This window comes from Komagataeibacter sp. FNDCF1, assembly GCF_021295335.1.
GTDB lineage: Bacteria > Pseudomonadota > Alphaproteobacteria > Acetobacterales > Acetobacteraceae > Komagataeibacter.
On record NZ_JAIWOT010000001.1, the window covers coordinates 237,558 to 697,236 of the forward strand.

The following is a 459,679-nucleotide window of genomic DNA, read 5'->3' on the forward strand; positions in this document are numbered from 1 at the left end:
ACGTAGCCCGGTGTGCGGAAGGCCGAACCCGGAACCACGGCCACGCGGGCGGCTTCCAGCAGATAGGTGGCAAAATCCACATCCGTGTGCAGGACCCGGCCCGATGGTGTCGTGCGGTTCAGGCACCCCCGGATATCGGCAAAGACATAGAACGCGCCTTCAGGCAGGGTCGCGTCAAGGCCCGGGGTCTGGCGTATCATGGCCATGACCATGTCACGACGCTTGCGCAGGATGGGCATCCACGTGTCCAGAAAATCCGTTCCGCCTTCCAGTGCGACACGGGCGGCGTCCTGGCTTATGGAACTGGGGTTGGATGTACTCTGGGACTGAAGGGTATCAAGGGCTGCGATCAGCCATGCCGGGCCGCCTGCGTAGCCCAGGCGCCAGCCGGTCATGGAAAAGCTCTTGGATACGCCGTTTATGGTCAGGATACGCGATGCGAGATCCGGACGCAGCGCGGCGGGTGTGGCAAAGGCGGCATCATAGACAATGGCTTCATATATATCATCCGCCATGATCAGGATGTCATCATGCGCGGCAAGGACATCACATAGCGCACCCAGTTCCGCCGCGCTGTAAACCGCACCGGTGGGATTGTTGGGGGAATTGAGGATGATCCAGCGCGTGCGCGGCGTAATGGCGCGGGCCAGATCATGCGCGCTGAGCTTCCAGCCGTTTTCCGGCAGGCAGGGGACCAGTACCGGCACGCCACCGGCCAGACGGATCATGTCCGGATACGACACCCAGCACGGGGTCGGTACGATCACTTCGTCGCCCGCGTCCAGCGTGGCCAGGAAGGCATTGAAGATGATCTGCTTGGCGCCACATGCGGCAATGACCTCGCTGGCGGCGTAGTCCAGCCCGTTCTGCCGGCGGAAATGCGCGCGGATCGCATCCTTGAGCCCGGTCGTGCCCGCAACGGCCGTGTATTTGGTCAGCCCGGCGCGGATGGCGTTGATGCCGGCCTCGGCAATCGGGGCGGGGGTGTCAAAATCCAGTTCGCCCTCACCAAGGTTGTCGACCGTGATTCCGTCGGCGGCAAGCGCGCGCACGGTGTCCGAAATGGCGGCGGTGGGCGATGCGCCAACCGTACCCATGCGTGGGGCCAGCCTGCTGGAGCGTGACATGGCGTGAATATTCCTTCTGTGGGGACACACCACGGATCGTGGGGCGTGGTGTGTCCATATTGTACAGAACATCACATAAAGATCAATCTTGCGCAGCACCTCCGTGTCCGGCCTGCGCCATGGCCCTTGCCGCCTCATAGGCGCGGTCCAGATGCTCCGCCATCATGGCCGCGGCATCCTGCCTGCGGCCGGTTGACAGGGCCTCCATGATCCGCAGGTGCTCACGGCACCAGTCGCGCACGCGGCGGCGATTGACGTAGCCGCCGAATTCCAGCAGGCGGCGCAGGCGGTTATGCTGCTGTATTGTCTGTATGATGAAGGTATTGTGCGTGAAGCCCGCAATCATTTCGTGGAACTGGGCATCCGTCTCGAAAATCTGTACCGCGCCCACCTGTGTAATATCGGGATGGGATTCCAGGTAGATATGCTGCAGGCGGCACTGCTCCAGCAGGGTCGGGTCAATCCGGAAGTGTGCGCCCAGAATGCTGTCGGGTTCGAACATGCGGCGGAATTCATAGCTGTTCTGCAGCGCGACACGGGTATCCAGCGTCGGCAGGAAACTCCATCCCCGGCCCTGGTTGCGTCTGAGCAGCCCGTCATCGACCAGTCGTTGCAGCGTGCGCTGCAGCAGGGCGCGATCCACATCATAACGCCTGCTGATGCTGCTCTGGGTAAAGGATTCCGGCAGGTCACCATTCAGCCGGTCCTGTACGATCCGGGAATACAGGTTCTGCTCGGGCGTGGAGGGAATGGATATATCCAGATTCTGGAGTGTACTGCCATCGGCGACCAGAAAATAGCCCTGATTGGGGCGGGCTTCGATAATGCCGCGTTCAGCCAGCAGCGCCAGCGCCGTACGGATGGGCGAGCGTGAGAGGCACAGCAGGTCCGCCAGATGCTGTTCACGCAGGTGATGCCCCGGCCCGAAGCGGCCTTCGCGTATGATATCAAGGATCTGGCTGGCTAGAAGGTAGCGTTTTTGGGTCGGGCGGCGGACCATGTATGTCCTGACAGGATCGTGCTGAAAGCATCACGTTATACAAAATCAGCCACGCCTGTCGATCCATTGCACAGGAATCGGGGGGTGGAATGTTTCGCACTTGACATAAGCGGCGGAACCACTTTGTATAATTAGGCCATAACAGGACAATATTGCCGCTGGCCCTTCCAGCGGCGGTGTCCGGGCATGACAGGGGCCGCATGATCCGCAACCTCATCCTTGCCGTACTGTTTCTGCCGTTCGTGCATGCGGGCGCGGCCCGTGCCGCGCCCGGTGCCGTGCTGGCCACCCCCGGCGCGCTGACATCGGCAACGGCGGCAACGTTCACGCCTTTCGAATTCGTGCGTGACGGGCAGGTAACGGGATTCGATATCGACCTGGCCGGGGCGATCGCACGCCACCTTAAGCTGCAGCCGGTTACGGTGAACATGCAGTTTGACGGCCTGATCCCGGCATTGCAGGGCGGGCGGGTCGATTTCATCAATTCGGCCATGTACATCAGTCCGCAGCGCAGGCAGGCGGTCGATTTCGTGCCCTATCTCCAGGTTGCGAACGTGGTGATGGTATCCGCCGCGCGGCAGGGGGGCATAACCGGCAACGACCTGAGCCTGTGCGGGCGGCAGGTGGCCGTGACCCTTGGCGGGATCGAGGAAGACAACGCCCGTGACGCATCCGCCCGCTGCGTGGCGGCAGGCCACCCGGCGCTGGAGGTCTTCAGCTTTCCCACCGCGCAGGACACGGCCATGAACCTGCGCGCGGGGCGGGTGGATGCCGCCTTTGATTCCGTCTATGGCGCCGTGACCCTGATGCATGAGATGCCAGGCGTCTACACGGTCATGGGGCGGCCGTTCGGAACGGATGCATGGATCGGCTTTGCCGTGCGCAAGGGTGATGTCGCCATGCGCACCATGCTGGCGGATGCGCTGCATGCGGTGCAGGCCGATGGTACCTTTGCCGCGCTGCTGGAGCGGTGGAACCTGCCGCCGGCGGAAAACGTGCATACCGATGCGCAGGCGCCTGCCGTGCGGGGCGGCCTGCTGCGCGGGCTGTCGATATGCTGGGGGTATTTTGCATCGTGGCTGTTCTTCAGGGCCGCGATGATGACCCTGCTGGTCACGGTCATATCGCTTGCGGCGGGATGTGTGATCGGGCTGGTCGCGGCCCTTGCCCAGTCATCGCGGTTCCGGGCGGTACGGGCGCTGCTGGCGGTGTATCTGTGGCTGTTCCGTGGCACGCCGGTGCTGCTGCAGATCGTGTTCGTGTATAACGTGCTGCCGGGATTTGGCCTGCGGCTGTCCGCGCTCATGTCGGCGGTGCTGGCGCTTTCGCTGAATGAAGGTGCATACATGGCTGAAATCATCCGTGCGGGCCTGCGCGCCATCAGGCCCGGGCAGCGTGTCGCGGCGCTGGCTCTTGGCATGACACCTTTTGGCGTGGTGCGGCATATCGTGGCGCCACAGGCATTTCGTGTCATTGTGCCCATGCTGGGCAATCAGGGCATCGGCATGCTCAAGACAAGCGCGCTGGTCTCCGTCATTGCTGTCGAGGACCTGCTGCTGGTTGCCAACCAGGCAGCTTCGGCAAGCTTTCATTATCTTGAGGCACTCAGTGCCGCAGGCCTGTACTACCTTGCGCTGACAACCCTGTTCATGGCCGGGCAGGCCGTGCTGGAGCGCAGGCTGGACCCGGCGCAGCGCCTGGCGGGCGGCACGCTGTTTGCGCGCCTGTCACGCATGATGGGGAGCATGACCGATGCACGCTGAACCCGCCCCGGACGGACCGGGTATGGCATCACCCACCCCGATCCTTGACCTTGAGGGTGTGTGCCGCAAGGTGGGCGATACCGTACTGCTTGATGAATGTGCGTTCAGCCTGCCGGCGGGGCAGACCGCCGTTCTGGTCGGGCCGTCGGGGGCGGGCAAGTCCACGCTGCTGCGCTGCATCAACCTGCTGGCGCCCGCGGACAGGGGGCGTATCGTCTTTGACGGGCGCGATATCATGGCGCCGGGCGTGGATGCGCCCGGTGTCCGCCGGGATATCGGCATGGTGTTCCAGAACTTTGAACTGTTTGACCACATGACCGTGCTGGAAAACATCATGCTGGCCCCCATGCATGTGCGTGGCATGTCGCGTGCACGGGCCCGTGACCTGGCCATGTCGCTGCTGGAAAAGGTGCACCTGCCCCACCGCGCGGATGCGCTGCCATCGGGGCTGTCGGGTGGCCAGCAGCAGCGTGCCGCGATTGCCCGTGCCCTGGCAATGCAGCCACGCCTGATGCTGTATGACGAACCGACATCCGCCCTTGATCCCGAAATGACGGGAGAGGTGCTGACAGTCATGTCCGACCTGGCCGCCGAGGGCATGGCCAGTGTCGTTGTTACCCATGAAATGGGCTTTGCCCGCCGCGTTGCCGACCGGATCGTCTTCATGCAGGCCGGGCAGGTCGTGGAGGAGGCGGCCAGCGCCGATTTCTTTGCCGGAAACTGCAGTGCACGCGCGCAGCGTTTTCTGGAACGCGTGATGGACTGATCACGTGCAATCGTTTTTTCCCCTTCCCCGTACATCATGACCGAACCAGACGGATACAGACATATGACGCAGACCCCGGACCTTGAGCGGATGAAACATGACCTGGCGGCGCTGATTGCGATGCCCAGCGAGAACCCGCCCGGCCACGAAGCGCAGGTGGCGGATTATGTCGCAGCCCGGCTGGAGCCACTGGGGTTTGTCATCACCCGTGATGAATATGCGCCCGGCCGGGTCAATATCGAAGCGCGGCTTGATAATGGTGCCGGTCCGGTGTTTGCCCTGAACACCCACATGGACGTGGTACCCGCCGGCACCGGATGGACCCATGACCCCTTTGTCATGACGGAGGTGGACGGACGGCTGTACGGCCGTGGATCGGGTGACTGCAAGGGGTCGCTGGTCTGCATGATGGAGGCGGGGCGCATGCTGGCGGCCGAACGCGACAGATGGCGGGGTACGCTGCTTCTGGTCTTTGTCGCGGATGAGGAAGTGGCCAGCGAAGGTGCGCGGCGATACGTGAAAACCGCGCCGCATATCGACTTCGTCATCGTGGGCGAACCCACGGCCAATACCACCTATGCCGCGCACAAGGGCAGCCTGAGGCCGCTGGTGCGGGTACATGGCACGCCGGCCCATTCCGGCACGCCGGACCTGGGGGACAATGCCATCTATCGGGCGGCGGCACTCGTGAACATGGTCGCGGCCGAACATGCGCAGGTGGTGCGGCATATCGAACATCCCCTGGTCGGCGCGGCAAGCCTTACGATCACACGCGTAAGCGGGGGGCATGCGGATAATGTGGTACCGCAGGCCTGTGACCTGCTGCTTGACCGGCGCATGGTCCCGGGCGAGGACGAGGACGCGGTCAGGGCCGGGATCACGGACCTGCTGGCGCGTGCCAATGCGCAGGAAGGGGTGCGGGCGGAAATACTTGAATTCCGTCCCACGACGGGCGGCGCGGTCGAAACGCCCGCCGGACACGCCATTGTAAGGAAAAGCCTGGAAGTCTGCCGGGCCAATGGTGTGGCGGACCCGGGGCCGTTCGGCTTTCAGGGCGCGTGCGATCTGGTCCATTTCTGCAATGCCGGTGCCGCGGGCGTGGTGATCGGCCCGGGCGTGCTGGAAGTCGCGCACAAGGCGGATGAATACGTGCCCGAGGCCGACCTGCCTGTTGCGGCAGCCATCTATCGCGACATGATCATCGCCATGATGGGCGCGTGATCCCATCATGCGGATAAGCCTTCACCGCGCGATGCTGACCTATGCCGACCCGGCGGCATCGGTCCATACCGCGTCCTCCGGGCCGGTTGCGGGGCTGGATACACTTTACCTGTGCATTGCGCCGGAACATGCGCACCCGGCGGTGGGTGAGGTCAGGATAAACTGCGCCTATCTCAATGGCCATGCGCCGGGGGACATCATCCGCGCGGCGGTCGCGATGCTGCCCGGCATCGACTGGGCGGCCGGTCCGGACGCGCTGATCGCGCAGGGGGCGGGGGCAGGACAGATCGCCCCGGTGCGCATGCTGCTTGATACGGCCCTGCATGACTGGGCGGCGCGGGAGCGGAACCTGCCGGTCGCGGCAATGCTGGAACCCGGCATGCCGGGTAACGCCGCCCGGGCGGGGACGGGCGTGCTTGCGCATGCCACGAACCAGACCCTGTTCCTGTCACCGATGCCGGTGTTCATGGCGCGGGCGGAAGCGTATGTGGCGCGCGGTTTTACCGATCTCAAGGTCAGGCTGGGTGTGGATGCGCATGATGATATGGCCCGTATCGTCGCGTTACGCACCCGCTTTGGCGGGCGCATCCGTATTGCCGCCGATGCCAATGGCGCATGGGATGAGAATACGGCCCGCCGGATGCTCGACCGGCTTGCGGCATATGACCTGTCCTATGTCGAGCAGCCCGTCATGCCGGGGGACTGGGCCATGCTGGCGCGGATTGCGCGGGAAAGTCCCATCGCGCTGATGCTGGACGAGAGCATGGCCTCTCCTGCCGATGTGGGGCGGATCATTGGCCTGCCACGTAATGTGATGGCACATCTCAAGTTGCTGAAATTCGGTGGTGTCGCACCGGTCATGGCGGCAGCGCGGCAGTTGGCGGCTGCAGGCGTGGGGGTCATGACGGGACAGATGAACGAAGGCGGCATTGCCACGGCCGCCATGCTGCATGTGGCGGTGGCGACAGCGCCCGTCCATGCCGAACTGTATGGCGCGGATGGCCTGTCCAATGATGCGGCAACCGGCCTGGCATATGGCGCGGGCATGGTGCGCGTGCCGGCCGGGCCCGGCTGGGGTGTGTCTTTCAATCCTGCGGAAACAACGCTTGTAACGGAGTACAGGGTAGCATGAATGCAATCGAAGGTGTGGTGCAGGGGCAGGAAGCAACCTTTCCACGCGCCGAATATGACGGGCGCATCGCGCGCACCCGCGCGGAAATGGAACGGGCCGGCCTGGATGTGATGGTCGTGACCGGACCGGAAAACATCTATTACCTGACCGGCCAGCAGACACCGGGATATTACACGTTCCAGTGCCTGCTCCTGCCGGTGGATGGTGATCCGGTCTTCATCATCCGCCAGCTGGAATATTTCAATTTCATTGCCAATACCTATCAGTCCGATGCCCGGATCTATCAGGACGGGCAGAGCCCGCTCAGGCTGCTGGGGGAAGTGATACGCGAGCGGGGCTACGCCACGCGGCGGATTGGCGTGGACAAGAATGGCTGGTTCCTCTCGCCCACGGCGTATGAGGCGCTGTGCACGCAGCTGGGCACGGTGCATGACGCTGCGGGCATCGTCGAACGGCAGCGTGCCGTCAAATCTCCGCATGAGGTTGAAAAGATCGCGCGTGCGGCAACCTACGTGAATGCGGGCATGCGCGCCGGGCTGGCCAGCGTGCGTGCTGGCGCGAGCGAGAACGACATGGTCTCCGCCATGATGGGGTCGGCCATTGCCGCCGGGTCCGAATATGTGGGCATGGAGCCGCTTGTCTCCTCCGGTCCGCGCAGCGGGGTGCCGCATGGAACATGGCGGCGGCGGGTGATGGCCGCGGGCGACCCGGCCTTTCTGGAGATGGCGGGCTGTCATGACCGTTATCACGCGGCACTGATGCGTTCGGCATGGATTGGTCGCCCCCCGGCCGAAGCGGTGGACATGATGAAGGTCTGCCAGGACGCGCTGGCCGCCTCGCTGGATGCGATCCGGCCCGGAGTGGCCTGTCAGGAACCGCACCGTGTCTGCCAGCGCATCATCGATGCCGCCGGATATACCGACAGTTTCCGCAAGCGTCTGGGCTACAGCATCGGCATCGCCTTTGCACCCGACTGGGGCGAGGGTGCGATACTGAGCCTGAATGAAGGCGAAACCACGGAACTGCGCCCCGGCATGACCTTTCACCTGCCCCCGGCACTGCGCCTGTACGGGCGTTTTACCGTGGGTGTCAGCGAAAGCATTGTCGTGACCGAAACCGGATGCCGCGTACTGGGTGATGTCAGCCGTGATCTTGTGGTGGTGGAATAGGGGCCACGACTTCCGCTGCATGATTATTCCGAAAAAAGCATGAGAAGAACATAAGACCATGAAGAACATTGACGAAAGTCGTGAACGCCTGCGGGGCATATTCAACATCACGGTAACGCCCTTTGGCCCCGATGGCGCCATTGACCTGCCCGGTATCACGCGCAGCATCGAGCGCGTGCTGGGGCTGGGTTATGACGGTGTGCTGATCGGGGGCACGTATGGCGAGTTCCCGGTCATGTCACCGGATGAACGCGCGGGTCTTTTCCGCCATGTCATGGATGTGGTCGGCGGGCGCGCGCCGGTCATGCTGTGCAGCGCGGATTCCGACCCGCGCGTGACACGGGACCTGAGCATCCTGGCCGGGGAACTGGGTGGCGTACCCATGGTCATGGCGCCTTATGTGTCGGAAATCACCGATGCGCAGATCCTTGCATTCTTCCGTGAGATCGCACCCCTGTCGCGCACGGGCACGATCATCTACAACGCGCCCGGCATTGGCATCACGCTTTCCCCCGCGCTGATCGAACAGCTGGCGGAAGTGGACGGGATCGTGGCGCTCAAGCAGGGAGACCTGTCGGTGGGAGCGATTGACCGGATCGCCAATACGCTTTCCGGCCGGATCAGGCTGTTCTGCGCCTCGGACCTGGCATTCCATGGGCCCATGATGAACGGGTTCGACGGCATCAGCACAACCAATTCCTGCGCGCTGCCCGAACTGGTCCTGGCCAGCTTCCGGGCCCTGCAGCGCGGGGATGCGCATCTGTCACGTGACCTGCACAGGCTGTGGTACGGCTATCGTGCGCTGGCGCGCGGCATGGGCCAGCCGCAGATGGTCAAGGCCGCCATGGCGCTGCGTGGGTTTGATGGCGGTTCGGTCAGGCGCCCCCTGCAAGATCTGGATGCGGCACAGAAGGCCGCCGTGGCCGATGTGATGCGCGCGCTGGCAGCCGACCCGCGTGCCGGCTTTACCCTGGGCTGAAGCCGGACGGGGCGGACGGATATGACGTTGATCATGGTGCGGCATGACACGGGCCGCCCCGGCCTGTATGGCGCGGCGGCGGGCGTGGTGGCGCGCGCGCTGGACGGGCAGGTCATGCACGGCCCGGTGCATGTGGATGAGACACGGGACCCCGATGGGTGCCAGCATGTCGGCCTTGCCCCCGAACGTCTGCCCAGCGGCCTGCTGCATGCCGAACGTCTGACCGGCCGGACCATGGGGCCGGTGGCTGATGTGGACCGGATCATGGCGGTGGCGGCGGTGGAAAACGTGGTCGTGCCATATGATGGGCTGCTGGATGACGGTTCCGGCTTTGCCAGTGACCTGCTGCGGCGGGGTGCATGTGCCGGCATGCGCCTGATTGACGCAGGGCTGGAGGATGACGCGCTCGTCTGCCGGGATGAGCGGAATGGAACGGTTGTAGCACGGGCATGGCAGGATGGTTTCGGCCGGTTCCACCCGGAGCCTGCACATCACGCCGGCCGTGACATGGCGCGTCATGACCCGGTCAGGATCGCGCTCATCGGCACGGCCGGTACGCATCACACGGTCTATCCCGGTGCCCTGGCGGCGCTGGGCGATGCGGCGGAGGCACTGGGGGTGGACGTGGACGTCACGTTTATCGACCCGGCGGCATCGGATGATGATCCATGCTACCCGGCACTGGTGGCATCTGATGGCGTGCTGCTGCCTGGCGGGGCGGCGGCTCCGTCCGTGCGGGGACAGATCCGCGCGGCGGGCGTTGCGCTGGCGCATGGTGTGCCTGTCATGGGGCTGTGCCTGGGCATGCAGACCATGACAACCGCCTTTGCCCGCCTGCGCGCGGCCATGCCGGATGTGGCAATGGCCGAAGTGGCGGAGGGGAAGGGAACATCACTCAGTTTCCGGGCGCATGACCATTACCGGCTGGGCATCAATGCGCTCCATCCCGTGCCCGACACGGAACTGGGGGCGATGCTGGCGGATGGGGCATGTGTCATACGGAGCAACCACCGCTACGTACTCAATACGGACCTGCTGCCCCCCCTGTGTGCCGCCGGGCTGCGCGTGGCGGCATGGAATGACGACGGCACGGTGGTCGAAGGGATCGAGCTGCCCGGCCATCCCTTTTACATGGGCATGCAGGGCCACCCCGAACTGACATCGGCGGCGGGCAGGCCCCACCCGCTGTGTACCGCCTTTGTGCAGGCGGCCAGGGTGCGGCATGACAGGCGGGGCCGGATGGATAACAGAAAAGGAAAACAGTAGTATGGATATGGGTATTGCAGGGCGTCTTGCCCTGGTCATGGGGTCCAGTCAGGGGCTTGGCCTTGCCAGCGCGCAGGCACTGGCGCGTGAGGGCGCGCGGGTTATCCTGACGGGACGGGATGCGGCACGGCTGGAAGCCGCATGCGCCACCATCCGTGCCACGGGTGGCACGGTGGAAGCCCGGGTGGTCGATTTTGCCGACGCGGCACAGGTTGCGACCCTGCTGGAAGGGCTGGCGGATACGGCAATAGACATTCTGGTCACCAATGGCGGTGGTCCGCCCCCCGGCCCGATTGCCGACGTGGCGCCCGAGGTCTGGCAGGCACAGTTTGACCGGATGGTGACCGTGCCGCTGCGTATAGTGCAGGCCGTGCTGCCGGGCATGCGCGCGCGGGGATGGGGGCGGATTGTCAATATCGTGTCGTCCGGCGTGGTCCAGCCCATTCCCAACCTGGGCATTTCCAATACGCTGCGCATGGGGCTGATCGGGTGGGCCAAGACGCTGGCAACGGAGGTCGCGGCGGATGGCGTGACCGTCAACTCCGTCGTGCCGGGGCGTATCCACACCACGCGTGTGGATCAGCTTGACGCCGCGGCGGCCGGACGGACCGGTAAAACGGTGGAAGAAGTGGCCGCGGCATCGCGCGCGACCATTCCCATGCGGCGATATGGCCATCCGGATGAATTTGCCGCTGCCGTCTGTTTCCTTTCCAGCGCGGTGGCGTCATACATGACGGGCAGCATGATGCGTGTTGACGGCGGCATGATCCGGAGCTGCTGAAAACACTCAGGACAGGGCAGCCCGATACCGGGCCGTTTTTTACACGGCGTCCGGCACGCCCCTGCAGGCGGACAGGAGTTCCCTGATCAGGATTTTCTGTGCCGCCGACTGGCGGTCCGAACGGCGCACGGCAATGCCAAAGCGCGAGATCTGGCGCCATCTGCTCTGCCCCACACAGCGCAGTTCGTCATCACGCCGCCAGATGCGCGCATAATGTTCAGGCAGGAAGCCGATATAGCGCCCCGACAGGATCAGGATGGCCTGGGCTTCCATGTTCGATGCGGCGGCGGTGGCCTGCGCGCCGGGAAAATCAGTCAGATCCTGGCTGGAGGCATACCGGCGCACCACGAAAGGGTGGGCCGCCACATCCGCACAGGACAGGCCGGGATCATCCGCCCGGTGATAGAGCGGGTGGGCGCGGCTGCAGAAAAGCGCGTGATATTCCATGATCACCGGAATGAACACGATGCCGTCATTCTCCATGAAGGCAGGCATGACCGCGATATCGAGATTGCCGTTCGAGAGTTCCGTGATCAGGTCCTCCGGTGTCGAGACCCGCACACCCAGCGAGACCTTGGGCGCGATCAGGCCAAAGCGGTGCAGCGCCACGGGAACCGGCAGGTCGGGATTGGTGATGGTGTTGTCCACCACCCCCAGCCGGATCATGCCCCGGATGTCATGCCCGAGATGCTGGACGGCGCTGTTGAACGCACCCAGGGCGGAAAACAGCGGCCGGCTTTCCTCATAGACCAGTCGGCCCTGTTCGGTCAGGGCAAAGCCCTGCCGCCCCCGGTGGCACAGGACCGCGCCCAGCCGTTCCTCCAGTGACCTGAGATGCTGGCTGATGGCCGGCTGGCTCAGCCCCAGGGCAACCTGTGCCCCCAGGAAGCCCTGATGGTCCACCACCGCGCGAAAGACCTGAAGGGCGCGGATATCCGCCGGGGCAATCTGCATGGATGGACCTTCTTACATAAGCAGGACCAATATGAAGATCAAAACTTCACTATGTGCAAGGCCGGGGCACTTATCGTATCGGTATTGAAACAGGATATGGCGCCACCAGCACCATCTGGCACCGATCACGACACGGAGATGTATCTTGGCCAGCAACAGTTATGAATCCGGGCGGCTTGACCTGCCTTTCGTTGGCATTTCAACCTTTGGCAAATTTCCCCTTGCGCTGGATTGGGACAACATCGAAGCCGATGTCGCCATCCTTGGTGCGCCCTTCGACATGGGCACGCAGTTCCGCGCGGGTACGCGCTTCGGGCCGCGTGGCGTGCGGGCCGCGTCCACGCTGTTTTCCTTCGGGCATGCAGGCGCCTATGACCATGAAGATGACGTCACCTATCTTGAACAGGCCCGGATCGTGGATGTGGGGGATGCCGACATCGTGCACACCGACACCCCGACCAGCCACGCCAATATTGAAAAGGGCGTGCGCGCCATCCTGAAGGCGGGGGCCATTCCGGTCGTCATCGGTGGTGACCATTCCATCAATATTCCCTGTGTCAACGCATTTTCCGATTTCGGGCCGATCTACATCATCCAGATCGACGCCCATCTCGATTTTGTGGATGAACGGCATGGCGTGCGCAATGGCCATGGCAATCCGATGTGCCGCGCGTCGGAACATGCGCATGTCAAGGGCATCTCACAGTTTGGTATTCGTAATGTGTCCTCCACCGCGCGGGAAGGGTACGACGCGGCGCGCGCGGCCGGGTGCGACATTCTGTCGGTGCGTGATGTCCGCCGCCTGGGGCTTGAAGCCGTCCTGGCCCGGATACCGGAGGGAGTGCCCTACTACCTCACCATCGATATCGACGGTTTCGATCCGTCCATCGCGCCGGGAACGGGCACGCCCAGCCATGGGGGCTTCCTGTATTACGAGATACTGGAACTGCTGGCCGGTGTCGCGGCGAAAGGCCCCATTGTCGGGATTGATCTGGTGGAGGTCGCGCCACCCTACGACCCGACGGAAATCACTTCCATCCTCGCGGCACAGCTCCTGCTTAACCTGATTGGCCGCATCCTGCATGTGCGCGCGACAAAGGCCCTGCCATCAGGCGGGTAAAGCACTGCATGACGCCGGAATGCGCTAGGGCATTCCGGTGCATCCGCCACGGTATGCAGTACCGCTTCCGCAAGCCGCAAGGTCAGTGAGAACCCATGGAACGTCGTCTGCTACCGCTGGTGCTCGGGTGTTTTCTGGGCACATTCCTGGAATGGTATGACTATGCGCTGTACAGCTACCTGGCGGCATCCATTTCAACTGCATTCTTCCCCAGGGGCGATGCTTCGGTCGCGCTTGTGGAAACATTCGCGGTTTTTTCCCTGTCTTTCCTGGTGCGCCCGTTGGGCGGGGTATTCTGGGGGTTCATCGGGGACCGCTTCGGCCGCAGGATCTCGCTTTCGGCCTCCATCCTGCTGATTTCAGGCGCGACGGCCTGTATCGGGCTTATCCCCGGCTATCAGGCAATCGGGATTTATGCGCCCTGCCTGCTTCTGTTCTTCCGGCTTTTGCAGGGCCTGTCCGCTGCGGGAGAATTCGCGGGCGCGGCCATCATCCTGGCCGAGACGGTGCCCGCCCGGCTGCGGGGCATACTGACGGCGGTCGTACCAGCGGGGGAAGCCATGGGGCTGCTGGCCGGGGCATGCCTGATCTCCGGGTTTTCCACCCTGTCGCATGGTGGTCCGTTACGGGAGTGGATGTGGCGCGCGCCATTCCTGCTGTCGGTGCCGATCGGTCTTGTGGCGTTCTTTCTGCGCCGGCGTGTGCTTGATACCGCGCCCGACACCACGTTCCGCCATGATGTCACGCCCATCAGGCATCTGCTTGGCCAGCATCGTGGTGCGTTGCTGACGGGTTTCCTGGCTGCGGTTCTTGATGCGGTGGGTTTCTATTTCGTACTGACGTTCCTGCCCACGTTCCTGCTTGCATCCGGCCTGATCACGGGCGACAGCGCCGCAAAGTGGGAAATCCTGCCCCTGGTATTTTTTGTGCCCGCCGTGATGGGGGCCGGTTTTCTGGCGGACAGGCTGGGCGCGCGAAAGGTTCTGGCCCTGTCGGCGCTGTGTTTCATCCTGTTCTATCTGCCCCTGTTGTGGCTGATGCCGCACCTGCCCGCAGGCGGTATTCTGGCATGCGAACTGCTGCTTGCGATGTTCATGGCGCTGGCGGATGGCGCGCTGCCCTTCTTCCTGACGGAACTGTTCCCGGCCGGTGTTCGCTATTCCGGCTTTGCCGTGGCGTTCAACCTGGCCAATACGGTCTTTGGCGGCACGACGCCGCTGGTCATGACGCTGTTCATGCGGCTGAAACATGCCTATTATCTGTCCGCGGGCTGGATTATCGGCGCGGCTGGCCTGACGCTTCTGGCTGTCTGCCTGAAAAGGGGAAAAAACCCGCCATCCGTGTCCGGGTCCTTTCCGCCTGTCGACTGATATTCCTTATCCCGCTGCGCGGCTGGCTGGCCGCAACAGGCGCGACAACTGGCTGGTGGCCAGCATCGTCAGCACATTCAGCCCCAGGGCAAGACTGCCGATATTGATGTCGCGTACCCATGCGGGCAGGGCGGGGAACAACGTGGCCATGGTGGCATGTGTCAGTACGGTTGCCATGACCAGCCCCACGCCCACGCATATGCCTGTCGCAGCCCCACCCGTCGTGACGATGCGCCGCGATGGCAGGCAGGCGACCAATGCCGGAAAAAGCTGGGTGACGAAATTGTAGCCCATGATCAGCAGATTCACGATGCTCAGCGAATCATCCAGCGCAAACCAGACGGCGACCAGTGTTATGACCGGCACCATGGTGCGGGCCGTACGCCCCACGGATACGGGATCATGACGGGCGAAAATCGTGCCGAATATGTTGTTTGCCACCAGTGTTGCCGTGGCGATCAGCATCATGGAACCGGGTACGATGGCCGTAAGCAGGCCAGCAGCACCGATCAGCCCCACGAACCAGGATGGAAAGGTCTGGATCGACAGCCGGAGCAGCGCCATGTCCGTCTGGCCGCCACGCAGGCCCGGTACCTGGTCAATGGCGGCAAAGCCCACCACCATGGCCAGGATCATGACCAGTGTATAAAGCGGCATCATGACCGCATTGATCCGGAAGCTGCGTGCCGCGTGGGCCGAAAGGGCGGAGCCGAACGTGTGGGGCCACATATAGATGCCCAGCGCGGAAATGAGGATGGTCGAGCAGAACCACGAAGGGCTGGACCCGGTGGCGGACAGGGTAAGCAGTTCCGGCCGTTCGCGTGCAATCTGCGCGAACATGGGCCCCATGCCCCCATAATAGTGCCATGGCATGTACAGGCCCAGGAACACCACGACCGCCAGCACCATCACATCCTTGACCGTTGCCGTCCATGCGGAACCATGCATGCCCGACACGACCACGTATATGCACATCACACCGGCCCCGATCCATACCGAAAGGGTGGGGGAAAGCAGGCCGTATGACGTGGCCTGGACAATGATGCCCAGCCCCCTGAGCTGCAGCACGAGATAGGGGATCATGGCCACCAGCCCGACCCCTGCCACCAGAAGTGCAAGTGGTCTGCTGCCATAGCGCACCCGGAAGAAATCGGCCTGCGTCAGCAGTCCCTGCGCGCGTGCGATGCGCCATATGGGGGGCAGCAGCCAGTAGGACAGCATGAAGCCAAGGGCTGTATAGGCCACCATGTACAACGCCGCGACCCCGTGCGCATAGGCGTAGCCGCCGCCGCCCAGAAACGTAAAGGTGGTAAACACTTCCCCCGCCATCAGCACGAAAACGAACAGGGGGCCAAAGCTGCGTCCGCCCACGCTCCACTGTTCGATGTCCATGCTGATACCCCGCCGGGCCAGCAGTCCCAGCACAAGTGCGGCCACAACGGTGATGACAATGATGGGCAGGGCCGCGTTCATGGCGCGGCATCTCCGCCGGTATCCCGATTGGCCGGGTCAAGCAGGTAGATGAGCCCGGCCGAGACCGAACACATGATGACGGACAGGATGATCCAGAACATGAAAAACGGCATGCCCAGCACGACCGGTTCATAACGGTTGGCCAACACGCCGCCGCCCATGATCATCAGCATGGGAAGGGGGGCCAGAAGCATGCGGGCCACACGGTTCAGGGTGGTTTTTCTGTCACGTCCGGGGATCATGTCTGCCAATGCCGGGTTCCATGCCTGTGGGTGAACGGGGCGTGTTTTTACGGCATCGTTACGAAAAAAAACAGGCATGTAAAGGCATTGGTTCATGGCGGCATGATGGACAGGCTGACGCGGGCGCCTTTTTCCGCCGCCATATCCTCAGCGGATGTCCCGGTCCGGTCCATGGGGCCATGGGGCAGGGCGGTCCGTCATGCGGGTACGGGGCCGACAGTAGCCGTGGTATTCCCAATGCTCATGTGGGTCTGAAGTAAATTCCATTGCTGGCGCCTGCGTTCCTTCCGGATAATCGGCACAGGAAGCATGAGGGAGCAGCATGTCCGGGCATTCACCAACACAGATGCGGCATTTGGATGGCCTGCCTGTCCTTGGCAATTTCATTGATGGCCATTTCGAATATACCGATGATCTGTTTCCCGACATCAGTCCGGTGGACGGGCGTGTCGTGGCCCATGTGGCGCAGGCGGATGCAGCCATGGTCGACCGGGCCGTGCGGGCGGCACGTCACGCGCTGGAAGCGGGTGCATGGGGGCGCAGCACGGTGGCGGAGCGTGTCGCGGCGCTGCGTGCGATCGCCGGCGGGATAGAGGCGCGGTTCGAGGAATTCGTTGCCGCTGAAATCGCGGATACCGGCAAGGACATCCATCACACCCGCACGATAGACATACCGCGCGGGATTGCGAATTTCCGTTTTTTTGCCGACCTGATCACCACCATGGGCAGTGAAAGCTACCATACCGACACGGCCGACGGCATGGGCGCGCTGAACTATGTCACCCGCCGCCCCGTGGGCGTGGTGGGGGTGATCGCGCCGTGGAACCTGCCATTGCTGCTGCTTTCATGGAAACTGGCGCCCGCGCTGGCCTGTGGCAACGCGGTACTGGCCAAGCCGTCGGAGGAAACACCCTATACTGCGACACTTCTGGCGCAGGTCATGGCCGATGCGGGCGTGCCGCCGGGCGTGTTCAACCTGCTGCACGGATTTGGCGCGGGTTCGGTGGGGGAAGCCATTACGCGCCATCCGGGCATCGACGCCATTACATTCACGGGCGAGAGCGCTACCGGCACGGCCATCATGCACGCGGCGGCGCCGGGGGTGAAGCCGCTCTCGTTCGAACTGGGTGGCAAGAATGGCGCGATCGTCTTTGCCGATGCGGATGTGGACGAGGCGGCGGATGGCATCGCACGTTCAGCCTTTTCCAACTGCGGGCAGGTCTGTCTGGCAACGGAGCGCGTGTATGTCGAACGCCCGCTCTTTTCACGCTTCGTGCAGGCGCTGCGCCTGCGGGCGGAAGCCCTGTCGCCCGCGCGTGCGGCACCGGGTTCGGGCATCGGCCCGCTGATTTCGCAGGCCCACCGTGCGAAGGTGCTGGGCTATTACGATCGCGCGGTGCGTGATGGCGCGGAAGTGGTGTGCGGTGGCGGCGTGCCACGGTTTGGCGATGCACGTGACAGCGGTGCGTTTGTCGAACCGACAGTCTGGACCGGCCTGCCCGATGATGCCGCCTGCGTGCGGGAGGAAATTTTCGGCCCCGTCTGCCATGTCGCGCCATTTGATACGGAAGATGAAGTGCTGGGGCGCGTCAATGATTCCCCCTATGGCCTGGCAGCCGTGGTCTGGACCAATGACCTGCGTCGCGCCCACAGGGTCGCGGGGCGGATCGAGACCGGTATCGTCTGGGTCAATACCTGGTTCCTGCGCGACCTGCGCACGCCGTTCGGTGGCATCAGGCTGTCCGGTATCGGGCGTGAAGGGGGAATGCGTTCGCTGGACTTCTATTCCGAAACAACAAACATCTGCATAAAGCTATGACATTCATGAACATGCCTGCCCTGAGCGAACCAGCGGAACGGGCGTTCCGCCAGCTGCGCACGGCTGCCCTTTCGGGCGTGCCGTGCCCCCCCGTGCGTGACCTGATCGGGGCGGAGGATCTCGATGCCGCCTACGGCGTGCAGCAGGCACTGGTGGCCGCGCGCGTTGCGGACGGTACCCGCGTGGTCGGGCGCAAGATCGGGCTGACCGCGCCCGCCGTGCAGAAGCAGTTCGGCATCGACCGTCCCGACTACGGTGTCCTGACCGCGGACATGGAGGTGCCCCCCGATGCCCCCATCACGGCTGGTGCGGTGATGCAGCCACGCTGTGAGGCAGAGGTGGCCTTTGTCCTGTCACGCGACCTGCCGCATGTCGATCCCGGCATCGCGGATGTTCTTTCCGCCGTGGACTGTCTCCTGCCTGCAATCGAGATCGTGGACAGCCGCATTGCCGGCTGGGACATCACGGTGGCCGACACCATTGCGGACAATGCCTCCTCCGGCCTGTTCATGCTGGGGCAGGACAGGCGACTGCTGCGGGAGGTGGACCTGTATACCTGCGGCATGGTGATGGAACGCCACGGGGTGGAGGTTTCAACCGGTGCCGGTGCCGCATGCATGGGCTCGCCGCTTAATGCGCTGCGCTGGCTGGCCGCGGAAATGGCCAGGCGGGGCACCCCGCTCCGCGCGGGGGAGGTCGTGCTGTCCGGTGCGCTGGGGCCGATGGTGGCGGCCGGTCCGGGGGACAGTTTCGATGTACGCATCAATGGTCTGGGCACGGTTGGTGTCCGCTTTGCCGTGCAGGGAGAAGCATGATGACGGTGGATACCACTGATACGGCCCATCTGGCGCGCCTGCTGGATGACGCGGCCCGCACCGCCACCCCGCGCGGGCAATTGACGGCGCTGGCGCCCGGAATGGACCTGGATGCCGCCTATGACGTGCAGGCCGCACTTGCCGGCCTGCGGGTGGCGCGCGGGGAGCGGATATCTGGCGTCAAGCTGGGTTTCACCAGTCGCGCCAAGATGCGGCAGATGGATGTGTCCGACCTGATAGGGGGGCGACTGACCAGTGGCATGGAAGTGCCCGATGGCGGTGTGTTCGACATGGCCATGTTCATCCACCCCCGTGTGGAGGCCGAAATCGCCTTCATCCTGCGCCGCCCGTTGCAGGGTGTGGTCAGCACGGTCGAAGCCCGCAACGCGATAGAAGCGGTGCTGCCCGCGCTGGAAATCATTGACAGCCGGTACCAGGACTTCCGCTTCAACGTGGTGGATGTCGTGGCCGACAATGCCTCCGCCGCGGGTTTTGTCCTGGGGGCGCCAGCATTGGCGGACACGGATTTTTCCAATCTCGGCATGGTTATGCACCGCAATGGCCAGATCGTGCAGACAGGCTCATCCGCCGCCATACTGGGGCACCCGCTGCGTGCCCTGGTGGCGGCGGCGCGCCTGGCGGGGGAACGGGGCGAATGCCTGCGCCCCGGTGAGATCGTGCTGGCCGGGGCCGCAACGGCGGCCGTGCCGCTCCTGCCCGGCTGCCACGTATCGGTCAGCGTGCAGTCGCTGGGCCGCGTCGGTTTTACCACTACGGGAGAGCGGCCATGACGGATGGTGTCATTGCAGGTCGTGCGCGGCCGCGCGGACGTTTTCCCCATGTGCGCAGGGCAGGGGACTTCATATTCGTATCCGGCACCAGTTCCCGCCGTGCGGATAACAGCTTTGCGGGCGTGCAGGTTGACGAGATGGGTACGACCCAGCTGGACATCCGCGAACAGACGCGCGCCGTGATCGAGAATATCGGAGTAATCCTGAACGCTGCCGGCGCCAGCCTGTCCGACTGCGTGGATGTGACGGCATTCCTTGTGAACATGAACGACTTTGGTGGCTATAACGCGGTTTATGGCGAATATTTCGGTTTTGACGGACCGACACGTACGACGGTGGCCGTTCATCAGCTGCCGCATCCGCATCTGCTGATCGAAATGAAGGTGACCGCCTATTGCCCGCAGGCGCACCCGGTACGCGAAAGGACACGGCCATGACACGGCTTTCGGCATTCAACTTCCATAAATGGATTGATGACAACCGCCACCTGCTCAAACCCCCTGTGGGCAACCGGCAGGTCTGGGCGGATACGGATCTCATGGTGACGGTTGTGGGTGGGCCCAACCAGCGGACGGATTTCCATGATGATCCGGTTGAGGAATTCTTCTATCAGCTGGAAGGGGACATGGTGCTGAAGGTCATTGACCGTGGCCAGCATTATGATGTGCCGATCTGGCAGGGAGATGTCTTTTTCCTGCCCCCCCATGTGCGGCACTCTCCCCAGCGCCCGGTGCCTGGGTCCATTGGCCTTGTCATAGAAAACGCACGGCCACCGGGAGAAATGGACGGGTTCGAGTGGTACTGCTTTGAATGCGGGGGTCTGGTCCATCGGGTCGAGGTGCGGCTGCACAGTCTCGTAACCGACCTGCCGCCGCTGTACGATGCCTTCTACGCCAGCACGGAACAGCGTACCTGCCCGCATTGTGGTGCGGTGCACCCAGGACGGACCGCGCCAGCGGGATGGGTGACACTCCATGATCATTGACCTGCATTCCCACTTCCTGCCAGCGGAGTGGCCCGATCTGGAACAGCGTTTTGGCACGCCCGACTGGCCATGGATGCGTCATACGGATCCGGACCATGCCATGCTGATGATGGGAAACCGCGATTTCCGTCCGGTCTACGATGCCTGCTGGAATGCCGAACGCCGTGTGGAGGAAATGGACCGCGATGGCATCGATATCCAGGTCATATCCGCCACTCCCATCCTGTTCGCCTACGGGCGCCCGGCGGATCAGGCTGCCTACTGCGCGCGGATATTCAATGAAGCGGCGCTGGAAATCTGCGCGCGTGCGCCAACCCGCCTGCGCGCACTGGCGCAGGTTCCGCTACAGGACACCGACCTGGCCTGCCGCGAGGCATCCCGCGCCATGGCCGGTGGCCATGTAGGCGTCCAGATCGGCAACCATGTGGGGGAACGCGGACTGGATGATGCGGGGATCATGACATTCCTGCACCATTGCGCGCAGGAGGACATCCCCCTGCTGGTACATCCGTGGGACATGATGACCAATGAACGCATGAGCCGCTACATGCTGCCGTGGCTTGTCTCCATGCCGGCGGAAACGCAGCTTTCCATCCTTTCCCTTATCCTGTCAGGCGCGTTCGAGCGCCTGCCGCGCAGCCTGCGGATATGCTTCGCCCATGGCGGCGGCAGCTTTCCCTACCTGCTGGGGCGGGTGGACAATGCGTGGCGGAACCGTGACATCGTGCGGGTGGACTGTCCGCGCCCGCCATCGGATTATGTGGACCGGTTCTTTGTGGATTCCGCCGTATTCGACCATGACGCGCTTGAACTGCTGGTGCGCGTGATGGGAGATACGCATATCATGCTCGGCTCCGATTATCCCTTCCCGCTGGGGGAAAGCCCGGTCGGTGGTCTTGTCCGTTCGGCACCTTTCCTGGAGCCGCAGGCCCGTGCCCGCATACTGGGCGGGAATGCCGCATGCTTCCTGCGGCTGCCCGATACGCGCTAGCCGCGCGGTAAGGCGTTCATGGCGGCGGGGTCGTATGCGCGGGATCGTCCAGAAAGGGGCATTCCGGTACATTCCCCGCTTCATGCCGCAGGGCCATGATCATGTGCAGGGCCGCGGCTGTCCGGCTGCCGTTCACTCCGGTGGTAATGCCGATCGGGCTTATGGTTGAACGCAACGGTATTGGCAGCACGGCCATCCGGGATTCCTGTACCTCGATCACGGCGCTCTGCCACGGCATGGCCGCCAGATAGTCATCCATGTCAAGCAGCCCGCGATTGGTCAGGAGCGATACGGATTCCACCGCCCCACGGGGTGGGGCAATACCCTCGTCGCGGAAGGCCTGATCGATCTGCTGGCGCAGGGTCGTGCCCTGCGGGGGCAGTATCCACGCCCGGTGCGCCAGATCGCGCAGGGACAGTGAAGGAGAGCGGGTCAGCGGATGCCTGGCGTGCGCGACGATGCAGGCCACGTCATGCATCAGGATTTCGTCCGCCAGATGGTCATGCTGGCGCATTGCCGGTATGCGGCCCACCACCAGGTCGATTTCACCCCGCAGCATTGCGGGCATGAGCATGTCGTTTGTCCCCTCGATGACCGAAACGGATATGTCAGGGTGTTCCCGCCGCAGCATGGTGATGGCGCGCGGCAGCAATGCGGCCGAGGCGGACTGCAGTGTGCCCACCCTGACCTGTCCGCCACCTGCCGGCGGGGCGCTCACCTCGTCCGCCGCCTGGATGAACAGGTCCATCATCACGCGCGCATGCCCGAGCAGGACCTGCCCCTGTGCGGTGGGGATGGCGCCCTGGGGCGTGCGTTCAAACAGGCGCGTGCCGAACAGGGTCTCCGTTTCCTGCAGGGATTTGGTTACGGCCGACTGGGTCATGTTCAGCTGCCGTGCGGCAGCGGCAAGGGAACCGGTGCCCGCTATCGCCATGACCATGCGCAGGTGCCGGAATGCCAGACGGGCAAGAAGATGATCCGACGACAGGGCTGTCCTCCCCCGCATGCTTCCGTTGCGCCACCGGCGGGAAATGCCTTGCCGCCAGTCCGTAACATTTTTTGCCGCGACCGGCCATGCACGATACGCCTGACACCCCGGCCATGAAAGCAGGCAAAGTGCACTTTATTTTTTTGACGGAATGAAAAACGTGTGTGACGCGTAACGGAGAAACAAAACCATACAGAATCGTGTACGATATGCGATATGCCATGGTGCAGAAATCAGTTCACGTATTGTTGCCGCGCATCCTGCGCGTAACCGGAGTCCATCGTGACAGCATCCGTGTCTACCCCGCCTGTTGGCGGACTGAGCAAGGCGACCCGTATAACGCCGGTGGCCTATGTGCATCTTATGATGATCTATGTGATCTGGGGCAGTACATACCTTATGGTAAAGCTCTGCCTGAACGGGTCGGGTCATGTCCTGCCGCTGCATATCCAGCTGGGGCGGGAAACATGCGGCGCGCTGATCCTGGGAAGCGTGGCCCTGAGCCGGTACGGTCTGCCCCCACGGTTGCGGACGCAGGACCTGGTGCGCTGCATCGGTACCGGCATACTGATGTGGGCGGGCGGCAATACGCTGGCCACATCATGCGCGCCCTATGTCAATTCGGGCTTCATTGTCATGTCCATGGGGTCCATCCCGCTATGGTGCACGCTGTTTGACTGCCTGATCGCGCGCGCATGGCCATCCCTGCGGGTTGTGGTGGCCCTTCTGGCGGGGCTGGGCGGGCTGTTCATGATTGTATGGCCGGTCCTGCACGGGCATGGGGGAATTTCGGGGCCGCATCCCGTCATCGTGGTGCTGGTGCTTCAGCTTTCCGCCATCACGTGGTCGCTGGGTACCGTGCTGCAGCGCCCGCTGGCAACCCGGCTTGCGCCGGAATGGACAGCCGCGATCCAGATGGGCTGCGCGTCCTGCCTGCTGGCGCTGGTGATATGGAGCAGGGGGGTGGGCCTGCCGGTGGCCCCCAGTACCACGCAGCTTGGGGCGTTTGCCTATCTTGTCATATTTGGCGGGGTTCTGGCGCCGGCATCCTATGTGGTGGTGCTGCGTACCTTCTCGCCGGAAATCGCATCCACGTTTGCTTACGTCAATCCCGTCGTCGGCCTGCTTCTGGGCTGGGTGGTACTGGGGGAACAGCCCGCGTTCCAGTCCATCATCGGGATTGTGATCGTGCTGGGCAGCGTCGCACTGATCATGCGGCGTACATGATGGAAGGGGGCGGGACATTCCTGCGCCCGCCGCGTTCGTGTCCCGCTACATGTCTGCTGACAGGGTATGATCGGCAGGGCCTGCGCCCTGCCAGACGCTGTCATGCAATCTCTTCACGCGCGCGGAAACGTGCGGTACGCGTGTCACAGGTGTAATGATCCGCCAGGCGATAGGGGTCGCGTGCCAGTTCATCGACCGAACGGATGATGAAATCGGCCTTGGCATTATCGGTCAGCGCACAGAAATTGAGACGGGTCCATCCGGGTTTCTGGATCTCATCGCCATCAAGGATCTGCTGGCGCAGGATCGCGGACTGCCGTTCATCAATATCCAGCAGGTCATGGGCATAGGGACCGGCACAGGCACATCCGCCACGCGCCTGAATGCCGTAGCCATCCGACAGCATGCGGGTGAACAACTGCTGATGGATCATGCCCCCGGTCCGTTCGCACCGGACCCGTAGTGAAAAGATCGGCAGGCGATGCGTGGCATCCGGATTGCCCAGGATCTCGATCAGCGGGTTGTCCCGCCATGCGTGGATGGCCCTGTCGCGCAATGCGGCGTGGCGCCGGTCAAGCCAGCCCTGCCCCATGGCTGCCTTGACCGTAAAGGCCAGCCCCGCGCGGATGTCGCCTATCACGTCGGGTGTGCCCGCTTCCTCCCGGCTTACAAGGCTTTCGGAATAGTCATGACCCCATGGGGAGACGAAGCGCACGGTGCCGCCGCCGGAAAATACGGGCCGGGTGCGGATTACCGCGGCATTCCGCACGATCATGATGCCGGATGCCGCCGGACCACCAACGAATTTATGCGCCGAAATGACAACGGCATCCTTTTCATGCGGCGTATTGGATTTCATGTCGATGGGCAGGTAGGGGCCGGCCCCCGCATAATCCCATACGGAACGGGCGCCATGTGCTTTCAGGATTGCCGTAACCGCATCGGTATCCGTCACGATACCCGTGACATTGGACGCGGCCGAGAACGCACCGATCCGTAACCGGGCCGGATCGGTCGTGACCAGCGCCAGTTCCAGTTGTGCGGTGTCGGGGCCGCCATGCGGGGCTTCGGGAATGGTAACGATTTCCGCGCCGCTTTCACGCCACGGCAGGATATTGGAATGATGCTCATAGGGGCCGATGAAGACGATGGGGCGCGCGCCTGACCGCGCGGCATCCGCAACACCCAGCAGATGCACCAGCCGGTTCAGGCCCGCAGTCGCACCAGAGCCGCAGAAGACTGTGGAAAATGCGCCATCCGCCCCGCAGATACGGGCAATCTCCGCCCGGGCCGCCTGGCGCATGTGTGTCATGTAGCGCCCGCAGAAGGAGGCTTCGGTATGGGAATTGGCATAATAGGGCAGGACCTGGTCCGCCACGAAATTCTCCACCTGCCGCAAGGCCCGACCGGAAGCCACGTAATCGGCATAGACAAGGGATCTGGTGCCAAAGGGGCCGGGAATGGGGGCGCCTTCCCCAATCAGCCCCGCGCGAAGCCCCTCGATGCCTCCGGCCCGAAGGTGCGTCGTGAAGTCAGAGAAGGCCCTGTCAACGATTTGCATCATCCAATTCCCTATGGTTCGTTGCGGGGATATTAGTTGGATCATACCCGAATAATTCACCTTATTTCATGTAAGGAACCTGAAATTTCGGGTCATATGATCGATATGGATCGTCAGGATCATGGTTTCTGATCGTTCAATCATGTCCGGTGCGCAAGGGAGTGGCTGGCGTGGCCTGATGGGCTCCTGGCCCGGTTGATGGCAGCCTTCATATGTCCCATCTCCGGTTGCTTGAGGGCACCTCGATGGTGTCAGATGTCGCGTCCCTGCAGGGAGATGGCGGAATCCGGTTGTCACCTGTCTGAAGATAGAGTCGATTCCAGGCAATCACGGGACGCCTGTCTGACAGGCGACAGGGATTGTTATGCTATGTCCGCCCCCATGATCAGGTGGGGGACGATTGCCGTGCAATATCTTGATAATAAAGAATTATATCTGCTCTCATTCCAGACATGCAGGAGCAGGCATGAGGCCCTGCCCGCGAATCCCGCAAGGCATGAAGATGGGGAGCACGGAATGGAAAAGACATGGCGTGATATAGGGGTGTATTCTGTTTGTCACATAATATTTCGCATGCCGGATCAGAATTCTGGTTGGGAAACCATTGCCGTGTGGCGCCGCGCATGTGTTGATCCCGCGGGGCTGGCGCGACCCGGGAACTGCCGCATTCTCAGCGGATTTTGGCCGTTTCCGTGGATTATCCTTAATATTATGAGGGAAGTAGCAGCCTGCGCCCGCGAAGATCGTATACCATAAACTCCGATTATGAACGTCAGCTTTGCGTTGGCGGAATACCTCTGAAGCGGGAAAGGACTGTGATCTGTTTGCCACATTTTATGTCGTAATCTTTATATCGATATTGAAACCTGTTGATATCGATATCAAAAGCGGTTGAAATAAGTTGCATCGGGCGGATTGAAATATTTCTCAAGTTGCTCACGGTTGGATTGAATCTTGAACGAAATACCAAAACGGGCTCCCGGGGCGGGTGCTTACACAGGTGTTGCGGAGGCTACATGAACAAACGACGCTCATTATGGAACGTCCTGCTTCTGACTACGGTGATCGCTGGCGTAACGAACGAGACGGCCCGGGCTGCTTCTGCCTCTGGCACGTCCACGGCCGGAAGTGGCAAGGTTGCCCGTTCTGGCGCGGCACATGTTTCCGCCAGTGGGGCCAGCGTTCACCGCACTTCAACGGCGCGTGCCACGCCCCTCGTCTCGCGTCATGACCCTGAACAGCTCAGCGTTCATGCGAGCCACCTGAAGCCGCATGGAGCCGTGGTGTCCATGGGGCAGGCCATGTTCCAGCAGCAGGCGCCGGGCACCAACCCGATGAAGGCCCTGGCAACCATGCCGGGCATCATGTTCAACTCGGACGATCCGCAGGGAACGAACACCTGGTCCCAGCAGCTGTACATGCACGGCTTCCAGCAGCAGGAAATCGGCATGACGCTGGATGGCATGCCGCTGGGTGAAATGACGTACCGCAACTATAACGGTCCGTCTTCGCCGACCACCGCCATTTCCTCTGAAAACGTTGATCGTATCGACGTCTCGCAGTCCGCAGGTGCGGAAGACGTGGCATCGACCAACAACCTCGGCGGCTCGCTGGCCTATGTCTCGTCCACCCCCAAGGACAAGATGGGTGGCAAGGTAACCGGCGGTTTCGGCAGCTATAACAATTACCATACCTTTGTCCGGTTCGACAGCGGCAAGCTGAACAGCAGCGGCACCAAGTTCTTTGCTTCCTACATGCGGCAGGATGCGGAAGTATGGCGCGGTTTTGGTGAGCAGTTCTCGCAGCAGGTCAACGTGAAGCTGGTCCAGCCGATCGGCAATGACAGCAACATCACGGCCTTCTTTGACTGGGACGACCTGCATCAGTATACGCCCCAGGATGAATCTCCGCAGATGCAGCAGGAGCTGGGTTATTACAACTCGAACTATTATAATGGCGGAACCAGCGGGTATATCACCGCAACAAATGCGGCCAACGGTCATTACCCGGGTTATCTTGCAAAAAGCGGCATTTCGGACAAGGGTGATGCGGCATACTACGATGGTGGCACGAACGTCAGTGACGTCATGGGCTACATCAAGGCCGACCTGGCGCTGACCAACAATGTCCGCTGGATCACGACAGCCTATGGCCAGGGTGAAAGCAGCCAGACGACATGGGGCCTGCCGATCGGCAACAATGGCGCAGGCTACGATCCCTCCTACTATACCCACCTGAACCAGACCTACGGGTATACGTCGGCAATGGGTGAAATCGTCAAGGAGCCGTCGATCGAGCGCTTTGGCATCACCTCCAAGGTTCAGTACAATGTGGCGCATAACCACATTACCGGTGGCGTCTGGTACGAGAACAATGCGTATTCCTCGTCCATGTCGATGTATGCGCAGCCGACCGTCCTGGCCAATGGCCAGCTTTCCGGTCCTGTCACCAACACCCTCAGCCATTTCACGAACCCGGTTGAAGGGCTGTTCGGCCAGAACTACAATACGAACACGTTTACCGCGTTCGTGATGGACACCTACAACCCGCTGCCTAACCTTGCCCTGCATTTCGGGTTCAAGGCCCTGCTCAACACCACGCGCGTGGGCGATGGCTACCTGAACCAGTATTATTACGGCAATATCGGCAACATCACGTCGGGTGTAAGCCAGACGATCGCACGTCCCTTCCTGCCGCATGTCGCGGTGGACTGGCACTTCCTGCATAACCATGAACTGTTCTTCGATATTTCGGAAAACGTTCATACCTATGCTGAATCCGGCTACAAGCTGTCCAACTCCCCGTTTGCGGTCAGCCAGGCATCCTACAACACGAACATCAATAGCGATCATCCGGAATATGACTGGACGTTCGCGATTGGTTACCGCTTCACGCATCGCCTGCTTGATGCTTCGGTCTATGCCTACCGGACAAACTTCCACAACCGTCTGCAGTCGGTCAGTGTCGCGGGCCAGTCGGTGCAGAATGCCAGTGGCTACGCCGTCCTGAATACCGGCAGCGTGACCATGAATGGTGTTGATGCGGCCCTGACGCTGCATCCCTTCACCCGCGGCATCATGCGTGGCTTCTCGCTGTCCAACAGCGTCAGCTACAACCATGCCGTGTATGACAACAACTTCAACTATTCAGGCACCGGTGCCTCTACGGCTGGCAAGCGCGTCGTAAACTATCCGCGCTTCATGTACAAAGGCCGTCTGTCCTACGCCTACAAGCGGGCCCTGTTCTACATGGACGGCAGCTATACCGGTGCACGTAGCTATGACTACACTGGGGATTACAACATTCCCGGCTACTGGATGGCTGATCTGGGCATGCAGTACCGCATGGGCAACATGGCCCGTTACAACAAGCACATGGGCTTCATGCAGGATGTGACGTTCTCCTTCAATATCCAGAACCTGGCGAACCAGCACTGGATTGCAACCATGGGCGAAAACGGCAACGCCATGACCGGTGGTTATACCAACCAGTCCATGCTGTTCGGTGCGCCGCGCATGTTCTTCGGTTCGGTGTCCGTGGACTTCTGATCAATCTGGTCTCAACCTTCAGCTTTGTGCCAGAACATATGCTTCCGTATTTACGGGCAGAAAATGATCTGGCTGGAAAACCCCTCCTGTGGAGGGGTTTTCTGCTTTTGGGCATTTTCCGGAATGCTTCAGGCCATCACCCCCATCGGTATCCGGCATGTGCATGATATGGCCTCGCAGGATCACAGTTGAGATGATGCGGGATATGGTGTTTCCATACGCTCGATGATCGCGGACGGGACGCCTTTTTTTCGGATCCATGCTGCATGGCATGGCGCAGGGCTTTCTCCGGAACGATCCGGATGCGGCAGGCTGGTGGCCTGTCGGGAGTTGTATCTTGCCAGTTCATGGTATTGCACCCTGCACGATTAACATGCTGTTTGTTTTGATTTTTCTGCCATCATGCCGTTTTGCGCCGATATCGCGCGCGGGCAACCTGATGCCCATGTTTCAGGGGCAGGAATGGACGCCCTGACGTGCATAATCTGGCGCATCACTCTTTACAGACCGTCCCGCTTCCTGTCCTATGTTCGGGATGAAACTGAAACAATATCCGACTGATGGGCGTGATCCTGTGCGCAGCTTTATTGTGAAGCAGGCATGATCTATTTTCCTGGCGGGCAGAGGCGACCGGTCTCGATATGCCGTGTGCAGGCAGCATGGATGCCCGAGGGCTGTTGAGGATCGTGATTTGATGACCGGCTTCAGGCGCGCACGGGGCCGTGCGAAGCCGGTCATATGTCAGCCCCTTGTTTTTTCAGGAACCAGCATTCTGCATGACTGACACGACCAGTATTCCTCAGCCTTCTTCTTCCGGTTCCAGGCTCAAGCAGCGTCATATCATGATGATTGCACTTGGTGGGGCCATTGGTGCCGGGCTGTTTGTGGGCAGCAGTGCGGTCATTGCCGCAGCGGGGCCAGCCGCGCTGCTGGCATTCGTCGCGGTTGGGCTGCTGGTCATGTTCATCATGCGTATGCTGGGGGAAATGGTTTCCGCCAATCCGGGAAAGGGTTCGTTTGTCGAATATATCCGCGCGGCCCATGGCAATGGCGCAGCCTTTACCGCAGGCTGGCTTTACTGGTTTTTCTGGGTTGTTGCATTGGGCAGCGAAGCCATAGCGGGCGCGATCCTGATTCATGAATGGATCAACCTGCCGGTATGGGTTCTGGCTGCGTCACTGATCATCATGCTGAAGCTGATCAATCTGGCTGCCGTTCATATATTCGGGGAATGCGAATTCTGGCTTTCGGCGATCAAGGTGGTCAGCATCATACTGTTCGTTACGGCTGGCGTGCTTTATATTGCCCATGTGTTCGGGCCCGGTGCGCCCGTCATGCAGAACCTGCTTGGCCATGGTGGATTCTTTCCGCATGGCATGACTGCAATGATTTCCATCATTCCCTCCATCCTGTTTACCATGATCGGGTCGGAAATAGCGACGGTCGCGGCTGGTGAATCCGCCGAACCCGCCCGGAATGTGGCGCGTGTAACCCGTACCATCGGTATCCGCCTTACACTGTTCAACAGCCTGTCCATTGCGCTGATCCTGCTGATCGTTCCATGGTCGGATGCCGTGCCGGGGCACTCGCCCTTTGTGCAGGCCCTGCAGATCATGGGCATACCCGGCGCGGCCTTGGGCATGAAGATCGTGGTGCTTACGGCAGTTCTTTCATGCATGAATTCCAGCCTTTACATCACATCACGCGTATTGGCGGAACTTGCGCGCAATAATGATGCGCCCGCATTTCTCAGGCGACGACCGCAGCAGCATAGCCCGGTCAATGCCATCATCGCCAACTCCGTCGTGGGGGGAATCATCAGTTTCTCCTCGATTCTGGCGCCTGGTACGGTTTTTGCGTTTCTGCTCAGCTGTAGCGGGGGGGTCATCCTATTGGTCTATTCGCTTATCGTGACCTCTTACCTGGTCCTGCGCCGGCAGGCGACAGGGCGGGAACAGCAGGCGTGTTTCCGTATACCGTTCTTCCCTGCCATAAATATTCTCACGCTCGGCGGCGTTATCGTCATTTTCGCAGCGATGTTCCTTGATCCGATGCAGCGCATGGTCGCGATAGCCAGCCTTGGCACATCCATATTTTTTGTGCTGATCCATGTCGGCCGGACCCGTCTGGCTGGCCGGAACCGATAGTGGCCTGCCTGTATGGACAGTGGCCCTGACGGAGCGGGACCATAACCTTGGGGCTGCGCCTCGCACAGATGACCCACCTATCCGGGGCGTCCGCTCGTCTGGCTGACTGTCATGCAGGCTATGGTATGAATCCGGCGGGTCCGTTCCGGATGCCGTCACGTGCAGCCAGGGACGTGCCGTAAAACTTCGTCTCCTTCGTTGCACGGAAGATCATTGCGTTATCGGATGTAATATGTCAGTATACTGATTAAATGATATCGCGGAGGTCTCCATGCGGCCCGTTTATGATCTTGTTCTTCAGGGAGGCACTGTCATCGACCCGATGACAGGCCTGCACCAGGTTGCCGACATTGCGGTGGCAGGCTCCAGGATTGCGGCAGTCGAAAGCCGGATTTCTCCCCCGCTGGCGCGGGAAATCGTCGACGTTTCCGGCAGGATCGTCACTGCGGGCATGATCGATACCCATGGCCATATATATGAGCATGTGACCGGCCGCTTCGGCCTCAATCCTGATCTTGTCGGCGTGCGTTCGGGTGTTACGACAATCATCGACCAAGGTGGCCCGAGTTGCATGACCGTCAACGGTTTCCGCCATTATGTTGCGGAGCCTGCGGATACCCGCGTGCTGGCATTTCTGTCAGCCTACCTTGTTGGCGGGCTGGAGGGGCATCTGTATCCTGAACTGTATGGTCCCGGCCAGACCAATATCGAACACAGCGTGCGTGCGGCACGTGAGAATGCGGATCTTATCCGCGGGATCAAGGCGCATGCCGAAGTGGGCGGCGTTTCGCGCTGGGGGCTGGAGGTCATGCGCATTGGCAAGGCCATTGCCCGTGAGGCGAACATTCCACTTTACATCCATCTTGGCCAGCTATGGCCCACGGCTGCGGATAATCCCGATATCGATGCCGATGAACTTGTGCGCGAACTTCTGCCCATAATGGAAGAAGGAGACGTGCTGGCGCATCCCTTCACCCGTCATCCCGGCGGTTTCATTTCAGAGGAAACCGGGCAGGTTCATCCGGTTATCTGGGCGGCACTGGAGCGTGGCGTCAAGGTTGATGTCGGGCATGGATCGCATTTCTCGTTCGACATGGCGGCCAAGGTGATGGCGGAAGGCATAGTGCCCTATACGCTGGGTGCTGACATGCATGGATACAATGTGCGTGTGCCTTCGGTCACGGATATCGAAGATCGCCAGCTCAATCCGTTTGCAGGCGTCTCCCCGTTCAACCTGACCGTCGCCATGTCGAAACTGCTGTACCTTGGCATGAAGCTGGATGATGTCATTGCAACCGTGACAGCCAACCCGGCCCGGATGATTGGCATGTCCGATACACTCGGTTCGCTTCAGGTGGGACGCGAAGCAGATATTTCCGTACTGGATCTGAAGGAAGGCGCCTTCACCATGTCCGATAACAGTGGCGCGCGCGTCACGGCCCGTCGCATGTTCGTGCCAGAGTTCTGCCTGCGCGGGGGTGTTCGTTTTGAGGCTGACAGCCCCCTGGTTCCGCCACTTGAGGAAGTCGTGGCCGCATAGATGGTATCGCCTGACCCCCGTGGCCGGTGGGGTCTGCTCAGCCAGACCGAGCGTAACCTGGCCTATGACAATGTTGCCGCTGTTCCGGGCAGCCGGGACTGGATGGCGGCCCTGCGGGCGCGCTCGGCGGCATATCGTGTCAGGCACGGGGGGCTTCGCGTGGCGTATGGCGACAGGCCACGCCAGTACTGGACACTTTATCCCGCGCCCCAAAGCGATGCACCATGTCTTGTCTTCATCCATGGCGGGTACTGGCAGTGGAATGCGCCGGAGGATTTTGCGTGGATAGGGCAGGGACTGGCCATGCGTGGCTGGTCCGTGGCCATGCCGGCGCATACACTTGCGCCCGAAGCGTCCCTGCGCGAGATTGTGGCCGAGATGGAGCTTGCCCTGACCTGGCTGCACATGCACCAGGCCGAAACCGGACTTTGTGGTCCGCGGCTTGTGGCGGGATGGTCCGCCGGGGCGACACTTGCGGCCCTTATGCTTGGGCATGAGGGCGTGCGTGCAGCCCTTGCGCTGTCCGGTATTTATGAACTTGGCCCCCTGCGCGATACATATCTGAACACGGCGCTGTCGCTGTCCGATAGCGAGATTGCGGATCTGTCCCCCCTGCGGCAGGATGCTGTGGCCAAACCGATGAGCATGGCCTATGGCAGCCACGAACTGCCTGCGTTATGTGAGGACGCGCGGGCATTTCATGCCCATAGAACCCGGGCGCACCAGCCGGGCTGGCTGGTGCCTGTTGCCGGGGCGAATCACTTCACGGTTCTGGATGCCCTGGCGGAGCCCGATGGCATGCTGGCCGCACTTTGCAGTCTCATGCTCGGGATGGGCTGAGGCATTCCTGAATCCGGACAGTTTCACCTTTCACCTGGAAGATCACATGACCGGACACGACATATCCTATATCGAATCCGATACGATCTATCCGATTCCGGAAAATCGTCGTCATGGGACGGCTTCTTCCCTGTTCAGTCTCTGGTTTGGCAACAATGTCAAATTCCTGACATTGGTCACCGGGTCGCTTGCCGTTTCCGCGTTCCACCTGGGGGTGGTGCCTGCCATTGCGGCGCTGGTGGCCGGGAACGTGATTGGCGCGGCCCTCATGGCGGCGCATGCGGCCCAGGGGCCACGGCTTGGCGTGCCGCAGATGATCCAGAGCCGTGGCCAGTTCGGCAGTTACGGGGCCCTGCTGGCGATAGGCGTGACGCTGCTGATCTATGTCGGATACACGACGTCCGGCATTGCCGTGGCCGGCAATGCGATCCATTCCGCGTTTCCGGCAGTTCCGTCAACGCCTGTTATCGTAACAAGCGGCCTGGCCGCCATGGTGCTTGCGATCATGGGGCATGACGCGATTCATCGCAGTGCCCGGATCATCACGATCTGTTCGGGCATCATCCTTTCGCTATGCACGCTGAAATTCCTTGTGGGCATGAAGTTGCCCGACCATGCCCTGTGGGGAAATGGTTTCACCCTGCGTGACTTTGTCGGTGCCCTGTCCGTTGCCGCGCTGTGGCAGATTTCCTATGCGCCGTATGTTTCCGATTATTCGCGGTATCTGCCTGTCAGGACGGGGCCGTCCGCCGCATTCTGGGCAACCTGGTCCGGGGCGGCGCTGGGGTCATGTCTTCCCATGTTCCTGGGGGTGATACTCGGCGCCGAGGCCCCCAGCGTGGATGTGCTGACAACGTTCAGCACCGGACTTGGGGTTTTTTCCCATCCCATTGTGGTGCTGCTGACGCTGACCCTTGCATGCAATGCGGCCATTGACGTTTATGGCGGCATGCTGGTTGGCATTACGCTGGTACACACTTTTCTGCCCGGGTGGCGGCCGGGGCAGCGTGCGCGGATAGGATTCTGTGTCCTGCTGGCGTTCAGTGGCATCCTTGCGGCTGCGGGAACAGCATCGACGTTCCTGCACAGCTACATGAATTTCCTGTTTCTCATGCTGTATATCCTCATTCCGTGGTCGGCCATCAATCTGGTCGATTACTACATGATCCGGCGTGGAGAGTATGATGTGAAATCATTCTTCCAGCCTGATGGCGGGGTATACGGATATTTCAATACCAGGGCGCTTTTCGCTTATCTGGTCGGTATCATTGTCCAGATACCCTTTGTCGTTTCGGATCTCTACACTGGTCCGGTTGCAAAGATGCTTGGGGGGGCCGACCTGTCATGGTTCGTCGGGCTGGCTGTGGTGTGTCCGCTTTATTTCTTCCTGTGCCGCGATAACGTTGCGGCACAGGCATTGCCGATGGGCGATGTGGGGACGCACGCCGGTTCCTGACGGAAGGGGAATGTTTTCATTCCAAAACCAGAACGGACTTGCTGGACAGAGAAAATCAGTATACTGATCTATTTGAAACCCGAACTGTTCCGCGCACCGGGGCCACGCAATCCGATCATATGTTTTTCTAGTGGCATGGAGAGTACATCATGGCGTTGAAGTCAGTGTCCGAAGAACTCAGTGGCTGCACGGATGCCGCCCTGATCAATGAATGGCATGCCGTTGCTTATTCAACGGATATCGAGAAGGGGAATATCCTTCCCCTGACGCTCCTCGGGCGTGATCTTATCCTGTGGCGATCGGATTCAGGGGAAGTCCATGCCTGGGATGACCTGTGTATCCACCGGGGCGCGCGTCTTTCAAAGGGGTGCATCGCCAATGATACGGTCGTGTGTCCCTATCATGGCTGGCGCTATGATGACACGGGGAGCTGCGTCCTGATCCCTGCGGCACCGGATGAAAAGCCGATGAAAAAGGCCCATGCCATCACCCATTCCGTGCAGGAAAAATATGGTTTCGTCTGGGTGACCTATGGCAAGCCGGCAAAGGACATCCCACCGTTTCCCGAATGGGATGACCCGGAATACCAGAAGGTCCATTGCGGTCCCTATACGTTTCGCTCCGGCTACCGGGCCGTCGAGAACTTCATGGACCCGTCGCATTTTCCGTTCGTGCATGCCGGTGTGAACGGCATTTATGACTGTCCGGACCCGATCCCGCCCTATGATGTCGAGATGACGGAAAATGAAGGGCTCGTAACAAGCGAGGTACGGGTAACGCAGCCCTATGGCGACCCGCGGGAAATACCGGTCACCGCCTATTATGCCTATAAATGTCTTCGTCCCCTTGTTTCCTATTTCAAGAAGCGGCTGGTCATCCAGCGGCCGGAAGACCAGCATCTGGGTAACGAGGCGGACCGTTTCTGCACGTTCCTGACCGTGCAGATGGTCGATGAGAAGACGAGCATCGTGCGTATCTGCTGTGCCACGAACTTTGATCCGCAGCCGACGGAGGCTGAAGTGCGCCGCCGCCAGGATATCGTCTACGCACAGGATTCGGCCATCGTCGATACGCAGCGCCCGGAGCGGATCCCTGTTGACCTGCGGCAGGAACTGCATCACCGTAGTGACCTTCTGGGGCAGAAATATCGCAAATGGCTGCAGCAACTGGAAATTACTTACGGTGTGCTCTAAGCAATCAATATACCGGGCGACTGTCAGCGCAAAGGTAGCCGCCGGGCGGGATATCGTCCTGCTCACGCTCGTGCCGGAAGCGGGAGACAGCCTGCCAGTGGCGCAAGCCGGTGCGCATATCGATGTCCATCTGCCTGACGGGGGGGTGCGACAGTATTCGCTGCTGTCTGCCTCACCGTATCAGATCGCGGTCAAGAATGTGCGTGATGGCCGGGGCGGATCGCGATGGCTGCATGATGATGTGAGGGAGGGGGATGTCCTGACGATCGGAACGCCCCGCAACAATTTTTCCCTGCGTCCGGACAGTTCCGATGTCCTTCTGCTGGCGGGCGGGATCGGTGTGACGGCGCTGCTGTTCATGTATCGTCAACTGACAGGGCAGGGGCGGAATGTTCATCTTCATTACTGGATAAAATCCAGCGCCGATGCCTTGCTGTTTGACCAGCTTGTGGGGCTTGAGCACGTTACGCTGCATGAATGTGGCGGACGCGTGGTGTCGATGCGCTCGCTGATCGCGCAATGTCCTGCCGGAACGGATGTCTACTGCTGCGGGCCGACAAGGATGCTGGAAGAATTCGCCAGCATCACCCGGGATCTGCCGCCAGAGAAGGTCCATGTCGAGAGATTTGCCCCGGTGGTAACGGCTGATGGCGTCACCGACAGGCCGTGCCACCTGAAACTGGCGCGTTCGGGCATGGAGATCGAGGCTGAACCCGGGCAGACGCTTCTGGAGGCCCTGATCGCGGCCGGGGTTGATATGGACTATTCCTGTGAGGAAGGCCTGTGTGGCGCGTGTGAGACCCGGGTGCTGGCGGGACAGCCACTGCATCTTGATACGGTTCGCTCTCCTGCCGAGCATGACAGGCTGCACACGATCATGCCCTGCGTTTCACGCAGCCGTTCGGATGAACTGACACTCGATCTTTAGGGTGAAGGATGCGCTGGCCATGCAGCCATATGGTTGCATGGCGGGGCATTGGTGCTGGTGCGGGCTTTCTGCGCTCAGCTGGGCGTCACGGGTGCGCGGCTGTATGCATTGCCTGCTTCCGTCAGGACAAGCAGGGCCTGGATGAATGCGGTCCTGGCGTCATCTGGCAGGGCCTCGATCGTGCGGCTGTGCGCCCGGCGGGCAGGCTCCGCCATCTTTGCCAGGATATCGCGCCCCTGCGCGGTCAGGTAAACCTGCTTTACCCTTCTGTCATGGGTGGCGTTTTCACGTTTCAGCAGGGCGCGTTTTTCCAGTCGCGCCACGACATTGGCTAGTGTTGCCCGGTCAACGCCAATGGACAGCCCCAGCTCGTTCTGGTCTTTTCCCGGATGGAGCTCGACCATTGACATGATGCTGTACTGAACTGGCGTGATATCAAAAGCGCCGCATTCTTCGATGAAAAGTGAAACATGGATCTGATGAAGGCGACGGATGAGAAAGCCTGGCCGATCAAGAATATTGCCTGTCCATTCTTCATCCGCCCCACTGGCGTGTAATGCATCAGGGGTGTGGACAGTTCGGTTCGACTTCATGATGGTACACTACCAAATGATGGATTGATTGCCAAACCCCTCTGTTACGGATGGGGAACCTTCCAGCCAATGGCCTCATGCTCCCCATCCGGGATACCGGTGCACAGGGAAGGAGGCATGCGGCTCCTGCTACGGCCGGTCATCCGTTTTACGGTGATCCAGTTCCGGAATGGACCATACAAGCATTCCGCCGGCTGCCACGCAGGCGGCAAAAAATACGAAAATGCTCCATGAACCGGGGGCAATGCTTCGTGCCCAGCCAATCAGTCCGGTTGCCATGAAACCGGCCAGATTGGATATGCCGCCAATCATCGCCAGTCCCGCCGCAACGGTGGCAGGGTCCTTCAGCAACAGTGAAGGCAGCGCCCAGAACGGGGCCAGGGAGCCTATGATCCCCATGTTGGCCAGTGTGATGAGGATGATGACAAGCAGTAGGTTGCCATGCGCCAGTGGAAGCAGGGCCAGCATCAATGCACCGGTCATGATGGGAATGACAATGTGCCATCGCCGCTCGCCCGTGCGGTCGGAATTCCGGCCGATGGCGATAATGGCCAGCGTCGCACCGAGATTGGGAATGGCGGTCAGGATGCCTGTCCACACCATGGACCGCACGCCCGCGTCACGCAGCAGCGATGGCACCCAGAAGGCAATCGTGTACAGTCCCAGCAGCAGGGCGCCGTCGGCAAGGCCAAGTTTCCAGATCCGGCTGTCACGCAGCGCGACCCTTATGCCATGCAGGATGTGCGTATGCTCCGGCACGACACGATGGGCCATGAGGAGTGCCTTTTCATCCGCGCTCAGGAAATGTGCCGTTTCTATCCGGTCCGGCAGGCGGAAAAAGATCAGTATGCCCAGCAGGACCGGCGGCATGGCCTCCAGAAAAAACAGCCAGCGCCAGCCCTCGATGCCGATCGCCCCCTCCATTCGCCCCAGGATGAGCCCCGAAACCGGCCCCCCGATGACACTGGCCAGGGGAATGCCGACCATGAACCATCCGGTTACCCGGGCACGGTAGGCGGGCGGAAACCATTGTGACAGGTAGAACAGCACGCCGGGCATGAAACCGGCCTCGGCAATGCCGAGAAGCAGCCGCAGGACATAGAACATGCTGGCCGAATGGACCAGCGCCATGGCGCCCGAGCAGATGCCCCATGTAATCAGGATGCGGGCCAGCCACCGCCGTGCGCCAAAACGCATCATGAAGGCATTGCTGGGAACTTCGCACAGGATGTAGCCAAGAAAGAACAGGCCGGTTCCCAGCCCGTATGATGCCTCGCTCATTGACAGGTCGGACAGCATCCGCAGCTTCGCAAAGCCGACATTCACCCGGTCCAGGTAAGAGGCAAGCATCCCCAGGAACAGAAGCGGCAGGAGCCGCCACGCAACGCGCGCGCACAGACGCGGCAGATTGTCGCCCCCATCGGTCATGCGGGGTGAAACGTCGGGATTCACGGTGACATTCATGGCATGCCTCATGTTTCCAGATGGAAACGGGATATGGTGTACGATGTAACGGCATGCGCGGACATGAAACAGTCATGCCATTGGGGAGACAGCACGGCACAGGGTCGATACCGCGCCCGCAGCAGGCCGGCCGGGGCAGGATTCCAGATCATGGCGGAACCACTCTCCAGCCCCTTCGGCCTGCTTGAGGATGGTGGAAAGGATCAGGCCCGCGAACTCACGCTTTCCATAATCGCCTCAATACGCCCCGGACAGCAATGCGCCCCCACCTGGGGCAACGGTTTCCAGTTGCAGCCGGTTCAGCATGGCATAGGTCGTGGCAACCGCCGCACTCAGTACCGGTTTGCCGGTCTGGGCCTCGATGGTCGGGATGACGGGCAGCGAGGGCATCTGCACGCAGGCGGATGCCACGATGGCGTCTGCCTCCGCGTAATTGAGTCCGGCTACGATCGACGGCAGTCTGGACGGGTCATGGCGTGCCACATCAAGGTTGTCCGGAATTTCCAGCGCGATATGGTCAATGACCTCATAGCCTTCGTTTTCCAGGTAATCGATGACAAGGCGGGTCAGGGGCTTCATGTAGGGGGCCACCAGCACGATGCGCCTGGCCTTGAGAACCTTCAGGCCATCAACCAGCGCGCCCGCGCTTGTGACGACGGGCGCCGGACCGCCATTGGTGCGGGTGCACTCATGCAGTCTCTGTTCCGATATGCGGTGATAGCCCAGCCCCATGGACATCGTGGCAACCAGGCAGGCATAGCCCAGCACATCGACATGCGCGTCGCTCAGTTCCAGCGCGCAGCGGTCGGACTGGGCATCCATGGCGCTGAGTTCCTCCTTGCGGACGGTCTTCATGCGCATGCGTGCGGAATGGAATGTAAAGCGTTCGGGCCTGATCAGCTGGCGTGCCGCAAGCAGGGCCGGAATTTCCGTCTCCATGGTCAGGTTGGAACTGGGAACAATCTGGCCAATGCGGTAGGGGTGCGCTCTCATGGGGTCTCCTGTCCTGCGGTGACGTGTTCAATCATGTCAGGATCGTATCAGGCGGGCTGCCGCCCCGGGGGCTTTCGTGCAGCCGTCATGTTGCCGTCCCGCGGTGCATCCATCATGGATGCCGGCATGCGGGACCATCTTCTTGCATTCCTTGTAAGGGCATGGGACCGGTTTCGCAATAAAAATACAATGTGTACATCACATTTTCATCCTGCGCGGCGTCATGGCCGTTCCATGTCCGGCGGCGGGCACGGGGCATATCCTGCCGCCCTGTCCGGTCTTTACCTCAATCATGCGGTGGAAGTGGGATAAGCTGGTGTCGTGACCATTATATGTCCGATATGATCAGCATGATGAAAGAGTCGGGGAATGGAGCGGCAGGGAAGCGTGCCGTACCGTTGATCGGCATCTGGCGCGGTCATTGAATTCGATTGAAACCGCAGGCCGGCCCTTAATGGAAGAGGAAAGCATACCGTGACCACTACGCTGCCCATTATCCAGCAACGCCGGATCGAAGCCAGCATACTCAAGCACGTCTATGATGTGCTGGTGGAAAGCCATGGGCAGGCCATGGCGGCCGAAACCATACGCAGGGCGGTGACCCGCTCCGCCATAGAGCAGGGAGAAGCCATGCGGGCCCGTTTCGACCATATGCCCGACCTGCTGGATTTTGCCGATATCCTGAAATTCTGGACAGCGGATGACGCGCTGACGATCGAGGTGCTTGACGCCACGCCTGCCCGGCTTGATTTCAATGTCCGGCGCTGCCGTTACGCGGAGCTGTATCGTGAGATGGGGCTGGGCGAGATTGGCGCGATCCTGTCGTGCAACCGTGATGGCACGTTCTGCGAAGGGTTCAACCCCGCCATCGTGTTTGAACGCACGCAGACCATAATGGAAGGCGCGGAATACTGCGATTTCCATTATGAGATACCGGCTGATGACAAAACGAATTCAGGTCGATGAAAAATGGCAGTCCCTGAACAGATAAAATCCTATCGAAATGATCTGGCGTCCATCCGCCACGACTTCCATGAATATCCCGAACTCGGCATGGAGGAGTTCCGGACATCCGACATCATCGCCAAGTTGCTGGGGGAGTGGGGTATCACGGTCCACAGGGGCATCGGGGGCGAGACGGGTCTCGTGGGGGTGCTGAAGAACGGTTCTTCCGCGTCCTCCGTCGGGCTGCGTGCGGATATGGATGCGCTGCCCATGGATGAACTGGGCCATGTTCCCTACAAAAGCCGGAATGCCGGCCGCATGCATGCCTGCGGGCATGATGGCCATACCACCATGCTGCTGGGTGCGGCCAGATACCTGGCGGAAACCCGTCAGTTCGACGGAACCGTGAATTTCATTTTCCAGCCGGCGGAAGAAGGCAGCACGGGCGCGGTCGCCATGATCCGTGATGGCCTGTTCGACAGGTTCCCCTGTGACCGTATTTTCGGCATCCATAACTGGCCGGGCATTGATGTTGGCAAAAGCGCCATCAATCGCGGCGCGGTCATGGCGGGGGGCGGTTTTTTTGAAATTGTCGTCAGGGGCGTGGGGTCCCATGCGGCGCGTCCGGACCGCGCGATCGACCCGATGCTGACAGCCTGCCATATTGTCACGGCGCTGCAGTCCATCACGTCGCGCAATATCACCACCGGCAAGGAAGCCGTGGTCAGCGTGACCCGAATTGACGGGGGGCATGCCTATAACATCATTCCCGACTGTGTGGTCATTGGCGGGACATTCCGCTGCTTTGACATGGCGGTACTGCGTGAAATGCGTGAACGCATGCAGGCTATTGCCGCTGGCGTGGCGACGGCTTTCGGTGCCTCGGCAGAGATCCGTTACCCCGTGGAATTCCTGCCCACGATGAATGATCCGCTCTGCACGGACATGATGGCCAGTGCGGCAGAGGAAGCCTGTGGTGTCGGGAATGTGGATCGCAATGCGCAGGCGGTCATGGCATCGGAAGATTTCAGCTACATGCTGGATCAGGTGCCGGGGGCCTATATGTTCCTAGGGAACGGCAATTCGGAAATGCTGCATCACCCGGAATATAATTTCAATGATGGAGCACTGGTCTATGGTGTCGCCACCCTGGCCCGTGTAGCGGAAATGGCCCTGTCAGCCCGTTAGGCGTGTGCACAGGGGCTGTCATGGCAACCCCTTGTTCCTGAAGGATGATTTTTACAACAGGATGCGCGCTGGCAAAGATATTCACCACGCTTTCCCATAATGTGCAGAATGCCCCGGGCCCGGTTCGCCGAATGGTTTTTCAGGGGGCGGGCATCAGGGGAGGGGTGCCTTTCGCGGCCGCGATGATATCTCCGTCATCGAAATAAATTTCTTGACATCGCGGCCCAACCCCAGAAGTCTGCATATATCGCGTATACGTCATTGTTTGATGACGGGAGCCGTTCGGCGGGGCGGAATGGCGTGGAATTAAGGAGTTTGAACGTGGCGAATGGAGTTCGTGTCGGCATTGCAGGGGCCGGGCTTGGGGGTGTTGCGGCAGCTGGTCTGCTCCAGCGCGCGGGGTTTGATGTCATCCTGTTTGATCAGGCCCCCGGTTTCTCGCGCCTTGGCGCGGGTATCCAGTTTGGTCCCAATGTACTCAAGATACTCAGCCATCTGGACGGGCTGGACAAGAAGCTGGAAGCCATTTCCTGCCTGCCTGATTACTGGGTCAGCCGGAAGTGGGATGACGGCACCGTCATGGCCAAAATCCCGCTCAACGCCGAGCATGATCGTTATGGCGCGCCCTATATCACCATCCATCGTGGCGACCTGCACCAGCTCATGCTCGACTGTGTGGAGCCCGCGCGGGTCCGCTGGGGGCACAAGCTGGTCGATTTCCAGGACAATGGCCGCGACGTCACGCTGCAGTTTGAAAATGGCGCGCGCGAGACGGTAGACATCCTGGTGGGGGCCGACGGCATCAATTCGGTGGTGCGCGAGAAGATATTCGGCAAAGACGAAGCCATCTATACCGGCTGGCTTGCCCACCGCGCCATCATTCCCGGCGCCGTGGCAAAGGAACTGGGGGCTGATGTAAACGCGAAGTGGTGGTCCGATGACCGTCATATCGTGTGCTACTATCTCGACCGCAATGAGGACGAGTTCTATCTCGTGACGGGCGAGCCGGGCGAATGGACCAGTCCCGCAGGGCAGATGCCCAGCACGCGGGCGGAATTCAAGGCGGCGTTCAAGGGTTTCCACCCGCTTGTGCAGGGATATATCGACGCGACGGACGTCGTGACCAAATGGCCGCTCAAGACACGCGCGCCGCTGCCGCAGTGGTATGAGGGGCGCGTGGTGCTGCTGGGTGATTCCTGCCACCCCATGAAGCCGCATATGGCACAGGGTGCCGCGATGGCGGTGGAAGATGCCGCCGTGCTGACACGCTGCATGGAACTGCTGGGCACGAAGGATCCGGTCCGGACATTCCGGGCCTACTGTAATGCGCGCCGGGAACGCGCGACAAAGGTCCAGTCGATTTCCAACGCCAATACGTGGCTGCGCCAGCCTGAAGATCCGTACTGGTGCTACGGCGACAATGTCTACGATCTCGAGATCGATGCCTGATTGAACCCGGGGGACTGCAATGGCGGTCAGCTTCTTTCTAACAGTCAACGGCCGCCGGCATGAGGTAAGGGCGGCGGCCGATACGCCCCTGCTTGCGGTGCTGCGTAACGACCTTGGTCTGAATGGCCCGAAATATGGCTGTGGACTGGGAGAGTGCGGGGCCTGCACGGTCCTGCTGGATGGCAGGGCGGCGAGAAGCTGCGTCATGCGTGTCGATACGGCGTCACGATACGCCATTACAACGCTGGAGGGTCTGGCCGGTGACGGGCTGGACCCGGTGCAGCAGGCCTTTGTCACGGCGCAGGCTGCGCAGTGCGGCTACTGCCTGAATGGCATGGTCATGACGCTGCGCGCCTTCCTGAATGTGACACCCAACCCGGATGAAAAGGCACTGAAGGAAGCATTGCGCTACAATCTGTGCCGCTGCGGCACGCATGTGGAGATCATGCGGGCGGCGCGTATTGCCGCGGGCCTGGAAAACGGGACGCCGACATGAGCACGCCATCTTCCACCCGTACGGGCTGGCTACGCATCTACCGCGCGGCACTTCCGCCCAAGGGGCTGGCCGCACGTGGCGAATTCATCGCGCGGGATGAAACGCTTGTGGAAATTGGCGCGGACAGCCAGGTCCGGGCCTTCTGCGGGCATGTCGACCTGGGCACCGGCATCGCCACCTCTCTGGCGCAGATCATTGCCGACGAACTGGATGCGCGACCGGGGCAGGTGCGCATGGTCCTGGGCCATACCGACGAGACGCCGGACCAGGGTGCGACCATTGCCAGCGAGACGATACAGGTTACATCCCGGCCGCTGCGCAAGGCGGCCGCGCAGGCGCGACGCCTGCTGCTTGAACGCGCGGCGGAACTGACCCAGCGACCGGTGGAGGATCTTTCATTCCGGGATGGCGAACTGGTCTGTGAGCCTTCGCTGGCGCGCGGGCCCATGACACTGGGCGACCTGGTGGCGGGTGTGGAAACCCGCGTCCTGCTGGATGAGACGGTTCTGGTCAAGAAACCATCCGAATACCGTGTTGTGGGTTCGGAAATGCCCCGCGTGGATATTCCCGACAAGGTAACGGGACAGGCGGTTTACGTACATGATGTCCGGGTGGAGGGCATGCTGCATGCCCGTGTCGTCAGGCCCCCCTATGACGGGTACGACCATGGTCCGTTCGTGGCCCGTTCGCTCCTGTCGGTTGACCGGGCATCGGTGGCGGATATCCCCGGCGTGGTGGATGTTGTTGTCATCGGGGATTTTGTCGGTGTCGTGGCAGAGCGGGAGGAGCAGGCGGTCGAGGCCGCCAGCCGGCTGAAGGTGGAATGGGCGCCTGTGGCCCTGCCGGACCTGTCCGACCCGATGGAGGCGATACGCTCCAATCCGTATGAACCCCGTGTGGTGCTGGACCGCGGGCAGGTGGATGCGGAACTGGACACGCTTGCCCACCGGCTGGACCGGGAATACCACTGGCCCTACCAGATGCATGGCTCCATCGGGCCATCCTGTTCGGTGGCCCGGTGGGTGGATGGACAGCTGACCGTATGGTCCGGCACCCAGAACCCGCACATGCTGCGCGCGGACCTGGCCGTGCTGATGGGGATGTCCATTGCCGATATCCATGTCATCCGGCATGAAGCCGCGGGCTGTTACGGGCGCAACTGCGCGGATGACGTAGGGGGGGATGCCGCCCTTCTGGCGCGCGCGGTCGGGCGTCCGGTCCGTGTCCAGCTCTCGCGTGAGCAGGAACACGTATGGGAGCCCAAGGGTGCCGCCCAGCTCATCAGCATCCGTGGCGGGCTGGACGGCCAGGGTAATCCGGTGGCCTATGACCTGGATACCAGCTATCCGTCCAATGTCTCCCCCCTGCTGGCGCTGGTCCTGACGGGTATCGTGCCGGCGGCGGTGCCACCCGTTGCCCAGATGGGGGACCGTACCTCCATTCCGCCTTACGACTATGCCAATGCGCGCATAACGGTAAAGGACATGCCACCGATTGCCCGGGCCTCATGGTTCCGCGGCGTGTCCGCCATGCCCAACAGCTTCGCGCATGACAGCTATATCGATGAACTGGCGGCACAGGCGGGTGTCGACCCGATCGAATACCGCCTGCGTCACCTGCCTGACCAGCGCGCGGCGGAACTGCTGCGCGCCACGGCCGATCGTGCCGGCTGGGTCACGCGCAGCGGGCCGGTCTCGCCGGACCTGTCCGCGCGCGTGCTGCGCGGGCGGGGGGCGGCCTATGCCCAATATGTACATGGCACCTTTCCCGGCATGCCGGCGGCATGGTCGGCATGGATTGCCGATGTGGAAGTGGACCGCCTGACCGGTCTTGTAACGGTCACCCGCGCGGTGGTGGGACAGGACGCGGGGCTTATGATCAATCCCGCCGGTGTGCGCCACCAGCTTCATGGCAACGTCATCCAGTCCACCAGCCGTGCCCTGACCGAGGAGGTACGTTTTGACGGACAGGGCGTGGAGAGCAGGGAGTGGGGCGGCTATCCGCTGATCACCTTCCCCGACATTCCCGAAATCGACCCCGTGCTGATGAAGCGCGACGACCAGCCCCCCATGGGGGCGGGTGAATCAACATCCGTGCCAAGTGCCGCCGCCATTGCCAATGCGCTGTATGATGCAACCGGCGTGCGTTTTCGGGACGTTCCCTTCACGCCTGAAAAAGTCAAGGCCCGCCTGGATGAAGCGCTTGGCCCGGTGCAGGCCGGAAGCCGCCAGCCACTACCCGCGCTGCATGCGCGTGGCGAGGCACCCAGACCCGCCATGGCAGGGAACGGCTGGTGGAACAGGATGCGCACGGGCGGTCTTGCCGTGGCTTTTGCCGCTGCGGGGGGCGCACTGGCAACCCTTTCCCCATGGCGTCCGGCCATTGCCCCGGTCGAGCCACCTGATCCGGCGCTGTTTTCCAGCGCTGCGGTGGCCAGGGGCGCGCAGGTTGCCGCCGCGGGCGACTGCGCGGTGTGTCATACGGCGCCCGGCGGGGTGACCAATGCCGGTGGTTTTGCGCTGGAGACACCTTTTGGCATCATCCATACCACCAATCTGACACCGGACCCGGAAACCGGGCTGGGACGGTGGTCTTATGAAGCCTTTGCCCGTGCCATGCGCCACGGGATCAGCCGCGACGGGCATCATCTCTATCCCGCCTTTCCCTACACCGCATTTGCCAAGACCAGCGAGAACGACATGCAGGCGCTGTACGCCTATATCATGTCCCAGAAGCCGGTCCGTAACGAGATACCGCAGACCCGGCTGAAATTCCCCTACAACCTGCGTTTCACCCTGGCTGGCTGGAATACCATGTTCCATGACCCGGCACCCTTTACCCCCGATCCCGCCCGTTCAGCACAGTGGAACCGCGGGGCCTACCTGGTCGAAGGGCTGGGGCACTGTTCGGCCTGTCATTCCCCGCGTAACGCGCTGGGGGCGGAACGGTGGCGGAAAAGCTATCTTGCGGGCGGGGAGGCGGAAGGCTGGACGGCACCTGCCCTGTCGGCCCTGTCCACATCCCCGCTACCGTGGAGCGAGGCGGATCTGTACGACTATCTCCGCACCGGATACAGCCGCAATCACGGTCCTGCTGGCGGCCCCATGGCCCCGGTCGTGCATGCCATGACGGCCCTGCCGGATGATGATGTGAAGGCCATCGCGCATTATGTGGCCTCGTTTGACACGCGTGAGGCGGATCAGGCAGTACAGACACGGCGGGAGGCGGTTCTTGCCCAGACGCGTGAGCGGCAGGACGTTACGCGGGGCGAGGGGGCACGGCTGTACCAGGGCGCCTGCGCCGCCTGCCATGAAGGGGAGGGCGCGCATCTGTTCGGCACCCGGCCACAACTGGCGCTGAACAGCAACATATGGGCGGACAGCCCCGATAACCTGATCCGTATCCTGCTTGATGGCGTGCCCGCGCCGGTCCATTCGGCGCAGACCGTCATGCCCGCGTACCGGAACCTGATGTCAGACAGGCAGCTTGCGCAACTGATCGGCTATCTGCGTGATACGGTCGCGGCGGGCAAACCCGCATGGACGGATCTGGAAGCCGCCATCGCCAGGATCCGCGCGCAGGGCGCGGTAGGGCACTGATGGTCAACAGGTTCGCCCCATGGCGGCGCGTATGCCGTGATGACGCGGTCGCGTCTGATGGATATCCTGATGTGGCCGTGCATATCCGGCCTGTGTTTCCGCCTTTTTCATGGTCCCCCGGCATCCGGCCGTACAATGGCAGCCCGGTGGGCCGGACAGGGGCCGATGACCGGGCCGCTCATGCTGCCGCAATGCCTGCGGCGGTCGTGCCCGACCAGATTTTTTCATCCGGAACAGAAGTGAGGATGGCATCCCATGCCCGTAAGTGACTTTGAACTCATCCAGTCCTGGCGACAGGTCCTTGATCTTTCCGGGCTTGCGGCCGGTCAGTCCGTCGCACTCCTGACCTCGCAGGGCACCAATGAGCAGACATTGCGCTGCGCCATCATTGCCGTCCAGGAAAAGGGCGCGATCGCCAACCGCCTTGACCTGCAGCCTGTCAACGGCGCGGCTTCGTTCTCCCGCGACCCGCTGGCATTTGTCGGCACCACGCCGCTGACGAACAACCGTGCGGCGGTCGAGATGCTCAAGGCCAGTGACATGGTCCTTGATCTCATGACTCTGCTGTTCTCGGCGGAACAGCATGAGATACTGGCCGCCGGCGGGCGCATCCTGCTGGCGGTGGAACCGCCCGAGGTGCTGGTGCGCATGACGCCCACGGCACAGGACCGCGAGCGGGTACTGGCGGCTTCCCGCAAGCTGCAGGCGGCAAAGGTCATGCGCGTGACATCGCACGCCGGGACGGATGCATCCTTTGCGCTGGGAGATTACCCGATGCTAGAGGAATACGGCTTTGTCGACCGGCCGGGCCGGTGGGACCACTGGCCCAGCGGCTTCCTGGCCACATGGTCCAACGAAGGCTCGGCAGAGGGCACGATCGTGCTGGCGCCGGGCGATATCCTGCTGCCGCAGAAAAATTACCTGACCGCGCCGGTGACCTGTCACCTTGAAAAAGGCTATGTCCGTGCGATCGAGGGCGGGTTCGAGGCGGATCACCTGCGCGACTACATGGACAGCTTCAATGACCCGGAGGTGTACGCGGTCTCGCATATCGGCTGGGGCCTGCAGCATCGTGCCCACTGGTCGGTCATGGGTTTTTATGACCGTGAAGCCAGCATCGGCATGGACCCGCGTGCCTGCGCGGGGAATTTCCTGTGGTCGACAGGACCGAACAACGAGGCCGGCGGCACGCGTGATACCGCCTGCCATATCGATATTCCCATGCGCGGCTGCACGGTCATGCTGGATGGTGTGCCGGTGGTGAAGGATGGACAGCTTCAGGAGGACGTATGATGACTGACGAGACCGGTCGGGACGAAGAACGCTATCGCCGCCAGGGCTTTGGCAACGAGATGGGCATGGTGGGCAGGACCGGCCTGCTGATCATCGATTTTGTAAACGGTTTTGCCGACCCGGATGCTTTTGGTGGCGGGAACATACCGCAGGCCATTGCCCGCACCCGCACATTGCTGGCGCGTGCCCGCCAGCTTGGATGGAAGGTGGCCCATACCCGCATCGTCTTTGCCGATGACGGTTCGGATGCCAACATCTTCTCGCTCAAGGTCCCGACCATGCTGGGGCTGACGGAAACCAATCCGGCATCCGCCATCGTGCCCGAACTGGAGCCCATGCCGGGTGAATATGTGGTGCGCAAGACCGCGCCATCGGCATTTGCCGGCACGCCCTTGGCTGCGTGGCTTGTCTCGCACGGCATCCAGACACTGGTGGTGGCGGGGTGCGTGACCTCGGGCTGTGTGCGTGCCAGCGTGCTGGACGCCATGCAGAACGGCTTCCGGCCCATCGTCATTTCGGATTGCGTGGGGGACCGGGCCATCGGCCCGCATGAAGCCAACCTGTTCGACATGGCGCAGAAATGCGGGGATGTGATCGATCTCGACACGCTTCTCTCCCGCCTGCCCAATACCTGAAAACCAAGGGAATATCATGACTGATACCAGCCTGCTTTACGGGGCGAATGTCCACGCCAACGGCATCCGCCAGCATTATCTGCGCTATGGTGGCAAGGGTACGCCGCTGGTGCTGGTGCCCGGCATTACCAGCCCCGCCATTACATGGGGTTTTGTTGCCGAGCGCCTGGCCGAGAAACATGATGTATATGTGCTGGATGTGCGTGGGCGCGGCCTGTCCGCCACCGGGCCGGACCTGGATTATGATCTGGACAGCTATGCGGCGGATGTAAGGGGGCTGATCGATACGCTTGGCCTGAAGGATGTCACGCTTCTCGGGCATTCCATGGGGGCACGGATCGCGATCCGCGCCGGGCGGATCAATGATGCATCCCTGGCCCGGCTGGTGCTGGTGGACCCGCCTGTCAGCGGGCCGGGGCGCAGGGCCTATCCCTCCCGTCTGGAATGGTACACGGAATCAATCCATCTTGCCCGCAAGGGCATGACGGCGGAAGACATGCGCCGTTTCTGCCCGACATGGACGCAGGAACAGCTGGAACTGCGGGCCGAATGGCTGCATACCTGCGATGAGCTGGCCACGCGCATCTCGTTCGAGAGATTCCATACCGAGGATATCCATCAGGATCTTCCCCATCTCAAGGTACCGGCCCGTCTTGTTGTCGCTACCCGTGGGGGGGTGATCCAGGCGGAGGACGAGACTGAAATCAAATCCCTCAATCCCGCGATCGAGATCGTCCACGTACCCGACGCAGGCCACATGATCCCGTGGGACAACCTGCCCGGATTTGTTGAAGCCGTATTGTAACGGTATTCCCGCAGGCCCGCACCCCGCATGCCAATGCGGGGTGTGGCGTCCGTGCCCGCCCGGTGCACGTGCTCAGTCGGCGGTAATGGCGGGCAGTTCCTTGCGCAGGTCATCGTGTGTTTCACGGATATGGTCACGCACCATGTTCAGGACCGTGTCGGAATCGCCTGCCAGCCAGGCCCTGAGGATATCCTCATGCTGGATGTTGGCGCGCTCGGGCCGTCCCTGAGGGCCGAGATGAAAGCGGACATAGCGGTCGGCAATGACATTCAGCCGTTCGATCATGGTGTATGTCAGATTGCCCGAGGCCGGGCGGATCAGCGCCATGTGGAAGGCGCGGTTGCATTCCCCCCAGTCGGCATCATCCTGCATGCCGCATGAACACAGGGCATCGAACGCCCTGCGTGCCGCAACGTGATCGGCTGTGCCGGCCGCGGCGCAGCCGGCGGCTGTCGCCCCGGGTTCGAGCTGGAGGCGCAGGTGGAAAACCTCATCCGCTTCCTCAGCACTCAGCGGATTGACCATGAAGCCGCGATTGGGATGGGATCTGACCAGGCCATCCTGTTCAAGCCGTGCAAGGGCCTCGCGCAGCGGGATCTTGCTGATCCCCAGTTCGGCCGCAATCGTATCCTGCCGTACCGGTTCACCCTCTTCCAGTATGCCCTTGAGGATGCGCTCGCGGATGAGATGATAAAGCTGGTCCGCAAGGGTCCGTATCTGGAGGGATGATCTGGCACGTATGCTGCCCATGCGTCAGGGGCCTCCATGATGGAAAACTGGGTCCACAAGCATATCAGGTTACCTGGAAGCCGTCGTGGAAAACATCTTCGCGGTCAATCCAGATGGTGTTGAACCCGGTGGAAATGGCGGTTCCCGTAATAAGTGGCACAATGGCAGGATGGTTGCCTACCGTGGTTTCACGTTCGATCTGCCCGGTAAAGCGGCTATGGATATAGCTTTCATGAATGAAGGGCTGGCCGGTGCCGATGATGCCCTTGTGCCACAGATGCGCCAGCCGGGCCGACGTGCCGGTGCCGCAGGGGCTGCGGTCAATCGCCTTGTCACCGTAGAATACGGCGTTGCGCCCCTGTGTGGCGGGGTTTTCACCCGGTTCCGCCCAGAGCACGTGGCTTACGCCGTTGATTCGGTCATCCAGCGGGTGCACCGGGGTATAGGCTTCACGCACCAGCCTGCGGATGACGGGGCTGAGTTCGAGAATGCGCTTCGCCCCCAGATCGTCAAGCGAGCGGTAATTGCCCTGCGGCTCGACGATGGCATAGAAGTTGCCACCATAGGACACATCGACCGTAAGCGGGCCAAAATCCGGGACATCAATGGTGATGCCGGTTTTGGCAACCCACGCGGGTACGTTGCGAATGGTGACGGAGGTGACACGGTTGCCCTTGCTGGCATATGCGATCTCGATGATCCCTGCCGGGACTTCCAGCCGCAGCCGCCCTTCTTCCCGCGGGGTCAGCAGGCCGTTTTCCAGCGCGAACGTGACCATGCCGATCGTGCCATGGCCGCACATGGGCAGGCAGCCGCTGGTTTCGATGAACAGGATGCCACCATCCGTGTCGGGCTGCGTCGGTGGATAGAGGAACCCGCCAGACATCATGTCATGCCCGCGTGGCTCGAAGCACAGGCCGGTGCGGATCCAGTCGAAGCGCGCCAGGAAATCCTGCCGCCGTTCGCTCATGTTCGCGCCACGCAGCAGGGGCGCGCCACCCGCGACCAGACGTACGGGGTTGCCTGCCGTATGGCCATCAATACAGAAAAACGTGTGACGCATCGTCACTCCCCTGTTGCCATGATCAAGATATCGTTCACGCGGCCATGCGGCCCGTGCCGGATACGGCGCGATGCGTCCGGCACGGGGCCTGCCTGGCGGGTATGCGGGCCTGCGGCCCGTCGCTTCAGCGGGCGCTGGGGCGGGTTGCCGCCGCTTTTTCAACCATGGCGGTCACTTCGGCGCGGCGCGCGCCTTCCAGCACCATGCGGGGCATGCGCACACGCTCGTTGCCACGGCCCATGATCTGCTCGGCCAGCTTGATTGTCTGGACCAGGTCATGGTCCGCATCCAGATGCAGCAGCGGCATGAACCAGCGATAGATCTCGCGTGCGCGGGCAATGTCACCCTTCTGAAGGGCCTCCACCAGTTCCACCGATTCCTGCGGGAACGCACTGGTCAGGCCGGAAATCCAGCCCGCGGCCCCCAGCAGCAGCCCTTCGAAGGCCACGTCGTCTAGGCCCGCCATCATGATGTAGCGGTCCCCGAATTCGTTGACGACGTCGGTATAGCGACGCGTATCGGCCGAGCTTTCCTTCAGCGCGACAATGGTTTCCATGTCCGTCAGTTCGCGCAGCACGTCCATGCTCATGTTCACGCGGTAGGCGGTGGGATTGTTGTACAGCATGATCGGCAGGTCGGTCGCCGTTGCCACGGATTTGAGATGCGTGACCAGTTCCAGTTCCTTGGGCACATACACCATGGCAGGCAGGACCATCAGCGCATCGGCGCCGATCCGTTCGGCTTCGATCGCGAAGCGGACGGCACGCGGCGTGGTCAGTTCCGACACGCCGACAATAACAGGCACGCGGCCCTTGGCCGTTTCGCACGCGGCGGCAAGAAGCTTGAGTTTTTCTTCGGGTTCCAGTGAATTGTTTTCACCACATGTACCCATGATCGTCAGGCCATGCACGCCATCTTCGATCAGGTTGTCCAGAACTTTCTGTGTCGCGGCGAAGTCGATCGACAGATCATCCGCAAACTGTGTTGTCGCTGCAGGAAAAACGCCCGTCCACTGCATGGAAAGTCTCCTCTTGATTTCGGTCTCATTTCGTTTATCGTATACTAAATGATTTGGAAAGGATGAAAACAGCTCTATGGTCCCGAATTCCGGTCGTGCTTCATCCGCCGTCGTGGTCGGGGGCGGGGTTGTCGGTCTGGCCTGCGCCCTGCGCCTGCGCAGCCGGGGGATTAGGGTCTGCATCATCAATGATGGCGCGCCGACGGACGCCGCATCCTGGGGCAATGCCGGGCATATCGCAACGGAACAGGTCATGCCGCTGGCCACGCCGCGGATGGTACTGTCCGCACCCCGGCGCATGTTCGCGCTGACGGGCGGCGCGCTGGATATCGGCTGGCGCTATCCGGGCACATGGCTGCCATGGTGCCTGCGTTACCTGCACGCGTGCACGCCTGCCATGGCGCGGCGTGGCCAGGCGGCGCTGCGCAGGGTGCTGGCTGACGCGCTGCCCGCGTGGCGGCGGATGGTGGCGGATATCGGCGCGCAAGACCTGCTGATCGAAGGCGGCCACCTCATGGTGTGGCAGGGACAGGACGATCCGGCTGCCGCCATGCGCGCCATCATGCAAGATGACATGGGCACGGCCACCGCACGCCCCATGACGGCGGGCGAACGCGATGCGCTATCGGGCCTGCTGGGGGCCGCGCCACGCGGGGGGCTGGTCTTTTCCGGTACGGGGCAGGTCGCGGCGCCGGGCAGGGTGCTGGAGGCGTTGCGTGCGCATCTGTCTGCCGATGCAGGGTGTGAAATCCTGTCCGCACGTGTGGCGGAGGTCATGTCGACAGCGGCGGGTCCGGTTGCATGTCTGGCGGACGGAACACGTCGCGCATCCGATATCGTCGTCCTGGCTGCCGGTATCGGCACGCGCGGGCTTGTGCGCGGCTGGACCCCGCCGCTGATCGCGGAACGGGGGTATTCCATAGAATGGGACCATGGCGGGGCGCCTGCCGTTCCCCCCATGGTATTTGCCGACCATTCGTATATCGTGACGCGGTTTGGTGCGCGCATGCGGGCTTCGACCTTTGTTGAATTCACCCGGCCCGATGCTGCGCCGGACCCGCGCAAATGGGCGTGCCTGGAGCGTCGGGTGCGGGAATCCGGCCTGCCGGTCCACTCCGCCTTTTCACGGTGGATCGGCAGCCGGCCGACACTGCCGGACTATCTGCCCGCCATCGGCCCGCTGCCCGGCATGCCGGGCGTGATCGCGGCATGCGGGCATCAGCATCTTGGCCTGACGCTGGCGCCCCTGACGGGAGAACTGGTTGCAGCCCTCGCCATCGGGGCGGCGCCGGGCAGCCTGATCCGGCCATTCCGGCCCGACCGGTTCGGTTCGTGAGCACGGACTTCCCACAATCATAACGAAACAGGACAGGAAACAGACCATGACGTTGACAGGCACCCTTCTGGTTGGCGCGCGCGACGTGACGGCGGAGAAACATTTCCGTGCGGTCAACCCCGCCACGGGCGAACAGCTTGAACCGGACTTCGCCTGCGCCACCCAGGCGGACGTGGATGCCGCCTGCCGCCTGGCCGCCGGGGCATTCGATCCCTACCGCGCCCTGTCCTTTGCCGCCCGGGCGGATTTTCTGGACACGATCGCCCGCTGCCTGGGCGAGGATACCGATGCCATCGTGGCCCGCGCCGGGCTGGAGACCGCCCTGCCGGAAGCACGGCTGAAGGGGGAGATGGGACGCACCATGGGGCAGCTGCGTCTGTTCGCGACACTGGTGCGCCAGGGCGAATGGAGCGAACCACGGATCGACCCCGCCCGGCCCGACCGCACGCCCATGCCGCGTGCCGACCTGCGTCAGCGCCAGATTGGCGTGGGGCCGGTGGCGGTATTTGGCGCCAGCAATTTCCCGCTCGCCTTCTCCGTAGCCGGGGGGGATACGGTTTCGGCGCTGGCGGCGGGATGCCCCGTGGTCTGCCGCGCCCATCCGGCCCATCCCGGCACGGGTGAACTGGTCGGGCGTGCAATCCGTCGGGCAATCACGGCCTGCGGCCTGCCGGAGGGCGTGTTCTCGCTGCTGGGCGGGTCCGGCCATGACGTGGGTGGCTGGCTGGTGCAGCACCCGGCCATCATGGCGGTGGGCTTTACCGGTTCCTATGCCGGCGGCATGGCGATCGCGGCCCTCGCCGCACAGCGGGCGGTTCCCATCCCGGTCTTTGCGGAAATGGGCAGCATCAATCCGGTCTATCTCTGCCCGCAGGCCCTTGCCGCGCGCACGGACAGCCTTGCAACCGGTTTTGTCGCTTCCCTGACCATGGGGGTGGGACAGTTCTGTACCAATCCCGGCATCATCATCGCACCCGAGGGCGCGGCATTCGAGGAATTCGTGCGTCTGTCAGCCCAGGCCATCGCCACGCGCGATGCCGGTGTGATGCTGACGGCGGGCATCTGCACGGCCTATGACAGTGGCACTGCAGCCCTGGCGCAGCGCCCGGGTGTGACGCGCGTCGGCGTGGGGCATGAAGGAACAGGTCCCAATCGGGCGCAGCCCATGCTGCTGCGCACCACGGCAAAGGATTTCATGCGCGATCCGGCCATGCGCCATGAAATCTTTGGCCCGGTCTCGCTGCTGGTATCCTACGCCGATGAAGCGGAACTGCATGCCCTGACGGAAAGCCTGGACGGGCAGCTGACCATTACGCTGCAGATGGATGAAAATGATACGGCGTACGCCCGTGGCCTGCTGCCCGTATTCGAACGCAAGGCCGGCCGGATCCTGGTCAATGCATGGCCCACGGGGGTCGAGGTCTGTCATGCCATGGTGCATGGCGGTCCGTTCCCCGCCACGACGGATGCGCGCACCACATCGGTCGGGACGGCTGCGATCAAGCGCTTCCTGCGCCCGGTCTGCTATCAGGACCTGCCCGATGTACTGCTGCCGCCGGAACTGGCGCGTGACAACCCGCTGGGGCTGAGCCGCCTGGTTGATGGTACGATGCAGTCCCGCTGAAGCCCTTCCAACCGGACAGGCATGACGTGGCTGCCACAGATCGTGCCGTGCCTGTTCCCCTCCGCCAGAGAGATGTGCCATGACCCGGCAGCAACCGGCATTTTCGCGTTCCCTTTCGCTTCTTGACCTCATCATGCTGGGGTTCGGGGCGGTTTTCGGCTCGGGCTGGCTGTTTGCCGCATCGCATGTGGCGGCCATTGCCGGGCCTGCCAGCATCCTGTCATGGCTGGCCGGGGGGATAGCCGTCCTGCTGCTGGGACTGGTTTACTGCGAACTGGCCGCCGCACTGCCGGAAGCGGGCGGCATGATCCGCTATCCCGCCTATGCGCATGGCCCCCTGCTTGGCGGGCTGCTGGGGTTCATTACGGTCATTGCCTATTCCAGCCTGATCTCGATCGAGATCATCGCCGCGCGGCAATATGCGGGGTCCTGGTTTCCGGCACTGACGGCCAACAAGGCGGGCGATGCGACGCTGCTGGGCTGGATGGCGCAGTTCGTGGTCCTGCTGGGCATGCTCCGGCTCAACATATCGGGCGTGAAGACATTTGCCCTGTTCAACAACATCATCACGGTATTCAAGTTCATCGTGCCGGTACTGGTGACGGTGATGCTGCTGCTGCACCTGCGTGCCGCCAATTTCACCACATGGGGCTTTGCCCCCTTTGGCCAGCAGAGCATCGAGGCCGCCGTTTCCGTCGGGGGCATCATTTTTGCCTATCTGGGCCTTACTCCCATCATTGCCGTCGCGAGCGAGGTGGATAACCCGCAGCGGACCATTCCCATTGCGCTGACGCTGTCGGTCCTTCTGGCAACGCTGGTCTATATCCTGCTGCAGGTCGCCTTTATCGGGTCCGTCCCGACCGACCTGCTGGCGGCCAGGGGGTGGAGTGGCATCGACCGTGTGCTGCCCCTGCCGTTCCATGACATCGCACTGGTACTGGGGCTGGGCTGGCTTGGCTCTGCCGTCGTGATCGACGCCGTGATTTCCCCCACGGGAACCGGGAACATCTACATGGGCTCCACCGCGCGCATCATCTATGCATGGTCGCGTTCAGGCACGTTCCTGCCGTGGTTCGCGCATCTTGATTCACGGCATCACGTGCCCCGGCGTGCGACATTCCTGACGTTCGGCCTGTGCGTTTTCTGGATGCTGCCCTTTCCATCATGGGAAGCGCTGATCGGTGTCGTATCTTCCGCACTGATCATGAGCTACGCCTTCGCGCCGGTGGCGGCGGCGGCATTGCGGCGTTCCGCGCCGGACCTGCACCGGCCTTTCCGCGTGTCGTGCATGCGGGTGCTGGGGCCGGTCTCGTTCATGATCGCCAGCCTGATCGTGTTCTGGTCGGGGTGGCATACCCTGTCGTGGCTGCTTTCCGTCCAGCTGGCTTTCGGGCTGGTCTACCTTGGCGTGCAGGGCTTTCGGGACATGGCCGCCATGCGCGAGAACCTGCGCAGCAGCGCGTGGGTGCTGGTCTATTTCATGGGGATGCTGGTCCTGTCCGCAACCGGGTCGCTGGGGGGGTACGATATCGTGCCCCGGCCGTTCGATGACATGGCGGTGGCGCTGTTCGCCGCGGTGATCTTCGTATGGGGCGAGCGCACGGCGCATCGTGACATGAAGCTGCCTTCCACCCCGACCGACGCGGGAGTGGTGGAGGACATCCGGGCAATCATCGCAAACGAACCCACGGTTTCCACCTGATGGCCGGATACGTGCGGTGAAGGCGTTTGACCCGCTGCATGTAGCGCGAAGGCAGGGCAGGTTGTGCCAATGTCGCATACAATGTATCCACATGTCTGAATTGTTCACGAATCATAAGTTTATTTGCATATCGGCCATTCCATCAGGGAATGGGTATGGCCCTCCAATATCCCCTGCGCGCAGTAGCGGCTGAGGGGAAATGATAGTAACGGATTAAGAACGTGTTTTGCCTGCACCCTGTCCAGACAGGGTCTGCCGTAAGGCTTTTCCTGATTTTCTGAATGAAAGAATACGTGCATGAAAAATGATCCGCGCAGCCATGGCCTCTGGGAACAGTCAGCGCCCCCGCCACCGGCAACATCACCGCTACGGGGGCATGTAGATGTGGATGTCGCCATTGTCGGGGCAGGTTATACCGGCCTGTCCGCGGCACTGCACCTGGCCGAGCAGGGACGCGGCGTAGCCGTGCTGGAAGCCGAGGAAATCGGCTTTGGCGGGTCGGGCCGCAATGTCGGACTGGTCAATGCCGGGCTGTGGGTCATGCCCAATTACCTTCTTTCCACGCTGGGCCATGAAATGGGCCACCGCGTGCTTGACCTGCTGGGGAACGGGCCGCGGACGGTGTTCGACCTGATCGCAAAGCACGATATCAGCTGCGAGGCTGAACCGACCGGCACCCTGCATTGCGCGGTAGGCCAGAAGGGGCTGGAAAACCTGCGTGAACGTGAATGCCAGTGGCAGGCCATTGGTGCGCCGGTCCACCTGCTGGAGCGTGATGAAGCGGCCGTGCGTATCGGCAGTTCGGCGTTCAGCGGCGCGCTGGTTGATGACCGTGCCGGTACGATCCAGCCCCTGGCCTATGCCCGTGGCCTTGCCGCGGCGGCCATGAAGGCGGGCGCGCAGATTTATACCGGCACCCGTGTCAACGCGGCCCAGCGGGCAGGGGAATGGTGGCACCTGAGCACCGTGGGCGGTGCTTCGGTCCGGGCGCGGTGGATCATCGTGGCCACCAATGCCTATACCGGCGACCTGTGGCCCGAACTGCGTTCGGAAATCGTGAACCTGCCCTATTTCAACATGGCCACCCGCCCGCTTTCCCCCGAACTGCTCAAGACCATCCTGCCCTACAAGCAGGGCGCGTGGGATACGCAGAAGATACTGACCTCCTTCCGTCTTGATCAGGCCGGGCGCATGATCCTTGGCAGCATTGGCGCGCTTGATCGGGTTGGCCAGCCGGTTCACCACGCATGGGGGCGCCGCGCGCTGGCGCGGATCTATCCCGAACTGAAGGACGAGGCCTTCGAAAGCGAGTGGTACGGCATGATCGGCATGACATCCGATGCGCTGCCCCGCCTCCACAAGCTCGGGACCAATGTACTGTCCATCAGCGGGTATAACGGGCGTGGCATCTCGCCCGGCACGGTATTCGGCAAGACACTGGCGCAGCTGATCTGCGGGCAGATTGGCATGGCGGACATGCCGCTGCCGCTGACCCGGGCCAAGGCTGCGCCCGCCCGTGCGGCGCGCGAGGCCTTTTTTGCCGCCGGATCGATCATAAGCCATGCCGGCGCCGCCCGGCTGTGATATCCGTGCGAAGGCGGATCGAACATATCATTCACGACTGGAGATGAAACACACATGACTATCGCATCGGATATCCACGGCCTTCTGGAAAAGATGGGCGTACGGCCGGAGCAGTACACCGGTGGTGAACTGGCTGTCCGCACCCCCGTCACGGGTGAGACGGTTGCCAACGTCCCCATGGTGACGCCAGGGCAGGTGGAAGATGCCATCGTACAGGCGACCGCCGCTTTCCGGCAGTGGCGCACGGTTCCGGCCCCCCGCCGGGGCGAACTGGTCCGCCTTCTGGGCAATGTCCTGCGTGAAAACAAGGAAGCGCTGGGACGTCTGGTTTCATTCGAAGCCGGCAAGGTCATTTCCGAAGGGCTGGGCGAAGTCCAGGAAATGATCGATATCTGTGATTTCGCGGTCGGCCTGTCACGCCAGCTTTATGGCCTGACAATCCAGTCGGAACGACCCGAGCACCGTCTGGTTGAACAGTGGCATCCTGCTGGCGTAGTTGGCATCATTTCCGCATTCAACTTCCCGGTTGCCGTGTGGTCGTGGAACGCGGCGCTGGCGCTGGTCTGTGGTGACCCGGTCATCTGGAAGCCGTCGGAAAAGACCCCGCTGACCGCCATCGCCACCCAGGCCCTGTTCGAGCAGGCTGCCGCGCGGTTTGGCGATGTGCCCGCCGGCCTGTCCACCCTGCTGGTCGGGGATGCGCGCACCGGCGAACTGCTGGTCAATGACCGCCGGCTGCCCATCATTTCCGCCACCGGTTCCACCCGCATGGGCCGGATCGTGGGTGAGCAGGTTGCCAAGCGCTTCGGCCGTTCCATCCTGGAACTGGGTGGCAACAACGCCTCCATCGTCACGCCATCGGCCGATCTGGACCTGACCCTGCGCGCGGTTGCCTTTGGCGCCATGGGCACGGCGGGCCAGCGCTGCACGTCGCTGCGCCGGCTTATCGTGCATGAAAGCGTTTATGATGCGCTGGTGGGCAAGCTGAAGCAGGTCTATGCCAACATTTCCGTCGGCTGCCCGATCGGTAGCGATGCTCTGGTGGGGCCGCTGATCGACCGTGCCTCCTTTGACGCCATGCAGGCCAGCCTGAAGGCGGCCAGGGACGCCGGTGGTCAGGTCCATGGGGGTGAACGGGTCACGGTTCATGGCCCGGAAGCATTCTACGCCAAGCCCGCGCTGGTCGAGATGCCCGCCCAGGCCGGCCCGGTGCTGGAGGAGACGTTTGCCCCGATCCTGTACGTGCTGAAATACAGCGATCTGGATGAAGCCATTGCGCTGCAGAATGATGTCATGCAGGGGCTGTCTTCCTCGATTTTCAGCACTGACCTGCGTGAAGTCGAACAGTTCCTGTCCGCGGTCGGGTCCGACTGTGGCATTGCCAACGTGAATATCGGCCCGTCCGGGGCTGAAATCGGTGGCGCGTTCGGTGGTGAGAAGGAAACCGGTGGCGGCCGTGAAGCCGGTTCCGATGCATGGCGCGGTTACATGCGCCGTCAGACCAACACCATCAATTACGGCCGTACCCTGCCTCTGGCGCAGGGCGTCAAGTTCGACGTCGGCTGATTACATGCGCAGGCGGGGCCGGGGCATTCCTGCCCCGGCCCCGCCGTGTCCATGTATGAGAAGGAACCGGGGCGTCATGCCGCCCCGTGCATGCGGGCAACGCGGCAGGCCGCCAGATCCCATGCGGAGCAGCCCACGGACTTGAACACGACCGGACGGGCCGGATCGCGTGGCGTTCCTTCCAGCACTGTGGCCAGTGACCGCACGCGTGCCCAGTCCACGCCCGCCTGGTGCAGGTCACCCGCTTCGGATGGCGCGCCAACCAGGTCATCCACATACAGGTCGCTGCCGTTGATCGTAAGCGGGCCGATTTCCGCCATGTCGGTACGATAGGCACCAACCCCGATTACCAGACAGCCGGGTGTGGGCGCCTGATCATAGATCACGTTCGTACTGCTGGTGACGGTAATAACCACGTCGAAAGGCGCTTCGTGTGCGCCTTCGGGCCGCAGGTCCAGCGCCGATGTGGCGTGCTCCGTACAGAAGGCTGCCGCCCGTTCGTGCGACCGGCCCCGGATGACGGCCGTAATGCCCGGGTAAAGGGCGGACAGCGCCTGCACATGTGCGACGGCTTGGATGCCCGTACCGATTATCAACACGCGTTGCGGCTTTCTGCCGGCCAGGAGCCGTATGCCCAGCATGGTGACGGCGGATGTACGACGCATGGTGACGGTTGGCCCGTCAAGCGAGAACAGGAAGCGCCCGCTCCTGGCCTCGGCGCAGATGACCTGCCCCTGTATGGCGGGAAGGTGCAGCGCAGGATTGCCGCCGAAAATGGTGAGCAGCTTGGTAACCATCAGGTCATGGCCGACCGAAGGCATGGTCATGAGTACACCCTTGCCATCCGTTGCGGGAACGGTCAGGCGTTCGGGGCAGATGATCTGTTCCGTCACCGTCTCCTTCAGCGCAATGGCCAGCGCGTCAACAAGGGGTGAAAAAGGCAGGAGTTCGCAGGTCTGCTGTGCTGAATACTGTTTCATCGGGTCGGGATGTCCGGTGTGTATGTCATGAAATCATGAAACTGGATGAAGAAATGTGTCCGGATCAGGTAAAACCGGATGTTGTGATTATTGTGCCGCGTAATGATACCCCGAAAAACGGGGGCATGACAATAACGGGCATGATATGACGGAACATTCCATATTCTCGACACCAGTGCCCCGCGGCCCTGCCGGGAGGCTGCACCGGGTGGGGTAGGGGCCGCTCACGATATCGCCCGTTGTCCCTGCCGCCTTTTCATCTTTTCCCGATATCCTGATGCAACGGCGCTGCCTGTCGATGAAAATACAGTATCCTGAATGTTGCGGTCATGCGTAGCGGGATTGCCATTGGCACGCATTACGGCGCAGCATGACCTGCCAGTGCGCAAGGAGGAAAAAATGAGTTTTGAAACGGCCTGTGCCTTCCTCGAGACCCATGCACCCGAACTCCGGCCGGTCGTGCTTGAAGCCAGTACCGCAACCGTGCCGGATGCAGCCATGGCGCTGGGTGTGGAGGAGGGACAGATTGCCAAGACGCTGGCGCTGAAAGTGGGGGATGAGTGCCTGCTGGTGGTCATGGCGGGTGCGGGGCGTCTGGACAATCGCAAGACGCGGGCCACGTTTGGTCACAGGCCGCGCATGCTGGCGCCCGCAGCGGTGCTGGAACTGACCAGCCACCCGGTAGGGGGTGTGTGCCCGTTCGGACTGCCGCAGCCGGTGCGGGTGTGTTGTGACGTGTCGCTGCGTGAATTTGCCGAAGTCTGGCCCGCCGCGGGTTCCACCAACAGTTCCGTCTGCATGACGCCGGACAGGCTGGCCGGACTGGTGCAGGCGCAATGGGTGGATGTGTGTCAGGAGCCAAAGGTGGTTGTGCAACAGGAACCTGCCGACCCGCTGTGCACAGGCCATGGTTCCTGATGCTTCGGCTGTAGTGGCCGGGTCATCATGGCAGGCTGGAATTCTTGTCCCATATGCCCTGTTCGACGTAGGAATTAACAATGTCATGGATGGTGGTCCCGACAAAATGGGCCAGGCGTGAGGTCGGCCTGTCCGAAGGGTAGGACAGGACCAGCTGGCGCAGGGCCACCGGCTCGCTCAGCGGGGCCGCACTCAGGAATCCGGATCTGACCTCATTGTAAATGGATGCCAGCGGCAGGATGGTCCAGCCATGGCCATGCTGGACCAGGTTTTTGAGCGATGTATAGGAATCCGCTTCCGCAATGACATTGAGCGATATGCCAACGACCGACGCGCATTTTTCTATGATGGGGCGCAATCCGTGCCGGATTGATGGCAGGACCATCCGCTTTCCGTTCAGATGGTCGAATGGAACGGGCGTGCTGATGTCAAACCCGGAATCAGGCGGCCCGATGACAAAGAATTTTTCGACCAGCAGCGGTTCGGAACGCAGGGCCTGCGCGGTAACAGGCGCATACAGGACCGCGATATCCACTTCGCCCCGGTGCAGCCAGTCGATCAGATAGCCGGTATAGGCACTGACAATACGCAGCATGGCCTGCGGATGGCGCGCCTGCAGCGATGCCATCAGCGGGACTTCGATCAGGCCGGATACGGTGGGCGGCAGGCCGACCGCGACCTGCCCGGTCAGTGGCGCATCCACATGTCCCGTATTTGCGCGTATCTCCTCAAGTTCCGTCATGATGTACATGGCGCGCTTGACCACGTCGCGACCGGCCTCGGTTAGTACCATGCCACGGCCATGGCGGGTGAAAAGGGAAATGCCCAGTTCCTGCTCCAGCATCCGGACCTGGCGGCTCAGGGCGGGCTGTGCGATCCGCATGCGGTCAGCCGCCTTGCTCAGGCTGCCCAGTTCGGCCACATGAATGATCGTGCGGAGCTGAGAGATTTCCATAAGCTATATAATATCCATATAGCTGTTCATGCAAAAGAGCTTATGAGGTTACGCGGAATTTCGGGATATTGTTTTCCCGAAATAAAACCGCATGGATTGTCGTGGGGGCATTTGGGGCGCATCCGCGCAGGAGCCGGACAGCTCCGTGCCGGACAGGCCATGGCACAACCGGATCGGGAGGGCAATGTGGGTAAGCAGACGCAAACCGTGGTGATCGTGGGGGGCGCCATCATTGGCAGTTTTGCCGCCTATTACCTGCGGAAACTGGGTTTTGACGGGCAGATCAGCGTGATCGAGGCCGATCCGAGCTATGCCCGCTCCTCCACGGCGCTGTCCGCCGCATCGATCCGTACCCAGTTCGGATGCGCCATCAATATTCACATGAGCCTGTTCGCGGCGGATCTGTTTCGCAACATCACACGGGAATTCGGCGCGGACGCCGATATCGGTTTTGTGGAACAGGGCTACCTGATTATCGCGTCAGAGGCACAGAAGGCGGAACGGCAGGCTGCCGTGCGCATGCAGAATGCCGAGGGTGCCAGCATTGCCGCCCTGTCACCTGACGAAGCACGGGCACGGTTTCCATGGCTGAATGCCAGCGATATCGGGCTTGCCACCTACGGGCTGAAAAACGAAGGCTGGTTCGATGCCTGGTCCCTACTGCAACTGGTACGCAGGGCAGCCCGTGACCTGGGGGTGAACTATGTCACGGGCCATGTCGATGCCATTGAAGTGCAGGGAACGAAAGCCACAGGGGTAAGGATGGATGACGGGACGCATGTGCCCGCGGACTGGTGCATCAACGCCGCCGGCCCCATGGCGGCCAGAATTGTCCGGGACATCGTGCCCGGTTTTCCGGTCGAGCCGCGCAAAAGGACGGTCTTTTCCCTGAAGACACCTCTGAGCGGTACCGGTTTTCCCATGCTGTTCGATGATTCCGGGGCATGGATCCGGCCCGAAGGGCAGGGGTTCATTGCTGGTATCGCCCCCGCCGCGGATCAGGACCCGGACGCGACAGGTGATTTCGAACCCGCTCATGACCTGCTGGAGGATGTGCTGTGGCCAGCACTGGCGCACCGCGTGCCGGTGCTGGAAGACCTGCGGGTCGAGCGGAGCTGGGCGGGCCATTACGAAGTGAACTTCCTGGACCATAACGCCATCATTGGCCCGCATGACGAAATCGGCAATCTTGTCTTCATGAACGGGTTTTCCGGGCATGGTGTCATGCATGCCCCCGCTGCCGGGCGGGGCATTGCGGAACACATCCTGACGGGACAGTACCGTACACTCGATCTTTCGCCGCTGGGGTTCGAACGTATCCGCGCAGGCAGGAAACTGCATGAAACCGTTGTGTACTGACATGATCGCGCACGGTGCCATGGGCCATGCTCCGGACCATGGGGGCCGTGGATGCTGAAGCTGCACATGGCGGGTTCGGGCGCAATTCTGGGTGATGCGGCCGAAGGTGCGTTCAGCCCCGTGACCCAGCGGCGGATATGGTCGCTTGCCCGGCTCCTGTCCGCACGCGACGGGGTCGAGCAGGCCGTGCCGGGCGTCAACAATATCCTGATCACATTCGATTCATTAACCGTTCCGGCGGAAACGATCGAGGCACTTGTCCATGCATCATGGGAGCAGGCGCGCCCCGATGCCGTGGCCGCCAGGGAATGTGAAATTCCGGTGCAATATGGTGGTGCGCATGGTGAAGACCTGCAGCGGGTGGCGGATCACGCCGGGCTGTCGGTGCGCGAGGTGATCGAGCGGCATCAGGCGGCGCGCTATTCGGTCGCTGCCGTGGGTGCCATGCCCGGCTTTGTCTACCTTACGGGACTGGACCCGGCCCTTGCCATTCCCCGCCGGGATTCACCGCGCCTGACCGTGGCGAAAGGCGCGGTCATCATCGGCGGCGGGCAGGCCGGGATCATGCCGTGCACCGCGCCATCCGGATGGCATATCCTGGGACATACCGATGTCGAACTTTTTTCCCTTGACCGTTCCGACCCGCTCCTGCTGCACCCGGGCGATACCGTGCGCTTTTGCGCCATCGGGGCATAGCGCATGACCGGGGCACGGCAGGCCGCACTGGAAGTCCTGGCAAGTGGCAACCTGAACAGCATTCAGGACCGCGGTCGCAGGCATGCCCTGGGGATGGGTGTGTCCGTGGGCGGGGCAATGGACCGGTTTGCGCTGGAAGTGGCCAACCTGCTTGTCGGAAATGACAGGGATGCCGCCGGGATCGAGGTGGTTTTCTTTCCCTTCCGCATAAGGTTTTTGCAGGATACGATCTTTGCCCTGACCGGGGCGGACGCGAACCCGGTGCTGGATGGGGAACCCATCCCCCCATGGTGGGCGCGGCAGGCGCGGGCAGGCCAGACACTGGTGCTGGGCGCACCGCAGGGCGGGGTCAGCAGTTATCTTGCCGTTCGTGGCGGGCTGGACGTGCCGCAGGTGCTGGGCTCACGCGCGACGGACCGCAAGGCGCATTTTGGCGGGCTGGAGGGCAGGGGGCTGGAACGGGGTGACCGCCTGTCGGTCTGTCCCGCCATGGGGGCAGTACGGTCCTGCCCGGAAACGGGCTGGGGCGCGCGGATCGATACCCTGCGCAATGGTGATGCTGTCCGGGTTCTGCCAGCGGCGGAATGGGCGTGCTTCCAGCCCGAAGCCCGTGATATTTTCCTGCATGACGGATGGACCGTTACCGCCCAAGCCAACCGTGCCGGCTACCGGCTGGACGGGCGTGAACTGCAGTTGTGCCACCCGCTGAACCTGATGTCGCACGGCATTGTGCCCGGCACCGTTCAGGTACCGCCCGCGGGACTGCCGATCATACAGATGGCCGATGCGAACACGTGTGGTGGCTATCCGAAGATCGCAACGGTCATTGAGGCGGATCTGGGATGCGTGGCGCAGGTCCCGGTGGGCGGCACCATCCGTTTCGCGCTGGCAACGCGGGAGGAGGCACGGCAGGCGTTACGGGCCAGACAGGCCTTTCTTGCCGCGCTGACCAACGATCTACGCATGATTTTTCAGTAGGAAGCTGCACATGAGCACACAAGCATCGCGTATTGTCGACCTGAATGCCGACCTGGGAGAAGGATTCGGGCAGTACAGGATCGGTGATGACAATGCCATGCTGTCCCTGGTCACATCCGCCAACATTGCCTGCGGCTTTCACGCCGGGGACCCCGAGATCATGGCCGCCACGTTCAGCCGGGCCAGAGAGAACGGTGTCAATGTCGGGGCCCATCCCGGTTTTCCCGACCTGTGGGGGTTCGGCCGCCGGGTCATGCCGTTTTCCCCGGCTGAGATCGAGCGGCTGGTGGCTTATCAGGTGGGGGCGGCCATGGCGCTGGCGTCCTATAGTGGCCATGCCATTACATATGTGAAGCCCCACGGCGCGCTTGGAAACCTGACCGAAACGGATGCCGATATTGCCATGGCGGTGGCGCGGGCCGTGCGCGCGGTGGATGACAGGCTTGCCGTGCTGGCCATTGCCCGCAGCGCGCTTGGCCGGTGCGCAGCCGATATGGGCATGACCGTCTATTCCGAAATCTTTGCCGACCGTGCCTATACCGAAGAAGGACGACTGGTATCGCGCAGGCTGCCAGGCGCCGTTATACACGATCCCGACATGGCGGCTGCACGGGTTGTCAGAATGGTGGAAGCCGGCGCGATAGAAACACAGACCGGCAGGATGCTGCCCACGCCCATCCATTCCATATGCGTGCATGGTGACAATACCCATGCGGTGCATGTGACGCGCAGGGTCAGGACATCGCTGGAGGAAGCCGGAATTGTCCTTCGTTCATTTGTAAACAGCCCCGCATAGGCCAGCGTCCGGGCGACTGCAGGAGCATTATTGATGAATGTGGAACTTCTCGACGCACTGATGGCGCTCATGTCCGAACTGGGGATCAATGAACTGTGCCATGATCAAGATGGCATACGGGTCCATCTCCAGCGTACGCCAGCCACGCATGGCGGAATAAACGCCCCGTCGATGGTGGCGGAGCATGCGATGCCCCCGCCTGCCGGGACACCTGCCACCATGCCGCCCGATGATGAAATGCTGCTGGCACCGATGAGCGGTACCTTTTACCTGACCCCCGCCCCGGATGCGCCGCCATTTGTAAGGATCGGTGATGTGGTGGAGGAAGGTGCGCCGCTGTATGTGCTTGAAGTCATGAAGACACTCAACAGGATCTGTGCAGATTTCAGATGCAGGATAAAAGGGATTGAAGCCACGACCGGCCAGCCTGTAACCGCTGGTGCACCGCTTTTCAGCGTGGAGCGGCTTGATGACCATGACGTTTAAGTCTGTCCTGATCGCCAATCGTGGCGAAATCGCCCTGCGGATTGTCCGCGCGTGCAAGCTGCTCGGGCTGGAGACCATCGGTGTTTTTGCACAAGGAGACGACAGGCAGCGTCATCTGGAACTGGTGGACCGCGCCATATGCATTGGCCCGGCTGCGGCGGCCGGCAGCTATCTTGATCAGGGTCGTATCCTGCGGGCGGCGAAGCTGACCGGCGCACAGGCCATTCACCCCGGATATGGCTTCCTGTCGGAAAAAGCGGATTTTGCCCAGGCCGTGCACGATGCGGGGCTTGTTTTCGTGGGGCCATCGGCATCGGTCATTCGTACGATGGGTGACAAGATCGCGGCCCGCAACCAGATGATGGAAGCCGGCGTTCCCTGCCTGCCGGGCACCCACGGGGCCCTGCCTGAAGATGGCGCCAGCGCGAAGGCGGCCTGTGATGCAATCGGCTATCCTCTCATCATCAAGGCTGCTGGTGGTGGGGGTGGCCGTGGCATGCGGGTCGTCATGGAACCGGCCGGACTGGACGTTGCGATCCAGACAGCGCGGCAGGAAGCGATCCATGCGTTTTCAAACGGTGACCTGTATGCCGAGCGGTTCCTGACAACGCCCAGGCATGTTGAAATACAGGTCCTGGCCGATGCAACAGGTGCCGCGATCTGGCTGGGTGACCGTGACTGTTCCGTCCAGCGCCGACACCAGAAACTGATCGAGGAAGCGCCCGCCTTCGGTATCCCGCGTGGGGATGTGGAACGGCTGGGACAGTCATGTGCCGATGCCTGTCGCGCCATGGGCTATACCGGCGTTGGAACGTTTGAATTTCTTTATGAAGATGGCGCATTCTATTTCATAGAGATGAATACCCGGCTTCAGGTGGAACACCCGGTTACGGAAATGGTCACCGGGTTCGACATCGTTGCCGAACAGCTTCGTATCGCAGGTGGGCAGGGCCTGTCATTGCAGCAGTCCGATGTGGAAATTCGTGGGCATGCGATCGAATGCCGGATCAATGCCGAGGATCCCGTGACATTCGCACCCAGCCCCGGAACCGTGACACGCTGGCGGCCACCGGGCGGCCCCGGTGTGCGGGTGGAAAGCCATCTTTATGACGGATATGGCATTCCGCCGTCATATGATTCCCTGATTGCCAAACTGGTCGTGCATGGAACAACGCGTGAGGATGCGGTGCACAGGATGCGGGCCGCGCTGGCGGAGATGACAGTCGAAGGCATCTCCACAACCCTGCCACTGCATCAGCGCCTTATGGGCGAGCCCGGTTTCTGCAACGGAAACATATCGGTGCACTATCTTGAAAAAACTTCTGAAGCAGGAATGAAGCCGCCATGAATCGTGATGCAGTTTCAGTGCCGGGGCGTGTATCGGTCATCCGGGATATCGTCTCCCGGATGCGGCAATATGGGATCAGTAGCCTTGAATACCGGGACAATACGGATCTGCTCCATATCAGCCTTGAAAAACCGCACGAACCGACCGTGAGTGCCATTTCCCCTGCGCCATTGGCGCAGACGGGGGTCATCCGTAGTCCGGATATGGGAATTTTCCGGGCGGTGCATCCGCTCCGGCAGGGTCGGCCGGTTCAGATGCATGATGAAATCGTGGAAAAACAGATTGTCGGTTATGTAGAGGCAGGCGAGGTCCTGCTTGCCATTCCCGCTGGATGCCATGGCAGGATCACGGACATCATGGCCAGGGACAACCAGCCGGTGGGGTACCATCAGGACATATTTCTCGTGACGTGACCCGTTTCGGCAACGCTCCGGTTCATGGGCGGCCCGGATATCGTGTGCAGGTCATATGGCCTGTCAGGTCAGCCATCATATCCATGCCCGGGCCGGATATGATGGCTGGATGGAAACAGCCTGAAGAAATCAGTCTTCCACGGGAACGGTATAATTCAGGATACGGCGACCACCATCGGGATAGATCGTCTCACCGGTCATGTAGGATGCGTCATCGCTGGCCAGGAACGAGACGACGGACGCCACTTCACTTGCCTTGCCGCAGCGCCCGATAGGGGTGCGGGAGAGGATCTGCCGACGCGTTTCCTCGGAATCGATGAAGGATCCGTCAACCATTTCCGTCATGATGGTGCCGGGGCCCACGCCAACGACACGAATGTTGTAAGGCGCAAAGGCAACCGCCGCCGTGCTTGTAACCTGATTGAGGCCGCCCTTGGAAATTGCATAGGTTGCAACCTTTGGATTGGCCAGCCCGGAATTGATGGACGACATGTTGACGATCACGCCACCATGCCCCTGTGCGATCATCTGTCTGGCGGCGGCCTGCACCCCGAAAAAGGGCCCCTTCAGGTTTATGCCAAGAACCTTGTCATAATCCTGTTCGGTAATATCCAGAAAGTCCTGGATCATGGCAATGCCGGCATTGTTGACCATGATGTCAACAGAACCGAATTTTTTCACGGCCGCCGCGATCAGATCATCGACATCGCTTTTTTTACTTACGTCACAGACATATGAAAAAACGTTGTCAGGATTGCCAATCTCGGCAACCGTTGTCGCCAGACGCTCGGCATTGATATCCGCAATAACGATCCTGGCGCCGTCAGCCAGCAGGCGTTCCGCGCATGCCCGGCCAATACCCCGGGCAGCACCGGTTATGACGGCAACCTTTCCAGAAAATTTCATGTTTTTTCCTTTCCATGGTGGGAATGACAAGCCGCAGGTCACAGGGCACAATTCTCTGGAACAGGATGCTAGGCGATCTCGTACCGTGTTGACGTAAACTTATTTTCATAAACAGATATATAATTTGTATATATGTCAGGTTTGAAAAAGTGCGTCATATAATACACCGATATTACGTGTTGCGCGTGATCGTGCGGAATGCCATGCACCCTGCTGATGAATGTGAAGACACCATTCCGGCATTTATAACGTAATTGGCTGTTTACTTATGGAAGCATGAAGATGGATAAAAAAAGCCCGTTCGGCAATTTGCATCATGTCTGTATTGTCGTGCATGACATAGACACGACGCAGGCCTATTATGAATCCATCGGCATCGGTCCCTGGACTTCCTATCCGCCGCTTGAAGAATACACGCAACTTGATGTGCCGGACCGGAACGGCTTTCTGGCCATGCAGTATCGTGTCTGCAATCTCCCGAATATCCAGATACAGCTCTGCCAGCCCAATGATGATCCGACGCCACAGCGTATCCATCTGGATACAAAGGGGGAGGGCGTCTTCCATATGGGTTTTGAAGTGCCGGACGCGGATGCGGCCGAAGCGGCGTCAGATCTTCCCGTACTGATGCGCGGCCGCAGGGAGAACGGAACAGGATTTACCTATTATGACACGGCGGAGAAGGCAGGTGTCGTCCTGCTGACACGTGAGACCAGTAAACCGGAGCGCTGACCGGCCGGCTTCCTGATCCAGATCAGGTTTCATGTGCGAGATGCCGGACAACATCGAGCAGTACGTTCGCGCCCGCGACCAGCGCCTCATCCGAAGTGAATTCTTCCGGGTTATGGCTGATGCCCAGCCTGCTTGGAACGAAAATCATTGCGGCGGGCGCCATGCCTGCGATCATCTGCGCATCGTGACCCGCACCGGAAGTCATGCGCCGGGAAGCAAGGCCACGCCTTGATGCCACATCTTCAATCAGGGCAACAATGCGTGGATCGAACCTGACGGGTGCGGAGCGGGCAAGCTTTTCCACATGGATTTTCACGTCTCCCGTTGCCTGGAGATGTGACAGAAAGCGCGACAAGGCGTCTTCCTCCTCAACAAGCCGGTTTTCGTCTGGATTGCGTAGATCAATGGTCAATGTGGCGCGGGCAGGAATAACATTTATGGCATTGGGTTCAAAAGCAATGGTGCCAACCGTCGCGACACCGGATGTATCTGGGCGACTGGCACGATCATGGATGAAAGTCATGATCCGCGCTGCGGCGTGACCGGCATCGCGCCGTAATGCCATCGGGGTGGTACCCGCGTGGTTGGCCTGGCCTTCAATCGTGATACGCTGCCATGAAATGCCCTGCAGGTCAGCAACCGCGCCGATCGAACTGCCGATATGTTCTAGCACGGGTCCCTGCTCGATATGGAGTTCCACGTAAGCGTGGGGCGCCAGAAAACCGGGGGCGTACGGGCCGGCGTAACCAATGCGGACCAGTTCATCCGCCAGTACCGTGCCATCGGTGCCGCGTGTGGCGAGCGCCTTTTTGATATCCAGTCCGCCTGCATAAACGAGTGATCCCATCATGTCGGGTGAGAACCGAACCCCTTCTTCATTCGTGAATGCGGCGACGGCAATCGGTCTGGGCGGGGTAAAACCTGCTTCCCGGAGCGTACGGATGACTTCCAGACCGGCAATGACCCCGTAGCATCCATCATAAATACCGGCATTGATGACTGTATCAATATGCGAACCCAGCAGGACCGGCTTCTGGTCGGCATGTCTGTCTTGTGTCCAGATGCCAAAGATATTGCCGATCTGGTCTATCGCGACCTCCAGCCCCGCGGCCCGGATACGGGCGACAAGGTGATCGCGTCCCAGCCTGTCGGCATCCGACAGGGCGAGGCGGGTCAATCGACCGTCGGTTTCGCGCCCGATAGCGCCGAGTTCGTGAATATCGGCAAGAAGGCGCCCGCTGTTGACTGACAGGGAAGTCATGATCTCAGACATGGATGCTGGCGGCAGGGCTGATCTGCTCAGGCCGCTGTCCCACTATTTCGCGATAACGGAGCGGATCGGTCGCGCCTTCGGTATTGATGACGAAAACGCGCGATGTCGCATCAAGCCCCAGGCCTGCGCGTTGCTGTGGGGAATTTGCGGCACGGACAAGCCCGGCAAGCCCGACCCCACCGCTTTCGCCTGCTACAATTGCCGGGTCCTGCCCGCCAGGATGGGCCAGACGCTTCATGATGCTGACCGCATCCTCTTCATCAACCGTCATGAAGGCATCTGCTGCATGCGACAGGATGCGCCATGCCGTAAGTGACGGTGTATGGCATTCAAGCATGGCCATGATGGTGGGCTGGCTGGCCGGAACCGTTACCGGGTGGCCCATCTGCGCCGTTTTATAAAGACATGCGGCGCGCGCGGGTTCAACCACGGTAAAGACCGGGCGCGCAGCACCCATGATAACCGCCAGATGCCCGGCAATGGCAGCCGCAATGCCCCCAACGCCCGCCTGCACGAATACATGCGTGGGGGGGCGGATCATCTGGCGGAGCGCTTCACAGAGCAGGTGCGTATAGCCTTGCATGACCAGCCCCGGAATATGCTCGTAACCAGGCCAGGATGTATCCGATACCGTGATCCACCCATTATCAGCGCCGGTCCGGGCTGCCATGGTAACCGACTGATCATAGGTGCCATCCACATGCCTGATCTCCGCCCCGAAGCGCGCGATGGCCGCGATGCGATCATGACTTACGCCCTTGTGGACAAAAATGACGGCCTTTGCCCCGACTGCGGCGGCACCCTGTGCTACGGCGCGCCCATGATTGCCGTCCGTGGCGCAGACAAATGTCATTCCCCGGGCAGTGGCCCGCACCATCGGGCCATGCAGTTCGGATATGTCCACGACCCGTCCGGCCTGTTGCCCGGCCCGTTCCAGTACCAGGCGGGCGACTGCGTAACCGCCGCCGAGCGCCTTGAAACTGCCCAGTCCCAGCCTCTGTCCTTCATCCTTGACCTGGATGGCGCCCACCCCCAGTTCCCGCGCCATATGGGGCAGATCATGCAGCGGTGTCGGCGCATTGTGTTCCCTGTATTTCAGGAAGCGTTCCACTTCCTGCATCGCGTTCCCGCCCAGCAGCAGCGCATCGGACGGCGGAAGGGACTGGTCATGAGAAGGACTGTTGTTGAGAAGAAACATTATTGCATAATCCCCTGCTGCGTGACTGCAAATATATTGCAACATCCATGAAATATCTGCTGTATTAAGCAGGATGTTTTGCATTTTTTTTGCACGGAAGGTGCTGGTTTCATGTCTTCAGTTGCGGGCCCGTCTGGTCTTGACCGGTTTGACCTTGCCATCCTGGATATTCTGCAACGCGACAATACGACGCCTCAGCGCGTCATAGGCGAGGCGGTCAATCTGTCCGCCCCCTCCGTACAGCGCCGGATCCGGCGCATGGAAGAATCCGGTGTGATCGAAGCAAATATCGCAGTAATCAATCCCGTATCCGTCGGGCGCACCATTACGGTCCTGGTGGAAGTGGAAGTCATAACCGAGACGGCTGAACTGATCGAAGCCGCCAAACGCAGCTTTGCAACGTGTCCACAGATCCAGCAATGCTATTACATTACAGGGAACGCTGATTTTTTTCTTGTTATGCTGGTTGCGACAATGGTGGAATATGAAGAACTGACCAAAACGCTTTTTTTCGGGAATAATAACGTGAAGCGGTTTCGTACAACCGTCGTCATGGATCGTGTCAAGGCTGGCATGACCGTGTCGTGTCCCGATAACAGGAACGGCTGATCATATGGCTGATACCTGCCAAAGTATCGGGATCGGACATGCGGCGCGGAATCTGATGCACAGAACCCGAAACAAAATTTCATATATACATGGAAAATAGAGTGCTTTTTTTGCCTGTTATGCAATATTTATAAAAACATGGTTTGCCTGCTGGATCAGACAAGCGGCGAGTATCTGGTTAAAAAACCAGTTATTCCGTTTATTTTTTTCCTGTCAGGGCAATATTGTGAATATCAAGATGTAAAATGACGCGCGTATGACATCTTTATTGATGTATTAACATGGTATCATACGGAATTTATATATATCCGCAAAAGGACCAGAAATGACGGTACTTCGTAATCCCCCCCGGAGAGGGTTCTGTGCTTCCGAATTCGCCCTGCGTGTACAAAGGATGCAGTCGATCCTGCAGGCGGAAAAACTGGATGCGGTATTCGTCACGTCGCCTTCAAACATCCGCTATTTCACGGGATTTGATTCACAGTTCTGGGAAAGTCCGACCCGTCCGTGGTTTGTGGTCGTCCCCCGTGAGGGTTCCATCATCGCCGTAATACCCGAGATCGGCGCACCGGAAATGGCGCGGACCTGGGTGGAAGATATCCGTACCTGGCCGGCACCGTGCCCGGAAGATGATGGCGTCTCCCTCATGGCGGCCACGCTATCCGCTGTTCCGCGCCGCTTCGGGCGCATCGGAGCGGAAATGGGGCGCGAAATGGCGCTACGCATGCCGGTTTCGGATTTTCTGGCACTGGGCAGGCGTATGCCCGGAATGGAAATTGTTGATGGGACGCCTGCGTTGTGGCAGGCGCGGATGATCAAGACGGAAGCCGAAATCGCACATATCCGGTTTATCTGCGAAGTGGCAAGTGATGCTTATATCGGGTTGCCGGATCTGATTTCGGTTGGTGATACGGAACGGACGGCTGTCAAACGCCTGCGTGCGGACATGTGCGCCCGCGGCGCGGACAGCGTGCCGTTCATGCCGGCAATCTCCGGACCGGGTGGCGTGGCGCAGATTGTCTGCGGCCCGCAGGATCGTGTGCTGGCCAATGGTGATGTCCTGTTTATTGATACCGGCGCGACATATGACGGTTATTTCTGTGATTTTGACCGTGTCTATGCCGTGGGAAGCATTGATGACGCGGCACGGCGTGCCAATGAGGCCGTATGGCATGCGACAGAACTGGGAATTCGTGCCGCCCGCCCAGGCAGGACAATGGAATCGGTATGGAAAGTCATGGCCGAAGCCCTGCAGGACGCGGGCTCGATCGGGAACAATGTTGGCCGGTTGGGACATGGCCTGGGGATGCAGTTGACAGAACCCCCCTCGTTCAGGGAGGGTGAGGAAACGGTTATCCAGCCCGGAATGGTTCTGACGATCGAGCCCGGCATGGAGTATGCCCCGGGGAAAATGATCGTCCATGAAGAAGATGTCGTTATCATGGATGACGGGGCCCATCTCCTTACCATCCGGGCCCCGAAGGAAATGCCCGTTATTTCCTGACCGGGCAGTATATAATGATGTGGAATCATCGTCCGGTTGCAACGTAACATGTGGTGTGTTCCATGACGTATATACCCGACCAGAACACGGACAGCATAAACAATGTCCCCCAGCACGCTGAAAAACCGCGTCCGCTAGGCGGACGGCACGTTACGATGATCGCGCTGGGGGGCATGATTGGTATCGGCCTGCTGGTCGGGAGCGGGGCTGGCATCCGGCAGGCTGGCCCCTCCGTTCTTGTAAGCATAGTTTATGCCGGGCTTCTGGTGTTTCTGGTCATGAAGGTCCTGTCCGAGCAGATGCGTGTCGACCCGGGACGCGGATCGTTCCTGCATTATATTGGCGCGGGAAACGGTGCCTGGTCTGTATTTGTAAGCGGCTGGCTTTACTGGCTTTACTGGGTTATGGTCATTGCGGTTGAAGCATTGGGCGGAGGGGAAATACTGCATCCATACATATCATTGCCCGCATGGATGACCGCCCTCTGTCTGATTTCATGTGTTGCATTGATAAATATTGTATCGACCAGAATGTTTGGGGAAATAGAGTTTGTACTTACATTATTTAAGATATTATTTATATCGTTTTTCTGCCTGAGCTGTATCTGGTTTGTTTTTTCTGATCTTTACAATATAAAAAACGCCTTTGGCATCAACCTGATTGGAAAACCTTTTTTCCCGAACGGCATCCGTGCCACCCTGTACAGCGTACCCATCATCATGTTCACCATGGCCGGGTCGGAAGTCATTACCCTGACCACCCAGGATACGCATTGTTCCAGTGAACAGCTTTCGTGGCTGTCACGTCTGGTCGGAATCAGGATGGCGGGGCTTTATCTTCTGCCCATTTTTCTTGTATTGCTGATCCTGCCAAGCGGCAGCCTTCAACCGGGGCAGTCGCCTTTTGCCGCGACATTCAGGAACATGGGACTGGACGCCATGGTTTCGGTCATGAGCATCATGATTGTCCTGACCCTGGTTTCGTGCCTCAATTCCAGCATTTATATCAGTTCCCGAGTGTTGGTGAACCTGAGCAGCGTGGCCCATGCGCCGCAAATATTCATGGGGCAGGGCGCAGCCTCCCCCGTCCATGCCATATTGATGAGTTCCCTGGTGAGTATGGGCATGGTCCTGTTTTCATCTTTTGTCAGTCCCCACGCATTTGAATTTCTTCTCAATTCAAGCGGATGCGTGGTGCTGATTGTCTATTTCCTGATTACGACATCCTTCCTGCGATGCGCAAAAACGGGGAATGAAGCCACCATGTCACGCAGCATGGCATGTGCCCTGATGGCGGCCATCATGATTCTTGGTACGTCGGTCTGCCTTTTCTTTGATGCGGACATGCGTGCCGAGGCAGTGGGATGCGGTGTTCTGGCAGGGATTGCCTATCTGTCCTACCGGGCTTTCATAAAACAGCAGGAGCACTGAAATATTCCCCGCCAGTATGGCGCGTCCGCTACCTGATGCAATGAACGATGCCGCCCCGCCCGTCAGGAAATTTGCAGGCGGGGCAGCACAGGAATGTATCCGGCAGGCCCGGATCAGATAACGGCTTCCTCGATGAAAGGTTTTTTGTCGATCACGCGCTGGTAACCCAGGGGCGACAGGTCAAGGCTGCGATAGGCGCCATATACGATCATTTCCGCAAGGCCGCGGCCAATCGCAGGGGACTGCTGCAGCCCATGCCCGCTGAAACCGTTGGCAAACAGGAAATTGGGTACTTCGGGGGAGGGACCGACAATCACATTATGGTCCAGCGTGCAGTAGTCGTAGTGGCCAGCCCATGAATTGATGACTTTCAGTGCCTCAAAAGCCGGGATGCGCTCGGCCAGGGCGGGCCAGATCTGTTCTTCAAATTCATCATGCGCTACGGAAAAATCATCGGGGTCCACCGCCGGATCATGTTCCGGCACGGTTCCAGCCAGATAGTACCGGCCCTCGGGTCGGAAGAATACGCCGGTTGTGTCAATAAAGAGCGGGATCTTTCCATCCAGCTTTTCCCGGCTGTCAACGACAAATAGGGAACGCCGCCGCGGTTCAACCGGCAGGTCCAGCGCCGCCATGCGTGCCACCGACGTGCCACGCGTGCCCGCAGCGTTGACCACGGTGCCTGCCGCCACGCTCCTGCCGCTGCGCAGGGTGACGTGTGTGATCCTGTCGGCGCTCCGGCCCAGGCCGACCACCTCGTCCTCGATATAGGTTACGCCGCTGGCGCGGGCCCTGTGCCGCAGGCCATTGAGATAACCCATATTGTCAAACCAGCCTTCCCCCCGTGGGCCATAACTGCCCAGCACGATGTCGTCGGCCGTCATCCACGGAAACTGCCTGCGGATGTCATCATTATCCAGCAGCACCGTATCCGCGCCGCATGCCTGCTGCGTCCTGGCGTTCCGGCGCAGGATATCCACGCCGCGCTGGTCATTGGCTATGAACAGATAGCCGTTCTCGGTCAGGTTAAGATCGGGGCCGGGTACGTCGGTGGCCGCAAGCGTGGGAAAGTTCTGGATGAACTCAACACCGAACATCGATATCCGGACATTCAGGGCGTTGGAGAACTGATGGCGGATGGAACTGGATGACAGCGCCGTGGCCGCCTTGCGGTATGTCCAGTCCTTTTCGATGACCAGGACGCGCCCGTCAAAGTCGGAATTGGTGGCCAGGAAGAACGCGACCGCACTTCCCACCACGCCGCCGCCCACGATCACGACATCGTAGGATGACGCAAGCTCGCTCATTGCTCAGCCTTTCTTCAGCGTGTCGTCAAAATGGCCCGCGGCACAGAAGCTCCCGCCCTGAAAGCGCACGGCGGGATCATTGGGGTCGCCCTGTGCCGTCATGCCAAAGACTTCGGACTGGAAATCCGCGGCATTGTCCCTTGGTGCGTAACCGAGAACGGATGCCTGCCGGTTGTCCCAGAAACTCTGGTTATTGGCAGATGTGGCGAAACTGATCATATGACCCACGCGCGGGGCATCAAGGCAGGCCGTGACAAGTTGGCGGAAATCATCATAGGACAGCCACGTGATCAGGTGGCGCCGGTCGGCCGGCTTGGGGAAGCATGAACCGATGCGCAGGCAGACGGTTTCGATGCCGAATTTGTCAAAGTAATAGCGCGAAAGATTTTCCGCATAGGCCTTTGAGACCCCATACAGGCTGTCCGGGCGCGGCGGGGCGCTGGCATCTATGGTCTGTGTGCGGTCATAGTACCCCACTGCATGGATCGAACTGGCATAGATGATGCGCGAGACACCGCACTGGCGCGCGGCTTCATATACATTGTATGTGCCGACAATATTGGCATTCAGGATATCGGCCCACGGGCCCTCGATGGCCTGCCCGCCCAGATGGATGATGGCGTCACATCCCTTTACGGCATTGCGTACGGCCTCGAAGTCACCCAGATCGGCGACGAAGTCTTCCTCATGCGCCTGCAGGTCGGTGGAGGGGACACGGTCGGACAGCCGGATGCGCGGCGCCAGTTCGCGCCCCGCGGTGCGGAGCTGCCGACCGAGCGCACCGGCCGCCCCGGTCACAAGGATATGGTTGAACCTGCTCATGCGTTCTGATCCTGCGAAAGTTTGCGAAGGGAGGTTTCCATCGCCGCAACCGCCTTTTCCAGAACGGTTGCTGACGTGGCGAATGACAGGCGCAGATAGGGGGAAAGCCCGAAGGCTGCTCCGGGCACTACGGCCACGCCACCATCCGTCAGCAGATACTGGGCCAGATCGACATCCGTGGCGATCACCCTGCCATCTGGCGTGGTACGGCCCAGATAGGCGCCACAATGCGGAAAGACATAGAACGCGCCCTGCGGGACAAGGGTGCGCAGGCCATCAATGCGGGCAAGACCCCTGATCACCACGTCCCGCCGCCCGGCATAGGCGGTCAGGGCTTCGGTAATGAATGCCTGCGTTCCGTTCAGTGCTTCGGCCGCCGCCACCTGCGAGATGGAACTGGGGCAGGTCACTGTCTGGGATTCCAGCTTGTTCAGCACCTTTATCAGGTTTTCCGGCCCCACGGCATAGCCCAGACGCCAGCCTGTCATCGCATAGGCCTTGGACACGCCATTGATGACCAGCGTGCGGTCCATCAGGTCCGGGCATGCGCCGGGAAAGGAGCAGAATGTCGCACCGGGAAAGAGGATATGCTCGTAAATCTCGTCTGAAATGATCCCAACATCGGGATAGCCCTTCAGTACGTCACCCAGTGCGCGCAGTTCATCGCGGCTGTAGACGATGCCGGACGGATTGGACGGGGTGTTGAGCATGACCCAGCGCGTTTTCGGGTTCAGTGCCGCGGCAAGGCGTTCGGGGGTGAGCTTGAACGCCTGCTCGATCCCGCAGTCGAGAATAACGGCGCTGCCGCCATTGAACGTGACCATGTCACGATAGGAAACCCAGAATGGCGCCGGAATGATGACTTCGTCACCGGGCGACAGCACCCCCATGAACAGGTTGAACAGGATCTGTTTCGCCCCGATGCCGATGGCAACCTGCGCCGGGGTATAGTCCAGCCCGTTTTCGCGCCTGAACTTGGCGACGATCGCCTCGCGCAGGGGCATGAGGCCACTCGGCCCGGTATAGTGGGTCATGCCATCTTTCATGGCATGGATGGCGGCTTCGACCACATTGCCCGGCGTGTTGAAGTCAGGCTCCCCCAGGGAGAGATCCATGACCTCACGCCCCTGCGCCCGCAAGGCGTTCGCCTTCATGGATACGGCCATGGAAGGGGAGACCTCCAGGCGGGACGTGCGTGTATTTTCAAAATGCATGGTCTGTCTTCTTATCCTTCCGCCGGGGTGTAGCCATTGCGGCGGTCACGTTCGCGCAGGTCTTCCGGACGGTCGGCGGGCAGGCCGTAGCCACCACCCCCCGGCAGGTCGAGACAGAGCCTGCGGCCTGCCGGAACATCCTGCCTGCCCTTGCCGCGCAGCTTCGTGCCGTCATCCAGCCGCACGGCCCCGGGAGCGCCGGCCTGTCCACCGTTGCGCCCGCGTGCCGGATGGCTGAGCCTGTCAAACATGGCGGAAAAGCGCAGCGCGTATCCTTCCGCCGCCTCGATCTCGATGGACTGGCCCAGCCCGCCCCGATATGCGCCATTTCCGCCGGACCCCTCACGCAGTTCCTTGCGCCAGATGATGACGGGGCCGACCTGCTCGGTCGCCTCGACGGGCATGGTATGCACCCCGCTGGGAAAGGCCGTGGTGCTCAGTCCGTCCAGTGTCGGGCGCGCGCCGGTGCCACCGCTGTTGAACATCAGGATCTCGGCTCCCTTGCGCCCGGCGGTTTCATCCATCGCGCGCAGGCTCATATGCAGGTTCCATAGAGAGCCGGCCCCTTCGGCCGGAACCTGGTCGGGCAGCGCCTGCGCCAGTGCGCCAAGCACCAGGTCGGGCACGAAATGCCCCAGGATATGGCGTACCGACACGGGCGCGGGCCGCTGCGCGTTCAGGATGCACGATTGCGGGGCGGAGACCGTGAAGGGCTCCAGCGAGGCCGCGTTGTTCGGGATTTCGGGGGCGACGATGCACTTGATGCCATAGCAGGCGTATGCCTTGGTATAGACCAGCGGCACATTGATGCCAAAACGGCTGGGTGCCGATGTTCCCGCAAAATCGACATGTACGCCATCATCATGGATGCCCAGCGCCGCCTCGAGCTGGACGGGCGCGTCATACCCGTCCAGCGTCAGGCTGTTGTGCCATGTCCCGCGTGGCAGCGCACGGATGCACTCCAGCGTGGCGCGGCGGCTGTGTTCCAGGATGAATGCCCCGAGGCCACCCAGATCGGCCAGCCCGAATTCCCGCATCATGTCGACCAGACGGCGGTGCCCGGCCTCATTGCACGCGGTCAGGGCAAAGATGTCACCGATCACCTTGTCCGCTTCGCGCACGTTGTTGCGGATGACCGTCAGCAGCATCTCGCTGGGCCTGCCCTGATCGAAAAGCTTCACGATCGGTATGAACAGGCCTTCCTCGTAAACTTCGTTCGCGTCGGGGCCAAAGCCGCGGCCGCCAATATCCACCACATGGGCCGTACAGGCAAAATAGCCGACCAGCCTGTCATCAAGGAAGGAAGGCGACACGACGGTTATGTCATGCAGGTGGCCGGTGCCCTTCCACGGGTCATTGGTAATGTAGACATCGTTCTCGCGTATGTTTTCACGACCGATGTCATTGAGGAAGTGCCCCACGGATTCCGCCATGGCGTTGACATGGCCCGGCGTGCCGGTCACGGCCTGGGCCAGCATGCGGCCCTCGGTGTCGAAAATACCGGCCGACAGGTCTCCCGCTTCACGGACGGAGGTGGAAAACGCGGTCCGGATCAGTGTCTGGGCCTGTTCCTCGACAACGGAAATAAGGCGGTTCCACATGACCTGCATGTGAATATCAACCAGTGAATCCTGCATGGCCTGTTCCTTTGCCGTAATCGGTTAGCGACGGGTTGCCAGAATGCAGCCATCCGCCTGGATGACGGCATCGAAAGGGGAGGTGATGATCGTGCCCGTTTCGGGTTCGACAATAACGGCCGGGCCGGATATCCGGTCGCCCGGTTTCAGGCTTTCGCGTTCGATGACGGCGGCATCCACAAAGGTCCGGCTTGCCTGATCGAACAGCCGGCGTGACGCGGTGGCCGTGACCTGCCTGGTTTCCGACGGGGGCGGCACGCGGGCGGATTCAACCGTGGGCGTGCTGGCGCGGAAGGACCAGCTGACGATTTCCATGTCCAGCCCGTCAATGGTCCGGCCAAAGAATGCCGCATAGGCTTGGCGGAAACTTTCGGCAATACGTGCCACATCACCCAGTTCAAAGACTTCGGGCGGCAGCCGGACGGGAATGTCCCATCCCTGGCCCACGTAGCGCATGAAAGCCGTGCATTCGAATGTCGTGCGCGAATCACTTTCCATGGATGCCACGAAATTCAGTACTTCCTCACGCATGCCTTCCAGCAGCCTGCGCACTGCCGCCGCATCATAGGAAGCAAGGGAAATGCGCGAACTGCGGACCGTTTCATACCCGAAAGGCGCGCGCAGGAACCCGATTGCCGAGCCTACGCCCGCGCCCGGTGGCACCACAAAGCTGTCGATGCCAAGTTTTTCACACAGGCGCGCGGCATGCAGCGGGCCGCCACCACCAAAGGTGATCATGGTGAACTCACCAATGTCCTTGCCGTTTTCAACCGCATGGACACGGGCCGCATTGGCCATGTTCTCATCCACCATCTCGACAATGCCGTAGGCCGCGGTGTCCGTATCCACATTGATGGCGGAGGCGATTTTCCGGTCAACGGCCTCACCGGCGTCGGGCGGCGACAGGGCCAGGGAGCCACCGGCAAAATTGTCCGGATCCAGCTTCCCCAGCAGCAGGTTTGCATCCGTTACGGTCGGCTCCGTGCCGCCGCGCTGGTAGCAGGCCGGGCCGGGTTCGGAACCGGCGCTTCTGGGCCCCACGCGTACCTGCCGCAGGGCATCCACGCTGGCAATGGAGCCGCCACCGGCCCCGATCTCGACCATTTCCACCACCGGGATGGATATGGGCATGCCACTTCCCTTGCGGAAACGGTAGGTCCGGGCGACCTCGAATGTCTTGGCGGTCTTGGGGGCATAGTTCTCGACCAGGCATATCTTTGCCGTCGTTCCCCCCATGTCGAATGAAACCACGCTGGCGCAGCCATGCCTGCGGGCAACGTCCTGTGCGAATATGACGCCGCCGGCGGGGCCGGATTCGACCAGGCGGACGGGAAACTCGGCGGCATGTTCAAGGGCGATGATGCCGCCACCCGAATGGATCATGTAGACCGGGCAGCCGATGCCCAGTTCACGCAGCGCCAGGACCAGCCGGTCAAGATAGGACTTGATGACGGGTTTGACATAGGCATTGGCACAGACGGTATTGAACCGCTCGAATTCACGAAACTGTGGCGCCACTTCGCTGGAAATGGACACGGACAGGTCCGGGCAGCGTTGCAGGAGCGCATCGCGCACCTGCACTTCATGCGCGCCATTGGCATAGGCGTGCAGGAGCCCGATGGCGACACTCTCATAACCGCGCGCGGCAACCTGCTCCACCACTTCGGCAACGGATTGTGCGTCCAGCGGCAGCAGGACCTGCCCGTCGGCATCCATGCGTTCGCGCACGACCAGACGGTCTGCACGATCAATAAGGGCAGGGGGAAGGGTGATGTTCAGGTCGTACTGTTCAAAGCGGTTTTCCGTCCGCATTTCCAGCACGTCCCGAAAGCCCGCGGTGGTGATGAAGGCGGTTTTCGCGCCGCTGCGCTCGATCAGCGCATTGGTGGCAAGGGTGGTGCCATGCACGATAACGTCGATACGGTTCAGGGGAATGCCCGCATTGTCGCAGACAATTTGCAGCCCCTTCAGGATGGCCCGTTCCGGGCCGCCGTAATCGGTCAGGATTTTTGTGGAAAAAAGATGTCCGTTGTGTTCGAGGGCAACGTCCGTGAACGTTCCTCCGATATCAACGCCTACACGATAGCTCTGCTGGGCCGACGTCATGACCGACTCCTCTGCACCAATCGGTTGTTTCAGGCTTCAAACTTGTATGACAAGCCCTAAGGCACTTGTGCTATATGTGTCAACATCGTAACGTTCCGGAATGGATGGCTGATGGCTGGATGTCATTGCGTCCGTGCTCCCGTAGCGAAAGGTTTGTCCATGCAGGTTTCACAATCCGGGCGTGTCGACCATTCTCCTGCCGGCTCTCCGGTCGGAACCGGCAGGCTGTCATTGCTGGACCTTACCCTGATTGGCTGCGGCGCGACATTCGGGTCGGGATGGCTGTTCGCGTCGTCACGGGTTGCGACCCTGGCGGGGCCGTGGGGGCTGCTCGCGTGGGGGATTGGCGGGCTTGTGGCGCTGCTTCTGGGCATCATCTACTGTGAACTGGGTGCCGCGTTGCCACAGCGGGGCGGGGTGGTCCGGTATCCCTACTGTTCCCATGGGCGGTTTCTGGGGTTCATGGTCAGTCTCGTGACCGTGGTGGCATTTTCAAGCATTGTCTCGATCGAGGTGGTCGCGGCCCGGCAGTATGTCTCCGTATGGTTTCCGGCGCTCAGCCAGGCGGGTGGCGCGCCCGGCCTTGCGGGCTGGGTGGTGCAGGCGCTGGTCATTGCATTCCTGTGTTACCTGAACCTGAAGGATGGAAAGACCTTTGCCTGGATCAACAATATTGTCACGATCCTGAAATTTTCCGTCCCGTTCCTGGTTGTCGGGACCCTGCTGCCGCGCCTGTCTGCCGCCCCTTTCATGGTGCCGGTCTCCGGTTCTCCTGTCACGGGAATGGTGACGGCCCTGTCCTCGGGCGGGATCATCTTTGCCTTTCTCGGCCTGACACCCATTGTCGCCGCGGCGGGGGAAGTGCGGCATCCGCAGCGCAACGTGCCCCGCGCGCTGTTTGCTTCGGTCGCCTTTACGACGGTCGTCTATGTCGTGCTGCAGGCAACCTTTATCGGCGCGCTGCCTCTCGCGGCCCTGCATGACGGGTGGGGGCCCATCGAGGACCGGTTTCCCCTGCCATTCCATGACATCATGGTTGTTGCCGGTATTGCGTGGGTGGCCGTGCTGGTCCTGTCGGATGCCTGTGTTTCCCCGCTGGGCACGGGGAATGTCTATCTCAGTTCGACCTGCCGGGTTGCGGATGCGTGGCTGCATGAAGCGGGGCTGCTGCCGGGTAATGCCCGGCGCGCGGGACCTGTTTCCCTGCGGGCCATGGTCCTGTCCGTCGGGCTGTGCCTGTTCTGGACGCTGCCTTTTCCATCATGGAGCAGTCTGGTGGGTGTCGTCTCGACGGCAATCGTCATGAGCTATGCCTTCGTGCCGGTCATCCTCGCGGCCCTGCGGCGGAGCTGTCCTGACCTTCCGCGCCCGTTCCGCGTGCGGTGGCTGGGTGTCATCGGGCCGCTTTCCTTTGTCATGTCGTCCTTTGTCGTGCTCTGGGCCGGGTGGCATACCGTTTTGTGGCTCCTGTCCGGGCAGATCGTGCTGGGCATGCTGTACCTGGCCTGCCGGGTCATCGCGTCCCCCCGGCGGGCGGGCGCGCTTGTGCTGCCCAATCTGTGGGTCCTGGCCTATTTCTGCGGAATGATCCTGTTTTCCTGCATGGACCAGGACCTGGCGATGGAAACGCTCGCAGCGCCGGGGCGGCTGGTGATGTTCCTTGTCTTTCTGGTGGGTGTCTATTTCTGGGGCGCCCATAGCGGGCTGCGCGCGCCAACACTGTCCGCTGCATCGCGTGAGGGTGTGCTGTCCGCATCTTTCGTTTCCATGAACATATCTTCAGGGGTTCGTTAAATGAAATCACTCAATGCCGTTATTGTTGGCGGGGCCTCCGGGCTTGGGCTGGCGACAGCACGGCTCATGCTGCGTGAGGGCGTGCAGGCGCTCGGGCTGATCGACGCCAATGCGGAGCGTCTGGACGCCGCCGCCGCGTCACTGCGCGAACAGGGTGCGACGGTATGTACGGCGCAGGGGGATGTTTCCCGCGCGGTTACCGCCAGCGCCGCGTTTGATGCCATCGTATCGGAAATGGGCCGGGTGCACACCATGGTCAACTGCGCCGCGATCTATCCGCGCCGCCCGATCCTTGAAATATCGGACGAAGACTGGGATCTGGAAAACGCCATCAACATCAAGGGCACCTATCACATGATGGTGGCGGCGGTTAAGCACATGATGCAGTTTTCCACGGCGGGTACGGTCGCGGGCCGGATCGTGAATGTCGCATCGGTGGATGCGTTCAAGGCCCATCCGCAGAATACCCATTACGCCGCGACCAAGGCCGCGGTCGTCAGCCTGACGAAGTCGTTCGCGCATGAATTCGCCCCCGCCGGCATCCTGATCAATGGCGTGGCTCCCGCCGGTTTTGCGACCGACCGGGCCAGGGAGCTTGGGTTCCTGCCTGAACTTGCAAAAGCCAACCCGCTTGGCCGCGCCGCCGAGCCGGAGGAAATGGCGGAATGGATCATCATGATGGGCGGCCCCAGGAATACGTTCTCCACTGGCGAGACGGTCATTGTCAGCGGGGGTTACATCTATGCCTGACCTGACCGCGCTGGTAACCGGCGCCACAAGCGGGATTGGCCGCGCGATCACGACCGAACTGTCCATGGCGGGCTACGCGGTCGTGGCGGTGGGACGCAATGCGGACCACCTGTCCGAACTGGCAGCGATGAGCGGTGTCACGGCCGTGCAGGCGGATGTGCGCGACATTGATGCCATTCAGGATACCCTGGACGGAAAAGAGGTTGATGTCGTTGTCAGCAACGCGGGCATCCTGACTACGTCGGGTGCGTTTGCCGGCACGGATCCGGACCAGATCGATGCCATGATCGACATCAATCTGAAGGCACCGCTGCGCCTGGCCCACCGGCTGCTGCCCGGCATGATCGCGCGCAGGCGGGGGCACCTGCTGTTCGTGGGGTCCATCGCGGGGCACGCGCCCTTTGGTGGTTCCGCGATCTATGGTGCGTCCAAGGCCGGGCTTGCCAGTTTCTGCGAGGCGCTGCGCTGCGACCTGCTGGGCACCAATGTGCGCGTGACCGAACTTGTGCCCGGACGTGTCGAGACAAGCCTGTACCGTGATACCCACGGCAGCAGGGCGCGGGACGTGCTGTATGATGGCTATCGCGCGGTACAGCCGGAAGACGTGGCCCGGCTGGTCCGCACGGTGATTGAACTGCCCGCGCATGTTGACGTGTCGCGGCTGGATATCCTGCCGACCGATCAGGCCGTGGGTGGTGGACAGATCGTACGTCCACCCAGCATATAGGCCCTTCTTTTTCAGCCTGTCGGGAAATGCGATGTCGATGAGTGAGGTCACTGCGGGACGTGATGGTACGGGCGGCACGGCGGAGATGCGCGTCCGGTATGCGGTGCTCGTACCACTGTTGATGGCCGTATTCCTGTCCGTTCTGGATTATGCGGTTGCGAATATCGCACTGCCCACCATTTCGGGCGTGCTGCACATCACCGCGGCGCAATCCGTATGGGTGGTCAACGCCTACCAGCTGGCCAACGCCATGCTGCTCCTGCCGCTTGCCGCGTGGGCGGACCGCATCGGCAGCGCACGGCTGTGCCAGATCGGTCTTGTCATCATCATGGCCGGTTCGGGCATGTGTGCCGTAGCATCTTCCTTCCCTGTCCTTGTGTTTGCGCGCGTGGTGCAGGGGATAGGGGGGGCGTGCGTCATGTCGGTCAGCGCGGCGCTGGTGCGGGTATGCTATCCCCACAGCCGGCTGGGGGAAGCACTTGCGCTGAATGCGCTGGTCACGGCACTCGGCTTCGCCTGCAGTCCTGCCGTTGCGGCGGGTATCCTGTCCATTGCGTCATGGCGCTGGCTTTTCCTGTTCAACATTCCCTATGGCCTGATCACGCTGGGGCTGACGGTTGTGTCCTTTCCGCGTGTGCCGGTCCGGCATACGGCGTTTGACGCCAGTGCAGCCATTCTCAACATGCTGGCTTTCGGGGGGATACTGGTTGCGGGCGACTGGCTGGCGCATGGCAGCGAACGGGCGCTGGGCTGGGGCATGCTGGTCGTGGGCCTGGTCAGTCTGGCGCTGCTGGCAAAAAGACAGCACGGGCAGGCGGCCCCGCTTTTTCCTGTTGACCTGTTCATGATCGGACCGCTGCGCGTGGCGGCCGCCGTATGCTTCATGGGCTATGTCGCGTCCAACTTCTTCATGATTTCCATCCCGTTTACCCTGACATCCCTTTTTCACAAGACGCAGGTGACGACCGGGCTCATGATCACGCTGTGGCCGCTGGGCATGATGGTGGCGGGCCCGCTGGTCGGCCGGCTGGCGGACCGTGTCCATCCGGGGCTGCTGGCGGCTGTCGGGCTGTTCGTGGTGGGAACGGGTTACATGCTTCTGCGTGTCTGTCCGGCCGATGCCTCCACCGCCAACATCATATGGCGTTTTGGTTTTGCGGGCATGGGGTTTGCGTTTTTTGTCGCGCCCAATAACAAGGCGATCATGCAGGCGGCCCCGCTGGAACGCTCGCGCGGGGCCAGCGCCATCATTTCTCTTGCCCGCATTCTGGGGCAGTCAACGGGGGCGACGCTGGTTGCGTTTGTCATGACGCGGGGTGGAAGCCATGCCAGCCTGCATTGCCTGGAACTGGGGGCGTTTACGGCATGGGGTGCCGCGGGGCTGAGCGCGTCACGTCTGCTGCGGCGCGCCGGGCCCGAAGGTAAAAGGTAGTCCGAGCGTGAAGAACAGGGAAATTTTTTCCGTCGTGCATCCACAGCAGCCACGCGACAGGACGGATGATGGCTTGTCGCCGCCCGTGGCAAGCCTGTCCGAGACCATTGCCAGCCATCTGATGCAGTGCATTACGGATGGTGTCTATGGCGTGGGTGACAAGCTTCCGTCCAATGCCGAACTCTGTGAAGCATTCGGGGTCAGCCGCACGGTGGTGCGCGAGGCGATTGCTGCACTAAAGCTGGGCGGGCGCGTCGTTTCGCGGCAGGGGGCGGGCGTGTTTATCGCGCATGACGGGGAAGGGTCCGCCTTTTCACAGAAACCACCGGTGGAGGATATCCAGGCCTGTCTGGAAATCCTGGAACTGCGCATTGGTGTCGAAGTGCAGGCCGCAGCCCTTGCGGCGCAGCGCAATACGCCTGAAACGCTGTTTCATCTCCATCAGGCGCATGAACACTTCCTCAAGACGCGCCGCGCCAGTTCGCGTGCGGAGGCGGATGCCGATTTCCAGTTCCATCTGGCAATTGCAAGGGGTGCTGGAAACCCGCGCTTCGTCCAGTTTCTTGAAAGCATGGTCGAGGATATCAACCGTGACCTTCATCTCAAATACTGTGCGATATCCCACGACAGGAAGAAATATTTCACGAATACAGCAAGGGAGCATGAAAGCATCATAAATGCCATATCCGCGCAGAATGCGGACAGGGCGCGGCAGACAATGCTGGAACATCTTAATGACGGTCTGGCCCGGTACAGGATACTCCTGAAAAATCATGACCGTTAAGCCCCGCGGTGCAGGGGTGGAAGCGGCCGCCTAAACCTGTGCCAGCCAGCGCGGCAGGGTCTTTGCCGCATGTGCGGTTCTTGCTGCCTGAACACAGGCGGCAAGACTGCCGAAGCGGACATGCCGCCCCACCAGCCCGGGGGCGTAATGGGCGTATTTTCCGGAATTGGTCATAAGTGTGTGCGCCTGCGGTGGCACCAGCGGTTCGCCAATCATGCACCAGCAGGTATCGGTCACCATTGTTGCGCCAAACGCTTCTATGGTCTGGATATATCCTTTTTCGTGGGCTTGGGCATATACATCCCGCCCGGTCGTGACGATCATTGCCGTGCCATCGGCCCTGGTCCCGTCCCGGCACAGGGCGGCCAGCCTGCGTAGTTCGCCAAGCGAGGCATGGGGGTTGCCGATGGAGACAAGCTGGACGGCGGTCTGCGTTGCGCTGTCCAGTTCCATCCATGCGCGGCGCAGGTCGGTGATGCCTGCCGTGCACTGTCGCCGTGCGGCCCTGTGCCCCAGCGCGGCCTGAAGGGTCGGGGCTTCCGGTGTCACGCCCACGGCATGGAACATCGGTGCCGCCGAAGTGGTGGCAAAGGCGGCGCTGAAGGCCTTCAGCGCATCATGGTCGGGTGACAGACAGGCCAGGCCCGTTATGGCGGGAATTTCCGTGCCACTCAGAAGTCCCACCAGATAACCCAGCACGGGAAAGAAGGAATCATCAATATCCGCCGGCACGTCCACATCGATATGAACGCATGCATGGCGTCCCTCCGCCCGATGGCTGCCCACGAATGGCGCGCGCCCGGTCAGGGCCACGCAGATATCAAGATAATCCGGGTATTTGAGCGTCCGCGCGCCCAGCACGCTGTTGGCGAACACCACGGCATTCGATTCCGCCCAGACGATCTGTTCACCCGGACCGGGCGCGCTGTCCAGCAGGTAGGGCGCGCAGGTAAAGCTGCCTTTCGCGCCCATCTGCTCATACGCCTCCGCCAGGGCCACTGCCGGTTCACCAAAGGACGGGGCGATGCCGAATGACCGCCAGCGCCGCTGGTCGACCGAAATGGCGTTGAGGGTTGTCGGCACCCGCACCCGCACCCGCGCACCCCACGCCACCAGCTGCCGTGCAAAACGCAGGCTGGCCGGCCCGGTATAGATGCAGCCATCTATATGCGCCTGCGAGATGTCGATAAGCCGTTCCGCTCCCTGCAATGTCGCCATTGCCAGCACGATTTTCATCGCGCCGGCCGCGGCCGGCCCAAACCTGCCATCCAGCATGTCACGATCATGCGCACTCAGGGCAGGCAGGGCAGACGGCGCATCCGTTGCGTGATGCATCTGGCCGGCGGGCAGGCGGCGCGTGGCGCCCGCAGGGCTGGTGACAAGCAGCGCGCCATCGGCAATGCAGGCGTCGGTCATCTGCCCGAGTGCATGGAATTCCGCAGCCCCGACGCACAGTACGGGGATGGACCTGCCAAACATGAGGCTGGTCACCACAACCCCGAGCACCAGAATCTCGTCGGGTTCGGCCAGAACAAGCCCCGCCGGGGCCTTCCCGTTCAGCAGCAGTTCCAGCATGACGCTGCTGCCCGTGCAGGATCCGCGCCCGTTGGGAATGGCCAGGATCGCATCGGTCACGCACGCACCGCTCAGCGGATGGTGGCGGTCGATCACTTCCCCCGTGGCCGGATTGATGCCACCCCAGAAACTCAGCCCCGTATCGGCATGCAGGAGCGGCCCCCGGGCCGATCCCTCCACAAGGACGCGACAGGTAGCCTGCGGTGCTGCTGTTGTCCTGTCCCGCGATGCTGCCATTGGGTATCCTGCCTGATCAGATATCTGTCCATCCGGAAGGTGCCGTCATGGCAGGGCCGTCTCCCTTTTCATGTCACAGCCGTACCGTTCCATCTTGACATCGTATACCATTAAACAAATGATTGTTTCCAGCCTGACCGGCAGACATGCAGGCGCCGGTCATGGCCCCCGTTTTTTCCGAACCGTGGTGGCGCATGCCCGTGGCGGCCGGTGCCCGGCAGCCTGAAGTGGAGACATGATGAAACCTGAAGCCATAACGCCAGCACCCGATGACGCGGCACAACGCAGGCAGGTCAGGCCGGTCGTCTGTTACCCGACCGAAAGCCTTCCACGACCGGACATCCGGGCCTACCAGGCCGTGCGCGATGGCATGCAACTGGTCGAGCGGCTGACCATTCCCCCGCGGGAGGCAGCGTGCTGGAGCGTGCCAGCCGGTCATTTCTTCCGCATCGTATGCAGCGAAGGCCCGCAGGTGGCGGACCTGAACCTGTTCAACCTGCACAATACGGAAGAACGGTTCTATTCCGGCAAGACGCGGGCACTCAATGGTACGCATCTGGGGGTAGGGGACCAGATGTTCTCATGCTTTCCCTACATGCGGCCCATGGCCACCATTACGTACGATACGCTGGACTGGTACGGCTTTGATGAATTCGGCGGTGCGGTGCATGATGTGATCGGTACCCGCTGTGATCCGTACACCCATTATCTTCTCAGCCATGGCGGGCAGTACCATCACTGCTGTCATTCCAACCTGACCCGTGCCTTTGCCGCCCATACGGGCCAGTCGCCCGAAGAGGCGGGCAAGCTGGTCCATGATGTCCTGAATGTTTTCATGTGCACCGGCTTTACCCGGGATACGGGGGAATATTTCATGAAGGCCAGCCCGGTGCGCCGGGGAGACTATCTGGAACTGTTCGCGGAAATCGACCTGCTGGGCTGCATGTCCGTCTGCCCCGGTGGTGACTGCTCGTCGGAACATTCGTCGGACACGGCAACCTGCTATCCGCTGGTTGTGGAAGTCTACCGGCCCGCGCACCTGCCACCGGGCTGGGTGTCCCCGCCCGTCAATGGCTATGACGGCACGCATGGCGTGTAACAACCCGCCCCAGGCGCGGATATGGGGGCCAGCCCGGCTGTTCCCCCGGCAAGGAATGCGATGAAACCCGTAATGCCCTCACCTGATCGCCTGCTGGACCGCCGCCTGCGCCCAGGTCATGCCCTGCTGGAGGCCGGACGGGCAATGGCAGATGACTGCCGACTGGGCGAAAGTGCGTTCATGCGCGCCAGTGGCTGCGCTTCCGAAGCCGCTTACAAACGCATGATCGAGGGCACGGGCCGGATCATGCAGCACGCGCATATCGGCTTCCGGGATGTAGGCCGCACGGTAGAGGCGATGCGCACCGTGCGTGACACATGTGCCACCCGTGGGGTTACGGTGGACCGCTTCGGCATCACGCTGGACTGGTCAATGGGGTATCCGCTGGCCATGCGCGCCAGCGCGGGGCGGGGGACCGGTATCGTCATGAACGATACGGGAGACTTTGCCCGCATTGTCAATGCATGTCCCGCCGCGACCCATTTCGGGGATTTCATGCTGGGCCTGCCCGGCGCACTGGACAACACGCGTGCGGCCATTGCCGCCGGTGTGACCTCGATTGGCAATCTGGGCCAGTATTTCACGTTCCGCCTGCCATACTGGGATGATGACGTGGCCACGACCGAGGCCACGGTTACGGCGCTGGGCCTGATCGCAGCACAGGATGCGGAAATTCTGGTCCATTCCAATCTTGATGACGGTTTTGCCGGGCTGTTCGTGGACATGTGCTGCAGTCTGGGCATGGCCATTATCGAGAAATACATCATCGAGGACCTGACCGGCGCCCGCCTTTCGCACTGTTATGGCCACCATTTTTCCGATCCGCTGTCCCGTCTGGCGTTCCATGCGGCACTCAGGCAGGTCAATGTCACGCCCGGTACCATGATCTTTGGCAATACCGTGGCCTATCGTGCGGCGGATGCGGCCAATTATGCCAGCCTGGCCAATTATCTCATGGCCGATATCATGGCGCTTCGCCGCTGGCCGACCGGGCATGCCATCAATCCCGTACCCGTAACCGAGAACGCCCGCATTCCCGATGTGGATGAGATCATCGATGCGCAGTGCTTTGCCACGCGCCTGGCCCAGCATGCCCCCTTTTATCAGGAGATGATCGACTGGGGCCATGTGGAAAGCCTGTCCGCCCGGCTGGTCGTGGGGGGCAGGCAGTTCGCACACGACACGCTTGCGGGCATGGCGGCGGCAGGGGTGGATATCCGCGATCCGGCGCAGTTGATGCTGGCCATCCGCCGTACCGGCCCCCGCGTGCTGGAAGCGCTGTACGGCCCCGGCACGCCTGCGCCCGCGACTGGCGGCCGGACACCGGTCGTGGTTGCGCAGTGGGCACGCGAACTGGATGAAATGGCGGAGGCATGGCTGGAAACGCAGGCCCCCCTGATCGCGCGCATCCGCGCCGCCGGTGGTGATGCGCCGTGTATATGCGTGGGCACTTCGGACGTGCATGAGCATGGCAAATATCTGGTTGAACGCGCCCTGGCCGGACTGGGGGCCAGGATTGTCGACGGGGGCGTGTCCGTTGACCCGGATGATCTGGTGGCACGCGCGGCGGCGGGGGGTGCGGATGTCATTGCCGTCAGCACCTATAACGGCGTGGCCCTGCGCTACTGCCGTGATGTGCACGCTGCCATGGCCGCGCGGGGCATGCGGGCCACGTTGCTTATGGGCGGACGCCTGAATGAAATTCCGGCTGATTCCAATTCCGGCCTGCCAGTGGACGTTACGGCGGAGATTGCGGAAACTGGCGCCGTGGCCTGCACGGGGCTCGATGAACTGACCGGGGCGATTGCCGATGTCCTGTCGCGTGCATCCGTGCCCGTGCAGGCCGATCCTGAAAAGACTGCCTGAAAAAACCCGCGATTGCGGCCGCATCCGCATCGTGCAGGAAAGGTTCTCGTGCTGCCGTCCTGAAAAGGACGCGGCGCGCGGAGCATCCGGTTTCCGTAAACGGCGTGCTCCGGGCCGCGCCCCGGGGTCCGGCGGCTGGGTGCGGGCCTGGTGCCCGGCTTCCTGACAGGGCGGCCGGGGTGTCAGGCCATGATGGTCTGCACGCCAAAGACCTGCCCGACCTGTCCTGTGCCGGTGCTGGCAAAACTGACCTCGATGGTTGCCTGTCCGCCCGGCAGGTCTGGCGGTATGGCGTAGCGGTGCCAGCTGAAAACCCCGGGATTGCGGCCATCGAGATTTTCTGTGGCGATGACATGTCCATTCACCCGCACCGTGAACAGGCGGTTGACGTCATCATCATAATACAGCACCCGCAATGCCATCGGCTGGTGGCCCGCATGCAGGGTTGTGCTCATGGTGGTCCGTGTCATCCAGCCTTTTCGCCCCAGGCGCGTACAGGGCCGCGCGCCCCGCATGGCGTGGGGGCGGTCGGGACCAATGGCATCAATGATGCGGGCCCTGTCGGTATCACGGGTTGCGCCTGCCAGTGTTTCACGTAACGCGGGTGTCCATGCCGCCACCGGCACGCATGTCAGGTAAGGTGCGGCCAGACGCGACTGCATGAAGGCGAAAGGCCGCAGCACAAGCTCTCCCGGCCACGCCCCGCCGCCGCTGCCGATGCGTCCGGCCCGGAAGGCCACGCCCTGTTCGTGATGCACATGCTCGAGCATGGCAGTCGGGTCATCGGCCACCAGGGCGGGCAGGGGCTGGCGCCATGGCACTTCGCCCCGTGCCGGGCCAAGGTCGGCCGCCAGCAGCAGCGGGCCGTAAAAAAAAGCCGAAGGCGCGGCCGGTCCCCCCGCCGGTACGGTTTCACGCCGCAGCGGCATGTCAAGCACCAGCATCACGCTGTCCCCCGCCTGCCATGTGCGGCGTATGCGGACATAGCCATCGGCTTCCACATCCGTTGCCATGTGCTCCCCGTTCACGCTCAGTGTGCTCCCGCGTGCCCAGCCGGGTACGCGCAGTGCCAGCGTCAGTGGCATGGGGGTGGCGATGTGGGGGATGGACACCATCACCTGTCCATCAAGTGGATAATGTGTCCGCATGACCATCCGGACCCCACGCTCGTGCCAGTCCAGTTCTGAGGGAATGAACAGGTTGACGACGACTTCATCCCCGTCGCGCAGCCACCAGATGACGTCCCCATGGCGGGCATGGCTTTCCATTCCGGTTCCGACACAGCACCAGAAATCTTCTGTCGGGGTGGAAAAATCACGCGCGGCCCCGGTTCCCATGGGCAGCATGTAGGTGAACATGCCGGTATGGGGATCATGCTGCGCCATGATATGGTTGAGATGCGCACGCTCATAATAGTCAAACTGCGTGGCATGGGGCTGCCATGCATGGACATGCCGTGTCAGCTTGAGCATGTTGTAGGTGGCGCAGGTTTCACAGGTCCGGGCATTGAGATGCGTGCCCATGTCGCCCGCGCCATGCGGGCCGGCGGTGGTGAAATACTCGAAATCCCCCGTGCCGCCACAGGCATAGCTCCGGCGGCTGACCACGGATTGCCACAATGTGCGCGCGGCGGTCGCCGCCCGCGTATCGCCCGATACTTCGTATACACGTGCCGCCCCCACGGTCTTGGCGATCATTGTATTGGCGTGCAGTCCGTCCAGTTCGTCGCGCCCGTCGCGCAGCGGGTCCATGGTGGCGCGGTCACTGATCTGCCCGGCCAGCGCCAGCCAGCGCGTATCGCCGGTGCGGGCGTACAGTTCAGCCATGGATTCATTCAGGCCACCATATTCACAGCTCAGCACCTGCTGTAAACGTGCATCATCAAGATGGCTGAATGTATCGTGGATATAGCCCGCCAGCCCGCAGGCCACGCCCAGTGCCCCGTGGGTTGCGCACAGACGGTCCGCATCAAGCAGGCCAGCCAGCAGCTTGTGCCAGTTGTAAAGCGGCGCCCATGAACCGTTAAGGCTGAAGCGCCTGGCCCGGATGTCGCCGCGCCGTATTTCCTCGAACACATGGATGCCGGGTTCGATCGCCCCCTGTGGGGTCCGGCGTGTAAAGGCACCGACAAAACCATTGCCCTGTGCGTTCTGGCAGGCTGCAAGTTCATCTGTGATGTAGGCAGCACGGGCTGCGGCCTGCGGCTCTCCTGTTCCGGCATGCAAATGACTGAGCGCGCTGAGATAATGCCCCAGCGTGTGGCCTGCGATCGTGTCGGCTTCCCATCCGCCATAAACCGGTGCCCGCGCGGGCAGCCCCGCCTGCGTACGGAATCCGGACAGCAGGCGATCAGGATCAAGGGAGAGGAGATAGCGCCGGTTGGTCCGGGTGGCCGCAAGCCAGGGGGAGGGGAGCAGGCGGACGCATTGTGGCGGAAAAGGTGCGGTGGCGGGCACGGACAGGTCGGCCGGCGTTGCGGCGCGGGCCGTCCGGTCCGGCGGCCCGCCAGTTCCGACACCCAGGCCGATTGTTCCTGCTGCTGCCAGCAGCGTGCGGCGTGTCGGCCCGGTCCGTTCCGTCATATCAGGTCTCTGGCCTTGTATTTCATGCCTGCATGCCCCGGTCAGGGGCATAATTCATGCTGTTTGCGTTGTAGATATCCGTCATCGCGCGATGGGCCGGGCCGCATGTCATGCCGTATGGGGCACGACGTGCCTGTCGCCCGCGTGAACCGGCTCCAGACTGCCAATAAAACATAATGCGATCAAGAACCCTGACGGCTGTTTGCGTGACGGTTCTGTTCTGATGGCTCAGCCACAACAAGAAAGCTTGCCGTCCCCAAACTCTTGCATATACGTAATTAGTCGGCAGGCGCTCCGGACAGGGGAGCGTCTGCCGTGGTTGCCGTGGGTTGTTCCCACAGGTCAGGAGGATTGAATGTTTTCATGTCACATGCGGTTGCCCCGGCAGTGGAAACACGTCTGATGCCAGGATATCCGGCCCGTATCATCGTTGTGGGGGCGGGCATCGTGGGGCGTGCCTGCGCGCTGCGCCTGCAGCAGGATGGTGCGGATGTGGTCCTGCTGGATTCCGGGGAGCGGGAACCGGCTTCCTGGGGCAATGCCGGGCATGTCGCGGCGGAATATATCACGCCCTTCGCCAATCCGGGCGTGCCGCCCACTGTCCCGCGTTCGCTTTTCCCGCGTGGTCCGGTGGTACTGGACTGGCGTCATCCCGTCATGCTGGGCAGGTGGTTCGCACGGTATCTGTATGCCGCCTACCGGCCACGCCAGGTTCATGCCGCATCGGTGGTACTGCGGGACCTGATGGCGCAGGCCCTGCCCGCATGGCAGGAACTGGCGGCCGAACTGGGGCAGCCCGACCTGCTGGATACGACAGGTACCTACAAGCTGTGGGAACGCCCCGGACCGGGCATGCAGGCCAGCCTGCGGACCGATCATGGAAGTGTCCGGGCATGTGCCGTGCCGGAGGCGGAACGTGCACGCCTTGCCGGTGGGCTGCGGGTTCCGGTGGCGGGGGCCGTCCGTTTTCACGGCACGGCGCAGGTGCGTGACCTCCGGCAGGTGCTGGATTCGGTCATGGAGGCATTCGTGCGCGCGGGTGGTACGGTCATGCCCGGCCATGCCCTGAAAATCGATACGGGCGGCGCGCGGCCGGTCGTATGGACCGGGCAGGGACCGCAGGAGGCCGATCAGGTACTTGTGGCCTGCGGCATTGGTTCGGCCGCCCTGCTGCACGGGCACAAGGTGCGTGTGCCCCTGATGGCGGAACGGGGCTATCATCTGGAATGGGATCATGGTGGGGCGTGGACCCTGTCCAATATCGTGTTCGAAGACCGCAATGTGGTCGTGACCCGCTTTGGCGCACGGTTGCGCGCCACGTCCATTGCCGAATTCACGCAGGTGGACATGCCCCCCAATCCTGCCCGCTGGGCGTGGCTGGAGCGTCATGTTACCGAACTGGGGCTGCCCGTGGCCTCCGCCTTCAGCCGGTGGAGCGGATTTCGTCCTTCCCTGCCGGACTATCTGCCCGCGCTGGGGCCGATACCGGGCATGCGCGGCGTGTTTGCGGCCTATGGCCACCAGCATCTTGGCCTGACCCTGGCGGCGGTGACGGCACGCCTGCTGACCGGTCAGATGCGCGCGACGGCGGGGGCTGGCAGGCTGCCGCTTCCCGCCGTGCTGCGCGCCGGGCGTTTCGGGGGCTGAGACCCGATGCCCCGATTCCATCCACTGCAACGGAGAAACATGGCTTGATTCCCGATCCCAAATATCCGCCCGATGCATCCGAGACGAGGATGCGGCTGGATGCCATGCCACTGCGCCGCTTCCACCTGCTGACGCTTGTCGCCACATCAGGTGGACAGTTCTGCGATGGCTATGTGCTTGGCACCATTGGTGCGGCCCTGCCGGGGGTGGAACGGGCCATGCATTGCAATGACATATGGATGGGCGCCATTGGCAGCGCGTCGCTTGCGGGGCTGTTTTTCGGGTGCCTGCTGATCGGCCCGCTGACCGACCGGCTGGGCAGGCGCAGGCTGCTGCGGCTCAACATGCCCCTGTTCATCATACTGTCGCTGGTGCAGGCACTGGTCACGTCGCCCCTGCAACTGGTGCTGGCCCGCATATTGCTGGGGGCATGTCTGGCGGCGGATTATGTCGCGGGATCGGCCTATCTGTCGGAATTCGCGCCGCTGCGCCTGCGGGGCCGCTTTCTGGCCAGCATGATCGTGGGCTGGTCGGCAGGGTACTGCATGGCCAACATTTTCGGCATGCTGTTTACCATGCATGGAAGTGGCGGTTGGCGGCTTTGCCTGTTCAGCAGCGCGATTCCGGCGGCGCTGGTGATGATGCTGCGGATTTTCCTGCCTGAATCCCCCCGCTGGCTCATGGCCCGCAACCGCCCGAAAGAGGCGCAGCAGGTGCTGAAGGCCTGTTTCCCCAATGACAGGGTATTCGTGGCACCCGCAGTGGCAAAGCAGGAAGAAAACTGGCGCACCGTATTTACACCGCCCTGGCGCAGGCGGCTGGCGGTGGGTGCCGGATTTTATGTGGCGCAGGTCGTGCCCTATTTCTGTATCGGTACCTTCCTGCCCGAGCTGTTTACCGCCCTTGGCGTGCGCGATGTCTATACCGGCGGGGTCGTGTTCAATCTTTTCCTGCTGATCGGTTCCATAGCCGCCCTGTGGCTGGTGGACCGGCTGACACGGCGGACGTTCCTGATTGGCAGCTTCCTGCTTGCGGCAGCATTTCTGGTCGGGGTTTCGTTCGCCGCCCAGCTGCCGCTTCTGCTTACGCTGGTGTTTTTTGGCCTGCTGGCCCTCACGCTTGCGGCCGCGACATCACTGGAAATGGTTTATCTGCCGGAACTCTTTCCCATCAACCTGCGTGGCGTGGGCGTGGGCATTGCCACGGCATGCAGCCGGCTTGGCTCACTGATTGGAACATTTTTGCTGCCGGTTCTCATGCGGCAGATCGGAACGCCGCTTACCCTAGGGATCTGTGCGCTGATCCTGGTTGGTGGTGCCGTGCTATGCGCGGCCTGGGCACCGGAAACGCGGGATTCGGTCCTGTAGATATCCCGCTGTGCTGCCGTCGCGCATGTTCGCATGGCCTTGAACATGCATGGGCGGCATGAAACTGCGGGCCATCGGGATCGTGACGCAGGCGGGTGTGCGCCAGATTCTTCCGTACCGGCTGGTCCATGCCGCGCGTGTCTATGGATATCGGGGTGGATTACCAGCCATGATCCTGTAGTAAAGGAACGGTTATTACAGGGAGAACCATCATGATGCATGCGGTTACCAGCCGTATGGGCTGTCTTGCTGCCGTGCTGTCATGCACGCTGGCCGTGGGAGCGGCGGCCCATGCCCAGCCGGACATGCAGCAGGCTGCCCAGCGCGCCCAGCAGATGCAGCAGATGCAGCAGCAGTTCCAGCAGCAGCAGATGCAGTTCCGTCAGCAGCAGGACCAGATGCGCATGCAGCGTGACCAGCAGATGCAGCAGATGCGCCAGCAGTTCCAGCAACAGCAGATGCAGCTTGACCAGCAGGCCCGGCAGATGGGCAACCAGCCCGGTGGCCGTGAACAGATCGAACGCCAGCGCGAGCAGATGCGCCAGCAGCAGGACCAGCAGATGCAGCAGATGCACCAGCAGTTCAGCCAGCAGGACGAGCAGCTACGCCAGCAGCGCATGCAGATGAACCAGCAGCAGCAGCAACAGCAGATGCAGCAGTTCGGCCAGATGATGCCCTACCAGCAGAACTGGTAGGCCCCTGTTGCGCACGCATCCCGTCTGGCTGACCGTGGGCGCAGGCCCGTGCGTTCAGCCCGGTTCAGCCGTATGGGTGCGCGGCAGTTCCACCAGGTTCAGTGGAATGCCCTCCGCCCGCAGGGTGCGCGCCATGGTGCGTATGCTGTCATGATGGGTAAAGAGCAGTACCTGCGTGGTGCGGGCAAAATCCGCCAGCACCCGTAGCGTGCGTTCGCTGCGTGCATCATCGAACTGTACCAGCAGGTCATCTGCGATAAAGGGAAGGGGTTCGGCGGAGCGGCAGTAAGTCTCCACGCTGGCAAGCCGGAAGGCCAGGAAAAGCTGGTCCCGCGTGCCGGCACTCATGGCGCTGACCGGCACGGTCCCGCCATCGTGGCGCAGGCCCAGCACGACCGGTTCGCCTTTCGGGTCCAGTTCGGTGCGGATGGCGGTAAACGCACCCAGCGTGGCAAGGGAAAGGAACTGCCCCGCGCGGGTAACAAGCGGGTCCTGTTCGGCTGCCCGTACGCGGCCTATGGCATCGGCAATCAGGTTACGGGCCAGTGTCAGTTCCGCATATTCCTCTACAATCCGGTGCAGGCTGCTGATGGCCGCCTCGCGTCGGGCTGCTGCCTGCGGGGCATCGGTGTTGTGCTCGAACGCACGCAGCGCCGTTTCTTCTTCCTGTTCGGCGCGCACGGCGTTGTCGCGCTGGAGTTCGAGATCCTTCAGCCGGTCGTGAATGCGGGCGGTTTCGGCCCGGAGTTCGGGCAGGTCGCGCCCGTCAATGGCGCGTTCCAGATCATCCGGCGACTGGCCACCCGTCATGCGCGACAGGGTATGCAATGCCCGGGCATGGTCCTGTGCCAGCTGGTCACGCGCGGCAAGGCGGCTGGCAAGCCGTTCAAGTGCTTCCGGGCTTTCGGCCTGGGTGCGGGCCTGCAACTGCCCGATTTCCGCACGGGCGCGGGCAAGGGCTTCTTCACTTTCCGCCATGTCCTGGCGCGCTTTGTCCAGCGTGGGCAGCAGGGCCTCGCGCTGGTGGCGGCCCTTTTCCGCCGCCTGCCATAGCTGGTCCAGTTCCCGCGCCGCCGTCGCTGCATCGGCGTGCAGGGGAGTGGGCAGGCAGGGGCGGATATCATCCACGACACGCGCCAGTTCGGTTTCGGCCTGCCGGGCCTGAAGGCGGGCATCGTGCAGTTCGGCCAGCCGCTCCAGCTGTGCCGGGGCGGCGGCCCATTCGGCCGCAAGCGCGCGGGCGACGGTGGGCAGCGCGTCCGCCTTCAGCCCGATCGCCTGCATGGCGGGGGCCCACTGGCTTTCCCATTCACGCCGTGCGGCCTGCAGGGCGGCCGCCTGTGCATGCAGCCGGGCCTGCTCGGGCAGAAGGTCGTCGAGTTCACGCCGGAGTCTGCTGTATTCCTCATACCCGGCGGCATGCACGCGCAGGGCAGTGGTGACCGCTTCCACGCACGGTCCCAGCGGCAGGTCGGGTGCCATGCCAAGGCGCTGGGCCAGCCGGCGCAGGCTTTCGTGCATGGTATCGGGTTTTATGCGCTCTTCGGCCAGCAGGGTGCGCTCGATCGCAATCTGTTCGGCATCGGACAGGAGTTGCGCACGGGCAAGCAGGAATGCGCTCAGGGCATCCGGTGTGGCCGCATGGGGGGCAGGGATGCAGAATGGCGCGGTGAACGCCTGCCAGTGGTGGGCCATCTGCTGTTGCATGTCCGCCAGCGCGCGCTCATGCAGGGCAATCCGGTCCGTGCAGTGCGCGATGTCGTGCCGCAGCCCTTCGATACGGGCAATCCGGTCCGCCTGTGCCATCAGCTGCGCGGACAGGGTATCGGCCCTGTCCATCGCCGCTTCCAGCGCCCGGGCCCGGGCCTGGCGTGTGGCGGCCGATGGGGCGGCGGCGCCGTCCTGCGCATGGAGATAGGTTGCGCGGATGTCGTGCCACAGCGCATCGCGCTGCTGGCGGGCGGCGGCCAGCATGCCGGGTGTAAGCGGCTGTCCGGTGTGTTCCAGCCGGGCAAGCCCGGCGCCCAGCGTCGCCTGCCGGTCATGTTCCGCCGCAAGCGCGGCAGCCAGGCGGTCGTGTTCCGTGCGCAGGCCATGCTGGCGTTCGGCCGCCATGCGCGCCCCCTCCGATGGCGGGCAGGGCAGGGCGCGCAGATGTGCCACCGTATCGGACCCCAGTGCGCGAAGCTGCGTCTCCAGTGCCGTCTGCCTCTGGCCAAGGGCGGCCTCGCGCTGTTCCAGCCGCTTCATTTCCACCACCAGTGCGGCAAAGGGCGCGGGGTCGGCGTGCAGCGCGTCATCATGACCGGCTGCGCGCAGGCTGGCCATGCGGTGCTGCCTGTGGACAATGGCCGTGTCCGTCTGGCTGACCTGCTGGTCCACGGTGGCGCGCCGGCTCTGCCATTCCGCCTGTGAGTCGGCCAGATGGCGTATGGTCTCAAGGGTGGCGCGCGTGGGCATGGATTGCTGCAGGTCGGCGTCCTCTGCCTTGCCCAGCTGCTGGCGCAGGCTGGCAAGGCTTTCATCTATGCCCCGCTGCCTTTCCGCCAGATCGGCCTGGCGCGCCCGGTGCTGGCGCACGACCTGTTCCAGTTCACGGGCGCGGCCCATGGGTTCGCGCAGGCTGACAGGAATGGCCTCGCCCGGCGGTGTGGTGGTCTGCCGGGCCAGCAGTTCGGCATGGGTCACGGCTTCGGCATGGCGGGCACGGGCCGCAACGCAGGTTTCCAGTGCGGTGGTGATACGCGCTCCCATGCCCGGTGGGAGGGGGGCAAGATCGGCCAGTGCCGCCAGCCCGGCTGCCAGCCGTGCGATTTCGTGCAACTGCGGCAGGGCCTTTTCCAGCTGTTCGTAATGGCTGTGCAGGCGGCGCAGCTCGGTCTGTTCGGTGCTGATGGCCGCCTTGCGCGCACGGGCTTCATCGCGCTCGCGGCGGTGTCGGGTATAGGCGTCATGCCCGAGGGAGGCGGCATTGAGGCTGCTCTGCGCGGTCCGGAAGGCATCGGATGCCTTGTAGAATGCACGCTCGGCGGCGCGGCGGGGGGCGAACAGGGCGTTACGCCTGCTGTCGATTTCATCCAGCCGTATCATCAGGGCACGCAGTCCCCCGCCCGCTTCCACGATCAGGCGGCCGATATCGCCGTTTGCGCGTAGCAGGTCGGCGCCGCCGGTCCGCAATGTCTCGTCATTCAGGCCGAACAGGGCGGTAAAGCGTTCGCGCGTCATTGCCCCCAGCGGGTGGGCGAGTACGCTGTCCTTCACGCGGGTTCCATCGGGCGTGGCAAGGGTATCGCCATTGCCCTTGCGGCGGATCAGGTCCAGTTCCTGGCCGTTTTCCAGCAATATGTGCGCACCAAGACGGATCTGGTCATTGCCGAAGACCGCCCCCGCGTTCGACCTGCCGGGAATGCCGAACAGGAGATCCCCGATGGCGGCAAGGCAGGTGCTCTTGCCCGCTTCGTTCGGACCGTGGATGACATGCAGGCCACGCCCGTCGCCAAAATTCAGGTCGAGGCTGGCAATCGCGCCATATCTGACGATCCTGAGGTCACTGATGCGCATTGTCGCCCGCTTCGGGATTTTCCACCAGTGACAGGGCAAGGTCGCGTGCGCGTGCTGGTACGTCGTGCAGGATGGCGGCGCGCATCTCCTCCGTCCGGGTGTGGGCGGGCATGCGGTCGAGTATGGTGGTGAGTATGGTATCCAGTTCCGCCTGCAGGGCTTCGGGGGTTGCGGCGCTGCGTATGTCCGCCGCGATCCGCCCCCCGGTGGAAGGGTCGAGCACTTCGGGCCGCGCGGGCGCGGTGGTATGGACCCGCAGGCGTTCAAGCCAGATATGGTCGGACACGCTGGCCAGAATGGCTTCAACTTCCAGTTGCAGTTCATGCGCATCGCGGATCAGGCTGGCATGCAGCGGCGTGGCCCCCACCAGTTCCAGCCGCAGCGCCACGGGTCGCCCCTGTGCGCGGGCCACGAGGTCAAGGCTGGCCGCGCGGATGCGGCTGCCCATTTCCGCATAGGTCGTGGCGGCATTCAGGTCCACCGCCTCGCACGCCCAGCGCACGGCGTCGAGCACCCGGTGTTCGACCGTCAGCACCTCTCCCCCGCGCACCGTGACCAGGGATGCTCCCTTGGGTCCGGCTTCGCGCGCGTGGCGTCCCTGCAGGTTGCCCGCATAGACCACGTACGGGTTCTCATGCAGGATTTCACGCGTGTGGACATGACCCAGGGCCCAGTACTGGTAGCCATGGTTGACCAGCTGTTCAACCGTGCAGGGCGCGTAGCTCTCGTGCCCCTCCCGCCCCTGGCAGGCGGTATGCAGGATGCCGATGTTGAACAGGCCCGGAACCGGCGGGGGGTACTGGCGGGCGATATTGTCGCGCACGTCACGGCGGGCGAAACTGTGGCCATGCACGGCAACGCCCAGATCCTCCATGACACAGGTCTCGGCCCCGGACGTGGCGAACAGGTGCACGTTGTCCGTTACCCGCAGGTGTTTTGCAAAGCGGTTTTCCGCATCATGGTTGCCCAGGATCATGAACACGCGGATACCCGCCGCCTGCAGCCGCGCCATGCCATTTATGAAGAACAGCCCGCATTGCGTATCACGCAGGTCGCCATCAAACACATCGCCCGCCAGCACCACGAAGCGGCAGCCGCTTTCCACGGCCAGGCTGACCATGTCACTGAATGCCCGACGTGAGGCATCGGCCACAAGCCGGGCGTAATCTCCCGATTTTTCCGTAAGGCCGAGCAGCGGACTGTCAAGATGCAGGTCGGCGGCGTGAAGGAAGCGGAATTCGTCCATGCACGCCATCGTAATTCATTGCAGGCGGATGTAAATGCACCTGCCCCGCCATGCAGGCCGCAGGTCAGGCATCCGGGTCGGTGATGTCGGTGCAGATGTATTTCATCTCCAGATATTCATCCATGCCGTAGCGCGATCCCTCGCGCCCCATGCCGGACTGCTTGATCCCGCCAAAGGGGGCGACCTCGTTGGAGATCAGGCCGGTATTGTGCCCGACCATGCCGTATTCCAGCGCCTCGGCCACACGATGGACGCGGGCATGGTCGCGGGTGAAGAAATAGGCGGCAAGCCCGTATTCCGTATCATTGGCCATGGCGATGGCCTCGTCCTCGGTGCGGAAGCGGAACAGCGGGGCCACGGGGCCGAATGTCTCCTCATGTGCGATGCGCATGGCGGGCGTCACGTCGCGCAGCACGGTGGGGCGGTAGAACAGCGGGCCCATCCGGTCCCCCGTGCCGCCGCACAGCACGGTCGCGCCCCGTTTCACGGCGTCATGTACATGGGCTTCCACCTTGTCACGCGCGCCCGCGCTGATCAGCGGGCCGATGACGGAATCCGGATCACTGCCCGGCCCGACGCGCAGCGCCTCCACGGCGCGGGCGAAGCGGGTGGCGAATTCGTCATAAATACCGTCCTGCACCAGAAAGCGGTTGGCGCATACGCAGGTCTGCCCCGCATTGCGGTATTTGGCGGCGATGGCGCTTTTCACCGCCTGTCCGATATGCGCGTCATCAAACACGATGAAGGGCGCATTGCCGCCCAGTTCCAGTGACAGGCGCTTGAGCGTCGGGGCCGACTGCGCCATGAGGACGCGCCCGACCCGCGTGGAGCCGGTAAAGGACAGCTTGCGGATATCGGGGCTTGCGCACAACGCCTTGCCCAGCGCCGTGCCATCCCCCGGCAGGACCTGCAGCAGCCCCGCCGGCACGCCTGCCTGCCGGGCCAGTTCGGCCAGGGCCAGCGCGGTCAGCGGTGTCAGTTCCGATGGCTTGACGATCATGGCGCACCCCGCGGCAAGGGCGGGACCGGCCTTGCGCGTGATCATGGCGGCGGGGAAATTCCATGGGGTTATGGCGGCGCATACCCCGACCGGCTGGCGGATGACACTGAGCCGTGTGGCCGGGTTGGTGGGGGGAATGACATCACCGTAAGCGCGCATGGCCTCGGCCGCGAACCAGAGCAGGAAGCTCGCGGCATAGCGGATCTCGCCTGCCGCTTCCACGCGCGGCTTGCCCTGTTCGGTCACGATCAGGGTGGCCAGGTCATCGAGGTTGTCCATGACCAGGTCATGCCAGCGTGCCAGGATGACCTGCCGCTGGGCGCCGGTGCGGTTGCGCCATTCTGCCTGCGCCGCCACGGCGGCGGCAATGGCGCGGGCGGCGTCATCCGCGCCGCATTCGGCAACCTGCGCCACCAGCGCGCCGGTGGCGGGATTGTGCACGGGCCGGCACGTGCCATCCAGCGCGGGACGCCACGTACCGTCGATGAAGGCATCCGTGCGGAAGAGGGATGTATTGGCAAGATGTACGGCCATGACAGTCTCCGGTCTGGGCGGGGAGGTTATGGTTGACGGAACGGGCGGGTTCAGGTTGCCGTTTCCGCCAGTACCTGTTCAATGATGGTCATGCCTTCATCAATGATTGTATCCGCAGCCGTCAATGGTACAAGAATGCGGATGGTTGCCCCCTGTATTCCGCATGGAAGTACGATCAGCCCCTTTTCACATGCCCGTGCGCACAGGGCTGCCGCCGCGCCCGGTCGCAGGTCGGGCCGGTCCCGGGTCTGCAGGATGTCAAACGCGACCATGGCGCCCGGCCCGCGCGCGCGGCTTATGGGCAGCAGGCCGGTACTGGCATGCATCCTGTCGATATGGCGGCGCAGGCGCGCGCCGATCACATTGGCGCGCTCGACCAGATTTTCTTCCTCCATGATGTCCAGCACCGCCAGGGCGGCAGCGCATGCCAGGGGTGCGCCGCCATAGGTGCCACCCAGCCCGCCGGGGCCGACCGCATCCATGACATCCGCACGCCCGATCACACCGGAAAGCGGCAGCCCCCCGCCCAGTGACTTGGCTACGCATACAAGGTCGGGCTGCACGCCGGAATGTTCGATGCCGAACAGGCGGCCGGTCCGGGCGAAGCCACTCTGTACCTCATCCGCCACCAGCATGATGCCATGCGCATCACAGATCCGGCGCAGGGCGTGGAGCAGTTCGGCGGGCGCCATGCGGAAACCGCCTTCGCCCTGAACGGGCTCGATGATGATCGCGGCAATGCTGGCGGGCGCGAGATCAGCCGCGAACAGGAAGTCGAGCATGCGCAGCGTGTCGGCCACACTTACGTCACCATCGGGGAAAGGCAGGTGATAGACTTCGCCCGGCAGGGTGCCGAACGGCGCCTTGTAGGGATTGACCTTGCCCGTCATGGCCGAGGCCAGCAGCGTGCGGCCATGGAAACCACCGGTAAAGGCGATGATCCCGTTACGCCCCGTTGCCGCGCGCGCGATCTTGACCGCGTTTTCGGTCGCCTCCCCGCCGGTGGAAAAGAATACGGTCCGCGCGGGCCCATCGAACGGTGCGCGCGCGTTCAGTTTTTCCGCCAGTTCGATATAGGGTTCGTATGCCGCGACCTGAAAGGCTGTATGGGTAAAGCGGTCAAGCTGGGCGCGCACCGCGGCCACGACCTTCGGATGGCGGTGCCCCACGTTCAACACCGCGATGCCACCGGCAAAATCCACGTAGCGCCGTCCTTCAACATCCCACAGCTCGGCATTTTCCGCCCGGTCGGCAAAGACCGGCGTGGCCGTGGCCACCCCGCGCGGGACGGCATGGTTGCGGCGGGCAAGCAGGGTCGTGTTGGTATCGGTCATGGCGCGTTTCATTGCTCGAGTTGCGGTACCGGCGGGATGCCGGGTTCATGGTCCCGTGCGTAACGGCTTCAATGATGCGGGGGGAGGCGCTTTGTGGGCACCTGGTGGTGATCTGCCGTCACCACCTTTTCCGTTGCGGGCACCATCCGGCTTTCCAGCCACGCGCGCAACGCCATCATCGGCCGTGTCTGCCATGCCGGCTTCGTGGCGCGCAGCATGTACGCCCCCAGCGCCACGTCGCGCAGCGGCGTTCCGGTCGTGGTGATGCGGACCAGCCGCCCCGTGCGCAGGTCATCTTCGAGCAGAAAGGTGTTGGCCAGTGCAATCCCTTCACCCGCGCGGGCGGCGGCAAGGGCCAGATGTGCCTGCCACAGCCTGCACCCGCTGACCTGTGGCACATCGACGGACTGCCGGGCAAACCACAGCCGCCATTCCGTATCGTTATCCTCAACCAGCAGGGGGGCATCCAGCAGGTCGGCGGCATGGCGCGGGGGGTACGCAAGCCGGCGCAGGCAGGCGGGGCTGGCTACGGGAAAGACCGCGGGCCGTGCCAGCGCCAGGGCATGGATGCGTGGCGGGGTGGGGGCGATATCATGGTCATTCATATAGCGGATATCGGCATGCAGTCCGGTATCGGACCGGTCCGGGTCGAACGGGCAGTCTGAATCGACCGGGCGCAGCAGGAGATCCACGCCGGGATGAAGCTGGCGGAAAGCGGGCAGGCGTGGCAGCAGCCAGTGATAGGCGATGCCGTGGGAGCAGGTCAGCGTAAGTTCCGGCATCTGGCCACGCAGTTCCGCCGTGGCGCGGGCCAGACCATCAAGCAGGGGAGTGATGCGGGCATGGTAGTCCTGTCCCGCCGGGGTCAGAGCACCCGTGGCGCGGTTGCGCAGGCTTACGCCCAGCATGCCCTCCAGGTCGCGCAGGTGGCGGCTGACCACGGCGTGATCCACCCCCAGCATGCCGGCTGCACGCCGGATTCCACCCGTACGCGCGAAGGCCACGAATGCATGCAGCGTCGCAAGGGGGGGAATCCGGTAACGCCATTCCATGGGGTACGGATGCTAGCATGAACCGCCGTCATCAGGAACATGGCTGCCTGCGTCCTTTGCCCGGGCATACTGGCGGCGCAGGGATTTGTCCGATATGCAGGGAGCAGGTTCTGGCAGGATTGGATACGGCGTGTTTCTGCGGCAGCTGACATATCTCATGGCGCTTGACCGCTACCGGCATTTCTCGCGCGCGGCGGAAAGCTGTGGCGTATCCCAGCCAGCCCTCTCGGCGGCGATACGCCAGCTTGAATCCGAACTGGGCATTACCATCATCCGCCGGACCCGGCGCTTCAATGGCCTGACGGATGAAGGCAGGCGCGTGCTGGACTGGGCACGGCAGACACTGGCCGCGCTGGACGGGTTGCGGCAGGAAGCGGCCTTTGCGCAGGAGGTGGCGGGGGGCACGCTGTCCATTGGCGTGATGCCGCCGGGCATGCAGGCCGTACCCATGCTGCTGGAAAGCTTTCGTACCGCCATACCCGGCCTGCACCTGAAGGTCCGGCTGGGCTCCAGTGCGGATACCATCCATGGCCTGCGCCAGCAGCAGCTCGATCTGGGGCTGGTCTACCTTGACCAGATTCCCGCCGACGGGCCTTTTGAAAAGCTGTCGCTTTATACCGAACAGCATGTGCTGGTGGCGGTCGAGCCGCTTGTGCTTCCGGCCGGGCGGCAGGAATGGAGCAGTCTTGCGGATCTGCCGCTCTGCCTGCTCAGTTCCGAGATGCAGACCCGGCAGATCGTGGATGACGCCTTTCGCAACGCGGGCGTGACCCCGGCTGTGATTCTGGAGACGAATTCACTCGAAGTGCTGTATGGCGAAGTGCTGGGCGGGCGGCTGGCCAGCATCCTGCCGGTTGCCGCATTGCCGACGCATACCGGCCATAACAGGCTGCAGGTGCGCCCGCTGGGCCCATGCGCCGTGCCGGAGGCCGGTCTGGTGCGGCTGGCCCCGTCCCAGCCCACGGCACTGGCCATGCGGGTATGGGAGGTCGCGGCAACACTGAAAATGCGCGATATCTTTGCCGTGGGCTAAAGGGCTGGCAGGCAGTATTCTGGCCCGGTACGGCGGGGTAGAAACAAAAACGGCAGGAACCGGGGTTCCTGCCGAAATCATCAGCCAATCTTCAGATTGACTGCGGAAGACTTGCCGTTACGACCTCTTTCGAGGTCATACGTCACGGCCTGGCCTTCGTTCAGGGTCTGCTGGCCAGCCTGCTCGACTGCGGAGATGTGAACGAAAGCGTCAGCGCTTCCGTCATCAGGCTGGATAAATCCAAAGCCCTTCTGGGCGTTGAACCATTTAACTGTTCCTGCGGCCATGTGTTGGCCTCCTTGCGTAACCGGCACCCACGCGAACATGCGCGGAATCGAGACTTTTCGTTTTATCGGGGATGCCAGAAGGCCGCGTAATGTGGCTGCATTTGAAATCTTGTCCGTAGCTGAAAAGTCCAGCCGTGCGACCCTTCATACAGGGGGTGCGCGCAAATAGCACGGGAAATATTGAAAATGGTGGAAATATTTGCCGCACGGGGGCGGCAACCATGGTGCCGTGACCGCAAAAAGCGCCTGTTTCCGTAAACTGCCGACCTGAAAAACAGCTTTTTACAGGATGCACCACTGGCGCATCATGTTGTGGTAGATGTTGGTCAGCGACAGCACCGCCGGGTCGCCATCCCCCAGTCTTTCGCGCAGCGACGTGACCTGCATGTCCAGATCGAACATGATCTGCCTGCGGCTTTCCTCCGCAATCATGGACTGGGACCAGAAAAATGCCGCAAGCCTGCTGCCGCGGGTCACGGGCGTGACACTATGCAGCACGGTGGTGGGGTAGAGGATCATGTCACCGGCTGGCAGCCTGATCGCCTGCTCGTTGCCATTGGCGTGCATGGTCAGCTCGCCGCCTTCATATTCATCGGGGTCGGAAAAGAACAGGGTGGAGGAGACATCGGTGCGGATGCGCGTGTGGATGCCGCCCGCCAGTATGCCGCGGATGGCATTGTCCACATGCGCGCCAAAGCTCATGCCGTTCTCGTAGCGGTTGAACAGCGGCGGGCTGACCCGGTAGGGCAGCACCGCGCTGTTGAACAGGGCATTGCGGCCCAGCGCGCGCAGCACGATCTCCCCCAGTTCGCGGCAGGCCGGGGTGTCCCGCCCGAGCTGGAGGTTGTTCTTGGCCTTGGCCGACTGCACGCCCGCCGTCTCGCGGCCATCGGTCCATTGCGCGTTTTTCAGTGTTGCGCGGCAATGAGCCAGTTCATCGGCATTCAGCAGGGCGGGGATGTGCAGCAGCATGGCGGAACCTCGGGCCGTGGGACAGATCAGTACTGTGCCGAGATGTTGAACAGGAATGACCGCCCGATGGAAGGTGTCACCCGGTTGGAGAACAGGCTGCCATAGTTCAGCCGGTTATCAAGGTTATAGGCGTTCATGGCCACTTTCCAGTGGTTGTCGAAACGGTGGGAGACCATGGCGTCGAATTCGACCGTGGCGGGCACCCGCGCCGTGTTGGCCTGATCCAGCCATACGCCCTGGCGCCAGGTGATGCCGCCGCCTACGGTCATGTTCCACGGCTTGCGCGGCGCGATCTCGTAACTGGTCCATGCCGTGGCCTGGTTGTGGGGCACATACTGGATCTGGCCGCCCTGCTTGGATGTGGTGGAACCGGCCCTGGTGATGGTGGGGTCATACAGCGCGTAAGTGCCATAGAACATCCAGTTGCGCAGCAATGTGCCCGATACGCTGAGCTCCAGCCCCTGATTGCGTTCCTGGTCGCTGGTGGCGCTGATATCGCCGGTGCTGGGGTCTGTCTGGACCGAATTGCTCTTTTCCAGCCGGAACAGGGCGGCCGTAAAGCCGACACGGTCATGGAAGGCGCTGTATTTCGCACCCACTTCATACAGCCTGCTGCGTTCGGGTGCGGCGCTTGCGCTCTTGGCATTCATGGGTTCGGAACTGTTGGTGACGTACAGGCTCATCGGTGTGGTGGATTCCGACCAGTTGAAATACACCATGAGATTGCTGCGCGGCGTGTACATGATGCTGACGGAGGGGTTGATGGTGGTCTCGTTCTGGCTGTAACGCACATCCGGTGTGGCGGTGCTGCCGCCGGTGGCGCTGTAGGTACTGTTCCAGTTATCCCAGCGGAAGCCCGCCTTGATTGACAGGTAGTCCGTCAGCCACACCTGATCCGACAGGAAGAAGCCCACATCCAGCGCCGAACTGTCCTTGTAGCACTTGCGGCCCACGCCATTGCCGATATTGACCAGACGGTTTGGATACTGCGCGCAGTCCCCCAGTGTCAGGCCGGGCACGGCAGGTGAGGGGTCAAGCAGGCTGGTGCCGGGGCGGTTGGAACCATAGGCGTAGTTCTGGCGGTGGTCGGTCACGTATTCGATGTCAAACCCGCCAATGATCTCGTGGCGGATATGCCCCGTTTTCAGGTGCGCCACACCGGAGAACACATCCTGTATCGACCAGTCGCTCTGCCGGTAGGGTTCCGGCCCGCCCACGCCGCCATTGCGCGCGACCTGTGCCGCGGCAGGGTTGGATGAGAAGAAATCGGACTGGCAGGTGGACGAAGGTGAAACGCCACCAAACGTATTGTTCGTCAGGGTGGCGCCACTGGAGAAGTTCGAGCAGGCTTCCTGTGATGCGGAGAAATAGCGGTGGAAGATGCCGCCACGCATGTCGTTATACAGTGTCAGGATCGGACTGACCTTTGCCGTAAGCCGGCCGGTGATCATGTCGGTGCTGGAATCATCCTGGTCATAGGTCGTGCCGTACCAGTTGGTGCGCTTGACACCGTATTCGGTAACCGGGCGACCAATGGCGTTTGCGGATGAATAAACCACCGGTACGCCATAATCGGGAATGCGGTTGTCGTTCTGGTGGAAATACTCCAGAACGAACGAGACCTTCCTGCCCAGCCCGAACGCGATGGAGGGCGCGATGCCCCAGCGGTGGGAATAGATGGCGTCACGCCCCACCACATTGTTCTCGTTGCCCATGCCGGTCAGGCGGACGGCGGTGGTGCTGTTGAGCTGGTAGTTCACATCCAGCGTGCCCCGGTAATAGGACCCGCTGCCGCCCGAAAAACTGGCCTGGTAGCTGTTGCCCAGATGCGGGGTCTTGGTCACGATATTGATCGCGCCGCCCGTGGTGCCATTACCGAATACTTCCGAAGACGGCCCCTTTATGACCGAGACATGGTCGTAATAGAAGCTGTCGCGCGTATAGACGCCAAAATCACGCAGGCCGTTTTCGTAAATATCGTTCTGGGCGGCAAATCCACGGATCAGGAACTGGTCGCCCGCCATGCCGCCTTCGCCCTCGCCAACCGATGCAGTGATGCCGGGCACGTTCTTCAGTGCTTCATCCAGGGATTTGACATTCTGCTGCTGCATTATGAACTATGACTTATTATCAATTACTTATAGATTGGTTTACAGCGGTTTGCGTTTAGCGGTTTGCAGCTTCCCTATCGCAGCTTCCGCCAGCCGTTTTTGGTCTGCTGATTTGGTATAGTGCTGGACCATGGCGATGCTCAAGTGACCAGTTATTGATGCGATCTCGTGGGCGCTACATCCGGCTTCAGCAAGCGTGGTCGCTGCATACTTTCTTAGACCATGGACATTCAGGCCTTCAGGGAAGCCGGACTTTTCCACTTCTTTCTGCATTAGGGATGTAGGGCTATTCCGGTGCCACTTTGTGCCGCGACTCGTGGTCAGAATATATTCGCAATTCGATAACCTGCGCCACTCGTCAAGGCATGACTTGAGGCGAGGGTGAACAGGAATGACTACCGTAACTTCCGGATAGCCAATTTTCCGCTTTTCCTGCACGACCGTGATTGCGTTCCCATCATAATCCGCCCACCGCATTTTAATTAGATCGCCCTTCCTTTGGCCGGTATAGGCAGCGACCATTACGAGTCGAGCCAGATGGGAGGGAAAGTTGGTAATGGCGTGCTCCACCTGATCGGCGGTCCATGCCTGGTATGGCACAGATGGCAATTGAGGAATTCGGGATGCTACGTTGAACGGAAGCCATTCTCGGTCCACTCCCCATGACAGTAGCGTCGAGAATACTCGCATGAGGGTATTGGCACTCCCCGATCCAACACTGGCCGCATGCCCATCCCTAATTTCCAGAACGTGCTTCCGGCGAAGGCCATTCGCAGGTAGGTCGCCAGCGGCTTCAAGATACCCCAGCATGCTGAGATATGATGTTTTCGTTCGAGGCTTTAAGCGGCTGAACTCTGGGGACTGGCGGTATGCCGATATGAGCGCCTGAAGGCTGCGAGGATCGGAACGGGGAACTTTTGCCGTTCGGTCCCGATCATATCGGTATTCTTTGATGGTTCCATCAGCCAGCCTTTTTCTGACGACGCGGCTTTTGGTTCCAGATGCGTTCCCTGACTTTTTCGAAGATGGCATCCGCGTCATTCTCGGCCTTTCGGCCTCCCATAATCTGATCAAGTTCAAGCCGGTCATAGCGTGGCGACCGGGGGCCAAAGTGACGGGATGGCTGGGGTAACTTCCCAGCCTTCACCAAGCGCGGTAATTCATCCACGCGCCGCCCGACATATCGGGCGGCATCTTCTGGCCGGAGCCATCGGGGCTGGACTTCACCCATTCCCCGCCTCCCTACGCCGCGCAATCACACGCTCCACATCCTGCTCGATAGCTGCCCGCGATATGGCCTTGGACTTCCCCACGACGCGGCCCTTCAGGATGATCCGCGCCTCTTTCCGGGTGCATTCCACCCGGTATCCTTTGTAGAAAAAACCAAAGTGGCTGGTAACGTTCATGCCGCCTCTCCATCAACAATCATCGTGTTCAGGCCAAATCCCTTTCTGTGAGCATAGGCTAATGCTTCCACGGCCTGCATCCCAACGCCGATCAGCACGACGCCATTGCCCGGTGAATTGCCCCGTGTTCCGTCCGGACGGATGAATTTCGTCTTGCCTCGTGGAAACAGCAGGGCATCTGCATGTGGCACGAATTCGTGGAACCACCCCGAACTAGTCAGGGCGTTCACGCAGGCAATGCCGTTTCCGTGCTCCATGAAGCGCCGCATCCACGGCACGACACCGTTGCGGCCACCAAATGGCGGGTTCATCCAGACGAACCCATTCCACGGCGCTGTCAGCCCGTTATCGCTGACGGTGAGGAACCGGCGGCACGGGACAGACAGGAAGGCACGCCCCGTTTCCGGCTGGGCCACGTCAAGATCGAAGGTTACGCCTAGCGCCTCGAAAATCTCCGGCGGCGTGAACCATTCGTCGGACTGGCCCGGTGCCGCATGATGGGGCTTCATGCCGCCTCCCTGCGCGCGATCTCGCGCTTGATCCCCTTGATGGCACGCTCTGCCGTGTCGGCAGCGCCCATACTATCGGCATACTGAATGTCGTTCAGGGCAAACAGGCGCCACTGTTCCAGTGTGAAAAACACCTCATCGGGCACACCGCCGGTAGAAGCGCGCTGATTTGGCTCAGGATCATGCGCCTGCCAATCCTCAATGAAGTCCACCGCCTTCCGCAGATCCGTGATGGCATCCTGCTCAGACCCCTTCCGCCCACACCGATAGACATACTGCCACGCCTGCGCCATATCGCCGGACAGGTAGCGGCTCACATCCCAGGCCTGAAACTGACCGGTCTGGTAGTGTGCGCCGCGCGTTGCGGCTGTGCCGTGGATGCTGTCGAAGCCCTCAAGCCATTCCTTGCGGTATGTGCCGAAATCAACGTCAGCGGGCACCTTGCGCAGTGCCCCACGCTCAGCCGCCCGGCGGCCACGCTGGTAGGGGGTGTGGGTTTGTTCGGTCTGTTCGGTCACAGGCTCTTCTCCATCAGGGCACGGTTTTGGACCCATCCCCGGAAATTGCGTTGGTCGGTTTCGTCGTGGAAGCCGCACACGTAAGGCGTGGCCTGATGCTCGAACGGGCTGGCGTGGAACGGTCGCGATTTGGTCAGGCGTTTACCAAGTGCTACGTCCTCGTCCAGCGATGACTGGCGGCCATCATGCGTCAGGTAGGACGTACGGGCGCACCGCGCAGACGACACGGCACGCAGGTTGCCTGTCGGGTCCATCAGTCCTTGGTGTTCGCGAATTTCCTCTGCCATCACGAACGGCAGGTGCCATTGCCCTGTATAGAGGTGCTGCGTATCCGCCGTTGATATTGCCGATTTCATTGCCTGCGCCAGCGCGCGGATTTCCGGCTGTGCATCCTCATGGTCGCGCAGGGCAAAAAAGTTGTCCCATTCCGTTGCTGTCACCACCACGTTGATGTGAGCGAACGGCTCAAGGATGCGGTTCACGATCTGCTTGTGAGCACCGTGCCCCGCCATCAGCCGTGCGGTTTCGATGGCGAATCTCGCGCTATCATACCAAAGGGCTTCTGTTGCCGCTCGGTCATGGTCCGACAATGCTTCCTTTGCCTGCATCCCCTTCTGGTTATTCCCCCAGAACACAGGAACGGCAGGATCGCGGTCAACGTCCGCGATCAGGCGCTCAACAGGAATGGCCCGGCTGCTGCTGGCGTTCCGATTGAACTGCCGATGCGTCATAAACTCGGCATGGATGAAGCGAGGATACCGCAACAGAAGCGTGTCGATACGTTTCCCGGCATTGCTAACGCTGGCGAGGATTGAGGTGGCTGTGATGGTCACTGGGCGTTCTCCGCGTTCATGGCGGCGTCAATGCTGTGCCGGATATGATCGAGGTCGGCAGGAAGCGTGATCTGATAGCGAGATAGGAAAACTTTCTTCCAATATGGCGGGGTATCTCCCATTTCTCCTATGATAACGTCCTGATTGCCGATCCAATCCAACCGCGCAGTATCCCGCCCCATATCCGCCCGCTCCAGTTCACGCCCGCGCTGGATGGCTTCATCGATGTGCTTAGTGGCGGCGTCCCGGTCATCGATATAGCAAAACGTACCTTCCTCACCAAAAGCATTGGTGAGGTCTTCAATCTGTTCTTCCCGACTTCTCACGGCTGCAATTCCTCAAAATACGGGCAATCCTCTCGATCACCGTCAATCCAATCCAAAATCTGCCCCAGAGCATCTTCAGTTTCTTCTGTCTGTTCTTCGACAGGCAATTCCATCAACCGACGATATTCGGCATATTCTCGGCTGGTCATGCTTTCTTCACTTCATCGTCCTGCGATGCCCATTCAGCCAGCCGCGCCCGGCTTTCATCCCGACCTGAAAGCCATCCAGTTTCATTGCAGTCAGGGCACTCAACTTCCCCGTAGAACGCCATTCCTTGGCATGACGGGCACGTCTGGCACGGGGCCGGCGGATAACTGCAATCTCGCTGCCAGCCCTCATGCGCCTCATCAATATCAATCAGCACACCATTGACGCATTCTGTATCGCCGCGATTGAGATAGCCGTTTTTACATAATACGCATGTCACGACTTCTTCCCTTCATCGTCGGTTAGGGCGCGGATGGCGGATGCACATTCATCGGCGGCAAAGATACGTTCCTCAAACGCTACGACATCGACATCATTTTCTGCCGTGTCACTCAGTGCATAATAATGGACGCTGATTTCTTGAGTGGCTTTTACTGCCCTATCCCGCTCATCCTGCCGCATCTGCGCGAGTTCGGATGGGTCGCGCACCGGCTCGCCATAGACGTATTTCTTCGCCTTCGCTTCGGGCAGAGATGATCGGCGATGGCCCCACACTTCCAGACTTTGGTCCCAGAAGTGCAGTTCCCAAACATCGGGCTCTGTTTTGGGCGCAAGCCAGTGCCACCCTGAATGCTCCGGCTGATCTGGCAGGCCGTTCCAGTCGCTCATCCCGCCGCTCCTTCGTTGAGGGCTGCGCGGGCCTTACGCTGAGACCACTCAATATCCCATTCCAACTGTTCAATGTGCGCCTGTGTAGGGGCAGGGCAGTCTCCAATCTCCCTTGACGCAATTTCGCTCAAAGCACCTTTCAACCGCGCAATCTCCGCATCCTTCTCAGCCTTCACACGGGCAACCTGCGCCTCCATGTCGGTGCGGCGGACGAGGGGGATGCCGCCGTCCCATTCCTTGTGGATCGACACGCCATGGCAAGCCGGGTTCTTTAGGTCGGAAAACGAGGCTTCCCGACCATAGCCTACAGTCTCCACATCCGCGCACGGCTGGATGGGGGTGCCGATAGCAGCGATGGTAGCCTCAATAGCTGAACCATTACGATCCGGCTGATAGGGTGCTCCGTAAGCTACCATGCGCTGCTCATCCGTCAGCCGCCCCGGCACAAGATGCATCGGTGTTTCGTTCATCTTTATCGCTTCTTCCAAATCAATCTGCCGCGCGTCGTGGATCAGGTTGTTAAAATCCGACATTGTTGGCTCCTATGACCTGCTCGAACGCATCCCATGGGTCAGTTCCGGCGGCCTCGGCCAGTCGCAGGCGGCGTCTCTGCCGGCTATTGAGGGGCGCGGAGTTATGCGCCCTCATGTGAAGTTCGACCTGCTCCATCCACGTCAGGCGGGTTGCCAGGTAGTCCGGTTCGGCGGCGTCGCTGGTGGGGGTCATGCCACAGGTTCCTCGACCGGCGCTGCCGCTATTTCTTCGGCCTGCTGGCGTTCAGCCTGCTCGACTTCGCCCATGCGCTCGCCAAGCATTTCCTGAACGCGCTCGATTGTTTCTGGCGCGATGGGGCGACCGGCCGCCTCGGCCTTTTCGATCGTGGCTGTCCATTTCTTCCAGAGGGCGTCTACACATGCGATATTGCGGCAGTCGGCCAGCTTGCTTTCGAAATAAGCGATATGATTGAACGGCCGCTGCTCGACTTGGCGAGTATGGGGCGTGAGGTCTATTGTCTCGCCAGAAAAGTCCTTCCCAGACATTTCATCATCGGTATTGGTCCCGCCGGTCTGTTCAGGGAAGGCCATGCGCAACGCCTGCGCTTCAGTGCATTTCGCAAGCTGTCCATATGCGCGCTTTTTCCACATAGCATTTGGTGCCTGCGTGTCACGCTTGGCGGTGGCATAGTTTTCCAGCCAGAACTCTTTCGCCGTGAACTCGCATATCTTGCCATGCACAAGACGGCGTACCGTCACCCGACACCAGGACGGAAACGTCACTTCTGTGCCGCCGAGGGTGACTGTCTTATCGGGACCGAACTCCGGCTCGGACTTTCCCACATATTCCCCTGTGCGGGCAGCTTCCGTGCGGTATAGGGCAATTCCGGGCATGATCACATCGACCATGCGCCCGGCATCCTTGTTCCAGATGGGGACAATGTGGACTGGCTTCTTCATCACATCCAGACCGGCGGCCCGGCAGTAACCCATTACCATCATTACGGACGCATCGGCCGCGCCGGGGTAAAGGCTATTCTTGAGAACATCTATCAGTTCATGTTCAGTGACCTGAGTGCCGTTCTGCATGGTTACAACTGCGTTCATGCTGCAATTCCTTTCTTGCCACGGATCACGAGGCGCATTGCGCCGCCGTTGCTCAACGTGGCTCCGTCAATTCTTTCGCCCTTCTTGAGGGCCTTGGTCAGTTCGGTGCGGTTCAGCTTGTCCGGCTGCGGCTCGAACAGGTCAGGGCGCGCGGCGCGCAGGGCCTTTTCATCCGTCACAGTTGTGGTCTGGGGCGACGCGGCCAGACTTCCAGTGAAGTGCTCGCTCTCGAAAGCAAGGACGCCAGCTTCTTCCATCTCCCCAACAAGGGCGCGCCGGAGCGCCTTGGCCTGCGCCTCACTCTCCTTCGACCACAGTTCTAGCATGGCGATCTGCTCAAGCGCGATCTGGTCCATATTGGCGTCGGGCGCTTTGGAAGCGACACGCGAGGCATTGAAAGCCTTGATTGCCGGAGCGACCTGTTCGACGTAGATCCGGTCCATGACCTTTGCGAGATCGGACATCACACACGCCCCTCACCAAACGGCACCCGCTGGCCGTCCGGCAGCCACACGGCGTTGTAATCAGGGAACGGCCACGCGGGGATTTCCAGATCGTCGCGCACGCGACTGTCCCAGTTCCCGCCGTACTGTTCATTCAGGCTGCTTACCAAAGCCCGGCGTTGTTCGTATGTCACAGCCCGCGCCTCCCAGTATGGTTCTGCATCACGCGCCGGTTGATCCGCACGCGCTGGTGTTCGGTCAGGAGGGGCATCATGTGCGTGACTCCACGTCAGCGGTCACAACCATGATGATTTGCGGGTTGTGTCCGGGTGGGCAGGGACGAAACTTGCCGTCCTTCGGGACGCAGCGCAGTACTTCGCCGCGATCATCAAGGCTGATGATGAAGCGACGGGGATCGGGTGCGTTCGGGATCATGCCACGCACTCCATCCGTGCATCCCGACGCATATCAGCCTGGTCAAGGGCGGCATTCGACCGTTCCTCAGCCTCAATGCTCTCAACCGTTTCCGGGAAATCCTTGATGGCCTTAGACACCATGACGATTTCATCATCCAGCGCCCCGCCATACTTGCCGCCGGTCATGTCGCTGACATCGTGGAAGCGGTCATCAATCCATCGCGCCTGATCGCGCAGAGTAATCAGCGATGCACGATATTCACACAGGCGCTGGTATTCGTCCTCGGCCCACGCAGGCCAGTATCCGCCAATGGCACCGTCAATATCAGCCTGCGAACAACCGTCAGGAAGATTACTGCACATAATCAATTCCTCTCATTACTTGAAAAATACTCGGCCAACTCGGCCAGACTGCCGGGACCGCAATCCCGGTGGCCTGGGCGTGTCAGGGCATTGCAATAATGGTGAAGGCCCAGAACATGACACCCAGAAGCATGGCGCCGAGCAGGGCCATGCCGAGGAAGCGGGTTAGGTGGTTGTCGGGTAGGGGAGGCATTACTGCCTCACCACTTTGCCGTTCTTTATGGAGTAGAGAACACCAGCTTCAATGCCGTCTTCGCCTTCGTAGATATTGATGAAGCGATTGCGAGTACCATCATGCCAAACCAAAGATGCCGCACCGCCTTTGCCCAAGCTGACCGAACCGCGCCGCCCCGAAAATGCGACGGTAACATTCTCTCCGGAGCATACGATCCGCGCGTCGTCGCCAGAGGAACCGATCCGCGCGCCGTCGCCAGAGGAACCGATCCGCGCGTCGTCGCCAGAGGAACCGATCTGAGCGCCGTAGCCAGAGGAACCGATCTGAGCGCCGTAGCCAGAGGAACCGATCCGCGCGTCGTCGCCAGAGGAACCGATCCGCGCGCCGTCGCCAGAGGAACCGATCTGAGCGCCGTAGCCAGAGGAACCGATCCGCGCGTCGTCGCCAGAGGAACCGATCCGCGCGCCGTAGCTCTCGTCAACATCAACGCCTTCGGTTGCGGCAACGATTAAACGAACGTCGCTTTTGATGAAATCGGCATTGATGTTCTTCACATCGAATGCCTTGTCGGCCAGCCAGCGCGCATCACCGTAACGCTTGTCAGCATAAAGGCTATTCATGACCTCGCCATACGCGCCGCCCTGGGGAAACTTCTCGCGAAACCAGTCGCGTCCATCGGAGCAAGCGCCCCATTCTCTGATCTTCAGGAGGGTAATCTGTGCGGGGTTATTTTCGGGAGCATCCGCCTGCTCGATCTGTGCATTCATAATCTCAGCCCTCCACAACCATATCAACAGGAGGGGCAGGAATTGCATGCGTTACATCCGCGCACGCAGGCTCATAAATAGCAAAACCGTCCGCATCGACTGATACGCGATATTCAACGTTGCCGTGTTTTTCGATCGTGTGAGGCACTGCCCATCTCCGTGTTGGTATGTTTTTTCAGATCATCCGAGTGCGGTGAAAGTCTTTGCTTTCAAAAGCGGCGATGGCGTCGGTAGCCGACTTGAACCCAAACCCCGAACGAGGGTTCGGGTGGCCAGCGCGCTCTTTCTGTTCGTCAACAACGGTGATGGTGCCGTTCGCGGCATATTCGAGGCGAAACGTCTGAAGGACGCGCATCCGCACATCCATGTCGCCACCGCTGCGCGTGAAGTTGATTTCGTTGAGTGTCATGGCCCATCTCCGTGTTGGTGATGGGGTGAGTATAAGCATGGTGTTGTGATTATCGCAATACGTAAATTACGAAAAACGCAACTCCTTAAAGGTGGACCATTCAGCCGGAAAGGAACACAATAAGAACATAAGGGAGAGGAATTGCCATGCATGCGACTCAGGCTGAAACCTACCTGTTCCAGACTTACAGGCTGGAGGGGAGGCGGACGCTCAATATCCATGGCCAGCAGAACTGCTAACCTGCCGTTCTCGACAAGAGGCGATGATGCGATTTTATCAGGTCAGATCCGGCCTGACAGAGGATGTAGGCGCAAGCGTGTTCCGGATTTATCTGGGATCCGATGGCGCGCCAAGGGGCGAAACGCTGGATGAAACCGGATAGGTGACTGCGGCGATGGCATGAAAAACCCCGCCGGAGCGGGGATGTCGTGGCCTACCACTTTTTGGGAATATGAAAGTCAACGGGCGATAGCCACTCAATGGGAGGATCATATAGTGGCTTGACAGACGGGTTCACGGAAAAAAGGGCGAATGTCCCATTTGGTCCTTCTGCTAACGACTTAATTACCGTTTGACCGTCCCCCAGTCTGGCCACTACGTCCCGGCCAAGAAAGTTGTCCCATCCGTCGGGAGCATCCGGCGGCTGGATGCCTATGATTTCGCCAGGCGTATATCGCGGAAGCATGGATTCTCCACGCACCCGCAGAAGCAGGCCCGGATAATTGAAGAATGGCACTTCAACCATCTCCAATTCGTCTGTGCAGTCGCCGTCGATAAATAGCACTACACGGTCGGCAGCCCCCACATATCCAGAAATCGGCATTTTCTCGGCGGATCGCTCACTCATGCCAAGTGCCCTCTTAATTTCGGCAGGAGAGCGCTTCAGTATTTCTGCGAATTTCTCTATCTCATCCGCCTGTAGCCGACGTATGCCCTTCAAGACATTCGTGAGCTTTGGGCCATCCAGATCTACCTCAGACGCAAAACTGGCCTGGCTTCGGAAGCCAGCCAAGGCAATAGCGTCCTTGAACCATTTCTTATCGATACCGCTTTTCATGTTTGGCATTTTACCGCCGTAAGTTGCCTTCGTCCGTTGCGTATTGCGTTATTCGCAATATTTCCTATTGCGCTATGTCTTGCGAATACCGTAATGTCTATTCATGACGCATCGCAGCATTTCAGATGCCGACAACGTAGCGGCATCAGTCGTGAACGCCTTTGGTGGCTTGACGAAAGCTACCAAGGCTTTGGGGCACCGAACGCACAGCACAATTTATAGCTGGGTCAGGAAGGGGCGCATCCCCCATTGGAGGCACGCTGAAATCGTAGAGGCCGCGGATAGAGAAGGCGTGCAAATACCTCACGACCTATTCCGCGGCGTGACGGTCGTGCGGCCTGAAGGGGAGGGTGTGCGATGACCGCCCAGATCATCCCCTTCAAGATTGAGCGCCATCAGGACGGAGAACTTCGCATCAGCGATGAAGAGCTTGCGGCCAAGCTCGAGTACGAAGACATTCGCGTCTTTCGTCGCCTGATTAAAAAACATGAAGACAATATCTCCCAACTTGGCGATGTGTTTTCAAAACTCATCGCTCCTGTAGGCGGTGGCCGGGCGGCAAGGGTATATCACCTGACCGAACAGCAGGCCGTATTCATGGTCAGCCGGTCCGATAAACCGGCAGCGACCATGATCATGATTGGTGTTTCGCGCGCGTTTGTTGATATGCGGCGCAAAACACAGCGTGAGATGCCGCTTCCCGAGTTCTTCCGCCTGAGCCTGATCAATGACCAGGTGCGACAGTGGCAGCGTGAATACCCTGATGGGTTCTTTGTTGATCTGCACCGCGTGCTTGGCCTTGAGCGACCGGCCATCGGAAATCATTCCAACTGCGCCCATTTCATCAATCGCTACATCTACAAGTTCCTGTTTGGCGAGTTGGGCCTGACAGCAATACGCGATGCCAACCCAGCAGATGAAGAGCATATCCGCGCACACAAGCACCATCAGGTGCTCAAGGAAAAACATATGCCAGTCCTGCGCCAGCATATCGACAAGGTGGCTACCATCCTGTCATGCGCCATTTCCCTGCGTCAGTTTGATGACCTGTTCAATCGGCGTTTTCCTTCCGTCAATACTCAGATCGGATTCATGTTCGGCGAAATGCCGGTAATGGCTTCCCGTCCCGTAATTGAAGGGAAGGTGATGCGGTGAGCCGCCCCAAGATGTGGTCCGAAATAAACGCAGAGACGATCAGGGGCGGCGCAGGCGTTTTTATTTCAGAAACCGATGTGGCGAAAACGCGCGTGCGGCCGCCTCGGACAGAAGCGCCAACTTCGAATGGGCCGCCGCATCCAGAATTGTCTTTCGGACATGATCGAGTGAAGCATTATACCATTCTGGCCTTTCTTCTTCTGTTTGTTCTGTTCCTTTTACTTCGTCTGCCAAGCGCCAGGCATTCAGCACATCACGCTTCACAGAAGGGGGTTGATGGAAAATGAGTAAAGCAACCATGTCCACTAATCGGTTAATGATCTCGGCCTCCATTTCTATGGCAGCGTCGTATGTTTCTTTGCGCGCCATCAGTTCTTCGACCTTTGCCTCAAGATCAGAAATTCGTTTTTCCACAGGTTCCTCCATGATGGGTCTAGACAACCGCATGGTGGCACAGCGGGGCGGCAGAGTCATTGTGCCTAGCCGTCCCGCAACTGAAGGGGAGGGTCAGTAATGTCCTCCCTGTTAGACCTGACAGATCAGACATTTGGCCATCTGAAAGTGATTGAGCGTGCGCCATCTCACAACACACTCGTGCGCTGGCACTGCATATGCATGAAGTGCGGCGGGAACCACGAAGCGACGACTTTTGGCCTGCGGAGAGGGCAAACCATTCAATGTGCCGACTGCCAGGGTCTGTTCAAATGGGACGACGAAAAAGACCAGACCGTTCAGGACATGAAAGCAGAAGGAAAGTCGGAAAAAGAAATCGCCGCCGTTCTTGGCTGCAACCCCGTCACTGTTCACCGTCGGGTTGCGAAGTTGGGGATTTTGGCAAAGCGCACGAGGAAAACATTACGGTTGGATCCTGATGAAAGCCAGTTCCGCAAATACATGAACACGCCTTGCACCCGGAAATGCCTGGAATGCGGGAAAACGTTCAGCGCAAGCGGGCGCCTCAACAGGCTTTGTTTCACATGCGGCCCCATGGCGCACGGGGCCGCTTTCGTCTGATGCCTCACCGCCCCGCCAGCTCCGTAGCCACGAGCGCCGCGAGGAATTGCCGTTCCTCGATGGTGGCGTTGGGATGCAGCGTGGCCCAGCACCGGGCCAGCATGCGGAGTGACTGTGCGATCGTGGGTTCGGTCAGTGGAATTGACCGGGCTTCCATGTCGTATGCGTGGGGTTCCTCCAACAAGTGTTTCTCCAGTTCCGTGTCTCGCAGGACGGAATATGGGGAAATTTCATGCGAAATGATCGGGCTTTTTCGGACCGAAAGTTGCCCTCTATGAACGGAGTGATTTCCAACATCGGCATTCGCGACAGGCTGCTTGGCGCTATAGGGCGCGAGTTCAGGCCGTTGCGTTGTGCCGCTGAAATGCTGGCGCGTGCAGCAGGACGCACGCCGCGCGCCGCGAAGAACTGGCTGTCAGGAACCAATGCGCCCGATGCTGAGGCGCTGATTGAGCTGTTGGCCTCATGCAACACCATTGCTGACGAGGTGAATGCCCTCGTCGAGGAGCGCCGTAAGGCGAAAGATATATGCCCTGGATCAAAATCAGGATCAGGCACTTCGTCTGGTTGAAACGAGAGGCCGGACCGCCCCCGTCCTGCCATGTGCTGTGCCTGCATGTGTCGTGGTTCGATTGGGACACGTGGGCCGACAAGATGGAACGTGCCCTCAAAGCCGCGAGGGAGGAATTACGGAAATGACCCAGCACATTACCGGCCGCCCTATCGCATCAATGCGATCAATACTTGCCGATGCGGTTGAAATGGCTGGCGGACAGAACGCGTGGTCACGGCGGACTGGCATTCCACAGTCGGTTGTGTCCGAGACGCTGAACGAACGCCGCGAGGTGTCGGAAAGCATCGTCAATGCACTGGGGTATGTGACCCAGACTGTGTGTATTCCCATGAAAGGGCAAAATCATGCCTGACCGCACATGGACCCGCGTCTCCGGCGTTGACCGGGATGGCACGTATTTCGTGGGTATCTACAACGTGCGCACGAATATCGAAGCACGTGCATGGCTCATGTATGAGAACGTGGAATTCATCCGGGGGCGTGTAACCGGGCTGCGCTATGAGGCGCTGGGTCCGGGTGATCGCGTTTGCCCGTTCCCTGTGCGGGAGATGGCGGCATGACGGCAATCACCTTCACCGTGCCTGGACCATTGCGCGGGAAAGGTCGCCCACGCTTCGGGAATGGCCGCACCTTCACAGATAGCAAAACCATGACGGCAGAGGCTTTCGTGCGGTCCTGCGCCGCCCTCGCGTGTCCTCTGGCTCCCATAGATGGTCCCGTGTCTCTGGATATCCGCATCACCCGCGGCATTCCGAAATCGTGGCCGAACAAGAGGCGCCAAGCAGCCTTGCAGGGCCGCCTGCACGCTACCGGAAAACCCGATCTGGATAACGTGGTCAAGCTGGTGGGCGATGCGCTGAACGGCATCATCTGGCGCGACGACAGCCAGATCACATCAGTTACCTGCTCCCGCCATTTTGGCGAGGTTGAGCAGTCGGTCATCAGCATTCAATCGTTGGAGGCATCATGAGCATAAAAGCCATCAACTGGGCGCTTATGCAGGCAGCCCTGGCGCCATCTCCAAAGCTGGTTTTGATCGTTTTGGCCAATCGGGCCAACGCGCAATTCAAGGCGTGGCCATCCATTGAGACGATCTGCCGTGAAAGCGGACTGAGCGACCGCACCGCTCGTCGCGCTCTTTCTGAACTGGAGAAGGCATCTCTGATTGAGCATGTCGGGTTTTCTTTCAGGGCAAAATGCTACCTTCTGAAAGTGCCAACTGGCTTTGAAATGCCCGTCGAGGCGGCTGATCTGACCGGTCAAATTGACCACGTAACCGGTCAAAATCGACACGTAACCGGTCATGATGGCCGACTACAGGGAAACGTAACCGGTCATTCTGACCATCTGACCGGTCAAATTGACCACGTAACCGGTCAAAATCGACACGTAACCGGTCATGATGGCCGACTACAGGGAAACGTAACCGGTCATTCTGACCATCTGACCGGTCAAATTGACCACGTAACCGGTCATGGTGACAACGTAACCGGTCACCATGACCGACAAACCATCATGAACCATCAAAGGAACCATCAGGAACCGTCAGGATCTGGAAGTGAGATCAGCGAGCCGGAACTGACCATCGACACCGCATGGCGTCCTCTGGTCCGACAGGTTCAGGATGTGGCCGGATATGACCTGGCGCGGCTGATGCCTAGCGCAGCCGATGGCGGTGAAGTTCGCCAGTGGCTGGCAGACATCACCGCCAAAGGCCATTCGGTGCAGGGCGCATCCGAGATCATCCTGATGGCCGTCAGTGGCGTGATGGAGCGTCGGCGCGATCAGGGACCGCCCAATACCCTGCGCTATTTCCGCAATGCCGTGGCCGAGATGGCCGCCGCAACGCCAACCCGTGAGGCTGCCCGCATGGAGGCGGCCTACCTCGAATACACCAAGGTCGAGATGCGCCATAAGCGCCGGCCGAAGTCCTGGACCGTGTTCCAGAAGGAATGGAGTTCTGCAGCATGAGCGCCGAGATCATCCCTTTTCCGCCGTCCCTGAACCTGTATCTGGCCCCGATGTATGCCGAACGGCATTTCCGGGAAGCGCGCCAGAAGATGCTTGAGGCTTTCCACGAGGTCATCAGGTCAGGCGGCTACCCCACCAGCCTGCGCGACGAAGCCATGGCGACATGGAACGCGATGCGCGGCCTGATCGAAATCGAGGAGATGGAGGCTTGAACGAAATCCATTTCCCGCCTGGGGCGGAAATCACGCCTGACGCCCCGGTGAATATCCAGGCCGAAATCGGCGTGATCGGCGGCATCTTGATGGACAATCGCGGGTATGAACTGGTTTGCGATTTCCTCGAAAAACGCCATTTCGCTAATTCCGTGAACGGCTGGCTGTATGGCGAGATCGAGAAAGTCATACAGTCCGGGGTTGAGGCGAACCCGATCACGATGAAGGCGCGAGTTGAAAACGCGATTGAACTGGAATCGGTCGGTGGGTTTCGATACCTGATGACCGCAGTCCAGTCGCAGCCGGGGTGGATGGGGTGCCGTGGGTCCGGGCATGCCGTTCGGGACGCATGGCTCCGTCGCCAGCTTCTGGATATCGGCTCCATGGCGAAGTCCCGCGCCATGTCCGGTGAAGGATCTGCGCCGGAAGAAATCATTGACGACATTGAGCAGGAACTTCTTGCGCTCGGGAAAGATCGTGGCGACCAGCGCCTGACAAGCCTCACTTCCGCGATGGATCAAGCCATGGAGGCAGCCTCTGCGGCGGCAGCCCGCGGAGACGGCATCATCGGCATGCGAACCGGCTTCCAGAAGCTGGACGAGGAAACCAGCGGCCTTGCTCCGGGGTGCTTATACCTGCTGGCCGGTCGCCCATCCATGGGTAAAACCGGCATGGGAGTGGGGATTGCTGTTCGCGCGGCCAAACTTTCCCAGAAGCCAGTCCTCTACTGGTCTGGCGAAATGGACGCCGCGTCGATATCGGCCAGGATCATCTCGGCCCATTCACGGTTGCCGTTGCGCTGGGTGCTGACCGGCACAAAGCCGGGACCGCGCAATCCAGACGGATCGGATGGACCGCGCTTACCCCTTACTCAGCGCGAATGGGACAGGATTTTCATGGCCCGCAAGGCAGCCGAGCAGGTTCCCGTTGTGGTCGATGATCGGCCTGCTGTCACCGTGGCGCAGCTTTATGGCCGGGCGAGACGCATGGCGCGGTCCAAGGCAGGCCTGGGCATGATCGTGGTTGATTACGTTGGCCTGATGCGCGGCACGCCCACAACCCGCAAGCAGGGGAAGTATGCCGAAGTCAGTGAGATCAGTAGTGACCTGCTGGCGCTGGCCAAAAGCCTGAATGTGCCGGTCCTTGGCTTGCAGCAGCTCAACCGAGGCGTGGAAGGACGCGACGACAAGCACCCGACCATGGCGGACCTGCGCGACAGTGGGAATCTGGAACAGGATGCCAGCGGGATATTCCTGCTCTATCGGGATCACTACTACGCTCAGCGCGATCCCGAACCGACCAAACGACCGGCGGAAAATATGGACACCTTCAGCCAGCGCGTTGACGCGTGGCATGAGCGCATCCGCGCTTCCGAGGGGAAGGCGGAGATCATCATTGCCAAGAACCGGCAGGGCGATTGCGGTACGGTTCCGATGCTGTTCAACGGCCCGACGACATGGTTCCGCGACGTGCGGGAAGGTGAGGAAAGCGCGGCATGGTGAACGAGAAAATGCCTGAAAACCGCGAAGAAAAAGGTACCAATCCCCGGCGGGGTGCGGTACTATCGCGCATGGATAACCCCGATCATTTCTGGCCCACCCGCTGCGGCGCGGACTACGTAGCCAACCTTGCGCCAGCCTGGGACTGGGATGTGGCAGTCGCAGCGTGCCAGATGCGGGCTGGTTACGATATCGGAGAGGGTGGGCGCGCTATCGTGGCTGGTATGCCCGTTTCCGGGCAGAGGATTGGCGTGGAGTGCGGTGTAGCGGTTCCTGAGGGAGGATTGACCGTGGACGATGGGAAAGGCGCTGTGGGAGAGAATATGGAGCGATTGGCTTACAATGCCACCATCTTCATTGCCTGCGGATTGGCTGGAAGTCTGATCGTGCGTGGTACGTGGGGATTTCCTTCCATGCTGATCGGCGGGTGCGTGCTGGCTGCTATCGTGCGGCCTTCTTGGTCAGTCGGGAGGTGAGTGGTTATGGCTGACACGCTGAAAATCGCCGCCATCTGGGCGCTGTTCCTGATCGTGATACCGCCAGTCAGCGCTGTTTGCTGGGTGGTTGTTTGGTGGAGTGGGGAATGATCCCCCGCTCTCAACGCCAGTTCCAGCAGGAAATGCAGGCGCGGGGGTGGTCCGTATCCGTTTCGCGCGGCGGTCATCTTCGGTGGATCCACAGAAACGGGGCTATCTATTTCTCAGCGGGGACGCCGGGGGACCGCAGGGCCGATAAAAACGCTCGGGCGGCCATGAGGAGGTTGGAGAAACAACCATGAACCAGACCCTCACCAAAGAAACCAAGCGCATCCTCAACACAATCGTCACGCCCGAGCGACAGCGCCGGTCTGAATGGACGCTTCAGCATGGCGCGCCCCGCGTGCGTACGACTGTCCAGTCGCTCCTTAACGCGGGAGATATCGACCAGAGCGCGGCTGATGCGGCGGAGCGATGGTATCGGGACTTCGTGTTCGGATACTACGGCTATGTCGAATTCGCGCCGCAACATGAAATCAACACGCTGACGCGCCATGATGAGGTATCGTGGATAGTTGTCCGCGCACATGCAAAGGCCCGAATAACAGACATCCGCGATGCGCTCGGTATGTGTGCCCATATCAGGTTGCGCATGATGATCGCGGAAGAAAAAACGTTCTCCGATATGGGAAAGTTTTTCTATCCCGGCACTACGGAATCCGTGGGAAGGAGGAAAGTCTCGGCGCAGTGTGCCTTGGTGCTTGAGCAGCTATCGGATTATTACGAGCGGCAGGGCAAAAAAAAGGTTGCATCCTGAGTCCGCAATTCGTATGAATATAACCACAATCTAATAACTGCGTTCAGTCAGTTATCTGATGCGCCGGGAATGCCCCCGGGTAGCGGGCTGGACGTTTGATTTAATCGCGCCGGACCCGGCAGAAAACAGCCATCGTTTGAAAAACAATCAAAAAGTTTGAATATGACGCAGAGAGGTGGAGCAAGGCCCGGTGCGGGCCGGAAAAAGGGAAGCCTCACAGAGGCCAAGAAAATTGGCCGTGAAGTCAGTAGCCGCGTCACGAAAAAACTTGCAGACGCCAGCGCCACACCTCTCGATATCATGGCACGCGTCATGCAGGGCGACGTTTCCATAACCGAAATGCAGTTTGAGGCAGCAAAGGCAGCGGCCCCATATATCCATCCGAAGCTATCCGCAATCCAGATGGATGCAAGGGTAAGGCGATCCGTTGAAGATATGACAGATGAAGAACTTGCCGCGCTCGCTTCTGGTGAAGAAGGCGGCGGAGAAGGCCAGGACTGAAATCAGCCGCCGCGCATCGGGGCGGTCCGGGCTTCTTGGTTTCACTCAATACACCATGTCTGACTACATGGTTGGCCCGCAGCATCGGCTTCTGTGTGATCGCCTTGACGCTGTTGAGCGTGGGGAAATCAAACGCCTGATGGTGTTCATGCCGCCCCGGCATGGTAAATCAGAACTGACCAGCAAGCGTTTCCCTGCGTGGTTTCTTGGGCGCAATCCGACCAAGCAGATCATCACGGCATCATATGGCGCGACGCTTGCGCAGGGCTTTGGCCGGGATGTGCGCAATATCGTGGCATCGCCAGAGTTCGGGGCATTGTTTCCGGGCGTAGGCGTTGCGTCTGACAGTGCTGCCCGCGATAACTGGCATACGAATAGAGGTGGTGTTTACACCGCAATGGGCGTAGGCGGTGGCCTGACTGGTAAGGGTGCTCATGTCGCGCTGATCGATGATCCTGTGAAAGACAGGCAGGACGCTGAAAGCCCAATCATACGCGAGGCGGCATGGGACTGGTATCGATCGGTCCTACGCACGCGCTTGATGCCAAATGGGGCTATTGTTCTTGTCCTTACCCGGTGGCATCCGGATGACTTGGCCGGTCGCTTATTGGCCGAGATGGAGAATGGAACAGGCGAGGAATGGGAAGTCTTGTCCCTGCCTGCCATATGCAATTCCGACCATGACGCCCTGCATCGTGGAATTGGCGAGGCGCTTTGGCCAAAGGTGTTCCCGGTTGCGGAATTGAAGAATATCGAGAAGTCCATCGGCCCCCGTGAATGGTCTGCCTTGTATCAGCAGAACCCGACGCCGGGCGAAGGGACATTGTTCAAGGTCTCCATGATCCCTGTGGTCTCGGCTGCTCCAAAAACGGGCCAGATGGTCCGGCGATGGGATTTAGCTGCGACACGCCAGATTGGCACGCGCGACCCCGACTGGACTGTTGGCATCAAGTTGCTGAAAGCGGATGACGGGCGCTTCTACATTCTCGATGTCGTGCGCCTGCGCGGAGATCCGGCAGAGGTTGAGACGGCCATTCTCAATACGGCGGCACAGGATGGCGGAGAAGTCCGTATCATCCTGCCGCAAGACCCCGGACAGGCCGGTGTGGCGCAGGTGCAGTATCTGACACGGAAGCTATCTGGATATACAGTGGATTCAATCCGGGAGACGGGCGACAAGGCCACCAGGGCGGCCCCATTCTCGTCGCAGACGAATGTGGGGAATGTCTGTCTGGTCAAGGCATCGTGGAACCGGGCGTATCTGGAAGAACTGGCAGCCTTCCCATCTGGGACGCACGATGACCAAGTGGACGCTTCCGCCGGGGCGTTTGATGCCCTGGCAGAGCCGGACGATGTAGAGGTGTGGGCACGCCTCGGATATTGATTTAGGTGAACGATGGCACGCAAAAATCGCGGGAAAGGTAACGCGCCGGTCAAGCACGTCCAGACCCGCGATGGGTTTGTGAACCCGCGCACCCGAACTGGCCGTGGCATGGATAACCTTGCTTCGGCGGGGCATTATGCATTCCGGTTCCTGACCCGCAATCGCGTCCAGCTTGAGGCGGCCTATCGTGGGTCATGGATCATTGGCAACGCGGTTGATTGTGTTGCCGAAGATATGACGCGCGCGGGCGTTGAATTGACCGGCAGCATAGACCCTCACGAAGCAAGTGAGCTTTATGCCGCGATGTCAGAGTTTGGCGTGCTGGAAAGCCTTTGCGACACCATCAAATGGGCGCGCCTGTTTGGTGGGGGTATTGGGATCATCATGATTGATGGCCAAGACCCCGCCACGCCGCTGGACCCGTCAACGGTTGGCAAGGGCCAGTTTCTTGGCATCTATTCGATTGACCGATGGATCGTGAACCCTGAGTATTCGGACACGATCCATAATTTCGGCCCAGCCCTCGGACAGCCGAATTATTATCAGGTCATCCCTGACGCGGATGCGTTTGGCGGCCAGTGGATTCACCATAGCCGCGTCATCCGTCTCGATGGCATCCGGCTGCCCATGTATCAGCGCCAGTATGAAAATGGCTGGGGCATGTCGGTGGTGGAGCGGATATTCGATGTCCTGACATCGTTCGATAGTGCAACCCTTGGAGCGGCGCAGCTTGTCTACAAGGCGCATCTTCGGGTCATGAAGATCAAAGGCTACCGCAATGTTATGGGCGGTACGAGTGAAGCTGCCCGGCGCGCCATTCAGGCGCAGCTTGATAACATCAGGGCCTATCAATCCAATGAGGGCATGACCGTCATTGACAGTGATGACGATTTTCAGGCCCTACAATATGCCTTTAGCGGCCTGAATGATGTCCTGCTGCAATTTGCCCAGCAGCTTGCCGGGGCAATGCAGATTCCAATGACGCGGCTCATGGGTCAGTCTCCCGCCGGGTTCAACACAGGCGAAAGCGATCTGCGGCAATATTACGATGGGATTGCCCAGAATCAGGAGGGGCAGTTGCGGCGCGGCATGCACACCCTGCTGGAGGTGCTGCACTATTCCATTCTGGATAAAGCGCCGCCTAAAGACTTTGGATTCAATTTCGCGTCTCTGTGGGGGATGTCCGACATGGACAAGGCCAATGTAGGGTCAACCCGCACCAGCGCAGTAGTTTCGGCCTATGAGGCAGGGATTGTGACAGACCGAGCGGTCGCCCTTCGAGAACTACGCAGCGGCGCAGAGGCGGACGGCATGTGGGATAGCATCACGGATGAGATAATAAAGGATGCAGAAAGCGATCCCCCGGCTCCCGATGAAAACGACCTTCCGCCGGTGCCGCAACCAGCGCCAAATGAGGCAGCGATGCAGTATGTCGAGCCTGAATCAGAAAGGCATTCCTGATGTTGAAAAGGGTCGTCACAGCCGACGCCCCCGGAGGAAAACGGAAGCGGGAGAAGTTTGAGCCGACAAAATCCCTTGCAATTTCATATGAGAGATCGCTTCGGAAAATTGCCAAGCACATCGGGACGCTTTCTAAGTTGCTGGACCCCGACGCCACGCAATCCCCGCAGCCGTTGATTGATGCGCTTGAGCGTTATAGCCGCACACTTGAGCCTTGGGCGCAAAGTGTGGCCCAGCGCATGCTGGAAGATGCTGACAGGGAGAATAAGCGCGACTGGCGGTCTCATGCGGCGCAGATGGGCAGGTTGCTGCGGGAGGAAATAGAGCAGGCGCCTACCGGCGAAACATTGCAGCTACTTCAGACTGAGCAAGTGGCGCTCATTACGTCCATCCCGCGTGAAGCAGCTTTGCGGGTGCAGAAACTTGCCAGAGAAAGCCTGATAACCGGATTGCGGTCAACGTCGATACGCGACGAAATCATGCGATCTGGTGAAGTGACGGCCAGTAGGGCAACCCTGATTGCACGCACGGAAACGGCCAAGGCTTCCACCCTGCTGACACAGGCGCGTGCGCAGGCGGTCGGAAGCACAGGGTATATATGGCGGTCCCATCGCGATGCCCGGACCCGCAAGTCCCATAGAGGGATGAATGGGCAGTTTGTGGCTTGGGATGAACCACCAAAATTGGACGGATTGAAGGGGCATGCCGGATGCATCCCTAACTGCCGGTGTTTCGCGATGCCGGTCTTTCCGTCATGACCAGTTCCGCTCAACGTCGTGAGACGTGGATCGCGGGTTTTTTTCGCGAGGGGACATGGAAAACCTGACCATGCTCATGCCCGCTGATCCGCGCGGGTGTGGGTTTTATCGTATCTTGCAGCCCGGAAAGGCGTTCGCGAAAAGCATTGGCAGTAAGGCGATTGAAACGTGCCACTTGCCGCGTGCGGAAGAATGGGGGAGATATAAGTTCGATCTGGTTCTGACGCAGCGCCAGTTTGAGGTAAATCAATACCGGCACTGGTGCGAATACAGCGCCCGGCATCCTGATCTGCCGATCTACATGGATTTCGATGACCTGCTTTGGGCACCACATCCGGGATCGACGTTCAAGCTGAGCCGTGATCGCGTGCAGTGCATGGACAAAACCGTCCAGTTCGCTCACCACCTGGTAGCCAGCACACAGGACATGGCGGCCGCACTGTGGGAGCGATACCGGCGCGAGGCATTTGTTCTGCCCAATATGATCTCCGAGCGCGAATTCAGGCCAGTCAGGGCGCGTGAGAACGGGCAGAAGTTGCGTGTTATCTGGGCTGGCGGCAATACACATGCGCCCGACCTGCATCAGATCATTCCCGTGGTGCAGTCAACCGCGACGAAATACGAATGGGTATTCTTCGGTTTTGTGCCAGATGCCATCAAGGGAACTGTTAAGGTCGTGCCCGAGACCGAGATGAAGGATTATTTGCGGTCCGTGCATGCTCAAGGCGCTCATGTGGGTATCGCGCCCTTGCTGGATATTCCATTCAACAGGTGCAAGTCGCATCTCAAGATACTGGAATACGGCGCACTCGGGTTGCCAACGATTGCGACGGACATAGCACCCTACAAAGACAGCCCCGGCATCCTGATTAAAAAGCCCCGCGTTTCAGACTGGCTGCGCGCGCTTTCGGTCATGGAAGATGAAAATACCCGGATGGAAATTGCGGGTAAATGTCAGGAATATTCGCGATCATATTGCATTGAGAGACCGGAAAATATTTCTATCATACAGCAAGCCTATGGACATAAAGCAGCTTATGAAGGCCATCGGGTGGAAGCCGCCGGAATCCTTCGATGCGTCTATGGCGAGAACCATTGCGTGGCAGAAGGCCAATAAGGAGTGGATTTCTTGAGCTTGAAGCCATCTACCGCCTTTTGGGGCGAGCGCAATATCATTGACCGCCTTCCGCGCATTATCGAGGTGGAGGGCGCGGTATTTGATCCCCAGCCGGACAGCGAGATACACGCCGCGATCTACCGGCCAGACCGGCAGCTTGTCCTTGAGAGCGCGCATACCCGTGGGCCGGGCACATTGCTTACGCCTGAGCGAGTGAGGCCCCGCAAGGGGACAGCAATCAAGGCAGACGCGCTGACCTACATCTATCCGGGGTATGTGAATAAGCATTACGGCCATTTCCTGCTGTCCACGTTTTCAAGGCTGTGGAGCCAGAACCTGATCGACACGGGTTTGCCGATCATATGGCATGCCGACATGACGATTGATCTGGCGTTCAGGCTTCCGTGGTTCCGCGACATCATGGGCGCGCTCAGGATCGACCGTAAGCGATTTGTGGCCTTCCCGAAGCCCACGAAGCTGGGAAAGGTCATCATCCCGTGCCCTGCCTTCATTGAACAGAAAGTATGCTTTCTGGAATATGCGGCGCTCGGAAAGCGGATTGGTGATGCTTTGTGCGGGTCCGTTATCCGGCGTAGCAAGCCGGTGTATCTGAGCAAGGCCAAGGTTAATGGGGGCGTTCGGACAATCTCCAACGAGGTTGCGCTTGAGACTGCCTTGACGCGCCGGGGATTTGATATTGTCCACCCAGAACAGATGTCCATGGGGCAGCAGATTGCGCTTTGGCGGTCTGGGGCACCTATTGTCAGCTTCACGGGATCGGCGCTTCATACGGCGCTGTTTTCTCCCGGCGCTGACATTCTGCACGTGGACTATGACAAGTTCACCAATACGAGTTTCTGGCTCATCAATGCGGCGAATGGCACCCGCGCCGATTATGTCCACTTCACGGACGGATCGGTGCCCCGCATTGGCGAAAACGAAAGATGGTCGTGCATCCATGAGTTGAAGAACCCGGAACGCACGGCAGATGTCATTGCCGCGCGGGTTAATGCCCGGCCATAATCGGAGCGAAGTTATCGTGTCCAACAAACGTCTTTCAACCGTAGATCTGGCTCCGGCGCGGGCACCGGACATTTATACCGTGCAGCGGATTGGCGACACGCGGGAACTGCTCCCTGATGGCTCGCTTCTGTGCCGTGATGTGCCGATAGCGAACCTTGGCACCATGCACTATGATCCGTCCGAACTGCCGCTTGATCCGGCGGCAGACGGCGTGATCTATGTGCATCGGGATGCGGGCGATCTGTTCAGCCCAGAGACGATTTCATCATTCGAGGATGCGCCGGTCACGCTGCGTCATCCACCAGATTTCGTCAGTCCGCAGAATTACCAGACTTATGCACGCGGTTCCCTGCGCAACGTCAGGCAGGGCACGGGTAGCATGAGTGACCATCTTCTGGGCGATCTCGTCGTGCGCGACCAGCAGGCGATTGATGCCATCCAGAAGCGCGGCATCCGCGAAGTTTCCCCCGGCTATGATGCCGATTATGAGCCGATAGAGGGGCAGGCCGGACACTACCGGCAGAACAACATTATCGGTAACCATCTCGCCATTGTTGAGCGGGGCCGGGGCGGACGCACTGTCCGTGTCGGAGACAATGAAGGGCCTGTTATGGCGTTCAAGAAAAAGACATGGGGGCAGCGACTTCTTACGGCGCTTTCCACCAATGACGCGGATGGCGTAGAGGAGGCGATCCGCGACGGCGCATCGGAAGTGCCTGATGATAACGCCACTGTTGTGATGGATCGTGCACGCGGTCGTGACGAAGACCTGCCGGAGCGCGTTGAGCCGCGTCTTGCGGGCAAGGATGACGACACCGAACGGGCTGTCGATTTCCACACCCAGCTCATGAAGACGCTTGGCGGCATCGACGCGAGGTTGTCCGATCTGGAAAAGAAGGTATCGGGCGATACCACTCCCGCCACTTCGACAGCGGACCGTCGCACGCGCGATACGGACGTGGATGGCATGGTTTCGCGCATGCGGGAAGAAGGCATGTCGGATGAGGCCATCCGCGAATGTCTGGCTATGTGCGGCTTGCTTGGTACGGAGGATGCTGACCCGGAAGCGCGCCGGGAGGAGGCTGTTCGCACCGGTGAGGCCGATGTGCGGCGCGAAGAAGGCCGCGATGAAGAAGCGGATTCCCTGCGCGAGATGGAAGCAGAGGCCAAGGATATCAGCGAACCCAATCGTGCGCCTGTTGGCGATGCGGCGTTCCAGGCTGTCTCGCGCAACGCACGGACCATCGCTGAAATACTGGCTCCCGGCATCAGGGTTCAGGCGATGGACGCCGCCGGGTCCAACGTCAGCAAGCGTAATGCGATCATCAACCTGCGCCGCCGCGCGCTGGATGCCGCCCTGTCCGATCCCAAGAAGGCATCCGCCGTTCGTGCCGTTATCGGCAACCGCCCAGTCCGGTCGATGACCGCAGATGCCTTGAGTGTGGCCTTTCAGGCCGCCGGTGCTGCCGTCAAGAATCTGAACCGGCAGGCTTATGGTCTGGGCCGCATGCCTGCGCGGGACCAGAAGGAAGGCGGTCCCGTTACCCCGGCAGAAATCAATCGTCGCAACCGCGAGCGTTACAAGCAGCCCGCCAACTAAGGAGCGAATAACATGGTCGCTTACAAGTTTCGTATGGACACCGGCTATGCCGGAACCCTTTCCCGCGAACCTGCGCCGGGGGACATCACCCCGGAGAACCTTGACCCCACGGCAGATTGGGCAAGCTATGGCTTTGGCATGCCCTACAAATACACATCCGCCGGGCTTGCTACCCCGCTGGTCGGGTCTGAAACAGCATCCGAGATCATGGGCCTGCTGGTGCGCTCGTATCCCGGTCGCGCTGTCAGCTACACGGGAGATTCGGCCTACCCGCAGATCGGCGCGAATGGCACCGATGGTGCCCGCCGTGGCTATATGACGGTCACGCTGCATGGCAGCGCAACCCCGGTAAAGGGTGGCGCTGTGTATGTGCGTGTCGCCAATGCAGGCACCGGCGAAGTGATCGGCGGTATCGAAGCCGCTGCCGATGGCGATGACACCATTGTCCTGCCCGCAGGCCGCTTTGAAGGCACGGCGGGCAGTGATGGTCTGGTGGAAATCTCCTTCAACCTTCAGTGACATGAGGGCTTCGGCCCCACCGAATTTCGTGAAAAGTCGCTTGGGTAGCGACCTTGGCCCACAGAGATGTGCGCCCGGCCCTTAGATGGAACCCTCACATATGCTTATCAATTCCCCCAAGGATGGCGCATTCACTGCGCTGTCCACTCCGTCGATCATCCGCGCCCGTGCCATGGACAGTGCATTCACCATGGGTGCCGCCACCATGGACAGCGTTGGCACGTTCTTCATCGAAGAACTTGAGCGCCTCGACCCGACCCTGCATGAACCATTGGTCATGGTGTCGTGGGGTCGTGATATCGACCTGCGCGAAGACGTAGGCGTGTCCGATGACCTGTCCAGCTTCACCCGTTCGGCCTTTGGCTCGACCGGCGGCATCAATCCTGCTGGCAAGAACTGGATCAGTGCGGAAACGACCGCGATCCCGGCTGCGCAGGTTGACATCGACAAGATCGCCCAGCCGCTGCGCGAATGGGGATCGACCGTCCAGTACACCTATCGCGAACTGGAAAAGGCCATGCGCCTTGGGCGTCCCATTGATGCCCAGAAGCTGGCCGCGATGCACATGAAGCATCAGATGGACATCGACGAGATGGTCTACATCGGCGAGCCTGCCTTCCAGAACACCTACGGGATGCTGAACAACCCGGCCACCACGGTTAGCACGGCATCTGCCGCCGGGTCGGGCGGCGGCACGTCGTTCGCATCAAAGCTGGCCATGACGAATGGCGCAGAACTGGTCCAGAACGATATCCTTGAGTTCCAGGCAAATGTGTGGGCAGCTTCCGGCTGGAAGATGATTCCCTCCCACATCCTGATGCCGCCGGACCAGTATGCCCTGCTGAACCGGACAGTGTCTTCGGCGGGCACGCAGTCCATTCTGGAATACATCCGCGTCAACAACACCTATACCCAGTCCACCGGGGAGCGTCTGGAAATCCAGCCGGTCAAGTGGTGCATCGGGCGCGGGACGAATGGTACGGATCGCATGTTCGCCTACACCAAGGACATCAACATGATCCGCTATCCTCTGGTGCCGCTTCAGAAGACGCCGATCACCTATCAGGACATGTGGCTGCGCACGACCTACTGGTCGCTGCTGGGTCAGGTGGAGTTTGTCTATCCTGAAACGACCGGTGCGATGGACGGAATCTGATCCCATGCCCGAAATCCTTGTTCTTCACCCGTTCACCCTTCGCGGGCCGGATGGTCGGCGTCGGGATTTCGGGCCGGGCTGGCATGCCGTCACAGACAGGGAGGCTGCGCTACCAATGGTGGCGCAGCGGTCCTTGCGCAAAAAGGTCAGAAGCGCACCTCAGACCGATGTGCAGCGGGAGGCCATCCCCGCAGAACCTGTGCCCCTTCCAAAGCGCCGTGGCCGAAAACCAAAGGGCTACTATGAACGCCAGTGATTTCCTGACGCTGTTCCCGGAGTTTTCGGACACGACGCGCTATCCCACGGCAACCATCACGATGTGGCTTACGGTGGCGGCGCAGTTTGTTGACCAGAGACGGTGGGGCGACAGCTATAATCTGGGCCTGTCCCTGTTTGTCGCACATGAACTGGTTCTTGGCCAGCAGGCGGCAATCGCTTCTGCCGCCGGTTCCGTTCCGGGGGTTACGACCGGCGTGGTGGCGTCCAAGTCGGTCGGGCCGCTATCCAAGTCCTATGATACCAGCATCAGCAAATATGACGATGCCGGGTTCTGGAACCTGTCCAGCTACGGGCAGAGATACTGGTATTTCATGGGCCTGTTTGGAACGGGGGGGCACCAGTTTTGAAAAAGCCCGGCGTCACCCTGACCAAAGACGCGCTTCCCGGATTGCAGGCGCGGATTAAGGCATTGGCCACGAAGCGTGTTATGGTGGGTATCCCCGCCGAGAATGCGCAGCGTGACGATGGCAGTGGTGTGAGCAATGCTCTCATTGGCTATGTGCAGGAATATGGATGTCCGGAAAAGAACATCCCCCCGCGACCGTTTCTGGTGCCCGGCGTCGCATCCATACGCGATGATGCCGTCAAAGTGCTACGCAAGGTTGGCGTTGACTCCCTGGAGGGGAATGCGGCAGCCGCCAATAACGGCCTGAATGAAATCGGGCTAAGGGCCGAGGCTGCTGTAAAAAACAAGATGGATGAAGGCCCATTCACGCCATTGGCCGATGCAACGGTTGAAGCGCGTGCCCGCAGGGGCAGGCCGGGGGCGGCGGAAGAACTGACCAACAGGAAAGACGGGCAACCTGCCGGAACCGATCTGGCGCAACCTCTGATCGACACCGGCAATCTGCAACAGCACATCACGTATGTGATCCGCACAGTGAAGGCACCGTAATGCCGTTACTCGATGTATCCGACAACCTGCTTGACCCGGATTTTATCCAGATGCTTACCGTCACGCGCCCAACGCAGACGGTAGACAGTCAGGGCATGACCCAGATCACGGAAACCTCGCAGTCGTTCTATGGTGCGCCCGTGCCCCTTACATCACAGGAACTGATCCGCAATCCGAACGCCGAGCTTCTGGCAGGCGGCATCCGGGTTTATACGCGCTTCGTTCTTGATTCAGGCAGTCCCAATACATCCGCTGACATCGTGACGTTCGGCGGCAAGAGATACACTGTTGTCTCTGTTGATGACTGGTCCAATTTCGGAGCCGGATATGTCGCGGCGGACTGCGCTGTCATCTCCCTACAGGACAAGGTAGACGCCGGTGACAGCGAATAATGATTCATCCACGGCAGGGTATCTTACCCCAATCGAATATGAAGATGCTGGGCAGGACATTGACCTTGACCTGGTATTCCAGCCAGCGGTCGCGGCCCTTACCGGAATCGATCCAACGCTTGTTCGCCCGCGATGGCAGCGTCTCCCTCCAAAACAGCCGGAACCGCACATAGACTGGTGCGCCCTTTCCGTTACGGACATTGCAGCGGATACGAATGCCATCACGACATTCTCCGAGGCATTATCAGGTGGCGTTGAGCGCCATGAGACCCTGACTGTCCTGTGTTCGTTTTACGGCCCCAATTCCGCACTCAGGGCATCGGACCTGCGGGATGGCCTGATGCTGTCCCAAAACCGATCTGCGCTACTGGCAGCGGGTATTGCCTTCAAGCGTGCCGATACGATCAGGCGCATACCGGAACTGACCAACCGGCGGTTCATTAACCGCGCTGATATTTCGCTCACATTCAGGCGGCATTCCCGGCGCACCTACCCAATCCTTTCTGTCCTGTCATCTTCCGGGTCAATCATGGCCGATGGCGGCGGCGGGAATATCACCACTGAACCATTCGATACGGAAAACGTCTCATGAGCACGACAGGGCTATCAGTTAATAATGTCGTTGATGTCACGGTAACGCTACAGGCAACCGGGTCGTCAACAAGGAACTTCGGCGCGTTGCTGCTGCTTGGCACTACGGCTGGCGTATTCTCTGACACGGAGAACCTGCGCGCCTATACCGGGCTGGATGACGTAGGGAATGATTTCGGCACGACTGACCCGGAATATATCGCAGCAGACCTGTTCTTCTCGCAGTCCCCACAGCCGTCCACGCTATATATTGGCGAAGTGCGAGACGGGGAAGATATTCCTACCGCAGTGAGCCGTCTGGAAGATTACTCCGCAGACTGGTATGGGCTGGCGCTGGCCACGACCAGTAGCGTTGCGGCAAGCACGATTACCGATGTCGCGGAGATGGTCGAGGGTTTCAGCATCTCGCGCTCGTTCTGGTTTACCAGCCAGGACACAGCCGCATATGATGCGTCCAGCACGACTGACCTGCCCTACCTGCTCTCCAAGGCAGGATACGCCCGCACCATCGTGCAGTATTCGTCCAGCAGCCCTTATGCCGCCGTGTCCATGTTTGGGCGCATCGCAACCGTCGATTACAGCGCGGATAACACGACGCTTACCCTGAAGTTCAAGACTGAGCCGGATATCACTGCGGAGACCCTGACGCAGACGCAGGCAAACGCGCTGGATGCCAAGAACTGCAACTACTATGTCAACTACCAGAACGGCGATGCCATCATCCAGCAGGGCGTGACGGCAAGCGGCGAATGGATTGATACCCTGATCGGTCTGGACGCTTTCCAGAATGCCCTACAGGTGGCGGGCTGGAATGCCCTGTATACCAGCACGACCAAGATTCCCCAGACGGACTCCGGCATGAACATCCTGCTGGGTGTCTATGAAACGGTCTGTGCACAGTTCGTGGATAATGGCCTGTTTGCGCCCGGCACATGGACCGGACCCGACATTGGTTCCCTTCTTGAAGGGGGCACGCTGACCAAGGGGTATTATGCCTACATGGAGCCTGTTGCTGACCAGTCCACCAGCAACAGGTCCAAGCGTATGGCAGTTCCCTGCCAGATCGCCTGCAAGCTGGCCGGGGCCGTGCATTCGTCCTCTGTCGCCGTAACCGTCGTGAACTAAGGAGCGTTCCATGGCTATTGTTTTCGGGACATATTCGTTCCAGGACGTTACGGCGTCCATCGTGGGGTCAGGTCTGGCCGTCTCTCTTGGATCGGACGCGGGCGCGGCAGAGGAAGGCATCTCCATTGAGATGGAGGCCGACAAGACTAATCTGGTAGTTGGTGCTGATGGTTCCTACATGCACTCCCTGCACGCGGCCAATGCAGGAACGATCACCGTTCGCCTGCTGAAGAACAGCCCGCAAAACGCCCTGCTTTCGGCAGCCTATAACGCACAGCGCCTGTCATCCGCACTGTGGGGCAAGAACGTGATCGTGGTCAGGCAGAATGTCAGCGGCGATACGCTGACCGCAGCAGGAGCGGCTTTCCTGCGCTGGCCCAATACTGAATACGCGAACGATGGCGGCGTAGTCACATGGGCCTTCCGTTGCGGCATCATTGATGGCGTCCTGGGCACCTACTAAGGAAACTCGGAATGAACGAAATCGAAGTTGCCGACCGGAAATATCTAGTCGGCAAAATGCCCGTCATGAAGCAGCTTCATGTCGCCCGTCGCATGGCTCCACTCATGGCGGCCATGGCGAACGAGGGCGACGTTGCTGCCAAGATTGCGGAAGCCGTATCCGGCCTGAATGATGCCGATACGGATTATATCGTCGATGCCTGCCTTGGCGTCGTGCGCTATGTGGACCCGAACAGCGGCGGCACATCCTTCCCCGTCATGCCGCGCCCCGGCGTGCTGGCGTATGACTTTGTTGACCTGCCAACGGTCATGTCCCTTGTGCGGGCGGTCATCGCGGAAAACCTTGGAAATTTTATTCCTACCGCTCCGTCCGCTTCGAGCGCACCGGCAGCGGTCTAAGGTTCGAGCCGGTCATGCTTCCGGATGGGCTTGATTTTCTCATGCGTCCCATCCTTGCCCAGATGTGCCGTATGGAAAGCCTGCATGACCACACCCTGTCACTGGCTGATTTTGCCCTGATGAATGATGCCCTTGACGCGCGTGCCGAAAATGAGGTGCGCGCGCACCGCGCTGCGGAGAATAAATAATGCCTGATGCCAACGTCCTACAGGAGTTTCTCGTCTCCCTTGGTTGGGACGTTGACCAGCGCGGCGGGGACCGCTTCCGTGACCAGCTAAAAAGCATCAAGATCGGGGCGATTACGGTCACGGCTGCGCTCACCGGACTGGCAGCCGCCGTAGCCAAGACGGCCCAGACTTACGAGCAGATGCATTATGCATCACAGCGGGCGCAGTCATCCGTCACGAACATGAATGCCTTCGGGTTCGCCGTGGGGCAGTTGGGCGGTAATGCCCAGACCGCTAAGCAGTCTTTGCAGGAACTTGGCAACCGGGTCCGCAATCTGCCCGGCATGGAAAACAGCATACAGCGGTTCGGGGTGCAGACGCGCGATGCCAACGGGCATATGCGCGATATGGCCGATATCGTCACGGATATGGGCCAGAGGTTCCGTGACGATCCCATTCAGGGCCACGCGCTGGCATGGGCGCAGGCATTTGGCCTGAGCCAGACAGACATGCAGGCGCTTGAGCGTGCGCCCGACCTGTTGCGGAAATATGAACAGGAATACCGCCGCATCTATTCCTCCCTCGACCTGAACCAAGATCAGGCAGGAGAGCAGAGCGCACAGTTCATGCAGGATATTCGCGTGACCTGGCAGATCGTGGAAGCGATAGGCCAGAAGGTCATGATCGACCTGCAAAAAGCGTTCGGTGGAAATATCCACGATCTGAACAATTACCTGATGCAGCACGGCCCCGAGATTGCCGCCGCCATCGAGCTGGGCGTGCAAGAGGTCGTGGCTTTTGTCCAGTGGCTTATCAAGGCAGGGAAGGCCATCAATTCCGGCGTTGAGAACACGGTCGGGTGGAAGGTTGTTCTTGAGGGTATAGCCGCGTTCATGGCGACCCGGTGGATTGCTGGGGTCGTAACGCCCATCCTGATGATGGTCCGGGCGCTTGGTGGGGGAAGTCTGGCCGCTGCGGCCCTGCGGACGGCGTTGATGAAGATAGGGGAGCCAGCCGCCGCTGCTGCCAAGGCATTGGGTGGCGTCGAAGCAGCGGGGGCGGCCGCCAAAGGTGCCGAAGCAGCGGGCGGGGCGGCAACGGCGGCCGAAGGCGGAGCAGAAATGTTCGGCCCTCCTACCGCTGCCGAAGCTCGCGTTCAGGCTGCATGGAATGCGTCACGTATCGCGCCTGCCGCCGAAGGTGCCGAAGCAGCGAGCGGGGCGGCCTTCGGTGCCCCCCTAGCTGTCATCGGAGGCGCTGCTGCATTCGCCGGATACGAGGGATACAAGGCATGGGGCGACGTACACGACGCAATCCGTGCTGTGCATAAGCGACACGCCGTGAGCGATTCCACCGCTGCCCGTGAGAAGCAGGCGCTACAGTTCTTTATCGGCAAGGGATTTTCACCACAGGCATCCGCCGGGATTGTGGGCAATCTTGAGCAGGAAAGCGGGCTTAATCCAGAAGCGCGGGGGGATAGCGGTCGCGCGGGTGGGGTTGCCCAATGGCATTCTGACCGCGCCCGTGCGATCTATCAGCAATTCGGCATTGATGTATATCATGCCAATTTGTCACAGCAGCTTGAGGCCATCTTTGATGAGATGCAAATGGGGTCGGACCCACAGGCAAGACAGGCGGGGCGAGACCTTTATCGAACCAATGACGCCGCCATGGCCACCCACATATTCCGTGCTGGATATGAGCGCCCGCTAAACAAGTTCGGGGACGAAGACCAGAAGCGGTGGCAGTTTGCATCGGATGCGATGAGCCGGAACCCGCAACTGTTCAATGCGGCTAATGGCGGCGGGGCACCAAGCCAGAGCGTAAGCGTCAATAACCATGTCACGATCAACGGCGCGCAATCCCCGCAGGCCGTAGGGAAGGCGGTGTCTGATTACATCAGCAACCGCACGACCAGCGCCATCACCCGAAACCTGATGAGCAAAACGGCATGACCACCACCGCAACAGAAATCGCATCCCTGCTTTTTATGAGCAACGGTCATATCGTGGCAGCAACAGGAACCACGACTACACCCGATATCGTGGCGCGTGAAGGGCACCGGGACGGGCTGGTCATAACCCAGCACCCGGTTGAGACCGGCGCATCCATCACGGACCATGCGTTCAAGATGCCCGCTGAGGTCCGGTTGGAATACGGGTTTTCCAACAGCAGCATTCAGGCGCTGGGATCGGACTTTGACAGCTTTTCCCTGACTGATTTGGTTGACGGGAACCTTGGGGAAGGGTTTGTCAAGGAAATCTATGCCCAGCTTCTGGCGCTACAGTCCGCCCGGACCTTGTGTCAGGTCGTGACCAGCAAGCGGCTTTATAAAAACATGCTGATCGCGAGCATCGAGACGGAGACCACGGCGGAAACAGCCTATGCGATGCATGTTTCAGTCATCTGTCAGGAGGTGATTATCGCCAGCACGGTTACATCCTCAATATCATCATCCGATCAGTCCGACGCATCTTCCACGGCGGCCACCGTGAATAGCGGCCAGCAGCAGCTATCCGAGGTTAGCAACCAGACATCGGTGGCGGCACAGGACCCTAGTTCGTAGGGATGGGAGGGGCAGAGGGCATATTGCGTTGGGTATCCCTCTATTCCGCTACTCCGCCGCAACGGGATACTCCTGAACCAGCGTATCCGCAGGAAGCCCCAGAACGCGGGAGAAGGCCCGGACCATTCCCATGCTCAGGCCGCGCTTGCGGTTCAGCACATCACTCAGCCTGCTTTGGGCAATGCCAGCTTCCGCGCAAAGCTGGCTGCGCGACATGCCTTTTTCCTCAAGACGGTAGAGGATGGCGTCTATGGGGTCAGGCAGCCCGATAGGGTAGTGCCTGGCTTCATAAGCAGCCACAAGGTCCGCCATGACTTCAAGACGGTCTCCATCCGGGCTGCCGGGTTCTGGGTTGAGGTCCATCAGGCGGCCAACCTCAGCAATGGCGGCGTCCAGATCATCATCATTCCTGATAGGCTTGATATCCATCACACTGTCTCCGGGTTGATCTTGTCGTATTCTCTGTGCGTTCCGATGAACTTTATCAGGACCGTCTTGAACTGGTAGTTGATGTGAGCCACCAGACGATAGTTGTTGCCGCCAATGTTGAAGATCACGCGATTGTCGCCCACGAAATCCGCTGAATTGTAGGTGGAGCGAACATCGGCCGGGCCAGTCCATGCAGCTTTCTTCACAGTAACGTGCCACGTTTCCAGCGGGGACTGCGCCCGTGGGTGGACAGTCCAGAAGGCAACGATGGTTTTCTTGGCGACGATCTGCATGGACATTATATAGCCCATACTTACCAAAATGGGAAGATATAAATTACCAGATTGGGAAGTTTATTAGGAGGCTATGTGAGGATTGGCGGCAGGTTGCTAGTGCGGTGTATGGTGGGGGTGGCGGTTTGCTGCCTACCCCGATTTGGTGGAGGCTCAATGGTTGGCGTGCCTGGGTGCGCACTTTTTTAGCTTAACCTGCCCGAGCCAATTCGTCTTTTCGCACATCCGATTTGGGTCTTCAGCAGGAGGTTTATCACCATGCTCAAAAGTATAAAAGAATACCGTATAACCATTCGAGTCCGCGTGAAACATATCCCTGGAGTAGAAAGAATTCATTAAGGACTTTTTTGCTGAATTAAGAAAATCTGTCCTTTGGTCCCCTTCCTGATTTAATAGGACACAATTTCTGGCATAGAAAAACTTTCCGTCTGGCTGAACCATGTGGCAGCGGATTGATAATTTTGAATAAATATATGATACATCATCGCTTAGGTTATCAGGAAATTCTGCGCTTTCTATATGTCCTTTAAGCGGCTCCCCAAGTTCTCCAGAACCCGGGAAATAAGAATTTCCAAGATATTTCACGACATTTACCCATGGAGCGACAACTTCCTCCCCCGATGCGGACTGATATTTTGTAGGAGGCGCTCCCATAACGACGGCTAATTCTCCGTAATTAATATGCCCGTTTGGATCATGAACTATAGTCGTATATACGGTATTGGGATTATACCCAAGTCCATTTATTGAAGTAGAAATCTGATTTATCAATAGTATTGTGCTGCTATCAATCCACTGTTTCTGTCCTATTATTGAATTGATGCGTATTATGAAACATTTTCCTTCTATCGAATATGGGTCATCGAAACCAACCGCATTTAGCGTCTTCGGATATCCGCCACACATACTGTATATGCTCATCTCTCCGGCGTGATTATCTGAAGGAGGGGCGGGGGCGGCGTCTATAGTAGGGGGCGTAGGCTTTTGTGGACTTTGAGGATTACTGCCATTTTGCTGCAGCGCCACAGCATCATCATTCGACAGAAAGCCGTCTACAGACGGGCGGTGAGTTACCCTTTGCCACGTCTCTATAGCCGTCCTAGTCCCCTCCCCATACACACCATCTGCCACTGATCCAGTTGGCAGGTATCCAAGATCAATCAGCCTCTTCTGAAGCTGTATGTGTTGGTCTATCGGTCTTGTCGCCTCCTCTAAAGCATCGCCTGAAAGCCTTCCCCGATAGGTCGCGGTCAGATCATTCATGTGCGATATATAGCATGATGGAGACGCCTGCCCGCTGGCGGGATCAACGCAGTTCCCTGATGCGTCCTGATCTGATATGGCCTGCGCCTTCAGGTCTTTCCAGCCAGGCTTTCCGACTTGCTGACGCAGGGCATAATATGCTTGGTCGAACTGAAGTTCAGATTTTGCAGCATCGCTATTTTTACAAAGCATTGTAGCGACACTGTTGTTGGAAAGATCAGCAGAGCAAGAAAAATCGGGATGATATTCCTGCGCAGATGCATAAGAAATAGGCAATCCCGCGCAAACAAATGCTAAAAGCAGCTTTCTAATTGTCATCATCTTCCACTCTTAAATGCCCTTCAAGCCCCTTCGCGATCAGGCGACGGATGGCTTCGGGGCGGGTGATCCCGTTATCGGCAGCCCACGCCTCCAACGCATCGAGAAGGGGGCGTTGCAACCGCGCGGTCACTTCGTCGCTGTCTACCCTCGGTCGGCCTTTTCTTTTTTTGCTGGCATTTAATGTTGACATGCATATTTTATGCCAGCATATAATGCGGACGGCAACAGGAAATCCTACCTTCCTGCGCCGCCCTAACCATCATCAAGGGAACACGCCCCATGACGACAGCTACCGCTGCCATTACCACGATTCCGCTTACCATGTCCTCCCGTGAAATCGCGGAGCTTACGGGGAAGCGTCACGACAACGTGGTCCGTGACATTGAAAAGATGCTCAATAACGTTGGGATGGGTCTCCTCAAGTTTGAGGATACCTACACGAACCCGCAGAATGGTCAGAAATATCGCTGCTACAATCTTCCAAAGAACCTAACCATCAACCTGATTGCGGGCTACCGGGATGACATGCGGCTCAAGATCATCGACCGCTGGATGGAATTGGAAGCGCAGGAGCATAAGCCGCTAGTCCCCCAGACCTACGCCGAAGCCCTTCTCGAAGCGGGCCGCATCGCAAAGGAGCGGGATGCGCTGAAGGTGGAGAACAGGGAGCTTGCCGTGAAGGGCGCGGCTCTGGACCGCATTTCCACTGCCACTGGCACGCATGGGCTGTATGAGGCTGCGAAGATATTGCAGGTCGGTCCCAAGAAGTTCGTGATGTGGCTAGCGTCCAACCAATGGATCTACAAGCGCACTGGCAGCAAGGTGTGGCTGGCTCGGCAGGAGAAGATAAACGCCGGGTATCTGTGGCATAAGGTGGACACCTTCACGGATGCCAACGGGGAAGAACGGACCCGCGACACGGTGAAGGTTCTGCCGAAGGGTTTGGAGAAGCTGGCCAAGGTCGTGCCTGGTGCTCATATCGACGCGGATTATGCCGCTGTTCTTGAGGCCGACATGCGCCCTTTCGCCAAGAACTCGGAGACCGCAACAATGTAGCCCTCAAGGAAAACCCAGTCAGCGGCCACTACCCAGAGGATGAAGAACTTCTGATCTGGATAGCGAACTGCGAGGCGTGGGAAACACACCTCACGGGCCGACCGAACGATGCCAACGCGAAGTGGCGGCGGAACGACCTGATCCGGCACATCCGCTGCCGTCTGGGCATCAAGGTTGAGGTCGAGCAGGCCCGATGCATCTTCCTGCGTAAGCGCGGGATTAGCGTAGAGCCGCAGGAGGAAGTGAAAGTAGACACTTCACCCGAGAAGATCGGAAAGATGTGCTACGACCCGTTCTTCGGCGTGCGAGACTATGTTGATGGCAAGACGACCGCCGAAGAACTGTGGCAGGCCATGGGAGAGTGCGCGCAATATGTCGCTCGTGTTATCGCGGACCGGGAGGGGCAGTCACGACCGCCCGCTGCGGTGAAGATGATGGGTCTGGGTGCGGCATCAATCGCGCGCCAGCGATAGCCAAGGAAATCGCCTGACGTGTCTGCGGTTCTGCTTGTATCCGGACTCAAGATACGCTACTAATCGACTATCGTCACAAAAATTGCGGGCTGTCCTTCGGGGCATCCCTTTTTGTTTGGCTGGCTATGACAACCTATTACGAAGTGCCATTGTCAGGTGAGGCCCAGACCTTCACCGCGTCCATGAATGGCGTCTCTTATACCTTCACCTTCCGGTATCTGAACTGCACGCAGGGTGGGTGGGTGATGGATCTGGCGGATTCCAGCGGCAATCAGATCGTGGGCGGCATACCGCTTGTGACCGGGACTGACCTGTTGGGGCAGTATGAATATCTGGGCTTCGGGTGCCGCATGTTCGTCAGCACGGATGGCGACTGGGATGCGGTCCCGACTTACGACAATCTGGGAACGACCTCGCACTTGTATGTGGCGATTGACTGATGGCACAGCAATTCATCCGCGCGTGCAGTCTGGTTGTCGGGGATAGTTCGGGAAACACGATTGACCTGTCATCCCTGCGTGTGCGGTTCAGCATCACGCAGGGCACAGTCAACACGCCCAAAACCGCAATGATCCGCATATGGAATGTGAGCAAACATACGGCTGCCATCATCCATACGCAGTTTAACAAAACCGTGTCCCTGTCGGCTGGCTATGAAAGCAAGTCGGGACTGATTTTTCAGGGAGATGCCCGCCAGATCGTTTTTGGCCGGGAGAGTCCCACGGACACGTATCTGGATATTCAGGCGCAGTCCAATGGCAATGCGTTTGCCGATGCGACCATCAATAAGGTTATCGCGGCGGGCTGGACGCATCAGGATATTGCCCAGCAGCAGGCGCAGCAGATGGCGGCATACAATATCTCCCTTGGGGCTTTCCCAGAGGTAGAAGGGTCAGGGGCGCGCCCAAAGATCATGTATGGCATGGTGAATGACCATTGCCGGACAACGGCGAAAAGCGTTTCCGGGGTGCATTACACGAACGACGACGGAACGCTCAATTTTGTCCAGCCATCCAAGATGGCGGGCAACAGTTCATCATCCGGCGTGATTGAGTTGACCCCCTCAACCGGCCTGATCGGCATACCGATCCAGACGCCAAACGGCATTCAGGCTACCTGCCTGCTGAACCCGAACATCAAGATGGATTCCATCGTGCATATCCGGGCTGTCAATTCCGATGGAACCAGCAGGATACAGCAGGCGTCTGTGGGTCTGTCCACCAGTGACATTAACAACGGCGATCAGACGACAGACGATTCAGCCTCCAACCTGTCAACCGTCAACGGCATCAACCCCACCGGGAAATACCGGGTCATTTATGTGGCCTATGAAGGCGATACGCGGGAAACCCCCTGGTATACGACCATTGTTGGCCTGTCGATTGATCCCACACACACGAATGTTGCCGCATCTTCCACGGGTTACACCTGATGACTGACAGCCTTGATATCCGTGAACGCTATACAGACCATCTGGAGGACATGAACCTTCTGGCTGATGGCTTGCAGTCGCGCATCTGGACCATGCTTCCGGGCATCATACAGTCTGTCACGATCAACAATGGCAGTCCATATGCTGCGGTGCAGCCCGCTGCCAAGGGTCGCACCATCGCATCGGATGGTACATCGACATTTGTTGACCTGCCCCTACTGCCTCATTGCCCGATCTGGTTCCCGCGCGGCGGCGGTTGCTCCATGACCTTTCCAGTCGCGGAGGGCGACGAATGCATGCTGCTGTTCTCATCCAGATCCATTGACGAGTGGTGGCAGAACGGGACCGCCCAGCCTGCTTATGATCTTCGCCAGCATGACCTGTCCGATGCGGTTGCCGTTGTCGGCCTGACCAGCGAGGCCAAGCCGATTGCATCAGGCACCATCAGCACGGACAGCGTCCAGCTTCGTGCCGATGACGGCAAAACCGTCATTGACCTAAACCCGACAACGCAGGCCGTAACCGTGACCGTGCCGGGCGGCCTGACCGTGAACGGGCCTGTCAAGTTTTCCAGCACATTTGAAGTCGATGGCGCGGTTACAGCCAAGTCCTCGATCACGGCAGATGGCGATGTGAAGGCTGGTAGCATTTCCCTCGAAAGCCATACGCATCCTGTCACAGATGCGCCCGGAACCACTGGCGAGCCGGAGTAGATCATGCGCGTAAGAAAGCAGGATAGCAGCGGCGATATGGTGTTCGGTCATGGCAGCGCGGATTATTATTACAATACCCCTGCCGGTGTTGGCCAACTGGTCCAGACGCGCCTGAAACTATGGCTAGGGGAATGGTTTCTCGACACATCCGATGGCACGCCGTGGACCACGAAGGTTCTGGGGAACAGAACAACCTCGACTTATGATGCCGTGATCCGGGCACGCATCCTTGGCACGCCGGGCGTATCATCCATCAGCAGTTATTCAAGCACGCTGAACAATCGAAAACTGACCATATCCGCCACGATCCAGACCGAATATGGCACCACCACCGTCACCACGGGCAGTTAAGCTATGGCATCAGTTTCTTCCGTATCCGATCTGGCCTGTTCGGTAAGCGCATCCGGTATCACGGCCCCTGATTATTCCTCTATCCTGACATGGCTCAAAGATGCCTTCTGGGGGATTTACGGGTCGGATGTGTCGCTGGATAATTCCACGCAGGACGGCCAATGGCTGGGGATCATCGCGCAGGCAATAAACGCATCCAACAACGCCATGATCGCGACGTTTAACTCGTTCTCCCCCTCGACAGCGCAAGGAACCGGGCTGTCATCGGTGGTGAAGATCAATGGTATCGCCCGCAATACTGCATCCTATTCAACCTGCGATGTGATCGTGTCGGGCGCTGTTGGGACCATAATTTCAGGCGGCAGCGTGAAAGACAGCACGTATGATTATACGTGGGATTTACCGTCCAGCGTGACGATCCCGGACGGCGGCAAGATCACGGTAACGGCTACGTGCGAGACGGAAGGCGCTATCACTGTAGCAGCGGGAACGTTGACCACGATCAACACGCCAACACGGGGATGGACCAGCGTTACGAACACAACGGCCTCATCTCCCGGCGTTGCAATCGAAACCGACGCGGCACTCAGGAAGCGCCAGGCATCCAGCACGATGACGCCATCCTATTCGATCATGGATGGTCTGATCGGATCCATCAAGGAACTGACAGGGGTATCCGCTGCGACCGGATATGAGAATGACACGGACGCTACGGACAGCAACGGCATACCAGCAGGTTATATTGCCATAGTGGTTGAGGGCGGAGACGCTTCCGATATCGCGACCGTCATTGCAAACAAGAAATCCATGGGCGTGGGAACCGTTGGCAATACGTCAGAACTGGTTACAGACAGCTCAGGCACCCAGCGCACAATCAATTTCTACAGACCTGATGACGGCACGATTACGGTCAAGATCGGACTGACCGCTCTGACCGGATATACCGATGCAATCGGCACCCTTATTTCTGAGGCTGTGTCCGATTATATTTCTGGTCTGTCCATCGGTAGCACCATCTATACAACAAGGCTATACAAACCAGCCACGCTGGATAGTGACGACGGTGGGGATACATACGATATAACGTCCATTACCTTGGCGGTTAATGGCGGCGCGCTGTCCACTGCGAACATAGAACTTGGGTTTTACGAAATGCCGCTATGCACAAGTGATGATGTAACGATTGTGGCGAGTGCTGACTGATGGCTGAACTGTCCGATTTCACAGAACTGATTACCAGCGAGCATGCCGGAGCGACCAAATTCGTCGCCACAGTCGAGGCATCCGTGCAGGCGTTTGTCGATCAGATCAATGTGGCTGAAAATGCCTATAGCTACTATGATCTGGATAATGCCGTAGGCACGCAGCTTAACGCCGTAGGGCTGTGGGTTGGGGCATCCCGCCTGATTAAACTGCCGGTAAATGTCTATTTCTCATTTGATAAGGATGGCGTCGGATTTGACCAAGGCATCTGGTGGGAAGTAGGGGATGCACTCAATGTCGTCACGTCCCTTGATGATGACTTATACAGGTTGTTTATACGCGCTAAAATCCTGTGCAATATGTGGGACGGAACCTTTCCGGCGGCCATAGAAATTCTTGAGACAATAACCGATGGCATAGACGTTACCATCTCTGGAATAGAGGGGGCGCGATCAGTTGCATTTACCATCACCGGCAATGTTTCAACGGTCATAAAATCCATAATCCAAGAGGGATACCTCCCCCTGAAACCGGCTGGAATATCCGTTTCCTACAATTTCGTATCGTGAGATGCCAATGGCTACCAGTTCCTTTTCTGCCTTCGCCTCTGGCGGCAGCGCCAATGTTGTAACAGATACTGAATACCAGTCCCTCATTGGATCAGAGGGTGCGCTTGCTTTAGGTTTTGTGGCGGGTCTGGCGTATTCTTCCTATGTCAATAAGGTCTTGCGACAGACCAGTATTTTTTCTGCCGTTCTCGGAAAAATAATTGCTGACAATGGGCAGGACTGCACGGATAGCGATACCGTGGATGATCTGAAATCGTGGCTCCTTACTGCCATTCTATCAGGCTATGCCACTGAAGCGTTTGTTGGTACCAGCGTAGCCACTGAACAGGCCCGCGCCGAAGGCGTAGAGTCCGGTCTTGTTTCCGGTATCTGGGCAAAAGGAACGACTGCGTATCAGGTGCTTGGCCTGACCTACCTGATCAGTGCGCAGCGGCCACAGTATTTCTATCAGGACGATAGCGGCAACCAGTACTCGGGAGGCGCTCTGGCCCTGTATTCGGATGTTACAAGCGAGACCGAGCGTGCCGAAGGCGTAGAGTCCGGTCTTGTTTCCGGTATCTGGGCAAAAGGAACGACCTCCTATCAGGTGCTTGGCCTGACCTACCTGATCAGTGCGCAGCGGCCACAGTATTTCTATCAGGACGATAGCGGCAACCAGTACTCGGGAGGCGCTCTGGCCCTGTATTCCGACGTGACGGCCGAACAGGCAGCGCGAGCTAGCGCCATTAGTGCTGAGGCCACGGCACGCGCGAACGCCGATGCCCAGCTTGTATCCGGCGTGTGGGCCAACGGTACGGGGCCGGGGCAGGTTCTGGGCATGACCTACAACCTGACTTTCGTCGGCGGTGCGCGCCCGCAGGTCTTCTACAACGACGCCAGCGACAACCAGCAGGTCATCGGGCTGGCCACCTATAACGATCTCTCCGGCTATGTCCCGAAGGGTGGTGTGCAGTACGGCCAAACGTGGGATGTGTGGACGCCTTCCGCCAATCAGGTCACGAACCTGACCCTGACATTCACATGCACATCCGGCGGGCTGCTGATGATGTCGGCTGGCGTTTACCCGTTCAGCGCACAGCCCAGCAATGGCAGTTCCTCAAATACGGGATCGGATGTCAACCTGATCCTGGACGGCACCAGCGTGTATGACGACAACGTACGCAGCGCCACGCATGAGGACGTGCCGCAACTGGTGGGCGCGGGCACGCATACCATCACCCTTCGGTATACGGCCAACACCGCCACGTCGGGCTGGGTCAGCCAGCGCGCCAAACTGTCCTACTTCTTCATCCCGACCGAATGAGGCCGCGCCATGTCCACATCTGACACCATCCAGAATTATATCCTGTACCGGACGACCGCATCCGGGTGGCAGGCGGTCGGCTATGTCATTGCCGCCATGCAGATGACGGCGGAGCAGGCGACCGGAGCCGGGACGGGCCTGGCCTACGTACTGGACGCGGCGGGCAAATACCCGGCCGGAAGCCTCTATCCGGTACCCTCCACGGGGTATGCGCTCACCGGGCCATCCACGGCAACGGCGGGAACTGCCCTGACGCTGACCCTGACGCCAGACAATTACGGCCCGGACACGGCAACGGCGGTGACGCTTTCCGATGGTGGCGCGGGCGGCACATTCTCATCCGCCACGGTCACATTCGGCGCGGGCGTAAAGACCGCCCAGACCGTGACCTACACGCCGAAGGCGGCGGGCAGCGTCACCATCAGCGCCACAAACAGTGGCGGCCTGACCAACCCGGCAGCTCTTGCCATCACCGTCGGCGCGGCGGCTGCCACAACCTGACCGCCCCCACGATCCGCGCCTGCCAGACCGCCCGTGAGGCGGTTTTTTCATGAGAAGACGAATGAGCGAAACCACCACACTGACCCAGGGCGGCCCGGTCATGCCCCAGCGCTGCGCCACGATCGAGGATCTGGCCCGCGTGCGTGAGCGGCTGGCCAAGGTCGAGGGCGGCCATGACAACCTGCGCGACGGGCTGAGCACGCTGTCCCAGCAGTTTGCCAACCTCAGGCGCGACCTGACGCAATCCGTATCCGACAACGCCGCCCAGACCCGGCGCGAGATCATGGAGCGCGTGGACGACATGACCGACACCGCCACCGAGCGTAACAACGAAATATCAGGCAGGCTGGCGCGCATCGAGGGCGGCCTGAAGCTGACCTCATGGGTCACCATGACCTTCATCGTGCTGGCCACCGGCCTGCTGGGCTGGGGGCAGATTGGCGATGCCGCGTGGTCGTTCTGCAAACGCGCATTCGGGTATGCGTCATGAGCGCATACATTCCCCGCGGCATCCGCAACAACAATCCGGGCAACCTTGATTTTGTGGGTCAGGCGGGCGCGCATCTGGAAACCGGCGTGGCAGAACCGCGCTTTGCGGCTTTTCCGACCATGGCAGACGGCATCCGCGCCCTGCGTGACCAGTTGCTGCGCTATGCCGAGCGCGGACTGACCACGGTTGCCTCCATCATCTCGGTCTATGCGCCTGCCACCGAGAACGTGACCAGCGCCTATATCGCCGGCCTGTGCCGCCAGATGGGCGTGCAGGCCGATGCCGTGCTGGACCTGCACGATCCGGCCACCATGCTGGGGTTGATCGAGGGCATCGCCACCATGGAAAACGGGCCGGGGCATCTCAGCACGGAACAGATCAATCAGGCCCTTGATGGAGACGACAAATGAACACAGCCGCGAAGTTCGGCGGCATCGGGGCTTTTGTCCTGCTGCTGCTTAATAAGGTGCCGGAACAGTACACGCTTTATGCCGCCGTGTTCGTGTTCGCCTGCTCGGCGGCATCCGCGCTGATCCCGCCACCTTCTGCGCATAGCCGGTGGGCCGTGGCCTACCAGATCATGACCACCATCGGCCTGAACATCGGCTGGGCGGAAAACCACTTCAAACCGGGGCAGTCGGGCGTGCGCGTGCCACTGGCCGACAAGCCCGCTGCCAAGCAGGCCGTAGAGGCGGCAGGCATTCCTGTCCTGAACAAAAAGGGTCAGCCTGAAGCGCCGCCCGTGCCGGGTAAGTCCGCTTCCTGATTAATCGAAAAGGAATACACCATGAACCAGAACATCTCCCGCCGGTCCCTGCTGCGCGCCGGGGCCGGAACGCTGGCGGCTGGCCTGTTGGCGGCCTGCACGACCACCAAGAAGGGCACAACCACTACCATCACCCTGAACGTGGCCGAGGTCGTGGATTACGGCAACGCCATCCTGTCCTTCGCCAGCACGGCCATCAATGTTTCGTTCGTGGCATCGGCCATGGGCACGGCCAATCTGGCGCTGGCCAACACGGTCATTGCCTCGCTCAAGTCCGCCCTGACCGCGTTCCAGTCAGCCGCAGGATCCAGCACGTCCGTCAGTTATAACAGCGCCAGTGTCAAGACGGCGTTCGACAGCATCATTACCGATGTGGAGAAGGTGGACACACTGATCATCGCGGTCATTACCGGCACGGCGGCGAACCTGTCCAGCAGCATGGTGTCCGACGCCAAGACGGCAGCAGGGGCAGCGGAGACGCTGATTGATCTGCTCAAGGCCATGGTGGATGTGTCCGGCCCGCGCCTGCGCTCCGTATCTCCTGCCGATCCGGACGCGGCCATCGGCAAGATCGCCATCTTCGCGGCTTCGCAGGGCTAACCTGTCCATTAGGGGGCGGCTCGGAACAAGTCGCCCCACCCATGCATTCCTATCGAGAACCTCGCAATGCACCCCTCGCAGCTTCACGTTGTATCGGTATTCAACAACAACCGGCGCTGGCGTTCGCGTGAACGCCTTCTGCGCAAGTTCATCACGCATATGCAGGCATCTGGCGTAACCCTTACGCTGGTTGAGCATGTTATGGGCGAACGCGATTTCTTCCTTGATCCGAATGACCCGTCCCTTGCCGGAGTCCGCCTGTTCCAGATACGCGGGGATAACCGGCAGGAAAACTGGCTCAAGGAAGGACTGATCCGCTATGGCGTCTCGCGCCTGCCGCCTGATGCGAAATACCTGGCGGTGATTGATGCGGACGTGTTCTTCCAGCGGCAGGATTGGGCGCTTGCCACGCTGGACATGCTCCAGGTGCATCGCGTTGGCCAGCCATGGTCCTACTCCGTGGACCTTGGACCGGACGAAAACCCGATCTGCGATGAGAATGGTCGGCAGATGGACCGTTCGTTCTGTGCCGCATGGGAAGCGGGGGATATCATCGTCACGGATGAGGACTACGGCGCAGGCCAGTCGAGTGCCCAGTGGCTGCTTGACCCCAATCGCAAGCGCGACTGGCGACAGCACTATGGGTATGCATGGGCCTTCCGGCTGGATGTGTGGACCGATTTTGGCGGCCTGCCTGACTGGCTTGTGACCGGTGCGGCTGATTACATCGCCGCTATGGCGTTTGCGGGCAAGCTGGACACGTCCGATGCCTATACGTCGCCAGCCTGCGCCCGACGCTTGCGGCACTTCGCGGCGGCCTGTGACCGCGCCGTGCGACAGGATATCGGCGTGGTGCCGGGACTGCTTGCCCATGGCTTCCACGGATCGAAGAAGAAGCGCTTCTATCTGGACCGCAAGGACATCCTGCGCGAAGCCAATTTCGATCCTGACGTTGATATCGGATACGACCGTCACGGCCTGCCATTCCTCGCCAGCGATAACCGCGTCCTGCGCGACGGCCTGCGCCGCCTTTCGGTTGCCCGCGATGAAGACAGTAACGCGCCATGACCATTCATGCACTCGCCGGTCTGGGCCTGTTCCTGACCGGCGCGGCGTTCTCGCAGGTGCTGGCGTTCGGTATCGCCGCATGGGCCAAGGCCCGGCGCGAACGCCAGATTGACGACACGCTTGGGCCTCCTGCGCCTTAGCTGGAACGGTAACTCTCAATCCCAATAAAGAAACCCCGCCCCATTTAAGGGACGGGGCTAAATCTACGATTTTTCATGTTCCTCAATTTCTGATGGGCATTTTGGCGAGGATGGTTCCGCCGACTGCCAGAACGATAGGCATGACGACGAAAGCGATAAGCTCCATGAACGTCATTTTACCAAGCCTCCTAACACGTCCTGTGCCAGCCTGTGCAGCCATGTGGCCGCGAGGAGGTACAGGATCATACCGAGTATGACCACGGACCGAATCGGCTCGTGGCCACTTACGTTATATAGCGTTGTTGCGATAGGTGCCAATACACCAACCGTTACAGCCGATGTCGCCCCCGTGTTCAGCGCATTCGCTCTCAGCTTAACGCGCTCATTATGTATCTGTTTCTCTGCCGCGTTCATTTCAAGATTTCAGATTGATGATGCGGCTATCTGCCTGACAGGGACGATTCTCGTCAAACTTCAGACTTGTCGGCCTCAAGCCCCTTCGCGATCAGGCGGCGGATGGCTTCGAAATCAGATGCTAATCTTTCCGTTTGGAAGATAAAAAGTCCTGGAGATCGGTTTTCATTGCAGCCAAATCACTATCAACTTTGGCGTAAAATGGTCGAATGGCTTCTTCGATGAGCGTATCTAACCGCGCTCTTGCCTTATCTTCATGCAGAACCATTCCACTCTTCGCCAATTCAATGCAGGAAAGAATTTCCGCATTGATCGATCGGTTATTGGCCTTCGCCTTTTCTTCGACCCACTCTTTCAAATGGCGAGGAATCCGCAGGCGGAAATGTGCATCGTCGGACATGACGCAAGAATGACGCATTTTGCGCTTGACCTCAATGACGCTATTTGGCACACAAAAGAGGCATGACGCATTTCGCGTCATTTATGAGAGGGAGATATGGAACAAGACCACATGCGGTTACGCTTGCCGAAGCAACTTAAAGAGTGGGTGAAAGCATCCGCAGAGAGAAATCACAGGAGCCAGAACGCTGAAGTCCTGTTCTGGCTATCGCACGCAGCGCAAACAGAAAAGGCATCAGGGTCCGGTTTGGCGACTTCCCCTGATGCCTCTCACGCTGAATAAGGAATACAGCTATGCAGAAACGTAGCACTTCAAAAAACTATAGTCCAGTCATTCAGAACCTGCGCGACAGCGTTCTTACGATAGATACTTATGTCCAGATTGGGCATCGTATTGGCCTTTCATGTCATGCTCAGGGAAGAAGGCCCCTTGATCTCCACGGTCCAGTTGAAGGCGCAGCGTTTGCCATCGCTGAAATGGCGAAGATTTCCGGAATCAAAACAGAAGATGCCATGAGGATCGCGGCGGCGATGGCGGACTCTGCTATGCGTGCATTTGAAGAAGCGGAAGAAGCTAAGGGAAGCGTGGCATGACCCAGCAGATCACGACAATCGACTTCCACGGTTCAAACCTTATCGCGATCCCCGGAGATCGTCCCGAAACCGCACTTGTTGCGATGAAGCCCGTTGTTGAAGGGATGGGGCTGAAATGGGAAAGGCAGAGGGAAAAAATCCAGTCGCATCCTATTCTTTCATCTGCCCCCTCCATTCAGGGGGTGCAGATGCCGGGAGACGATCAGGAACGTCAGCATCTCTTTATGCCTCTGAACCGCCTTAATTTTTGGCTTGCAACCGTCAATCCCAATCAGATCAAGAACGAGGAAACCCGTGCCAAAGTCATCGATTACCAGACTGAATGCGCTGATGTCCTGTTCAACCACTTCTTCGGCAAGGCCATTGCATCGGGCGCTCATCTGACTGCCCAACAGGTCGGCGGCATCGTCAAGTCCGGCCTCGGTAAGATGCACCGCGAGATCATGGCCGAAATCCGTGCTGAACTGAAAAACGAACTGACGCCTATTCTGCAAAATGTCCGGATCACCCACCAGGCGGGCGCATCAGCCGTGACAGACAAGACGGCGAAGGAATGGCTTGACCAGTATGGGTGCGTGCAGAAGGGGCGTGGTAAGGTTGTCCTCAAGGTCAGCAATGCCCTGCGTGCCTTGGCCAATAAGATGGGCACACCACTGTTACGCTGCGCCCGCACAGGAACGTGGCTGTTCCCCTACACCATCGCTATTCCCTTTATGGAGGGGCAGGGAAAGGCCATTATCCGCATGCACAATGACTTCATCCAGTTGGGCCAGCGTCCTATCCCAATGGAGAAGGCTGTCAAGGGAGGGTCAGTAACTGCCCCTTTCGCGAAATCCCCGGAGCCAGCGGCAACGTAGCGCAGGAGGATACCGTCAGTGGCCATTGCCCGGAAGACGAGGAACTCCTGATCTGGATAGAAAATTGTGAAGGATGGGAACGCGCCCTGTCTCACAGGCCGAATGACGCACAGGCAAGGTGGTCGCGGAATGACTGTATCCTGCGCATTCGGACGCGGATCGGGCGCAAGAAGGGTGTCGAACAGACCCGATGCATCTTCCTGCGCAAGCGGGGGATTAGTGTGGAGCCTATAGAGCTTCGCCCCGTGCCACACAGGCAGATTGCATAACCACAAGGCGGTTCTTCGGAGCCGCCTTTTTTATTGGAATACACCATGACAAAACGCTTCCTCGGGTGCCTGCTTCTGGCGGCCATTTTTCTTTCAGGCTGCTCGACATACAGGGATTGCCGATCTGAAAACATTCCCAAGGGCCAGTGCATTTTTGTAACAATTTTTGAGAACATCCAGCCATGATCAATCGCAAGCTTGGCTGCCGCCCGGCTGAACACCGGCCCGGCCAGCCGCATCTGTCCGTCATGCGGGGCTTCTGCGCCCGGCAGGCTCCGCCACGCCTGATCCGCGACCATATCGACCCACACCCGGCAATGCTCGGCAATGACACTCTGGGGGATTGCACTTCCGCCGGGATCGGTAATCACCTACATGCCACCGGCGCACTGGCTGGTTTTGATGTCAGTGGCATCACGACTGACGCCGCTGTGCGGTTCTATTCCCTTTCCACCGGGTATGTGCCCGGCAACCCCACCACGGACAACGGCGGCGTGGAGGTGGACGTTCTGACGACCGCCCTGCGTGATGGCTATGCGCTGGCTGACCAGACGCTTTATCCGATCTGGGGCAGCGCCGATCCGGGCGACCTGAACGGGGTCCGCAACATCGCCGCGGGCCTGTCTGCCGCCTATCTGGGCGTGCAGCTTGCCCAGTCCGATATGTGGGAAGATGAAGATGGGAACCTCGCGCCTGTATGGGATACGCAAACGCCTATTGGGCATGGCGACACGACGCCGGGCAGCGCGGGCGCCCACTGCCTACTTCTTTGGGACTACGCTGGCACGGCTGACACGGATTTGGTCACGCTTCTGACTTGGGGAAGCAAGCAGAAGGCAACATGGCGATGGGTTCGGTCCCGCATCATGGAGGCGCATGGTCTGGCGTGGGGCCAACTGCACGCGCCGGGTGGCCTGTATCCGGATGGTTATGACTGGGATGCGCTGGTTGCGGCCAACGACGCATACCTGCGGGGTGCGGCATGAACCGGGGCGACTGCGCGGCATTCCTGTTCGCTTGCATGGTTGGTCTGTCGGGATGCGCTGTCCACCCAGACCGCGTTGCAACCACTATCCCGCAGGCCATGGCAAGCATCCAGTCCAGTCTGGCACAGGCCGGGGTGGTATCGGTATCGCACGCGGGCGATTGGACCGAGGATCAGGACGTGCTGTTCGTCCGCGCCGTCCGTTCGGCACAGTGCAGTCAGGGCCGGGACGACCCGGTGGTGGGCACGATTGCGGGCGATGTGACGCTGCAACTCTCCGGACAGTTCGCGCAGGGTGGTCAGTTCAGCGTGGGCGCGATTACGACAGCACCTACCTTCGGCATTCAGGGCGATGCAAGTCGAACGCGCGGCCAGACGATAAGCCTGCCAGTGTCCTATGCGCCCCTGTCATCCATGCCTGACGTGGAGATGGGCAGGCAGATTGGCTATGAGGCATCCATGTTCGCGCAAAACGATGACGCCCGGCACGCCGAGGCCAAGCGCCTGATCGCTGATCGTGAGGCCCTGCGGGGGAGGGTGCAGGCGCTGATTGATACCTGGACCGCTGGCGAGTGTGTCAGGCATGAGCCTGACGTGCCGTTCGTAGGCGCGCGGCGATGATCTGGCGCTGGCTACACCGGTTGTTCTGTTTGCGGAGAGGGTGCCGGAAGGGGTGACCGGAAATCCCCGGTCACCTCACACGAACGCCTCATCCCAAGTCCCCTGAGTAGCCCCGCGGCTATACTCCGTCGCCCGGTTCTCAAAGAAGTTGGCGTGTTCCACCGCGTTCATCATTTCGTCAATCCACGGCAGGGGATTGCTGGGCACGTCATAGATCGGGGCTAGTTCCAGACCGATCAGACGCCGGTTGGCAATGAAGCGGATATACTGCTTGACCTCGGCTGCCGTCAGACCCTTCACCGGCCCCATGCGGAAGGCCAGGTCGATAAACCGGTCCTCGTTCTCCACAATTTCACGGCAGGCCAGATGGATCGCGTCGGCCACAGCGGGCTTGTCGATCTGGTGGCCGAACTCCTGCATGTAGGTCTTGAACAGGCGCGTGATGCTCTCGACGTGCAGACTCTCGTCACGCACGGACCATGTCACGACCTGCCCCATGCCCTTCATCCGGTTGTGGCGGGGGAAGTTCAGTAGCATGGCGAAGGACGCGAACAACTGTAGCCCCTCTGTGAACCCGGCGAACACGGCCATGGACAGCGCCGTATTGTGGTGGTCATCCATGTTGAACCGCTGCAAAAACTCATGCTTCGCGGCCATTTCCTCGTATTCAAGGAAGGCGGCATACTCGGTTTCCGGCATGCCGATGGTATCCAGTAGGTGACTATAAGCCGCCTGATGGATCGATTCCATGTTCGTGAACGCCGACAGCATCATCCGCACTTCGGTCGGCTTGAAGCGGGGCATATACAGGTCGATATAGGCGTTCTCGACCTCGGTATCCTGCTGGGTGAACAGGCGGAAAATCTGCGTGACTAGATATTTTTCTGTCTCGGACAGGTTGTTATTCCAGCCCTTCACGTCATCCCCAAGGGGGATTTCCTCGGGCAGCCAGTGCAGGGACTGCTGGGTTTTCCATGCCTCGAACGCCCACGGGTAGCGGAAGGGCTTGTAGACCGGGCTGGGCGTAAGAAGGGTCTGTGTCATGTTCATTCCTTGCAGACGAAAACGGCAGGAACCCGAAGGCCCTGCCGTTCTGTGCCAGATTGCTGCGGGCCGGGCTTGATACCGGCTACGGCGTCGGGCTCACCCGATATTCGCACGTTGCTTTCGCATCCTAAATGTCACGTTTCCCAAGCGCATCGGGCTGACCTCATTAGGGGCGCGGCATGTCCATCCACGCTGCCACAGCATCTGGAACCTGAAACTGGTGCGGGGCTTCCACCCGCCGCGACCCGAGGGCCTCTAGAAATGCGGTGCTGCGACGGCCATTTCGCCCGGATCACCAATTGGAGATGGCCCGTCGCAGCGGGGTGATTATAGGCGTTGGATGGCAAAAGTACAGGGATATTTTGCATTCAAACCGTCTATCCGTTCCCCGGAAACTTAGAAAGTTGTCTTAGTAAGTATATGTTTTATATACGTTTTGTATAATGCTGCATCAGGATCTGCGGCACCACGTTCACGTTCTGCGGCGTGTGCATGGCATCCTGCGGCATGCGGCTCAGGCCGATGGATTCATGCAGCACGTTCATCGGTGAGGCCGTGACAAGGGTCGTGTCGTGCGAGGTGTCGGATGAATGGTTGTACACATCCGGCGCGGCCGTATCCGTGTCCCTTGCCGGGGCTTTGTCCGATGCCCTGACGCTTTGGGCCGCGCCGTCGGTTTTCCGGGCGGGGGCGGAAGGGTCCTGCGCCGCCTGCGCGCCCGTGGCGGCGCAGGCAAGCGCCATGCTGGCGCCAAGCAGGGAGAAGGGTCGTAGTCTGGGGCGGATGATCTTGTTCGTCATTGTTGCAACAGCCTCTTAATTGCAGAATATTGCGATACATATTTTGATAATTAATCGCAACTGACATCGGAACGGATATTCATGGCTGTCACATAAATGCAACAAATTCGCATTCTCATTTTTGGCGAATGCGAGAAAAACCCTGCATGAGCCATCATGCAGGGCTGTTATGCGTTTTGTGGAATATTACGGCGGGAATCAGAGATTGGCGATAATCTTCAGCCCCACCAGCGCCGCGTTGGGGATGTGCTTTGTCTCACCCGGACGGATCATGTATTCGAACTCGGGCTGCACCAGCATGCCCGGCAGGGCGTCGATCGCGTAATAGGCTTCTATGATGTGGGAGTCCGTCTGCGGTGCGCGCACCGCGGTGCCCAGCGAATAACCGGCCTCATAACGCAGGATCTGCCCTTCCTCTTTGCGGTGGCTGACATGGTACCATGAATACATGATGCCCACCCGGTCCGTCACGCGCGATGGAATGACCCCGGCAAAGGACAGGCCACCATAGGCCTGATCCGAAATCGAGGTCACATGCGGGGTGTTGTGGATGTAGCCCGCCATCAGGTAACCGCCCGCCATCTGGTTGCGCCCGCCCCGGCGGTAGACCATCTGATCACCTTCGAACCAGAACATGTCCATCGGGGCCGAACGCCGGTGGCCCGCGGCGGTGGTCAGGGCGGCGGGCAGGCCGATGCCGATCTGGTCGGGGTAGCGTGTCGTGTCATGTGCGTAGCCCAGCACATAATGGCCCGGCAGGCGGTTGCGGGTCAGGAACGGCTGCCACGTGAACTCGACAGGCAGCATGAGACCGGTGGCTTTCTCCGCCCCCCATGCCCAGCCGCTGGGGTTGTCGGACAGGGCGCTGACCGAATAGGCGCCAAGCTGGATGGCGGTGTCACGCGTGGGGCGCATGCGGATGCGGCTGCCCCATGTGGCCTTTGGATACACGCTGAAGCCGGGGTCGAGCTTGAGCGCCACGGGGGCCGAGCACGTGACCATGAACGAACACAGCAGGGGCGATGTTGCGAACACATGCGTCAGCGCCATGCGGCCAAAGGTGATGTCCAGCCGGTTGTCGAGCAGTTTCTTCTCGGCATAGAAATCCACCAGATGCGCCACCACATTGCCCGACAGGCCATAGACTTCCTGCAGGTTGACGTAATATTCCCCCACGCGGTCATGACTTACGGCGTGGCCTGCGCGTTCCATCACCAGCGTATGGACGGACCAGCCCTTCATGCCGGCCATCTTTTCCAGGTCGAAGTTCACCTGTGCGGTCAGTTCGTGCACGTAGCTCATGCCACGTTCCACCCCGCCATTGATCACGCCCATGGCCTCGCCCTTGTAGGTAAAGGCAAAGCTCACCCCATGGTCACGCAGCCTGTCGCGCAGGGGGGTGAGCTGCGGCACCAGGTGCCCGCTCCCGGCGGTCGGCACGTAGTACGGGTCTTCCAGGTCGGAATCATGCTGTGCATCCACCCATGCGGGCAGCAGGCCCGACGGGCCTTCGTGGCGGGTCAGGGCATCAAGTTCGATCTTGTGGAATGCCCTGCTGTCACCGGGGCTGCTGACCGGGCCGACACTTATTGTCGCAAGCCCCGCCGATGGGTACACAGGCACCCCGCTGGGCGGAATGGGCGTGTTGGGCGGACGGCGGATCGCTTCGGGCGTGGGGCCAAGATGTTCGGCATCAAGCGTGTTGAGGCTGATCTGTGATGCGGGTGGCGCGGGTATGGCCGGTACCGCATTGACCGAAACGAGCGAAGGCACCGCCCCCGTGGGGGTAATCTGCGCGTGCGCCACGTGCAGTGGCGTGGTGGCCATGCCCGTGGCCAGCAGCCATCTGCAGGTGTGGGAAAGCATATGGCGCGCACGCCCGTGATGGGCATGCCGGGTCTGTCTGGTCATGTCTGTCGGTTTTCTCGTGGCCCGGTCGCCAGTGGCGGGGCATGAATACGCGGCATGGATGCCGGCGGGATGGGGGCCGTGTTCTCAGCGGGGAGCGGCCAGCCGGACGGAACGGGAAAAGACGACAGGCGCCACGACGGGCGGGACCGGGCTGATCATGATTTTTCCAACCATTGTTCTTGTTTTTTATGACTGCGAGTGATGGGGTAAAATTATCAAAAAGTCAAATCATACATAATTATATTAATTTTGCGCCGCACAAATTGTAATATTATTTCAAAAATCATTCTCCTTTCCGTCATTCCGACATCATGGTATCGCCCGTGGCAGGCCGTGCGGCAGGTCAGGGATGGGGGAATGGTGTGACGGCGCTTGTTCTGCTTGTGGTTGGCGTGGTCGTGGGCATGCTGGGTACGTGGTCTGTCCTGAACCGGCACAGGGTGGCGCAGCGGCTGCCCTATTACCCCGTCGCGCGCGCGGCAGCCGACCCCATGGCTGGCGCGGATGAGGATTCGGTCAGGGTGGATGACCTGCCGGTGGCGCTGCTTGTGCTGGCGCGTAATGGTCGCCTGCTGCATGCCGGCGCCCGCGCACAGGGCGAATTTGCCGAAGGGCTGGGCACCATGATCCGCCATCCCGCCCTGCAGCGCGCCGTAAGCGAACTGCAGCCCGGCAGTGTTACCGATGTCCGGATCGAGGCGGACGTGCCGGTAAGGCGCGTGGTACAGGCTTTTGTAAAGGCGGCGCCGTGGCACGGGCAGCCTGCCTGCGTGGTCGTGCTGCTGGACGCCACGGCACGCGACGCGCTGGATCGCGCGCGCAGTGACTTTGTAGCCCATGCCAGCCACGAACTGCGCACACCGCTTGCCGCCCTGATCGGCTTTATCGAGACATTGCAGGGCCCCGCTGCGCATGATGCAGTGGCGCGGCAGAAATTCCTTGGCATCATGGCGCGGCAGGCAGGCCGTATGCAGCGCCTGATTGACAGGCTGCTCTATCTGTCGCGGGTGCAGATGCTTGAGCACCAGCGCCCGCAGGGACAGATGGTGGTGGCCGACCTGCTTGGCCGTTTCAGGGATGAACTGCAGGGCAAGCCGGCGGAGGAACGCGCGGCACTGGTTGTCCAGCCCGCCCCGCCAGGCACGTTGCGGGGTGATGCGGACCAGATCCTGCAGGTCCTGGTCAATCTGTGCGAGAACGCCCTGCGTTACGGCAGGCCACAGCCCCCTGCCGTGGCCTGTATCGAGATCGGGGCACGCTGGCTGGAAACGGGCGGCCTGCTTCTGTCCGTGCGCGATAACGGGCCGGGCATCGAATCCAGGCACCTGCCGCGCCTGACGGAACGGTTCTACCGTGTAACCCAGGCGGGCGGGCGCAACACCGGCGATCAGGGCACGGGGCTTGGGCTGGCCATCGTGCGCCATATCGTTGACCGCCATGGTGGCCGGCTGGACATAACCAGCACACCGGGGGAAGGCACCTGCTGCACGGTCTGGCTGCCCGGCCAGCCGCCCGAGGCATAGCCCCGCGCACGGGGGAACGGCATCCGCCATTATCGGACACGATGAGTATGGCGGGTTCTTCCTCCCCGCCTGTCAGCCGCGATGCGCCCGGCAGGCCGGATGGCGGTGGCAGGGGGATGCGCCGTGCCCGGCCCGCCGGCCCCGTGTGGCCCGCTTACACGTCAAAATAGTTACGGCGCAGTTCCCGGCGTACGAAGTCAAGGAAGAAGCGCGTGCGCGGCGGCAGATGCGTGCGGGAGGGAAAGACGGCGTACAGCGTCACATCCTCCCATGTATAGGTGCTGAGACATTCGATCAGCCGGCCGCATTTCAGGTCATCGGCAATGTCCCACAGCACTTTCAGCGCAATGCCACGCCCGCTGACCGCCCAGTCATGCACCACTTCGCTGCTGGATGTGGCCAGCCGGGGGATGATATGGATTTCCTTGCGGGTCTTGCCGTCAAAATACACCCATTCATTGAATATGCGCTGGCGGCGGATCAGGCAGATGCAGTCATGCTTGAGCAGGTCATGCGGGGTGGCGGGCAGGCCCCTGCGCGCGCTGTATTCCGGTGAGGCACAGACCACGCGGCGGCTGTTGAGCAGGCTGGTGGTCATGACTTCCTGGTCCGATGGCATGCCGGGGCGGATGGCGATGTCCAGCCCGTCGTCAATCACATCCAGCCCGGCATCGGACAGGGTCAGGTGCACGGTCACGTCCGGGTACTGTTCCACAAACGTGGCGACGACCCCGGCCAGCATCTTGCGTCCGATTTCGGACGGAACCCCCACGCGCAGCAGCCCGTGCGGGCTGTCGGCGCGGGCGGTCAGTTCGGCTTCGGCTTCCTCCACATCGTGCATGATGCGCACGGCGCGTTCATGCAGGCGCTGGCCTTCCGCCGTCAGCGCGAAATGGCGTGACGTGCGGGTGACAAGCCGGGTGCCCAGCCGGGCTTCCATCGCGCTTAGCCGTCGGCTCATGGCGGCGGGGGACAGGCCCATGGCACGCGCGCAGCCCGCAATGCTGCCCGCTGCCGCAAGGATGCAGAAGAACTTCAGGTCACTGATCTCGTTGGGCATGCGGGCGGCAGTCCATGATTGCGTGGGGCGTACGGTTGGCGTGCAGCCACATGCTCTACACGAATATGTGCGAATACGTATCCTGCGTGTTCTCTGAAGTTATTACAATGTCGGGTTCCTGATGTCGGATACAGCATATTCCCCGGGTCATGTGCCCCTTTGCACGGCCCTGCATGGCAGGGAACTGCTGGATAATCCCGTGCTGAACAAAGGGAATGCATTCGACAGGCGCGAACGTGACCTGTTCGGACTGCATGGCCTGCTGCCGGCCCATGTCGAGACGCTGGCCGGGCAGGTTGAACTGGCCTGCGCACGACTGGCGGCCCTGCCGGACAATTTTGCGCGACACATTGCGCTGCGCGAAATCCAGGACCGGAATGAAACCCTTTTCTATGCCATTGTCGAGCAGGGGCTCGAGAAATGGCTGCCCATCATCTACACGCCCGCCATCGGTCGGGCCTGCCAGCAGTTCAGCCATATCTGGACCCGCCCGCGCGGTCTGTTCCTGAACTTCACGGACCGGGGGCGCATTGCCGAAATCCTGGCCAGCCCGCAATGGGATGACGTGCGCGTGATCGTGGCGAGCGACGGCGGCAGCATCCTGGGCATAGGGGACCAGGGGGCCAACGGCATGGGCATCCCCATTGGCAAGCTGTCGCTCTACACGGCCTGTGGTGGACTGGACCCTGCATACGCGCTGCCCGTGCTGCTGGACGTGGGCACGGATAACGAAGCCCTGCTGGCCGACCCCGAATATATCGGCTGGCGGCACAGGCGCGTGCGTGGCGTGGAATATGATGCCTTCATTGCGGAATTCGTCACCGCCGTGGCCGCCCGCTGGCCTGCCATCGCCCTGCATTGGGAGGATCTGCCCGGCGCCGATGCCCTGCGCATCCTGCGGCGCTACCGCGATGGGATGTGTACCTATAACGATGACATACAGGGCACCGCCGGCGTGGCTGCGGGTGCGCTGCTGGCCGCGATCCGGGCCGGGGCCGCGCCGCTGGCGGAACAGCGCATTGTCATCTTTGGCGCGGGCGGCGCGGGTTGCGGCATTGCCGACCTGCTGGCCCGGATGATGATGGTGGACGCGGGCATGACGGCGGCGGATGCCCGCAGGCGGTTCTTCATGGTCGATGTCGATGGTCTTGTCCGCCATGGCATGGACAAGATGACCGAGGGGCAGCGCCCCTTTGCCCGGCCCGCCGACATCGCGGCGGGCTGGCAGGTGGCGGATGGGGCGCATGTCACGCTGGCCGAAGTGGTGGCGCATGTGCGGCCCACCACGCTGATCGGCACATCGGGGCAGGGCGGGGCGTTCACGCGCCAGATCGTGGAATCCATGGCGCAGCACGTGACCCGGCCAGTCATCTTCGCCCTGTCGAATCCTACGGCCAATATCGAGGCCACGCCTGCCGACCTGCTGGAATGGACCGATGGCCGCGCCATCATCGGCACGGGCGGTCCGTTCACGCCGGTGACCCATGCGGGCCGCCCGCGCCCGGTGGACCAGATCAACAATTCCTATGTCTTCCCCGGCGTGGGGCTTGCGGTCGTGGCCGGTGGCATTACGCGCATGACTGATGGCATGTTCCTTGCCGCGGCCCGTGCGCTGGCCGGTCTTTCCCCCGCGGGCGGGGCGCAGGGTGGGGTGGACGCACCACTGCTGCCGCCCGTGTCCGGGCTGCGCACCGTCGCCATGGCGGTGGCCTGCGCCGTGATCCGGCAGGGACAGGCGGAAGGTGTGGCCCCGGCCATGTCTGACACGGATGTCGAAGCCGCCCTTGCCGCTGCCATGTGGCGGCCCCGCTACCGCCCGTATGAACGCAGGGAACACAGCAGCACCTGATCCGCCCGTCACTACGCCCGGAACGACAGATCACGCCCCCTGCGGGCGCGGACCATGTCCGCCATGCCGACACGACGGACAGGAGTATATGGATATTTCCCGCTTTGTGCCCGCCCCCATGGCGGGCGTGGCCATGCTGCGCTGGCTGTTCTGCCCTGCGCCACAGGCGGTGGGGTTTGCGCTACGTAACACGCTGGCATCCCTCATCGCGCTGGCCATCGCGCTGTGGATGGAACTGGACAGCCCGCAATGGGCGGTGGCCACGGTCTGGTCGGTGGCCCAGGTACGCCGGGGGGAGAGCATGTCCAAGGCGCGGTGGCGCATCGTGGGCACGCTGGCGGGGGCGGTGGCGGCGGTGGTGTTCATCGGCGCCTTTCCGCAGCAGTCCTGGCTGTTTTTTCCTGCCGTGGCGACATGGATCGGGCTGTGCAGCTTTCTGGCCACCTTCTGCCTGAACTTCCGTTCCTATGCGTTCGTGCTGTCGGGCTACACGTGCTCCATCATTGCGGTTGCTGCGGCGTCGGCCCCCGATAACGTGTTCTTTATCGGCATCTCGCGCGCGACCTACATCGTGCTGGGGGTCGTGTGCGAGGCCGCGATCGCCATGCTGTTCACGCGCAACCTCTCCACGCGTGCGCAGGCGACCATGGTGGGGCAGGTGGAAGGCGTCCTGCGTCACCTGGCCGTCCTGCTGCGTGAAATCGTGCTGCATGAGCGTGACACGCTGGTCCATGCCGGTGAATTCTCTGACATGCTGGTTTCGGTCCATCAGGGTCTGGAATTCCCGGCCATCGAGATGGGGCGGCAGGTACGAGCCGGCGATCATGCCCGCGCCGTGCTGGCGGATGTGTCCATTCTCGTCACCCGTCTTGTCGGCCTGTCCGGCGGGGCGGAACGGGCCATGCTGGCCGATGACGGGGCGCTGGCCGACACGCGGGGCCAGCTGCTGCACCTGTGTGACCGGCTGGCCGTCGCCCGGCTGGCCGAAGGCGCGCTGGAAGGCATGAATGATCAGGTCGTGCACCTGCGCACGCTGTTCGCGCGGCGGGCCGGGACCGGCGGGCAGGAGATGGCGCGCATCACCCATGGCGTGCTGGCGGCCGCCATGGATGACCTGGAGGATGCGCTGGCGCATTGTCACGCCATCTGCACCCCGCCGGCGCATGACCGCTTCCGCTTTCATCTGGGTGGGCACCGCGATATCCGGCTGGCGTTCCATAATGGCCTGCGCGGGGCCATTGCCATCATGCTCGCGGCCCTGGTGTACGAGGTCACGGCCTGGCCCGGTGGCATGGGTTTCATTGCCATTACCACACTTGTCTGCGGCCTGTTCGCCACGCGGGAGAACCCGGTGGTGGGAACCACGCGTTTCCTGTCGGGTGCCGTGTGGTCCGCCGTGGCGGCGGGCTTTCTTGACCTTGGTGTCCTGCCTTATCTGAGTGATTATGAAGAATTCGCCTTCGTGCTGGGCATATTCCTGTTCGTGGGTGGTCTGGCCAAATGCAACCGGGGCACGGCGGGGGCGGCGGCCGCGTACGGGCTGCTCATGCCCAACCTGCTCATGCCCGGCAACCAGAGCCGGGTGGATGAGGTGCTGTTCCTCAACACCGCGCTGCATACGGTGCTGGCGGTGGGGTTGAGCGTGCTGGTGTTCCGCCTTGTCCTGCCTTTTCGCGCGCGTGATGAGCGGCTGCGTTTTGGTGTGTATATCCGTGGTGAACTGCGGCGGCTGTGCGTTATGCCGCTGCCGCCTTCGCCACAGTGGTGGATCGGGACCAGCGTGGACCGGATCGGTCGCATGGTGCGGCACGCGGCGCAGGCGGGTGACCATGCGGCGGTAGGCGGCATCCGGCTTATGCTCATGTTTTCTTCCATCGGGCTTAATATCCTGCTGCTGCGCCAGTTCAGGCGGGAGCGGCGTGATGCGGTATCGGATGTCATAACCGCGCTGCTGCGTGCGCTTGCGCGCTACAGGCCCGTCAGCCCGCGTGGCATTGCCATGGTGCGCGCCGCGCGCGGGCGGCTGGCGCGCATGGAACGGGCCGATCCCGGCAATGGCAGGCTGCTGGACGTACTCGCCTGTCTGGACGGTATCAGCCGCACGGCGGCGGCCTGTGTTGTCGCGATGGGAAGGGGGGTGGAGTGACATCCATTCCTGCCCCGCCTGCCGTCAGGCGCCACGTGCGAGGCGGACAGGGCGGGCTGCGTTCACATTTATCTGTCTTGCGCCACGGCGTACCGGCGGCCGTGACGGTAGGCAGGCGCGGACACCCATGATAGGGCAGGGAGAGCACCATCATCGGAGCATCATCCGACGGGTGGGTTGCATCCGCTTTTTCGTGATGGCCGGACCGGGTGCGCCCGGTTCGCAGGGGATTGAAGACGCAGGGCATGAGAAAAGGCTACGATCTCGACCTGCTGCGCAGCCTTCAGGTACTGCTTGAGGAGGAAGGGGTCTCCCACGCCGCCCGCAGGCTGAAAACGAGCGAGGCCGCGATGAGCCGCAGCCTTGCCAAGCTGCGCGTGGTTTTTGGCGACCCGATCCTGGTGGCATCGGGGCGGCGGATGGTGGCCACGTCCTTTGCGCTGGGCCTGCGCGAGCGGGTGCAGGCGCTGGTCACGGGGGCCGATGCCCTGCTGGAAGGGCAGGAAACGCCCGACCTGGCCGGGCTTTCGCCGCATTTTACCCTGCGGGCCAATGATCTGATCGTGGGTGCATTCGGTGCCGCGATCCTGACGGCGCTGCGGCATGAGTGCCCCGGCTGCGCCATCACCTTCGCGCCCGAGACGGATGAGGAACCCAGCGACGACCTGCGTGAAGGGCGGGTGGACCTGTATCTGGGCGCGACCGATGACATGCGGCCCGAAATCCGTCGGCAGAGCCTTTTCCCCACATCATTCCGTGCCCTTGTACGTGCGGACCACCCCATCCTGGCCGAAGGCGTCACCCCGGCCGCCATCGCGCGCTATGAACATATAAGCGTGTCGCGCCGGGGGCGGCTGCATGGCCCGATCGATACGGTAATGAAAGAGCGTTTCGGCCTGAAACGCCGCGTGGTCATGGTCGTGCCCACCTATTACGCCATGGTCGAGACCCTGCGCATGATGGACATGATCCTGCCGCTGCCGGGCATCGCCATCGACTACCTGCCCATCCGCTCCATGCATCTGGCAGAGTTCGAATTTCCCTTCCACCTGCCCCCCGTTCACACGTTCCAGGCATGGCATCCCCGGCGCGACAGCGACCCGGTGCACCGCTGGCTGCGTGGCACGGTCTACCGCGTGGTGCGCCAGCGCCGCGGGGCCCCGCCCGAAGGCTTTTCCCCCGTTTCGGCCGGTATCGCGGGCGCGTAGGCCAACAGCCGTTACTGTCCGTAGCGGACGATGCCCAGGTCCTCATGCGGGATGTCGGGCATGCGACCGGACATGATATCGGCCAGGACCTTTCCCGACCCGCACGCCATGGTCCAGCCCAGCGTACCATGGCCGGTGTTCAGGAACAGGTTGTCATGGCGCGTACGGCCGATGATGGGTGTGCCATCGGGTGTCATCGGGCGCAGGCCGGTCCAGAACCGTGCCGTCGGGATGTTGCTGCTGCCGGGGAACAGGTCGGTTACCGAATGTTCCAGCGTCTCGCGCCGGGGGGCGCGCAGCGTGGTGCTGAACCCGGCCAGTTCCGCCGTGCCGCCAGCGCGTACGCGGTTGCCCAGCCGGGTGATGCCGATCTTGAATGTCTCGTCCATGACGGTGGAGACGGGGGCCTGCTGTTCGTTGGTGATGTCGGCGGTCAGCGAATAGCCCTTGACCGGATAGATGGGCAGGTCCAGCCCCAGGTGGCGCACCATGGCCGGGGAATAGCTGCCCAGCGACAGGACATAGGAATCCGCGCGCATCGGGCCCCGGCTGGTTTCGATGCCGGTCACGCGGCCGCCTTCGGCCGTGATGGCGCGGATGCGGGTATCGTAATGGAAGGTGACGCCTGCATCCGCCGCCCTTGCCGCCAGACGCTGGGTGAACATGAAGGCATCCCCCGTTTCGTCACCGGGCAGGCGCAGGCCCCCTACGATCTTGTGCGCCGACGGACCCAGCCCCGGTTCGGCCTTCACGCATTCCGCGCGGGTCAGCAGTTCGTAGGGCACGTCATACTGTTCCAGCACGCGGATATCGCCCGCGATCCCGTCCATCTGCTTCTGCGTGCGGAAAAGCTGCAGGGTGCCCTGCTGGCGGTCGTCATAGGTCATGCCGGTGCTGGCGCGCAGGTCACGCATCATGTCGCGGCTGTATTCCGCAATGCGGACCATGCGGCCCTTGTTGCGGTCATAGGCGGCGGCATTGCAGTTCTCCAGCATCTGGACCAGCCATTTCCACAGATGCGGGTCGGGCATGGGCCAGAATACGAAGGGGCGGTATTTCATCATCAGCCACTTCAGGGCCTTGAACGGCACGCCCGGCCCCGCCCATGGGGAGGAATATCCCGGCGAGACCTGCCCCGCATTGGCAAAGCTGGTTTCAAGCCCGGATTCAGGCTGGCGGTCGACAACCGTAACCTCATGGCCTGCCTGCGCAAGGTACCATGCCGATGTAACACCGACGACACCGCTACCCAGAACGATGATTTTCATTGCAAATATGCCTTTTCTGGCAGGTGGGAACGCCTTACGCGGCCTGCGTCAGGTAAGCGCGGTGGAAACGCGCGCCGAGAGCTGTCAGCACCTCGTAGCCGATGGTGCCAGCGGAATGGGCCACGTCGTCCACGCTGCGGCGGGGGCCGATCATGTCGACATGCGTGGCCTGATCCAGCACGCTTTCGGGAACGGCGCTGACATCGACCGTGGTCGAATCCATCGAGATCCGGCCCAGGATCGGCAGGCGGTACGCATCCAGCCATGCACAGCCGCCGTTATTGGCCCCCTGGCGCAGGAAGCCATCCGCATAGCCGATGCCCAGCGTGGCGATACGGCGCGGCCCGGGGGCGCGCCATGTCAGGCCATAGCCCACGCCATCGCCCGCGCCGATGGTGCGTTTCTGCACGATGCGGGCGCGCAGCCGTACTGTGGGGTGCAGCGGGTTGGGGCCGTCGGCATTGGGGGCCAGCCCGTACAGGGCCGCACCGGGCCGCACAAGGTTGAAATGATAGTCCACCCCAAGGAAAATGCCCGATGAGGCCGCAAGCGCCAGCGGAGCCGCGGGCAGCCGGGCGGCCATGGCGTGCAGCCTGTCGCGCTGCATGGCATTGGCGGGGCTGGCAGGTGTGTCGGCACAGGCAAGATGGCTCATGACCAGTTGCGTCCCGATCCCGTCCAGCAGGGCAGGCCGGGCGGCCAGGACCGCCACATCCGCATCCGACAGGCCGAAGCGCGACATGCCGGTATCAACCTGCAGGGCGGCGGGCAGGGGCCTGCCCATCTGTGCGGCATGCCCGCACCAGCCGGCGATCTGCTCCATGCTGTTGAGCACGGGCAGCAGGGCATGGCGGGTGAATTCAGCTTCCGTGCCGGGCATGGGCCCATGCAGGACAAAAATCGCCGCCGTGGCGCTGACATGGGGGCGCAGGCGCATGCCTTCTTCCAGATGGGCGACGAAAAAAACCTTTGCCCCCGCCCGTTCCAGCACCGGACCCACCCTGTGGGCACCCAGGCCATAGGCATCGGCCTTGACCACGGCGGCGCAGGTGGCCTGCCCGGTGCGTGCGTTGAGCAGGCGGTAATTGGCCGCGATGGCGCCCAGGTCTATTTCCAGCATTGCTCCGGCGCCTGGCGCGGCCCATCCGGCAGCGGACAGGGAAGAAGGCAGGTCGGTCATGCGCGGCGAACTCCGTCGTTCAGGGCGGGAACAGGACTGATCGTATGCGTGAGTGGATGAAATGTCCTGTCGTTCAATGCAATATTATGCAATTATGGGCCTGCAATACGCAATTATATGCGAAAACAAGCGGAAAATTCACCATGCCGTTCGACCGGATGACCGATGCCATATTGCGTAACCTCCGCCATGACGGACGCATGAGCAATGCCGACCTGGCGCAGCGGGTCGGCCTGTCGCCTTCGGCGTGCCTGAGGCGGGTACGCATGCTGGAAAGGGACGGGGTGATCCGTGGGTACCGCGCCCTGGTGGATGAGCGTTCGGTCCATGGCATGACCACCGTGATCGTGCACATCACGCTGGAACGGCAGACGGAGGAATGCCTGCGCCGGTTCGAGGCCCGCGTACGCGAATGCCCCGATGTGCGCGAATGCTATCTCATGACCGGCAATGCCGACTATCTTGTGCGCGTGGAAGCGCGTGATGCGGCCGATTATGAACGCATCCACAAGGAAGAACTCTCCCGCATGCCCGGTGTGGCGCGGATACAGAGCAATTTCGCCATCCGCACCGTGGTCCAGCGTTAGGGGGCATGTAACCCGTCATGTACCGTGTCGGCCATGGGGAGCGTGGCGCGTATTGTGATTGCGGGGGCCGTGGCCCGGGCCTGCTGCCGCCGGCGGGTTCCGGCGGCAGCATGGGGATGCGCTCAGGGTGCCGGGGGGATGACCGGCGCCGCATTGCGGGGAATGAACGGACGGACCAGGAACTGGTAGCAGCCCGCCCCCAGCACGCCGCCCAAGATGGGTCCGGCAATGGGTACCCACCAGAAATGATCGGGTGCGGGCAGGGCTGCGTCCCCCCATCCGGTCAGGAAGCAGAACAGCCGTGGCCCGAAATCACGCGCGGGATTGATGGCCCATGCCTCCAGATAACCCGAGCAGGCCCCGATGCTGGCGACCAGCAGGCCGATGATCAGGGCGCTGGAATTGGCCTGCGGGGCAACGGTGTTGTATTCGCATGTAACGGCGAAAATACCGAGTACCAGCAATCCGGTCAGGATCGTCTCATCCACGAAGGCATGCAGCGGGGTGACGAATTCCCCCGGATGGGTGAAGAACACGCCCGCCGCCCCGCCATCGGCGCGGGTCAGGCCATGCAACTGGTTGTAATGATCGATTACGGGCTGGTACAGCGTGTAGACCAGCATCGCGCCGATCATGCCCCCCAGCACCTGTGCCGCGCAGTATGCAGGTACCCTGCGCCACGGAAAACCCCGGTACAGCGCCAGCGCCACGGATACGGCGGGGTTGGCGTGCGTGCCCGATACGCTGCCCGTTATGTAGATGGCAATGGTCACGCCCAGCCCCCACACGATGCTGACCCCCCAGTAGGAGAGTTTGTACGGGCTCGGGTCATACAGTGTGTACATGGCGGCCACGGAATCGCCAATCAGCACGATGATGATGACCGCCAGGCATTCCGATATCAGTTCACCCAGGAATTGTCGGTTTTTCAGCATTTTAGCCCACTTTATTCTTTTATTATCATTTGATGGGAATGGGCTGTCCGGCTTCCGGCCTTTTTCCAGCCCTTCAATGTTCTTAAACGAACATGGGGGGCAGGGAAAGAGGGGCACGCGATTGTTAAGGCAAGAAGGTCTCCTTTTCCCATGTATTTCAATATATTTCATTTAACCTCTCCAACCTTTCCGATTCGGGTGGCGGCCTGGCCTGTTGGTACCGACCATTGACGGGGGCACGTTTCGGGTGCGACATGCGCGACTTCGCACATGCACAAAAATAAAGGGTCATATAAAGGGCAGGTAATGGCGAATTTATGGCTGGCCCGTTAACAGGAAGAATAGAAAATATTTTAGGGAAAGACAGGCGTCCCGTGCGCTTTCTCTCTTGAAGCGCGCACGATGTTCGTTTACGAACATCCGTATCAGGAGGAACATCCACATGGCGTCCATGGACGAAACATTCCGCTCCCCCCCCGTGCAGGGCAGTCCGTTCGACCTGCTGGTCGTGGGTGGGGGCGTCAACGGCACGGGCATCGCACGCGATGCCGCGGGACGGGGCGCATCCGTGCTGCTGGTCGAGCAGGACGATCTGGCCAACCACACATCATCCGCCAGCACCAAGCTGATCCACGGTGGCCTGCGCTATCTGGAATATTATGAATTCCGCCTGGTGCGTGAGGCGCTGATCGAGCGTGAGCGGCTGCTGCGCATCGCGCCGCACATCATCTGGCCCATGCGCTTCGTGCTGCCCTATACCCCGCAGGCGCGTCCGGCGTGGATGCTGCGCCTTGGCCTGTTCCTGTATGACCATCTGGCCCCCAACATGACGCTGCCCAAGTGCAAGTCGCTCGACTTCCGCACAAGTTCGGCGGGCAAGCCGCTCAATGGCAAGCTGGCGCGTGGTTTCGCCTATTCCGATGGCTGGGTGCAGGACAGCCGGCTTGTCGTGCTTAACGCCATGGATGCAAAAGCGCGCGGGGCCGACATCCGCACGCGCACCCGCCTGGTGCAGGCCCGGCGTGTGGATGGGCTGTGGGAAGCCGTGATCGAGAATACGCGCGATGGCAGCCAGCAGACCGTGCGGGCGAAAATCGTGGTCAATGCCGGTGGCCCATGGGTGAGCGAAGTGCTGCGCGAGCGTGCGAAGGTGGATTCCACCAAGAACGTGCGCCTGGTCAAGGGCAGCCACATCGTGGTGCCGCGCCTGTTTGACGGGCCGCAGGCCTATATCCTGCAGAACCCGGACAAGCGCATTGTCTTCGCCATTCCCTACGAGCAGAAATTCACCCTGATCGGCACGACTGACGTACCCTGGACGCAGGCTCCCGGTCATGTCGAGATCTCGCCCGAGGAAATCGGCTACCTGTGTGAAAGCGTAAGCCGCTACTTCACAAAACCCGTCACCCCCGATGACGTGGTGTGGAGCTATGCCGGCGTGCGACCGCTTTATGATGATGCGGCCAAGAACGCTTCCGCCGTGACGCGCGATTACGTGCTGGACGTGGACACGCAGGGCAACCAGGCGCCGATGCTTTCCATCTTCGGCGGCAAGATCACGACGTTCCGCCGCCTGGCCGAACATGCGATCGAGAAGCTCCAGCCCTTCCTGCCGGTCCTGTCCGCACCGGGCTGGACGGCGGACCGGGTGCTGCCCGGTGGTGACCTGGGTGAGGGCGGGTTCGAGGGCGCGCTGGGCCGCCTGGCGGCAAAGGCCCCGTTCCTTGATGCGCAGCTGTGCTGGCGGCTGGTGCGCAATTACGGTTCGCGTGCCGACATGATCGTGGGTGATGCCCGCAGCATGGCGGACATGGGCGAGCAGTTTGGCGCTGGCCTGACCGCGCGGGAGGTGGAATACCTGATCGCGCATGAATGGGCCCAGACGACCGAGGACATCCTGTGGCGTCGCTCCCGCCTTGGCCTGCACGTGACGGATGAGGACACGGCCCGGCTGGACGCCTACCTGCGCACCCGCCAGCCGGTTGCGGCGCGCGTGGCTTCGTAAGCATACCGGCCGCGGGCGTGCATGCCGCCCGCGGCCCAAACCCGTATCCGCCCGCATGGGCAGGAGAAAATAATGAACAAGAAGAACAGAATTCTCGCCATTGATCAGGGAACAACGTCCACCCGCAGCATCGTGTTCGACCGCGATATCGCGGCCATGTCCGTTGCCCGTGTCGAATTCGCCCAGCATTACCCCAATCAGGGCTGGGTGGAGCACGATCCGGAGGAAATCTGGTCCAATGTGCTGTCCACGGCACGCGAAGCCATTGAAAAGGCCGGTGGTCCCGCCACGATCGCGGGCATCGGCATCACCAACCAGCGCGAGACCGTTGTGGTATGGGACCGCGGGACCGGCAAACCCATCCACCGCGCCATAGTATGGCAGGACCGCCGCACAACGTCCGTGTGCATGCGCATGCATGAACAGGGATACGAACCGCTGGTGCGCGAGCGCACGGGGCTTCTGCTCGACCCCTATTTTTCCGCCACCAAGATTGCATGGATACTGGACAATGTAGAGGGCGCCCGCGCCCGCGCCGAGCGTGGCGAACTGGCCTGTGGCACCATAGACAGCTTCCTGCTGTGGCGCCTGACGGGTGGCCGCGTGCACGCGACCGACACGACCAACGCCTCGCGCACGCTCCTGTTCAATATCCATACCTGCGCGTGGGATGACGAACTGCTGGCACTTTTCAACGTGCCGCGCGCCGTCCTGCCCGAAGTGCGCACGAACAGCGAGATATTTGGCGAGACGGAGGCCGGCCTGTTTGGCGAACCGCTGAAAGTGGCCGGCATGGCGGGCGACCAGAACGCCGCCATGGTCGGCCAGGCCTGTTTCAAGCCCGGCACCGCCAAGGCCACGTATGGCACGGGCTGCTTCGCGCTGCTCAACACGGGTACCAGGCCGGTCACGTCCGAAAACCGCATGCTGACCACCATCGCCTACCGCATCGGTGACGAGACGGTCTATGCGCTGGAAGGCTCGATCTTTGTGGCGGGGGCCGCCATCCGCTGGCTGCGCGACGGGCTGGGCCTGATCACCCATGCCTCACAGACAGATGACATGGCGACCCGCGTGCCGCACAGCCATGGCGTGTACATGGTCCCCGGCTTCGTGGGGCTTGGCGCGCCGCACTGGGACCCCGATGCCCGTGGCCTGATCTGTGGCATGACGCTGGGCTCCACTGCGGCCCATATCGCCCGCGCGGCGCTGGAATCGGTTGCGTACCAGACGCTCGACCTCATGGACGCGATGCGCGAGGATGGTGGCGGTGAACTGAACGCACTGCGTGTTGATGGCGGCATGTCGGTCAATGACTGGTTCTGCCAGTTTCTGGCCGATATGCTGCAGACTCCGGTCGAGCGTCCCCGGCAGGTTGAAACGACGGCGCTTGGGGCGGCCTTCCTGGCGGGGCTTGCGACAGGTGTATGGAGCAGCATCCCCGAACTGGAGGGTACCTGGACACGGGGGCACCTGTTCCGCCCGACAATGGACAGGGCACAGCGTGACAGTATGGTGGCAGGATGGCATCTGGCGGTGCGCCGCACGCTCAGTTCCACCGTAGCCGCCTAACCGACGAATACAAGAACACAGGAAAAGAGTGCTTCATGACCTCCACACGGCATAACCCCTATCAGGTTACGGATCGCAACCTTGCACTTGAACTTGTCCGCGTGACGGAAGCCGCGGCGGTTGCCGCGTCCGCCTGGACCGGTCGCGGGCTGAAGAACGAAGCCGATGGCGCAGCGGTGGAGGCCATGCGACGTGCCTTCGATACGGTTGCCATCGACGGCACCGTCGTCATTGGTGAGGGTGAGATGGACGAAGCCCCGATGCTGTTCATCGGGGAAAAGGTGGGCGCGGGCGGTCCCGGCATGGATATCGCCGTGGACCCGCTGGAGGGCACGAACCTGTGCGCCAAGAACCTGCCCAACGCCCTGACCGTGGTGGCGCTGGCGGAAAGCGGCAATTTCCTGCATGCACCCGACATCTACATGGACAAGATCGTGGTCGGCCCCTACTTGCCCGAAGGTGTGGTTGATCTGGACAGCAGCATCGAGGCGAACCTGAAGTCGCTGGCAAAAGCCAAGAAGCGCGATGTGTCCGAACTCATGGTCTGTACGCTGGACCGCGAACGTCACGAAGAACTGATCGCGCGTGCCCGTGCCGTTGGTGCGCGCGTGACCCTGCTCAGCGACGGGGATGTGGCGGCCGCCATTGCCGCCTGTCTCGATGACAGTGAAATTGACATCTATGTCGGTTCCGGCGGCGCGCCCGAGGGCGTGCTGGCCGCCGCCGCCGTGCGCTGTGTGCATGGCCAGATGCAGGGCCGGCTGATGTTCGAGGACGACAGCCAGATCGAGCGTGCGCGCAAGATGAACCCTGGCGCCGACCCGTCGCGCAAGCTGGCGCTTGAGGACATGGCGCGGGGCGATGTGCTGTTTTCGGCCACCGGTGTGACCGGGGGGGCGCTGCTGCACGGCATCCGGCGTTCGGGTGTGCGCACGGTCACGCATTCGCTGGTCATGCGCTCCAAGTCCGGCACGATCCGGTTTGTAGAAGGCCATCACGATTACCAGACCAAGAACTGGTGAGCATTTCATCCATTGCAGAACAACAATAATACGCAATAGAGGAACGACATGACTGAAAACGCGACTACCGTCTCCACCCGCCTCGGTCTCAGGCCCGGCGTGGTGACGGGTGCCGATTACCGTCGCCTGGTGGAAACCTGCCGTGATGAGGGCTATGCCCTGCCCGCTGTGAACGTGGTGGGCACGGACAGCATCAATGCCGTGCTGGAAGCCGCGGCGCGTAACCGGGCGGATGTGATCATCCAGCTTTCCAACGGTGGTGCGCGGTTCTACGCGGGTGAAGGCATGAAGGATGCCGCGCAGGCGCGCGTGCTGGGCGCGGTCGCCGCGGCCCGTCATGTCCATACGGTTGCGGCGGCCTATGGCGTATGCGTGATCCTGCATACCGACCACGCCGACCGCAAGCTGCTGCCATGGATATCCGGTCTGGTCGATGCCAGCGAGGAGGCAGTGAAGGAAACCGGCCGACCGCTGTTTTCCTCGCACATGATCGACCTTTCGGCCGAACTGCTGGAAGACAACATTGCCGAATGTGCCCGCTTCCTGCGTCGCATGGCCCCGCTTGGCATCGGTCTTGAAATCGAACTGGGTGTAACCGGCGGTGAGGAAGATGGTGTCGGCCACGACGTGGATGATGGCGCGGACAACGCGCATCTGTACACCCAGCCCGAGGATGTGCTGAAGGCCTATGAAGCACTCTCCCCGCTGGGTTTCGTGACCATCGCGGCGTCCTTTGGCAACGTGCACGGCGTGTACGCGCCGGGCAATGTCAAACTGCGGCCCGAGATCCTGCGCAGTTCGCAGGCTGCTGTGGCAAAGGCCACGGGGCGCGGGGACAAGCCGCTGGCGCTGGTTTTCCATGGTGGTTCGGGGTCGGAACAGGCCAAGATTACCGAGGCCGTGTCCTATGGCGTGTTCAAGATGAACATCGACACCGACATCCAGTTCGCCTTTGCCAGCAGTATTGGCCGCTACGTGCAAGAACATGCCGAGGCCTTCAGCCACCAGATCGCACCGAGCACCGGCAAGCCGACCAAGAAGCTGTATGACCCGCGCAAATGGCTGCGTGTGGGGGAAACGGGTATCGTGGACCGGCTGGAACAGTCCTTTGCCGATCTGGGGGCAACCGGGCGCACCGTCGCGCGGGCGGTCTGAGCGGCGCGCGTGACGCAGCAGGGAAAGAGGTAACGTGTCAGCAGAAGAACGCCACCAGGAAATTACGGCGCTGGTGCGTACCCAGGGCTATGTTTCGAACGAGGAACTGGCCCAGAGACTGAATGTTGCTGTCCAGACCATACGGCGTGATGTCAACCTGCTGGCCCGGCGCGGGCTGGTGGCGCGACATCACGGCGGGGCCGGGCTTGCATCCTCGGTCGAGAACATCGCCTATTCCGAACGGCAGGTCCTCAACCGCCGGGCCAAGGAGGCGATCGGCCAGCTTGCCGCCCGGCAGATTCCAGACAATTCATCGCTGTTCGTCAGCATCGGCACCACCACGGAAGCCTTTGCCAAGTCATTACGGCGGCACAAGGCGCTGCGGGTCATCACCAACAACCTGCACGTGGCCACCCCGCTTTCCGCACAGACCGATTTCCAGGTTATTGTAACGGGCGGGCAGGTGCGTTTCTATGATGGTGGCATTACCGGTTCGACCGCCAGCACCTTTATCGAGCAGTTCCGCACCGATTTTGCCGTGATCGGCATAAGCGGGATAGAGGAGGACGGGACGCTGCTGGATTTTGACGCGGACGAGATCAGCGTGGCGCAGGCCATGATGCGCAACGCCCGGCGTGTCTACCTGCTGGCGGACCAGACCAAGTTCGGGCGCAGGCCGATGGGGCGGCTGGGGCATCTGTCGCATGTCCATGGCTTCTTTACCGACCATCAGCCATCCGAACGAATATCCGCCATCCTGCGCGAACATGATGTGGAAGTGCACGTGGCCTGACGCAATGCGTCGCCGGACGCCACGCGCACCCCGGCAGGTTACTGGGCCAGGTAGCCGCCATCGACCGGCAGTACCGCACCGGTGATGAAGGAGGCGTCATCCGATGCAAGGAACAGGATGGCGCTTGCGATTTCGGCCGGTCTGCCCATGCGGCCCATCGGGTGCATTTCCACGACCTTGTGAATGGCTTCGGCATCCATGCCGGCCACGGCAGGCGTGTCGATCGTGCCCGGTGCCACCGCATTGACGCGCACGCCCTTGTCCGCCAGGTCGATGGCAAGGTGCTTGGTCAGGCCCGATGCCACAAACTTCGCCGGACCATAGACGGCCTGGCCCTTCTGCCCCGCAAAGGCGGAAATCGAGGACAGGCACACGATCGCCCCCTGTCCGGCATGGACCATCTCGGCTGCGGCGTATTTGCACGACAGGAACATGCCGCGTGCATCCACCGCCATGGTGTGATCCCACAGATCCGCCGTGGCGGAGGCCAGGTCGGCTTCGGGAATCACGCCCGCATTGGCGACCAGTATGTCGATCCGGCCAAAGCGCTTCATGGTTTCATGCATCACGCGCTGGATGTCCGCCTCGCTCGTTACATCCGCAGGTACGGCGATGACCGATACACCGCTTTTTTCAAACTGGTCGACCAGTTCGTCCAGCGCGTCGGTATTGAGGTCGGTCAGCGCCAGCTGCGCGCCCTCTGCCGCGAAACGTTCGGCCGTAGCCCGTCCGATCCCGCTGGCGGCGCCCGTAATGACGGCGACCTTGCCATGGATACGTCCGTTGGGGGTGATGGTCATGCTTTCTCCTGTTCTGGGTGGTTGCCGGATTCTGTCTGGTTGCGTGTGTAGCGCATCATGCGGGCTAACGCGGCAGGGGCATGGATGTTGCCCGCGCGTCAAGGTCCGGCCAGATGCTGCATGGGGAGGTCATGCTGATCGGGTTCTTTTGATCGGCGTGACACAGGGCCGGTTTTCTGGTGCTTTCACGTGGGGTGAGGGCGGTTGGCCCACCGGCCTGTTACGTATTCGTGCACGAAATCGTCCTGCGGCATGTTTCGGGCATGGGGGGGATGGCCTATGCTCGCCAGCATAGTGGTTTGCATGGATCTGGCGGACCGGCTTTCCTTGCTTATATGGAGGTCGCGACGTCGGTAAGCGGGTTTGGAGCATTATCGAGATGGCACAGAAGTTTCGGATCGTGATTGTAGGCGGTGGCGTGGCCGGGCTGGCCCTGGCCACGCGGCTGGGCAATTCGGTCGGGCGGTCGGGGCAGGCCGAGATCACGCTGGTGGACAAGAGCTTCGCCCACGTATGGAAGCCGATGCTGCACTGCTTTGCCGCCGGTACTGCAGCCAACGAGAATGACCGCATAAGCTTCATGTCACAGGCCAGCCTCCATCATTTTGAATTCTGGCCAGGTGAGATCACGGCGCTGGACCGGACCGCCAGAACCATTTCCCTGGCCCCGATCCGTGACAGTCTGACCGGGGAAGTGGTGGTCGATGCCCGCACGCTTGATTATGACGCGGTCGTCCTGTCCATTGGCAGCCGGGCCAATGATTTTGGCACGCCAGGCGTTGCCGAACACTGCCTGTTCATTGACAACCTGGTGGATGCCAACGGCTTCAATGATCGTTTCCGCATGGAACTGCTGCGCGCGTTCGCCAACAGTCAGGAACTCGATATTGCAATCGTGGGCGGGGGGGCGACCGGCACGCAGCTTGCCGCCGAACTGCACAAGGCACTGGATATCGCCTCGCTCTACAGCTTCGGCAAAAAGCCACCCAGGTTGCGCATTACCCTGCTTGAAGCGGGGCCGCGCATCCTGCCTGCCTTCCCCGAGGCGGTATCGGCGGCGGCGGTCAGGCAGCTTGAGGCCATCGGGGTCAGTGTGCGCGCGGGTGCCATGGTCAGCGGCGCGGATGAAAATGGCTTCCTCCTCAAGGATGGCAGCCGCGTGCCGGCAACGCTGCGTGTATGGGCCGCAGGGGTCAAGGCCCCGGATGTGACCAGTAAATTTGGTGGCCTCAAGCTGTCACGCTCCGGCCAGCTGGAGGTCAGGCCAACCCTGCAGGTCATTGGGGATGACAGCATATTCGCCATGGGTGACTGCGCCTTCATTGCGGAAAAACCCGTGGCTCCCACCGCGCAGGCCGCCCGCCAGCAGGCACATCACCTGGCCCGTGTCATGCCGGGATGGATGAAAAGCGGCGCCGCCCTTCCAGCCTTTACCTTCCATAACAAGGGCGCTGTCGTGGCGCTGGGTGACTATAATGGCTGGGGCACATTCCCCGGTGGCACGGTATTCGGTGGTGGCTGGCTGCATGGCCTGTCGGCGCGGCTGGTCCATCTCATGCTCTACCGCCAGCATCAGTTTGAACTGTACGGGCCGTTGCGTGGTACGATTTCGTGCCTGGTGGACTGGCTTGATGTGTTCGTGCGCCCCTCCGTCCGGCTGGACTGAGGGCTATGGCAGGCAGCAGGCAACCGGTTTTCTGACCTGCCTGCGTCGCTGAACAGGTATTTCACGCAGGCCTGTGTAACCCCTGTCATGCCATGGGCCTCTGCATTGTGGTCCACCATGGCCATGAACGGTTTGGCCAGGATGCTGGCGGGGGACACACCGATATCGAACTGCTCGGCCCGATTTCCCGCATGGCCAGCAGGGTTTTTTGGCTTTTCAAGCCACCAGCGGATCATCCGGGTCGCGCTGGGTGATGCTGTTGGTGGCACCGCACGTGTCCGTCGGTATCCAGCATGGGGATACGGGCGAACCGGGTCTTGAGATACGCCCGCTGGTAGCTGAAACCAGCGTCGATATCCTGATATAATTCACGAAAAAAAATCGTATGATATATTCCGCAGGTCTGTGGCTGCCCCTGCCCGCAGGGCCGGAACGGCATGGCCATTCCCGCCACAATGGTGCCTGTGGCAGACCGCACCGTGTGGGGAATGGGTTTTATATTCCTTTTCACGTAGGGAAAGAGGAAGAACAGGCGCGATTCCGGGAGGGCATGCCAGGCAGGAGACATGCTTTTCATATCGGTATATGTATAATTAAAAAAACACTATAAAAAACAGATATATGCGTATAGTGCCTTTCCATCATCTGTTAATGATACGTTCCGGATCATCGTAAAAACCAGATGCGGTGCTTTAACAGGCATGCCCTTGTGCGAAAATTTTAAAAACTTTTATAAAACAGCAACATATAAAAAATTTACGCTGGATTCCGGGTTTTTCGGATAATTTGCCGGAAGAATGTAAAAATATACAATTGACGTGATCTTATCCATATAATACGAAAACATTTAGTGCTTAAATGACGGAACATTCCGTACATATCGAACTGGTGCGTAACTATGGTGCCTTTCCTGAATTCCGCCACGCCTGTGACCTCTCGGTCTGCTCGCCACGCCGCACTGTGCGCCCAGGTCGCGCGGAGCGGCAGGAAGGCTGCTGATTTTCATGTCCTGGCCATGCTGCTCAGCCTGCCATCGGGCATCGCCATTATGGGGCAGAACGCCTGTGCGGCTGATCCGGCGCCATCCGGGCAGACCGGTCGTACGGGTGTCCAGCCGGTTTCGCAGCCGGAAAACGTGGTTGTCCATATCACGCCCCGGCCACCTATCCTGACCTATCCACATGCCAACCCCGTGGGCCAGCCCATGCGGATGGGCGGGGCGGAAAACCGCAAAAACGGGCACCAGTATGACTGGGGGGTGTTCAATCGCGGCAATGGTGAGGCGGCCGGGTTCGGGCCGGTGGGTACCTATGGTGTGGCACCCTGGGCGGAAGACTGGAGCAGGCTGCGTAATGCACGCAGGCATGATGACCCGTTCGATGTACTGAAATATATTCCCCTGACCCGTGACGGAACCGTATGGATCAGTTTTTCAGGCGAGACGCGGCTGCGCAACTGGTTTGAAAGCAGGCCCCAGCTTGGCACCCAGAAGCCGAATGATTCCGGCCGTTTCGGGGTGCGTAACCTGTACGGCGCGGATCTGCATATCGGTCCGCACCTGCGTTTTTTTGGTCAGTTGATCAATGCCGATGCCGCCGGGTGGGGTGGGTATGGCTATGGGTCGACCTATCGCAAGAGACTGGATGCACAGCAGGCATTCGTGGAGACACGATGGAACATGCTGGGGGCCAAAAGTGGTTTTATGTTCGGGCGGCAGCAGTTTCTCGATGCCCCTTCGTACATGCTGTACAATCGTGAGACCCCGAACGTGCCGCTTTCATGGGATGGGTTCCGGGCCTATATGGTCTGGAAGCGTGTCCGTGTGGACGGGTGGGATTTCGTGCAGACATACGACAGTGAAAACAAGATGTTTCATGATGTCGAAAACTATGCCTCGCGTCTGTACGGGTTCAATACCACCTGGGCGCCCCCTGATTTCACCTTCATGGGGCAGAAGGAGTATTCCTTTCTTGATGCATTCTATATTGGCTACAAGCTCAATGGTTCCGCAGGTGCCATTGCGGGGCCGAACGGGTCTTCCGTAAAGGGGTCGAATACACGCAACAACTTCGGCATGCGCTGGCATGGTGTTGCGGGGCCGATCGAATTTTCAGTAGGCGGCATCTGGCAGGGCGGCGTTTTCCGTCAGGCTGGCAATAATGCGGCGCGTAATGTCAGCGCCTATGCCATCAATTCCACCGTTGGATACCGCCTGCCCAAAAATGCGCTCGATGCTTTTGCCGGGATCCAGACAGATGTGTATTCGGGCGGTAATGCTTCAGACAAAAATGGTACGATCGGCACCTATATTTCGCCATTCAATCCGCAGACCAACTACCTCGACACCACAACCTACATGACTGCATCGAACCTGATCAGTTTTGCGCCGCTTATCCGTATTACACCATTCAAGTCCGTAAGCATCCAGATCAAGTATCCGCTGTTCTGGCGCGACAGTGTGAATGACCCGGTTTACAAATCATCGGGGTTCTACAAATTTGCCGGTAATTTCCATGGCAGGTTCATCGGCATGGCGCCGCAGGCCTCCCTGGCATGGCAGATCAATACCCATGTGTCGTGGACGCAATATGTCTCACGCTTCATGACCTCACGCGCGCTTAACGAGGCTGGTGGGTCAAGCGGTACTTATTACCAGTCGAATTTTGTCTTCCGGTTCTGATGGTCTGCATCGAATGGCAGGCCCTTTTCATAAACCGGACCAGGAACAAATCAGTCGTCAAAATTCCATGACAAGGAAAAATCATTCCATGTTCCGCAGGATATGCGCACGGGTAAGCGGGTCTGATACGGCAGGGATGGCCATGGCCCTGGCGGCACTGTGTGGATGTGCCTGCGCCGCTTATGGTGGGGGCATGACATGGGCGGACCTGCCGGAAGCAACATCTTCCATCTTCAGATATTGAGAGACGGTCCTGAAGCGGCTACCCTGTTGAAAAGGCCGTCAGTTACAACAATTTTTTCTGCTGGGGTATTGCCCGAAGACTTCCGCGAACGCCGTTTTCATGAATAAAGACGGCAGCCGGAAACCATGTTGTTTCATGCACCCCTCAGTCGGCATCGGGTCCGGCATGACCTGTTGTTTCATGCCACAGCGAGATCTGGAGCGCATAGGTTTTCTGTAAAAGGGGCACCAGTGCCGGACGCCCCCGGAGCCTGATCCATTCATCCAGTGCGGTGCGAAAGATGGCAATGCCACCGCGTGCCATCAGGCGGGCCGCGGTCTTGCGATTGCGGCGTTCGGTTATCCGCCTTGCCAGACCTTCCGCCAGGCAGTCTTCCCATTTGCCGTATTTCTGCAGGCTGACGCTCTGGAGGGAGGGGGTCTTTTCGATCAGGTAGACAAAGGCATAGGTATCATGCCGGTTGGCCGCAATATGGGGGACGAGCGCGGTAAAGGCATGCATCATCGCATCCGCGGGTGGCATATCGGCAGGGCAGTCGGCCAATGCGCCGGTCAGGGCCTGCGTCATGCCCCGGGTCCAGGCCAGCACGATATCTCCCTTGGTTGCAAACATGCGGAACAGGGTGCGGCGCGAGACCTCCGCCGCGTCGGCGATTTCATCCACGGTGGTCTGGTCATAGCCCTGAGCGGAAAACAGGCGCATCGCTTCCGCAATCAGGGTGTCGCGCACACGGGCCTGCTTGCGTTCACGCAGTCCGGGCCGGGGCGTGGCATCTGGGGTGGCGATGGGCTTCATTCAATATCCTCTCGTGCCGGTCCATTGTGCCGCAGGGCAGGGCGGACCTTCAAGACGCGAGAAAACGGGGGCTCACGCCGGAAAACAGCCTTCTTAAACACAAAAACGATATTATTGGAAGATAAAGGGTTTTGTCACGCCATGATGACACATGATCAGAAATAAAAACGTATCCTGTCCGAATAAAATATAGATATTTTTCAGTATGATATGAAATATTTTACCGAATTGTCAACGTCGTGCGAAAAATCATTCCGTTTAATGGAACGGATTTGATGAAGATGCCGGAATTCAATGGATTTTTAATAAAAATATTCCAACCTCTGCAACGCGGGCATGAATTTTATGGTGTGCATTGTCAGGCGTATATCCATCTGATGACCTGACGCTGGTTCTGGCGCCTTTCATGCCCGCCGTTGCGGCTGTTCTTACAGGATACTGTCATGTTCCTGTATGACAGGGTCAGGCACATATATTGCAGATATTGTATCTTCCACCAGCCAGCCATGGCCTATTTCATCTTTTTACCAAACAGTTCCAGGCGTGTCGTTACAAGATCAAAGCCCATGCGGACGGCAATCTGCCGAAGCATGACTTCCAGTACTTCATCCTCGAATTCGATGACGGATCCGGACTTTGCATCAATCAGGTGATAGTGGTTGCCATGGTCGGTTTTTTCATACCGTGCCCGACTGCCACCAAAATCACGCCGAAGCAGAATGCCTTTTTCCTCAAACAGGCGTACGGTGCGGTAGACGGTTGCAATGGAAATGCGGGGATCAATTGCCAGGGCGCGGCGGTAGAGTTCTTCCACATCCGGATGATCATCGGATTCCGACAGGACATGGGCAATCACACGACGCTGGTCGGTCAGTTTAAGTCCCTTGTCACGGCAAAGACTGGCAATGGGCGATTCTGGAATGTCATCTTGTGGCATGGCATGCCCTAACTGGAATAGATGCAGAAATACTGGAGCCCATGCAGGCATACATGCGGCCGTACCAATTATAATGATCAATAATTTCTATCAGAAATAATGTATTTTCCATCCCGATATGAAATCAATAACAATCAGGCGGAAGCTTGATCCACCAGGCGGCCGGGATCATGAACGGGCCGCCCGGACATGGGGCAGGCATGGAATGCCTGCCCGGCCGGATCTTTATTCCTGATCTGGGGCGGGGGCCGAGTTGAGCTGGATATAACGCTCGATACCCACCTGACGGATCAGGTCGAACTGCCGGTCAAGGAAGTCTTCGTGCTCTTCCTCGTTCACAAGGATCTTGAGCAGAAGGTCACGCGATACGAAATCGCGCACGCTTTCGCAGTAGGCGATGCCTTCACGCAGGTCACCGATGGCCTTTTCCTCAAGCTTCAGGTCGCATTTGAGGATTTCCTCCACGTCCTGACCGACCAGGATCTGATTGTAGCGCTGCACGTTGGGCAGCCCGCCCAGATACAGGATACGCTCGATCAGCCAGTCGGCATGGCGCATTTCTTCGATGGATTCCTCGTATTCCTTCTTGCCCAGCAGGGTCACGCCCCAGTGGCGCAGGGTGCGGGCGTGCAGGTAATACTGGTTGATGGCCGTCAGTTCATTGGTCAGCTGGGTATTCAGGAACTCGATGACCTTGGGGTCCTTGATCGGCATGATGCGGCTCTTTTATCCGTTAATGAGAATTGTTTATAACACATAGCGTATGCAGTGCGATTTTACAAATAAAATAACATTATATATCAATGCACTAATAATGATAATTATCATTCGCAACTAACAGGATGCAGGACGCCCAGCCATTGTTATCAAACGGTTTTCATGCACCCGCAGGCAGGGCCATGGTGCATGGCTTGCATCAAGGGATTTAATATTTCCCTAACCCGTGGGGCCGGTTCGGTTTTACGGCCGGTCTGTTTCATGCAATGTTTCCGCTCCCCTTCACCTTCCCGCCGGGGCCTGTCGTTTCCCGACGGCATGATATAGACATCATTGCCAGCAGGTCCGGCCTGCCCGTGCGCCGTAAGACATAGATGACAGGATCAGGGCCCATGCTTTCGACCATCGTTGCCGCGATGCTGCCGCTTGTCGTGATATTCGTGCTTGGCTACGGGGCTGGATGGCGCCGGGATTTCAATGGAGAACAGGTTGCCATCCTCAACCGGATGGTCATGCTCTATGCGTTTCCGCTCAGCCTGTTCGTGGGGATTGCACGTATGCCACGCACGATCCTGGCGGGGCAGTTGCCGCTGGCGGGATCGGTTTTCGGCATCATGTGCCTGAGTTTTGGCGTGGCCTATCTTTTGTCACGCTACATCTTTCGGCGCAATGCCGCGTCCGCCACCCTGCAGGGGCTGGCCATGGGCGCGCCATCGGTACCGTTTATCGGTTCCGCCATGCTGCCGGTGCTGATAGGGCAGAGCACGACGGCCGTTGTCATTTCCGCTTCCGTCTTTGCCATGGTGCTCGTGCAGACCCCGGTCTGCATGGTGATGCTAGCCAAGAACGCAACGGCAGGTGGTGGCCACCCGGTGCATCTGGGGCGCGAGATCGCCACCTCCCTCAGGGAGCCGATTGTCTGGGCCCCCATTGCCGCAACCGTTTTGGTGGCCTGCAATGTGCATTTTCCCGTTGCCCTGCTCAATGCGTTTGCGCTGCTGGGCAGCGCGGCTGCGGGCGTTGCGCTGTTTGCATCCGGTATCGTGCTGTTCCTGCAGCGGGTTTCCATTACTCTGCCGGTCATGGTTACGGTTGCAGTCCGCAATATGGTCGTGCCCGGCCTGTCATGGCTGGGACTGGGCATGATGGGGCTGCCGCATGAAGCCGTGCGTGCGGCGGTGCTTGCCCTGTCCATTCCGGTCGGAACCGTTGTTGTCATTCTTGCGGTCCGTTTTGGAACCGACGAACAGGAAGCGGCCTCCACGCTGTTCCTGAGCGCGGTTGTCTCGGTCCTGACAATGGCGTTCTTTATTGCCTGTACAGGATGAATGCCTGATCAGTCATAAAAATAAGCATATTGATGTCACGGCATGGGTTTATGGCGTGTTCTAGCAGCCTGTCGGGTTGGGGTACCCTGTGAAGGGGTAAGGCTGTAGAGTGTCGCGATGAGCCGCTTCATCCCGTTTGACCGATCCCAGCCGTATCTTCTGCCGCCTGATCTGACGTCGTGGCTTCCGGCTGACGATATGGCGCATTTCATTGTCGCAGCTGTTGAGCGGGTTCCGATGAGTGCGTTCTGCGTGCCAGTGCGCACGGGAGGCAAGGCGCAGTATCATCCGCGCCTGATGCTGGCCCTTCTGATCTTCAGCTATGCGAACGGGTTGTTTTCCTCACGCCGGATCGAGCGGGCGACATATCGCGACATCGGGGTACGCTTCGTGGCGGCGAACCTGCATCCGGATCATGATACGATTGCGACCTTCCGCCGGACGAACCGGACAGCCATTGAAGCTGCATTTGCGCAGGTCCTGCTTCTGGCGCGCGAGACGGGTCTGCTGCGTCTGGGTGTCGTATCGATTGACGGCACGAAAATTGATGCCGACGCTTCGAAATACCGTTCCCTGCGCTACGACCGGATCAGGGCACTGCGCGAACAGCTGGCGGTGGATATCGCGAAACTGATGGACCAGGCGGAGCACGCAGATGCCACAGACAGAGATCCGCAGGCCCTGCCAGAAGAGCTTGCCCGACGGGAAACACTGAAAGCGAAGCTGGACGAAGCCTGCGCCCGGCTGGAAGCAGATGCGAAAGCGCAGGCCGAGGCGGCGCGACCGGCATACGAGAAGAAGAAAGCCGCTTATGATGCGAAAACAGGGCGTCGTGGCAGGGCGCCGAAACCGCCGGATGATGAACCGCCACCCGACCGGCAGATCAGTCTGACCGATCCCGACAGCCGCCTCATGCGGCGTTCGGACGCCCACGAGTTCCGGCAGGCTTACAATGCCCAGGCCGTGGTCTGCGCCGAAGGCAGTCAGCTGATCGTGACAACCGACGTTGTCGCCACGTCAGCGGACGCGCCATCCTTTGCCAGCACCGTGCTGTCGATGGAACACACGATCGGTCTCCCAAAGACAGTGCTCGCCGACACCGGTTACGCCAGCGGGCAGGCGGTCCGGGACCTGCGGAAAAAAGGCATCGATCCGCTGGTCGCCATCGGACGGCCCTGCGCCCGCAGGCCTTATGACTTCCGGCCACCTCCTGAAGACAGGGAACCGCGCCGGATCACCGAACCCTGGCGGCTTGCCATGAAGAAAAAACTGGAAACCACAAAAGCCGGAAATATTTACAGACTACGAAAACAGACCGTTGAACCGGTCTTTGGAATTATCAAAAGCATCATGGGCTTCAGAAGATTCAGTCTGCGTGGCCTTGCAAAAGTCACGACTGAATGGACCCTCGTCGCTCTCGCATACAACTGCAAAAGAATGGCACGGCTTCAGGCAGCATAAGCCGGGTCAGCCTCGGCGTTATCAGCCGCAAAATGCCCAACCCGACAGGCTGCTAGAGGGTGTTATGTACTTTCGTTCCTGATTGGTGCAGTAATGAGGGATGGCACCCGCACGCAAACCGTATCCCTCTGATGTATCAGACGAAGAATGGTCTTTGGTCGTTCCGTATCTGGTCCTGATGCGAGAGGACGCGGAACAGCGGCGGCATGATCTGCGCGAACTGTTCAACGGGTTGCGCTACGTGATCCGCTACGGGATTGCCTGGCGCGCGATGCCAAACGATCTGCCGCCGTGGTCGGCGGTTTACCAGCAGTCCCGTCGTTGGATGGATGCCGGCTGCTTCGAGACGCTGGCCTGCGATCTACGTGCCGTCTTGCGCATGGCTTCTGGTCGCCTGCCGGAACCCACTGCAGCCATCCTCGACAGCCGGACATTACGTTCGACACCCGAGAGCGGGCCTCGCGCCGGTTACGACGGGGCCAAACGCAAACGGGGCTCGAAGCTGCATATGGCTGTGGATACGCTGGGCCACCTGCTGGCCCTGCATGTCACGCCAGCCAATCGGGATGATCGCGCCGAGGTCGGACGCCTCGCCGGTGCCATTCAGGAGGCCACTGACGAAAGCGTCGAACTGGCCTATGCCGATCAGGGATATACGGGCTCAAAACCAGACGAGGCGGCTCGCACGCACGGTATCGCACTCGAAGTCGTCAAGTTGCCCGAAGCCAAGCGCGGCTTTGTCCTGCTGCCGCGCCGATGGGTCGTCGAGCGGTCTTTCGCATGGGCCACACGATGCCGCAGGCTCGTCAAGGACTACGAGCGTTACGCTTCAACCCTCGCAAGTCTCCATGTCGTCGCTTTCGCATGTTTCATGCTCAGAAACGCCGCTATACTCGCGCAAGGTGCATAACACCCTCTAAATAAAAATACTATGATCTATCAATAAATATAAAATACGCAGCATGGTTCATGGATTTAATCAAATATTCACATTCATGATGATGCAGCCTCCGTATACCTGTCCATGCCTATGATCTGATAGGTGTCTGACAGGAATGCATATCATGAAACAGGATTCCGAATACAAGCCGGCCTCCATCCATGAAGAATGGCGGCCTGCGGTCGTACTGGTCTGGAAAGACAGGAGGGGCCTGACGGAACGGAAGTCTCCCCCGCGGGAAGCCGACCCGCAGGCGGAGGACGAAATCTATATCCAGGATGAATTCTGATCCTGTTTTCATTCTGAGCGCCTGAAATTTATGGAGATGTATCCAGCCATGACCGAAGCTCCCGGCCGCGCGAGAGAGTTATGGGAAAGAAACCGCCTGCGCGAGGACGTTCTTGACGATATCGACGAAGAAATTGAACTGGAACTTGATGATAGCCGCCTGGGATCGGACAAGGACCATGGAACCCCGGATTCCCGTCGGTCCTATTTCCGTGAACTGCTGCGCCTGCAGGGTGAACTGGTCAAGCTGCAGGACTGGGTCAAGGATACCGGGCACCGGCTTGTCGTGATCTGCGAAGGACGGGATGCGGCGGGCAAGGGGGGTGTGATCAAACGCATTACCCAGCGGCTCAATCCACGGATATGCCGTGTCGCGGCCCTGCCTGCCCCCAATGACCGTGAGCGCACGCAGTGGTATTTCCAGCGCTATGTCAGCCATCTTCCCGCCGCGGGTGAAATCGTGCTGTTTGACCGTAGCTGGTACAACCGTGCCGGTGTGGAACGTGTCATGAATTTCTGCACGGATGAGGAATACGAGGAATTCTTCCGCTCCGTCCCGGAATTCGAGCGTATGCTGGTGCGCAGCGGCGTACAGATCATAAAATACTGGTTCTCCATTTCCGATGACGAGCAGGAAATGCGTTTCCGCGCCCGTATGGAAGACCCGCTGAAGCAGTGGAAGCTCAGCCCGATGGATCTTGAAAGCCGCAGGCGGTGGGAATCCTATACGCTGGCCAAGGAAATCATGCTGGATCGTTCCAATATCAGAGAGGCGCCATGGTGGATCGTTCCTGCCGATGACAAGAAGAAGGCGCGTCTCAACTGCATAAGCCATCTTCTCTCGCAGGTACCGTATCAGGAAATACACAAGCCGGAAGTCAGGCTGCCCGATCGGGTGTTCAGCCCCGATTACCTGCGCCAGCCCGTGCCTGACAGCATGATCGTGCCCCAGGAATACTGACGACCTTCCTGTCTGGAACCGGACGGGATACGGATATGATCAACCGGGAGCGCGGTCCGTGCCCTCCCGGTTTTTTATGGGCCCGTGGCGTTCAGGCCGCTGCCGGACAACAGGCATTTCCAGATGCTGGCAATCAGGCTGGCGCAAAGCGGGCCTGATGGCATGACCGACATCTCCATTTTTATGGAAATGAGTGCGGGATCATGGCGACTGTATCCAATTTTCTTGAATATCAGATTCCATGCAGCCTGTGCAGGATGTCCCGGTTACAGGGAATGCAGATATGGAAAAGACCGGGAGGACATGGCCTCCTCCCGGTAATTATTGTATTAAATGCTATTTCAGCAAAAAATTATTCTGAAATGCGCTTTGATCAACATCAGATACTCAGGAGATAGAACAGGCCCGCGGCAAGGGTAATGGTAACCGGCAGGGTGCAGATCCATGCCAGGGCAATCTTGACCAGCATGCCCCGGTTGATGCCGGAACCGGAGCCCAGCATGGTTCCAGCAATGCCTGCGGTAATGATGTGCGTCGTGCTGACGGGCAGTCCGGTATAGCCGGCGGTGGCAATCAGGCCCGCGCCCACCAGTTCAGCCGATGCGCCCTGTGCGGGGGTGAGGTGGGTATTGCCAATCTTCTCGCCCAGCGTATGGACGATCCGCTTGTAGCCAATCATGGTGCCGATCCCCAGGCACAGCGCGCTCAGCAGGCGTACCCACCATGGGGCATATTCCACCACGGGGCGGATCTGGTTGCTCAGGGTTTTGGCGGTCGCCCGGTCATGGGCCGAAGCGTCAGTGTTGGCGGCCACGGCCTTGAGACCCGCCACGACTTCATAGATGTCGGCACGCAGTGCGGAGGCGACAACCGTATCCGGGCTGGTTTGGGTCAGGCGGTTGACGGAGGCAATGGCTTCATCGCGCAGGCCGTCGTGATCATATTGGGTAATCAGCGGGGCGGCGATGGTCGCGTTCTGTGCGATATGGGTGATCTGGCCCGCGCTGTCAGGCGCCAGTGCAAACGTGGCGGGCAGGACACCGATGATGGTCAGCATGATCAGGCCAATGCTTTTCTGACCGTCATTGCTGCCGTGGGAGAAACTGACACCGGTGCAGGTCAGGACAAGCAGGCCGCGTACCCAGCCATGCGTGGGCCTGTCACCCTGTGGCGGCTGATAGAGTTCCGGGTCCTTTACCAGATGTCTGACCACGAAATACAGGCCCCCCGCACCGATCAGCCCAAGCAGGGGCGAGATGGCAAGGGCGCGCAGGATCTTCCATATCTGTGACCAGTCGACACTGTTGCCCAGGCTGCGGGTATGCAGCAGCGCATCACCGATGGCGATGCCGATCAGCGCGCCGATCACGCAGTGCGAACTGGAATTGGGAATGCCAAACCACCAGGTGAACAGGTTCCATGCCAGTGCCGTGCCGAACAGGGCAATCAGCATGGGCACGGCCGGGTCGCCATTGGGGGGTGAGAGAACATCGGCCGGCAGCAGTTCAACCAGCCCGTAGGCCACGCTGATGCCGCCAAGGATCACCCCGACGAAATTCATCAATCCCGACCAGATCACCGCCGTCCGGGGCTTGAGGGAATTGGTATAGATGACGGTGGCAACGGCATTGGCCGTATCATGAAAGCCGTTTACGAATTCGAATATGCATACAAGCGCAAAGCATATGACCAGCGCGATTATGGAAAACGTGGAATAAGGTGCGAAGTGGAGCATGAAACAATACACCGATAAGTTATTGTTCTGCCCGTGGTAGAGTATTTTAAGTAAAAAAATAAGTTGTACTGATTATGTTTAATAGAATATTCACAATTTATAAAATGCGATCATGGCAGGGCGAAATAGGACGCCCGGGGCGCGCTTCAGGCGCGGCGCCGGGCGGTTTCCATTACACGCGGCGTTTTCTGTGGTCCCATGCGGAACCGTGCGCGCGCCCTGCTTACGGCAGCTTCGAATGTCGGCACGGTGTCGCCATCCATCTGGGTTACACGTTCGTGCATGGCGCGGAACCTGTAGGGTTCAAGCGGGCCATCGTGGAAAACGATGCCAACAAAGACACCATCGACTTCTACGACACTGGATTCAAACATGAGGCTGCTTCCTGCCTGTTTTCATAAGGAGACAGACCGGTCAGGCCGCTCCCGATGCAGGTTGCTATGCCGCAGCCGCCAACAGTCATGCAACAGAAAACAGATGAACTTTATATGACAGGGAAAGAACAGATGGCATCATGCCCGGCGTCATAAAAACTTAACATAAAATACCACAAGTAATGATTGCCACCGCCCGGTCATGCGGCCTAATCCTGCGGCTGTGTCATACATGTCAGGAACTGCATGATGGAATGTCCATCCCCCATCACGGCCCACGGCAGGTCCGTATCGGACAGGAATGCACACGCCCGGTCCGGCGATATCCTTTTTGGCATGATCGCACGCCTGGCCGGGTGGTTCATCCTGCTCATCATGGCCGGTATCATCCTTGTGCTCGTATGGGGCGGACGTCAGGCCTTTCTTGCATTCGGGCCGGGCTTCATGACCAGTACGGCGTGGAATCCCATTTCACATCATTTTGGTGCCGCGACATCCATCTTCGGCACGCTGGTCACGACGGGGCTTGCCCTTCTCTTCGCCATACCGTTTGCCTTTGGCGTTGCCTTCTGGCTGGTGGAAATGGCACCCCTCGCCCTTGCACGGTTCATCGAAACCGCGGTCCAGCTTCTGGCGGCGGTGCCATCAATCATCTTTGGCATGTGGGGATTTTTCATCGTGGTGCCCTTCATGGCGCATTACGTGGAACCGCTGGCCACGCATTACCTGGGACATGTGCCGGGTCTCGGCCTGCTGTTCCGTGGCGCGCCCTATGGCACCGGGCTGCTGACGGGGGGCATCATCCTTGCGATCATGGTCACGCCGTTCATCTGTTCGGTCATGACGGACGTGTTTGTTTCCATCCCCGCCGTGCTGAAGGAAAGTGCCTTCGGCCTTGGCGCCACGCGGTGGGAGGTCATGCGCCAGGTGGTGCTGCCGTGGTCACGCCAGGCGGTCATGGGCGGCATCATGCTGGGAACGGGCCGTGCGCTGGGCGAGACCATGGCCGTAACCTTCGTCATCGGTAACAGCAATCACCTTGGCTGGTCGCTTTTTGCACCGGGCAACACCATTGCCTCGCTGATCGCACTGGAATTTCCCGAAAGTGCTGCCGGCAGCCTCAAGCTGTCCGCCCTGCTCGCGCTGGGGGCGATCCTGATGGTCATCTCCTTCATCACCCTGGCCTGTTCGCGCATTTTCCTCCAGCGCGGCAAGATGAATTAAGGAAATACGCCCATGTCGGCCCAGAAATCACCGCCGGGCATTGCCGGCGGGTGGCAGCGTGGTGGCGCCCAGGCGGTGCGGCGCAGGCTGGTGGAACGGTCTGTCAGTGTCCTGTGCAACGTTGCAACGGCCATTGTCCTGTTCCTGCTCTTTTCCATTCTGTGGACGCTGGTCACGCGCGGTGCGGCAGGGCTGTCGCTTGCCACCTTCGTGCACAGCACCCGTGCGCCGGGCAGCGGGGGCGGGCTGGCCAACGCCATTATCGGCAGTTGCGAACAGACCGGTCTTGCTGCCCTGATCGGCACGCCGGTCGGCATGATGACGGGCATTTACCTGTCCGAATTCGGGCAGGACGGGCGTATCGTCCAGCTTGTCCGTTTTGTGTCGGACATGCTGCTGTCCGTGCCCTCCATTCTGGTTGGCCTGTTCATTTACCTGATCGTGGTGGAACCGGCGGGGCACTTTTCAGGCATGGCGGGCACACTGTCGCTGGCGGTACTGTTCATACCCATCGTGGTGCGCACGACAGAGGACATGCTGCGGCTCGTACCCCGCGCCATGCGTGAGGCCGCCTATGCGCTGGGCGCACCGGGGTGGCGCGTGATCCTGAGCGTATGCCTGCGTGCGGCGCGGGGCGGGATCATGACCGGCATCCTGCTGGCGCTTGCACGTATTTCGGGTGAGACGGCGCCACTGCTTTTTACATCGCTGGGCAACCTGAACTGGTCCACCAGCCTCAATGCCCCCATGGCAAGCCTGCCGGTCACGATCTACCAGTACGCCGGTTCGGCCTATGATGACTGGGTGCAGATGGCGTGGACGGGCGCCCTTCTCATTACCGTTGCGGTTCTTGCAACAAACATCCTGGCCCGCTGGTGGCTTACGCGTAACGGATCTGCACAACAATGAACAAGACCATCATGGATAATGCTACGGGCCAGAACACGGCAGTACCGGCGCTGGCCATACGTGATCTTGATTTCTGGTATGGTAGCAATCATGCCCTGAAATCCATCTCGCTTGACTTCCCGACCCGTCAGGTCACGGGCATGATCGGACCTTCGGGGTGCGGCAAGTCGACGCTGCTGCGCTGCCTCAACCGGATGTACGACCTTTATCCCGGTCAGCGCGCGACGGGGGAGGTGCTGTTCGACGGGCGCAATATCCTTGCACCCACGCTGGATGTGAACGTGCTGCGCTCACGCATCGGCATGGTGTTCCAGAAGCCGACGCCGTTCCCCATGTCCATCTATGACAACATCGCCTTTGGCGTACGCCTGCACGAACGCCTGTCCCGCACGGACATGGACCAGCGCGTGGAGAGCGTGCTGCGGCGCGTGGCCCTGTGGCCGGAAGTCAAGGACCGGCTTGCCACCTCTGCCGCCGCCCTGTCGGGTGGCCAGCAGCAGCGCCTGTGCATTGCCCGCACCATCGCGACCCGGCCCGAGGTCATCCTGCTGGACGAGCCGACCAGCGCGCTGGACCCGATTTCCACCGCCCGGATCGAGGAACTGCTGGATGAACTGAAGCAGGAATTCTCGATTGCGATCGTGACCCATAACCTGCAGCAGGCGGCCCGCTGCGCGGACCGTGTCGCGTTTTTCTACATGGGCGAACTGGTTGAGGTCGATACGGCTGACAAGATGTTCACGGCACCCCATGCCAAGCGTACACAGGATTACATTACCGGCCGCTTCGGCTGAGTGCGAAAGTCATGACAATGCCCCATGAATCGGTACATACGGTCCAGAGTTACGAGCAGGAACTCGAGCAACTGCGTTCGTTCATCAACAGGATGGGGGGGGCTGTCGAGCGCCAGGTCGCGCAGGCCATCACCGCCGTGGTCGAGCATGACGAGGTGGCAGCGCGTGATGCCCCGGAGATGGACCTGTATGTTGACGAACTGGAACGCGAGACAGAGGCGCTGGTCATCCGCCTGCTGGCGCTGCGCGCACCCATGGCGGGGGACCTGCGCGAAGTTGTGGTGGCGCTGAAAATATCGGGTGACCTGGAACGCATTGGTGACTGCGCAGCCAGTATCGCCCGCCGCGCCATGCGCAACGAACTGCTGTCGTGCCCCATTTCCCTGACCGGCCTGCGCAGCATGGGCCGGCTGGTGCAGGAAAACCTGCGCCGCACGATTGATGCCATGGACCAGCGCGACCCGGAACTGGCGCGCACTGTCTGGCATTCCGATACGGCGGTCGATGAACTGTATGTCTCCATGTTCCGCGAACTGGTGACATACATGATGGAGGACCCCCGCAACATCGGCCCGTGCACCCATCTGCTGTTCATTGCCAAGAACCTTGAGCGGATCGGTGATCACGCCACCAATATTTCAGAACGGGTATATTATGCCGTTACCGGCAATACGCTGCCTATCGTAAGGCCGCGTGGCGGCACGTTTGATTGACGGGCACCGCTTCCGGGGGTGTCCTGGATACCGGGATTTCAGGATTTTTTCCTCCTGCTGATTGATGCAGGGTGCGACAGGGGCATGCCGTAACCGCGCGGCATGCCCCTGCGTGCGTGACAGCAGTTCCGGCGTGCTGCCTTTTTTTGAAAAAAGTATCAGCCGGACGGCTTGCATGACGTGCGGCATGTCCTGTCGCAGACCTTGTGGAACGGTCCCTGAAAGACAGGGCAGGGCGCATGATCCGGCCAGTTATATTATTGACTGGCGGGCGATGGCCATTGTCCCGCAGGTGTTGTTACAATGCGCGGCAACCTGTTTTCTGTCCGGATACCATCATGAACGAATGCGCGCCTTCTCCTGCCGCCCGCCTGTCTGCGGCCCTTGCCGAAATCCGTGCGGGCGGGTTGACGGCACAACTCAGCACCGCCCCGTCCGTACTGGAAACCCACAGTCATGGGGAAGCCATGGAAACCGCCTGCCTGCCCGGGGCCGTGGTTCTTGCGGAAAGCACGGAGCATGTTGCAGCCGTCATGCGCGCCTGCCATGCAAACCGGGTGCCGGTGGTGGCCTTTGGTGCCGGCACATCGGTGGAAGGCCATGTAACGCCCCCCGAACATGCCATAAGTCTTGATCTGTCGGGCATGACCGCCATTGTGGAAATCAATGCGGAGGACCTGGACTGCCGCGTGCAGGCAGGGCTGACCCGGCAGGCGCTCAATACCAGGATACGGGACACGGGCCTGTTCTTTCCGGTTGATCCGGGCGGCGAGGCGACGCTGGGCGGTATGTGCGCGACCCGTGCTTCCGGCACCGCTGCCGTGCGCTATGGCACGATGAAGGAGAATGTGCTGGGGCTGACGGTGGTGCTGGCAACGGGGGAGATCATCCGCACGGGCGGACGGGTGCGCAAGTCCTCCACCGGATATGACCTGACATCGCTGTTCGTCGGGTCCGAAGGCACGCTGGGCATCATAACCGAGGTACAGCTGCGCCTGCATGGCCGGCCCGAGAGCATTTCCGCCGCCATATGCCAGTTTGCCGATCTGGATGACGCGATACGGACCGCGATCGAGATCATCCAGTGCGGCATTCCCATAAGCCGCGTGGAACTGCTGGACAGCGTGCAGATGGCGGCGTCCATCCGGTATTCCGGGCTTGAGGGTTATGAACCGCTGACTACCCTGTTCTTTGAGTTCGCGGGCGCCCCGGCGGCGGTGCACGAGCAGGTTGTGGCGACAGAGGCAATCGCCCTGTCCAACAATGGCAAAGGGTTTGCCTGGGCGGATACGGCGGAAGAGCGCACGCGGCTGTGGAAGGCCCGGCATGATGCCTTCTGGGCAGCAAAGGCCATTGAACCCGGTGCGCGCGTGATCTCGACGGACTGCATCGTGCCCATTTCCCGGCTGGGGGAACTGATTGCGGGCGTGCGGGACGATATTGCGGCCTCTGGCCTGCGCGCGCCGCTGCTGGGGCATGTGGGGGACGGGAATTTCCACGCGCTGATCAGCACCGAAAATACCGAACAGGGGCGCGCGCGTGCATGGGCGCTGGACCGCCAGATCGTGGCGCGCGCGCTGGCGCTGGGCGGTTCATGCAGCGGGGAGCATGGCGTGGGCATGGGCAAGCTGGAATTTCTGGAAACCGAACATGGCGAAGGCACGCTGGCCGTCATGCGCGCGCTGAAAAGGACCATGGACCCGTGCAATATCCTCAATCCCGGCAAACTGCTGCCTCCCGACCGCATCTATCAGGGCTGAACGCGCCCCGCCGGGGCGGGTGCGCCGGGCGGGTCCATGTCCGCGCCCCACAGCCTGGCATGCCGTACCACAATGGCGCCGCGCTCCGGCGCAGACCGGTCGCGCGCCCGATGGCAGGCCCGTGGCGCATCCATGCTCCGGTGGCTGGTTCCAGCAGGCCGATCCGGCCTTGGCGCGGGGCGTGATTGCGTTATCGTGTGCGCTTTCGTTGCCCCGGCAGAACAGGAATCGCCATGACAGAAGCCCCCCAACGCCAGTCCGACACGCCGGTCGAGCGGCTTATACTTGATCGCTGGTCCCCGCGCGCCTTCATGCCCGCCCCCATTGCCCGGGAGGAACTGCTGGCGTTCCTTGATGCGGGAAGGTGGGCGCCTTCGGCCTATAATGCCCAGCCGTGGCGCTTCATCCATGCCCGGCGCGGCACGGCGGACTGGGAGCGATTCCTGTCATGGCTGATTCCCTTCAACCATGGCTGGGCGCAGAATGCCTCGGCCATCGTGTATGTCGCATCCCATACCGTAACCGGTAGCGAGAAGGCCGAGCCGGTGCCGGCTCCAACCCATGCATTCGATGCTGGCGCCGCTGCCGTTCTGGTACAGTTACAACTGAGCAAGGCGGGCTGGGCGGCCCATCCCGTCAGCGGCTTTGATCATGATCTGGCGCGCGCAGGCCTGGAACTGCCCGAGGATTATGCCTTGCATGCCGCCATCATCATCGGTCGGCAGGGGGGTGTGGAAAGCCTGCCGGAATACCTGCGCGGGCGGGAAGTCCCCTCCACGCGCAGGCCGCTGGCGGAAGTGGCGTTCGAAGGCAGGTTTCCCGCCAACCCGGACGCGGACGTGACCTAGGCCCGGGCGGGCAGAAGGGATGCGGGCAGGTCACGCTTGTCCAGCATGCTGCACAGCCGGTGGACCACATCCTCCCACTGTCCGGCGTGGATCTGGCGGATGATGCGCAGGGTGGGGTACCACGGGCTGTCGGTGCGACCGGAACGCCAGCGCCAGCAGTTGTCGAACCGGTCCAGCAGCAGGACCGGGCACCCCATGGCCCCCGCCAGATGCGCGACCGACGTATCGACCGAGACGACCACGTCCAGCCCTGCAATCAGGGCCGCCGTGTCATCCATGTCGCGCACGCTCTCCATCGGGTCATACAGGCGCATGCCCGCGGGTATGTCACGCAGTTGCTCGGTGTAGGTACCCATCTGCAGGCTGACCAGGCTTATGCCGGGAATGCCCGCCAGCGGTGCCAGCCTGCGCAGCGGGATGGAGCGGCGGCGGTCCATGGCAAAGGCGGCCGGTGCGTCGGGCCGGCTGGCACCGCCCCATACCAGCCCCACGCGCAGGTCCGTGCCCATGGGCAGGAAGGGGGCCCACTGGCGCACCAGCGCTGGATCGGCCCGCAGGTAGGGCACGGGCAGTCCGTCATGCCCCTTCGTGCGGTGCAGCACATGGGGCAGGCTGAGGAAGGGGCAGTGCCAGTCATGCGGTGGCGGGGCCTGCCGTTCACCTGTCACACGGCGCACGCCGGGCATGCGGCGGATCAGGCCATGCAGGGTATCGGGCGCCTGCACGCTGACGCGGGCCCCCATGCTGGTCAGTACCGGCACGAAGCGCAGCATCATCAGCATGTCACCCAGGCCGCCCTCGCGGGTGATCAGGACTGTCCGGCCGGTCAGGTCCGCATCGGGCGCCAGCACGGGCAGCATCCGCGCTTCGGGCAGGCGCTGGCGGCCGGGCAGGCGCCTGCGCCATTCATATTCGGCCCAGCCTTCCTCCATGCGCCCGGTCTTGAGAAGGGTCAGGGCATGGTTGAGCCGAAGGCGCGCATCCTCCGGGCGCAGGGCCAGTGCGCGGCCATGGACCTGCAGGGCTTCGTCATTATGGTTCCATGCCGCCAGCAGATGGGCCAGGTTGGCATGGGTCATGGCGCTGTCGGGGTGGTGCTTCAGGATATAGCGCAGCAGGTCGCGCCCGGATGCGAATTCTCCCTGTTCCATCAGGCATACGGCCATCAGGTTGCCCGTGCTCAGCTGCGCGGGGGAGCGTGCCAGCCCATCTGCCAGCACGGCCTGCGCTTCCGCCGTGCGGCCACGTTGCAGCAGCAGTTCCCCCAGCATGTCATGGCTGCGTATGTCCTGCTGCGCGCGCTGGCGGATGGCGCGCAGCACGGCTTCGGCTTCCTCCACCCGGTCATGGGGCAGCAGCAGGTCAAGCATGTCCAGCGCGGGGTGTCGTGCGCCGGGATTGGCCACCGCCTGGCGGCACAGCAGGCGGGCGGCTTCCTGCACACGGTTGCAGCCCGCATGCGCATGGGCCAGCAGGATCTCCACACGCGGTGTGGCCGGACAGTCTTCCAGCAGGGCGCGGGCATGGGCGAACTGGCCCCGGCGCAACAGGTCCAGTGCCTGCCCGAGGGTATGGTCGATCATGGCGGGGGGAAGGGACATGTCAGGATATTCAGTCCAGCACCGGGGGCAGCAGCTTGCCGGGGTTGAGAATGTTCCGCGGGTCGAGCGCGTGCCTGATCGCGCGCATCACATCCAGCGCGGGCGCGCCGTGTTCGGCCTGCATGAACTCCATCTTGCCGCTGCCAATGCCGTGTTCGCCACTGCATGACCCACCCAGCGCCAGCGCACGGCGCACGATCCTGCGGTCAAGGTCCAGCGCGCGCGCATATGCCCCGTCTTCCGGCGGGACAAGGATCAGGGTATGGAAATTGCCATCCCCCACATGCCCCACGATCGGCGCACACAGGCCGGAGCGGCGGATATCCTCCTTCACCCCGATCATGAGTTCGGTCAGGGCGGAAATCGGCACGATGGCATCGGTCGCCAGCGGCTGGCAGCCGGGGCGATAGGCAAGCCCGGCCCAGTAGGCGGCGTGGCGGGCCTTCCACAGCCGGGTGCGTTCTTCCTGGCTTTCGCTCCAGGCAAAGCCAAGGCCGCCGTTATCGCCCGCCAGTTCCTCCACGATCTGCACCTGCTCGCGCACGCTGGCGGGTGAGCCCTGGAATTCAAAGAACAGGGTGGTCAGCTTCCTGTAGCCCTCCAGCCGGGAATACTGGATGCAGGCATCCATCTGCACGTCATCCATCAGTTCAAGGCGGCCAATGGGTATGCCCATCTGCATGATCGCGACCGCCGTGCGCACGGCGTCACCCAGTGTGGGAAACTGGCACACGGCTGCCGCCATGGTTTCCGGAATGCCATGCAGGCGCAGCTGTATCTCGGTTATGATGCCCAGCGTGCCTTCGGACCCGACCAGCAGCCCGGTCAGGTCATAACCCGTGGCGGATTTGCGCACTCGGCCGCCGGTATCGACAATCCGGCCATCGGCCATGACCGCACGCAGGCCCATCACGTTCTCACGCATGGTGCCATAGCGCACGGCGGCGGTGCCGGATGCGCGGGTTGCGCACATGCCGCCAATCGTTGCCTCCCCACCCGGGTCAACAGGAAAAAACAGGCCCATGTCGCGTAGCTGCGCATTCAGCGCCTGCCGGGTTACCCCCGCTTCCACGCGGCAGTCCAGGTCATCGGGATTGACCTGCAGGATGCGGGTCATGTGCGACAGGTTGATGCTTACGGCCCCGGGGGGCGGGGTTACGTGGCCTTCCAGCGATGTCCCGGCGCCGAAGGGCACCACCGGCACGCGGTGGGCGTGGCACCGGGCCAGAATGGCCGAGACCTCCTGCGTGGTATGCGCGAACAGTACCGCCTCGGGCAGGCTGGCACGCATCCATCCTTCACCATGGCTGTGCTGGGTGCGGATGGAATCGTTGCGACTGATCCGTTCCCCTAGCATGGGGGCAAGGGCCGCAAGGACCTGCTGGACAGGGGAAGGAGCCATGGCGTGTGTTTCTTCTGCTAGGGTAGACGGCGCAAGGGTCGCGCAGTTTACCGGCCATGGCGGCAACGTCTAGGGCGTGGCCATGCCAAAATGCCGTTCCAGCAATGCCACATTGCGCAGGTCCGCCTTGAAGGCGGTATCGAACACATCACCCAGTACGGGTACCAGATCGGCGCCCGCTTCCACGATCACGTTGGCCATCATGCGGGTCACCACCGGGCGGCTGGCACCCAGCTTCCAGCCTTTCCAGACTATGTAGAGCGACGGGACAAGCATGAGCAGCGTGCCGCCCACGGGCAGCAGCCCCACCAGCGTATCCAGCCCCCAGCGCGCCTGTGTGCCGGGAATGCGGAAGGCGGCGTCCAGCAGGGTGGCCAGCCTGCGCAGGCGTGCCATTTCGTGCCGTATGTCAGCGGCAGGCATGGCGGCGGAGGGTGCGAAAGATTTCATGAACCAGAGTATGGGGACGGGACATGACCGTTGCAATGTGCTCCTGTCATGTAGCCCCGTGCCGTGTCAGTTTGTGTTCCCGTCGGGATTGGTGCGGTCGACATGGCCAAGATCGCGCTCCGGGGCGATGACATCGCGCACGCGCTGCTTGAGTTCCTTCGGGCCGGGAAAGCCGCCATCACGCCTGCGCTCCCATACCAGTTCGCTGTCCACCGTTATCTCGAAGCGGCCACCGCTGGCGGGGATAAGGGTGACGCTGCCCAGGTCCTCTCCAAAGGTGGAAAGCAGTTCCTGTGCCATCCATCCTGCCCGCAGCAGCCAGTTGCAGCGTGTGCAGTACAGGATGGAAACATGCGGGCGGGTCAGGGTGTCCGTATCGGTCGGGGGGGTATCGGTCATGGGTGCGGTTCTTGCTGTCCTGTCACGTCGGGGCCTGCCCCGGCTGCCGTATTGTGGCTACGGCCGGCAGCAGGATGCAAGGGCGTCAGACCGCGTGCACCTGACTTTCGCGTGCCCAGAAGCGAAGGGCGGCGCAGGTCTGGATGAACCGGTCGGCATCCTTTGCCCCCTCAAGGGCAACGAACCCTTCGTCACGGGCTTTCGGGTGCAGTCCGGCCGCAGCCAGCAGCAGTTCGGCGGCATCGTTGTGGGCGATGAACTTGGCGTGGGCATAGGCATCGGCAATGAAGTCGCGCATCGTGGCCTCATGACGCAGGAGATTGGCACCTTCCACCGTGGGCAGCAGGGCCACCGCGTCATACAGCACGGAGGGGCCACCATTGATCTTCTGCTGCGCCACCAGTTCATTGCCCGCGCTGTCATGCAGCCCGGCCACGGTGGGGCCGATCAGTTCGACCGTGGCGCCCACGTCTTCCGCCGCCTTGCGCAGGGCGGAAAGCAGGCTGGCATCCACCCCACCGGTCACCACGATGCCAAGCTTGCGGCCCTCGAAGCTGTCGGGGCCATTCTTCAGGATGCTCAGCGCGGCGGAGGGTTGCAGCCCCGTCAGCACGGTACGGGCTGCAACCGCAGGCTGGGGCATGGGGGAGAGACCCAGCCCCGTGGCGACCCCTTCGGCCAGTTCCCGGTCCACATGCAGCAGGTGGCTGACCATGCGCGCACGGATGGCGGGGGTTTCCACCTTGCTCAGTTCGAAGATGAAGGCATCGCGCATATGGGTCTGCTCCACCGGGGTCTGGCTGATGAAGAACTGGCGCGCCTGGCTGTAATGGTCGGCAAAGGATTCGGAGCGCTGGCGCAGCTTGGGGCCGGACTGTTCCTGCGCGAAGGAACGGTAGCCTTCCACGCTTTCACGCGGGCCGGCTGCTGGCTGGGACCATGAATTGGGTTCGTAATTGGCCCGTCCCTTCGGGTTGTGCATGGCCATGTGGCCATCCTGCTGGAAATTGTGGAACGGACATTTGGGTGCATTTATGGGAATATGGGTGAAATTCGGGCCACCGAGGCGCTTGGTCTGGGTATCGAGATACGAGAAATTGCGCCCCTGCAGCAGCGGATCGTTGGTAAAGTCGATGCCGGGCACGATGTTCTGGGTGCAGAAGGCGACCTGTTCCGTCTCGGCAAAGAAATTGTCAGGCATGCGGTCAAGCACCAGCCGGCCCACCCGCCGTACGGGCACCAGTTCCTCGGGGATCAGTTTGGTAGGGTCGAGGATGTCGAAGGCGAAGCCATCGGCGAATTCGTCATCGAACAGCTGTACACCCAGTTCCCATTCGGGAAAATTGCCGCTGGTAATGGCCTGCCAAAGGTCGCGGCGATGGAAATCGGGATCGGCGCCGTTGATCTTGAGCGCCTCGTTCCATACCACCGACTGCAGGCCCAGCTTCGGTTTCCAGTGGAATTTCACGTAGGTCGAGCGCCCTTCGGCATTGATCAGGCGGAAGGTGTGTACGCCAAACCCTTCCATGAAGCGAAAGGAGCGGGGAATGGCGCGGTCCGACATCGCCCAGCAGACCATGTGCGTGGCCTCGGGCGAGAGCGAGACAAAATCCCAGAAATTGTCATGCGCGGTCTGGGCCTGCGGGAAGTCGCGGTCCGGCTCCTGCTTGGCGGCATGCACGAAGTCGGGGAACTTGATGGCGTCCTGGATGAAGAAGACGGGAATGTTGTTGCCCACCAGATCCCAGTTGCCCTGCCTTGTGTACAGCTTGACGGCAAAGCCCCGCACGTCACGCACCACATCGGCCGAACCCTTGTTGCCCGCCACGGTGGAAAACCGGACGAAGGCCGGCGTACGCTCGCCCACCTTGCCGAAAATGTCCGCCTTACATACATCGGCCAGGCTGTCGGTCAGTTCAAAATAACCGTGTGCGCCATAGCCACGGGCATGGACCACGCGTTCGGGTATGCGCTCGTGATCGAAATGGAAGATCTTCTCGCGGAAGTGGAAGTCCTCCAGCAGCGCCGGGCCGTTCGCCCCCACGCGCAGGGTGTTCTGGTCATCCGATATGACCAGCCCCTGCTGGGTGGTCATGGCCGGGGTTTCGCCGCCTGCGGTCTGGTGGGTTTCCCCGCCTTTGCCCATATGTGCTGCCGGGGATTGGGAAGGGTGTGCTTTCTTTGTCATGGGGCGCTCACGTGTCCGTGCCAGTTGTCGGGAAAACCGGGGAATGAAGGGGGATGTGCCAGTCCAACGGGCCGGGCTATGCATGGTTTCATGCATTTGCTCTGGCTCGGTGCGACAGGACTGTTGCCAAGTGCGCGGGCGCAGGGCACACGATGGCGCTTGAACACATACCTTTGGGGAGATGCCCGCGTTCATGTCCAGATTCCCGGCTTTTCTGGCTGCCAGCCTGCTTGCGGGTGCCGTGGCCGCTGCATTGCCCACGCGTGCCGCAACACCGGACACGGTTGATTTCGCGGCGCTGACATGGACCGAAATCCGTGATGCCCTGAAGGCGGGGAATACGTCCATCATCATACCCGTGGGCGGCACGGAGCAGAGCGGCCCCTATATCGCGGTGGGCAAGCACGACGCACGCGCCATGATCTTGGCCCGCCGCATTGCCCGCCAGGCCGGGCATGCGCTGGTTGCCCCCGTGGTGGCCTATGTGCCCGAAGGGGGCACGTCGCCCCGCACGTCGCACATGCGTTTTCCCGGCACGATCAGCATCACTCCTGCCACATTCCGCGCGCTGCTGGTCGATGCGGCAGAGAGTTTCCGCGTGCAGGGCTTCAGCCGCGTGGTACTGATCGGGGACCATGGCGGCTACCAGAAGGACCTGCGCGCGGTGGCCGACCTGCTGAACCGGCGCTGGCAGGGGCAGGGGGCCCATGTGCTTTATGTTCCCGCCTATTACGAAGTTGTACCGGGCGCCTATGCCACATGGCTGCGCGACCATGGCCACGCGACCGAGGTCGGCATGCATGCCGACCTGTCGGACACATCGCTCATGCTGGCGCTGGACCCCGCGCTGGTGCGTGCGCAGGCGCTGGCCATGGCTGCGCTGCCCACCGCGGCGCAGGGGGTGTATGGCGGCGACCCGCGCCATGCGGATGCGGCGCTGGGGCAGGTCGGGGCGAACATGCAGGTGAATGCCGCAGTGTCGGCCATGCAACACGACCCAACAGGACGGGAAAAGCCCTGATTGCGCACTCCGTACGGCGTGCTATAGGGGCGGCGAGCAACAGGATCACACTATGACACATAAGAAAAAACTGCCGGTTCTGGCGCTGGCTGCGCTTCTTGCGCCGGGTGGCGGTGCCCTGGCCCAGACCGTGGATACCATTCCCGGAATGCCGCCCGTGACGGACCCGCACAACATCTATTCCGAAACGGCGGCAGGCCATCTCGCCCCCGAGGTGGCAAAGGACCCGGCACGCATCTATGTGCCCAACCTGCGCTCGAACAACGTATATGTGATCGACCCGCAGACCTATACCGTCGTCTCGCGCTTCAAGGTGGGCAAGAGCCCCCAGCATGTCGTGCCGTCATGGGACCTGCGTACGCTGTGGGTGACCAACAATGCCGAAGGCACGACCAACGGCACCCTGACCCCCATCGACCCGCGCACCACCCGGCCGCTGGCCGATGTGGCGGTGGATGACCCCTACAACATGTATTTCACCCCTGACGGCCGCTCCGCCATCACGGTGGCGGAAGCACGTGAGCGGCTGGACTTCCGTGACTCGCACACCATGGAAATGCAGGGTTCAGTGTCCGTGCCGCAGTGCAAGGGTGTCAACCACGCCGATTTCTCGATTGATGGGCGTTATGCCATCTTTACCTGTGAATTCGGTGGCTACCTGGCCAAGGTCGATACCGTCAACCGCAAGGTGATGGGGTATCTCAAGCTGTCAGGCGGTGGCATGCCGCAGGATATCCTGACCGCGCCGGACGGGCACAAATTCTACGTGGCCGACATGCATGCCGATGGCGTGTTCGTGATTGATGGCGACAGCTTCCGCGAGACGGGCTTCATTCCCACCGGCATTGGCACCCATGGCCTGTATCCCAGCCGTGACGGGACGAAGATGTATGTCGCCAACCGTGGATCGCACAAAATCCATGGCCCACCGCACAGCAGGGCAGGCGGCGTGAGCGTGATCGACTTTGCAACCGATAAGGTGGTGGCCAACTGGCCCATCCCCGGTGGTGGCAGCCCGGACATGGGCAATGTCAGCAATGACGGGAAAACGCTGTGGCTTTCCGGCCGGTTTGATGATGTAGTCTACGCCATCGACACCGGCACGGGGGCGACCCGCATCATTCCCGTGGGGCAGGAGCCGCATGGCCTGACCGTATGGCCCCAGCCGGGCCGGTATTCCATCGGGCACACCGGCATCCTGCGCTAGGGAAGGGGACGGGCGGGAACCGGGCCGTATCATTGCCACGCGTTGCGACAGACCGGAACGGGAACAGCAAAGGGCCTGAGTCATGAGACAGGAGCATTCATGCATGCCGGCCGACGGCACGCCCCTGCGCGTGGCCATCGGCCAGTCCAGCCTGGGGGCCGTGCTTGTCGGCATGACCGGCAACGGGATTGCCGCCATCATGCTGGATGATGACGGGGCGTTGCTGCTGGATGCCGCGCGGCGTCTTTTCCCCACGGCGCGGCAGGTGCATGGCGACAGGAGCCTGAACTGCTGCATGAAAGCGGTCCAAGCCCATATTAACACGCCATGCAGCCCGTTCGACCTGCCGCTCGACATGCAGGGCACACCCTTCCAGCAGCAGGTCTGGCAGGCGTTGCGTACCATCCCGTGTGGCACCACCCTGTCCTATACGGAACTTGCCGCCCGTATTGGCAGGCCCGCTGCCGTCCGCGCCGTGGCGGGGGCATGTGGCGCGAACCGGCTTGCGGTCGTCATACCCTGTCATCGTGTCATCGGCCGCAATGGCAGCCTGTCAGGATACAGGTGGGGGACAGGCCGCAAGCGGCGCCTGCTGGAAATGGAACGGGCAGTCCCGCTGATACTGCGCGGGGCTGCCTGACCCGCAGGATCACGTCGTGACAGCGGGCCGTCCATGCAGTCATGTTCAGGAGATGCGAACGAGCAGGTCATCCTTATGCACGGCTTCGGCATTGGTGCGGGGCAGGCCGATGGGCAGGATGGTCTGGCCGAACTGGGCCATGAAAATCTCGGCCGCAGCAAGATAGATCGCACTCAGCCCGCAGAACAGTCCTTCATACCCCGCAATGACGGTCAGCATGGGCTGCCCGAACATGTCAGCACAGCCCAGCAGCGCAAAAAGCATGACCAGACTGAAGAATACAACCTGATGCGCGCGTGAAGCCGTAAGCGTGCCCACCGCCATGATGGCGGTAAAACCGCCCCACATCCACATGTAGCTGCCCATCAGGGTTGGGGATGAAGCGGGCGCCAGCCCCCAGTGCGGCAGGAACAGCAGGACAACCAGCGAAAGCCAGAAAGACCCGTAGGACATGAAGGCGGTCATGCCAAAAGTATTGTCGCTGGCATATTCCAGCAGTCCGGCAATGAACTGGGTCATGCCGCCAAAGACAAGCCCCATGGCAAGGATGGCTGCCCCCATTGGCACAAGCTGCGCATTGTGCAGGTTAAGGAGAACGGTCGTCATGCCAAATCCCATAAGGCCCAGCGGGGCAGGGTTGGCGGTTGCGGGAGCGTGACCCATGCGGGTGTTCCGTTTCATGAAAAGTGAATTATGACAAAATATGTCGGGAATCATGGCATGCCTATTAAAATCCGGCTTAATGCGCCTGATGTGGTCCCGTCATGGCGTTTGTGTTCGCCAGTGCAGGGCGGACAGGCACGGTTTGCCCTGCACTGGCGGCCATGATCTGGTATGCTTCACGCTATATTTTTTTTACGGTAGGGGTAGAAGTAAAAGACATATTCATCTGAATAAATAGTATTTAATAAAGTAAAATAAATGCAGCGCATTGAATAAGTAATTACAAAACCTGACATATGTAAAATACAAACTGTTGCATAAAAACAACAATACCGTGAACCGATATGAATTATCGGGCGCGGATATGGTTAAGCGCGCAATCGCTGTTAAGGTAGGCACCTGTTTTCGTTGATTGCTTGGGGTCCATTGATGACAGACGCTCATCCGCGCACAGCGCCCACGCGCAGGCAGCTTCTGGCCCGTATCGGCATGCTGGCCGGTAGCACCGCCCTGTATCAGGCCATGACGTCCATGGGCCATGCGCGGGGTACTGATTTTGCGGGACCGCCCGTCCTGTCCGGTGCGAAGCCGGGCACCCGCGTGCTGGTGCTTGGCGCGGGGCTGGCGGGCATGCTGTCCGCCCATGAACTGCGCCGGGCAGGCTATCATGTGCAGGTGCTGGAGTTCCAGAACCGCAGCGGCGGCCGCAATATCAGCCTGCGCGGCGGGGACACGGTAACCGAACTGGGCGGGGCGACGCAGAAGGTGGGCTTCGCGCCGGGCAATTACATCAATCCCGGCCCGTGGCGCATTCCCTACCACCATCAGGGCCTGTTGCATTACTGCCGCGAATTCGGGGTGGAACTGGAGCCGTTTGTCGAACTCAATCACAACTCATGGCTGCATTCGTCTGCCGCGTTTGATGGCAGGCCGGTACGGTATCGTGAGTTTTCGGCCGATTTCAACGGGTTCACGGCGGAACTGCTGGCCAAGGCGGTCGACCAGCACAGGCTGGATGATGTCGTGCCCGCCGATGAGCGCGAACACCTGCGTCGCGCCATGCAGGAATGGGGCAGCCTGGATACGGACCTGTCCTACCGCACGGGCGGCCTGAGCGCCGAGGCAAGGGGATATGACAGGCCGCCCGGTGGCGGCCCCGATGGTGCCCCCACGCCATCGGCACTGTTCGCGCGCAAGGACGTGCTGCGCTCCGGCCTGTGGACATGGATGGCCTTTCACGAACGGATGGACATGCAGACAACCATGTTCCAGCCTGTGGGCGGCATGGACATGATTGGCAGGGGATTCAACCGGCAGGTGCATGACCTGATCACCCTGAACTGCAAGGTCACGGCCATCAGTCAGGATGACCGGGGCGTGCGCGTGACCTATGATGACATGGCCCATGGCGGCGCGGTGCGGCAGGCACAGGCCGACTACTGTGTGTGCACCATCCCGCTGCCTGTCCTCTCGCAGCTTGACGTGCAGGTCAGCGCCCCGCTCAGGGCTGCGATCATGGCGGTGCCCTATGCGTCCTCCGTCAAGCTGGGGCTGGAGTTCAGGCGCCGCTTCTGGGAGGAGGACGAACAGATCTATGGTGGCATCAGCTTTACCGACCAGCCGATCAGCCAGATCTCCTATCCCAGCCATGGCTATTTTTCCCGGGGGCCAGGGGTCCTGCTGGGGGGCTACATGTTTGGCCCCGCCGCCTACGATTTTGCCGGGATGACGCCTGCCGAACGGCTGGAGCATGCGCTGGCGCAGGGTGAAGTGCTTCACCCCCGGCAGTATCGGAAGGAATTCTCCAACGGGGTCAGTTTTGCCTGGAGCCGGGTGCCCTGGACCATGGGCTGCTGCTCCATGTGGAGCGAACAGGCCCGCAAGACCCATTACAAGGCCCTGTGCGCCATGGATAACAGGATCGTTCTGGCGGGTGAACACGCATCCTATGTAGGCTGCTGGCAGGAAGGGGCGATCCTGTCCGCCCTTGATGCCGTGACACGGTTGCACAGGCGTGCGCAGGGGGCTGGCTGATGCGCGGGATCTTTTCCGGATGCGCCCTTGCGGCGCTGTCCCTGCTTGCATGGCATGCTCCGGCGCGGGCGGATAGCGCCAGCGCCTTTTCCAGCAAGGTCCAGCCCCTTGTCGGGGGGGAGGATGTGTACCGCCATGTCTGCCAGGGCTGCCATATGCCCGATGGCAGGGGCGCCATGGGAGCGGGCGCGCAGTTCCCCGCCCTTGCCGGTAACGCGAAGCTGCAGGCCAGCGCCTACCCGGTCTATGTCATCATGAACGGATTTGGCGGCATGCCATGGTTTGCAGGCGTGCTGGATGATACGCAGATCGCGAATGTCGTGAATTACGTCCGCACCCATTTCGGCAATCACTACACGGATGCCGTGACCCCGGCCGATGTGGCGGTCCAGCGTCCCCCCGTCATACCACAGGAGCAGTAAGACATGTCCGCACCGAGAAAGATCCTTGCCGTCGCCGCCATCATGACCGGCATGGCGGGCACGCTGCCCGCCAGTGCCGATTCGGGCATCGTGCGCCATGCGGAAGGCAAATTCCCCATCGCTTCGGCCATCGAGGTACCGGCAGGTGCCTCGACCATCTATCTCAGCGGCATGGGTGCGCCGGTACGCGACAAAAAAGCCGATCCCCACAGCATGGCTGCCTATGGCGACACACAGGCCCAGACCCAGGCCGCCCTGGAGCGTATCCAGGATGCGCTGAAGAAACTGGGGCTGGGCATGGGCGACGTGGTGCAGATGCATATCTACATGGTTGACGACCCGGCGCTGGGCAAACTCGACTTTGACGGCATGATGAAGGCCTATACCCGGTTCTATGGCACTACCGCGCAGCCCGACCTGCCGGTCCGCTCCGCATTCGGGGTTGCGCGCCTGGCCAATCCCGGCTGGCTGGTGGAAATAGAAGTCACGGCCGTCCGTCCCGCCGCCCAGTAATCCGCCACTCAGGCCGGGGCGGCAACCGAAAAGGGGAGCATGTCGCCCCCCTCTTTTACGGCTTTGCGCCGGTCAGGGCAGCGGATGCTGCGCATCGAGCGTCTTGCGCTTTTCCAGCACGGCGGTGGGTGTAAGCGAGGCTGCCCGCATTGTGGTGATATCGGCTGCGGTGAAAAGTGTTGCGTCCGGTCCTGCGGGCAGGCCCGCCACATGGTTCAGTATCGCCGCAATCTGGTCGTCAGGCAGTGTCTTGAAGGACGGCATGAACCCGGCATAGCTGTTGCCCTGGGCCGTGATTGACCCCATAAGGCCATTCAGGGCCACGGCAGCCACGTACTGCTTCCCTTCCGGCGTTGCGGCAATCCTGCCAATGCGTTCGGCCAGCGGTGGAAACTGCCCCGGCAGGCCCTGCGCACCGGTCTGGTGGCACATGCTGCAGTTTGACTGGTACAGCGCCGCGCCATCTGCGGCAAGGGCTTGTCCCGCAGGCAGGGACAGGCAGAACAGGACAGCAAGCAGTCTGTTATTCATAAGTATTTTCCAATTATACATGTCCCGTCCGGCAAGACGGGAAGACCGTCGATCATTTCCCATATGGTCTATCATGAAGACCATCCCGGCCCTATATGCCGTCTCCCGGCCCGGATTGAAAAGTGACGTTTCCTGACAGGTCCAGTCAACCGTTTGTCCGTGGTGACATGCAGGCGTGGCGACCCGTCCCTGCCGGACAGGCGATCATGAGCGCACCGGCGTATTGTGCGGCATTCCATCGGAACCGTATGCGCGGGGCAAAAAAAAGCGTCCCGCCGGGAAGCGGGACGCCGAGTTTAGGGATTGGGAGACGTTGTGGTGTCACGAGGTCCACATCCGATTAACTCCACTGATGGATAATAGTTTTATTAAAAATGGATTAATCTGGAAAAATATTACGGCTTGCGGGTTTCCCCACGTCATTCCACGGCATCAGACGCCGTGCGACATCACGTAATGCCGGGCAAATGGCAGCATGACCCCGATGCTCAGCAACCCCAGCATGATGGTCATCCCCGTAAAGGTGACCACGTGATGCGGATAATCTTCGGTATACAGCAGACCACAGACCCAGAATATCACGGCCTCGACCGCCAGGCCGATCCCGATGGCGGGCTGGTGGAAAAAGGGCCCGGCATACCACCATGCAATGGCGCACAGCATGATGAGAACGGTGCTGGAGCGGATCAGGAAAAGGAGTGCACGCATGTCAGATTCGGATTGGCAGGGCACGGAGAAGGCGTGCGTATCGGCAGTTCTCCGCGGCGCGCATGCCGTTTCCGCCCGGATGGGTCCGTCAGCACGCAACCCGTGGGTACCCATGGCGCACCCACGGATTGTGGCATATCAGTTTGCGGTAGCAGGCGTAGCGGCGGCGGGTGCGGCCGGGGTATCGGTCGTCATCTTGCCCGGCGTGGTGGAATGTTCGACATCATAGGCGGTTGCCTTCTGGATGTAGGTCCCCTTGGAGCCGGGATGTTCCTGATCATACAGGGCGGCCTTCGCCTTGGCTTCCTTGCGGTATTCATGGCGCTTGTACATGCCGGTCACGCAGCCTGCGGCCGCGCCCAGCACACTGTGATTGCCAGCCACATGACCACCCACGGCGCCCACGGCACCATATTTCAGGCAGCCACCGGGTTCGGCACTGGCCGCTGTCGCACATGTGATGGAGGCCACGGCTGCCAGCAGGGCTATCTTACGCATTTGGTCGTCCTTGTCTGAAAAATAAAGAAGTCAGGATTTCAGCAATATCTGATCCGACATACTTTGTCACCTTCCGCCCGGTGCGGCTTCCGTCTTTTCATTCAGGCTGGCTGCTATAATGCGCAGGCAGGCAATGACTTCGCCCAACCGCGCGTGATCCGCCCCCGGAGCGTTATGGGCCTGTTCATGGCTGGCCCATGCCAGCACATGCGCCACCGTGGGCGTAGTCTGGCCTTTCTGCCAGCGTGCAAGGAACAGGGCCACGACCCGCTGCGTGCGGGGCGGCAGATGCCCGTCACGCAGCAGGTCGCGCAGGCGGATGATGTATATGCCCACCGTCATGTCCGAAATCTGTTCCGTAAGGCAGGTGCTGAGTGCCTGTGGTGACAGGGCCGTGGCATGAAAGAGAATGCGCACAAGGCTTGCCGCACAGGCTGACAGCCACGCCGGCGCATCCGTCCGGGCCTGGAAGCGGGCCAGGTTACGCAGTCTCTGGCCAATCCATGCCGTCGTGCGGCGGATATGCACGTCCAGCCGGAAGGGAATGACCAGCCGGTAGGTCAGCAGGACAAAAACGATACTGCCCAGAAACGCCAGGGTATTATTGAGAAACGCAACCTCATCATACCGCCCCATGTTCATCGGCCCGATCAGGACCGGCAGGAACATGTTGAAGGAAAAGGCGTATCCCGCCAGTTCCGGCCTGCGTGCCGCAAGCCCGCCCACCGTCATGGGAACGGCCAGCGCCACAAGCAGCAGTTCGGGCGCGGTAATGGCCGGTATGACCCATAATGCCAGTACGGCGGCGGTGGCGGCACACCACAGTCCCCCTTTCAGGAACGGCGTGGTGGCGACCAGCGGGTTCTCACGCGTCGCCATCAGTCCGTAAATGAGCGCAACGAACGAGATGAAGGCCGGTCCATGCTGCCAGGCCGTGATTTCCCACGCCCACCATGCTCCCATGATGGCGGCGGCGGAGCGGATACCGTTGTTTACGGCTTCACGCACATGGCGGCGCGATGTCAGGCTGAAGCGGAACCTATCGCCATGCGGGGCGGTGGCGCAGGCCGCCATTTCGTGCGCCACAAGCGTCGCTTCGGCCAGCAGGGCCGTTGTGATTGGCTGCCACGCGGTCTCGCCCGGTGGTCCGGACCGGGAGGCGGGTGCGCTCCGTTCAAGCCAGGCTGCGAGCCTGCGTTCGGGCGCCGGGCCATCAAGCGGGGGTGGCGCCTGCATGCGCGGATGAAGAATCTGCAGTGCGCGGGCATGTGCCAGCATGACCAGCATGCCCGCCAGCGCCCGGCGTGCGTGATCGCCTACATGGTTGCGTGGCCCCAGTTCAAGTGCGCTGAATTCGATCTGTCCGCTGAAAGTCACGATCTGCCTGAGCAGCGTGCCGGTCAGCGCCTGCTGTTCTGGCCCGGCCGGCGTGCACAACTGGCTGGCAATGGTGGCGCATGTGGCGTGGAATGTTTCTGCCAGCCGCCCCAGCAGCAGCGCGCGCGCATGTTCCACGATGCGCGGCATGAACAGCACGGCCAGAACCGCTTCGCACAGAACGCCCAGTATGATGTAGCTGGTACGGGCAACGCTTACGGCAAAGACATCATCAGGCTGGGAAATGGCGCCCGTGGCGATGATGGCGGACGTAAAACCCGTCAGGACAAGCCCGTAAGCCCGGTACTGGTCCAGCAGGGTCGCCAGTGCGCAGCACAGCCCGATCCAGAGTGACAGGGAGAAGAAAAACAGGCCAGGCGCCTGTGGAAACGCCGCCATGAGCGTAATGGCGGCAACGCTGCCGACAAGTGTGCCCACGATCCGCCACCGTGCCTTGGACAGGCTTTCCCCGCGTGAGGACTGGGCGACGACCCATACCGTAAGCGGTGCCCATTGCGGACTGTCCAGTTCCATCCACATCGCGATCAGGAGCGAAATGATGGCGGCAAACGCCGTGCGGACCGCGAATGCCAGGTCGGGCAGGGACGGCGCGTAGATCCATGAAAACCGTCTGGCCTGACGCGACAGGCTGGCCATGGGGCGTCCGGACAGGGGAAATGCCGCGCTCTGTCCCCCCATATCTTTCCTGCCCCTGCATCATGTCCGGTAACCATCGGCCCGGCGGGCCGGGACGTGCGCGGACCATGGCGGCAGAACGGGAAAGGGGTCCAATCGTTTTTTATGATCTCTTGATAAATGGCCTTTATGATGGCCGTATGGCAGCCCCACCCGTCGTGTCGCGTGGGACGGGAGCATCCGGTCTAGAATGTTATGTTGCTGTGCAGTCCGAATACCGCCTCGTTCCCCGTGCGGCGCCAGGGATATGACGGGTCGCTGCCACCCCCGGCGGGATGCCAGACGTACTGGAAGTCAGGCTGCATCACCATCCATGGCGTGACCTGCGCCTGATAGGTCAGTTCCAGATGGTTCTCGTTGCCCTGCACCAGTGACCCGCTGGTGCGGTCGTACGCGCGCTGGCCCGAACTGGCGCGGCCGATGCCCCAGCCCAGGCCGATGGTGTCGTTGTCGCGGCCGCGGAACGGGGCCTTCAGGTTCAGGCCCGCGTCAATGGCGAAGCTGATCATGTTGCGGTCGCCGCTGTTGCCGGTGGCGCGCGCGAACACGCCTAGCGAGCGGGCGGAGGTAAGCGAGGGACGCCAGATCATCTGGTCGATGATGCCGTAGACCATCCAGTTGCCCCGGTCCCAGCGCGGGGTGCCGCCACTGGCGCCGAGCGACTGGCCCAGCGTGTTGTAGCGGTAATCGGGAAATCTGGCAGTGTCGTAGTAGCCACCCAGCTTGTACACGCCCGGCAGGCCGGGATTTTTTGTGACGTTGGACATATCATCGGGCTGGGGATTGAGCGCGTATTGCAGTTCGGTGATCAGCAGCGCGCCGGTGCCCATGTTGAACCGGGTGCCGCTGCCATCATTGGTGGTCTGGTTGGTGGGATCGACCGGGTTGCCGCCCTGGATGCCAAAGGAGTTGGAGCGGTTGCCCGGCGGGTTGTCATCGGCGGCGGCGAACATGAAGGTGAATTTCTCGCTCGGGCGGTAGCGGATGCGCACGGCGGGCGAGGACAGCGGCCAGGACGGGCCGCCCCCATACAGGTTGACCGATGGCGCCATGGGCCAGCCGAAATTGGCATTGAGGTAGAGCGCCCCGTAATCGCTGATCAGGAATTCGGTATCAAGGTCCTGCTGGCCGATCTTCACGTCCAGTTTCCCCCCGAGGAAGGACTGCTGGTACCACAGTTCGAACAGGCGGGTGGAGCGGTCGGCCTCGAACCCGCTTACGGGGTTGAAGTTGTTCAGGTGATCCTGCGAGATGGAGCGCCCGCGCGTCTGCAGCGCGCTGACATTGAACAGCCCGCCCTTCAGGCCGAAGAGCTTTTCGAGATCGACGGTCAGTGTCGGCATTGTCACGCCATCATAGGCGGGGCCGGTGCCTGATCCCTGTCCATCGCCATTGGTGCTGGGGGTGCCGCCGGTGGCGTTGCCCCACAGTTCATCCACTTCCTGAATGTCGAAGCTGATGCCGTGCCTGTACAGCCACGGCCGGGCCCCACCCATGTCGCCCAGCAGGTTGCCGCTGGTGTCCAGCTTGTCACTGCCAGCTGCCTTTTCCTCTGCATCGGCCTGTGCGCGTTCTGAATCACGCACTGTTGCAGGATCGATTTCCTGGATCAGCGGCGTGGAATTGCCAAGGCGGGCACGGTCTTCCTCGATCTGTGTGGGTGTCTGGGCAAAACCGGCAGCGGGAAGGGCGAGCCCCATGCACAGGATGCACGACCCGGCGCGCAGGCGCTGATGCATGGTCATGCGCGATGCGGGAAGCATGCAAACGAACAGGCCGGATCCCGTCAGCGTGTGTTTTGTGAGCAGGGAATGGGTCATCGGGGCCACCAGTGCGAGCAATTAAAAGTAATAATCATTCTTAATTGCACCGGGGCTGAATGCCCGTCAATCATCCGGTCCATGCATATATTGCTACCCAGACATAATGTTGCCGTATGTTTCAACGACGGGCGTAACGCTGTTTATTAAGAATTTTAGAAATATGATTCTGCAATGCGCAGGGAGAGAGCGCCCGTCGTTCCCCACCCGGGGGGCCGATGATTGCAACAGCGCATGAGGGCGAAAGGCTGCCCCGACCCGACAGGCGGATGTGGTCAGCGATGTACGCGGACAGAAACCCTGCTCCACGCCCGGTTTTTGCAAAAGCTATCCAGGATGATCCGGATAACCACTGAATATCCAATGGCCCCGACGGGCAGGATGGCGCGGCACGTCCGGGGTTTTACGTCACGCCATTACCCGCTTCGTTTTCTGCCGGTGCAGGGTGGGTCACGGGCGTTTCATGTTCCCATTCCCGCATCGGCTCGATCAGGCGGATGGCCTTTTGTCCTGTGTGATTCCGGCCATGTGGCATGCCGCCATACCTGCCACATTCCGGGTCTTAATTACGCCTGCATATGCGTCGGAAACGCATTCAGGCGCATTTCAGGTCTCATTCAACAGGCGCGTAGCTGCCATCTTTGCGGTGTACCTCGTTCCCCGCGAGCGGCGGCGTGAATACACAGACCAGCAGCAGGTCGCTGCCTGTCGCGCGCAGGATATGCGGATCATTCTTGTTCAGTGCATAGATGGTGCCGGGACGGATGGGAAAGACCTTGCCGGTCTGCACGTCTTCCACTTCCCCTTCGCCTGAAATGCAGTAATTGGTTTCGAAGTGATTTTTGTAGTGCAGGTGCAATTCCGCACCCTTCTTGACGCGTGTTTCATGTACCGAATGACCCATGCCGTCATCACGCACGATCATGCGGCGGCTTTCCCAGCCCGGTCCCGAGGCATCACGTGCCGTGCCCGCGATTTCACTGGATGTGACAACTATCATGATTTTCTTCCTGTTCTGTTTTTACACTGGTTGATGCAGGGTGGCCGCCAGTGGTTCCAGCACGCTGGCCATGGCCAGGAGTGCATTGTCCGCACCCCGTCTTCCCGTCAGCATCAGGCCGACGGGAAATTTGCCAACCGGCAGTGAAATGCTTGGCAGATCAAGACGGTTGGCAAACTCGGTCAGGGAAAACGCATGCCGGTTGAGCGTGAGATAGGTCGCTTCATCCCGCAGGTCCACCACCTCTGGCGGCCAGAGCGGCACGGTGGGCAGGAGAAAACCGTCATACCCCGCTATTTCCCGGTCAAACCTGTCGCGGCAGGCGGACAGGGCGCGTAATGCCTTCATGTAATGACAGGCGGGATTGTCCCGTCCGTTCATCAGGCGTGTGGCCACGACCGGATCATACCGGTCGAAATCCGTTGCCAGATGGTCATGGTGAAGGGCATAGGCCTCCGTGCCAATGATCCGGCCCTCGGCCGCGATGCGCGCGCTGTCCGCGAGGCTGGTCAGCGGGACTTCCTCAATCGTGATTCCCACTCGCGTCATGGCGGTGACGCAGGCATTGAACAGGTCGCGTATGCCATCATCCACCCCCATGTCAGGCAGGCTGGCCGGAACCGCGAGACGGATGGCTGCCGGGTGGGGCAGGCTATCCATTACGCTGCCGGTAATGGCATGATCTGCCCTGCGGCATACCGCAACGGAAGTAGTGATCAGGCCCGGCACGTCAAAGCTGGTGGAAAGCCAGTGCATGCCATCCGTGCTGTAACGCCCCCGGCCGGGCTTGAAGCCGACCACACCGCAGAAGGCCGCAGGAATGCGCGCCGAACCGCTGGTGTCGGAACATATGGCCAGATCGCAATACCCCCGCGCCACCCCGACGGCCGCCCCCGAACTGGACCCGCCCGCAATCCTTGCCCCGGTCGGGTCAAGCGGGGTGCGTGGCGTGCCGAAATGCGTATTGACGCCCAGGGCGCCATAGGCAAACTCCGTCATGTTGGTCTGGGCCAGGAGCGTGGCGCCCGCCATGCGCAGCGTGTGGACAAGGGCGGCACTGCGTGTGGCTGGTGGTGTGTCCTGCAATACCTGTGAACCGCAACTGCTGACCCATCCATCGGTATCGAAACAGGCCTTGACCGTCATGATCAGGCCGGTAAGGGGCGGAAGCGCGCTGCCCGCCCGGGCCATCGCCTGCCAGTAGCCCAGTTCCGCGCGGGCGGCTTCATATCGTTCATTGAGGAATATGGCCTGGCCGGTCCAGTCCTGCGCGGCATGGTCGGCCATGGCCCGGTCAAACCCGGCAAGCCGGTCCCGCCATGTGTCTGGTCCGGGACTGTTGTGGCGCGCAATGGGGGGGACGGGTTGCGTATCCATTTTCTAGCCTTGGATCAGTGTGGTCAGCAGGACTTCGGCATCCAGCAGGTAGGCCAGAAGATGGTCGGCCGCGGCTTCGTACTGCCCGTCGGTAATCAGGTGATAAATCCGGATTTCACGTTTCACCCACGGTTCATGGAATGCCTGTTCGTTGCCAGTTGCGAAAATCAGGCGCAGCCGGGTCACCAGCAGCGCGAACATCTGGTCGAAAAACGGACTGTCATGCAGGGAGACGATGGCTTGGTGAAAGCGCAGGCTATGACGGGCGACCTGCGGCCACGCCCCGCCTTGCACGGCCTCTTCCATGTCACGGATGACCGCATGCAGGCCGTCCAGATGGATGGCGGAGACGGTGGTGCGGTTCCTGAGCGCGCCGGTCTCCACAACCCGGCGCACGACAAAGATGTCGTGGATATCCGCCCGCGTCAGTTTCCTGACGCGTACGCTCCTGTTCGGTTCATGTGAAACGAGACCCTGCTGGCGCAGCAGGTGCATGGCTTCACGCAGGGTATTGCGCGATACGCCGTGGGCGGCGGTCAGTTCCGCTTCGATCAGGCTTGCGCCGCTTGCCAGGCGGCCCGTCAGGATATCGTCCCGCATGGCATTCGCAACGCGCAGGAAGGCTGGTTCACGGTAGCTGTCGGCAGGCTGGCGCATGGAATGGACCGTTATCTTGCCCGGGGTTTGAAGATATCTAAACAGGATATGGACCGACCGTCATGCCGGGCCATCACACGGATCGGTCTAGAGGCATTTTTCTGTTCAACGAAATTGTTGAACAATCGAGCCTAGCATCCGGATAAAATTATTGTCAAATCATTATGAATGACGGAGTGGACGCCAGCAGACGCGCAGGCCGCCGCTTTCTTCCGGCTGCTGCCAGGCGGGACGCGTGGCACCACGGGCATCGCGGTATCCATGGCGTTTCCCGACGGGGTGGGGCCTAGCGCAGGAAGACCTTCGGCACGCCTTCACTGTTGAGACAGGAGGCCACCATCACACCAGTCCACAGGCATAGTGAGAGACTGGCCCCGATCTGGCCGCGCAGGGTAGGGCTGGCGTGACCCCGGAGTACCGGCAGGTAGACCGTGCGGTGGCACCACCAGGCATTGAGCATGGCCAGCATGATCAGCAGCAGTTTGGGTGTAAGATAGGCCCGGCTTCCGATATGTACCGGATCATAGAAGAACAGTACGACACCCGTGACCATGGCGATGGCGAAGCTGACATGCAGCGGCCGCACCATGAGCTGTGCCGCCGGTGCAAGCCTGCCCGTCATCCGGCGGTTGAGCATGCCAATATCAAACAGCATGTCCATACCGAAAAACAGGGCCATGCTCATGATATGCACAATGCGGATCAGGTAATGCACCGGCTGCAGCCAGAAATGCAGCATCCGGCTGTCCAGCGCGACAAGAACCTCATAAGGCAGCCGCATAAAGGCAAGAGGGTGGCTGATCATGGCGGGCGGTCTCCGTTACATCGGAGAGGGCATACCATCTGTTGACAATGATAACAATTATCATTATCAGATTTGACGAAATCAGCCGGTAAGGGACCTGTCGTCAGGTCATGATGTTACTATAAATCATAAATAAAACATATGCACTGACCTTCGCGCATAGAAATATGGAAACATTCAACATGAATAAAAAGCACATCATACTGGCGTTTCTTGCAGCGGCCCTGCCTGCGGGCGCTACCGTGGCGCAGGCGCGCGAATACCCCATTGGCGGCCCTGTTCAGGCCCATGACATGGAAATTGCATCCAGTTACCTGACGGGCATCATGGTTTCCCCCATGCCTGCGGGCATGATGGACAATACAAGGCCCGATACCATTCACCTTGAAACCGATGTCCATGCGACAGCGGACAATGTGTGGGGTTATCCCGATGGCGCATGGGTGCCCTATCTCGATATCGGCTATGCGCTGACGAAGGATGGCACATCATGGAAGGCGGAAGGCAGGATGCACTTCATGACCGCCAAGGACGGCCCCCATTACGCCGATAACGTGCAGATGGATGGCCCCGGCCGCTATACGGTCGTGCTGACCTATTCCTCACCCGAGCAGAACGGCTTCCTGCACCATGTGGACAAGGAAACCGGCACGCCGGGCTTCTGGCAGCCCTTTACCGAGAAGTTCAACTTTGCCTATCCGCAGAAATGATTTTCCAGCACGGAGCCTGACATGATGGGACGGATACCGGGCGGCTGGCGTACCCTGCTGTGCGGCATTGTCGTAGCGACGGGACTGACCGGCGGCCATGCCGCGCGGGCTGAAACCGTAACCGACCTTGCGGGCAGGACGGTGGAGATTCCCGCCGGTGTCCATCGCATAATACTGGGGGAAGGGCGGCTCATCTACGCCCTTGCCCCGCTGGAAAAGGACCATCTGTTCGACCGGGTCGTGGGCTGGCAGGGGGAGTTCCGCAGCGCCGATACCCAGAGTTATGATCAATACGTGGCAACCTTTCCGAAGGCGGCCGATGTCGCCCTGATCGGCAGGACCACGGCGGATACGGTCAGCCCCGAGCGTGTGCTCGACCTGCATCCCGATCTTGCGATCCTGACGGTATCGGGCCACGGGCCGGGGGCCGCGAGCGAACTGGTCTCGCAGCTTGAAAGCGCGCATGTGCCGGTCGTATTTGTCGATTTTCGTGCGGACCCGCTGCGCGATACCGTAAAGTCCATGCAGATACTGGGTACCGTCCTGCACCGTGAGGCCGAAGCGGCGGACTATCTTGCTTTCTACCAGTCACATCTCAAGCGCGTAACCGACAGGATCGCGTCGCTGCCCGTAACGCAGCGCCCCACGGTGTTCATCGAAATGCTGGCCGCCATGCGCGAAAGCTGCTGCCATACGGCGGGCAGGGGCAATATGGGCGCCTTCATCGAGGCCGCTGGCGGTCGCAATATCGCAGCCCCGCTGCTGCCGGGCTATATTGGCGATATCGACCTGGAAAAAGTGATTTCCGCCGACCCGGATGTATATGTTGCCGATGGCACCAAGGGGCCGAAGGCCAGTGGTCCGGGCGTACGCATGGGGGCGGAGGTAACGCCCGCGCTTGCGCGCACGTCGCTGCTGCACGTGATGGAGCGGCCTGGCATCTCCTCGCTGCGTGCCGTGACCGATGGCCATGCGTTTGGCATCTGGCATTCGTTCTATGATTCACCGTACAATATCCTCGCGGTCGAGGTGATGGCCAAATGGTTCCACCCCGACCTGTTCGGGGATGTGGATCCTGAAGCAACCCGGGAGGAACTCCATGCCCGCTTCTTGCCTGTCAGGCAGGAAGGGACGTTCTGGATCGGTGCGCGGCCGTAATGACAGCGCGCTGGCAGGAAATCCTTCGGGTATCAGCATGACGGGACTGTCCGATTACGCCCGGCAGGTGCGCGGTGGCTACCATGCGCTGCTGCGGCGCAGGCTGGGTATTCTTGCGGTTATTGCCGGATGTATCGCGGCATCGGTGATGCTGGATTTCTCACTGGGGCCATCGGGGCTATCGCCCGGGGCGCTGGTGCGGACAGTGCTGCACCCCCATCATGTTCCGGCAGGGCAGAGGGTGATTGTCTGGCAGATCAGGCTGCCCTGTTCGCTCATGGCGGTGTGCGTGGGCGCTGCACTGGGGCTGGCGGGTGCGGAAATGCAGACCGTGCTGGCCAACCCGCTTGCCAGTCCGTTCACGCTCGGGGTGTCGGCGGCGGCGGCCTTTGGCGCCTCTCTGGCCATCATCCTGCAATGGCGGCTGCCGGGCGTGCCGGATGCATGGGTGGTCTCGGCAGATGCATTTGTATTTGCCATCGGTTCGGTCCTGCTGCTCGACATGGTATCACGCAGGCGCAATGCGGGGACGGGCACCGTCGTGCTGTTCGGCATTGCGCTGGTCTTCGCGTTCCATGCGCTGGTGTCCCTGCTGCAGTTCGTGGCGAATGAGGACGCGCTGCAGGATCTTGTATTCTGGACCATGGGCAGCCTGACCCGGGCGACCTGGCCGAAGCTGGGCCTGCTGGCGGCGGCGTGCGTGGTGGTTGCGCCGCTTTCGTTGCGTGCCGCATGGAAGCTGACGGTCTTGCGCATGGGGGAAGAACGGGCCGCGAGCCTGGGCGTGGATGTACCCCGCGTGCGGCGGGGCGCGCTGCTGCGGGTGAGCATCCTCTCGGTCCTTGCCGTCTCCTTTGTCGGCACCATTGGCTTTGTGGGGCTGGTGGCGCCCCATATTGCCCGGCGCCTGCTGGGGGAGGACCATCGTTTCTACCTTCCCGGCAGCATGCTGGTGGGGGCGCTGGTCATGTCATTTTCCTCGATCGCGGCACGGAACCTGCTGCCCGGCGTGATCATTCCGACTGGAATCGTGACCGCGCTGGTGGGTATTCCGTTCTTTCTGGCCATTGTATTGCGCAGGCAGGGCCTATCCTGATGACCGGCCTGCATGCCGAACATGCATGCCGAACATGTAAGCGTGCGCTACGGCAGGCGTACTGTCCTGGACAATCTGGATGTCGGTCCGTTTCCCGCGGGGCGGGTCTCCGCGCTGCTGGGGCCGAATGGCAGCGGCAAGTCCACGCTGCTGCGTGCCATGGCGGGTCTTGGGGCAGCCACGGGGCGCGTGATGCTGGGGAGCGATGAACTGTCGCGCCTGCCGCATGCACAGCGCACGCAACGCTGCATCTACCTGCCGCAGGCGCTGCCCGCCATGGTGCACCTGCAGGTGCTGGAATCCCTGCTGGCCGCGCAGCATGCCACCGGCACGATGCCGGAGATAACCGCAGGGGACGAAATTGATGCCGCACTCCATATGCTGGACATATTCGGCATTGCCGATCTGGCCATGCGGTATATGGATGAACTGTCTGGCGGGCAGCGACAGCTAATGGGGCTGGCGCAGGCGCTGGGCCGTCACCCTGATGTATTGCTGCTTGATGAACCGCTCAGCGCACTGGACCTGCATCACCAGTTCGCGGTGATGGACATCCTGCGGCATGAGACCGCGCGGCGCAATATCGTGACGGTCATGGTACTGCATGACCTGAACATCGCCGTGCGACTGACGGATTATGACGTTATCCTGCGCGACGGCCGGATTATTGCCGCCGGTGCGCCACGCGATGTCATTACGCCTGACACGTTGCGCCAGACCTATGATATTTCCGCCCGGGTGGAAGCATGCAGTCATGGGCTGCCATATGTCATGGTGGATGGCCTGAACTGAGATCCGTGCATACCCGTGCGGAAGGGGTACCCGTGTCCCTCAAGCTACCATGCGGTCATCCGGCACATCGTTCCATGCCGGGCGCGCGTTCATGTGTGGACAGGGCAGGCGGATTGGGGCCTGCCCCGTTTTCCGTCGGGCAGGGACGGTAGTATTATCATCCTGCAGTTATGACAGGACGCGGTCATGCCAACATGGCGTCCGCACGCGTTGCTGGCGCAGATGGACACCCGGCGGCCTGGGCTGGTCCATGCCAGTATTGGTACATGCCATTCCTTTGCTGTATTCGCGCGTGTGGCCTGATGTAACATGGGGGCAGGTATGTGAAGGACGTATTGGTTATACCTCTTCCGGCATGGATATGCAGCGCCATCATGACGCCATCGGGGATGGGTCTATATACATAAAAATATGGACGAATGTATTGAACAGGCTGGATACCCCCAAATAATGGCGGCCTGCGTGTCACAGGATTGTTATTCCGTGGGAAGCCGCAGAGAATGTCGGCGCCCGTCCTGATAAAAGATCGGTACGGGAAGCGGGTTTATCTGCCCTGTGTGGAATAGTTTTGATATGGGGAACCTGCGCTTAAATAAACCGTATATTTTATATTTGATGCAGGCGTTTTTTCGTTTCCCCGTCCATGGTCCGGATGCTGGAGATGCCTTCGGGCAGATGCCATATTTTACCTGGGTCATTTCTGGATTAATGAAGATTCATTAATAATATTCAGTAAAATCAAAAGCCATCCCCGTCATTGTTCAGTGATTGTAAACGAAAAATTGCATATAAGAAGAAAGTGCGTTAACCAGAGCAGGATACTGGCGCGTGAACTGGCAGGTCATGCAACTCAAGCACGGTTCTGTGCAACCTATGTTAGAGAAAGATGCGCAGGTTCCTGTAATCGGGGTGGCATAAAAATACGGGCAAAATGCTTTATTGTGGTTGCATAATAGACGTATGATTATTACTCATAGGGAAGATGCGTCCCATAATGGCAATCGACTGAGGAAAGAACCGAAATTGGATAATAAAGATATTCCGCATACCGAACTGGTCTCCATGACGACGGAGATCGTCGCCGCGCATGCCAATCATAATACCGTTGCAATCGACCAGATCCCGCTTCTTGTCGAGACAGTCTATGCTTCGCTCAAGGGACTTGGTGCTGAAAAAGTGGTTGAGCCCGCGCCGCTCCAACCCGCCGTGCCGATCAAGAAATCCGTATTCCCCGATTACGTGATCTGCCTTGAAGACGGCAAGAAACTGAAGATGCTCAAGCGTCATCTTCAGACCGCCTATGGCATGACGCCGGAGCAGTATCGTGAAAAATGGGGCCTGCCCGCCAACTATCCCATGACGGCGCCGAACTATGCCGCGCATCGTTCCTCGCTGGCGCAGAAGATTGGCCTGGGCCGCAAGGTCGTTACCGCCCCGGAACCCGAAGTGGTGGAAGAGCCGCCTGCAGCAACCGAAAAGCCCGCACGCAAGACCCGTGCACGCCGCAAGAAGAACAGCCCCGAACTGGACGTGTAATCAATCGTCCCGACGACCCAAAACCCCGATCTGGCAACAGATCGGGGTTTTTTTATTCTGTAACGGATACACCAGTCCCGACATGGTCACGGTTCTTCATGCGGCGGAAAGGTGAAAGTAATTGATGACTGTTATGCCTTGCCGTGCATGACCGGACCTGCGGGTCATATCGCCACTTCGTGCCGGTTCGGCATGTATTGCCTGTCATACTTCTTATGCAGGAAATGCGTTTATGACCGTATCGTTTCAGGAATGATGCGGGACAAGGAATGCAGCCTTGCTTCCCGTGCGGGCATTTACGGATGATGTAAAAGCGGGCGACGCCTGTCTGTTAGATAATGTAAGCAGAAGCCGGTCACGCCATGTAACAGGTCCTGCCGTGCCAGATATGCGCCGCCCACGGATCGTGATACGACATGTGTCGTGCGATGATGGCAGCCAGCCCCGTCATGCCGGACGGCTGGCCTGCACCATTGATCGCACGGTTATCTGATGTCCGTGTCCTGTTCCTGCGGTATCAGGGCATGGTCCTGCTGTTATCGGTCCGGTCGGGTTCGGGCAGGGCATGATCCGGGTCCAGCGTGGCCTTGCGCACTGCGGCCCCCCCGGGAAAATCTATAGTAATATGGTCCGTAAGGTGCCAGCTTTCCGTGGGGATGACCTGCTCTGCATGCGTGCCATCCACATAGTCGAGACGCAGCAGGACCGGCAGCATGAGCCGCCCCTTGCTCCGCACGCCGACCTGCGTGCCCTGACGGGGGTCGTTACGGGTATAGGACAGGTCGGTCAGGGCATAATCAGGCCACCAGTTCTCGAAATACCAGCCGCGCCAGAACCAGCCCAGGTCCTCGCCCGCTTCGCTGTCCATGAAGCGGAAGAAATCCGACGGGGCGGGATGGCGAAAGGCCCAGACCTGTATATAGCGCCGGAATGCCGCATCGAACCGGTCGGGACCAAGTATCTGCTCGCGCAATAACATGAGCCCGTAAGCACTTTTGAAATAGGAAACGGAATGGCGGTATTTTTCCGACACCAGTTCCGATGGTGTCATCAGTGTCGGGGCCTGTGGGTCGGTCAGGACCGGTATGATGTCGTCCGCGGGCCTGCCGGTCTGTGGCGCGAATTCGGGATCCTTCTTCGGGGCATATTCACCGTTATTGAAATGCTGGGAAGCATAGGCATCAATGAAGGTATTGAAACCTTCATCCATGAACGCATTGCGTCGCTCGTTGCTGCCCACGATCATGGGAAACCAGTCATGCCCCAGTTCATGGGTGGTAATCCAGAACAGCATGGCGTCACGGTCCTGCCAGCCATCAAAGACAATGCCCGGATATTCCATGCCCGCGCCGTGGCCACCCACATTGATCGCATCCGGCCATGGATAGCCATACCACTGGCGGGAGAAATATTCGATTGCATGCTTCACGTATTCGGTCGACCGGTTCCATGCCTGCGGACCCACCCCCTCACGCGGGTAGACAGACATGGCCAGACGCGGCGCGGGCGGCATGCCGGGTGCGGGGCTGAGCGCGGGCAGGTCCATGCGCGCCGCATCCCACATGAAGGCGGGCGAGGCGGCAAAGGACACATCCCGCGTGTTTTCCATACGGAAATGCCACGTCTTTTCCCCACTTCGCGCGATGTGGCTGGTGGGGTCCGTCACATCCTGCGCGGTGCGGATCAGTACTGTCGTGTCGCTATGCGCCGCCTGCGCCAGGCGGGCCCGCTCGGTCGGGGTCAGGACTTCAGCGGGATTGAGCAGCGCGCCCGAACCGGCTACTGTGAAGTTCCATGGAACGGTAACCGTGTAGTCAAAATCCCCATAATCCAGATAGAACTCCTGTCCCAGATAGGGCAGCGTATCCCACCCCCTGCGAACGTCATATACGCTCATGCGCGGGTACCACTGCGCGACTTCATAAATGTCCCCGTCCCGGGTCGGGCTGACAGCAGTGCGGCCGCCCCACGGGCCGGGAATGGTGTGGTGCCAGCGGATGTGCAACTGAACCTTCTGCCCATGGGGCAGGGGGTTACCGGGCAGGGCAAGCTGCATGCGGGTATCGACGATGCGGGGCTGCAGGACGGTTTCATGCCCGTTGCGGATCAGGGTGACCTGCTCGATCACCGCGCCATCGGTGGTATGGGCATGGCGTTCGGGGTTGGCAAAGCTGGCGCGGGACCGGGGGCGGTAGATGTTCTGGTCGAGCTGGAGCCAGAGTTCATCCAGGCTGTCGGGGCTGTTATTGGCATAGGTAACCGTTTCGTCACCAGCCAGTACATGGGTGCCGGGGTCGATGCGGGCATGGATCGTGTAGTCCGCCCGGTTCTGCCAGTAATCCGGCCCGGGCATGCCAGAGCCGGAAACATAGCGGCTGGGTGCGTCGGGCAGCTGCACCGTATCGAATACCTGCCGCATGTCGATCGAACCGGCCTGCGGGCTATCCCCTGGCGCCGCATGGGCTACATTGCAGCCAGTCAGGCACAGGATGGTGACCAGTTTTCGATATGACATTCAGGCATCTCCGCTTGTTTGCGGGCCTGATACAGAACTGTCGGGCACCGCATGTAAAGCATAAATACCCGCTATGAAGGCGCGTGATCGTATTCAGATCACCTTCAGGCCCACGGTTACGAGGATGGCGGCCAGTACGACGCGCTGCACCCGGTCCGGCACGATCCCCACGCATAGGCTGCCCAGTATGATACCGGGAATGGAGCCGCACAGCAGCGAGACCAGCAGGTTCATGTCGATATCGCCAATCCACCAGTGACCCATGCCCGCAATGGCGGTCAATGGCACGGCATGGGCGATGTCGGACCCGACCAGCCGGCGGATTTCAAGACCGGGATACAGAAAGACCAGCGCGGCCATGCCGATTGCCCCGGCGCCCACGGATGACAGCGTAACCATGACCCCCAGAACGGCCCCCAGCAGCGTGGTCAGATGCCCGGTCGTGGTGGCGGAAAGGCGACCCGCCTTCTGCCGGGAGAGTGCCTGCAGACGATGGCGGAACAGCACGCTTGGCGCCGTGATGAGCAGGGCAATGCCAAGGGCCACCGATATGACATGCGTCACCTGCACGGACGGGCTGCCGGCCCGGTGCAGGATTGCGATTGTCATTACGGTAGCGGGTATGCTGCCCAGGGCAAGCCGCCCCACCACACGCCATTCCACCGACTGGCTGCGGCCATGGACCAGCGTGCCCACGGTCTTGGTCAGCGCCGCGTAAAGCAGGTCCGTTCCGACCGCAGCCTGCGGGTGGATCCGGAACAGCAGGATCAGCAGCGGGGTCATGAGCGAGCCCCCGCCCACGCCGGTCATGCCGACAAGGAAACCGACACCAAGGCCGGACAGGACATAAAGCAGGTTGATCGATTCTGGCAGGGACATGGGAGTGGGATCTCATGGTTCGGAAAACAGATGGACGGACCCGGCCATCAGGCCGCTGCCGGTGGATGTTCGATCCGGATCGAGCTATATCAAAATTGCACAAAAACAAAAGTATTTTATTTTGCGTAATGTTCGCAATTTATGTGGATTACGATATGGGTCTGGCTTTGTCGTTGATATAATTCCGGATTATTTAATCATAAAATATGTAAAATACAAAATGCAGACACGGCAGGCGCGTGAATGACACCATGCCGCCATGCATTTTTCAGATGATGGATCCATATGACGCTGCAGCAAGGGCCTGGCATTCCTGCAGGCGCCCGCATCTCCCGCATTGCGTCGGCCAGCACGATTATCCCCGCACCATGAGGTCAGTGCCGACGGGGCATATCGGCCCGAATGAACGGCCTCCTGTTACGATGGAATGGTTTTTTGACCCGGCTGTGGGGGTATCGTAACGTGACCTGCCATGCGGTATGGTGGAATACCCAGGTCGTGGAGCGTGGTGCGGGTGTCTCTCCTGTCATGTCGAATCATCGTGAGCCTGCCTGCCTGCCTGCTGGCGGTGGTGGCCGGGCTCATGCTGCTTGTACCGATGCAGGGACATGCGGGTGAGGGGATTGTGCTGTCACGGCAACAGGCACGGGCGCGGGCGGCGGCGCTGGACACGCTGGGACGGGACCTTTTTCATGACCCGCGTCTTTCGGCATCGGGGCGGATGGCCTGTGCGTCGTGCCATGCGGATGGCCACGGCTTTGCCCAGGCCAACGGGCTGTCCGTGCAGCCGGGCGGTCATCGGGCGGTACCATCGCTGAAATACCTGCAGGATGCGCCCCAGTTTACCGAACATTTCCATGATTCCGACGAGGAAGCCGATGAAAGCATCGATAACGGCCCCACTGGTGGCCTGACATGGGACGGACGGGCCGACACCGCCCAGGCCCAGGCACGCATTCCCCTGCTGTCCCCCTACGAGATGGCGAACACCAGCCCCGCGGACGTTGTCCGTCATGCGCTGGCGGCAGGATATGGTCCCCGGCTTGATGCACTTGCATACGCATCACCCGATGTGGATGCGCGCTTTGCCCTGATTGCCGAAGCTCTTGCGACCTACCAGCAGGAGGAACGGCTCTTTTACCCCTATAGCAGCAAATACGATGCGGTGCTGGCGGGCAGGGCGCAGCTCACCCCGCGTGAGGCACGTGGCCTGCGCCTGTTTGAGCAGGCAGACAAAGGCAATTGCGCGTCCTGCCATATCAGCAGGCCGGGCCATGACGGCACGCCCCCGCAATTTACCGATTATGGCCTGATCGCACTCGGGGTGCCCCGCAATCAGCAGATCATCCTGAACCGTGATCCCGCCTATTTTGACATGGGCCTGTGCGGTCCCGACCGCACGGACCTGACCGGGCATGGGGAATATTGCGGGCTGTTCCGTACCCCTTCACTCCGTAATGTGGCGACGCGGCGGGTGTTCTTTCATAACGGGGTGATCCACTCCCTGCGCCAGGCCGTGGCATTCTATGCGTTGCGTGATATCCGGCCGCAGATGTGGTATCCCACCGGGACGGATGGCGCGGTACGCATTTATGATGACCTGCCCGCCCGCTACCACGCTAACATCAACATAGATCCGCCTTTTGGCCCCCGGCCAGGAAACCGGCCCGCCCTGTCGAACGATGAGATCGATGCCATTGTCGTCTTCCTGCATACCCTGACGGACGGGTATCATGCGCAGCAGGACGGCAGGCGCCATGGCTGATGCGGGAAGAGCCGTTGAACCGGGATGACTGCCAGGCAGTTCCGCGGGTTCCGGGCGCGGATCATGCATGGCTTTGCGGACCGCGGCATGACGGTTATGCCACAGGGTCTGGATTTCATCGGGTCAGGCCGATAGTGTGAAAAACCGATGGTTCTGGGAGAAGGCGGCGTAATGCTACAGATAATCCGGCAGATCAACGAAGGCCGCACGCTGCTGATGAATGCTGGCGTGTTCCTGTGCGTTGTCGCCATGCTCGGGCTGGCAAATCTGTTCTGCCGTTTCGTGCTGCATGCCGACCTGTCCTACCTCATGCCGTGGCTGCTGGGCGGGGCGGTACTCTATGTGTTCGGACCGCCGCTCGTACTCTGGCTGCTGACAGGCAGGTCATCGAGGCTGTGAAGATGCGGTATGTAACATCTGTCGTGTCCCTACCGGCAGGACTACGAATGCTGCGCCCATTCATTTAACTGGTCGACCACGGCCTGCCCGGACAGGGTGCGGGCATTGCCCAGTACAAGCGCCTTGTCCCTGTTCACAAGCTGTCCGGTGGGCGTCAGTACTAGTACGGCCGGGATGGCGCTGACGGTTACGCCATATGTCCTGGCAATATCCGCGTTGCTGTTGAAGCGTTCACCTTCAGCCGTCGGTATTTCTGCCGCTGCTGCGCGATCAACATTGATGGTGACGACAACAAAATGCTGCTGTACCCATGCGGCCACGGCAGGCTGCGCCAGTACGCCCGCCAGGATACGGCAGTCGGGGCACCAGTTGGCGCCAAAATCCAGCAGCACGTTGCGCCCGGTCTGGCGTGCCTGCCGGAATGCGGCATCAACCGATTGCCGCGCCCCCGTTGCCGGACCATAGGGATGGGAAACCGGCACAATGGGACCCGGACCAAAAGCGGGGGCTGGGGCAGCCTGTGCCACGGGCGCGGCGTACCCCAGCGCAAGGCACAGGGCCGCCATCAAACCCGTCTTGTGAAGTGAATTCATGGATATCTCTCCCGCATGGTTCTGATTTGCGGCTGGAGGGCAGAAACATTTCCTGTAGCGGGCACTGATCCATCCGGTCCGGGCGGATCAGGCCGTGTGCCAGATTACCCATGTGGTGCCATAAAATCATCATGAAAAAATGTAGTATATTAAAATAATCATAAAAAAATGTTTTTTGATGCCATCTTTCCACAGGCCCGTGCGGTGGGCGGCTCCTGGCCGGTTTATGGTTTCGTGCGGTATGGTAATGGCGGGCCGGGCTTCTGCGCTTCATCTGTTCTGGCTACTTTGTGACAGGACGGGACGGCTGTCACGCGCCGGATTTCCCTCTCACCGTGGGTCAGTTCAAAAATATCGGCCCGCAGATGGACAGGGCGCGGATGCAGGATTATTGAAGCGCAATGTCTTCTGTCCCATCCCCCCGTACCGTGCGGCTCGGCATGGATTTTGGCACGACCAACACCGTTGTGGTCCTGCTGGATGCGCAGGGCAGGCCGCATCCCGTGCATTTTTCCTTTCCCCATCATGCCGTGTCGGAAACCTGCCGTACCCTTCTGTGCCTGTGGCAGGAGGAAGAGCGGGTCGGCCGCCCGGTCATGCATGAGGCGATCGGAGCGGCGGCGATTGACGCCTATCTGGAAGATCCGGCGGAAAGTCGGCTGATCATGTCCATGAAGTCGTATCTGGCGCAGGCATCCTTTCGCCAGACACGGCTGCTGGGTCAGGTCATGACGCTGGAAATGCTGGTCGCCCGCTTCCTGTCCTGTCTCATGCGTACGCTCCAAATCGATCCGGCCACCGTTACGGCAACAGTGGGCCGCCCCGTGCATTTCGCGGGGGAAGGGGCCGATGATGCCTTTGGGGAGCAGCGCCTGCGCGACGGATTTCTGGCGGCGGGGTTTGGCGAGATCAATGTCGCACTGGAACCCGAGGCCGCGGGCTGGCACTTTGCCCAGCGGCTGGATGCGCCCGCCACGGTGCTTGTGGGTGACTTTGGCGGCGGCACGAGCGACTTTTCCATCCTGCGCTTTGATCCCGCCGCACCGCGCAGGGCCGAACCGCTGGGCCATGCCGGCGTGGGTATTGCGGGGGACCAGTTCGACTACCGCATCATCGACCGGGTCATCGCGCCGGCACTAGGGCGTAACAGCACGTACCGGGTCATGGGGGGGCAGCCGCTGCCGGTCCCGGCCGAATGGTATGCAAGCCTTGGCCGCTGGCATCGGCTGGCGCTCATGCGCACACCACAGACACTGCGCGACATGGCAGATGTAGCCCGTACCGCTTCCGAACCGGAAAAGCTGCATGCGTTCATGAACATCATCGATGAACAGCAGGGGCAGGCGCTTTACCGTGCCGTGGGGGCGGCAAAGCGCGAACTGTCCACCGCCGGGCGCACCGTGCTGAATTACGTGCACCGTGACGTGCATATTCACCGCGAGATTACCCGCGCGGAATTCGAAAGCTGGATCGCCCCCGACCTGCAACGCTTTGATGATGCAGTAGGGATGGCACTGGAACGTGCCAGCCTGCCTGCCAGCGCGATTGACCGCGTGTTCCTGACGGGCGGCACATCTTTTGTGCCCGCCGTACGCAACCTGTTCGACCGGCGCTTCGGTGGCGATCGGGTCGATACGGGCAACGAATTCGTATCGGTGGCCGAAGAGCTGGCCCTGATGAACGGTTAGGGCGGCCGGGCTGCGGGCAGCGCGTTCCAGGCATGAAAAACACAGGGGGCGACGCGTCGTGTAAACGCGTCGCCCCCTTTGGCTTCTGGCTGGGGTGCTACCCGCTGGCGGGTCACGCCTGCGGTTCAGAACTGTGCGGAAACCGAACCGAAGAATTCACGCGGTGCGGCTACGTACAGGTTTGCGTTGTCATCGCCGCTGACACTTGCGGCGCCATAGATACCGCCGATGTAGTTCTTGTTGAACAGGTTGGTGATGCCGAACGTGGCCTTGATGTTCTGGGCAAATCCGACCTTGCCGAAGTTGTAGCTGCCGTTGAGGTTGGAGGTCCAGTACGCGGGGATGTACTCGTCGTTGGTGTAGGTCATCGCCCGGCGGCTGGTATAGGTCACGTTGAAGTTGAACATGGCCCGGTGCCAGTTATAGGTCAGGTTCGCCTTGTACATGAACTTGGGGTAGTAGACCTGGTGCTTGCCCTTCAGGCTGATGCTGGTCCCGGCATTGGCAATGCTGCCTTCGTAAACCGCATTGTTCCAGCTGAAGCTGTTGGAGATTTCCAGCCCGTGCACGGGGCGGATCACGCCCATGACATCGGCGCCGTTCATGGTTTCACGCCCGACATTCGCCACGGCACCAAAGGTATTGCCGGTGGCGCCTTCGGTCACGGTTGCAATACGGTTGTAGTAGTCGGTGTGATAGAAATCGACGCTGCCGCTGAACAGGTTGGAATTGTAGCGGTATCCCACGACATAGTTCCATGTCCGTTCGGGCTTCAGGCTGTTCTTGTTGGCATCGAACACCGACTGCGCGGATATGGAAGAGGAGCCAAGCCCGCCCCAGATGGTGCCGGAACTGCTCTGCTGCCCGTAATCATAGGCGCGCATGTTTTCCGCGATATCGAAATACACTTCATGGTGGTCTTTGAAGTGATAATCGAAATTGAAGTGGGGCAGGAAGGCATTGGCCGCCGTCATGCTGCCCGATGCGGGATGGCTGTAATATGTGTTCCAGTTGGAATACAGCGCGGTGTTATCGACCTTCGTGCCACCATGCGTATCCTGCAGCAGCGAACGGAACCCGGCGCTGACCGTCATGCCCGGAATGATGTGATACGTGTCCTGCAGGTAGAACTGGAACGTGTTGGTATTGAATGAATCCGAGTACCATGTAGCCGCTTCAGATGACTTGAAGGCGCCAAGCGAGGGGTGTGCCGCATCCACGCCATCTTCATACATGCGCATGGGATAGTTGAAGGAATTGTTTTCGTACCAGATGCCGGTCTGGATGTCGTTGTCATGCACCTTGATGTTGAAGCTCTGGGTAAAGCCGATACGACGGACATCGGGGTGACCGGCTTCAAGCGCCATGTCAACACCGCTGGTGGGTGATCTCAGGAAGGGATTGCTGCCGTTATAGTCACCGTTGGAGACATGCGCATAGCCGACCGTTTTGGATGTCACGTTGTGGAACAGCTCGAACTCACCCGTGATGGCGGACAGGTAGTTACGCTGTGACTGCGTGCCATCATAGGCATAATCGCCAATCTCGTCCGGTGTCAGGATACCCTGCAGACTGGCGGGAACGGTACCGACCTGGGCGTTCTGCGCGTATTCCTTGGCCAGGGCGTAATTGGGCTTGAGGTATGTGGCGTCACGCCCCATTTTCCGCCAGATGTTCTTGGTCAGGCCCATGTAGTTGTACTGGGCAAAATCCGAATAATCGAAAATCGCGGTAATCTTGCCACGGTCGCCCACCGGCTGGACCAGCTTGAAGTTGGCCTGCAGTTCCTGCTGGTCGCCATAGCCTTTCCACAGGTTCTGGTCGGTGCGGGCGAAGGAGGCATAGAACTTGGTGCCGGTCGAATTCAGTACGCCACTGTCCACGCGTGCAAAGGTACGGAATGCGTTGTAGCTGCCGAATGTCTGGCCAATGCGCCCGCCCGCCTTGTTCCTGGGGTCGGATGAGGTATAGGTCAGTGCGCCGCCCAGCGTCTGGGCCGATGGCGTGTCCAGCGCTCCGGCACCCTGGGACACGGTCATGCCGGCCACGTTTTCCTGGATTTCCATCTGGTCGACACTCAGGCCATTCCAGTTATGGAAACCCTGCCCGCCCATGGGGATGCCATCGAGCGTCGCACCCAGCTGTGACTGGTTGAAGCCACGCACATAGAGCGTGTTCGCCACCGTATCGAGGCCGAATGCGTCATCCGAAGCAAAGTTGGCCCCCGGGGTGGTCAGGGCCAGGATCTGGTTCGGGCTCGTGCCCTCGACAAAATGATCCATCTGCTCGCGCGTTACGGCCTGCACTGCATTATGGGTGCGTACGCGGCCCACGCTTACACGCAGGTTTTCCGGCGTGGCGGATGCCGCCACGGGGCCTGTATCATGGCGGGGCTGCGCGCGTGTGGCGGTCCGTGCGCGGGCTGGTGCCGTATTGGCCCGGTGGGGGCGGTGCGGCGCTGGCGTGGCCGTGGTGTCATCCGCCTGTGTCGCAGCGATTGCGGCAGGCCCGACAGACAGAAGCCACACGAATGCGGATCCTGCCAGCAAGGGGCGCCGAGCCAGCCGTCGTCTTTCCTGCCTTGTGGTATGTGGCATCAAAGGAACTTCCCGATCGCACCTGACGGCACGGAACGTGCGGGCACGTTCATGTCCGTGTCGTCATGTTGTTGATATTCACACCGCGCGGGATGGATGACGTAAATGCCGTGTTCATTCTTCCCCCCGGACAGCCGGGGCGGTTCGGCCGCCGGCTGCTGCAATGTGCTTTCCATTGCGTTTCATTACAGTATCCGAAAGGAAAAGATTCAATGCTGAAAAGGAAACGTACCACATGTCAGTATTTAATGTGGTTCAAAAGCAACAGATAGTATGTTTTATTTTAAAGTAAAGTTTGTTTACGGCTAAATTGTATACCATATTCATATTGCACGAAAAAAATTAGGCGACACGGATTATTTTTATATATTCCAAAATCCCGGTTTGTGAATTTAATATTATATCTTTGCGACAGGGGTTGACGAAACATAAAGCCCAAACTGCGCAGGAGAAGACTAAACATTAAGGGAATCGGTCTATTATGCATGGCAATATATCCATGTAATCGGGACCCGCGAGCGAATGAAAAAATGAAATGTGATCACTGCCGCCGCAACCGTGGTGTCAGGGTTCGTCCGTCATCATGCGCGTAATGCGCAGCCTGAGCCGGGATGGAATGCGGCGGGCGGAGAACGTTTTATTTCTTGTTATGTTAAGTTGAATAAAACCGAAACGGTTACGGGCCCGTCCAGATGTAAAAAACGTTACGATACTGCTCATGTCCGCATGGTTTCATGGTGGTGGCGACGACTGTCCGGCCGTGGCGGTCGTGCCTCCGTGGATCGGATACTGTACTTTTTTACTGTCAGCCGGCTTGGGAACAGGTCGGGAGCATGTATGATCAGGGGCAGCATAAATAATACCGTCTTGGTCATTGTGGAGTGGTACTGAAGTGAAACGGCTTTCCTGGCGGCGCCTGCCGTCACTGGCGATCATGATGGTTGCGTGCGTCTCCTCCGGCGCACTGGCGGCTCAGGCCCCTGCGGCTGCGGATACTTCATCGCTGAGCGTACAGACCGGGAGCGATATTCCCGCACAGGTGACTTTTCCCACCGCCGCACGCAACTATATCAAGCGCGACGTGATGATCCCGATGCGCGATGGTGTGAAACTGCATACGGTCATTGTCATCCCCAGAGACGCGGCCAATGCCCCCATGCTGCTGACGCGTACGCCCTATCATGCCTCCCAGCGTGCCAACCGTATCCCCGACGCACCCGATATCCGCTCCATCCTGCCACAGGGCGATGATGCGTTTGTCGAGGCGGGCTATATCCGCATATTCCAGGATATCCGGGGCAAATACGGGTCGGAGGGGGATTATGTCATGACCCGTCCGCCCCGTGGCCCGCTCAACCCGACAAAAACCGACGAGACCACCGATGCGTGGGACACGATCGAATGGCTGGTCCACAACGTGCCGCAAAGCAACGGGCGCGTGGGTATGCTCGGTTCCTCCTACGAAGGCTTCACGGTGGTCATGGCGCTGCTTGACCCCCATCCGGCACTGAAGGTAACCGCACCCGAAAGCCCCATGGTCGATGGCTGGATGGGCGATGACTGGTACCATTACGGCGCGTTCCGTCAGGGGGGGCTGGATTACTTTACCGACCAGATGACCATGCGCGGCGAAGGCAGCCCCATCCCGCGTGTCGATCATGATGACTACACCAATTTCCTCAACGCGGGTTCGGCGGGTCAGTTCGCGCATGATGCGGGGCTGGACCAGTTCCCGTGGTGGCAGCGCATGCTGGCCCACCCGGCCTATGATGCATTCTGGCAGCAGCAGGCGCTTGACCACCTGCTGGCCCGGCGCAGGGCCAGCGTGCCGATGCTGTGGGAACAGGGACTGTGGGACCAGGAGGACATGTGGGGCGCGATCCATTCGTGGCAGGCGCTGCAGGCGGCAGGACCCGACGTGCCCAACGTGCTGGTCATGGGGCCGTGGCGGCACAGCCAGGTGAACTATAACGGGTCGGCCCTGGGGCCGCTGCAGTGGAATGGTGATACCGCATCGCAGTTCCGTCACGACGTGCTGCGCCCGTTCTTTGACCAGTACCTGCGCCCGGGTGCGGCCCCCGTTCACCTGCCGCAGGCCATCATCTACAACACGGGTGAAAACCACTGGGATTATATCGACCAGTGGCCGAAGGCGTGCGAGGCACACTGCACCCATCCCCTGCAACCCTTCTTCATGCAGGCGGAGCATGGGCTTTCCACCCGCAGGCCCACCCAGTCCGTGCAGGGTGGGCAGGGGATGGATCAGTACGTATCCGACCCGGCGCACCCGGTGCCCTTCGTGCCACGCCCATTTGCCTTCCCCACCGATTCAGACCGATGGAAGGCATGGCTGGTGCAGGACCAGCGCTTTGCCGAAAGCAGGCCCGATGTGCTGACCTATGAAACCCCGGTGCTGACCGCGCCCGTCAGGGTAAGCGGCGTGCCGGTGGCCGATCTGTACGCGGCAACGACCGGGTCGGATGCCGACTGGGTGGTCAAGGTGATTGATGTCAATCCGCCGACCACTGCCGACCGCCCCGAAATGGGGGGGTATGAACTGGCAGTTTCCATGGATATATTCCGTGGCCGCTACCGGCAGGGTTTTGACAGGCCTGCGGCCATAACCCCCGGCGCGGTCATGCAGTACCGCTTCACGCTGCCTGCGGTGAACCATGTGTTTGAACCGGGGCACCGGATCATGGTCCAGATCCAGTCCAGCCAGTTCCCGCTTTATGACCGTAATCCGCAGAAATTCGTCCCCAACATCCTGCAGGCACGCAGGGAGGACTATATCACGGCAACCCAGAGCATCTACCGCGACCCGTCGCATGCCACGGCGGTATGGCTGCCGGTGGTGCCCTGAGCGCTGCACGATGGACGACCACACCGGTAAAGCCGGCCTGAGCCCCGCAGGCCGGTCCGCTGCCTTCCACGTCGTGCTGGCGATAGAGATATGGGAGAGATTCGGCTTCTATGGCATGCAGGCGATCCTGCTGCTGTACATGATCCAGAAACTGGGCATGCAGGATACGCAGGCCAACATGCTGTGGGGCAGTTTTGCCGCCATGACCTATGCCGCCCCGGTTGTGGGCGGCTGGCTGGGTGACCGGGTTCTGGGGTCGCGGCGCACGATGGTGGCGGGCGGTATCGTGCTGGCGGCGGGCTACCTGCTGCTTGGCATGATGAGCGGCACCGCGCATGCCCTGTTTGCAGGCATGGCGATCATTGCGGTGGGCAACGGCCTGTTCAAGCCCAATTCGTGCAACATGGTGAACATCATATACCGCGGGCAGGACCGGAAGCTGGATGTGGCGTTCACGATTTACTACATGTCGGTCAATATCGGTTCCACGTTTTCGCTGTTTCTTGTCCCCCTCGTGCAGCAGTCCTATGGCTGGGGGGCGGCTTTCATGTCCTGTGGCGCGGGGCTGGCGCTGGGTGTCGCGGGGTATTTCATCCGCCACCGGCGGCTGGGGACTGTCGGCACCATCCCCGATTTTCGGCCCGTCCCCTGGCGGCACGGGCTGATGGTGGCCGTGGGCGCGGCGGTGGTGGTCGCGCTGATGGCGCGCGTTTTTGCTTCCGCCTCCATACAGGGGGTGCTGGTCATCGCATCCGGCGTGGTGATCATGCTGGCATGGGCGGGCGTGTATGCGCGGGCCGCAGCGCATGAGCGGCCGGGGCTACGGATCATGTTCCTGCTGACGTTCGAGGTCGCGCTGTATTTCGTGTTCTACCAGCAGATGGTGACATCGCTGACCCTGTTTGCGCTGCGTAACGTGGGCAAGGAATTCACGCTGTTCGGCCTGCATCTCTTTTCCATGTCGGCCGGACAGTTCCAGGCGTTCAACCCGCTATGGATCATGCTGGGTACACCCCTGCTGATCATGATCTACAACTGGCTGGGGCGGCGCGATGCGGATATTGGCATCGCGGGGAAGTTCGTCATTGGCTTTGCCTGCGTTACCCTTTCGTTCCTTGTGTGGTGGCTTAGTGCGGTACTGGCTCCTTCCAGCCATGTCTCGCCATGGGTGATGTTGCTGGGGTACGGCCCGCTTTCGGTCGGGGAACTCATGATCAACAGCCTGGGGCTTGCGGCCATTGCGCGCTATGTGCCCGTGCGGATCAGCGCGTTCATGGCTGGGTGCTATTATGTGCTGATCGGGTTTGCCATGTATGTTGGCAGTATCGTCGCGAACATGGCGGCGGTGGACAATGCACAGGGACTGGACGCGGCCCGGACGCTCCTGATCTATGGCGCGCTGTTCCGGACGCTTGCCTTCATGGCGGGCGGGGCGACTGTTGTGTTCGCCCTCCTGCTGCCGGTGGTCCGGCGGTGGGAGCAGGCCAACGCCTGCGCCCGGAAGCAGGCATGACCATTCCGAAGCAGGGACGGGCATGGTTTTCATAAAGGTGTAACCCGCCCACCGCCTGCCTGTGCTAAGGGTGCGCGATGAGATGGATCTGGATGGCGGCGGCCCTCATGCTGGCCTGCGTCGCGGCTGGCACGGTAATGGCGGACCCGGACCCCGATGTGCTGTGGCATATCGTGCATGAACGCTGCGATGTGAAGCACCGGGCCCGGCCTGCCAGCGGACCGTGCGAGGAGACGGATCCACGCGCGGGCTATGCCGTGCTGAAGGACCGGGTCGGGGCCACGCAGTATCTGCTGATTCCGACACGGCGGATAACCGGCATGGAAGACCCCGCGATCACGCGTGGGGATGCACCCGATTACCTGGCCTATGCTTGGCGGCAGACCGTGCGGGTGAATCGGCGGCTGCCCCGTGCCCTGCCACCCGAAGACCTGTCCCTTGCCATCAATTCGGCCTATGGCCGCAGCCAGAACCAGCTGCATGTGCATGTCGACTGTATCCGGCCCGATGTAAAGGTGGCGCTTCACTGGGCGCTTCCCCGTCTTGGTCCCGGCTGGACGGTACTGCCGCTGGACGGGCATCCCTATCGCGCCCGCCTGCTCACGACACCTGGGCTGGCCGGCGTGCGACCGCTGCGCATGCTGGCGCGCGGGATGACCGATCCCGCGCACGAAATGGGTCGGCATACGCTGGTGGTCGTCGGTATTGTCCTGCCCGGCGGCCAGCCGGGTTTTGTCATGCTTGATGACCGCGCGGACCCGGATGCCAGTGACCGTGCATCGGGTGAGGAACTGCAGGACCATAGCTGCAGGATTCAGGAATTCCCCTGAAAGGCGGCCCCGGCCGCCAGCAGGAGCGCCTGCTGCCGGGCAGGGCTTTTCAGGATGGGTGGGGAATTAGGTGACGTTCACATTTTCCTGTAGTGTCATAACATAGAACCGGGGCAGGGGATCAGTCGTTTCACAACCCTGTTCCTGCGGGCAGGCGGGTTGCATGCACGCTTCCCCTGACCTGTGCCGTCCTTATCCACCAATCAGGGAAACATACATGTCTGGTGTGCATCTTCCATTTTCGGGAAAAGTGGCGCTTGTTACCGGTGCTGCTGGCAATATCGGCCTGGCGACCGCAAAACGGCTGGCCACCATGGGCGCGGACCTGGCGCTGCTTGACCTGGACCAGGCCAAACTGGAACAGGCGCGCGCAGGGCTGGACGGTCATGACGTACGCATTACCATCCATACCTGTGACGTAACCGACAGTGCACAGGTAAAGCAGTGTGTCGATACGGTTGTGAGCGAACTGGGACAGATCGATTTCCTGTTCAACAACGCGGGCTACCAGGGGGCCTTCGCGCCGGTGCAGGACTATCCCGATGCCGATTTTGCCCGTGTGCTCCAGATCAACGTATGTGGTGCGTTCCATGTGCTCAAGCACGTGGGCGGGCATATGGTCACGCGTGGCTTCGGGCGGATCGTCAATACCGCGAGCATGGCGGGCGTGCAGGGGCCGCCGAACATGGCGGCCTATGGTGCGTCCAAGTTCGCCATGGTCGGCCTGACGGAAGTCGCGGCCAAGGACCTTGCGCCATACAACATCCGCGTCAACGCCATAAGCCCCGCGTTCATGGGGCCGGGGTTCATGTGGGACCGGCAGGTGGAACTGCAGGCCAAGGCGGGAAGCCAGTATTTTTCCACGAACCCTGAAGAAGTCGCGCGCCAGATGATCGGCAGCATCCCCATGCGGCGCTACGGCAACATTGACGAGATCCCCGGCGTGGTGGCCTTTCTGCTCAGTGATGATTCCAGTTACATGACCGGGGTGAACCTGCCGATTTCCGGCGGGATCTGATCCATCCGGTCATGCCGCGCATTCAGAACGCGGCGCAGACCGCCGTAACCACCAGCCCGACGGACTGCTGGGCAAAGCGCTGGCGATAGGCCTGCCGGATGGCGTCAAGCCGCGCCGGGAGGTCTGCCGTGGCCGGGGTCACGATCCATACGATACGCGACGGTTCGTGGCTGACCTGCCCGCCTGTCCGGTCCTGCCACTGACCATCCCCCCGCAGTACTGTCAGCCCGGCGGGAAAGCGCGGGGTAATGACCTGCCGTACAAACGTGTTCCATGCATGCGTGCCAATGCGCCCGCCCCCATCGGGGCGACGCAGGCCGAACAGAAGGGTGATTTCAAGTTGTGGCGTCGCTTGCAGCCCCGTGCAGGACACGGACTGCGCGGGCATGGTGGCGTCAGGCATTCGCGCCTGGCAGGACTGGGTGGCCGGACCGGCCAGCCCTGCCAGCAGTGCAATGACGGGCATGCCCCGCAACATCCGTATGAAGCGGGAAGAAGACATGCCTGCTGCTGCCATGACCGTGTTTTCCTTGCGTACCGTCGTGGATGATCATGGAGCAGGATAATGGCCCCGCGGGGCCCATGCCAGTTCCGGCTGGCTCAGAGTGTCTGGCGCAGGGCCAGTTCCCCCATCTGCCGGGCGCGTCCGGCAGCCACCACGCCGACCCGGCGTGCGCCCTGCCATTGTGTGGCCAGAAAATCGAAACTTTCCAGATCCCCCTCGATCGTGACCCGGTCAAAAGGTTCCTGATAGCCGACATATTCCAGCTTGCGCCCGAACTGCAGGGTCCAGAACCATGGAATGGTGGCAGGGGGCGTGGTGCGTTTCATGATCGTACCGGCCGCGATGCGTCCGTGCATCTGTGCGGTACGCCAGTGCTCGATACGGATCCGCACGCCCTGGTGGATGAAACGCGCCACGTCCCCCGCGGCATAGACATGCGGGGCGGCCTGCATCGTACCGTCCACATCTATGCCGCCATCCGGCGTGCGGGCCAGTCCGGGGGCGAATTCCGTGGCGGGCCGAACACCCACGCCGGTCACGACCAGATCGGCGGCAAGGCGGGTTCCGTCATCCAGCACCACGGACAGCCCGTCTGCATGGCGGTGGATGCTGGCAGCACGGTGACCGCCCGCATACGTCACGCCCTCCTGCGTGTGCAATGCGTGCAGGCGGCTGCCGATCTCCCGGCCCAGCATCTTCTCGAACGGTACCGTGTCGGGGGCCACCACCGTTACTTCTGCACCCGCCATGCGCAGCGCCGCCGCCGCTTCCATGCCAATAAAACTCGCGCCACATACCACGACATGGCGGCCGGTATGGTCGGCACCCGCCACAATGGCCCGGGCATCGGCCTGCGTCCGCAGCATATGCACACCCGGCAGGTCATGGCCCGGCACCTCCAGCGTGCGCGGCTGGCTGCCGGGGGCGAGTATGACGTGGTCGCCCGTCAGCTGCCGGCCGTCAGCCAGGCTGAGGGTGCGGGTCGGGGCATCGAACGCGGTAACGGTGGTGGTCAGGCGCGTGATGTCATGGGCCGTGTAGAAATCGGGTGCGCGCAGGGGCGGGGCCCTGTTTCCTTCCTCCTTGCCAGCCAGTACGGTCTTGGTCAGTGCCGTGCGGTCATAGGGCGGGGTGGCATCGCGGCTGATCATGGTAATCCGGCCGGCGAAGCCGAATTCCCGTAGCGAGACAGCAGCCGTCAGCCCTGCGGCCCCTTCACCCACGATCAGTACATGCGCATCCGGGGCACGGGGGGCGGGTGTCTCGGGCGGAATGGCCTGCAGTTGGACCTGGATGCGCCCATCACGCGCGCGGACCGGATAGCGGGGCAGGGGATCAAGGGCCACCGGGGCAAGCAGATGGCCGTCGGTCGTGTCAAAGACGGCCTTGTGCCATGGGCAGACCAGCCTGCCCGCGCATAGCGTACCCTGTTCCAGCGGTGCGCCCTTATGCGGACAGGTGGCGGAGAAGGCCCGTATCCCATCATCCTGCCGGATCATGAGCACCGGTGTCCGCCCGACCGTGATGCGGTGTGGTGTGGCCGTATCCAGGTCCGCCAGTGCCATGGCATCGTGCCAGGCTGCCGGATCGGGCGGCACGGCAGCAACCGTGGTGGGGGAACGGGTGGCGGTACCAGCCTGTGGCATGGCGCTTCTCCTGCTTTCCGTGGCCGGGCAGGACGCCAGTCCCGCACCGGCCGGGTGGAAGGGACATCTGCACCCAATACGTGAAAAGGCGGGAAATGTTCCCGCCTTTGCATCATTCCCCCGTGGCCCGGTGCGTGAACCGGGCCGGCATGGATGGCTTCATGCCTTTATGGGATAGAGCGCGCACAGCTTGTTGCCGGTCGGGTCGCGCAGATAGGCCAGGTACAGGTCGCCCGTAGGCAGGTGGCGGATGCCTGGCGGGTCTTCACAGGTCACGCCGCCATTGGCCACGCCAGCCGCATGCCATGCGTCGACCGCCTGTTCGGAACTGGCGGCGAAGCCGATCGTGCCGCCATTGGCCGCCGTGGCGGGCTGGCCATCGACGGGTGCGGTCACGATCAGGCGGCCGTTTTCGGTCATGTAGCGCAGGCGTCCCTTGGCATCGATGCCCGATGGCGCCACGCTCAGGGCGCCAAGCGTGGCATTATAGAATTTCTTCGATGCCTCGATGTCATTGGAACCGATGGTGATATGACTGAACATGACTGTTTCCTGTGTAATGCACGAAGCCTGATCATAGCATGGAGCCCGTTTGCGCGACAACCGCGCATATTGCCCGCGCAAAGGGAACGGGACGCTGCAACAGGCATGGACCGGGACACGAATTTTTGTAACACTACGTCATGATCAGCGATGCGGCTGGTCTGCACCGGATATTCAAGAGTTCTGAAAAGGGAAATCATGCGTCTTATTGCTTCATTGGCTGTCGTGACGGGTCTGGCTGCCGCGCCGTTTGGCGCCCAGGCGGCATCGCTGCATACGGATTGGGAAAAATACAAGGCGACCCGCGCCTTCAATCGCCTTTCAGCGGATGGCCAGCGTGCGATGGTCGATATCCTGAACGCAAAGCAGGTGCTTGACGCAGGCCAGACCGAGCAGGCCATTCCCGCCCTGTACGATGCCACCAAACGGCTGACGGCGGCAGGCAAGGCCAATGCCAAATTCATGGCGGCGGAAAACGCCCTGCATCCCGCCCCGCAGCATCCTGCCCCCAGCACCCATACGCCGGGCACGACACCCACGACATGGATCCCCGTCGGGGGCGAGATTGTGGGCAGCGAGACCCTGGCACCGGAAAAGAAGACCGCCATCGCCACCGCCAACAGCCAGCTCCAGGCAGGCAAGACCCAGCAGGCGGCACAGACGCTGCAGGTGGTGGGGGAGGATGCAGATTTCATCCTCGCCCTCGCGCCGCTTGACCAGACGCAGGGGGCAATCAACCGCGCCAGCGTCTTTACCGAGGCCCGCAACCCCAAAGAGGCATCCGCTGCCCTGCAGCAGGCGCTGGACGGGCTGGTGTTCGTGTCGGAAGACTTTGCCGAAACGTCAATCCCGGCACCGGGCGGCAAGAAGGCCGCATCCGGACAGTAAAGATTTCCGCCCGGGGGCATTTTCCGCCCCCGGCGGTTCATTCCCCGCCGACTTTTTTCTTCTCGCGCTCGGCATCCACGCTCATGCGCTGGAATGCGCCAAGCGAGAGCACGATCAGCGTCGCCACCACCAGCAGGCCCGCGGGATAGAGAATTTCCGCCGGATCATTGGCCTTGGTCTCGAACACACCGACCAGCCCTTCTATGAAGACGGCAATGATGATGGTGGTGATGAATTTGGTCAGGCTGGCACGCGCCTCGCTCAGGCTTTTCTTGCCGCTTGTCTGGATCACCTCTTCTTCCACGAAATACTTGGCCACATCAAACACGGCAACCGAAATCACGACGTAGCTTATGGCCTGCAGGATGGCGTTGCGCCCGGCATGCCATGACTGGCCCAGTGCCATGGCCAGATCAACCATCCCGAATGCAAGGAGCAGGAGCGCCAGCACCATGAGCATGACACTTGCGCAGGCAAAGGCAAAGCGTGAGAGATGCTGCATCGGGTGTTTCCCTGTTCTGTTTGTCGCGCTGCATCCCCACACATGCGGCTGGCGGATCAGGGTTTCAAGCATGCAGGGCGGATGGGACCGGTCGATACAGTGTCAAAAATATGAAGATGCGTGTTTATATTACGGGTTTGGTACGTATTGAATTTATTATCCGATGAATATTTATTTTTTATTTTGCAGGCAGGTCAGGAACCGACCATGGAAAACCCCGTTGGGGTCTCCACAGCGTGCATTGCCGGTGATTGCTTTCTCAGCCAACCCGTTGGGACCCTGAGAAAAAACAAGAATCCCGTGTCGCCGCTGTGATCTGAAAAAGGTGAACGATCATGGTTTATCGCATCAACCTGCACGAACGCACGAGTACTGCGCTTCTGGCACCGGCGGGCAGTCGCGGTGGGGGCGGTGCCGGACATAATCCGGGCAATTTTGCCAATGACCGCAAGAAAGCCTCGGAAGCGGGCCAGAAGGGTGGCCAGCACAGTTCGGGCAACTTCGCCAATGATCCTGCCCGTGCCGCCGAGGCAGGACGCAAGGGCGGACAGCACAGTTCAGGAAATTTTGCTGAAGACCCCCAGCGCGCGGCGGAAGCCGGACGCAAGGGTGGCCAGCACAGTCATGACCACGACCACGGTCACGAAAAATCCTGAGCAAGATCATGGCCCTGCGGGGTGGAGCCCCCTGCGGGGTTCCGCCCTTTCGTGCCAGATACCGATGCGGCGCAATGACGACGGGGCGCGGGGAAGCATGATGGAAGCGGCGTCGCAGCCGATCCCGTCCAGACCGTTTTGCGGGTCATGTTTCACCGTTTTCCCCAGGGAGTAATGTCCAATGAATAAAAGAAGAATGAACAAAAGCAGGATGATGATCCTGGGACTGGCCCTGTGCATGTCCATGCCTGCCGCCATGGCGCAGTCCATACCGGAGAAGGCGGGGATAAACTCGCTCATGGGGGTGGCGCCCCGTACGGCTGATTTCATCAAGATCGCGACAGTCAGCGACATGTTTGAAATACAGTCCAGCGAACTGGCGCTCCAGAACCACGATCCCGCGCTGGCCGATTTTGCCACGCGCATGATCGAGGACCATAAAAAGAGTTCCGCCGCCCTGCGCGACGTGGTGCGCAGCGGTAACGTGCAGATCGCCCAGCCCACGGGTCTGGATGAAAGCCATCAGGATATGCTCGACAAGCTGAAGGGTCTGCATGGCCGTGATTTTGCCCTGCAGTACCGCAGCGACCAGATCGAGGCGCATCAGGATGCGATTTCCCTGTTCCGCCGCTATGGGGAAAGTGGCGAAAACGCCAGTCTCAAGACCTGGGCCAGCAATACCCTGCCCACGCTTGAAAATCATCTGCGCGCGGCACAGGCGCTGCCGCAGTGACGTGACACCTTTGTCCCGGCTGGCGCATGCACCTGTCGCGGTTCGGCACATGTGACCGGATGGCGGTCAGGTCACGCCGCACGGCCCTGAACCTATTATGAAGGGATCATTCCAATGGAATCCTGGTCAGATGGAACAGGCCGGCCATCGCGTTCCGCCAATGCGGGCGGTGGCCTGCCGCTTTCCACCACACAGCAGAAAAGACATGTGATTATTGTCGGGGGGATGGTCGTGTTTTTCGTGACGCTGATTGTCACGGCATGCCTGTATTTCCCGCATATTTCACTTCCCCGGTTCTGAGCCGGTCTTTTTTGTCCCGAGGTGGAAATGCTGTCCCTCTTCCCGAAAGAAGAAACCGGATAATGCATGCATGCCGCCGGCCATGATCAATCCGGACATGCATGCATTGCCATGAAACACGCCACGGGCAAGCCGCCGGGCGTATGCGTCAGGCCCGTGCGCGGGAATGATGCCCCGCAATAATGATGCGGCGCTGATACTGAAATTTCTGGACATGAAATTGCCTTTTTTCAACAGGGATGGCTTTTTTAAAAGCGTTCAAAAGTAATGATGTCTCACAGCACGATCACTTAAGCGTGTCCGTGACACCATGCGCAGGGTGATCCGTTATCGGCTGCGGAACCAGAAAATCTGACGCCATCCTCCTATCGCAAGGAAACCGGCCCATGGTCCGCGCGGCGAACACCTTCCTTTTCCCTGTCCGGCTGCTTTCTGTTGCGGGCGAGATGTTTCCCTTTGTCAAGACCGGGGGGCTGGGTGATGTAACCGGCTCACTGCCCATGGCGCTTGCCCCCTATGGGGTCGAGGTCACGACACTCCTGCCCGGCTATCCCGCCGTCATGGCGGCACTGCGTGACCGGGTGCAGGTTGCATATCTGCCCGATGTGCTGGGGCATGCGGCCACGCTGTGGTCGGGGCATGCGAACGGCCTGGCCCTGCTGGTGTTCGACGCACCCACCCTGTTTGACCGCCCCGGCAATCCCTACATGTGCCCCGACGGGCAGGACTGGGCCGATAACGGCATCCGTTTCGCCGCCCTGTCACGCATGGCGGCCGACATAGCACTGGGCAGGATCGCGGCCTACCGCCCCGACGTGGTACAGACACATGACTGGCAGGCCGGACTGACCGCGGCCTACATGCATCATGACCGCAGGCTGCATGGCACGTCCGGGCCGGTCGTGCCGGTAATACAAACCATTCACAACCTTGCCTTCCAGGGGCGCTTTTCCGCGGATTGCCTTGCGGCGTTCGGCCTGCCGCCGGAGGCATATTCGGTCGAGGGATGCGAGTGCTATGGCGCGATCAGCTTCCTGAAGGCAGGGCTGTATCATGCCGACCGGATCACCACTGTCTCCCCCAGCTATGCACGCGAAATCCAGACGCCCGAGGGCGGCATGGGACTGGACGGCCTGCTGCGCCACCGTGGCGACCGGCTGGAGGGGATACTGAACGGCATCAGTACCGATACGTGGAACCCCGCCAGCGACCCGGCGGTACATTTTCCATACATGGTGGGCGACACCACAGGCCGCGGGCCTAACAAGCGGGACCTGCAGGCGGAATTCGGCCTGGCGGCGGACCCGGATGCCTTCGTCATCGGTATTGTCAGCAGGCTGACCGCGCAGAAGGGCATCGACCTGCTGGACAGCGTCATGCCACGCATGCTGGTGGCCAATACGCAGGTGATCGTGGTGGGGGAAGGGGACCGGGAAATCGAACGCGGCCTGGTCGCGCTGCAGCGCCGTTTCCCCGGCCGTTTCGCCTGCCATATCGGCTATAGCGAGGAACTGGGCCACCGCGTGCCGTCAGCGGTCGATGCACTGCTTGTCCCCTCACGCTTCGAGCCCTGCGGACTGACGCAGCTTGGCGCGCTGCGGTATGGCGCGGTACCCATCGCATCGCGCGTGGGCGGTCTGGCCGATACCATTGTGGATGCCAATCCCGCCGCGCTGGCGCGTGGCGGGGGCACGGGCTTCCTGTTTTCCCCGGTGGATGAGGAAACGCTGGTGGCTGCCGTCAATCGCGCACGCCTGCTCTACCGCCGCCACCGCCCGATCTGGCGCAGGCTCCAGCTCAATGGCGCGGGCTATGACGTATCGTGGAACGACAAGGCCGCGCATTACGTGATGCTGTTTGCCGATGTGCTGGGGGTGGACCTGTCCGCGCCCGGACTGTCCAACGTGATCAGCCTGCCTGCGGGGCGTGCGGCCACCAGCGGCCTACGTGAAGGCCGCAGGCGGCAGATCGCGCGCAGGCCGCCGCGCCTGTCCCGCCCGCTGGCTGCGCCGCACTGACCACGCATCCCCGCCGGGCATGCCCGCCACCGGGCAGACAGGCACGGAAGTACATATGAACATAACGGTATGAAGGCCACGGCATGAGGATCAGACAGGATGAAGCCCATTACCAGTTGCCCCCGGGCGTTGACGATCTTGTGCATGGCCGGGGTTCCGATCCGTTTTCCATTCTTGGCCGCCATAACATGGGCAAGGTCGATGTCATCCGCGTCATGTACCATGACGCGGCGCGCGTGCGCCTGGTGGTCGAACGGCCGCGCGGGGGGAATGTGGAGCGCCCGATGCGGCGCATGGGCGATACCGGGCTACATGTCGGCACCATTGCGGCAGGCGCACGCTATCACCTGAAAATCGTATGGGCGGATGCGGTGGAAGAAACGGGAGACCCGTATTCTTTCGGTCTGCTGCTGGACGGGGAGACGCTGCGCCTGTTTTCCGAAGGGCGGCATACGGCGCTGGACCGTGTCATGGGCGCGCAGCCCATGGTGGTGGATGGCATGCCCGGCGTGCGCTTTGCGGTCTGGGCGCCCAATGCGCGGCGGGTTTCGGTCACGGGTGATTTCAATTTCTGGGATGGCAGGCGCCACCCCATGCGCCTGCGCCATGAGGCCGGGGTGTGGGAACTGTTCATTCCCGGTCTGGTCCCGGGTGAGCGATACAAATTCGAGATCATGACCCGGGACGGACATATCCTGCCGCAGAAAGCCGACCCCTTCGCCCGCTCTGCCGAACGTCCGCCCGCCACGGCATCCGTCATCGCCCCGGCAGGGCCTTTTGCATGGAATGACGGGGAATGGATGGACCGCCGTGGCGCATTGCAGGCACCCGATGCGCCGCTGTCCATATACGAACTGCATGTCCCGTCGTGGCGCAGGCCACAGGGTGACCCCGAGCGCATCATTTCATGGCAGGAACTGGCGCGGGAACTGATACCATATGTGCGCGGTGCCGGTTTTACGCATGTGGAACTCATGCCGGTCATGGAATATCCGTTTGGCGGGTCATGGGGCTACCAGCCACTGGGACTGTTCGCGCCTTCCGCCCGGCATGGAACGCCTGCCGATTTCGCGGCCTTCATCAATGCCTGCCACATCGCCGGCATCGGCGTGATACTGGACTGGGTGCCCGCCCACTTTCCCAATGACGTGCACGGGCTGGTCTGTTTCGACGGCTGCGCGCTGTACGAACATCAGGACCCGCGCGAAGGCGTGCACAGGGACTGGAACACCCATATCTACAATCTCGGGCGGCATGAGGTGCGCGGCTTCCTGATCGCCAGCGCGCTCATGTGGCTGGAACGCTACCATGTGGATGGCCTGCGGGTGGATGCCGTGGCCTCCATGCTGTACCGCGACTACAGCCGCGGGGAAGGGGAGTGGATACCCAACATCCATGGCGGGCGTGAAAACCTGGAGGCCGTGGCCTTCCTGCGCCAGCTGAACGAGACGGTGCACGCCACCGTGCCAGATGGCATCATGATCGCGGAGGAATCAACCGCCTGGCCCGGCGTGACCCATCCCGTGGCGTATGGGGGGCTGGGGTTTTCCTATAAATGGAACATGGGCTGGATGCATGACAGCCTGCGCTTCTTCGCGCGCGACCCGCTGTGGCGCGGCTTCCACCTGGCGGAAATCCTGTTCGGCCTGCACTATGCGTTCAGTGAACATTTCATCCTGTGCCTGTCACATGATGAAGTGACACACGGCAAGGGATCGCTGCTGTCGCGCATGCCCGGTGATGACTGGCAGCGCCATGCCAACATGCGGCTGTTCTTTGCCTTCATGTGGGCGCATCCGGGGCGCAAGCTCATTTTCATGGGCGCCGAATTCGGTCAGGAAGCCGAGTGGTCGCATGATGGCGCGCTGGAATGGTACCGCCTCGACAGTCCGCTCAAGGCCGGGCTTGCAACCCTCGTGGCCGACCTGAACCGGACCTACCGCGCCATGCCGGCCCTCCACGCGCGTGACAGTGACCCGGCGGGATTTGCATGGATTGTCGGGGATGACACGACCAATACGGTACTGGCGTGGCTGCGCCTGGCCCCACCGGCAGCACCGGTGCTTGTCGTGCTCAACCTGACCCCTGTCCCGCGGCATGATTACCGGGTGGGCGTGCCGGTGGGCGGGCTGTGGCGGGAATGTCTCAATTCCGATGCCGATGCTTACGGCGGCGCGGGCCTGGGTAACGGTGGGTCTGTCATGGCGACGGACGAACCCGCCCATGGCCAGCCCTGTTCATGCGTGCTGACGCTGCCCCCGCTGGCGGCACTTTACCTTCATCCGGCGGGAGAGGCGGCATGATGCGCTTCCCGCCAGCACTTTCCCCCGGCACGCCCACGCGGCTGGGGGCGCACTGGGATGGGCTGGGGGTCAATTTTGCTGTATTTTCCGCCAATGCCCAGCAGGTGGATGTGTGTATTTTCGACCCGCGTGACCGGCGTGAGGTCAGGCGTTTCCGCCTGCCCGAATACACCAGCGAGATCTGGCATGGCTACCTGCCCGATGCCGAACCGGGCCTGCTGTACGGCTTTCGTGCCTTTGGCCCGTATGATCCGGCCAGCGGCCACCGCTTCAATCCCCACAAGCTGCTGCTTGACCCCTATGCCCGTGGCCTGGCCGGCCCGCTTTCGTGGTCGGACACGCAGTTCGGCTACCGCCTGCATTCCCCGCGCGCCGACCTGTCCTTCGACCGGCGTGACAGTGCGCCCGGCATGCCCCGGTGCGTGGTGGTGCACGATGCGTATGAATGGGAGGACGATGTCCTGCCCCGCGTGCCGTGGGAGCACACCGTCATCATGGAAGCCCATGTAAAGGGGCTGACCATGCGGCGCGACATGGGGCAGGCCCGGCCCGGCACGTTTCAGGCGCTGTGCGCGCCGCCCCTGATCGCGCATCTGAAGCGGCTGGGCGTGACCACAATCGAACTGCTGCCCATCCAGTGCTTCATGCCCGAGCGCTACCTGCTCGAGCGCGGGCTGACCAATTACTGGGGGTACAACACGCTGGCCTTTTTCGTGCCGCATGCGGGCTATCTGGCCAACGGGTCGCCCCATGAACTGCGCGCCGCCATCCGCAGGCTGCACAAAGCCGGGATCGAGGTCGTGATGGACGTGGTCTACAACCATACCTGCGAAGGCAGCGAACTGGGGCCGACACTGTGCTACCGCGGGCTGGACAACGCCACCTATTACCGGCTCGTACCCGGTAACGAGCGGCATCTCATCAATGATACCGGCTGTGGCAACACGCTCAACCTGTCCCACCCGCGCGTGCTGCAGATGGTGCTTGATTCGCTGCGCTACTGGGCGGAAGAATTCCATGTCGACGGCTTCCGTTTCGATCTTGCCCCTGTTCTGGGGCGCGAACCCTATGGCTTCGACCAGGGGGCGGGTTTCTTTGACGCCATCATCCAGGACCCCGTCCTGTCCACGCGCAAGCTGATTGCCGAACCGTGGGATCCGGGGCCGGGCGGCTACCAGCTCGGCAATTTCCCGCCCGGCTTTGCCGAATGGAACGACCGCTTCCGTGATACCACGCGCCGCTTCTGGCGTGGTGACGGCCTGCAGCAGGGTGACATGGCCGCACGCATCGCGGGTTCGGGCGACCTGCTGGACAGCCGTGGCCGCAGGCCGTGGAGTTCGATCAACATCCTGACCACGCATGACGGTTTCACGCTGGAAGACGTTGTCAGCTACGCCACGCGCCACAATGACCCCAACGGGGAAGGGGGCGAGGACGGCACGCCCGAAAACTGCAGCGCCAACTGGGGCGTGGAAGGCCCGACAGCCAACCCCGCCATCCTTAACGTGCGCGGGCGGGTGCAGCGCGCCATGATGGCAACGCTCATGTTCTCCCACGGCACGCCAATGCTGCTGGCGGGCGATGAATTCGGCCAGACCCAGCACGGCAACAACAACGCCTACTGCCAGGACAACACCACGGCCTGGCTGGACTGGACGCAGGCGGCCACGGCGGCGGGCCGGGTCATGACCGGCTTTGTGGTACGCCTTGCGGCACTGCGCGCCAGCCATCCCTCCCTGCGCGCGGCGCGCTACATGCATGGCCGCCACAGGCCCGTGGCCGACCTGCCCGACATAAGCTGGTTCTGCCCCGATGGCAGCGTGATGGGGGCTGCGCAGTGGGGGGACGGGTCCTTTCATTTCCTGGGGGTGCGCCGTGCCTGTGCGCGTGACGATGGCACGGTGGACGTGACCTATACCGTGCTCAATGCAACGGCGGAGGACCTTGCCGCAACACTGCCCCTCCCGAATGGAAAATGGACGTTGCTGCTTGATACCACCCGCCCCGAACAGCCGGAAATGACAGTGGAGCATGGTGTGCGCGACATGATCGTGCCCGCGCATGGCCTGCTGCTGTTCGCCACCGTGGCGCAGGCTTCCACGACAGGAGAGGGGAACGCATGAGCACGCATTTCCGCTATAACCGCCATGCGGGCGCCACGCTGGTCGATGGCGGGCATACCCGTTTCCGCCTGTGGGCGCCTTCATGCGCCGGGGTCGCGCTTGAAGTCGCGGGCCACGCGCCGGTGCCCATGGCGGCGCGCAAGGGGGGATGGTTCGAATGCGTCTATCCCTGTGGCGCCGGCACGCAGTACCGCTACCGGGTCCGGCCCGACCTTGCGGTGCCGGACCCGGCATCATGCTACCAGCCGCAGGACGTGCACGGCCCGAGCGAGGTGCTGGACCCGGCCGAATATGACTGGCAGTACCCCCGCTGGTCCGGTCGCCCCTGGCACGAGACGGTTATATACGAAGTGCATGTGGGCCTGATGGGCGGGTATGGTGGCGTAGCGCGTGAACTGCCACGTCTTGCGGCGCTGGGTGTCACGGCGATCGAACTCATGCCGTTGTCCGAAATACCGGGGGGGCGCAACTGGGGGTATGACGGCGTGCTGCCCTACGCGCCGGAATCCAGTCATGGCCATCCTGATGAACTCAAGGCCCTGATCGACCGGGCGCACGGGCTCGGGCTCATGGTGTTCCTGGATGTGGTGTACAACCATTTCGGCCCCGACGGGAATTATCTTGCCGCTTATGCCGCCCCGTTCTTCCGCCCCGACCAGCCGACACCATGGGGGGCGGCCATCGATTTCCGGCGTGATGCGGTGCGGACGTTCTTTGTGGACAATGCGCTGTACTGGCTCATGGAATTCCGTTTCGACGGGCTGCGGCTGGATGCGGTGCAGGCGATAACCGAGCGTGCATGGCTTATCGAACTGCCCGCGCGCATCCGCGCCCATGTGGAACCGGGGCGGCATGTCCATCTGATCGTGGAAAACGAGAACAATGACGCCGGGCTGCTGCGCGCGGGCTACCGTGCCCAGTGGAATGACGATGCCCATAACGCCCTGCACGTGCTGCTGACGGGGGAGGATGAAAGCTATTACGGCAATTTTTCCGATGACCCGGCGGGTGCGCTGGCGCGCGTGCTGGCCGAAGGCTTTGCCTTCCAGGGTGAGGTCTCGCCCGTGACCCACAGGCCACGGGGCAGCCCCAGTGCGGACCTGGCGCCCGAGCACTTCATCATCTTCCTGCAGAACCATGACCAGATCGGCAATCGCGCACTGGGGGAACGGCTGAACCTGCTGGCTGACCCGCAGGCATTGCGCGCGGCCTACGGGCTTGTGCTGCTGTGCCCGCAGATCCCGCTCATGTTCATGGGGGAGGAATGGGGGTCGCGCCAGCCCTTCCTGTTCTTCACCAGCCACACGCCCGAACTGGGCCACATCGTACGCGACGGGCGGCGCAGGGAGTTTGCCGGTTTTTCGCATTTCGCATCGGAGGAAAAGCGTCACCTGATCCCTGATCCGAACGCGCCGGAAACCTTCGCCGCCTCGCAATTGCGCGTGGCGGAGCGCGAAGCGGCACCCCATGCCCTGTGGATGGCCATGATCCACGACCTGCTTGTCCTGCGCCACGCGGAGATCGTGCCCCGCCTGCCCGGCGCGCGCGCCATCGGGGCGCAGGTCATTGGCGCGAAGGCCGTATGCGGGCAGTGGCGCATGGGGGACGGAACACGGCTTGGCATCGCGCTCAACCTCGGCCCATCCCCCGTAACATTGCCCGATACACTGCGCGGGCGCTGCCTGCATGCCGTACTGCCGCAGGGGGCGGATCCGTCCTGCGCCACCCTGCCGCCCGGCAGCGTCGTGGTCTGTCTGGCGGAGGCGGAGGATGAATAACCGCGACTTGGCCGACCGTGCCCGCCGGGCCGGGCTGAGCATGCGCTGGCGCGACGCCGGGGGCCAGATCCACCGTGTTTCCAATGAAAGCATCCGCCGCCTGCTGGGCGTGCTGGAAAACCATGGGCGCGTGGAGCGCGGCCATGGCGCCCTGCCCGCGATGATCGTGGCGGTGGCGGGACAGGCGACGGCGTTGCCGCATACCGACGGGCCTGCCCCCACCACCTTCCGCCTGGTGCTGGAGGAAGGTGGCGTGGTCGAGGGCCCGCTGCGGCAGGTGCGTGGCCGGACGGTTCTGCCCGCCATGACCAGCCCTGGCTACCACAGGCTGCAGATGGGCGGGGCGGAAACCACGCTTGCCCTCACACCTGCCACGTGCCCCACGGTTGCGGCGCGGACTGCACGCGGCCCGGCGCGGCCATGGGGCGTGGGTGCGCAGATATATGGCCTGCGCACGCCGGGGGATGGAGGGATAGGCCATTTTGGCGCGGTGGCAAACCTTGCGCGACTGGCGGCGGCAAAGGGGGCGGATGCGCTGGCCATAAGCCCGGTCCATGCCATGTTCGCGGCGCGGCCGGGGCAGTACAGCCCGTATTCCCCGTCATCGCGGCTGTTTCTCAACCCCCTGCTGGCCGATCCGCATGCCGTGTTCGATACCGCGACACTCCAGAACGCATCCCTGCGCAACGGCAGCACCCATGTCGACACCCTGCGCGCACTGGAAAATGCCCCCCTGATTGAATGGGAGGAAGCCACCCGCCAGCGCTACCGGCTGCTGCGGCAGCTTTATGACGAGCGGATCGCACCCGCCCCCCCGGATGACCTGCATGCCTTCCGCCATGCCGGTGGCATGGCGCTGGAGCGGCATGCCCTGTTCGAAACCCTGCATGCCTATTTCACCACCCGTGGCGCGCGCGGCGGGGACTGGCGCTGCTGGCCCGTGGCCATGCGCCAGCCCGCCAGCCCCGAGGTCGCGCGTTTTGGCGCGGAGTTTGCGCATGACGTGGAATTCCATGTTTTTTTGCAGTGGCTTGCCGCCCGCAGCATGGCGCAGGCACGCGATGCCGCGCGAAGTGCTGGCATGCGGATCGGCCTTATCGCCGACATGGCGGTGGGCGTGGACCCGACGGGCAGCGAGTGCTGGGCACGACAGGACGAATTCCTTGTCGGTGCCTCCATTGGCGCACCACCGGATGCGCTCAGCCCGGTGGGGCAGGACTGGGGGCTGACCACCTTCTCCCCCCGCGGGTTGCAGGCGAACGGCTACCGCGCCTTTGTCGAGACCCTGCGCGCGGGCTTTGCCCATGGCGGGGGGCTGCGCATCGACCATGTCATGGCGCTGGAGCGGTTGTGGGTCATACCGCCGGGCGGTGCCTCGACCGACGGGGCATACCTTGCCTTTCCCGTGCGTGACCTCATGCGGCTTGTGGCGCTGGAGGCGACACGGGCCAATGCGGTCGTGATTGGCGAGGATCTGGGCACGGTCACCACCACCTTCCGCAAGGCGGCGGAAAAACAGGGCATAATGGGCATGAACGTACTGTTTTTCGAACGGACGGCGCAGGGTGCGTTCAAACAGCCCGCCAGCTGGTCGCGCAACGCCACGGCCATGACCACCACGCATGACCTGCCCACGGTGGCAGGCTGGTGGCAGGGGGTCGACATGGACTGGCGGGCCAGGCTGGGCCAACTGGCCGCGGGCACGGACGTGCCCAGCCTGCGTGACGAGCGTGAAAACGACCGCGCCGCGCTGTGGGCCGCCCTTGCCACCGCCAGCGCCCGCCCCGCGCGCAGCCCGCGGCAGGGGCGGCTGCGTGAAAAGCCCCCCGTAACCACGGCCGGGGCCGCCATTGTGGTGGATGAGGCGATAGGGTTCGTCGCCCGTACGCCATGCCCGCTGGTGGTCATTGCGCTGGAGGACCTGCTTGGCCTGGCCGAACAGCCAAACCTGCCGGGCACCATCACGGGCCACCCCAACTGGCGCAGGCGCTATCCGGGTACGGCGGCGACCATACTGTCCGGTCCGGACATGCGCAGGCGGCTCAACCGCCTGCGTGCGGGGCGCGGCCATGAATAGCCGTGCGGGCGCACGGTCCATGCGGGCGACGCTGCGCCTGCAGTTCCGTGATGGCATGACGCTGGACAGGGCATGCGGACTGATCCCGCAGTTTGCCCGGCTGGGCATAAGCCATCTGTACGCCTCGCCCCTGTTCATGGCCCGTCCCGGTTCCACCCATGGCTATGACACGCTGGCCTATGACCGGATCGACCCCGCACTGGGTGGTGAGGCGGCGCTGATCCGGCTGACGGACCGGCTGCACGCGCATGGCATGGGTCTGGTCATGGATATCGTGCCCAACCATATGGCGGTGGACGCAGGCAACCCATGGTGGCTGGACGTACTGGCATGGGGGCGTGCGTCGGGATATGCGCGCTGGTTCGATATCGACTGGCATGCGCCGGACCCGGACCTGCATGGCCGCATCCTGCTGCCATTCCTGGACCGGCCGGTGGCGGAAGCCATGGCGGCAGGCCTGCTGGTCCTGCGCCATGATGGCGGCAGCGGACTGTTTTTCATCCATCATCATGACCAGCGTTTCCCTTTATGCCCGACGGGTTATGCCGCCATGCTGGCCTGTGTCGATGCACCGGGGCCGCTGCTGGCGGCATGGACGCGTGTCGCGCTGCGCGCCGGTCCGTGCGCGGAAGCGGATGCGGCACTGGCGGCCCTGCGCGCCTGGGGGGCGACGGAAGCAGGGGAAAGGGCGATGAACCGCCTTGCCATGATCCATGATGCAACCAATCTGTCCGGTCGTGCGCGGCTGGAGCGGGTTCTGGCGGCGCAGGCATGGCGGCTGGCCTGCTGGCGGGATGCGTCTACGCGTATCAACTGGCGGCGTTTTTTTGACATTACCGGCCTGATTGGCGTGTGCGTGGAGCGCGAGGAGGTGTTCGAGGCCGTACATGCCCTTGTCTTTTCACTTTACCAGCGCGGGGTGGTGGACGGGGTGCGTGTGGACCATATCGACGGGCTGGATGCCCCTGCCGCCTATTGCCAGCGCCTGCGTGAACGGCTGGATACCCTGACCCCGCTCCGCCCCGAACATGCCCTGCCCGGAGGTGCGGTCCATGTTGAAAAAATCCTGGTGGCGGGGGAGAGCCTGCCCGACGCATGGCCGGTGGATGGCACGACCGGCTATGACTTCATGGATCAGGTCAGCGCGGTGCTGCATGATGGAGCGGGTGTCCCGGCGCTGGACCGGCTATGGGCCGCATGCGGTCCGGATGCGCAGGCCCTTGATCCGATCGTGAAGACCGCGCGCGCCCAGTTGCTTGAACATACCTTTGGCGCCGAGTTCGGGCATCTTGCCTTTCTGCTGGACCGGGCCCTTTGCGGCGTGTCCGAAGCCTGCGCCACGCAGGAGATGCATGATGCCCTGCGTAACCTGCTGGTGCAGTTCCATCCCTACCGCACCTATTTTGGTGATGAGGTGATACAGGACCATACGGCGGATCGTGCGGCACTCAGCCAGGCGCAGCGGGATGCAGCCGTCTTTCTGGCCACGGGTCAGTGCGCGATGACGGCGCGTATGGTACGGCTGCTGGAATCCTGTCCCGAACAGGCCCCGCCTGTCGTTGTGCGCAGGGCCCAGCTTGCCTTCGAGCACCTGACCGCGCCGCTGGCCGCCAAGTCACTGGAGGATACGGCCTTCTACCGTTACGGTCGCCTGCTGTCGCGTAACGAGGTCGGGTCGGACCCCGGCCGGATGGCCCTGCCGGTTCACGCGTTTCATGAAGCCTGTGGCGCGCGGGCGGCCCGTTACCCCCATGCACTGCTGGCCACGGCCACGCATGACCATAAACGCGGGGAGGACGCGCGCGCGCGCCTTGCGGTGCTGAGCGAGGCCGCCGGTGAATGGGAAGCGCTTGTGCAGGGCTGGTTTGCCCATAATGATGCGGGGCAGGGCGCCGGGCCCGACCGTATTGATGAAATCATGCTCTATCAGACACTGGTGGGGGCATGGCCGCTGGTTCCGTTCGGGAATGACGGCGCGGCGCGGACACGTTTCTGCCAGCGCATCATCCAGTGGCAGACCAAGGCCCTGCGGGAAGCCAAGCGCCATACATCCTGGACCCGGCCCAACGGGGAGTATGAGGACGCCTACGCCCGCTTTGCCGAACGCCTGCTTGACCCGGCGCGGGCCGGGCCCTTCTTGCAACAGCTTGAGGGGTTTGTTGCCCGCATCGCCCCCGCGGGCGCGCTGAACGGGCTGGCGCAGACCCTGCTGCGGCTGTGCGTGCCCGGCGTGCCCGATCTGTATCAGGGCCGTGACCTGTGGGATTTCAGCCTTGTGGACCCCGACAACCGCAGCCCGGTGGATTTTGCCCATCGTGATGCCCTGCTTGAATCCGCCACCAGCTTTGGCAACGCCGCCGCCACATGGCGCACGGGGCGGGTCAAGCAGGACATGATCCGTCGCGTCCTGTCCTTTCGCCGGCACTATCCCGACCTGTTTGCCGTGGGGGCGCATGCGCCTGTCGGCATTGACGGGCGGGACCATGCCCATGCCATCGCCTTCCTGCGCCAGCATGACGGGATGAGCCTGCTGGTGGTTGCCCCGCGCCTGCCATTTGGGCTGGGGGTGGATGACGATACGCTGGCGCTGACGCGGGGGACGGATCTTTCGCTCCGGCTGCCCCCGCTGCCCGGGCCGTGGCATAGCCTGCTTGGCGATGTGCCCGATTGTGTTGCCATGCCTTTCATGCAGGGGCAACTGCCCATTGCCTGCCTTGTGCATGATGCCCGTTCCGCCTGAACCCATGCCGGGCGGTGACCGGCCTGCGCGGGGGCTGGAATTAAATTAGTGGTGGATCATGCCCATGCCTGCCCGCATGGCCGTGTGCAGCATTTCCGGCCACAGGCCATGGCCACCGCCCGGGCCATGATCCGGGTCTGAGCGGGGCGGGTTGTCATCAGCCGCTGTGGTCACCGGCAGTCCGTCGTCATCCAGTGGCACACGGTGACGGGGCGCGCATCCCGCCAGCAGCACCATGCTGCAAATGACCGTGACCGGAAGCCAGGACAGCAAGCAAAAGCGCCAGTAGGCACGCAATACATGCGGTGTGCACAATACAGTAGTCATGCCAGAGGAGTTTAGGGACTGCCCGGCAGGCTGTTCATTAATAAATGTAATAATATGATTCCGTCTGTCCCTATCACGCTGTCCAGTATCAGGGCGGGAACATCGCGGATTTTTCCCATCACGCTATCGGGAAAACGTAACGCTCCGCCTGAACTTGTGTTAACATGAACCGTTGGGTGCAGGTGGCAGGGTACCACCACATTCCGACACGCCTCGTAACAGTTCCAGTGCCCACCATGCTCATGCAAGGGAGATGGACATGACGAAGTCAGACACACAACTGAACAATCAGGAACTTGAACTGCGGGCCATCAGCCTGTGGAGCAAGCAGCACCCAGACCGGCCATGGCGGCGGCTGAGCAACCTGCACCGTTATCACAAGACGGCGCACCCGATGCAGGGCATCCCCGCCTTCCCCGAGGAGCAGGAGCAGTTCCGTTTTCTTGCCTCCCATGCCATGACGCTGGCGCAGGAAAACAACTGCCGCTAGAGGGCAGGGCGCTCTTTTTTGCAATCAGAATTCATTACCATATGGCGGGGCGGGGCTGTTTACAGGCCCCGCCCCGCCTGTTTCATGGCTGTAGGCTGGATGGGCTGCGTATGGTCTGGTGCCTGTCGGACATGCCCGGCGTGCCCGGGCCTGCGTTTGCCGCAGGGGGGCGGGTCAGCGGCTGGTCGGGGGGCGAGGATTCCGTCTTTTCCGGCAGGGGGACGGTCTTGCGCGCGTAAGGGTGGGCGCGCTCGATGGCGGAAGGGGAGTTATCTCCCGGCAGGTCCACGCTTCTGTCGTGTGGATGCTTCTGTGCCATCGCGGGCGTACTGACCACGACAGCCAGGCCGAGCAGGACCCGTGCGGTAAAGGAACGCATGATTTTTCATCCTTGCTGGATTATGCACAGACAGCGCGGGAATACCGCCGGGTTCATGCCGTATGGGGCGGGCGGACGGGAGCGTGTAATGGCCGGACCGTTATTCCCGCAACCTTTATCGCGCAATGCTGTAAACAGTTCCGGCCAGCCTGCTCATCTGCTTCTATTGTAGGCATGGAATAATAAAACGCATGTGATCCATGCAGCAATATTTTGAAACTTCATAAGCAGTATCATGTTGAATGTCTGTCTTTTGTCCCGGAAGGCAGCACTTCTGGCTGCCCGATGCGGGAAAAGGTGAACAGGCACCCCTGATGACAGGCCGGTACTGCCGTTTCGTGTGTGTACCCCGCACGTCCTGCCGCAACAGGGGGCAGGTCATATCGGCAACAGGAGCGACATCATGAATGATGCAGCCATGAAACGGGAGAAAGCGGATTTTTTTGATTCCGATTTCTGCCAGCACAAGAATTTCTGGCAAAAGCGTCGGGTTTCCGTCCTGACCGACATGCTGTTTGACATTCATAACCGGAAATTCGACAGACAGGTACAAAGTATTACAAGAAAACAGCCGGTCCGGCGGATTCTTGTTACATCCGTGCAGGTACCAAAAAGAAGCCGGAAGCTGCGTACGGTCTTCAACCGCCTGAACAATACCCGGCATAAAGTCGATTTCCTGGCTGCGGAGATGGGCAACAGGGGCAAGTTTGGCAATATCAATACCGCACTGTCACGGGTCAACCTGAAGCAGTACGACTGGGTTGTGATCACGGATGATGACGTTGCCCTGCCGCCCCGTTTCCTGGATACATTCATACCGTTGTGCGAAGTCATGGATCTCAAGATATCGCAGCCTGCGCACCGGTACCACTCTTATGCTTCCTTCACTTTCAATTACCGTAAGTGGAACAGCCTTGGCCGCGTGACACGCTATGTGGAAGATGGTCCCGTGACGGCATTCCATCGGGATGCCATCGCCTATACCTTCCCGTTTCCGGAACTGCGGTGGGCATGGGCGACCGATATCCTGTTCTGCAACGAAGCGCACAAGAACAACCATAATGTCGGCATCGTTGACTATACCGCCATAGAGCACCTGAAACCGGCGGGACAGGACTATTCCCGGCGGGAAGCCATGGCGGAAGCGCGTGCCTTCCTGTCCCGCCATGCGCTGCATCCCGACAGGCACGACCTGTTCCGCAATACCGAAATCCTGCGTCATATAAGGGAAAGCCACCTGAGCTACGACGTGCCGCGCTGAAGCGGCCCCATGCCCCTGCCACCATCCCGCCCGGTATATGTTCCACGTGCATTCTGCATCGTGGCGGGACAGGGTGGAAAAGACCGGTACAGGCACGGTGGAGCGCCTGCCCACCCAGCCAGCCAGGACCCGGAACGCCCCTCGATGTAACGAGGGGCGGGGCATGATTGCCGAAAATTCATTCGCGTAATAAATATAAGATAAAATGATATAAATTTAAGTTATATATATTATTTGGATAAAAATTAAGCATCGCAAGTAAATAATAGTCAATGAAACCCATGAAGCGGAAGGGTAGTGCAATTTATTGCATATCTGCCCGGCTCTGCCGCATCTGCGCTTGCATATCCATCTCTGCAATAAATCCGCCGACCTGTCTGAAATGGCGAATGTTCCTGCGGCATTTACCTTGCAGATAGCCAGAACTGAGCAGTCGGGACGGAACGGGAAAGATGCGATACCTTACGGATACCTGCCACCACGGCATGGGGCGCGGTCGTGCATCCGCAACGGCGCAGCCAGCCCGGCAGGGGGGCTGCGCGGGCATCTGGCGCCATATTGCAGCAATGCTGCTGGTGCTGCTGGCGCTGGCCGGACCCGGCGGTGCTCGTGCGGCGGACGAAGCCGCCACGGGCATGACACGTGAACAGGCCCGGCAGGTTCTGGACGTGATCAATGACCCCGCAAAGCGGGCCGAATTCGAAAATACGCTTGCCGCCATAGCATCACAGCTTCCATCGGCACCTCTCGCCGCCCCGGCATCTGCCCCGGCTCACGCTCCGGCCGCGCAGGCGGTATCCGTCCGGCCCGACAGCCTTGGCAGCGATATCGTGCAGGATGCCACGTCCCTGCGTGGCAAGCTGATCATCCAGGCGCAGCATTTCGTGGCGCTGTTTGGTGACCTTGTATTTGTCGTACACTGGACGCATACCATCTTTGCCGATCCGGACTCCCGCATCATCCTGCTGGACGCGGTGGGGCGCGCCACCCTTATTCTCCTGCTGGCGCTGGCGGCGGAACACGGGTTTTCGCTGCTGCTGCGCGGGCTGGTACTCAAGGTCACGGCACGGGCCATCGCAACCGAGCAGCGTCTGAACCTGCCTCCTGCCACGGCTTCATCCCCACGGCCTGACCCTGCCGCCACCACCGCCGCGCAGTCGGACGCCGAGGCCGATACAACCCTGGCCCGGCAGGATGACATGCAGGCCCAGCACGCGACCCTGCGCCTGCTGGCCCGCATTCCGTATTCGCTGCTGCACCTGCTGATCAAGCTGCTGCCGGTCGCGCTGTTTTTTGCACTGGGCACCTCCTTCGCCTACCTGCTGACAACAACCCAGCAGGCGCGTGCGGTCACGATCACGCTGACCAATGCCTATGTGGTCGCACGCGTGGTCTACCTGCTTATGGAGACGCTGTTCGTCCCGCGCTCGCCCGCCATCCGCCTGTGCAGCGCCAGTAACCAGACCGCCTTCATGGTCACGCACTGGCTCAACTTTCTTGTCGCCGCCCCATCCGTCGTGGTGTGTCTGTCCACGCTTGGGGGTGTGTTTGACATGCCCGCACGCGGCACCGAGGCGATCATCCGCAGCGTGGTGCTGATCGAGCATGTGCTTGTGGCCATCTTCACATGGCGCGTGCGCGCGCATGTGGCATCGGCCCTGCAACCCCCGGCCCGCCTGCTTGCGCAGCCTTTCTGGATGTTTGTCGGGCGGCTGGTCCATCTGTGGTGGGTGCCCGCCATGTTCTTCAATTTTGCGCTGTGGCTGATCTGGGCCACCCATATCAATGGCGGCTATGCATGGATCATCCGTACGGTCATCCTGACAACGGCGGTGGTCGTGCTGTCACGTCTTGTCTCGGTTCTGGTCTACAACCTGCAGAACCGGCTGTTCCATATATCGCCCGCGCTGGAGGCCCGCTATCCCGGCCTGCAGGCGCGCGTGGATTATTATTACCCGATTTCACGCAAGATCCTGTCCTTTCTCATGTTCTTTGCCACCGGGGTCCTGTTCATGCAGGCGCTGGGGCTGCCTGCCATCCACTTCCTGTTTCACGGCAGGCTCGGGCAGAAGATCATCGGGGTGATCGGGTCCGTGCTGGTGGCATATACGGTGGCGATCATTACGTGGGAGGCAGCGAATGCCGGCCTGCAGGGACAGATCACACGGTTTGAAAACTCGTCACAGGCGGGGCGTGCCAGCCGGTTGCGCACCGTACTGCCCATCATCAAGACCGTGCTGCTGGCGCTGATCATCATTATCGTGGCCGTTACCACCCTGTCGCAGATCGGGATCAATGTCGCCCCGCTGCTGACGGGCGCCGGGATCATGGGTGCGGCCATCGCCTTTGGTGCACAAAGTCTGGTCAAGGACTTCATTACCGGCTTCTTCATGCTGGTCGAAAATGCCATTCAGGTCGGGGACTGGGTTACGGCGGGCGGCGTTGCGGGTACGGTGGAGCACCTGTCCATCCGCACGCTGCGGCTGCGTTCGATCAATGGGGACCTGCATATCATTCCGTTTTCTGAAGTCTCGTCCATTGCCAATACATCGCGTGACTACAATCTTGTCGTGGTCGACTTCATGATCGACCTGGGTCAGGACACGCAGCAGCTGACCACGATATTGCATGAAGAACTGGAGGCCATGCGCAAGGAACCGCGTTTTGCCCATCTTGTCCTGTCGGACTTCAAGTTTCTGGGGATCGAGCAGGCGGATGGCAATGGTGCGCGCTTCCTTGGCTCGGTCCGCACGTCACCCGGCGCCAAATGGACGGTCTACCGGGCCTATTACAGCAGGCTGGCCGTGCGCATGAATCGGGAAGGGATCAAATTCCCCGTTCCCAGCACGCTCAACCTGCTGGGTAACCCGGATGGTGACGGCGGGCTGAAGGTAGCCCTCGAAGGTGCGCAGCCCCCTGCGCCACAGGCGTAAGGGGACGTCTTTCCCGGCCCATGGCCTGCGTCCGGTGCATGCCATGGGCCGGGCGGGATGTGGATCAGGCTACGCGTACATCTACCTTGTGCAGTCCCTTGGCGGCATGCGCATCGGGGTGGCCGGTATGGAAGGCTTCCCCCGGCAGCAGCTTCATGCCGGTCATGGCCGACAGGGGCAGTGTGCTCCATTCGCCCGTGGGGGGGACGCGCTTTTCGTGTGAATCTTCCCCACGGTAGATCAGGACCTGCGGCACGCCATCACTTTCGCCCAGGGCATGGGGGGAACCGACGTAGTTCTTGCCATTGAAGGTAAAGCCGACGACCATTTTTTTCTCGATGGCTTCCCGAAGTGTATTTGCAACTGACATGATTGATTTCCCATGCAAAGTAAAAGGAATTGCCGTGTGTTATAACGGATTATGCCTGTTATAGCCTGCATGCATGGAGAAAGAACCCTTTCAGCCGGGTTGTTGCTGCAATACTGCCGTGCGTCAAAGCGTTGCTGGAGGATGGGGAAAGGCGCTACCCGCGGGGACCCGTGCAAGAACACGACATGCCACAACGAAGGCCAGGTGCATGACCCGGCGGGCAAAGGGCCGGGGCGTCAGGATACCGTGTCGTACAGCAGCTTGAAGTTCAGCAGCACGATGGCAAGGGCGACCAGCCATGACAGCATGGCCATGGACCGGGAAATGACAAATGTTCCCATCTTGCGCCGGTCGGACACGAACAGCACCAGCGGCACAACGGCAAAGGGCAGTTGCATGGACAGGATGATCTGGCTGGCCAGGAGCAGTTCGCCTACACCCCTGCTGCCATAAAGGGCCGTTACGATGATGACGGGCACAATGGCCAGCCCGCGCGTCAGCAACCGCCGTGCCCAGTGCGGTATCTGCAGGCGCAGGAAGCCTTCCATGATGATCTGCCCGGCCAGCGTGCCGGTAATGGTGGAATTGGTGCCCGCCGCAAGCAGGGCAAGCGCGAAAAGGGTAGAGGCAATACCCAGCCCCAGAACGGGGGACAGCAGGCGGTAGGCATCCTCGATTTCCGCAACACCTTCGTGGCCGCTGCCATGGAAGGCGGCAGCGGCCACGATCAGGATGGCGGCATTGATGACAAGTGCCAGCACAAGGGCGATGGAACTGTCCCATGTCGCCCAGCGGATCGCTTCGCGCCGTCCCGGCACGGTACGGTCATAGGCGCGTGTCTGTACGATGGAGGAATGCAGATACAGGTTATGGGGCATGACGGTCGCCCCGATAATGCCAATGGCTATATAGAGCATCTGGCTGTTGGTAATGATCCCGGGGGAGGGAAGGAAACCCCGCAGGATGGCCGCGATGGGTGGCTGCGCCGCCACGACCTGAACGGCAAAGCAGGCGGCAATGACCGTAAGCAGGCCGATGACGAAGGCTTCCAGATACCGGAAGCCCCGGTTCATGAGCAGCAGCACGAGAAACGCATCCAGCACCGAAATCAGGGCACCAGCCAGCAGGGGAATGCCGAACAGGAGATGAAGGGCGACTGCCGTGCCGATCACTTCGGCCAGGTCACAGGCAATGATGGCCAGTTCGCACGCCAGCCACAGGACCATGTTGAGCGCAGGCGGAAAATGGTCGCGGCAGGCCTGTGCAAGGTCTCGGCCCGTGGCAATGCCCAGCCGGGCGGAAAGGGCCTGCAGAAGCATGGCCATAAAGTTGGACAGCATGATCACGGCCAGCAGCGTGTAGCCGAACTGCGCGCCGCCCTGCAGGTCCGTCGCCCAGTTGCCGGGGTCCATGTAGCCGACCGATATCATGTAGCCTGGCCCCACGAAGGCAAGGAACCGCCGCAGCCACGAAGCGCCGGGGCCCGGCACCCGTACCGTCGAGAATACTTCCGGCAGGCTGTCGCGTGGTGTTTCCGCCGGGCTGGCAAAGCGCCATGCGGTGCGGGGGGCGGAAGCGGAAGGCGGTTCGGGTGGCATCATGAGATCAGTCAATCCCATCGTCATAAAATATGCAATATGCTATATTAAATTGCATAAGAAAATCTTGTCAGCCTGTGCCATACAGGCGGGCATGGCCCAATCTTTATCCGGGATACAGGCAACACAGAGCACGTTAGCGGATATTTTACGCGGCAGACCGGCTTCCCCGCATTGGCAGGCAGGTTCCCGATGGATCGGGAAGCAGGAAGGCCCAGGGCGTATGCCGCCAGCCCCACCTGTCAAAGCTCAGGCAGGACGCCCCCGGCCATGTTCATGGGCCGGGGGAAGATGATCCTCATGCCATGAGGGTGGCTCCGCCTTGCGGCAGGACCTTCATGGTCATGGGGCAGGCGGATGATCAGCGCATCTGGGATGCGACGGTGGCGCTGACAACCCCAGCGATCACGCCGGTGGTCAGCGCGGTCAGCAGGTACTGGTTACCGTAGCGCATCCACTCGTACCCCGCCGGCGGTGCGGAAAGGCCGCGATAGCGCTGCCAGTCATTGACCACCCAGCGGCTGTTGCGCGGGCCGTCATAGCGTTCGCCCGCGCGCCATGTACGGTTCATGTCGGGGTTGTTGTCCCGCCAGCGGTCATCACGTCGGGCGGTGGGATGGCCACCCATCGGGCGGCCATGCATGCCGCCGGGCCCCCGGTTGCCCATGTTGCCCGGCTCATGTCCCGGTCCCGGAGCACCCATCGGGCCTGCCCCGCCCGGACCCCGCTGCGGCCCCTGTCCGGGACCACCCTGAGGTCCGAAGGACTGTGCATGGGAAAGGGGAGCGAAGCCCATCAGGCAGGCCGCGCTGATGGCAATAAGGGATCTGGTTTTCATTGGTGGCCTAACCTTTATATTATTAACCGGGCCAATCGTAGACAGTCTCCATAACGCTGGGAACATGCGTTCCGTAATCTTTAAAAAAGATAATTTTTTCCGTTCATGAACCGGCACGGGTAAGGGGGCGGGTACGCACGCCTGCACGCGGCGAGAATAAATATTATCGCACACGACCCTGTTGGTAACGGTCTGTTTACACCCGTCATGTCGGCATGTTCCATGCGCAGGCGTCCACCCCGTGCATGCACGATGCGGTGGCGCGCTACGTGGTTTCAGTAATGCAGACCGCTTATTGTTAATAAACTGCAATGTAGCGGAGCAAGATGAGTGTCGTGCAGCCTGATATATTTATACGAATTTGTAAATTGACCTGATATAAAACGGCACGACTGTTTTTTAGGTGTCCCGGTGATCCTGTTTCTCTCTGGCCTGATGGCGCTGGTGCTTCTGGTTGCGCTCAACATCTTTATCTCCCTGTCTGAAATATCCTTTGCCGCCGCGCGGGATGTGCGCCTGCGCGCCCGCGCGGAAGCGGGTGACGAACGGGCCACCGCTTTCCTCCGGCTGCGCCGCAACAGCGGGCAGGTCGTGACGGTGCTGCAGATCTGCCTGAACGGCGTGGGCGTTCTGGGCGGCATGATCAGTTCGGAAATGCTGGCTCCTTCCATCGCTGATGGCCTGATGGGCTGGCATCTGCCGGACACGACCGCCCGGACCCTGGCCTCCATTTTCGGTTTCGTGCTGGTAACCGGCATGTTCGTGCTTTTTGCCGACCTGCTGCCCAAACGTGTCGCCATGAATGCGCCCGACAAGGTTGCCCTTTCGGTCGGGTGGTTTCCTGCCGCTGCCCTCAGGGCGCTCTATCCCATTGTCTGGGTTTTTTCCCGGCTGTCGGATGCGATATTGCGGGCACTGAAAATTCCGGCCGCGGCAGCAGTGGAACCCGTAACACCGGAAGACCTGCGCGCCATCCTGGCCGCCGGTACGGCTTCGGGCGTGCTGCTGGAGCAGGAGCACCAGATGATCCAGAACGTGCTGGGCCTGCAGGACCGTTCCATTACGTCCGCCATGACCCCACGCGATGAAATCGTGTTTCTGGATGTGCAGGAAAGCATGGAGGTGCAGAAAACCAAGGTACGCGCCAAGCCCTATTCCCGCTACCCGCTGTGCAATGGCGGCCTGGATACCGTTATCGGCTCCATCCGCGCGGAAGACGTGCTGGCCGCCGTGGTCGACCCCGGGCAGCCCGCAGCCCCCGCCGGTCAGCCGGATGGCGGGCAACCCAGCGGCCGGGCCATCTTCCGCATGCGGCGTGATGTGCTGTCCGTGCCCGAGACGATCAACCTGTGGGATACACTGGCCCAGTTCGATACCCACGGCGTGGGCTTCGCGCTGGTGGTGAACGAATACGGGCTGGTTGTGGGGCTGATCACATTCAAGGATATCATGGGCGCATTGATGGGCGGCCTTGCCAACCCGTTCGAGGAACAGCTTATCGTACGCCGCGATGCCCATTCATGGCTGATCGACGGGGCTGCCTCCATCGGTGACGTGAGGCGTGAACTTGACGCCATAGACCTTGATGAAAATGGCCCGTTCGATACGATCGGCGGCTTTGTCATGCACCGCCTGCGCCGCATGGCGCGCAAGGCGGACCGGGTGGATACCGATGGCTTCCGCCTTGAAGTGGTGGATGTTGAAGGCTTCCGCATCAACCAGCTGCTGGTTACCCGGCTCGGGCAGCGGTAACGGTCATGGCGCCTGCGCTCCGGCGGGCATGGGCCGCATGTCCCTTCAGCGGCGGAGCTTCCGGGTGATCAGGGCCTGCAGGTCTCGGATTTCCTTCAGTACGGGCTGATAGGTCCCGCGCTCCGACTGGGCCAGATCGGTATAGAGGGCACTGGCTTCATGGGCTGTCTGCAGGGCGGCCTCATACTGCTTGTAGGTCACGCGGTAGCGGGCCAGATCAAGCAGGCAGCGTGCCAGCGGCGCGCGGAATTCCTCCGGCCTGCGGGCGGCAAGATGGCGGTACTGCGTAAGTGCCGCCTTCAGGCTTTCCATGGCGCGGTCGATCTGTTCAAGCCCGTTATGGCATATGAACAGCCTGTACTGGCTGTCGGCCAGCGGCGCGCGATACAGGTCAGGCTCCGTGTCATACAGGCTGGCATAAAGGGCGGTGGCCTCCGTTCCGCTGTCCAGTGCGTCAGCCCAGGCAACAGGCTGCGCCCGCAACCCGCCCCCGCACGATGTGGCAAGGGCCTGTGCCAGCTCCGGCATGAAAAGGCCGGGATGCCGGTCATCCAGTTCACGGTACAGGGCCACGATATGCGCCATGGTGGCCACACCCCCGTCATCATGCGCCGTGGCCGGAAGCGGGAGGGATATCAGCATGGCCAGTGCCTGCGCCAGTGCATGGCGATGGGCCGTGGGATCGCGTGCGGTCAGGTCCCTGAGCAGCATGGCTGCTTCCATGACGGATTCCCGCGCCGCGGCATGGCATGCAAACATGCCCTGCGCCCGTGCCTGTTCCAGCAGGGCGCTGGCAAGATCGGCCTCGATATCAGCAATGGCTTCCTGATGGTCTTCATGTGGCATGCCTAGGATGGCGCGGAACAGGGCGACCGATTTCTGGCATGACCGGAGCGCGGCATCCCGTGCGCCCAGCCGCATCTGGCAGGCGGCAAGCCGGGTGATGTGACGGGCCATGGGCAAACGATGGAAAACCATGCCTTCGTCCACCAGTGCGGCATGAAGGGCGATCACGTGCCTGATGGCCGCCAGCGCATCCCCGTCGCGTCCAAGCGCTTCATACGCACGGGCCTGTAAGTCCGTCAGCATGGCAGGTACGCTTGGTGTCGGCGCATCGTCATAATCGCGCGCATCGGGGCAGGCGGTGTGGACAGCCATGGCCTGTTCGATCACCGCCAGCGCATCCCCCGCCTGTCCGCAATCCACCAGCACCCGGCCAAGCTGTTCCATCTGGAGGACAAGCGGCCTGCTAAATGCCTGCGGGTCGCGTGCGGCAAGGGGTTCAAGCAGGCTCACGCCCATCCTGCACAGGGCAATGCGGTCCGCCTGCTGTTCGGGGCGGGTGTGCAGTCCGGACAGTCGGGTCAGGGTGTCAAGCAGGGGCGGGCAGAAGGTATCGGGATCAGCGGATGCGAATTCGCCCAGCATGCCCAGACTTTCGGTATAGTAATCCCGGACCTGCGCGTCATTCCGGCCATCCTGCAGCGAGATGATGGCATACGCGCACAGCACGGAGGCCAGTATCTCGCGCTGGTCCGCTGCATCGGGATTGCGGGCGACGATCTCCCTCTGCACCGGGAGCATGATCTGCAATGCTTCAAGCAGTTCCGCCATCCGGCCGCTGTGTTCCACTATTTTTTCAAGGTCCTGCACCGCTTCCAGCAGGCGGGGATGAAACGTGTCGGGATCCTGCCGCGTCAGTAATGCAAGCAGGCCGATCACGGCCGTGTGGACGCTGGTTGCCACCTGTGTCTCGCCATTGGTCTTCAGTTGCTGCTGAAGTATGTCCAGGGTTCTGGCGGCCGGCCGTGTCCTGAAATAGCCGTGGCCCTCCGTAGCCATCAGGGTCAGCAGGTCCACGGCTTCACGCGTGGCGGCCACGCTTTCGGTATGACGGGGCGGGCTGAGCGTGCTGTAGCGCCTGCCCAGCCGCAGGAGCAGGTCAACCAGCCCGGAGCGGAAGGCTTCGGGATGTTCAGCGGCCAGGGACCGGTAGCAGGCCACGGCGTCCTTGATGGAACGCAGCGAGTCCTCATACCGCTTCAGCGCATTCTGGCACAGGGAAAGGGTCTCGAGCGTGGTGCCGATCTCGGGGCGATAGTCATCCGCACCGCGCTCTTCCAGCGTTGTATAGATGGAAAAGCTTTCTTCGATGGATTGCAGCGCGTCGGCATGCTGCGCGTTGAAACCCTGCAGGGCGGAGAGCCTGTGCAGTCCCCGGGCAAGGCGGGGCAGGCAGGTATCAGGATCGTCATGGGCCAGCCGGGTGTACAGGATAACCGCTTCCATCGCGGTTTCCACCGCTTCCGCATGCTGTTCCAGGCCGTCCTGATAGGTGGCCATGACCAGGAAGCTTTCCGCAAGATCGGCGCTGCGGCCTGTTTCCTCCGTGCCGGTCAGCTGTGCCTGGATCCCGATGGCCTCGCACACGGCCTGTTCGGCGGCCCTGTATTCTTCCAGCCTGTTATGGCTCATGGCCAGCCTGCACAGGCTGCGTGCACGCTGTGGCAGGTAGAAATCCGACCGTGCTGCCAGTTCGGTGTACAGCGCCACGGCCTGCGCCGCAGCGGCCTGGCCACTGGCGTAATCGCAGATCGTGTTGTACTGGCCCGCCAGCGTATGAAGACCTGCCGCCAGCGCGGGATTGAATGTCGCGGGGTCGGTATCGGCCAGTGCCGCATGGATCGTCACGGCTTCCCGTGCGCAGTGCAGGGCAGCGGTATCGTGAAACAGGGCGGCATTGCGGCGGCATAGCGCGGCAAGCCCCCATGCCAGCATGGCGGCCGGGGGCGATGATGCGTCATCCCGCAGGCACGAAACCAGTGTCCGCACCACGTCCAGCGCGACCGGCTTTATCGCGGCGGGCTGCGTGGGCAGGTTGAGTGCAAGGCGCAGCAGTAGGGCGGGGTCCGTGCAACAGGTGCGCAGAACATGCTCCAGCCCCGTGTGCAACAGGTCATGAGCCTGCGTGCCCGCAGGCAGCAGGCCCAGATTCTGGCAGGCAATGGCAATGCCCGTGACCAGCCGCCCGCGCACGGATGCATGTGCCAGCAGCGCATCGAGCGCGTCCGTCCATTGTCCGTCGGGCAGGGCGGCTGCGAGATGAAGCCCCACGGCTTCCCGCACCATGCCCGGCATGCCTGTCATCGTGGCATCCATCCCGCCATGCAGGGTGGCATGGAATGCGTGCAGGGCCGTATCCCCGATCTGGCGGATCGCCTGAAGATCGTACCCGGTAGCGGATGCGCCAGCCTGAAGGACCGGGCGGAGCATGTCGGCTTTCAGCCCGCCACACAGATGGTCCACCGCGGCAAGATACGGGACTGCCGGGCGCAGGGCCTCCGGCGTGGATAAAGTGGACCGCCACTGCCGCTCCAGACCTGCGACCTGAATGGCCGCCACGCGTGCAAGCAGGGTGGAGGGCGCAAGGCGGCGTGCCTCAAGCAGTCCGTCATGCGCGGCCACAAGCCCGAGCAGGGCAGGGAACACGGTCGCATTCTCCACACTGAGCGCCTTGAGCTTCGGGCCAAGCTGGCGGGTGGCATCGGCAGGCAGCGTGCCGCCACCTGCCGCACGGTAAGCCGAGGCGAAGACGGCAAACTGCGCCTGTGCCCCGGCAAGCGGGCCAAGCGCGGGCCAGCGCATGGCTGGCAGCGCGGTGGCAAGGGGGGCGCTGTCCGCATCGTCCACCCCGAAAATCTGGTCCAGCCACAGGCTGTCCAGCCCCGTGCGTTCAAAGAGCAGGAAGCGCAGCGGATGGGTGCCGGGCGGCTGCCGGAGCACCGCTTTCAGCCATGCCCTGATCAACGGTGTCCGGGTGGCCGCGTTGTCAATCATGACCAGCGTGGGCTGGTTCCATACCGTCTTAAAGCCGGAGGCAGGAAAAAGCCCGGCATCACAGGCGGGCAGGAATCCCGCCAGCCAGCCCTGTTTGTGGGCGCGGGCCGCAATTTCCATGCCCAGCCGGGTCTTGCCCTGTCCTGCCCTGCCGGTAATGACCTGCACGGATGGGGCAGGCGTACCATCGTCCAGCCATTTCGCCACGGTGGCAAGTTCGCTTTCACGCCCCTGAAAGGGGATGGCGCGCATATCGCCCGCATCCAGGACATGGGCTGGCAACTGACCGGTGACCCGCCGCGCGTTATCATGTCCATGATCGGCATGGGTCAGCAGGGACAGGGAATGGCTGGCTGGCGTGCCGTGTCCGGGCACATCGTGTATGATCTTTAAAATCGTGTTTCTGGTATTGAAGGAACTGGCGGGGTCATTCCGGCTCATTGCGTGAACAGGTCCATGGGTCTGAAATATGATGACAGTCACCCTATATGTCCCGTTTCCCCATGACCACGAAATAAAAGTCCCTATGCCGCTTCCGTCCCGCCCGGCATGGGCCGGGTACTGGCGGGGGTACAGCCCTCGGGTATGTTTTCGCGCAGGAAGCGGGCGAAATCGGCAAAGGCCGGGCCACGCGGGTCGGATGCGCGCCAGACAAGCCCGATGGTGCGGCTGGCGCCGGGTACGGGTGCAAGCGTGACCAGATCCCGCCACGCATCTCTGTTGCGCAGCGCCAGGCGGGGTATGAGCGAATACCCTTCGCCCGCGCCGATCATGTGCCACAGCATTTCCAGGCTGGTGGCCAGACGCTGGCGGGCATGCCCGGCGGACGTGCCGCACAGGGCCAGCGCCTGGTCACGCAGGCAGTGCCCGTCCTCCAGCAGCAGCAGGTCCGGGCCCGTCAGGTCCGGCATGGCAAGCGGCTGGCGGCGCGCCAGCGGATGGTCGGCGGGAAAGGCGGCCATGAACGGTTCGTCAAACAGTGCGGCGCACTGCACGCCATCCGCGCTGAGCGGAAGGGCCGCAAGGACCACATCCAGCGCGTCATGGCGCAGCATGGCCAGCATGGTATCGGTCAGGCTGTCGGTCAGCTGCGGGCGGAGCTGGGGGTAGGTCCGGCGCAGCAGCGGCAGCAGGTCGGGTACGTAATAGGGGCCAAGGGTCGCGATCACCCCCATGCGCAGCACGCCTTCCAGCGGGCCCGTCTGCACACGTGCGGCCTCGATCATGGTCCGTGCCGCGGCCAGGACATCACGGCCCAGCGCGATCAGGCGCGCGCCATCGGGGGTCGGGGCCACGTGGCGGCGCGAACGTTCGAACAGGATGACGCCCAGCAGCCCCTCCAGCTTGCGCACCTGCTCGGACAGGCCGCCCTGGCTCACACCGCAGCGTTCCGCCGCGCGGGAGAAGTTGCGCAGGTCATCCACCGCCACGACATATTCGATATCGCGCAGCGACAGGCCGGAAAGGGGAACATAGGTCATGGCTATAGATAGGACCGATATGGACGGATTTGTAAAAAGGTTTTACCGATTACAGCCATTGACAGAAACAGTTTCACCGCATTTCGTGTCTGTGGGACAAGAAGCCCGTCAACACCTGACAAGCGAAAGCAAGGAGCATTCGACATGGCACGCATCAATTCGTCCTTGAAGCCGTTCGAGACCGATGCCTTCCATAATGGCAAGTTCATCAAGGTGAGCGATGCCGACGTGAAGGGAAAGTGGTCCGTATTCTTCTTCTATCCGGCGGATTTCACGTTTGTCTGCCCGACGGAACTTGAAGATCTTGCCGACAACTACGAGACCTTCCAGAAGCTGGGTGTGGAGATCTACTCCGTCTCGACCGACAAGCACTTCACCCACAAGGCATGGCATGACACCTCGCCCGCCATCAGCAAGATCAAGTATGTCATGCTGGGCGACCCGACCGGTCACATCGCACGCAATTTTGATGTGTATATCGAGGAAGCGGGCCTGGCCGACCGTGGCACTTTCCTGATCGACCCCGAAGGCAAGATCCAGTACATGGAAGTCACCGCCGGCAGCATCGGCCGCAGTGCCGCCGAACTGCTCGACAAGATACAGGCCGCCCAGTACGTCGCCTCCCACCCCGGTGAAGTCTGCCCGGCAAAGTGGAAGGAAGGCGGCGCCACACTGACCCCGTCGCTGGACCTCGTGGGCAAGATCTGAGCCCTGCGGTCACGGCCTGGCCCTTCGGGGCCGGGCCATCGTGCCCCCTTTTCGGCAAAGAGCGGAGAGTTTTCCCATGTTGCAAGATCCCATCAAGACGCAGCTCAAGGGGTATCTGGCAGGGCTCGCGCACCCGATCGTGCTCGAGGCCTCGCTGGATGACAGCCCGCAATCGCGTGAGATGCATGAACTCCTGCATGAGGTCGCCGCCCTTTCCGACAGGGTGCAGGTATCGGAGGCGGGGCAGGCCACGCGACGGCCGTCCTTTGCCATAAAGCGCGAAGGCGGGCGGACGGGCGTGACCTTTGCCGCCATTCCCATGGGGCACGAATTCACCTCCTTCGTGCTGGCGCTGCTGCAGGTGGCGGGGCACCCGCCAAAACTGTCCGATGATGAAATCGCGCAGATAAAGGCGCTGCCGGGGCCATATCATTTCGAGACCTATGTCTCGCTGTCGTGCCAGAACTGCCCCGATGTGGTGCAGGCGCTCAACGCCATGAGCGTGCTCAACCCCAATATCAGCAATGTCACGATTGACGGGGCGCTGTTCCAGGACGAAGTCACGGCAAGGAACATCATGTCCGTGCCGCAGGTCTACCTGAATGGTGAACCGTTCGAGACCGGGCGTGCCGATATCGGGCAGCTCCTGGCAAAGCTGGACGCCGATGCCCCCCGCCGGGCTGCGGAAAAGCTGAAGGATACTGCCCCGTTTGACGTGCTGATCATCGGTGGCGGCCCGGCCGGTGCGTCCGCTGCGGTCTATGCCGCGCGCAAGGGCCTGCGCACCGGGCTGGTGGCCGAGCGCTTTGGTGGGCAGGTCATGGATACGGCTGGGATCGAGAATTTCATCTCCGTGCCCGAAACCGACGGGCCAAAACTCGCGGCGGCGCTGGAGGCGCATGTGCGCGCCTATGACGTGGAGATCATAAACGCCCAGCGCGCGAAGGAACTCTTTCCCGCCCCCCGGCCCGGTGGCCTGCACGGCGTGGCGCTGGAAAGCGGGGCTATCCTGCACGCCCGCACGGTCGTACTGGCCACCGGTGCCCACTGGCGGCATCTGGGTGTGCCGGGTGAGGAGGAATACCGTAACAAAGGTGTCGCCTACTGCCCGCACTGCGACGGTCCCTTCTATAAGGGCAAGCGTGTTGCCGTGGCGGGCGGCGGCAATAGCGGGGTGGAAGCCGCGATCGACCTGGCAGGTATCGTGGCGCATGTAACGCTCCTGCAGCGCGGTTCGCACCTGAAAGCCGACAAGGTGCTGCAGGACAAGCTGCACACCCTGCCCAACGTGACTGTCCTGACCGAGGCCCTGACCACGCGCATTGAAGGCAACGGCAGGAACGTGACCGGCCTGACCTATCGTGGCGGCGACGGGGCGGATCATCACGTGGATCTGGAAGGCGTGTTCGTGCAGATCGGCCTGCTGCCCAACACGGGCTGGCTGAAGAATACGCTCAGGCTCAACGATTTTGGTGAGATCATGGTCAATGACCATGGCGCCACCTCCGTGCCCGGTGTGTTCGCCGCAGGCGATGCGACGACAACGCCCTACAAGCAGATCGTCATTGCCATTGGTGATGGCGCAACGGCGGCCCTCTCGGCCTTTGACTACCTGATCCGCGTACCGGCTCCCGCCCCTCAGCCCGTTCCGGCCTGAGGGCTCAGCCACCTTCTGCCAGACCTGACACGCCCGTGCCCCGCATGGGCGTGTTTTCGTTCCGGGTTGCGGCATCCAGCCCCGTAATGGCCACGCAACCCTTGTGGCTGCATGCCGTTGCGCATGGACAGGCAACCTGCGGAGCGCACATCCCGTGCCGTGGAGCCGATCGGGTTCCGGCCGCATGGAACATGCCTGGTACACTGTGTACGGAGGCAGACCAATGGCGTACAAGACAGTCAATCCCTTTACCAACGAAACCGTGGCAACCTTCCCGGACCTGACGGATGCGGAACTGGCCTACAAGCTGGACCGCGCGCAGGAAACCTACAGGGAATGGTCCCGGCTGTCCTTTGCCCGGCGTGCGGCAGTCGTGGGCAGGGCGGCTGAACTGCTGCGCGCGCACAAGGACGAATACGCCCGCTACCTGACACTGGAAATGGGCAAGCTGTACCGCGAGAGCCTGGCGGAAGTCGAACTTTCCGCCGATATTCTGCAGTATTACGCCGATAATGCCGAGAAATTCCTTGCCCCGCAGAAACTGACCGAAAAGAGCGGCCGGGGCGATCAGGCGATGGTGGTCAGCCAGCCGCTTGGTATCGTGTTCGCCATCGAGCCGTGGAATTTCCCCTACTACCAGCTGGCCCGCGTGGTGGGGCCGCAGTTCATGGCGGGCAACGTGGTGGTGGTCAAGCATGCCTCCAACGTGCCGCAGTCGGCTGCCGCCTTCGAGCAGCTGTTTGCCGATGCCGGTGCGCCAGAGGGGCTTTATACCAACCTGTATGCCACCCGCGACCAGCTTGGCACCATCATTGCCGATGACCGTGTGATTGGTGTGGCGCTGACCGGCAGCGAGGGTGCAGGGGCCATCGTGGCATCCCAGGCGGGCAGGGCGCTCAAGAAAACCACGATGGAACTGGGCGGCAGCGACGCCTTTATCGTGCTGGATGACGCGGATCTGGAAAAATCAGTCAGATGGGCGGTATGGGGCCGCATGAACAATGGCGGGCAGTGCTGTGTGGCCGCCAAGCGCATCATCGTGGCCGAGCCGATTGCCGATGCCTTTCTGGACCGGTTTTCCGAAGAACTTGGAAAGCTGGTGCCGGGCAACCCGATGGATGAAAAAAGCGGCGTGCCGCCCCTGTCATCACAGGCCGCGGCCGACCAGCTCAATGACCAGGTGGAGCAGGCGGTCAGGCACGGCGCCATCGCCATGCGCGTGGGCCCCACGCCACCCAACACGGGCGCATTCGTGCAGACGACCATCCTGACCAATGTGGAACCGGACAATCCCGTGTTCCATCAGGAACTGTTTGGCCCCGTGGCCATGTTCTTCCGCGTGAAGGATGACGAGGCGGCCATAAGGCTGGCCAATGACAACCCGTATGGCCTGGGCGGCTCGGTCTTTACCAGTGACACCGCGCGCGGCGTGCGCGTGGCCGAACAGATCGAGACCGGCATGGTCTATATCAACCACCCGACATGGACCACGTCCGACCTGCCTTTTGGCGGGGTCAAGCGTTCAGGTTTTGGCCGCGAACTGTCATCCATGGGCATACAGGAGTTCGTCAACAAGAAGCTGATCGATGTCGTGCCCATAGATGCAACACCCTGATCCGCCATGGCCGTGATGGCAGGTCCATGCCGGCACGGATTCAGGATGGATGGGCGGGCACTGCACTGCCAGCAGGAGCACTGCCCCGCGTGCCGTCCGCCGGGGTGGGGGAGGGAGCAAGCTGCGTGGTGCGGGTGTCCCTGCCCGCCGCCATGGCGGGTGCCGCCGGAAGCCAGCCGCCCTCGAACCCCGCGCGCTCCAGCCCCGCGCGGATATAGGGATTGCGCTTCATTACGTTCCATACCAGCCCGGTGCGCCAGTTCTCGATCATGAGCAGGATCGGCCCCTGGTCAATGCCCAGATATTCGCTGTCGGTCCAGTAGGACCGGCCGCTGTGGAAACTGGGGTTGAACGCATCGACAAAACCATAGCGGCCATAGATTTTCCGGCCGTAGCGGTTCTTCATGTCACGCAGGGTGGGCAGCACGATCTCGGGGGCGAAGGCAATGGAACCGGCGGCGGCGGTGGGAGCGATGGTGCCATCGTCCTGCGTGTAATCGCGGCCCGCGCCACGGGCGGAATAGGACAGGAAATGCCGGTCCTGCCCATCCAGCTTCTGTGTGATCTCGCCCGGTCCGTCACAGGCGGTCAGGCCCCATGTGGTGGCGCTGTAGCCCTGCCATTTTCCGGGATTGGCCACGGCATAGGCCTGCTGGGCATAGACGGCGCGGCGACTGTTCTCGAAATAGTCGATCTGCTTGCCGCGCGCCCATTCATCGCGCACGCCACGGAAGTCGATCCAGGCATGGCTGTACTGATGGCCGAACAGGGGCGCGAAGTTGAGGAAGGTCTGCCCGTAATAATCCCCCCAGCGCTGGTTGTTGGTGGCAAGCCACGCCTGCCATGACGTCGGCTCCAGCCCGTGCGTGGGCGAACCCAGTCCAAGGATATAGGCCATCATGCCCTCGCTGTAGCCTTCCCAGTAGCTTGGAATAAACTGGTGCTCGGGACTCCAGCCCATGCTCAGCCGGTTGTCGGGGCGTTTCATCCACTGCCAGTCCACACGCCTGTAAAGCCGGTCGGCCAGATCACGGATCCCGGCTTCGAGCGGGGTATCGCGGTCATAGAAGGACTGGGCGAACAGCACGCCCTCCATCAGCAGTGCGGTGTCGATGCTGGAGAGTTCTATGTCATGGCTGTAGCGCTGCCCGTTCCCCCTGTTCAGGAAATGGTAATAGAACCCCCTGTAACCCATGGCCCCGTCGGGGCTGTCGTTCTGCGGCCCGTCCATCAGGTAGCGCAGCGTGGCCAGCGTACGGGTGGCCGCCTGTGCGCGGGTAATGTAGCCGCGCGTGGCGCCAATGCCATATGCCGTCAGGCCGAAACCGATGGAGGCGACACTGCTGAAGGTCTGGGCGGCGGGGTAGCGGTCCGGCACAAGCCCGGTCCCGGGATCGGCTGAATCCCAGAACCACTGGAAGGTCCGGCGTTCCAGGTCACTGATCATGGCCATGTCGGCGGGACTGGCGGCGTGGGCCGCAGGCAGGGTGGCGGTGACCCCGGATGTGACCGGCTGTTCGGCGGCAGGCGCGGGTGTGCCGCACAGCGATGTGCAATAGATCAGGGCCGATATGAAAACACCCGCATGGCCCCCCGTCATACGAGGTCGCAAAGCCCAGTCTCCTGCCCGTTATGCCCTGTCTTTATGAATTCAGATCGGCGCGGAAGGCAAGATCCCCACAGGGCTCTGGCGTCAGGAGTTGAATTGCAAAGTGTAACGGTTGCATGGAGACAGCCGACTATGGCGTGCGCTAGGAACGGGTGAAAACCCGCCCTGTCACGATCTGTCAGCCGAAACGGAAGCCCGACAGGGCCTTGCCCATCACGGTATCGCTGTAGTCACGCACGCCACGGTCCTGCCCCGCGGCCCCGGCGGCGAACATGAGCGGCAGCAGATGTTCGGGGCGGGGGTGGCAGATATGGGCGCCCGGTGCGTGCTCCCAGTGGGTCAGGGCGTCGTTGCGGATATCGGGTGCGGCTTCCACCGCGCGGGCAAGCCACGTGTCGAAAGCGTGCGATACCTCATTGGACTGCGGATTGCCGCCCATGAAATGATGCAGGTTGTGATAGGTCATGCCCGTGCCCACGATCAGTACGTTCTGCGCGCGTAGCGGCCGGAGTGCCGCGCCGGTCCGCAGTTCCATGGCCGCGCTCAGGTCACGTTGCAGCGACAGTTCCACCACGGGAATATCCGCCTGCCCGAAGGCAAGCATGAACGGGATGAACACCCCGTGATCAAGGCCGCGTGCAGGGTCTTCCGCTGTGGCCATGCCCGCCCCTTCCAGCAGGTGACGGACCTGTGTCGCAAGCGTGGGTGATCCGGGGGCGGGGTAGCGCAACCGGTAGGTATGGGCTGGAAAGCCGTGATAATCATAAATCAGGGGCGGGTGGGGGCTGGATGTCACGGTGGGCACGCCGGTTTCCCAATGGCCTGACATGACGACAATCCCGTCAGGCCGCCGGGGCAGGGTGGCGGCAATGCCGCGCAGGTGGGCGGCCATGCGGTCCCACGTATCGGGCCAGTCCATGAAGAAGCACGGCCCGCCCCCGTGGGGCAGGAACAGGACCGGCTGGATGGCGGATTGCTGTTCCATGCGGATACCCTCCCGGCGTGGGCCATAGGCTGCGCGGCATCATCGCGTGTGTCATGGCACGATGCCACGAAAATGTTCAGGTTCCTGCCGCCACCGTTATCATGCGGGCAATGCGGATGGCCGGGGCCGGTCAGCGATACGCCCGCTCAAGCGGATGCTCCCTGGAGCGCATCACCCGGCCATAGGCCTGCTGGCCGAAGCCGCTGGCGTAATCGGTGCCTGTCCATGCTGTCGTGCCGCCAATCATCACATGGCGTACGACCCCCGTGGGGCGGTTGATCACCTGCCTGCACCCGAACTGGGCGCGATAGGTGAAGGCGTAGGTTTCCTCCGGGTTCCAGGCATGCAGCGCCAGGGGGTCGATCACGCACAGATCCGCCTGCGCGCCGACCTTTATGGTCCCGGCATTGAGGTTGAAGAAGGCGGCCGGCAGTCCGGTCAGCCTGTGCACGGCGGAGGTCACGGCGTGCATGCCATCTTCCTGCGCGATCTTGAGAAAGCGCAGGTTGCCATCATAAAAACCGATATTGGCCAGATGGGCGCCACTGTCATTGAAGCCCGGCAGGGTCTGCGGGTTGAACAGCAGTTTTTTCAGGATATCCGGGTTACGGTTGGCAAAGGTCGTCTCCCACCGCAGGGCGGTATCCCACTGCCGCAGCAGATGGAGGATGAATGTGGCGTCATCGCCCACCGGGTCGGGGAAGGTGGCAAAGAACCGGGCTTCCGCCTGGTCGGCGGCCCCATGTCGGCCCCGTGTCTTCTGCCAGCGCCGCAGACGGTCATAGGGACCCTGCAGGGTCTGGCCATCCCACTGCGACAGCGGGCATTCGGCGACCTTCATGTCCGCAAGGTTGCGGGTCAGCACCGTTTCCTCCTGCCGCACCAGCCTGCGCAGCCGCGCCAGTGACCAGCCTGTCTTTCCCTTCATCCACATCTCGCGGAAGGATGCGATCCACTGTGGATCATCCATGATGCGCGCGCGCCCTTCACGGTCATCCAGTTCGCGTTCGTTCAGGCCCCGCAGTGCGGGAATCTCGTCGGCAAGGGGATTGATCGCCCCGTCACTCCATACCCTGAAGGAGCCGGACAGCACCTGAAAGCGGAAAATTCCCTTCAGGACCCTGGAATTGAGGATGGCGGACAGCATCAGGCACATGCCGACCGCAGCGCGGTTGGTCTGCAGGTCGATGGCAGCAAGCACGGTTGTCCTGAGCGGGCGTCCGAACAGCCGCCCGCTGGTCAGCAGGAAGGCGCGCACGGCCTCGATGATGTCATCCTTGGGCGGTGTTGCCTGCCACACGCGACCGTAGCGGCGCACCACGCCGGTCAACTGCTTCAGTTCCCTGTAGCCTGCGTACTGCGTGGGGATCTTGCGCTTCTTGTGCGGATCGTTGGCCAGGAAGTGAAAGGGCAGCGCATCGGTGGAAAAACCGGCATATCCCTGCGCCATGCCCGCATCCAGCAGCCGTTCCATGCGCCCGCGCTCACGCCGCGTGGGGCTGCGGCTTATGGACTGCTGCAGGCCCATCACCTCGATACGGAGCATGGAATGCGGAATGAGCGGAACGATGTTCGGACCCAGCGACAGGCTGGAAAGATGGTCAAGATAGCCCTGTGAATCCGACCATGTACAGGTATTGGCCACCTTGCCCAGCACGGTCTTGGGCATGTTCTCCACGCGGGCGAAGCAGTCCACGATCGGGTCTTCCCCGTCGCGGCGCTGGTTGCCGTAGGTGACCCCGATCGAACAGTTTCCGATCACAACCGTGGTCGTGCCATGGCGCACTACTTCCGGCAGTTCGGGGGCGATTTCCACTTCCAGGTCCAGATGGGTATGAATATCCAGCATGCCGGGCAGGAGCCACAGGCCCGTACAGTCTATCTCTGTCGTGTCGCCCTCCACCTCCAGCGCCGGGCCCATTGCGGAAATCCTGCCGCCGGATACGGCAACATCCGAAATGACGGGATTGCATCCGGTGCCATCGAACAGAAGGGCGTTTCGGTAGACGGTATCGGGCACACGGGCCTCCATACAGGGGTTATGACGGACAGGGCAGGGCGGGAGAATCGTGGCTTCCTGATGGCGGTGGCAACAGGTTGTGCCCCATGCATACAACATCAGGAACCGGCGGTGGTTCCGCGATGGTGGCGCGGCGCGCGCAAAACCATGCCGGGGTACGGGTGGTTTGATGGCGGGCGTGCTGTCTGTTAAGCCTCCGCCCCTGCATGCGAGAGGAGGGAATGGTGATCGCATCCTGTTATCCGGATTACCCATGGCGGCGCTGACGCGGCTTTTCCCGCTATGGGCCGTGCTCGTCTCGGTTGTGGCCGTGCTGCGTCCGGCACCCTTTGTTGCGCTGACCCCCTGCATCACCCCGTTGCTGGCGTTCATCATGTTTACCATGGGGGTAACGCTGGGAGTAGGGGATTTCGTGCGGATTGCGCGCCGTCCGGCCCCGGTTCTGGCGGGCGTGGCGCTGCATTACCTGGTCATGCCGCTGGCGGCATGGGTTATCGCGCGGCTCATGCACATGCCGCCCATGCTGGCGACCGGCATGGTACTGGTGGGGTGCGTGTCCAGCGGCACGGCGTCCAATGTCATGATCTACCTGTCACGCGGCGATGTGGCGCTGTCGGTCAGCATCAGCATGCTGTCCACGCTGGTGGGCATCGTGGCGACACCGGTGCTGACCCGATTCTATGTATCCGCCGGGGTCAGTGTCGATAGCTGGGGGCTGTTCCGTAGTATTGTGGAAATCGTGGCCCTGCCGGTCATGGGCGGGGTGATGGTGAACGCGACATGCGCGCATCTGGTCCGCAGGGTGGAACCGGTCCTGCCGCTGGTTGCCATGGTGTCGATCATGGCCATCATCGGCAGCATTGTCGGCGGTGTGGCGCCAGCGCTTGGCACGGTCGGCCCGCTCGTGCTGGTGGGGGTGGTGCTGCATAACGCGACCGGCCTGCTGGGCGGGTACTGGGGCGGCCGCCTGCTGGGGTTTGACGAGTCCGTCTGCCGCACCCTGGCGCTGGAGGTCGGCATGCAGAATTCCGGCCTGGCGGCCACGCTGGGACGGCTTTATTTCTCGCCGCTTGCGGCCCTGCCGGGCGCCGTGTTCTCCGTATGGCACAACATATCGGGCTCGGCGCTGGCAGCACTATGGGCGGGCCGTCCCTTGCGTGGCCGGGACCCTGCCTGAAGCCACGGGCAATCCGGTCACGCAGGGCGCGAGGTTCAGGGCGTGGGCGCCGTACCGGGCGGGTAGAACAGCAGGAACAGCACGATGATGATCAGGACGATGGGCAGCAGGCCCAGGCCATTGAAGCCCGTGCTCCTGGGGCCTCCATACCAGCCGGAACGGAAGCCATAGCCCCCACCCCCGATGGCGAAGATGAGCAGGATGATGATGAGAAGGGTCAGCATGGGAAAACTCCACAAAATGCCTGTCCACCCAACGTGGCCCGGTCATGATGGTTGCCCGTCGCCATGGCATGCGATCCGGTGCAGGCTGGATTTCGACCCTCCGGTTCCCATATGCCCCGTATCCGCCTTCCGTCATGCCGAGATATGCCGATGATCCCGTTCTCCGTTCTTGACCTGTCGCTCATCACACGCGGGCATGGCCCGGCGGATGCCTTCCGCAATACGCTGGACCTTGCACGGCTGGCCGAAAGCCTTGGCTGCGCACGCTACTGGCTGGCTGAACATCATGGCATGCCGGGCATTGCCTCCGCCGCAACGGGTATCCTGATCGGGCAGGTGGCGGCGGCGACACGCCATATCCGCGTGGGTGCCGGCGGGATCATGCTGCCCAATCATTCCCCGCTGGTCATAGCCGAGCAGTTCGGCACGCTTGAAAGCCTTTTTCCGGGCCGGATCGACCTTGGGCTTGGCCGCGCGCCGGGTTCGGACCAGCGCACCGCGCACGCCCTGCGGCGTGACCCGCACGCGCCGGAGCGTTTTGCCCACGATGTGGAAGAACTGCTCCATTATTTTGAACCCGCCAGCGAGCAGGATACCCATCTGGTCCGCGCCATTCCCGGCGCGGGGCTGCAGGTGCCGGTCTGGCTGCTGGGGTCTTCGCTATTTTCCGCCGTTCTGGCAGCACAACTGGGTCTGCCCTACGCCTTCGCTTCCCATTTCGCGCCAGCCCGGATGGAGGAGGCGATCACCCTCTACCGCCACCGCTTCACCCCATCCGCACGCTGCCCGAAACCCCATGTCATGCTGGGCGTGAACATGATCGCGGCTGACAGCGTGGAGGAAGCCGGGCATCTCGCCACATCGCTCCAGCAGTATTTCATCGCACTCCGCCGCGGGCGGCCCATTGCCTTTCCGCCGCCGGTTGCCGATACCACCGGCCTGTGGTCGGCAGGGGAGCAGGCCATGCTGGACCATGCGCTGGCCTGCACCCTTGCGGGCTCGGCCGATACGATCACGCGGCGGCTGGCGGCGTTCATCAGCCGCCATCAGCCTGATGAACTGCTGCTGGCGCTGCCGGTGTACGACCATGCGCTGCGGCGGCGCTCACTCGAACTGGCCATGACCCTGCGCGACGGACTGGCGGCAGGTATGGCCTGAAGGCCGCCATATCATCGCATCGGCCGCAAACCGTCATATCCCGCCGGCGGGAGCATGGTTACGGTAATATCGGCCCGTCTGCCGCGTTGCCGCGCATTCAGGCCAGATGGGCCGTGACCTGACCGATGGAGGGAAAGCTGGCCTTGACATCGGTGCCATGGCCCACAAAAACCGTGCCCGTGGCCGAACCCGTGGTGACAAGACAGCCTGCGGCCATGCCCAGCCCCCGCTGTGACGCATGGTTGGCCAGCCAGACCAGCAGGCGCAGCGGGTCACCTGCGGCATTGCCGCCCACATGGTCGGCCACGGTCCTGTCATCGACTGTCAGCACCACCCGTTCTTCAGCCGGGTTGACCCTCTCCCATGCCGGCTGGCCAAGGCCCACGATCAGCGCGCCATGGCTCTGCTGGTCAGCCATGTGCAACAGCCTGTGCTGGGAGCCGGGTTCTTCAAACCGGGTATCGATGATCTCGATGACGGGATGGATCGTGCCGATGGCCGCCAGCACTTCCGCGCGCGTATACCCTTCGGGCCGTGCAGGCAGGGCATGGGCGAAGCGGTAGCCGATCTCGCCTTCCACCCCGAGGTGGCGGCACAGGTCAGGGGGTACCGTGGCGCCGGTGGTGAACATGGTGGCGGTATGGATGGGTGCCGCACCGGGTTCGGCCTGTGGCCCGTCAGCCCCGACTTTCCACCCGCCAATCGGCCCCAGGAAGCCGCCAACCGCATCCTGCACCGCACAGGCACCGGCCACGTCACGGGGTACAAGGGCCGGATCGATCGTGGCGGGCGGCGGGACCTGTCCCCGTCTTACCGCAAGGAACAGTTCGGTCAGGGTAGGTATGGAAGATGTGGGCATATGGCAGTGTTTCCCGCTGGCAGGTCAGGGCGATACGTTGGCATACCTTCGGCCATGGTGCCATGCTTCCGGTATGCTTCGCCCCCATGCCGGGTCCATGGCGCGCGGGGCGCATGGCAGGATTGAGGGCCGGATTCAGGGCGCATGATCCGGTGGCAGCGGAAAATGGCAGGCGACTTCATGGCCGGGCCGCAATGTGTGCAGCACCGGGTCTTCCCGCGCGCACCGCGCCTGCGCGACCGGGCAGCGTGCATGGAAACGGCAGCCCGTACGCGCGGCGGTGGGGCTTGGGGCATCGCCACGCAGTTCAAGGGCGCGTGTGGCCCCTACCACGGGCTGCGGCACGGCGGCCATCAGCGCCGCGGTATAGGGATGGGCCGGATGGTGCAGCACGGCGTCCGTCTGCCCCAGTTCCACGATGGCGCCAAGATACATGACCGCCACCATGCTGGAAATCTGCCGCACCACCGCAAGATCATGGGCGATGAACACATAGGTCAGCCCCAGTTCGCGCCGCAGGTCGGCAAACAGATTGACGATCTGCGCCTGCACCGACACATCCAGCGCCGAGACCGGTTCATCCGCCACCACCAGCCGGGGCGACAGCGCCAGTGCGCGGGCAATGTTGATGCGCTGACGCTGCCCGCCCGAGAATTCGTGCGGATACCGCGCCAATGCCTGAACAGGCAGGCCCACAAGGTCCATGAGTTCATGCAGCCGCGCGGTAATGGTGGCAGCCGGGCGCCTGCGGCCATCGGGGCCACGGTGGACGCGCAGTGGCTCGGCCAGCAGGTCGCCAATGCGGCGGCGCGGGTTGAGAGAGGCGCTGGAATCCTGGAACACCATCTGCATGCGTGGCCGCAGCGCGCGCAGCCTGCGCTCGGGCAGGGTGGTGATATCGTGTCCTTCGAACAGGATCTGGCCGGAGGATACATCGGCAAGCCGCAGCATGCATCGCCCTAGCGTGGACTTGCCACAGCCGGATTCCCCCACCAGTCCCAGCGTCTCGCCGGGCATCACACGAAGCGAGATGCCATCCACCGCCCTGAGCATGCGCCCATGCGGCAGATGGTAGGTCTTGTGCAGGCTGCGTAGCTCCAGCAGCGGCGCGGGGGGCGTTGCGGTCATGCGCGGTAATCCGTCACGGGCGCGCGCGGCGGCAGGGGATGTCCCTCAACCGGAAGCACGCAGGCCGCCTGCTGGCCATGACCCACCGCCACCAGCGCTGGCGGTGCGGGGGTGCAGGCGGCATGCGCGTAGCCGCAGCGCGGGGCGAACGCGCAGCCGGTGGGGCGCGCGCCGGGTGGTGGGGGCGCACCGGCTATGGCGGGCAGGCGGTCGGGGCGGGGGCCGCGCAGGGGCGGGATGGAATCCAGCAGCCCGGCGGTATAGGGGTGGCCGGGCTGACTGAACACGCGCGCGGTCGGCCCCGTTTCCGCCATGTGGCCGGAATAGAGCACGAGCGTGCTGTCACAGGTCTGGGCCACAACCCCCATGTCATGGGTAATCAGCAGGATGGATGACCCATGCCTGCCGCGCAGCGAACGCAGCAGGTCCAGAATCTGGGCCTGCACGGTTACATCCAGGGCGGTTGTCGGTTCATCGGCAACAAGCAGGCCGGGATTGCACGACAGTGCCATGGCAATCATCGCGCGCTGGCGCAGCCCGCCCGAAAGCTGGTGCGGGTAGTGGTCCGCCATGCGGGCTGGGTCGGGCACGCCCATGTCGCCCAGAAGCCGCACGGTGCGGGCGCGGGCATTGCTGCGGGAGATTTTTTCATGGGCGCGGATCTGCTCGTCGATCTGCCAGCCTATGGTGTAGACCGGGGTGAAGGCCGTCATCGGGTCCTGGAAGATCATGGCGATGTCCCGCCCGCGCAGGCGGCGCAGGTGCTTTTGCTTCATGCCCACCAGTTCACGCCCGCGAAACAGGGCGGACCCCGTTACCTGCACGCCGGGGCTGTCGATCAGTCCCATCAGCGCCATGGCGGTCACCGACTTGCCCGATCCGGATTCCCCCACCAGCCCGACGATCTCGCCTGCCTGCACGCTGAAGGAGACATGTTCCACGATCGGGATCATGCGCCCGCGCGCGGGAAAGCTGACACACAGGTCACGCACCGCCAGAAGGGGTGGGGCAGCGGGATCAGCCTGCATCACGCACCCTGGGGTCAAGGAACAGGTAGACAATATCCACCACCGCATTGGCCAGCACCACGAAAATGGCGGAATACATGACCGTGGCCATGATGACGGGCAGGTCGAGCGTGGTCAGGGCGCGATAGGTCAGCCTGCCCACGCCGGGCAGGCCGAACACCACTTCGGTCAGCAGCGCGCCGCCACCGGCAAGCTGGGCAAAATCCAGCCCGAACAGGGAGACGAACGTGACCATGGACGTACGCAGCCCGTGGCGCAGCAGCACCCGCGCGGGGGAAAGTCCCTTGGCGCGCGCGGTGCGCATGAAGTCCTCGCCCGCCAGCGCTACGAGGTCGTAGCGCAGCACGCGGCTGTATATGCCAATGAACATGACCGCCAGCACAACCCACGGAATGACCAGCGCCCGGAACCACCCCAGCGGGTCCTGTGTAAAGGGCACGTAGCCCAGCCCCGGCACCCATGAGAACAGCCATGTGTCATGATAGCGGCTTTGCGTGACCAGATTGGTCACCTGCCCCAGCCAGAATACGGGTATGGAAATGCCCACCAGCCCCAGCACCATCAACCCGCGGTCCACCCATGTATCCTTCATGGCTGCCGCCAGCGTGCCCATGGCAATGGAAACCGTAACCCATATCACCGCCGCCCCGCATACCAGGCACGCCGTGACCGGGGCGGCCTGCATGATTTCGGGCACCACGGCCTGGCCGCGATTGGCGTAGGATGCAAGGTCGCGGGTGATGAACAGCTTCTTCATCATGATGGCGTACTGGATTGGCAGCGGGCGGTCGAAGCCATATTCGTGGCGCACTTTCTCCATGGTCTGTGGCGATGCGCCGCGTCCGGCAATGCGTGCGGTGGGGTCGGCGCCGGGGGTGGCGAAAAACACGCCAAACACCAGAATGGACACGCCAAGCAGGACAAGGGCCGTCTGGCCTGCCCGGCGCAGCACGGCAGCCATCATGGCGCGCGCCGCCCGCTGTCGCGCACGTCCAGTGCATCGCGCAGCCCATCGCCCAGTATGTTGAGTGCGAGCACCACGACCACGATGGCAAGCCCCGGTGCCACCGCCACCATGGGGCGGGTATAGATCAGGCCCTCGCCATCCTGAATGATGGTGCCCCATGAAGCCTGCGGGGCCTGCACCCCCAGCGACAGGAAAGACAGCGCGCTTTCCGCCAGCAGCGCCAGCGCCATGACCAGCGGGCCAAGCATGACCAGCGTGGTGGCCAGGTTGGGCAGGATATCGCGCAGCATGATCCGCCACACCGGCACGCCCAGCCCGCGTGCCGCGGTAACGAACTCCGCCTGTCGCAGCGCCATCACGCGGCCACGTATGGGGCGGGCGGCATAGGGCGCGTAAACCAGTGCGATGATGAAGACCGGGATCAGCAGGCTGTCCGCATGCACCACGAATGGCCCCAGCCGCATGCTCTGGCTGACCATGACGATGGAAAGCGAAATGGCGAAAAGATAGACCGGCACCGCCCACATGATATCCATGAGCCGGGAGATGAGCGTATCCACCATTCCGCCCAGAAAACCGGCGGCAATTCCCGCTATCCCCGCCAGCAGCAGGCACAGTACCGCCGCCCCGGCCGAGATGAGCAGCGAATTGCGCCCGCCATAAAGCAGCCTTGCCGCAACATCGCGCCCCTGGCTGTCAGCACCCAGCAGGTAGGCTGCCCGCCCCGTCGGCCCGATGGGGCTCAGGCCAAGGTGCAGCGGGTTGTCGTTGGGCTGCATGATGTCCACCTCCCGCCCGTCCAGCATGAGGGTACCCGCCACGTTGGAGGCAAACGGGTCGGTATGCGCCACATAATGGGCATAAAGCGGGGCAAGGAGACTGGCCAGCACCACCAGCCCCAGCACCACCAGCGCCACCATGGCGGGGACGTTGCGCGCAAGGGCCATGGCCGCCTGCCGCCATGGCCCGGGTGCTGGATGGGGGGGCGCTGGCATTCAGGTGCCAGCCGTCCCGCGCGGCATGGTCTTGCGCAGCGGGTACAGGTCCAGGCTGCCGATCGTGGCCCCCGCGCCACTGGCCTCAAGGCGCAGGAATTCAAGCGGGCTTGCGGGAAAGACCAGCGCCGTGCCCACGGCCAGGCCGCCATTGGCAAAGATTTCCAGCGTGCAGGCATCCAGCACGATGCGGATATCGAAATGCCGGTCATCGGGGTCCAACGCGGCTGAGAACTGGCCGGTGAAGAACGGCTGGGCAAAGCCCGCAAGGTTGCTGCGGTCCAGCCATAGCTGGCCCGAGAACGCATCGAAGCCGATGCTCAGCTTCTCGCCGCCCTCATTGCCGAATGTGATGATGAAGCGCCCCGTGCGCCCTTTGTCACCCAGCGGCAGGCCGTGGGGGCGCTCATCCACGGTCACACTCATGCACAGGTCCAGTGCGCGGCCCTGCGGCAGGGCCACCTGACGGCTCTCGCCCGCAGCAAGCCTGCCGGCGGGGAAGGCGACGGGCGTATCGCGCAGACTGTCCAGCCCGCGCGGGCTCTGGGCCAGGCGCAGCCAGCCGGAAAAGTCGCGCCTGAGCACCATCGTGCGTGGCAGGGTCATCGCACCGCGCCAGCTCTGCGTGGGCAGTTCCTGCGCATACTGCCAGTTGCCCAGCCAGGCGATGGATACCGCCTCCGCATCGGGCATGTTGCTGTAGACCTGCAGCGCGTAGGCATCCTTGGCAAAGTCGGTCAGGCCGATCACGGTATCATCGGGGATGAAGCGCGTGCCATCGAACCGGCCAACAAAATACTGCGTGACGCTGCCGCCGGACGGGGCACCGGGATTGAGCGACACGAACAGCACCCAGCGCGTGCCACCGCCTTCCACCGGCACCTCGATCAGGTTGGGACACTCGTAATCCACGCCATACAGGCCCGATGGGCCGAAATCGCTCAGATGCACCCAGTGGATCAGGTCGGTGGAAGCGTAGAAAGCGATCTGGTGCAGCCGTGATTTCGCCACCACCATCACCCACTGTCCCGTCGGTCTATGGAAGCACACCTGCGGGTCACGGAAGGAATTGCTGCCGATATCGAGTACCGGATTACAGGCATGTTCCTCAAAGGTCTGTCCACTGTCGTGACTGATGGCCAGATACTGTGCCTGGGCATGCGGGCTGGCACGGGTGTACAGCACCGCCATGCCGCCCCGTGGCGTCCCGAACAGGCCGCTTGCATTGCGGCAATCCATGACCGCGCAGCCGGTAAAGGCTTCTCCCGCCCCGGTTTCATCCAGTGCGATGGGCTGGTCCGTCCAGTGCAGCAGGTCGGGGCTGGTGGCATGCCCCCAGTGCACATTGCCCGCATAGGGGGCGAAGGGATCGTACTGGTAATACAGGTGATAGCGCGTGCCATCGAAAACCAGCCCGTTCGGATCGTTCATGAAGCCCGTGGTGGGCGTGAAATGGATCGTGGGCCGGTAGGCCATGTCATCTTCCGTTTTCATTACGGGGCGGGGCATGTCGCCGGGCTGGTCGGCGGGGGAGGAATGGGATGCATCGGGCCTGTCCGTCCGCATGTGGTCGGGTGCCTGCCGGGGCAGTGGTGCGCCAGGGCAGGGCAGGGCGGCGCGGTGGCCGGGGCGGGGAGAAGATGCATCCGTCATGAAACCCAGCCTATACCGATGCGCAGGCGCGACCAAACGGTTTTGCCATGGTGCCGGGTGTGAGGGCTGGCGGCGGGGCAGGCGGTTTCATTAAAAAGCCCTTCATGAAAATAAAGTAATGATAAAGAACAGATTGATTAATGAAAACTTATTTTAAATATTAATCATACATACTTTGTAAAAAACATGTATCTGTCGATCCAGGCAGATGCCGCATGAATCCATGCCGGCCCGCCACAGACCGACCCTGCCGGAGTACCCCGTCATGCCCAGTCCCATCACTACGCTCCCCATGCCGTAAGGCGCGTGGCCGGCCTGGCTGGCGACGCGCTGCCTACAGATACAATAAAAAACCATATGCGCGCGTATTGCGGGCCATCGGCTGCAGCAGGCAGCATTTTTTACAATACAGGGAATTTCCTGACCCATGAATGCCATCGTAGTCACCGCACTACGTCGGCCCTATACCTTTGTGGTGCTGTCGATCCTGATTGTGGTCTTTGGCATCATGTCGGTATTGCGTACGCCGACGGATGTGTTCCCGAATATAAAAATACCGGTCGTGTCCGTCGTCTGGACCTATGGCGGCATGCTGCCGGAGGAATTCGCGGGCCGTATCATCTACAATTACGAACTGATGGTGACCTCGACCGTCGAGGGCATCGAACATATGGAAAGCAGTTCGTATTACGGGCGCGGCATCGTCAACATATACTTCCAGCCCGGCACCGATATCGGCAAGGCGGAAGCGGAAGTCACCGCCATATCGCAGACGGTCATAAAACAGCTTCCCGAAAACATTCCATCACCCATGGTGATGAGCCTCGACGCCTCATCCGTGCCGGTGCTGACGCTTCAGGTCACGTCCGACAGGCAGACGCCATCCGACCTGTTCAAGCTGGCCATGATCCGTGTGCGCCCGCTGCTGGTGACCGTGCCGGGTGCCGTGGTGCCACAGGCCTATGGCGGCATGGACAGCTTTGTCATGGTGGCGCTGAACCAGCAGCAGCTACAGGCGCACCACCTGTCGGCCATGGACGTGCAGAATGCCCTGCGCGGGCAGAATATCGTGCTGCCGGCTGGCGACCAGAAAATCTCGGCCACCGACTGGATGGTGCAGACCAACGCCACCCCGCGATCCATGAAGGAACTGGGTGATATCCCGGTCAAGCGCGTGGGTAACGCCGTGATCTATGTCCATGACGTGGCCGAAGTGTATCGCGGCGGGCACCCGCAGACCAACCTCGTGCTGGTAAAAGGCCAGCAGGGGGTGGAAATCGTCGTGATGAAAAGCGGCGATGCCTCGACGCTGGATGTCGTGGCGGGGGCCAAGGCGCTGCTGCCACGCATCCAGAAACTGCTGCCGCCGGATGTCAAGGTCAGCATCCTGGGTGATGCCTCGATCTTTGTTAAGGATTCGATTTTCGACGTCGTGCGCGAAATGCTGACGGCGGCCGCCCTGACCGGCATGGTGGTGCTGCTGTTCCTGGGGTCGTGGCGGCCCACGGTCATCATCGCCACCTCCATCCCGCTGGCCATCCTGTGTGCGATCATCGGACTGAACTGGGCGGGGCAGACGATCAATGTCATGACGCTGGGCGGGCTTGCGCTGGCGGTGGGCATCCTGGTGGATGACGCCACGGTGATGATCGAGAACATCGACGCGCATCTGGAAATGGGCAAATCGCTGGAACCCGCGATCATCGATGCCGCCAACCAGATCGTCATCCCCACCTTTGTCGCCACCACCTGCATCTGCATTGTCTGGCTGCCGCTGTTTGGCCTGAGCGGGGTCGCGGGCTGGCTGTTCATGCCCATGGCGGAAGCCATCATCTTCGCCATGATCGCCTCCTTCATCCTGTCGCGCACGCTGGTACCGACCATGGCCAAATACCTGCTGGCCGGTCATAGCGTGGCGGGACACGGGGATTCCCACCATTGCGAACCGCAGGTCCACAACCTGCAATATCCCAAGCGCCTGCCCGAACGCTTCCAGCAGGCGTTTGAGCGCGGGTTCAACAATTTCCGCGAAAGCTATGCGGGCGTGCTCAAGCGCGCGATTGCGGGACGCAGGCGGTTCGTGGGGGTGTTCCTTGGCGTCTCGGTCTGTTCGCTGGGGCTGTACCTGATCGCGGGGCGGGATTTCTTCCCCGAAACCAAATCCGGCACCATCCAGATGCACATGCGCGCACCACTGGGCACCCGGATCGAGGTGGCGGGCCGCGAGGCATCTCTGGTGGAAGACCGGATCAACGCCCTGTTCCCCGGCAGGGTGGACAGCATGATCGAAAACTGCGGCCTGCCCGAAGGTGCCCATAACCAGGCCTTCATTCCCACCCCCACCATCGGCACGCAGGACTGCGACATCACCATTGCGCTAAAGGACGAGGAAACGCCCGTCTGGGATGACCGCGTGATCCTGCGCCATGACCTGTCGGCGCGGTTTCCCGGCACGGTGTTTACCTTTCAGCCTGCCGACCTGACCGCGAAGATCCTGAACTTCGGATCACCCGCGCCCATCGACATCCAGATTTCGGGGCCGGACCTGCGCGACAATTATGATTACGCCCGCCTGCTGGTCAACCGCCTGCGCGGCGTGCCGGGGGCAGCGGATGTCGTGATCCAGCAGACCATGAAAACCCCGACCCTGTTCGTGCAGGGCAACCGCACCTTTGGCCAGGCCACAGGCATGACGGAAGCCGATCTGGCCAACAACGAACTCATGACCCTTTCGGGCAGCCAGACGGTGGACCCGCAATACTGGCTGGACCCGGCCACGGGCATCACCTTTCCGCTGAACGTGTATGTGTCACAGGACCAGCTGACGCATTTCAACAACCTCATGACCATTCCGGTGGACAAGGGCGACGGCGACCCGCAGGGGCGGCACATGCAGTTGCTGGGCGGTATCAGCAATGTCAGCGCCACGGGCACGCCGGGGCAGGTCTCGCACTTCAATTCCATGCCCGAGGTGGACATCTATGTCTCGGCCGAGGGCGCGGATCTGGGGCAGGTGACAACCGGCGTGCAGCGCGTGCTGGACCAGACGCGGGGGCAGGTGCCCGCCACCGCCGCCGTGGTGGTGCGCGGCCAGACCGAAACCATGCGCCATGCCTATGTCGAACTGGTGTTCGGGCTGGTGGTGTCGGTGCTGCTGATCTACCTGCTGATCGTGGTCAATTTCCAGTCGTGGCTGGACCCGTTCATCATCATCACGGCGCTGCCCGGCGCGCTGGCGGGGATCGCGTGGGCGCTGTTCCTGACGCATACGCGGCTGTCGGTGCCGGCGCTGACCGGGGCGATCATGTGCATGGGCACGGCCACGGCCAATTCCATCCTTGTCGTCTCCTTCGCCCGTGAACGGATCGAGGAACATGGCGACGCGCTGCGGGCAGCACTTGAGGCAGGCTACGGCCGCATCCGCCCGGTACTGATGACGGCACTCGCCATGGTGATCGGCATGGTGCCCATGGCCATGAGCAATTCCCAGAACGCGCCGCTTGGCCGCGCCGTCATTGGCGGGCTGCTGGTGGCCACTGTCTCCACGCTTTTGTTCGTGCCGTGTGTTTACGCAATCCTGCACAACCGTCCGTCCCGTGTCCGGGAGGAAATGAAGTGATGCCCACCCAGAACAACAGAAAAATCATCATGCTCGCCGGTGCCGCCGTTGTCGTGGGGTGGTGCGGGTACCTGCTGGTCGGGCGCGTGCAGCATGCCGCGGCCCTGCGGCGGGAGGCTGCCATTGCCTCCGTGCCCGATGTCATGGTCATCTCGCCACGCCACGAGGCGCGTCATGTCAGCCTCGACCTGCCCGGTACGGTGGAAGCCTGGTACCAGGCCCCCATCTATCCGCAGGCATCGGGTTACGTGCGCATGTGGTACAAGGATTACGGCGCACGGGTGGCAGCAGGTGACGTGCTGGCGGAAATCAACACCCCCGGCCTTGATGCCCAGTTCGCGCAGGCACAGGCGGACCTGCAGTCATCGCAGGCGAAATACGACCTTGCGGTGGTAACCGCCCAGCGCTGGCGGCTTATGGGCAGGTCACAGGCGGTATCGGGCCAGTCGGTATCGGTGCAGGATGCGAACGAAAAATCCGCCGCCGCCGATCTGGAGGCCGCGCGGCATAACCTTGACCGCTACGCTGCCCTTGAACGCTTCAAGGTCATTGTCGCCCCGTTTGACGGCGTGGTGACGGAACGCGACATCAACGTGGGCGACTACGTGCATGAAGGCGGTGGCAACCTGAATGCCACGGGTGCGGCCAGTGAACTGTTCAGCGTGGCCGACACGCACCAGATGCGGCTGTTTGTCTCGATCCCTGAGAACATGTCCTACATCCTCCAGCCCGGCCTGCAGGCCAGCGTGCAGGTGCCGCAGTTCCCCGACCGGCGGTTCGAGGCGAAGTTCCTGACCGTATCGGGCGGCTACGACCCCGATACCCGCACCAGCGTAAGCGAGTTTGTAATCGACAACACCGACCATGCCCTGTGGCCCGGAACCTTTGCCGCCGTCACCCTGACCGCGCCCGAACAGGCCGCCCACCAGACCATTCCCACCGGCGCGCTGGTGTTTCAGGAACACGGCATGCAGGTAGCCGTGGTGGACGGGCAGAACCATGCGCATTTCCACACCATAACCGTGGGCCGCATGGGGGATGGCGCGACGCAGGTGCTGTCCGGCGTGTCACCTGATGACCGGATCATCGACAATCCGCCCGCCGACCTGCTGGAGGGCGAAAAGGTACGTGTGGTCCAGCCCGCAGCCGGATACAGCAATGACACCGATGAAAAGGACGATGAATGATGACCCGCCGCATGCACCGTCCGCTGTGCAGGGGTGGTATCTGCATCCTTGCGCTGGTTTCTCTGGCAGGGTGCGATCTGGCTCCCGTCTACCATACGCCGCATTACGTCATTCCCGCCACATGGGAAGGACAGGCCCCCTTTGCCGTGGCCCGGCCGATGGATGACCGTATTCCCGCCGGCTGGTGGGCCGGTTTTGCCGACCCGCGGCTTGATGATCTTGAAGCACTGGCCGCAGCCCATAATGGGGACCTGCAGGCGGCCAGCGAGCGCTTCCTGCAGGCGCGCGCGATCGTAAGCGAGGCGCGTGCCGACCTGCTGCCCCATTTCGGGCTGGCCTTTGGGGGCAGCAATAACAAAAGCTCCGCCGAGCGGCTGTTCCGCTACAAGGGGCCGATTACGGATTCCGATGAATTCTATGGCGGCATGGCCTCATGGGAGCCGGATTTCTGGTCCTCCATCCGCAACCGTGTGCGGCTGCAGAAGGATTACGCGCAGGAAGCGGCGGCACAGTATGCGTCCGCACGGCTCAGCCTGCAGGCGGAACTTGCCAGCGATTACTTCACCCTGCGCGGGCTGGATGCGCAGGCGGCGATCTATACCCAGTCGATCCGGTATTATGAAGAATCCCTGCGCGTGACCCAGACGCGGCTGCTGGACCAGGCGGATTCACGGCTGGATGTGGCGCGCGCGCAAAACCAGCTTTACACTACCCAGGCCCGCCTGCTGGACATTCAGGCCCAGCGCGAGGTGATGGAACATGCGCTGGCCGTGCTGGTCAACGTTGCCCCGTCATCCTTCCATATCGCAGCGGATGCGCATCTCAACGCCACCCGCTTCACGCTGGCCGCCCCCATGCCGTCGGATCTTTTGCAGCGCAGGCCCGACATTGCCGTGGCCGAACGCCAGATGGCGCAGGCCAACCGCGCCATCGGCATCGCACGCGCAGCATTCTATCCGCATGTCTCCTTCCAGATGAATGGCGGGTTTGATGACAATGGTTTCAACCTTGCCAACCTTGCCAATTCCATGTGGTCCTATGGTGCAACCGTGACCATGCCGGTGTTCGAAGGGGGCCTGCGCCGCGCGCAACTGCAGCAGAGCTGGTCCGCCTACCGTGAAACCCGTGACCACTACCGTGTCACCATCCTCAACGCCTTCCGCGATGTGGAAGATGGCCTGTCACGCACAAGACGGCTCGATGGCGAGAACGACCGCCTGCGCGCCGCCGTGGGAGCTGCCAGCCAGACACAGGATATTACCATGAATCTGTACAAAGGCGGTCTTGCCACCTATCTGGACGTGCTGATCGCCCAGGTCAGCACACTTGATGCCCGCATTCAGCAGGCCGAGGTCCAGACACGTTACCTGCAGGCCCGCATCGGGCTGATCCGCGCATGTGGCGGCGGATGGGATGCAAGCCAGCTGCCCGCGCCCAACAGCCTGTTCTCGGTTGACCCGCTGCAGTATTCCGGCCTGCATAACGCGCGGCCAGCGGGCGATGTGCCCGCTCCACACAGCCATGGGCCGGACGGAGATGATGACCTGACCGGGCCTGTCCTTACGCCCGGCCTGCGCCAGTAAGGGCGCAAGCCGCTGCGGAACAGTTTTGACAGGACTTTTTTTAAGAAAAGTTTCCGGGTGCCGCCTGTTCTGAAATAAGGCGGTACCCGGAAATCCCAGCTTTGTCGCCAGCACCGGCAGAACCCGGGAGCCGCCGGATACGTAAGGGAAAACAGGCCATCCGGCGTTCGTGCCCGATGCGACCATATGACGCACGCTGCAGATGCCGCATGCCGGGTCCGTCAATGGCCATCCCGCATGTTGATGTCGCCCCGGTGCGACAACTGCGCACCAGTGTGCACCGGACGGGCAGCAAGCGGGACAGGCCTGATGGTCAGCGCAGGCGGCGCAGCTTGTTGACCGTCATTGTCTCCACCAGCGAATTGTCAATGGGGCCGACAAGCGTCTGGATATCCGCTGCGGACAGTGGGGCCGCCAGATGCGACATCAGGATTTCAAGGCCCTCTCCGTATGAGGAAAACAGGCCGTCAAGGATACCCTGTGCCTGCTGCACGGTGATTCCCGACGGCAGCATGCCGTGGATTGTCCGCAGGACCGTCAGACGCTGGCCGTACTGTCTGTCACCCAGAAGTGCCAGAATATCCGGCACTGTCTGTGGACGGGCAAGGACCGGCTGGAGGGATGTAACGGCGTCGGACCAGTAACTCTCGGTCTGTGTCAGAACCGGAACCACATCCTGGCCACTCAGGTCATGCTTCAGATGGGGGGCAAGTATGTCGATCCCGGTCTTGCGCATTCCGTTTTCGGTACCGTTCAGCAGCGCGACCACGTCACCAACCTCCATCCCGGCAGGAAGGCGGGACGCGATCAGGCGGATGCCATCCACCCGATAAGTGCCGGTTTCGGCAAGAAGGTGGACGGCATCCGCGGGCAGCAGCGTCTGGGGCATGACAGGCTGCAGGTGCCCGATGGCGGTCTCACGCATCCCGTCACTTGTCATACCCAGAAGCCGGACAAGGTCGGGGCCGGAAACAGGGCGTCGCATCTTGGGTACGATGGTACGCAGGGTATCGACCCAGTAGCTATTCGTATCACTCAGGAGCTTCAGGGCCTGGTCCGGGGTGATGTCTCCTGCGCAACGGTGCATCAGCGTGGCGATGGCCTGGCTGCGGCTTCCATCCGTCATGTCGCCCAGCAGCGAAATGGCCTCGTCAGCACTTATCTCTTCAGGCAGGGAGGACACCAGTTCCCTGATGGTATCGCCCCGGTAACTGTCCGTAGACCCCAGGAAGAACTTTGCCACGGATACGGGAATGGGCCGGGGCAGATGGGGAAGAAGATACTGGATGATCTGGTTGCGCGCACCATTCGTTTCATCCTGAAGCAGGCGACTGGCCTGCTGGTAGGAAAGCTGGGTGTCCTCATCCCCCAGGGCGTGGTTGGACATTGCCGACAGCCTGTTGCCCGGCTCCATTCGTGCAAGACGCGCCACGATCGGCTCAACCGCGGCAGAGGACGGGCTGGCTGTTTCCGGCATGGGTGCCGGGGCGGCGGCCGGCGCGGGCGGCTGGGGCTGCGCGGCGGGTGGCTGTTCCTGTACCACGGGGGCCGGAGCCTGAACCGGCGCGGGAGCGACCGGTGCTGGCGTGGAAGGTGCCGCAGCGGGGCGGGCAGGGGCCTCTGGCGTGGGCGCGGCCTGCTGGATGGCCGGTGCTGGCGTCGGGGCCGCCACATCGTGCGCCGGTTCATGGCTGGAGCCGTGCATGAAAACCGCAGCACCCGCACCAAGGATACCCAGCGCCGCAACCGTCCCACCCGCGAGCAGTTTCTTGCGCATGCCCCCGACAGGCTTGGCATAGGTCGCGGCCGTACTGGGGGGCAGGTCGGCCCCGCCCGCAATGGCAATCTCGCGTTTCAGCGCTGTACACAGGCGGTTGAGCGTCGCACCATAATCATTGAACAGATCAATGAACTGGGCGGTGGTAAGCTGGTACTCAAGCGACCCGGACGGCATGATATCTTCGATGCGCGCGGGAATGATCGGCTTGCTGCGTTTGCTGGCAATGGCCAGTTCCTTGGCAATTTCCTTTGAACTGTTCGCGTTCTCGCTGAACAGGAGCAGGATGACGGAGCAGCGGTTCATCGCATCGATGATGGCGTCCTGGTAGTCAGCGCCGGGTTCCACGTTGCGGGAACTGATCCAGCATGGAATGTCGCGCTTTTCAATGTCGGTAATCAGCTTGCGTGCAAATTCCCCGTCCTTGGACGAAAAGCTGATGAAAACCAGACCCTGTTCTTGTGACATCTAATATCCCTGTTTCTCAAATCGTCACTGCATCAAATAAGGAAAGACTGACCGCCCCGACGCGCATCATCCCAGCTTTGCCGTAACCGGGTGCGCACGGTGCGTCTGGATCCAGGCCGCGTTTTCCGCAAGCGATTCCTTGCCCAGAACGATCATCAGGTCGCGCCATTCCTCTTCCACGAATGCGTCATCGGGATTGTGATGCAGGATTTCTTCCAGCACCTTCGCCTGCCGTCTTGCATGGTCAAATACACTGGCCGCCTGCCCGTAGGCGTGCAGGTGTTCCTCAAACAGCCGCAATTCCGTGAAGGCAAGGAAAAACGCCGCAAGGGCGGGAAGGACGCCAATGATGACGGATGGCATTTCCCGCATCCATTCCGGCCACGCTTCCGACAGTTCCCGGCCCAGGATCATCTGTGCCGCCAGCAGCCCGATCACGACAGCAACCAGCGCGCCGACAAGCAGGCGGACGGCCAACTGCGAGAACCGCAGGGCATTTTTGTACTGCGTGACCCGGCCATCGAAATATGCCCTCTGGTCCTCGATCCAGGACTGTCGGACGGTCAGACGTGGCACGGTTTCCCGGCGGAGCGCCGATGCCATTGCCAGAAGGGACGGCCCGCGCAGGGCCAGCCGGATCCATCCCAGTTCACCCTCATGCTGACGCATGTAGTTATCCGATACCGAGACCGGTATGCCCGACAGGCCCCAGAAGAACTGCACCCGCAGTGCTTCGGCCAGGGCGCGCTGATCCTGGTACAGGTTCTGCCACTGCCGGCGGCGTACCCGCAGCCAGTAGAAGGCCGTCGCCATGGCCAGAATCCCTGCATATCCCGCCAGCAGGGCCGGGTTTTTGCCAAATTCGCAGTATCCTTCAAAACACATTGCCGAAAGGGGAACCGCGGCGGCAAACCAGAACAGGCTGCCAAGGCGTGTGCGGCCGGGCGCGCGGCGCTTCCACGGCAGGCCGGGTGCCCAGTCGCCCAGCAGGAACTGCTGCGCCTGTGATGAGAGGGTATCGGCCGCGGCAAAGATGTTCCGGATCTGCCCGAGGTCCGGATCCTGCGCCACCGGATCGGTCGCATTGATGCCGGACGTCGCATTCGGTCCGGAAGCGGCAGAATTCTTCGGGGGGGTCACAAGGTAGCTGGCACTTTCCAGGCAGAGCCGGGGTTCGGTCGCCTGTGTTTTCAGCAGGGCGGTACGCGCTTCGCAGATAAAACGGAAATCGGGCGGCATCCGTGTGCGCAGGACATCAACCCATGCCCGGTCCGGTGAACGGACATCCAGGGGTTCCCACAAAGGGTTGGCCTGAAGATCCGGAAGCCTGCCTTTCGTCCCCTCCGTGCTGAGGTCGCTCCACCATCGTACGTTTCCGGCCTGTGCCACGGCATCGGGCATTGCGGCCACGCGCGGGGTTTCGATCTGGAGGATCGGCCCGCAGCGCGCAAGTTCGAGGCGGGGCAGGCGGGAAGAGAAGATCCTGCTTGCCCGGAACAGGTCCACCCCGACATCACCGAATTCGCCGCTGGTCCGGATGCTGACGACATGGGCCGTTCCGCCACGTTTCTCCCTGCGCGGGCGGCCATTGCGCCGGGAACGGGGGTCGGCGTCCGTGCCGTCCCACAGGGCGAGGAGAATGTGGCTCTGGCGGGCCAGGAACACGCCCAGCTGTTCATATTGCAGGACCTCCGCCTGGTCTGGCGTCTGGCCGGGGGTTTCCACGCGCGGAAGGGCAAAGCGGACTGCCGTCCGGGGATGATCGTAGAGTGCGTCCATCTGCTTGCGCGCAGCGTCATCCATCATGGTGGCGCGATAGGCGTTCCGTTCCATCGGCAGCGCGCAGACAAGGGGAATGCCGAGTTCCAGCGCCGTGCTGGCCACCATCTGGTCCGCGCCTTCGGCAAGGGCGGACAGGACGCATAAATTGTCATGATACAGTCCTGACAGTGCGGATAGCAGGTCGCGGACACGGGCACGTACGGCCGGCATGGCCTCAGGATGAATATCACGATGACCCGATACACCGACAATAATTGGGAGCGTCAACCCCTTGGACATAAATTCAGCAACCTTGAAAATACCGTTTTGACTGGACCATAAAGCATAATTTCATTCATGCAGAAAGGCGTTAAATACGCCTGATGCAATTCGTTCGGGTATTGATTTTTTTTAGATCTGTTTAAAATAATTCTATACCGGTGCCCCGCAGGTCGGGGTTCCGGGAGATTGTTTCGTGACCGGTATGTTCCGGGTTACGGCATGGGCGCGCATTGATCTGACCACCATTCCTGCCATCTCGGGCTTGTGGCGCATGATCGGTGGCATGACGCCGGGTGCCGGAAAATCCGGCGTATGGCGCGCATTTCAGCGCGCCGGTGTTCCGCTGCGTGGTGGCGGGCGGTATCTGGCGAACGTGCCCTGATGTTCACATGTATTCACGCCGGTTTGCGGGCCTGCGGTCAATCGGGACATGCAGGAGAAAGCATGCAGGGGGTCATGCCCCACGCCCGCGGCTAGCCGTCCAGCAGGGCAACGGCGGTGGCAAAGCTGGGTGCAAGGGGCAGCAGCGGCGATATGGTGGCCTGCCATGCGTGATACAGGTCCGCCTTGCCGGCATAAACGGTGGCGGAGGGATGATTATGTGCGTCCAGTTCCTGTATCCAGCCACCCTGCCTGCGGTCGATCATGTACATATCGATGTAATCCCAGATCGTGCGGTACCAGTGCTCGTAGCGTGAATGGCCGGTCCGCTTGAGCAGGGCGGCCGCAGCGGTAAGAGCTTCCGCCTGGCACCAGTGGGGGCGGTTGTGCACGACCGGACGGCGCGCCCAGTCCATTGTATAAAGCAGGCCGGGCGCGCCATCACGCTGCCAGCCGTTGTTCATGCCGCTGTGGAACAGTTCGACCGCATCTTCCAGCAACCATGAAGGGGCATGGCCTTCCGTACGCAGCAGGGCGGCTTCCAGCTTGAGCAGCAGGTGTGACCATTCCACAAAATGCCCCGGCGTCATGCCATAGGGGCGCAGGGCATCGGCGGGCCGGTCCCGGTTGTAGGATTCAAGCACCTCCCAGTCGCGGCTGTAGTGTTCAGGCAGGCAGTAGCCCGCGTCCCGCGCGTAGGTATGAATGAAGCGTTCAGCCACACGGAGCGCCCGGTGCCGCCACACCGCGTTGCCGGTTACATCGGCCACCGCCATGCAGGCCTCGACGGAATGCATGTTCGCGTTTGCGCCACGATAGTCTTCCTCATCCGACCAGTCCGTAGCAAAGCTCTCGCGGAATACGCCTTCCGTCTCGCTCCAGAAATGCTGCTCCCATATGTCCAGTGCCGTATCGAGCAGTTCCCGCGCGCCCGCCACCCCGGCAATGCAGGCCGATGACGCGGCCAGCGCCACAAAGGCATGCAGGTATGCCTGCTTGCGGGAATCCGCAGGCGGTCTGCCATCCACGGCCGGGGTCAGGTACCAGCCACCGTGGGCATGATCGTGCAGGGCGCCGCGCAGGCTGGCCACGCCGTGGGCTGCCAGTGGTGCGCAGCCGGGCAGGCCCCGGCCCATGGCCACGGCATAGACATGGGTCATGCGCGCGGTAAGCGTGGCGTCAGCCCCGGCCCCCGGCTGCAGCCGCCCGTCATCGCCAAGGGCGGCAAAGCCGTGGGGCACGCGCGATGGCTTGGAAAAATCCAGCAGCCGGCGGCCCTGCATGTCCAGCCAGCGGCGATGTGGCCCGAGGCGGAGCCACGAGGCAACCGGCAGCATAAGCGCCGGCAGGGCTTCAGCCATTGATGATCATCCCGCCATTGACGTGGATCGTCTGCCCCGTGACATACGATGAATCCCGTGCCGCCAGATAGACATAGGCCGGCCCCAGTTCGCTTGGCTGGCCCACGCGGCCCATTGGCGTCTTTTCGCCCATATCGGCCACCGCCTGCGGGTCCACCGGCCCCCAGCTTGCGGGCTGCAGCGGCGTCCAGACAGGGCCGGGTGCTACGGCGTTGACCCGTATCCCCTTCGGGGCAAGCTGCAATGCCAGGGCGCGGGTAAAGCCCATTTCCGCAGCCTTGGTGGTGGTATAGGCCACCAGCGACCGGTTGCCTGCAAAGGCATTGATGGAAGATGTGTTGATGATCACGCTGTCCTGCCCCAGATGGGGCAGGGCCGCGCGGGTGATGTAGAAGTAGCCGTTGATGTTCACGTCCATATGGCGCTGCCACTGGGCGTCGGTAATGTCGGTCAGGTCATTGCTGACATACTGCACCCCGGCATTGTTCACCACGATATCAAGGCCGCCGAATGTTTCCACGGTACGCTTTACCGCATCGTTGCACACGGCGCTGTCCGATACGTCACCACGAATGGCCAGGCCGCGCACGCCCTCGGCTTCCATCAGGCGGACGGTCTCCTGCGCATCTTCATCCTCTTCAAGGTAGAGGATGGCGACATCCGCGCCCTCACGTGCAAAATGCAGGGCGGCGGCACGTCCGATGCCGCTGTCACCGCCCGTGACAAGCGCCCTGCGGCCTTCCAGCTTGCCGCTTCCCCTGTAATCCGCACGGATATGCTCGGCCTGCGGGTCCATCAGCCGCTCGATACCGGGCTGGTGCGGCTGGCTCTGTGGCGGAATGGTCTGGGTCATGGTTTCTCCGGCATGGCTGTTGAAACTGGGGTGATCCCGGGCGTGGAACCACACATGACAGCCCAACGCCATGGGAGCGGGATATGTTTCATCCTTATTATTACATGCTGGGGACAAGTGTAAAAATACAGTTAACAACGGTAATGGGAAATATTATGTTATTATTTACCTGTCCCATTTCTGCGAATTACTGCCCGGCGTGTCCGGGCTGCCGCATGCACGGCGGTACCATGCGGCATTTCGTGTTGCCCGCCGCCGGTACCGCGGGTCAGACGCCCATCGGGGTGTGACCTGCCGCACGTGCCCGCTTGCTGGCGGTCGCTATGCATCGTGCATGACAGGGCATGGGCCGTGCAGGGCAGTGGCCATCCCCACGGCATCATACCGCCTGCCACGCCGCCAGACCTGCATGGCATGACAGCCGGCGGCCGGGCGGCGCGTGCGCGGGGGTCAGGCCGTGGCCTGGGCCGCCGCGTCGATTTCCAGCGCCAGGCAGGCCATCCTGACCGCGCCCGCCCTGCTTGCCGCCCCGCAGATGAAGCGGGCGGGATGGGCAAAGACCGCATCAGGCACGCCCGATACACGGGCAAGGTTTTCACCCTCCAGCCCACGCCATGCTTCGGGCAGGGAGACACGCTGGCCAAAATCTCCGCGTGTGGGGGGAACCGCCTTCACGTTCCATCTGTCGGCCCCGGCAGGGGAGACGACATAGACCACCGGCAGGTCATGCTCGAAAATCACTTTTTCGGTCGGCATGCCTGTATCCATGACCAGAATGCGCTTGTCCTGTGCCGCTTCATAGGCTTCCAGCACACGGTTCGTGGCCTTGAGACTGGCCCGGACGCGGTCCACGGCATTGACCAGATAACCCGCGACCGTGGTCGCAGCTTCGGCAAATCCTGCCGTTTCACGCGCGCGGGCCTGATCCACGCCGTACAGTTCGGCGGTGTCCCATGCGGGGCGGCAGGCCGCCACGATATCTGCCAGCGAGAGCTTGCCCATCTTGACCACGCCGTTGTCATCCTGATCGATTGGCAGGACAAGCGACCGGTCAATCGCCTGCCAGATCGCGGTCAGTTCCGCTTCATCCGCCGGGGTAGCCAGCAGGTTGCGGATGGCGGCAATGCCGTAATCCTTCCACAGCAGGCCCGCGGCACTGTAGGGCGTGCCGTCTTCGCGCAGGGGCTTGTCCTTCATATGGTGGTCGTATCGGCCCGTGGCGGGGTCGTACACACCGCCTACATCAAACACGATATCGGCTGCCCTGATGCGTTCGGGTGCGCGGGTGCGGGTAAACTGCAGCCGGTCACCGGGCGTATTGGCCATGACACGACCGGCCAGGTCGCCCTGCGGGGCCAGGGCGTAGTGAAGGACGACATAGCCCAGCGTTTCATCAAGGTGGAAATTCCCCGAATGGGTCACGGCCGTGATGGAGGCTGTTCCATTATCAAGACCAATGGGGGTGTGTTGGGGCATATGGGAACCTGCGGTGGGCTGGGGTGGAAATCCGATTGCCCCCTCATGCCGCAAAGGCGCTGGCAAGACAATATCCCCGCGTCCCGGCCGGTATCCGGCCATGCACCTGACGGACGTGCCCGCCATTTCTGGAAAAAAGGCGGGAATTCCCGATGCCGTTTGAAAAAGCGCCGCCGGAACCGTTCCCGTGATGCAGTGCGCGGGCCGGTCGCGAGGGCAGGGCGCAGGTGTCGTCAGCCGGATATGATCATTAAGTCAGGCGGCCGGACCCGAGCCCATCAGGTCGGCAAGCAGGCTGTCGAGAAAGGTGTGGGGCCGGGAAGCTGTGTCCTGCTGTGGGCCGGGGCTGTCATCCGCAGGGACGGGCGGGTTCCGGCCGGATGCCAGATCCCACAGATACTGGGCCCGTGTCCGCTCCGCCTGCATGGAAACCGCTGCGCGCCGTAGGCTGTCCAGCGCCGTGCGGGCATTTTCATCGTCTTTTTTTACAAGGGGAATCAGTGCTTCCGCCGCGTCACTGACACGGGCCTGGCTTTCCTCGATCCGGGTGCAAAGATTGAAATAGGCTTCCGCTACGGCTTTGGGGTCCACGCGCTGTCCTCCACGGCAAATCGCCCAATACCGTAGCGTAAACACCCGCCCGGTGCGAGCCGGTGCGGGCATGGCAGCCATACCCCGGCCCGACCGGCGGGTGCGCTACCAGCGCCCGCTGCCCGCCCCCATGGGGCCGCCCCGGTATGGCCTGCCGCCACGGCGGTCATAGCCATCACGATAATATCCATCATTCCAGCCCCGGTCATGATGATGGTGGCGCGGCCCGTAACAGCCAGCAAGCGAGGCCGCCATGACAAGGGCGGCCATGAACTTCATGGTATGGCGCATCGATACCTCCTGTAACATGGGGGCTGAACGCCCGATGTGGCGCGGAGTTCGGGCGGCCCGGCATGGGCCGCCCGGGTCCGTGGCGGCGGATTACGGAGCCGTGTCGACCAGCACGATCTCGGCATCCTCCAGCGCGCGCACGCTCAGCACGTCCGTGGCGGAAATGGCGGCGCCATCACGCTCGCCCACGCGCACGCCCTCGATCTCGACCGCGCCACGCGCCGGAACCAGATAGCCAAGCCGGCTGGCGCCCAGCGGGTACTGCACGACCTCCCCCTTGTGCAGCGTTGCGCCCAGCACGCGGGCATCGGTGTTGATGGGCAGGGCATCGCCATCCTTCCCGTCACCGGATGCCAGGACGACAAACCGGCCCGCGCGGTCCCCCTTCGGGAAGGCACGCGTACCCCATGATGGCGCATGCCCCGTGCGATCAGGCATGATCCAGATCTGGAACAGCCGGGTCGGCACCCCGTCACGGTTGTGCTCGCTATGGCGGATGCCGGTTCCGGCGGACATGACCTGCACGTCCCCCGCTTCGGTGCGGCCCGTATTGCCCAGGCTGTCCTGATGGGTGATGGCGCCTTCGCGCACATAGGTGATGATTTCCATGTCACGGTGCGGGTGGGTGCCAAACCCTGTGCCGGGGGCAATCATGTCATCATTCCAGACCCTGAGCGCGCCCCAGTGCATGCGCGCGGGGTCGTGGTAACTGGCGAAGGAAAAATGATGCCGGGCATCCAGCCAGCCATGGTCGGCGTGGCCCAGCCTGTCAAAGGGACGGATTTCAATCATCTGACGTACTCCATGTTTTATGTCCTGACCGGGATGATAACGTCCATGCACGCTGATCCATATGGAAATGATGGAAACCTATCATTTCCATTTAATGCATATGGCAATGCAGACACCGGCGGCATTGTCAGTTATGGAAACCAGGAATGGGGCGCATTGCTTGGGGTTGCATGATGAGACTGCCGGATCTTGAAGCCTGGGCCATTTTTGCAAAGGTGGCGGAACGTGGTTCCTTCGCCCGCGCGGCAGAGGAAATCCAGCTTTCCAAGCCAACGGTGTCCAAGGCCATAAGCAGGCTCGAGCATGCGCTGGGGGTCGCGCTCCTCAACCGCAATTCCCGCCAGATGTCACTGACGGAGACCGGCCGCGCACTGCTGGGCCATGCCAGCCGGATCCTTGCCGAAGCCGAGGCCGCCGAGACGCAGGCCCGTGGCGGCACGCTCGTGCCATCCGGCCCGATCCGGGTTGCGGCACCCATGACATTCGGCGTACGGCATCTCTCGCCGCTGCTGCCCGATTTCCTGCAGCAGTATCCCCAGATCGACATGGCCATCGATTACAGCGATGCGCTGGTGGATCTGGTGGCGGGGGGATATGACGTGGCGCTCAGGATCGCCGCACTGGCGGACTCGGCGCTGCGGGCGCGGCGGCTGTGCGGCGTGCGGCTGGTGCTTGTCGCGGCCCCCGATTACGTGGCGCGGCTTGGGCACCCCGACGACCCGCGTGCGCTGGACGGCCATAAAAGCTTTGTCTACACCAATACCTCCGCCCCCGGCATGATCCGCCTGCATCACGTGCCCGATGGCCGGGAGTTCGTGCTGTCGCAGGCATCGCGGCTGCGCTCCGACAATGCGGAGGCCTTCCTGCCCGCGCTCGAAGCGGGGCTGGGTTTCGGGCTGTTCCCGGAATTCATGGTATGGGACGGGCTGAAATCCGGCCGCTTCGTACGCCTGCTTCCGCAGTGGGAGGCAGCGCCTGTTGCGCTCTATCTTGTCACCCCCGCCAGCGCGCTGCGCCCCGTCCGGGTCAATACATTCATTGATTATCTGGTGCGTGCCTTCGACCATCCGCCATGGGGGCGCGAAGATCCGGCCCCCGCGACCGGCACGCCATGAAAAAAGCCCCCGGCCCTGCAGCCGGGGGCATGTGACAGACGTGGGAATGGGGTAATTCAGGCCAGCCTGCGGGCCAGGCCTGCCACGTGGCGGCCAAGGAATCTGGCCCCGTCCAGTTCGTTCGCGCTGGGCTGGCGGGATCCGTCGCCCGCGGCGATGGTTGTCGCGCCGTACGGCGCGCCGCCGGTCACTTCATCCAGCTTCAGCTGCCCCTGAAAGCTGTAGGGCAGGCCGGTAATGACCATGCCGTGGTGGATCAGGTTGGTCAGGATGGAGAACAGCGTCGTCTCCTGCCCTCCATGCTGGCTGGCGGTGGAGGTAAACGCCGCCCCCACCTTGCCCACCAGCGCGCCCCTGAGCCACAGCCCGCCTGTCTGGTCCCAGAAATTGGCCATCTGCGAGGGCATGCGGCCAAAACGGGTCGGTGCGCCCACGATGATTGCATCATAGTCCGCCAGTTCGGCGGTTGTGGCGATGGGGGCGGCCTGTTCGGTCTTGAAGTGGTGGGCCTTTGCCACGTCTTCGGGCACCAGTTCGGGCACGCGCCTGATATCGGCTTCCAGTCCTTCCGCGCGGCCCCCTTCGGCAACGGCATGGGCCATGGTTTCGACATGGCCATAAGTGGAATAATAAAGTACAAGGACCTTGGGCATTTCGTATTCTCCCGTAATGTCAGGACTGTTTTCAGAAGCAGGCCTGTGAATGTTCCGACAATACAGCGCCCCGATCATGCCGCCATTCCAAAGACGGAAACCTAGCGTTTCCGATATTTGGGGCGTGGTCTACAGTTCGGCCCACTGGCGCAGCAGGTTGTGGTAGGTTGCCGTAAGCCCGAGCACGCCGGGATGGTCATCGGGCAGCGCCCTGCGGGTTTCGATGATCGAGCGGTCAAACTGATAGAGCAGGGTACGCTGCACGTCGTTACGGATCATGGATTGCGACCAGAAGAACGCGGCCCACCGGCTGCCGCGTGTCACCTCGCGCACGCTGTGCAGGCTGGTGGCGGGGTAGAGCACCATGTCACCCGCGGGCACCCGGATGCGCTGGATGCCATACGTATCCTGAATGAGCAGTTCGCCGCCATCATATTCGTCCGGTTCGCTCAGGAACAGGGTGGAGGACACATCGGTGCGGATGCGGAACCCGGTGCCCGGTAGCGGGCGGATGGCGTTGTCCACATGGGTGTCAAAGCGCATGCCCGCATCGTAGCGGTTGAACAGCGGCGGGAAGACCCGCAGCGGCAGGGCGGCGCTGTTGAACAGCGGGTTGCGCCCCAGCGCCTGCAGGACCAGGTCGGCCAGTTCGGCGCCTTCCGCGCTGTCATGCGGGATCTGCAGGTTGAACTTGGCCTTGGCCGACTGGTCACCTGCCGTGACCCGGCCATCAACCCATTGCGAGCGTTCCAGCACCGCGCGGCAATGGGTGACTTCCTGTGCGCTCAGTATGGCGGGGATATGGATCAGCATCGGTTCAGTGCCTGTGGCCTGCGTGCTGTGGCAGGAGTTTGATCAGCACGTCATTGGGGCGCTGGCCCGCATCTGTCGCCAGTTCTTCTAGCGTCTCGTCGGTGGAGCGCACGCTGTATCCCGCATGGGCCAGGCGCGCGGCCAGTTCATCGGGGGTGGCGTGGAACAGCGGGGCCAGGGTGGTGATTGGTGCGTGGGTCAGCAGCGGGAAGACGCGCTGGGCCGGGTTGCCGCCCGCATGTCCCGTCACGACCATGAAGCCTGCCGCCGCCGCAAGTGATGCCATGCACGCCACCAGCATGGACGGATTGCGGAAATACAACACGAACTGCGCCCAGTTGCGCCACACATGCAGCACGAAGGGCAGCAGCAGCACCATGCTCAGCCACGTGTGCATGGAATGGAACATGCCGGGCATCCAGTGGAAGAACAGCGCCGTGCCCGATATGGCCGAAACCACGAAAAGCCCCGTGATGAACGGGGTGGAATATTTTTTTATGAAGACATTCATCTGCAATATGATCTTTATCAAGGTGTGGTTCAGGCCTGTGACGGGACCTGCAGCCTGGCCATGGCCAGTCGCGCCAGATGGCGCAGACGCGGGTCTGCCTGCCCTGTCACAAGGTGCGCAAGTGCGCGGAATACATCGTCAAAACCATGCTCAAGCGCCATGGCCAGCCATGGCAGGGCAGCAGCAACATTGCCGCGGGCCAGATGCACACGGCCAAGGTTGAGGCCGCCCCAGCAGTCACCCCCCATGGCGGCGGCATGGAAGAACGTGGCGGCGATGTCGGGTTCGGAAGTACTGATCACGCCGTCTTCCGCCAGCAGCCCCAGCATGGTCAGCGCCTTGGCCACACCACCGCGTGCCGCGCGCGCGTAAAGTTCGCACGCCCTGGCCCGGTCCGCCCGTACGCCACGGCCGGCCATGTACAGATCGGCCAGGTTGAAGGCGGCCCAGCCATAGCCACGGCTTGCGGCCCCTGCAAAATACTGCGCCGCCAGTGCCGGATTGCGGGCGGTGCCCCAGCCACGTTCGTACACGCGGCCAAGCATGTTGAGTGCACGCGGGTCATGGCTGCGGGCGGCGGCTTCGAACATGATGAAGGCTTCATCCATGCGGGCGTGATCCAGGTGGATCTGTCCCAGCATGAGCTGTGTCTCCACCATGGAGATGGCGGCGGCACCCGGACCATGGGGCCGGGTGCACGCATCGCCACGGGGCGGGCAGGCATCCGCTGCATTGCCCCGTGCGTTCGGGGCGCGCTCAGAACGTGACACCGATATTGCCCATGAAGTACCGCCCCGGCGAGGGCACGGCGCGCGAACCGGAGAAGGAGGACGCGTAGTTCAGCCGGTTGGTGATGTTGTTGGCGTTGAACGACACCCGGTAGTGCCTGTAATCCCACGACACCATGCCGTTGAGGTTGAAGGTGTAGGGCATGCGCGCGGTGTTGGTCGTATCCGGCCCGGCCCAGTAACCCGAGGAGTACTGGGCGCCGCCACCGACCTTCAGGCTGCCCCAGTCGGGTCGCAGCAGCAGGTGCGACAGGTCATACGAACTCCAGACCGACATGTTGTTGTGCGGGACCTGTGGCGCCACCTTTCCATCGTCACCGGTGTTGCTGTGGGTGACGCGCCCATCCATGTAGGAATAGGAGGCAAAGACCTGCCAGTCACGTGTGATCCTGCCATTGGCACTCAGTTCCACGCCACGGATGCGCCGCCCGCTGCCTGAATCGGCAAAGCCGGTTTCCATGTCGCCATTGACGTCATAATAGCGCGAATTGTTCTCGCTGATCTGGAAGAAGGCCACTGTGGTGCCCAGGCGTTTGTGGAAGAAGTCGGACTTGTTGCCGACTTCAAACAGGTCGCTGCGCTGGGGGGCAAGGTTGACGCCCTTCTGCGCCACGTCACCCGCCTGCGGCTTGACGGTGACCAGCGACGACACATCGGTGCCCACTGGCTTGTACGACCGTGCGAAAGTGAAGTAGAAGGATGTATTCTTCAGCGGGGAATACATGATGCTGCCCGACGGGCTCCAGCGGTCGGACTTCTGTTCCGCCCGGCCATCGCTGGCGGTGGAGCGTTTGTAATACGTACTGCTGAATGAATCCCACCGTGCGGTACCGAACAGGGAAAGCTGCCTGGTCAGCTGGATGCGGTCGGCCAGGAACAGCCCCAGGTCACGCGCATTGGCGTTGCCATACCCACTGTCGGGGAAGGTGAGGGACGTGCCCGGATAGGCATATTGCGGGTTGCGGATGGTCTGGTTGTTGGTGCGGTTGGCAAAGCTGCCCGGCCAGCGGGAATCACTGGCATAATTGATATCCACCCCGGCCTTGAGGTCATGGTGCACGAAACCGGTATTGAAGCGCGCGCGCCCCATGATCACGTTCTGCACGCCCCAGCCTTCCTGCCGGTAGGCCGCGCCCCCGCCCGCGCCATAAGGCAGGGCATAATTCCCGCCACCTAGGATGGCGGCCGCGCACGCGCCCGAGCACGCGGCGGGCGTGGTGGCGGTATAGTCACGCTGGTACAGGCTCAGCCGCGTGTCGTTGGTCAGGGTAAACCATCGCGTGATGTCGGATTTCAGCGCGGATGTAAGCGTGTGGATATTGGAGCGATCAAAGTCGAAATTACGCGTATAGCTGGTATTGCGCGCAACACCGTATTCGGTAATGGGGCGATAGATGCCACCCACCTGAATCATGCTGACACCGTAATCAGGCTTGCTGTCGCTGTTCAGCCATTGCCACGTCAGGTGCCATGAGGTCCTGCTGCGCAGCCCCACGCCAAAATCCACCGCCGCGCCATAGCGGTTCGATGATACATTGTTGCGGTCAACCACATCCTGTTTGTTGTACATACCATTGATGCGGATGGCCATGTCATCATTGATCTGGTAGTTGATGTCACCCGCCCCGCGGTAGAGCGGGCCGCTGCCAAAGGTCTGGTCGTAGCTGTAGCTGGTGCCGGCATGGGCGTGCTTCTGGCTCTGGTTGATCACGCCGCCCACGTTGCCCGCGCCGAAATATTCGCCCGATGGCCCCTTTATTACCTCCACGCTCTCGGTATTGAACGTATCACGCGTATAGGTCCCGAAATCCCGTAAGCCATCAGTATAGATGTCCTGCCGCGCCTGCAGTCCGCGGATGCGGAACTGGTCACCGTTCAGGCCGCCCGCCCCTTCACCGGTGGAAAGGGTGATGCCCGGCACGTTGGCCAGTGCCTGGTCCAGCGTAAAGGCGCGCTGCTGCCTGATCAGTTCCTGCGGGACGACGGTAATGGTCTGCGGTGTGTCGCGCACGGTGGCGGGCATGCGCGAGATGTGCAGGGTCTCGCTGTTGGTGTTGCCTGCCGCGTAACCGGCATCGTCCGTATCGACATGGCCGCCAACACGCACGGCGGAAAGCCGGATGGCACCGTCCGTGGCCTCGGGCTGGGGGGGCGGGGTTACATCCTCCGCACTGGCCTTGCCTGCATTGGCGCCAAAACCGACCGACATGCCCATGGCAACAGCCAAGCGTAATCCGCGCCCCTGCGGCCCGGTGGGGGATAATTCTGCCTTGCTCAATTCACCACTCCTGGCGGGTCGTTCAACCGCGCGCCGTCTAACGATATGAAGGAAACGGAGTGTTAATAATCGTTCTTAATTACAAATGCAAATGACTCGCATTATATTAATCAAACAAACTGGAAAGTGTTGCATTGCGGACACACGTCTCATGCAAGCATAAATATGTAAAAAACGCGAAACATTATGTAATTATTGGTAGGATGAATAGGTATTCAATTTATAAAACCGTTATATATGAACGGCAGAGGTGCGGGCAGACCTACCGGATGCGATGGCTGTGACGGGCTGGATAATCCGGTTTTTGATTTCTGTTCGCATCTAAGGCCGGAACTGATATCCGGCTACCGGCCAGCCATGCCGGTACCGGTTGGCGCCCGGCGTCGATGCGGACCGGTTCATCCGGGTCTGCCGTTCGTCCGGTCCTGTCTCTTTTTTTTAGCGGGACGCACAGGCAGGCTGTGCTGCATCAGGTGGCCTGCGCCCGGCCGCCCTGCGGACTGGCCGCACAGGCCGTTACTGCCCGGAGGGTACGGTTACGTTCCATGCGTTATGGCCGGGGGAAGCGGGGACGGATGAAAATATGCCCGTCCCCGTAATGGCTGTTTGTTGCTGGGGCGGCCACTCATACCAAGGGCTATCACCTTTGACCTATATGAGCCCAGTTTCTGAGACCGATGGATCGGATGGTCTGTGGCAGGGCGGTGAGGTTGTTCCATGCGGTGCATGCGGCTTCGATGATGTGTTCGATGCCACTGAACACGGTGTTGGACAGCCAGTTGGCGCGGAGGAACTGCCAGATATTCTCGACCGGGTTCAGTTCGGGCGCGCGGGACGGCAGGAAGACCAGGCTGACGTTGCGCGGCAGTCTGAGTTTGGGTGTCGTATGCCAGCCGGCACGATCGAGCAGGACGACGGCATGGGCGCCGCGTGCGACGCAGCGTGAGATTTCCTCGATATGCAGTTGCATGCTGGCCGTGCCGGTAAACGGCAGCACCAGGCCTGCCGCCTTGCCAAGTGCCGGGCAGATCGCCCCGAACAGCCAGGCATTCTCGTAGCGCTGGTCGGCCGGCTGGCGTGGTCGGGTGCCACGCCGCGCCCATTGTCGGACAAGGCCGTTCTTCTGCCCGATGCGGGCCTCGTCCTGAAACCAGAGTTCAATCCGCCTGCCCTTGGGCAGATGTCCGGTGTGGGCGCTCAGGATCGTGGGGAAGTTTTTTTAAACGCGTCCATGACGGATGGATCCTGTCCGGGGTGACGCGGACGCGCGCTGACGTGGCTGAACCCAAGCCGCTTCAGCAGGGTGGAGACATGGCGTTCGTGATAGGAGACGCCAAAACGCTCTTCGATGACCCGCTGAAGATCGACCCGACGCCAGCGCACCACACCGTCCCGGGCACGGTCAGGCCCTGTCGTGACCAGCGCCGATAATTCTGCCAGTTGGTCCGCTGTCAGGCGGCAGACCGACCCGTTGCGCCATTGGTCCCGCAAACCATCCGGCCCCGTAGCATTGAACCGGTGCACCCAGTCCCGCAGGGTTTGCCGGTCCATGCCGCCGATCCGCGCCGCTTCGCCACGGCTGGCACCATCGCGCACCGCAGCCAGAGACAAAAGGCGCCGTGCAACATTCGCATCCCGCGTACGAGAAGCCAGACGTCGTAACGCAGAAGCCGTATAATCCGTCCGTAAAGCAATCGCACCAGCCATTCCCGATCCTCCCTCTCACAACAGAATCAGAACAGGCCCTTCGCGTCACTTCACAGATGAGTCAGAGACAATAGCCCTTGGTATCAGGCCTGTTCGCGCCACGGGCTGACCGCACGGATCCCGGTTGCGAGCAGGGTCTGCGCCCGTTCAGGTGTACTGGCCTCTACATACACACGCAGTTCCGGCGCGTTGCCGGACGGGCGCAGGTGAACGACGTCGCCGTCCTCGAACGTCATGCGCAGGCCATCGGTTTCATCCACGGCGGCCAGCGGGCCGCAGGCCTGAGTCAGGCCAAGTGCCGCCGCGCCCTGTATGGGATTTTCCGCCAGGCGGGCGATCTGGGCCCTGCTTTGTTCGGTTGGCATTTCAACTAGCCGGTCACTGAGTGTAAAGCGCGGGGGCAGGGTGCGTACCAGGTCAGCCAGATCCATGCCTTCGCTGCGTGCGGCCACCAGCGCGCAGATCATGGGCAGTACGGAATCCCGGGTGGGAAGTGCGGCCAGGGTGCGGCCTGCCCGTTTAACGTCACTGGCCAGCAGGAAGCCGCCATTCGCCTCATACCCGACCGAGGGTACGTTTCCCGCCTGTGCCGCCTCTGTCATGGCGGCCACGACAAAGGGGGAGCCGATGCGGGTGCGCCGCACGTCTTTTGCAAAGCCCGAAAGCTCCAGCGCCGTGTTGCTGCTGACCGGTGTGGTTACGGCCGCCGCGCCCAGAAAGCGGGCGGCCAGAATGCCCAGTACATCGCCACGCAGCCAGTCACCCGCGCGGTCAGCCAGCAGCGGACGGTCTGAATCGCCATCGGTCGTCAGGATGGCGTCAAGCCCGCCATCCGCCGCCCATTCCCGCGCCAGGGCGGCATCTTCGGGGCGCACGGCTTCGGTATCGACGGGAATGAAATCCTCCATCCGGCCAAGCGGCACGGCATGCCCCCCCAGGGCTTCGACAATCCGCACCAGTACATCACGCCCGACGGCGGAATGCTGGTAGATGCCCAGATTCAGGCCAGACAGGGCATCGGGGCCGAAAAAATCGCGGTAGCGTGCCACGAATCCGGGTATGACATCCGTCACGGGGGGCAGGACGGGGGGTGTGACGATCATGCCACCCCCATCAAACCACCCATCGGGCAGGGTAACTTCTTCCTCCCGCATGGCGGCTTCATCGGATTTCAGGAACTCGCCATGCGCACGGTTGAACTTGATGCCATTGCGGTCCGCCGGAATATGGCTGCCCGTGACCATGAGCGAGGGAATGCCATGCCCGAAAGCATACAGGCACAGTGCCGGTGTCGGCACGAAACCGCAGAAGACCGGACGCCCGCCCATATGGGTAATGGCCGCGATACAGGCACGAAGGATGCGCGGCGTGCTGGGCCGCAGGTCCCCCGCCACGGCAACGGAAATGCCGGGCGCGAACTCACCAAGACGGGAAAGGTGTTTCAGGTACCCGACCGTATAGGCAAAGCAGACGGCATCCGTCATGGCGGTGACAAGGCCGCGCGCGCCGCTGGTTCCGAACGCGACGCCTGACTGCTTCATCCACTGGGCTATTTTCATAAGGTCTTTCTCACAAATATCATCATATTCAGTACTGGACCCGGCATGTTTCCCGTATCATCACTGCTGGCAAGCCTACAGGAAACATGCCGTATCCGCACGCCTGAAATGGTCATGCAACCGGGTGCGGCATGCCGGGGTAATGTGCACATGCGCCATCATGGCCTGCCTTTCCCTATCCTTCATGCGGCGTACACACAGGAAGTGAAGCAGGGAAATAAGGCATCACGAAGTCCATGCCACATGCAGGCGTCATAATGATATGGGGCAATATTGATTCAGATCATGCAATACACGATACAGTCATCATGAATGGAATATGAAACTTGTCCATTTCCGTCCCGTTTGTTATTCTGTAGGCAATCCAGCAATTACAAGGAGGGGCAGATGGCAAACCTGGTTCATTTCCTGCAATACGTTGCGCTGAAGCAGTATTTTGACATGCAGGACCAGAAAATGCTCCGGACAGCCCGTGCAGCAGTCCGGACGCCCCCGGTCCTTGCCGCATCTACGCGTCCGGTGCTTCGGGGGGCTGGCACAGGCCGGCGTCGTGGCGGACACGTTCAAGCAGAATGACAAAATCACGCCCCCCATCCCCCATTGCCATGGCTGACAGGAAGCGGTCACGCGCAATGGAGGCATAGGGCAGGGGCACATGGTAATCATGTCCCGCCGCAAGGAACATCTCGGTATCCTTCAGCCCCAGCGTCACGGGGGCGCCGGGCGGGTCATAGGCGCCCTCGACCATCAGTTTCCCGTAATTACGGTGTACGGGTGCGTCAAAAAAGCTGCCGGTCATGATGTCAAACACGGTATGGGGGTCGATCCCCGCCTTTTCATTAAGGGTAAAGACCTCGGCCATCTGTTCGATGGTGGACATGATCATGAAGTTGAGCGACAGCTTGACCAGATTGGCCTGCACCGGGTCATGTCCCGCCGTGAACAGCCGGGAACCAAATGCCCTGACTACCGGTTCAAGCCGGGCCAGAATTCCTGCTTCCCCACCCAGAATGACGCAGAGTGTGCCGCTGGCCGCCGCAGGTGGCCGGCCCAGTACATTGGCGCTGGCGTAGGATTGTCCAAGCCTGCCATGGCCATCGCGCAGCGCGCGTGCCTGTTCAAGCGACAGCGTGCCGCAGCAGGCATGGATGGCGTCGGGGGAAAGTGCGGTGGCAATGCCATCGGGCCCAAAGGTCAGGGCCTGTGTCGCTGCGTCATCAAACAGCATGGAAAAAACGATTTCCGCCCCCCGCGCCGCTTCTGCCGGGGTGGGGGCCAGCGTAGCGCCCATGGCCAGCAGGTCATCCGCCCTGCTGGTGGTCCGGTTGTATACGCACAGCGTATGTCCCGCCACCAGCAGGCGTCGCGCCATGGGGTGGCCCATGGCCCCCAGCCCTACAAACCCTATCTTCATTCCGCTGCCCCCGTTATCCGGTCCTGTCATCCATGCTTGCATGAACGTACGGAACAGGGCGTGGTAACAGGGGCAGGAAGACTTTTTTCAGGCCGGCCGGATCACGCGGCCTGCGGCATGGTCGCCATGTCGATCACGAAGCGGTACTTCACATCCGAACGCAGCATGCGTTCGTAGGCGGTCTCGATCTCATCCATGCGGATCATCTCGATATCCGCAGTGATGTTGTGAAGGCCACAGAAATCCAGCATTTCCTGGGTTTCAGGCAGGCCACCAATCAGGGACCCGGCAAAGCTGCGGCGCTTCATGAGCAGGCTGAACACGGATACCGGCAGCGGCTTTTCCGGTGCGCCAACCTGCACCATCGTCCCGTCGCGCCTGAGCAGCTCCAGATAGGCATTGATATCGTGGTCCGCCGCCACGGCATCGAGAATGAAATCGAACCGTCCGCGCTCCTTGGCCATTGCATCCGCATCTTTTGACAGTACGACTTCATGTGCGCCCAGTCGCAGGCCATCAGCAACCTTGCCCGGTGATGTGGTGAACAGCACCACGTCCGCCCCCAGCGCACGGGCGAACTTGACCCCCATATGGCCCAGCCCGCCCAGACCCACGATCCCGACCCGCTGTCCCGGCCCCACCTTCCAGTGGCGCAGCGGCGACCATGTGGTAATGCCCGCGCACAGCAGGGGGCTGGCCGCAGCCGGGTCCAGCGTGTCGGGCACACGCAGCACGAAGGACTGGTCAACCACCACCGCACGGGAATAGCCGCCAAAGGTGATGCCGCGACCATGTCGGTCCTCGCCATTATACGTGCCGACAAAACCGGTCTCGCAATACTGCTCCAGCCCGTCGCGGCAGCTGGCGCATTCGCGGCACGAATCAACCAGACAGCCTACGCCCACCATGTCACCGACCTTGAACCGGGTGACAGACGCCCCCGTTTCCGCCACCCGGCCCACGATTTCATGGCCTGGCACACAGGGGTAGATCGTATTGTGCCATTCATTGCGCGCCTGGTGCAGGTCGGAATGGCACACGCCACAGTACAAAATGTCGATGCGCACGTCATCGGGGCCGGTGTCGCGCCGGTCAAAGGCAAAGGGCTTGAGCGGTGTATCGGCCGCGGTTGCGGCGTAACCAACGCATGAAAACATATTCCAATCCTTGTTCGCTGCCGTTCAGGCGGGTTCGGGTGCCGCGCGCCCGGGTATCGTGCTGCAGGTATCCTGGCGTCCGGTCATCCATTACGGGTATTCGGGGGGCAGGGTGTGGACCCGGTCAAGGGTGACAGGCCGTTCTGGCAACAATGTGATCATCATCGCGGCAAGGTTATCGACCAGTTGCGCGGGGTGGTACGTCCCCGCAGTCATGTGTATTGCCACGTCCACCGCAGGAGCCATCCCTGCGCGACCCGGGCCACGTCACGCGTCCTGTATCCATGCCACGAGTCATATGGCGTCGATCACGCCACACGTCCCTTATCCGTCATCTGAACGGATATGCCATCACGGTCATGCGCGCCTGACAGAAGCCCGTCTGTCGGTTTCGTGGCACATGCTGCGGTTTTTTCTGGATTTCCAGCATGTTCGGCAGGCATTCCGGAGCAGGGCGTGGCAAGGGCACCGGCAGGCTGATCCGGTTCAATAAAATGTCACGGCAACTCCCGCATTCCGTATGCGTCCTGCCTGCGGGCAGACAGGACAGGGTTGCGGAGATCCTGCCGTGCGTGGACGGTCATGTAGTCTGATGCCTGAAACGGGAACAGGAGCTGTGCCCCAAGTCCCCACAGATATGTGTCAAATGGAATACATGAAAAGAGATATGCAGTACAGACACGAATGCAACATTGATATTTATGCATGGCTGGATTTAATCATGCGCAGGGCATTGTGCATATTTTTAATATTGCCTGTGCGCGATATTGTTTCTTTTCGTAACGTATTCTAGTGATATCGCGATATCAGGGAATATGAGATGGCGAAACAGAAGACCATTTATCACTTTACCAAAGGGCTGCGTGACAGGGTTGATGCCTTCATCATGCGCTATTCGCTTCTGCCCGATCAGGCTGTCTTTGATCCTCACATCATGCCATGGGTCAGGATGCTGGAGCAGAACTGGGAGAGGATCCGTGATGAAGCCCTGACGCTGCGCGCGGACACCATTCCCTCCCTTGGTGACATATCCCCCGACCATGGGCGGATCGCGGCGGACCGGCGCTGGCGTTCCTTCTTTATGGAAGGGTACGGCTACAAACGGCAGGAAAACCGTGCCCGCGTTCCGGTTACCGCCGCACTGATCGACCGTATTCCCGCGTTATGCACCGCCAGCTTCTCCGTGCTGGAAGCCGGGTGCCATATCCCGCGCCATCGCGGCATGACCAAGGGGATGCTGACCTATCATCTTGCGTTGCGTGTTCCTGCCGAGCGGGAAAACTGCTGGATCCAGATTGAGGAAGGCACGCACCTGCATGTCCGCCCATGGACGGATGGTCAATCCCTCCTGTTTGACGATACGTATAACCATGAAGTGTGGAACAATACGGATCAGGACCGGTACGTCCTGCTTCTGCAGGTCAGGCGGCCGTGCCAGTGGCCTGCACGGCTGCTTATGAACATCTTTTTCCTGGGTGTGCGGTACTCGCGTTTCGTGCAGGATATTCGCAGGAATCTTGACCGGGGAAAATAGACGCCCGATCCGACCACCATCTGTAATTTACGTCACGCCCCAATACCACGGTATCAGGTTGCCGCGGTGGTCCTGTCCAGGCAGATCAGATGGAGAATGGTTTCTATATTGAAATCCGGTCGCTCCCGCAGGGCTTTGGCAGAACAGAAATTCCGGCTGAACATGACCAAGCCCGCATGGCGGTTGGTAAAGTAATAATGGCAGATGGACGCGATGGTTATATCAACCTGCACCGCGTCCAGTCCGGGGCGCGGGCTGCATTTTTCAGGCCATGGGGCAGACCGGATTCACCTGCTGCCGCCCGCATCCAGGTTTTCCCTGGCCCGCTGGCGGTAGCTTTCCTTCTCGGCTTCCGTGGCGGCGGGCAGGGGGGAAGCGGATGAAGGGCCACGGGGGCCGCAGGCAACCTCCCATGGGCGACCGGCTTCTTCTTCAAACAGTTGCCGGGCGGTCTTTTCCACATCCGTGTCGGTAGGAGACATGCTGGCGGTCCTTGGCATGGGGAGATGTCTTGCCATAGCGCGACGGGTGGGTCGTGCGTTGCCTCACAATGTGTCCAGTCATGCCGGCGAAGGGTGATGCGGGCGTATGAACCGGGCGACACGCCGGGATGACATGTTATGTCAAGAAAGTTATTCTTGCCTGATGGAACCGGAACATACCGCCCCGCCGTCCATGTTGCCGGATGGCCTGAGCCGCAGGGCACGCTACGCGCGTGGCGTTGCCCTGCGCGGGAATACGCCGCGCGCCCGTCATGCCGACTGGCATGCTCCTCCGGCACGTCCCGACCCGGTTGAGGTACTCATCGGGTAGGGCAGGGAGCGGATACAGGATCTGCTCCCGGTCCGTTATGCGCGCATGATCGCCTCCCCCTTTGCATTCCTCCGTGGGGCAGCGGCGATCATGGCCGGGGACCTGGCCCATACCGCTGCCGCCGGCCCCCGGGTGCAGAGCTGCGGTGACTGCCACCTGGCCAATTTTGGCAGCTATGCTTCGCCTGAGGGCACCCCGGTCTTCGATATCAATGATTTTGACGAGACGCTGCCCGCGCCCTTTGAATGGGACATCAAACGTCTTGGCACGTCACTGGTCCTGTCCGGGCGGGAAAACGGATTGTCCGACAGCAGGGCACGAAGTCTCGCCGTTTCGATGGTCCAGACTTATGTTACGGAAATAAAAAGACTTGCAAGGTTGTCGCCGCTGGAAGTCTGGTCAAATCCCATAGACCTTTCCAGCGCCATTGCCGGATTTTCGGACAGGCACGCACGCAGGCAGGCCCGGCTCCTGCTGGCGGAACGGATGGAGAGCGCCAGTCGCCATTATGGTCTTGTCGCCAATGGCGCGGGCATGCCCGCGTTGCGTGAACATCCGCCACTGGTCATGCGCCTGCCCGCGCATGAGGAGACGATCAGGAAGGCATTTGCCCGCTATGTCGCCACACAGCCTGCGGAACTTGCCGTGCTGCTGGACCGTTACGTGCTGCGCGACGTCATATTCAAGGTGGTGGGTATCGGCAGCGTCGGGACATTCTGCGCCATCGGGCTGTTTGCCACGACGGATGGCGAAATGCTGCTTCTGCAGATCAAGGAAGCAGGGCAGTCGGTGCTCGCACCTTCTGCCGGTCCATCGCTTTCCCATAACCAAGGCAGGCGCGTGGTGACGGGGCAGCGGATCATGCAGGCACAGAGCGACATATTCCTTGGCTGGACGCATAGCGCGGACCGCAATGGTCCGGCATGCGACATGTCCGACTTTTCCGGGGTGGGGCGGCAGTTCTACGTGCGCCGCCTGAAAGATGCGCGTCTGGCCGCCATCGGGTCGGATGTCACGCCCGGGGGGCTGCCCGACCATGCGCGCCTGTATGGCCGGGTGCTGGCACGCGCCCATGCGCGTTCGGGCGACTGCGCGCTGATCAGCGGCTACGTGGGCAAGGGGCATCGTTTTTCGGATGCCATAGGCAGCTTTTCCGTCCATTACGCCGATCAGACAAAGGCGGACTGGAGTGCTTTCTGCCAGGCGGTGAAAACGGGCAGGATTGCCGTCAGGTAAGGGGGATGCGGAAGGAGCCATGACATGCCGCCCGCCATCACGGATGGTCTTTCATGACAGGGCAATTCGTGAATGGCCGGTTACATCCGCCGGGCCTTACGTTTTGCAGGCCGAGCGCAGCAGGACCGGCGCGGCAGGGCACCAGCGCCATGAACATGTCCGCAAACAGTGGGAGCAGACAGAATGAAGATCGGAATCATCGGTGCAGGCCAGATTGGTGGCACGCTGGCGCGCAGGCTTGTCACGCTGGGTCATGCGGTCAGGATCGCCAATTCACGCGGTCCGCAGACACTGGCCGAACTGGCGAAGGAAAGCGGCGCCACGGCCAGCACGGTGGCGGACGCGGTAAAGGATGCAGACCTGATCATTGTCACGATTCCTGAAAAGAACATTCCTGCGCTGGGCCCGAAGCCATTCGTGCATGTTCCGGCGGATGTAGTGATCGTGGATACAGGCAACTATTACCCGCGTGAGCGCGACGGCCGTATTGCCGCCATAGAAAATGGCATGCCGGAGAGCGTATGGATGTCGGGGCAGATCGGCCGCCCGGTCATCAAGGCCTTCAACAACATCTATGCCCGGCATCTGCTGGAAAAGGGCATGCCGGCGGGAACACCCGGCCGGATTGCACTGCCCGTGGCAGGTGACGACGTGGCAGCCAGGAAAACTGTCATGAAGCTGGTCGATGAACTTGGCTTCGACCCGGTGGATACGGGTACGCTGGCGGAATCATGGCGCCAGCAGCCGGGCACGCCGGTTTACTGTGCGGACAGGGATGCGGCGGCCACGCGGCAGCTGCTGGCGCAGGCCAGCCCGAAACGCACGGCACAATGGACGGCGAGTGACCGGAGCCCCGGCAGCTTTGAAGCCCCGGCCTGAATCCATTCCGGGGAGGAATCCATTCAGGAGGAAAGCCCCAGCAGCCTGAGTGTCGCCATATCTTCCCCACCCCTGAAATAGCGTTCGAGCGCGAGGCTGAACGCGCGTTCATGCGGTCCGGCCCGGTGGAACAGGGTCATGGAAGAATGGAATTTCAGGTCATCAGGCGTGCCGAAAATCTGATGAACGGTGCGCCCGCTGACCGCGTTGACCAGGGCGGTGCATTCAAGCAGCCGTGGACCAAGCACGCGATGGCGGAGAAATGTCTCTGCTTCCTCAAGGGAGCGTAGCGCGTAGCGTCGTGCCACGGGACTGTGGCCCAGCCCGACTACCTGCGGGAACACGAACCACATCCAGTGTGTCTGCTTGTCACCCGCCGCCAGTTCCCGGCGCACGGCATCCATGACCGGCTGCTGGGCGGTAACAAAGCGTTGCAGGTCCAGGGGATCGGGCATCAGGGCTACCGCCGTTCAGTCGGCCACCGGGCCTTCATCTTCCTCATCAGGTTCCAGCGGTTCGAGCAGCCCGTCCTTGTCGGGGTCGATGGGGGCGTCCTCGTCATAGCCGGGGGTCGGGCGTGGCGGGAAGTCCAGCGGGTCGTCGTCCGTCGGGTCATTTTCATCCGGGTCATAGGCCGGGTCCCGCATGGGGACGGGTGGGACAGGCGCTGGCGGATCGGGCATGCCGGGCCTGCCTGCTGCGTATATCCTGAGCATGATACTTCTCCGCTACCGGGTGTGGCTGCAACGGCCCTGCGCGGTGCGGGTTGCATGGCACGCCACCCGCAACATGCCAGCGCCCCGCCCTGTCCTGTCATGGCGTGGGCCGCATGACCAAACCGTTCACCCCCGCCAGCGTTGCACAAGGGAATGCCGCCCCACAGACAGGGAACATGATGCCTTGGCCCGTATGCTCAAAGATCGCCTTCGTGAAGGACATCCCTATCCACGTGGAGCAACATGGGATGGGGAAGGGGTCAATTTCTCCCTTTTTTCAGCACATGCGCACAAGGTGGAAGTCTGCCTGTTCGACCGTGACGGCATGACCGAAATCGAGCGGATCACCCTGCCGGAATATACCGACCAGATCTTTCATGGCTGGGTGCCCGACATCGGTCCCGGCCAGTTTTACGGCTACCGGGTGCACGGTCCGTACGAACCCGATGCGGGCCACCGCTTCAACCCCAACAAGCTGCTGCTTGATCCCTATGCCCGGGCCCATATGGGGGACCTGCAATGGGACCCGGCCCTGTTTGGCTACACGATCGGCCATGCGGATGCGGATCTAAGCTTCGATACCCGCGACAGCGCGCGTTTCATGCCCAAATGCGTGGTGATCGACCCCGGTTTCGACTGGCATGGCCAGTCCGGGCGCAACCCGCTGCCATGGGACCAGACCGTGCTGTACGAAGCCCATGTCAAGGGACTGACCCGGCTGCACCCGCATGTGCCCGAAGCACTGCGCGGCACCTATGCGGGACTGGCGACGCGCGATGTGCTGGACTACATCCGCAAGCTGGGCGCCACATCGCTTGAACTGCTGCCCGTGCACAGCTTTGTCAATGACCAGCACCTGCTGGAAAAGGGCCTGAGCAATTACTGGGGCTACAACACGATCGGGTTCTTCGCCCCCGATCCACGCTATGCCGCCGACCGCGCGGAATCCCTGCGGGAGTTCAAGGAAATGGTCTCCGCCATCCATGCGGCCGGGCTGGAGGTCATTCTGGATGTTGTCTACAACCATACGGCGGAAGGCAACGAGTGCGGACCCACGCTTTCGTTCCGCGGCATCGACAATGTTTCCTATTACCGTCTGCTCAGGGACCAGCCGCGCTACTACGTCAATGACACGGGCACGGGCAATACGGTCAACCTGTCGCACCGCCGTGTGATCCAGATGGTGACCGACAGCCTGCGCTACTGGGCGGAGGAGATGCACGTGGACGGCTTCCGCTTCGACCTGGGCACCATTCTGGCGCGCGAGCCCAACGGGTTCGATAACCAGTCCGGCTTCCTGAAAGCCTGCTCGCAGGACCCGACGCTGGAGACCGTCAAGCTGATTGCCGAACCATGGGACTGCGGCCCCGGTGGCTACCAGGTCGGCGGCTTCCCGCCCGGCTGGGCGGAATGGAATGACCGCTTCCGTGATGTGGTGCGAAATTACTGGCGGGGAAAGGAAGGGGCCGGTGGTCTTGCCCCGCGCCTTCTGGCCAGCCCCGACCAGTTTGATCACCAGGGGCGCAAGCCATGGGCCTGCGTCAACTTCCTGACCGCGCATGACGGTTTTACGCTTGAAGACTGCGTGACCTATGATGAAAAGCATAACGAAGCGAACGGGGAGGACGGGCGGGACGGGGCGGAACAGAATGCCTCATGCAATTACGGGGTGGAGGGGCCGAGCGGGGATCCCGCAGTCGTGAAGCTGCGCGGGCGGCAGGTCCGCAACATGCTGGCGACGCTGCTCATGTCACAGGGCACGCCCATGCTGCTGGCGGGTGATGAATTTGGCCGCACGCAGGGCGGCAACAACAACGCCTATTGCCAGGATAATGAAATTTCATGGATCAACTGGGATTTCGGGGCGCGCGGGCAGGCCCTTGTCAACTTCGTGACACGGCTGAACGCGCTGCGCAGGCGTCTGCCGATATTGCGCCGCGGGCGTTTCCTGACCGCAGCCTATAACGAGGAACTGGATATAAAGGAACTGACATGGATCCAGCCTGACGGGATGGAAATGACCCCGCAGGACTGGGACGGCGCGCAGTGCTTCGGCCTGGTGCTGGACGGTCGTGCCCAGCCCAGCGGCATCCGCCGCCGGGGCGCCGATGCCACGCTGCTCATGGTCTTCAATGCACGGAGCGATGGGGTCGATTTCACGCTGCCATCCGTATCCGACCAGCATTGGGCGCTTCTGGTCGATACCGGCGTGGAAGACGGCGGGAGTGCGGATGATGTCCGCCACTTCCGGCCCAATGCAGTCTATCCCATGGCCGACCGTTCCTTCCTGCTGTTCGAACTTCTGCCCGACAGCGTGCCTGCCGTGTCATGACCCGCACGGTGTGGGGCACGCGGTCGCGTGCCCTTTGCCTGAAGGCTGGCGGAAAAAATCCCGGCCCGCATGCCTGTGCCGTGATGGCAGGCGGCCCGGACGGGGATGGTTACGGCTGCCCGCCCGGATCAGGCCCGGTTTTCATATCCGCAAGGGCCGCAAGCCCGGCCATGGGGGTTACGATCCATGCCGGGCGGTTTGCCGCTTCGTAACGGATTTCATAGGCGGCCTTTTCCATAAGGAAAAGCTGGAGAAGTGCCGCCCGTGCATCCGCCGTGCCAATCGCGGTGATGGCATCGCCCATGCCCTCGGCCCATCCTGCAAGGAAGGTGCTGCCCGCTTCGTGTTCAAACGCGGCAAGGTACGCGCTGGCACGCGCGGCGGACTGCCCGGCGCCGGGATGGCTGCCGGTCTCGCCCCCGCCCAGGCGCGCGGTATCGACCGCATAGGCAATCGAGCGCAGCAGTCCCGCCACATCGCGCAGCGGGCTGTGGCGGTGGCGGCGTTCCGCCAGCGGGACCATGGGCTGTCCCTCGAAATCTATGATGACCACGTCATTTTCCACGACCAGCACCTGCCCCAGATGGAAATCACCATGGATACGGGTCATGAGCGTGCCCCGTGCGTGCTGCGCCAGTGTCTCGACCTGGCGGAGCAGCAGGTCACGCTGGCCGCACAGCCGCGCCGCCAGCGCCTGTGTTTCAGGTTGGGGGGACTGCGCGTGGCCGTGCTCCACCATATCCAGCGCCGCCGTGATTTCGGCCTGGATATGCCCGGTCCATGCCTGCACTACCGCCGGGCCGGCGGTTTCAGGGGTGAAGGCCTCGTCCGGCCCCGGCTTTGCCAGGATCGCGTGCATGGCACCCAGCCGCAGGCCCAGCCGGTGGAAAAAGGCGATATGGTCGGCACGGCCATCTACCGGTTCATCGCTGCTCAGTGTCAGGTCGGTGGCGGTGGCGCGCAGGTCGTTCACGGTCCAGTTCCATGCATCACCCTGGTTGGGGATGAACCCTTCCGCAATGGCCAGGACATGCGGCACGCCCGCGGCATCGACATGCGTGACATCCCCCAGATAGGGCGCGATGCCCGTCGCACCATGGCGGGTCAGGAAGGCGGTCATCTCGGCCTCGGGGTGGATGCCGGGATGCAGATGGCGCAGCAGCTTGATGACGATCATGTCGGCCATGACCAGTGAACTGTTGCTCTGCTCGGCGGACAGCCAGTGGATCGCGGCATCGGCCGGAATGGACAGGGCGTGAAAGGCAGGTGACGCGGTAAAGACGATCTCCCCATCATCGGTTGCAAGCCGGGTCGCGCTGGCCAGTCCCGTGATGAACTCACGCGCCAGTTCGGGCAGGGCGAAGCCATCGGTCAGGTAGCCCATCCTGCGCCCGTGCCGCACGTGGGAGAGCGCAAGCTGCTGCGGCAGGGCGGGCAGTGTTCCATTTTCCCACATTATGCCAAGCGGCAGGAAGTAACAGGCGGGCTGGTCCCCCACCATCGCACTGATTTCCGTCAGCAGCAGCTGCGTGCCCAGTGGCGCGACCAGGGTGACGCGCACCGCACTGACGGCCTGCTCCCGCGCGGCGGCCCAGCGGCGCACGGGCAGGTAGGCTGGCAGGATTTCCTTTTCCATCACCACGCGCGCGGCCGGCGTGAAGATATCCCTGATCCCCTGACGCAGTACGAGCGTGCGCAGTTCGGGCAACGGCTCGGGCGCGGGGATATGCCATGTGGGGCTCTCGGTCAGGGTGCACAGGCGGAACCATATGAAGCCATAGGGCTGGAGCGTGAGCAGATAGGGCAGTTGACCGATGGGGGGAAAGGCGCTCTGGGCAATCATCTCGACCGGTACCCGCCCCGCAAAGACAGACAGGTCCAGCTCCACCGCCTGTGCCGAGCGTGCAAGGTTTGCGACACACAGAATGGTCTCGTCCCCATGCTGTCGCAGATAGGCCAGCACCCTGCGGTTGCCGGGGGTCAGGAAGGTCAGCGTGCCGCGCCCGAAAGCATGCGATCGCGCCCGTACCGCCAGCATGCGCCGCATCCAGTTCAGCAGCGAATAGGGGTCACGGCGCTGGGTTTCAGCATTGACGGCCTCATACCCGTATAGCGGGTCCATGATGACCGGTAGGACGAGGCGTTCGGGGTCGGCGCGCGAAAAACCGCCATTGCGGTCGGGGGACCACTGCATGGGGGTGCGCACGCCATCGCGGTCACCCAGCTGGATGTTGTCCCCCATACCGATCTCGTCACCATAGTACAGCACCGGGGTACCGGGCATGGACAGAAGCAGGCTGTCCAGCAGTTCGATACGCCTGCGGTCACGTTCCAGCAGGGGAGACAGCCTGCGCCTTATCCCCAGGTTGAGCCGCGCGCGCCGGTCGGTGGCATAGGTGTTCCACATGTCGTCGCGCTCGGCGTCGGTCACCATTTCCAGTGTCAGTTCATCATGATTGCGCAGGAAGATGGCCCACTGGCAGGCTGGTGGTATGTCCGGCGTCTGGCGCATGATGTCGGTAATGGGGAAGCGGTCCTCACGCGCCATGGCCAGGTACATGCGCGGCATGAGCGGGAAGTGGAAGGCCATGTGGCATTCGTCGCCATTGCCGAAATACTCGCTGGTATCTTCCGGCCACTGGTTGGCTTCGGCCAGCAGCATGCGGTTGGGAAAGCGCGCATCCAGCGCCGCGCGCAGGCGGCGCAGTATGGCATGGGTTTCGGGCAGGTTCTCGTTGGACGTGCCCTCGCGTTCCACCAGATAGGGAATGGCGTCAAGCCGCAGCCCGTCAATGCCCAGTTCCAGCCAGAAGGACATCACCCCCAGTATGGCGGCAAGCACATGCGGGTTGTCAAAGTTCAGGTCCGGCTGGTGGGCATAGAACCTGTGCCAGTAAAATGCGCCCGCCACGGGGTCGTAGGTCCAGTTCGAAGTTTCGGCATCACAGAAGATGACACGCGTATGCGCATATTCGGTGGCAGTATCCGACCAGACATAGAAATTGCGCGCGACCGATCCTGCCTTCGCCCGCCTTGCACGCTGGAACCACGGATGCTGGTCCGATGTATGGTTGATCACCAGTTCGGTAATGACGCGGATGTTGCGCGCATGCGCTGCCTGCACGAAATGGCGGACATCGGCCAGTGTTCCGTAGTCGGGGTGTACTTCCCGGTAGGCTGATATGTCATAGCCGTCATCGCGCCGGGGCGATGGGTAGAATGGCAGCAGCCAGACCGTATTGACCCCCAGGTCGGCAATATAGTCCAGCCTGGCGGTCAGGCCGCGGAAGTCACCGATGCCATCATTGTTGGAATCAAAAAAGGACTTGATATGGATCTGGTAGATGACAGCATCCTTGTACCATAGCGGGTCGCTGGACAGCTGGCTGGCAGCACGTTTCATCATGTTGTCTTTCCTGCCGGGCTGACCTGCCAGATCGTGAACGGCATCTCGCCCGGATCAAGGCGCATGTGCTGTATCTTGCCGGTCCAGGTTTCGTGCCGGTCGCGCAGCAGGTCATGGGACACAAGGGAGGCATTGTCCGAAAGTTTCCATTCCCACAGGGGAATTTCAAAATCCGCCTCCTGCGCGTTCATCGGGTCCAGGCTGACCGCGACAAGGATGACATCGGTCATGCCGTCGGTCATCCTGCCGAAATACAGGATCTGGTCATTGAAGGCGCGGAAGAACCGCAGGCCCATATGGCTTTGCAGGGCCGGGTGGCGCTGGCGCAGTGCGTTCAGGGCCGTGATCTCGGCAATGATGTTGCCCGGACGGGCCCAGTCCCATTGCCGGATCTGGTATTTTTCCGAATCCTGGTATTCTTCCCGCCCCGGCAGGGCGCGTGCCTCGCACAGTTCGAAGCCTGAATACATGCCCCACAGGCCCGACAGCGTGCAGGCCAGCGCCGCGCGGATCAGGTGCCCCGCCCGTCCGGATGTCTGGAGAAAGAAGGGATTGATATCGGGTGTGTTGACAAAGAAATGGGGCCGGAAGAAATCGCTGACCGGCGGCGTGGTCAGTTCAGTCATGTATTCGGTCAGTTCCGCCTTTGTCGTACGCCATGTAAAATAGGTATAGGACTGGGAAAAACCGGCCATTGCCAGCCGGTACATCATTCCGGGCGTGGTAAAGGCTTCTGCCAGGAACAGGACATCGGGATGGCGGGCCCGTACCTGGTCCATCATCCATTCCCAGAAGGGCAGGGGTTTGGTGTGCGGGTTGTCCACGCGGAAAATCCTTACCCCGTGGCCAACCCATGCCAGCACGATATCGCGCAGCGCTTCCCATAATCCCGGTATGGCGCCGGGGGCGTAAAAATCCAGATTGACGATATCTTCATATTTCTTTGGCGGGTTTTCCGCATGCCGGATCGACCCGTCCGCCCGGTGGGCAAACCATTCAGGGTGGGTGCGCACCCATGGGTGGTCCGGCGCGCACTGGATGGCAAGGTCCAGCGCCAGTTCCATGCCCTGTGCCTGCGCTGTTTCAACCAGGGCATGGAAATCCGCGATCGTGCCCAGTTCGGGGTGAATGGTGTCATGGCCCCCCGCCGCACTTCCGATCGCATAGGGGCTGCCGGGATCATCCGCGCCGGCATGCAGGGCGTTGTTCGGCCCCTTGCGGTTGACATGGCCGATGGGGTGGATGGGCGGCAGGTAAAGGACACTGAAGCCCATGGCCCGGATGGCGGGCAGGCGGTCGATCACATCACGCAGCGTGCCATGCCGCCCCGCGCCATCCAGAGAGCGGGGAAAAAGTTCGTACCAGCTGCCAAAGCGCCCGGCCTCGCGGTCCACCATGATGGACAGCGGTGCCGGCAGGCCCGTCTGGCCGGCGCGCGGGTCCGCGCGCGCCATGATGTCCGCCGCATGGGGGGAAAGCAGGAGATCGGCCGCGTGATCCGCTGTCGTGGCGCTGATGCGTTCCAGCAGGCTGGACAGGGGGCGGCCTGCATCGGTGGTCATGGTGGTGCAGGCCTGTGCCAGCAGCAGGCACCCGTCGGCAATGTCGGCCTGTTCCATCGTGCCTGCGTCCCGCCTGCGCCGCAGGTCACGGATGTAGGTGCCGAAATGGTCCTCCCATGCCTCGATCGTGAACTCCCACATTCCCATCCGGTCCAGCGGCATGTAGCTGCGCCAGCGGCTGTTCCCGATGGGGGCCATGGGGGCGCTGCGCCATGCCGTATCCCCTGCGGGGCGCCAGAGCAGACGCGCTTGCAGCAGGTCGTGGCCATCCATGAAAATATCCGCTTCCACCCCGACGCTGTCCCCCACAATGGCCCTGGCGGGAAAACGGCCGGATTCAACGCACGGTGTCACGGATTCAATCACGATACGCGGCAGCAAACGCAGCGCCTGCGTGGCGGGGGGCGCATTGCGGTATATGGGCGTGCCTGGACCGGTCTGCAGTACGCGGACCTCATCGGGGGCAAGCGTGATTTCGCCCGTGGGAGAGGACACGTAATCCGGCGCGCCATCCACGGCATGAAAACAGGCAAAGGATGTTCCCGACCCGGCCAGCATGCCCGACAGCCGGACCTGCGTGGCCTCCCGCACCGACGGGTTTGCAAGGATCAGGCGCAGGGGCATACGGCGCGGCCTGCTGGCACGCCGCCTGCCGGCCTGTCCCTCACGGATTATGACGGTAGCCGCCCCGTCTGTCCCGAGCAGCCTGTCCCGTGCCGAACGCGCAAAAGGCGTGCCTGACGTGATGAGACGACGCGCCTGCCTGAGTGCCGTCTGCATCCGGGGTGTGGGTGGGTAAAACCGCGGATCATCCGGCCCGCTACCGGATGGAACGGGAGTACCGGACGCGCATTCAAATCCTGCCGGTATGAGCACGCCATCCCCCATGGCCGCAGCCAGGCGCAGGGCCATGACGGCACGGGCCTCATTCATGCCCGCCGGGCCGGGAAGGGGAACAGGGCAGGCCAGAAGCCCGGTACCGGCGGGCAGGTCCTGCCGTTCCGCCAGCAGCCAGTCCGAATGGCGGTCCCACCACGCGATGGATGAGGTAACCATGTCCACGCCGGTGGCGGCAACGGCCAGCATGCCGGCATGGTCCAGCCCGGCGGTCCATCCGATCCACCTGCAATCGGGGCGGATCAGCCGGGTGTCATGGATGATGCCCTGCAGGCAGGCGGGGGGCAGGCGCTGGGGTGCATCACAACGCAGGCCCGCTATGCCGGCATCCAGCAGCATGGCGGTGACATCCCTCCAGTAAGCAAGGATTTCCGCGCCATGGTCGTGATAGTTCAGTCTTGCGGCCAGTCTTTCGCCCCCATCGGGCAGGCACCAGTGCGGTTTGCGGGCCGCAAGCACGCCATCGCGCGCAATGCGGTCCAGCGGCAGGTCGAGCATGATGCCCAGACCGTGGCGGCACGCCGCGTCCACCAGCCTGCGCAGGCTGTCAGGCAGGAGTGACGCCCATGCCAGCGTGGCGCTGGCATGATGATGGGACGAGACAAGAAACGTGTCCTCCCCGCTGGAAAAGACCCCGCTGAGCAGGATGGTGCTGAAGCCAAGGTCATGACACAGGCCGAACAGGCGTTCGGGATCCCCGCGCCGGGCAATGGACGCTGCATGAATGGCATAGATGAAGGGGCGCCACGCCGGTACGGCATGCGCTGCCGCAGGCGGGGGCGTGCTGTCGGTTTTTTCCTCCATACCCGGTTTCTCCCGCGCTTTGTGTTGTGCTGGTGGCTGGTGGTTGCCGGGCTGTCCTCCGGGGTGGATGCGCGCGGTGTCCGGCGCGTGAACGTACGCCCGGTCCGTCAGGTTGCCTGGGCCGGGATATAATCGTGCAGCACGTCCCGTTTGCGGTCATGGCAACTCGTGATGATGGTTCACGTTCATCATGGCATCCCTGCACCTGTCCGGAAGTGCGCGATGATCCAGACGATCGACACCCCGAAAATCCGTTATGCCGTTGTGGGCGTTGGCCAGATCTCACAGCAGGCCTTCATGCCCGGGATGGCGCGGGCAACGAATTCGGTCCTGTCCGCGCTGGTAACGGGTGATCCGCAAAAAGCGCGGAAGCTGGCTGCGCGATACGGTATTCCGGCCTATCATTATGATGACCTGCCGGAACTGCTCCGTTCAGGCGATATCGATGCGGTCTATCTTGCCACCCCCAACGCGCTGCACCGGCGCTACGGGGTGCCGGTACTGGAGGCGGGGCTGCACCTGCTGCTGGAAAAACCCATGGCGACCAGTGTGGCGGACTGCGAGGCCCTGATCGAGGCGCAGCGACGCGGCGGCGGCAGGCTCATGGTCGCCTACCGCCTGCATTGCGAACCGGGTACGGTGGAACTGATCTCACGCTGCCGCAATGGTGATTTCGGTCATCTCATGGCGTTCAGTTCCACGTTCGGGCAGAACATTGCCGAGGCCAACCACCGGGGCCATGGCGGTTACTGGTCCGGTCCGGTGCCGGACATGGGAACCTATCCCCTGAATGCGGTGCGTAATCTCTTTGCGCGGGAACCGGTTGAAGTCCATGCAACCGGCAGCCGCACGCCGGGAAGACATTTCGATTTTGACGATACGGTTTCCGTCATACTCCGCTTTGCCGAGGGCAGGCTGGCACATTTCCTGGTCAGCTATGCCTGCGCCCCGGTCGAGAACCTTACCCTTGTGGGCGACAGGGGCAGCGTCATGGCAACGCCGTGCTATACGTTTGGCCCGACCATTGGCATCACCTACACCACGACCATTGATGGCCGGCAGGAAACACGCCGCCATGACCCTGTCGAGCAGTTTGGTGGCGAGATCTTCTATTTTTCCGACTGTATCCTCCATGGTCACGATCCGGAACCCGATGGGGATGAGGGCCTGCGTGACGTGCGCGTCCTTGCCGCGATCGAGCGCGCGCTCCAGACCGGTCAGCCGCAGAAGCTCGATCCCATACCGCCCGCACGTGTGGCGCTGCCCGACCAGATCATGACATTTGCACCCGTCAGGGAACCGGAAGTGAATGAGATGATCGGCATCGTGCCCCAGTCCGCCTGATCTCCACGCCTGCCGACACGGATGGCCTGATCCATGACCTTTCCTTTCGACGCCCTGGCAGCCTGTCGTGCGGAGCTGGAGGAAGAAGCCTCGGCCAATGATGCGCCCGCCGCCTTTCCCGCATACGGGCTTGAGCGCCTGCGCCAGCTTGGCGCGCTGTCGGCCGCGTTGCCCTGCGCGCTGGGTGGCCACGGGTTCGGCACCGAGCCGGATGGCGCGCAGGGGCTGCTGCATCTCCTGCGGCTTGTGGGGCAGGGCAGCCTTGCCCTCGGGCGCATTGTGGAAGGGCACGTCAATGCCATCCGGCTGATCGCGTGTTATGGCACGGTGGGCCAGCTTGTTCACGTCGCCACCGCCATCCAGGATGGCGCGCTGCTGGGCGTGTGGGTGACGGACGGCGCGCCTGCGCTGCGCATGTCCCCCGCGGGGGACGGCATCGTGCTGCAGGGTGAAAAGGCATTTGCATCCGGCGTGGGTCACGTCACACATGCCCTGGTCACGGCCGCCACGCCGGAGGGCATGACACGCATGCTGCTGGTGGCACTGGATGGAGCCCATGTCGTCCATGCCTCCATCGGTGGGCTGGCGGGCATGCGGGGGGCGGTTACGGGGCGGTGTGATTTCAGCGGCACGACGCTGCCTGCCGGCTGCCTGATCGGCCAGGCGGGGGATTACGTGCGCCAGCCCGAATTTTCAGCCGGGGCATGGCGCGGCATGGCCGTGGCGCTGGGCGGGATCGAACGGCTGGGCACCCTTTTGCGCGACCAGCTGGCCGGGCGGGGGCGCACGGACAGTCCGGCCCAGCAGGCCCGCATGGGCATGGCGCTGATCGCGGCCGAAACCGCGCTGTTATGGACCCGCAAGGCCGCCATGGTCGCGTGCCTGCATGAGCGCTACGGGGCGCAGGATATTGCCGCCACGGTCAATCTGGCCCGGATGGCGGTGGAGCGGGCGGGGCTGGATGTCATCGAACTGGTCCAGCGCGGACTGGGGCTGGCCGCTTTTGTCAGGAGCAACGTGGTCGAACGTGTGATCCGGGATCTTGCCACCTATCTGCGCCAGCCCGCCCCGGACGAGACATTGTGCGAGGCCGCCTGCTGGTTCATCCAGCGCAACCTGCCCCAGCCGGAGGACACCCCATGAAGGCCGCCTGCCTGCACGATGCCCTGCGCGCCCTGCCTGTTGCCCCGCTATCTGCTGTTGCGGGCGGGACGGTCATGGTGCTTGCCCCGCACCCGGATGATGAAAGCCTGGGTTGCGGCGGCCTTGTGGCCGCCTGCTGTGCTGCTGGAAATCCGCCACTGGTCGTGATCGTGACCGATGGTACGGCCTCCCACCCCAATTCACGTGCCTGGCCGGCCGCGCGATTACGCATGCAGCGGCAGAGGGAAGCGCTGGATGCCACGGGCAGTCTCGGCCTGCCCGCCGGGCGCGTGGTCTTTCTTGACCTACCCGATGCGGCAGCCCCGCATCACGGTCCGGACTTTGACCATGCCGTGGCGCGACTGGCGGCGCTGGCCACAGATTATGGTTGCACCGCGGTTTTTGCCCCATGGCGGCTGGACCCGCATTGCGACCACGAAGCGACATGGAAGATGGGTATGGCCCTGCGCCAGCGTTGCGGGCTTGTGCTGTGGGCCTATCCGGTATGGGGCTGGCTGATCCCTGCTGACAGGGAACTTGACCACGGCCCCCCCGTTGGGCTGCGGCTCGACATCTCGCGCTATCGCGCGGCAAAGGCACGGGCGGTGGGGCTGCATGCCAGCCAGTATGGTGGCCTGATTACCGATGCTCCGGATGGTTTCAGCCTGCCTGCGGAGCTGCTGGCGGTCATCATCACCGATTTTGAGGTCTTTATCCGGTCATGAGCGGCGCAACCTGGCCCCGTGCCGTGTTCGAACGCCTGCACATGCAGCGTGCCGACCCCTGGGGCGTGGGCACGCGGGCATATGAGCGCGACAAATACAACCAGACGATGGCGGTGCTGGCGGGGCGTCACTTCCGCTTTGTGCTGGAGCTGGGATGTTCAATCGGGGTCATGACCGCCCGGCTTGCGCGGCAGGCCGACCATGTTCTGGCGGTGGACGTGGCGCAGGCTGCCCTGCTGCGTGCGCGGCATCGCTGCGCGGGCCTGCCGGGGGTTTCGTTTCACCGGGGGCAACTGCCCGGTGGGTTTCCCGCCCTGCTACCCGAAACCTGTGACCTGATCGTGATTTCGGAACTGCTGTATTTTCTCTCGCCGGTGGATATTGGCCGTCTTGCCCGCCACTGCCTGCGGGTACGGCAGCCCGGTGGCCTGATCGTGCTGGTCAACTGGACCGGCCCGACCGACACGCCCAGCACCGGCAACACGGCGGCCCGCCATTTCATGACCCGGTGTATCGCCGCCGGATTACGCGTGACCCAGACCTGCCGGCATTTGCGCTACCGTGTGGATGTGCTTACGGATGCCGCAGCCCCGTAGCGGATGACAGTGCCGCATGCGCGGGTGCCATGCGCGCGCCGGAACGCCTTGCCAGCAGCTGGCGTACCACCCGTCTGGCGCGCCGGTGGTGGAAAGACAGGTCTGCGCGCCGGATTGGTATGCGCCCGAGTTCCGGGCTGCAGGTTTCCAGATGGCTCCATGCCATGCCAAAAAACGGCATCTGCGCCAGCAGGTCGACACGGCTGGCGGGGATGTTCAGCTGATGGGCCAGGCTTTCCACATCCTGCCGCCATGTCAGGCCCGTGGGTGGCAGGGCGCGCAGCCTGCGCAATGCCGCGCGGGCCTGCGCGCGGAGCAGGCAGATCATGGGTGGTTCAAGGTTTTCATCCAGCATCTCGTCCTGCCGGACAAGACGGCGTGCCATTGTGTCGGCCATGCCGCCACGCGCACGACCATCAATGCGCCCCGATACGCTTACCGTCACATCGGGCGCATGGCGGATGGCGGCATCCACCTGGCGCAGGGCCTGCAGGAATCCCCGGTCCTCACCCAGGGGCAGGGCGGGCATGCCGCCCGCGCGTTCCCATGCCGGGACCCTTACGGCAATGCTTGCGCCCGAATGTTCCGTATGGCGTGGCCATGGATCGTGCGGGTCCGGGTCCACCAGGTCATGAATACGGTCCAGCAGCATGGCATATCCGATTTCCGCCCGGTCATCTTCATGCAGGTGGTGCGGGATCAGCCGGGCCTCGACCGGGTCGATCACGGCGCGGCCACACACGGCGTCGGCCCCTTCCTCAAAAGCGGCAAGGGTATTGGCCAGCCAGTCGGGGGCAACGACGCCATCGGCATCGGTCGTGATTACGATGCCTTCGGGTCCTGCAATCTCGGCCGCGATTTCCATGGCTTCACGTCGCGCCGTACCCGCATGGGCCGTGGCGGGGGGATAGGCGCGCTGGATCAGCGACAGGCCAAAGGGCAGCCGCCCCGCCAGCGTCCGGACCACTTCGCCCGTCGTATCGGTGCAGTTGTTCAGCAGCAGCACGACATGGCCAACGCGGGCATCGTGCTGGGCGGCAAGGCCATGAAGGCAGGCGGCAATACGCTGCGCCTCATTGCGCACGGGAATGGCGACGACGGCGAGGGGGACAGGAAGCCTGAGGGGAAGCATGCATCACCTGTTCAACAGGAGAGCGTTAAACGTCCGGCCCCGTACCGGGTTGCACGGGCATGCGGGCACATGAACGCGGGCGGGACGGTCATCCCCGGTTGTCTGGCGTGGTCAGGTAACCGAATGCGGCGCGGAAGTACTTCGGGCGATCGAGCACGAACCGGAACCTGGCTGACACTGGCCACAGGGTTCATGTCGCGGCCGGCCCCCTGTGTGCTTTCGAATTTTCCATCGTACCCGGCGTCATGGACCGCTGCACGGCCCGTGGAACGGGATGGTGCGGCATCATGGCATGCAGTGCGGGATTATTTTCCGCCCGAAGACAGGTCCAGCGCGCCTGTCAGGTCACCGAGCGGTCTGCCGGTGGTCACCTTTATGGCGTGGTCACGTACCTTCAGCCCGGCAAGTGGACGCAGATGGAAACGTTCTGTCAGGAATTTCAGGATCGAGGTCGTATCCTGCACCGCATGATCCACGTAACCGCGCCGGGCATAGGGGGAGATGATAATGGCGGGAATGCGTGAACCCGGCCCCCATCTGTCCCCCGCGGGCGGGGCGACGTGGTCCCACAGGCCACCATTTTCATCGTATGTCACGACCACGAGCATGTGTGGCCACTGGGGGCTTTTCTCCAGATGGCTGACCAGGTCGGCTATGTGCCGGTCGCCCGACTGGATATCGGCATAACCCGAATGTTCATTCAGGTTGCCCTGGGGCTTGTAAAACGAGACCTGTGGCAGCCTGCCCTGGTCAATCGCCTCGATGAACCGTGCGCCGGCCAGGCCACCGTCAAGCAGATGCGCCTGCCGTGCCGGCGTGCCCGGCGCAAAGTTGAGGTAATAGTTGTAGGGCTGGTGATGATACTGGAAGTCCGGCGCGGGATAATGATTGCCGTGGTCCAGCACATCCTGCCATGCACCCGAATACCATGCCCATGTCACGTGACGCTCCCCCAACCGGTCACCAATGGTGGGTTCGGTCTGTGGCGGCAGGGTGGTGGGAATGGCGGGGTCGGCCAGACGCGGGTCCTGGCCCGCGGCGGGTGGATTCTGGCTGGGCTGGTAGGGGGGCTGCATCGTATTGACGGCGTGAAAGTCCGGCGCAAGGTTGCCATCGCGCACGAATTTCGGAACGCCGTCCAGCGCTGAACGTGGCGAGTTGGGGGCAACAAGCAGGGCCTTCCCCGAAGCATCCACCGCGGCGATGACCGGATGCGCGGGGCTGGTATCGGCATGCGGATAATAGGGCGCGCAGGCGCAGGCCAGCCACTGGTGATTGAGGAACGACCCGCCAAAAGCCCCCATGAAGAAATGGTCCGCAAGCGTGTACCTGCGTGCGATATCCCACATGCGCATGCCTGAACCGTTCCAGTAGCTCATGGGCATGGCGCCGGAATCCGCCCAGGCCACGAACATGTCGTTCCGGCCACCATCAATCTGCATCTGGTTTTCATAGAAGAGGTGCCACAGGTCACGGGTCAGCGTGGTGGATGGCACATTGAACCCCTGCGGGTCATCCACGCGGAAAGGCTGGTTGGGCAGGTGCGCACTCATGGCCTGCGTGACCGCATGCGGCACGCCCCGGCCGGTCAGCCCGCCCCATACCGGTGGCAGTTCACGCAGGATGGAGCCATCCCGGTCACGCTGGGCGGCAAGGGCGTCCGGTTTGCCAGCAAACGTGTCAGCACCCGGAAAACCGTTATACAGGTTATCGAAGGAGCGGTTTTCGGCAAAGATGACCACCACGGTCTCGATCCTGTCCATGCCCTTCGGGGCGGCGGCACGCGGGGCATGCACCGGCATGCCGGTCAGGAGCGTGCCGGCCAGCGCACCCAGGGCAAACAGCCGCCTTCCGCTGCGGTGCACTGGGCGCGGGCGGCCTGTCATGGTGCATTCTGGCATGGATACTCCGCAAACTGCATGGGTCAGGTCATCATTCCTTTAGCTTAACGGCAAGACAGGACATGGTGCAATCAGGTGATTGGTTCCATTTGGGGCATGCAGGTCCATGCGCGCGTCACGGCCAGTCCTGCCGCGTTATCCGGGCAGGCGCCGGTGCAGATGGCCTTCATGGCCCGAACCGTTCCCCGGCATCGGGGCGGAAGACCGTATCCCCGGCAAGGCAGACACGTGCCGCGCGCGTGGTCAGGGGCGGGATATTCATGCTGGTTCCGGTCTTGTCGTGCCTGAAGGCAAGGGTGGTCGGTTCCCGTCCGGCTGTATCGCCTTTTTCCCGTACGGATGGTCTAATCGGGTGTGATACGTGGCGGCCGCAAGGGTGGCCGGCCATTTTTTCCATGGAGCATGCATGAAGATCATTATCGATACGGATCCGGGGCAGGATGATGCGCTGACCATTCTGCTGGCCCTTGCCAGCCCCGAGATCGAACTGCTGGGCGTGACCACGGTCGCGGGCAATGTATCGGTGGCGCAGACGACCGCGAACGCGCTCAGGACCCTTGATCTGGTCGGCCGGACGAACATACCCGTCCATGCCGGTGCCGACCGCCCCCTGCTTCGCCCCGCCATTAACGCAACCCACGTGCATGGCCGCACGGGCCTTGAAGGGGTGGACCTGCCGCCTCCCAGCCGGGCCGCCACGCCGGGGCACGCGGTTGATTTCATCATTCGTAGCGTCATGGATAACGCGCCCGGTTCGGTCACGCTGTGCACCATCGGGCCACTGACCAATATTGCCCTGGCACTGGCGCGTGAACCGGCCCTGCGCACGCGGATCGGCCAGATCGTGATGATGGGCTGCGCGTTTTCCGAAGTGGGCAACATCACGCCCGCCGGTGAGTTCAATATTCATGTCGACCCCCATGCTGCAGCGATGGTGTTCGGATCCGGCGTGAAACTGGTCGTATTTCCGCTGGATGTAACCCATCAGCTTCATACCAGTGCCGCACGCCTGGCGCGGATCGAGCGTATTCCGAACCGTGTCGGCCCCGTGGTGGCATCATGGCTGCGGTTTGAAAAACGCTTCGAGGCCACGAAATACGGCACCGATGGTGGCCCCCTGCATGACCCCAACACGGTGATATGGCTGCTGAAGCCAGACCTGTACCGTGGGCGGCAGGTCAATGTGGAAATTGAAACCGGCAGCCCGCTTACGATGGGCATGAGCGTGGTTGACTGGTGGGGCGTCAGTGAGCGGAAAAAGAATGCCCTGTTCATGCGTGAGGTGGATGCTGAAGGGGTATATGACCTGATTGTCGAGCGCCTGTCGCGGCTGTAACGCCCGGATCGGGCGTGGGGGGATTGCTGGCGTGCCGCCTTCTGCATGGAGCATGACCGGCTTTACCTGCTGCCGGGGCACGCACCTGAAACGGTCTTGCCATTCCATATCGGAATCGTATTGTCATCCTGACTTTACGCTCAGGATCATGTCCTGACCGGAATGGTCTCGACAAAGGGAATAGCCATGCCGGACACGGCGCATCACATGGACGGCCATCTGGTAAACGCGGACCTGGCGCCGGTGCGCGCGCGAAGCTGGAGGTGGTTCGACTACGTCTCGTTATGGATGTCCAACGTACACAGCATAGGGGGCTACATCACCGCAGGCACCCTGTTCACGCTGGGCCTGCCGGCGGGTGACATATTCATTGCCCTGGTGGCAGGTATCGTGATCATACAGGCCATATGCAATCTGGTGGCCCGGCCCAGCTTTGAATCCGGCGCGCCCTATCCCGTCATGGCGCGCATGGCCTTCGGGGTGCGGGGCGCGATCATTCCCGCACTGGTGCGCGGCATCATCGCGCTGGGCTGGTACGGGATCCAGACATGGCTTGCCTCCAACGCGGTCGTGATCCTGCTGTTGCGGCAGTGGCCGGGGCTTGCACCGTGGGCGGATGTGCGGCTGCACGGCCTGCTGGGACTGTCCATGCTGGGATGGGGGTGCTTCGTGTTGCTGTGGGCGGTGCAGGGCGCGGTATTCTGGCGCGGAATGGAAACGATCCGGCGCTTTGTCGACTGGGCCGGTCCCGTGATCTATGTGGCCATGATCGCGCTGGACGGGTGGCTGCTGTGGCGGGGAGACGGGCATATCCCGCTGGACGTGCTTGCCCCTGCTGCCCGGGGCATGGGGTGGCGCATACTGGGCATCATCAACGCCACTGCGCTGATCGTGGCCTATTTTTCCCCCATTGCCCTGAATTTCGGGGATTTTTCGCGTTACGGTGTCAGCATGCGGGATATCCGGCGCGGCAACTTCTGGGGGCTGCCGGTCAACTTCATGGGGTTTTCGGTGCTGACGCTTGTCACCATCGTGCTGACGCGGCCCGTGTTCGGCCGGCTGATGGTGGACCCTGTGGAAGTGGTGGCCCAGATCGACAGTCCGACGGCGGTAGCCCTGGGGGTGCTGACCTTTGTCACCGCCACGGCGGGGATCAATATCGCGGCGAACTTCGTCTCGGCGGCGTTTGATTTTTCCAACATCGCGCCGCATGTCATCAACTGGCGCAGGGGGGGACTGATCGCGGCGGCGGGCGCGATCGTGGTCATGCCATGGAACCTGTATGCCCGGCCGGACGTGATCCATCTGACGCTGGACATGCTGGGCACGTTCATCGGGCCGCTGACGGGTGTGCTGCTGGCGGATTACTATATCGTGCGCAGGGGGCGCATGGATATGGCGGCCCTGTATACGGCGGACCCGCGGGCAGCCTACTGGTACAGCGGCGGGATCAATGTCATTGCCATGGTGGCGCTGCTGCTGTCCGTGCTGTGCGGGCTGGTGCTGGTTTTCGGCCCCGTATTCGCACCGGTGCGCAATCTTTCATGGTTTGTCGGTTTTGCCTGCGCGGTGGGCGGCCATGTCGTGCTGTCACGGCTCATGGCGGATGGAAACGGGCTGGACAAGGTGGTCAGGCCACGTTCCTGAAATTCTTCTTTCGCGCCAGTGGCGCGCCGTTCCGGTCCGGTCACGCTGCCGGTGGTGGTGGGAATCACCCGCGCATATCCCACGCCCGGCGTTGCGCGGGCAGGTCCGCATTCCGTGTGCCCATCCGGCCGGGGGGAGACATGCCAGGGAGGGATGGGGCCAGTTGCATGACCGTATCGCTCCCGCCCGCGTGGCAAAGACCGGATGGCCGCCTTCTACCGGATACTGGCCGGGACGGCTGCGGGCCCGCGTCGGGCTCGTGCTGTCCGGCCCCTTATGGTGTCCGGAGTGGAAAATGGTGATGCACATCGGAGTTTCGGCAATGGCCGTGCCCTGTTTCTGACAGGCAAGCGGGATGCAAAGGCCTGAACGCTCCGCTGTGCGGGGTTCGTGCCATCAGGGGAGGGAACCGGCATGGACCTGCAAGACAAGCCTGACCAGACAGCCAGAAAAAACATTGCGACCGGTTGTCGGGTTCCCATATGCTGGCAGCCGCACGAAGGGCTGGAGCCGTCATGCCGCGTGGTCCTGATATGGTGCCCGGTCGCCTTGCCAATAGCGAAATCGCCCGTAATCTTACCGATGCCTGTCCACCGTTCACGCATGCCCGTGCGGTTCATGCGCCCGTGTCCGCCTGACCTAAATCCCGTATGGACATAAATGCGTGCATGATGGCGGGAGGAAGGTCAACTCATCCGCATCGACATGCTGCCACGCAACCGGCTGGCGGATGGCGCATGGATGCCGGTCCGGCATGGAAGGAAGCCCATGACACAGCAAGATCCCGCCCCGCATGGCAGCAACATGGGCATTGATGGACAGGCCCTGTGGTCGGACCTGATGGAAACCGCCCGGTATGGCGGAACCCCGAAGGGGGGCGTGCGCCGCCTGACCCTGACGGCGGAAGACAGGCAGGTGCGCGACTGGTTTGCACGTACCTGCAGGGCCCTTGGCTGCACGGTTACGCATGATTCCATGGGCAACCAGTTCGCCCGCCGTCCGGGGCAGGATGACAGTCTGCCACCCATCACCATTGGCAGCCATCTCGATACACAGCCGACGGGTGGCAGATATGATGGCATTCTTGGGGTTATGGCCGGCCTGTCCGTGCTGCGCGCGCTGAACCGCGCGGGTTACGTGACCCGCCACCCGATCGAGGTGATCAACTGGACGAACGAGGAAGGTGCCCGCTTCACACCCCCCATGATGTGCTCCGGCGTGTTTGCCGGTGTGTTTGCCGAGCAGGCGGTACTGGACAAGCGTGACCGCGCGGGCATCCGCTTTGGTGATGAACTGGAGGCCATTGGCTACCGGGGCGACGAGCCGTGTGGCCAGCACCCGGTCACGGCCTATTTCGAACTGCATATCGAGCAGGGACCGATCCTTGAGGCCGAGAGCAGGACCATCGGCATCGTAACCGGCGTGCAGGGCGCACGGTGGTACGAGGTTACGGTAAGGGGCAGGGACGCCCATGCCGGTTCCACCCCCATGCCCCTGCGCCATGATGCGCTGCTTGGAGCCGCACGGATGATCGAGGCCGTAAGCCAGGTCGCGTGCAGGCACGCGCCGACCGCCGTTGGCACAGTGGGGCTGATTGAAAGCCACCCCAACAGCAGCAACGTGGTACCGGGCGAGGTGTTTTTCACCATCGATATCCGTGATCCCGACGATGCGGTGGTGGAACGGATGGAAGCGGAACTGTACGGCCAGCTACCCGAAATCGCCCGGCGCAGTAACGTGGAATTTGAAATCGTTAAGGTATGGGATGCGCCCGCCGTGCATTTCGACCCCGACTGCATCCGCATGGTGGAGGTGGCCGCGGCGGAAAGCGGCCATGACGCCCGGCGCATCGTATCCGGGCCGGGGCATGACGCCGCCTACATGGCGCGTGTCGCGCCTACGGCCATGATTTTCGTGCCATGCAGGGATGGCCTGAGCCATAACGAGGCCGAAAGCATTACCGAACACGATGCGACCGCTGGCGCGGACGTGCTGCTCCGGGCTGTAATCAGGGCCGATGCCACTTTCAGCGCGGGTGCATGAAACGGCACGCCAGCCCTGACGGATCGGAGCATGACCGGCGTGTACTGTTCCCGAAAACCGTCGCCATGCCACCGCGCGGCAAACCGGCGGGCCGGCATGGGGGCCGCCAGCTTTGCCTATGGAATGATGATGCCCGCAATGGCGGCGCTCATCAGGTTGGACAGCATGCCCGCCAGCACGGCGCGCGCGCTTTTGCGGGCGACTTCTTCCCGCCGGTCGGGGCACTGGCTGCCAAAGGCCGCAACAAGCAGCCCCAGCGAACTGAGGTTGGCGAACCCGCACAGGGCAAAGGACGCGATTGCCGCCGCCCGCTGCGACAGCCGCCCCGCCTGTATGTCCGGCCCGAGGCGCATGTAGGCTACGAATTCGTTCAGCACCACCTTCAGCCCCAGTACCGACCCGACCATGCCACATTCCGGCCCGGGCACGCCCAGCAGCCAGGCGAGGGGAGCGAACATAAATCCCATCAGGTATTCCAGTGACAGCGCAGGCAGGCCGACATGGCTCCCCGCCGCCTGCAGTCCCCCGTTGACCAGCGCAATCAACCCGATACAGGCGACAAGCATGGCCGCCACCGCCACGGCGGTATGCGTCCCCTTCAGTGCGCCTTCCATCAGGGCTTCGAAAAAGGCGCGATGACGGGCGCGGCCTGCCGCATTGACCGGGCTGACCGGGCCATCCGGCAGGCGGGGCTCCAGCAGCTTGCCAAACAGCAACCCGCCCGGAATGGCCATGAAGGAAGCGGCAACAAGATATTCCGCCGGGATGCCAAGCCCGAAATAGCCGATAAGGGTCGCGCCGGAGATGGAGGCCGTGCCGCTGCACATGGCGCTGAACAGTTCCGTCCCGCTCATGGTGGCCAGATAGGGGCCGAGCGCTACCGGCAGTTCGCTCTGCCCCACGAAGATGGTGATGATCGCGCCAAAGGACTCAACGGGTGACGTGCCGAGCAGCCCCTGCACCCCACGCCCCAGCACCCGTGCGAAGGCCTGCATGATCCCGAAATGGTACAGAACGGCAATCAGCGCACTGACATAGACAAGCGAAGGCAGGACCTGAAAGGCAAAGACATAGGGCGCGTCGGGAAAGACCGCCGCCATGCGGGGGCCGGCAAGCGCGCCGAACAGGAAACGTGATCCTGCGCTGCCATAGGACAGGATGCCGGTCACCATGTCCGCCACTGCCCGCAACGCGGCCTGCCCCGCAGGTACACGCAGCACGAGAACCCCGATGCCCGCCTGAAGCAGCAGGCACGGAACGATGACGCGCGCGCTGATGTGCCTGCGCTCCGTGGAGAAGACGATGCCGATGCATATCAATGACACGACGCCGAAAAAACCACGGACATGCATGAAGCAACCCTTCGGGCAGAAGCGGGGGAATGATGTCTTCCGACCCTATGGTTGACATAGCGTAACAGTATCGCCCGCGCCGTCAAGCAGCGCCCGGGGCATGCCCGTGGGGTTGCACGATCCGCCCGCAGGTGGTTTAATTCCATCCAGATGGAATGAAACTGCCGAGGTACCGCATGGCGCGCCCCAGGACCATAGACCGCGACAATGTGCTGGACTGTGCCGAACAGCTTGTCCAGCGCAGGGGCGCCGCCGCTCTGACGCTGGACGCCGTGGCAAAGGAAGCCGGCATTACCAAGGGTGGCCTGCAGTACTGCTTTGGCAGCAAGGATGACCTGGTTACCGCCCTGATTGACCGCTGGATCGCGGGATTCGATGCGCAGGTGGCCCGCAACGCCGGTGCTAGCCCGACGATTGCCGGGCGTGTGGCGGCCTATGTCGCGGCCTGTGGCCAGTATGACGCGGCCGGGCATGCGCGGATGGTCGGCATGCTTGTCACCCTGCTTCAGTCACCCCGCTACCTGCAGCGCATGCGGGCGTGGTATGCGGGCTGGTTCCATGACTGCACGCCTGATTCGGATGCGGGGCGCCGGGCCCGTACCGCGATTTTTGCGGCGGAAGGGGCGTTTTTCCTGCGGAGCCTGGGCTTTATTGAAATGGATGAAGCGGAATGGCAAAACGTCTTCGCCGATTTCCAGAAGCTGGCTTCATAGGCAGCCGGTCACCCTGATCACAGCAACCGATATTCTTCAGACCCTCCATGACATTTCGCACAGGTATGGAAAAAATGAACAAGGAAAGCCGCCCTTTCCCCCCGAAGGCTTCAGGTTCTGACACCGCATCCTCCGCCCCCGGTCACGCGCCCGCGAATGGCGCCGTGCCCGATCAGGCTACGGCCGGGCTTTTCCGCTCGCTCGACAACAGCCTGGCCCATACGATTTCCGCCGCCAGCGAATGGATGATCGGCCAGCAGAAACCCGATGGCCACTGGGTGGGGCCGGTGGCGTCCAATGCCTCCATGGAGGCGGAATGGTGTCTGGCGCTGTGGTTCCTTGGCCTCGAGGATCATCCGCTGCGCCCCCGCCTGGGCCGCGCCCTGCTGGAAATGCAGCGTGAGGACGGGTCCTGGGGCATCTATTACGGTTCGGGCAACGGGGACATCAACGCCACGGTCGAATCCTACGCCGCCCTGCGCTCACTGGGTTATGCGGCGGATCAACCCGAACTGAGCAGGGCCGCCGCATGGATTGCCAGCAAGGGCGGGCTGAAGAACATCCGTGTGTTCACGCGCTACTGGCTTGCCCTGATCGGGGAATGGCCGTGGGAAAAGACACCCAACCTGCCGCCGGAAGTCATCTGGTTTCCCAACAGTTTCGTTTTTTCCATCTACAATTTCGCGCAGTGGGCGCGTGCGACACTGGTGCCGCTGGCCATCCTCTCCGCCCGCCGCCCCGCACGCCCCCTGCGCCCGCAGGACCGGCTGGATGCGCTCTTCCCCGGTGGGCGTGAACGCTTTGACTACGAACTGCCCCGGCGTGGGGGGCGGGACCTGTGGGCCAGTTTCTTCCGCACGACGGATCGTGGCCTGCACTGGCTCCAGTCCCGCTTTCTCAAGCGCAACACCATGCGTGAAGCCGCGATCCGGCACATGCTGGAATGGATCATCCGCCATCAGGACGCTGATGGTGGCTGGGGTGGCATCCAGCCACCATGGGTTTACGGCCTGATGGCGCTGCATGGGGAGGACTACCAGTTCCACCATCCCGTCATGGCCAAGGCCCTGTCGGCGCTGGATGATCCCGGCTGGCGCCATGACAGGGGCGATGCAAGCTGGATCCAGGCGACGAACAGCCCGGTATGGGACACCATGCTTGCGCTGATGGCACTGCATGATGCACGGGCGGAGGACCGCTTCACCCCCGAGATGGACAAGGCGCTGGGCTGGCTGCTCGACCATCAGGTCCGGGTAAAGGGCGACTGGTCGATCAAGCTGCCGGATGTGGAACCGGGCGGCTGGGCGTTCGAATACGCGAATGACCGCTATCCTGACACGGATGACACGGCGGTGGCGCTGATCGCGCTCTCATCGTGCCGCCACCGTCCGGAATGGCAGGCGCGTGGTGTCGGGGAAGCCATTACCCGCGGGGTGAACTGGCTTGTCGCCATGCAGAGCACAAGCGGTGGCTGGGGCGCGTTCGACAAGGACAACAACCGGGCGCTGCTGGCAAAAATTCCGTTCTGTGATTTTGGTGAGGCCCTCGACCCGCCATCCGTTGACGTGACGGCCCATGTGCTGGAAGCCTTCGGCCTGCTTGGCCTGCCGCGCGACATGCCGGCAATCCGGCGCGGGCTGGCCTATATCCGTGCGGAGCAGGCGGCGGACGGCGCATGGTTCGGCCGCTGGGGGGTCAATTACCTGTATGGCACGGGCGCCGTGCTGCCTGCCCTTGCCGCGATAGGCGAGGACATGACCCAGCCCTACATCGCCCGGGCCTGTGACTGGCTGCGCAGCCGCCAGCAGGACAATGGCGGATGGGGTGAAAGCTGTGCATCCTACATGGACATCGCGTCCATAGGGCATGGTCAGGCCACCCCGTCACAGACCGCATGGGCGCTGATGGGGCTGATCGCCGCCAATCGCACGCAGGACCATGAAGCGATTGCACGCGGGTGCCGCTTCCTGATCGACCTGCAGCGGCCCGATGGCAGCTGGGATGAGAAGGAGTTCACCGGCACCGGCTTCCCCGGCTACGGGGTTGGCCAGAACATCCGGCTTGATGACCCGGCCCTGTCAAAGCGGCTGCAGCAGGGGGCGGAACTCTCGCGTGCATTCATGCTGCGTTATGATCTGTACCGGCAGTTCTTCCCCGTCATGGCGCTCAGCCGGGCATCGCGCCTGCTCAAGGCGGCAGGCTGACGGCCCATCCCGTCATGATGGTACCGGATGGCGGGATGCACGGACCGGCTGACCGGTACCTGCCGTCCCGCCACGATCCCGCCCTTCCGAAAATCGAAATCGTCGCCTGACATAAATGGGGGTTGTCGGCGGCTGCGGGGTCGGGATCAAGTGCGGGCATGAACAACGTCGCTTCCGCATCCGCGGCTGATGGGCCAGTCATCCATGCCGCACCGCCAAGGCCGTCCTATATCCCGCCTTTTGGCGTGCGGACGGTCATCGGCTGCCTTGGCATGCTGCTGGCGGTCCATGTGGCGGGCTTCAACGAGCACGTGACCGAGATCGGCCTGTCCGATATCCGTGGCGCGATGCACATCGGCCACGATGAAGGCACGTGGGTCATCGCGATATACGAGGCGTTCAACATTGCCGCCATGGCGTTCACGCCGTGGTTCTACATGACGTTCTCGATCTACCGTTTCTCGATTTTCATGACGGCGATGCTGGCGCTGCTGTCCATCCCGGCACCCTTCATGCCCGATGTGGCATCATTGTGCATCCTGCGTGCCTTCCAGGGGCTGGCCGGGGGGTGCCTGCCGCCGGTGCTCATGACCGTCATGCTCAAATACCTGCCACCGCAGATCCGCGTGTTCGGCATTGGCGGCTATGCCATGAGTGCCACCTTCGGCCCCAATCTGGGCCTGCCGCTGGAAGCCTTCTGGTTCGAGCACGCAGGCTGGCACTGGCTGTACTGGGAGATCATTCCGACAGCCGCCCTTGCCATCGCCATGATGGCCTACGGCCTGCCGCGTGACCCGATGCATTTCGAACGCTTCGAGAAGTTCAACTGGCTGGGCATCCTTGTGGGGCTGCCCGCGATCTGTTCGCTGGTCATCGTGCTGTACCAGGGTGACCGGCTGGACTGGTTCCGCTCCCCGGTCATTACCGACCTTGCCTTCTGGGGTGGGGCGGCTTTCATCGTGTTCGTCATCAACGAGGCGTATCATCCCAGCCCGTATTTCCGTATCCAGTACTGGCGTTCACGCAATATCCAGGCATCGCTGCTCTCGCTGGTGGGCATTCTGGCCATCTGCGCGATGATGGGGGACATCCCGGCCGTGTATCTGGAGGGCGTGCGCGGCTACCGCCCCATACAGGCGGCCCCGGTGTCACTGGTGGTGGCGCTGCCGCAGCTGGTCATGCTGCCGCTCATTGCCGCCATATGCAACAGCCGCCGGGTGGACTGCCGCTTCGTGCTGGCGGGGGGCATGCTGTGCCTTGCGGCATCAGCGTGGCTGGGTACGTGGCTGACGGTGGACTGGGTGCGCGACAATTTCTACCTTCTGCAGGTGCTGCAGGTCTTTGGTCAGCCCATGACCGTCATCCCCACGCTCATGCTGGCCACCATGGCCATGGGTCCGGCCGACGGGCCGTTCATCTCCGGCATGGTGAACATGCTCAAGGGGCTGGCCAATGCGGTGGCATTTGCCATATTCGGCGCGCTGACCCGGCGGCGCGAGCAGTACCACTCCACCATGCTGCTTGACCACCACGGCACCCACCAGCTTGCCCTGCAGGGCATGGGCAACCCGATCAGCCAGCAGCTTGCCCCCACATCGCCCGACAGTGCGCATGTGGCGCGCAACGCGCTGCAGGTATTCCACACCTACGTGCATGAGCAGGCGCTCGTGCTGGCGCTGAACGATATCTACTACATCCTGATCTGGGTCTGTCTTTTCTATGCCGTCATGAATCTTGTCCTGCCGCGCCGTGTCTATCCACCGCAGGCGCCTTCACCCGCTGCTCCAGCCCGCTAACCCGGAATTACCGATCATGATCTACAGGAAACCGCTGCTTTACGCAGGCTGCACCGCCGTCGTGCTGGCCCTTGTCGCCTGGGGGGGCGCGCGTCTGGTCAATGGCGATGGCATCAGCCAGTACACCAATGATGCCTATGTTATCGCCGACTTCCCCACCGTCGCCCCAAAGGTATCGGGCCGCATAGACCGCGTGATCGCGCAGGATAACGAGCAGGTCCATGCGGGTGAGGAACTGGCCCATATCGAGGATGACGACTACCGCGCCGCTCTGGACGTGGCGCGCGGCAACCGGCAGGCGGCGCAGGGTGACGTGAGCAACCTCGAGGCCGAACTGGCCCGGCAGGATGCGGTCATCGCGGGCGCGCGCGCCGCCGTGCAGTCCGATGAGGCGGACCTGGCGTTCGCGCATCTTAACGCTGCGCGGTACCGCAACCTGTCATCGGGCGGGGCAGGCACGATCGAGCAGAAGCAGCATTCCGAGGCACAGGAAAAAGAAGCGCAGGCCGCAATTGCGCGCGAGAGCGCTGGCGTGGATGCCGCCACAAGGCAGGTGGATGTGCTCAGGGGCCAGCTTGAGCGCGCCCGTGGCATGCTGCTGCGCGCGCAGGGGGATGAGAAGCAGGCCGAACTGAACCTGTCCTACTGCACCATTCCCGCCCCCATGGATGGCGTGGTGGGCGAGCGTGGCGTGCGCGTGGGTAACTACGTGCATGCGGGCACCGGCATCCTGGCGGTGGTACCAACGCATGAAGCCTACGTGCTGGCCAATTTTCAGGAAACGCAGCTGACAAAGGTGCAGACCGGGCAGGCCGCGACCATATGGGTCGATACCTTCCCCGGCCACCCGCTGAAAGCGCATGTGGATTCGCTGGCCCCCGCTACGGGCGTTGCCTTCGCCCCCATCCAGCCCGATAACGCCACCGGCAACTTTACCAAGGTGGTGCAGCGCATTCCGGTCAAGCTGACATTCGACCCCGGCCAGCCGCTTGCGGACCGTGTGCGCGTCGGCATGTCGGTGGAAGTGAATATCGATACGTCCTCCAGACCCGAAGGCCCGCATGCCGGTGATGCCCGCTATGTCTGGCAGTAAGGCCATGAAGCGTTTCCTCCTTGTCGGGCTGTCGGCGCTGGCGGGCTGCACGGTCGGTCCGACCTACCACAAGCCCCAGGTCAAGGCGCCCGCCACATGGCGTGATACCCAGCCGCCCGCCGAAAGCACGGTCAGCACCGCATCGACCGACCCGCAGTGGTGGAAGCTGTTCAACGACCCGCTGCTGACCCGGCTGGAAAACGAAGTGGCGGCCAGCAACCTTGATCTGAAAGCCGCCAGCCTGCGGCTTATGCAGAGCCAGGCGGAAAGGCGGATCGCCAGCGCCGCACAGTTCCCGCATGCCGAGGCCAATGCGTCCTACGCGCGTGAACGGGCCAGCACCAATGGCATACTGGGGCTGCTGGGCACGATGGAACGTGAAGGCGCGGGCTCCGTCGCATCGGGCACGCAGGGCTTTGGCCCCACCGCGCTGCCGGGCAGCGTGGGCAATCCGTCGTTCAACCTGCCGCAATACGGCATGAATGCATCATGGGAAGTGGACCTGTGGGGCCATGTGCGCCGGCAGGTGGAAGCGGCAACGGCGGCCATGCACGCCACCGAGGAAATGCGGCGCGACATCCTGGTCTCGCTCATGGCGGAAACCGCGCAGGACTATATCGACCTGCGTGCGACCCAGACCCAGATCGGCATTCTTGAACATAACATCGACATCGCCACCAACAGCGTCCGCCTGACCACGATGCGCCTGCAGCAGGGGGCCGCCACAAGGCTGGATGTGGCGGAGGCGACGGGGCAGCTGCACACCTTCACCTCCCGCCTTGCACCGCTGAAGGCACAGGCCACGCACCTGCTCAATGCACTGAGCTTCCTTGTAGCGCGTGAGCCCGGCGCACTGGATGCCGAACTTGGTCCATCGGCCCCCATTCCGGTGGTGCCTCCCACCATTCCGGTCGGCCTGCCATCCGAACTGGCCGAACGCCGCCCCGATATCCGCATGGCGGCGGACCGGCTGCATGCGGCAACAGCCAGCATTGGTGTTGCCATTGCCGATTTCTTTCCGCGCATCACGCTTTCGGGTAGTCTGGACGTGCAGGCCCTGCAGTTCAGCGGGCTGGGGTCATGGGCATCGCGCCAGTACGGTTTTGGTCCCACGGCGACACTGCCCATATTCGAAGGCGGCCGCCTGACCGGGCAGTTGCACCTGCGCCGCGCCCAGCAGAAGGAGGCGGCGACGATGTTCCAGCGCACCGTACTCAAGGCATGGCAGGAAATCGATGACGCCATGGCCGACTTTACGGCAGCGCAGAAGCGGCGCGACGAACTGGCCGAAGCCGTGCACGAGAACGGGATCGCGGTGGAGACGGCCAAGGCGCAGTATGTTCAGGGTTCATCCGATTTCCTGAATGTGCTGACCCTGCAGAACGCGCTGCTGTCATCCCAGGCGGCACTGGCGGATGCCACGGCGCATGTCGCGGATTCCGTGACCCGTCTCTACCGTGCGGTGGGCGGTGGATGGCAGGATCTTTACCCGGAACAGAAGAAAAGGAAGGCAGGAAAGCATGGCTGAGATGGCAAAATGATGGACATAAGACGGGCGGATACGCTTGGTACCGCGCATTCGGGCGGCCTGGTGCTGCGATGCCACTTCGCATTTGCCGATTACACCGACCCCGCGCATGCGCATGAGGGCCGCCTACGTGCCCTCAACCTTGGCACGATGGGACCGGCGGAGACGTATCACCTGGGGCCGGAAGCCAGCGTCGATATCGTGACATGGCTGCATGCGGGCAGCCTGTGCGCGCATATGGACGGGTTTGCGCCAGCGCGGCTTGGCGCGGGTGACGTGCATCTGGCCAGCACGGGCAGCGGATGCGCGACCCTGCAATGGGCAGCGGGGCCGCAAGGCGCCACGTTCGTGCAGTTCTGGCTGCTGGCCGATATCGAAGGAACCACCCCCGCGCAGGAAATGCGCGCGGTATCCACGCTGGAAGGGGATGGCGGTTTTCATATACTCGCCTCCGGCTTTCCGGAGGATGACCCCAAGGAAAGCGGAAACGTGAGCGACGGCGCGCCCGTGGCGCTCAGCGCGCGGGCGCGACTGGCCCATGCCACAATCCCGGCGGGGGAGGGCGCGGCCTATGGTACCACCAGCGGGCGGGATCTCTGTCTTGTCGTGGTTTCAGGCTCCGTCAGCATTGCGGGAAGTGTCCTGAACGGAGGCGATGCGGCGGACCTGGCTGATACCACGGACCTGACCGTCATGGCGCGGGAAAACGCGGTCGTGCTGCTGGTGGATGTGGCTGCGTAACGCATGCGTACGATATGGGGCCGAGCAGGGACGGCAGGGCTGCGCCGGGGCCGTTCATACAGGCCGGCAGGAAGCACATCCGGATATGTCCTGAATCAAGATGTATCGGGAATTATATCGATATTATGAAGCACAGGAAGAGACACGCAGACGGTCACGGCCACCGGACTTTTCCCTCCGAAGGCCATGTGGGGTTTCCAGGCACCCGACAGCACTACGGCCCGCGCGGTCGGGCAGATACAGGCTGACACACCCGACGGCAGGGAATGCAGGCATGGATGACAGGATTACGGCAGTTCCCGAACGCTATCATGACCGCATGCATGCCGAGCGCAGCCAGCCACGCGTGGAGCCGCCGGGCGGCCGCGATGGCGGGCATGACCAGCGCATGCGTGCCATCGGGCCGGAAACCGGGCAGTTGCTCACTATTCTCGCCCGCAGCCTGAAGCGCCCGCGCATTCTCGAACCGGGCACATCATTTGGCTATTCCACCCTGTGGCTGGCCGAGGCCGCGCGCGCGACGGATGGCACGGTGGTCACCATGGAACTGCATGGGTGCAAATCCGACCATGCCCGGCAGATGGCCCGACAGGCCGGACTGGCCGACTGGATCGACTTCCGCGTGGGGGACGCCGTGCGAATGATCGGTGAACTGACGGACAGGGTTGATTTCGTATTCGTTGACCTGCGGAAAGATCTCTATGTGCCGTGTCTGGAAGCTTTCCATTCCCGTCTTGATCCCGGCGCCATTATTGTGGCGGACAACATGATCCGACCGGGGACGGAGGATGTGAAACGCTATGGTCGCGCCATCCGTGCGCTGCCGGGCATGTCCAGCGTAATACTGCCCGTGGGCACGGGTATCGAGGTCAGTCGCTTCGACCCCCCTGACTAGCCATCCCGGCACTGGCCCGGCATCTGTCTGCGTGGACTGTCAACTGACCGATATCAGAACCACGCCGGAACGCATTCTCCACCCGCTCAGGAAATGGGACGGTAGTCATGCCCGTTTCCTGCAAAAACGCGAAATTACTGGGGATCGGGCCAACCATATCAGGGAATGGATGGGCAACCCCCTGCCGGAACAGGGGCAGGGGCAGGCCAGAATATCATATGGCCATGCTGTTATCGCACATGAATGTAATGAAACCGCACCAGTTTCAGGACCAGACAACCCGTGACCCGGGCCGGTCCCGTCAGGGCCGGCCATTTCATGCGTGATCAGCGGGGCGTGGGGTCAGCGCAGGCGAAGCTGCTGGCGTCCTCCATGTTTCCATGGCCATCGTACCGGGCCACCTTCGGCCATGCGCAGAGCGGCCGGGTCCGGACGACCCGCCCGTTATCCACGCGCGCTGCGATGATCTGCGCGGGTGCCTGTCCATGGCTGACCCAGTTATCGATCGCCCCCAGTTTGCTGAACGTATCGCAGCCCGCCCCCCCATAACAGTGGCCCATGCCGGGAATGGTGATGAGCCGCACGGCATCCGTACCAGCGCGGCCTGCATTGCGCCGGACCGACTGGTAGTATCCTGCCAGCTGTTCCGGATTATGGCCATCGTTCCAGCCGATATACATGAGCAGCCTGCCGCCATGGCGAAAGAAGGGGGTCAGGTTGTCATCCACATGCAGGAGCGGGCCAATCCTGCGGGTGGCTTCCTGCACGTCGGTGTCCCATTTCAGGGTTGTCCAGTCCCAGTCCGGGTTCTGGAAGGCCGCGTAACTGAACAGGTCAAGGGCCACTGGAAATGCCTTGCCATCGGCTGAAAAACCATCCTCGCTGCCTTTGGCCGGGCCGGGGAAGATGACCTGATGCGTCTGGGGGTCAAGCGGGCCCTGATAGATGTTCTGGGCCGCCTGCACCTCATCGGCGGTCAGGCATTTTGCGGTGTTCTTCCCGCTGCACCGGATCTGCGCGGGCGTGAAGGTGCATGTATCCGGTTCGTCCAGAAAGCCCTGCTTTTTCCCGACGGGGGAGGCACAGGCATTCATGACCGCCATATTCAGCAGGTGGAATTTGTCGTGTGATACCCGCAACGCCGGATCATGATAGCTCATCCAGCCGGCCCATAGCTGTTCGGCGTTGAAATTCACGATCGGATTGGGGGGTGCCCCCGCCACGATCCCGTCATAATCCGTGGGGTAGCGCCTGGCTTCGATCAGTCCTTCCAGCCCGCCCAGCGAGCAGCCGATCCAGTAGGCATGTGTGGCCTTCCTGCCATAGAACGTCCTGACCAGCATCCTGGCCGCGACCGTCATCAGGTGATCGGCACGATAGGCGTAATCGATCATCTTTTCGGGGTGGCCAAGCGTAAACCGGCCCCCCTGGCCTTCGGGGGTGGAACTGTCATGCCCCGTATCGGTGCTGGCCACGGCGTAACCTTCGCCCACGCCGGTTGCCATTCCATCATACATGAGCGACCCGGCCCAGCCGAAATTGCCGACCCCCAGCAGCCTGCCGTTCCAGCCTGCAAGCGGCAGCCAGATTTCCGTGCGGATTTTTGAATCGGCGGACGGATGGAGCGTGATGGCCACACGACAGAAAGCAGGATTGGGAGCCTGCGCCGGATGTCCGGCCAGGTTCATGCCGGGAGCGGACATGATATGGCTCAGCTGGTCCTGCGGGGTGTGCCAGCTTCCCGCCGCCACGGTCTCGACCGTGGTAAAGGTCGCATCCGGCAGGGCATGGCGGGCCAGATCGGCACAGCTGGTGCCATGGGCCCTTGCCACGCCCGGCGTGGCAAGGGCAGTGCCCGCCACCAGCAGGGAGAAAAGCCATGGCAGGCCGGGTGTGGACGGACGCTCGGGCAGGGACATGATGATTTCCTGACGGGTGGGTTGCACGGTGTGGGCTGTCATGCGGCGGGTTGTCAGTGCCGCGCCGCTGCATGATGGCAGGGCCTATTGTGGACGCAAAAAGTGCGGGGGAGAAAGCCCTTGATCCCATGGTCGGACGCATGCACAGTCCGCACGGTAACAGGAACCACGTGCCGTCGTGGGGTGGGTCAGAGGACTGATGCGAAAGATTTCTCTTGTAACGGGCGGGCTGTTTCTGGGCATTCTGCCGGGCATGATGATGACTGTTCCCACCCGTGCCGCGGCCCCGGTCGGTGCAGGAGAAGATATGCCCGCCAGCCGGACAGCGATGGTTGCAGGCGCCGCGCGGGATTTTGTGGCAACATTTGACGCGGCTGGTCGCGCCCGGGTGCAGTTTCCCTTTGTTACACAGAAATCAGGCACGCTGGCCCGCTTCCGCCGGAGCGCGCCGGACCAGCCCGTCCAGCCGGTAACGGATGCGCAGGCCACAGCGCCCGCCCCGCGCGGGCCGGGCATGGGGCCGCCAGGCGGTTTCATGGGCGAGCGCTACGGTACGGCGGTCTGGTCGAATTTTCCCGTAAGTGACGTGCCCCGGCCTGGCCTGCAGATGGGCCAGCTGAGCGCAGGCCAGCGCACCGCCGCGATGCATCTGCTCCAAACGGTGCTGAGCGCGCGGGGCTACCAGAAGGTGCTGGACATCATGGGGGCGGACCAGGCGCTGGCTGACAGTGGCACGCCATTTGCCTCCGGCCGGTCAGTCTATACCATCGCGATCCTTGGGGAACCGGGGGAGACAAAACCCTGGATGATCCAGTTCGGCGGCCATCATCTTGGCCTCAATATCGTCATTGATGGCGTGCACGGTGTCATGACGCCAACGCTGACGGGGGCCCAGCCCGCGATCTACCGGTCGGGCGGAAAGACGGTGCGCGTGCTCGCGGATGAGAATGACCGCGCCTTCGCCCTGCTGGACGCACTGGATGCACGGCAGCGCAAGCAGGCCATCCTGCCCTACAGGGTGGAGGATCTGGTGCAGGGGCCGGGCCATGACGGTGAGACCCTTATACCCGAAGGGATAAAGGGGGCTGACCTGACGGATGTCCAGAAGGACCTGCTGATGGGTGTGATCACGGAATGGGCCGGGATCATCAACGATGCGTATGCCATTCCGCGCCTGAAGGAAATCCGGGATGATCTGGACCGGACATGGTTCGCATGGAGTGGCCCCGTCACCCATGTGCCGGGGCATAACGGGTCATCCTATTACCGTATTCAGGGGCCACGGCTGCTGATCGAATTCTCCCCGCAGGGGGTGGGTGATGATCCGACCATGCATGTGCATACGGTCTATCGTGACCCTACCGACAGCTATGGCAGCCGGTATACGATGCCATGAACGGCGGGCGGGCCATGGCGCCGGTGCTGGCGGCCATCGGGCTGGTGGCGCTGGCCGCGCCCGCCCATGCGCACCGGCTGGATGAATACCTGCAGGCTACGGTGATTGATGTTACCCGGCAGCATATCACCCTTGCCGTGCGCCTGACGCCCGGCATTGAGGTGGCGCCCAATGTGATCCACCAGATTGACACCAATGGCGATGGTGTCCTGTCCCCACGGGAGCAGCAGGATTACGCGGGGCAGGTTGCACGCGAACTGTCGTTTTCCCTCAATGGCCATCAGGTTGCGCTGAAGGTGGGGGAGGCAGCATTTCCCTCCGTCGCGGCCATGCGGGCGGGGGATGGCGTGATCACCCTCCGCTTCGATATCGGGGTTGCCTTGGGCCCGGGTCCATACCGGCTGGCCTGCACCAGTCATGCCATGGGGCATGACAGGGTTTACCTGGTCAATACACTGCTCCCCCATGACCCGGACATTCATGCAGGGCGCCAGTGGCGGTCGGCCGACCAGTCATCCTACCGCCTTGATTTCACGGTGGATCGGCATGCATCCGGTCCCGTACCATAAATCCGGATATGCCCTTGCAGGACCGGGCACGGACCACCCTGCGGACAGGGCAGCCTTTTGCCATGGATGCCAGAACTAGCGGATCACCCCGCAGATCAGACGATCTCCCGCGCCGCCGATCGGCTGGGTTTTATAGTCATCCGGATTGGCATGGATGACCAGTGACGCGCCATCGGCGTCTAGCAGGGCGGGACGCCCGTCCTTTCCGTTGAGCGAGACCAGCGTGGAATAGAATTCCGCCGTTCCGGTTCCGTCCTGACTGACGAAAAGATTTGGCAGGTCCCCCGCATCATTTGCATTCGGGTTCAGCAGGCCATGGACAACAGGGGTGGCCGCATGCACATGCGATCCGGCGCTGGTGAATTTCGGGGGCCCGCAATCGCCCTTTTCATGGAAATGAATGCCATGCCAGCCCGGTGTCAGCCCCTTGGCCTCAACACGTAAGATCACCCCCTTGGGTGCTTCCGTAATGCTGGCGGTGCCACGATCCGTTCCGTCCGTCCCGACCAGATGGGCCGATGCGGTATCGGCGGCATGAGCCATCACGGGCAGCGCGGCCAGTCCCGCAACAAGGGCGGCTGATACTCTGAAGGAGGAGACAGGCATGAGGCGTTTCCTTTTATGACGACACGGGAGACAGGGGCGCCATGCCTGCAGAAGCCATGAATGCCGGCACGATGCATCCCGAATTCCCGTTACCTTGCCGCAATTACGACTGGCTCGCAATTACCGATAAAGTGAGCGGTACAGGACGCCGGGGGAAAGGGCCGCGTTCATGAAGATGTCCCGCCGGTTTTATGGATCCATGCCGGAACGGGCATGAGACCCGCACAGGTCAGGCGACCGCCGGACAGACCGCCCGGTGCCCCTGTAATCGTGGGTGCGGAGAGCGGTAGCCCACGGATGCTGCGCACGGCAAGGAAGCCGAAACACTGCGCCTCCAGCGCATCACCATTCCAGCCAAGACCGTCCACCGGCGCGACCGGCACGCCCAGCGCTGCCTGCAACCCGTGCATCAGAACGGGATTATGCCGCCCGCCACCACAGACATACCACCGCGCCGGGGTGGCGGGGAGCGGCGTGCGGCGGATGGCTTCGATGGTAAAGGCGGCAAGGGTCGCCGCACCATCGGCGGGCGTGCAGGCGGACACACGCTCCAGGGCGGATGCGAATGTCTGCCGGTCCAGCGATTTCGGGGCGGGACGCGTAAAATAGGGGTCGGACAGCAGATGTTCCAGGACTGTCCGGTTGACCGTGCCCCTGCTGGCCAGACGGCCATCAATGTCACAGGCCGTGCCGGTATGGCGAAAGGCCCAGTCATCCAGCAGGGCATTGCCCGGCCCGGTATCGCAGGCATGGATGGTCCTGTCCGCATCGATCAGCGTGACATTCGCCACCCCCCCGATATTCAGCACCGCAACCGGCAGCGGTGCATCGTGCAGCAGGGCGGCGTGGTACCATGGCACCAGCGGCGCGCCTTCACCGCCTGCCGCCACGTCGGCACTCCGGAAATCATGGACCACGGCAAGCCCGCTCTCGTGTGAGAGCAGTGCCGCATCGCCAATCTGCCATGTCCTGTGCCGGTCCGGGGCATGCAGGATGGTCTGGCCATGGAAGCCGATCAGGTCGATATCCGGCACGCACGCCTGCAACTGGCGCACTGCCGCAACATGATGGCGGGTGATTTCATGCTCCACGGCCTTCAGTTCCGGATCATCGTGGGACAGTCCGGGTGCGCGATCGAGAATTTTCCGGGCGCGCTGGCGTAACATCGCGGGGTAGGGCAGGCTGATGTCAGGCCCGTACCCGGCAATCCGTTCCCCATCTGTCTGAATAACCGCGGCATCCACTCCGTCAAGCGACGTACCGCTCATGAGACCGATGACATTCATTACCCGGTCCATGCCTGCGCCCCGTTCATTTCGCAATCACGCAGGCTGGCACGCCGGGATGTGGACGTGGCTGCCCGCATTCCTCCATCATGCAACGGGCCGGGACTTTTGCCATCCCCTGTCATGCCATCCATCCTGTATCCGCTGATCATGGGGGGAGGGTCCGGTCATGGCGTGCCGGATGTGCGGGGCTGCGGCGTCTCCACACTGGCAAGGATCGTGCGCAGGTTGCCATGATGGAGACGGAGCAGCGGCTCGACCTGCGCAGGGGGAATGCCCGAACGGATCATGACGGCGCGCTTGACATTGAACCGTGTCATCTCAAGCGCATCAAGCGCCTGCTGCTGCGTGCTACCGGTCAGGTTGCGGACCATGCGGCACGCACGCTGCTGCAGCTTGGCATTGACCACGCGCATGTCCACCATCTGCCCCCGGTAGGCATGGCCCATGCGGATCATGAGCGTGGTGGAGATCAGGTTCAGCGTCGCTTTCTGCGCCGTACCGGCCTTGAGCCGGGTGGAACCGGAAATGACTTCCGGCCCCGTCACGATGGCAATGCCCAGCTCTGCCACATCCAGAAGCCTGCCATCCGGATTGCAGGCGATGCCGATGGTCAGGCTGCCGGCCGCGCGCGCGGCCGTAATCGCGGCACAGGTATAGGGCGTGGAGCCGCTGGCGGCGATGCCCAGCACTACATCATCGGGGCCGGGGGCATGCGCCAGGATGTCCGCTCGTGCCGCATCCTCACGGTCCTCGGCGCCTTCCGCCGCCTGATGGATGGCGTCAGTCCCGCCTGCCAGCAGCAGTACCAGCCGTTCTGGCGACCAGCCGAAGGTGGGCAGGAGTTCCACCCCATCCTGCATGCCGATCCGGCCCGATGTGCCTGCGCCGACGTAGAACAGCCGCCCGCCTGCCAGCAGGCGTGGCAGGGCGGCATCCACGGCGCGCTCCAGTTCTGCCGATGCGGCGCGAACGGCGGCGATGGCGCTCATCTGGGATTCCACCAGCGCGTCCAGCACGGAAGCAACGGGCCAGGTATCCACATCCGCATAACGGGGGTCCTGTCCCTCCGTGGCAATGGGTGGGGGCGGGACGCTGCTGTTCAGGGCCATGGGCCATATGCTCCGGGAGTGAGGGAAAAAACGTTCCGGCCCGTTACGGGACGAGGGCAAGGGCGGCAGCCGTCGCCACATCGTGGCGCAGGCGCACGACATTGCCATGCCCGTCAGGATGCAGGCGGCTGGTCAGGATCACGACATAGCTGTCACTGCCGGGATCAAGCCAGACCGACGTCCCGGTAAAGCCGGTATGCCCAAAGGAGCCGACCGGGAACCTGTCCCCCCGCACGGAGGAATAATGCGTGGAAATATCCCACCCCAGGCCCCGCAGGTCCGACATGCCCGGTGGCTGCTGCGGTGTGGTCATGAGCAGCACGGTCTGCTGCCGCAGGGGAAAGGTGGACTGCCTTCCCGCCCGGCGGTCAAGCAGGGCCTGCGCATAGAGGCACATATCGGCGGCATCGGAAAACAGGCCCGCATGTCCCGCAACCCCGCCCATGCGGCGCGATGACGGGTCATGTACCTGCCCGCGCAGCATATGACCCTGTTCGTCCGGCTGGGTCGGGGCGATGCGGGGGCGCCATGTATCGGGCGGCAGGAAGCGGGACTGGCGCATGCCCAGCGGTGTCAGGACAAAGCGCGTGGCATACGCATCCAGCGTCATGCCGGACAGTTTCTCGATCAGGAAGCCCAGCGTGAGAAAATTGATGTCACTGTAGATGAACGCCGTGCCCGGCGGCCGGGATGGTGCACTCCCCATTGTGCGGCGGAAGGCTTCATCGCGGCCCTGCCATGGCCGGGTCAGGTCCAGATCGGGCGGCAGGCCGGAATAATGGGTAAGCAGGTGCCGGATGGTAACGGGGGCTTTGCCGGCGGCGGCGAACTGCGGCAGATAATGGCACACGGGATCATCAAGCTGGAACAGGCCCTGTTCCCACAGCTGCATGACACAGGGGGCGGAGATGACCGGCTTGGTCAGTGATGCCATGTCGAACACCGTGTCCCATGTCATCGCCTCGGCCACGGGCGTTACGGCGCGCTGGCCGTATACGGCCCGATGCACGACCTGCTGGTCATGGCCGATGGCGCATACGACACCGGGCGCTTCATGCAGGGTTACCGCCTGCCGTAGCCTGCGGTCCACGGCGCGCATGCCGGAACCGCCGGACAGCGTGCCATGCGCACGGGGCGCGCATGCCGCAATCGTGGTCGCGCCAGCCAGCATCAGGACATGGCGGCGCTTCAGCCAGGGCACGACCGGAAGAACATGCATGGTGCAAACGATCCGTTACAAAGACGGCATGCCGGATGCCTGATCCCGCAGCCATACCGCCATCCGCATCCCATGACAACGCTCCGTTCCGGTGGCGGCGGGATGGCCGCGCCCTGCAGGCGATATTGGAACAGTTATCCGGGCGGGCCATGGCGGTTGTCCCGCCCGCATGTTCGTGACAGGAACAGAACGGATGCCTGTTGCGGCAGGAGACCGTTTTTCAGCTTTTATCGGGGGAATTATCTGGTCATATGGTTTCCCTCTGTGACGTGATGGAAGCGGTATGTCCACACCCGATCTCTTGATCATCTGCATCTGTTGTCTGGCCCTGCCATGTGTCGCGTCCGCCCTGTCGGGGCGACAGGATAGCGTTTCCACCTATGTCGGGGGGCGGCATGACCTGCCTTGGTGGGGGATCTGCCTCTCCCTTGTCGCGACGGAAACCTCGACCCTGACCATCATCAGCATACCCGGCATCGCCTATGGCAGCGGCATGGTGTTCGTGGGGCTTGCGGTCGGGTATGTCATTGGCCGCATGCTTGTCGCGTGGCTGTTCCTGCCGCGTTATTTTTCAGGGCAGGGGGGCAGCGTCTACCAGTATCTGGGCCGTCGTTTCGGGCGGGCGATGGAGCGTACCGTCTCCACCACCTTCCTGCTGACGCGCGTGCTGGCCGAAGGGATCAGGCTTTTCGCGGGGATGCTGCCGGTCGCGGCCATACTGGCTGCCCTGAATTTTCCGCTCCCCCAATGGGCGGCCATGCTGGTCGTGGTGGGACTGACGCTGCTGTACACGATGTATGGTGGCCTGCGTGCCGTAGTCTGGTCCGATGCGATGCAACTGGCCATCTATGTCACGGGTACCGCTGCGTGCGTGGCGCTTCTGTTCCATCATGCTACAGCCATGCAGATCCATATGCTGCGCCATTCCAACCGGTTCCACCTGTTCCATAAATCCACGCTGTATTTTCTTGATCCCTATACGCCCTGCGCCGCCATGATTGGCGGAGCCATCATGTCCATGGCCTCGCACGGGACCGACCAGCTTATGGTGCAGCGCGTACTGGCGGCCCGCACTCTGCGTGACGCCAGGGCGGCGCTGGTTGGCAGCGGTGTGCTGGTCGGCTGCCTGTTTGCCATGCTGTCGCTGGTGGGAATGCTGCTGTGGGCACGCAATGACGGGCGGCCGCTGGCCGCGATCGGGGTGCAGGCGTCGGATGCCCTGTTCCCCGGCTTTATTGTCCACGACCTGCCACCGGGGCTGGCGGGACTGCTGGTCGCCGGCCTGCTGAGCGCCACGATGGGCTCGCTGTCCGCCACGCTCAATGCCATGACCAGTGCGACCCTGCTGGATTTTGCCACCCCGTGCGGGGCAATGGCACGCAGGGCGGGGCTGTCCTCGCTGGCCTTCGCGCGGCTGGTCACTGTGCTGTGGGCCATTGTGCTGGTGCTTGCCGCGCTGGGGTTTGCGCATGGCCGTGGGCCTGCGGTCATATTCGGCCTGTCGGTGGCTTCATGCTCCTACGGTGCCATGCTGGGGGCTTTCGTCCTTGCCATGTTCAGCAGGCGTGCGCGCATGCGTGAGGTACTACCTGCCTTTCTCGCCACGCTCGTCATGGTATGCGGCATCATGGTGTTCTGGCGGCCTGATGGGCACATGGTCGCCTTTGCATGGCTGGTGCCGCTGGGCGTGATCCTGATGTCCACCTGCAGCCTGACTTTACGGACCGTTCTGAAAAAGCGGGAATGAGCATTCCGGCCCGGCAGGGCGGCCCGATGGCCCTGTCATGCTGACGGTATACGGGCCGTTCTGTCCGGTCATGGCCTTCCGGATGGATCTGGTGGCGCATTCATGATCTGGAAATAAAAAAGGAGGGAGCATTGCCCGGCTTATTCCCCCACTGCCCGGCGGGCCGGCATGGCTGGCGCCCTGTCATCCTGCTCGCCTGCCTGTTTTTTGTCATCGGGTTTGTCACGTGGCTGAATGGCCCGCTGATCACCTTTGTCCAGGTTGCGTTCAGCCTGAATACGGTCGACGCATTTCTCGTGCCGATGTGTTTCTATCTCTCCTATCTGTTCTTTCCCCTGCCCGCGACCCTGCTGATCCGCGTGACAGGGCTGAAAGGGGGGATTGTCGCGGCACTTGTCCTGCTATCTGCCGGGGTCGCCATTTTTGGTGAATGTGTCAGCCTGCGTATCTATTCCGGCGCCCTGGGCGGGCTGTTTACCATGGGGGCGGCCCTGTCGCTGCTGCAGGTTACGGTAAATCCCTATGTCACCCTGCTGGGACCACCGCAGGAAGCGGCCCGGCGCATTGCCATAATGGGCATTGCGAACAAGCTGGCAGGCATCATGGCGCCCATCATTCTCTCGCTGCTGGTCATGCGCCATCTGGATGATCTGGCCATGCGGGTCGGGGCCGCGCCTGACATGGCCACGCGGGAGCGTATCCTGAGCCAGTTCGCCCATGCGGTGCAGGCTCCCTATCTTGTCATGGCGGCCGGGTTGCTGGTGCTGGCAGTCGGGCTGGGGCGTTCCGCCCTTCCACAGATCGACATGTCCGGCATCGCCCCGGTTCCCGCACCCGAACGGACAGGTGCCCGTCCGCCCGGTCCATTCCACCTGTGGTTTGGCGTGCTGTGCATGTTTGCCTATGTCGGGACGGAAGTCATGGCGGGCGATGCCATTGGCGTCTATGGAAACAGCCTGGGTATTCCCCTTGATCAGGCAAAATTCCTGACATCGCTGACCCTGGCGGCCATGCTGGCGGGATATGTCGTGGGCATGCTGCTGGTGCCGCGCGTTTTCTCACAGGAACGCTATCTTGGTCTTTCGGCAGCCTGCGGGCTGATGCTGTGCGCGCTGGGGTGGCTTACGCAGGGCTATGTATCGGTGCTGTGCGTGGCATTGTGCGGCTTTGCAAATGCAATGATCATGCCTGCCCTGTTCCCCATCATCATTTCCGGTGTAAAGGAACGGCGCGCGCAGGCAACCGCCCTGCTAGTCATGGCCTTTTGCGGCGGTGCGGTCATACCGCGGGTGTTTATCCAGATCGCGCCCTTCACAGGGGTACAGGCTGCATTCGCGGGTCTGGCCATTCCGTCCTATTGCCTGATAATATTATATAATATTATTACCCGGCGACGTAACGGCTCACGCATTCCGCCCGTGATGACGGTCGAAACATGATTATGCGGCCTGGCTGCATGCCATGAACAGGGCAGGTCGCCCGCATGCCGGTCATGGGGAATGGACCGGCCCGGCAGTTCGGGCCAACCCCCAGGTACCGTAATTCCACGCCACGGACCGGCTGCCGGGCAGGCTGCAGCCGGTCCGTTTGCGGCACCCTGCCTGTTTTACTTCATTGTCATGAGTGCCGCGTTTCCGCCTGCTGCCGTCGTATTGATGCTGACCGAGACTTCATGCACCAGCCACTCCAGCGGGTACCGCCCATCGGGGCGCGGCGCATGCAATGTCACGATGGGACCGCCACGCGCGGCAAGGCGACCGGCCTGCTCAAGCCGCTGCTCCGCCGTGCCCGCGATCAGGGCAACGTCAACGCTGCTGCCGTCCTCAAAGGCCGAGACGAGCCCGGCCAGTTCCGCCGGAACGGGGGGCAGGGTCCGCAGCAGCGCCTGTGGCGCCATGACACGGTTGCCGGTGGCAAGTGCCGCATCCATCTGCTCAAGCAGGGCATCGGTGCTGGGCCCCAGGCACAGGACCGTGCCACGCGGGTGCAGGCGGTAGATGTTATCTTCACCCACGGGGCCGGACAGATGCAGTTCCGTGCCCAGTGGCGTGGCGCTGAACAGGGGGGCAAAACCGGGCCGCACCAGTTCAAGCCACGCGCGGTAGCTGCGTGCCGTATCGCTCAGCGCCCGGCTGAAAGGCTGCCCCACGGGCGGGACGGCGGCCAGCAGGCGGCGCAGGTAAAGCGGGCCACCTGCCTTGGGTCCCGTGCCGGACAGGCCATGACCACCAAAAGGTTGGACGCCCACGACCGCGCCCACGATGTTGCGGTTGACATAGATATTGCCCGCATTGGCCCGTGCGGTGCAATGCGCCACAGTCTCGTCAATGCGGGTATGCAGCCCGAAGGTCAGGGCATAGCCGGTTGCGTTGATCGCATCCATGACCCTGTCCATGTCCCTGCGCCGGTAGCGCACGACATGCAGCACGGGGCCGAACACCTCGCGCTTCAGGTCACTTATGTCATCAATCTCGATCAGCGTGGGCGGGACGAACGTGCCATGGGCGCAGGTATCGGGCAGGGGAACCTGATGGATGCGGTAGCCCTTTGCGCGCATGTCCTCGATATGGCGGTTGATGATGCCCTGTGCCTCGACGGAGATGACGGGGCCGATATCGGTCTCCAGCAGGGCCGGCAGGCCGGTGCGCAGTTCATCCATGCCACCCTTGAGCATGGTCAGGGTATGCTCGGCGCATTCCTCCTGCAGGCAGAGCAGACGCAGCGCGCTGCAGCGCTGGCCCGCACTGTCGAAGGCGGACGCCAGGACATCCCCCACGACCTGTTCCGCCAGGGCGGAACTGTCCACGACCAGTGCGTTCTGGCCCCCTGTTTCGGCAATCAGGGGAACGGGCTGGCCGTTTGCGTTCACGCGCTGTGAAAGCTGCCTGTTGATCAGGCCCGCCACCTCGGTCGAACCGGTAAACAGGACGCCACACACGCGGGCATCCCCCACCAGACGCGCACCGGTATCGCCCGCACCGACCACAAGACGCACCGCATCCGCCGGAACACCCGATTCATGGAGAATGCGTACCGCCTCACGCGCGATCAGCGGTGTTTCCTCAGCCGGCTTGGCCAGCACCGTATTACCGGCGGCCAGCGCCGCCGAAACCTGGCCCATGAAGATGGCCAGTGGGAAATTCCATGGGCTGATGCAGGTCACCGGACCCAGCGGCACGTAGCTGGCCGGATCGAATTCCTCCGTAATCCGGACTGCGTAATAACGCAGGAAGTCCACGGCTTCACGGATTTCGGCCACAGCGTTGGAAAAGGTCTTGCCGGCCTCGCGTATGATCAGGCCAAGCAGGCGCGGGGTCTCTGCTTCCAGCCGGTCGGCCGCCGCCATCAGGCATTTGGCCCGCTGGGCCGGGGGCAGGCCGCTCCATGCAGGGAATGCCGCCTGGGTTGCGGCAACGGCCCCGTCAACTTCCTCCGCCGTTGCATATGCGACATGGCCGACAACGTCACGCTGGTCGGCGGGATTGACCACGGCCTGTCCATCTTCGCCAAACAGCGGGGTTTCAGGCGCCAGGGACTGTGCCAGGCCGCGCAGTACGTCCTCATCCGTCAGGTTCATGCCGGCGGAATTGGCCCGTTCCGGGGCAAACAGCGCGCCGGGCAGGCGAATGCGGCTGGGGGCCGCAGGATTGAATTCGCTGACCGGGTCCGCGATCAGTTCGTCAATGGTGACGCTTTCATCCTGGATGCGGTTGACGAAGGATGAATTCGCCCCGTTTTCCAGCAGGCGGCGGACCAGATAGGCCAGCAGTGTCTCATGCGTGCCGACGGGCGCGTATACCCGTACCGGGCGGTTCAGCTTGTCCGGGCCGACCACTTCCTTGTACAGCGCTTCACCCATGCCATGCAGGCACTGGAATTCGAACCGCTCGATCGTGAAGTCCGGGCCGGCCAGTGCGTAGATGCTGGCCAGTGTCTGGGCATTGTGGGTGGCGAACTGCGGGAAGATGCAGTCCGGCGCGCCCAGCAGTTTGCGCGCGCAGGCGATGTAGGCAATATCGGTATGCACCTTGTTGGTGAAAACCGGGAAGTCCTTGTATCCCTCCACCTGCGCGTGCTTGATCTCGCTATCCCAGTATGCACCCTTTACAAGGCGTACCATCACGCGGTGGTTCGTGCGCCGTGCAAGATCGATGATCCAGTCCAGGACGAACGGCGCCCGCTTCTGGTAGGCCTGCACCACGAAGCCGATGCCCTTCCACCCGGCAAGCGAGGGGTCCTGGCATAGCGCTTCGAGCAGGTCGAGCGAGATTTCAAGCCGGTCGGCTTCCTCGGCATCGATGTTGAAGCCGATGTCATAACGCGCGGCCAGACGGGCCAGCGTGGTCAGGCGCGGCAGGAGTTCCGTCATGACCCGCTCACGCTGCAGGCGTGAATAGCGGGGATGAAGGGCCGACAGTTTTACCGAAATGCCCGGTCCCGCATATACGCCCACCCCGGCCGAGGCCCGGCCGATGGCGTGGATTGCCGTCTCGTAATCACGGTAGTACCGATCAGCGTCGGCATCCGTCATCGCGGCTTCGCCAAGCATGTCGTACGAGTAGCGGAATCCTTTTTCGACCAGCGGCTGGCTGTTCTTCAGCGCTTCGTCAATGCTCTGTCCGGTAACGAACTGCTCGCCCATCAGCCGCATGGCCAGATCCACGCCGCGGCGGATCACCGGTTCACCACACCGGGCGATCAGCGCGGTCAGGCTGCCTGCCAAAGTGGCTTTCTTTACCGGGGCAAGCAGGCCACCGGACACCACCAGTCCCCACGTCGCGGCGTTGATGAACAGGGAGGATTCACCCCCCAGATGGCTGCGCCAGTTCCCCTGTCCGATCTTGTCACGGATCAGGGCATCACGCGTGGCGGCATCGGGAATGCGCAGCAGCGCTTCGGCCAGGCACATCAGCGCCACACCCTCATGGGTGGACAGGTCGTATTCGCGCACCAGTCCCTGCACGATGCCCGTGGTGCCATTTTCCCGCAGCACTTCCACCAGGCGGCGGGCGGTCTGGCGTACCAGCGGGGTCAGATCTTCGGGAAGCGTGGCCTCACGTGCCAGCGCCTGGACACGTTCGATCTCGGGCGGACATGTCTGCGCCGTGATGGTGCGACGCAGCGGGGAACGGTCGGGAACGGCGGAAGAAAGAGACATGAAAGGGGCGGTCATGATGTCCACTATTCGTTATGACGTAGAATCATTCGTATGGGCTTACGGGCCGAATTTGGTATTGAAGTTACAGGAATATTAAATATTATATTCAGTCATACCGTCAAATGGAAAATATTATTCGGAGCGATTGGCTGCCATGGATGATCTGGACCGCAGAATTCTCAGTCATCTGCAGCGTGACGGGCGCATGACGAATCTCGAACTGTCCCGTCTGGTCCATCTCAGCCCCGCCGCAACGCTTGAGCGCGTGCGCAAGCTGGAGCAGTCGAATGCCATCCTGGGCTACATGGCCCGCCTCAATCCTGAATCCCTTAATCTGGGGCTGCTGGTTTTCATTCAGGTGACACTGGACCGCAGCAGTCCCGACCTGTTCGAGATGTTTTCCCGCACCGTGCGCGACATACCGCAGGTCACCGAATGCCATATGGTTGCGGGCGGGTTTGATTATCTGCTCAAGGCTCGTGTGCGGGACATGAATGCCTACCGTCTTTTCCTGGGTCGTACCCTGACACGCCTGCCCGGCGTGCGCCAGACCCATACCTATACCGTCATGGAGCAGGTCAAGGCGGAATCAGCCCTGCCGCTACCCGGGCTCAATACCTGAGGGGATTCCGTTTGCCTGCACGCAGGCCCTGCACGGGGCCGGGATACCCTGAGCCCGGGCCGAACGGATAACCATGGCGGGAGATGTTCGCACCCCGCCAGTACCGGGGGGCCGCCGCTTTGCCCCACCCGCAAATCCCGTAAATAAACCCACATCAGGCCCGCTATCGATCGCATGGCGTCCGCCAGTCCGCCAGTCCGCCAGTTTGGCATGATCGCATGGCGTGCCAGCATATCCGGGAACCTGTCGGGGTGAGATACCGACGCGACCCGCCATATCTGCACGCACCCGTTACATTCGATACGCAGGGTAACTTTACCGCGTTCCGGTTCCATCGTATTAACATGCGAATGAATCGCAACATTATGTCAGGGATCAGTTCTTCCCCGCCGGGTCGCACCATCCGCCTTGTCGTATGCATGGGGCTGGCATGGTGCTGTGGACGGGCCATCGTAAGCGCGGTTGCCGTCCATGTGCCCGAGGGGGGGGAGGGCGCCTATGTCATGGGCCAGATAGCGGCCTGCGCAGTGATTCCCATGCTGATCGTGGCCGGTTTCGGGTGGCGGCGCCATGGCCTGCTGTTCCTGGCCGGTCTTACCGTGCTGGCGGATCTGGCCGGCTGGGTGCGATGATGCGGGACACGCTGCGCCTGCGGATGGGCTGGCTTCATGCCTGGGTCGGGTTCATGGCGGGAATACTCCTGCTGGTGGTCTTCGCGGGCGGGACGCTTGCGGTATTCGATACGGAAATAACCCGCTGGATGCAGCCGGAAAACCTGCGCCTGCCCGGCAATACGCAGCCCACGCCCACAGCGCTGGAAGCCGCGCGCCATGATCTGGAAGCCCTGCGCGCCGGGGGCGAGTTTCCTTTCCTGTCCCTGCCTTCCGCACGTGATCCGATGCTCCGGCTGCTGCATTACGATGGGCATGAATTCATCGGTCCGGCGCTTGACCCGCTGGACGGGCAGGCCGTGGCGGTAAGGCAGACGGTTGGCGGACAGCTGTTCTACAACCTTCATTTCACCTTATGGCTGGGTCACGACTGGGGGCGCCGGGTGGTTGACGGGCTTGGTCTGGCCATGATCGTGGCCACGCTGTCCGGCGTGATCATCCATCTGCGCGCATTGCTGCCCGACCTTGTAGTGTTCCGGCCATTTGCGTCGCGCGCACGGGCGTGGCTGGACGTGCATGTCGTGATCGGTGTTTTCTTCCTGCCGTTCATCGTGGGCATGGCCTATACAGGGGTTGTCATCCATTCGGCGGCAATCCTGCCTGATGGCGCACCTGCCCATCGGCGCCCTCCCGCCGCGCGGGCCGATGTGAAGGCAGCGGTGGCCCTGCCGCCCCTGGCCCCCATCCTGAACCGTGCGGCGCAGGAATTCGGAACCGGGCAGACAGGCTTTTTCCTGTTTAACCCCAATTATATCAGTGCTGCCCGTTCCGATGGCGCGGGTTTTCGCCTGACCCGGGACGAGGCGGAATTCCGTTATGACGACGGGATGTTCCTGCGCACCCTCCGCCATGATCGCGCTATGGAAATCGTGGCCCAGGGGATCAGGGGATTTCATTATGCCCGATGGACCCCGCCGGGATTGCGGTGGCTCTATTTCCTGTCGGGGCTTGGCGGAACTGTGCTCATTGCAAGCGGTCTCGTTCTTTTCCTGATGCGCCATCGCCGCCGGCATGGGGATACAATCGGCTTCCGCATGGCGGAAGCCGTGGCGACGGCGGTCATCGTCGGCTTTCCGGTTGCAACGCTCGGGCTGTTCTGGGCCAACAGGCTGCTGCCTGCAACGCTGCCCACCCGACTGGCGTGGGAGGGTGACATCTTCGTGGGCATCTGGCTGGCCTCCATGTTGCATGCCTGTGCCGAAGCCCTTGCCCGGCGGCCAGTGGGCGCGTGGCGGTGGCAGTTGCGGGGCGTCGTGCTCCTTGGCATGGCCCTGCCGGTCATGGACATCCTGACACGTCCCGGTTGGGCAGGCGTGTTGGGCAACAATGTTTTTTGCGCCGTGGATGGCTGTGCACTCGGGGTTGGTGCCGCTGCCATGATCATAAGCCGGCGTCTGGCCCCGCGTTGCCCCGCATGAGAGGGGTCATGTCCGTCCTTTTCATGGATGCCGCACCATTCTGGGCCTTTGCCTCATGGGTCATGGCGCTGTGTGCTCATGCGCTGCGCCAGCCCAGGATCCGTCGACTGATCGGGCATGATGACGGGAGCGGTGGCGGGGCTGGCATGATCACGCTGCTCCTGCTGCCTGCACCGCTGGCGGGACTTGCGCTGTGTGTTGCGGCCGATGCGGCGATCGGTGTGCTGTACTGGTTTGGCACGCTTTCCCTTGCAGGGGTCGTGACGGCGCTGGGGCTGGCCTTCATCCAGGTACGGCGCTGAAGCCTGCCGGCATGCCCACGCGGCGTGCCGGTCACGAGCGCCCGGTGCATTGCATGCAAAGGAATCAGCATCATCCATGGCCTGCCGTGGCAGTCGCCCGTGGTGCCCGCACGGCCATGCAGGGACCAGCGCGCCGGGCCGGCTTCTGGACATTTCCCGTTGCGGCACGCCATTGTGTGGACCCATCCAATGCAGAGGAGATCGTATCATGGACGAACAGAACAGGAAAACCGCGCTGCGGATGATCCCGTATGGGCTCTATGTACTGACGGCCGGAACGAAAGATACCGCCATTGCTTCCGCCACGATCAACTGGGTGACCCAGACCAGCTTTGCCCCACCGCTTCTGGCCCTTGGCATCAAGACGGATTCCGCCGTTCATGCCGCCGCGCGGGAAAGCGGTGACCTGGTGCTCAACATCCTGGGGCAGGGGCAGGGCGGTCTGGCCTTCGCCTTCTTCAAGCCAGCCGAATACGCCGATGGCAGGCTGGGCGGGCAGGACATCCGCTGGGCCGCGAATGGCGCACCCATCCTGACCGGGGTTCCGGCAGCAGTGGAACTGAAGGTGCGCCATGTCGTGGAACTGGGGGACCATCATACCTTCGTGGCCGAGGTCACGGACGTGCACCTGAACCGGGAAATTACGGGGCGCCCTGATGAAGCGGTCCTGCAGATGAAGGATCTGGGCGAGAAAGTCTTCTACGGCGGCTGACCGCCGCACTCCTGTCACGGCCCGGAATACCGCGTGCATGATCCGGCATGCCGGGGGAGCGGCGGGGCGGAATCCCGACAATGCCCGCCACCGTGGGGCGCTGTTGCATTTCCGGATGCAAAAATGCGTGCCCAACCCGTACAGGGTTGGATAAATTGTCTCGATTACGAAAGGAACATGCCGGCGCGGTGATGATGCAGGGGGCTGGCGGCTGGCGGGGCATGGCGGTTTTCAGCCTCCGCACGCACGGCAATGGTGGCGGCCACCAGCGGGTGACGTTGCCTGTCGCGGGCCAGGTCCCGAGCACAGGCTGGCATGAACGAGAAACATGGCATTGGACAGGAGCGTTATATGGCCATTCGGTGGCAGGGTGTATTCCCGGCGGTTACGACCAAGCTGAAGCCTGATTTCTCGCTGGATACCGGGGCGATCCATGCCGGGGTTGAACGGCTGATCGACAACGGGGTCAGCGGTGTCGTGATGATGGGCATGGTGGGGGAAAACGCGCAGCTTTCCCCCGAGGAGAAGCTGACGGTCCTGCGGACGGCGCGCGAAGCGGTGGCCGGCCGCGTGCCGATCATTTCCGGTCTGGCCGAGACCAGCACGGCAAAGGCCGTGGAATATGCGCGTGAGGCCGAGCGTATCGGTGTTGACGGGCTGATGGTCTTTCCCGGCCTGACATACAGGTCCGACGACCGTGAAACGATTGCGTTCTACCGGGCCGTGGCGGATGCGTCGGGGCTGGATATCCTGCTTTACAACAACCCGCGCGGGTATGGCGTTGACCTGACGCCGGACGTGGTCGCGCAGCTGCTGGAAGCGCCGACCATCGTGGCGATCAAGGAGGAATCCTATGACACCACGCGGGTGACCGACCTCATCTCGCGTTTTGGTGACCGCCTTGACGTGGTCTGCGGCGTGGATGATCTGGTGCTGGAAAGTGCGGCGCTGGGTGTGCGGGCCTGGGTGTCGGGCATGGCCAACGCGCTGCCACGTGAATCCGTTGAACTGCTTTCACTGGCCATTGCGGGTGATTTCGAGAAGGCGCGCAGGCTCTACACCGTCCTGACGCCGCTGTACCATCTCGATACGGTGGTGAAGCTGGTCCAGCACATCAAGCTGGCCGAGCGGATCATCACCGGCTCGGCCGAGACCGTAAAGCCGCCGCGCCTTGACCTTGAAGGGGCCGAGCGCGACCGCACCATCGCAATCGTCGAGAAGACGCTGGCTGATCTCAAGGCGCTGGGATACTGATGAAACCAGTTGCATGATCCGGCAGGCCCCGTTGCTGCCCGTCGCCAGGGCAGGAACACTGGCAGGCCTGCCGCCAGCCATGGGAAAATATGATGACAGATGAATCTGGCTGCGTCCGCCTGCCGGTCGAAGCCGTGCATGACCTGGCGTTCCGGGTGCTGCGGCACGCCGGCATGTCGGAACCCCACGCCCGTGCCATTGCGGATGTTGTAACGGCCGGGCAACGTGATGACTGCCAGTCCCATGGTCTGTACCGGCTGCTCATCATTACCCACACGCTGCGGCAGGGCACGGTATCGGGCACGGCAACGCCCGTCGTGCATGACCGCACGCCTGCGGTGGTGGCGGTGGATGCGTGCTCCGCCTTCTCGCCGCTGGCCTTCGAGGTGGGCAGCAGGCACCTGGCTGAAAAGGCGCGCACGGTTGGCATCGCGGCACTTGCGATCAATAACTGCTACCATTTTTCCGCCCTGTGGCCCGAAATTGAAACCCTGACCGCGCAGGGCCTGGCCGCCATGGCGATGACACCCAGCCACGCCTGGGTCACGCCCTTTGGCGGTGGCACGCGGCCGACATTCGGGACCAACCCCATGGCCTTCGGGTGGCCGCGACCGGACCGGTTCCCGTATGTGTTCGATTTTGCCACCAGTGCCGCGGCACGTGGCGAGATCGAACTGCACCGCCGCGCGGGCAGACCGATCCCGCCGGGCTGGGGTGTCGACCACGCCGGGCATCCGACAACAGACCCGGATGCCGTGATCAATGGCGGATCGATGCTGACGTTTGGCGGACACAAGGGATCGGCACTGTCGACAATGATCGAACTGCTGGCGGGTCCGCTGATCGGTGACCTGACCAGCCTGGATTCACTTGAACGCGACGGCGGGGCGGGGGGTACTCCGTTCCATGGTGAACTCGTGATCGCATTCAGTCCCGCCCTGCTGGGCCTGGGCGATACGCAGGGTGACACCCAGCGTGCCGAACGGCTGTTCGACGCCATTGTCGACCAGGGGGCCAGGCTGCCCTCGCAGCGGCGGTTCGCGGCGCGCGAACGCAGCCTGAAAGAAGGGGTGCCGATACCGCTCGATCTGTATCACGAGGTCAAGGCGCTTCTCGACTGACGATGACGGGCGGAACAACAGCGATCTGGAGCAGAATATGTCACATCTGGTTGTAATTGGTGCTGGCATTGTCGGGTTGAACTGCGCGCTATCCGCCCAGCGTCGCGGATGGCGTGTCACCCTGATCGATCGTGATTTCGAGGGAGATCGGGCATCCCATGGCAATGCCGGTGGGCTTGCCGTTTCCGAATGTGTTCCGCTCAGCCTTGCCGGGCTCGGCCTGCGGCCGCTGCGCTGGCTTGTCGACCCGCTTGGGCCGCTGGCCATCCGGCCCGCCCATGCCCCCCGGCTGCTGCCGTGGTACCGTGCGTTGAGGAAGATCAGCCAGAAGGGTAACTTCGCGCGGATCGGGGATGCGCTGGCCGCGCTAAACCAGCATGCGCTGGACCCGTTCATGGCGATGCTGGCCGAACTGGGGCTGTCGGGCGACCTGCACCGCAATGGCGCGCTGAGCGTTTATGAAACCGACGGGGCCTTCCTGCGTGACCAGCCATCGTGGCAGTTCAGGCGTGAGCGCGGTGTCCGGTGGCGGGAAGTGGGGCGGGAGGAACTGCACGCGCTGGAACCTGGCCTGGCCCCGGTTTTCGCGCGCGCCATCATGATTGAGGACTGGGCCCATATCGATGATCCCCGCCGGATCGTCGACCGGTTGCGCCATTATCTGGCCGGACATGGCGCCCGTTTGGTCACAGGCGAGGCCACGGCACTGGTCATGGCAGAGGACGGGGGTGCCGGCGCCCGGCTTGCCGATGGTACGGTGGTGCGGGGCGACCGGGTTCTCGTTGCCGCGGGCGCGTGGGCCGCGCGGCTTGCCCGCACGGTGGGTGATGTGGCGCTGCTTGAAAGTGAACGGGGTTATAACACGACCCTGCCGCACAGTGCGCACCGGCTCAGCCGTGAGGTCCTGTTTGCGGAGGCAATGTTCGTGGCGACCCCGCTTTCGGTCGGTTTGCGGATTGGTGGCGCTGCGGAATTCGCGGGGCTGCAGGCCCCTGCCAACTACAGGCGCAGCGATGCGCTGCTGGCGCTGTCGCGGCGCTATATCACCAGCCTTGACGAGCGCGACAACCACAAATGGATGGGCCACCGCCCCGCGACACCGGACTCACTGCCGGTCATAGGTCGCTCGCCCCATAGTCCCCGCGTGCTCTATGCCTTCGGGCATGGTCATCTGGGCCTGACACAGTCGGCCATTACCGGTGAACTGATTGGCGACCTGCTTGATGACAGGCCGACGGCAATCGATCTTTCACCCTATGGCATTGACAGGTTCCGCAGGGGTGGAGCCCATCAGGCCGCACGACCCGTTCCTGCCCCCGCAAACCACGGACGGACCCGTGATGCCGCCATCCGCCAGCAAGAACCGGCAGCCCGGACAGGGAGTACACCGTGATGGAAATGCTGTCGCGCATCAACGAAATCCTTTGGACTCCGCTCGTATTTTTCGTGCTGGGGTTCGGGCTGTACCTCACCATTAGGACACGGGGCCTGCAGGTGCGCGGGCTGCCGGACATGCTACGGCTCATCACCAGCCGTGAATCCGGTGATGCGGGTATTTCTTCCTTCCAGGCGCTTGCACTCACGCTATCAAGCCGGGTGGGCGTGGGAAGCATTGCGGGCGTTGCCACCGCCATTGCGGCGGGTGGTCCCGGCGCGCTGTTCTGGATGGCGACGATGGCGATACTGGGTGGTGCAACCGCCTATGTGGAATCCACGCTGGCGCAGATCTACAAGGCCAGGGTCAACGGTACCTATTGCGGCGGGATTCCATGGTATATCGAAAGGGGGCTGGGGGTGCGACGGCTGGCGCTGTTTGCCGCCTTCATCGCGCTGTGCCTGTATGCGGTTTTCGCGCCCGGCATCCAGTCCAACAATATCGGACTGGCCGTTGCTGCGTCGTTCGGGATCAATCCCATCTATACCGGCGCGGTTGTCGTATCGCTTCTGGCCTTTATCATATTCGGTCACCGCAGGCGGCTGATCCATTTTGTCGAATACATGGTGCCCTTCATCGCCGGGGCCTATATCCTCATGGCGCTTGTCATTATCGGCGCGAATGCGGGCAGGCTGCCCGGTGCCATCCACCTTATCCTGTCCAGTGCGTTCGGGTTGAATGCCGTCTATGGCGGAATCGTGGGGTCGGCAATCATGTGGGGGGTCCGCCGGGCCCTGTTCGCCAATGTTGCAGGGGTGGGGGAAGGTACGTTCGGTTCGGCCGCCGCCGATGTCGCGCATCCCGCGCAGCAGGGGCTGGTCCAGTGTTTTTCCATTTATATCGACACGCTGTTCGTATGCATGGCGACGGGTGTGATGATCATCATCACCGGGCAGTATAATGTTCTTGGCGGCGGTACCCCCATCACGGTCCACCTGCCGGGTGTCGAGGCTGGTCCCGCATTCGCGCAGGCTGCCGTCAATTCCGTGTTCGGTGGTCTTGGCGCGCCAGCCGTGACCTTCGCGATCTCGGCCTTTGCCTTCATGACGATGATTGCCTTCTATTACATTGCCGAGACAAATCTGTCCTATCTGTGCAATGGCCGAAACAGGCTCGCCGTGCAGGTCCTGCGCATCGTGACGTGCCTGAGCGTGCTCAACGGAACCATCAGGCCATCCGCGCTGATCTGGGCCATGGGCGATTTTGGCTATGCGTGCCTCGCCTGGACCAACATGCTGTGCCTGGTTTTTCTGGCAAGACCGGCCCTTCTTGCCCTGAATGATTTCTATACGCAGAAAGCCAGGTCACGCGAGCCTGTCTTTGATCCGGTCAGGCTGGGCATTGCCCATACCCTGTGCTGGCCCCGGGGCACCGACACCAGGGTTGTCGAGACCCCGACACCGTTTACCGAGGAGCTTGTCGAACCCCTGCATGACGATGCCTTCTCCCTCTTTACCCCGACCATGCCGGATACGGGACAGGAGAAACGCCCCTGACCGGCAGCGGTCAGTCGAGTTCGGGAATGTCGACCATGGTGCTGGTCTTGACGCTGTCCAGCACCACCAGGGTGCGATAGGTGTCAACGGTCGCGTTATCGGCAAACAGGGCGCGGGCCAGTTTTTCATAACGTGGCATGTCTTGCACGATCATGATCAGGATGAAACCGCCATTCCCGGTCACGTAATAGCAGTGCTGGATTTCCGGTATGGTCCTGAACAGTGACTTCGTCGCCTCGACCATGGCGGAGCCATCGCTTTTCAGATGGACCTCGACCACGATCTTGATGGAGGGCATGAAGGCATCCGCCGCGACAATCGCGACATTGGCGGCAATGATGCCACTGGCCCCCATCCTGGCGATACGGCGCTGCACGGCGGCAGCCGAAAGGTGGACCTGCTCGCCGATCGTGCGCTGCAGGGTGCGGTTGTTGACCTGCAGGATGCGCAGTATCGCACGGTCGAATTCATCAAGAGAGACGCTGGAAACCGATCTTTTCATAGGCCCTCGACCAGACAGTATCGTATTTCAGTAACAGGAATGATGCCGCCATCCCAGCCCTGCCGCCGTGGCATCGGCCCGTATCTTCATGCTGCATGACAACGCCGTGCAATAGGGGAGGAGGGGCCGCCCCCGCATGCCCGGTACCGGCGCCATGGTCATCAACCTGCGGCGTGCATCGGGGGCGGTTCCACGATCCTTCGCCCATGGATGACATCCTGCCCGTGCGGTCTGTAGGATGCCACGGACGGTGGATGAGGGGAGAGGGGTCACATGATCAGTCAGCTACAGTCGCGATCCGGTGCGGGCGCCAGCCCGGCATATGATTTTACCGGACAGCGTATCCTGGTAACGGGTGGCGCACGCGGCATCGGGGCCGCGACGTGCCGGGCGTTCCGTGCCGCCGGCGCACGGGTAGCGGTCGGGGCACGCAGCATGGCATCGTTCACCGCTTTTACGCAAACCTGGGGAGCGGACGGCTACGTTCCTGCAATCGGGGCGGTTTCCGACCAGGCATCGTGTGCGGCGGTCGTGGCACAGGCGGTGGAGATGCTGGGCGGTCTCGATGTCCTGGTCAATTCGGCTGGTGTGTATGACGAAATCGCAATTGACGATATCGGACAGGCGCATTGGGACGAGACCATGGCGGTCAATGTCGGCGGGACGTTTTTCTGCATGCAGGCAGCCTTGCCCGCGCTGGAGGCGCGACAGGGCTGCATTGTCAACCTTGGTTCGGATGCCGGTCTGGTCGGTGCATCGAATGCGGTGGCCTATGCCGCGTCCAAGGGGGCAGTCGTGAACATGACGCGGGCCATGGCTGTGGCACTTGCGCAGCGTGTGCGCGTAAACTGCGTCTGCCCCGGCTTCATCTGGACCGAGATGGTGGAGCGGGCGGCTCGGGCAAGCGGCGATTTCGAAGCGTATGTGGAAGCTGCGCGCGCCCATTCGCCAATGCGCCGGATCGGCACGCCGGAGGAGGTGGCCGCGGCCATTCTCTATCTTGCCTCGGACGCGGCGGGTTTCGTGAACGGTGTGGCACTACCGATGGATGGTGGCGGAATTGCCGGATACTGAACCTTGATGGCACCTGCTCATATCGCCGGGGGCGTACTGGCCAGTTTGCGGACCAGTGGGCGAAGGGTGAAGGCCGCAGCCAGACAGATGACCATTCCGGCAGGTCCGACCGCGCCATATCCGCCCATTGCCCACGCCATGACCCCGGTAGTGAGCGAACCAAGTGACATCATGAGCAGCCAGACGCCAGAGCACAGGACCGCAAGCCGCCCATCCGGTTCAACCGCAAAGGCGGTTCCAAGCATGAGGGGATAGGCGAAGAACCAGCTGACATTGAAGATGACAAGGGCAAGCGCAAAGGCAATGCCGCTGGACACGGTCGTCAGTGCCGCGCATGACACGGCGCAGATGACCAGCGACAGCAGCACCGGACCGCTCCCCCTGTCATGGCCGGTCCGTGTCGCGAGTACGATGTTGCCCACGGCACAGCCCAGCGTCGCGATGCTCTGGCAGCAGCCGTAATAGAAGGCGGACAGGCCGATTGCATGGGCGGTACGTTCCATGAATGGCCAGATCGCAAGGGAGCCGAAGGTGAAAAGCGCCATGGCGACAAGCATGCGCCATCCTGCCGGTGAGATCCTGCGTGGATACCGTATCCGTGTGGCATCGGGTGCCGTGGGTGCCCGGCCACCGGGCAGGCAGGGCGCGGCCGCGCACAGGCAGGCGGAAAGGGCGGCAAGGGCCGCGAACATGCCCGTAACCCCGAACCGCACGCCAATCAGGGGCAATGTGAGATTGACGAAGGTATAGAGCGCGGTCTGCAGGGCGATACCGGCCGAAAGCGCGCGCGCGGGATGGCCGGTGCGGCCGGCGGCAAGGTTGAGCGCGACATTGGCAAGACCGTAACCCAGTCCCGTCACGATTCGCCCCGGAAGAAGGGCCATGAACAGACCGGTGGTGGCGGACAGGAACTGCGCCGACACAACCAGCAGGCCGGCCACCCCCATCAGGATCCGTGGGCTGAGTGCCGCCGCGCGTGGGGCGGCAACGAACATCGCGACAGCATAGGAAAGGGTTTCAGTCATGCTCCACACACCCATCTGCACCGGAGTGAAACCGTATCGGTCGATCAGGCGGCCGATGAGGAAGGTCGTGAAATTGTTGCCGATATGGGCTGCAGCCGTGGCAGCCCCGATACCAGCCAGGGCCGGCCACGGCAGGGACAGTATTGGCCTGCGTCTCGGCGTGCCTGTCGTATCCGGTTCTGTCATATGCGTTTCCCTGCGCATGATCGCGGATCGCGATGGGTGTCGATGCTGCTTGACAGGAACACGATCTCCCTTTTCAGTTGCCAGATACAGCTACATCGACATGCCCTGACCGTGGAGGCAAGAGGCGGGTTCCACGATATCCCGCAGCATCAGGAAGCATCCCGTTTCATTTCGATGTCGTGACAGTAAAACAGTGTTCCATTTCCCACGTCATATCGATGCGCCGCGCACGAAAAGCGCGACATCATGACAAACAGGCAGGAGTGAGACATGGCCGGTTCCATACAGGATACATCAGGCGGCATCGACGCGGTTGCCACGCTTTCGATCACCCCGGTCGCGGGGCGGATCGGGGCGGAAGTACAGGGCGTGGCACTTGCCGACCTGCCGCGTGACGGAGAACGGGCGCGCGCCATCCTGCCCGCGCTGCATGACGCGCTTGGCCGTCACAAAGTACTGTTCTTTCGGGGCCAGAGCGCATTCGATGATGCCGCGCACCAGACCTTCGCGCGCCTGTGGGGGATGCCGGTCAACCACCCGACGGCCCCCGCGCAGTCGGGTGAATCGCTGCTGGAACTCGACTCCCGTCATGGTGGCAAGGCGAATATCTGGCATACGGACATGACTTTTCTGGCCAGTTATCCATCCGCGTCGATCCTGCGTGCGGTCCTGATCCCGCCAGCGGGAGGCGATACGATGTGGGCGAACACTGTCGAGGCCTATGCCCGGCTCCCGCCGCCGCTCAGGGTGCTGGCCGACACATTGTGGGGCATTCACAGCAACGACTACGATTATGCCGCCAACCAGACCGAACCGGATGCCGGTGTGGATGCCTATCATGCCGCATTCGTCTCATCCGTGTATGAGGCGGAACAGCCTTTGGTCCGCGTCCATCCGGTCACGGGTGAACGCGCGCTTGTCCTTGGCGGATTCTTCAGCCGGTTCTCGGGGCTTGGCTCCACTGAATCACGTCATCTGTTCGATATTTTCCAGGCGCATGTAACACGGGCTGAAAACACGGTGCGCTGGCGCTGGCGTGAAGGGGACGTGGCAGTATGGGACAACCGGGCCACGCAGCATTACGCCATTGACGATTACGGGAACCAGCCGCGCATCGTGCGGCGGGTGACCATTGCAGGCGATGTGCCTGTTTCGGTCGATGGCCGGTGCGCGCGCCAGATCCTGCCCATGGCCACACCCGACCTGCGGGTTGCGGGCGACCGGTTCGCGCAGTGTGTCGCGGGCATCGGGGCGGGACTTCCGATACCCACGTCCGGCCCGGCCCCGCAATCCGGGCCATCGTGATATACTGCGTCCGGCCGGTTGGTACGGCGCGCGCGACCTGCTGGCATTCCCCGGGCATTTCTTCCGCATTCCGCCAGTTGGCGGTTATTGCCCCTGTCATCCCCGTGCGGGGTATCGGCGCAGGACGGGGGCGTTCACACTCTGCTGCCGGTCATGGCTTGGCGCGCACCCGAATGTTGCGCGGTAGACCCGGGAAAAATAGGCAGCCGATGAAAACCCGCTTGCGATTGCGGCCGCTGTAACCGAAACACCTGTCTGCTGGAGAAGCTGGTGCGCGCATTCCAGCCGTATCAGCAGATAGTCCTGCACCGGTGTGCGCCCGGTATGGCGCAGGAACCGCCGTTCAAGCTGGCGTAGCGACAGGCCAAGCGCCTGCGCGATTGCAGCGCAAGTGAGAGGATCGTCAAGGTGCGCGCGCATGAGTGCCCGCGCGCCGGTAATGACCGGGTCCCCTGCCGGAGAAGGGGCGGACACCGCCTGCCTGCGCCCGGGCAGCAGGTGATCGGCAACTTCGCCTGCTATCGTATCGCCAAGATGCCAGCCAAGCCATGCGGTCATCATGTCCAGGATAGCGCCACCGCCCGCACAGGTCACGCATGATCCGTCGCGCAGCCACGGGGTATCGACCGGGCTGAGTGCGGGATAGGCCTCACGAAATCCGAAAAGATTGTCCCAGTGCACGGCGGCCCTGCGTCCGGCCAGCACACCGGCTTCGGCCAGGGCCACGGTACCGTTCTCGATGCCTATCAGTTCGGCGCCAAACCGCGCCCCACGCCGCAGAACATCAAGAACGCGCCGGTCACATCCCGGACGGTGGGCGTCGAAGCTGGCAAGGACGAAGATGCTGTCGGACCGGTCATGCAGCGGCAGCCCGCTGGTCACGGCCACCACTGATCCGGAACTTGCCATGGCGGGCTGGCCATAAAGCGAGGCAAGGGTCCATTTCACCACGTCGCGACCGCTCAGCCAGTTTGCGACGAACATGGGTTCGGTTACCGCCGCAAGGCCGAGATGGGAAAAGCCGGGCAGCAGGATCACCGATACGTTCCGCATGGGCATCTTCCGTAAGAAAATCTCACCGTACCATATTTCGACATCGGAATGACGCAATATTGCACGGATCGGTCAATGACGCACGTCACTCTCAACATAAGCCGGACACATGACGGGACCGGCACACGATCACGACAGCACGGGAGAAGCAGGCATGGACGGTGCGGATCTGACATGGGATGCCGGGGCGCAGAAGGCGGGGTTTTCCCTGCCGGCACGCTTTTTTTATGACCGCGACATCTTCGAACGCGAATGTACGGACATCTTCTACAAATCGTGGCAGCTTGTCGCGCATATCAATGAACTGGACGGGCCGGGGGCGTTCGTCACACTCGACATCATTGACCAGAGCGTGATTGTCGTCCGTGGTGCCGATGGCGTGATCCGGGCGTTCCATAATGTATGCCGCCATCGCGGCAACCGCCTGACGGAAGAACGACGTGGCGTGAGCAGCGCCTTTGTCTGCGGATATCACGCATGGACATATGGCACCGACGGCGCATTGCGGGGCGCACCCAAGACCGATGCGATACCGGGATTCGACCGGTCGTGCTTCGGACTCGTGCCCGTTCGGGTCGAGGTCTTTGCATCCTTCATCTTCGTCAATCTCGACGACGGGGCGAAACCGATCACGGAAATGGCGCCCGGAGCGGAAGTGCTGATCCGTTCCCACATGCCGGATCTGGACACGCTGGAACTGATCGAGGAGGTGGATGTTCCCGTCGCCGCGAACTGGAAGGTGATCCAGGAGAACTCGATCGAAGGCTATCATTTCGAATATTCGGGACCCGAGCACAAGCAGCTGGCGAAGCTGATCGACTTTTCCGGATATCGGCTGACCCCGCATGGCGAGTGGTGGACCTATATCGGACCGCCGAAGCCAGGCACCACGGAGGCCTATGGCGTACCGCTGGAAGGCGCGACATGGCAGACGGACGGGTTCTTCAATTTCGGTCTGTGGCCAAATGCCACGCTCTATGTATTCCCGTATGCGGACATGGTCGGCACGTTCATCATGACACCGACCGGCCCCGAGACGTCCACCCTGCGCTTTGGCTATTACGGCCCGAAGGGGCGCGCGCAGTCCGAGGTGACAAAGGCCTGCGTGCGCTGGATGAACGAGGATCTGGGGCCAGAGGACATAAGGCTGAACGTCACCACCCAGAAGGGGCTGCGTTCACTGGGCTACCAGCATGGTGTCTACCTTATCGGTGATGGCGTCACGAACCGCAGCGAACTGCTCGTGCGGCATTTCCACCACCTGTGCCACCGCGCGATCAATGGTTCTTCCGGTGCGTGAGGCCAGCTACGACTATGTCATCATCGGCGGTGGATCGGCGGGCTGCGTGCTTGCCGCGCGGCTGACCGAGGATGAAGCCTGCACGGTACTGCTGCTTGAGGCAGGCCCTGCGGACCGGAGTTGGCGCATCCATATGCCGGCAGCGATGGGCAGCCTGCTGTCCTCCGATCGTTTCAACTGGGCGTATGTCTCCGATCCGGAACCCTATCTGGACGGACGCCGCCTTTCGCATCCGCGGGGGCGGGTGCTGGGTGGTTCCTCGTCCATCAATGGCATGGTCTATATCCGTGGCCATGCCCGTGATTACGACCTGTGGGCGCAGGGTGGTCTCCGTGGCTGGAGTTATGCGGACGTGCTGCCCTATTTCCGGCGGGCGGAGGGGCATATGCACGGACCGGACCCATGGCATGGGGGGGATGGCCCACTGGCCGTACAGGCGCCCGATCCGGCTGCTACCGTGCTGGGTTCGGCCTTTCTTCAGGCAGCGGCAGAGGCCGGCTATCCGCTGAGCAGCGATGTCAACGGGGAACGGCAGGAAGGCTTTGGCCGGATCGATCGGACCACGCGCCGGGGGCGGCGGTGGAGTGCCGCCCGGGCCTATCTGCATCCCGCCATGGCGCGACCGAACCTGACGGTGCTGACCGGTGCGCAGGTCAGTCGCGTCAATATCCAGGGCGGTCGTGCCACCGGGGTGTTGTATGTCCGGGGCGGCCAGTCCGTCGTGGCGCAGGCACGGCACGGCGTGATCGTGTCGGGCGGTGCGATCGGATCGCCCCAGCTCCTCCAGCTTTCGGGCATCGGCGCGCCGGATGACCTCCATCGTGCAGGGGTGGCGGTACGGCATGAACTGCCGGCTGTAGGCGCGAACCTGAATGACCATCCGGATATCGTGATCCAGCATCGCTGCCTTCGCCCGGTATCGCTTTATGGCGCCAGTCACGGAATACGAAAGATCGCAACCGGTCTGTGCTGGTTTCTGGGCGGCCAGGGCAATGCCGGATCGAACCATTTCGAGATCGGGGGCTTCCTGCGTTCGCGCGCCGGGGTGGAATTTCCGGACCTGCAGGTCACGTTCATGCCGATTGCAATCCGTCCGGGCTCGGTTGATGATGTGGGGGAGCACTCCTATCAGGTCCATATCGACCTGATGCGGCCAAAAAGCCGGGGCCATGTCCGTATTTGCTCAGCGGACCCGGCCATGCCGCCCTCTATCGTGTTCAATTACCTTCAGGACCCACGTGACCGGGATGACCTGCGCCAGTCGGTGCGGCTGCTGCGGGAGATTCTGGCCCAGCCTGCGCTTGCCCCCTATCGTGGTGCGGAACTTGAGCCCGGACCATCGGTCCAGACCGATGCGGAAATCGATGCCTGGGTCCGTCAGGGCATCGAGACGTGTTATCATCCGGTCGGTACCTGCCGCATGGGGCCCCGGGCCGATGGATCATCGGTTGTGGACGGATCGTGCCGGGTACATGGCCTTGCGGGTCTGTGGGTGGTCGATGCGTCGGTCATGCCCGAGATTGTCAGTGGCAATACGAACGCACCAACGATCATGATGGCCGAAAAGGCAAGTGACATGATTCGTGGCCGCGCGCCGCTGCCAGCGTTGACCGATGTGCCGGTCCATATCGCCCCCGACTGGGCAACGGCACAGCGCTGAGGGGAATTTAACCCGGCTGCCTTACAGGATACGCGTGCAAAAGGAAAAAGGAGATGGAAGCAAAAAGCACAAGGCTACCTTCGACCGCATGCACCACACCAGCCGTCTGGCGTCTGCATGCGGCGCATTCCAGCCCAATGGAGCGATACCGCACCGGCTTCATGTGCCCACTCTGTAATGCCGCCTGTTCCGGTTACTGGAAACATCCCCCGGTACACTGACACGGATGGCATTTCCCGCATCGGCATGTACGTGGGAACGTACACTCTAATGCCATGTCAGATGTCGTGGGTTGGGTTTTATAAGGGGATGCGCCGTGGGTACAAGCCAAAAATACTCCACGGATTTTCCACAGATCGGGACAAATTTCCGTAGACAGGAATAGACACAAATGGATAACCCCTCCAAGGGATTATCGCGCATACCATCGGTTTTTGGCTGTTTCACGGATGCTGTTGGTGGGCGCAACAGGGATTGAACCTGTGACCCCTACCATGTCAAGGTAGTGCTCTACCGCTGAGCTATGCGCCCACCAGCAGCATCGGTGAACAGGCTTTTACTCATCCCTTCAGGGGCATGCAACCCCCATTTTGAAAAAAATCACATTGACCAAAAAGCAGCCTGCTGTCCCTATGGCAGCCATGTGCCGTCCTGCTTTTTCACCATGGTCCTGCCCGTTCCGCATGTGGCTGCCTGTCCGCCAGGGCATGGGGTGGACCGCATGAGCGAATGCGCCATTCCTCCGTTCCATATCGTGGAGCCAGACGGGGCCCAGGCACCGCTTATTGTCGCATCGGCACATTCGGGACGGAATTACACCGACGCGTTTCTACGCATGTCCCGGCTTGGCGCCCACGCCCTGCGCCGGAGCGAGGACTGTTATGTGGAGCAGTTGTTCGAAGGCGCCCCCCGGCAGGGAGCGACCCTGCTGCATGCAACCTTTCCCCGTGCCTATTGCGATGCCAACCGCGAAGCATGGGAACTGGATCCCACCATGTTCCGTGATCCGCTGCCCGACTGGTGCAACACCACCAGTCACAAGGTGCGTGCCGGTTTTGGCACCATCGCGCGGATTGTCTCGCGTGATGGGCCGATCTATCCCCGCGCGCTCCCCTTCAGTGAAGCCGAGGCCCGTATCCGTACCTGCTGGCAGCCCTATCATGATGCGCTGGCGCACCTTGTACATGACAGGCTGGCGCATCATGGCCGCTGTATCGTGCTTGACGCCCATTCCATGCCCGTAGCACCGGGGCGGGGGAGGCAGTCTGATTTCGTGCTGGGTAATGCATGGGGCACGGCATGCACGCCGCAACTGACCGGTATCGTGGAACACACGTTGACCAGCCACGGTTATGCGGTGGCGCGCAACGTGCCGTTTGCAGGGGGGTATGTCACCCGTCATTATGGTCGGCCGCGCCGCGGCGTACAGGCGCTGCAGCTTGAAATCAGCCGTGCCCTGTACATGGACCAGACGACCCTGCAGCCGCATGCCGGCTTCACATCGCTCCAGACCGTGCTGATGGATGTCGTGACCAGCATTGTGCGGCATGGCGGGATGATGGCCACGCAGCAGGCGGCGGAATGAACGGTGCGGGACCGGCCGGGGCGCGGTCCCGCTGGCTGGTCATGCCGTTTTGGGGGGCTCGCCCGCCGGGGTCTGGGTATTGACGGCTTCCGGCAGCAGGTGGGCCAGAACCGGCAGGATGGTTGCCGCGGGCAGGCCGGTCTTGTCCACCATGGCCTGCACCTGCTGGTTGCTCAGCAGGCTGCGCAGTTCATCGGTCGAGATGGGCAGGTTGTGGCCATCACCGATCCATGAGCGGACCTTGTCCCCAAGTCCGGCCTGATCCGCCTGGGTCATCAGGGAGGTGATGGTCGCCGGGGTCAGCAGTTGCGACAGGTAGGAATGCACCTGCTGCGACAGGCCTGTCGAATCAGCCAGATCGCTCAGCTTGCCCATGACGTCATTGAAGATACCGCTCATCGTGCTTTTTTCCCGTCTCTCGTTACAACTAATGAAGGACTATACTACATGATGTACAGTTATGTGAAATCTCTATAAAAAAAGGATAAAAAAAAGCGGTGCATATGCACCGCTGAGTTTAGGGAGGAAACGTCCAAGAAGCAGGTGTACTAGACAGTCTGCTTCCTACCCTTATGCTATTCCTCACGGGGTTGTGTCAACAAGAAAAAGCGATGATCTATTGTCGCGCATGGTACAGATGCCATGAGAGCAGGGTCTTGGCATCCGTCATGCCGATATGGGGCAAATGGTCAAGGTCGATCACATGCAGCCGGATGTGCTCATGTTCGCTGGCAAGGCCGGTCTGGCGGTTAGCGAGCCGACGGGCCAGGGGCTCATCAATATGCAGTTCAGCGAAATAAAGGCCGATCGCCTCGTCACACCCGCCGGGTGAAAGCCAGACCTGCGTCAGCGCCACAAGATCACGCTCATGCACCCGCAGGTCGGCGCCAACTTCTTCCGACAGTTCGCGCAGGGCGGTGCTTTCGAACGCACCACCATCAAGCATGCCGGCCGGCAGCGCCAGCAGGTCAGGCCGGGCAATGGGAACACGGGCCTCGCAGGTCAGTATGGTGCGGTCAGGGTAACCGGGGCATTTCAGCACCAGCAGGACGGATACGGAATCCCCGCGCAGTAGTGCGAGACCGGGTACGGGCTGGCCATCATGCAGGGCGTCGGCCTCGACCAGTATGAAGCCCATGCGGGTGGGGCCAAAGGCCACTGCATCGCGCACCATGACATGGCGCAGCGTGAAGCGGGCGCGCATGCCTTCATGCCAGCGGCGAAAATGGGGGGCGGCCAGCACGCGGGCATGCATGGCCGGGTCCATGCCGGGGGCAAAGGAAATATCACATGTCGGGTCCATGGGGTCTCCCTGCGCGGCCTGTGCCTTCAGCCGTGCTGCGTGAACACCGCCTCCATGATTTCGGCCATGCGGGCGCGATAGTCCTGCGGTGTGTGTTCCGTGGCAATGCGCCTGAGCGCGTTGTCACGCACCGTATCCCACAGTTCGTGATCCTGATAGAGCCGGACGACCTGTTGTGCAAAGGCGGCGGGGTCTGTCACGTCAGCGCAGAGCATGTCCTGCCCGTCCTGCCAGCCTGCCTGTCGGCACAGCAGGTGCGAGCCGACCACAGGCAGGCCATTTGCCGCCGCCTCATGCAGTTTGTAGGCAATACCGGCTGCAAAGCGGGTAGGGGCCACAAATACGCGATGATGGTCGTAAACAGGCGCGGTATCGGCAACCTGCCCCAGCAGGTTGACGTGGCGATGGCGGCGCAGGGGCCCCAGATCCACGCGCGGGTTTACGTGGCCACACACGCCAAGGCGTATATCCGGTCCAAGCGATGCCAGCAGCAGGGGCAGTACCTCACCACTGAACCAGGCAAGGGAGTCCAGGTTGGGCGCGGCCCGGTCATGCACGGCACCCAGGAACAGGATATCACGCCGCGCGGCCCATCCCGGCCCGGTGGCGCGGGGCACCTGCATGTGCCCGAGCACCGATACATTATCGAACCCGGCCTCATGCAGCAGGTCTGCCTCGGCCCCGGTCACGGCCACGACCCGGCTGGCCAGGAACAGTGGCCGCAGTTCCGCCTCCAGTCGCTGGGCGAATGGCTGGGCAGGGGTCAGGTTGTGCAGGCGGGCCTGTTCCTCATCCCGGCAGGCGGCTATGGCTTCGGTATCCACGATGATGCGTCTGGAAGGAAGGCTGCGGCATTGTTGAGGATGCTGGCCACACGCGCGGCATTGTGCGTGCGTGCGATCCAGATCGCGTCAAAGCACCCTGCCCGCGCATTCAGGAAATCGGGCAGATCGGGCAGTTCGCGGTCATGGATGATTTCCACGCCGGGCGGGAACGATGCGGCAAGTGTCGCTGCGTCCTCTATGGGGCGGAAGATCGGATAGACCGTGACCTGATAGCCCAGTTCAGCCAGCGTGGCGATGATATCGTTAGAGCGGGTGAACCCGGAGCCTAGGTGGCGCAGGGGCAGCCTGTCCTCAATAAACAGGATGTGCCGCTGGCCACCATCGGCATGACGCGCACGGGCCTGTAGCGCGTCATGGCGCAGCAGCTTGCGCCGCAGGGGGCGGGCATGGGTGCGGGTGAACAGTGCACTGTTGCGGGCGATCAGCCTGGCGGCACTGGTGGAATCCGACGTGCCGCATTCATAATGCACCAGGCAGACGGCAGGGTCGTACATTATGGTGTAGCCCAGCATGCGTATCCTTACGCACAGGTCCGTTTCCTCAAAATAGGCGGGGGCATAGCCTTCATCAAAGCCCTCCAGCACCCTGAGCACATCCGTCCGCACCATGAGGAACACGCCGGAACAGAAATCCACCGCGCGCACGAACCCGGCCTCCGGCACGGCGGGATGGGCATCGCGCATGTAGCCCTGTACGGAGCCGTCGCGCCATATGATGCTGCCCGCTTCCTGCAGCATGCCATGGGTGCGGACCACCCGCGCACCCACGGCGCCCGTCGTGTCATCCGCCCCGAGACGGGCCAGCGCGTTGGCAATCGCGCCGAACTGCAGGTCCACGTCATTGTTCAGGTACAGGGTCGCTGGCGCGCGCACCCGTGCCAGCGCCGCGTTGCATCCGCGCAGGAAGCCGATATTGCCCGCAAAGCGCAGGACCTCGATCCCTCTTACATGCTGCTCGATGCTGGCCACGCCATCACGTGAACCGGAATCCACCACCAGTACCTGCATGGGGCCGTGATGGTTCGCCCGCAGGGAGGCAAGGGTGGACATGGTCATGGCGAACTGGTTGTGGGCGATGATGATCACGCTCAGTTCCGGCGGCGCATCGCTGCTGAAGTCGATCCGCCCACCCAGCAGCAGCGGCAGGCGCACCGCGCACATGTGGCGGAACAGGGCGCGCGCCTGCTCCTCCGTCACCGGGGGGGGCGGGGGCGGACGTAGGTCCGGGCGGGTGACAAGATAGTGGCCAAACCCGTCGCGTGCCCGTCCGGCTGCTATGTCCGCCTGGACCGCGGGAATGCGCATATATTCCGCCAGATCGAACATGGAGCATGGCTTGCGCTGTTCAAACACCCCGTCAGCCAGGAAATGGGCGTAGCCATTGCGCAGTTCACCGCATTCCACCGCAGCCAGCACATCCGGATTGACGGCACCGTAGAAGGATTCCGAAAAGAATGGCCCCGGGTCAAACGCAACGGGGGTTGTATTGCACAGATAGTGGTGCAGGGCGCTCTGCCATTCTCCCCGCTCCATTTCCGCCTGTACGCCGGGATAGGTCTGGACATACCATTCCGCGTCGAAATACACCGATACCGCCTTGTCCATGACGGTGGGCATGCCACGCAGCATGTAATCCACGAATGGGTGGGCCGCGGCATCCCGCCCGCTTCCAGGCACGAGGGCAAGATAGGCTGCCGGATCGAAAAAGCAGGATCCGGTACGCATTTCGCCATCACCCGCGCGCAGGTAATGGTCATAGCCGTTGCGGTAGCCCTGGCTGTCCATCATGGCCAGCGTGACATCGGGATAGGTGGCGCGATAGGCCTGTTCATCAAACAGCCAGTGCGGGCTGTGGGTCCGCAACCCGACCTGCAGGTAATGCGCAAATCCGCTGCGCCATGCGCCCTGCGTTATGCCATCGGCCACTTCGGGATAAGTGGCGCAATACCAAATTTCATCAAAGAACGCATTGGGCGAATGGCCCAGCGTCGCGCCATGCGTGTCATAGAACTCATGCGCGGACGCGGCGTCCACCCCCATCATGTCCAGCACCGGGGCATAGCGCGCGCAGTACCAGGCGGGGTCGAACACGGCCCATCGGGCAGCCATTTCCGCATTGGTGGAGGAAACAGCCATCATGCATCCCTGTCATCAGTCATGGACAGGGTTTATGTGGCACAGATATTAATTTTTGATTGGTGCCGCCCGCCCGCGTGTGGGGTGCCCCCATGTATTCATGACCAGAACCCCCGCCATCACGATCATGCCGCCGCACAGGGTCCGCAGGCTCGGCACCTCGTCCGTCAGCATGAAGGCCAGCACCATGGCAAGCGGTGGCAGCGTGTACAGCAGCGCCGACCCGCGCGCCGCCCCCATCTGCCCGATCACGAACGTCCATGCCCCGTAGCCAAGGGCCGCGGGAAAGATGGCCAGTTCGAACACCGCCCCCCTGCACGACCATGACGCATGGGCCATGGCTGCGCATGCCCGTGGCAGCCAGGGCAGCAGCAGCGCCGCACCGATGACAAGGATGTAGGCCATGCAGGTCAATCCGTCATAACGATGCAGGAGCTGGCGGAGCAGGATGATGTATGTGGCCGAGCACAGTGCCGCAGCCAGCACCAGCATCGCGCCGGAGCCGAATGCGATACCCCCGGCCTGTCCCGCCGCGATCACGCCCACCCCGGAAAAGCTGAGCAGGGAACCGATCCAGCCCCAGCCGGTCAGCCGCTCCCCCAGCACCGGCATGGCGATCAGCGCGGTCATGAGCGGGGCGGATGCAATAAGCAGGCTGCACGCCCCGGCCGATACGGTCACCTCGCCCGCATTGAACAGGCTGTTGTATAGCGAAATGCCAATACCCGCACATGCCACGAGCCGGGGAACATCCCGCGCTGCGGGAAGGGAGGCACGCCTGTATGCCAGCCAGGCAATGGCAATGATTGCCGCCAGGGCATAGCGTATGGACGCCAGCGGTACGGGCGGCATGTCACGCAGCGCGATCCGCACCACGGGATAGGCACTGGCCCAGGACAGGATGGCCGTCGTCACGGCAAGAGGCAGGAGACGGGCGGACAGAGTCGTGTTCATGCCCGTCGCATAGCAGCAATCCAGGCGGCGGGATATCGGCTTGACGCGACACGGAACGCGCAGGCAGCCAAGTATGCATTCGGGGCCGGAAGTGTCTATCCTGCCGCAGGGGCAGGTGGGGCTGAAATGTCGGCTACCTTTGCGTCCACCACCTTCTGCGCATCGACGGGGGTGATGCGTACCACCAGCCCCCGGTCGCCTGCATTTATATAGACATGGGGCTGGTCCATCGCGATATCGGACAGCACGACGGGCAGGGGCGTCGCCTGTCCGAACGGGCTGGTGCCACCGGAGCGGAAGCCGGTCAGCGCAGCGGATTTTTCCGGTGCCATCATGCGTGCGTTACGACCGCCGAACAGGGCCGCCACTTTCTTGAAATTGACCTTGTGGTCGGCGGGCACCACAAGGCAGACGGGGATGGTGCGGTCCACTTCCACCACCAGTGTCTTGAGCACACAGGCCGGGTCCACCCCGATGGAGGATGCCGCCTGCATGCCGATCAGCCCGCCGCCAGGTGCATATTCATAGTCATGCACCGAAAACGGTACGCCATGGCTGGCAAGAAACCGCGTTGCACTGGTCTGTTCCGTCATGTCGGGTCTCCCGCCGCCTGATTGCGGACCTGCCTGCAAAATGTGCCAGCCAGGATAAAATAGCACTCCGTGCCATGCAATAGCCGCAACCGGCCCGGCCGCAGGATGGGAGCCCCAGAGGTGCAGGCCAGGGAGATTGCGATCACATAACAGCGAAGTGGTGATTTTTTGGATCGGAATTGCAACCACAAGTAGCCAGTAGGAGAAGAACAGTGAATATTTATTATCAGTCTGTTGATTATACGAGACTATATTCGTCCTGTTCAAAGCGGGAGCGGTCCGCATTTCATGCTTTAATGGCCGTATGCCTGATTTCAAACACATTCATGAAATATTTCCCAATAAAAGAAGTGAAGGGAAACAGGTAATTTTCCATCATCGTTAATATAACAGTTACAGAAAACCTTTACGTTAAAATACCCCGGTCGGGTTTGCGAAGGGTTTTTCATCCAGACCGGATATGTACTGTATTGCTGGACTTATGGTATAGGAAATAATGCCTAAGAAGGGCGTGGAAATAGTCAGGGAATGGCTGAATATCGCCATCCATGTCGTATAAAGTTTATGGCCTGTTAAGTCCAAATTAAACAATTCCTTGATTGATCCCGTTCATGACGATCACATGGTGCCTGATGATGAGTGAATTATGTGTCGGCTTTATTAAATGTTCATAATATGAACAGCAGAACAGACAATTTCCGTACTGCATTTCTTTAACTTTTTACAATCCGGGGTTGTCTTGTCCTGTATTCCAAAAAATATTCTTGTCTATACATATGGACATGCTGCCGTGATGATGGCATGTTCCGAAAAAATACATACATAAATTACTTAAGTGATGTTTGACGTTCATATCTCCGGCAACCGGAGCAGCAGGGGGAAGACAGACGCAGGCCCCCTGCGAGAGGACTGGAGTAACCTGGTTAAGTAATGATAGATATTCTGATCTGTGATGCCCATCTATACCTTGACCGTGACTGGGAAATTGCCAACGGCTGGATCGCGATCGAAAAGAACCGCATCCATTCCGTTGGTGGCCCGGAACAGCCACGTCCTGATGCCGCGCGGGTCATAAACGCGCGCGGTCGTCTGGTCACGCCGGGACTGGTCAATGCCCATCACCACATGTTCCAGAACCTGACGCGTGCCTATGCTCCCGTTACGCGCAGCAAGCTGTTTGCATGGCTGGAAATGCTGTACCCGCTATGGGCCCGACTGGATGAGGAAGCGACGTACCTGTCCACCTACATCTCCATGGTGGAACTGCTGCTGGGCGGGTGCACGACGTCCATGGACCATATGTACGTGCATCCGCGTCCACGACTGATCGATGCCCAGTTCCGTGCCGCGCGCGAGATCGGTTTCCGCTTTTATGCCACGCGGGGCTGCATGACCCGCTCGGAGGAAAACGGAGGCCTGCCCCCCGCAGATCTGGTGCAGGACGAGGATACGATCATGGCCGACTGCGAACGGCTGGTCAGTGCGTTCCATGATCCCGCGCCCGGGGCAATGGGGCGGCTGGCGCTTGGTCCGGTCTCGCTTTTTTCCGCATCGGAACAGATCATGCGCGACTGCCTGACCATGGCGGAGCGTGATGACCTGCGCCTTCATACTCACCTTGCGGAAGATATGGAGGAGGATGATTACAGCCTGAGTGTATATGGCTGCACCCCTACCGAACATTTCGAACGGGTGGGCTGGGCTACGCCGCGCGCATGGGTGGCACATTACATCTACCCGTCCTCATCCGAGGTCACCCGTCTTGCCCGTGCCGGGGTGAGCATGGTGCAGTGCCCCAGTTCAAACATGATGATCGGCAATGGCAGCGCCGATGCGATGCACCTGCGCGAGCAGGGCATGCAGGTCGGGCTTGGTACGAACGGTTCGGCCACGACGGACCATGCCTCCATGTGGATGGAAGCACGCAATGCGATGCTGCTGGGGCGCATCCGCAACGGGCCGGCCTCCATGGGTGCGCGTGACGCACTGGACATGGCGACCCGTGGCGGCGCCACCTGCCTGGGATGGGAGGATGAGATCGGTCACCTCCGGCCGGGTGCCTGTGCGGATCTGGTGATATGGCAGGCGACGGAGGTTGCCATGGCAGGTGCGATGACCGATCCGGTCGAGGCGTGGCTGCGCTGCGGGCCGGTAGTAGCGGGCACGACCATCGTAAACGGCAAGGTACTGGTGGAAAATGGCCAGCCCCTGCAGGCTGGCCTGGCAGAGACGCTGCGCCAGCATGCCCGGCAGGCAAGGCGCATACAGAACCTGGACTGACGCGACTGCGACCATCCGCCGGGGGCGGGTTGTGCCGGGGGATGGTCCGCCTGCGGGCGATCCTGCCTCGATGATCATGGACCATGGGCCATTCCCGTGCAGTCATATCATGCCGGGTACGTGACCCGGCCAGACTTGGTGGTCATGCCGGTCATGGACCGTTTCCATCATGGGCGCATGGTTTGATCCGCAGACTGTCGTCGCGGCATGGCATTGAGGCACCAGACTGCACACTGTCACCATAACCTGTTGAACAGACGGGATAAATCCGGATCTTCATTTTTTGTCCACAGGGTTATCTTTCTGAATATCCCCGGAATCTGTGGATAAGATATCCGTGCCCATGATTTTGAGAACCCGGATTCCTGCGTCAATGGTAGCGGCAGGGCTGGTTGGCAATCGGTGCGCTGGCGGACTGGATCACCATGAGCGTAACCGGTCCATCACCGATATTGCCGGCATCGTGGCCCTTCCGCCCACGATAGGGGCCGGTTGCCATGGGGTGGACATTCTGGTCTTCGCCAAACAGGATATCGCCCGGTCCCATCTCGACACGGGTACCGTCCATGGCACGGACGTACCACCGCCCCTGCAGGGGTACGATCCATTGCGGCCGGGGGTCCGGGTGCCACATGCCGTTCCAGTGGGCGGGCTGCACGGTTATCATGACAGTGGCCACCTGTGGCGCCATGGGGTCCTGCCATTGGGGGCCGGCGGGGGGCGACATGCTTTTCAGGAAGAAATCATGAATCGGGCAGGTCGCGATATGGCTGATCCCTCTGTCATCCGTCCATAAATGCCGGTACAGCCGCTGGGGTGGCGCCGGCTGGGTGGTATCAGGCAGGGCGGCGGGCCTGGGCTCCGCCGGAGGTACGGTCGCGTGCGCGGCAGGGGCGGACAACATGGCCATGATGCAGGCCACGGGCAGGATGGACATGCACAGGCGCATGACATTCTCCTCAGGCTTGTTGAAAAGACGACAGGCGGAAGCGGGTCTCGCGCTACCGCGCGCCAGAAGGACCGTAGCGCAGGCGATAGACCGCCCCCAACAGATCATCGCTTATCAGCATTGACCCGTCGGGCAGGGGCAGGACATCGGCCGGGCGACCCCATGCGGTCTGACCCTGACGAAAACCGCTTACCAGCACCGTAGGTGCCTGGGGTGTGTTGTCTGGTCCGAAATGCACGCTCACCACCTGATAGCCCGAAAGCTGGCTGCGGTTCCATGATCCGTGTTCGGCGATCATGAGATTGCCGTGATAGGCGGCCGGAAAGGCACTGCCTTCATAGAACCGCAGGCCAAGTGCAGCCACATGCGCGCCCAGCAGCAGGGCAGGGGGCGTGAATTCGCTACACGCATGCCGACTGCCGAATTCAGGATCGGGTATGTTACCCTGGTGGCAGTAGGGATAGCCAAAGGACTGACCAGATGTATCCAGCCGGTTCAGTTCGTCAGATGGCACATCATCGCCCATCATGTCCCGCCCGTTATCGGTAAACCACAGCGTGTCCGTGCCCGGCTGCCACGTGAAACCGACCGTATTGCGGATTCCGAACGCCACGTCACGCCGGTCCGTACCGTCGGGGGCCATGCTGATCAGGCGGCCATATTCATGTCCCACGTCGCAGATGTTGCACGGTGCGCCTATGGGCACATACAGCCGGTTATCCGGACCGAAGGCAATGAACTTCCATGAATGGTCACCATCGCGATAGGGCAGGCCGCTGACCACCACCTCCGGTTTCGGTGGCGTGTCAAGATGATCCTCGATCGCGCGCAGCACCACGATCCGTTTCGTGTCGGACACGTACAGGTCGCCATCATGGTAAGCGACACCAACCGGCATATCCAGGCCATGGGCAATGGTACGTACCCTGACCGGACCACCCCCATCAACACCGGTCAGTGCATACACCACGCCTGCCGCCCTGGTCCCCACGAAAATCGTGCCCCGCGCGCCCCGCGCCATTGCACGGGCGTTGGGCACATGGTCGGACACCAGGCTTATGGTAAACCCCGGGGGGACCCGTAGCTGATCCATATGCGGGGCGGCATGGGCCAAGGCAGGCATGCACAGGCCCAGCATGGCGCAGGCGACACGCAGAGAGGTCATGAACGGTTCTCCGTTGCGATGATCGGAAACAGGCCGGTCAGGATATGATCTGGCGGATCCGCTCCGCCAGGGCCATGGCGGAATAGGGCTTGCGCTCCACCGGCACGTCACGCAGTTCAGGCGGGATCATGGTGCGGTCGGCATAGCCGGTGGCGAATATGAAGGGTACCCCACGGTCACGCAGCGTCCTTGCGATCTCCACCGAACTTTCACCGCCAAGGTTCACGTCCAGTATCGCCACATCGGGCAGGCGCGCCCGGATTGCGCTCAGCGCTTCATAGACCGAGGCTACGGTACGGACCTGCCCGATATTCATTTCCTCTATCGCCCCCTCGGCTTCCATCGCGATCAGGAACTGATCCTCCACCAGCAGAATGTCGGCATCAAGCACTGTGGTCTCCTTTCTCTGCGGCGCAATGGCGGGAATGGCCGTATCGGGTTCCGGCGGAGTGGCCGGGGCGGTCCGGACATGGCGGGCGGGCAGGTTTAGCGTGACCGACACGCCACCAGGTCCGTAGTCGACATCCGTCGTGCCCCCCAGTTCATGCGGGAAGCCGCGTTCGATCAGGACGGAACCGAAGCCGCGCCGCATCCGCGGAACCACCGCCGGGCCGCCGCTTTCACGCCAGTGGATGCACCATGCATCACGGGTCGCATCAAATGACCACATGATGTCCACCCGCCCGCGCGCGTGACTGAGTGCACCGTATTTGACGGCATTGGTGGCCATTTCATGCACCACCAGCGCCAGTACGGACAGCGCCTGACCGGTCAGCCAGATGCGCGGCCCGCTGCATGTGACGAAGCAACGCTCACGATACGGGGCAAGTTCCGCATCGAGCAGGGCATCAAGCAGGCCGCCGCCCTCGCTGCGCACCGCCTGATCATGGGCAAGACCCAGCGCGTGTATGCGCCCGCGCAGACGGCCCACATGCTCGGCAGGGGTACTGTCCGGCTCGATGGGCTGACTGACCAGCGACTGCACGACGGACAGGATATTCTTGACCCGGTGGTTCAGTTCCTCGTTCAGCATGCGCTGGCGCAGGTCGGCGGTGGCGCGCTCGCGTAGTTGCAGCTGGTGGTATGCGCCCATCACCTCAATCAGTGCGGAACGGACCAGCCCCGCAGCCTCCAGGTCATCACCCGACCATGGCAGGCATTCCTGCGTGACCTGCTGGGTCCATATCTCGAAACCGTTGCGCGGGCCGAAATACACGTCATCCGCTTCCCTGTGTGGCGGGGCGCCCGGGTCGGCGCTCCATTTCAGGGTCCGCACCACCTCGTTACGGAAGACCAGCAGATAGTCTCCCGGCTGGGATGAAATGGGGACGATCATCACCCCCGCCGCCTGCGCTGCGTAACGGGAGGCATCCGGTACCTGCGCGCAGAGCCTGGCCGTATGCCAGATCTGGGTACCCGCGCGGGTCCGGGCCAGTTCCAGCATGGCAGGCATGGCATCAACCGGGGGATGCGCGCCATGATAGGTCCATTGCCCGGCCACCCATAGTGCCGCGCCATCGCATTGCGTAAAGGTCAGCATGGCAGGCAGGTGCGCCATGAGATAGGCGGGCATGTCCGCCACGGGGGCCGCGCCTTTCAGGAAATTCTCGATCAGTGCATGGGTCTGGCGCGTCATGAGCAGCCGCTTGGTACGCAGCAGGTTGGTGATCTGGAGCGACAGGAATTCACCAAACATGCGCGCGATGATGCGTTCGCTCATGTTGAGCACGCGCGGGCCGTGATGATGAGCCGCGATCATGCCCCACAGCCGCCCGTCCACCATGAGCGATACGGACACGCACGCCCCGACACCCGCACCACGCAGATAGGTGCAGTGGGCCGCCGTGCCGCTGCGCAGGTGGGTATGCGACAGGTCGGCCGCCTCCATCCCGGCGGGAGAGACAAGGGGAACGGACCGGGCATCAACATCGCCAATCACGCGAATGAGATTGGTGCTGTACAGCCTGCGCAGGGGGTCGGGCATGCCCCCGGCCGGAAAGTGCTGGCCCAGGAAGCTTTCCAGCGTGGGGACATGGTATTCGGCTTCCACCCGGCCTGACCCGTCCTCGGCAAAGCGGTAGAGCATGACCCGGTCATAACGTAGCACGCCAGCCACCAGCCGGACCACGGTGCGGAACAGACGGTCGAAATCCGTTATCTCGCGGATGCGGTCGATCATGGTCCGAAGGTGTGAAAGATAGTCCCCGTCGCGGTCCATGCCGACGGCGGGTTCCCATTCCAGCATGATCTCGCGGCCTGCCGTATGGATCGCCACGTCATGGCAGCCCCCGCCCGGCAGCTTCTGGCCAAAGACCAGGGCAGGGCGACGATGGGCCTCCCCATGGGTGGCGAGGGCATTGCGGATGTTATGGGTCGCCTCGCGCCCGATAAGGTCGGACAGGCACTGGCCGGACTGCAGGTCCGGGCGACCAAGGTGGCCGGGTGCGTTGGCTGACCAGCGCACGACGTGCTCCAGTCGGGCATCACATGCCAGCAGCCAGCCATGTGGCTGGATTCCGCGATCAGGCATGCGGCGGCCCCGTCATCGTGCACACGGTACACCATGTGCGATATGCCCAAACTCGTGCCATGCAGGCTCCCACGCAGGCCGGTGGCGGGACAGGCACGCTACCGGCATTATGCCACCCGCGCATGCACGACCGCGCGGCTGGGCAGACCCGCCACCATACTCCGCCCGGGCGCGGGCGCACAGATCACTTTTATGTGCCGCATTCGGCCCGTGGTGGCGGGGCCTGCGGCCATCCGTTGCGTGGCCGCATACATGCGCATGAGATACATTATTTCCGGCATGCAGCCATACACGCTTTGTTAACGCCCATGGGTGCATGAAACATCATGCTGGCTGTCACTCATTACAGTGACCCGGAACACACTTGAATCAGGTGTCACATTTCAGCTTCCTCCCCCCGTTCGCTTTCAGCCAGCAGGAGACCAACAGTCAAATGCCCCGCGACATGATAGACGACATGCAGGTTACGGTCCTGCCCGCGCTGGAACAGACCATTCTTGGCGTTGTCCTGATTGATGAAAACAACACCGTCACCTTTTTCAACAAGGCGGCGGAAGGCCTGTGGCACTGCGTGCGCCAGGATGTGATCGGCCGCAACGTCAACATCCTCGTGCCACGCAACATCCGTTCCACGCATGATGACCTGATCCGCCACAACCGCGAGACCGGGATCAACAAGATCGTTGGCACCAGCCGCGAAGTGCTGGTCGAACGGTTTGATGGCACGACCTTCTGGGCCAATCTTTCGCTCTCGCGCATCGCGGTGGATGGCAAGATCGGCTACATGGCGCTGATCCGTGACATATCGCAGGAAGTGGATGACCGCGAGAAGATCCGCCTGCTTTCGCTGGTCGTGCGCGAGACGGATCGTGGCGTTGCCATTCTGGACCCGGAATTCCGCATCATCTATGTCAACCGCGCGTTCAGCGACATGTTCGGCTTCGGCCCGGAGCGGGTGACGGGGCACGGGCTTTCGGTCATCCTGGCAGGCGATACGACGGATATCGGCATTCTCAACCAGTTGCATGAAGGTGCGCGCAACGCACGCGGCTTCACGCTGGACATCCGTGCCCGCCATGCCAGCGGGCGTGATATCTGGGTCTCGGCCGCGATGAACCCGGTCTTCAACAATGAAGGCGACATCGAGAACATCGTGGTCGTGCTGACCGACATTACCGAACAGCACTTCCTTGACAGCCTGCAGCGCGACACGCTGGAGGCAATATCAAGCGATCTGGGCCTGCATGAGGTACTGGACTTCATCTGCCGCCGCATCGAGCACTACATTCCCGATGTCATGCCCGCCATCTATCTGGTGGAAAAGGATGACCGGCTGAAATGCAAGGGCCGTGCCAGCCTGCCGCTCTCGCTGGTCAAGCTGTACGACACGCTGCCCATCGGGCCGGAGGCCGCGTGTTCAGGCATTGCCGCCAGCACCGGTACCGTGGCCGAAAGTCCCGATATTGCCCATGACCCGCGCTGGCACCACCTGCGCGAACAGACGCTGCATAACGGCATCCGCGCCGCCCGCGCCACCCCCATCATACTGCGTGACAACCGGGTGGCGGGCGTGTTTACCTGCTATTCGCGCACTGACCTGCTACCCGACGCCGCCTGCCAGAAGGCCGTGGCCACCAGCCTGCACCTGTGCACGCTGGCCATAGAACGGCACGAGGCGAAGGAGCACATCAACCGCCTGTCGGATTTCGACCTGCTGACCAGCCTGCCCAACCGTCGTTGGCTGCGCCAGAACATGGCCCGCATCCTGCGCCGCGCCGTGCGGGGCAACATCATGCTGCTGACCGTGGGCGTGGACAACTTCAAGCATATCAATGACGTGTTCGGCCACACGGCGGGCGATGAGCTGATTACCCAGATCGGGGGCAAGCTGCGGGAGGCCATCTCGATCGATGACACGCTGGTGCGCAGCGGCGGCGACCAGTTCACCATCGTGACCAACGGCGAACAGCAGCATGCCTCCACCCTCAGTGCCGCCATCCTGCGCGGGCTGGCGGTGCCCACTCATATCGGCGATGTGCCGGTAAGCCTTTCGGCCAGTCTGGGCGTTGCCGTTCATCCCGAAAACGGCGAGGACGGCGACACCCTGCTCAAGAACGCCGAGACCGCCATGTTCCAGCCCAAGGCCAATGGCGGCGGGCACTGCTGCTTCTTCAGCCCACGCATGAACCAGCAGGCCAGTGACCGGCTGATCCTGGCGGCCGCCCTGCGTGATGCGATCGCCCATGACCGGCTGCGCCTGTTCTACCAGCCGCAGGTGCATGCGTGCAGCGGGCAGCTGTACGGGGTGGAAGCGCTTTCCCGCTGGATTGACCCGTCACTGGGCTTTGTCTCGCCCGCGCGCTTCATTGCCGTAGCAGAGGAGACGGGACAGATCGAGGCAATCGGCAAATGGTCGCTGCGGGCGGCATGCCGGCAGATGGCGCAATGGATACGCGACGGGGTGGAGGTGCCGGTGGTTTCGGTCAACCTTTCGCCGCTGCATTTCCGTGACGAGACCCTGCCCCAGTTCGTAAGCGAACTGCTGGCTGAAACCGCCATTCCGCCGCACAGCCTGACCATAGAGATTACCGAAAGCACCATGATTGACAATTACGACCGCACCATCCGCGTGGCCCAGCGCCTGCGTGAAATGGGGGTTGGCATGTCGATGGATGATTTCGGCACCGGCTTCTCCAGCCTGTCCAACCTTGCGGGTCTGCCGGTGAACGAGGTGAAGATCGACCGCAGCTTCATGACCGGGCTGGAAAGCATAGAAAAGGTGCGCGCCGTGGTGATGGCGGTGGTGCGCATTGGCCAGAGCCTGGGCATGACCGTGGTGGCCGAGGGGGTGGAGCACGAGGAACAGCGCCGCCTGCTGGCCGAAATGGATTGCGACGTGCTGCAGGGCTACATGTTCTCCAAGCCGCTTCCGGCGGAAGAACTGGCCGCCTGGTTCGCGGCATACCAGCCAAGCGGCATGACCGTATAACCGGCACGGGCCATCGGAGCATGGTACCGGCGCTGCGCATATTGCCCGGCCGGACCATGAACCGATGTGGATGATTGCCCGCCAGCAGGGGCCCGCCATCGGGGCAAGGCTGGTAGGGAAGTGCCGGCCGCGTTCAGGCCGTCTGCCCCGACCACGCACGGCATGCACAGGCGGATAACGGGGAAGAGGAAATCACGTTTACAGGCTGGTCCCTGCAGCATGCGCCCTTGTCATGGTCGCATGCCGGGCCGCATGGCATCGTGCCAACGCCAGCCTTTCCATTGCATCTACGGTATGGCGTTGCAGGCCATGGTGGTTTAACACGTTGGTCACGCATTCACCCGCCAGAACAGGGAACGCCGCTACGTGAACATTGATGGCCACCTCGTACTGCCTGACCGGGTCATGCCCGGCCGCATCATGTTCGACACAGCAATTGCCGATGTAAGACCCCTGGTGCACGTACCCGACCGCTACATACTGCCGGGCTTCATTGATGGCCACGTCCATGGCGGTGGCGGGGCGGATACCATGGACGGGGTGGACGCAATCCGCCACATGGCCATGTTCCACATGGCGCAGGGCACGACCACGCTCCTGCCCACCACCATGACCGCACCGTGGTCCGATATCATGGATGCGCTGCATTGTGTGGCTGATGTCATGCGCACCGGCATCCATGGCGGTCCCTCCATTCCCGGCGCACATCTGGAGGGGCCGTTCATCAACCCTCACAAGCTGGGGGCCCAGCCACCTTTCACGCAGGTACCCGGTCTTGCGCGTATGACTGCCGTGCTCCGCACGGGGGCTGTCAGGGTGGTTACGCTGGCGCCCGAGATCGAACATGCGGAAAGCGCCATCCAGGCCTTTGTTCAGGCAGGAATCCGGGTCAACATCGGCCATACACTGGCCGATCATGAGCAGACGGAACGGGCGATATGCCTGATATGCGGCCCTGGAGGCACGGCAGGCGGCACCCATCTGTTCAATGCCATGCCGCCCATTGCCGCACGCGCTCCCGGTCCCGCCACGGCGCTGATGTGTAACGACGTGACATATGCTGAAATGGTGTTCGATACCCATCATGTCCATCCCGCGCTGTTCCGTCTTGCCCATCGGGTCATGGGCAACCGCCTGGTGTTCGTGACGGATTCCATGCGTGCCACGGGGGCAGGCGAAGGGCCCAGCTCGCTGGGCGGGCAGGAGGTGATGGTGGCCGATGGCGTGGCGCGACTGGCCGATGGCACGCTGGCGGGCAGCGTACTGACACTGGACCAGGCACTGCGCAATGCCCTTCAGGCCGGTGCCTCGCTGCCGCAGGCCGCAGCTCTTGTCAGCACGCATGCCGCCAACTGGCTGGGTCTGCACGACCGCGGCGCGCTGCTGCCCGGGCGCCGGGCGGACATGGTGGTGCTTGGCCCCGACCTGATGGTGCAGGAGGTCTGGGTTGAAGGCCAGCGCCGCGCCTAGCGCCGGTCGACGTCCCGCCCGATGATGGCAGTGCAGCCGTGCAACAGGCAGCGGGAAGGGCTCCTATGCGCGCCGTCGCCTGCGCGCCATCACCACCAGTGCGGCGGCAAAGCCGGATGCGGCCCCCAGCCCCAGCGCCCAGCGCGGGCCGAAATGATTGGCCACCCAGCCCATGATCGGCGCACCCACCGGCGTGCCACCCATGACAACCGCCAGCCGGATGGCCATGACCCGCCCCCGCATTCCGGGTGCGGCTGCAAGCTGCATGAAGCTGTTGGTGCTGGTTGTAAGCGTAAGGCTGGCCATGCCCACCACGGCCAGTGCCGCGCCGAACGGCAGGTAACCCGGCGCGAGGGCTGCCATCAGGCAGCCTCCCCCGAAAAACAGCGCGCCCGTGCATACGGTACCGAGCGTGACCTTCTCGCGCCCCGCCGCCACCACGGCCCCCGCCATGGTACCCGTGGCCATGATGGCGGTCAGCAGCCCGTAACCACCCGCACCAACATGGAACACGCCGACCGCCATGGTGGAAATGAAGATGGGGAAGTTCAGCCCGAACATGCCGATCAGCAGCAACACCAGCACGATGGTCCGCAGGTCATGCTGCGTCCATACATAGCGGAACCCGGCCATGATCTCACGCCCGCCGCCCTTCGCCCGCACGGGCACCACCCGGTCACGCAGCATGGCCAGAGAGGCCAGCACGGCAATGAATGACAGTCCGTTGAGCACGAATGCCCACCCCGTGCCAATGGCGGCAATGCATGCCCCCGCCGCCACCGGACCCAGCATGCGCCCGGCGTTGAAAGACACGGAATTGAGTGCCACCGCGTTGGGCAGGTCGGCTTCAGGCACAAGTTCGGATACAAAGGTCTGCCGCACCGGCCCGTCAAATGCGGCGACGGAGCCAAAGGTGAAGGCGAACAGGTAGACTTCCCACATCCGCGCGGCCCCACTTATGGTCAGCGCGCCCAGCCCCAGCGCCAGTACGCCCATCAGGCCCTGTGTGAGCATAAGCAGCGCGCGGCGGTCAAAGCGGTCGGCGGCGTGGCCGGTCCATGGCAGCAGCACAAGCTGCGGCGCCATCTGGAATGCCATGGTCATGCCCATGGCCGTTGCGTCATGCGCGGTAAGCTGGGTCAGGACCAGCCAGTCCTGCGCGGTGCGCTGCATCCATGTACCAATATTGGATACAACCGCGCCCGTCGCCCAGATCGCGTAATTGCGCTGGCGCAGCGAGCGGACAACCCGCGCACCATAGGGAAAGGACAGGGGCAAGACCGGTCAGCCCCACAGTGGCGGCAGATGGGCCAGAATGCCGGTGCTCGAACCCGTCTGGCCTGTTACGGGGAAAATGCGGGTCATCGCATTTTTGTGCGATACCGCGTCCATATCGGTCATGGCATTGGTGGCGAAGGTCGTGCCGAAGCCCAGTTCGTAATCCTGCCGGCGTGTGGCCTCCACTCCCATACTGGTGGAAATGCCTCCCGGGACAAGTTGCGTGCCCTGCCGCGCGCGCAGCTGTCCCTCCAGCGTGGTATCGGTAAATGCATCAGGGGTCCGTTTGGCAACACGATGGTCACCCGACCGGGGGGCATGGGCGGGATCGGTTTCCGCCCGGTCCGGCGGCAGGTCACGCAGAGGGAAACCTTTCTCCATCCGTCCGGGCGGCTTTCCCGGCACAACCGGCAGCCCATGGGCACGGAAGGCCGTAACCAGCGGGGCGGCATGGGTCTGCACATCTTCCACCCGCACGGGCTCACGGGCGCTGCCAAAGGCGGTAATGCCCTTCTGCAGGTCAACAAGGACCAGGGCAGTACGGGATTCGAGGGCAGTGATGGGCATGAGGACTCCGGTTTCAGTGCGGGATCGGTTCCAGTTCCGTGCTGGCAGGGGTGTGGCTCCCGCTTTTGGGCGACCACAGGGCGATGACATGAGCCAGACAGCCCACACGCGCCCGTTGCAACCACATGGTCATGAAATGCCCAAAGGAAGACCCGCCATCTGTCCGGCGCCTGAACCAACTGGTGGCGCCCACCGGGGAAAAGACGGGCGGGAAGGAGAACTGCCTGCCATGGACGCAGCCTTTGTGGACCATCGGAGGAACACCTGTAAAGGTTGCCTTGGTATCAGGCCACCCGTCAAGCCTGGCCATGTATTTGTACTGGCCCGGACGCGCGAGGCAGCCTAAACAGGTTGCCCAACTCTTTGCACGGATCCAAGGAAACCACCTGGCCCCATGGCCCCCGAACCCGTCCATTACCCCTGTCCGGCTGCCTTATGTCCCGCACGGTCCTGACCCCCTGCCAGGAGCGTGCACTGGCGGAAATACTGGCCGCACGCAGCACCTGCGCAACACATCTGCTGACCGGCTATGCGGGCACGGGCAAGACCACGCTCATGCAGCAGGTCGCCCGCGCCTTGCGCAGGCAGGGGGCAGAAGTGGTGTTTACCGCCGCCACCCACAAGGCCACGGCGGTGCTCAAGGCGCGGGTGGGCAACCTGGCGCCATGCCGCACCATTCATAACGTGCTCTCGCTCCAGCCCTCGGCGCAGGAGGGGCGCGAGGTGCTCCAGCGTGCCGATCGGCCCGAGCCGATCACGGCGGATGTCATCATCATAGATGAATGCAGCATGGTTGGCGCGGGCCTCATGCGCTGGGTGCGCGAACTGGTGCCCGACCGTTTCGTACTGTTCGTGGGCGACCCGGCGCAGCTTCCGCCGGTGGGCGAGACGATCAGCCCGTCCTTTGCCATCCGATCCGCCTCGCATCTGGAAACCGTGGTACGGCAGGCGGCGGGAAACCCGCTTGTCGCGGCGGCGACCAGCATACGCGAAAGCCAGGGTGGCCCGATGGACTGGTCATGGTGTCGCGCCAGCCATCATGATGGCGCGGGGCTGTTCGTACCGCGCACGCCCGATGCGTGGATGCAGCGTGCCTTCACATCCGATGAATTCCGCGCCAGCAGCGATGCGTTCCGCTATCTGTGCTGGACCAATGCGCGGGTGGAGGCGGTCAACCGCACCGTGCGGCGCTGGGTGCATGGTGGCGACACGCCCACGCCCTTCATGCCAGGTGAGCGCGTGATCACCCGCGTCCCGGTACTGGATGTGGAAGGCCGCCGCGTAATGGTGGCCACCAATGAGGAAGCGGAAATAGCCGACATCCGTCCATCCGTCCTGCGCCATGCCTTTCCGGCTACATCAAAGGTAGCGGGGTGGACCACGGAACTGCCGGTTTATGACGTTGTGCTGCGTACTCTGGCGGGTGATGAGACACCCGTGCCCATCCTGCGCCCCGGCGCCGACATGGCTGCCATCGAGCGCCGCCTGAAAAACGAGGCCGCGAGCGAACGTGCGCGCTGGCAGCACCGCTTCGTGTTTCGTCGCGGCATCGGCCAGCTGCAGGCCGTCTATGCCATGACAGTGCATACCGCGCAGGGCAGCACTTTCGGGCGCGTATTCGTGGATGTGGGGGACATTGCGCGGCGAGCCGCCAGCAACGTGCTGGAAGCCCAGCAGCTGCTGTACGTGGCTGCAACCCGCCCTGCCACCGCCATGATCCTGACCGGCCTCCATACGGACGGGCAGGGCAGGGGACGGGAATAGGAAGCAGCTGCACGCCATGACAGGAAACCTGCTGCGTCGTAGCACCACGGATCGGGCATGCAGGAAAGGACTTTCCGGCCCGGGTGGGTCCTATCATACTGAGCATAAAGCCGTATTTACGATTTTGTGTTCTCCCTCAATTCCATGAAGCTTTCATGAAATCTTAAACTGTTTGTCCGATATTTACGGCTCATGGTCAGTAACTGAAGTCGGTATGAATGCCCCGCTTTCCGTATCGCATGCGACCCCGAAGGCCGGATGCACAGCAAATTCGGTCCAGTAACGGAAAGATGGTTTTTCAAATCCGGAAGCCCATTACTGTACAATACTGAACCATGAAGGCCTGTATGCTGACCACGCGGGCATACGGCGCCGCCCCTGTCGTGCCACGGGCACACAAACGGGGGCAGACAGGCTGCCCCGGGCCCATGGGTCCGGTGGTAACAGGCGAGGCAACGCAACGGACACGCAGGCCGGACAGGGCACACACCCATCCGGCGCGGAGGAGACGAAACAGGACGGCCCCGAACCGAACAAGCGCTGCAGACCGCGCGGGCCGGCCCCGATTTATGTCAATGCGCCGTGCTGCGGAATGTGGAAAATATTCACGCCTGGCCGCCGCGCGGAAATACTTCCGGGAAAACAGCAGTTATTGTTTCTTTTCCGGAATCACATGCGTCTGACAGACTTCCTGGCTGCCGTGGCCGTAAGGCCGGGTGCCCTGCGTGCCGTTTATAATTAAAAGAAAGAATAAAGTATGCGTAAAATATAACAATACGGCGTACTTATGCTGCATATATTTTACAAATTAACTTATGGCAAAAATGTGTCATGAGTAGCAAACGGTCGCAATCCTGTTGGAAGCCAGAAATAAATTAATGTCTTTCTCGCAACTTCCCATTCCTACCGATGGACTGAAACGCAGTTTCTCGGAACGTCAGGAATTCATGACGGAAGATACACCCGCCAACGTGCATTTTCACGTTGTCAGCGGCGGTGCGCGCCTTTTCAAATCCCTGCCCGACGGGCGGCGGCAGATCATCGGTTTTGCCCATAAGGGTGATGTGCTGCCTGCCTATCCCTGTAACCGTTACCCCTATAGCGCCGAGGCCATGCGTGGCGTGCAGGTTACCTGCGTGCCCGCCTCGGTGCTGCACCATCTGCATGACACGTCGCCCGGTGCCTGCGCTGCATCGCTAAGGAGCGCACGCGACCTGCTGGTCGGCATGCATACCCGCCTGCTCATGCTGGGGCGGCAGACCGCACGTGAACGCCTGGCCGCTTTCCTGATCGGGCAGGGCACGCGCATGGGCACGACCGAGCTCTGGCCCGTCGATCCCGCCCTTTCACGTGCCGACATAGCCGATTTCCTTGGTCTGACAACCGAAACCGTAAGCCGTCTGCTCAGCACCTTCCACCGCGAGAAGCTCATTTCCCGTGAGCGCCGCGCCATCCACATTCTCGACCCGGACCGCCTGCGCGCGATCGTAGCCACCCCGGAATGATACCCAGGAAAGACACGACCCAGATGCCCCAGATCACAGCGCTCACGACCGAAATCCTGCTGCCTGCCCTTGAGCAGGCGATCGACGCCACCGTCATCATCGGGCAGGATAACGAGATCATATTCTACAATCAGGCCGCCGAGGCCCTGTGGGGTATTCCGCGCGAGGAAGTGCTGGGACGCAACGTGGACTGCCTGGTGCCGACCCGTCTGCGCCACGAGCATGACCGCTATATCGACCGCAACCGCGAGAGCGGCCACAACCGAATTGTCGGTACATCGCGTGAAGTGGAGTTCACCCGCGCGGATGGGGAGTACATATGTGGCGTGCTTTCCCTGTCCAAGGTGCAGATCGGGGAAGGGAGCAAGCGGCAGATCTACTACATGGGCGTGATGAAGAACGTCACGGAGGAAAGCCAGCGCCGCAAGATACTGATCCTGCAGAATGACGTGCTGCAGGCACTGGCCAGCGACATGCTGATCCAGGATATCGGCGAACTGATCTGCCGCAAGGTCGAAGCCTTCGTGCCCAATGCGGTCGCCGCCCTGCTGGTGCTGGATGATTCCCAGCCCTGGCGCGTGATCTGCACGCCAGCCCTGCCGCCGCGCATCCGCCATGCGCTGGAAACTACCGTACCCTCCCCATCCGATGTGGAGAAGCTGCAGGCCAATCCGTCCTATACCGGGCGGCTTGTGTGGGACAATTACCAGTCCATGTGCCGCTCGCTGGGGTTGCAGTCGTGCTATGCGGCGCCCTTACTGGCGGGTGACGGGCGGGTGACGGGCATTTTTTCCCTGTACCTGCGGGAGAACAACCAGTTGGGCGCCTGGCCCCAGCGGCTTGTCGGTGCGTGCCTGCCATTCTGCGCGCTGGCGCTGGAGCAGCATGCAACCAAAACCCATATGAGCCAGTTGGCCCGCTTTGATTCGCTTACCGGCCTGCTCAACCGTGGTGCGCTGCACCGTGTGATGGAAGACATGATTGCCCAGCCCGGCAACCAGACGCTGGCGATCTTCATGCTTGATATCGACCGCTTCCGCGATATCAATGACGCGCTTGGCCATGTCTATGCCGACCAGTTCCTGGTCGAGATTGCTGCCCGTATCCGCTCGATTGCCAAGGAGGATTATGTTCTCAGCCGCTCGGGTGGTGATGAATTCGTGATGGTGGTGCCCGATTGCGAAGGCGCGCGTATCGAGGAAATCGCGCGCAGCCTGCTTGAGACCATCGGCCACCCGCTCCAGATCGGGCAGAACACGCTTTCAATCTCGTGCAGCATCGGCATCAGCACGTTCCCCGCCAACGGGCCGGACAGTGAATCGCTGCTGAGCTACGCCGACACGGCCATGCGCCAGGCCAAGGAAGACGGGCGCGGCACATTCCGCTTCGCCAATCTGGAAAAGAACCAGGTGGCGCAGGACCGGCTGGTGCTGGGTTCGGCACTGCGTGATTCACTGGCACAGGGCATGCTGCAGTTGCACTACCAGCCGCAGGTCCGCACCTATACGCTGGAACTGAGCGGGGTGGAGGCACTGTCGCGCTGGCACCATCCCACGCTGGGCAACATCTATCCCTCGCGCTTCATTGCCGTGGCGGAAGAAACCGGGCAGATCGAGGCCATCGGCCGCTGGTCGCTGCTTGAAGCGTGTCGCCAGATCGTGAAATGGGATAGCGAGGGGGTATACGTGCCTACCGTGGCCGTCAACCTCTCCGCCGTGCATTTCCGCAACCGCGCGCTGCCCGAGCATATCGCGGCCCTGCTCAAGGACCACGATCTCAAGCCCGCGCGCCTTACGGTGGAAATCACCGAAAGCGTGATGATGGACAACAGCCGCGATACCGAGGAAGTGCTCCAGTCCATCCGCAACCTGGGCTGCGGGCTGTCGATGGATGATTTCGGCACCGGCTATTCCTCACTTTCGCGCCTCACGCGGCTGCCACTGACCGAGATCAAGATCGACCGCAGCTTCATCAACGACTTTGAATACGACACCAATGCCCAGGCCGTGACGATGGCCGTGATCGGCATCGGATCGCGTCTGGGCATGACCGTGGTGACCGAAGGCGTCGAGACCGAGCAGCAGCGTGACCTGCTGGAAAAACTGAACTGTGACGTGATGCAGGGCTACCTGTTCGCCAAGCCACTGGCGCCCCATGATCTGGAAGAATGGGTCCGTCGTGGCGGTGCACCCACCGTGATCCGTCAGATCGAGGCCGCACGGGGTGGCAAGGCCGCTCCCACCGCTGCGGCACCCAAGGCTGCTCCGGCACCCCAGACTGCCCCGGCGTCCGGGGAACCGGCTGCGGAAACCGGAAAAAAAGATGCGTCGACCGCCGCAGTGGCATCTGCAACCCCCAGCAAATCCTGACCCTTCAAGGCGACAGAGGGAGCCATAAGCCATGTCACTCAAACACGATGACCGCCTGCGCGCTCTAACCCACAAGGATTCCGATTTCTGGGCCGATGTGGTGGATAATGTGCTGATTGTGGCCATTACCGACGTGCGCGGCGTGATCACCTACGTGAACGACCGCTTTTGCGAAATCAGCCGCTACCCGCGTGAGGAACTGCTGGGGTCCACGCACCGGATCGTTAATTCCGGATATCATGACGCAAGCTTCTTCCGGCAGATGTACCGCACCATCCGCATGGGTGAGGTCTGGCGCGGCAATATCTGCAATCGCGCCAAGGACGGAACGCTGTACTGGGTTGCGACCACCATCATGCCCAAGCACAATTCGCTTGGCGCCATCGAGGGGTATGTGGCAACGCGCTTCGAAATAACGGAGCTCATGAACACCCGCGACCGCCTCAAGTCCCTTGCCGCGACCGATCCGTTGACAGGGCTGTTCAACCGCGGCGGCTTCAACAACGTGCTGCAGACGGCGGTGGAGCAGAAAGCGCAGAACATCACCCGTGAAATCATGCTGGTGATGTTCGATCTGGATGGATTCAAGCAGATCAATGACATCCACGGTCACCATGCGGGGGACGTGGTGCTCAAGGTGATTTCCAGCCGGCTGATGTCGCTTGTCAGCCCCGAAGACGCGGTATGCCGTCTGGGTGGAGACGAGTTCGCGCTGATCCTGAACCATACCCTGTCCAAAAAACCGCTACAGACCATACTTGACCAGCTTCTGGCCGAACTCGAGGCCCCGATCGAGGTCGGGAACACCATGGTCAACGTGTCCGGCAGCATAGGGGTCAGTCCTGTCGCAAGCCAGGAAAGTGCGGAATCACTGCAGAAAAACGCGGATATCGCGCTTTATGCCGCCAAGCGGGCGGGTGGCCACCAGGCGCGGATGTTTGATATCGCCCTGCACCAGCACGCACTGGAGCGCGCCCAGATCCTGACCGATGCCCGCACAGGGGTGGAAAAGGATCAGTTTGAACTTTATTACCAGCCGATCCTCAACCTTGCCACGGGCAAATGTGACCAGATCGAAGCGCTGCTGCGCTGGCATCACCCGCAGCGTGGGTTGCTGGCGGCGGAAAGCTTCCACGATGTGTTTCTTGATGCGGCGCTGGCCCAGGCCATGAGCCCCCGGCTGGTCAAGGCGTTCCAGAACGACATGCGGCTGTGGAACACCACGCTGGATACGTATCCCAACCTGACCATCAATCTTTCCCGGCTGGACCTGCTCAATATCGGATTCCAGAATGATCTGGAAGCGGAGATCCGGCGACAGGGGAGCAAGGCGTCGGATTACGTGCTGGAAGTATCCGAAAGCGTGCTGGCGGGACGCCGGTCGGACCGCGTGCTGCTACGCCTTCAGGAACTTGCGGCCATGGGTTTTCAGCTTACGCTGGATGATTTCGGTCTGGCGACGCTGCCGATTTCCGCCCTGCGTGAAATCCGTTTCACACAGGCGAAGATTTCGCGTCGGCTGGTTGGCGCGATCGAGCATGACATGCAGGCACGTAATGTGATTGCCCATCTGTGCGGTCTTGCCCATGCCTTCGGGCTGAGTGTGACCGTAAGCGGGGTCGAGACCAAGGGGCAGATGGACGTCCTGCGCACGATCGGGGTGGACCGGATTCAGGGCTTTTATATTTCACCGCCCATTTCTGCTGCGAATCTTGTGCTGGCGGAGCATATCTTTGCGCCAGATCATACCGAAATCACGTTACAGGCCTCATGAGGGGCCATGCGCCTTACACTCTATACCGATTATTCCATTCGCGCCCTGATTTACCTGGGACAGAACCCGGGCCGGCGGGTCGCGATCCAGGAAATTGCGGATACGCATCAGGTGTCACAAAATCACCTGGTGAAGGTTATCAATCGCCTGTCGGCCAACGGCGTGATTCTGGCGCGTCGTGGCCGTAACGGGGGTGTACAACTGGCTGTTGCGCCGCAGCAGATCATTATCGGTGATATCGTAAGACTGATGGAGTCAGACCTGTCGGCCATCGCGTCCTGTGTGCCAGGAGGTGGCCAGGCCTGCATACTGGCCGATGCCTGCCGGCTGCGGAAACTGTTTTCCAAGTCCATGGGCGCCTTCATGGCGGTGCTGGATCGCGTTACCTTACTTGATATATTGCATGACCATAAAAAAACATGATCACGCATTCCGGGTAACGTGACAGAAAAAGCCGGAATAATAATTCTGGCTTTTTTTTTTGTTGATTCCCTATATTCCGATTTTAAATGAATAATATGCTCAAAAATTAGGCAATAAATATACTATATGAAATAAATATGTTGCTACAGCGTCTAAATTCCTGTCATACTATCTATAAAATTCCTATCTTATGCTTTTTCTGTCTCGAGACCCTAATAGCAGGAACCCGATGCCCTTGATTCAACAGTACAGACCTCTGTTTGCAGCCGTCATGTCGGCGGTTGCAATGAATGGACACGGTACGGAGGCTACCAACAAGCCATCATGCGCCTGACCCTTCATACAGATTATGCCATCCGTGTTCTGGTCTATCTGGCGCGTAACCCCGAAAGAAGGGTGTCCGTACACGAAATTTCGGGTAGCCACGGTATTTCCCACAACCATCTGGTCAAGGTGGTCAATCGCCTGTCCAACAGCGGTGTGATACATGCACGCAGGGGCCGGTCGGGTGGATTGCAGTTACCGCGCCAGCCAAATGAAATCATTATTGGCGATATCGTACGCCTGATGGAAACGGACATGGATTCCGTTGTGATGTGCCAGCCCGAAAATGGCCAGCACTGCCTGCTGGCTGATATCTGTCGGCTGCGTCACCTGCTGGCACGATCGATGCATGCGTTTTTGCAGGTGCTGGACGAGACAACATTGCACGACATCCTGCCTGAGCATAAAGTCTAGCCCTAATGGCGTTGAACGGGGAAACCGTACGCCCATGTCTGTATACGCACATATACAGACATGGGCGTACGGTTCAGACCCGCAATGGCCATGCGCTGTAATTCTGGCACAACGGTGACCCACGATGACATAGCATAATGAAATCGGGCTTCTGCCGGTCCATGCCGGACATCCCGCATCTGCCTGCATGGCAGGGCGATGGAAACAATATTTTCCCCACGCGCGGCCCGGTTTCACTACCAATGCAGGCGCAATGATTACCATGCCCTATTCTTGGGCAATGCCCGGAATGTCCCGGCTATCCAGCCATGCCGGTCCAAGGTGTCATGTGTGTTCAGCCGCAGTCTTCCCGGACCTATAGCGTGGACAGACAGGCTGGAGCACCCTTCATCATATTGCATAAACGAAACGGTTTCCACATCATGCATCTGATGTAAAAATTAATGTTTTAATGTGCATCAATTGCAGATCTGGCGACTGAATGCGGAATGCTTCATGCTATTTTTTGGCGGAATACTGATGACGGCGTAACAATACTCATAAAGTCGTTACCGATCTCACGGTTTCGTTTTTTCACGTTTAGAGCCCGATCCGAAAGTTTTTGAACAATACCAGCCTGTTGTGATTCATCCGTCTTTGCAGAGAGATGGAGTGAATGGTGACATGGACTGGTATTGCCCGGCGCGAGTATAGCCGGGAAAGATTGCGATATCCATCGGACATGACGGACGGGGAGTGGACTTTGATCATGCCATTTGTGCCCCCGGCGAAACGGGGCGGTCGTCCGCGCACGACGGATATGCGCGAGGTGGTCAATGCGATGCTCTACATAGCCTCGGCCGGGTGTGCGTGGCGTCTGCTGCCGAAATGCTTTCCGCCGGTCTCGACCATCAGGCGCTATTTTTACGCCTGGCGTGATGCCGGAGTGTTCGAGGTCATGAATACGGTGCTGGTCATGAGCCTGCGCGAGATCGAGGGACGTGACGCCTCTCCGAGCGCGGGCGTGATTGACAGCCAGTCGGTGAAAACCACGGAAAGCGGCGGGATTTCGGGCTATGACGCGGGGAAGAAGGTCAAGGGCCGCAAGCGCCATATCGTGACGGATACCTGCGGCTTCCTGATCTTTCTCCTCGTTCATGCCGCTGATATCCAGGACCGTGATGGGGCCGTTGATGTTCTGGCAGCGATACGCAGGCGCTTTCCCTGGCTGCGCCACATCTTCGCTGATGGCGGCTATGCTGGCGACAAATTGCGATCCGCGCTCGCCTCCATGGGAAAATGGACCCTCGAAATCATCAGGCGGTCCGATACGGTGAAGGGTTTTCAGATCCTGCCGCGTCGCTGGGTGGTGGAACGGACATTCGCATGGCTGGGACGATGCAGGCGGCTCGCCAAAGATTGGGAACAATCCATTGCTTCCTCAACCGCATGGACATTGATCGCCTCAATCCGAATGCTCACACGACGGACAGCAAGGCATTGTCAGGGTTGAAAAACTTTCGGATCGGGCTCTTAGTGGGGGCGGGACTAGCCTCCGCAACATGATACTGGAGGAACATCCATCATGTCTGCTTTCGTAACGCCACAGACCCCCGCCGGATGGGCGACACTGGGTCTTGCGGTCATTGTCATCCTGCTGGGTCTGCCCCTGTTGTACATGGGTGCGGAACTCGCTTTTATTGGCGGGTCCTGGTACTACGTCATTGTCGGTCTTGCCGTAACGGCGGCGGGCATTCTCATGGCCATGGGCCGGGTGGCGGGTGGTCTGCTCTACCTTGCCGCAGTGGCCTTTACCTGGCTGTGGGCACTGTGGGAAGTGGGCTTTGACGGCTGGGGCCTGCTGCCCCGCGTGTTCGGTCCCACCCTGCTGGCCATTGGCGTGGCGCTGTGCCTGCCCGTTCTCCGGCGCGCGGAAGCCGCGCGTTCAACCCTTGTGCGGAAGGTCGCGTAATGTCCCGGACTCCGATGCTACGCAGCCTGCTGCTGGGTGCAACAATAATCACCAGTCTTTCCTGTGCCGCGGCTTACGCCCAGGTTCCACCTGCCGACCAGCCACCCGGGAATGGCAATGCAACCGTGCCACCCAGCCAGCCCACGCCGCCGACTGATGCATTTTCGGCACCGTCCCCCAATGCCCCGCAGGCGCCGGGTGTCAATGCCGCCAACATCCCTGACGGGCCGCCTGCCGAACCCAGCGAGGCCACGCCCATGGTCGAGCAGGTCGTGACCAACCCCGCCCATGATGACTGGCCCGGCTATGCGCGTGATGACAGGGCTACGCGCTACTCCCCGCTGGACCAGATCACACCGGCCAATATCAGCCACCTCAAGCGTGCGTTCATCTATCACACCGGCAGCAAGCCGGGGCCGGGGCAGGTGAACAAGTGGGCGGCCGAAACCACGCCCATCAAGGTTGGCGACGGGATGTACATGTGTTCCGCGCTGAATGACATGATGCGCATCGACCCCGCCACGGGCAAGGAAATCTGGCACTTCCACGCCAACGAGAAATACGAGAGCATTCCCTATACGGCGGCGTGCAAGGCAGTTGTGTATTACACGTCCTCCACCGTGCCCGAAGGCGAGCACTGCCACCACCGCATCCTTGAGGCCACGCTTGATGAACGTCTGATCGAGGTGGACAGCGAGGACGGCAAGGTGTGCGAGGGCTTTGGCTGGCACGGCATGGTCAACCTGATGAAGGGGATGGGTGAGTCCGTGCCCGGTTTCGTGGCCGAGACCGCGCCGCCGCCAATCGTCAATGGTGCCATCATCACCAACCAGGAAATCCTCGATGGCCAGCGCCGCTGGGCACCGTCGGGCGTGATCCGTGGTTATGATGCCGAAACCGGGCGCTTCCTGTGGGCATGGGACGTCAACCGCCCGCATGAACATGGCGAGCCAAAGGAAGGCGAGCATTACAGCCGTGGCACCCCCAATTCCTGGGCCGCGATGATTGGTGACAATGCACTGGGGCTGGTTTACGTGCCCACCGGCAACTCCGCCGCCGATTATTACAGCGCGATGCGTTCACCGGAAGAAAACAAGGTCTCCTCCGCCGTTGTCGCCATCGACGTTAAAACGGGCGAGCCGCGCTGGGTGTTCCAGACCGTGCACAAGGATGTGTGGGACTACGACATCGGTTCCCAGCCCACGCTGATGGACTTCACCAAGCCTGATGGCAGCAGTGTTCCGGCACTGATCATGCCCACCAAGCGTGGCCAGACCTTCGTTCTCGACCGCCGCACGGGTGAGCCGGTGCTGCCGGTGGAAGAACGGCCCGCGCCCTCGCCGGGCATGGTGCCGGGCGATACACGCTCGCCCACGCAGCCGTGGTCGGTTGGCATGCCGCGACTGGGTTTTGCCCCGCTCAAGGAATCCGACATGTGGGGTATGTCCCCCATCGATCAGCTGTACTGCCGTCTGAAATACCGTCGCGCACATTACGTGGGTGAGTTCACGCCGCCGAGCATCGACAAGCCCTGGCTGGAATATCCCGGCTATAACGGCGGGTCCGACTGGGGCAGCGTTGCCTATGATGAAAAGACCGGCATCCTGATCGCCAACTGGAACAATACGCCGATGTATGACCAGCTGGTCAGCCGCAAGAAGGCCGACACGCTGGGCCTGATGCCGGTGGACGACCCCAACTACAAGCCCGGCGGCGGCGGTGCCGAGGGTGCAGGCGCCATGGCCGAGACGCCATATGGCATCGTGGTCTCGCCATTCTGGGATGAATATACGGGCATGATGTGCAACCGCCCGCCCTATGGCATGATCACCGCCATCGACATGCATACGCAGAAAGTGCTGTGGCAGCATCCGCTGGGCAGTGCGCGCGCCAACGGTCCGTTCGGCCTGCCGACACACCTGCCGCTGACCATTGGCACGCCCAACAATGGCGGCCCGGTCATTACGGCCGGTGGTCTGATCTTTGTTGCGGCCACGACCGACAACATGATCCATGCCTTCGATATCCATACCGGCAAGGAAGTGTGGAACGACGTGCTGCCCGGTGGCGGCCAGGCCACGCCCATGACGTATGAGTACAAGGGCAAGCAGTATGTCGCCATCATGGCCGGTGGCCACCACTTCATGATGACCCCGGTGACGGATGACCTTGTGGTCTATGCGCTGGATAACGTGAACTGATCCGATCCCCCTGCGGGATTAGGGAACCGGGGCCGTATCATGCGGCCCCGGTTTTTTTGTGCGTATGAAAAACGTATAAAAGTTTTTGGATGCCGCCTTTTTTCAAAAAGGCGGCGTTCTCTGAAGCTTTTTGGAAAAAGCTTCACCAAAAACTTTTATTCTTTTTATTATGGATTATTACATGGCCATTACTCCCGCACCTGACCCCACCCGCCCGCGCTGCGCCTGGGCGCAGGCGGATGCGATGATGATGGCCTATCATGATTATGAATGGGGCCAGCCCGTGCATGACAGCCGATTACTGTGGGAAATGCTGGTGCTGGAAAGCTTTCAGGCCGGGTTGTCATGGCGCACGGTGCTGCGGCGGCGCGAAGGGCTGCGCGCCGCCTTTGCCGGTTTTGACCCCGACCGCGTGGCCCGTTTTGATGAAACCGATGAAGCCCGCCTGATGGCCGACCCGCGTATCATCCGTGCCCGCGCCAAGATCCGCGCCACCATAGGCAATGCCCGCGCCTATGTGACCATGCGCGACGGGGGCGAGGACTTTGCCACCTTTGCCTGGGACATGGTGCCGGATGCGCCGGTGCGCAACCTGTCGGGGCGCGTGCTAGCATCTTCGGCCCTGTCCGCTGTCATGGCGGCAGCCCTGCGCGCACGGGGGTTCCGGTTTGTGGGGCCAGTCATTGCCTATGCATGGATGCAGGCGGCAGGCATGGTGCATGACCATGAACCGGGCTGTTTCTGCCATCCTTCCAGCTGAAGCCGGACCATGCCGCGGTAAGGGAAAGGTCGCATGGCTTCATATGCATTGAGGCATAAAGGCCTGATCATGATGATCTGAATGAAATTCGAACGGTACGGAAAATATTGTCCTGACCGAAAAAACCATGTGCGCGTCACTCTGGATGGTAGCCCCACGAAAAAAAAGCCCGCCGCCCGACGGGTGGAACCCCGTGCGGACAGACAGGCCAGGTCTGATCCATGATGACCGTTTACATACCCGGGTGGGGCTGGGGTTACGCCCTACTGAACCTGTTGCGCGGACCTGCTTGCCTGCGCGGTCACGGCCCGATGCCGTATGGCCATGGGCAGCATTTCACGCAGGATGTTCATTGCAGCGGGTTCCGACAGTCCGGTCTGGGTGGAAAACCGCTCGATCTCCGCGGGCCTGAACAGCGCATGGATCGTGCTTTCATCGGTGGGCGGGTTCTGGTCGTGCTCCTGCCACGCGCGTATGACGGGAAGCATGCCGGCATCTTCAGCACGGTTTTCAAGCATGCTAGGATGCTCGGGGGCGGGCAGGGGGCCAAGTATGTCATTCAGGACCGACAGCGCGCCGGAACGGTCACCCTGTGCACCGGTCAGGAAATCACCGATACGGGTGGTGATGTGGGCTATATTACGCGAAATGGCCATGTCGAGCCTCCTGTAACAATAGCGGAATATGTGATGACGACGGAACACGATCCCGGGGCTTTATGACCCGCATGGTGTTCCGGCATGCGGGCGGGTGGCAGCGGTCCAACGCGGCCTGCTGCCTGCCGGTTTACCACCCTCTGCCGATGTCTGAACACATTGTCGTGACGGTGCGCACAGGCCCGGTATGCTGTCGATGGCCTGCTTCCGTACGGTCTACCGGGGTACGGAGCCCTGTCCCGTGGGGGTGCGGGCAGGGGATGTGGCGCTGGCGGTACGATCAGGAGTGTGGTCGGTGCTGGCCGCCGTTTTCTCGGCAGAGCAGGAAATGCAGGCATCTTCCCCGATCTTGCCGCTACATGCGGAAAGGGACAGTGCAATACCTGCGGACAGCGCAAGAACAGCGAGGCGGATATGTACGGGCAGGATGACTGCAGGCTGGCGGGGCATGAACAGGGGCGGCACGTCTTCCTCCATCTGATATGCCCACGAAACGGGCAGCCTGGGGCCGGGTTGCATTTCGCGTCAGACGCAAGATCGCGACATCCCGGCAATCCGCCGCAATCCGGGCTCTCTGGCCTAGGTGCACCAGTGCACGCCACCATTGTGCATAACAGGCACAGCACGTAAAGGCGCCATGCGGACAGGATGGAACGGCGGTCATACCCGCTATATTCCGGTTACCTGTCCCGCCAGCATGAACAGGGAGACGTCACCGCATTGTACCGACATCCGCATGGTGACGCGGCACGATAAGCCATCCCGCCACATGGCTGCCCGGTGGCAGGCGGCATGTGCCGACACGGCCATTGTCGCTTACCTGCCACGCCCCGCCGCGTCGGGCGCAATCCTGCCGTGGTGGCAGGTCGCGGGCCATCAGGGTATCCGTGCAGCCGCCAAGGACTGGCGACATGAGCACAAACACCATCACCCATGGCCTGCAGGTCCGGTCACGGGTCATGGTGCGTTACGGGGTGGGCGCGGAATGGCTGCTGCGGAACAGCGACCATTCCTCCACCACCGTACCGTCAGGCAGGTGGCACCAGCCGGTCACGCCCTGTTCCGTGCGGCGCATCTCTAGCGTACCGCCGCGCTGCTGGCAGTAAACCGATGCAGGATTGGCCATGCCGATGCGCCGCGTGTCGGACTGCGCCGGACCCGGCTTCGGGCTGGCGGGGGTGTGCCGCGCAGGTCCGCATGCCCCCAGCATGACGGACAGGGCAAGGCCGATGATCTGCAGGCCATGCTCTGCACGCGGCGTGAAACGGGGAAAAAAGCTCATGTCATCTTACCTGCATTGTCCGTAGCTGCCATGTGCCCGACAGGTAACAGCAATTCACGCCTGCCGCCATAGCGGGCGGGATTGCCGGGGTATATCAGCAACCGTGATTCCTGTCCTGCCGGCTGGCGGGGCAGACAACACGATGGGGTTATCCGGACCCGTGCCGGGGCATGCGGGGAAAGATGCCATCCGGTTCGTGATGAGGCATTCCCGATACGGTTGGGGCCGGGATCGCGGGATCATCCAGCGCATTCTGCAGCGCCACATCGTAGCCCAGCCTGTGCAGCATGATGTCGAGGTTGACGCGGTCCATCACCGCGCTGTGGGTCAGGCGCGGCTGGCCGTTGGCATCGTACCACATGATCCAGAACATGGTGCCCTCCGGTCCGGCTACATATTCCAGCCATAGCGTATCTCCCGTATCGGGGCGGGTGACCAGGGGCGCTGTCAGTACGCTGCCACGCACATGGCCCGCGCCATGGGGATGGCCCTGTGCTGTATCGGTACGATAGCGGGCATTGGCGCAGGTAAAGGGTGTATGCATGGTTGCATATCATGCCCGGCATTGATGGCCATATGTCAACACCATCTTCCCTATGACGCAAACAGATGCTTAACCTGCCAGCATGAAATGGACCGAAACGGGCACACGCCTTGTCATCACTGCCCGCATGGGCCGTGCCGCACGCATCGCCACCCTTGTGGCGATGGCGGGACTGGCGGGGTGCGCCGGGCCGGTTACGGTAAGGCAGGTCTCGCTGGTGCACAGCTACCGTGTGAGTACGCGCACCGCGCTGCAGGGGGGCGCCCCCAGCGACAATACGCTGATCGTGCTGCGCCGTCATGCGCTGCTTGGCCAGTGGCGCAGGCAACCGGACCAGGCCATTGCCACCCTGCGCATGCAGGCCACAGGCCATGATGACACGGCGGACGTGCTGTTCGCGCTGGCCGAACTCAGCTACAGGCAGGGCCTGCGGCATCATCACAGGCAGGATTTCCTTGCCGCGGCACTTTATGCCTATGCCTACCTGCAGCCCGGGCAGGGGGGGACCCCAGGCATGTATGACCCGCGTTTTCGCCAGGCCTGCGACCTGTACAATCTGGGACTGACCGCTACCTTTGGCGCCCCGGTCACAATTGCGGACCAGACCCTTGCACTGCCCTTTGGTACGATCGACGTGGTTGCCGACCGCGCACAACTGCGCTGGCATGACCGCGTACTGGATAACATCCGGCCCACCGCCACGATGGGGGTGGAGGGGATCAACAATATCTATCGCACCCCAGGCCTGGGAGAGGCGCTGACCGCGCAGGCCAGCCCCGCGCTACCAGCCACTACACCCACACCGGCACGGGACGACCCGGAAGCAACACCTGATGGCAGCTTCAGCGTGGCCCCAAAACTGCGCCTGCCTGCCAGCCTGCTGTTGGAACTGGACAATCCGCGTATGCAGGTGCTGGGCACGCAGCTGCATGGACGGCTGGTGCTGCGTGTCATGGACCAGGACACCAGTACCACACCCATCGGCACGGCGCAGGTGCCCACCGCATATGACCAGACCACGGCGCGGGCGCTCAGCCTGGTCGATACCGCACTGGGGACCAAGGAATATCGTGGATTCTTTGATGGCACGACCTTTGACGGAACACATCCGCGCCTGGTTGCCATGAATCCGCACCGGCGGGGCAGCATGCCGGTCATATTCGTGCATGGCACGGCGTCCAGCCCATATCGCTGGGCCAACATGGTCAATGACCTGCTGGAAGAACCGGCCATACGCGACCATTTCGACTTCTGGTTTTTTTCCTACGCCACATCAAATCCCATACCATATTCCGCTTGGCAGCTAAGGCATGCGATCACCCAGGCGGTGGCACGGCTGGGTGGCGTATCGGCCGATCCGGCGCTGGGGCACATCACGCTGGTTGGCCACAGTCAGGGCGGCCTGCTGGCGCGCATGCTGGTGATCGACCCGGGTGAGAGGCTGTGGGAAGGCACGGCGGGCCGCCCGCTTTCGTCCTTCCATCTCAATGCCGATACGCGCGCACTGGTGGAAAAGACGATGTTTCCCACCGCCATGCCCGAGATCCAGCGCGTGGTCTTCATATCCACCCCCCAGCATGGCAGCTATCTTGCGGGCCTGTCGGTCGCGCGCCTGATCGGCAGCATGGCCAGCCTGCCGTTCAGCGTGACCGAGACGGCACGCGAACTGGTCACCAGCCCGGCTGGGGACAGCACCCACCTGCGCAACCGGATTCCCCGGCTGGGCAGTGTATATGCCATGTCGCCCCGCAGCGCGTTCATGCGCACGCTGCCCACCATTCCCATCGTGCCGGACGTGCATACCCATTCCATCATACCGGTATGCGGCGACCCGCATGATCTCGCTCATGCCAATGACGGCGTGGTTTCATATGAAAGTGCGCACATACCCGGTGTTGAATCCGAACTGGTTGTCCGCAATTCGGAACATTCCACCCAGTCCAACCCTGTAACCATAGCCGAGGTGGAACGCATCCTGCTGGAACAGCTTGCTGCCAACCCGGCACCATCCACCACATCCATACGGCCAACGGGACGATGAGGCCGCACCATTCCGGCCATGCGGGATTATGGGCCGGACGGGTCGTGACCGCCATTGGCACGGCATTGGGCACGGCGGCGCTGTATTATTCTACAATCCTGCCCGACATGCTGCGCGTGGGGCTGTCCATCGCTTTTCCTGCCTGTATTGCCGCAGCAGGGTGGCTGCGACCCGCATGGGCACGCCATGGCGTGCGTGCTGTAATGACGGCAGCGGTGGGAGCATGGTACGTAACCGACCCGCCACGCAACGACCGTATCTGGGCGCAGGAATATGCAGTCCCCGCCGATACGTGGCGGGAGGGCAATATGGTCCACGTCCATGACGTACGCAATTTCCGTTACCGCACGACCAGCGATTACCTGCCTGCGTGGTACGATGCCACCTATGACCTGAACGGGCTGGACAGCGTTGATCTTGTTACCTCCTACTGGGCGGGAGAGAACATTGCCCACGTATTCCTGAGCTTCGGCTTCAGCGATGGGCAGCATCTCGCCATTTCCATCGAGACACGCCGGCAGGCGCGTTTTCCCTATTCCACCATCGCGGGCTTTTTCCATCATTACGAACTGTTCTATGTTACGGCCGATGAACGTGACCTGATTGGCGTGCGTACCGATGTCCGTCATGAACGTGTCTACCTGTACCGGCTGGACCTGCAGCCCGACGTACGCACACGACTGTTCCTGAGTTATGTGTCCGCCATTCATGACATCACGCGCCATCCGGTCTGGTACAATACCCTGACCGATAACTGCACGACCGGCATCCTGGCCCGCGCCGGGGCCAGACTGCGCTACCGGTTTGACTGGCGCGTGATTCTGAGCGGCCATACCGCCGACCTGGCCTATGACATGGGCCTGCTCGGCCCGTACGACCCCACCCGCTATCCGACTTATGACGCGCTGCATGCCGCAAGCCGCATCAACCGCCCGCCCGATGCCGTGATCGGGATGGATTATTCCACCGCCATACGCCTGCATCTGCCTGCGCCAGAGGGGCCGGGTGCGCCGTGATGCCTATTGCAATGAGTGTTGTATAAATATCACACAATACCACACATCCCGATCGGAACGGAACTGCCAGTTTGACAACATTCCTTGTTATATAAAAGAATTTTTAAAGATTAATAACGAATGCATCTTATGGTGCGTCACGACAATTCCGGGTTTGTAAGAAAAAATTACAGTGCGGGAATTTTGGACTGGATTTTCGACACGATGGAATATATCTCCAGATCGGTAATATAAATAAAAATCATATTTATATACATTCATATTATACCGAATATCGGAGTATTGATTATGAACAGAATTTCAATTGCAGCCTGCCTTGGTGCGGTACTTCTGGTGTCGGGCTGTGCATCGTCCGGAAATACCTCCATCCGGCACGAGACAAGTGAAAGCATCGACCAGAAAATTCATGATGACCAGACCACCAAAGAGCAGGTCCGGACCATGTTCGGTGACCCGCTGAACACCAGCTTCACCGATAGTGGCCACGAGATCTGGAAATATGATTTTGTGACATCGCACGCCAACGGCACGAATTTCATCCCGTATTATGGCGCGTTCTCCAGCGGGTCGCACGGGCAGCAGAAAAGCCTGACCATCATCTTCAACAAGGATGTCGTCTGGCATCACACCCTGTCCTCTTCCGCCGTCAAGAGCCACCAGGGACTTTAAGCTCTCCGGCCGCGCTTCCATGGGCGCCCTTGGGGCGTGGCTTGCGGCAGGGCTGGAATAGGGTCATCATCTTCGCAATAATATCTGTGGAGAGAACACCCATGCCAACCCTGTTCACCCCGCTCAAGGTCGGTGCGCTCACGCTGCCAAATCGCGTTATCATGGCGCTGCTGACCCGCCTGCGTTCGGGCAGTACCCACATTCCCAACGACCTGATGGCTACCTATTACGCCCAGCGCGCGCTGGCTGGGCTGATCCTATCGGAAGCGACCCCCGTCACGCCGCAGGGCATCGGTTATGAGGACGTGCCCGGCATCTGGACGACCGAACAGGCGGAAGGGTGGAAAAAGGTTACATCCGCCGTGCATGACGTCGGCGGACGCATCTTCCTCCAGCTATGGCATGTGGGGCGGATTTCGGATCCGTATTTCCTGAATGGGGAAGCGCCCGTCGCCCCCAGCGCCATTGCAGCGAAGGGGCATGTCAGCTTACTGCGCCCCAAGCGTGACTATGTCACCCCCCGCGCGCTGGAAACCGCCGAAATCGCAGGTATCGTGGCAGCCTTCCGCCGTGGAGCCGAACTGGCGAAGGTCGCGAATTTCGATGGTGTCGAAATCCATGGCGCCAATGGCTACCTGCTGGACCAGTTCCTGCAGGATTCAACCAACCACCGCACCGATCAGTATGGCGGTACGATCGAAAACCGCGCCCGGCTGATGCTGGAAGTCACCGATGCCGCGATTGACGTGTGGGGGGCGGACCGGGTGGGCATGCACCTTTCGCCACGTTGTGACCTGCATGACATGGGGGATTCCAACCCTGCCGCCACATTTGGCTATGTGGCGGGGGAACTGGGCAGACGCGGCATTGCCTTCATCTGTGCGCGTGAGGCCGAGGGACCGGACAGCCTTGGCCCGCAGCTTAAAAAACAGTTTGGCGGCGTATATATTGCCAATGAAAAATTCACCCCGGCCGCAGCCGAGAAAGCGGTGGAAGAGGGCAGGGCGGATGCAATAGCGTTCGGCCAGGCCTTCATAGCCAACCCCGACCTGCCCGAACGCCTGCGCGCGGGTGCTGAACTGACGCCGCCTGATCCCACCACGTTCTATACCCATGGGGCCGAAGGATATATCGACTATCCCACGCTGGGTGAAGCGGGAGACTGAACCCGATCCGAACCCCATGGGCTGCCGGGTCCTGCCCTGTGGCAGCCCATGGGAGGTCAGGGATCGTTCCGGTCGTGATCTTCGCTAGGCAGATATTCCTTACCTAGAATAAGCGGCTTCCGTCGGGAACTCTTCTTTCCGGACTGACCAGCACGACATGCCTGTGCTCATCGGCAAAGCCAAGGGTCAGTACTTCTGAAATGAAAGGGCCGATCTGGCGCGGCGCAAGATTGACGACACAGGCAACCTGCCGGCCCATCAGCGTTTCTGCGTCATACAGATCGGTAATCTGGGCGCTGGACCGCTTGCTGCCAATCTGTGGTCCAAGATCAATGGTCAGTTTCCACGCAGGTTTGCGTGCCTGCGGAAAGGGCTGCACGTCCGTGATCGTACCAACACGGATGTCAACCTTGGTAAAGTCATCAATGGAAATCGTGTCCATTCTTTTTCTATACTCCATTTTCTGCCAGGGATTCGGAAGTGTTACGGCGTCCGGACACGCGTCTGTGGTGAACGGAAACGCATGTCAGGACACTCAGAACAATCAGGACAAAGGCCGCCATCTCAAGCGGGCGTGGCCAGCGATCTTCCCACAGGCACCCATAGATCAGTGCAAACAGGGTCTCGAACAGGATCATCTGCCCTGTCATGGTAAGGGGGACAAGGCGGCTCATCCGGTTCCAGAAGGCATTGCCAAAAATCGAGGCCGTGATGGCAAGCGTGATTGCAACCAGTGCAAACCATTCCCATTCGCCAGGATCGTGATGGCTGCCATGGATCAGGAATGCAGCCGGTACCAGAAGAACGGCCTGCGCCCCGGTCATCAGGCCTGTCAGCAGGTTCCAGTCATCAACGGAAATATCTGACAGGCGCATAAGGCAGCGGCTGTTGCCCACGGTATAGCTCGTCCATGACGCCAGTGCCATAACGGCAAACACAAGGCCAGTGACGGACTGGCCGGTTGCCCCCGGCGAGGCCACGGCCTGCCACCCGATGCAGATCGCACCGCCCGCGCACAGAAGCAGCGAAGGCGCAAGGGCAGCCAGTGAAACCGCCCCCCTGTCCCGGCTGCCGACAATGGTTACGACGACGGGCAGAAAACCCATGACAAGTGATGTCAGGGCAATGCCACCGGTTCGCACTGCCATGGACAGCAGGATGTAGTACAGCGTGTTTCCAAGCAGGGACAGCCAGAACAGGGCAAACCAGTCGTGTCGATCCAGACCGGAAACAAGTCTGCGCCAGCGCGGCGCGGCAAGTACGGCGGCAATGACGCCGTAAGCCAGGTACCGACCGGTAGAGAGCTGTAGCGGTGTAAACGCCCGGACCAGTTCGGGAGCCAGCATGATCAGGCCCCACAGGGCGCCTGCGCCAGCGCCCCACATCATCCCCAACGGAATATTATGGACAGAACCGGGCTGGTCTGTTGTTTCCGCCGCTGTCATAATGTGATTCTCCCTGCCTGGAGAAACATATCATCGGAAAAGTGAGTTTTGTGCTCTTGATTCATACTCCAAATGCAACAAAAAATCACTCATGAAAAAAAATCCCCCTCCACGCACCCTGGATACGTTTGACCGCGCCATCCTGCGGATCATCCAGCACGACAATAAAATGCCACAGCGGCAGATTGCCGCGCAGGTAAACCTTTCCGCTGCCGCCGTACAGCGCCGCATTGCCATGATGGAAAAAGCAGGGATTATCGTCAGTAACAGTGCAGTCGTGGATGTCAATGCGGTCCGGATGAACATTACCGCGATTGTCGAGGTGCATCTGACGGACGAACGCCTGCAGACGGTTGACAATGCCAAGACCCTGTTTCGGGCCGCGCCGGAAGTACAGCAATGTTATTATGTAACAGGCGGCATCAGCTTCATGCTGATTATCGTCTCGCAGGACATGACATCATATGAAAAAACGACACGCCGCCTTTTTGCACAAAATGAATCCGTGGAGAGCTACCGCACCCTTATCGCCCTGGATCGCGTCAAATCCGGTAGTGACATAATCATCCCATCAGGGGATTGCCCGGGGTAACCATCAGGCACGGAATGAAGAGGGGCCTGCTGCCATTTACGGCCGCCCCGCCATGGTTCCGGCACGGGATGGATAAAGCACGAAGCGCAGCCAGACCCAGCCCCCCAGCGCGGACAGGACAGAGCCTGCGAATATTCCTGCCTTCGCGGTCATGAGCATTTCCGGTGCGGCGAATGCCTGACCTGCGATGAACAGGCTGATGGTAAAGCCAATGCCGCACAGCATGCACAGTCCGGACAGCATGCCCATGGGCATGGTAGCCGGCAGGCTGGCAAGCTTCAGCCGGGCGGCAAGCAGGGTTGCGCCAAAGACGCCCACGGGCTTGCCCACCACCAGTCCGAGCATGATCCCCAATGGCACGGGAGCCAGCAGCAGTCCGGGCCGCGTACCGGCCAGTGAAACCCCGACATTCATGAACCCGAACAGCGGCAGTACCAGCCATGTAACGAACGGGGCCAGTGCACGTGTCACCCGCTCGGAGGGGGAGCGGTGGCCGGACCGTGCGGTGGCAGGCAGGCAGGCTCCGGCAATCACGCCCGCAAGCGTCGGCTGCAGGCCCGAACCCAGTAGCGCGCCCCACAGGATGATCCAGCCTGGCACATAAACCCGCAGGACACGTGTTCCCGCCCGGCTGGCTGCAACCAGCGCCGCCGTGACAAGGATGGCCGCCAGCACGGCGGGCCAGTAAGGCGCGGAACCATAGAACAGGGCAATCACGATAATGCCAAGCACATCATCAAAAATGGCCAGCGTCATGAGCCATGTTCTCGCCGCCGCGGATACGCGCGCACCAAGGGCAAGAATGATCGGCAGGGTAAAGGCGGCATCGGTCGCAACCGGGATGGCCCAGCCCCGCATTGCCGGTCCGTGGCCCCATGTCACGCCCAGATAGATCAGCGCGGGCATGATCATTCCCCCCACGGCACCAACAAGTGGCAGGGCCACAAGTCGGGGAGATGACAGGTGTCCGTCCGCCATTTCCTTTCTGATTTCAAGAATGACCAGCAGAAAGAACAGTGCCATCAGGCCGTCCGATACCCATCCATTCAGGGTTGTGGGCCCGTGTGCCCCCAGCATGGCAAGCCGCATCGGTAATGTTACCATGGCCCGGTAGGTTCCGGCCCATGGCCCGTTGGCCATGACAAACCCGGCCAGTGAAGCCAGAAGCAGCGCCAGCGCGCCCCCGGCGGGTGACGAGACAAGAAACCGGATATGCCGGTTCCAGGCTGTGCGGAGCTGGATCATGCCCTTACCTTGCAGCCTTCCTCCCGTATGGCAAGAAGCCTGCATGGCAGGAACGGGCGTGCCGCGTTCTTTCAGATGATCGCGGTGTCCTCGGGCTGGGTGTTCACTTCCCCTGCCTGGTCGGGTTCATCCGTATGATCGGGCAGGCGATCGGCCAGCAGGGCGCGGGGACGGCCAATCCACAGGCCGTCGCGCAGGTGATCGCGCCGGGGATTGGTGGTGGATGGATGGATGAGAATGCTCAGCCCCGCATGGTTGAGCATGAGCCATGGGACGAGCCGGGCGAATATATCGCGCCCAAAGGCGATCTGGTACATGGGAGCGACATGTGGCCCGACCGCGGTTTCATGCCACCTTCCCAGCCTTACGGCAAAGCGGGCCGCAATCTGCTCGCGCAGCTGGGCCGCCATGTCACGCGCCCGCGTGCCATCAAAATAGACATGGGCGTGATAGCTTGCGATTTCGGACAGGGGACGGGGGGATGGCAGGCGTTCAATCATGCGGTCGGGCTTCCGGTCTGGATTAGCTGGGGGGATTGGGCAGGGTGATGCGCGTTTCCGTGCGCATGCGTGGCTTTACGGTATGCAGCATGGTGGACATACCCCACTGGCGGCCATCAAACGTACCTGTACTGTCCAGCAGGGTCAGCGTGTTGGCGGTAAAGACCATCTGGGTCAGCAGGGTCATGGGATGGGTCTGGCCGCGCATGGTCATATGTCCCGCCATGCGTGACTGAACCTGCCCCCTGACCACGCGGGGGCTGCAGTCACCCACGTAGCGGGCGGTGGGCCAGCGGTCACTGTCCAGCATGTTGCCGGACTTTGCTGCCTGGCGTTCAACCATGGTGTTCATGTGCACGGTGGTGGCGTCCATGGTCAGGTCCACATGGCAGGTCTGGCGCGACAGGTCATAGTCCAGCGTGCCGGATACTTTGCCGAACTGCCCGTCCATGGCCCCGACGATACTGTCGGCATGCAGCAGCACGCTTGTATTGGCGGGGGTCAGGACCAGATGCTGGCTCCCGGCACGGGCGGCGGACGGCAGGGCCACAGGGGCGAGGCTGAGCAGCAGTGCAGCCCAAAGGCCACCACGATGAAGGATGGGGTCTGTATCACTCATGCTGGGTTAACGCATGGCGCCGCAGGGGGTTGTGCAAGCATGGCGGGTCCGGGCAGATGGAGATGACCGACATGCGATCACCCCCTGCCTACGAGCCGAATGCGGCGCCAGTAGGGCGAAAGCCACAGAACAAGAAATATGGATCCGCAGGATCGGTCCTGCCTGCACGGGGTGGGGAACGCGTTACTTCCAGACCCATTTGCCTACGACACGGCCATTGATCACAAGGTCGGACACATCGACTTCATCAGCGGGATAGGTGGGATTCACGCTTATGATGCGGATGCGTGGCGGGCGGGAATTCGGCACGAGCATGAGCTGCTTTATCACGACACCCATGCCGTTCCACAAGACGTACACGCCATCGGGTGAAGGGACGCGATGGCCCGTATCAACCAGCACACGGTCACCTGCAAGGAATTCAGGCTCCATGGAATTGCCTGTGACGCGGATGATGGCAAGCCCCCCGGTATCGGGCAGATAGTTGCGGATGAAGTCACGCGGTATGCGCCATGAATCCAGGGTGGGATGACCCTCGCCCTCGCCACAGGCCGTATGGTCCACGATTGCGCCAGCACCCGCCTGTGGCGATATGTCATATTCATGCACCGTAATTGCACCGTCATCACCATGCAGGGGCATGCTGGCGCGCTCGGCACGGCTTATGCTTTCGTTCAGATCGGTCGCACCGGGCACGATACCGCACAGTGCCCAGACCTCGCTTGCGGCAATGGGGGGGTCACCCCGGTCGGGCAACAGTGCGACAAGTTTGCGTACAAGATCGACCGGAATGAAGTCCTTCTTCAACTTGTTTTCGTAAAACGCATAACTTGAAAACCTGTCGCCCATGCCAAGATCACGCGCCAGGCCGCGCACCGTGTAGCCTGCACGCTCACGCAGCGCCTTCAGTCGGTGGGCGGCGGAACTGGGTGTGTTCGCACCGGGCGCGCGCAGTAGGTCACTGGCGGTGCAGCCCAGTACGGCCGCCACCTTTTCCAGCCGGTCACCGCCGGGGTTGCGCGATTTGCCGCGCAGGATGTCATGCACATATGTTTCGTTCAGGCCCGCCAGTTCGGCCAGCCGTTTCTTGTTGAGCCCGAGCAGCGCCATACGGCGCTCGATCTCGGCTGCGGCAGGGGAGCGTGTATCCATAATGGGAACTGTCCCATAAATCCGTCCGCCAAGGTAGGGGGAATATCCCATTCCTGCATAAAAAATGCAGGAATTATCGCACAAAGGGCCCGCCTGGCCGCACACCGCCCCGATGTGACGGATCGTGTTGCACAGGAATTCCTGGCTGGTCGCGTTACTGGCAGGGCCACGCACCACGTCGCGCCAGCGTTGCGGTGTGGGAAGATTTTCAGATACGCGGCAGACGGTTGACAGTACCGGATCAGGCATGATCGCAGGCAGGCTGAAGGCACCCGATTTCATGTCGGCCCTTGCACGATACACGGAGAATCATGGCCATGAAGCGATCATGAACCAGACGACACGGGACCAGCTGATTAGTGCATATCAGGTTTACGGATTGCGCACGGATAAAAGGTACGAAAATCACTTCCCGAAGCGGCATTATGTGGCTATGGCGCAAACATAATAACGCTTGAGACATCAGCCATGTTCTCCACCCTGTCCCGTTCGGCCAAGATCGGCCTCTGCGTGCTGTGCGCCACCACGTTTACTGCTATTACAAGCGAACTCGCCCCCGTGGGTCTGCTGCTGGAAATGGGCCAGTCCTTTCACATCAATTCCGGGCAGGTGGGCATGGCGGTCAGTGCCTATGCGCTGATCGTGGCACTGATGGCCGTGCCGCTGACCATCCTGACCGCACGTATCGAGCGCAAGCGCCTGCTGCTGGCAGCCCTTGCCGGATATGCGGTGTCAAACATGGTCGGGGCGCTCGCGCCTACTTTCTGGCTGCTCTGCGTGGGGCGTGCCATTGGCGGGGCAGCGCACGCGCTGCTCATGTCCATCATATCGGCCTATGCCGCCCAGCTTGTGCCACGCCGGGTTACGGGGCGGGCGATTTCGTTCGTATTCTGCGGCGCGTCGTTTGGCGCGGTGGCGGGTGTGCCGGCCGCGGCGGCCATCGGTCAGTTCCTTGGCTGGCGGGTGGCGCTGCTTACGGCAGGGGGGCTGGCCGCGATACTCGCGGCGGTGGTGGTGGTGGCGCTGCCCAGTGTCGCAACACCCGCGCGCGGCAGTGGCTTCACGCTGCGCGGCAACAGCCGGGCCGTGCGGAATTTCGGATTGATCATGGGCGTAACCGCCGGATTCTTTTTCGCGCATAACCTTGTCTATACCTATATCGCTCCGGTGCTGCTCGCTCATGGCCTGCCCGAGTCTTCCATCAGCGTTGACCTGCTGGCCATCGGTGTATGCAGCCTTGCAGGACTGTGGGGCGCGGGCCATCTGGTGGATACCAATCCGCGCGCGGGCATGCTGGGGGCGGGGGCGTTGCTGCTGGTGGGGCTGGGGCTGCTGGTGGGCCATGCCGTAAGCGGGGTCGGGGCGATTGCCGCCGGAGCCATCTGGTGCGCGGGCTATGCCGGGGCCATTCCATTCTTCATGTCTGGCGCGATCCGTACGCAGGCCACCACGGCGGATATTGCGGGAGCGGCGGTCAACAGCACCAGCAATGTTGGCATTCTGCTCGGCTCGGCCGTGGGCGGCGGTCTGCTGGCCACGCAGGGGCAGGGCGTGCTGGCCCCCGTGGCCATCGGGATCGGCGCATTCTGCCTGCTGCTGGTCATGGCCAGCCGTAGCGCCTTTCCCCGTCATGTCGTGCATGAAGATGACGAACCCGCCCTGTCCACCGCTACCCCGCTTTCTGCACCTATAGGGGGATGAGGCTGCTCAGGCGGGCAGCACTGGCGGCGGCATGATGGGTGCGACACGCCCTGCCACCAGCCTGCGCGCCAGCCTGTGGCAGGGCCGCTCCACCCATTTGTGCAGCGTCACCCCCAGTGCAAGCATGATACCGATCAGCACAGCCCAGGCCGTCAGGGTGGCAATACTGCCCATCTGCGCAAAGCGGGGAGCGAAATGCCACTCGAATACCTTGAACAGAAAGAAATGCACCATATAGAACGGGAACGAGATTGCTCCCAGCCACAGCGCCGGGCGGCAGCCCAGCAATCTGGCCAGTACGCCGGTGCGGCAGGCAAGCCCGCACAGAAGCCATGCAAAGCCAAAGACCATGATGGGCGAGAGCACTGGCACGATCAGTGTCAGCATTACGAGCAGGGCCCCGCCCGATGTCATGATGATGGCAGCCCGTGCGGACCCGCCCCCTAACATCACCACGCGGCCCAGCGCCATACCTGCCACGAACCCGCCCAGCATGCGTATGCTGCCCATGGGGCCGCTTGGACCATTATAGGCATGATGGGCTGCGGCAAGTACGCCACATTCCGCTGCCAGCGCCACGGCGGCCAGCAGGTGCAGCAGGGACCTGCGGTGTATGCCGGAGAGGCTCCATGTCAGGGCGGGAAACAGGAAATAACCAAGAACTTCCGCGCTGAGCGACCATGATGGTCCATTCCACATGCCCAGTTTGGCCACCGTAAGCGCCTGTAGCAGGAACAGGCTCTGAATGAATCCAGGCCATGAAAAGTCATACTGCCTGTAGGCATATTCCGGTGACGTATAGACCCGCGACCATCGCACGAAATCCGGCTGCATCAGTACGAAGGGCACAATGGCCAGCATGATCAGCACATGCAGCGGCACGACGCGTACCAGACGCAGGATCAGAAAGCGCCGCACCATCATCATGTCACGCGTGGCAAAGTCATTGCCATGAGTAAGCATGAGGATCAGCCCCGACAGGATGAAAAACAGGTCCACTGCGCGAAAGCCATTCACCACCACGCTGGAATGATCCAGCGCGTGCAGGCCGATACTGGCACATAAGGGTGGTAGCAGATGGTGTATCGCCACCCATGCTGCCGCAACCCCGCGAATGCCGGTCAGTGCGGGAATGATAGGCCGGACGAAGGGAGCCGCCACGGCGGGAGGATATGCAGCATCCTGGGAGAGAGGAGGGGCATCAATGGAAGTTTCAACCATTACATCATTTTTTAGCATGACTTGCCTCACGACCAAGTAAATCGTGATTGTTACATACAGTAAATTAATTATTAATTCTCTATTAAAATGCGATTCGCGAACATCTTTTTATCTTATACTTTGTTTTTAAATAAAGGAGCGCATGCCACTCATCGACATGAGTAGCGCATTAAAGACGATGGACCGATGTCCGGGGCAGGACAGCGGAGACAGGTTGCCGTTGTTCAGTGCGGAACGGATGAACCCGGCGGTGGCAACGCCCGGAATGTAAGCAGGATTTCCCGCCCTGCATCACGACTACGTCAGAACATTCAGGACCAGTATGCGCGCGTGCCGGTTCCGCGACATATGCCCGGATTGCGTGCGCTTTGTGTATTTCTGTCCTTCTGTTCCGCAAACCATGCAGCCGGGGACCGTACGGCATGAAAGGCATCATTATGATGCGATCATCTTATCTGCAGGAAAATGCTGGGAAGCAGTGGATGCATGAGGCGCATCGGCACAGGATCTCCCCAGGTCAAACGGGCATTGCAATATTGTTCCCTGTGCACGCAGGGTGGATCACTGGGGCCTGTTCCATTTTCCCCTACCGTAAAGGTAACGCTCCCGCCTGCATGGTTTGGCGATAGTATGATTTTTTCACACAAAATCATGCAAGGCGGTTCATGTCCCGATCAGCTTCCCATACTCCGGCACGCAATGACTTCAGCGAGCGCGCCCGCGTGGCGGCCATACTGCGCGCCGATCGCCGTGCCCGCCTGCTGGCGCGCGACATTGCCGCCGGGCTGAAGCCGGATAGGGGAGCCGATGGTCCCGCCGCCGCCATGCGCAGGGTGGAAACCGCATCCATTGAACTTGCTCCCGGCACCCGTCCGCATACGGTACGCCGGACAAATGATACCTGCGAGCTGGACCGTCTGTTCTACCGCGCGAATGCCGCCCTTACGCCCGCGCAGCATGCTGCGGGAATGCGTTTCCGTGCCGCGTGGCGACGGGCCACGCGTGGTGGCCGGCTGGTGCAGCGCTACACTCCCCATACCGGCAACGGCAGCGCCGGCAGCATGGAAGAGACCGAAGCCAGCGTACACGCCCGTCATGCGGTCGATCAGGCGCTGGCACTGCTCACCCCCGCGCGCGCAAGGGTGGTGTGTGCGGTGTGCGGCATGGACGAACATCCCGGCACCAGCATCCGCACCCTGCATCATGCGCTGGACCTGCTGCATGAAAGGTGGTGAGCCAGACTGCCATGACAGGGCAGGGGAAATGCAATGGCACCCCGTCCTGCGCGTGTGGTAAGGATGTGGCATGAACAAGACCGGTCTGGGCCTCGCGCTGCTCTCCGCCGTGCTGTTTGGTGTCAGCACGCCTTTTGCCAAGCTGCTATTGGGCGGCATGTCGCCCCAGATGGCGGCGGGGCTGCTCTATCTTGGTTCCGGCTTCGGACTTGCGGCAGTGCTTGGCGCACGTACCATGTTCAGGCTGCCCATGCACGATGAAGCGCCGCTGACGCGGCGTGACCTGCCATGGCTGCTGGGGGTTGTTGCCACGGGGGGTATTGGCGGCCCGCTTCTGCTCATGCTTGGCCTTGCGCGCACGGATGCGGCCAGCGCGTCACTGCTGCTGAATGTGGAAAGCATCGCCACCCTGCTTATCGCATGGGTGATTTTTCGTGAAAATGTGGACCGCAGGCTTCTGGTCGGGGCCGTATGCATCATACTGGGTGCCGGTGTGCTGTCATGGCAGGGTCGGGCGGTCCTCTCGCCCGGTGCTCTGTATATCGTGGGCGCATGCCTGTGCTGGGGCATCGACAACAACCTGAGCGGACGGCTCTCGGCAGTGGACCCGGTGCGCATTGCCATGCTCAAGGGGCTGGTGGCAGGCGGCGTGAACATGGGACTTGCCCTTGTTTTCCAGCACGCGGGGCTGCCGGCACCAGCGTTGATGGCAGGCGCCATGACGGTCGGCTTTGCCGGATATGGAATAAGCCTTGTGGCCTTCATGCTCGGGCTGCGCCATCTTGGTGCCGCGCGCACGGGGGCGTATTTTGCCATGGCGCCATATGTGGGGGCTGTCGTTTCACTTATTGTGTTTGGCGTGCAGGATCCGGGCCGTCTTGTGGTGGCGGGCATATTCATGGGCATCGGCCTGTGGCTGCACCTGAGCGAACGCCACGACCACGAACATGTGCATGAGGAAATGGAGCATGTCCATCGCCACGTGCATGATGAACATCACCAGCACCGCCACGCGCATGACGATCCGCCGGGCGAACCGCACACCCACCGCCATGTGCATACCCGTCTGGTGCACAGCCACCCTCATTATCCCGATCTGCATCACCGCCACAGCCATGACCACTGCGATGGACATGACGGCCACGATCATGATGCCCCCCATGCACCCGGGCACACCCATGCGGCCCAGACGTAAAGCCTGCGTCCATGCCCGCATTGACACGTCCGGCAGCCCGAACGTAGCCTGACCGCGCCAAGGAACAGGGATGGCGCAATGGATCTGTACGAGAACTGGAACACGGCGGACCTGCCATACTGGCTGAGCACGCCACAGCAGGACTTTGCGGCCCTTGTAGCGGTCATCCTGCCCCATATCGAGGATCTGCTTGCACGTGATGGCGTATTCGCCCCCTTTGGCGCGACCGTCCCGCTTGCACCTTATATTGCAAAGGTAAACCTGCTGGCCCCACCAGCCCGCGCGGCAAGCGACGTGCAACTGGAGCAGGCGCGCGCCGCCCTGGGCCGGGTACTGGCGGCACAGCCCCAGCGGGCTGCTGCAATCGTTGCAAACTGCACCGTCATCCTGCCCGGCAGAACGGACCCCTCGCAGGCTGCCATCATCATGTGCGCGCATCGCGATGGCACGGCGGAGCATATCGTTCATCCCTACACCATCACCAACGGGAGCGTGACCTTCGGGTCCGCCATTACGACCGAAGGCACGCGCGACATCTTCCCCCCCATCCGCCTGCGTCCCTACATACGCGAAAGCTGTCCTGCGCGCCCGGTTGGCTACAGGGTAGGCGTGTTCCTTATGCACGGGATCGACCGTGCCACGGCGCTGTGCCGCTTCGGGCAGGAGGATACCGGAATGGCGGAGGACGCATGCCCCGCGCCCGCCGCCATTGCCAGCCTGCCTGGTGGGTGGACGGCACTGTGGTGCAATGATGAAGTCCAGACCCGACGCTTTGCCGCAATGTCGGGCCCCTGTTCCACCGATGCCACCATAATTGCCAGTTACATTGACGAACCCGGCTATTACAGCGCCGCCACCGGCTACCACGATGGCGCGCGGATATGGGATGTATCCCACACCGGGCAGACCGGCCCGCATGACCTGCATACAAGCGGTACGCCACCCGTCATACTGGATGAGGTTGTTGCAGCCATGAAAATGGAAGAAGCCCAGAGCGGTTATTCACCTGGCATGATTGATTTCTACTTTGACATACCTGTGGAACTGGTCCGGGCACTGACCGGGTTTCGGTATTGCCAGCAGGATTATGAACATGGACCGGTGATATTCAACAAGATACGCAATATTGCATCGACCGCGTAGGATCGGGAAACGGTTTTGCCTCCATCCGTGGCGGATGCCCGGATGATCATGCTGACTGTAACTTGCCGCCTGCATGATTACCGGCCATGACCTTGTCATGATGAGACAGGTGCACCCGGTGGCTGGTGGACGGTAACGTTACCATACTTCCGTTCCGGAATTACCGTACTACGGTTGCCGATTATCGTTCCCGCCTGCACGGTTTATGCGTATAAAGCCAACATAATGAAAGAGATGTATCCGCCGGAGAACAGGTCTGGGTCCTGCTATCCTTTATCCGGCATTCACACAGATGCATAACGATACTCTTTGCTGCCTGCGTGGTTCGTGGGCATAATCCCATCATAATGATACAGGTGCAGCCACCATGGGGTAGGACAAAATATTGTCCCATTAAATGAGCACCTCTCTATACTACTTTAATTATAAAATTTTTATTTTTAGTTATGGAATAAATCCCTTTCCAGTCCGGAACAGGGTCCGCGTTCGTACTACCCGGAGAGCTTCCATGTCAGAACCCGCAGGCACGGCTGCCCGACGTGGCGCTTACAGTCGCAGGCTGGCCGATGAAATCTGTACCCGTCTGGCCGATGGCCACAGCCTGCGCGCCATCTGCGCAGACCCCACCATGCCGCACCGTGCCACGGTGCTGCGCTGGCTGCACGCCAATCCGGATTTTCGCGTGTTGTACACGACCGCACGAGAAGCTGCGGCGGACACCCTGGCAGAGGAAATCATAGCCATCGCCGACCGTGCTACCGGACGGGACGACGTACCCGCCATAAAACTGCGCATGGAGGCCCGGATGTGGGTTGCAACCCGCCTGCGTGCCGTCCCTGAAAAGCGCGGTGATACGACACCGGGCATAACCATTGCCATTACACCTGATGATACATCCCTTTAGCCTGACCCCCGACCAGCGTCTTGCCAACCGCCTGCTGGGCGGTCACGCCACCCACATCCTGCTGCGTGGCGGCGCGCGATCGGGGAAGACATTCGTGCTGGTGCGTGCCACTATCATCCGCGCGCTCAGGGCCGCAGGGACGCGACATGGCATTTTTCGCCATCGGCTCAATGCATTGCGGGCAACGGTAGTGGCCGATACGTTTCCCGCCGTCATGCGCGCATGTTTTCCCACCGTGCCGTGGGCGCTGTCACGGACTGACTGGACAGTGGACCTCCCCAATGGCTCCACCATCGTATTTGGCGGTCTGGATGATGAGGAACGCACCGAAAAGATACTGGGGCTGGAATTCGCCACCGTCTACCTGAACGAAGCCAGCCAGATCACCTACGGCGCGCGTAACATGCTGCTCACGCGCCTTGCGCAGAAATCACCGCTGGCGCTGAAGGAGTATATCGACGCCAATCCCCCAACCACCAGCCACTGGCTGTACCGCGTGTTTGAGGAAGGGGTGGAGCCCACATCGGGCGCCCCGCTGGAGCGCGCGCGTTACGCCACCATGCAACTCAACCCCGCGGGTAACCGCGCCAACCTCTCGGCTGAATACCTGGCCCAGCTTGAGGCCCTGCCCGAGCGCGAGCGCAGGCGCTTCCTGTGGGGGGAATATCAGCACGCGGTGGAAGGTGCATTGTGGAGGATCGAGGATTTTACCCGCACGACCGCCATTACGCCTGCCACGCAGGCCAGTGTGGCAGTTTCCATGCAACGCATTGTGGTTGCGGTGGACCCGTCTGGCTGTTCGGGGCCGGAGGATGCCCGGTCGGATGAAATCGGCATTGTGGTCTGTGGTGTGGACCATGCGGGGACCGGCCATGTGCTGGCTGACCTGTCACGCCGTGACAGCCCGGCGGGCTGGGCGCGCGCGGCATTGCAGGCGCAGGTGAACTGGGGGGCGGAGCGGATTGTGGCCGAGCATAATTTTGGCGGCGCGCTGGTGGAGGCGACCCTGCGTGGCCTTAACCCCAACGCACCACTGACCATGGTCAGCGCCAGCCGGGGCAAGGCCGCCCGGGCCGAGCCGGTGGCCGCATTATACGAACAGGGACGGGTAACGCATCATGGTGTGTTTGCGGCGCTGGAAGCGCAGTTATGCCAGTTCTCCGCCAGTGGTTATCACGGCGCGCAATCCCCCGACCGGGCGGATGCACTGGTGTGGGCGCTAAGCGCGCTCATGCTGTCGGCCCCACCACCGGCACCGGCGCGATGGGTGCCGACACGGTTCAGTATGGGGCGCTAAGATGGAAAAGTGTCTGGTAAAGCTTTTTGAAAAAAGCTTAAAAACGCTGTTATTTCAAAATAATGGCGGTACCTGAAATTTTATTCCTTTTTATTTTGCACGGCGGTTTCGGCAGGCATATCCGTGAAATATCCCGTCACATCCACCCGCTGCCCTGGTGCAACGTGCAACAGTGTTATGCCAACCTGGGCAAATGCGGCGCTGACCAGTCCGTCACGGTACTGACGTTCCGGGCGGTCGTGGGTACTGTCATCCAGTTCCAGGCCCAGAACCACATGGCCATCACTCGCACGGATCACTACAAAATCCACTGATTTGGAGGCTATCTTGTAAAACGCCTGCCGATTTGCCTGCATGTCGGGCCCGCGTGGTACGATCAGGTCCGCAAGCCTGACCTGCGGGCAGACAAGATAGCCCGTGGCCACCTGCGTCAGCAGATGGCGCAGTACCCGGCATTCCCATGCACTCAGTAGTGGGCGGGGCTGGTATAATCGTACCGCCCAGCTGTAATCCGCCATGGAAACCGGCACGCTGAAACCGGCATCCACCACGTCCGGCACTTCGGGTTCCATCTCCCGCGCCGCTTCGGGCATTGGAGCACGGGCAGGTTGGGTACGGGGCTCTAGCCGCGCGGCCCGGCGGACGGGACGCGGTGCCGCAGGGGCAGGGGCATGCAGTACGCCATAAGCCCCCCAGCCCAGCAGCAGCAGACCCACCATAACTTCCGCAACACCCATCAGCATGGGGCGTACGTGCAGTGCATAAGGATCAGACTCCAGTTAACGGGCGGCAGCCTGTCTAGACCATTACTGGCATTTTTTCACCTGTAAAACAGCATGCCATGCAGCGGCGCGCCCCTTGCCACAACACCGGAGCATTCCATCATGGACTGGCAGGAACTCAGCCATACCTACCCGCGCGACCCGGACCTGCCCGCACGCGCCTGCCGCCTGGCAGCCTTGGGCCGCGTGCTTGATGGTACGCAGTACGATGCCATTCCCAACCCTTTTGGCCGGGAATACAATGGAGCGGGAGAATATATTCCGCTTTCCAACCGCAGGCCATCGGTGCGCACCAATATGTGCCGCGCGGTGGTGGATGATGCGGTCTCGCTCCTGTTCGGGGCCTCGCACTGGCCCGGCCTTGTGGCAACTGATGTGCAGCTACCCACCATACTGGCCCAGTTCGCGACCGAAACGGCACTCCCGGCGCTGATGATGGAGGCTGCAACCCGCGGCTCCATCGGTTCTGCCGCCGTGCTGGCAGAGGCAGTGGACCGCCGCCTGCGCCTGCAGGTGCACGATACCCGCTACCTGACCCCGGTGTGGGACAGTACTGGCGAACTGGCCAGTGTGACGGAGTGCTACAAGGTGACCGGCGCCATGCTGGCGGTACAAGGCTGGCCCATTGGTGCGGATGATGCCATCAGTGTGTTCTGGTGGCTGCGCGTATGGGACCGGGCAAACTGCCATGTTTACGTGCCCCAGCGCGTGGATGCTGGCCTGCCCGGGCGCATTGATGCGACCCGTAGCACCCATCACGGTCTGGGCTTTGTACCCTGGGTATGGATGGCCAATCTGGCCGCCCCGGGCGTGGTGGATGGCCCGTGCACATTTGCCCCGGCCATTGATACGGTAATCGAGTGCGATTATCTGCTCTCCCAATCTGGGCGGGGGCTGAAATACAGTGCCGACCCCCGCCTGGTCATCCGCGCCGGGCCTGATCCATACGCGGATGGCACGCCCGCCAGCAGTGGCGGGGCCGCCACCGCGCTGACCCTCCCGCTGGATGGCGACGCCAAACTGCTGGAAATCAATGGCGATGCCGCAGGGGCCATGCGCGATCATTACCGCGAATTGCGCGCCAGCGTGATGGAACAGATCCACGGCAACCGCGCGCAGGCCGACAGCCTGGCCGCCCCGACATCGGGCCGTGCGATGGAAATGCTCTACCAGCCGCTCTTGTGGCTGACCGACCGCATGCGGCTCTGTTACGGGGAATACGGACTGCTGGCGCTGTACCGCATGGCCTGCCGTTTCTCGCACGTGCTGGCCGGCGGGCTGAGCGTGGGCGGGCAGGATTACGTGGGGTTGGACTGTGCCGGGCTTGCGCTGCAATGGCCGCCCTACTTCCCCGGGACCGAGGGCGAGATTGCCCAGTTGGCCCAAGGGCTGGGGGCGGCCGTGCAGGGTGGCTTCCTGTCGCGGCAGAGTGCCTGCGCCCTGTTTGCCGCGCGCGCAGGCGTGCCCGGGCCGCACGCCGAATGGGCGCGCATCGGTAACGGCAGTCCGGACTGACTTTATTCTTTATTACGGAGTAACAACATGACCGCAAGCGTGCCTCAGTCCCCCAATCCCGAAACCCTGCGCCGCGAGATGGACGCCCTGCGTGCCGAGCGTGATGAAGCCCTTGCCACCCGCACCGCGCTGGAGGCCGATCTTGCGCGTGCC

415 protein-coding genes, 1 tRNA gene and 1 pseudogene (2 of these 417 only partly in view) are annotated in these 459,679 nt (G+C 61.8%); 243 read left to right on the forward strand and 174 right to left on the reverse strand.

Going from position 1 to position 459,679, the window contains the following annotated elements:
- Both LDL32_RS01060 and LDL32_RS01065 read right to left on the reverse strand, forming a co-directional pair.
- A protein-coding gene (locus tag LDL32_RS01060) for a pyridoxal phosphate-dependent aminotransferase (protein WP_233063938.1) crosses the window boundary here: on the reverse strand, positions 1 to 1,127 show its 5' portion. Its footprint begins 82 nt before the window's first position; 1,127 of the gene's 1,209 nt are visible here — the first part of the coding sequence; the start codon lies at positions 1,125 to 1,127; its stop codon lies beyond the left edge, outside the window.
- A gap of 82 nt (positions 1,128 to 1,209) precedes the next feature.
- Positions 1,210 to 2,127, reverse strand: a complete 918-nt coding sequence (locus tag LDL32_RS01065) for a GntR family transcriptional regulator (protein WP_233063939.1) — start codon at positions 2,125 to 2,127, stop codon at positions 1,210 to 1,212.
- A gap of 200 nt (positions 2,128 to 2,327) precedes the next feature.
- On the opposite strand from LDL32_RS01065, the gene LDL32_RS01070 reads away from it, so the two are divergent.
- From LDL32_RS01070 to LDL32_RS01105, 8 genes are all read left to right on the forward strand, one after another.
- A complete protein-coding gene (locus tag LDL32_RS01070) occupies positions 2,328 to 3,890 on the forward strand; it encodes an ABC transporter permease subunit (protein WP_233063942.1) in 1,563 nt (520 codons plus the stop codon).
- Between the two features lie 40 nt (positions 3,891 to 3,930).
- On the forward strand, positions 3,931 to 4,656 hold the full coding sequence (locus LDL32_RS01075; RefSeq protein ID WP_370636730.1) for an amino acid ABC transporter ATP-binding protein: 726 nt from the start codon (positions 3,931 to 3,933) through the stop codon (positions 4,654 to 4,656).
- A gap of 63 nt (positions 4,657 to 4,719) precedes the next feature.
- Complete coding sequence (locus LDL32_RS01080; protein WP_233063949.1) at positions 4,720 to 5,877, forward strand: M20 family metallopeptidase; 1,158 nt, start codon at positions 4,720 to 4,722, stop codon at positions 5,875 to 5,877.
- Positions 5,878 to 5,884: 7 nt separating this feature from the next.
- Positions 5,885 to 7,009, forward strand: coding sequence for a mandelate racemase/muconate lactonizing enzyme family protein (locus tag LDL32_RS01085; RefSeq protein WP_233063953.1), 1,125 nt, complete (start codon positions 5,885 to 5,887; stop codon positions 7,007 to 7,009).
- Positions 7,006 to 8,178, forward strand: coding sequence for a Xaa-Pro peptidase family protein (locus tag LDL32_RS01090; RefSeq protein WP_233063954.1), 1,173 nt, complete (start codon positions 7,006 to 7,008; stop codon positions 8,176 to 8,178). Before LDL32_RS01085 ends, LDL32_RS01090 begins: the two co-directional genes overlap by 4 nt.
- 58 nt (positions 8,179 to 8,236) lie before the next feature.
- The gene (locus LDL32_RS01095) at positions 8,237 to 9,157 is read left to right on the forward strand and encodes a dihydrodipicolinate synthase family protein (protein ID WP_233063957.1); all 921 of its coding nucleotides are present in this window, start codon (positions 8,237 to 8,239) and stop codon (positions 9,155 to 9,157) included.
- Between the two features lie 21 nt (positions 9,158 to 9,178).
- Positions 9,179 to 10,423, forward strand: coding sequence for a glutamine amidotransferase-related protein (locus LDL32_RS01100; protein WP_233063959.1), 1,245 nt, complete (start codon positions 9,179 to 9,181; stop codon positions 10,421 to 10,423).
- A gap of 1 nt (position 10,424) precedes the next feature.
- Entirely contained in the window at positions 10,425 to 11,204 is a 780-nt protein-coding gene (locus tag LDL32_RS01105) for an SDR family oxidoreductase (protein ID WP_233063960.1), read from the forward strand.
- A 39-nt stretch (positions 11,205 to 11,243) separates the two neighbouring features.
- On the opposite strand, the gene LDL32_RS01110 is transcribed toward LDL32_RS01105, so the two are convergent.
- A complete protein-coding gene (locus tag LDL32_RS01110) occupies positions 11,244 to 12,158 on the reverse strand; it encodes a LysR family transcriptional regulator (protein ID WP_233063961.1) in 915 nt (304 codons plus the stop codon).
- 145 nt (positions 12,159 to 12,303) lie between these two features.
- Here LDL32_RS01110 and speB point away from each other — a divergent pair, with 145 nt between their 5' ends.
- Both speB and LDL32_RS01120 read left to right on the forward strand, forming a co-directional pair.
- Entirely contained in the window at positions 12,304 to 13,278 is a 975-nt protein-coding gene (gene speB / locus LDL32_RS01115) for an agmatinase (RefSeq protein ID WP_233063965.1), read from the forward strand.
- Between the two features lie 95 nt (positions 13,279 to 13,373).
- Positions 13,374 to 14,648, forward strand: a complete 1,275-nt coding sequence (locus tag LDL32_RS01120) for an MFS transporter (RefSeq protein WP_233063966.1) — start codon at positions 13,374 to 13,376, stop codon at positions 14,646 to 14,648.
- Between the two features lie 6 nt (positions 14,649 to 14,654).
- Here the strand turns inward: LDL32_RS01120 and LDL32_RS01125 are convergent, their stop codons facing one another.
- Together LDL32_RS01125 and LDL32_RS01130 are read right to left on the reverse strand one after the other, a co-directional pair.
- Positions 14,655 to 16,121, reverse strand: a complete 1,467-nt coding sequence (locus LDL32_RS01125; protein WP_233063968.1) for a sodium:solute symporter — start codon at positions 16,119 to 16,121, stop codon at positions 14,655 to 14,657.
- The gene (locus tag LDL32_RS01130) at positions 16,118 to 16,363 is read right to left on the reverse strand and encodes a DUF3311 domain-containing protein (RefSeq protein ID WP_233068630.1); all 246 of its coding nucleotides are present in this window, start codon (positions 16,361 to 16,363) and stop codon (positions 16,118 to 16,120) included. The genes LDL32_RS01125 and LDL32_RS01130 overlap by 4 nt, the downstream gene beginning before the upstream one ends.
- Before the next feature lie 322 nt (positions 16,364 to 16,685).
- Between LDL32_RS01130 and LDL32_RS01135 the strand changes: the two genes are divergently transcribed.
- The 6 genes from LDL32_RS01135 to LDL32_RS01160 are packed head-to-tail and all read left to right on the forward strand — an operon-like array spanning position 16,686 to position 21,764.
- Entirely contained in the window at positions 16,686 to 18,182 is a 1,497-nt protein-coding gene (locus tag LDL32_RS01135; protein ID WP_233063970.1) for a 2-hydroxymuconic semialdehyde dehydrogenase, read from the forward strand.
- Between the two features lie 5 nt (positions 18,183 to 18,187).
- Positions 18,188 to 18,997, forward strand: a complete 810-nt coding sequence (locus LDL32_RS01140) for a 2-keto-4-pentenoate hydratase (protein ID WP_233063972.1) — start codon at positions 18,188 to 18,190, stop codon at positions 18,995 to 18,997.
- Positions 18,997 to 19,788, forward strand: coding sequence for a 2-keto-4-pentenoate hydratase (locus tag LDL32_RS01145; RefSeq protein WP_233063977.1), 792 nt, complete (start codon positions 18,997 to 18,999; stop codon positions 19,786 to 19,788). Before LDL32_RS01140 ends, LDL32_RS01145 begins: the two co-directional genes overlap by 1 nt.
- Positions 19,785 to 20,225 carry a RidA family protein gene (locus tag LDL32_RS01150; RefSeq protein ID WP_233063978.1) on the forward strand — a complete coding sequence of 147 codons (441 nt, stop codon included), beginning with the start codon at positions 19,785 to 19,787 and terminating at the stop codon, positions 20,223 to 20,225. The genes LDL32_RS01145 and LDL32_RS01150 overlap by 4 nt, the downstream gene beginning before the upstream one ends.
- Entirely contained in the window at positions 20,222 to 20,773 is a 552-nt protein-coding gene (locus LDL32_RS01155) for a 3-hydroxyanthranilate 3,4-dioxygenase (protein ID WP_233063980.1), read from the forward strand. The genes LDL32_RS01150 and LDL32_RS01155 overlap by 4 nt, the downstream gene beginning before the upstream one ends.
- Positions 20,763 to 21,764 carry an amidohydrolase family protein gene (locus tag LDL32_RS01160; RefSeq protein ID WP_233063982.1) on the forward strand — a complete coding sequence of 334 codons (1,002 nt, stop codon included), beginning with the start codon at positions 20,763 to 20,765 and terminating at the stop codon, positions 21,762 to 21,764. Before LDL32_RS01155 ends, LDL32_RS01160 begins: the two co-directional genes overlap by 11 nt.
- 16 nt (positions 21,765 to 21,780) lie before the next feature.
- Here the strand turns inward: LDL32_RS01160 and LDL32_RS01165 are convergent, their stop codons facing one another.
- On the reverse strand, positions 21,781 to 22,770 hold the full coding sequence (locus LDL32_RS01165) for a LysR substrate-binding domain-containing protein (protein ID WP_233063984.1): 990 nt from the start codon (positions 22,768 to 22,770) through the stop codon (positions 21,781 to 21,783).
- Between the two features lie 264 nt (positions 22,771 to 23,034).
- On the opposite strand from LDL32_RS01165, the gene LDL32_RS17945 reads away from it, so the two are divergent.
- Entirely contained in the window at positions 23,035 to 23,979 is a 945-nt protein-coding gene (locus tag LDL32_RS17945) for an EamA family transporter (RefSeq protein ID WP_233063986.1), read from the forward strand.
- Positions 23,980 to 24,079: 100 nt separating this feature from the next.
- Here LDL32_RS17945 and LDL32_RS01175 read toward each other — a convergent pair whose 3' ends face one another.
- A complete protein-coding gene (locus tag LDL32_RS01175; RefSeq protein WP_233063987.1) occupies positions 24,080 to 25,540 on the reverse strand; it encodes an aminotransferase class V-fold PLP-dependent enzyme in 1,461 nt (486 codons plus the stop codon).
- Between the two features lie 1,016 nt (positions 25,541 to 26,556).
- Between LDL32_RS01175 and LDL32_RS01180 the strand changes: the two genes are divergently transcribed.
- The 7 genes from LDL32_RS01180 (at position 26,557) to LDL32_RS17950 (ending at position 37,192) form a co-directional block, all read left to right on the forward strand.
- Positions 26,557 to 29,088 carry a TonB-dependent receptor domain-containing protein gene (locus LDL32_RS01180; protein ID WP_233063989.1) on the forward strand — a complete coding sequence of 844 codons (2,532 nt, stop codon included), beginning with the start codon at positions 26,557 to 26,559 and terminating at the stop codon, positions 29,086 to 29,088.
- Between the two features lie 776 nt (positions 29,089 to 29,864).
- Positions 29,865 to 31,235: an amino acid permease gene (locus tag LDL32_RS01185; RefSeq protein ID WP_233063990.1), complete on the forward strand. Its 1,371-nt coding sequence runs from the start codon at positions 29,865 to 29,867 to the stop codon at positions 31,233 to 31,235.
- Between the two features lie 271 nt (positions 31,236 to 31,506).
- On the forward strand, positions 31,507 to 32,775 hold the full coding sequence (locus LDL32_RS01190) for an amidohydrolase/deacetylase family metallohydrolase (protein ID WP_233063992.1): 1,269 nt from the start codon (positions 31,507 to 31,509) through the stop codon (positions 32,773 to 32,775).
- Entirely contained in the window at positions 32,776 to 33,615 is an 840-nt protein-coding gene (locus LDL32_RS01195; RefSeq protein ID WP_233063994.1) for an alpha/beta hydrolase, read from the forward strand.
- A gap of 46 nt (positions 33,616 to 33,661) precedes the next feature.
- Positions 33,662 to 35,071 carry a cytosine permease gene (locus LDL32_RS01200; protein WP_233063996.1) on the forward strand — a complete coding sequence of 470 codons (1,410 nt, stop codon included), beginning with the start codon at positions 33,662 to 33,664 and terminating at the stop codon, positions 35,069 to 35,071.
- 149 nt (positions 35,072 to 35,220) lie between these two features.
- On the forward strand, positions 35,221 to 36,264 hold the full coding sequence (locus tag LDL32_RS01205) for an aromatic ring-hydroxylating dioxygenase subunit alpha (protein ID WP_233063997.1): 1,044 nt from the start codon (positions 35,221 to 35,223) through the stop codon (positions 36,262 to 36,264).
- Positions 36,254 to 37,192 (forward strand): PDR/VanB family oxidoreductase, encoded by a 939-nt coding sequence (locus tag LDL32_RS17950; protein WP_233063999.1) that lies wholly within the window; start codon positions 36,254 to 36,256, stop codon positions 37,190 to 37,192. Before LDL32_RS01205 ends, LDL32_RS17950 begins: the two co-directional genes overlap by 11 nt.
- Before the next feature lie 74 nt (positions 37,193 to 37,266).
- On the opposite strand, the gene LDL32_RS17800 is transcribed toward LDL32_RS17950, so the two are convergent.
- From LDL32_RS17800 to LDL32_RS01225, 3 genes are all read right to left on the reverse strand, one after another.
- On the reverse strand, positions 37,267 to 37,785 hold the full coding sequence (locus tag LDL32_RS17800; protein ID WP_255673761.1) for a MarR family winged helix-turn-helix transcriptional regulator: 519 nt from the start codon (positions 37,783 to 37,785) through the stop codon (positions 37,267 to 37,269).
- A gap of 129 nt (positions 37,786 to 37,914) precedes the next feature.
- A complete protein-coding gene (locus LDL32_RS01220) occupies positions 37,915 to 39,213 on the reverse strand; it encodes an MFS transporter (protein ID WP_233068632.1) in 1,299 nt (432 codons plus the stop codon).
- A gap of 273 nt (positions 39,214 to 39,486) precedes the next feature.
- A complete protein-coding gene (locus LDL32_RS01225; protein WP_305069313.1) occupies positions 39,487 to 40,242 on the reverse strand; it encodes an Asp/Glu racemase in 756 nt (251 codons plus the stop codon).
- 474 nt (positions 40,243 to 40,716) lie between these two features.
- On the opposite strand from LDL32_RS01225, the gene LDL32_RS01230 reads away from it, so the two are divergent.
- The 8 genes from LDL32_RS01230 to LDL32_RS01265 all read left to right on the forward strand — a co-directional run bounded on the left by LDL32_RS01230 (position 40,717) and on the right by LDL32_RS01265 (position 50,652).
- On the forward strand, positions 40,717 to 41,208 hold the full coding sequence (locus LDL32_RS01230; RefSeq protein ID WP_233064002.1) for an L-2-amino-thiazoline-4-carboxylic acid hydrolase: 492 nt from the start codon (positions 40,717 to 40,719) through the stop codon (positions 41,206 to 41,208).
- A gap of 3 nt (positions 41,209 to 41,211) precedes the next feature.
- A complete protein-coding gene (locus tag LDL32_RS01235; RefSeq protein WP_233064003.1) occupies positions 41,212 to 42,375 on the forward strand; it encodes a M20 aminoacylase family protein in 1,164 nt (387 codons plus the stop codon).
- Positions 42,376 to 42,696: 321 nt separating this feature from the next.
- Positions 42,697 to 43,824, forward strand: a complete 1,128-nt coding sequence (locus LDL32_RS01240; protein WP_233064004.1) for an FAD-dependent monooxygenase — start codon at positions 42,697 to 42,699, stop codon at positions 43,822 to 43,824.
- A 19-nt stretch (positions 43,825 to 43,843) separates the two neighbouring features.
- Complete coding sequence (locus tag LDL32_RS01245) at positions 43,844 to 44,320, forward strand: (2Fe-2S)-binding protein (RefSeq protein ID WP_233064005.1); 477 nt, start codon at positions 43,844 to 43,846, stop codon at positions 44,318 to 44,320.
- On the forward strand, positions 44,317 to 47,919 hold the full coding sequence (locus LDL32_RS01250) for a molybdopterin cofactor-binding domain-containing protein (protein WP_233064006.1): 3,603 nt from the start codon (positions 44,317 to 44,319) through the stop codon (positions 47,917 to 47,919). Before LDL32_RS01245 ends, LDL32_RS01250 begins: the two co-directional genes overlap by 4 nt.
- A gap of 255 nt (positions 47,920 to 48,174) precedes the next feature.
- Positions 48,175 to 49,212 (forward strand): 2,5-dihydroxypyridine 5,6-dioxygenase, encoded by a 1,038-nt coding sequence (locus LDL32_RS01255; RefSeq protein WP_233064007.1) that lies wholly within the window; start codon positions 48,175 to 48,177, stop codon positions 49,210 to 49,212.
- On the forward strand, positions 49,212 to 49,847 hold the full coding sequence (locus LDL32_RS01260) for an isochorismatase family protein (RefSeq protein WP_233064008.1): 636 nt from the start codon (positions 49,212 to 49,214) through the stop codon (positions 49,845 to 49,847). The genes LDL32_RS01255 and LDL32_RS01260 overlap by 1 nt, the downstream gene beginning before the upstream one ends.
- Before the next feature lie 16 nt (positions 49,848 to 49,863).
- A complete protein-coding gene (locus LDL32_RS01265) occupies positions 49,864 to 50,652 on the forward strand; it encodes an alpha/beta fold hydrolase (RefSeq protein WP_233064010.1) in 789 nt (262 codons plus the stop codon).
- 72 nt (positions 50,653 to 50,724) lie between these two features.
- Here LDL32_RS01265 and LDL32_RS01270 read toward each other — a convergent pair whose 3' ends face one another.
- The 3 genes from LDL32_RS01270 to LDL32_RS01280 all read right to left on the reverse strand — a co-directional run bounded on the left by LDL32_RS01270 (position 50,725) and on the right by LDL32_RS01280 (position 53,462).
- Positions 50,725 to 51,402 (reverse strand): GntR family transcriptional regulator, encoded by a 678-nt coding sequence (locus tag LDL32_RS01270; protein WP_233064012.1) that lies wholly within the window; start codon positions 51,400 to 51,402, stop codon positions 50,725 to 50,727.
- Between the two features lie 43 nt (positions 51,403 to 51,445).
- On the reverse strand, positions 51,446 to 52,444 hold the full coding sequence (locus LDL32_RS01275; protein ID WP_233064014.1) for a 4-hydroxyproline epimerase: 999 nt from the start codon (positions 52,442 to 52,444) through the stop codon (positions 51,446 to 51,448).
- 124 nt (positions 52,445 to 52,568) lie between these two features.
- Positions 52,569 to 53,462, reverse strand: a complete 894-nt coding sequence (locus LDL32_RS01280) for a dihydrodipicolinate synthase family protein (protein ID WP_233064015.1) — start codon at positions 53,460 to 53,462, stop codon at positions 52,569 to 52,571.
- A 76-nt stretch (positions 53,463 to 53,538) separates the two neighbouring features.
- On the opposite strand from LDL32_RS01280, the gene LDL32_RS01285 reads away from it, so the two are divergent.
- From LDL32_RS01285 to LDL32_RS01305, 5 genes are all read left to right on the forward strand, one after another.
- Positions 53,539 to 54,798, forward strand: a complete 1,260-nt coding sequence (locus LDL32_RS01285; protein WP_233064016.1) for an FAD-binding oxidoreductase — start codon at positions 53,539 to 53,541, stop codon at positions 54,796 to 54,798.
- A gap of 46 nt (positions 54,799 to 54,844) precedes the next feature.
- A complete protein-coding gene (locus LDL32_RS01290) occupies positions 54,845 to 56,422 on the forward strand; it encodes an aldehyde dehydrogenase (NADP(+)) (RefSeq protein WP_233064017.1) in 1,578 nt (525 codons plus the stop codon).
- Between the two features lie 79 nt (positions 56,423 to 56,501).
- Positions 56,502 to 58,124, forward strand: a complete 1,623-nt coding sequence (locus LDL32_RS01295; protein WP_233064018.1) for an APC family permease — start codon at positions 56,502 to 56,504, stop codon at positions 58,122 to 58,124.
- 297 nt (positions 58,125 to 58,421) lie between these two features.
- Complete coding sequence (locus LDL32_RS01300) at positions 58,422 to 59,708, forward strand: FAD-binding oxidoreductase (RefSeq protein WP_233064019.1); 1,287 nt, start codon at positions 58,422 to 58,424, stop codon at positions 59,706 to 59,708.
- A 54-nt stretch (positions 59,709 to 59,762) separates the two neighbouring features.
- Complete coding sequence (locus LDL32_RS01305) at positions 59,763 to 61,274, forward strand: aldehyde dehydrogenase family protein (protein WP_233064021.1); 1,512 nt, start codon at positions 59,763 to 59,765, stop codon at positions 61,272 to 61,274.
- 74 nt (positions 61,275 to 61,348) lie between these two features.
- Here the strand turns inward: LDL32_RS01305 and LDL32_RS01310 are convergent, their stop codons facing one another.
- Positions 61,349 to 62,254, reverse strand: coding sequence for a delta(1)-pyrroline-2-carboxylate reductase family protein (locus tag LDL32_RS01310; protein WP_233064022.1), 906 nt, complete (start codon positions 62,252 to 62,254; stop codon positions 61,349 to 61,351).
- Between the two features lie 399 nt (positions 62,255 to 62,653).
- Here LDL32_RS01310 and LDL32_RS01315 point away from each other — a divergent pair, with 399 nt between their 5' ends.
- On the forward strand, positions 62,654 to 63,172 hold the full coding sequence (locus tag LDL32_RS01315; RefSeq protein WP_233064023.1) for a YbaK/EbsC family protein: 519 nt from the start codon (positions 62,654 to 62,656) through the stop codon (positions 63,170 to 63,172).
- A 25-nt stretch (positions 63,173 to 63,197) separates the two neighbouring features.
- On the opposite strand, the gene LDL32_RS01320 is transcribed toward LDL32_RS01315, so the two are convergent.
- Positions 63,198 to 64,127 (reverse strand): LysR substrate-binding domain-containing protein, encoded by a 930-nt coding sequence (locus tag LDL32_RS01320; protein ID WP_233064026.1) that lies wholly within the window; start codon positions 64,125 to 64,127, stop codon positions 63,198 to 63,200.
- Between the two features lie 159 nt (positions 64,128 to 64,286).
- Between LDL32_RS01320 and LDL32_RS01325 the strand changes: the two genes are divergently transcribed.
- The 7 genes from LDL32_RS01325 to LDL32_RS01355 are packed head-to-tail and all read left to right on the forward strand — an operon-like array spanning position 64,287 to position 70,203.
- Positions 64,287 to 65,486, forward strand: coding sequence for an FAD-binding oxidoreductase (locus LDL32_RS01325; protein WP_233064027.1), 1,200 nt, complete (start codon positions 64,287 to 64,289; stop codon positions 65,484 to 65,486).
- A 51-nt stretch (positions 65,487 to 65,537) separates the two neighbouring features.
- Complete coding sequence (gene pxpB / locus LDL32_RS01330; RefSeq protein ID WP_233064028.1) at positions 65,538 to 66,182, forward strand: 5-oxoprolinase subunit PxpB; 645 nt, start codon at positions 65,538 to 65,540, stop codon at positions 66,180 to 66,182.
- Positions 66,183 to 66,185: 3 nt separating this feature from the next.
- Positions 66,186 to 67,160 (forward strand): biotin-dependent carboxyltransferase family protein, encoded by a 975-nt coding sequence (locus tag LDL32_RS01335; protein ID WP_233064029.1) that lies wholly within the window; start codon positions 66,186 to 66,188, stop codon positions 67,158 to 67,160.
- Between the two features lie 10 nt (positions 67,161 to 67,170).
- Entirely contained in the window at positions 67,171 to 67,956 is a 786-nt protein-coding gene (locus LDL32_RS01340) for a LamB/YcsF family protein (RefSeq protein WP_233064030.1), read from the forward strand.
- A gap of 33 nt (positions 67,957 to 67,989) precedes the next feature.
- Positions 67,990 to 68,442, forward strand: coding sequence for a biotin/lipoyl-containing protein (locus tag LDL32_RS01345; protein WP_233064031.1), 453 nt, complete (start codon positions 67,990 to 67,992; stop codon positions 68,440 to 68,442).
- Positions 68,432 to 69,790, forward strand: a complete 1,359-nt coding sequence (gene accC, locus LDL32_RS01350; protein WP_370636731.1) for an acetyl-CoA carboxylase biotin carboxylase subunit — start codon at positions 68,432 to 68,434, stop codon at positions 69,788 to 69,790. The genes LDL32_RS01345 and accC overlap by 11 nt, the downstream gene beginning before the upstream one ends.
- Positions 69,787 to 70,203, forward strand: a complete 417-nt coding sequence (locus LDL32_RS01355) for a hypothetical protein (RefSeq protein ID WP_233064034.1) — start codon at positions 69,787 to 69,789, stop codon at positions 70,201 to 70,203. Before accC ends, LDL32_RS01355 begins: the two co-directional genes overlap by 4 nt.
- Before the next feature lie 129 nt (positions 70,204 to 70,332).
- On the opposite strand, the gene LDL32_RS01360 is transcribed toward LDL32_RS01355, so the two are convergent.
- Entirely contained in the window at positions 70,333 to 71,109 is a 777-nt protein-coding gene (locus tag LDL32_RS01360) for an SDR family NAD(P)-dependent oxidoreductase (RefSeq protein WP_233064036.1), read from the reverse strand.
- 282 nt (positions 71,110 to 71,391) lie between these two features.
- Between LDL32_RS01360 and LDL32_RS01365 the strand changes: the two genes are divergently transcribed.
- The gene (locus LDL32_RS01365) at positions 71,392 to 71,841 is read left to right on the forward strand and encodes a VOC family protein (protein WP_233064038.1); all 450 of its coding nucleotides are present in this window, start codon (positions 71,392 to 71,394) and stop codon (positions 71,839 to 71,841) included.
- Positions 71,842 to 71,863: 22 nt separating this feature from the next.
- Here LDL32_RS01365 and LDL32_RS01370 read toward each other — a convergent pair whose 3' ends face one another.
- Positions 71,864 to 73,102 (reverse strand): Zn-dependent hydrolase, encoded by a 1,239-nt coding sequence (locus tag LDL32_RS01370; protein WP_233064040.1) that lies wholly within the window; start codon positions 73,100 to 73,102, stop codon positions 71,864 to 71,866.
- 4 nt (positions 73,103 to 73,106) lie between these two features.
- On the reverse strand, positions 73,107 to 74,312 hold the full coding sequence (locus LDL32_RS01375) for a diaminopropionate ammonia-lyase (protein ID WP_233064042.1): 1,206 nt from the start codon (positions 74,310 to 74,312) through the stop codon (positions 73,107 to 73,109).
- 111 nt (positions 74,313 to 74,423) lie between these two features.
- On the opposite strand from LDL32_RS01375, the gene LDL32_RS01380 reads away from it, so the two are divergent.
- The 3 genes from LDL32_RS01380 to LDL32_RS01390 all read left to right on the forward strand — a co-directional run bounded on the left by LDL32_RS01380 (position 74,424) and on the right by LDL32_RS01390 (position 77,855).
- Complete coding sequence (locus LDL32_RS01380) at positions 74,424 to 74,921, forward strand: Lrp/AsnC family transcriptional regulator (protein WP_233064044.1); 498 nt, start codon at positions 74,424 to 74,426, stop codon at positions 74,919 to 74,921.
- 325 nt (positions 74,922 to 75,246) lie between these two features.
- Positions 75,247 to 76,425, forward strand: coding sequence for a Xaa-Pro peptidase family protein (locus tag LDL32_RS01385; protein WP_233064046.1), 1,179 nt, complete (start codon positions 75,247 to 75,249; stop codon positions 76,423 to 76,425).
- Positions 76,426 to 76,580: 155 nt separating this feature from the next.
- Entirely contained in the window at positions 76,581 to 77,855 is a 1,275-nt protein-coding gene (locus LDL32_RS01390) for an amino acid permease (protein ID WP_233064047.1), read from the forward strand.
- Positions 77,856 to 77,968: 113 nt separating this feature from the next.
- On the opposite strand, the gene LDL32_RS01395 is transcribed toward LDL32_RS01390, so the two are convergent.
- From LDL32_RS01395 to LDL32_RS01415, 5 genes are read right to left on the reverse strand one after another with little or no spacing between them, the layout of a single operon-like run.
- A complete protein-coding gene (locus LDL32_RS01395) occupies positions 77,969 to 79,162 on the reverse strand; it encodes an FAD-binding oxidoreductase (protein WP_233064049.1) in 1,194 nt (397 codons plus the stop codon).
- A 3-nt stretch (positions 79,163 to 79,165) separates the two neighbouring features.
- Entirely contained in the window at positions 79,166 to 79,984 is an 819-nt protein-coding gene (locus LDL32_RS01400) for an NAD(P)-dependent oxidoreductase (protein WP_233064051.1), read from the reverse strand.
- Positions 79,981 to 81,198, reverse strand: coding sequence for a pyridoxal phosphate-dependent aminotransferase (locus LDL32_RS01405; RefSeq protein ID WP_233064053.1), 1,218 nt, complete (start codon positions 81,196 to 81,198; stop codon positions 79,981 to 79,983). Before LDL32_RS01405 ends, LDL32_RS01400 begins: the two co-directional genes overlap by 4 nt.
- Before the next feature lie 11 nt (positions 81,199 to 81,209).
- Positions 81,210 to 82,835 (reverse strand): hydantoinase B/oxoprolinase family protein, encoded by a 1,626-nt coding sequence (locus LDL32_RS01410; RefSeq protein WP_233064054.1) that lies wholly within the window; start codon positions 82,833 to 82,835, stop codon positions 81,210 to 81,212.
- Positions 82,836 to 82,859: 24 nt separating this feature from the next.
- On the reverse strand, positions 82,860 to 84,941 hold the full coding sequence (locus LDL32_RS01415) for a hydantoinase/oxoprolinase family protein (protein ID WP_233064055.1): 2,082 nt from the start codon (positions 84,939 to 84,941) through the stop codon (positions 82,860 to 82,862).
- Positions 84,942 to 85,100: 159 nt separating this feature from the next.
- On the opposite strand from LDL32_RS01415, the gene LDL32_RS01420 reads away from it, so the two are divergent.
- Genes LDL32_RS01420 through LDL32_RS01440 form a run of 5 tightly spaced genes read left to right on the forward strand, consistent with a single transcriptional unit; the run spans position 85,101 to position 90,428 of the window.
- Positions 85,101 to 86,735 carry an APC family permease gene (locus tag LDL32_RS01420; protein ID WP_233064056.1) on the forward strand — a complete coding sequence of 545 codons (1,635 nt, stop codon included), beginning with the start codon at positions 85,101 to 85,103 and terminating at the stop codon, positions 86,733 to 86,735.
- Positions 86,736 to 87,485 (forward strand): SDR family NAD(P)-dependent oxidoreductase, encoded by a 750-nt coding sequence (locus LDL32_RS01425; RefSeq protein WP_233064057.1) that lies wholly within the window; start codon positions 86,736 to 86,738, stop codon positions 87,483 to 87,485.
- Positions 87,478 to 88,212 (forward strand): SDR family oxidoreductase, encoded by a 735-nt coding sequence (locus tag LDL32_RS01430; protein ID WP_233064058.1) that lies wholly within the window; start codon positions 87,478 to 87,480, stop codon positions 88,210 to 88,212. Before LDL32_RS01425 ends, LDL32_RS01430 begins: the two co-directional genes overlap by 8 nt.
- A gap of 37 nt (positions 88,213 to 88,249) precedes the next feature.
- On the forward strand, positions 88,250 to 89,644 hold the full coding sequence (locus LDL32_RS01435; protein WP_233064059.1) for an MFS transporter: 1,395 nt from the start codon (positions 88,250 to 88,252) through the stop codon (positions 89,642 to 89,644).
- Between the two features lie 7 nt (positions 89,645 to 89,651).
- Entirely contained in the window at positions 89,652 to 90,428 is a 777-nt protein-coding gene (locus LDL32_RS01440) for a FadR/GntR family transcriptional regulator (protein ID WP_233064061.1), read from the forward strand.
- Positions 90,429 to 90,458: 30 nt separating this feature from the next.
- Here LDL32_RS01440 and LDL32_RS01445 read toward each other — a convergent pair whose 3' ends face one another.
- Positions 90,459 to 92,240, reverse strand: coding sequence for an aconitase X (locus LDL32_RS01445; RefSeq protein WP_233064063.1), 1,782 nt, complete (start codon positions 92,238 to 92,240; stop codon positions 90,459 to 90,461).
- A 235-nt stretch (positions 92,241 to 92,475) separates the two neighbouring features.
- On the opposite strand from LDL32_RS01445, the gene LDL32_RS01450 reads away from it, so the two are divergent.
- Positions 92,476 to 93,339 carry a DUF1989 domain-containing protein gene (locus LDL32_RS01450; RefSeq protein ID WP_233064065.1) on the forward strand — a complete coding sequence of 288 codons (864 nt, stop codon included), beginning with the start codon at positions 92,476 to 92,478 and terminating at the stop codon, positions 93,337 to 93,339.
- A 72-nt stretch (positions 93,340 to 93,411) separates the two neighbouring features.
- Positions 93,412 to 95,205, forward strand: a complete 1,794-nt coding sequence (locus tag LDL32_RS01455; RefSeq protein WP_233064067.1) for a cobalamin-dependent protein — start codon at positions 93,412 to 93,414, stop codon at positions 95,203 to 95,205.
- Between the two features lie 182 nt (positions 95,206 to 95,387).
- Here the strand turns inward: LDL32_RS01455 and LDL32_RS01460 are convergent, their stop codons facing one another.
- Positions 95,388 to 97,787: a glycoside hydrolase family 127 protein gene (locus LDL32_RS01460; protein ID WP_233064068.1), complete on the reverse strand. Its 2,400-nt coding sequence runs from the start codon at positions 97,785 to 97,787 to the stop codon at positions 95,388 to 95,390.
- Positions 97,788 to 98,189: 402 nt separating this feature from the next.
- Here LDL32_RS01460 and LDL32_RS01470 point away from each other — a divergent pair, with 402 nt between their 5' ends.
- From LDL32_RS01470 to LDL32_RS01480, 4 genes are read left to right on the forward strand one after another with little or no spacing between them, the layout of a single operon-like run.
- A complete protein-coding gene (locus tag LDL32_RS01470; protein ID WP_255673763.1) occupies positions 98,190 to 99,434 on the forward strand; it encodes an FAD-binding oxidoreductase in 1,245 nt (414 codons plus the stop codon).
- A 44-nt stretch (positions 99,435 to 99,478) separates the two neighbouring features.
- The gene (locus LDL32_RS01475; RefSeq protein WP_233064069.1) at positions 99,479 to 100,801 is read left to right on the forward strand and encodes an MFS transporter; all 1,323 of its coding nucleotides are present in this window, start codon (positions 99,479 to 99,481) and stop codon (positions 100,799 to 100,801) included.
- A 58-nt stretch (positions 100,802 to 100,859) separates the two neighbouring features.
- Positions 100,860 to 100,982, forward strand: coding sequence for a hypothetical protein (locus LDL32_RS17805; protein ID WP_255673764.1), 123 nt, complete (start codon positions 100,860 to 100,862; stop codon positions 100,980 to 100,982).
- A gap of 31 nt (positions 100,983 to 101,013) precedes the next feature.
- Positions 101,014 to 101,496, forward strand: coding sequence for a hypothetical protein (locus LDL32_RS01480; protein WP_233064070.1), 483 nt, complete (start codon positions 101,014 to 101,016; stop codon positions 101,494 to 101,496).
- A 54-nt stretch (positions 101,497 to 101,550) separates the two neighbouring features.
- Here the strand turns inward: LDL32_RS01480 and LDL32_RS01485 are convergent, their stop codons facing one another.
- The 5 genes from LDL32_RS01485 to LDL32_RS01505 all read right to left on the reverse strand — a co-directional run bounded on the left by LDL32_RS01485 (position 101,551) and on the right by LDL32_RS01505 (position 110,223).
- Positions 101,551 to 105,057 (reverse strand): YhaN family protein, encoded by a 3,507-nt coding sequence (locus LDL32_RS01485; RefSeq protein WP_233064071.1) that lies wholly within the window; start codon positions 105,055 to 105,057, stop codon positions 101,551 to 101,553.
- Positions 105,044 to 106,312, reverse strand: a complete 1,269-nt coding sequence (locus LDL32_RS01490) for a DNA repair exonuclease (protein ID WP_233064072.1) — start codon at positions 106,310 to 106,312, stop codon at positions 105,044 to 105,046. Before LDL32_RS01490 ends, LDL32_RS01485 begins: the two co-directional genes overlap by 14 nt.
- Positions 106,313 to 106,367: 55 nt before the next feature.
- Positions 106,368 to 107,837, reverse strand: coding sequence for an NAD-dependent succinate-semialdehyde dehydrogenase (locus LDL32_RS01495; protein WP_233064073.1), 1,470 nt, complete (start codon positions 107,835 to 107,837; stop codon positions 106,368 to 106,370).
- Positions 107,838 to 107,887: 50 nt separating this feature from the next.
- Entirely contained in the window at positions 107,888 to 109,171 is a 1,284-nt protein-coding gene (gene gabT, locus LDL32_RS01500) for a 4-aminobutyrate--2-oxoglutarate transaminase (RefSeq protein WP_233064074.1), read from the reverse strand.
- Positions 109,172 to 109,239: 68 nt separating this feature from the next.
- Complete coding sequence (locus LDL32_RS01505) at positions 109,240 to 110,223, reverse strand: LysR substrate-binding domain-containing protein (protein WP_233064076.1); 984 nt, start codon at positions 110,221 to 110,223, stop codon at positions 109,240 to 109,242.
- A 130-nt stretch (positions 110,224 to 110,353) separates the two neighbouring features.
- Here LDL32_RS01505 and LDL32_RS01510 point away from each other — a divergent pair, with 130 nt between their 5' ends.
- Positions 110,354 to 111,256, forward strand: coding sequence for a LysR substrate-binding domain-containing protein (locus tag LDL32_RS01510; protein WP_233064078.1), 903 nt, complete (start codon positions 110,354 to 110,356; stop codon positions 111,254 to 111,256).
- A gap of 80 nt (positions 111,257 to 111,336) precedes the next feature.
- Here the strand turns inward: LDL32_RS01510 and LDL32_RS01515 are convergent, their stop codons facing one another.
- The 20 genes from LDL32_RS01515 to LDL32_RS01610 all read right to left on the reverse strand — a co-directional run bounded on the left by LDL32_RS01515 (position 111,337) and on the right by LDL32_RS01610 (position 124,265).
- On the reverse strand, positions 111,337 to 111,543 hold the full coding sequence (locus tag LDL32_RS01515) for a cold-shock protein (protein WP_007398099.1): 207 nt from the start codon (positions 111,541 to 111,543) through the stop codon (positions 111,337 to 111,339).
- Between the two features lie 282 nt (positions 111,544 to 111,825).
- The gene (locus LDL32_RS01520; protein WP_233064080.1) at positions 111,826 to 112,515 is read right to left on the reverse strand and encodes a Fe2+-dependent dioxygenase; all 690 of its coding nucleotides are present in this window, start codon (positions 112,513 to 112,515) and stop codon (positions 111,826 to 111,828) included.
- A 26-nt stretch (positions 112,516 to 112,541) separates the two neighbouring features.
- Complete coding sequence (locus LDL32_RS01525) at positions 112,542 to 114,626, reverse strand: TonB-dependent siderophore receptor (RefSeq protein WP_233064081.1); 2,085 nt, start codon at positions 114,624 to 114,626, stop codon at positions 112,542 to 112,544.
- A 39-nt stretch (positions 114,627 to 114,665) separates the two neighbouring features.
- Positions 114,666 to 115,715 carry a tyrosine-type recombinase/integrase gene (locus LDL32_RS17955; RefSeq protein ID WP_370636619.1) on the reverse strand — a complete coding sequence of 350 codons (1,050 nt, stop codon included), beginning with the start codon at positions 115,713 to 115,715 and terminating at the stop codon, positions 114,666 to 114,668.
- Between the two features lie 134 nt (positions 115,716 to 115,849).
- Positions 115,850 to 116,032: a hypothetical protein gene (locus tag LDL32_RS01535; RefSeq protein ID WP_233064083.1), complete on the reverse strand. Its 183-nt coding sequence runs from the start codon at positions 116,030 to 116,032 to the stop codon at positions 115,850 to 115,852.
- The gene (locus LDL32_RS01540; protein WP_233064084.1) at positions 116,029 to 116,541 is read right to left on the reverse strand and encodes a phage N-6-adenine-methyltransferase; all 513 of its coding nucleotides are present in this window, start codon (positions 116,539 to 116,541) and stop codon (positions 116,029 to 116,031) included. The genes LDL32_RS01535 and LDL32_RS01540 overlap by 4 nt, the downstream gene beginning before the upstream one ends.
- The gene (locus tag LDL32_RS01545) at positions 116,538 to 117,059 is read right to left on the reverse strand and encodes a hypothetical protein (RefSeq protein ID WP_233064085.1); all 522 of its coding nucleotides are present in this window, start codon (positions 117,057 to 117,059) and stop codon (positions 116,538 to 116,540) included. The genes LDL32_RS01540 and LDL32_RS01545 overlap by 4 nt, the downstream gene beginning before the upstream one ends.
- Positions 117,056 to 117,892, reverse strand: a complete 837-nt coding sequence (locus tag LDL32_RS01550) for an FAD-dependent thymidylate synthase (protein ID WP_233064086.1) — start codon at positions 117,890 to 117,892, stop codon at positions 117,056 to 117,058. The genes LDL32_RS01545 and LDL32_RS01550 overlap by 4 nt, the downstream gene beginning before the upstream one ends.
- Complete coding sequence (locus LDL32_RS01555; RefSeq protein WP_233064087.1) at positions 117,889 to 118,218, reverse strand: hypothetical protein; 330 nt, start codon at positions 118,216 to 118,218, stop codon at positions 117,889 to 117,891. Before LDL32_RS01555 ends, LDL32_RS01550 begins: the two co-directional genes overlap by 4 nt.
- Positions 118,215 to 118,367 (reverse strand): hypothetical protein, encoded by a 153-nt coding sequence (locus tag LDL32_RS01560; protein ID WP_233064089.1) that lies wholly within the window; start codon positions 118,365 to 118,367, stop codon positions 118,215 to 118,217. Before LDL32_RS01560 ends, LDL32_RS01555 begins: the two co-directional genes overlap by 4 nt.
- Positions 118,368 to 118,641: 274 nt before the next feature.
- Positions 118,642 to 119,034, reverse strand: a complete 393-nt coding sequence (locus LDL32_RS01565) for a hypothetical protein (RefSeq protein ID WP_233064090.1) — start codon at positions 119,032 to 119,034, stop codon at positions 118,642 to 118,644.
- The gene (locus LDL32_RS01570) at positions 119,031 to 119,567 is read right to left on the reverse strand and encodes a hypothetical protein (protein WP_233064091.1); all 537 of its coding nucleotides are present in this window, start codon (positions 119,565 to 119,567) and stop codon (positions 119,031 to 119,033) included. Before LDL32_RS01570 ends, LDL32_RS01565 begins: the two co-directional genes overlap by 4 nt.
- On the reverse strand, positions 119,554 to 119,760 hold the full coding sequence (locus tag LDL32_RS01575) for a hypothetical protein (protein WP_233064092.1): 207 nt from the start codon (positions 119,758 to 119,760) through the stop codon (positions 119,554 to 119,556). The genes LDL32_RS01570 and LDL32_RS01575 overlap by 14 nt, the downstream gene beginning before the upstream one ends.
- Positions 119,757 to 120,635, reverse strand: a complete 879-nt coding sequence (gene bet, locus LDL32_RS01580; RefSeq protein ID WP_233064093.1) for a phage recombination protein Bet — start codon at positions 120,633 to 120,635, stop codon at positions 119,757 to 119,759. The genes LDL32_RS01575 and bet overlap by 4 nt, the downstream gene beginning before the upstream one ends.
- Positions 120,632 to 121,099, reverse strand: coding sequence for a siphovirus Gp157 family protein (locus tag LDL32_RS01585; protein WP_233064094.1), 468 nt, complete (start codon positions 121,097 to 121,099; stop codon positions 120,632 to 120,634). Before LDL32_RS01585 ends, bet begins: the two co-directional genes overlap by 4 nt.
- Positions 121,100 to 121,348: 249 nt before the next feature.
- Positions 121,349 to 121,513 carry a hypothetical protein gene (locus tag LDL32_RS01590; protein WP_233064095.1) on the reverse strand — a complete coding sequence of 55 codons (165 nt, stop codon included), beginning with the start codon at positions 121,511 to 121,513 and terminating at the stop codon, positions 121,349 to 121,351.
- A complete protein-coding gene (locus LDL32_RS01595) occupies positions 121,510 to 121,857 on the reverse strand; it encodes a hypothetical protein (protein ID WP_233064096.1) in 348 nt (115 codons plus the stop codon). The genes LDL32_RS01590 and LDL32_RS01595 overlap by 4 nt, the downstream gene beginning before the upstream one ends.
- 192 nt (positions 121,858 to 122,049) lie before the next feature.
- Positions 122,050 to 122,799: a hypothetical protein gene (locus tag LDL32_RS01600; protein WP_233064097.1), complete on the reverse strand. Its 750-nt coding sequence runs from the start codon at positions 122,797 to 122,799 to the stop codon at positions 122,050 to 122,052.
- 175 nt (positions 122,800 to 122,974) lie between these two features.
- Positions 122,975 to 123,208, reverse strand: a complete 234-nt coding sequence (locus LDL32_RS01605) for a hypothetical protein (RefSeq protein WP_233064098.1) — start codon at positions 123,206 to 123,208, stop codon at positions 122,975 to 122,977.
- Positions 123,209 to 123,641: 433 nt separating this feature from the next.
- On the reverse strand, positions 123,642 to 124,265 hold the full coding sequence (locus tag LDL32_RS01610) for a LexA family transcriptional regulator (protein ID WP_233064099.1): 624 nt from the start codon (positions 124,263 to 124,265) through the stop codon (positions 123,642 to 123,644).
- Between the two features lie 103 nt (positions 124,266 to 124,368).
- On the opposite strand from LDL32_RS01610, the gene LDL32_RS17960 reads away from it, so the two are divergent.
- Complete coding sequence (locus LDL32_RS17960) at positions 124,369 to 124,626, forward strand: carph-isopro domain-containing protein (RefSeq protein WP_370636620.1); 258 nt, start codon at positions 124,369 to 124,371, stop codon at positions 124,624 to 124,626.
- Complete coding sequence (locus tag LDL32_RS01615) at positions 124,623 to 125,420, forward strand: P63C domain-containing protein (RefSeq protein WP_233064100.1); 798 nt, start codon at positions 124,623 to 124,625, stop codon at positions 125,418 to 125,420. Before LDL32_RS17960 ends, LDL32_RS01615 begins: the two co-directional genes overlap by 4 nt.
- A gap of 60 nt (positions 125,421 to 125,480) precedes the next feature.
- On the opposite strand, the gene LDL32_RS01620 is transcribed toward LDL32_RS01615, so the two are convergent.
- On the reverse strand, positions 125,481 to 125,894 hold the full coding sequence (locus LDL32_RS01620; protein WP_233064101.1) for a hypothetical protein: 414 nt from the start codon (positions 125,892 to 125,894) through the stop codon (positions 125,481 to 125,483).
- Positions 125,895 to 125,933: 39 nt separating this feature from the next.
- Between LDL32_RS01620 and LDL32_RS01625 the strand changes: the two genes are divergently transcribed.
- On the forward strand, positions 125,934 to 126,434 hold the full coding sequence (locus LDL32_RS01625) for a hypothetical protein (RefSeq protein ID WP_233064102.1): 501 nt from the start codon (positions 125,934 to 125,936) through the stop codon (positions 126,432 to 126,434).
- A 4-nt stretch (positions 126,435 to 126,438) separates the two neighbouring features.
- Here LDL32_RS01625 and LDL32_RS01630 read toward each other — a convergent pair whose 3' ends face one another.
- Positions 126,439 to 126,615, reverse strand: a complete 177-nt coding sequence (locus tag LDL32_RS01630) for a hypothetical protein (RefSeq protein WP_233064104.1) — start codon at positions 126,613 to 126,615, stop codon at positions 126,439 to 126,441.
- A 93-nt stretch (positions 126,616 to 126,708) separates the two neighbouring features.
- Here LDL32_RS01630 and LDL32_RS01635 point away from each other — a divergent pair, with 93 nt between their 5' ends.
- The 28 genes from LDL32_RS01635 (at position 126,709) to LDL32_RS01770 (ending at position 148,378) form a co-directional block, all read left to right on the forward strand.
- A complete protein-coding gene (locus LDL32_RS01635; RefSeq protein ID WP_233064106.1) occupies positions 126,709 to 127,005 on the forward strand; it encodes a hypothetical protein in 297 nt (98 codons plus the stop codon).
- A gap of 124 nt (positions 127,006 to 127,129) precedes the next feature.
- Positions 127,130 to 127,360, forward strand: a complete 231-nt coding sequence (locus tag LDL32_RS01640; protein WP_233064108.1) for a hypothetical protein — start codon at positions 127,130 to 127,132, stop codon at positions 127,358 to 127,360.
- Positions 127,353 to 127,568, forward strand: a complete 216-nt coding sequence (locus LDL32_RS01645; protein WP_233064109.1) for a hypothetical protein — start codon at positions 127,353 to 127,355, stop codon at positions 127,566 to 127,568. Before LDL32_RS01640 ends, LDL32_RS01645 begins: the two co-directional genes overlap by 8 nt.
- Positions 127,565 to 127,978: a RusA family crossover junction endodeoxyribonuclease gene (locus tag LDL32_RS01650; protein ID WP_233064110.1), complete on the forward strand. Its 414-nt coding sequence runs from the start codon at positions 127,565 to 127,567 to the stop codon at positions 127,976 to 127,978. Before LDL32_RS01645 ends, LDL32_RS01650 begins: the two co-directional genes overlap by 4 nt.
- Positions 127,975 to 128,979, forward strand: a complete 1,005-nt coding sequence (locus LDL32_RS01655) for a helix-turn-helix domain-containing protein (RefSeq protein WP_233064111.1) — start codon at positions 127,975 to 127,977, stop codon at positions 128,977 to 128,979. The genes LDL32_RS01650 and LDL32_RS01655 overlap by 4 nt, the downstream gene beginning before the upstream one ends.
- A complete protein-coding gene (locus LDL32_RS01660; protein ID WP_233064112.1) occupies positions 128,976 to 129,191 on the forward strand; it encodes a hypothetical protein in 216 nt (71 codons plus the stop codon). The genes LDL32_RS01655 and LDL32_RS01660 overlap by 4 nt, the downstream gene beginning before the upstream one ends.
- A complete protein-coding gene (locus LDL32_RS01665) occupies positions 129,188 to 130,693 on the forward strand; it encodes a replicative DNA helicase (protein ID WP_233064113.1) in 1,506 nt (501 codons plus the stop codon). The genes LDL32_RS01660 and LDL32_RS01665 overlap by 4 nt, the downstream gene beginning before the upstream one ends.
- Positions 130,687 to 131,166 (forward strand): hypothetical protein, encoded by a 480-nt coding sequence (locus LDL32_RS01670; protein ID WP_233064114.1) that lies wholly within the window; start codon positions 130,687 to 130,689, stop codon positions 131,164 to 131,166. The genes LDL32_RS01665 and LDL32_RS01670 overlap by 7 nt, the downstream gene beginning before the upstream one ends.
- A gap of 298 nt (positions 131,167 to 131,464) precedes the next feature.
- Positions 131,465 to 131,983, forward strand: coding sequence for a hypothetical protein (locus tag LDL32_RS01675; protein ID WP_233064115.1), 519 nt, complete (start codon positions 131,465 to 131,467; stop codon positions 131,981 to 131,983).
- A gap of 162 nt (positions 131,984 to 132,145) precedes the next feature.
- Positions 132,146 to 132,484: a hypothetical protein gene (locus tag LDL32_RS01680; protein ID WP_233064116.1), complete on the forward strand. Its 339-nt coding sequence runs from the start codon at positions 132,146 to 132,148 to the stop codon at positions 132,482 to 132,484.
- Positions 132,426 to 133,868 carry a phage terminase large subunit gene (gene terL, locus LDL32_RS01685; RefSeq protein ID WP_233064118.1) on the forward strand — a complete coding sequence of 481 codons (1,443 nt, stop codon included), beginning with the start codon at positions 132,426 to 132,428 and terminating at the stop codon, positions 133,866 to 133,868. Before LDL32_RS01680 ends, terL begins: the two co-directional genes overlap by 59 nt.
- 12 nt (positions 133,869 to 133,880) lie before the next feature.
- Positions 133,881 to 135,329: a DUF1073 domain-containing protein gene (locus LDL32_RS01690; protein ID WP_233064119.1), complete on the forward strand. Its 1,449-nt coding sequence runs from the start codon at positions 133,881 to 133,883 to the stop codon at positions 135,327 to 135,329.
- Positions 135,329 to 136,087 (forward strand): phage minor head protein, encoded by a 759-nt coding sequence (locus LDL32_RS01695; RefSeq protein ID WP_233064120.1) that lies wholly within the window; start codon positions 135,329 to 135,331, stop codon positions 136,085 to 136,087. Before LDL32_RS01690 ends, LDL32_RS01695 begins: the two co-directional genes overlap by 1 nt.
- Before the next feature lie 55 nt (positions 136,088 to 136,142).
- Positions 136,143 to 137,204 carry a hypothetical protein gene (locus tag LDL32_RS01700; RefSeq protein ID WP_233064121.1) on the forward strand — a complete coding sequence of 354 codons (1,062 nt, stop codon included), beginning with the start codon at positions 136,143 to 136,145 and terminating at the stop codon, positions 137,202 to 137,204.
- A gap of 12 nt (positions 137,205 to 137,216) precedes the next feature.
- The gene (locus LDL32_RS01705) at positions 137,217 to 138,227 is read left to right on the forward strand and encodes a DUF563 domain-containing protein (RefSeq protein WP_233064122.1); all 1,011 of its coding nucleotides are present in this window, start codon (positions 137,217 to 137,219) and stop codon (positions 138,225 to 138,227) included.
- 16 nt (positions 138,228 to 138,243) lie between these two features.
- Positions 138,244 to 139,827, forward strand: a complete 1,584-nt coding sequence (locus tag LDL32_RS01710) for a DUF2213 domain-containing protein (protein ID WP_233064123.1) — start codon at positions 138,244 to 138,246, stop codon at positions 139,825 to 139,827.
- Positions 139,828 to 139,839: 12 nt separating this feature from the next.
- Entirely contained in the window at positions 139,840 to 140,346 is a 507-nt protein-coding gene (locus LDL32_RS01715; protein ID WP_233064124.1) for a hypothetical protein, read from the forward strand.
- A 100-nt stretch (positions 140,347 to 140,446) separates the two neighbouring features.
- Positions 140,447 to 141,502: a DUF2184 domain-containing protein gene (locus tag LDL32_RS01720; RefSeq protein ID WP_233064126.1), complete on the forward strand. Its 1,056-nt coding sequence runs from the start codon at positions 140,447 to 140,449 to the stop codon at positions 141,500 to 141,502.
- Between the two features lie 242 nt (positions 141,503 to 141,744).
- Positions 141,745 to 142,128 carry a DUF4054 domain-containing protein gene (locus LDL32_RS01725; protein WP_233064127.1) on the forward strand — a complete coding sequence of 128 codons (384 nt, stop codon included), beginning with the start codon at positions 141,745 to 141,747 and terminating at the stop codon, positions 142,126 to 142,128.
- Entirely contained in the window at positions 142,125 to 142,676 is a 552-nt protein-coding gene (locus LDL32_RS01730; RefSeq protein ID WP_233064128.1) for a hypothetical protein, read from the forward strand. Before LDL32_RS01725 ends, LDL32_RS01730 begins: the two co-directional genes overlap by 4 nt.
- The gene (locus tag LDL32_RS01735; protein WP_233064129.1) at positions 142,676 to 143,068 is read left to right on the forward strand and encodes a hypothetical protein; all 393 of its coding nucleotides are present in this window, start codon (positions 142,676 to 142,678) and stop codon (positions 143,066 to 143,068) included. Before LDL32_RS01730 ends, LDL32_RS01735 begins: the two co-directional genes overlap by 1 nt.
- On the forward strand, positions 143,055 to 143,660 hold the full coding sequence (locus LDL32_RS01740; RefSeq protein WP_233064130.1) for a hypothetical protein: 606 nt from the start codon (positions 143,055 to 143,057) through the stop codon (positions 143,658 to 143,660). Before LDL32_RS01735 ends, LDL32_RS01740 begins: the two co-directional genes overlap by 14 nt.
- Complete coding sequence (locus LDL32_RS01745) at positions 143,657 to 144,784, forward strand: DUF3383 family protein (protein ID WP_233064131.1); 1,128 nt, start codon at positions 143,657 to 143,659, stop codon at positions 144,782 to 144,784. The genes LDL32_RS01740 and LDL32_RS01745 overlap by 4 nt, the downstream gene beginning before the upstream one ends.
- A gap of 10 nt (positions 144,785 to 144,794) precedes the next feature.
- The gene (locus LDL32_RS01750) at positions 144,795 to 145,247 is read left to right on the forward strand and encodes a phage protein (RefSeq protein ID WP_233064132.1); all 453 of its coding nucleotides are present in this window, start codon (positions 144,795 to 144,797) and stop codon (positions 145,245 to 145,247) included.
- A gap of 11 nt (positions 145,248 to 145,258) precedes the next feature.
- Positions 145,259 to 145,645, forward strand: coding sequence for a phage tail assembly chaperone (locus LDL32_RS01755; RefSeq protein ID WP_233064133.1), 387 nt, complete (start codon positions 145,259 to 145,261; stop codon positions 145,643 to 145,645).
- A gap of 41 nt (positions 145,646 to 145,686) precedes the next feature.
- Complete coding sequence (locus LDL32_RS01760; protein ID WP_233064135.1) at positions 145,687 to 145,833, forward strand: DUF6889 family protein; 147 nt, start codon at positions 145,687 to 145,689, stop codon at positions 145,831 to 145,833.
- Positions 145,833 to 147,767 (forward strand): phage tail tip lysozyme, encoded by a 1,935-nt coding sequence (locus LDL32_RS01765; RefSeq protein WP_233064136.1) that lies wholly within the window; start codon positions 145,833 to 145,835, stop codon positions 147,765 to 147,767. Before LDL32_RS01760 ends, LDL32_RS01765 begins: the two co-directional genes overlap by 1 nt.
- Positions 147,764 to 148,378 (forward strand): phage baseplate protein, encoded by a 615-nt coding sequence (locus LDL32_RS01770; RefSeq protein ID WP_233064137.1) that lies wholly within the window; start codon positions 147,764 to 147,766, stop codon positions 148,376 to 148,378. Before LDL32_RS01765 ends, LDL32_RS01770 begins: the two co-directional genes overlap by 4 nt.
- Positions 148,379 to 148,426: 48 nt before the next feature.
- Here the strand turns inward: LDL32_RS01770 and LDL32_RS01775 are convergent, their stop codons facing one another.
- The 4 genes from LDL32_RS01775 to LDL32_RS01790 form a co-directional block, all read right to left on the reverse strand.
- Positions 148,427 to 148,807 carry a type II toxin-antitoxin system HigA family antitoxin gene (locus LDL32_RS01775; protein WP_233064138.1) on the reverse strand — a complete coding sequence of 127 codons (381 nt, stop codon included), beginning with the start codon at positions 148,805 to 148,807 and terminating at the stop codon, positions 148,427 to 148,429.
- The gene (locus LDL32_RS01780) at positions 148,807 to 149,106 is read right to left on the reverse strand and encodes a type II toxin-antitoxin system HigB family toxin (RefSeq protein WP_233064139.1); all 300 of its coding nucleotides are present in this window, start codon (positions 149,104 to 149,106) and stop codon (positions 148,807 to 148,809) included. The genes LDL32_RS01775 and LDL32_RS01780 overlap by 1 nt, the downstream gene beginning before the upstream one ends.
- A gap of 147 nt (positions 149,107 to 149,253) precedes the next feature.
- Positions 149,254 to 150,681, reverse strand: a complete 1,428-nt coding sequence (locus LDL32_RS01785; protein ID WP_233064140.1) for a peptidoglycan-binding protein — start codon at positions 150,679 to 150,681, stop codon at positions 149,254 to 149,256.
- Complete coding sequence (locus LDL32_RS01790) at positions 150,671 to 150,802, reverse strand: ribbon-helix-helix protein, CopG family (RefSeq protein ID WP_233064141.1); 132 nt, start codon at positions 150,800 to 150,802, stop codon at positions 150,671 to 150,673. The genes LDL32_RS01785 and LDL32_RS01790 overlap by 11 nt, the downstream gene beginning before the upstream one ends.
- Positions 150,803 to 150,963: 161 nt before the next feature.
- Between LDL32_RS01790 and LDL32_RS01795 the strand changes: the two genes are divergently transcribed.
- The 16 genes from LDL32_RS01795 (at position 150,964) to LDL32_RS01870 (ending at position 161,349) form a co-directional block, all read left to right on the forward strand.
- Positions 150,964 to 151,740, forward strand: a complete 777-nt coding sequence (locus tag LDL32_RS01795; RefSeq protein WP_233064142.1) for a phage regulatory protein/antirepressor Ant — start codon at positions 150,964 to 150,966, stop codon at positions 151,738 to 151,740.
- A gap of 242 nt (positions 151,741 to 151,982) precedes the next feature.
- Positions 151,983 to 152,213, forward strand: coding sequence for a hypothetical protein (locus LDL32_RS01800; protein WP_233064144.1), 231 nt, complete (start codon positions 151,983 to 151,985; stop codon positions 152,211 to 152,213).
- Positions 152,214 to 152,338: 125 nt separating this feature from the next.
- Positions 152,339 to 152,653 carry a phage baseplate plug protein gene (locus LDL32_RS01805; RefSeq protein ID WP_233064145.1) on the forward strand — a complete coding sequence of 105 codons (315 nt, stop codon included), beginning with the start codon at positions 152,339 to 152,341 and terminating at the stop codon, positions 152,651 to 152,653.
- A gap of 80 nt (positions 152,654 to 152,733) precedes the next feature.
- Positions 152,734 to 153,645, forward strand: coding sequence for a baseplate hub protein (locus LDL32_RS01810; protein WP_233064146.1), 912 nt, complete (start codon positions 152,734 to 152,736; stop codon positions 153,643 to 153,645).
- Positions 153,645 to 154,358, forward strand: coding sequence for a Gp138 family membrane-puncturing spike protein (locus LDL32_RS01815; protein WP_233064147.1), 714 nt, complete (start codon positions 153,645 to 153,647; stop codon positions 154,356 to 154,358). Before LDL32_RS01810 ends, LDL32_RS01815 begins: the two co-directional genes overlap by 1 nt.
- Before the next feature lie 3 nt (positions 154,359 to 154,361).
- Positions 154,362 to 154,709, forward strand: a complete 348-nt coding sequence (locus LDL32_RS01820) for a hypothetical protein (protein WP_233064148.1) — start codon at positions 154,362 to 154,364, stop codon at positions 154,707 to 154,709.
- Between the two features lie 3 nt (positions 154,710 to 154,712).
- The gene (locus LDL32_RS01825; RefSeq protein WP_233064149.1) at positions 154,713 to 155,912 is read left to right on the forward strand and encodes a baseplate J/gp47 family protein; all 1,200 of its coding nucleotides are present in this window, start codon (positions 154,713 to 154,715) and stop codon (positions 155,910 to 155,912) included.
- On the forward strand, positions 155,912 to 156,481 hold the full coding sequence (locus LDL32_RS01830; RefSeq protein WP_233064150.1) for a DUF2612 domain-containing protein: 570 nt from the start codon (positions 155,912 to 155,914) through the stop codon (positions 156,479 to 156,481). The genes LDL32_RS01825 and LDL32_RS01830 overlap by 1 nt, the downstream gene beginning before the upstream one ends.
- A gap of 238 nt (positions 156,482 to 156,719) precedes the next feature.
- Positions 156,720 to 157,784 (forward strand): hypothetical protein, encoded by a 1,065-nt coding sequence (locus tag LDL32_RS01835; protein ID WP_233064151.1) that lies wholly within the window; start codon positions 156,720 to 156,722, stop codon positions 157,782 to 157,784.
- A 9-nt stretch (positions 157,785 to 157,793) separates the two neighbouring features.
- Positions 157,794 to 158,285: a hypothetical protein gene (locus LDL32_RS01840; protein ID WP_233064152.1), complete on the forward strand. Its 492-nt coding sequence runs from the start codon at positions 157,794 to 157,796 to the stop codon at positions 158,283 to 158,285.
- Positions 158,286 to 158,346: 61 nt separating this feature from the next.
- Positions 158,347 to 158,775 carry a hypothetical protein gene (locus LDL32_RS01845; protein ID WP_233064154.1) on the forward strand — a complete coding sequence of 143 codons (429 nt, stop codon included), beginning with the start codon at positions 158,347 to 158,349 and terminating at the stop codon, positions 158,773 to 158,775.
- Positions 158,772 to 159,185 (forward strand): structural protein, encoded by a 414-nt coding sequence (locus tag LDL32_RS01850; protein ID WP_233064155.1) that lies wholly within the window; start codon positions 158,772 to 158,774, stop codon positions 159,183 to 159,185. Before LDL32_RS01845 ends, LDL32_RS01850 begins: the two co-directional genes overlap by 4 nt.
- Positions 159,182 to 159,541, forward strand: a complete 360-nt coding sequence (locus tag LDL32_RS01855; protein ID WP_233064156.1) for a hypothetical protein — start codon at positions 159,182 to 159,184, stop codon at positions 159,539 to 159,541. The genes LDL32_RS01850 and LDL32_RS01855 overlap by 4 nt, the downstream gene beginning before the upstream one ends.
- Before the next feature lie 21 nt (positions 159,542 to 159,562).
- On the forward strand, positions 159,563 to 160,141 hold the full coding sequence (locus LDL32_RS01860; RefSeq protein WP_233064157.1) for a hypothetical protein: 579 nt from the start codon (positions 159,563 to 159,565) through the stop codon (positions 160,139 to 160,141).
- Positions 160,142 to 160,207: 66 nt separating this feature from the next.
- Positions 160,208 to 161,209: a hypothetical protein gene (locus tag LDL32_RS01865; RefSeq protein WP_233064158.1), complete on the forward strand. Its 1,002-nt coding sequence runs from the start codon at positions 160,208 to 160,210 to the stop codon at positions 161,207 to 161,209.
- Positions 161,206 to 161,349, forward strand: a complete 144-nt coding sequence (locus tag LDL32_RS01870) for a hypothetical protein (protein WP_233064159.1) — start codon at positions 161,206 to 161,208, stop codon at positions 161,347 to 161,349. The genes LDL32_RS01865 and LDL32_RS01870 overlap by 4 nt, the downstream gene beginning before the upstream one ends.
- Positions 161,350 to 161,884: 535 nt before the next feature.
- Here the strand turns inward: LDL32_RS01870 and LDL32_RS01875 are convergent.
- Positions 161,885 to 162,163 (reverse strand): Arc family DNA-binding protein, encoded by a 279-nt coding sequence (locus LDL32_RS01875; RefSeq protein ID WP_233064160.1) that lies wholly within the window; start codon positions 162,161 to 162,163, stop codon positions 161,885 to 161,887.
- 111 nt (positions 162,164 to 162,274) lie between these two features.
- Here LDL32_RS01875 and LDL32_RS17965 point away from each other — a divergent pair, with 111 nt between their 5' ends.
- Genes LDL32_RS17965 through LDL32_RS01885 form a run of 3 tightly spaced genes read left to right on the forward strand, consistent with a single transcriptional unit; the run spans position 162,275 to position 163,613 of the window.
- Positions 162,275 to 162,445, forward strand: a complete 171-nt coding sequence (locus LDL32_RS17965) for an Arc family DNA-binding protein (protein ID WP_370636732.1) — start codon at positions 162,275 to 162,277, stop codon at positions 162,443 to 162,445.
- 11 nt (positions 162,446 to 162,456) lie between these two features.
- Entirely contained in the window at positions 162,457 to 162,756 is a 300-nt protein-coding gene (locus LDL32_RS01880; protein WP_233064161.1) for a hypothetical protein, read from the forward strand.
- Positions 162,753 to 163,613, forward strand: a complete 861-nt coding sequence (locus tag LDL32_RS01885; protein ID WP_233064162.1) for a phage antirepressor N-terminal domain-containing protein — start codon at positions 162,753 to 162,755, stop codon at positions 163,611 to 163,613. The genes LDL32_RS01880 and LDL32_RS01885 overlap by 4 nt, the downstream gene beginning before the upstream one ends.
- A 91-nt stretch (positions 163,614 to 163,704) precedes the next feature.
- On the opposite strand, the gene LDL32_RS01890 is transcribed toward LDL32_RS01885, so the two are convergent.
- Positions 163,705 to 164,181, reverse strand: a complete 477-nt coding sequence (locus tag LDL32_RS01890; protein ID WP_233069002.1) for a hypothetical protein — start codon at positions 164,179 to 164,181, stop codon at positions 163,705 to 163,707.
- Here LDL32_RS01890 and LDL32_RS01895 point away from each other — a divergent pair.
- Both LDL32_RS01895 and LDL32_RS01900 read left to right on the forward strand, forming a co-directional pair.
- The gene (locus LDL32_RS01895; protein ID WP_233064163.1) at positions 164,065 to 164,868 is read left to right on the forward strand and encodes a hypothetical protein; all 804 of its coding nucleotides are present in this window, start codon (positions 164,065 to 164,067) and stop codon (positions 164,866 to 164,868) included. The two genes, LDL32_RS01890 and LDL32_RS01895, sit on opposite strands and share 117 nt — an antisense overlap.
- Entirely contained in the window at positions 164,865 to 165,488 is a 624-nt protein-coding gene (locus LDL32_RS01900) for a hypothetical protein (RefSeq protein WP_233064164.1), read from the forward strand. The genes LDL32_RS01895 and LDL32_RS01900 overlap by 4 nt, the downstream gene beginning before the upstream one ends.
- Before the next feature lie 75 nt (positions 165,489 to 165,563).
- Here the strand turns inward: LDL32_RS01900 and LDL32_RS01905 are convergent, their stop codons facing one another.
- From LDL32_RS01905 to LDL32_RS01915, 3 genes and pseudogenes are all read right to left on the reverse strand, one after another.
- On the reverse strand, positions 165,564 to 166,532 hold the full coding sequence (locus LDL32_RS01905; protein WP_233064165.1) for a ribonucleotide-diphosphate reductase subunit beta: 969 nt from the start codon (positions 166,530 to 166,532) through the stop codon (positions 165,564 to 165,566).
- A 449-nt stretch (positions 166,533 to 166,981) separates the two neighbouring features.
- Positions 166,982 to 167,335, reverse strand: a pseudogene (locus LDL32_RS01910) (TonB-dependent siderophore receptor); the annotation flags it as partial.
- Between the two features lie 198 nt (positions 167,336 to 167,533).
- The gene (locus LDL32_RS01915; RefSeq protein WP_233064167.1) at positions 167,534 to 169,246 is read right to left on the reverse strand and encodes a carbohydrate porin; all 1,713 of its coding nucleotides are present in this window, start codon (positions 169,244 to 169,246) and stop codon (positions 167,534 to 167,536) included.
- Positions 169,247 to 169,608: 362 nt separating this feature from the next.
- On the opposite strand from LDL32_RS01915, the gene LDL32_RS01920 reads away from it, so the two are divergent.
- On the forward strand, positions 169,609 to 170,769 hold the full coding sequence (locus LDL32_RS01920) for an ATP-binding protein (RefSeq protein ID WP_233064168.1): 1,161 nt from the start codon (positions 169,609 to 169,611) through the stop codon (positions 170,767 to 170,769).
- Between the two features lie 154 nt (positions 170,770 to 170,923).
- On the opposite strand, the gene LDL32_RS01925 is transcribed toward LDL32_RS01920, so the two are convergent.
- Complete coding sequence (locus tag LDL32_RS01925; RefSeq protein WP_233064169.1) at positions 170,924 to 171,829, reverse strand: LysR family transcriptional regulator; 906 nt, start codon at positions 171,827 to 171,829, stop codon at positions 170,924 to 170,926.
- Positions 171,830 to 171,950: 121 nt separating this feature from the next.
- Between LDL32_RS01925 and LDL32_RS01930 the strand changes: the two genes are divergently transcribed.
- The 3 genes from LDL32_RS01930 (at position 171,951) to LDL32_RS01940 (ending at position 177,032) form a co-directional block, all read left to right on the forward strand.
- Positions 171,951 to 173,678, forward strand: coding sequence for an NAD-dependent malic enzyme (locus LDL32_RS01930; protein WP_233064170.1), 1,728 nt, complete (start codon positions 171,951 to 171,953; stop codon positions 173,676 to 173,678).
- 88 nt (positions 173,679 to 173,766) lie between these two features.
- Complete coding sequence (locus tag LDL32_RS01935; RefSeq protein WP_233064171.1) at positions 173,767 to 175,824, forward strand: FUSC family protein; 2,058 nt, start codon at positions 173,767 to 173,769, stop codon at positions 175,822 to 175,824.
- Between the two features lie 245 nt (positions 175,825 to 176,069).
- Positions 176,070 to 177,032 carry a LysR family transcriptional regulator gene (locus LDL32_RS01940; protein ID WP_233064172.1) on the forward strand — a complete coding sequence of 321 codons (963 nt, stop codon included), beginning with the start codon at positions 176,070 to 176,072 and terminating at the stop codon, positions 177,030 to 177,032.
- An 11-nt stretch (positions 177,033 to 177,043) separates the two neighbouring features.
- Here the strand turns inward: LDL32_RS01940 and LDL32_RS01945 are convergent, their stop codons facing one another.
- Both LDL32_RS01945 and alr read right to left on the reverse strand, forming a co-directional pair.
- On the reverse strand, positions 177,044 to 178,300 hold the full coding sequence (locus LDL32_RS01945; protein ID WP_233064173.1) for a D-amino acid dehydrogenase: 1,257 nt from the start codon (positions 178,298 to 178,300) through the stop codon (positions 177,044 to 177,046).
- 34 nt (positions 178,301 to 178,334) lie between these two features.
- A complete protein-coding gene (gene alr, locus LDL32_RS01950; protein WP_233064176.1) occupies positions 178,335 to 179,480 on the reverse strand; it encodes an alanine racemase in 1,146 nt (381 codons plus the stop codon).
- Between the two features lie 143 nt (positions 179,481 to 179,623).
- Here alr and LDL32_RS01955 point away from each other — a divergent pair, with 143 nt between their 5' ends.
- A complete protein-coding gene (locus tag LDL32_RS01955; protein ID WP_233064178.1) occupies positions 179,624 to 180,067 on the forward strand; it encodes an Lrp/AsnC family transcriptional regulator in 444 nt (147 codons plus the stop codon).
- Positions 180,068 to 180,189: 122 nt separating this feature from the next.
- Here LDL32_RS01955 and LDL32_RS01960 read toward each other — a convergent pair whose 3' ends face one another.
- Positions 180,190 to 181,002: an MIP/aquaporin family protein gene (locus tag LDL32_RS01960; protein ID WP_233064179.1), complete on the reverse strand. Its 813-nt coding sequence runs from the start codon at positions 181,000 to 181,002 to the stop codon at positions 180,190 to 180,192.
- 442 nt (positions 181,003 to 181,444) lie between these two features.
- Here LDL32_RS01960 and glpD point away from each other — a divergent pair, with 442 nt between their 5' ends.
- The 5 genes from glpD (at position 181,445) to LDL32_RS01985 (ending at position 187,549) form a co-directional block, all read left to right on the forward strand.
- Positions 181,445 to 183,007, forward strand: coding sequence for a glycerol-3-phosphate dehydrogenase (gene glpD / locus LDL32_RS01965; RefSeq protein ID WP_233064181.1), 1,563 nt, complete (start codon positions 181,445 to 181,447; stop codon positions 183,005 to 183,007).
- Positions 183,008 to 183,079: 72 nt separating this feature from the next.
- Positions 183,080 to 184,579, forward strand: coding sequence for a glycerol kinase GlpK (glpK, locus tag LDL32_RS01970; RefSeq protein WP_233064183.1), 1,500 nt, complete (start codon positions 183,080 to 183,082; stop codon positions 184,577 to 184,579).
- Between the two features lie 35 nt (positions 184,580 to 184,614).
- On the forward strand, positions 184,615 to 185,601 hold the full coding sequence (glpX, locus tag LDL32_RS01975) for a class II fructose-bisphosphatase (RefSeq protein WP_233064185.1): 987 nt from the start codon (positions 184,615 to 184,617) through the stop codon (positions 185,599 to 185,601).
- A gap of 48 nt (positions 185,602 to 185,649) precedes the next feature.
- On the forward strand, positions 185,650 to 186,756 hold the full coding sequence (fbaA, locus tag LDL32_RS01980) for a class II fructose-bisphosphate aldolase (RefSeq protein ID WP_233064186.1): 1,107 nt from the start codon (positions 185,650 to 185,652) through the stop codon (positions 186,754 to 186,756).
- Positions 186,757 to 186,790: 34 nt separating this feature from the next.
- Positions 186,791 to 187,549: a DeoR/GlpR family DNA-binding transcription regulator gene (locus LDL32_RS01985; protein ID WP_233064187.1), complete on the forward strand. Its 759-nt coding sequence runs from the start codon at positions 186,791 to 186,793 to the stop codon at positions 187,547 to 187,549.
- A 38-nt stretch (positions 187,550 to 187,587) separates the two neighbouring features.
- Here LDL32_RS01985 and LDL32_RS01990 read toward each other — a convergent pair whose 3' ends face one another.
- On the reverse strand, positions 187,588 to 188,349 hold the full coding sequence (locus LDL32_RS01990) for an SDR family NAD(P)-dependent oxidoreductase (protein ID WP_233064188.1): 762 nt from the start codon (positions 188,347 to 188,349) through the stop codon (positions 187,588 to 187,590).
- Between the two features lie 379 nt (positions 188,350 to 188,728).
- On the opposite strand from LDL32_RS01990, the gene LDL32_RS01995 reads away from it, so the two are divergent.
- The 3 genes from LDL32_RS01995 to LDL32_RS02005 all read left to right on the forward strand — a co-directional run bounded on the left by LDL32_RS01995 (position 188,729) and on the right by LDL32_RS02005 (position 192,695).
- Positions 188,729 to 190,015 carry an NAD(P)/FAD-dependent oxidoreductase gene (locus tag LDL32_RS01995; RefSeq protein WP_233064189.1) on the forward strand — a complete coding sequence of 429 codons (1,287 nt, stop codon included), beginning with the start codon at positions 188,729 to 188,731 and terminating at the stop codon, positions 190,013 to 190,015.
- An 858-nt stretch (positions 190,016 to 190,873) separates the two neighbouring features.
- Positions 190,874 to 191,014 (forward strand): hypothetical protein, encoded by a 141-nt coding sequence (locus LDL32_RS02000; protein WP_233064190.1) that lies wholly within the window; start codon positions 190,874 to 190,876, stop codon positions 191,012 to 191,014.
- A gap of 211 nt (positions 191,015 to 191,225) precedes the next feature.
- On the forward strand, positions 191,226 to 192,695 hold the full coding sequence (locus tag LDL32_RS02005) for an alginate export family protein (RefSeq protein WP_370636733.1): 1,470 nt from the start codon (positions 191,226 to 191,228) through the stop codon (positions 192,693 to 192,695).
- 388 nt (positions 192,696 to 193,083) lie between these two features.
- On the opposite strand, the gene LDL32_RS02010 is transcribed toward LDL32_RS02005, so the two are convergent.
- The 3 genes from LDL32_RS02010 to bfr all read right to left on the reverse strand — a co-directional run bounded on the left by LDL32_RS02010 (position 193,084) and on the right by bfr (position 195,385).
- The gene (locus LDL32_RS02010) at positions 193,084 to 193,734 is read right to left on the reverse strand and encodes a TetR/AcrR family transcriptional regulator (RefSeq protein WP_233064192.1); all 651 of its coding nucleotides are present in this window, start codon (positions 193,732 to 193,734) and stop codon (positions 193,084 to 193,086) included.
- Between the two features lie 511 nt (positions 193,735 to 194,245).
- Positions 194,246 to 194,671: a Fur family transcriptional regulator gene (locus tag LDL32_RS02015; protein WP_233068635.1), complete on the reverse strand. Its 426-nt coding sequence runs from the start codon at positions 194,669 to 194,671 to the stop codon at positions 194,246 to 194,248.
- Positions 194,672 to 194,896: 225 nt separating this feature from the next.
- Positions 194,897 to 195,385 carry a bacterioferritin gene (bfr, locus tag LDL32_RS02020; protein WP_233064193.1) on the reverse strand — a complete coding sequence of 163 codons (489 nt, stop codon included), beginning with the start codon at positions 195,383 to 195,385 and terminating at the stop codon, positions 194,897 to 194,899.
- A 395-nt stretch (positions 195,386 to 195,780) separates the two neighbouring features.
- Between bfr and LDL32_RS02025 the strand changes: the two genes are divergently transcribed.
- From LDL32_RS02025 to ppk2, 5 genes are all read left to right on the forward strand, one after another.
- A complete protein-coding gene (locus tag LDL32_RS02025; protein WP_233064194.1) occupies positions 195,781 to 196,716 on the forward strand; it encodes an AEC family transporter in 936 nt (311 codons plus the stop codon).
- 117 nt (positions 196,717 to 196,833) lie between these two features.
- Positions 196,834 to 198,177, forward strand: coding sequence for an IS1182 family transposase (locus tag LDL32_RS02030; protein WP_233063728.1), 1,344 nt, complete (start codon positions 196,834 to 196,836; stop codon positions 198,175 to 198,177).
- 100 nt (positions 198,178 to 198,277) lie between these two features.
- Positions 198,278 to 199,087 carry an IS5 family transposase gene (locus tag LDL32_RS02035; RefSeq protein ID WP_233064195.1) on the forward strand — a complete coding sequence of 270 codons (810 nt, stop codon included), beginning with the start codon at positions 198,278 to 198,280 and terminating at the stop codon, positions 199,085 to 199,087.
- A gap of 154 nt (positions 199,088 to 199,241) precedes the next feature.
- Positions 199,242 to 199,406 (forward strand): hypothetical protein, encoded by a 165-nt coding sequence (locus LDL32_RS02040; RefSeq protein WP_233064196.1) that lies wholly within the window; start codon positions 199,242 to 199,244, stop codon positions 199,404 to 199,406.
- Positions 199,407 to 199,442: 36 nt separating this feature from the next.
- Entirely contained in the window at positions 199,443 to 200,366 is a 924-nt protein-coding gene (gene ppk2, locus LDL32_RS02045; RefSeq protein WP_370636734.1) for a polyphosphate kinase 2, read from the forward strand.
- Positions 200,367 to 200,745: 379 nt separating this feature from the next.
- Here ppk2 and LDL32_RS02050 read toward each other — a convergent pair whose 3' ends face one another.
- Together LDL32_RS02050 and LDL32_RS02055 are read right to left on the reverse strand one after the other, a co-directional pair.
- Positions 200,746 to 202,101 (reverse strand): inorganic phosphate transporter, encoded by a 1,356-nt coding sequence (locus tag LDL32_RS02050; protein ID WP_233064198.1) that lies wholly within the window; start codon positions 202,099 to 202,101, stop codon positions 200,746 to 200,748.
- 146 nt (positions 202,102 to 202,247) lie between these two features.
- Positions 202,248 to 202,475, reverse strand: coding sequence for a hypothetical protein (locus LDL32_RS02055; protein WP_233064200.1), 228 nt, complete (start codon positions 202,473 to 202,475; stop codon positions 202,248 to 202,250).
- Between the two features lie 246 nt (positions 202,476 to 202,721).
- Here LDL32_RS02055 and pstC point away from each other — a divergent pair, with 246 nt between their 5' ends.
- The 6 genes from pstC (at position 202,722) to LDL32_RS02085 (ending at position 208,723) form a co-directional block, all read left to right on the forward strand.
- Complete coding sequence (gene pstC, locus LDL32_RS02060) at positions 202,722 to 203,699, forward strand: phosphate ABC transporter permease subunit PstC (RefSeq protein ID WP_233064202.1); 978 nt, start codon at positions 202,722 to 202,724, stop codon at positions 203,697 to 203,699.
- 12 nt (positions 203,700 to 203,711) lie between these two features.
- On the forward strand, positions 203,712 to 204,608 hold the full coding sequence (pstA, locus tag LDL32_RS02065) for a phosphate ABC transporter permease PstA (RefSeq protein WP_233064204.1): 897 nt from the start codon (positions 203,712 to 203,714) through the stop codon (positions 204,606 to 204,608).
- Complete coding sequence (gene pstB, locus LDL32_RS02070; RefSeq protein ID WP_233064206.1) at positions 204,605 to 205,402, forward strand: phosphate ABC transporter ATP-binding protein PstB; 798 nt, start codon at positions 204,605 to 204,607, stop codon at positions 205,400 to 205,402. The genes pstA and pstB overlap by 4 nt, the downstream gene beginning before the upstream one ends.
- A gap of 17 nt (positions 205,403 to 205,419) precedes the next feature.
- Positions 205,420 to 206,115, forward strand: a complete 696-nt coding sequence (gene phoU / locus LDL32_RS02075) for a phosphate signaling complex protein PhoU (protein ID WP_233068642.1) — start codon at positions 205,420 to 205,422, stop codon at positions 206,113 to 206,115.
- Between the two features lie 338 nt (positions 206,116 to 206,453).
- Positions 206,454 to 207,875, forward strand: coding sequence for an FAD-binding oxidoreductase (locus tag LDL32_RS02080; protein WP_233064207.1), 1,422 nt, complete (start codon positions 206,454 to 206,456; stop codon positions 207,873 to 207,875).
- Positions 207,876 to 208,108: 233 nt separating this feature from the next.
- Positions 208,109 to 208,723, forward strand: coding sequence for a nitroreductase family protein (locus tag LDL32_RS02085; RefSeq protein ID WP_233064208.1), 615 nt, complete (start codon positions 208,109 to 208,111; stop codon positions 208,721 to 208,723).
- On the opposite strand, the gene LDL32_RS02090 is transcribed toward LDL32_RS02085, so the two are convergent.
- From LDL32_RS02090 to LDL32_RS02110, 5 genes are all read right to left on the reverse strand, one after another.
- Positions 208,720 to 210,306 carry a tetratricopeptide repeat protein gene (locus tag LDL32_RS02090; protein WP_370636735.1) on the reverse strand — a complete coding sequence of 529 codons (1,587 nt, stop codon included), beginning with the start codon at positions 210,304 to 210,306 and terminating at the stop codon, positions 208,720 to 208,722. The genes LDL32_RS02085 and LDL32_RS02090 overlap by 4 nt on opposite strands.
- Positions 210,307 to 210,334: 28 nt before the next feature.
- Positions 210,335 to 211,726, reverse strand: coding sequence for an FAD-binding oxidoreductase (locus LDL32_RS02095; RefSeq protein WP_233064210.1), 1,392 nt, complete (start codon positions 211,724 to 211,726; stop codon positions 210,335 to 210,337).
- A gap of 69 nt (positions 211,727 to 211,795) precedes the next feature.
- On the reverse strand, positions 211,796 to 212,176 hold the full coding sequence (locus tag LDL32_RS02100; RefSeq protein WP_233064211.1) for a DUF4112 domain-containing protein: 381 nt from the start codon (positions 212,174 to 212,176) through the stop codon (positions 211,796 to 211,798).
- A gap of 66 nt (positions 212,177 to 212,242) precedes the next feature.
- Entirely contained in the window at positions 212,243 to 212,575 is a 333-nt protein-coding gene (locus LDL32_RS02105; protein ID WP_233064212.1) for a SelT/SelW/SelH family protein, read from the reverse strand.
- Between the two features lie 85 nt (positions 212,576 to 212,660).
- The gene (locus LDL32_RS02110; protein ID WP_233064213.1) at positions 212,661 to 214,763 is read right to left on the reverse strand and encodes a catalase; all 2,103 of its coding nucleotides are present in this window, start codon (positions 214,761 to 214,763) and stop codon (positions 212,661 to 212,663) included.
- 193 nt (positions 214,764 to 214,956) lie between these two features.
- On the opposite strand from LDL32_RS02110, the gene LDL32_RS02115 reads away from it, so the two are divergent.
- The 3 genes from LDL32_RS02115 (at position 214,957) to LDL32_RS02125 (ending at position 217,631) form a co-directional block, all read left to right on the forward strand.
- Entirely contained in the window at positions 214,957 to 215,784 is an 828-nt protein-coding gene (locus tag LDL32_RS02115) for a creatininase family protein (RefSeq protein ID WP_233064214.1), read from the forward strand.
- Between the two features lie 52 nt (positions 215,785 to 215,836).
- Complete coding sequence (locus LDL32_RS02120) at positions 215,837 to 216,991, forward strand: hypothetical protein (protein WP_233064216.1); 1,155 nt, start codon at positions 215,837 to 215,839, stop codon at positions 216,989 to 216,991.
- Positions 216,992 to 217,094: 103 nt separating this feature from the next.
- Positions 217,095 to 217,631 carry a methylated-DNA--[protein]-cysteine S-methyltransferase gene (locus LDL32_RS02125; protein ID WP_233064217.1) on the forward strand — a complete coding sequence of 179 codons (537 nt, stop codon included), beginning with the start codon at positions 217,095 to 217,097 and terminating at the stop codon, positions 217,629 to 217,631.
- Positions 217,632 to 217,676: 45 nt separating this feature from the next.
- Here LDL32_RS02125 and LDL32_RS02130 read toward each other — a convergent pair whose 3' ends face one another.
- Positions 217,677 to 218,312, reverse strand: coding sequence for an acetate uptake transporter (locus tag LDL32_RS02130; RefSeq protein WP_233064218.1), 636 nt, complete (start codon positions 218,310 to 218,312; stop codon positions 217,677 to 217,679).
- 411 nt (positions 218,313 to 218,723) lie between these two features.
- Between LDL32_RS02130 and LDL32_RS02135 the strand changes: the two genes are divergently transcribed.
- The 3 genes from LDL32_RS02135 to LDL32_RS02145 are packed head-to-tail and all read left to right on the forward strand — an operon-like array spanning position 218,724 to position 221,263.
- Positions 218,724 to 220,328 carry a flavin monoamine oxidase family protein gene (locus LDL32_RS02135; protein WP_233064219.1) on the forward strand — a complete coding sequence of 535 codons (1,605 nt, stop codon included), beginning with the start codon at positions 218,724 to 218,726 and terminating at the stop codon, positions 220,326 to 220,328.
- Positions 220,328 to 220,750 (forward strand): cytochrome c, encoded by a 423-nt coding sequence (locus tag LDL32_RS02140; protein WP_233064220.1) that lies wholly within the window; start codon positions 220,328 to 220,330, stop codon positions 220,748 to 220,750. The genes LDL32_RS02135 and LDL32_RS02140 overlap by 1 nt, the downstream gene beginning before the upstream one ends.
- A 3-nt stretch (positions 220,751 to 220,753) precedes the next feature.
- Positions 220,754 to 221,263, forward strand: a complete 510-nt coding sequence (locus LDL32_RS02145) for a RidA family protein (RefSeq protein WP_233064221.1) — start codon at positions 220,754 to 220,756, stop codon at positions 221,261 to 221,263.
- Between the two features lie 72 nt (positions 221,264 to 221,335).
- Here LDL32_RS02145 and LDL32_RS02150 read toward each other — a convergent pair whose 3' ends face one another.
- The 9 genes from LDL32_RS02150 to LDL32_RS02190 all read right to left on the reverse strand — a co-directional run bounded on the left by LDL32_RS02150 (position 221,336) and on the right by LDL32_RS02190 (position 230,732).
- Entirely contained in the window at positions 221,336 to 221,794 is a 459-nt protein-coding gene (locus LDL32_RS02150; RefSeq protein WP_233064222.1) for a cytochrome c, read from the reverse strand.
- A gap of 432 nt (positions 221,795 to 222,226) precedes the next feature.
- The gene (locus LDL32_RS02155) at positions 222,227 to 222,502 is read right to left on the reverse strand and encodes a hypothetical protein (RefSeq protein WP_233064224.1); all 276 of its coding nucleotides are present in this window, start codon (positions 222,500 to 222,502) and stop codon (positions 222,227 to 222,229) included.
- Positions 222,503 to 222,640: 138 nt separating this feature from the next.
- Positions 222,641 to 223,000 (reverse strand): hypothetical protein, encoded by a 360-nt coding sequence (locus tag LDL32_RS02160; protein WP_233064225.1) that lies wholly within the window; start codon positions 222,998 to 223,000, stop codon positions 222,641 to 222,643.
- A gap of 66 nt (positions 223,001 to 223,066) precedes the next feature.
- The gene (locus LDL32_RS02165; RefSeq protein WP_408887028.1) at positions 223,067 to 225,034 is read right to left on the reverse strand and encodes an FUSC family protein; all 1,968 of its coding nucleotides are present in this window, start codon (positions 225,032 to 225,034) and stop codon (positions 223,067 to 223,069) included.
- A 224-nt stretch (positions 225,035 to 225,258) separates the two neighbouring features.
- Complete coding sequence (locus LDL32_RS02170; protein ID WP_233068643.1) at positions 225,259 to 226,773, reverse strand: carbohydrate porin; 1,515 nt, start codon at positions 226,771 to 226,773, stop codon at positions 225,259 to 225,261.
- Positions 226,774 to 227,506: 733 nt separating this feature from the next.
- Entirely contained in the window at positions 227,507 to 227,893 is a 387-nt protein-coding gene (locus LDL32_RS02175) for an ectoine synthase (RefSeq protein WP_233064229.1), read from the reverse strand.
- Between the two features lie 21 nt (positions 227,894 to 227,914).
- Positions 227,915 to 229,270, reverse strand: a complete 1,356-nt coding sequence (locus LDL32_RS02180) for an amidase (RefSeq protein ID WP_233064231.1) — start codon at positions 229,268 to 229,270, stop codon at positions 227,915 to 227,917.
- A 3-nt stretch (positions 229,271 to 229,273) separates the two neighbouring features.
- Positions 229,274 to 229,927 (reverse strand): GntR family transcriptional regulator, encoded by a 654-nt coding sequence (locus LDL32_RS02185; RefSeq protein ID WP_233064233.1) that lies wholly within the window; start codon positions 229,925 to 229,927, stop codon positions 229,274 to 229,276.
- Between the two features lie 286 nt (positions 229,928 to 230,213).
- Positions 230,214 to 230,732, reverse strand: a complete 519-nt coding sequence (locus LDL32_RS02190; protein ID WP_233064235.1) for a hypothetical protein — start codon at positions 230,730 to 230,732, stop codon at positions 230,214 to 230,216.
- Positions 230,733 to 230,914: 182 nt separating this feature from the next.
- Here LDL32_RS02190 and LDL32_RS02195 point away from each other — a divergent pair, with 182 nt between their 5' ends.
- The 5 genes from LDL32_RS02195 (at position 230,915) to LDL32_RS02215 (ending at position 236,024) form a co-directional block, all read left to right on the forward strand.
- A complete protein-coding gene (locus LDL32_RS02195; RefSeq protein ID WP_370636623.1) occupies positions 230,915 to 231,442 on the forward strand; it encodes an iron transporter in 528 nt (175 codons plus the stop codon).
- Between the two features lie 24 nt (positions 231,443 to 231,466).
- On the forward strand, positions 231,467 to 232,600 hold the full coding sequence (locus tag LDL32_RS02200; RefSeq protein ID WP_370636736.1) for an ABC transporter substrate-binding protein: 1,134 nt from the start codon (positions 231,467 to 231,469) through the stop codon (positions 232,598 to 232,600).
- Positions 232,601 to 232,637: 37 nt separating this feature from the next.
- On the forward strand, positions 232,638 to 233,696 hold the full coding sequence (locus LDL32_RS02205; protein ID WP_233068646.1) for an iron ABC transporter permease: 1,059 nt from the start codon (positions 232,638 to 232,640) through the stop codon (positions 233,694 to 233,696).
- A gap of 12 nt (positions 233,697 to 233,708) precedes the next feature.
- On the forward strand, positions 233,709 to 234,488 hold the full coding sequence (locus tag LDL32_RS02210) for an ABC transporter ATP-binding protein (protein ID WP_233064239.1): 780 nt from the start codon (positions 233,709 to 233,711) through the stop codon (positions 234,486 to 234,488).
- A 1,023-nt stretch (positions 234,489 to 235,511) separates the two neighbouring features.
- Positions 235,512 to 236,024 carry a MucR family transcriptional regulator gene (locus LDL32_RS02215; RefSeq protein ID WP_233064241.1) on the forward strand — a complete coding sequence of 171 codons (513 nt, stop codon included), beginning with the start codon at positions 235,512 to 235,514 and terminating at the stop codon, positions 236,022 to 236,024.
- 517 nt (positions 236,025 to 236,541) lie between these two features.
- Here LDL32_RS02215 and LDL32_RS02220 read toward each other — a convergent pair.
- Together LDL32_RS02220 and LDL32_RS02225 are read right to left on the reverse strand one after the other, a co-directional pair.
- Complete coding sequence (locus tag LDL32_RS02220; protein WP_370636624.1) at positions 236,542 to 238,539, reverse strand: M1 family metallopeptidase; 1,998 nt, start codon at positions 238,537 to 238,539, stop codon at positions 236,542 to 236,544.
- 93 nt (positions 238,540 to 238,632) lie between these two features.
- Positions 238,633 to 239,418, reverse strand: a complete 786-nt coding sequence (locus tag LDL32_RS02225; RefSeq protein ID WP_233064243.1) for a sulfite exporter TauE/SafE family protein — start codon at positions 239,416 to 239,418, stop codon at positions 238,633 to 238,635.
- A 583-nt stretch (positions 239,419 to 240,001) separates the two neighbouring features.
- On the opposite strand from LDL32_RS02225, the gene LDL32_RS02230 reads away from it, so the two are divergent.
- Entirely contained in the window at positions 240,002 to 241,183 is a 1,182-nt protein-coding gene (locus LDL32_RS02230; protein ID WP_370636737.1) for a cytochrome-c peroxidase, read from the forward strand.
- A 171-nt stretch (positions 241,184 to 241,354) separates the two neighbouring features.
- Positions 241,355 to 241,582, forward strand: coding sequence for a hypothetical protein (locus LDL32_RS02235; RefSeq protein ID WP_233064247.1), 228 nt, complete (start codon positions 241,355 to 241,357; stop codon positions 241,580 to 241,582).
- A gap of 41 nt (positions 241,583 to 241,623) precedes the next feature.
- Here the strand turns inward: LDL32_RS02235 and LDL32_RS02240 are convergent, their stop codons facing one another.
- On the reverse strand, positions 241,624 to 242,175 hold the full coding sequence (locus tag LDL32_RS02240) for a thioredoxin family protein (protein WP_233064249.1): 552 nt from the start codon (positions 242,173 to 242,175) through the stop codon (positions 241,624 to 241,626).
- A 401-nt stretch (positions 242,176 to 242,576) separates the two neighbouring features.
- On the opposite strand from LDL32_RS02240, the gene LDL32_RS02245 reads away from it, so the two are divergent.
- The gene (locus LDL32_RS02245; protein WP_233064251.1) at positions 242,577 to 243,863 is read left to right on the forward strand and encodes an Hsp70 family protein; all 1,287 of its coding nucleotides are present in this window, start codon (positions 242,577 to 242,579) and stop codon (positions 243,861 to 243,863) included.
- Positions 243,864 to 243,988: 125 nt separating this feature from the next.
- Here the strand turns inward: LDL32_RS02245 and LDL32_RS02250 are convergent, their stop codons facing one another.
- Positions 243,989 to 246,460, reverse strand: coding sequence for a TonB-dependent receptor domain-containing protein (locus LDL32_RS02250; RefSeq protein WP_233064253.1), 2,472 nt, complete (start codon positions 246,458 to 246,460; stop codon positions 243,989 to 243,991).
- A 934-nt stretch (positions 246,461 to 247,394) separates the two neighbouring features.
- Here LDL32_RS02250 and LDL32_RS02255 point away from each other — a divergent pair.
- The 4 genes from LDL32_RS02255 to LDL32_RS02270 all read left to right on the forward strand — a co-directional run bounded on the left by LDL32_RS02255 (position 247,395) and on the right by LDL32_RS02270 (position 252,684).
- Positions 247,395 to 249,323: a CocE/NonD family hydrolase gene (locus tag LDL32_RS02255; RefSeq protein WP_255673849.1), complete on the forward strand. Its 1,929-nt coding sequence runs from the start codon at positions 247,395 to 247,397 to the stop codon at positions 249,321 to 249,323.
- Positions 249,324 to 249,333: 10 nt separating this feature from the next.
- Positions 249,334 to 250,836, forward strand: coding sequence for a peptide MFS transporter (locus LDL32_RS02260; RefSeq protein WP_233064257.1), 1,503 nt, complete (start codon positions 249,334 to 249,336; stop codon positions 250,834 to 250,836).
- Positions 250,837 to 250,913: 77 nt separating this feature from the next.
- On the forward strand, positions 250,914 to 251,666 hold the full coding sequence (locus LDL32_RS02265; protein WP_233064259.1) for a CDP-diacylglycerol diphosphatase: 753 nt from the start codon (positions 250,914 to 250,916) through the stop codon (positions 251,664 to 251,666).
- Positions 251,667 to 251,883: 217 nt separating this feature from the next.
- Complete coding sequence (locus LDL32_RS02270) at positions 251,884 to 252,684, forward strand: SDR family NAD(P)-dependent oxidoreductase (protein ID WP_233064260.1); 801 nt, start codon at positions 251,884 to 251,886, stop codon at positions 252,682 to 252,684.
- Positions 252,685 to 252,706: 22 nt separating this feature from the next.
- Here LDL32_RS02270 and LDL32_RS02275 read toward each other — a convergent pair whose 3' ends face one another.
- The 3 genes from LDL32_RS02275 to LDL32_RS02285 all read right to left on the reverse strand — a co-directional run bounded on the left by LDL32_RS02275 (position 252,707) and on the right by LDL32_RS02285 (position 255,378).
- Positions 252,707 to 253,201 carry a DUF3574 domain-containing protein gene (locus LDL32_RS02275; RefSeq protein WP_233064261.1) on the reverse strand — a complete coding sequence of 165 codons (495 nt, stop codon included), beginning with the start codon at positions 253,199 to 253,201 and terminating at the stop codon, positions 252,707 to 252,709.
- Positions 253,202 to 253,284: 83 nt separating this feature from the next.
- Complete coding sequence (locus tag LDL32_RS02280; protein WP_233064262.1) at positions 253,285 to 254,835, reverse strand: FAD-dependent oxidoreductase; 1,551 nt, start codon at positions 254,833 to 254,835, stop codon at positions 253,285 to 253,287.
- Between the two features lie 159 nt (positions 254,836 to 254,994).
- The gene (locus tag LDL32_RS02285) at positions 254,995 to 255,378 is read right to left on the reverse strand and encodes a VOC family protein (protein ID WP_233064263.1); all 384 of its coding nucleotides are present in this window, start codon (positions 255,376 to 255,378) and stop codon (positions 254,995 to 254,997) included.
- 198 nt (positions 255,379 to 255,576) lie between these two features.
- On the opposite strand from LDL32_RS02285, the gene LDL32_RS02290 reads away from it, so the two are divergent.
- On the forward strand, positions 255,577 to 256,266 hold the full coding sequence (locus tag LDL32_RS02290) for a YfdX family protein (RefSeq protein WP_233064264.1): 690 nt from the start codon (positions 255,577 to 255,579) through the stop codon (positions 256,264 to 256,266).
- A 37-nt stretch (positions 256,267 to 256,303) separates the two neighbouring features.
- On the opposite strand, the gene LDL32_RS02295 is transcribed toward LDL32_RS02290, so the two are convergent.
- Positions 256,304 to 256,768: a hypothetical protein gene (locus LDL32_RS02295; protein WP_233064265.1), complete on the reverse strand. Its 465-nt coding sequence runs from the start codon at positions 256,766 to 256,768 to the stop codon at positions 256,304 to 256,306.
- Between the two features lie 335 nt (positions 256,769 to 257,103).
- Between LDL32_RS02295 and LDL32_RS02300 the strand changes: the two genes are divergently transcribed.
- From LDL32_RS02300 to treY, 9 genes are all read left to right on the forward strand, one after another.
- Entirely contained in the window at positions 257,104 to 257,424 is a 321-nt protein-coding gene (locus LDL32_RS02300) for a general stress protein (protein WP_233064266.1), read from the forward strand.
- A gap of 196 nt (positions 257,425 to 257,620) precedes the next feature.
- A complete protein-coding gene (locus tag LDL32_RS02305; protein ID WP_233064267.1) occupies positions 257,621 to 258,157 on the forward strand; it encodes a DUF4142 domain-containing protein in 537 nt (178 codons plus the stop codon).
- Between the two features lie 114 nt (positions 258,158 to 258,271).
- Positions 258,272 to 258,457 carry a hypothetical protein gene (locus LDL32_RS02310; RefSeq protein ID WP_233064269.1) on the forward strand — a complete coding sequence of 62 codons (186 nt, stop codon included), beginning with the start codon at positions 258,272 to 258,274 and terminating at the stop codon, positions 258,455 to 258,457.
- A 386-nt stretch (positions 258,458 to 258,843) separates the two neighbouring features.
- The gene (glgA, locus tag LDL32_RS02315) at positions 258,844 to 260,475 is read left to right on the forward strand and encodes a glycogen synthase GlgA (protein ID WP_233064271.1); all 1,632 of its coding nucleotides are present in this window, start codon (positions 258,844 to 258,846) and stop codon (positions 260,473 to 260,475) included.
- Positions 260,476 to 260,558: 83 nt separating this feature from the next.
- Positions 260,559 to 262,778 (forward strand): 1,4-alpha-glucan branching protein GlgB, encoded by a 2,220-nt coding sequence (gene glgB, locus LDL32_RS02320; protein WP_233064273.1) that lies wholly within the window; start codon positions 260,559 to 260,561, stop codon positions 262,776 to 262,778.
- Positions 262,775 to 264,901 carry a glycogen debranching protein GlgX gene (glgX, locus tag LDL32_RS02325; RefSeq protein ID WP_233064275.1) on the forward strand — a complete coding sequence of 709 codons (2,127 nt, stop codon included), beginning with the start codon at positions 262,775 to 262,777 and terminating at the stop codon, positions 264,899 to 264,901. Before glgB ends, glgX (LDL32_RS02325) begins: the two co-directional genes overlap by 4 nt.
- Complete coding sequence (gene treZ, locus LDL32_RS02330; RefSeq protein ID WP_233064277.1) at positions 264,898 to 266,679, forward strand: malto-oligosyltrehalose trehalohydrolase; 1,782 nt, start codon at positions 264,898 to 264,900, stop codon at positions 266,677 to 266,679. Before glgX (LDL32_RS02325) ends, treZ begins: the two co-directional genes overlap by 4 nt.
- Positions 266,672 to 268,756 (forward strand): 4-alpha-glucanotransferase, encoded by a 2,085-nt coding sequence (gene malQ, locus LDL32_RS02335; RefSeq protein WP_233064279.1) that lies wholly within the window; start codon positions 266,672 to 266,674, stop codon positions 268,754 to 268,756. Before treZ ends, malQ begins: the two co-directional genes overlap by 8 nt.
- Complete coding sequence (gene treY, locus LDL32_RS02340; protein WP_233064281.1) at positions 268,749 to 271,496, forward strand: malto-oligosyltrehalose synthase; 2,748 nt, start codon at positions 268,749 to 268,751, stop codon at positions 271,494 to 271,496. The genes malQ and treY overlap by 8 nt, the downstream gene beginning before the upstream one ends.
- A 45-nt stretch (positions 271,497 to 271,541) precedes the next feature.
- Here treY and LDL32_RS02345 read toward each other — a convergent pair whose 3' ends face one another.
- The gene (locus LDL32_RS02345; protein ID WP_233064283.1) at positions 271,542 to 271,769 is read right to left on the reverse strand and encodes a hypothetical protein; all 228 of its coding nucleotides are present in this window, start codon (positions 271,767 to 271,769) and stop codon (positions 271,542 to 271,544) included.
- A gap of 313 nt (positions 271,770 to 272,082) precedes the next feature.
- Here LDL32_RS02345 and LDL32_RS02350 point away from each other — a divergent pair, with 313 nt between their 5' ends.
- Positions 272,083 to 272,313, forward strand: coding sequence for a hypothetical protein (locus LDL32_RS02350; RefSeq protein WP_233064285.1), 231 nt, complete (start codon positions 272,083 to 272,085; stop codon positions 272,311 to 272,313).
- A gap of 82 nt (positions 272,314 to 272,395) precedes the next feature.
- Here the strand turns inward: LDL32_RS02350 and LDL32_RS02355 are convergent, their stop codons facing one another.
- Both LDL32_RS02355 and LDL32_RS02360 read right to left on the reverse strand, forming a co-directional pair.
- Positions 272,396 to 272,692 (reverse strand): hypothetical protein, encoded by a 297-nt coding sequence (locus LDL32_RS02355; protein ID WP_233064286.1) that lies wholly within the window; start codon positions 272,690 to 272,692, stop codon positions 272,396 to 272,398.
- Positions 272,693 to 272,855: 163 nt separating this feature from the next.
- Complete coding sequence (locus LDL32_RS02360) at positions 272,856 to 273,356, reverse strand: hypothetical protein (protein WP_233064287.1); 501 nt, start codon at positions 273,354 to 273,356, stop codon at positions 272,856 to 272,858.
- Positions 273,357 to 273,380: 24 nt separating this feature from the next.
- Here LDL32_RS02360 and LDL32_RS02365 point away from each other — a divergent pair, with 24 nt between their 5' ends.
- Both LDL32_RS02365 and LDL32_RS02370 read left to right on the forward strand, forming a co-directional pair.
- Positions 273,381 to 273,953 (forward strand): glycosyltransferase, encoded by a 573-nt coding sequence (locus LDL32_RS02365; protein WP_233064288.1) that lies wholly within the window; start codon positions 273,381 to 273,383, stop codon positions 273,951 to 273,953.
- Between the two features lie 566 nt (positions 273,954 to 274,519).
- Complete coding sequence (locus tag LDL32_RS02370; RefSeq protein WP_233068649.1) at positions 274,520 to 276,886, forward strand: mechanosensitive ion channel family protein; 2,367 nt, start codon at positions 274,520 to 274,522, stop codon at positions 276,884 to 276,886.
- Positions 276,887 to 276,950: 64 nt separating this feature from the next.
- Here LDL32_RS02370 and LDL32_RS02375 read toward each other — a convergent pair whose 3' ends face one another.
- From LDL32_RS02375 to LDL32_RS17915, 3 genes are all read right to left on the reverse strand, one after another.
- On the reverse strand, positions 276,951 to 277,256 hold the full coding sequence (locus LDL32_RS02375) for a hypothetical protein (protein WP_233064289.1): 306 nt from the start codon (positions 277,254 to 277,256) through the stop codon (positions 276,951 to 276,953).
- A 236-nt stretch (positions 277,257 to 277,492) separates the two neighbouring features.
- The gene (locus LDL32_RS02380) at positions 277,493 to 278,857 is read right to left on the reverse strand and encodes an Nramp family divalent metal transporter (protein WP_370636625.1); all 1,365 of its coding nucleotides are present in this window, start codon (positions 278,855 to 278,857) and stop codon (positions 277,493 to 277,495) included.
- 358 nt (positions 278,858 to 279,215) lie between these two features.
- Entirely contained in the window at positions 279,216 to 279,692 is a 477-nt protein-coding gene (locus LDL32_RS17915; protein ID WP_305069314.1) for an RcnB family protein, read from the reverse strand.
- A gap of 411 nt (positions 279,693 to 280,103) precedes the next feature.
- Here LDL32_RS17915 and LDL32_RS02390 point away from each other — a divergent pair, with 411 nt between their 5' ends.
- Positions 280,104 to 281,444 (forward strand): hemolysin family protein, encoded by a 1,341-nt coding sequence (locus LDL32_RS02390; RefSeq protein ID WP_233064290.1) that lies wholly within the window; start codon positions 280,104 to 280,106, stop codon positions 281,442 to 281,444.
- 45 nt (positions 281,445 to 281,489) lie between these two features.
- Here LDL32_RS02390 and LDL32_RS02395 read toward each other — a convergent pair whose 3' ends face one another.
- On the reverse strand, positions 281,490 to 285,722 hold the full coding sequence (locus tag LDL32_RS02395; protein ID WP_233064291.1) for a hypothetical protein: 4,233 nt from the start codon (positions 285,720 to 285,722) through the stop codon (positions 281,490 to 281,492).
- Between the two features lie 83 nt (positions 285,723 to 285,805).
- A complete protein-coding gene (locus LDL32_RS02400) occupies positions 285,806 to 286,762 on the reverse strand; it encodes a hydrogen peroxide-inducible genes activator (protein ID WP_233064292.1) in 957 nt (318 codons plus the stop codon).
- A gap of 144 nt (positions 286,763 to 286,906) precedes the next feature.
- On the opposite strand from LDL32_RS02400, the gene ahpC reads away from it, so the two are divergent.
- From ahpC to LDL32_RS02415, 3 genes are all read left to right on the forward strand, one after another.
- Complete coding sequence (gene ahpC, locus LDL32_RS02405) at positions 286,907 to 287,470, forward strand: alkyl hydroperoxide reductase subunit C (RefSeq protein ID WP_014104162.1); 564 nt, start codon at positions 286,907 to 286,909, stop codon at positions 287,468 to 287,470.
- Between the two features lie 76 nt (positions 287,471 to 287,546).
- Positions 287,547 to 289,127 (forward strand): alkyl hydroperoxide reductase subunit F, encoded by a 1,581-nt coding sequence (gene ahpF / locus LDL32_RS02410; protein ID WP_233064294.1) that lies wholly within the window; start codon positions 287,547 to 287,549, stop codon positions 289,125 to 289,127.
- 223 nt (positions 289,128 to 289,350) lie between these two features.
- Positions 289,351 to 290,742, forward strand: coding sequence for an NAD-dependent succinate-semialdehyde dehydrogenase (locus LDL32_RS02415; RefSeq protein ID WP_233064295.1), 1,392 nt, complete (start codon positions 289,351 to 289,353; stop codon positions 290,740 to 290,742).
- A 40-nt stretch (positions 290,743 to 290,782) separates the two neighbouring features.
- Here LDL32_RS02415 and LDL32_RS02420 read toward each other — a convergent pair whose 3' ends face one another.
- The 3 genes from LDL32_RS02420 to LDL32_RS02430 form a co-directional block, all read right to left on the reverse strand.
- Positions 290,783 to 292,342 (reverse strand): glucoamylase family protein, encoded by a 1,560-nt coding sequence (locus tag LDL32_RS02420; RefSeq protein ID WP_233068660.1) that lies wholly within the window; start codon positions 292,340 to 292,342, stop codon positions 290,783 to 290,785.
- A gap of 187 nt (positions 292,343 to 292,529) precedes the next feature.
- Complete coding sequence (locus LDL32_RS02425) at positions 292,530 to 293,336, reverse strand: class III extradiol ring-cleavage dioxygenase (protein ID WP_233064296.1); 807 nt, start codon at positions 293,334 to 293,336, stop codon at positions 292,530 to 292,532.
- A gap of 130 nt (positions 293,337 to 293,466) precedes the next feature.
- Positions 293,467 to 295,356 (reverse strand): amidohydrolase family protein, encoded by a 1,890-nt coding sequence (locus LDL32_RS02430; RefSeq protein ID WP_233064297.1) that lies wholly within the window; start codon positions 295,354 to 295,356, stop codon positions 293,467 to 293,469.
- Between the two features lie 253 nt (positions 295,357 to 295,609).
- On the opposite strand from LDL32_RS02430, the gene LDL32_RS02435 reads away from it, so the two are divergent.
- On the forward strand, positions 295,610 to 296,533 hold the full coding sequence (locus LDL32_RS02435) for a bile acid:sodium symporter family protein (protein WP_233064298.1): 924 nt from the start codon (positions 295,610 to 295,612) through the stop codon (positions 296,531 to 296,533).
- A 35-nt stretch (positions 296,534 to 296,568) separates the two neighbouring features.
- On the opposite strand, the gene LDL32_RS02440 is transcribed toward LDL32_RS02435, so the two are convergent.
- Positions 296,569 to 296,757 carry a hypothetical protein gene (locus LDL32_RS02440; RefSeq protein WP_233064299.1) on the reverse strand — a complete coding sequence of 63 codons (189 nt, stop codon included), beginning with the start codon at positions 296,755 to 296,757 and terminating at the stop codon, positions 296,569 to 296,571.
- Between the two features lie 150 nt (positions 296,758 to 296,907).
- Here LDL32_RS02440 and LDL32_RS02445 point away from each other — a divergent pair, with 150 nt between their 5' ends.
- Complete coding sequence (locus LDL32_RS02445) at positions 296,908 to 297,915, forward strand: LLM class flavin-dependent oxidoreductase (RefSeq protein ID WP_233068662.1); 1,008 nt, start codon at positions 296,908 to 296,910, stop codon at positions 297,913 to 297,915.
- 97 nt (positions 297,916 to 298,012) lie between these two features.
- On the opposite strand, the gene LDL32_RS02450 is transcribed toward LDL32_RS02445, so the two are convergent.
- The 6 genes from LDL32_RS02450 to LDL32_RS02475 all read right to left on the reverse strand — a co-directional run bounded on the left by LDL32_RS02450 (position 298,013) and on the right by LDL32_RS02475 (position 304,545).
- Complete coding sequence (locus tag LDL32_RS02450) at positions 298,013 to 298,774, reverse strand: 2-keto-4-pentenoate hydratase (RefSeq protein WP_233064300.1); 762 nt, start codon at positions 298,772 to 298,774, stop codon at positions 298,013 to 298,015.
- A gap of 135 nt (positions 298,775 to 298,909) precedes the next feature.
- Positions 298,910 to 299,902 carry an ABC transporter ATP-binding protein gene (locus LDL32_RS02455; protein WP_233064301.1) on the reverse strand — a complete coding sequence of 331 codons (993 nt, stop codon included), beginning with the start codon at positions 299,900 to 299,902 and terminating at the stop codon, positions 298,910 to 298,912.
- Positions 299,899 to 300,930 (reverse strand): ABC transporter ATP-binding protein, encoded by a 1,032-nt coding sequence (locus tag LDL32_RS02460; protein ID WP_233064303.1) that lies wholly within the window; start codon positions 300,928 to 300,930, stop codon positions 299,899 to 299,901. The genes LDL32_RS02455 and LDL32_RS02460 overlap by 4 nt, the downstream gene beginning before the upstream one ends.
- The gene (locus LDL32_RS02465) at positions 300,920 to 301,894 is read right to left on the reverse strand and encodes an ABC transporter permease (protein WP_233064305.1); all 975 of its coding nucleotides are present in this window, start codon (positions 301,892 to 301,894) and stop codon (positions 300,920 to 300,922) included. Before LDL32_RS02465 ends, LDL32_RS02460 begins: the two co-directional genes overlap by 11 nt.
- Positions 301,891 to 302,892 carry an ABC transporter permease gene (locus LDL32_RS02470; protein WP_233064306.1) on the reverse strand — a complete coding sequence of 334 codons (1,002 nt, stop codon included), beginning with the start codon at positions 302,890 to 302,892 and terminating at the stop codon, positions 301,891 to 301,893. The genes LDL32_RS02465 and LDL32_RS02470 overlap by 4 nt, the downstream gene beginning before the upstream one ends.
- Complete coding sequence (locus LDL32_RS02475) at positions 302,893 to 304,545, reverse strand: glycoside hydrolase family 32 protein (RefSeq protein ID WP_233064308.1); 1,653 nt, start codon at positions 304,543 to 304,545, stop codon at positions 302,893 to 302,895.
- Between the two features lie 427 nt (positions 304,546 to 304,972).
- Between LDL32_RS02475 and LDL32_RS02480 the strand changes: the two genes are divergently transcribed.
- The 3 genes from LDL32_RS02480 to LDL32_RS02490 are packed head-to-tail and all read left to right on the forward strand — an operon-like array spanning position 304,973 to position 310,934.
- The gene (locus tag LDL32_RS02480) at positions 304,973 to 308,164 is read left to right on the forward strand and encodes an efflux RND transporter permease subunit (protein WP_233064309.1); all 3,192 of its coding nucleotides are present in this window, start codon (positions 304,973 to 304,975) and stop codon (positions 308,162 to 308,164) included.
- A complete protein-coding gene (locus LDL32_RS02485) occupies positions 308,164 to 309,351 on the forward strand; it encodes an efflux RND transporter periplasmic adaptor subunit (protein ID WP_233064310.1) in 1,188 nt (395 codons plus the stop codon). Before LDL32_RS02480 ends, LDL32_RS02485 begins: the two co-directional genes overlap by 1 nt.
- On the forward strand, positions 309,348 to 310,934 hold the full coding sequence (locus LDL32_RS02490) for an efflux transporter outer membrane subunit (protein WP_233064311.1): 1,587 nt from the start codon (positions 309,348 to 309,350) through the stop codon (positions 310,932 to 310,934). Before LDL32_RS02485 ends, LDL32_RS02490 begins: the two co-directional genes overlap by 4 nt.
- A gap of 313 nt (positions 310,935 to 311,247) precedes the next feature.
- On the opposite strand, the gene LDL32_RS02495 is transcribed toward LDL32_RS02490, so the two are convergent.
- Both LDL32_RS02495 and LDL32_RS02500 read right to left on the reverse strand, forming a co-directional pair.
- Positions 311,248 to 313,179 carry a TIR domain-containing protein gene (locus LDL32_RS02495; RefSeq protein WP_233064312.1) on the reverse strand — a complete coding sequence of 644 codons (1,932 nt, stop codon included), beginning with the start codon at positions 313,177 to 313,179 and terminating at the stop codon, positions 311,248 to 311,250.
- Positions 313,180 to 313,245: 66 nt separating this feature from the next.
- On the reverse strand, positions 313,246 to 315,171 hold the full coding sequence (locus tag LDL32_RS02500; RefSeq protein WP_233064313.1) for a hypothetical protein: 1,926 nt from the start codon (positions 315,169 to 315,171) through the stop codon (positions 313,246 to 313,248).
- Positions 315,172 to 315,415: 244 nt separating this feature from the next.
- On the opposite strand from LDL32_RS02500, the gene LDL32_RS02505 reads away from it, so the two are divergent.
- Positions 315,416 to 315,604: a hypothetical protein gene (locus LDL32_RS02505; RefSeq protein WP_233064314.1), complete on the forward strand. Its 189-nt coding sequence runs from the start codon at positions 315,416 to 315,418 to the stop codon at positions 315,602 to 315,604.
- A 91-nt stretch (positions 315,605 to 315,695) separates the two neighbouring features.
- Here the strand turns inward: LDL32_RS02505 and LDL32_RS02510 are convergent, their stop codons facing one another.
- The 6 genes from LDL32_RS02510 to LDL32_RS02535 all read right to left on the reverse strand — a co-directional run bounded on the left by LDL32_RS02510 (position 315,696) and on the right by LDL32_RS02535 (position 320,967).
- The gene (locus tag LDL32_RS02510; RefSeq protein ID WP_233064315.1) at positions 315,696 to 316,964 is read right to left on the reverse strand and encodes an AGE family epimerase/isomerase; all 1,269 of its coding nucleotides are present in this window, start codon (positions 316,962 to 316,964) and stop codon (positions 315,696 to 315,698) included.
- Positions 316,957 to 317,817: a glucose 1-dehydrogenase gene (locus LDL32_RS02515; RefSeq protein ID WP_233064316.1), complete on the reverse strand. Its 861-nt coding sequence runs from the start codon at positions 317,815 to 317,817 to the stop codon at positions 316,957 to 316,959. The genes LDL32_RS02510 and LDL32_RS02515 overlap by 8 nt, the downstream gene beginning before the upstream one ends.
- A 450-nt stretch (positions 317,818 to 318,267) precedes the next feature.
- A complete protein-coding gene (locus LDL32_RS02520) occupies positions 318,268 to 319,293 on the reverse strand; it encodes an MYG1 family protein (protein WP_233064317.1) in 1,026 nt (341 codons plus the stop codon).
- A gap of 255 nt (positions 319,294 to 319,548) precedes the next feature.
- The gene (locus tag LDL32_RS02525; protein WP_233064318.1) at positions 319,549 to 319,884 is read right to left on the reverse strand and encodes a hypothetical protein; all 336 of its coding nucleotides are present in this window, start codon (positions 319,882 to 319,884) and stop codon (positions 319,549 to 319,551) included.
- A 105-nt stretch (positions 319,885 to 319,989) separates the two neighbouring features.
- Entirely contained in the window at positions 319,990 to 320,175 is a 186-nt protein-coding gene (locus LDL32_RS02530; RefSeq protein ID WP_233064319.1) for a hypothetical protein, read from the reverse strand.
- A 90-nt stretch (positions 320,176 to 320,265) separates the two neighbouring features.
- Entirely contained in the window at positions 320,266 to 320,967 is a 702-nt protein-coding gene (locus LDL32_RS02535; protein ID WP_233064320.1) for a pirin family protein, read from the reverse strand.
- Between the two features lie 173 nt (positions 320,968 to 321,140).
- On the opposite strand from LDL32_RS02535, the gene LDL32_RS02540 reads away from it, so the two are divergent.
- Positions 321,141 to 322,082, forward strand: a complete 942-nt coding sequence (locus LDL32_RS02540; protein ID WP_233068664.1) for a LysR family transcriptional regulator — start codon at positions 321,141 to 321,143, stop codon at positions 322,080 to 322,082.
- A gap of 56 nt (positions 322,083 to 322,138) precedes the next feature.
- On the opposite strand, the gene wrbA is transcribed toward LDL32_RS02540, so the two are convergent.
- The 10 genes from wrbA to LDL32_RS17810 all read right to left on the reverse strand — a co-directional run bounded on the left by wrbA (position 322,139) and on the right by LDL32_RS17810 (position 333,178).
- Complete coding sequence (gene wrbA / locus LDL32_RS02545) at positions 322,139 to 322,735, reverse strand: NAD(P)H:quinone oxidoreductase (RefSeq protein ID WP_233064322.1); 597 nt, start codon at positions 322,733 to 322,735, stop codon at positions 322,139 to 322,141.
- A gap of 129 nt (positions 322,736 to 322,864) precedes the next feature.
- Positions 322,865 to 323,548, reverse strand: coding sequence for a Fe2+-dependent dioxygenase (locus tag LDL32_RS02550; RefSeq protein ID WP_233064324.1), 684 nt, complete (start codon positions 323,546 to 323,548; stop codon positions 322,865 to 322,867).
- Positions 323,549 to 323,552: 4 nt separating this feature from the next.
- Positions 323,553 to 324,059, reverse strand: coding sequence for a hypothetical protein (locus LDL32_RS02555; RefSeq protein ID WP_233064326.1), 507 nt, complete (start codon positions 324,057 to 324,059; stop codon positions 323,553 to 323,555).
- Between the two features lie 29 nt (positions 324,060 to 324,088).
- Positions 324,089 to 324,829, reverse strand: a complete 741-nt coding sequence (locus LDL32_RS02560; protein WP_233064328.1) for a tetratricopeptide repeat protein — start codon at positions 324,827 to 324,829, stop codon at positions 324,089 to 324,091.
- Entirely contained in the window at positions 324,816 to 327,125 is a 2,310-nt protein-coding gene (locus LDL32_RS02565; protein ID WP_233064330.1) for a TonB-dependent siderophore receptor, read from the reverse strand. Before LDL32_RS02565 ends, LDL32_RS02560 begins: the two co-directional genes overlap by 14 nt.
- 640 nt (positions 327,126 to 327,765) lie before the next feature.
- Positions 327,766 to 328,832, reverse strand: a protein-coding gene (locus tag LDL32_RS02570) for an IS630 family transposase (protein ID WP_233064331.1) whose coding sequence is annotated in 2 segments (ribosomal slippage) — positions 327,766 to 328,346 and positions 328,346 to 328,832 — 1,068 coding nt in all. Because the reading frame shifts where the segments join, the coding sequence is not laid out codon by codon here.
- A gap of 83 nt (positions 328,833 to 328,915) precedes the next feature.
- Entirely contained in the window at positions 328,916 to 330,373 is a 1,458-nt protein-coding gene (locus LDL32_RS02575) for a phosphomannomutase (RefSeq protein ID WP_233068666.1), read from the reverse strand.
- Positions 330,374 to 330,899: 526 nt separating this feature from the next.
- Entirely contained in the window at positions 330,900 to 331,805 is a 906-nt protein-coding gene (locus LDL32_RS02580) for an NAD(P)-dependent oxidoreductase (protein WP_233064333.1), read from the reverse strand.
- A 101-nt stretch (positions 331,806 to 331,906) separates the two neighbouring features.
- A complete protein-coding gene (locus tag LDL32_RS02585; protein ID WP_233064334.1) occupies positions 331,907 to 332,962 on the reverse strand; it encodes an NAD(P)-dependent alcohol dehydrogenase in 1,056 nt (351 codons plus the stop codon).
- A 90-nt stretch (positions 332,963 to 333,052) separates the two neighbouring features.
- Positions 333,053 to 333,178 carry a hypothetical protein gene (locus LDL32_RS17810; protein WP_255673770.1) on the reverse strand — a complete coding sequence of 42 codons (126 nt, stop codon included), beginning with the start codon at positions 333,176 to 333,178 and terminating at the stop codon, positions 333,053 to 333,055.
- Between the two features lie 604 nt (positions 333,179 to 333,782).
- Between LDL32_RS17810 and LDL32_RS02590 the strand changes: the two genes are divergently transcribed.
- Entirely contained in the window at positions 333,783 to 334,496 is a 714-nt protein-coding gene (locus LDL32_RS02590) for an aspartyl/asparaginyl beta-hydroxylase domain-containing protein (protein ID WP_233064335.1), read from the forward strand.
- A 53-nt stretch (positions 334,497 to 334,549) separates the two neighbouring features.
- Here the strand turns inward: LDL32_RS02590 and LDL32_RS17970 are convergent, their stop codons facing one another.
- Positions 334,550 to 334,783 (reverse strand): hypothetical protein, encoded by a 234-nt coding sequence (locus LDL32_RS17970; protein ID WP_370636738.1) that lies wholly within the window; start codon positions 334,781 to 334,783, stop codon positions 334,550 to 334,552.
- The gene (locus LDL32_RS02595; protein ID WP_233064336.1) at positions 334,784 to 334,978 is read right to left on the reverse strand and encodes a hypothetical protein; all 195 of its coding nucleotides are present in this window, start codon (positions 334,976 to 334,978) and stop codon (positions 334,784 to 334,786) included.
- A 163-nt stretch (positions 334,979 to 335,141) separates the two neighbouring features.
- Between LDL32_RS02595 and LDL32_RS02600 the strand changes: the two genes are divergently transcribed.
- The 3 genes from LDL32_RS02600 (at position 335,142) to LDL32_RS02610 (ending at position 337,424) form a co-directional block, all read left to right on the forward strand.
- Complete coding sequence (locus tag LDL32_RS02600; RefSeq protein WP_233064337.1) at positions 335,142 to 335,309, forward strand: hypothetical protein; 168 nt, start codon at positions 335,142 to 335,144, stop codon at positions 335,307 to 335,309.
- A 12-nt stretch (positions 335,310 to 335,321) separates the two neighbouring features.
- A complete protein-coding gene (locus tag LDL32_RS02605) occupies positions 335,322 to 336,545 on the forward strand; it encodes a DUF2252 domain-containing protein (RefSeq protein ID WP_233068667.1) in 1,224 nt (407 codons plus the stop codon).
- 183 nt (positions 336,546 to 336,728) lie between these two features.
- Positions 336,729 to 337,424 (forward strand): NADPH-dependent F420 reductase, encoded by a 696-nt coding sequence (locus LDL32_RS02610; protein ID WP_233064338.1) that lies wholly within the window; start codon positions 336,729 to 336,731, stop codon positions 337,422 to 337,424.
- A gap of 23 nt (positions 337,425 to 337,447) precedes the next feature.
- Here the strand turns inward: LDL32_RS02610 and LDL32_RS02615 are convergent, their stop codons facing one another.
- Both LDL32_RS02615 and LDL32_RS02620 read right to left on the reverse strand, forming a co-directional pair.
- A complete protein-coding gene (locus LDL32_RS02615; RefSeq protein WP_233064339.1) occupies positions 337,448 to 337,879 on the reverse strand; it encodes a DUF1810 domain-containing protein in 432 nt (143 codons plus the stop codon).
- A 15-nt stretch (positions 337,880 to 337,894) separates the two neighbouring features.
- Positions 337,895 to 338,140, reverse strand: coding sequence for a hypothetical protein (locus LDL32_RS02620; protein ID WP_233064340.1), 246 nt, complete (start codon positions 338,138 to 338,140; stop codon positions 337,895 to 337,897).
- Positions 338,141 to 338,333: 193 nt separating this feature from the next.
- Here LDL32_RS02620 and glgX (LDL32_RS02625) point away from each other — a divergent pair, with 193 nt between their 5' ends.
- Positions 338,334 to 340,472 carry a glycogen debranching protein GlgX gene (glgX, locus tag LDL32_RS02625; protein WP_233064341.1) on the forward strand — a complete coding sequence of 713 codons (2,139 nt, stop codon included), beginning with the start codon at positions 338,334 to 338,336 and terminating at the stop codon, positions 340,470 to 340,472.
- A 109-nt stretch (positions 340,473 to 340,581) separates the two neighbouring features.
- Here the strand turns inward: glgX (LDL32_RS02625) and treS are convergent, their stop codons facing one another.
- Both treS and LDL32_RS02635 read right to left on the reverse strand, forming a co-directional pair.
- Entirely contained in the window at positions 340,582 to 343,875 is a 3,294-nt protein-coding gene (gene treS / locus LDL32_RS02630; protein WP_233068670.1) for a maltose alpha-D-glucosyltransferase, read from the reverse strand.
- A complete protein-coding gene (locus tag LDL32_RS02635; RefSeq protein WP_233064343.1) occupies positions 343,875 to 347,141 on the reverse strand; it encodes a maltotransferase domain-containing protein in 3,267 nt (1,088 codons plus the stop codon). Before LDL32_RS02635 ends, treS begins: the two co-directional genes overlap by 1 nt.
- A 222-nt stretch (positions 347,142 to 347,363) precedes the next feature.
- Between LDL32_RS02635 and LDL32_RS02640 the strand changes: the two genes are divergently transcribed.
- Genes LDL32_RS02640 through LDL32_RS02655 form a run of 4 tightly spaced genes read left to right on the forward strand, consistent with a single transcriptional unit; the run spans position 347,364 to position 350,949 of the window.
- A complete protein-coding gene (locus LDL32_RS02640) occupies positions 347,364 to 348,485 on the forward strand; it encodes a Gfo/Idh/MocA family protein (RefSeq protein ID WP_233064345.1) in 1,122 nt (373 codons plus the stop codon).
- Between the two features lie 33 nt (positions 348,486 to 348,518).
- A complete protein-coding gene (locus tag LDL32_RS02645; protein ID WP_233064347.1) occupies positions 348,519 to 349,628 on the forward strand; it encodes an acyl-CoA dehydrogenase in 1,110 nt (369 codons plus the stop codon).
- Positions 349,625 to 350,353 (forward strand): PIG-L deacetylase family protein, encoded by a 729-nt coding sequence (locus LDL32_RS02650; RefSeq protein WP_233064348.1) that lies wholly within the window; start codon positions 349,625 to 349,627, stop codon positions 350,351 to 350,353. Before LDL32_RS02645 ends, LDL32_RS02650 begins: the two co-directional genes overlap by 4 nt.
- Positions 350,350 to 350,949, forward strand: coding sequence for a class I SAM-dependent methyltransferase (locus LDL32_RS02655; protein ID WP_233064349.1), 600 nt, complete (start codon positions 350,350 to 350,352; stop codon positions 350,947 to 350,949). Before LDL32_RS02650 ends, LDL32_RS02655 begins: the two co-directional genes overlap by 4 nt.
- On the opposite strand, the gene LDL32_RS02660 is transcribed toward LDL32_RS02655, so the two are convergent.
- Both LDL32_RS02660 and LDL32_RS02665 read right to left on the reverse strand, forming a co-directional pair.
- The gene (locus LDL32_RS02660; protein WP_233064350.1) at positions 350,927 to 352,081 is read right to left on the reverse strand and encodes a glycosyltransferase family 2 protein; all 1,155 of its coding nucleotides are present in this window, start codon (positions 352,079 to 352,081) and stop codon (positions 350,927 to 350,929) included. The two genes, LDL32_RS02655 and LDL32_RS02660, sit on opposite strands and share 23 nt — an antisense overlap.
- A gap of 305 nt (positions 352,082 to 352,386) precedes the next feature.
- The gene (locus tag LDL32_RS02665; RefSeq protein WP_233068672.1) at positions 352,387 to 353,883 is read right to left on the reverse strand and encodes an acid phosphatase; all 1,497 of its coding nucleotides are present in this window, start codon (positions 353,881 to 353,883) and stop codon (positions 352,387 to 352,389) included.
- 505 nt (positions 353,884 to 354,388) lie between these two features.
- Here LDL32_RS02665 and LDL32_RS02670 point away from each other — a divergent pair.
- The 4 genes from LDL32_RS02670 to LDL32_RS02680 all read left to right on the forward strand — a co-directional run bounded on the left by LDL32_RS02670 (position 354,389) and on the right by LDL32_RS02680 (position 359,008).
- Complete coding sequence (locus tag LDL32_RS02670) at positions 354,389 to 355,318, forward strand: nucleoside hydrolase (protein WP_233064351.1); 930 nt, start codon at positions 354,389 to 354,391, stop codon at positions 355,316 to 355,318.
- Positions 355,319 to 355,504: 186 nt separating this feature from the next.
- The gene (locus tag LDL32_RS02675; protein WP_233064352.1) at positions 355,505 to 356,965 is read left to right on the forward strand and encodes an NCS1 family nucleobase:cation symporter-1; all 1,461 of its coding nucleotides are present in this window, start codon (positions 355,505 to 355,507) and stop codon (positions 356,963 to 356,965) included.
- A 515-nt stretch (positions 356,966 to 357,480) separates the two neighbouring features.
- Positions 357,481 to 357,603: a hypothetical protein gene (locus LDL32_RS17815; RefSeq protein ID WP_255673771.1), complete on the forward strand. Its 123-nt coding sequence runs from the start codon at positions 357,481 to 357,483 to the stop codon at positions 357,601 to 357,603.
- A 130-nt stretch (positions 357,604 to 357,733) separates the two neighbouring features.
- Positions 357,734 to 359,008, forward strand: a complete 1,275-nt coding sequence (locus tag LDL32_RS02680; RefSeq protein WP_233064353.1) for a M20 family metallo-hydrolase — start codon at positions 357,734 to 357,736, stop codon at positions 359,006 to 359,008.
- A gap of 116 nt (positions 359,009 to 359,124) precedes the next feature.
- On the opposite strand, the gene LDL32_RS02685 is transcribed toward LDL32_RS02680, so the two are convergent.
- A complete protein-coding gene (locus LDL32_RS02685; protein ID WP_233064355.1) occupies positions 359,125 to 360,360 on the reverse strand; it encodes a NupC/NupG family nucleoside CNT transporter in 1,236 nt (411 codons plus the stop codon).
- Between the two features lie 176 nt (positions 360,361 to 360,536).
- Between LDL32_RS02685 and LDL32_RS02690 the strand changes: the two genes are divergently transcribed.
- The 7 genes from LDL32_RS02690 (at position 360,537) to LDL32_RS02720 (ending at position 369,330) form a co-directional block, all read left to right on the forward strand.
- Complete coding sequence (locus tag LDL32_RS02690) at positions 360,537 to 361,073, forward strand: TetR/AcrR family transcriptional regulator (protein WP_233064356.1); 537 nt, start codon at positions 360,537 to 360,539, stop codon at positions 361,071 to 361,073.
- A 65-nt stretch (positions 361,074 to 361,138) separates the two neighbouring features.
- A complete protein-coding gene (gene shc, locus LDL32_RS02695; RefSeq protein ID WP_370636739.1) occupies positions 361,139 to 363,277 on the forward strand; it encodes a squalene--hopene cyclase in 2,139 nt (712 codons plus the stop codon).
- 158 nt (positions 363,278 to 363,435) lie between these two features.
- On the forward strand, positions 363,436 to 365,073 hold the full coding sequence (locus LDL32_RS02700; RefSeq protein WP_233064357.1) for an MFS transporter: 1,638 nt from the start codon (positions 363,436 to 363,438) through the stop codon (positions 365,071 to 365,073).
- Between the two features lie 16 nt (positions 365,074 to 365,089).
- On the forward strand, positions 365,090 to 366,166 hold the full coding sequence (locus tag LDL32_RS02705; RefSeq protein ID WP_233064358.1) for an HlyD family secretion protein: 1,077 nt from the start codon (positions 365,090 to 365,092) through the stop codon (positions 366,164 to 366,166).
- A gap of 4 nt (positions 366,167 to 366,170) precedes the next feature.
- Positions 366,171 to 367,694: an efflux transporter outer membrane subunit gene (locus LDL32_RS02710; protein ID WP_233064359.1), complete on the forward strand. Its 1,524-nt coding sequence runs from the start codon at positions 366,171 to 366,173 to the stop codon at positions 367,692 to 367,694.
- 9 nt (positions 367,695 to 367,703) lie between these two features.
- Positions 367,704 to 368,435 (forward strand): hypothetical protein, encoded by a 732-nt coding sequence (locus LDL32_RS02715; RefSeq protein ID WP_233064360.1) that lies wholly within the window; start codon positions 367,704 to 367,706, stop codon positions 368,433 to 368,435.
- Between the two features lie 274 nt (positions 368,436 to 368,709).
- Positions 368,710 to 369,330 carry an O-methyltransferase gene (locus LDL32_RS02720; RefSeq protein ID WP_233064361.1) on the forward strand — a complete coding sequence of 207 codons (621 nt, stop codon included), beginning with the start codon at positions 368,710 to 368,712 and terminating at the stop codon, positions 369,328 to 369,330.
- A 326-nt stretch (positions 369,331 to 369,656) separates the two neighbouring features.
- On the opposite strand, the gene LDL32_RS02725 is transcribed toward LDL32_RS02720, so the two are convergent.
- The gene (locus tag LDL32_RS02725; protein WP_370636740.1) at positions 369,657 to 371,249 is read right to left on the reverse strand and encodes a tannase/feruloyl esterase family alpha/beta hydrolase; all 1,593 of its coding nucleotides are present in this window, start codon (positions 371,247 to 371,249) and stop codon (positions 369,657 to 369,659) included.
- A gap of 199 nt (positions 371,250 to 371,448) precedes the next feature.
- Here LDL32_RS02725 and LDL32_RS02730 point away from each other — a divergent pair, with 199 nt between their 5' ends.
- Positions 371,449 to 372,645 (forward strand): DUF3500 domain-containing protein, encoded by a 1,197-nt coding sequence (locus LDL32_RS02730; protein ID WP_233064365.1) that lies wholly within the window; start codon positions 371,449 to 371,451, stop codon positions 372,643 to 372,645.
- A complete protein-coding gene (locus tag LDL32_RS02735) occupies positions 372,642 to 373,214 on the forward strand; it encodes a hypothetical protein (RefSeq protein ID WP_233064367.1) in 573 nt (190 codons plus the stop codon). Before LDL32_RS02730 ends, LDL32_RS02735 begins: the two co-directional genes overlap by 4 nt.
- A 75-nt stretch (positions 373,215 to 373,289) precedes the next feature.
- Here LDL32_RS02735 and sodC read toward each other — a convergent pair whose 3' ends face one another.
- The 4 genes from sodC to LDL32_RS02755 all read right to left on the reverse strand — a co-directional run bounded on the left by sodC (position 373,290) and on the right by LDL32_RS02755 (position 377,437).
- On the reverse strand, positions 373,290 to 373,820 hold the full coding sequence (gene sodC / locus LDL32_RS02740; protein WP_233064368.1) for a superoxide dismutase[Cu-Zn]: 531 nt from the start codon (positions 373,818 to 373,820) through the stop codon (positions 373,290 to 373,292).
- Between the two features lie 167 nt (positions 373,821 to 373,987).
- Complete coding sequence (locus LDL32_RS02745) at positions 373,988 to 375,118, reverse strand: anhydro-N-acetylmuramic acid kinase (RefSeq protein WP_233064369.1); 1,131 nt, start codon at positions 375,116 to 375,118, stop codon at positions 373,988 to 373,990.
- Positions 375,119 to 375,273: 155 nt separating this feature from the next.
- Positions 375,274 to 376,218 carry an N-acetylmuramic acid 6-phosphate etherase gene (locus LDL32_RS02750; RefSeq protein ID WP_233064370.1) on the reverse strand — a complete coding sequence of 315 codons (945 nt, stop codon included), beginning with the start codon at positions 376,216 to 376,218 and terminating at the stop codon, positions 375,274 to 375,276.
- A 43-nt stretch (positions 376,219 to 376,261) separates the two neighbouring features.
- Positions 376,262 to 377,437, reverse strand: a complete 1,176-nt coding sequence (locus LDL32_RS02755; RefSeq protein WP_233064371.1) for a serine hydrolase — start codon at positions 377,435 to 377,437, stop codon at positions 376,262 to 376,264.
- Positions 377,438 to 377,720: 283 nt separating this feature from the next.
- Here LDL32_RS02755 and LDL32_RS02760 point away from each other — a divergent pair, with 283 nt between their 5' ends.
- The gene (locus LDL32_RS02760; RefSeq protein WP_233064372.1) at positions 377,721 to 379,184 is read left to right on the forward strand and encodes a sodium:solute symporter; all 1,464 of its coding nucleotides are present in this window, start codon (positions 377,721 to 377,723) and stop codon (positions 379,182 to 379,184) included.
- A gap of 131 nt (positions 379,185 to 379,315) precedes the next feature.
- The gene (gene gluP / locus LDL32_RS02765) at positions 379,316 to 380,623 is read left to right on the forward strand and encodes a glucose/galactose MFS transporter (RefSeq protein ID WP_233064373.1); all 1,308 of its coding nucleotides are present in this window, start codon (positions 379,316 to 379,318) and stop codon (positions 380,621 to 380,623) included.
- A gap of 167 nt (positions 380,624 to 380,790) precedes the next feature.
- On the opposite strand, the gene putA is transcribed toward gluP, so the two are convergent.
- On the reverse strand, positions 380,791 to 384,357 hold the full coding sequence (putA, locus tag LDL32_RS02770) for a bifunctional proline dehydrogenase/L-glutamate gamma-semialdehyde dehydrogenase PutA (RefSeq protein WP_233064375.1): 3,567 nt from the start codon (positions 384,355 to 384,357) through the stop codon (positions 380,791 to 380,793).
- Positions 384,358 to 384,496: 139 nt separating this feature from the next.
- On the opposite strand from putA, the gene LDL32_RS02775 reads away from it, so the two are divergent.
- From LDL32_RS02775 to LDL32_RS02795, 5 genes are all read left to right on the forward strand, one after another.
- Entirely contained in the window at positions 384,497 to 384,964 is a 468-nt protein-coding gene (locus LDL32_RS02775) for an Lrp/AsnC ligand binding domain-containing protein (RefSeq protein ID WP_233064376.1), read from the forward strand.
- 365 nt (positions 384,965 to 385,329) lie between these two features.
- The gene (locus tag LDL32_RS02780; RefSeq protein ID WP_233064377.1) at positions 385,330 to 385,596 is read left to right on the forward strand and encodes a hypothetical protein; all 267 of its coding nucleotides are present in this window, start codon (positions 385,330 to 385,332) and stop codon (positions 385,594 to 385,596) included.
- Positions 385,593 to 387,053 carry a PepSY domain-containing protein gene (locus LDL32_RS02785; protein ID WP_233064378.1) on the forward strand — a complete coding sequence of 487 codons (1,461 nt, stop codon included), beginning with the start codon at positions 385,593 to 385,595 and terminating at the stop codon, positions 387,051 to 387,053. The genes LDL32_RS02780 and LDL32_RS02785 overlap by 4 nt, the downstream gene beginning before the upstream one ends.
- Positions 387,054 to 387,061: 8 nt before the next feature.
- Positions 387,062 to 387,355, forward strand: a complete 294-nt coding sequence (locus tag LDL32_RS02790; protein WP_233064379.1) for a hypothetical protein — start codon at positions 387,062 to 387,064, stop codon at positions 387,353 to 387,355.
- A gap of 208 nt (positions 387,356 to 387,563) precedes the next feature.
- Positions 387,564 to 388,067, forward strand: a complete 504-nt coding sequence (locus tag LDL32_RS02795) for a flavin reductase family protein (RefSeq protein WP_233064380.1) — start codon at positions 387,564 to 387,566, stop codon at positions 388,065 to 388,067.
- A gap of 164 nt (positions 388,068 to 388,231) precedes the next feature.
- On the opposite strand, the gene LDL32_RS02800 is transcribed toward LDL32_RS02795, so the two are convergent.
- Positions 388,232 to 388,384: a hypothetical protein gene (locus LDL32_RS02800; RefSeq protein WP_233064381.1), complete on the reverse strand. Its 153-nt coding sequence runs from the start codon at positions 388,382 to 388,384 to the stop codon at positions 388,232 to 388,234.
- Between LDL32_RS02800 and LDL32_RS02805 the strand changes: the two genes are divergently transcribed.
- The 4 genes from LDL32_RS02805 to LDL32_RS02820 all read left to right on the forward strand — a co-directional run bounded on the left by LDL32_RS02805 (position 388,383) and on the right by LDL32_RS02820 (position 393,373).
- A complete protein-coding gene (locus LDL32_RS02805) occupies positions 388,383 to 389,321 on the forward strand; it encodes a dihydrodipicolinate synthase family protein (RefSeq protein WP_233064382.1) in 939 nt (312 codons plus the stop codon). The genes LDL32_RS02800 and LDL32_RS02805 overlap by 2 nt on opposite strands.
- Before the next feature lie 92 nt (positions 389,322 to 389,413).
- A complete protein-coding gene (locus tag LDL32_RS02810) occupies positions 389,414 to 390,442 on the forward strand; it encodes an Ldh family oxidoreductase (RefSeq protein ID WP_233064384.1) in 1,029 nt (342 codons plus the stop codon).
- 37 nt (positions 390,443 to 390,479) lie between these two features.
- A complete protein-coding gene (locus LDL32_RS02815) occupies positions 390,480 to 391,835 on the forward strand; it encodes an FAD-binding oxidoreductase (protein ID WP_233064386.1) in 1,356 nt (451 codons plus the stop codon).
- The gene (locus tag LDL32_RS02820; RefSeq protein WP_233064387.1) at positions 391,835 to 393,373 is read left to right on the forward strand and encodes a sodium:alanine symporter family protein; all 1,539 of its coding nucleotides are present in this window, start codon (positions 391,835 to 391,837) and stop codon (positions 393,371 to 393,373) included. The genes LDL32_RS02815 and LDL32_RS02820 overlap by 1 nt, the downstream gene beginning before the upstream one ends.
- A gap of 10 nt (positions 393,374 to 393,383) precedes the next feature.
- On the opposite strand, the gene LDL32_RS02825 is transcribed toward LDL32_RS02820, so the two are convergent.
- Entirely contained in the window at positions 393,384 to 393,875 is a 492-nt protein-coding gene (locus tag LDL32_RS02825; RefSeq protein WP_233064388.1) for an Lrp/AsnC family transcriptional regulator, read from the reverse strand.
- A 273-nt stretch (positions 393,876 to 394,148) separates the two neighbouring features.
- Here LDL32_RS02825 and LDL32_RS02830 point away from each other — a divergent pair, with 273 nt between their 5' ends.
- The gene (locus LDL32_RS02830; RefSeq protein WP_233064389.1) at positions 394,149 to 394,949 is read left to right on the forward strand and encodes an SDR family NAD(P)-dependent oxidoreductase; all 801 of its coding nucleotides are present in this window, start codon (positions 394,149 to 394,151) and stop codon (positions 394,947 to 394,949) included.
- A gap of 17 nt (positions 394,950 to 394,966) precedes the next feature.
- On the opposite strand, the gene LDL32_RS02835 is transcribed toward LDL32_RS02830, so the two are convergent.
- Entirely contained in the window at positions 394,967 to 396,160 is a 1,194-nt protein-coding gene (locus LDL32_RS02835) for an MFS transporter (RefSeq protein WP_233064390.1), read from the reverse strand.
- A 270-nt stretch (positions 396,161 to 396,430) separates the two neighbouring features.
- Here LDL32_RS02835 and LDL32_RS02840 point away from each other — a divergent pair, with 270 nt between their 5' ends.
- Complete coding sequence (locus tag LDL32_RS02840) at positions 396,431 to 397,465, forward strand: TauD/TfdA family dioxygenase (RefSeq protein WP_233064391.1); 1,035 nt, start codon at positions 396,431 to 396,433, stop codon at positions 397,463 to 397,465.
- 96 nt (positions 397,466 to 397,561) lie between these two features.
- On the opposite strand, the gene LDL32_RS02845 is transcribed toward LDL32_RS02840, so the two are convergent.
- A complete protein-coding gene (locus LDL32_RS02845) occupies positions 397,562 to 398,518 on the reverse strand; it encodes a GlxA family transcriptional regulator (RefSeq protein ID WP_233064392.1) in 957 nt (318 codons plus the stop codon).
- A gap of 109 nt (positions 398,519 to 398,627) precedes the next feature.
- Between LDL32_RS02845 and LDL32_RS02850 the strand changes: the two genes are divergently transcribed.
- Positions 398,628 to 399,818, forward strand: a complete 1,191-nt coding sequence (locus LDL32_RS02850; RefSeq protein ID WP_233064393.1) for an aromatic ring-hydroxylating dioxygenase subunit alpha — start codon at positions 398,628 to 398,630, stop codon at positions 399,816 to 399,818.
- Positions 399,733 to 401,478 carry a choline dehydrogenase gene (locus LDL32_RS02855; protein WP_233064394.1) on the forward strand — a complete coding sequence of 582 codons (1,746 nt, stop codon included), beginning with the start codon at positions 399,733 to 399,735 and terminating at the stop codon, positions 401,476 to 401,478. The genes LDL32_RS02850 and LDL32_RS02855 overlap by 86 nt, the downstream gene beginning before the upstream one ends.
- A gap of 456 nt (positions 401,479 to 401,934) precedes the next feature.
- On the opposite strand, the gene LDL32_RS02860 is transcribed toward LDL32_RS02855, so the two are convergent.
- Positions 401,935 to 402,009 (reverse strand) — tRNA-Val (locus LDL32_RS02860).
- Between the two features lie 190 nt (positions 402,010 to 402,199).
- Between LDL32_RS02860 and LDL32_RS02865 the strand changes: the two genes are divergently transcribed.
- Positions 402,200 to 403,063 (forward strand): N-formylglutamate amidohydrolase, encoded by an 864-nt coding sequence (locus LDL32_RS02865; protein WP_233064395.1) that lies wholly within the window; start codon positions 402,200 to 402,202, stop codon positions 403,061 to 403,063.
- Between the two features lie 39 nt (positions 403,064 to 403,102).
- Here the strand turns inward: LDL32_RS02865 and LDL32_RS02870 are convergent, their stop codons facing one another.
- The 6 genes from LDL32_RS02870 to LDL32_RS02890 form a co-directional block, all read right to left on the reverse strand.
- On the reverse strand, positions 403,103 to 403,462 hold the full coding sequence (locus LDL32_RS02870) for a YidB family protein (protein ID WP_233064396.1): 360 nt from the start codon (positions 403,460 to 403,462) through the stop codon (positions 403,103 to 403,105).
- 217 nt (positions 403,463 to 403,679) lie between these two features.
- Complete coding sequence (locus tag LDL32_RS02875; protein WP_233064397.1) at positions 403,680 to 404,366, reverse strand: NUDIX domain-containing protein; 687 nt, start codon at positions 404,364 to 404,366, stop codon at positions 403,680 to 403,682.
- 26 nt (positions 404,367 to 404,392) lie between these two features.
- Positions 404,393 to 405,190: a glycosyltransferase family 4 protein gene (locus tag LDL32_RS17975; RefSeq protein ID WP_370636626.1), complete on the reverse strand. Its 798-nt coding sequence runs from the start codon at positions 405,188 to 405,190 to the stop codon at positions 404,393 to 404,395.
- Positions 405,172 to 407,346, reverse strand: a complete 2,175-nt coding sequence (locus LDL32_RS02880; RefSeq protein WP_370636627.1) for a glycosyltransferase family 2 protein — start codon at positions 407,344 to 407,346, stop codon at positions 405,172 to 405,174. Before LDL32_RS02880 ends, LDL32_RS17975 begins: the two co-directional genes overlap by 19 nt.
- 48 nt (positions 407,347 to 407,394) lie before the next feature.
- Positions 407,395 to 408,300, reverse strand: coding sequence for a DMT family transporter (locus tag LDL32_RS02885; protein WP_233064398.1), 906 nt, complete (start codon positions 408,298 to 408,300; stop codon positions 407,395 to 407,397).
- 95 nt (positions 408,301 to 408,395) lie between these two features.
- Entirely contained in the window at positions 408,396 to 408,893 is a 498-nt protein-coding gene (locus tag LDL32_RS02890) for an aminoacyl-tRNA deacylase (protein ID WP_233064399.1), read from the reverse strand.
- A 930-nt stretch (positions 408,894 to 409,823) separates the two neighbouring features.
- On the opposite strand from LDL32_RS02890, the gene LDL32_RS02895 reads away from it, so the two are divergent.
- Entirely contained in the window at positions 409,824 to 411,173 is a 1,350-nt protein-coding gene (locus LDL32_RS02895) for an amidohydrolase family protein (protein ID WP_233064400.1), read from the forward strand.
- Between the two features lie 370 nt (positions 411,174 to 411,543).
- Here LDL32_RS02895 and LDL32_RS02900 read toward each other — a convergent pair whose 3' ends face one another.
- The 3 genes from LDL32_RS02900 to LDL32_RS02910 all read right to left on the reverse strand — a co-directional run bounded on the left by LDL32_RS02900 (position 411,544) and on the right by LDL32_RS02910 (position 415,817).
- Positions 411,544 to 412,110, reverse strand: a complete 567-nt coding sequence (locus tag LDL32_RS02900; protein ID WP_370636741.1) for a cupin domain-containing protein — start codon at positions 412,108 to 412,110, stop codon at positions 411,544 to 411,546.
- Between the two features lie 64 nt (positions 412,111 to 412,174).
- Positions 412,175 to 413,287, reverse strand: coding sequence for a sorbosone dehydrogenase family protein (locus LDL32_RS02905; RefSeq protein WP_233064401.1), 1,113 nt, complete (start codon positions 413,285 to 413,287; stop codon positions 412,175 to 412,177).
- Between the two features lie 37 nt (positions 413,288 to 413,324).
- Positions 413,325 to 415,817 (reverse strand): HWE histidine kinase domain-containing protein, encoded by a 2,493-nt coding sequence (locus LDL32_RS02910; RefSeq protein ID WP_233064402.1) that lies wholly within the window; start codon positions 415,815 to 415,817, stop codon positions 413,325 to 413,327.
- Positions 415,818 to 416,250: 433 nt separating this feature from the next.
- Here LDL32_RS02910 and LDL32_RS02915 point away from each other — a divergent pair, with 433 nt between their 5' ends.
- Both LDL32_RS02915 and LDL32_RS02920 read left to right on the forward strand, forming a co-directional pair.
- Positions 416,251 to 418,806, forward strand: coding sequence for an EAL domain-containing protein (locus LDL32_RS02915; RefSeq protein WP_233064403.1), 2,556 nt, complete (start codon positions 416,251 to 416,253; stop codon positions 418,804 to 418,806).
- A gap of 366 nt (positions 418,807 to 419,172) precedes the next feature.
- Positions 419,173 to 420,276: an amidohydrolase family protein gene (locus LDL32_RS02920; RefSeq protein ID WP_233064404.1), complete on the forward strand. Its 1,104-nt coding sequence runs from the start codon at positions 419,173 to 419,175 to the stop codon at positions 420,274 to 420,276.
- A gap of 63 nt (positions 420,277 to 420,339) precedes the next feature.
- On the opposite strand, the gene LDL32_RS02925 is transcribed toward LDL32_RS02920, so the two are convergent.
- Positions 420,340 to 421,554, reverse strand: coding sequence for an MFS transporter (locus LDL32_RS02925; protein WP_233064406.1), 1,215 nt, complete (start codon positions 421,552 to 421,554; stop codon positions 420,340 to 420,342).
- Between the two features lie 6 nt (positions 421,555 to 421,560).
- The gene (locus LDL32_RS02930) at positions 421,561 to 422,121 is read right to left on the reverse strand and encodes an isochorismatase family protein (RefSeq protein WP_233064408.1); all 561 of its coding nucleotides are present in this window, start codon (positions 422,119 to 422,121) and stop codon (positions 421,561 to 421,563) included.
- A gap of 435 nt (positions 422,122 to 422,556) precedes the next feature.
- Here LDL32_RS02930 and LDL32_RS02935 point away from each other — a divergent pair, with 435 nt between their 5' ends.
- The 10 genes from LDL32_RS02935 to LDL32_RS02980 all read left to right on the forward strand — a co-directional run bounded on the left by LDL32_RS02935 (position 422,557) and on the right by LDL32_RS02980 (position 435,606).
- A complete protein-coding gene (locus LDL32_RS02935; RefSeq protein ID WP_233064410.1) occupies positions 422,557 to 423,885 on the forward strand; it encodes an ATP-dependent RecD-like DNA helicase in 1,329 nt (442 codons plus the stop codon).
- Between the two features lie 878 nt (positions 423,886 to 424,763).
- A complete protein-coding gene (locus tag LDL32_RS02940; RefSeq protein WP_255673773.1) occupies positions 424,764 to 425,390 on the forward strand; it encodes a Crp/Fnr family transcriptional regulator in 627 nt (208 codons plus the stop codon).
- 23 nt (positions 425,391 to 425,413) lie between these two features.
- On the forward strand, positions 425,414 to 427,759 hold the full coding sequence (locus tag LDL32_RS02945) for an EAL domain-containing protein (RefSeq protein ID WP_233064413.1): 2,346 nt from the start codon (positions 425,414 to 425,416) through the stop codon (positions 427,757 to 427,759).
- A 31-nt stretch (positions 427,760 to 427,790) separates the two neighbouring features.
- Positions 427,791 to 429,533 carry a bifunctional diguanylate cyclase/phosphodiesterase gene (locus tag LDL32_RS02950; RefSeq protein WP_233064414.1) on the forward strand — a complete coding sequence of 581 codons (1,743 nt, stop codon included), beginning with the start codon at positions 427,791 to 427,793 and terminating at the stop codon, positions 429,531 to 429,533.
- 6 nt (positions 429,534 to 429,539) lie between these two features.
- Positions 429,540 to 429,956 carry an Rrf2 family transcriptional regulator gene (locus LDL32_RS02955; protein ID WP_233064415.1) on the forward strand — a complete coding sequence of 139 codons (417 nt, stop codon included), beginning with the start codon at positions 429,540 to 429,542 and terminating at the stop codon, positions 429,954 to 429,956.
- A gap of 324 nt (positions 429,957 to 430,280) precedes the next feature.
- Entirely contained in the window at positions 430,281 to 430,694 is a 414-nt protein-coding gene (locus tag LDL32_RS02960) for an Rrf2 family transcriptional regulator (RefSeq protein WP_233064416.1), read from the forward strand.
- Positions 430,695 to 431,349: 655 nt separating this feature from the next.
- Positions 431,350 to 432,186 (forward strand): IS5 family transposase, encoded by an 837-nt coding sequence (locus tag LDL32_RS02965; protein WP_048856220.1) that lies wholly within the window; start codon positions 431,350 to 431,352, stop codon positions 432,184 to 432,186.
- Between the two features lie 72 nt (positions 432,187 to 432,258).
- Positions 432,259 to 432,645, forward strand: a complete 387-nt coding sequence (locus LDL32_RS02970; RefSeq protein WP_233064417.1) for a glycerol dehydrogenase — start codon at positions 432,259 to 432,261, stop codon at positions 432,643 to 432,645.
- 14 nt (positions 432,646 to 432,659) lie between these two features.
- The gene (locus tag LDL32_RS02975) at positions 432,660 to 434,846 is read left to right on the forward strand and encodes a pyrroloquinoline quinone-dependent dehydrogenase (protein ID WP_233068678.1); all 2,187 of its coding nucleotides are present in this window, start codon (positions 432,660 to 432,662) and stop codon (positions 434,844 to 434,846) included.
- Positions 434,847 to 435,027: 181 nt separating this feature from the next.
- On the forward strand, positions 435,028 to 435,606 hold the full coding sequence (locus tag LDL32_RS02980; protein ID WP_233064418.1) for a DNA-3-methyladenine glycosylase I: 579 nt from the start codon (positions 435,028 to 435,030) through the stop codon (positions 435,604 to 435,606).
- Between the two features lie 263 nt (positions 435,607 to 435,869).
- Here the strand turns inward: LDL32_RS02980 and LDL32_RS02985 are convergent, their stop codons facing one another.
- The 5 genes from LDL32_RS02985 to LDL32_RS03005 all read right to left on the reverse strand — a co-directional run bounded on the left by LDL32_RS02985 (position 435,870) and on the right by LDL32_RS03005 (position 438,088).
- On the reverse strand, positions 435,870 to 436,262 hold the full coding sequence (locus LDL32_RS02985; RefSeq protein ID WP_233064419.1) for a YidB family protein: 393 nt from the start codon (positions 436,260 to 436,262) through the stop codon (positions 435,870 to 435,872).
- A 216-nt stretch (positions 436,263 to 436,478) separates the two neighbouring features.
- On the reverse strand, positions 436,479 to 436,781 hold the full coding sequence (locus tag LDL32_RS02990; protein ID WP_233064420.1) for a hypothetical protein: 303 nt from the start codon (positions 436,779 to 436,781) through the stop codon (positions 436,479 to 436,481).
- A 193-nt stretch (positions 436,782 to 436,974) separates the two neighbouring features.
- Positions 436,975 to 437,223, reverse strand: coding sequence for a hypothetical protein (locus LDL32_RS02995; RefSeq protein WP_233064422.1), 249 nt, complete (start codon positions 437,221 to 437,223; stop codon positions 436,975 to 436,977).
- A gap of 6 nt (positions 437,224 to 437,229) precedes the next feature.
- Complete coding sequence (locus LDL32_RS17920; protein ID WP_305069315.1) at positions 437,230 to 437,544, reverse strand: DUF333 domain-containing protein; 315 nt, start codon at positions 437,542 to 437,544, stop codon at positions 437,230 to 437,232.
- A 148-nt stretch (positions 437,545 to 437,692) separates the two neighbouring features.
- On the reverse strand, positions 437,693 to 438,088 hold the full coding sequence (locus tag LDL32_RS03005; RefSeq protein ID WP_233064424.1) for a hypothetical protein: 396 nt from the start codon (positions 438,086 to 438,088) through the stop codon (positions 437,693 to 437,695).
- A gap of 82 nt (positions 438,089 to 438,170) precedes the next feature.
- Here LDL32_RS03005 and LDL32_RS03010 point away from each other — a divergent pair, with 82 nt between their 5' ends.
- From LDL32_RS03010 to LDL32_RS03025, 4 genes are all read left to right on the forward strand, one after another.
- Complete coding sequence (locus LDL32_RS03010) at positions 438,171 to 440,129, forward strand: triacylglycerol lipase (RefSeq protein ID WP_233064425.1); 1,959 nt, start codon at positions 438,171 to 438,173, stop codon at positions 440,127 to 440,129.
- Positions 440,126 to 441,145 (forward strand): DUF4105 domain-containing protein, encoded by a 1,020-nt coding sequence (locus tag LDL32_RS03015; RefSeq protein ID WP_233064426.1) that lies wholly within the window; start codon positions 440,126 to 440,128, stop codon positions 441,143 to 441,145. The genes LDL32_RS03010 and LDL32_RS03015 overlap by 4 nt, the downstream gene beginning before the upstream one ends.
- 288 nt (positions 441,146 to 441,433) lie before the next feature.
- The gene (locus LDL32_RS03020; protein ID WP_233064427.1) at positions 441,434 to 441,814 is read left to right on the forward strand and encodes a hypothetical protein; all 381 of its coding nucleotides are present in this window, start codon (positions 441,434 to 441,436) and stop codon (positions 441,812 to 441,814) included.
- Positions 441,815 to 441,915: 101 nt separating this feature from the next.
- Positions 441,916 to 442,980 (forward strand): alkene reductase, encoded by a 1,065-nt coding sequence (locus LDL32_RS03025; protein ID WP_233064428.1) that lies wholly within the window; start codon positions 441,916 to 441,918, stop codon positions 442,978 to 442,980.
- 103 nt (positions 442,981 to 443,083) lie between these two features.
- Here LDL32_RS03025 and LDL32_RS03030 read toward each other — a convergent pair whose 3' ends face one another.
- The gene (locus LDL32_RS03030; RefSeq protein WP_233064429.1) at positions 443,084 to 443,422 is read right to left on the reverse strand and encodes a tRNA-binding protein; all 339 of its coding nucleotides are present in this window, start codon (positions 443,420 to 443,422) and stop codon (positions 443,084 to 443,086) included.
- Between the two features lie 7 nt (positions 443,423 to 443,429).
- Entirely contained in the window at positions 443,430 to 444,425 is a 996-nt protein-coding gene (locus tag LDL32_RS03035; protein WP_233064430.1) for a DMT family transporter, read from the reverse strand.
- 91 nt (positions 444,426 to 444,516) lie between these two features.
- Between LDL32_RS03035 and LDL32_RS03040 the strand changes: the two genes are divergently transcribed.
- Complete coding sequence (locus LDL32_RS03040) at positions 444,517 to 445,017, forward strand: Lrp/AsnC family transcriptional regulator (RefSeq protein WP_233064431.1); 501 nt, start codon at positions 444,517 to 444,519, stop codon at positions 445,015 to 445,017.
- A 36-nt stretch (positions 445,018 to 445,053) separates the two neighbouring features.
- On the opposite strand, the gene nhaA is transcribed toward LDL32_RS03040, so the two are convergent.
- The 4 genes from nhaA to LDL32_RS03060 form a co-directional block, all read right to left on the reverse strand.
- Complete coding sequence (nhaA, locus tag LDL32_RS03045) at positions 445,054 to 446,262, reverse strand: Na+/H+ antiporter NhaA (RefSeq protein WP_233064432.1); 1,209 nt, start codon at positions 446,260 to 446,262, stop codon at positions 445,054 to 445,056.
- A 71-nt stretch (positions 446,263 to 446,333) separates the two neighbouring features.
- A complete protein-coding gene (locus tag LDL32_RS03050; protein ID WP_233064433.1) occupies positions 446,334 to 446,762 on the reverse strand; it encodes a DOPA 4,5-dioxygenase family protein in 429 nt (142 codons plus the stop codon).
- A gap of 22 nt (positions 446,763 to 446,784) precedes the next feature.
- On the reverse strand, positions 446,785 to 447,381 hold the full coding sequence (locus LDL32_RS03055; RefSeq protein WP_233064435.1) for a YceI family protein: 597 nt from the start codon (positions 447,379 to 447,381) through the stop codon (positions 446,785 to 446,787).
- Positions 447,382 to 447,564: 183 nt separating this feature from the next.
- On the reverse strand, positions 447,565 to 448,533 hold the full coding sequence (locus LDL32_RS03060) for a S24 family peptidase (RefSeq protein ID WP_233064436.1): 969 nt from the start codon (positions 448,531 to 448,533) through the stop codon (positions 447,565 to 447,567).
- Between the two features lie 468 nt (positions 448,534 to 449,001).
- Here LDL32_RS03060 and LDL32_RS03065 point away from each other — a divergent pair, with 468 nt between their 5' ends.
- Positions 449,002 to 450,234, forward strand: a complete 1,233-nt coding sequence (locus tag LDL32_RS03065; RefSeq protein WP_233064437.1) for an MFS transporter — start codon at positions 449,002 to 449,004, stop codon at positions 450,232 to 450,234.
- A gap of 6 nt (positions 450,235 to 450,240) precedes the next feature.
- Here the strand turns inward: LDL32_RS03065 and LDL32_RS03070 are convergent, their stop codons facing one another.
- A complete protein-coding gene (locus LDL32_RS03070) occupies positions 450,241 to 451,395 on the reverse strand; it encodes an acyltransferase (protein ID WP_233064438.1) in 1,155 nt (384 codons plus the stop codon).
- Between the two features lie 725 nt (positions 451,396 to 452,120).
- Here LDL32_RS03070 and LDL32_RS03075 point away from each other — a divergent pair.
- The 5 genes from LDL32_RS03075 to LDL32_RS03095 all read left to right on the forward strand — a co-directional run bounded on the left by LDL32_RS03075 (position 452,121) and on the right by LDL32_RS03095 (position 457,229).
- Positions 452,121 to 452,690 carry a DUF6456 domain-containing protein gene (locus LDL32_RS03075; protein ID WP_233064439.1) on the forward strand — a complete coding sequence of 190 codons (570 nt, stop codon included), beginning with the start codon at positions 452,121 to 452,123 and terminating at the stop codon, positions 452,688 to 452,690.
- A gap of 70 nt (positions 452,691 to 452,760) precedes the next feature.
- Positions 452,761 to 453,885: a DMT family transporter gene (locus LDL32_RS03080; protein ID WP_233064440.1), complete on the forward strand. Its 1,125-nt coding sequence runs from the start codon at positions 452,761 to 452,763 to the stop codon at positions 453,883 to 453,885.
- A gap of 78 nt (positions 453,886 to 453,963) precedes the next feature.
- Positions 453,964 to 455,028, forward strand: a complete 1,065-nt coding sequence (locus LDL32_RS03085; RefSeq protein ID WP_233064441.1) for a hypothetical protein — start codon at positions 453,964 to 453,966, stop codon at positions 455,026 to 455,028.
- Between the two features lie 508 nt (positions 455,029 to 455,536).
- A complete protein-coding gene (locus LDL32_RS03090) occupies positions 455,537 to 455,932 on the forward strand; it encodes a terminase small subunit (protein WP_233064442.1) in 396 nt (131 codons plus the stop codon).
- Positions 455,916 to 457,229 carry a phage terminase large subunit gene (locus LDL32_RS03095; RefSeq protein WP_233064444.1) on the forward strand — a complete coding sequence of 438 codons (1,314 nt, stop codon included), beginning with the start codon at positions 455,916 to 455,918 and terminating at the stop codon, positions 457,227 to 457,229. The genes LDL32_RS03090 and LDL32_RS03095 overlap by 17 nt, the downstream gene beginning before the upstream one ends.
- A gap of 80 nt (positions 457,230 to 457,309) precedes the next feature.
- Here the strand turns inward: LDL32_RS03095 and LDL32_RS03100 are convergent, their stop codons facing one another.
- Positions 457,310 to 457,972, reverse strand: a complete 663-nt coding sequence (locus LDL32_RS03100; protein ID WP_233064446.1) for a DUF2726 domain-containing protein — start codon at positions 457,970 to 457,972, stop codon at positions 457,310 to 457,312.
- A gap of 141 nt (positions 457,973 to 458,113) precedes the next feature.
- Here LDL32_RS03100 and LDL32_RS03105 point away from each other — a divergent pair, with 141 nt between their 5' ends.
- The gene (locus LDL32_RS03105) at positions 458,114 to 459,526 is read left to right on the forward strand and encodes a portal protein (RefSeq protein ID WP_370636742.1); all 1,413 of its coding nucleotides are present in this window, start codon (positions 458,114 to 458,116) and stop codon (positions 459,524 to 459,526) included.
- 27 nt (positions 459,527 to 459,553) lie between these two features.
- A protein-coding gene (locus LDL32_RS03110; protein WP_233064448.1) for a phage scaffolding protein crosses the window boundary here: on the forward strand, positions 459,554 to 459,679 show its beginning. It continues 372 nt past the right edge of the window; only the first 126 of its 498 coding nucleotides appear in the window; the start codon lies at positions 459,554 to 459,556; the stop codon falls past the right edge of the window.

What these genes read in the sequence shown, in the direction of transcription:
- LDL32_RS01065 (WP_233063939.1), bottom strand. Translation starts at nt 2,127, where the DNA reads ATGGTCCGCCGCCCGACCCAAAAACGCTACCTTCTAGCCAGCCAGATC.
- LDL32_RS01070 (WP_233063942.1), top strand. Translation starts at nt 2,328, where the DNA reads ATGATCCGCAACCTCATCCTTGCCGTACTGTTTCTGCCGTTCGTGCAT.
- LDL32_RS01080 (WP_233063949.1), top strand. Translation starts at nt 4,720, where the DNA reads ATGACGCAGACCCCGGACCTTGAGCGGATGAAACATGACCTGGCGGCG.
- LDL32_RS01085 (WP_233063953.1), top strand. Translation starts at nt 5,885, where the DNA reads ATGCGGATAAGCCTTCACCGCGCGATGCTGACCTATGCCGACCCGGCG.
- LDL32_RS01090 (WP_233063954.1), top strand. Translation starts at nt 7,006, where the DNA reads ATGAATGCAATCGAAGGTGTGGTGCAGGGGCAGGAAGCAACCTTTCCA.
- LDL32_RS01095 (WP_233063957.1), top strand. Translation starts at nt 8,237, where the DNA reads ATGAAGAACATTGACGAAAGTCGTGAACGCCTGCGGGGCATATTCAAC.
- LDL32_RS01100 (WP_233063959.1), top strand. Translation starts at nt 9,179, where the DNA reads ATGACGTTGATCATGGTGCGGCATGACACGGGCCGCCCCGGCCTGTAT.
- LDL32_RS01105 (WP_233063960.1), top strand. Translation starts at nt 10,425, where the DNA reads ATGGATATGGGTATTGCAGGGCGTCTTGCCCTGGTCATGGGGTCCAGT.
- LDL32_RS01110 (WP_233063961.1), bottom strand. Translation starts at nt 12,158, where the DNA reads ATGCAGATTGCCCCGGCGGATATCCGCGCCCTTCAGGTCTTTCGCGCG.
- LDL32_RS01120 (WP_233063966.1), top strand. Translation starts at nt 13,374, where the DNA reads ATGGAACGTCGTCTGCTACCGCTGGTGCTCGGGTGTTTTCTGGGCACA.
- LDL32_RS01125 (WP_233063968.1), bottom strand. Translation starts at nt 16,121, where the DNA reads ATGAACGCGGCCCTGCCCATCATTGTCATCACCGTTGTGGCCGCACTT.
- LDL32_RS01130 (WP_233068630.1), bottom strand. Translation starts at nt 16,363, where the DNA reads ATGATCCCCGGACGTGACAGAAAAACCACCCTGAACCGTGTGGCCCGC.
- LDL32_RS01135 (WP_233063970.1), top strand. Translation starts at nt 16,686, where the DNA reads ATGTCCGGGCATTCACCAACACAGATGCGGCATTTGGATGGCCTGCCT.
- LDL32_RS01140 (WP_233063972.1), top strand. Translation starts at nt 18,188, where the DNA reads ATGAACATGCCTGCCCTGAGCGAACCAGCGGAACGGGCGTTCCGCCAG.
- LDL32_RS01145 (WP_233063977.1), top strand. Translation starts at nt 18,997, where the DNA reads ATGACGGTGGATACCACTGATACGGCCCATCTGGCGCGCCTGCTGGAT.
- LDL32_RS01150 (WP_233063978.1), top strand. Translation starts at nt 19,785, where the DNA reads ATGACGGATGGTGTCATTGCAGGTCGTGCGCGGCCGCGCGGACGTTTT.
- LDL32_RS01155 (WP_233063980.1), top strand. Translation starts at nt 20,222, where the DNA reads ATGACACGGCTTTCGGCATTCAACTTCCATAAATGGATTGATGACAAC.
- LDL32_RS01160 (WP_233063982.1), top strand. Translation starts at nt 20,763, where the DNA reads ATGATCATTGACCTGCATTCCCACTTCCTGCCAGCGGAGTGGCCCGAT.
- LDL32_RS01165 (WP_233063984.1), bottom strand. Translation starts at nt 22,770, where the DNA reads ATGCGGGGGAGGACAGCCCTGTCGTCGGATCATCTTCTTGCCCGTCTG.
- LDL32_RS01175 (WP_233063987.1), bottom strand. Translation starts at nt 25,540, where the DNA reads ATGCAAATCGTTGACAGGGCCTTCTCTGACTTCACGACGCACCTTCGG.
- LDL32_RS01180 (WP_233063989.1), top strand. Translation starts at nt 26,557, where the DNA reads ATGAACAAACGACGCTCATTATGGAACGTCCTGCTTCTGACTACGGTG.
- LDL32_RS01185 (WP_233063990.1), top strand. Translation starts at nt 29,865, where the DNA reads ATGACTGACACGACCAGTATTCCTCAGCCTTCTTCTTCCGGTTCCAGG.
- LDL32_RS01190 (WP_233063992.1), top strand. Translation starts at nt 31,507, where the DNA reads ATGCGGCCCGTTTATGATCTTGTTCTTCAGGGAGGCACTGTCATCGAC.
- LDL32_RS01195 (WP_233063994.1), top strand. Translation starts at nt 32,776, where the DNA reads ATGGTATCGCCTGACCCCCGTGGCCGGTGGGGTCTGCTCAGCCAGACC.
- LDL32_RS01200 (WP_233063996.1), top strand. Translation starts at nt 33,662, where the DNA reads ATGACCGGACACGACATATCCTATATCGAATCCGATACGATCTATCCG.
- LDL32_RS01205 (WP_233063997.1), top strand. Translation starts at nt 35,221, where the DNA reads ATGGCGTTGAAGTCAGTGTCCGAAGAACTCAGTGGCTGCACGGATGCC.
- LDL32_RS17800 (WP_255673761.1), bottom strand. Translation starts at nt 37,785, where the DNA reads ATGAAGTCGAACCGAACTGTCCACACCCCTGATGCATTACACGCCAGT.
- LDL32_RS01220 (WP_233068632.1), bottom strand. Translation starts at nt 39,213, where the DNA reads ATGACCGATGGGGGCGACAATCTGCCGCGTCTGTGCGCGCGCGTTGCG.
- LDL32_RS01225 (WP_305069313.1), bottom strand. Translation starts at nt 40,242, where the DNA reads ATGAGAGCGCACCCCTACCGCATTGGCCAGATTGTTCCCAGTTCCAAC.
- LDL32_RS01235 (WP_233064003.1), top strand. Translation starts at nt 41,212, where the DNA reads ATGGCAGTCCCTGAACAGATAAAATCCTATCGAAATGATCTGGCGTCC.
- LDL32_RS01245 (WP_233064005.1), top strand. Translation starts at nt 43,844, where the DNA reads ATGGCGGTCAGCTTCTTTCTAACAGTCAACGGCCGCCGGCATGAGGTA.
- LDL32_RS01250 (WP_233064006.1), top strand. Translation starts at nt 44,317, where the DNA reads ATGAGCACGCCATCTTCCACCCGTACGGGCTGGCTACGCATCTACCGC.
- LDL32_RS01255 (WP_233064007.1), top strand. Translation starts at nt 48,175, where the DNA reads ATGCCCGTAAGTGACTTTGAACTCATCCAGTCCTGGCGACAGGTCCTT.
- LDL32_RS01260 (WP_233064008.1), top strand. Translation starts at nt 49,212, where the DNA reads ATGACTGACGAGACCGGTCGGGACGAAGAACGCTATCGCCGCCAGGGC.
- LDL32_RS01265 (WP_233064010.1), top strand. Translation starts at nt 49,864, where the DNA reads ATGACTGATACCAGCCTGCTTTACGGGGCGAATGTCCACGCCAACGGC.
- LDL32_RS01270 (WP_233064012.1), bottom strand. Translation starts at nt 51,402, where the DNA reads ATGGGCAGCATACGTGCCAGATCATCCCTCCAGATACGGACCCTTGCG.
- LDL32_RS01275 (WP_233064014.1), bottom strand. Translation starts at nt 52,444, where the DNA reads ATGCGTCACACGTTTTTCTGTATTGATGGCCATACGGCAGGCAACCCC.
- LDL32_RS01280 (WP_233064015.1), bottom strand. Translation starts at nt 53,462, where the DNA reads ATGCAGTGGACGGGCGTTTTTCCTGCAGCGACAACACAGTTTGCGGAT.
- LDL32_RS01285 (WP_233064016.1), top strand. Translation starts at nt 53,539, where the DNA reads ATGGTCCCGAATTCCGGTCGTGCTTCATCCGCCGTCGTGGTCGGGGGC.
- LDL32_RS01290 (WP_233064017.1), top strand. Translation starts at nt 54,845, where the DNA reads ATGACGTTGACAGGCACCCTTCTGGTTGGCGCGCGCGACGTGACGGCG.
- LDL32_RS01295 (WP_233064018.1), top strand. Translation starts at nt 56,502, where the DNA reads ATGACCCGGCAGCAACCGGCATTTTCGCGTTCCCTTTCGCTTCTTGAC.
- LDL32_RS01300 (WP_233064019.1), top strand. Translation starts at nt 58,422, where the DNA reads ATGAAAAATGATCCGCGCAGCCATGGCCTCTGGGAACAGTCAGCGCCC.
- LDL32_RS01305 (WP_233064021.1), top strand. Translation starts at nt 59,763, where the DNA reads ATGACTATCGCATCGGATATCCACGGCCTTCTGGAAAAGATGGGCGTA.
- LDL32_RS01310 (WP_233064022.1), bottom strand. Translation starts at nt 62,254, where the DNA reads ATGAAACAGTATTCAGCACAGCAGACCTGCGAACTCCTGCCTTTTTCA.
- LDL32_RS01315 (WP_233064023.1), top strand. Translation starts at nt 62,654, where the DNA reads ATGAGTTTTGAAACGGCCTGTGCCTTCCTCGAGACCCATGCACCCGAA.
- LDL32_RS01320 (WP_233064026.1), bottom strand. Translation starts at nt 64,127, where the DNA reads ATGGAAATCTCTCAGCTCCGCACGATCATTCATGTGGCCGAACTGGGC.
- LDL32_RS01325 (WP_233064027.1), top strand. Translation starts at nt 64,287, where the DNA reads ATGGCACAACCGGATCGGGAGGGCAATGTGGGTAAGCAGACGCAAACC.
- pxpB (WP_233064028.1), top strand. Translation starts at nt 65,538, where the DNA reads ATGCTGAAGCTGCACATGGCGGGTTCGGGCGCAATTCTGGGTGATGCG.
- LDL32_RS01335 (WP_233064029.1), top strand. Translation starts at nt 66,186, where the DNA reads ATGACCGGGGCACGGCAGGCCGCACTGGAAGTCCTGGCAAGTGGCAAC.
- LDL32_RS01340 (WP_233064030.1), top strand. Translation starts at nt 67,171, where the DNA reads ATGAGCACACAAGCATCGCGTATTGTCGACCTGAATGCCGACCTGGGA.
- LDL32_RS01345 (WP_233064031.1), top strand. Translation starts at nt 67,990, where the DNA reads ATGAATGTGGAACTTCTCGACGCACTGATGGCGCTCATGTCCGAACTG.
- accC (WP_370636731.1), top strand. Translation starts at nt 68,432, where the DNA reads ATGACGTTTAAGTCTGTCCTGATCGCCAATCGTGGCGAAATCGCCCTG.
- LDL32_RS01355 (WP_233064034.1), top strand. Translation starts at nt 69,787, where the DNA reads ATGAATCGTGATGCAGTTTCAGTGCCGGGGCGTGTATCGGTCATCCGG.
- LDL32_RS01360 (WP_233064036.1), bottom strand. Translation starts at nt 71,109, where the DNA reads ATGAAATTTTCTGGAAAGGTTGCCGTCATAACCGGTGCTGCCCGGGGT.
- LDL32_RS01365 (WP_233064038.1), top strand. Translation starts at nt 71,392, where the DNA reads ATGGATAAAAAAAGCCCGTTCGGCAATTTGCATCATGTCTGTATTGTC.
- LDL32_RS01370 (WP_233064040.1), bottom strand. Translation starts at nt 73,102, where the DNA reads ATGACTTCCCTGTCAGTCAACAGCGGGCGCCTTCTTGCCGATATTCAC.
- LDL32_RS01375 (WP_233064042.1), bottom strand. Translation starts at nt 74,312, where the DNA reads ATGTTTCTTCTCAACAACAGTCCTTCTCATGACCAGTCCCTTCCGCCG.
- LDL32_RS01380 (WP_233064044.1), top strand. Translation starts at nt 74,424, where the DNA reads ATGTCTTCAGTTGCGGGCCCGTCTGGTCTTGACCGGTTTGACCTTGCC.
- LDL32_RS01385 (WP_233064046.1), top strand. Translation starts at nt 75,247, where the DNA reads ATGACGGTACTTCGTAATCCCCCCCGGAGAGGGTTCTGTGCTTCCGAA.
- LDL32_RS01390 (WP_233064047.1), top strand. Translation starts at nt 76,581, where the DNA reads ATGATCGCGCTGGGGGGCATGATTGGTATCGGCCTGCTGGTCGGGAGC.
- LDL32_RS01395 (WP_233064049.1), bottom strand. Translation starts at nt 79,162, where the DNA reads ATGAGCGAGCTTGCGTCATCCTACGATGTCGTGATCGTGGGCGGCGGC.
- LDL32_RS01400 (WP_233064051.1), bottom strand. Translation starts at nt 79,984, where the DNA reads ATGAGCAGGTTCAACCATATCCTTGTGACCGGGGCGGCCGGTGCGCTC.
- LDL32_RS01405 (WP_233064053.1), bottom strand. Translation starts at nt 81,198, where the DNA reads ATGCATTTTGAAAATACACGCACGTCCCGCCTGGAGGTCTCCCCTTCC.
- LDL32_RS01410 (WP_233064054.1), bottom strand. Translation starts at nt 82,835, where the DNA reads ATGCAGGATTCACTGGTTGATATTCACATGCAGGTCATGTGGAACCGC.
- LDL32_RS01415 (WP_233064055.1), bottom strand. Translation starts at nt 84,941, where the DNA reads ATGACGTCGGCCCAGCAGAGCTATCGTGTAGGCGTTGATATCGGAGGA.
- LDL32_RS01420 (WP_233064056.1), top strand. Translation starts at nt 85,101, where the DNA reads ATGCAGGTTTCACAATCCGGGCGTGTCGACCATTCTCCTGCCGGCTCT.
- LDL32_RS01425 (WP_233064057.1), top strand. Translation starts at nt 86,736, where the DNA reads ATGAAATCACTCAATGCCGTTATTGTTGGCGGGGCCTCCGGGCTTGGG.
- LDL32_RS01430 (WP_233064058.1), top strand. Translation starts at nt 87,478, where the DNA reads ATGCCTGACCTGACCGCGCTGGTAACCGGCGCCACAAGCGGGATTGGC.
- LDL32_RS01435 (WP_233064059.1), top strand. Translation starts at nt 88,250, where the DNA reads ATGAGTGAGGTCACTGCGGGACGTGATGGTACGGGCGGCACGGCGGAG.
- LDL32_RS01445 (WP_233064063.1), bottom strand. Translation starts at nt 92,240, where the DNA reads ATGGCAGCATCGCGGGACAGGACAACAGCAGCACCGCAGGCTACCTGT.
- LDL32_RS01450 (WP_233064065.1), top strand. Translation starts at nt 92,476, where the DNA reads ATGATGAAACCTGAAGCCATAACGCCAGCACCCGATGACGCGGCACAA.
- LDL32_RS01455 (WP_233064067.1), top strand. Translation starts at nt 93,412, where the DNA reads ATGCCCTCACCTGATCGCCTGCTGGACCGCCGCCTGCGCCCAGGTCAT.
- LDL32_RS01460 (WP_233064068.1), bottom strand. Translation starts at nt 97,787, where the DNA reads ATGACGGAACGGACCGGGCCGACACGCCGCACGCTGCTGGCAGCAGCA.
- LDL32_RS01470 (WP_255673763.1), top strand. Translation starts at nt 98,190, where the DNA reads ATGCCAGGATATCCGGCCCGTATCATCGTTGTGGGGGCGGGCATCGTG.
- LDL32_RS17805 (WP_255673764.1), top strand. Translation starts at nt 100,860, where the DNA reads ATGAAACTGCGGGCCATCGGGATCGTGACGCAGGCGGGTGTGCGCCAG.
- LDL32_RS01480 (WP_233064070.1), top strand. Translation starts at nt 101,014, where the DNA reads ATGATGCATGCGGTTACCAGCCGTATGGGCTGTCTTGCTGCCGTGCTG.
- LDL32_RS01485 (WP_233064071.1), bottom strand. Translation starts at nt 105,057, where the DNA reads ATGCGCATCAGTGACCTCAGGATCGTCAGATATGGCGCGATTGCCAGC.
- LDL32_RS01490 (WP_233064072.1), bottom strand. Translation starts at nt 106,312, where the DNA reads ATGGCGTGCATGGACGAATTCCGCTTCCTTCACGCCGCCGACCTGCAT.
- LDL32_RS01495 (WP_233064073.1), bottom strand. Translation starts at nt 107,837, where the DNA reads ATGGCCGTACATCTTGCCAATACATCCCTCTTCCGCACGGATGCCTTC.
- gabT (WP_233064074.1), bottom strand. Translation starts at nt 109,171, where the DNA reads ATGACCGATACCAACACGACCCTGCTTGCCCGCCGCAACCATGCCGTC.
- LDL32_RS01505 (WP_233064076.1), bottom strand. Translation starts at nt 110,223, where the DNA reads ATGGAATGGCGTTACCGGATTCCCCCCCTTGCGACGCTGCATGCATTC.
- LDL32_RS01515 (WP_007398099.1), bottom strand. Translation starts at nt 111,543, where the DNA reads ATGGCCGCAGGAACAGTTAAATGGTTCAACGCCCAGAAGGGCTTTGGA.
- LDL32_RS01520 (WP_233064080.1), bottom strand. Translation starts at nt 112,515, where the DNA reads ATGCTGCTGCACATCCCCGCCCTGCTGAATGCCGATGAACTGGCTCAT.
- LDL32_RS01525 (WP_233064081.1), bottom strand. Translation starts at nt 114,626, where the DNA reads ATGCAGCAGCAGAATGTCAAATCCCTGGATGAAGCACTGAAGAACGTG.
- LDL32_RS17955 (WP_370636619.1), bottom strand. Translation starts at nt 115,715, where the DNA reads ATGACCGGCTTGAACTTGATCAGATTATGGGAGGCCGAAAGGCCGAGA.
- LDL32_RS01535 (WP_233064083.1), bottom strand. Translation starts at nt 116,032, where the DNA reads ATGAACGTTACCAGCCACTTTGGTTTTTTCTACAAAGGATACCGGGTG.
- LDL32_RS01540 (WP_233064084.1), bottom strand. Translation starts at nt 116,541, where the DNA reads ATGAAGCCCCATCATGCGGCACCGGGCCAGTCCGACGAATGGTTCACG.
- LDL32_RS01560 (WP_233064089.1), bottom strand. Translation starts at nt 118,367, where the DNA reads ATGACCAGCCGAGAATATGCCGAATATCGTCGGTTGATGGAATTGCCT.
- LDL32_RS01565 (WP_233064090.1), bottom strand. Translation starts at nt 119,034, where the DNA reads ATGAGCGACTGGAACGGCCTGCCAGATCAGCCGGAGCATTCAGGGTGG.
- LDL32_RS01570 (WP_233064091.1), bottom strand. Translation starts at nt 119,567, where the DNA reads ATGTCGGATTTTAACAACCTGATCCACGACGCGCGGCAGATTGATTTG.
- LDL32_RS01575 (WP_233064092.1), bottom strand. Translation starts at nt 119,760, where the DNA reads ATGACCCCCACCAGCGACGCCGCCGAACCGGACTACCTGGCAACCCGC.
- bet (WP_233064093.1), bottom strand. Translation starts at nt 120,635, where the DNA reads ATGAACGCAGTTGTAACCATGCAGAACGGCACTCAGGTCACTGAACAT.
- LDL32_RS01585 (WP_233064094.1), bottom strand. Translation starts at nt 121,099, where the DNA reads ATGTCCGATCTCGCAAAGGTCATGGACCGGATCTACGTCGAACAGGTC.
- LDL32_RS01590 (WP_233064095.1), bottom strand. Translation starts at nt 121,513, where the DNA reads ATGATCCCGAACGCACCCGATCCCCGTCGCTTCATCATCAGCCTTGAT.
- LDL32_RS01595 (WP_233064096.1), bottom strand. Translation starts at nt 121,857, where the DNA reads ATGTGCAGTAATCTTCCTGACGGTTGTTCGCAGGCTGATATTGACGGT.
- LDL32_RS01600 (WP_233064097.1), bottom strand. Translation starts at nt 122,799, where the DNA reads ATGAATGCACAGATCGAGCAGGCGGATGCTCCCGAAAATAACCCCGCA.
- LDL32_RS01605 (WP_233064098.1), bottom strand. Translation starts at nt 123,208, where the DNA reads ATGACACTCAACGAAATCAACTTCACGCGCAGCGGTGGCGACATGGAT.
- LDL32_RS01610 (WP_233064099.1), bottom strand. Translation starts at nt 124,265, where the DNA reads ATGAAAAGCGGTATCGATAAGAAATGGTTCAAGGACGCTATTGCCTTG.
- LDL32_RS17960 (WP_370636620.1), top strand. Translation starts at nt 124,369, where the DNA reads ATGACGCATCGCAGCATTTCAGATGCCGACAACGTAGCGGCATCAGTC.
- LDL32_RS01615 (WP_233064100.1), top strand. Translation starts at nt 124,623, where the DNA reads ATGACCGCCCAGATCATCCCCTTCAAGATTGAGCGCCATCAGGACGGA.
- LDL32_RS01620 (WP_233064101.1), bottom strand. Translation starts at nt 125,894, where the DNA reads ATGACTCTGCCGCCCCGCTGTGCCACCATGCGGTTGTCTAGACCCATC.
- LDL32_RS01625 (WP_233064102.1), top strand. Translation starts at nt 125,934, where the DNA reads ATGTCCTCCCTGTTAGACCTGACAGATCAGACATTTGGCCATCTGAAA.
- LDL32_RS01635 (WP_233064106.1), top strand. Translation starts at nt 126,709, where the DNA reads ATGAACGGAGTGATTTCCAACATCGGCATTCGCGACAGGCTGCTTGGC.
- LDL32_RS01640 (WP_233064108.1), top strand. Translation starts at nt 127,130, where the DNA reads ATGACCCAGCACATTACCGGCCGCCCTATCGCATCAATGCGATCAATA.
- LDL32_RS01645 (WP_233064109.1), top strand. Translation starts at nt 127,353, where the DNA reads ATGCCTGACCGCACATGGACCCGCGTCTCCGGCGTTGACCGGGATGGC.
- LDL32_RS01650 (WP_233064110.1), top strand. Translation starts at nt 127,565, where the DNA reads ATGACGGCAATCACCTTCACCGTGCCTGGACCATTGCGCGGGAAAGGT.
- LDL32_RS01655 (WP_233064111.1), top strand. Translation starts at nt 127,975, where the DNA reads ATGAGCATAAAAGCCATCAACTGGGCGCTTATGCAGGCAGCCCTGGCG.
- LDL32_RS01660 (WP_233064112.1), top strand. Translation starts at nt 128,976, where the DNA reads ATGAGCGCCGAGATCATCCCTTTTCCGCCGTCCCTGAACCTGTATCTG.
- LDL32_RS01670 (WP_233064114.1), top strand. Translation starts at nt 130,687, where the DNA reads ATGGTGAACGAGAAAATGCCTGAAAACCGCGAAGAAAAAGGTACCAAT.
- LDL32_RS01675 (WP_233064115.1), top strand. Translation starts at nt 131,465, where the DNA reads ATGAACCAGACCCTCACCAAAGAAACCAAGCGCATCCTCAACACAATC.
- LDL32_RS01680 (WP_233064116.1), top strand. Translation starts at nt 132,146, where the DNA reads ATGACGCAGAGAGGTGGAGCAAGGCCCGGTGCGGGCCGGAAAAAGGGA.
- terL (WP_233064118.1), top strand. Translation starts at nt 132,426, where the DNA reads ATGAAGAACTTGCCGCGCTCGCTTCTGGTGAAGAAGGCGGCGGAGAAG.
- LDL32_RS01690 (WP_233064119.1), top strand. Translation starts at nt 133,881, where the DNA reads ATGGCACGCAAAAATCGCGGGAAAGGTAACGCGCCGGTCAAGCACGTC.
- LDL32_RS01695 (WP_233064120.1), top strand. Translation starts at nt 135,329, where the DNA reads ATGTTGAAAAGGGTCGTCACAGCCGACGCCCCCGGAGGAAAACGGAAG.
- LDL32_RS01700 (WP_233064121.1), top strand. Translation starts at nt 136,143, where the DNA reads ATGGAAAACCTGACCATGCTCATGCCCGCTGATCCGCGCGGGTGTGGG.
- LDL32_RS01715 (WP_233064124.1), top strand. Translation starts at nt 139,840, where the DNA reads ATGGTCGCTTACAAGTTTCGTATGGACACCGGCTATGCCGGAACCCTT.
- LDL32_RS01720 (WP_233064126.1), top strand. Translation starts at nt 140,447, where the DNA reads ATGCTTATCAATTCCCCCAAGGATGGCGCATTCACTGCGCTGTCCACT.
- LDL32_RS01725 (WP_233064127.1), top strand. Translation starts at nt 141,745, where the DNA reads ATGAACGCCAGTGATTTCCTGACGCTGTTCCCGGAGTTTTCGGACACG.
- LDL32_RS01735 (WP_233064129.1), top strand. Translation starts at nt 142,676, where the DNA reads ATGCCGTTACTCGATGTATCCGACAACCTGCTTGACCCGGATTTTATC.
- LDL32_RS01745 (WP_233064131.1), top strand. Translation starts at nt 143,657, where the DNA reads ATGAGCACGACAGGGCTATCAGTTAATAATGTCGTTGATGTCACGGTA.
- LDL32_RS01750 (WP_233064132.1), top strand. Translation starts at nt 144,795, where the DNA reads ATGGCTATTGTTTTCGGGACATATTCGTTCCAGGACGTTACGGCGTCC.
- LDL32_RS01755 (WP_233064133.1), top strand. Translation starts at nt 145,259, where the DNA reads ATGAACGAAATCGAAGTTGCCGACCGGAAATATCTAGTCGGCAAAATG.
- LDL32_RS01760 (WP_233064135.1), top strand. Translation starts at nt 145,687, where the DNA reads ATGCGTCCCATCCTTGCCCAGATGTGCCGTATGGAAAGCCTGCATGAC.
- LDL32_RS01765 (WP_233064136.1), top strand. Translation starts at nt 145,833, where the DNA reads ATGCCTGATGCCAACGTCCTACAGGAGTTTCTCGTCTCCCTTGGTTGG.
- LDL32_RS01770 (WP_233064137.1), top strand. Translation starts at nt 147,764, where the DNA reads ATGACCACCACCGCAACAGAAATCGCATCCCTGCTTTTTATGAGCAAC.
- LDL32_RS01775 (WP_233064138.1), bottom strand. Translation starts at nt 148,807, where the DNA reads ATGGATATCAAGCCTATCAGGAATGATGATGATCTGGACGCCGCCATT.
- LDL32_RS01780 (WP_233064139.1), bottom strand. Translation starts at nt 149,106, where the DNA reads ATGTCCATGCAGATCGTCGCCAAGAAAACCATCGTTGCCTTCTGGACT.
- LDL32_RS01785 (WP_233064140.1), bottom strand. Translation starts at nt 150,681, where the DNA reads ATGACAATTAGAAAGCTGCTTTTAGCATTTGTTTGCGCGGGATTGCCT.
- LDL32_RS01795 (WP_233064142.1), top strand. Translation starts at nt 150,964, where the DNA reads ATGACGACAGCTACCGCTGCCATTACCACGATTCCGCTTACCATGTCC.
- LDL32_RS01805 (WP_233064145.1), top strand. Translation starts at nt 152,339, where the DNA reads ATGACAACCTATTACGAAGTGCCATTGTCAGGTGAGGCCCAGACCTTC.
- LDL32_RS01815 (WP_233064147.1), top strand. Translation starts at nt 153,645, where the DNA reads ATGACTGACAGCCTTGATATCCGTGAACGCTATACAGACCATCTGGAG.
- LDL32_RS01820 (WP_233064148.1), top strand. Translation starts at nt 154,362, where the DNA reads ATGCGCGTAAGAAAGCAGGATAGCAGCGGCGATATGGTGTTCGGTCAT.
- LDL32_RS01825 (WP_233064149.1), top strand. Translation starts at nt 154,713, where the DNA reads ATGGCATCAGTTTCTTCCGTATCCGATCTGGCCTGTTCGGTAAGCGCA.
- LDL32_RS01830 (WP_233064150.1), top strand. Translation starts at nt 155,912, where the DNA reads ATGGCTGAACTGTCCGATTTCACAGAACTGATTACCAGCGAGCATGCC.
- LDL32_RS01840 (WP_233064152.1), top strand. Translation starts at nt 157,794, where the DNA reads ATGTCCACATCTGACACCATCCAGAATTATATCCTGTACCGGACGACC.
- LDL32_RS01845 (WP_233064154.1), top strand. Translation starts at nt 158,347, where the DNA reads ATGAGCGAAACCACCACACTGACCCAGGGCGGCCCGGTCATGCCCCAG.
- LDL32_RS01850 (WP_233064155.1), top strand. Translation starts at nt 158,772, where the DNA reads ATGAGCGCATACATTCCCCGCGGCATCCGCAACAACAATCCGGGCAAC.
- LDL32_RS01855 (WP_233064156.1), top strand. Translation starts at nt 159,182, where the DNA reads ATGAACACAGCCGCGAAGTTCGGCGGCATCGGGGCTTTTGTCCTGCTG.
- LDL32_RS01860 (WP_233064157.1), top strand. Translation starts at nt 159,563, where the DNA reads ATGAACCAGAACATCTCCCGCCGGTCCCTGCTGCGCGCCGGGGCCGGA.
- LDL32_RS01865 (WP_233064158.1), top strand. Translation starts at nt 160,208, where the DNA reads ATGCACCCCTCGCAGCTTCACGTTGTATCGGTATTCAACAACAACCGG.
- LDL32_RS01870 (WP_233064159.1), top strand. Translation starts at nt 161,206, where the DNA reads ATGACCATTCATGCACTCGCCGGTCTGGGCCTGTTCCTGACCGGCGCG.
- LDL32_RS01875 (WP_233064160.1), bottom strand. Translation starts at nt 162,163, where the DNA reads ATGTCCGACGATGCACATTTCCGCCTGCGGATTCCTCGCCATTTGAAA.
- LDL32_RS17965 (WP_370636732.1), top strand. Translation starts at nt 162,275, where the DNA reads ATGCGGTTACGCTTGCCGAAGCAACTTAAAGAGTGGGTGAAAGCATCC.
- LDL32_RS01880 (WP_233064161.1), top strand. Translation starts at nt 162,457, where the DNA reads ATGCAGAAACGTAGCACTTCAAAAAACTATAGTCCAGTCATTCAGAAC.
- LDL32_RS01885 (WP_233064162.1), top strand. Translation starts at nt 162,753, where the DNA reads ATGACCCAGCAGATCACGACAATCGACTTCCACGGTTCAAACCTTATC.
- LDL32_RS01895 (WP_233064163.1), top strand. Translation starts at nt 164,065, where the DNA reads ATGATCAATCGCAAGCTTGGCTGCCGCCCGGCTGAACACCGGCCCGGC.
- LDL32_RS01890 (WP_233069002.1), bottom strand. Translation starts at nt 164,181, where the DNA reads ATGGTCGCGGATCAGGCGTGGCGGAGCCTGCCGGGCGCAGAAGCCCCG.
- LDL32_RS01900 (WP_233064164.1), top strand. Translation starts at nt 164,865, where the DNA reads ATGAACCGGGGCGACTGCGCGGCATTCCTGTTCGCTTGCATGGTTGGT.
- LDL32_RS01905 (WP_233064165.1), bottom strand. Translation starts at nt 166,532, where the DNA reads ATGACACAGACCCTTCTTACGCCCAGCCCGGTCTACAAGCCCTTCCGC.
- LDL32_RS01915 (WP_233064167.1), bottom strand. Translation starts at nt 169,246, where the DNA reads ATGACCAGACAGACCCGGCATGCCCATCACGGGCGTGCGCGCCATATG.
- LDL32_RS01925 (WP_233064169.1), bottom strand. Translation starts at nt 171,829, where the DNA reads ATGCCCAACGAGATCAGTGACCTGAAGTTCTTCTGCATCCTTGCGGCA.
- LDL32_RS01930 (WP_233064170.1), top strand. Translation starts at nt 171,951, where the DNA reads ATGTCGGATACAGCATATTCCCCGGGTCATGTGCCCCTTTGCACGGCC.
- LDL32_RS01935 (WP_233064171.1), top strand. Translation starts at nt 173,767, where the DNA reads ATGGATATTTCCCGCTTTGTGCCCGCCCCCATGGCGGGCGTGGCCATG.
- LDL32_RS01940 (WP_233064172.1), top strand. Translation starts at nt 176,070, where the DNA reads ATGAGAAAAGGCTACGATCTCGACCTGCTGCGCAGCCTTCAGGTACTG.
- LDL32_RS01945 (WP_233064173.1), bottom strand. Translation starts at nt 178,300, where the DNA reads ATGAAAATCATCGTTCTGGGTAGCGGTGTCGTCGGTGTTACATCGGCA.
- alr (WP_233064176.1), bottom strand. Translation starts at nt 179,480, where the DNA reads ATGACCGACCTGCCTTCTTCCCTGTCCGCTGCCGGATGGGCCGCGCCA.
- LDL32_RS01955 (WP_233064178.1), top strand. Translation starts at nt 179,624, where the DNA reads ATGCCGTTCGACCGGATGACCGATGCCATATTGCGTAACCTCCGCCAT.
- LDL32_RS01960 (WP_233064179.1), bottom strand. Translation starts at nt 181,002, where the DNA reads ATGCTGAAAAACCGACAATTCCTGGGTGAACTGATATCGGAATGCCTG.
- glpD (WP_233064181.1), top strand. Translation starts at nt 181,445, where the DNA reads ATGGCGTCCATGGACGAAACATTCCGCTCCCCCCCCGTGCAGGGCAGT.
- glpK (WP_233064183.1), top strand. Translation starts at nt 183,080, where the DNA reads ATGAACAAGAAGAACAGAATTCTCGCCATTGATCAGGGAACAACGTCC.
- glpX (WP_233064185.1), top strand. Translation starts at nt 184,615, where the DNA reads ATGACCTCCACACGGCATAACCCCTATCAGGTTACGGATCGCAACCTT.
- fbaA (WP_233064186.1), top strand. Translation starts at nt 185,650, where the DNA reads ATGACTGAAAACGCGACTACCGTCTCCACCCGCCTCGGTCTCAGGCCC.
- LDL32_RS01990 (WP_233064188.1), bottom strand. Translation starts at nt 188,349, where the DNA reads ATGACCATCACCCCCAACGGACGTATCCATGGCAAGGTCGCCGTCATT.
- LDL32_RS01995 (WP_233064189.1), top strand. Translation starts at nt 188,729, where the DNA reads ATGGCACAGAAGTTTCGGATCGTGATTGTAGGCGGTGGCGTGGCCGGG.
- LDL32_RS02000 (WP_233064190.1), top strand. Translation starts at nt 190,874, where the DNA reads ATGACGGAACATTCCGTACATATCGAACTGGTGCGTAACTATGGTGCC.
- LDL32_RS02005 (WP_370636733.1), top strand. Translation starts at nt 191,226, where the DNA reads ATGGGCGGGGCGGAAAACCGCAAAAACGGGCACCAGTATGACTGGGGG.
- LDL32_RS02010 (WP_233064192.1), bottom strand. Translation starts at nt 193,734, where the DNA reads ATGAAGCCCATCGCCACCCCAGATGCCACGCCCCGGCCCGGACTGCGT.
- LDL32_RS02015 (WP_233068635.1), bottom strand. Translation starts at nt 194,671, where the DNA reads ATGCCACAAGATGACATTCCAGAATCGCCCATTGCCAGTCTTTGCCGT.
- bfr (WP_233064193.1), bottom strand. Translation starts at nt 195,385, where the DNA reads ATGCCGATCAAGGACCCCAAGGTCATCGAGTTCCTGAATACCCAGCTG.
- LDL32_RS02025 (WP_233064194.1), top strand. Translation starts at nt 195,781, where the DNA reads ATGCTTTCGACCATCGTTGCCGCGATGCTGCCGCTTGTCGTGATATTC.
- LDL32_RS02030 (WP_233063728.1), top strand. Translation starts at nt 196,834, where the DNA reads ATGAGCCGCTTCATCCCGTTTGACCGATCCCAGCCGTATCTTCTGCCG.
- LDL32_RS02035 (WP_233064195.1), top strand. Translation starts at nt 198,278, where the DNA reads ATGGCACCCGCACGCAAACCGTATCCCTCTGATGTATCAGACGAAGAA.
- LDL32_RS02040 (WP_233064196.1), top strand. Translation starts at nt 199,242, where the DNA reads ATGAAACAGGATTCCGAATACAAGCCGGCCTCCATCCATGAAGAATGG.
- ppk2 (WP_370636734.1), top strand. Translation starts at nt 199,443, where the DNA reads ATGTATCCAGCCATGACCGAAGCTCCCGGCCGCGCGAGAGAGTTATGG.
- LDL32_RS02050 (WP_233064198.1), bottom strand. Translation starts at nt 202,101, where the DNA reads ATGCTCCACTTCGCACCTTATTCCACGTTTTCCATAATCGCGCTGGTC.
- LDL32_RS02055 (WP_233064200.1), bottom strand. Translation starts at nt 202,475, where the DNA reads ATGTTTGAATCCAGTGTCGTAGAAGTCGATGGTGTCTTTGTTGGCATC.
- pstC (WP_233064202.1), top strand. Translation starts at nt 202,722, where the DNA reads ATGATGGAATGTCCATCCCCCATCACGGCCCACGGCAGGTCCGTATCG.
- pstA (WP_233064204.1), top strand. Translation starts at nt 203,712, where the DNA reads ATGTCGGCCCAGAAATCACCGCCGGGCATTGCCGGCGGGTGGCAGCGT.
- pstB (WP_233064206.1), top strand. Translation starts at nt 204,605, where the DNA reads ATGAACAAGACCATCATGGATAATGCTACGGGCCAGAACACGGCAGTA.
- phoU (WP_233068642.1), top strand. Translation starts at nt 205,420, where the DNA reads ATGCCCCATGAATCGGTACATACGGTCCAGAGTTACGAGCAGGAACTC.
- LDL32_RS02080 (WP_233064207.1), top strand. Translation starts at nt 206,454, where the DNA reads ATGAACGAATGCGCGCCTTCTCCTGCCGCCCGCCTGTCTGCGGCCCTT.
- LDL32_RS02085 (WP_233064208.1), top strand. Translation starts at nt 208,109, where the DNA reads ATGACAGAAGCCCCCCAACGCCAGTCCGACACGCCGGTCGAGCGGCTT.
- LDL32_RS02090 (WP_370636735.1), bottom strand. Translation starts at nt 210,306, where the DNA reads ATGATCGACCATACCCTCGGGCAGGCACTGGACCTGTTGCGCCGGGGC.
- LDL32_RS02095 (WP_233064210.1), bottom strand. Translation starts at nt 211,726, where the DNA reads ATGGCTCCTTCCCCTGTCCAGCAGGTCCTTGCGGCCCTTGCCCCCATG.
- LDL32_RS02100 (WP_233064211.1), bottom strand. Translation starts at nt 212,176, where the DNA reads ATGAAATCTTTCGCACCCTCCGCCGCCATGCCTGCCGCTGACATACGG.
- LDL32_RS02105 (WP_233064212.1), bottom strand. Translation starts at nt 212,575, where the DNA reads ATGACCGATACCCCCCCGACCGATACGGACACCCTGACCCGCCCGCAT.
- LDL32_RS02110 (WP_233064213.1), bottom strand. Translation starts at nt 214,763, where the DNA reads ATGACAAAGAAAGCACACCCTTCCCAATCCCCGGCAGCACATATGGGC.
- LDL32_RS02115 (WP_233064214.1), top strand. Translation starts at nt 214,957, where the DNA reads ATGTCCAGATTCCCGGCTTTTCTGGCTGCCAGCCTGCTTGCGGGTGCC.
- LDL32_RS02120 (WP_233064216.1), top strand. Translation starts at nt 215,837, where the DNA reads ATGACACATAAGAAAAAACTGCCGGTTCTGGCGCTGGCTGCGCTTCTT.
- LDL32_RS02125 (WP_233064217.1), top strand. Translation starts at nt 217,095, where the DNA reads ATGCCGGCCGACGGCACGCCCCTGCGCGTGGCCATCGGCCAGTCCAGC.
- LDL32_RS02130 (WP_233064218.1), bottom strand. Translation starts at nt 218,312, where the DNA reads ATGAAACGGAACACCCGCATGGGTCACGCTCCCGCAACCGCCAACCCT.
- LDL32_RS02135 (WP_233064219.1), top strand. Translation starts at nt 218,724, where the DNA reads ATGACAGACGCTCATCCGCGCACAGCGCCCACGCGCAGGCAGCTTCTG.
- LDL32_RS02140 (WP_233064220.1), top strand. Translation starts at nt 220,328, where the DNA reads ATGCGCGGGATCTTTTCCGGATGCGCCCTTGCGGCGCTGTCCCTGCTT.
- LDL32_RS02145 (WP_233064221.1), top strand. Translation starts at nt 220,754, where the DNA reads ATGTCCGCACCGAGAAAGATCCTTGCCGTCGCCGCCATCATGACCGGC.
- LDL32_RS02150 (WP_233064222.1), bottom strand. Translation starts at nt 221,794, where the DNA reads ATGAATAACAGACTGCTTGCTGTCCTGTTCTGCCTGTCCCTGCCTGCG.
- LDL32_RS02155 (WP_233064224.1), bottom strand. Translation starts at nt 222,502, where the DNA reads ATGCGTGCACTCCTTTTCCTGATCCGCTCCAGCACCGTTCTCATCATG.
- LDL32_RS02160 (WP_233064225.1), bottom strand. Translation starts at nt 223,000, where the DNA reads ATGCGTAAGATAGCCCTGCTGGCAGCCGTGGCCTCCATCACATGTGCG.
- LDL32_RS02165 (WP_408887028.1), bottom strand. Translation starts at nt 225,034, where the DNA reads ATGGCCAGCCTGTCGCGTCAGGCCAGACGGTTTTCATGGATCTACGCG.
- LDL32_RS02170 (WP_233068643.1), bottom strand. Translation starts at nt 226,773, where the DNA reads ATGGGGCTCGCCCTTCCCGCTGCCGGTTTTGCCCAGACACCCACACAG.
- LDL32_RS02175 (WP_233064229.1), bottom strand. Translation starts at nt 227,893, where the DNA reads ATGATAGTTGTCACATCCAGTGAAATCGCGGGCACGGCACGTGATGCC.
- LDL32_RS02180 (WP_233064231.1), bottom strand. Translation starts at nt 229,270, where the DNA reads ATGGATACGCAACCCGTCCCCCCCATTGCGCGCCACAACAGTCCCGGA.
- LDL32_RS02185 (WP_233064233.1), bottom strand. Translation starts at nt 229,927, where the DNA reads ATGCGCCAGCCTGCCGACAGCTACCGTGAACCAGCCTTCCTGCGCGTT.
- LDL32_RS02190 (WP_233064235.1), bottom strand. Translation starts at nt 230,732, where the DNA reads ATGATCAGCCACCCTCTTGCCTTTATGCGGCTGCCTTATGAGGTTCTT.
- LDL32_RS02195 (WP_370636623.1), top strand. Translation starts at nt 230,915, where the DNA reads ATGAATAAAAAGCACATCATACTGGCGTTTCTTGCAGCGGCCCTGCCT.
- LDL32_RS02200 (WP_370636736.1), top strand. Translation starts at nt 231,467, where the DNA reads ATGGGACGGATACCGGGCGGCTGGCGTACCCTGCTGTGCGGCATTGTC.
- LDL32_RS02205 (WP_233068646.1), top strand. Translation starts at nt 232,638, where the DNA reads ATGACGGGACTGTCCGATTACGCCCGGCAGGTGCGCGGTGGCTACCAT.
- LDL32_RS02210 (WP_233064239.1), top strand. Translation starts at nt 233,709, where the DNA reads ATGCCGAACATGCATGCCGAACATGTAAGCGTGCGCTACGGCAGGCGT.
- LDL32_RS02220 (WP_370636624.1), bottom strand. Translation starts at nt 238,539, where the DNA reads ATGTCATATCGAAAACTGGTCACCATCCTGTGCCTGACTGGCTGCAAT.
- LDL32_RS02225 (WP_233064243.1), bottom strand. Translation starts at nt 239,418, where the DNA reads ATGTCCCTGCCAGAATCGATCAACCTGCTTTATGTCCTGTCCGGCCTT.
- LDL32_RS02230 (WP_370636737.1), top strand. Translation starts at nt 240,002, where the DNA reads ATGCTGCTTGTACCGATGCAGGGACATGCGGGTGAGGGGATTGTGCTG.
- LDL32_RS02235 (WP_233064247.1), top strand. Translation starts at nt 241,355, where the DNA reads ATGCTACAGATAATCCGGCAGATCAACGAAGGCCGCACGCTGCTGATG.
- LDL32_RS02240 (WP_233064249.1), bottom strand. Translation starts at nt 242,175, where the DNA reads ATGAATTCACTTCACAAGACGGGTTTGATGGCGGCCCTGTGCCTTGCG.
- LDL32_RS02245 (WP_233064251.1), top strand. Translation starts at nt 242,577, where the DNA reads ATGTCTTCTGTCCCATCCCCCCGTACCGTGCGGCTCGGCATGGATTTT.
- LDL32_RS02250 (WP_233064253.1), bottom strand. Translation starts at nt 246,460, where the DNA reads ATGCCACATACCACAAGGCAGGAAAGACGACGGCTGGCTCGGCGCCCC.
- LDL32_RS02255 (WP_255673849.1), top strand. Translation starts at nt 247,395, where the DNA reads ATGATGGTTGCGTGCGTCTCCTCCGGCGCACTGGCGGCTCAGGCCCCT.
- LDL32_RS02260 (WP_233064257.1), top strand. Translation starts at nt 249,334, where the DNA reads ATGGACGACCACACCGGTAAAGCCGGCCTGAGCCCCGCAGGCCGGTCC.
- LDL32_RS02265 (WP_233064259.1), top strand. Translation starts at nt 250,914, where the DNA reads ATGAGATGGATCTGGATGGCGGCGGCCCTCATGCTGGCCTGCGTCGCG.
- LDL32_RS02270 (WP_233064260.1), top strand. Translation starts at nt 251,884, where the DNA reads ATGTCTGGTGTGCATCTTCCATTTTCGGGAAAAGTGGCGCTTGTTACC.
- LDL32_RS02275 (WP_233064261.1), bottom strand. Translation starts at nt 253,201, where the DNA reads ATGGCAGCAGCAGGCATGTCTTCTTCCCGCTTCATACGGATGTTGCGG.
- LDL32_RS02280 (WP_233064262.1), bottom strand. Translation starts at nt 254,835, where the DNA reads ATGCCACAGGCTGGTACCGCCACCCGTTCCCCCACCACGGTTGCTGCC.
- LDL32_RS02285 (WP_233064263.1), bottom strand. Translation starts at nt 255,378, where the DNA reads ATGTTCAGTCATATCACCATCGGTTCCAATGACATCGAGGCATCGAAG.
- LDL32_RS02290 (WP_233064264.1), top strand. Translation starts at nt 255,577, where the DNA reads ATGCGTCTTATTGCTTCATTGGCTGTCGTGACGGGTCTGGCTGCCGCG.
- LDL32_RS02295 (WP_233064265.1), bottom strand. Translation starts at nt 256,768, where the DNA reads ATGCAGCATCTCTCACGCTTTGCCTTTGCCTGCGCAAGTGTCATGCTC.
- LDL32_RS02300 (WP_233064266.1), top strand. Translation starts at nt 257,104, where the DNA reads ATGGTTTATCGCATCAACCTGCACGAACGCACGAGTACTGCGCTTCTG.
- LDL32_RS02305 (WP_233064267.1), top strand. Translation starts at nt 257,621, where the DNA reads ATGAACAAAAGCAGGATGATGATCCTGGGACTGGCCCTGTGCATGTCC.
- LDL32_RS02310 (WP_233064269.1), top strand. Translation starts at nt 258,272, where the DNA reads ATGGAATCCTGGTCAGATGGAACAGGCCGGCCATCGCGTTCCGCCAAT.
- glgA (WP_233064271.1), top strand. Translation starts at nt 258,844, where the DNA reads ATGGTCCGCGCGGCGAACACCTTCCTTTTCCCTGTCCGGCTGCTTTCT.
- glgB (WP_233064273.1), top strand. Translation starts at nt 260,559, where the DNA reads ATGAGGATCAGACAGGATGAAGCCCATTACCAGTTGCCCCCGGGCGTT.
- glgX (WP_233064275.1), top strand. Translation starts at nt 262,775, where the DNA reads ATGATGCGCTTCCCGCCAGCACTTTCCCCCGGCACGCCCACGCGGCTG.
- treZ (WP_233064277.1), top strand. Translation starts at nt 264,898, where the DNA reads ATGAGCACGCATTTCCGCTATAACCGCCATGCGGGCGCCACGCTGGTC.
- malQ (WP_233064279.1), top strand. Translation starts at nt 266,672, where the DNA reads ATGAATAACCGCGACTTGGCCGACCGTGCCCGCCGGGCCGGGCTGAGC.
- treY (WP_233064281.1), top strand. Translation starts at nt 268,749, where the DNA reads ATGAATAGCCGTGCGGGCGCACGGTCCATGCGGGCGACGCTGCGCCTG.
- LDL32_RS02350 (WP_233064285.1), top strand. Translation starts at nt 272,083, where the DNA reads ATGACGAAGTCAGACACACAACTGAACAATCAGGAACTTGAACTGCGG.
- LDL32_RS02355 (WP_233064286.1), bottom strand. Translation starts at nt 272,692, where the DNA reads ATGCGTTCCTTTACCGCACGGGTCCTGCTCGGCCTGGCTGTCGTGGTC.
- LDL32_RS02360 (WP_233064287.1), bottom strand. Translation starts at nt 273,356, where the DNA reads ATGCCGGGTATTGTTCAGGCGGTTGAAGACCGTACGCAGCTTCCGGCT.
- LDL32_RS02365 (WP_233064288.1), top strand. Translation starts at nt 273,381, where the DNA reads ATGGGCAACAGGGGCAAGTTTGGCAATATCAATACCGCACTGTCACGG.
- LDL32_RS02370 (WP_233068649.1), top strand. Translation starts at nt 274,520, where the DNA reads ATGCTGCTGGTGCTGCTGGCGCTGGCCGGACCCGGCGGTGCTCGTGCG.
- LDL32_RS02375 (WP_233064289.1), bottom strand. Translation starts at nt 277,256, where the DNA reads ATGTCAGTTGCAAATACACTTCGGGAAGCCATCGAGAAAAAAATGGTC.
- LDL32_RS02380 (WP_370636625.1), bottom strand. Translation starts at nt 278,857, where the DNA reads ATGATGCCACCCGAACCGCCTTCCGCTTCCGCCCCCCGCACCGCATGG.
- LDL32_RS17915 (WP_305069314.1), bottom strand. Translation starts at nt 279,692, where the DNA reads ATGAAAACCAGATCCCTTATTGCCATCAGCGCGGCCTGCCTGATGGGC.
- LDL32_RS02395 (WP_233064291.1), bottom strand. Translation starts at nt 285,722, where the DNA reads ATGAGCCGGAATGACCCCGCCAGTTCCTTCAATACCAGAAACACGATT.
- LDL32_RS02400 (WP_233064292.1), bottom strand. Translation starts at nt 286,762, where the DNA reads ATGACCTATGTTCCCCTTTCCGGCCTGTCGCTGCGCGATATCGAATAT.
- ahpC (WP_014104162.1), top strand. Translation starts at nt 286,907, where the DNA reads ATGGCACGCATCAATTCGTCCTTGAAGCCGTTCGAGACCGATGCCTTC.
- ahpF (WP_233064294.1), top strand. Translation starts at nt 287,547, where the DNA reads ATGTTGCAAGATCCCATCAAGACGCAGCTCAAGGGGTATCTGGCAGGG.
- LDL32_RS02415 (WP_233064295.1), top strand. Translation starts at nt 289,351, where the DNA reads ATGGCGTACAAGACAGTCAATCCCTTTACCAACGAAACCGTGGCAACC.
- LDL32_RS02420 (WP_233068660.1), bottom strand. Translation starts at nt 292,342, where the DNA reads ATGACGGGGGGCCATGCGGGTGTTTTCATATCGGCCCTGATCTATTGC.
- LDL32_RS02425 (WP_233064296.1), bottom strand. Translation starts at nt 293,336, where the DNA reads ATGGAACAGCAATCCGCCATCCAGCCGGTCCTGTTCCTGCCCCACGGG.
- LDL32_RS02435 (WP_233064298.1), top strand. Translation starts at nt 295,610, where the DNA reads ATGGCGGCGCTGACGCGGCTTTTCCCGCTATGGGCCGTGCTCGTCTCG.
- LDL32_RS02440 (WP_233064299.1), bottom strand. Translation starts at nt 296,757, where the DNA reads ATGCTGACCCTTCTCATCATCATCCTGCTCATCTTCGCCATCGGGGGT.
- LDL32_RS02445 (WP_233068662.1), top strand. Translation starts at nt 296,908, where the DNA reads ATGATCCCGTTCTCCGTTCTTGACCTGTCGCTCATCACACGCGGGCAT.
- LDL32_RS02450 (WP_233064300.1), bottom strand. Translation starts at nt 298,774, where the DNA reads ATGCCCACATCTTCCATACCTACCCTGACCGAACTGTTCCTTGCGGTA.
- LDL32_RS02455 (WP_233064301.1), bottom strand. Translation starts at nt 299,902, where the DNA reads ATGACCGCAACGCCCCCCGCGCCGCTGCTGGAGCTACGCAGCCTGCAC.
- LDL32_RS02460 (WP_233064303.1), bottom strand. Translation starts at nt 300,930, where the DNA reads ATGCAGGCTGATCCCGCTGCCCCACCCCTTCTGGCGGTGCGTGACCTG.
- LDL32_RS02465 (WP_233064305.1), bottom strand. Translation starts at nt 301,894, where the DNA reads ATGATGGCTGCCGTGCTGCGCCGGGCAGGCCAGACGGCCCTTGTCCTG.
- LDL32_RS02470 (WP_233064306.1), bottom strand. Translation starts at nt 302,892, where the DNA reads ATGCCAGCGCCCCCCCATCCAGCACCCGGGCCATGGCGGCAGGCGGCC.
- LDL32_RS02475 (WP_233064308.1), bottom strand. Translation starts at nt 304,545, where the DNA reads ATGACGGATGCATCTTCTCCCCGCCCCGGCCACCGCGCCGCCCTGCCC.
- LDL32_RS02480 (WP_233064309.1), top strand. Translation starts at nt 304,973, where the DNA reads ATGAATGCCATCGTAGTCACCGCACTACGTCGGCCCTATACCTTTGTG.
- LDL32_RS02485 (WP_233064310.1), top strand. Translation starts at nt 308,164, where the DNA reads ATGCCCACCCAGAACAACAGAAAAATCATCATGCTCGCCGGTGCCGCC.
- LDL32_RS02490 (WP_233064311.1), top strand. Translation starts at nt 309,348, where the DNA reads ATGATGACCCGCCGCATGCACCGTCCGCTGTGCAGGGGTGGTATCTGC.
- LDL32_RS02495 (WP_233064312.1), bottom strand. Translation starts at nt 313,179, where the DNA reads ATGTCACAAGAACAGGGTCTGGTTTTCATCAGCTTTTCGTCCAAGGAC.
- LDL32_RS02500 (WP_233064313.1), bottom strand. Translation starts at nt 315,171, where the DNA reads ATGCCGGCCGTACGTGCCCGTGTCCGCGACCTGCTATCCGCACTGTCA.
- LDL32_RS02510 (WP_233064315.1), bottom strand. Translation starts at nt 316,964, where the DNA reads ATGGCTGAAGCCCTGCCGGCGCTTATGCTGCCGGTTGCCTCGTGGCTC.
- LDL32_RS02515 (WP_233064316.1), bottom strand. Translation starts at nt 317,817, where the DNA reads ATGACCCAGACCATTCCGCCACAGAGCCAGCCGCACCAGCCCGGTATC.
- LDL32_RS02520 (WP_233064317.1), bottom strand. Translation starts at nt 319,293, where the DNA reads ATGCCCCAACACACCCCCATTGGTCTTGATAATGGAACAGCCTCCATC.
- LDL32_RS02530 (WP_233064319.1), bottom strand. Translation starts at nt 320,175, where the DNA reads ATGCGCCATACCATGAAGTTCATGGCCGCCCTTGTCATGGCGGCCTCG.
- LDL32_RS02535 (WP_233064320.1), bottom strand. Translation starts at nt 320,967, where the DNA reads ATGATTGAAATCCGTCCCTTTGACAGGCTGGGCCACGCCGACCATGGC.
- LDL32_RS02540 (WP_233068664.1), top strand. Translation starts at nt 321,141, where the DNA reads ATGAGACTGCCGGATCTTGAAGCCTGGGCCATTTTTGCAAAGGTGGCG.
- wrbA (WP_233064322.1), bottom strand. Translation starts at nt 322,735, where the DNA reads ATGCCCAAGGTCCTTGTACTTTATTATTCCACTTATGGCCATGTCGAA.
- LDL32_RS02550 (WP_233064324.1), bottom strand. Translation starts at nt 323,548, where the DNA reads ATGCTGATCCATATCCCCGCCATACTGAGCGCACAGGAAGTCACCCAT.
- LDL32_RS02555 (WP_233064326.1), bottom strand. Translation starts at nt 324,059, where the DNA reads ATGAATGTCTTCATAAAAAAATATTCCACCCCGTTCATCACGGGGCTT.
- LDL32_RS02575 (WP_233068666.1), bottom strand. Translation starts at nt 330,373, where the DNA reads ATGAAGCAGTCAGGCGTCGCGTTCGGAACCAGCGGCGCGCGCGGCCTT.
- LDL32_RS02580 (WP_233064333.1), bottom strand. Translation starts at nt 331,805, where the DNA reads ATGAAGATAGGGTTTGTAGGGCTGGGGGCCATGGGCCACCCCATGGCG.
- LDL32_RS02585 (WP_233064334.1), bottom strand. Translation starts at nt 332,962, where the DNA reads ATGTTTTCATGCGTTGGTTACGCCGCAACCGCGGCCGATACACCGCTC.
- LDL32_RS17810 (WP_255673770.1), bottom strand. Translation starts at nt 333,178, where the DNA reads ATGACTGCGGGGACGTACCACCCCGCGCAACTGGTCGATAACCTTGCC.
- LDL32_RS02590 (WP_233064335.1), top strand. Translation starts at nt 333,783, where the DNA reads ATGGCGAAACAGAAGACCATTTATCACTTTACCAAAGGGCTGCGTGAC.
- LDL32_RS02595 (WP_233064336.1), bottom strand. Translation starts at nt 334,978, where the DNA reads ATGTCTCCTACCGACACGGATGTGGAAAAGACCGCCCGGCAACTGTTT.
- LDL32_RS02600 (WP_233064337.1), top strand. Translation starts at nt 335,142, where the DNA reads ATGGAACCGGAACATACCGCCCCGCCGTCCATGTTGCCGGATGGCCTG.
- LDL32_RS02610 (WP_233064338.1), top strand. Translation starts at nt 336,729, where the DNA reads ATGAAGATCGGAATCATCGGTGCAGGCCAGATTGGTGGCACGCTGGCG.
- LDL32_RS02615 (WP_233064339.1), bottom strand. Translation starts at nt 337,879, where the DNA reads ATGCCCGATCCCCTGGACCTGCAACGCTTTGTTACCGCCCAGCAGCCG.
- LDL32_RS02620 (WP_233064340.1), bottom strand. Translation starts at nt 338,140, where the DNA reads ATGCTCAGGATATACGCAGCAGGCAGGCCCGGCATGCCCGATCCGCCA.
- glgX (WP_233064341.1), top strand. Translation starts at nt 338,334, where the DNA reads ATGCTCAAAGATCGCCTTCGTGAAGGACATCCCTATCCACGTGGAGCA.
- treS (WP_233068670.1), bottom strand. Translation starts at nt 343,875, where the DNA reads ATGAAACGTGCTGCCAGCCAGCTGTCCAGCGACCCGCTATGGTACAAG.
- LDL32_RS02635 (WP_233064343.1), bottom strand. Translation starts at nt 347,141, where the DNA reads ATGGAGGAAAAAACCGACAGCACGCCCCCGCCTGCGGCAGCGCATGCC.
- LDL32_RS02640 (WP_233064345.1), top strand. Translation starts at nt 347,364, where the DNA reads ATGATCCAGACGATCGACACCCCGAAAATCCGTTATGCCGTTGTGGGC.
- LDL32_RS02645 (WP_233064347.1), top strand. Translation starts at nt 348,519, where the DNA reads ATGACCTTTCCTTTCGACGCCCTGGCAGCCTGTCGTGCGGAGCTGGAG.
- LDL32_RS02650 (WP_233064348.1), top strand. Translation starts at nt 349,625, where the DNA reads ATGAAGGCCGCCTGCCTGCACGATGCCCTGCGCGCCCTGCCTGTTGCC.
- LDL32_RS02655 (WP_233064349.1), top strand. Translation starts at nt 350,350, where the DNA reads ATGAGCGGCGCAACCTGGCCCCGTGCCGTGTTCGAACGCCTGCACATG.
- LDL32_RS02660 (WP_233064350.1), bottom strand. Translation starts at nt 352,081, where the DNA reads ATGCTTCCCCTCAGGCTTCCTGTCCCCCTCGCCGTCGTCGCCATTCCC.
- LDL32_RS02665 (WP_233068672.1), bottom strand. Translation starts at nt 353,883, where the DNA reads ATGCCGGTGCATGCCCCGCGTGCCGCCGCCCCGAAGGGCATGGACAGG.
- LDL32_RS02670 (WP_233064351.1), top strand. Translation starts at nt 354,389, where the DNA reads ATGAAGATCATTATCGATACGGATCCGGGGCAGGATGATGCGCTGACC.
- LDL32_RS02675 (WP_233064352.1), top strand. Translation starts at nt 355,505, where the DNA reads ATGCCGGACACGGCGCATCACATGGACGGCCATCTGGTAAACGCGGAC.
- LDL32_RS17815 (WP_255673771.1), top strand. Translation starts at nt 357,481, where the DNA reads ATGCCGCGTGGTCCTGATATGGTGCCCGGTCGCCTTGCCAATAGCGAA.
- LDL32_RS02680 (WP_233064353.1), top strand. Translation starts at nt 357,734, where the DNA reads ATGACACAGCAAGATCCCGCCCCGCATGGCAGCAACATGGGCATTGAT.
- LDL32_RS02685 (WP_233064355.1), bottom strand. Translation starts at nt 360,360, where the DNA reads ATGCATGTCCGTGGTTTTTTCGGCGTCGTGTCATTGATATGCATCGGC.
- LDL32_RS02690 (WP_233064356.1), top strand. Translation starts at nt 360,537, where the DNA reads ATGGCGCGCCCCAGGACCATAGACCGCGACAATGTGCTGGACTGTGCC.
- shc (WP_370636739.1), top strand. Translation starts at nt 361,139, where the DNA reads ATGGAAAAAATGAACAAGGAAAGCCGCCCTTTCCCCCCGAAGGCTTCA.
- LDL32_RS02700 (WP_233064357.1), top strand. Translation starts at nt 363,436, where the DNA reads ATGAACAACGTCGCTTCCGCATCCGCGGCTGATGGGCCAGTCATCCAT.
- LDL32_RS02705 (WP_233064358.1), top strand. Translation starts at nt 365,090, where the DNA reads ATGATCTACAGGAAACCGCTGCTTTACGCAGGCTGCACCGCCGTCGTG.
- LDL32_RS02710 (WP_233064359.1), top strand. Translation starts at nt 366,171, where the DNA reads ATGAAGCGTTTCCTCCTTGTCGGGCTGTCGGCGCTGGCGGGCTGCACG.
- LDL32_RS02715 (WP_233064360.1), top strand. Translation starts at nt 367,704, where the DNA reads ATGATGGACATAAGACGGGCGGATACGCTTGGTACCGCGCATTCGGGC.
- LDL32_RS02720 (WP_233064361.1), top strand. Translation starts at nt 368,710, where the DNA reads ATGGATGACAGGATTACGGCAGTTCCCGAACGCTATCATGACCGCATG.
- LDL32_RS02725 (WP_370636740.1), bottom strand. Translation starts at nt 371,249, where the DNA reads ATGTCCCTGCCCGAGCGTCCGTCCACACCCGGCCTGCCATGGCTTTTC.
- LDL32_RS02730 (WP_233064365.1), top strand. Translation starts at nt 371,449, where the DNA reads ATGCGAAAGATTTCTCTTGTAACGGGCGGGCTGTTTCTGGGCATTCTG.
- LDL32_RS02735 (WP_233064367.1), top strand. Translation starts at nt 372,642, where the DNA reads ATGAACGGCGGGCGGGCCATGGCGCCGGTGCTGGCGGCCATCGGGCTG.
- sodC (WP_233064368.1), bottom strand. Translation starts at nt 373,820, where the DNA reads ATGCCTGTCTCCTCCTTCAGAGTATCAGCCGCCCTTGTTGCGGGACTG.
- LDL32_RS02745 (WP_233064369.1), bottom strand. Translation starts at nt 375,118, where the DNA reads ATGGACCGGGTAATGAATGTCATCGGTCTCATGAGCGGTACGTCGCTT.
- LDL32_RS02750 (WP_233064370.1), bottom strand. Translation starts at nt 376,218, where the DNA reads ATGGCCCTGAACAGCAGCGTCCCGCCCCCACCCATTGCCACGGAGGGA.
- LDL32_RS02755 (WP_233064371.1), bottom strand. Translation starts at nt 377,437, where the DNA reads ATGCATGTTCTTCCGGTCGTGCCCTGGCTGAAGCGCCGCCATGTCCTG.
- LDL32_RS02760 (WP_233064372.1), top strand. Translation starts at nt 377,721, where the DNA reads ATGTCCACACCCGATCTCTTGATCATCTGCATCTGTTGTCTGGCCCTG.
- putA (WP_233064375.1), bottom strand. Translation starts at nt 384,357, where the DNA reads ATGACCGCCCCTTTCATGTCTCTTTCTTCCGCCGTTCCCGACCGTTCC.
- LDL32_RS02775 (WP_233064376.1), top strand. Translation starts at nt 384,497, where the DNA reads ATGGATGATCTGGACCGCAGAATTCTCAGTCATCTGCAGCGTGACGGG.
- LDL32_RS02780 (WP_233064377.1), top strand. Translation starts at nt 385,330, where the DNA reads ATGTCAGGGATCAGTTCTTCCCCGCCGGGTCGCACCATCCGCCTTGTC.
- LDL32_RS02785 (WP_233064378.1), top strand. Translation starts at nt 385,593, where the DNA reads ATGATGCGGGACACGCTGCGCCTGCGGATGGGCTGGCTTCATGCCTGG.
- LDL32_RS02790 (WP_233064379.1), top strand. Translation starts at nt 387,062, where the DNA reads ATGTCCGTCCTTTTCATGGATGCCGCACCATTCTGGGCCTTTGCCTCA.
- LDL32_RS02795 (WP_233064380.1), top strand. Translation starts at nt 387,564, where the DNA reads ATGGACGAACAGAACAGGAAAACCGCGCTGCGGATGATCCCGTATGGG.
- LDL32_RS02805 (WP_233064382.1), top strand. Translation starts at nt 388,383, where the DNA reads ATGAACGAGAAACATGGCATTGGACAGGAGCGTTATATGGCCATTCGG.
- LDL32_RS02800 (WP_233064381.1), bottom strand. Translation starts at nt 388,384, where the DNA reads ATGCCAGCCTGTGCTCGGGACCTGGCCCGCGACAGGCAACGTCACCCG.
- LDL32_RS02810 (WP_233064384.1), top strand. Translation starts at nt 389,414, where the DNA reads ATGACAGATGAATCTGGCTGCGTCCGCCTGCCGGTCGAAGCCGTGCAT.
- LDL32_RS02815 (WP_233064386.1), top strand. Translation starts at nt 390,480, where the DNA reads ATGTCACATCTGGTTGTAATTGGTGCTGGCATTGTCGGGTTGAACTGC.
- LDL32_RS02820 (WP_233064387.1), top strand. Translation starts at nt 391,835, where the DNA reads ATGGAAATGCTGTCGCGCATCAACGAAATCCTTTGGACTCCGCTCGTA.
- LDL32_RS02825 (WP_233064388.1), bottom strand. Translation starts at nt 393,875, where the DNA reads ATGAAAAGATCGGTTTCCAGCGTCTCTCTTGATGAATTCGACCGTGCG.
- LDL32_RS02830 (WP_233064389.1), top strand. Translation starts at nt 394,149, where the DNA reads ATGATCAGTCAGCTACAGTCGCGATCCGGTGCGGGCGCCAGCCCGGCA.
- LDL32_RS02835 (WP_233064390.1), bottom strand. Translation starts at nt 396,160, where the DNA reads ATGACAGAACCGGATACGACAGGCACGCCGAGACGCAGGCCAATACTG.
- LDL32_RS02840 (WP_233064391.1), top strand. Translation starts at nt 396,431, where the DNA reads ATGGCCGGTTCCATACAGGATACATCAGGCGGCATCGACGCGGTTGCC.
- LDL32_RS02845 (WP_233064392.1), bottom strand. Translation starts at nt 398,518, where the DNA reads ATGCGGAACGTATCGGTGATCCTGCTGCCCGGCTTTTCCCATCTCGGC.
- LDL32_RS02850 (WP_233064393.1), top strand. Translation starts at nt 398,628, where the DNA reads ATGACGGGACCGGCACACGATCACGACAGCACGGGAGAAGCAGGCATG.
- LDL32_RS02855 (WP_233064394.1), top strand. Translation starts at nt 399,733, where the DNA reads ATGGCGTCACGAACCGCAGCGAACTGCTCGTGCGGCATTTCCACCACC.
- LDL32_RS02865 (WP_233064395.1), top strand. Translation starts at nt 402,200, where the DNA reads ATGAGCGAATGCGCCATTCCTCCGTTCCATATCGTGGAGCCAGACGGG.
- LDL32_RS02870 (WP_233064396.1), bottom strand. Translation starts at nt 403,462, where the DNA reads ATGAGCGGTATCTTCAATGACGTCATGGGCAAGCTGAGCGATCTGGCT.
- LDL32_RS02875 (WP_233064397.1), bottom strand. Translation starts at nt 404,366, where the DNA reads ATGGACCCGACATGTGATATTTCCTTTGCCCCCGGCATGGACCCGGCC.
- LDL32_RS02880 (WP_370636627.1), bottom strand. Translation starts at nt 407,346, where the DNA reads ATGGCTGTTTCCTCCACCAATGCGGAAATGGCTGCCCGATGGGCCGTG.
- LDL32_RS02885 (WP_233064398.1), bottom strand. Translation starts at nt 408,300, where the DNA reads ATGAACACGACTCTGTCCGCCCGTCTCCTGCCTCTTGCCGTGACGACG.
- LDL32_RS02890 (WP_233064399.1), bottom strand. Translation starts at nt 408,893, where the DNA reads ATGACGGAACAGACCAGTGCAACGCGGTTTCTTGCCAGCCATGGCGTA.
- LDL32_RS02895 (WP_233064400.1), top strand. Translation starts at nt 409,824, where the DNA reads ATGATAGATATTCTGATCTGTGATGCCCATCTATACCTTGACCGTGAC.
- LDL32_RS02900 (WP_370636741.1), bottom strand. Translation starts at nt 412,110, where the DNA reads ATGTCCATCCTGCCCGTGGCCTGCATCATGGCCATGTTGTCCGCCCCT.
- LDL32_RS02905 (WP_233064401.1), bottom strand. Translation starts at nt 413,287, where the DNA reads ATGACCTCTCTGCGTGTCGCCTGCGCCATGCTGGGCCTGTGCATGCCT.
- LDL32_RS02910 (WP_233064402.1), bottom strand. Translation starts at nt 415,817, where the DNA reads ATGCCTGATCGCGGAATCCAGCCACATGGCTGGCTGCTGGCATGTGAT.
- LDL32_RS02915 (WP_233064403.1), top strand. Translation starts at nt 416,251, where the DNA reads ATGCCCCGCGACATGATAGACGACATGCAGGTTACGGTCCTGCCCGCG.
- LDL32_RS02930 (WP_233064408.1), bottom strand. Translation starts at nt 422,121, where the DNA reads ATGCCCATCACTGCCCTCGAATCCCGTACTGCCCTGGTCCTTGTTGAC.
- LDL32_RS02935 (WP_233064410.1), top strand. Translation starts at nt 422,557, where the DNA reads ATGTCCCGCACGGTCCTGACCCCCTGCCAGGAGCGTGCACTGGCGGAA.
- LDL32_RS02940 (WP_255673773.1), top strand. Translation starts at nt 424,764, where the DNA reads ATGTCTTTCTCGCAACTTCCCATTCCTACCGATGGACTGAAACGCAGT.
- LDL32_RS02945 (WP_233064413.1), top strand. Translation starts at nt 425,414, where the DNA reads ATGCCCCAGATCACAGCGCTCACGACCGAAATCCTGCTGCCTGCCCTT.
- LDL32_RS02950 (WP_233064414.1), top strand. Translation starts at nt 427,791, where the DNA reads ATGTCACTCAAACACGATGACCGCCTGCGCGCTCTAACCCACAAGGAT.
- LDL32_RS02955 (WP_233064415.1), top strand. Translation starts at nt 429,540, where the DNA reads ATGCGCCTTACACTCTATACCGATTATTCCATTCGCGCCCTGATTTAC.
- LDL32_RS02960 (WP_233064416.1), top strand. Translation starts at nt 430,281, where the DNA reads ATGCGCCTGACCCTTCATACAGATTATGCCATCCGTGTTCTGGTCTAT.
- LDL32_RS02965 (WP_048856220.1), top strand. Translation starts at nt 431,350, where the DNA reads ATGGTGACATGGACTGGTATTGCCCGGCGCGAGTATAGCCGGGAAAGA.
- LDL32_RS02970 (WP_233064417.1), top strand. Translation starts at nt 432,259, where the DNA reads ATGTCTGCTTTCGTAACGCCACAGACCCCCGCCGGATGGGCGACACTG.
- LDL32_RS02975 (WP_233068678.1), top strand. Translation starts at nt 432,660, where the DNA reads ATGCTACGCAGCCTGCTGCTGGGTGCAACAATAATCACCAGTCTTTCC.
- LDL32_RS02980 (WP_233064418.1), top strand. Translation starts at nt 435,028, where the DNA reads ATGGCCATTACTCCCGCACCTGACCCCACCCGCCCGCGCTGCGCCTGG.
- LDL32_RS02985 (WP_233064419.1), bottom strand. Translation starts at nt 436,262, where the DNA reads ATGGCCATTTCGCGTAATATAGCCCACATCACCACCCGTATCGGTGAT.
- LDL32_RS02990 (WP_233064420.1), bottom strand. Translation starts at nt 436,781, where the DNA reads ATGCAACCCGGCCCCAGGCTGCCCGTTTCGTGGGCATATCAGATGGAG.
- LDL32_RS02995 (WP_233064422.1), bottom strand. Translation starts at nt 437,223, where the DNA reads ATGACCCGTGACCGGACCTGCAGGCCATGGGTGATGGTGTTTGTGCTC.
- LDL32_RS17920 (WP_305069315.1), bottom strand. Translation starts at nt 437,544, where the DNA reads ATGAGCTTTTTTCCCCGTTTCACGCCGCGTGCAGAGCATGGCCTGCAG.
- LDL32_RS03005 (WP_233064424.1), bottom strand. Translation starts at nt 438,088, where the DNA reads ATGCATACACCCTTTACCTGCGCCAATGCCCGCTATCGTACCGATACA.
- LDL32_RS03010 (WP_233064425.1), top strand. Translation starts at nt 438,171, where the DNA reads ATGAAATGGACCGAAACGGGCACACGCCTTGTCATCACTGCCCGCATG.
- LDL32_RS03015 (WP_233064426.1), top strand. Translation starts at nt 440,126, where the DNA reads ATGAGGCCGCACCATTCCGGCCATGCGGGATTATGGGCCGGACGGGTC.
- LDL32_RS03020 (WP_233064427.1), top strand. Translation starts at nt 441,434, where the DNA reads ATGAACAGAATTTCAATTGCAGCCTGCCTTGGTGCGGTACTTCTGGTG.
- LDL32_RS03025 (WP_233064428.1), top strand. Translation starts at nt 441,916, where the DNA reads ATGCCAACCCTGTTCACCCCGCTCAAGGTCGGTGCGCTCACGCTGCCA.
- LDL32_RS03030 (WP_233064429.1), bottom strand. Translation starts at nt 443,422, where the DNA reads ATGGACACGATTTCCATTGATGACTTTACCAAGGTTGACATCCGTGTT.
- LDL32_RS03035 (WP_233064430.1), bottom strand. Translation starts at nt 444,425, where the DNA reads ATGACAGCGGCGGAAACAACAGACCAGCCCGGTTCTGTCCATAATATT.
- LDL32_RS03040 (WP_233064431.1), top strand. Translation starts at nt 444,517, where the DNA reads ATGAAAAAAAATCCCCCTCCACGCACCCTGGATACGTTTGACCGCGCC.
- nhaA (WP_233064432.1), bottom strand. Translation starts at nt 446,262, where the DNA reads ATGATCCAGCTCCGCACAGCCTGGAACCGGCATATCCGGTTTCTTGTC.
- LDL32_RS03050 (WP_233064433.1), bottom strand. Translation starts at nt 446,762, where the DNA reads ATGATTGAACGCCTGCCATCCCCCCGTCCCCTGTCCGAAATCGCAAGC.
- LDL32_RS03055 (WP_233064435.1), bottom strand. Translation starts at nt 447,381, where the DNA reads ATGAGTGATACAGACCCCATCCTTCATCGTGGTGGCCTTTGGGCTGCA.
- LDL32_RS03060 (WP_233064436.1), bottom strand. Translation starts at nt 448,533, where the DNA reads ATGGATACACGCTCCCCTGCCGCAGCCGAGATCGAGCGCCGTATGGCG.
- LDL32_RS03065 (WP_233064437.1), top strand. Translation starts at nt 449,002, where the DNA reads ATGTTCTCCACCCTGTCCCGTTCGGCCAAGATCGGCCTCTGCGTGCTG.
- LDL32_RS03075 (WP_233064439.1), top strand. Translation starts at nt 452,121, where the DNA reads ATGTCCCGATCAGCTTCCCATACTCCGGCACGCAATGACTTCAGCGAG.
- LDL32_RS03080 (WP_233064440.1), top strand. Translation starts at nt 452,761, where the DNA reads ATGAACAAGACCGGTCTGGGCCTCGCGCTGCTCTCCGCCGTGCTGTTT.
- LDL32_RS03085 (WP_233064441.1), top strand. Translation starts at nt 453,964, where the DNA reads ATGGATCTGTACGAGAACTGGAACACGGCGGACCTGCCATACTGGCTG.
- LDL32_RS03090 (WP_233064442.1), top strand. Translation starts at nt 455,537, where the DNA reads ATGTCAGAACCCGCAGGCACGGCTGCCCGACGTGGCGCTTACAGTCGC.
- LDL32_RS03095 (WP_233064444.1), top strand. Translation starts at nt 455,916, where the DNA reads ATGATACATCCCTTTAGCCTGACCCCCGACCAGCGTCTTGCCAACCGC.
- LDL32_RS03100 (WP_233064446.1), bottom strand. Translation starts at nt 457,972, where the DNA reads ATGCTGATGGGTGTTGCGGAAGTTATGGTGGGTCTGCTGCTGCTGGGC.
- LDL32_RS03105 (WP_370636742.1), top strand. Translation starts at nt 458,114, where the DNA reads ATGGACTGGCAGGAACTCAGCCATACCTACCCGCGCGACCCGGACCTG.